The organism is Streptomyces sp. TRD_SC_5, assembly GCF_056836825.1.
Genome location: NZ_JBWZZS010000001.1, coordinates 1984757 through 2438549 on the forward strand (window position 1 = coordinate 1984757; position 453793 = coordinate 2438549).

Here is a 453793-nt window from a genome sequence, read left to right on the forward strand (position 1 = left end):
CGACCGTGAACGATTTTCCCGTACCCGCGCCGGCGGCAACTTCGCCGGCCGCACCAGCGACCGCGGCGAGCGCTTCCGCCCCGCGGCGCCCAACCGCTCTTCCGGCTCCTCCGGCCGGCCCTCGCAGCGCCGGTCCTCCGGCCCGCAGGGCGAGTTCGCCCTTCCGGTCGGTACTTCGCCGGCGCTTCCCGCGGTCGAGGCCTTCGACGAGCTGGACATGCCCGCGGCCCTGCTGGCGGCGCTCACCGCCCAGGGCGTGACCGTGCCCTTCCCGATCCAGGGCGCCACGCTGCCGAACACGCTGACCGGACGCGATGTCCTGGGCCGTGGACGCACCGGTTCCGGCAAGACGCTCGCCTTCGGGCTCGCGCTGCTGGCCAGGACGGCCGGTAAGCGCGCCGAGCCGCGTCAGCCGCTGGCCCTGATCCTCGTACCCACCCGTGAGCTCGCCCAGCAGGTCACCGACGCCCTCACGCCGTACGCCCGCGCTGTGCGGCTGCGGATGACCACGGTCGTCGGCGGCATGTCGATCGGCCGCCAGGCCGGCGCGCTGCGCACCGGGGCCGAGGTCGTCGTGGCGACCCCGGGCCGGCTCAAGGACCTCATCGACCGCCGTGACTGCCGCCTGGACCAGGTGAAGATCACGGTGCTGGACGAGGCCGACCAGATGACCGACATGGGCTTCATGCCGCAGGTCACCGAGCTGCTCCAGCAGGTCGCGCCCGAGGGCCAGACGATGCTGTTCTCGGCCACGCTCGACCGCAATGTCGACAAGCTGGTACGCAACTACCTGACCGACCCGGTGGTCCACTCGGTCGACGCAGCGCAGGGCGCCGTCACGACGATGGAGCACCACCTGCTGCACGTCCACCCCGCCGACAAGCAGGCCACGGCCACCGAGATCGCGGCCCGCGACGGCAAGGTGATCATGTTCCTTGACACCAAGCACGCCGTGGACCGGCTGACCCGGGACCTGCTGGCCAGCGGCGTACGGGCAGCGGCGCTGCACGGCGGCAAGTCCCAGCCGCAGCGCACCCGCACGCTCGACCAGTTCAAGACCGGGCATGTGACCGTTCTGGTGGCGACGAACGTCGCGGCCCGCGGCATCCACGTCGACAACCTCGACCTGGTGGTCAACTTCGACCCGCCGACCGATCACAAGGACTACCTGCACCGTGGCGGCCGTACCGCCCGCGCCGGTGAGTCCGGCAGCGTCGTCACGCTGGTGCAGCCCAACCAGCGCCGTGAGATGACCCGCCTGATGCAGGCCGCGGGCATCACCCCGCACACCGCCCAGGTCCGCTCCGGCGACGCCGAGTTGAGTCGGATTACCGGTGCGCAGGCGCCCTCCGGTGTCCCCGTCGTCATCTCGTCGCCGGTCAGGGAGCGCCCGGCCCGCAGCGCGTCCTCGCAGCGCGGGCGCCGCAGCGCTCCGGCGCAGGCGCGCCGCCGGTCCTACGGCGGCAGCGGCAGTGGCACCAGCGCCGGCGGAAGCCGGGGCGGCGCCGCGTAAGCAGGGCTTCGTACGACGTGCGGGCAGGGAATGGCTTCGGTCAGTCCCTGCCCGCATTTGCGTGCCGGGCCCAGACGGGCAGCACGAACCAGCACAGGACGAACCACAGCACCAGGACGCCGACCAGCCACAGCGCGCCGGTGTCGTGCAGTGCCACACGCATGATCAGCAGCAGCGCCGACGCCATCGTGCCGAGCATCAGTACCAGCCCGACGATGGTCAGCCGCGACGCCCACTGGACCGTCTGCGGCTTGATCCGGCGGCCGGTGACCAGCCGGTGGAAGGACACGGGACCGACGAGCGCGCCCACCGTGGCGGCGCCCAGCACGACCGTGACGACGTAGATGTCCCGGTCGGTCGACGACAGCTCGGTGAAACGCGGCTGGAAGACGACGGTCAGCAGAAAGCCGAAGAGAATCTGTACGCCGGTCTGCGCGACCCGCAGCTCCTGCAGCAGCTCCACCCAGAGCCGGTCCGCCCGCTCTTCCTCGGTCTCGTTGCGGCCCCGGCGCAGTTCCTTCGGTCTTCCGTCCTCCTGGTCCTTGCCTATCCCGTCCGTCATGGCGATGTCCCTGGCCTGCTCGCCAGGCGGAGCTGAAGCTCCTTCTCCTGGTCGCCGGACGCGGAACCTTCCACCTCCACTGCGAATGCCACTTCGAGCTGCTCGCGCAGCTGCTCCACCGCGCGGTAGCCGCCTTGGAGCGTGACGGTGACGGGCTCCGTCAGCCGCGCGGGGGCGGCCTGTTCCCGTACGTCGAACACGTCGTACGTCGCGCTCCACACCATCGGACGTCCGTCCATGCCGTTGTGCAGTTCCTCGTCGGCCTTGCGGTCGGACTCGAAGGCGGTACACAGCGCGCCGAAGACGGCGTTGGCGTCCTCCTTGGAGCTGCCCGTGAGTTCCACCAGGACCTGCGTTCCGGAGTGTTCCGTGCTGTTCACTGTGGGGCTTCTTTCTCTCGTCGTCGCCGATCCCAGGCTCACCCGGCGGGATCGCGTGCGCGACCGGAGACCGCGAGTACCCGCTTCTTCGGCCGTAATGCCTCGGGGTCGACTGTCCGTAACGGTCCGTGTGCCGTCGCAACCGCTGGGTACGCGGGTCATGGGCCATCCGGCCGCTGTGGGAAGGGCCGCGGGAATCGCCGCGGGAATTGGGGAGAGCACATGACGGTCGCGAAACAGAGCGTTCTTGTCCTGGACTGCGCGGAGCCCGAGGTGCTGGCGGAGTTCTACGCCGGCTTGCTGGACGCGGAGATGCGGACCGGAACCAACCCCGACTTCGTTGAGGTCATCGGCAACGACGGTGTGCGCCTGGCGATCCGCAGGGACCACGGTTACGCGCCACCCAGCTGGCCCCGCCCGGAGGACTCCCAGCAGGCGCATCTGCGGATCCTGGTGGAGCGCGGTGACATGGACGAGGCGGAGCGCGAGGCCGTGAGCCTCGGCGCGCGGCCCGTGGACACGAAGAACAACAGCGGACCGCGCGACGAGCGCGTGTACTCCGACCCGGCCGGGCACTCCTTCACACTGGCTCACCGGTTCGCTCCCCGCTGAGGCCTCCACGCTGAGGCCGGGCCGGGGGCAGGACGGGGGCGGCGGCCGGTTCAGAGCTCGCGCAGAGCCGGAAGCAGCGTTTTCTCCGCCCAGTCGATGAACGGCTGCTGGTGCTCGCCACCGACCTGGACCAGGGCGATCTCCGTGAAGCCGGCCTCGGCGTACGGCCGTACCGCCTCCACGAACGTCTCGACGTCCGAGCCGCACGGGATGGACTCGGCGACGTCCTCGGGCCGTACGAACCGGGTGGCTCCCGCGAATCCGGCGGGCCCCGGCAGCTCGGAGTTGACCTTCCAGCCGCCGCCGAACCAGCGGAACTGCTCGTGCGCCCGCGCGAGGGCCGCGTCCCGGTCGGTGTCGAAGCAGACGGGAAGCTGGCCGATCCGCGGCTTTCCGCTGCCGCCGTGGCGGTCGAAGGCGTCCAGGAGTTCACTCTTGGGCTCGGTGGCGATGACCAGGTCGCCGAGGCGGCCGGCGATCTCGCAGGAGCGCTCGCCGGAGACGGCGATGCCGAGCGGCGGGAGCTGGTCGGGCAGGTCCCAGAGCCGGGCGTTCTCGACGTCGTAGTGCGTGCCGTGATGGCTGATGTCGCCGCCGGTGAACAGCGCGCGGATGATGTCGACGGCCTCCTCCAGCATCTCCAGCCGGACGTGTGCGGCGGGCCAGCCCGCTCCGACGACGTGCTCGTTCAGGTTCTCGCCGGAACCGAGGCCGAGCCGGAACCGGCCCTCGGCCAGCAGCTGCATGGTCGCGGCCTTCTGGGCGACGACGGCGGGGTGGTAGCGGACCGTCGGGCAGGTCACGTACGTCATCAGGGGAATGCGGGAGGTGGCCTGGGCCGCCGCGCCGAGCACGCTCCACGCGTACGGGGCGTGCCCCTGTTCGGCCAGCCACGGGAAGTAGTGGTCCGAGGTCACGGAGAAGTCGAAACCGGCGCGCTCCGCTGCGACCACGTGGTCGACCAGATCGCGGGGCCCGGCCTGTTCGGTCATCATCGTGTATCCGATTTGCACCATGAACGGCGAGTTGCCGATCGCCCGGGCACAAAACATCCGTCCCACTGGGTGCGACGGGATGCAACCCGTATGACATACGGAGCGCCGCCGCACACTACGATTTCCGCCCATGGGGGGACGGCGGCAATCCCGCACCCGGCGCACCAGGCGCACCACACGTCCCATGGCGCTGCTGAGCGCCGTGGCGGCGCTGCTCGCCGCGCTCTTCGTCTGTCTGGGTACGGGGCCCGAGCCCCGGGAGCACCCCCAGGCCGTCACCGCTGTCGCCCACGAGCCGGTCGCCGCCGTGACGGCCGCGGCTCGCGCGCAGGACGGGCCGGCGTACATCTGCCCGTACGACTCCCAGCACTGCGGCGTCTTCCCGCACCTGTCCCCCGCCGTGCTCACCGTGCCGCCGCCGGCCACGCCGGTCGCGGCCGAGCCACTGCACTTCGCACCGCCGGTCGCCGTCGACCCGGTACGCGGCGCGGGGGCGCTTCCCCGGGCGCCGGGGCGCCATGTCCTTCAGGTGATGCGGACGTAGCCGGGCCGCCCGCACTCGGAAGTTTCGCAACCACCCCCCATTTCAGCAGGCGAAGGACTTACACCATGGCTTCCAACAAGACCGCCAACGCGTCGCGCAAGGCCCGAATAGAAGAGATGCGCCGCGCCGAGCAGGCCCGCGAGCGCAGAACCCGGTTCATCGTGATCGGCATCAGCACGGCCGTCGTGGCCGGGCTGGTCGGATTCGGCTCCTACGTCTTCCTCAAGGAGTCGGAGAAGAAGGAACAGAAGGTGGCCCAGGCGAAGGCGCCGGTGAAGGAGGAGAAGTCCTGGGACGCCAAGAAGCTCGGGCGCAACCACGTCACCAAGGACGTCTCCTACCCGATGACGCCGCCGGTGGGCGGTGACCACTCCCAGGTCTGGATGAACTGCGACCGGGACGTCTACAAGAAGGAGATCCCCAAGGTGAGCGCCGTGCACTCGCTGGAGCACGGCGCGGTGTGGGTCACGTACAACGACAAGGCGTCGGACGCCGACGTCAAGAAGCTCGCCGAGAGAGTCGGCAAGACCTCGTACTCGCTGATGAGCCCGGTCAAGGACCAGTCCGGTGCGCTCATGCTCAGCGCGTGGGGCAAGCAGGTGACCGTGGACAGCGCCACGGACCCGCGGGTCGACCAGTTCTTCACGAAGTACGTGCAGGGGCCGCAGACGCCGGAGCCCGGCGCGGCGTGCACGGGCGGAATGTCCCAGTGATGACGCGTACCTACTGGGTCGCCGTCACCGCCGTCGTGCTTGCGCTGCTCTTCGCGGCGGGGGCCGTCACGGTCGCCGCCGGGAACGGCAACGAGGGCGAGGGCGACGGCGGTGGAAGTTCCACGGCTTCCCGTACGCCTGGCGAGGACTCCGCGGACGCGGGTTTCGCGCGGGACATGTCCGTGCATCACCAGCAGGCGGTGGAGATGTCGTTCATCGTGCGCGACCGCACGAAGGACGAAGAGGTGCGCAGGCTGGCGTACGACATCGCCAACACGCAGGCGAACCAGCGGGGCATGATGCTCGGCTGGCTCGACCTGTGGGGTCTGCCGAAGGTCTCCTCGGACGAGCCGATGGCCTGGATGGCCAAGGGCGGCTCGGCGCACGGCGGACACGGGACGCATGGCGCACAGGAGGCGCGTGACGGGTCGCTCATGCCCGGCATGGCGACCAGGACCGAGCTGGCGAAGCTGCGGGAGGCGGAAGGCAAGCAGGCGGAGGTCCTCTACCTCCGCCTGATGACCGCCCACCACAAGGGCGGCGTCACGATGGCCCAGGGCTGCGCCGACCAGTGCGAGGTCTCGACGGAGCGGTCCCTGGCGCAGGGCATGGTCGACGCCCAGGAGTCGGAGATCGCGCTGATGGCCGACCTGCTCAAGGCGCGGGGCGCGGCCGCCGGTTCCTGACCGGGGCGCCGATCAGCCGCCGGCCGCCATGACCGCCCGGACCACCGCGTCCGGGCGGTCCAGCATCACCAAGTGGCCGGAGGGCCGGGCGACTTCGAAGCGGGCCCCGAGGGCGGTCGCGAGGCCGCGCTGGCGCTCGAGCCAGCGCAGCGAACCGCGTCCGCCGTTGCCGTCGTACGCCGCGAGGACGGTGACCGGGACGCCTTCGGGCAGCGGGAAGCGGTCGCGCAGGGCGAGGAGCCCGGCGGCGACCGCACGGTAGTGGGTGTTCTCCCGGAGCGCGCCGCGCAGGACGCGGGAGGTGCGGTAGCAGCGGCGTACGAGGGCGGATGGGGCGGGGTCGGCGCTGGTGCGGTTGCCGGCGCTGGTGTTGGTGTTGATGTTGGTGCCGTCGCCCGTGGGTGTCGCGCGGCTCGCGCGTACCGCCGCTCGGCGGGCGAGCGGGCCGAGGGCCGCCGGGGCGCCGGCGGCGGACAGGGCCGTGCCGAGGGCCCGTGATACGGCGGTGCGCAGGGCGGGGGCGGCGGGCGCGCGTGCGTGTTCCTCGACGCTGGAGTCGACGAGCACGACCGAGGCCGTACGGTCCGGATACAGGCGGGCGAACGCCTCCGCGTGGAACCCGGCGACGGAGTGCCCGACGACGGTGACGCGACCGCGGCCGGCGTCGTCGCCCAGGTCCAGCGCGTCGAGGATCGCGGCGATGCGGTGTGCCTCGCCCGCGGCGGTGGGTGGCGTGGCGGCGGGGGCCGGAGCGCTCAGGCCGTGGCCGGGGCGGTCGAACCGTACGACCGTGCGGAAGGGCGCGAGCAGCGGCACGACAGGGTCCCAGTCGAACCAGCTCATGCCGAGGCCGGCGCTCAGCACGCACACCGGGCCGCTGCCCTCGACGACCACATGGTGCGCCGCGCCGCCGATCCTGAGGAAACTACCGGTCGAGGTCACTCGTACAGCTTCTCGCGTGCCACTGACAATGCGAGCACGACGAGCCAGACCGCCGCCAGCAGCACCTGGAGCCGCTGACCGGCGCCCAGGAGCCAGGTGCCGTTCCCGGACTCGAAGGCGGCGATGGAGGACAGGGTCCAGACGGTGGCGGCCAGTTCGGCCGCCGCGAGGACAGGTCCAATACGGGCGAGGAGCGACCGGTGGCCGTGGCGGCGGGCGGCGACGGTGAGCGCCACGACGCCGACGACCGCGGCGGTCGACGCGATGCTGCTGCTCCACGCGTGCGCCGCGTGGGTGGCCGGGACGTACCCCGCCGCCTCACGGACCGCGCACGCCGCGTCCACGGTCGGCGCGCAGCTCAGCGGCAGCCGGGAGTCGGCGGCGGTCGCGGCGCCGAAGACGGCGAGCGCCGCCCAGCCGGTGACGTCCCACAGGCCGCGCGGGCGGTAGCTGACGAAGGCCCAGAGCGAGCCCGCGAGGATCAGCAGGCCCGCGACGAGGTCGGTGGTCCGGAAGAGGCGCCCGAACGGCTGGTCGGCGGCGGCCAGTTCGCTGACGTACGTGCGCAGGGGGTCGAGGCCGGTCCCGAGGACGGTTTCGAGCACCCAGGCGGAGTACACGGTCGCGCCGAGCGCGAGGAGGACGGCGACGGGCCGGGTGCCGCGGAGGAGCGCAGTGGGCATAGTGACATGAACGCTACTTCGGGATCACGGCACGGCGACGACCGGGGACCGGGATGCGCCGGACCCGGCGACCTGCCGCCGGACAAAGGGTGATGAGCCCGACGAGCCGCACTGCTAATCTCGTCGAACTCTCGCTCGCCATGCCTGAAGGACGTCGGATTACCATGCCTGCCCCGCCCGCCGACCCGGACCCCTGGGCCTCACCGACGACGGGTTTTCAGGCACCTCCCCCGCCGTCGGCGCAGTCCCGTAACGGCATGGGCGTGACGGCCCTCGTGCTCGGCGTATCAGGTGTCGTCCTCGGGCTCACCCTGTTCCTGTTCTGGGTGTCCTGGCTGCCTGCCCTACTGGCGCTGATCTTCGGCATCGTCGGGCTCGGCCACGTCCGCAAGGGCGTGGCGACCAACAGGGGGATGGCGCTCTCCGGCCTGATCCTCGGCGGCGTCGGTCTCCTGCTCGCCGTCGGCGGCGGGGTGTTGACCGTCTCGCAGGTCACCGAGTTCACCGACGGCCTCCGGGAGCAAGCCGAGGCGGTGGAGGAAATGGAGGCGTCGGCGGAGGCTTCCGCATCGGCGGAAGCCTCGGCGTCCGCCGCGGCGGAGAAGGCCAGGAACCTGACCTTCGGTGAGACGTACACGTACGAGAACGGCTTGAAGATCACGATCTCCAAGCCGCAGCCGTTCGTGCCGGACGCCTACGTCACCGACCACCCGAAAGGCAACAAGGCGCTCGAGGTGACGGTCATCGCCGTCAATGACGGCACGGAGAAGGTCGACTTCACGACGGGCCTGCCGAATGTCAGCGACGCCGACGGGGCCGATGCGGAGCTGCTCATCGACGGCAGCGGCCGGCAGAAGATCCTCAGCGGCAACCTCCTCCCGGGCAAGCGGTCCGTCGGAAAGTACGCCTATTCCCTGCCGGCCGGCGCGGCCGACCGGATGCGGGTCGAGTTCAGCCCGGACGTGATGGAGTACGACGACACCATCTGGACCGGCTCGGCCAAGTGATTCCGCGAATCCGCCAGGACATCGCGTCAGACAGACGATTAAACTGGGCCGCGTGCCTCAACTACGCCTCGCTCTGAATCAGATCGACTCGACCGTCGGCGACCTGACCGGCAACGCCGAAGCCATCGTCCACTGGACCCGGCACGCCGCCGAGCAGGGCGCCCACCTCGTGGCGTTCCCGGAGATGGCGCTGACCGGATACCCCGTCGAGGACCTCGCACTGCGGTCGTCCTTCGTCGAGGCCTCGCGCGACGCCGTGCGCGCGCTCGCGGTGCGCCTCGCCGAGGAGGGCTTCGGGGAGATCCCGGTGGTCGTCGGCTACCTCGACCGCGCCGAGAAGGCCCAGCCGCGCTACGGCCAGCCCGCCGGGTCTCCGCAGGACGCCGCCGCCGTGCTGCACCGCGGCAAGGTGGCGCTGTCCTTCGCCAAGCACCACCTGCCGAACTACGGCGTCTTCGACGAGTTCCGGTACTTCGTACCGGGCGACTCGATGCCCGTCATCCGGGTGCACGGCGTCGATGTCGCCCTCGCCATCTGCGAGGACCTCTGGCAGGACGGCGGCCGCGTGCCGGCCACCCGGTCCGCCGGGGCGGGTCTGCTGCTCTCCGTCAACGCCTCGCCGTACGAGGTCCACAAGGACGACAGCCGGCTGGAGCTGGTGCGCAAGCGCGCCCAGGAGGCGGGCTGCACGACGGCGTACGTCGCGATGATCGGCGGCCAGGACGAGCTGGTCTACGACGGCGACTCGATCGTCTGCGACAAGAACGGCGAAGTCGTCGCCCGGGCGCCGCAGTTCTCGGAGGGCAGCATGCTGCTCGACCTGGACCTGCCGGCGGCGGCGCCGCTCGGCGAAGCGCCGGTCGGAATCGTCGACGACGGCCTCCAGATCGACCGCGTCGTCCTCTCCGAGGAGCCTGTGGCGGCGTACGAGCCGGAGCTGACGGGCGGTTACGCGGAGCGCCTGGAGGACGAGGAGGAGGTGTACTCGGCGCTGGTCGTGGGCCTTCGCGCGTACGCCGCCAAGAATGGTTTCAGCAGTGTCCTGATCGGGCTGTCCGGCGGCATCGACTCGGCGCTCGTGGCCGCGATCGCGTGCGACGCGCTGGGTGCGCAGAACGTGTACGGCGTGTCCATGCCGTCGAAGTACTCCTCGGACCACTCCAAGGGCGACGCGGCCGAGCTGGCGCGGCGTACCGGGCTGAACTACCGGACCGTCGCGATCGAGCCGATGTTCGACGCGTACATGGACGCGCTGGGCCTCACCGGACTCGCCGAGGAGAACCTCCAGTCGCGGCTGCGGGGCACGACGCTGATGGCCATCTCCAACCAGGAGGGCCAGATCGTGCTCGCGCCGGGCAACAAGTCCGAGCTGGCGGTGGGCTACTCGACGCTCTACGGCGACTCGGTCGGCGCGTACGGACCGATCAAGGACGTCTACAAGACGTGGGTCTTCGCGCTGGCGAGGTGGCGGAACAAGGCGGCGGCGGAGCGGGGCCAGACTCCGCCGATCCCGGAGAACTCCATCTCCAAGCCGCCGAGCGCGGAGCTGCGGCCCGGCCAGGTCGACACGGACTCGCTGCCGGACTACGACGTGCTGGACCGGATCCTGGAGATGTACGTCGACAGGGATCAGGGGCTGGAGTCGATCGTGGCCGCCGGTTTCGACCGGGCGCTGGTCGCGAAGACGCTGCGGATGGTGGACACGGCGGAGTACAAACGCCGGCAGTATCCGCCGGGCACGAAGATCTCCGCGAAGGGCTTCGGCAAGGACCGCCGCCTGCCGATCACGAACCGGTGGCGCGAGTCCGGCTGACGCGGGTGGGGTGCGCCTGCGGCGGGCTTCTCCCTGCCCGCTCCTTCCCGCTGTGACATTTTGCGGCTGCCCCCGCGTGTGGGGCTCCGCCCCAGACCCCGCTCCCGTCCAGGGGCCAGGGGGCTCGCTCCCCCACGCGGCGGAGCCGCGAGTGTCACAGCCGGGAAGGGGCGGGGAGGGGGAAAGACCCGTCAGGCCACCGTGTCGCGCGCCGGTTCGCGGGGCGTCGTGCCCGAGGCGACCACGCGGGAGCGGGACGACCCCGGGGTCCGGTCCAGGAGGCCCGCCGTTACCGCGATGGCGAGCCCCGCCGCCGCCAGCACCGCGCCCACCAGCGTCGGGCTCATCCAGCCCCAGCCCGCCGTGATCGCCATGCCGCCGAGCCATGCGCCACCCGCGTTGGCGAGGTTGAACGCCGAGTGGTTGGAGGCCGACGCCAGCGTGGGCGCGTCCTTGGCCTTGTTCATGACCAGCATCTGGAGCGGCGTCGTGGTCATGAAGCCCACCGCGCCCAGCACCACCACGGTGACCAGCGCCGCCCACCGCACATGCGCCGTGTAGTTGAAGGCCAGAAGGACCAGCGCGAGCGTCGCCAGCGAGCCGTAGAGGGTGGGGCGAAGGGCGCGGTCGGTGAGCGGGCCGGCCGCCAGTGCGCCCAGCGTCATGCCGATGCCGAAGAGGGCGAGGACGAGCGTCACGGAGGACTCGCCGAAGCCCATGACCTCGGTCGTCATCGAGGCGAGGTAGGAGTACACCGCGAAGACACCGGCGAAGCCGAAGACCGCGGTGAGCAGGCCGAGCAGCACCTGACGGTTGCCGAGGGTGCGCAGTTCGCGGCGTACGCTCTGCCGCGAGTCGAGCGGGACGTACGGAACCAGGCGGGCCAGTGCCGCCATGGCGACCAGCCCGATCGCCGCCACCACCAGGAACGTCGCGCGCCAGCCGAGGTGCTGGCCGAGCAGAGTGGCGGCCGGTACGCCGACGATGTTGGCGACCGTGAGGCCCAGGAACATCGTCGCCACGGCCCGCGCCTGCCGCCCGTCCGCGACCAGCCGCGCCGCGACCACCGCGCCGACGCCGAAGAACGCCCCGTGCGGCAGCCCGGCGAGCACCCGGCCCGCCACCAGCCAGCCGAAACCGGGGGCGAGGGCAGAGGCCAGGTTGCCCACCGTGAAGAGGGCCATCAGGAGCAGGAGCATCCGCTTGCGCGGGATGCGCGAGCCGAGCGCGGTGAGCAGCGGGGCGCCGATCACCACGCCGATCGCGTACGCCGACACCAGGTAGCCGGCGGTGGGAACCGAGGTGCTCAGGTCGTCCGCGACATTGGGCAGCAGGCCCATCATCACGAATTCGGTGGTGCCGATGCCGAAGGCGCCGACGGCGAGGGCGAACAGGGCTACGGGCCGGGGCGGCCGGGGCATGGGAGACCTTTTCAGTGGCTGGGGGCGCGTACGAGTACGTTCCCGTACTGAACAAAGTCTCTCAGGTGAAATGTTCCGCGACGTAAACGCGGGATTGCCAGAGAGCGTGCGAGAGGGCGTGCGGGGACGTGCGCCGGGCGTGCGGGTCAGATTTCGACCCGCGCCGCGATCGGAAGGTGGTCGCTGCCCGTCTCCGGCAGCGCCCACGACGACACCGGGTCGATCCCCTTCACCATGATCTGGTCGATCCGCGCCATCGGGAACGACGCCGGCCAGCTGAAGCCGAAGCCGTCGCCCGCCGCGCCCTGCGTGGACCGCATCTGCGAGGTCACGGCGTTCAGGGCGCGGTCGTTCATGGTGCCGTTCAAGTCGCCGAGGAGGACGACCTTGCCGAGGGGTTCGCGGGCGATGGCCTCGCCCAGCGCGTCCGCGCTGTCGTCGCGCTGGCCGGCCGTGAAACCGGCGTTGACCTTCACCCGTACCGAGGGGAGGTGGGCGACGTACACCGCGACCTCGCCCGCCGGGGTCGCCACCGTCGAGCGCATGGCGCGCGTCCAGCCCATCTTGATGTCGACGGGACCGGTGCCGGTCATGGGGTACTTGCTCCACAGGCCGACCGTGCCCTGCACCGAGTGGTACTTGTACGTACCGGACAGGGCGCTCTCGTACGTCGGCACCTCACTCGCCTTGAGCTCCTGCAGCGCCACCACGTCCGCGCCCGAACCGGCCAGCTCGCGAGCCGTACCCCCGGGGTCGGCGTTGTCGGCCTTGACGTTGTGCGTGGCGACCGTGAGGTTGCCGCCGGGGCCCGCTTTGTCGGTGAGCAGGCCGCCGAAAAGATTCAGCCAGACGATCGCAGGCAGCAGCAGGGCGACCAGCGCGGTCGCCGAGCGGCGCAGCAGGGCGCCGGCGAGCAGAAGGAGGATTCCCAGGCCCAGCCAGGGGAGGAAGGTTTCGGTGAGGCTGCCGAGGTTGCCGATCGTGTTGGGGATCTGTGCGTGGAAGACCATCAGGAGGGTGAGCAACACCGCACAGACCGCGAGGAGGATGCCGCGCCGCCAGATGCCGCGATCCCGACGCAGGCTCCCGAGGCGGCGCCGGAACCGGGATCCGGAACGCTCAGGCCCTGAGCTGCCGTTCCCCGTGTCCGCCATGTACGCCTGCGCCATTCCGCTGCCCTCACTGACTGCCTTGCCGTGCACACCGCCCCGCCCCGCGTCTGACCCTAGGGGATGGCCGGTGTCTTTCCCCGCCGTCGAAACACGACGGCCGTACTGCCACGAGGACGACGGGGCGGCGCGACGGGTTCCGGGTCGGGCGCGTCGCAGCGTCCCTGTGACGAAACGCGCACAAACCAGCCAGCCCGTGCGGACGGCCGCACGTCCCCACTTCCCGAGAGCACCACCGGGATGCCACCATGGACGTGGTCCGGGGACGCCGTCAGGGCGCCTCGAGATTTCGAAGGAGCCGTTGACCATGACGCTTCAGGCTGCCCAGAAGACATCCGCCGACAGCAGCAAGGCGCTGTACGGCGGCAAGGGCACTCGCCGCATCACCGTCCACGACATCGCAGCCGCCAAGGAGCGCGGCGAGAAGTGGCCCATGCTCACCGCGTACGACGCGATGACCGCGTCCGTATTCGACGAGGCCGGGATTCCGGTCATGCTCGTCGGTGACTCCATGGGCAACTGCCACCTCGGTTACGAGACCACCGTGCCCGTCACGATGGACGAGATGACCCTGCTCTCCGCCGCCGTCGTACGGGGCACCAAGCGCGCCCTGATCGTCGGCGACCTGCCGTTCGGCTCGTACCAGGAAGGCCCGGTGCAGGCCCTGCGCAACGCGACCCGGCTGATCAAGGACGCGGGGGTGGGCGCGGTCAAGCTGGAGGGCGGCGAGCGCTCGCACGCCCAGACCGAGCTGCTGGTGAAGGCCGGCATCCCGGTCATGTCGCACCTGGGCCTGACGCCGCAGTCCGTCAACACCATGGGCTACCGGGTCCAGGGGCGCAGCGACGAGTCCGCGCACCAGCTGCTGCGGGACGCGAAGGCGGCTCAGGACGCGGGTGCCTTCGCGGTCGTGCTGGAACTCGTACCGGCCGAGCTGGCCGCCGAGGTGACGCGCTCGCTGCACATTCCGACCGTCGGTATCGGCGCCGGGCCCGACACGGACGCGCAGGTCCTCGTCTGGACCGACATGGCCGGCCTGACGGGCGGCAAGGTGCCGCGCTTCACCAAGCAGTACGCGAACCTGCGGCAGACCCTCGGGGACGCGGCGAAGGCGTTCGCCGGCGATGTCGTCGGAGGAACGTTCCCGCAGGAGGAGCACTCCTTTCACTAGTCCGTAAGTCCGTAGTCCGTGGTCCGTAGTCCGTAAAAACAGAGCCACTGCCGCACCACAGACAGCCCGCCGACATCCCCCATCGGCGGGCTGTCGGCGTGTGCCGGGGTTCGTCGGCGTTCTGTCGGTGCGTTGTCAGTGGCTGCTGTTCTCATGGTCCCCATGACGCGATTCGACAAGAAGCCCACAGGCGGCGCGGCCAACGCCGTCGAGGTAAGGGGACTGGTCAAGCACTACGGCGAGACCAAGGCACTGGACGGCGTGGACCTGGACGTACGGGAAGGCACCGTGCTCGGTGTCCTCGGGCCCAACGGCGCCGGCAAGACCACTCTCGTACGCTGCCTGTCCACCCTGGTCCAGCCGGATGCCGGCACGGCCTTCGTGGCCGGGTACGACGTGGTGAAGCAGCCCCGGCAGCTTCGCCGCACCATAGGCCTGACCGGGCAGTACGCCTCGGTCGACGAGAAGCTCGCCGGCTGGGAGAACCTCTACATGATCGGGCGGCTGCTCGACCTGTCCCGCAAGGACGCGCGCCGGCGCGCCGACGAGCTGCTGGAGCGGTTCTCGCTCACCGAGGCCGCGAAGAAGCCGGTGATGCAGTACTCCGGCGGCATGCGGCGGCGCCTGGACCTGGCGGCGTCGATGATCGGGCAGCCCGCCGTGCTGTATCTGGACGAGCCGACGACCGGCCTCGACCCCCGTACGCGCAACGAAGTGTGGGACGAGGTGAAGCGAATGGTGGGCGAGGGCGTCACCGTCCTGCTCACCACGCAGTACATGGAGGAGGCCGAGCAGCTCGCGAGCGAGCTGACGGTGATCGACCGCGGCCGCGTCATCGCGGGCGGCAAGGTCGACGAGCTCAAGGCCAAGGTCGGCGGCCGCACGCTCGAAGTACGTCCGTCCGACCCGGCGCTGCTGCCCGCCATGGCGCAGGCGCTGCGCGAGGCGGGACTCGACGGCATCGCGGGGGCGAAGGTCGACGCCGGCGAAGGTCTGCTGTACGTACCGATCCTCAGCGACGAGCAACTGACGGCCGTGGTAGGGCTGCTGGGTGCGCGCGGCTTCGGGATCGCGCACATCGGGACCCATCTGCCCAGCCTGGACGAGGTGTTCCTGGCCATCACGGGCGAGAAGACGAGCGACGCGGCGGCCGAGACCGTCGAGTCCGCCGCGGACAACAAGTACGAGGAGGTCGCGGCATGAGCGCGGCGACAGTGACACCACCGGCGCCCGCGCCCGTGAAGACGCCGGCGAAGGCGCACGACGGCGAGGGGCGGATCGGCCTGCGGGCCAATCTGCGGCACATCGGCGCGCTCGCCCGCCGCAACACCCTGCAGATCAAGCAGGACCCGCAGTCGATGTTCGACGTTCTGCTGATGCCGATCGTCTTCACGCTGCTGTTCACGTACGTCTTCGGCGGCGCGGTCGCGGGCAACGGCAAGCAGGACGAGTACGTCAGCTATCTGGTCCCCGGTCTGATGGCGATGATGGGGCTGAACGTCTCGATGGCGGTCGGCACCGGCATCAACGAGGACTTCCAGAAGGGGGTCATGGACCGGTTCCGTACGATGCCGATCGCCCGGTCCTCGGTCCTCATAGCGAAGATCGTCACCGAGGTCGGCCGGATGATGGTCGCCTTCGCGATCCTGCTGTCCGTGGGCTTCGTACTGGGCATGTCGGTCGAGACCTCGCCGCTGCACGTGCTGGGCGCGATCGGGCTCTCGCTCCTGTTCGGCGCCTCGCTGATGTGGATCTTCATCCTGATCGGGCTCTCCGTGAAGACGGCACAGGCCGTGCAGGGGATGGCGATGCTCGTGCTGATGCCCCTGCAGTTCGGGTCCTCGATCTTCACCCCGCCGTCGACGATGCCGGGCTGGCTTCAGGCCTTCACCGACTACAACCCGCTGTCGAGCCTCGCCGACGCGGCGCGTGGGCTGTTCCTCGGCGGGCCCGTCGCCCGCGACGTGTGGATGGTGCTGGCGTGGGCCGCGGCCATCACGCTGGTGACGGCGCCGCTGGCGGTCTCGAAGTTCCGCAAGAAGACCTGACGGCGCGCACCTCGGCCGTGTCAGGGGCCGACGAGGGCGGCGGCCTCATCAAGGGTGAGACCGCTGCCTTCGGCGTACGCCGCCTCGTACGCGGCGTCGCCCAGCGCGGCCCTGGCCGCCGCCTCGGCGTCCGCCACGGTCTCTCGCTCCTGGGTCGTGGCGAAGTGACCGGCCGGCAGCAGCGCCTCGTACCCGCCGAGCAGGCGGGCGGCGTCGCGGGCCCGCTCGGTGCTGCCCAGTCCTGCCAGGGCGCGGGCGGCCGTCATCAGGTGGACGGCCGGCATCTGCGGGGCGACCATCCGGGACAGCGGCTCGCGTGCGCTTTCCAGCGCCTGGCGGGCCCGGCCGAGCGCCTCCTCGTACCGGCCGTCCAAGTTGTCCATCCAGGCGAGGAGACCGAGCACGAAGCCCGCGAAGAGGGCGAGGTTGGAGCGGTTGAAGGAGCGGCGCATCAGCTCCAGTTGCTCGCGCCCCTCGTCGGTACGGCCCGTACGGCCGAGCCGCATCACCAAGTACATGCGGGCGGCGGGCTCCGACTCGTGCCCGCGGTGTTCGACCTCGGCGAGGATGCCGCGCAGTGTCGCCTCGGCCTCCTCGCCGTCCCCCGTCTCCATCAGCACGCCCGCGAGCCTGGCCCGCAGCAGCGACACCTGCGTCTGGGCGCCGAGCAGTTCCGCGTGGCCGATCGCGGCGCGGTAGTCCTCGGCGGCGAGGGCGAATTCACCTTTGCGCTCACGTCCCTCGGCGCGCGCCGCGAGGGCTTCCGCCGCGCCCCAGGCGTCGCCGAGCCGGGTGAAGATCTCCAGGCTCTCGTCGGCGTCGCGGCTCGCGTCGCCCGCCCAGTCGCTCCGGTTGGCGAGGATGTTGGCCCGCATCTGGAGGGCGGAGGCGAGCTCCCAGGTGTAGCCGTACTCCCGGCAGGCGTCCACGGTCCCGTTGACGACCTCGTGCAGCTGCGCGGGGCTGCCGGTCAGCATGATCGCGTAGAGCCAGAAATTGCCCGGGGTACGGCACGTCTGCGGCAGGCCGGGCCGGTAGGCCTCGACCACGCGGCGCAGCCAGGCCGTCGCCTCTTCGGTGGTCCATTGGTCCAGCTCGTGGTTCATGCTCGCCAGGTGGATGAGCCAAGCGCCTCGCCTGGCTTCCAGCAGTTGTTCGGGCGCCATGGGCGGCGGGGCGTCCGTGCACCGCTCGTGCAGGGCGGGCGCGGGGGCGACCGGCGGGGCGAAGGGGTCGGGGCCGAGTTCGGTGGCGGCGCCGGACCAGTGGCGTGCGTCGCTGCGCAGGCCGCGGATCGTCCAGTACCAGGCGAGTGAGTGGACGAGGCAGAGCGCCTCGTGCTCGTCGCGGGCGGCGACGGCGCGGCGCAGTGCGGCGCGCAGGTTCTCGTACTCGACCTGGAGGCGGCTGATGCAGGTGAGTTGTCCGCTGCCGCGCAGAAGGGGGTCGGCGTGGCGGGCGAGCTCGCGGAAGTGGACGAGGTGGCGGCGCTCGGCGGTGGGGCGGTCGCCTGCCTCGTCGAGGCGTTCGGCGGCGTACTCGGCGACCGTTTCGAGGAGGCGGTAGCGCATGGCGCCGTTGTCGCTGCCGTCGGCCGAAGGGGCCGCCACCACCAGTGACTTGTCTACCAGTGAGCCGAGCAGGTCGAGCGCGTCGGGGCCGGTCACCGCTTCCGCGGCGGCCAGGTCGCAGCCGCCCGCGAAGACTGAGAGGGCGCTGAGGGCCGCCCTCTCCTCCTCGTCCAGCAGGTCCCACGACCAGTCGACCACCGCGCGGAGGGTCTGCTGTCTCGGCAGTACGGTGCGGCTGCCGCCGGTCAGGAGCCGGAACCGGTCGTCGAGGCGGTCCGCGATCTGGCGCGGGGTGAGCATCCGGAGCCGGGCGGCGGCCAGTTCGATGGCCAGGGGCAGTCCGTCGAGGCGGCGGCAGATCTCGGCGGCGGCGGACGGGTCGTCGTCGATACGGAAGCCGGGTTTCGCTGCCGCCCCGCGTTCGGCCAGCAGGCGCAGGGCCATGGGGTCGGGCAGGGGTTCCACCGGGCGGACGATCTCGCCGGGGACGCCGAGCGGTTCGCGGCTGGTCGCCAGTACGGTCACGCCGGGGCAACGGGCCAGCAGTTCCTCAGCGAGGCGGGCAGCGGCGTCGATGACGTGCTCGCAGTTGTCGAGCAGGAGCAGCATCTGGCGGCGGGCGCAGTGCTCGACGAGGCGTACGAGGGGATCGTCGCCGTGGCGGTCCGCGGCGCGCAGTTCCTCGGCGCCTGCGCCGCGGAGGACTGTTTCGCGTGCGCCCAGCGCGACGAGCACGGCTTCGGGGACGGTGTCGGGGTCGTCGACAGGGGCGAGTTCCGCGAGCCACGTGCCGTCCCGCCAGGCCCCGTTGGCGGCCTCGGCCGCCTCTTGCGACAGCCGCGTCTTGCCGGCGCCGCCGGGGCCGAGCAGGGTGACGAGGCGGGCGCGGCCGAGGTCGGCGGTGATGGCCGCGATGTCGCTTTCGCGGCCGACGAAGGAGGTCAGACGGGCCCGCAAGTTCCCTTGCGGGAAGGCCCTTTCGGGCGGGGTGGCGGCGGGCGGGGCTTCGGGGTCCGTGCCGCGCCGGGGCGTCTCCTCGGGCGTCGAACGTTCGGGTACTCGGTTTCGTTCGGCGTGGTTGCGTTCAACGCCCTGCGGGGAGCGCCCCTGCACGTCCCCTCCCGGCACCGTGGCTTGTTCGGCGGCGTACCGGCCGGCCGCGTGCGCGGGGGCTTCGGGGTCCGTGCCGCGCCGGGGCGTCTCCTCGGGCGTCGAATGTTCGGGTACTCGGTTTCGTTCGGCGTGGTTGCGTTCAACGCCCTGCGGGGAGCGCCCCTGCACGTCCCCTCCCGGCACCGTGGCTTGTTCGGCCGGGGGTGCGGTGGGTGTCGTTCGGGGCGGGGTGAGCAGTTCCGCGTGGAGGGCTCGGAGTTCCGGGGACGGGTCCGTGCCCAGGCGGGAGGCCAGGTCGCGGCGGAGTTCGTCGTACGCCGCGAGCGCCTGCGCCGTACGGCCCGTGTCGCGCAGGGCGCGCAGGCGGAGGGATTGGAGCTGTTCGTCGATCGGGTGGTCGTCGCAGAGGGCGGCGAGTTCGGGCAGGGTTTCCTCCGCCCGGCCCAGGGCGAGCAGGGCCGTCAGGCGGGCGCGCCGGGCCGCGAGGCGGCGGGTCTCCCAGCGGGTCCCTTGCGCCGTACGGTCCGGGAGGCCGGCCAGGGCCGGGCCGTGCCACAGGGCCAGCGCCTCGTCGAGCAGCTCCGCCGACTTGCCGGGGTCGCCGTCGCCCAGGGCCCGCGCGCCCTCCCCCGCCAGCCGCTCGAAGCGGTACAGGTCCACGTCGTCCGGGTCGGCGCAGAGGCGGTAGCCGCCGTCGGTCGAGGCGATCGCCGCGTGGCCGAGGACCCGGCGCAGGCGGCCGACCAGGGCCTGGAGCGCGCCGGTCGCGTCGGTGGGCGGCTCGCCGTTCCAGACCTCGTCGGTGAGGACGCCGACCGTGACCGTACGCCCGGGCCGCAGCGCCAGCACGGTGAGCAGCGCACGCAGGCGCGCTCCGCCGACGGCGACGGGTGTGCCGTCGTCGCGGAGTGCTTGGGTGGGGCCGAGGATGCGGTAGTGCACGGGGCTATTGTCCGGGACGCGCGGGCGCCTGGCCGCCGGGCGTCTCCAGCTCGACCAGGGCCCCCGTCTCGTTGTGCCGGTAGCCGCGGCCGTCGCGGTCCGGTCGCGGCTTGTCGCTGAACCATTTGGGGCAGGTGCCGACCTGCCGCAGCCACCGCTCGCCCGCCACCGGCTCGTACGAACGCGACCCGGCCTGCGTCTCGGCGTACCCCTGGGTGACGATCTGGATGGAGCGGACCGTGCCGATGGTCTCCGGGACGTCCTTCGGTTGCGGCCCGTGCGTCTCGACGGCGAGGAGTCCGGCGACCGGGCCGGAAAGGGGGACCGGCTGCTCGGCGTACGGCTCGCCGCCGTACAGAGCGGTGACGCCGGGGCCGCTCACCAGCCCGCTGCCACCCGCCACCGGTTCCAGTTCGCTGTAGCTGTCCTCCCAGGTTCCGGGGTGCGTGAGATCCTCCGGGCCGCGCAGCCCCAGCTGCCACCGGACCTCGTCACCGACCGAGAACGGCTTGCCGCAGCATTCCATCTGCCAGTCGTCGTACATGATTCGCCAGAGCGCCATGAATGCAGCTTCCCCGGAACTACCGCTGCCGCGCGAGACGTTTTCGTAGTCCTGCTGGGTAGGTAGTCCAGCTGTCCGGCCTGCGCGCAACCCCTGGAGATCCGCCCATGACCACCGCTCTCACCCGTCGCGACCGGCGGATCAGTCCCGTCTTCCTCGGGATCGTCGCCGTCATGGCGGTCTCCGGCTGGGCGGTGTGGACGGAGTTCTCGGCGAGTACGGGCTTCGCCGTCTTCCTCTTCGTCACGTCCGCATGGATCGTCTCGCTGTGTCTGCACGAGTACGCGCACGCCCGCACGGCCATGCACAGCGGCGACATCTCCATCGGCGCGAAGGGATACTTGACGCTCAACCCGCTCAAGTACACGCATCCGCTGCTCAGCATCGTGCTGCCGGTGCTCTTCGTGATCATGGGCGGCATCGGCCTGCCCGGCGGCGCCGTCTTCATCGAGCGGGGCCGCATCCAGGGGCGCTGGAAGCACAGCCTCATCTCGGCGGCGGGGCCGCTGACGAACGTGCTGTTCGCGATCGTGTGCACCGCACCGTTCTGGCTGGACGCGCTGGACGGCGTCCCCGACGCGTTCCGTTACGCACTCGGGTTCCTCGCCCTGCTCCAGGTCACGGCCGCGATCCTGAACTTTCTGCCGATGCCGGGGCTGGACGGTTACGGCGTGATCGAGCCCTGGCTCTCGTACAAGATCCGCCGCCAGGTCGAGCCGCTCGCACCGTTCGGGCTGCTGCTGGTCTTCGGCATCCTGTGGATCCCCGAGGTCAACGGGCTCTTCTTCGACGCTGTCGACTCCGCCCTGCGCGGCCTGGGCGTCACCGACTGGAGGACGGGTTTGGAGTTCTACCGATTCTGGGACGGCGACCCCGAGCTCGCGCCGCCGGTCAGCCCGTGACGGGAGTGCCCGGGCGGGCCTTCGCCTTGCGCATGTAGTACCAGGCCATGTTGGAGGCGACTCCGGCCAGCAGGATCCAGACGACGCCGAGCCAGCTGCCCTGGACGAAGGACACCACCGCCGCTGCCACGGCGAGGACGCAGACGAGGAGGGCGTACAGAGCGAGGCGGGGCATGGGGTCGGCTCCTGTCCGGGTGCGGAATGCTTCCGGTCCAGTGTCCACCATGCCCCGACAGCTCCTATACGTCGGTCACGCGCAGGCCCGCGTGCGCCTTGTAGCGGCGGTTCACCGAGATCAGGTTGGCGACCAGGGACTCCACCTGATGGGCATTGCGCAGCCGGCCGGCGAAGACGCCGCGCATGCCGGGGATGCGGGCCGCCAGGGCCTGCACGATGTCGGTGTCGGCGCGGGCCTCGCCCAGCACCATCACATCGGTGTCGATCTCCTCGACCGCCTCGTCCTGGAGGAGGACGGCCGACAGGTGGTGGAAGGCGGCGGTCACCCGCGAGTCCGGCAGCAGGGCGGCGGCCTGTTCGGCGGCGCTGCCCTCCTCCGGCTTCAGGGCGTACGCGCCCTTCTTGTCGAAGCCGAGAGGGTTCACGCAGTCGACGACGAGCTTGCCGCTCAGCTCCTCGCGCAGCGCTTCGAGCGTCTTGGCGTGGCCGTCCCACGGCACGGCGACGATCACGATGTCGCTGCGGCGGGCGCACTCCGCGTTGTCCGCCCCCTCGACGCCCAGGCCCAGCTCGTCGGCGGCGCTGCGGGCGCGCTCGGCGGCGCGCGAGCCGATGATCACCTTCTGGCCGGCCCTGGCCAGGCGGTACGCGAGTCCGCGCCCCTGGTCGCCGGTGCCGCCGAGCACGCCGACGACCAGGCCGGACACGTCGGGGAGGTCCCAGGGGTCCTTGGCCGGCTTGGCGGCGGGCTTCTTCGTGCTGTCCGCGCTGTCAGTGGAAGTCATGGGCCGACCCTACTTCCAGGTAGCACGCTCGTACGGGTGAGGCGGAGGCATTCGCCCGCGGCCGGCCCCGACGTGCGGCAGGATGCCGCCGCATGGATGCCGTACGTGTCGCCCTCCTGCGTGAAGTCCTCGACGGGACGGAGTGGTTGCCGGCCGCGCGGCGGTTCGCCGGGGCGTTGCGGTCCTCCGTCGTGCCGCACGGTGGCGGGCTGCTGCTGGTGGGGACCGAGGTGTACGAGCCGTGGCACCTGGCCGCGCACCTCGTCGACGAGGCGGCGTGGTCGGGGCTCGCGGAGCTGAACCCCACGCTCGTACGCCACCGGGTGCGGCCCGGGGAGCCGGCGCACCTGTCGGTGGGGCTCGGCAGGATCGAGGCGGCCGGCCGGGGCGAGACGCTGCTCGTCGTGGCGCCGGAGCGGCCGGGGGCGGGGATGCTGGAGCGGGTGCACGACGCGCGGCGGGCCGGGGCGACCGTGCTGTCGCTGGACGGCGGGGACCGGGAGATCCGGGGGCTGGCGCACGAGGCGTTGTCCGTGCCGGGGGGTGGTGAGGTGGACCTGGACACGGTGCAGCACCTGGTGAGTGCGGCGGCGGGGGAGAACAGCCTGCCGGCGCCGCGGGGCCCCCGCCGCTTCCGCGACCGGCTCTCCCACCTGGCCGACCAACTGACGGCACCGCCGCCGGGCCGGTGGTAACGGGGGCGGGCTGCGGCCGCTCCGCGCCAGTGCGGGCCCAAGCGTCGCTGTACCCCCTCTCCCGCCCAGCGGCGCCGTAAATCGCTTGTCCCACGGGGACTGCGCGCGGACCATGGCCGGTCGTGACCTCCAAGCTCGCGGCAGTACTGCCGGATCTCGCCCCCTGGCGCTCGTCGCGCGACTTCCGGCTGCTGTTCGTCCAGGGGCTCGTCACCTACTTCGGCAGCTTCATGGCCATGATCGCGCTGCCCCTGCAGATCAAGCACCTCACCGACTCGCCGCTCGCAGTCGGCGCGATGGGCGCCGTGGAGCTCGTACCGCTGGTCGTGTTCGGGCTGTACGGCGGCGCGCTGGCCGATTCCGCCGACCGGCGCAAGGTCATCCTGCTGAGCGAGGCCGGGCTGGGCGTGCTGGCCGGGCTGCTGCTCGTCAATGCGCTGCTGCCGCAGCCGTTGCTCTGGCCGCTCTACGTCGTCGCCGCCGGGGTCTCCGCCCTCGCCGGGCTCCAGCGCCCCGCGCTGGACTCCCTCATGGCGCGCATCGTGCCGCACGACCAGCTCACCGCCGCCGCCGCGCTCAACTCACTGCGCTGGCAGACCGGTGCGATCGCCGGCCCCGCGCTCGCGGGCGTGGTCGTGGCGTACGCCGGGCACGCGACGGCGTACGGCGTCACGGTCGTCGGGTTCGCGGTGTCCGTCGCCCTGTGTACGCGCCTCAAGGCCGCACCGGCGTCCGAGAACGCCCCGAAGCCCTCGCTGCGCGGTATCGCGGAAGGCGCGCGCTACGCGTGCAGCCGGCCCGTACTGCTCGGGACGTACGCCATCGACATGGCCGCGATGTTCTTCGCTTTCCCCAACGCGGTCTTCCCGTTCCTCGCCGACGACCTCGACGCCGAGTGGGCGCTCGGCCTGATGTACGCCGCCGGGTCCGTCGGGTCGGTCCTCGTCAGCCTGACCAGCGGCTGGGCCTCGCGCATCAGACGGCACGGGCAGCTGGTCGTGTACGGCGCGGCCGGCTGGGGGCTCGCGATCGCCGCCGCCGGGTGGTTCAGCAATGTGTGGGCCGTGCTCGTGTGCCTGGCGTTCGCGGGCGCGGGCGACATGCTCAGCGGGCTCGGGCGGTCGACCATCTGGAACCAGACCGTCCCCGAGGAGCTGCGCGGCCGGCTCGCGGGCATCGAGGTGTTGTCGTACAGCGTCGGTCCGCAGCTCGGCCAGGTGCGGGCCGGTGCCATGGCGGGCTGGTCCGGGACCCGGCCCGCCATCTGGAGCGGCGGCCTGGCCTGCCTCGTCTCCGTCGGGTTGCTCGCCGCCGTGCTGCCGAGGCTCATGACGTACGACGCCGAAACGGACGCGGACGCGCAGCGCCGCCGGGCCCGCAAGTCCGAGGACAACACGGACACGGCGGCGGCTGAAGCGGTGGGGTAGGCGGCGGTCTGCCTGCTCAGGCGCCTTCCTCGCCCGGCCGGGCGTCGTTCTTGTCGTGCCACTTCGGGTCCGTCTCCCACTCGAGGTTGCGCTCGGCAGCGGTTTCCATCGCGCGCTGCGCCTCCCCACGCGTGGTGTACGGACCGAAACGGTCCTTCGCCGGGCACTCGGGGCCCTCCTCGACCTTCTTGTGCTCCAGGCAGTAGAACCATTCGCCCGGTTTTCCGGCTGTGCGCTTCTTGAACAGGGCCATCGTCGGCTCCTTCCTCTTCCGCCATGCTGCCCGATGGCGGCTGGATACACTCGCTTGCATGTCTGGCCAGTCGCTGCTCGTACCAGGGGAGCTTTCTCCCATCCGTTCCGTCCCGGGCAATATCCGGCGCCCCGAGTACGTCGGGAAGCCCGCGCCCACGCCGTACACCGGCCCGGAGATCCAGGATTCCGACACCGTCGAGCGGATGCGCATCGCGGGCCGCATCGCCGCGCAGGCGATGGAGGAGGCCGCCAAGCACATCTCCCCCGGCGTGACCACGGACGAGCTGGACCGGGTCGCCCACGACTTCATGATCGACCACGGCGCGTACCCGTCCACCCTCGGCTACCGCGGTTATCCGAAGTCGCTGTGCAGTTCCGTCAACGAGGTCATCTGTCACGGCATCCCGGACTCCACGGTGCTCCGGGACGGCGACATCGTGAACCTCGACGTCACGGCGTACATCAACGGTGTGCACGGCGACAACAACGCGACGTACCTGTGCGGTGACGTCGACGAGGAGTCGCGGCTCCTCGTGGAGCGCACCCGCGAGTCGCTGGCCCGTGCGATCAAGGCGGTCAAGCCGGGGCGCCAGGTCAACATCATCGGGCGCGTCATCGAGTCGTACGCCAAGCGCTTCGGTTATGGAGTGGTACGGGACTTCACCGGGCACGGCATCAATTCGTCGTTCCACTCCGGGCTGATCATTCCGCACTACGACAGCCCGCACGCGACGACGGTGATGCAGCCCGGCATGACGTTCACCATCGAGCCGATGCTCACGCTCGGTACGCACGAGTACGACATGTGGGAAGACGGCTGGACGGTCGTGACGAAGGACCGCAGGCGGACCGCCCAGTTCGAGCACACGCTGGTGGTGACGGAGAGCGGGGCGGAAATTCTCACGCTGCCGTAAATGAATCGGGGGCGTAGCGTTTTTACCGACAGGTCGTCGGGAACTCATTGACTTAGGCATGCCTAAGTAGGAAGATCGGCAGTGGCGGCTGCGCGGGCTGCCACCGCACGCTCCTCCTTTCCCGTACCCCTCGGTCCCCGGAGGTCCGCCTTGGACGCAACCGTCACAGCCGCCACCACCGCCGAAACGCCGTTCTCGACGCTCATCCGTGTCGCCTCGCACGAACAGCACACCGAGGCGGAGACCTCCACCTTCATGAGCGATCTGCTCGGCGGGAAGCTCTCCGTGGACGCGTACGCGCGCTACACGGAGCAGCTGTGGTTCGTGTACCGGGCACTGGAGGACGCGGCCGGGTCGCTCGCGGACGACCCGGTCGCCGGACCGTTCGTCCAGCCCGAGCTGATGCGCACCCCCGAGCTGGAGCGCGACCTGGCGCACCTGCGCGGCGCCGACTGGCGCGAAGGGGTCGAACCGCTGCCCGCCACCGCGGCGTACGCGGCACGCGTCGCCGAGTGCGCGCGCGACTGGCCGGCCGGGTACGTGGCGCACCACTACACGCGCTACCTCGGCGACCTGTCGGGCGGCCAGATCATCCGCGACAAGGCGGAGCGGACGTGGGGCTTCGAGCGCAAGGGCGACGGAGTGCGGTTCTACGTCTTCGAGGACATCCCCAACCCGGCTGCTTTCAAGCGGGGTTACCGCGAGCTGCTGGACCAGGTGAACGCGGACGACCTGGAGAAGCAGCGCATCATCGACGAGTGCAAGCGCGCCTTCGACTTCAACGGGGCGGTCTTCCGCGAGCTGGGCGGGGAGTTCCCGCTCAGCGCCTAGAGGGGCTCCTGGGCGAAGCGGACCCGTCCGCCGATCTCGACCGTGCCGTCCGGTCCCGGCGCGGTCAGGATCTGGGAGCCCCGGCCCTGCGTGATGTTCAGGGCGCGGCCCAGTCGGGCGGTGAGCAGGAGCGCAGCGGCGCCGGTCGCCTCGTCCTCCGTAATGCCGTCGTCGCGGCGCGGGAACGCCCGGGCCCGTACGCGGCCGGCGGCCTCGTCCTCCCAGGCCCACGCGTACAGCCAGCCTTCGCCCGGCGGCGGCGCGGGCAGCGCGTCGACCTCTGCGGCCGACGCGTACTGCTGGAGGAGGCGCGGCGGGGCCCACTCGGCGCGCGCCGTGATCCACGTGAACTCGCCGTCGTGGCGCGCCCACACCTCCCCCGCGGGCGGGTTGACCACTTCCAGGTCGAGCAGCCAGGCGGTGCCGACGAGCGGGTGTCCGGCGAAGGGGAGGCGCAGGCCGGGCGTGTGGATGTCGACGACGCCGCGCTCGGGGTCGTCGACGAACACGGTCTCGCTGAAACCGAGTTCGGCGGCGAGGGCCTGCCGCGACGCCTCGTCGGGGTACGCACGTCCGTCGCGGACGACGCCGAGTGCGTTGCCGTGGCGTCCGTCGGGACCGCAGAAGACGCGGAGTACGTCGAGTTCGTTCATCCCGGCATTGAAGCACCGGCCCCCGCCCGGTAATCGGTCAGGACTTGGCGTGGGTGGCGCTCGGGCGGGAGGCGAAGACCACCGCCGGGTCACGGTGCGGCCGCTGTACCTGATCCCCGCGCTCACAATTTTCCTGTCCCCGGTAGGGTTCCGGAAGTCGGTGGGGACGAAGACAGAAAGCAGCGCATGAGCAGGCTGAGCACGCTGAGGCGGCTGGGAACGGGTCTCGCGACGGCGACGGCGCTGTCGATGACGGCGAGCGGGTGCGTGACGGTGCACGGCGAGCTGGAAGTCGTACCGGCAGCGACGAAGTCCGAGGCCGCCCAGGCCCTGAAGGACTTCACGGCCGCGTACAACAAGGCGGACAAGGCGTACGATCCGGCCCTCGACGCGGGCCGGGTCACCGGCGCGCTCGGCGCGATCAACCAGGCCGGACTCAAGGCGCGGCAGGCACAGAGCCCGGACGGGAATGCGCGCCACGAGCCGCTGGAGCTGACCGACGCGAAGTACTCCATCCCCAAGAAGGCGGGCTGGCCCCGGTGGTTCGTCGCGGACACCGACAGCAACCGCGACAAGGACAGCGGGCGGCTCGACACCCGCTGGCTGCTGGTGTTCGTACGCGGCGGGGCCAACCAGTTGTGGGAGGTCTCGCACCTGTCTGTCCTCACGCCGGACGAGATGCCCGCCTTCAAGAAGGACAAGGACGGCTGGGCGGAGCCGGTACGGCCGGACGAGCCGGGACTCGTGGTGCCGCCGAAGGATCTGAGCGTGCAGTACGCGTCGTACATGCAGGACGGTGAGCCGGAGAACTTCGCGCCCGGGCCGCACACTTCGGCCGTACGCCAGACGCGCCAGAAGACGGCTCGGCAGCCCGGGCGGGCCGTCCAGTACCGCGACCAGCGGCTGGACACCGGGACGTTCGCGCCGCTGGGGCTGGTCACGGAGGACGGCGGGGCGACGGTGTTCTTCGCGACCCGCCAGTTCGAGCAGCAGACCGTGGCCCAGGGCGTCCGGCTGGCTCTCAACGCCGACGTACGGGCGCTGATGACCGGCACCGCGAGGACCAAACTTACCAAGGAGCGGGTCTCCAGCCAGGTCGCGCAGGTGCCGGCCAAGGACGCGGCGGGCGGGAGCGGCGCGGGCAAGGGCACGCCGCAAGTGACCGTGCTGGCCCGGATTCAGGGACTCACGGCAGCGAAGGGGTCCTGACGGCCGCGTCCGCCCCGCCTGATATCGGCCCCGCTGCCCTCAGCGGCCCAGGGGCCAGGCCACCGCGTGGTGGTCGTCCGGGTCGTCCTCGCCGACGTACCGCGCGCAGGCGTCGGTCAGTGTCTCCAGGAGAGTCAGCGGGTCGGGCAGCGGGTGTTCGAGGCCGCGGACCCAGCTGACCTCGTGCTCACCGGTGAGTTTCGCCGGCGGTACGAGGACGTAGCTGCCCCGGCAGTGCCACCGCAGCCCCGGATGCTCGTCCATCGTCTCGGGGTGGCAGTCCAGCTCGCAGGGCCACCACTCGTCCTCGTCGTCCGGGGTGCCCCGGGTCGCGGTGAAGAACAGCAGGCGGGCGTCGTCGCGGTTGCTCGCGCCGAACTCGGCCACCGGGCCCACGTCCACTCCGGCCTCCAGCAACCGCTCCAGCGCGCTGCGGCCCGCTTCGAGCGGTACGTCGAGTACGTCGTGGACCATGCCGGTGGCGGTGATGAAGTTCGCCTGCGGCTGGCCCTCGGCCCAGCGCTTGATCTGCGCGGGGTCGGTGGTCGACTGGGTCTGCCAGGCGAACGACACGGGGTGCCTGGCGGGGGTGGGGCAGCCGACGCGTTCGCACGAACATCGGTATCCGGCGGGGTGCGCGGCGGGGGCGAGCGGCAGGCCCGCGGCGGCGGCGGCCAGGAGCAGAGCCTTGCGGCCCTCGGCCAGGTCGTCGGCGTCTGAGGCCTTCGGGCGGCGGCGCAGCCACTGGGGAATTCTGCTTTCCACTGTCTGCCTGCTCTCTGTGCCGCGATAGCGGCCGAAATCGGCGCCCATTCAACCCCTCACCTCAGCGTTGTGTTCTCCATGCTGCCACCATCCTGCGCCTCGGGGGGCCGCAGTCCCCATCCGGGGTACACGGGCCGATACCACAGCGGTGGTGCGATTGGCGCCTTTGCCCCAATAAGTGGCCTCATGGTGAACGTACGGCGAACTCCGTGAGCGAACTCACCCGCCCCTCACGCCGCGCAGCGTCTCAGCGCGGCGTGAGGCCGCCGAGCGCGTAGTCGACGACGGCGTCGGTGTACTCGTGCGAGAGGGGGAGCGTGCGCAGCAGCCAGCGGTGGGCGATCGGGCCGACGAGGAGTTCCAGGGCGATGCGGGGATCGATTCCGGCCCGTACGTCGCCGGCTTCCTGTGCCGCGCCCAGTCGCTTCACGTAGAGCTGGAGCGACGGTTCGAGCAGCTTCTCCACGAATTCGGCGCCCAGGGCGGGGTCGACGACGCCCGCGGCGGTCAGGGCGCGGGAGGGGGCTTCGTACTTCGGGTCGAGGAGTTCGTCGACGGTGGCGCGCAGGACCGTCTTGAGGTCGGCCGCCAGATCGCCGGTGTCCGGGATCTCGTACTCGCCCCCGTCGGCGCCCGCCGCCTCGGCCGCCTGTTCGCCGAGGTCGAGGAAGGCTTCGAGCAGTACGGCGGCCTTGGAGGGCCACCAGCGGTAGATCGTCTGCTTGCCCACACCGGCGCGGGCGGCGATGCCCTCGATGGTCGTCCTGGCGTAGCCCACCTCGCCGACGAGGGAGAGGGCCGCGTCGTAGATCGCCCGCCGGGAGCGCTCGCTGCGGCGCGTGGAGTCGGGGGTTCGGGGGTTTCCGGTGGTTCTGGTGGTTCCGGTCTCGGCCATGAAGCCAATCTACCAGCGTGGCGAGACGTCACGTCTCGTCGAGTGGACGGGGGCTGACCAGTCGGGAACCACCCGATCGGTTCACTGCGCGAGGGGGCCCGGTGGGCGGACCATGGCTGCACACGCACCCGTACACACCCGGTGCCCCATGCCGCTCGTGAGGAGCCCTCATTGCCTCGTGACGCCTCGCCCCGCCGCTACCTGATGTGCCCCCCGGAGCACTTCAGGGTGACGTACTCCATCAACCCCTGGATGGACCCCGGAAAGCCGGTCGACCTGCCGCTCGCCCTCACCCAGTGGGAGGACCTGCGCGACCGCTACCGGAGCCTCGGACACACCGTCGAACTCCTCACCCCCAGGCCCGGCCTGCCCGACATGGTGTACGCCGCGAACGGCGCCACCGTCATCGACGGGCGGGTGCTCGGCGCCCGGTTCGCGTACGCCGAACGGGCGCTGGAGGCGGAGGCGCACCTGGAGTGGTTCCGCGCCCACGGCTTCACCGAGATCCGCGAGCCCGCGCACATCAACGAGGGCGAGGGCGACTTCGCGGTCACCTCGTCGTGGGTCCTCGCCGGGCGGGGTTTCCGCTCCAGCCCGCTCTCGCACGACGAGGCGCAGGAGTTCTTCGGCCGTCCGGTCGTCGGCCTGGACCTCGTCGACCCGCGCTACTACCACCTGGACACCGCGCTGGCCGTACTCGACGACCGTGACGACGAGGTCATGTACTACCCCGGCGCCTTCTCCCCCGGCAGCCGGGCCGTCCTCGCCCGGCTCTTCCCCGACGCGATCGTCGCGGAGGAGGCGGACGCGGCGGCGCTGGGGCTCAACGCGGTGAGCGACGGGCGGCATGTGCTGCTGCCGCAGACCGCGCTCGGGCTCTTCGCGCCGCTGCGGGCGCGCGGGTTCGAACCGGTCGGGATGGACCTCGGGGAGCTGCTCAAGGGCGGCGGCAGCGTCAAGTGCTGTACGCAGGAGCTGCGCGGCTAGGCGGTTTCGGGCCGGGGCGGCGGCCATGCGTCGCCCCAGTCGATGTCGCGGGCCGCCCGGTAGAGGTCGCCGTCGCGCTTCTTGGTGACCGTCTCACGGGTGAGCTCTTCCGGCTTCGTGCACAGTTCCAGCAGGACCATGCCCTTGCGGATCTGCGGCCTGCGGATCACGCGGTTGGCGGCCGGGACCGCTGCCGGCCCGTCCGCGTCGTCGCGGACGGCGGCGACGTAGCTGAACTTCTCGTCCTCGTACGGCAGCGAGCCGCCCTTGACCTGACGGTGGAGGGAGGAGCGGCTTACGCGGGCGGAGAAGTGGCACCAGTCTGCGCCGGGCTCGATGGGGCAGGCGCCGCTGTGCGGGCAGGGGGCGGCGACGCTCATACCGGCGTCGATCAGCTGCTGCCGGGCCTCGATGACGCGGAGGTAGCCGTCGGGGGTGCCGGGTTCGACGATCACGACGGCCTGGGCGGCGCGGGCGGCCTCGGCGACCAGGGTGGCGCGGTCGGCGGGGGTGAGCTCCTTCAGGACGTAGGAGACGGTGACGAGATCGGTGCTCTCGATCTGGAGCGCCGATCCGATACGAGAGCGCTGCCAGGTCGCGGCCCGCAGCGCGGGCGACCCGGAGGCTTCGGCCAGTTCCCGGCCGAGCGCGAGAGCCGGCTCGGCCCAGTCGACGACCGTACTGGCCGCCTGCTCCCGCCACGCCTCCGCCACGGCCCAGGTCGCGGCGCCGGTCCCCCCACCGATGTCCGCGTGCGTCGCCGGGGTCCACTCCGGGGCCGCGTCGCGCAGTGCGGCGAGCGCGGAACGTACCGCCTCGAAGGTCGCGGGCATCCGGTACGCGGCGTACGCGGCGACGTCGGAGCGGTCACGCAGCACGGGGGCGCCGGTGGGGGTGGTCCCCCGGTAGTTCGCGATCAGCCGCTCGACAGCCTGTGCGGCCTGCTTGGGCGGCAGCCCGTCGAGAAGTCCGGCGAGTGCGCTGCGCAGGGCTTCTGCGGTGGGGAGGGTGGAGTTCACTGTCGAATTTTAGGCACTCCGGACGCGCGCCGGACCGCCGGTGCGGGGCCGGCGGCAGGGCGTGGCTGAACTGATGTTCCGGAAGGGGCAGTTGCTACGCTGACGCCCATTGACTCGACCACTTGACCACTTGACCATCGGGGGGACCATGGGACAGCGGGTCGTACGGGTGGCTCTGGTGGCCGGTGTGATCGTCCTGGCACTGTTGCTCCTGCTGGCCACGTGCGGCGGCGGCAGCTCCGGCGAGAAGAAGCCCGAGCCCGCGCCGAAACCCGCGAAGAAGAGCACGCCCGCCGGGCCCGCGACGCGGCTGCCCGTTCCGTCGGCGTACACCAATGAGCGGGGCTGGCAGATCACCGGCGTCTCGCCGGACTACGCGGTCGCCGCGAGCGCCGGACGGATCGGGTACCTGGAGCGGGTGTCGGCCACGCGCTTCCGCCTCCGGACCGTGGACGCGACGAGCGGGAAGACGCGGTGGGCAGGCGACGCGTGGCAGCCGCTGTCCGACCCCGCCTACTTCCCCCGGCTGCTGGCCGTGGCCAAGGACGGCCGGGAGTACTTCGTCACCTGGTCGTACGGGAAGGTCGGCGAGGACGCGCTGACCTCGGCCGACATGATCGTGGCGCTCGACGTGTACGACGTCGAAAACGGTGCGCAGCGGCGGGTCGAGCTGCCGTGGGCGGACGTCCCGACGGTCAACGGGGCGGGCCCCGGCATCCTCGTCAGCGACGGCGGCGCGGAGAGCGCGGTCGTCGACCCGGTGACGGGCCTGGTGAACCGGCTCGCGGCGAAGGACCTCCGCTACCCGAAGGGGTGCGGGGACTGCCGGGTGCAGACCCAGGTGCGGGCGGTGACGGAGAAGGGGCTGCTGGTGAGCGGCCGCCGGGAGTTCTGGGTGCGCGGCGGTTGGCACAGCCGGAAGACCGCGCCCGCCGGGACGGATCCGGCCTCGGGGGTGCCGACGTCGGTGACGGACGGGCGGGTCCTCGCCAGGTGGCAGAAGAAGCGGGGCAGCAAGGGCGCGGCCGACTACAACATCTGGGCGGTGCACGACACGGCGACGGGCAAGGTGCTCGCCACGGCGGAGTGCCGGAAGCCGGCCATAGAACCGGGGACGCACCCGAAGGCAGCGGTGGCACCGGAGGGGCGGTACGTGGTGGCCGGGAGCCTCGGCTTCGACCTGGAGACGGGCACGGGCCACTGCTTCGAGGAGGCGGACGGCACGAAGCCGCTGTCCCTGACGATGGCGACGGACACGGGCATCGCGTACGGCACGACAGCGACACGCACTCCGGTGGAGGCCGACCTCACGACATCACGACCCAAGGCCCTCCCGGCGAACGTCCAGGTACCGACGGTGGAGGTGGCCGGCACGGCCCTGTTCCCCTGGACCGACCGCAAGGACCACCCCCACCTGATCGCTTACGCCCGCCGAGGCTGAGCAAGCCACCGCCCCGAGCAGCAGTCCGCCCCCTCGGACGAACCGCCGTAAATCCCGCTTCACAGTCGCCGGACGCTCTACGGCGCGTGGGCGAGCCAGTAGCTAAGCCCAGCCCACTCACTAGCGAAGCGCCTCTGCGTGCAGGCGCCGTGCCGTTGCTGCACAGGCTCGGCTCCCGCTGCCACTGTGGCGATCACCGTCGGCGTGCGCAGGTTCGCCAGCAATCGCCACCCCGAACTACCCGTCGCGCCATTACGGGCCCGGTATACCTTGCAGAGAGTTTGATGCCTCTCTCCCCCGCACGCCCGCCTGCACCTGGCGGGTCCCAACGCCGTTGGGAACATTGAGAGATGGGAGATCAGGCGAGATGGAGCGATCGACAGCACGGGGGCGCTGCCGCAGGCGAAGCCAGGTAACGGACTGGGTTCAACTAGCGGCATTGATTCTCTCGGCGATCACTGCCATCGCAGGGTGCGTCGAGCACTTTGTGTGATGGGGCAAAGGTAGTCCGGACGGCTGGTTGGGTGGCGAGCGAGCCCGGCCGCAATCTACTCGGCCGGACCCGCCCATAGCCCTGCATATGGGCCTGGCTTCGGGTGGCACCCCGGGGCCAGGCCTTATGCGTGGCCCTGGAACCTCTCGGCTCCAAGACGAGGAAAGCGCAAATCAACGGGTGCTTCAAGGTCCGAGCCGAGGACCAAGATCAAGAACTTGGCGAAAGCCCGTAGTTAACCGTGGCGCTATGGGGTGGCGCGGTGCAGGCCGACGTAGATCAAAAATGAACGTCCTGGTCAGCGCGTCGCGAGGGGTGGCGAATCCTGGCGAATGACGGTCTGACTCCACACCACTCCGAATCATGCATCCTGCCAGGTGGCCTAGCCCTCCGCCGCTCTGTGTAGCGACCATGTGGGTCCCGCTGGGTCGCCCAGGGTCACACGGTGTGGCCGTATCGCCGCCAGCGGTAGAAGAGCCGCTCGTTGACCTCGCTGTGCAGCACCACCCTGTGGCCGAACACCACCCACAGATCGACCCCGCCGCCCTCCGGGAGCACCTCGAGACGACCACGGCCGTCGTCGAGACACCAGACGGGCCCGCGCGGTCGCAATCCGCTACGAGTGGGACCTACGGACGCAGGTCAACACCATGCACCGGACATGGGTGCTCGCCTCCGGGGTCGCTGCCAAGGACGAGGTCCGGCGGCGTCGCCGGAGTCCGTCCCGTCACACCGACGTGGACGAACGCCGCCACGGGCGGCACAGGGCCGCGAAGCATGTCAGTGATGCCAGGGCGCACGTCAGTTGGACCACTGCCATCGGGACCGCCGTCGCCTCGCCCGCGATGCCGACCAGGGGTGAGGCGATCGCGCCGATGAGGAACGACGACGTACCGAGCAGCGCGGACGCCGAGCCCGCCGCGTGCGGGGTGCGCATCAGGGCCAGGGCGTTGCTGTTGGGGAGGGCGAGGCCCATCGACGACATCAGTACGAACAGGCCTGCCGCGACCGGGACCAGGCCGACCTCGCCGAAGACCCCGGTCGTCATCAGGAGGAGGGCGAGGGAGGCGAGTGCGATGAGGCTCAGGCCGGTCGCCAGGACCTTGTCCATGCTGACCCGGCCCACCAGCAGCTTGCCGTTGATCTGGCCGACAGCGATCAGGCCGACCGAGTTGATGCCGAACAGCAGGCTGAAGGTCTGGGGGGACGCGCCGAAAATCTCCTGGACCACGAAGGGGGATGCGGCGATGTAGGCGAAGAGGGCGGCGAAAGCGAGGCCGCCGGCCAGTACATAGCCGGTGAAGACGCGGTCCGCGAGCAAGCCGCGCATCGTGCGGATCGCCTCGCCGACACCTCCCTCGTGCCGCCGGTCCACCGGCAGCGTCTCGTGCAGCCACTTCCACACGACCAGGGTGAGGAGGATGCCGATGGCGGTGAGCACGACGAAGATGCCGCGCCAGTCGGTGAGGCGCAGTACCTGGCCGCCGATGACGGGCGCGATGACCGGCGCGACGCCGGAGATCAGCATGAGGGTGGAGAAGAATCGGGCCATCTCCACGCCGTCGTAGAGGTCACGGACGACCGCTCGCGCGATCACGATGCCCGCCGCCCCCGCGAGCCCCTGGAGCAGACGGAAGGCGATGAGCAGCTCGGTGGAGGGCGCGAAGGCGCAGATCGCGGTGGCCACGACGTACACGATCATACCGAGGAGAAGGGGCTTGCGGCGGCCGAACCGGTCGCTCATCGGGCCCACGACCAGCTGACCGAGCGCCATACCGGCCAGGCACGCGGTCAGCGTGAGCTGCACGGTCGCGGCGGGCGAGCGCAGGGACTGCGTGACCTCGGGGAGGGCCGGGAGGTACATGTCCATGGAGAGCGGTGGCAGGGCGGTCAGCCCGCCGAGCACCAGCGTGACCAGGAGACTTGTGCGACGGGCGGCGGGGGCGGAACCGGGTGCGGCCGCGCTTTGTGCCCCAGTGCCGGATATGTGACCTTGCGCGGACTGGCCTGTCTCCGGCATTCGCATCTCCAAGTCGTTGAATCTGCACCTATGCTCTCAGCTCGTCCGGCGTGGTCGAGACCTTTTTGCTGGGGGCTGGGATGAGCAACGAAATCGTACGGTGGGGCGTGCTGGCGACGGGCGGTATCGCGTCGTCGTTCACCACGGACCTGATGGCGATGCGCGAGACCGACGGCGCGGAGGTGGTCGCGGTCGCCTCCCGTACGGCGGAGAAGGCGAAGGCATTCGCCGACCGGTTCGGGATACCTCGGGCGTACGGCAGCTGGGCGGAGCTCGCCGCGGACGAGGACGTCGATGTCGTGTACGTCGCCGGTCCGCACTCCGCACACCGGGCCGCCGCCGGTATGTGCCTGGAGGCGGGCCGCGCGGTGCTCTGCGAGAAGGCGTTCACGCTCAACGCCCGTGAGGCCGAGGAGCTGGTCGCCGTGGCCCGGCGCCACGACCGCTTCCTGATGGAAGCGATGTGGATGTACTGCAACCCCGTCGTCCGGCGGCTGGCGGAGCTGGTGCGGGACGGGGCGATCGGTGAAGTACGGACCGTACACGCCGACTTCGGACTCGCCGGACCGTTCGACGCGGAGCACCGGCTGCGTGATCCCGCGCTCGGCGGCGGTGCGCTCCTCGACCTCGGCGTGTACCCGGTGTCGTTCGCGCATCTGCTGCTGGGCGAGCCCGACCGCGTACAGGCGGACGCGCTGCTGTCGCCGGAGGGCGTGGACCTGAACACCGGCATGCTGCTCGGGTGGGATGCGGGTGCGACGGCGCTGCTGAGCTGTTCCATCACCGCCGACACCCCCATCACGGCGGCCGTGACCGGGACGAAGGGCCGGATAGAGCTGGGGCGCGGCTTCTTCTACCCCGACCGGTTCGTGCTGCACCGGAACGGGACTCAGGACGCGGAGGAGTTCACCGCCGGGATGGACAGCCGGCACAGCCTCCAGTACGAGGCCGCCGAGGTCATGCGCTGCCTGCGCGCGGGCGAGAAGGAGTCGCCGCTCGTCCCGCTGGCCGGCAGCCTCGCCGTCATGCGGACGCTCGACGCGGTGCGCGACCGCATCGGCGTCCGCTACCCGGGAGATGAGGGTTAGGCGGGCTTCAGGCCCGGGTTCCCCGCCTCCGTCACGAGCGACGCGGCGGTCGTGACCGGCGCGCCGGGCGTGGTGACCGCGGACACCGTCCGGAAGTCCGCGCGCGCCGCGTCCGCGCCGAGCGTGACCGCCGTATAGCCGCGCCTGCCGTTGTAGAACTTCAGGTGGGCGTTGCCCTGCATCAGGCGGTCGTAGTTGGCGGGCCTCTCCGCACCGTCCTTGCCGCTGGATATGGAGGTGGTGACGAGCTCCGTGCCGACGGTGCGCGAGTCCGGGTCCTCGAAGTCCTTCTTCAGGTCGAAGGCGTACGAGACGTGGACGTCACCCGTGAGCACCATGAGGTTGTCCACGCCGGCCGCCTGGGCCCCGTCGAGCACGCGCTTGCGCGAGGCCGGGTAGCCGTCCCAGGCGTCCATGCTGACCTTCGGGTCGCCCACGCTGCGCCGGCGGGAGAAGGTGACCTGCTGCGGTACGACGTTCCACAGCGCCCGCGACTCGCGCCAGCCGTCGATGAGCCACCGCTCCTGCTCCGCGCCGGTCATGGTGCGCGACGGGTCCTCGGACTCGGGGCCCGGGAGCTGCCAGCCGTCGCCGTACGCCTGGTTGGAGCGGTACTGGCGGGTGTCGAGGATGTCGAACTGCGCGAGCCGCCCGAAGTGCAGCCGCCGGTAGAGCCGCATGTCGGCGCCGTCGGGCTGCTGCGGGGCGCGCAGCGGCTGGTTCTCCCAGTACGCGCGGTACGCCGCCGCCCTGCGCAGCAGGAACTCCTCGGGCGGTACGTCGTTCTCCGGGGTGCCGCCCGCGTAGTTGTTCTCGGTCTCGTGGTCGTCCCAGGTGACGACGAAGGGGTGCGCGGCGTGGGCGGCCATGAGGTCCGGGTCGGACTTGTAGAGGGCGTACCGCAGCCGGTAGTCCTCCAGCGTGACCGTCTCGCGGTTGAAGTGCGCGGGCAGGCGGCGGTCGGTGTAGGCACGGGCGCCGCCGGCGCCGTTCACCGCGTACTCGTACAGGTAGTCGCCGAGGTGGAAGACGACGTCGAGGTCCTCCTCCGCGAGGTGCTTGTACGGGGTGAAGTAGCCGTCGTGGTATGCCTGGCAGGAGACGGCCGCGAGCCGCAGCTCACCGATGCGGGCGCCGCGTGCGGGGGCGGTGCGCGTACGGCCGACGGGGCTGGTCCAGTCGCCCGCGCGGAAGCGGAAGTAGTAGACGCGATCGGGGTCGAGCCCGCCGGTCTCCACCCGCACGCTGTGGGCGTACTCGGGGTGCGCGGTGACGTGGCCGCGCCGGACGGTCCGGCGGAAACGGGCGTCGTGCGCGAGTTCCCAGCGCACCTGGACGCGGGCGCGCGGGAGGCCGCCGTCCGGCTCGTACGGCTTCGGGGCGAGTCTCGTCCACAGGAGTACGGACCCGGGGAGGGGGTCTCCGGACGCGACGCCGAGCGTGAAGGGGTCGTCGGTGATTCTCTTCGCGTCGAGTTCCGCCGCCTGGGCGGTCCCCGGGAGATCGGTCGCGAAGGCGAGTGCGGCGGCGGCTCCGGTGACGGTGAGGAACCTGCGGCGGTGGATGTGCCGTGCGGCGGCCCGCATCTCCCGGCCATGGCCCGATGCGCCTGATGTGATTGTCATCTGCCCCTCCCCTGACGGCTGTTGTCAGAGGTATTGCAGTGGCACGGGGCGTCGCCGCGCTTTCATGTACGTGTCACGTACGCTGCTGGGCCATGAACCCTCAGACGAAGATCGCCGTCGTAACCGGAGCGGGCTCGGGCATCGGCCGGGCCGTCGCACTCGCCCTGGCGGGGGCGGGCTGGTCGGTCGCGCTGGCAGGGCGGCGTACCGGGCCGCTGGAAGAGACCGCGCGGGAAGCGGGCGGCGAGACGTTGTGCGTGCAGGCGGACGTGTCGCTTCCGGGTGAGGTGGACGCGCTGTTCGCCGCCGTACGGGAGCGGTACGGGCGCCTGGACCTGCTCTTCAACAACGCGGGGACGTTCGGGCCGCGCGGCGTGCCGGTGGAGGACATCGGATACGAGGAGTGGCGCTCGGTCGTCGACGTGAACGTCACGGGGTCCTTCCTGTGCGCGCAGGCGGCGTTCCGGCAGATGAAGGGGCAGGACCCGCAGGGCGGCCGCATCATCAACAACGGCTCGATCTCGGCGCACGCGCCCCGGCCGGACTCCATCGCGTACACGACCACCAAGCACGCCATGACGGGCCTGACCAAGTCCCTCTCGCTCGACGGCCGGCTCTATCGGATCGCGTGCGGCCAGATCGACATCGGCAACGCGGCGACGGACATGACGGAACGGATGCAGGCCGGAATCCTTCAGGCGAACGGCGAGCTCATGGCGGAGCCGGTGATGGACGTACGGGATGTGGCGCGCACGGTGTTGCACATGGCGGAGCTGCCGCTGGAGGCAAATGTGCAGTTCGCGACGGTACTGGCGACGACGATGCCGTACGTCGGACGCGGCTGAGGGACGACGGCGAGATCGCGGGAACACCGGAGCGCCGCCCGCCGTTGGCCGCGGTATGAATACGTCATTCCCCCGCGCCGGCATCCTCCGCTACACCGCATTCTCGACCGACCCGGAGGGCGGCAATCCGGCGGGCGTCGTCCTGGACGCGGCCGGGCTCGACGACGCGGGCATGCTCGCCGTCGCGGCCGAACTCGGCTACAGCGAGACCGCGTTCCTCACGGAGGAGCTCGAGCCCGGACGCGCTTTCACCGTCCGGTACTTCAGCCCCCAAGCCGAGGTCCCGTTCTGCGGCCATGCCACGGTCGCGACGGCCGTCGCGCTCGCCGAGCACCAGGGCCGGCCCGGCGACCTGGTCTTCGAGACGCGGGCCGGCACGGTCCCGGTGGAGGTGACCGAGAGCGCCGACGGCACATACCGCGCCACCCTCACCAGCGTCGAGCCGCACACCGAGGACGCGGCCGAGAGCGATGTGGCGGAGGCGCTGGCCGCGCTGGACTGGCCGGCCGCCGACCTGGACCCGGCGTTCCCGCCGCGCATCGCGTACGCCGGTGCCCGCCACCTGATCCTGGCGGCCGCGACCCGCGAGCGGCTGGCGAAGCTGTCGTACGACTTCGAGCGGCTGGGCGCGCTGATGCGCCGCCTGGACCTGACGACGGTGCAGCTGGTGTGGCGCGAGGACGCGACGACGTTCCACGTCCGCGACCCGTTTCCGGTCGGCGGCGTCGTCGAGGACCCGGCAACGGGCGCCGCCGCTGCGGCTTTCGGGGCGTACGCACGCGAACTGGGCCTGGTCCCGGAGGAGTCGGTACTCACCCTCCACCAGGGCGACGACATGGGGCGCCCTGGCGTCCTGACGGTCGAACTCCGCGCGGGCGAGGGGCGGATCAGGGTCGGCGGCGCGGGCGTGCGCATCCCGGAGAAGGCGGCCGGCGGCCCGAACGCGTGACCGCCCGGCCTGACTGGTCCATTGCGCGAGGTGCGCCTCTATACTCCACTCCTCTTCACAACTCACACACACGGAGTGCACCTTGCGCATACATGTTGCCGCCCTCGCCGTCGCGGCAGGAGCCCTGCTGGTCGCCGCCACCCCCGCACAGGCGGCCCCGCACCAGGGCGGACTGCACCTCGGCAAGATCCAGTACAACAGCCCGGGCAGTGACAACCGCAGCAACACCTCGCTGAACGCCGAGTGGGTGGAGATCCACAACAACACGCGCTCGGCGATCCAGCTCCAGAACTACAAGCTGAAGGACAACACGGGCTACACGTACACCTTCGGCTCGTACCGGATCGGCGCCTACAAGACGGTCCGCATCCACACGGGCAAGGGCACCAACACGTCGGCCCACCGCTACTGGGGCCGCGGCTCGTACGTCTGGAACAACACCAGCGACAAGGCCCGCCTGATCAAGCCGAGCGGCACGCAGCTCGACTCCTGCTCCTGGACGACGAGCAACAACGGCACGAAGTACTGCCACTGACGCACCGCGGGGCAGGCCTCAGGCCTGCCCCGTCCCAAGCGGGCGGGCCTTCCGGCCGTCCACTCCAGGAACAGGGGCCCCTCGGTTCGCCGGGGCACCCCCGTCAAGGATGCGTACGCCCACTGTCGCCTCTCGCATCTCCTGCGCCGCCTCCGCCCGCCGTACGCAGGAACGCCACCGCGTCCTCGGCCGAGTACCCCAGAAGCCGGAACCGGTCGAGCCCCATGAGCAGCAGCTGCGCTGCGATGTCACGCCCCCAGGTATTGCCCTCGTCCGGGTCCCCCGCCCATTCGTAGAGCTTCTCGATCCCGAGATCGTTGAGCAGGATTCCATGCTCTCGGGCCACTTCCCCGACGACATCCGCGATGGCCTGGAAGCGGGTGGGAGCTTCCCTGCGGCACCTGAGACCGGGGTACCGACCCCAGGTCGACGCGTCAAACGTGCACCCGGCCGGCGGGGCGGCGCTCAGCCCCGCATATCTCTCTGGGCCGGGCTCGGGGCTTTCGTACGAGCAGTCAACGAGCGTGAACTCATGAACAGTCATGCCGCCATGCTGGCACGCAGGTCTGACATTTCCCCCAGAACTCAAGCCGGCCAGTAGCCGGTGGGGCAGACGAGTCGGGCTGTACGCCGGGTTCTGTGCCCCGGGACCTCGCGGTCGTCGGGGCGACGGCCATCCATCTAGGACCGGCGTTGCCACCGGCCTCGTGCGGTCTACCCGCGAACTCGGGCGAGCAGCCCTCGATCGTCCGCGCAAGGCCGTCTTGCGACGGCCTCTCTTGACCTTGCTCCAGGTGGGGTTTACCTAGCCGCCTGAGTCACCTCAGGCGCTGGTGGTCTCTTACACCACCGTTTCACCCTTACCGAAAACCGAAGTCCCCGGCGGTCTGTTTTCTGTGGCACTGTCCCGCGGGTCACCCCGGGTGGCCGTTAGCCACCACCTTGCTCTGTGGAGCCCGGACGTTCCTCGGGGAGATCCGAGGATCTCCACGCGGCCGTCCGCCCGGCTCGTCTGCCGTGCCGACCATGCTACCCGCCAGGTTGACCTTGTCGCAGCGTCAGGGTTTCTACTGGGGCTCATGCGGATCGGAGAACTCGCCGCGCTTGCCGGGGTCACCGCGCGGGCCGTGCGGCACTACCACCATCAGGGGCTGCTGCCCGAGCCGCCTCGGCTGGCCAACGGCTATCGGGTGTACGGGGTGCGGCATGCCGTCCTCCTGGCCCGGATCAGGCGGCTCACCGAGCTGGGGCTCGGGCTCGACGAGGTGCGGGATGTTCTCGCCGACGACGCCGGGGTCGAGCTCGTCGTCGTACTGCGCGAACTCGACGCGGACCTCGCCCGTCAGGAGGCGGAGATCCGGCGGCGGCGCGAGCGGCTCGGTGAGCTGCTCGCGCAGGCCGAGGCCGGGACGCTGCCCGCCGAGGGGCCCGTCTCGCCCGCGCTGGCCGGGCTGCTCGGCGCGCTGCCGGTGACCGATTCGCCGTCGGCGGCGAAGGACCGGGAGCACCTGACCCTGCTGGCCGGCAGCGGCGAAAGCGATCAGCTGCTGGCCGCGCTCGCGTCGATGAGCCGGGACCCCGCCGTGCCGGCGCTGTACGAGCGGCTCGACGCGCTCGCCGACGCCTCGCGCGACGACCCCAGGATCGGGCCGCTCGCCGACGCGCTCGCGACGGCCGTGCCGGACGCGGTGATCGCGGCGATCCCGGTGGAGGGCCCGGCCGTTTCGGCCGGTGCGTACGCGGAGGCCATGCTCGCGGACTTCGCTCCTGCCCAGGCCGCCGTCGTACGACGGGTGATGGAGCTGCTCGCGGAGAGGATGGAGCGGTGAGGGGGCGGGGTGCGGGGATCTTCGTCGTGGGGGCCGAGATCGCTCTGGTCACGTGTCTGGTGGCCGGGGTCGACGTGCCGTCCGTGGTCATCGTCCTTGCCGAAGTGCTGGTGCTCGCGGCTCTGGTGTGGCAGGCGTTTCGCGTGCGGCGGTTGTACGTCGCCGGGGGCTGGGCGGCGGTGCGCGCCGCCGCTCCGGTGCGGGTGCTGCGCCTCGTCGGGCACGAGGTGCGGGCGCTGCACAGTCTCGTGCTCTGGCCGGCGCGGCGGCGGCACGGGGTCGGTCCGGGGGCGTACGCGGCGGCGTACACCGGGCCGCAGACCGCGATGATGTACGGCCTGCTCTTCGTGGCCGTCGTCGAGACGGTGATGCTGGCGCTGGTCATTCCGTGGCCCACGGTGCACCGGATCGTGCTGGTGCTGGACGTGTACACCGTGGTGCAGATACTCGGCCTGCACGCCGGCTGCGTGACCCGCCCCCATGTCGTCGGCGCGGACGGGTCGTTGCGGATCCGGTACGGCGGGTTCTACGACGTGCGCGTGCCGGCCGGCTCCATCGGGTCCGTACGCGTCGAACGGCGTTACTCCGACACCAAGGAGGACGGCGTCCTGGGCCTCGGCGTGGGCGGGCAGACGACCGTGATCCTGGAGCTGACACGGCCCGTCGCCTACCTGCGGCCGCTCGGGGCACGCCGCGAGGCGCGGGCCGTTCGCTTCCACGCCGACGACCCGCGCGCGTTCGTCGACGCCGTCAAGCGGGGGCGAACAGCACCTTCGCCGCCCCAGGGTCCGCCTGTGTGAGCCGGACCCGGATGCGTTCGCCCAGCGGCAGGCCGGCGTCCGTACTCTCGACCCGGCCGACGACCGCCACGTCCTCCAGGTGGACCGTGCCGACGGCCCGGTCGGGCTCCTTCACCTCGACCACGTGGGCGTTGAACAGCTCGCCCACCCGGTCCTTGAGCAGCGCCGCCTCGACGATGTCGACGCACTCGCGCTCCACGGCGCTCGCCCGCCGCGTCCCCGACGCCATCTCCTGCGGGAGGCCGGGCAGCGCGTCCCGTACCCACTGCGGCGGCTCCTCGCCCGCGACGGCGGCGACGCACAGTTCGCCCGCGTAACGGTCGGCGAGGCGGCGCAGCGGGGCCGTGCAGTGGGTGTACGGGGCGGCTACCGCCGCGTGGACGGCGGGGTCGGGGACGTCGCCGTCCACGAAGACGGTGTAGCCCGCCCCGCGCAGCAGCGTCGTGCACTCCTGGAGGAACGCGGCGTGCGCGGCCTTCGTCGGGTCCAGGGAACGGACGATCTCGGCGTACGACGTGTGATGCGGCCACTCGATGCGCAGTGCCCTCGCCGACCTGCGCAGGCGCGCCACCTCGCCGAGGGGTGCGGCGGGGAGGGTGCGCAGGATGCCGGTGCCGGTGGCGGTCATCAGGTCGGCGGCGGCCATGCCGGTGAGGAGGGAGATCTGGGCGTTCCAGCCGTCGGCGGGCAGCGGGGCACGGAAGCCCAGGAAGTACGAGTCGCCGCGCTCGACGATCTCCTGCTCCGGCACGTTCAGCGAGATCCCGCCGCGCTCACGCTCCAGCGCCTCGCGCAGCCGCCCGATGTCGCGGAGCAGCGCGACCGGCTCCTCGGCGGTGCCCGCGTCGATCCGCTGCTGGACGGCGGAGTAGTCGAGCCTGGCCCGGCTGCGTACGAGCGCCCGGCGCACGTCGACCGCCTCGGTGCGGCCTTCCGTGTCGAGGTCGATGCGCCACAGGAGTGCGGGGCACGTCTGGTCGGGGAGCAGGCTCGCGGCGCCCTCGGAAAGATGCGGCGGGTGCAGCGGAATCTTGCCGTCCGGGAAGTACAGGGTCATTACCCTGCGGTGCGCCTCGGCGTCGATCGCACCGCCCGGCGTGACGAAGGCGGCGACATCGGCGATGGCGTAGTGCACGCGGTAGCCGCCCCCTTCGCGGCGGGCGAGGTGCATCGCCTGGTCGAGGTCGACGGAACCCGGCGGGTCGATGGTGAACAGCGGGATGCCGGTCGCGTCGTACGCCGGCAGCCGGGGGGCCTTCGCGGCCTGTTCCGCTTCCGCGAGGACCTCGGCCGGGAACTCTTCCGGCACATCGAGCGTGGTGCGCAGCGCGCGCAGGGCTGCCCGGAGGGGGGCCTCCGGTGCACCGGTCACATGGATATGGCGGCGGGGCATGGTCCGAGCGTAGGGCCGGTGGGGCCGGGCGGCATGGCGGGCTCCGCTTACCCTGGCGTTTTGGTGTGTACGTATCCGCTCCGAAGGAGTTCCGCTGTGCTCGTGCTCTTGCCGCCGTCCGAAGGAAAGGCCGCCAGCGGGTCCGGCGCGCCCCTGAAGCCGGAGTCCCTCTCCCTGCCGGAGCTGGCCGGGGCGCGGGCCGCGGTGCTGGACGAGCTGGTGGAGCTGTGCGCCGCCGACGAGGAGAAGGCGCGGGTCGTCCTCGGGCTGAGCGAGGGGCTGCGCGGGGAGATCGCCAAGAACGTCGAGCTGCGGACCGCGGGGGCGCGGCCGGCGGGCGCGATCTACACGGGTGTGTTGTACGACGCCCTCGGTCTGGCCACGCTGGACGCGGCCGCGCGGGGGCGGGCCCGGCAGTCGCTGCTGGTGTTCTCGGGGCTGTGGGGCGCGGTGGGGATCGGCGACCGGATCCCCTCCTACCGGTGCTCCATGGGCGTGAAGCTGCCGGCGCTGGGCGCGCTCGGGGCGTACTGGCGCGAGCCGATGGCTGCCGCCATGCCGGTGGCCGCGGGTGACGGGCTGGTGCTGGACCTGCGCTCTTCGGCGTACGCGTCGGCCTGGAAGCCGAAGGGGGACGTGGCGGGGCGCACGGCCACTGTGCGGGTGCTGCACTCGCAGATCGACGCGGCGGGGGTCGAGAAGCGGTCCGTCGTCAGCCACTTCAACAAGGCCACGAAGGGGCGGATCGTCCGGGACCTGCTGATGGCGGGGGCCGCTCCCGCCGATCCGGCGGAGCTGGTCTCGGTGCTGCGGGATCTGGGGTACGTCGTGGAGGCGTCGGCTCCGGCGAAGGCGGGGAAGGTGTGGGCGCTGGATGTGGTGGTGAGCCAGATCCACTGAGGCGCTGTTGCACGCGGTGCAACGGTCGTTGCGCGGGTCGCCTTGCGGCGGCAGGATGACGGCATGACTTCCGTGCTCGACCTCGCGCCCGTCGTCCCTGTCGTTGTCCTGGAGGACGCCGCCGACGCGGTGCCGCTCGCGCGTGCGTTGGTCGCGGGCGGGCTGCCGGCGATCGAGGTGACGCTGCGGACGCCCGCCGCGCTCGACTCCGTCCGGGCCATCGCGGCGGAGGTGCCGGACGCGGTGGTCGGGGCCGGCACGGTGATTTCCCCGGCCGGTGTGGCCGATGCGGTGGCGGCCGGGGCGCGGTTCCTGGTGAGCCCGGGGTGGACGGATGCGCTGCTGGACGCGATGAAGGCGTCCGGGGTTCCGTTCCTGCCGGGGGTCTCGACGGCCTCGGAGGTCGTGGCGCTGCTGGAGCGGGGCGTGACGGAGATGAAGTTCTTCCCGGCGGAGGCGGCGGGCGGTACGCCGTACCTGAAGTCCCTGGGCGCCCCACTCCCCCAGGCGCGGTTCTGCCCGACGGGCGGCATCACCCTGGCTTCGGCGCCGTCGTATCTGGCGCTGGGGAACGTGGGTTGCGTGGGCGGCACCTGGATGCTCCCGGCGGACGCGCTGGCCGCGAAGGACTGGGGGCGGGTGGAGACGCTGGCCCGGGAGGCGGCGGGGCTGCGCGGCTAGGGCGTCTGTGGCTCCGAGGGCGGGCCGCCGCTTCCGGGGCGGTGGCGGGGTGCCGGGGGCGGGCCGCTCCGGGTGCGGCGTTCGCGACTGCATGATTTAGCCGCCCAGCAGCGCCCTTTGTACGAAGCCCACTCCCTGCGCACAAATCACGCTTTACGTCCCGAACACCGCCCCCTGCGCGCCCCGCCCCCTCCCGCCGGTGGGCCCCGTGCGGGCCGTTCGGCGGGTGGTCGTGGTGCTGGGGCCGAAGATCATGCCGCCGAGAACATGGCGGCACGGGCGCAGGGGTGTTGTGACCGCATCCCTCCACGACATCAGGGGGACGGGCCCGTAGGGAGCGGTGTTCGGGACGTAAAGCGTGATTTGTGGGCTGGACGCCGGGGAGGCTTTCGGGCACCGCCGCTCCGCGCCTAAATCGTGCAGTCCCGAATGCCGCTCCCGTAGGGCCCGGCACCCGGAACCATCACCACCGGGCTCAGCGCAGGTGCGACGTGTCGTTCAGCAGGCGCAGCGACGCGTTGCCGTCCGCGTAGTACGCCACCGCCGACAGCGATGCCGCCGAAAGTTCCATGCGGAACAGCGACTCGGGCGGTGCGCCCAGCGCCAGCCGTACCAGCGTCTTGACCGGCGTCACGTGGCTGACCACCAGGACCGTGCGGCCCGCGTAACGGGCGATCAGCTTGTCGCGCGCGGCCGACACCCGCCGCGCCACCGCCGCGAAGCTCTCGCCGCCGCCCGTCGGCGCCGCCTTCGGGGACGCCAGCCAGGCGTCCAGGTCCGCGGGGTGCCGCTCGCGGACCTCGGCGAAGGTCAACCCCTCCCACGCGCCGAAGTCCGTCTCGCGCAGGCCCTCCTCGATACGTACGTCCAGACCGAGCCGCGCCGCCACCGCGTCCGCCGTCTCGCGGCAGCGCCGCAGCGGCGAGCTGACGATGTCCTGGACCGTGCCGCGCGCGGCCAGGGTCGTGGCGACCGCTTCGGCCTGGCGGCGGCCGACCGCCGACAGCTCAGGGTCGGAGCCCCCGCTCCCGGAGAACCGCTTCTCGGGGGTGAGCGCGGTCTCGCCGTGGCGCAGGAGGACGAAAGTGGCGGGCGTACCGAGGTCTGCGGAGGCACCCCAGCCCACAGCCGGGGCAGTGGCAGTGGCAGTGGCAGTGGCAGTGGCAGGAACGCTTTCCGAAGCGGCGTCCGGCAGGATCAGCGGCTCGGCCACCGCACGCCCCAGCGCCGCCCGGGCCTTGGCCGCGCCGGCCGCCGCGTCGCCCACGACACGGGCGGGAGCGGATTTCAGGTCGGCGGTGGAAGCCGAGGGCTCCCACTGCTTGCCCTTCTTCCCCGCGTCCATCGCCTCGTTGGCGAGCCGGTCGGCGTGCTTGTTCTTCTCCCGGGGGATCCACTCGTAGGTGACCCGGACGCGCGGAAAGACGGTCGCGGCCTCGGCCGCGAGCGGCTTCATGTCCGGATGCTTGATCTTCCAACGGCCGGACATCTGCTCGACGACGAGCTTGGAGTCCATGCGGACATGGACAGCCGCGTCGGGCGCGAGCGCGTGCGCGGCGCGCAGGCCGGCGATCAGGCCCTTGTACTCCGCGACGTTGTTGGTGGCGACGCCGATGTACTCGGCGGCTTCGGCGAGCGTCTCACCCGTGTCCGGGTCGAGTACGACCGCGCCGTAGCCGGCGGGGCCCGGGTTGCCCCGGGAGCCGCCGTCGGCCTCGATGAGGAGGCTGCGCTCCACGGCTACAGGCCGGACTCGGACGTACGGACAAGGATGCGGCGGCAGTTCTCGCACCGCAGCACCGTGTCGCGGGCGGCGGCCCGTACCTCGTTGACCTCGGTGATGTTGAGCTCCAGCTGGCAGCCCTCGCAGCGGCGCTGGAAGAGCCGGGCCGCGCCGACACCATTGGACTGGACGCGGATCTTCTCGTACAGCTTCAGGAGGTCGGCGGGGATGGTGGCGGAGGCGATCTCGCGCTGCTTGGTCGCCGTGGCGATCTCGCCGTCGATCTGCTGCGTCGCGGCGTCGCGGCGCGCGGTCGCGTCGTCGGCCTTGGCCTGGACGGAGGAGACCCGCTCGGTCAGCTCGGCGACCCGCTCCTGGATGGACTCGCGGCGCTCCATGACTTCGAGGACGACGTCCTCCAGGTCACCCTGGCGCTTGGCGAGGGAGACGATCTCGCGCTGGAGGTTCTCCAGGTCCTTGGGGGACTGGACGGCGCCGGAGTCGAGGCGCTGCTGGTCGCGCACGGCACGCTGGCGGACCTGGTCGACGTCCTGCTCGGCCTTGGTCTGCTCGCGGGTGGTGTCGCTCTCCTCGGTCTGCGCGGCGACCAGCAGGTCGCGCAGCTGGGCGAGGTCCTTGGTGAGCGATTCGAGCTCGGCGTGCTCGGGGAGAGAGCTGCGCCGGTGGGCGAGCTGGGAGAGGCGGAGGTCGAGGGCCTGGACGTCGAGGAGACGGATCTGGTCGGCGGGCGCGGCGTTCAGTTGGGGGCTCCAGAAGAGTGGTGGGTGGTCCAGGGGTCGGTGACCGTCTTCGAGACGTGGACGCGCAGGTCCCATCCGTGACGGTCGGAAATCTCGTCGAGCTGGGCGGCGGCCTGCTCGCACCAGGGCCATTCGGTGGCCCAGTGCGCGGCGTCGATCAGTGCGAGGGGAGTGTGTTCGCGGGCCTCGGAGGCCGGGTGGTGGCGCAGGTCGGCCGTAACGAAGGCGTCGACGCCTGCTGCCCGTACGTCGGCGAACAGGCTGTCGCCGGAGCCGCCGCTGACGGCGACCCTGCGGATGAGGGCGTCGGGGTCGCCGGCGACGCGGATGCCCTGCGCGGTGGCGGGCAGCCGGGCGGCGACGCGGGCGGCGAAGTGGCCGAGGGTGGCCGGGGGGTCGAGTTCGCAGACGCGGCCGAGGCCTCGGCGGCCGGACGAGTCGGTGGGGTCGGGGACCAGGGGCCCGGTGACCCGCAGGTCCAGCGCTCCGGCGAGGGCGTCGGAGACGCCGGGGTCGGCGCTGTCGGCGTTGGTGTGGGCGACGTGCAGCGCGATGTCGTTCTTGATGAGGGTGTGCACGGCGCGGCCCTTGAAGGTGGTCGCCGCGACCGTCGTCGTACCGCGCAGATAGAGCGGGTGGTGGGTGACGAGGAGGTTCGCGCCGAGCTTCACGGCTTCGTCGACGGTCTCCTGGACCGGGTCGACGGCGAACAGGACCCGGGTCACCTCGGTGTCGGGCTCGCCGCAGACCGTACCCACCGCGTCCCAGCTTTCGGCCCGCTCGGGGGGCCAGAGGGCGTCGAGTGCGGCGATGACTTCAGACAGACGGGGCACGCAGACAGGTTACCTGCGCCGCGTGCCCCGCCGGCCATGGCGTACGCGGCCTGCTTGACCGGGCCCCTACTTGATCAAATACGTGTGCAGGTCGTCGAGGACCTTGTCGGCGGCGGTGGCGTCCGTGCCGTACGCGGCGGTCTTGGCCGCGGCGTCGCCGAAGTCCTTGCCGCCCTGCGCGACGGCCTTCTTGTCGCCGCTGCCCTTCTCCTCGCTCTTGGCGCCGGTGTCGCCGCCCCCGCATGCGGAGAGGGCGAGCGCCGCGGCCACGGCGAGGGAGACTGCGCCTTACTTTATCGACATGGGGATATCTCCCAGCACACCAGCCCCCTCGACCTCAGCCGAATCGGATGACGGCCACCCTTATGTGTGAAGTGGGCGGTCTCGTGTTGTTCGGCAGGAAGTGCGAAAACTAGCTTCGGTCGCCGGAGGTGATGGCCTGATGACGGCCTGTGCCATCGAGACCGCGGCCGACGGCGACGCGGTGCGCGAGGCGGTGTTCACGATCGCCGCCGACGGCTCCTACGCCGCGCGGCTGGCGGGCGAGGGGGAGGCGCGGTTCCCCGAGCGGTGGACGCTCGACGGACCCGAGCCCTACGCCGTGCCGCTGCCCGCCGACCAGCCCGAGGAACCGGACACCGGGCTCCTGCCGCTGACGGACGGGCGGGTGCTGATCCACCGCCGGGAGGGCGGTGCCTCGCACGCCTTCGGCAGTGGCGAGGGGCGGCACTCCTTCTCGCTGCTGTATCCGACGGGGCCGAGGACCGGGGAGCTGCCGGTGGGCGCGGTCGAGTGCGAGCGGCTGGAGCTGCTGCCGCCCGCCCCGGACGGCTCGCGGGCGTACGCCCTGTCCGTGGGTGAACTGTCCACGTCCGTCTGGCTGGTGGCGGGCGGCGCCTTCGGGCCGGAACACGTGGCGGAGGTCGCGGGGCGCTGCTCGGGGGGTGTGTGGCTCGACCGTACGGGACGGATGCTCGCCCTGGACCGGGAGGCCGACGGGGTGACGAAGGCGGTGGCCGTCGACCTGGAGCGGGGCGGGGAGGTGACGCCGCTGCTTCAGATCGCGGAGGGCAGCAACGACCGGCTGCTGCTGGCGGATCCGGACAGCGGGCTGCTGCTGATCCGGTCGGACGCTCCGGGGTGCGACCGGCTGGGATGGGGCGTACTGGGGAGCATGTTGCCGGTGCGCTTCCCGGAGTGCCTGGCGCCGGCCGACTTCGCGGTGACGCCGTTCGCGGTGCAGCCGGGGCAGGTTCTGACGCCGGAGAGCTGCGCGGTGGCGCTGCGGATCGACGGGGCGGCGGGGAGCTGGGCCGGGGTGTGGCGCCCTGCGGGACGTCGGCTGCATCACCTCGCGGCGCCGGAGGGGTGGTTGGCGGGGGCGGGGCTCTGGACGCGCGACGGGGTACTGCGGCTGCCGTACGCGACGGACGCGGTGAGGTGCGGGGTGGCTCGGACCGAGGCTCCGGAAGACGCGCCGAAGGGGGCGCCCGGAGGTGTGGTGATCACTGAACCCGCACAAGTGGAATGCGCAGGTGGGGAACCATTTGCAGCTCGGGACACTCCTGTGGTGTGCAAGCCCGTACCGCTCCAGCAGGCGCCCCTCACCGGGCGCGGGACACGTGGTTAGACTCGGTCCGGGGCTACGCAGTCGTTGCGGCTGAACGCCGACGGTGACGGCGGGGCGGGCCTTGCAGCACTGAAAGTGATCGCAGCGATTCCAGGGGATCTCCCAACATGTCTGAAGCCCGAACCGACACGACCCAGACGCGGCCGCAGCCTTCGGCCGCCGATCGGGACGACGCCGGCCACCGCTCCGGTAGGCACCGCGGGGGTGCGGCCACGACGGAGGACTCCACGACCCCGGCGCACGGCCGCCACCGCCGGTCGTAGGGGCGGAGTCTTTCCCAGACCCCCAGACCCCCAGACCCCCGGACGCCCTCCGGGGGTGTCCTCAAACGCCGGACGGGCTGGATGGTTGCCGCAACGCGGCACCCCGCAGGCCCACCCCCGCTCAGGCCCGCTTCAGGCCCAGCACCTCCGTCGCCGCGAACGTCTCGTTCGGCGGGCGGCCCTCGAAGTGCGGTGACAGACGCTCCGCCAGTTCCTCGTACGAGAAGACCTCCTTCGCCGTGTCGAACTGGGCGGCGACCTTGGGGCGTTCCATGACGGCGACCATGCCCCCGTGGACAACGAGCAACTGGCCGTTGACCCTCGCGGCTGCCGGCGAAGCCAGGTATCCCACCAGCGGCGACACATGCTCCGGAGCCAGCGCGTCCAGCTCGCCCCCCGCCGGTTCCGCGAAGCCGGCGAAAACGTCCTGCGTCATCCGCGTACGCGCACGCGGACAGATCGCGTTGGCCGTGACGCCGTACTTCCCCAGCGCCAGCGCCGTCGACGTCGTCAGGCCGACGATCCCGCCCTTCGCCGCCGCGTAGTTCGGCTGCCCGGCCGACCCCGCCAGGTACGCCTCCGACGACGTGTTGACGATCCGGCCGTAGACCGGGCCGCCCGCCGCCTTGGAGCGCGCCCGCCAGTGCGCCGCCGCGAAGTGCGTGGTGTTGAAGTGGCCCTTGAGGTGGACGCGGATCACCGAGTCCCACTCGTCCTCCGTCATCGAGAAGACCATCCGGTCGCGGAGAATCCCCGCGTTGTTGACCAGGATGTCCAGCTTTCCGTACGTATCGACGGCCAACTGGACCAGCGCGCCCGCCTGTTCATGGTCCGATACGTCGCCGAGGTGGGCCACGGCCCGCCCGCCCGCCGCACGGATCTGAGACGCGACCTCCTCCGCCGGGGCCGCCGACGCCTCACCCGAGCCGTCGCGCCCCGGCTGCCCGTAGTCGTTGACGACGACGCTCGCGCCGAGCCGGGCCAGTTCCAGGGCCTCCGCGCGGCCGAGGCCGCGTCCCGCGCCCGTGACGATCGCGCACAGACCGTCGAGCGGCAGTGCCGGTGGGTGTGACATCCGCGGTCTCCTCAGATCTCGATGCAGGTGCGCAGGGCCTCGCCCGTACGCATCTGGTCCAGGGCGTCGTTGATCCCGTCCAGCCGCACCCGATGGGTGATCAGGCCCTCCAGGTCGATCCGGCCCGCGCGCCACAGCGCGATGGCCCGCTCGTACGAACGGAGCACGTCACCGCCCCCGTACAACGACGGCAGGATCCGCTTCTCGTCGAAGAACAGCTCGAACATGCTGACCTGGAAGAAGTCGTCCATGGCCCCCGCGCCGACGATGCACAGCGTCCCGCCACGCCGCGTCGTCTCGTACGCGGTCCGGGCCGTGGCCGACTTGCCGACGACCTCGAAGACGTAGTCGAAGCCCTCCCCCGCCGTGACGCGCTGCTTGGCGTCGGCGAGTTCGTCCGGCGAGACGGCTTCCGTCGCGCCGAACCTCAGCGCCGCCTCGCGCCGCGAGGCGACCGGGTCGACGGCGACGATCTGCGCCGCGCCCTGCACCCGCGCGCCCTGGATCGCCGAGATGCCGACACCACCGCAGCCGATGACGGCGACGGACGAACCGGCCGCCACCTGGGCCGTGTTGATGGCGGCGCCCAGCCCCGTCGTCACTCCGCAGCCGATGAGCGCGGCGATCTCGTACGGCAGATCGTCGGGTATCGGGACGGCGCAGCCCGCGTCGACCACGACCTCCTCGGTGAAGGTGCCGGTCCCGGCGAAGCCGAAGACGTCACCGCCGGGGCGCTTGAAGTTGGGCGTACCCGCGTTCATGAGCCCGGCCAGGCACAGGTGCGTCTGGCCGCGCTTGCAGGACGGGCAGGCGCCGCACGCCGGCAGCCAGCACACGAGGACGCGCTCCCCCTGACCGATCCCGGTGACGCCGTCGCCGATGTCGACGACCTCGCCCGCGCCCTCGTGCCCCGGGATGAAGGGGGCGGGCTGCGGCAGTACGCCGCTCATCGCGGAGACGTCGGAGTGACACAGTCCGGTGGCCCGCATGCGGATCTTGACCTTGCCGGGCCCGAAGCCCACCGCCTCGACGTCGTCGAGGACTTCGAGCTTGTCCTGCCCTATCTCGTGCAGTACGGCTGCGCGCACGGTACGGCTCCCTTCACGGAGGTGAGGTGACGGAGGTCAGGTGTGTACGACGGTGGTGTCGGCCAGTACCGGCGCGTCGCCCCTCTCGACGGCGGTGACCGACACCTGGACGCGCCCCGGCGACTTCCACATCCGCAGGCGCAGGGTCTCGCCGGGGAAGACGACCCCGGCGAAGCGGGTGCTGTACGAGCTCACGCGCGCGACATCGCCGCCGAGCACGGTGTCGACGACGGCCTTGAGCGTCATGCCGTACGAGCACAGGCCGTGCAGGATCGGCCGGTCGAAGCCGGCGAGCTTGGCGAATTCCGGGTCGGCGTGCAGGGGGTTCCAGTCGCCGGAGAGGCGGTAGAGCAGCGCCTGGTCCTCGCGCACCTGCCGCTCGGCCTCCGCGTCCGGCGCCTGGGTGGGCTGCTCGGTGCGGGCGGAGGGGCCGCGCTCGCCGCCGAAGCCGCCTTCGCCGCGTACGAAGATCTGGGCGTCGCTGGTCCACAGCGGCCCGTCGGCGTCGGCGGTCTCGGAGCGCAGGACGATCACCGCCGCCTTGCCCTTGTCGTACACCGCCTGCACCTTGGAGGTCTGCACCGCCGTGCCCTTGACGGGGATGGGCCGGTGCAGCTCGATGCTCTGGCCGCCGTGCAGGACGTGCGCGAGGTCTACGTCGATGCCCGGCGCGGAGAGGCCGCTGACGGCGTCGGCGCCGCCCGCGCCCGCGACGGTGGCGAAGCTGGGCAGGACGTGCAGCCGGGATTCCAGGGTGTAGCGCAGCTCGTCGGGGTCGGTGGCGGGCGTGCCGGCGCCGAGGCCGAGGTGGTAGAGCTGGACGTCCTTGTGGTCCCAGGCGATCTCGGCGCTGCGGGGTTCGGCTGCGACGGCCTTTGCGGCATCGATGGGCATGGGGATGCTGCTCCTTGATGGATGGAAGACCTCGGTGCGGCCGTCCGCACCGTCGGCCGCACCGAGGTCGTACGGGACCGGCCGTGGACCGCCCGTTCTAGAACGCGTTCTAGGCCGATGGGGCCTATGTATAACGCACGCCCCGGCAGTTGTGAAGACAGCCCGCTGACGCTGCGTCAGGTTGCCCGCTCCGGGGCCGCCGGCAAGCGCATCTGCCGTCGCGAGAACGCCGTGGACAGCTCACCCGAACGCGTGCGTCCGGAGATCACGGACAGCGGCCGGAGCGTAAGCTCCGAGCAGCCCGTCGGCTCGGGCGGTGGCACGGGTCTCGAGGGCCTCACCGAGCGCCTCGCGGCGGCCGGCGGCACGCTCGACGCCGGTCCTTCCACCCGCGACGGCTCCCTGGTGAGCGCCGAACTGCCCGTAGGCACCGACCTCGAACCGGAACCCAGAACTGGAGTCCACCCCATGATCAGAGTCCTCCTGGCCGAGGACCAGGGCATGACGCGCGGCGGCCTCGCCCTGCTGCTCGGCCTGGAGGCGGACATCGACGTCGTCGCCCAGGTGGCCGCAGGCGACGAGATCGTGGACGCCGCCCTCGTCTCCCGCCCCGACGTGGCGCTGCTGGACATCGAACTCCCGGGCCTCAGCGGCCTCGACGCCGCCGCGCTGCTGCGCGACGAGACGCCCGACTGCCGGGTGGTCATCCTCGCGACCTCCGGCAGGCCCGGCTGTCTGCGGCGAGCGATGGAGGCGGGCGCGGCGGGCTTCCTGGTGAAGGACGGCCCGGTGGAAGAGCTGGCCGCGACGATCCGCCGGGTACTGACCGGCGAAACGGTCGTCGACCCCGTGCTCGCGGCGGCCGACCTCAGCTCCGGGCCCAGCCCGCTCACCGCGCGCGAGTGCGACGTACTGAACGCGGCGGTGGACGGGGCGACCGTCGCCGACATCGCGGCGAAACTGCGCCTGTCGGAGTCGACCGCACGGAACTACCTGTCGTCGGCAATCGGCAAGACCGGCACCCGCAACCACATGGAGGCGCTACGGGCGGCAAGGCAACAGGGCTGGCTCTGACCCGCCGCTCCGCGGTCCGGTGGCCAGCCGGACTACTGCACCGTCTTGGGAACGCCCTTGGCGTCGAAGACACGGACACCCACCGCACCTCCCCCGGGCCCCCGGGGTTCTTCCTCCGTGAACCACCGCTGCTTGAACCCGGCGGCCCGCATCAGCTCCGGCTCTCCGGTCCCGTCGCGGTGCTCAAAGACCACGCGCTTCACCTGCGGCCCGACATATCCGATGGTCAGCTTGGTCCCTTTCACCGTGAACGTGTACGACTGGAAGCCCATGCCGTCGATGTCGTCGTCGGTCTTGCTCTGAAGGCCATGGACCGGCAGTGTCCGCTTGCCCCCATGGGCGTCGGCAACGACGACGGAGAACCAGCTCGTCCCGATCCCGGGCACGGGATCGGCCGCCCGCTCCTCCCACACCCCGTACTCGATCATCCGCTCCTTCTGCTTGCGGGCTTCGGCCTCGCTGCGGGGCGCGCCCCACACCTCCAGGGACACATACCCCTCCTCGGACGAGCCCTCGCCGTCGATCTCCGTGAGGTGAGTCCGCTGCGGCACGTAGACGTGGCGCTCCTGCGCCGACAGCTGCTGCGCCGCCACATGGGACTGCTCCCGTCCGTCCACCACCGCAAGCGCCAGCGAACCCGTGGAGCCCGCCAGCACCAGCGCCGCCGTGGCGCCGAGTGCCCAGCGGCGCACCTTGCGGCGCTTGCCGCCGCGGATCACAGCCTCGTACGGCGCTATTCCCACCTCGACCTCGTCCGTCGCGTCCGCGAGCCATAGGGCGATGTCGCGGTGCGCCATGTCATTTTCCCCGGTCATTACTTCACCCCTCGGCTTCCGACCTTCTCGGTAAATTCGGGTATGGCACGCAACTTGGCGATCCCCTTGGCGGCGTTGCTCTTCACCGACCCCACCGAACAGCCCATGGCCTCGGCGGCCTGGGTCTCGCTCAGGTCCTCCCAGTACCGCAGCACCACCGCCTCCCGCTGACGCGGGGGAAGCAGGGCGAGGGCGCGCAGCAGTGCGGTCCGGTCGTCGGCCTGCGCCATCCGGTCGTCACGCTCGGGTGTCTCCAGGACAGGAGCCGAGTCCAGTATCGACAGGAACTCCTTGAGCTTCTTGCGGTGCTTGCGCGCATGAGCGTTGACCATGATGCGCCGCACATACGCGTCCGGATCACCGGCCCCGCTCACCCTGCCCCAGGACACATAGACCCGCTCCAGGGACGACTGCACCAGGTCCTCTGCCGCGTGCTGCTCCCCCGTGAGCAGGAATGCCGTACGCATCAGCTGCGACCAGCGGTTGACGACGAATCCCTGGAACTCTTCGTCTTGGGCCTGCTTCCGCTCCCCCATGAATGCCTCCTTTGCACATTGGAGTCCACGAGGGCCCCGAACCGTTGCCTCAGCCCGCAGCCGTGCTCCGCCTCGGCAGCAGGAAGAACATCAGCAACACACCTCCCACCAACGCGAACGCCCCCGTACGAAAAGCCAGCGCATACCCCGCCGTCAGCGCTTCACCGCTCGTGTCGCCCGCCGTCCTGGACGCCGCGACCGTCGACAGGACCGCGAGGCCGAGCGCGCCGCCCATCGTGCGCGAGGTGTTGATCAGGCCCGACAGGAGGCCGGCGTCGCCCGGCTCGCCGCTCGATGTCGCGAGCGAGGCCAGTGGGGTCGCGGCGAGGCCCGCGCCCAGCATCATCAGGGCGCCGGGGCCGAGGATCGCCGTGAGGTACGTTCCTTCGGCCCCCATCGTCGACTGCCACGCCATGCCGCCGGCCGCCACCAGCGCACCGGTGATCGCGACCCGGCGGGCCCCGAACCTCGCCATGAAGCGTGGCGCGAGCTTGGAGCCGATGACGACGCTGAGCGAGCTGGGGACCAGGGCGAGGCCGGCGCCGAGCGGGGTGTAGCCCAGCACGTTCTGCGCGTACAGCGTCATGAAGAACCACATGCCGAACATCGCGGAGCCGTTCACGAACATCGCCACGTTCGCCGCCGAGACCGCCCGTACGCGGAAGAACTTCAGCGGCATCAGCGGTGCCTTCGTCCGCGCCTCCACCGCCACGAACACGCCGAGGATCGCGAATCCTGCCACCAGCGGGACCAGCGTGGCCGCCGCCGCCCACCCCTGCGCCTCGGTCTGCACGATCCCGTACGCGAGAGTCGCGAGCCCGGCCGTGACCAGCAGCGCGCCGGGGAGGTCCAGCCGTCGGCCGTCCCTGGCGTGGCTCTCGACGAGCCACAGCGCAGCCCCCGCGAGCACCAGCGCGCCCACCGGAACGTTGATCAGCAGCACCCAGCGCCAGGACAGCGCGTCCGTCAGTACGCCACCGACGAGCCCGCCCGCGGCCCCGCCGCCCGCGCCGACCGCCGACCACGTTCCGATGGCCCGGGTCCTGGCGGGCCCTTCGGGGACGGCCGAGGTGAGGATGGTGAGCGTCGCGGGCGCCAGCACCGCCGCACCGAGGCCCTGTACGGCGCGGGCCGCCAGCAGATGCCAGTCCTCCTGCGCGAGCCCGCCGGCGAGGGAGGCGGCGGTGAACAGGCCGAGCCCGGCCAGGAAGGTCTTCTTGCGGCCGAAGATGTCGGCCGCGCGCCCGCCGAGGAGCATGAATCCGGCGAAGGCGATCGAGTAGGCGTTGACGACCCACTGCAGGCCGATCGCGCTGAGCCCGAGGTCGGCGCGCATCGAGGGCAGCGCGACGTTGACGACGGACACGTCGAGGACGACGAGGAACTGGCCCGCGCAGGCGGCGAGTACGACGGCCCAGGTGCGCGACGGCTTGCGGGCGGCGGGTATCCGGGTTCGCGAGGAGGAGGAAGAGGAGGCTTGGACCATGGCTGTCATGCTCGCAGCATCGGTGTGCCCCGTACATCCGCCTTTCGGCTCAGGGCCTACGACCGCACAAGTGCAACCCCCGGGTTGCACCTGGGGGATTGATGTGCAACCTTTGAGTTGCACACCCCATTGGCGACGGTGAAGGAGTCCCTCATGAGCGAGGACCGGATCGAACGCGAAACCCTGATCGAGGCACCCCTGGAGCGGGTCTGGTCACTGGTGGCCGAACCCGGGTTCTGGGTGGCCGACAACCCGAGCTCGGCCGGCACCGTGGCCAAGGAGGGCGAGTCGATGGTGGCGAAAAACTCCGAGTACGGCGACTTCCCGGTGCGCGTGGAGAAGGTCGAGCCGCCGACGTACCTTGCGTACCGCTGGGCCAGTGCGTTCCCCGGGGAAGAGCTGCGCGAGAACAACAGCACCCTCGTGGAGTTCACGTTGACCCCGGAAGGCGACAAGACGCGGCTGCGCGTCGTCGAGAGCGGGTTCGCGGCGCTGGCAGGGTCCGAGGAGCTGCGCGGCCAGGCGGTGGAAGACAACACCGGCGGCTGGCCCCAGGTGCTCGACGCGCTCAAGACGCGCGCCGAGCAGTCGCCCGCACAGCCATCCGAACAGTCATCCGCGTGACGGACGAACGTCGCGGCGCCGCCGAGGCGGTCGACAGCGTCCTGGTCGCGCTGGCCGACCCGACGCGACGGCAGCTGCTTGATCGGCTCGCCGCACACGGCGAGGCCACCGCGACCACGCTCGCCGGACGGCTTCCCGTCTCGCGGCAGGCGGTGGTCAAGCACCTCGCCGTCCTGGATGCCGCCGGGCTGGTTTCCGGCAGCCGGGTCGGTCGCGAAGTGCGGTACGCGGTGCGGCCTGCGGCGCTGGACGCGACCGCCCAGTGGATGACCGCGCTCGCGGCCGATTGGGATCGACGGTTGGCGGACATCAAGCGCGTCGCTGAGGCAGCGGAGCGCAAGGAGAGAGAGGAGAGAAACGATGACCGGTCACAAGACGGGAACACGTGAAGAGTGGCTTGCGGCCCGGCTGGAGCTGCTCGAGGCCGAGAAGGCGCTGACGCGGCGCAGCGACGAACTGGCGCGGTGGCGGCAGCAGCTGCCCTGGGTCCGGATCGACAAGGAGTACCGCTTCGAGACCGACGAGGGCACAGCATCCCTCGCCGGTCTCTTCGGAGGACGCTCGCAGCTGCTCGTCTATCACTTCATGTTCGGCCCCGAGTACACGGCGGGGTGTCCGTCCTGCTCCGCGATCGCGGACGGCTTCGACGGCTCCGTCGTCCACCTCGCGAATCACGACGTCACGCTCTGCGCGGTGTCGCAGGCTCCGCTCGCGAAGCTGCGGGCGTACAAGCGGCGAATGGGCTGGAGCTTTCCCTGGGCGTCTTCGTCCGACAGCGACTTCAAGTACGACTTCCAGACATCGCACACCGAGGAGCAGTGGCAGGCGGGAGCCGTCGAGTACAACTTCCGCACGGTGGACTTCCGGCCGCCGGAGGGCGCGGAAAGTCCCTTGCTCGCCGAGATCGCGTCCAGCGTGGGAACGGACTGGGCGACGTACAGGCGAGAGGGCCCCGGCGTGAGCGCGTTCGCGCTCGAGGATGGTGTGGTGTACCACACCTACTCGGCGTACGAACGCGGAGTGGACGGCCTCTGGGGCATGTACCAGTGGCTCGACCGCGCGCCGCTCGGTCGAAACGAGGCCGGCTTCTGGTGGCGCCGCCACGACGAGTACAACAGCCGGCGTGAGCCTGCATCGCCCAGCTGCTGCGGATGATCCAGCCGCTGCGGACGGTGAGCACGGACGTCGGACAGCCGTTGGAGACCTGGGTGCGACGCCCCTATTCGGCGTCCTTCCGCCACATTTTCACGGTCGTCTTCGGATTACTGGCGGAATTCGATTTGTGCGCCACCAAGCAGCGGTACTGCTTGCCCAGATAGGCGACACGATCATTCGCCGAATACTGCCGGTTGACTTTCCATTCCGAAAATCCCGCTGCCATGTGATGACGCCCTTTCAAGGGGTCGGCTCGTTGCCGGCCCACGCGAATCCTCCCACGGCCCGCGCCTCACGCCCCCCGCAGCAGCGTCACCACCGCCGCCCCGCCCAGCCCGATGTTGTGCGCCAGCCCCACCCGAGCGCCCCGCACCTGCCGCGCCCCCGCCTCCCCCCGCAACTGCCACGTCAGCTCCGCCGCCTGCGCGAGACCGGTCGCACCGAGCGGATGGCCCTTGGAGATCAGGCCGCCGGAGGGGTTGACGACCCAGCGGCCTCCGTACGTCGTCGCGCCGCTCTCCACGAGCTTTCCGGATTCCCCCTCACCGCACATTCCCAGGGCCTCGTACGTCAGCAGCTCATTGATGGAGAAGCAGTCGTGCAGCTCGACGACGTCGACGTCCTCGATGCCGAGGCCGGACGTCTCGTACACCTGCCGCGCGGCGGCCCGCGACATCGGCTTTCCGACGACGTCGATGCAGGACCCGGAGGCGAAGGACTGTTCGGTGTCCGTCGTCATCGCCTGAGCGACGATCTCGACCGCCTTGGCGTGCAGACCGTGCTGGACGAGGAAACGCTCGGAGACGACAACAGCGGCTGCCGCCCCGTCGGAGGTCGGCGAGCACTGGAGCTTCGTGAGCGGCCGGTGGATGGTCTTCGCGGCGAGGATCTCGTCGACCGTCCACACGTCCTGGAACTGCGCGTTGGGATTGTCCGCCGAGTGCCGGTGGTTCTTGGCCGCGACCGCCGCTAGCTGAGCCTGGGTCGTGCCGTACCGCTCCATGTGCTCCCACGCCGCGTTGCCGAAGATCTGCGCGGTGGGCGGCGTCATCTCGAAGCCGTGCGCGGCGGCCATGACGCCGTAGTGGCGGGCGACCGGCGACGTGGCGAAGTCGCCACCGTCCGAACCGCCGCCCAGCGCGCCCCGCTTCATCTTCTCGAATCCGAGCGCCAGCACACAGTCGCTGATGCCGCCCTCGACGAACTGCCGCGCCATCATCAGCGCCGTCGACCCGGTCGCGCAGTTGTTGTTGACGTTGTAGACGGGGACGCCGGTCAGGCCGAGTTCGTACGCCGCCCTCTGCCCGGCCGTCGAAGCCTGGAAGCAGTAACCGACCGGGACCTGCTGGACTTTCCCGTACGCGATCCCCGCATCGGCCAGCGCCTTCGTTCCGGCCTCCTTCGCCATGTCCCAGTACTGCCACTCACGGCTCTCGGGCTTCTCGAATTTCGTCATCCCGACACCGACGATGTAAGCCTTCATCAGCTGGTCCCCTCTCCCCTTCAGTCAGTCACGCGGCAGGCCGAGAATCCGCTCGGCCACGACATTGAGCTGAACCTGAGTCGTGCCGCCCGCGATCGTCAGGCAGCGCGACATCAGAAAACCGTGCACGGCCCGCTCCCCCGCCCCCTCGCGCACCGCGCCCTGCGGGCCGAGCAGTTCGAGGGCGAGTTCGGCGACCTTCTGCTGGTGCGGGGTCTGGACGAGTTTGCGTACGCTCGCTCCCGCGCCCGGTTCGAGGCCCGACACCTGTTGCGTCGTCGTACGCAGCCCGATGCAGGCGAGGGCGTGCGCCTCGGCGGCCAGCGCCCCGATGCGCGCCCGGTACGCACCGTCGAGTTCGGCCGACCCGGCGATCAGCGCTTCCAGCCCGGTGTCGAAGGCGACCTGGTCGGCCATGTGGACACGTTCGTTGCCCAGGGTGTTACGGGCGACCTGCCAGCCGCCGTTCACCTCGCCGACCACCGCGTCGTGGGGCAGCAGTACGTCGTCGAAGTAGACCTCGTTGAACAGCGAGTCGCCGGTGATCTCCTTCAGCGGCCGGATGTCGATGCCCCCGGCCGCCGCCTTCATGTCGACGACGAAGTACGTCAGCCCCTTGTGCTTGGGGGCCTCGGGGTCCGTACGGGCGAGCAGGATGCCGTAGTCCGCCCACTGCGCCGCGCTCGTCCAGACCTTCTGCCCGTTGACACGCCATCCCCCTTCCGCCGTCTTCTCCGCCCTCGTCCGCAGCGACGCCAGGTCCGACCCCGCCTCCGGTTCCGAGAACAGCTGGCACCACAGCACCTCGCCGCGCAGCGTCGGTGCGAGGTAGCGCTCCTGCTGCTCGGGCGTCCCGTACGCGATCAGCGAGGGCACGACCCAGGTAGCGATCCCGAGACCGCCCACCTCCACCCCCGCCTCGCGCATCTCCTGCTGTACGGCGAGCTGCCGCACGGGCCCCGCGCCCAGCCCGTACGGCGGCGGCAGGTGCGGGGCCGCGTACCCCGTCGGCGCGAGGGCGCGGCGGGCGGCGCCCGGGTCGAGGCCGCGCGCGCCCTCGATGGCCTCGCGCGCCTGTTCCCGGTACGCGCCCGCTTCGGGAGGCAGGTCCAGCCGCAGCTCGCGCCGCGCGCCGGCCGCCGCGAGGCGCGCGGCGCGCAGCCGGTGGGCGTCACCCGGCCCGAGCAGCTGCCGCGCGACGAGCGCCCTGCGCAGATACAGGTGGGCGTCGTGTTCCCAGGTGAAGCCGATGCCGCCGAGGATCTGGACGCAGTCCTTGGCGCAGGAGTACGCGGCGTCGAGCGCCGTGGCCGCCGCGAGAGCGGCAACCAGCCCCCCGGCCTCAGTCCCCACGGCACGGGCCGCGTCCCAGGTGAGGGCCCTGGCCTGTTCGAGGCGTACGAGCATGTCCGCGCAGAGGTGTTTGACCGCCTGGAACTGCCCGATCGGCCGCCCGAACTGCTCGCGCACCTTGGCGTGTTCGACGGCGGTGTCCAGCGCCCAGCCGGCGGTCCCGCACGCGTCGGCGGCGTACAGCACGGCGGCGAGGTCGCGGACGGTGTCCGCGTCGTCGAGGGCGAGCAGACGGCCGGCCGGGACGGTGACGGCGTGGGCGGTGACTTCGGCGGTGGGCCGGGTCGGATCGGCGCTCTCGTGTGTACGGACCACCAGCTCCCCGGCGTCAACGGCGAACCACGCGCTCCCGGCGGCCAGTACGAAGAGGTCCGCCTGCGCGCCGCCCAGGACGGGCGGCGCGGTCCCGTCGAGCCGGTAGCCGCCGTCGACCGGCGTGGCGGTGAGCGTCCCCGCGCCGAGCGCGACGGCCCCGATGCACGCGCCCGCCGCCAGCGCGGCGACGAGCCGCCCCTGACCGCCGCGCCGCAGCACCTCGGAGGCGAGCACGCTCGGCAGGTACGGGCCCGGAAGCGCGGCGCGTCCGGCCTCCTCCAGTACGACGGCGAGGTCGAGCAGCGTCCCTCCCCCGCCGCCGTACTCCTCCGGCAGATGAATCCCGTGCAGGCCCTGGGCTGCGGCCCCGTCCCAGTACGCGGGCCGATGGGGCTCTCCTGTCCCGTCGAGCAGCTTCCGCGCGTAAGCGGACGGCGCGGCCCGCGCGAGCCAGCGGCGTACGGAGTCCGCCAGGTCGCGATGCTCTTGCGTGATTCCGATACCCATGCGCGGCAGACTAGAACACGTTCTTATCTGACGGAAGGTCAGATGGAGGGCGAAGAATCGATACGGCTACACCCGTTCGAGTGGCACGGACATTGCGGGACATCTACCTGGGCAACGGACAGAAGGCATCGAAGCCCTCAATGAAATGAATGGAATCCCATGCGACTTCGCAGCACCCTCGCCGCCGCCGTCGGCGCCTTCGCGCTCGTACTGACGCTGCCCGCTTCCTCGGCCGGTGCGGCAACGGGGCAGTTCCGCTACACCTACGTCAACGAGGAAGGCTATGAGCTTGTCGGTTTCATGAATGCCCCGGAGAGCGGCCAGTGCATCAACCTCCCGGGGTTGAACGATGCGCTCCCGCCCGCCCACTCGCCCAAGAACCGCACGGACGCGACTGCGACGGTCTTCCTGAACGCAGACTGCGAGGGTGAGGAGTACTTCACCCTCCGCCCCCACACCGGCGGCGGCAGCGAGCGGCTCCTGGTGCGCTCGGTGGTCTTCTCGTAAAGCATGGCAACGCCCGCCCCGGCACGTTTCGTACCGGGGCGGAGCCCTTGAGCGCCGCTCAGATGCCGCCCTCGGCGGCGGCCGTGACGAATGCCGCGAAGGCGGCGGGGGTGACGGCGAAGGCGGGGCCTTCGGGGTTCTTGGAGTCGCGGACGGCAATACGGCAGGGTTGTGCGGCGACCTCGACACAGTCACCGCCGGTGCCGCCGCTGTACGAAGACTTGCGCCAGGCGGCGGCGCCGAGGGGGGCGCACTCGATGCAGTCGCCGCCGGTATTGCCGCTGTAGCTGGACTTACGCCACCGCGCGTTGGTCAGGTCCTGGCTGTTGCCCATAACGTTCCTCCATTACGCGGATGATCAGTGCCGCCGAATCCTCCACAGAGAGCGCAGCAGCCTGCAAGTGAGCGTAACGAAGGGCGGCTTCCTTGACGGTCTCAGGGTTGGCGGTCATGTGCCCCGAGATGAGGTCCTCCGTGTAGACGAGGTCCGGGTCGTCCTTGAACCGCAGCGTGTTGAACGATCCGATCAGGCTCGCGTGTTCACCGGCCGCGAAGGGGAGTACCTGAATCCTCACCCAGCGCTCCTCGCGGAAGCCCAACAAGTGAGCCAGTTGGTCCCGCATGACCTCCAAGCCGCCAATCGGCCGATAGAGCGCAGCCTCGTCCAGCACCACCCAGATCATGGGCGGACGTTCCCGGCGCACGATTCGATGACGCTCCATTCGGGCCGCCACCAGCTCATCCAAGTTGCCCGGCAGTCCCGTTGCCAGCACCGCTCGCGCGTACGCCTCCGTCTGAAGCAGGCCGTACACGAGCTGCGCCTGGTACGTCGAGATGTACGTCGCCCGCGCCTCCATCTCCGCATACGGCTGGAACCAGTGCGGCAACTGACTCCGCAGCACCAGCCCCGCCAACCGCGAGAACGTCCCGCCCGTCCCCAGCGCCGCGTCCATCCGTTCCGAGAAGTCGCGGGTCGGCACCTTCCGTGCCGTTTCGACCTGGCCGATGAGCGAGCCCGTACAGAAGACGATGTCCCCGAGCTGGCCCTGCTTGAGCCCGGCCGCCTCTCTCAGGCGGCGCAGTTCGGAGCCGTAGTAGTCCAGCGGCGATGCGCTGGGATCGAGATCGCGGATGTTGACCATGCGGAGGCCACCCCCAAGTTCAACGCCGTGAGGCGTTCCTTTCGGTCAGTAGCCGAGCGTAATCGCGCCACCCCACCCTGGTGTCATGAATGACGTAACTGCCCACTCATCGGCGCAAATTGACGCCGGCTATCGCATGGGCTTCACAGTCGGTGAGCACTCAGCGCGACACATGCGACGCATCATGCGGACGTTTCTGGCTCGCTGGGACATGGCCGAGCTGACCGACGCCGCCGAACTTGCCCTCACCGAGCTCGTCGCCAACGTCGTACGGCACGTGCCCGGCCGCCACTGCGGGCTCCTCATCCTGCGCCGGCCGGGCGGACTGCGGGTGGAGGTCACGGACAGGTGTCCCCGCCCGGTGCGCGCGATGGGCGGCGGAGGCGACGAGCTCGCCGAGGGCGGGCGGGGGCTGCTCCTGGTCGAGGCCGTGACCGACCGCTGGGGCACGGTGCCGCTGCCGGGCGGCAAGACCGTGTGGTTCGAGTGCGACGTGAAGCAATAATGGGCGGCCTGTACGTACCGACCAGTAGGAGAACCCCATGGCCGCCGCCGCGCCCAAGCCCGAGACGCTCGCCGCCTTCGCCGCCGCCAAGGGCTTCATGCCGGTGCGCGAAGGACTCGCCCTGTACGCCGCGGCCGCCGAAGCCGGGGCGCTCGGGCTGCCGCTGGTCGAGGTCGGTACGTACTGCGGCCGCTCCACGATCCTCCTGGCCGACGCCGCCCGCGAGGCCGGGACGGTCGCCGTGACCGTGGACCACCACCGGGGCAGCGAGGAGCAGCAGCCCGGCTGGGAGTACCACGACCCGACGGTCGTGGACCCGGAGGTGGGCCTGATGGACACGCTCCCCACCTTCCGCCGCACGCTGCACAAGGCGGGCCTCGAAGAGCACGTGGTGGCGATCGTCGGGCGTTCGCCGCAGGTCGCGGCCGTGTGGGGCGGCGAGGTCGGCCTCGTCTTCATCGACGGCGGACACACCGACGAGCACGCGAACGGCGACTACGAGGGCTGGGCCCCGCACGTCGCGACCGGCGGGCTGCTCGTCATCCACGACGTCTTCCCGGACCCGGCGGACGGTGGCCAGGCCCCGTACCGCGTACATCAGCGGGCCCTCGCGTCCGGCGCCTTCACCGAGATCTCGGTGACCGACTCGCTGCGCGTCCTGCGCCGCGTTTCCCCAGGGATCTGACCGGCCCGGATAGCATCGCCGGGTGTCGTACGACAGCCAGCCCCCCACTCCCCCTTCCCGCCCTCGCCGCATCGGCCGCGGGAACGTCACCGTCGCGGTCGCCGCGCTCGTACCGACCGCCCTGGCGGGCTGGCTCGCGTGGCAGGCGATGAGCGGCCCCGGCGACAGCGATCCGCCGAAGGTGGTGCCGCTGCCGAACGCGAGCCAGAGCCGGTCCGCGTCGCCGCCCGCCGACGCGAAACCGTCGGCGGCCACCACGCCGCCGCCCGCGGCGACCGCTTCCCCGTCCGAGAGCAAGAAGGACGAGAAGCCGAACGGGACCGGGCCGCTCGCCGGCAAGGTCGTAGTGGTCGACCCTGGTCACAATCCCGGCAATTTCCGCCATACCCGCGAAATCAACGAACTCGTCGACGTGGGTACGCACCACAAGGAGTGCGACACCACCGGCACGACCACCAACGGCGGCTACACCGAGGCGTCGTTCACCCTGGACGTCTCGCGCCGCCTGCGCGCCCTCCTCGAAGACCAGGGCGCGACGGTGAAACTCGTGCAGAACGAGGACCGGCCGTACGGACCGTGCGTCGACGAGCGGGCCCGTATCGGCAACGAGGCGAAGGCCGACGCCGTGGTCTCCGTCCACGCCGACGGCTCGGCGGTCGGCAACCGCGGCTTCCACGTGATCCTGCCCGCCCTGGTCAAGGACGGAGCCGCGGACACCACGAAGATCGTCGGCCCCTCGCGCGACCTCGGGACGCGCATCGCGGGCAAGTTCGTCCAGGCGACCGGCAGCGCGCCCTCCAACTACGTGGGCGACGGCACCGGGTTGGACGTACGCAAGGACCTCGGCGGCCTCAATCTGTCGACTGTGCCCAAGGTGTTCATCGAATGCGGCAATATGCGTGATCCGAAGGACGCGGCCCTGCTGACGAACGAGGGCTGGCGCCAGAAGGCGGCACAGGGAATCGCCGACGGCATCGGGAGTTACCTGAAGGGGTAGGTCTGACACCCGGCGGCCGACCCCGCCGGAGGGACGATACATTCATCCGTACGATGGGGAGCCGCCCCCGAGCTCCGCACTGTGCCGCCCCGACGAGTCGACCCACTAAGGACCTTCAAAGTGAACATCCGCTCCCTCACTCGAGGCGACGGCGTGGTGATCGGAGCAGCGGTGGTGCTGTTCGTCGCCTCGTTCCTCGACCTCATCTCCGCCCCGGAATGCAGTGGCGAGTTCTGCCCCAAGTCGTCCCCGTCGTTCACCGCGTGGGACTCGCTGGGCACGCTGATGAGCGTCTACCTCGCCGGTGTCATCGCCGCGGCGCTGATCGTCGTCGGCCGTGCCATGCCGGGGCGCAAGGTCGCCGGACTCGACCTCGGTCAGTTCGGTGTGGCCTTCGCCGTCTTCGCGCTGTGGACCGCCTTCTGGACGATCATCGACATGACCGGTGACGCGGGCGCCGGCATGATCCTCGGCCTGCTGGCCACCATCGTCCTCGCCGCCGGCGCGGTCGCCGCCCCGCTCGTCCCCGCGCTGAAGGCCCCGCTCATGGGCGCCCCGAAGCCGCAGGTCGCGCAGCCGTACGGTGGCCAGCCCGGTCAGCCGGGCCCCGGTGGCTACGGTTACCCCGGCGCCCAGCAGCCGCCGTACGGCGGTCAGCCCGGCCCCGGTCAGCCGCAGCCGTTCGGCGCCCAGCCGCAGCCGCAGCAGGGCCAGCCGCACGCGCAGCAGCAGGCTCCGGCCCCGCAGGCGCAGCAGCAGGCCGGTGCGCCCGCCGCTGCCGCCGACTTCGCGCCGTTCTGGTTCGCGGTTCCGGTCGCCCGTCCGCTGTACGCCGAGGACGGTTCGCCGACGCCGATCGCCGAGCTCGCGCCCGGCACCTGGTACCTGGCGGTGGAGCAGCGCGGTCCCGGTCTGGTCGCCCAGACGCAGGACGGCCGCCGCGGTGTCCTCCAGGACACCACCGGCATCCAGCGCGGCTGACGGCCGCGCGCCCGTAGCGCGGCAGCAACGGCTCCTCGCCCCTTCCGGGCGGGGGGCCGTTGTCGTACAGTCGCCCGGTCATTGTTCTGACGGTTCGTCAGAAACGGTCGCGCGGGGAGGACTCAGGGATGCGCCTCGGACTCGCTCTCGGTTACTGGGGCCGCGGCCCCGACCCCGGCCATCTCGCCCTGGCCCGTGAGGCCGAGCGGCTCGGCTATGACTCCGTGTGGACCGCCGAGGCCTGGGGCTCCGACGCCTTCACCCCGCTCACCTGGATCGCGGCGCACACCTCCCGCATCAGGCTCGGCACCGCCGTGGCGCAGATGGCCGCCCGCACCCCCACCGCGACCGCCATGCACGCCCTCACCCTCGACCACCTCTCCGGCGGCCGGATGATGCTCGGGCTCGGGCTTTCGGGTCCGCAGGTCGTCGAGGGCTGGTACGGGCGGCCCTTCCCCGCCAGTCCGCTCACCGCGACCCGTGAGTACGTCGACACGATCCGCCAAGTACTCAGGCGCGAGGCGCCGGTCGAGGTCGACGGCCGGTTCCATCCGCTTCCGTACCGGGGCGCGGACGCTGTCGGCAGCGGCAAGGCGCTCAAGCCGATCACGCATCCGCTGCGGGCCGCACTCCCCCTCCTTCTCGGCGCGGAAGGCCCGAAGAACATCGCCCAGACGACCCGTATCGCCGACGGCTGGCTGCCGCTCTACTGGTCGCCGATGCGCCCCGACGTGTACGCGGCGTCGCTGGCCGCTCTCCCCGCCGGTTTCATGGTCGCGCCGATGGCGCGGGCGAAGGTCTGCGACGACGTGGCGGAAGGGCTGCTGCCGGTCAAGGCGATGCTGGGTTTCTACATCGGCGGCATGGGCCACGCGGCCCGCAACTTCCACGCCGACCTGATGGCCCGGATGGGCTTCGAGGAGGAGGCCCGCCGCGTCCAGGAGCTGTTCCTGGCCGGCCGGAAGGAGGAGGCGGTACTCGCGGTCCCCGACGCGTTCGCCGACGAGATCTCCCTCGTGGGCCCCCGCGAGCGCATCGCGGAACGCCTGGAACTGTGGCGCGATGGCCCCGTCACCGACCTCCTGGTAACGGCCCCGGACCCCCACACCTTGCGCGTACTGGCCGACCTGAACAGCTGAAGGCCGGCGCTCGGACTCGCCCAGGTTCGCCCGCGGGACGATCCCGGACGAGCACCGGGTCGATCCGGCGTACATCGAAGCGGGCGCCTCAATCGATCTCGGCCACGCCGTGTACGACTTCCGCGTCGCGCTCGGCATCTCGGAGACCGAGGTCGAGCAGGTCGAGGGGGCGGCGCGACGCCGACGCCGCCTCTGGCCATGTCCCCGGCGTTCGTGCCGCACGCCGCCTGGCGACCGGGTCAGCCGAAGGACGCCCGCTCCAGCCAGAAGTCCAGCAGCTGCGCGTCGCCCAGTACCTCCACCCGGTCGCTGTCGGCGGGCAGCCTGCGGTAGAAGACCTGGAGTACGTCGGCGAGCGGGCCGCGCAGGGCGACCGTGGCCTTCTCGTGTCCCCGGCGCCAGGTGAAGCCGTCCTCGCCGAACTCGATCATCCACTCCGCGTCGAGCGCGTCGGGCGCGTCCGTCGCGTGGAGGTGGATGGAGCGGCCGGAGCCGCGCAGCTCGTTCGCCTGCCTGTCGGCGCCGGTGGACTGCGACCACGCGACGATCTCCAGCCACTCGTCGATGGCGTCCGCCGCGACGTCCGGAGCGACCTCGAACGTGATCCCGGCGGTGATCGCCGCGTCCGCGCGGTGCACCAGTGTCTCGTGCGTCATGCGGCGCACCCAGAACGCCGAGCTGTTGTCCCCGTTCCAGGTCCACACCTCGGCGTCCGGCCCTGCCGCCCGCAGCGTGTCCGCCATCTTCTGCGCGCCCTCCGCCAGCCACGCGTCCAGCGCGGCCGGTTCGGCGTCGCCGGGGCCGGGGCAGCCGGGGATCTCATCCTCGGGAACCGCCGCTGACGCCTTCGTCCGTACGATCGTCTCGGCCCGGCGGTGGGCGGCGCCGACGTGCCGGGCGAGGTGGCCCAGCGTCCACTCGGGGCAGGTCGGCAACCTCGCGGTCAGGTCCGCGTCGATCAGCACGGCGCGCAACAGGTCGGTCTGCCGGACGAGTTCGTCGCAGTAACGTTCGTGTCCCAGAGCAGCAATCATGAGCGCACCCTAAACGGGTCCGCCCCCGAACGGCCGCCCGATTATTGCGCGGCGCCGTATCGGTTTCAGCCAACGTAAAGCGGCAACATGTTCGGCATGTCACCCAGTCATCGCAGTGGAAGCAACCAGGCAGCGACGATCATCATCGTCATCGCCGACATCATGGCCTTCATCCTCGGCCTGTGGATCCTGATGTACCTGCTGGACGCCAACCGCGCGAACGACCTGGTGAACTTCGTCCAGGACGCCGCCCGCTGGCTGGCCGGCTGGTCGCACGACCTGTTCACCTTCGACGAGGCGTGGGCGCGCGTCGTCGCCGGTTACGGTCTCGCGGCCGTCGTGTATCTCTTCGCCGGCCATGCCCTGGCCAACGTCCTCCGTCGCCACTGAGGGCTGCTGAGCTGCCGCTCAGCAGCAGTCCGGGTCCAGGCCGAGCGGCAGCCGTTCGCCGCTGAAGACCGCGGTGGTCGCCTCGTCGCCTCCAAGGGCGGCCACCGCCAGCAGCAGTGAGCCCGCCGTCCACGTGGTGAGCTCCTCGGGCCAGACGGCCCGGTTGCCCTCGAAGACGTAACCCGTCCAGTACATGCCGCCCGGTGCCCGCAGGTGCTGTATGGACTGGAGGATCTCCAGGGCGCGGTCCGACTCCCCCATCACCCACAGGGCGAGGGCGAGCTCGCAGCTCTCGCCGCCGGTCACCCAGGGGTTCGGGACTATGCAGCGCACGCCCTGGCCTGGGACGACGAACCGGTCCCAGTCCCCCTCGATGCGGGCCTTGGCCTCCGGTCCGGTGATCGCGCTCGCGAGGATCGGGTAGTACCAGTCCATCGAGTAGCGGCTCTTGTCGAGGAACCGCTCCGGGTGACGCTGGATGGCATGCCGCAGCGCGCCGACCGCCAGCTCCCAGTCGGGCTGCGGTTCTTCCCGCTGCTCGGCGACGGCGAGCGCGCAGCGCAGGGCCTGATGGATGGAGGAACTGCCGGTCAGCAGCGCGTCGTTGACGGGCGTGCCGTCGTCCTCGCGCTTCCAGCCGATCTGGCCGCCGGGCTGCTGGAGCGCGAGCACGAACTCCGTCGCCGCGTAGACGGACGGCCACATGCTGTCGATGAACGCGTCGTCGCCGGTGGCGAGGTAGTGGTGCCAGACGCCGACGGCGATGTACGCGCAGAAGTTCGTCTCGCGGCCCCGGTCGGTGACCCGCTCCGCGTCCCCGTCGTCGTACGCCGCGTACCAGGAGCCGTCCGCGTTCTGGTGCCTGGCCAGCCACTCGTAGGCGCGGGCGGCGGCGGCGTGCTCGCCGGCCGCGTCGAGCGCCATGGCGGCCTCGGTGTGGTCCCACGGGTCGAGGTGGTGGCCGCGGAACCATGGGATGGCGCCGTCCTCGCGCTGCACGGCGAGGATGCCCGCCACGGTCTCGGCGGCCTCCTCGACGGTCAGCACACCGGGCAGGACGAGGTGTTCCGTACGCTCGGGGATGGTCACTTGGCGTCCGCCGCGTCCGCCGCGACCGACGTGGCCGGCAGGTGGGGCTTGGTCGCGTACGCCACGAAGCTCTTGCCCACGAGGGGGTTGAGGGCCTGCTCGGCGATGCGGGTGGCCAGAGGCTTCTTCATGATGTCCCAGACCAGCAGCTTGTGGTACGCCCGCACCGGCAGCGCCTTGTCGTTGTCGACGCCGAACGCGCACTTCAGCCACCAGTAGGGGCTGTGGAGCGCGTGCGCGTGGTGGGTGCCGTACGGCTTCAGGCCGGCTTCGCGCATCCTTGCGAGCAGCTCGTCGGCCTTGTAGATGCGGATGTGGCCGCCCTCGACCTCGTGGTACGCGTCGCTCAGCGCCCAGCAGATCTTCTCCGGCCCGTAGCGCGGCACGGTGACGGCGATGCGCCCGCCCGGCTTCAGTACGCGGACCATTTCGGCCAGCACCCCCTTGTCGTCGGGGATGTGCTCCATGACCTCGGAGATGATCACGACGTCGAAGGAGGCATCGGGGAAGGGGAGGTTCAGCGCGTCGCCCTCCATGGCGGTGGCGGTGGCGCCCGCCGGGGCCTCACCGGCCTCCTTCATGGCGGCGAACCACTTGGCGACCTCGCGGATCTCCTCGCCGTTCTGGTCGAGGGCCACCACCTGGGCGCCGCGCCGGTAGCACTCGAAGGCGTGCCGGCCCGCGCCGCAGCCCAGGTCGAGCACGCGATCGCCCGGGGCGAGCGGGAAGCGGGAGAAGTCCACGGTCAGCACGGGGTCTGCCCTTCCGGATGGGGGTGGTTACGGCGCCGGATCACCGGGCGCGCATGGCTGGGGCCGCGGAGCGGCGGAGGATCTGGGTCGGCGGCGTCCGCTCAACGGGGTCTCGTCAAAGGGGTCTCACCGGGCTCCCCCGCGAACCGCGCTGTGGGCGGAGCTGTGTGCGGAGCTGTGGGCGGCGATCCGCTCGCGGTAGAGCTCGGCGGTGCCCTGGGCGGCCTTGGCCCAGGTGAACCGGTCCAGCACCCGGCCCCGTCCCGCCGCGCCGAGGCGCCGGCGCAGTTCGGGGTCGCCCAGCAGCCGGCCGAGCGCGGCGGCCAGCGCGCCCGCGTCACCGGGCGGCACGGCCAGGCACGTCTCGCCGTCCGTCCCCGCGACCTCGGGGATCGCGCCGCCGGTGGTGGCGACGAGCGGGGTGCCGGTGGCCATGGCTTCGGCGGCGGGCAGCGAGAAGCCCTCGTACAGGGAAGGGACACAGGAGACCTGGGCGCCGCGCACGAGGTCGACGAGCTCCTGGTCGCTGATGCCCTTGACGAACTCGACGGCGCCCTGGAGTCCGTACCGCTCGATGGCCTGGGCGACCGGGCCGTCCTCGGCGCGCTTGCCGACGACGACGAGGTGCGCGTCGGGCCGCTCGGTGCGGAGCTTGGCGAGTGCCTCGACGAGGTGGACGAGGCCCTTGAGCGGTACGTCCGCGCTGGACGTCGTCACGATCCGCCCCGGGATCTCGGCGACGGACGGGTCCGGGGACCACAAGCCGGTGTCCGCCCCGATGTGCACGACGCGGATACGGTCGCGGCGTACCCCGAGGTGCTCGACTATCTCCTCCTGCGAGGAGCCGGAGACGGTGAGCACCGAGGGCAGCCGGCGGGCGACGCGCTTCTGCATGCGCGTGAAGCCGTACCAGCGGCGTACGGAGGCGCGCCTGCGGCGGCTTTCGGCGGCGTCGAGGTCGAGCTGCCGGTCGACGGTGATGGGGTGGTGGATGGTGGTGACCAGGGGGGCGCCGAGGTCGCCGAGCAGTCCGTAGCCGAGCGTCTGGTTGTCGTGGATGACGTCGAACTCTCCCCGGCGGGCGGCCAGGTGGCGCTTGGCGCGCAGCGAGAAGGTGAGGGGCTCGGGGAAGCCGCCGGTCCACATCGTCGCGACTTCCAGGGCGTCGATCCAGTCGCGGTACTCGTCACGCCCTGGCGTACGGAACGGGTCGGGGCTGCGGTACAGGTCGAGGCTGGCCAGCTCGGTGAGCGGTACGCCCTCGTCGAGTACGGGGTAGGGCTGGGAGCCGAGGACTTCGACGCTGTGGCCGAGTCGGGCGAGCTCGCGCGAGAGGTGGCGGACGTAGACGCCCTGGCCTCCGCAGAAGGGGTTGCCCTTGTACGTCAGGAGCGCGATGCGCAGCGGACGGTCGCCCTTGACGAGGTCCCCCGCGTGGGGGCCCGCCTCTATGGCCTCAGCGGTCACTCCCGGCCCCCTTCTTACTGCTCTTTCACCGGAGCGTAGCCGCTGGCGCTAACCTAGAACAAGTTTCAGTATCGAACGTCGGACGAGCTCTGAATCTACCGGCAGGTAGTGCAACCGTAAGCGCCGGATCAGGTGATTCGCGCCACGGCAGGTGCCCTGCCATGCTGTGCCACCCGGGGGCCCCGGTCCCCCACGCCCGGCGTACGGACAAATGCCATGGAATGGGACGCATGACAGCGGAAGTCAAGCCCTCTTCGCCACCCCTGACGGAACGCCAGGAGGCGCGCCGCCGCCGGATCCTGCACGCCAGCGCCCAGCTGGCCAGCCGGGGCGGCTTCGACGCGGTGCAGATGCGTGAGGTCGCCGAGGCGGCCGGCGTCGCGCTGGGCACGCTGTACCGCTACTTCCCGTCCAAGATCCACCTGCTGGTCGCCACCATGCAGGACCAGCTCCAGCACATGCACACCACGCTGCGCAAGCGACCCCCGGCCGGCGAGAGCGCGGCCCAGCGGGTGGCGGAGACCCTGATGCGCGCCTTCCGCGCCCTGCAGCGGGAGCCGCAGCTGGCGGACGCGATGGTGCGGGCACTGACCTTCGCCGACCGCGGCGTCAGCCCCGAGGTGGACACGGTCTCGCGCCAGACGACGGCGATCATCCTGGACGCGATGGATCTGGCGGGCCCGCCGACTCCGGAGCAGTTGTCGGCGGTCAGGGTCATCGAGCACACGTGGCACTCGGCGCTGATCACGTGGCTTTCGGGGCGGGCGTCGATCGCCCAGGTGAAGATCGACATCGAGACGGTGTGCCGCCTGATCGATCTGACCGATCCGGCCGCCCACCCGGACTACCGGAGGTAACGGGGGGCGCGCGTGCACCCGGAGTGCGCTACTCATGCCCCTCTCGCGCTCCCCAATGGCCTGATTCCGCACCCCTGACATCGGCGGTCGCGGGTACTAATGAGCGACGTGCCATGTCCATGCAGGGCTACGCAGGTACCTCCGGGGGAGCAGGCAGTGACCAGCATGATCCGCGTTCTACTCGTGCACGACATGTGTCTGGTGCGGTCGGGACTGGCCGCGTTATTCGAGAAGGAGCCCGACATCGAGATATCGACGAGCACGTCGGGGGAAGCGTTGCACAGTGCGCGGTCGTTACAGCCGCACGTCTGCGTGGCAGACGGCGAAGGGCCGGGATCACCGTGCCTGGTGGCGGCCGCCGACGTCTCCGGTGCCTGTGGCGCCTACCCGGGCTGCGCGCTGCTCGTGCTGGTCCCGGCAGGCAAACCGGGGCTCCTGCGGCGGGCGTACGAGACCGATGCCCAGGGATATGTCAACAAGGACGCTCCGGCCGAGCGGCTGCTCGAAGGGGTGCGGCGGGTTGCCGCGGGGGAACGTTTCGTCGACGACTCTCTCGCGTACGCGTTCTTCGAGGCCGCCCAGAGTCCGCTCACCCAGCGGGAGTTGAGCGTGCTGTCACTCGCCGCCGAAGGGGCGGACGTCACCGAGATCGCGCACAGCCTGCACCTGACCAACGGGACTGTGCGCAACTACATGGCCGCGATCACCCGGAAGACCGGGGCCCGCAATCGCGTGGACGCCATTCGCATCTCCCAGGGCGCCGGCTGGCTCTGACCGGCCGGCCGGCTCCGACGGCGCGGCCACTTCCGACCGGTCGGCCGCCTGCGACCACCCGGCCTGGCCCGCCCAGCCGCCGGCCAGGTCACGGTAGAGGGCGGAGCCCCGGATCAGTTCGTCATGGCTGCCGGAGACCGCGTGCGTACCGTCCATCACCAGCACGCGGTCGGCGCGGCGGGCCGAGCTGATCCGGTGGGCCACGACGATCAGCGTGGTGTTCGGGCGCTCGGCGAAGGCGCGCTCGGCGCGGGCCTCGGCGGCGGGATCGAGATGACAGGTCGCCTCGTCGAGCAGGACGACCGGCGCGGGTGCCAGGTGGGAGCGGGCGAGTGCGATCAGCTGCCGCTCGCCCGCCGACAGTTCGCGGGGCGCCACCGTGGCGTCCAGACCGCCCAGCCGCAGGAGCAGTTCGTACGCTCCGACAGCTCGGGCCGAGGCGAGTACGGCGGCGTCCGGCGGCGGGTCGTCCGGGCACAGGTAGGTGAGGTTGTCGCGGAGAGCGCCGGAGAAGACGTACGCCTCCTGCGGCACCAGGACCCGCCGGCGGGTGTCGCCGGGGCGCACCGGCCCGCCGCAGAGCAGGACCTCGCCGCTGTCGGGCACGAGGAGCCCGGCGACGAGGGCGGTCAGGGTGGACTTGCCGATTCCGCTGGGACCGACAACGGTGAGCCGGCCACCGGCCGGAACGGCGAGATCAAGCCCCTTGAACACCGGTTCGGCGTGCGGCCCGTAGGCGAAGGTCACCCCACGCAGCTCCACTACCGCCGCCGGGCGGGCCGGGTTCTTTCCCCCGGCCGCCTCCGGGCCGGGCGGTCCGTCCCCGGACGGGACGGGGCCCGCGCGTTCCGACTCCTCGCGCTCGACGCCCCGCGCACGCCCGCCCGCCGAGTCCTCGCGCGCCGGTTCCATGAGGCGGCGGAGTACCACCGTCAGGCGGGAGCCTGCCGTGCCGAGGGCCTGCATCAGGCTCTGGAGGGCGGGCAGCAGGGCGTACATGAGGTACGTGAGGGCGCCCACCAGGTCGCCGGGCGTCACCCCCCGGCTCAGCAGCCAGGGCGCGGTCACCAGCAGCAGGACCACCGGCAGCCGGCCGCCCACCGCCACTGCGAGCACCCGCAGCACGCCCCAGCGCGCGAGGGTGCGCGCGGCGCGGAACTCGGCGGCGAACCGGGCGTCCGCCCCGGCGGCCGTCCGCGTCTCCGCGCCCGCCGCCGTGATGTCCCGCAGCCCGGCGGCGGTCGCGTCCAGCGCCTGTGCGACCGCCTCGTCGGCGACGAGGAACGTCTCCTGGCGGCGGGCCATAGGCCGCAGGGTTGCCAGAAACAGACCGAGGCCGAGGAGGAGCGGCGGCACCACTACGAGCAGCAGCACGGGCGCCAGCGAGGCGAGGCCGGCCAGTGCCCCGGCCGCCGTGAAGACGAACGAGCGGGAGACCATCACGAGACCGGCGAAGGTGTCCCTGGCGATCTCCACCTGGTGCGTGAGCCGGGAGACCGCCGCGTGGTCGGCGTCCGCCACGGCGCGGTCGACGACGCGGCGTACGAGGCCGTCGCGCAGGGGCTCCACCAGCTCGGACACGGCCCGGAAGACCCGTCCGGTGCCGTACGCCCCGGCCGCGACGGACACCGCGGCAGCCGCCAGCCAGCCCAGCCCCTCGGCCGTGCGTCCGGCCAGGAATCCGTGGTCGAGGGCGCGGGCGAGGGCGTAGCCGAAGAGGAAGGTCTGGACGGCTTCGAGCAGCGACCAGCCCGCCAGCCTGGCCAGCACGGGCCGCCGCCGGTTCAGGAAGCGAAAGCCTTCGGTGCGCAGCGCGGGGGTGTCAGTCGCCATCGTTGGTTTCGTCCGTTCGACCCGTTCGATCCGTACCGTCCGTACCGTCCGCGAACACCGCGCGGTAGTCGTCCAGTTCCTGCCAGAGCCGCGCATGCGGCCCCACCGCGCGGATGCGGCCCTCCTGGAGCCAGGCGACCCGGTCCGCGCGGGCCGCCGTCGATGCCCGGTGCGCGATGATCAGGCGCGTACGGACACCGGCCTCACGGGTCAGGGCCTCGCCGACCCGCAGCTCGGTGACCGTGTCGAGGCTGGACGTCGCGTCGTCGAGGATCAGCAGCCGCCCCGGGTGCGCGAACGCCCTTGCCAGGCCCAGGCGTTGCGCTTCCCCGCCGGAGAGCGGCGCCTCGGCGCACGGGGTGTCGTAACCGTGTGGAAGGCGGCGTACGAAATCGTCGGCGCAGGCGGTACGAGCCGCCTCCCGCACCGCTGACGCGTCCGGTTCGTCGGCGCCGAAGGCGATCGTGCCGCCGATCGTGGCACCCAGCAGCGCGGGCCGCTCGAAGGCCTGGCCCACCGCGCGGCGCAGCACGTCGCGGGGCAGCTCGCCCAGCGGCACGCCGTCGAGCGTGACCGTTCCCGCGTCGGGGTCGGTGAGGCGCCCCGCGACCGCGGCGAGCGTGGACTTGCCGGAGCCGGAGCGGCCGACGAGGGCGAGCGAGGTGCCGCCGGGGACGGTGAGGTCGAGGCCGTCCAGGATCGTGCGGTCGCCGTGGGCGACCGTGATGCCGCGCAGCTCCAGCGTCCCGTCGCCGGGCGGCAGCTCGGCGCTGCCGTGCGCGGTCGCCGGTACGGCGAGCAGTCCGGCGAGGCGGCGGGCCGCACCCCGGCTGCGCACCAGGCCGTTCAGCCGGCCGACCAGCATGCCGATACCGGTGGCGAGCGCCGCGTACCGGGCGGCGGCGAGCAGGCCGCCCACCGAGAGTTCACCGGCCGCCAGACGTGCTCCGGCCACCGCCAGTACGGCGATCTGGAGCAGCGGCACGATCACGGCGGCCTGGGCGGTGGAGCGCCCCTGGACCCGCCACATCCGGTAGCCCTGGGCGCTGAGCGCCGCCAGCGGCTCCAGGATGCGGGCCTGCTCGCGGCGGGCCGTGCCGGCGGCCGCGATCGTACGGGCGCCGCCCACCGCCTCCACGAGGCGCGCGGCGATCTCGCCCTGGCTCTCCTGGTAACGCGCGACGCTGTCGCCCGATTCACGGACGAAGGCTTTCAGCAGCAGGGCGAGCAGCGGCAGGCCGACGAGGAACGCCCCCGCCGTCCACAGGTCGACGACCGCGAGGGCGACGAGCCCGCCGACGGGTGTCACCACGGCGGCCACCGTGCCCGCGAGCGCGGCCGGGGCGCCGCCGGCGTGGGCCGCGTTGCCGACCAGGCGGGCCACGATGTCGCCGGGCGGGACGCGGTCCGTGCAGCGCGGCCCGGCCGCCAGCACGTGCCGCAGCAGGCGTCGGCGGAACCAGGCGGTGGAGCGGGCGTTGGTGGTGCCGGTCAGTACGCCGTCGAATGCGTCGAGGACGACGAGCAGGCAGGTGAGCGCCGCGCAGGCGCTGAGCCAGGTGGTGGCGGAACGCCCGGACAGCAGCAGGTCCAGCGTGTGGCCGAGCACGGCGGGCAGCGCCAGACCGGTCACGGCGCCCGCGGTACTGAGGAGGAGGATCGCGGTACCGGGGACCGCGCTGTGCCGGACGGAGTCGAGCAACAGCCGGTTGGCCGCACGGGGTTGATCCAGCGGCTCCTGGCCCATGCGCCTTCATCCCTCCCTTCGTGCGGGTCCCTTCGTGCGGGGTCCCTTCGTGCGGGCAGCTGTACGGCCCCGGGAGGCGAGGTGCCGACGCCCGGGGCCGCATCTCTGTCAGAACGCCGCAGAGATTTCTCTCGACGTCACAGACACAGCAGGAAGCTGTTGGAGCTGTGCTTGTCGCACGCCAGCAGGCTCAGGCTGCTCTGGTCTCCGCCGCCGTCGGTCTCGGGGGTGTCCAGGCTCTGAAGGTCGAGAAGTGCCATGATGGTTCCCTTCGGTTGTCCGTTCCCGTGGGGACGGGGTTCTTTTGTGCGGTACGGCTCCAGGCCGGAGCCGGACCGGTTCTAGGGCCGCCGGAGCGGCGGGAGGAAGGGCAGGTGCGCGCCGGTGCCGCGCGCCGCTGCCAGCGCGAGGAGCACGCCGGCGCCGCCTGTACCCAGGTCCATGGAGAGGCGCATCATCTGGTCGCCGGGGAAGGCCAGGTGCCCTTCGTACGGCAGGGCGTACCAGCCGAGCCCTTCGAGCTGCGCGGCGAGGTCGTCGGGCCGCGCCTCGCGGGCGGTGGTCCTGGCCAGGTACAGGGCCATGCCCGCACGCCCGTTGAACAGCCCCGGCTGGGCGTAGTAGCGCGACCGGGCGGCCCTTACGATGCCGGCCCGCGCCGCCTCGAACTCCTCGTCCTCGCGGTGCGCGAGGAAGTCGTCGAGCACCATGCCGATGCCGACGGACCCGGCGCCGAGGTACGGCATGGTGCGCGTCCCCTCGTCGACGAGCAGGGTGCCGGTGCTGTTGCTGACACAGCGCGCGAGGTCGGCGCGCAGGGCGTCGGCGGCCAGATCCAGGAGCTGTGGCGCTCCCGTGTCCTCGTACAGCCGCAGGAAGAGCAGCGCGGGGCCGGTGGCGCCGTGCAGCAGTCCGACGCGCTTGCCGGTGCCGCTACCGGCACCGGGCTGCTGCTGGTCGGCGAGGAGCTGCGCGGCTTCGAGGGCCCGTTGCCGCAGGAACGTTTCGCCCGTGGTGCGGGACAGCTCCGCGAGTACGAGCCCGATGCCGGCAAGTCCGCCGTACAGCCCGGGAACGAGCCGCTGCCACTTCTCGTCCAGCACCCGCTGGACCAGCTCCAGGGCGCGTTCGCGGTGGCCGAGTCCGTCGAGGACGTGGGCGACGCCCGTCAGTCCGTCGTAGAGACCGAGCGGGGTGCCGAGCGGCGGCGGGGCGGTCTGCCGCAGCAGCCACTCCTCACCCTCCTCGTACCGCCCGGCGCCGGTCTGGCCGAGCGCGTGCAGGACTCCGGCGACGCCGTGCGCGATGCCGAGACCGCCGCCGTCCGCGAACTGGGCGATGTCGCCGGGGAAGATCCTGTCGTCGCGTTCGGGCGTGGCGGAGGCCAGGATGCCCGCGGCGATCGAGTCACGGCCGCCCGGCCAGTCGGCCGGCTCGACGGGCACGTACGGGGTGCCACCGGCCGTGTCGCGTGCGGCGTCCGTCCCGCAGATCACCGCCACCGCCTCGTCGAAGAACTCCTGCGGTACGTCCGGGAACTGACGCGCCGCGACCTCCGCCAGATGGCGTGCCTTGTCGCGGTCGACAACGAGCAGCGTGGTCATCGGCAGGAACAGCGCAAGCCGCAGACAGGCCAGGGCGTAGAGGTCCACGTCGAATCCGGTGCGCTCGCGGGGCGCGATGAAGCCGGGATGCGCGATGGCCTGGCGGTGGTTCTCCTCGACGCGCGCGGCGGCCTCGAAGTCCAGGAGGCGTACGGACTCCTCGTCCGGCCCGACCATGATGTTGAACATGTGCAGGTCGTTGAAGACGACGCCCCGGCTGTGCACGGCCGCGACCGCCTCCTCGACGGCGCGGTGGATGCGCAGCGCCCAGCGCGAGTAGTCGGCGACGGCGGCCGGGTCCGGCTCGGGTTCGAGCAGCGGATGGCGCTGCGCGAAGAAGGAGTTGAGCGTACGACCGGGCAAATGCTCCATCACCAGGAAGCGGTGGTCACCGAGCAGGAACCAGTCGCGGGCCTCGGGAGCGACTCCGAGCCCGGACAGCCGTTCCAGCGCGGCCCGCTCCCGCTCCAGGCGGGTGACGGCGTCGGCCCGGTCGGCGGCGAGTCCGGCATGCGGCCGCGCCTCCTTGAGGACCACCTTCTCGCCGCTGCGCAGGTCCTCGCCGAGGTAGACCCCGCCGCCGTTGGAGAAGTGCAGGGCGCTCTCGATGCGGTACGGAAGGTCGTTGGTGGTGGTGGCGTTACGGGCCGCGAGGTGCGGTTCGAGGAACGCGGGGAGCTCCACCCAGTCCGGCACGTGGAACGCCGGCTCCCGGAGGTCCGGGACGAGAGTTCCTTCGGGGTTCTCGATCGCCGGGACGAGGGTGCCCGTGGCGTCGACGCAGTAGCGGTGAGCGAAGCCGCCGTAGCGGACGTACAGCGGGCCGTCGCCCCAGCGGAGATCGGTGAGGATGTACGGTCCGGGCTCGCCGTCGAGCAGTTCGCCCAGCTCCCGGAGGACGACCCGGAGTTCCCCCTCGTCGGCGGGGTAGATCGTGACGAACTTGCCGCTGGAGCCGCGCCCCGCGTACTTGGAGTTGCGCAGGTGGAGCGGCTGCGGGCCCGGTACGAACTTGAACGGGACGGCGCGCGGCACGCAGTAGTCCCACACCTTGGCGGCCGTCTTCTCCGCGTTGTCCAGGCAGGCCGAGACGTGGATCTTCCATCCCTGCGACGGCCGCCCGGGGAGCGGCGCGCCCTTGGCGTCGACCGGATTGATGTGCATCCAGTCGCCGGAGACGAACCGGCGCCACCCGTCCGGCAGTTCACGCTGGGCCGCTTCGAAGAGCGACCCCGATGAAGACTGCTCGGACTGGCCGGGCCGGCCTGCGGACAGACGGTCCGGAGTCTCGTAGAACTGTCTGTCGGCGAGGCAGAAGACCTCGTACCGGTTGTCCATGGATCCCCCCTCGGCTGCGGTGACACCGAGATTTCCACGCGGCCTCGGGGAGGAACAGTCACACCTGTCACGTCATGACAATGCGGTACTCATGAGTAAAGAACCGTTCGCACCCGTTCGAGAACGAACCGGCGGCCGGACGGGGCCGCCCCTCACTCCTCGGGCGGGAAAACCACCTCCCCGCTGCCCACCACCGTGATCGCGATCGCCTCGACCGGGCAGCCCTCCGCCGCGGCCAGCACCTTCTCGTTCGCGTCGAGGTCGGGGTCCGCCGGGTGCGACTGGCGGGCAGTGTCCAAGGTGAAGGAGCTGGGTGCGTGGTTCAGGCACATGCCGGAGCCGATGCACACACCCCGGTCGACCTCGACGTGCCAGCGGTCCCCCATCACGCCTCCCCGTGACCGGCGGGAAGGTGGATCATCTTGTGCTCCAGGTACTCGCCGAACCCCTCGGGCCCGAACTCCCTGCCGAGACCGGAGTTCTTGTAGCCGCCGAAGGGCCCGAGCATGTCGATGCTGAAGGTGTTCACGGAGTACGTTCCGGTCCTGACCTGCCGCGCGATGTCGATCCCGTGCTCGACGTCACCGGTCCACACGCTGCCGCTGAGCCCGTACTCGGAGTCGTTGGCGATCCGCACCGCGTCGCGTTCGTCGTCGTACGGCAGCAGGCAGATGACCGGCCCGAAGATCTCCTCGCGGGCGATCCGCATCGAGTTGTCGACCCCGCCGAAGAGCGTCGGCTCGACGTACCAGCCGCGCTCCGTGCCCGCCGGACGCCCGCCGCCGGAGAGAATCTTCGCGCCTTCCTCCTGCCCGATCCTGATGTAGTCGAGCGACCGCTGCTGCTGGCGCCTGGCGACGAGCGGGCCGACCTCGGTGGCCGGGTCGAGCGGGTCGCCGACCTTCAGCGCGCCGGCCGCGGCGGCGAAGGCCTCGGCGAACTCGTCGTAACGACTCCGCGGGGCGAGGATGCGGGTCTGGGCCACGCACGCCTGTCCGTTGAGCATCCAGGCGAAGGGGGCGATCCCCGCGACGGCCGTCTCCAGATCCGCGTCGGGGAGGATCACCGCCGCCGACTTGCCGCCGAGCTCCAGCGTCACGCGGGTGAGGTTGCGCGCGGCGACCTCCATGACGCGCTTGCCCGCCCCGACCGATCCGGTGAACGACACCTTGTCGACGCCCGGATGCCCGACCAGGTACTCGCTGACCTCGCGGTCGGCCGGGATGATCGACAGGACGCCCTCCGGCAGCCCGGCCTCGGTGGCTATCTCGGCCAGGATGTACGCGTCGAGCGGCGTCTCCGGCGACACCTTGAGCACGGCCGTGCACCCCGCCAGCAGCGCGGGCGCGAGCTTGGCCGCCGCCGTGAACTGCGGGACGTTCCACGGCACGACGGCCGCCACCACCCCGACCGGCTCCCGGCGTACGAGAAGCGGACCGAGCACGCCGGTCCGCCGCTCCTCGAACGGGAAGTCGCGCGCGACGGCGATGGTGGCGTCCCACACCATCATCGCGGCCAGCGCCTGCATCATGACGCTCGCGGTGTACGGCGTACCGTTCTCGGAGGTGATGCTGCGGGCGATCTCCTCGTGCCGTACGGCGATCGCGTCCTTGATCCGCGTAACGACGGCGATCCGCTCGTCGAGCGTCGTCCGGGGCCAGGGCCCTTCGTCGAACGCCGTACGCGCCACCGCCACCGCGCGGTCGACGTCGGCCCGGGACGCGTGCGGCACGCGGCCGATGACCTGCTCGGTGTGCGGCGAGACGACCTCGATGAACTCGGTCCCCAGCGGGTCGGTCAACTGCCCGCCTATGTACAGCTTTCGGTGCTCCACAAGCTCGGTCATAACTGCCTGCCTCCTACGGCCCGGCGACGCCCACAGAGCGTCCTGACGGTGCATCAGAACTGATACCAGTTCCAGTCACCGGAGTCCATGGAGGGCGTTCGGGGCGGTCCGGCCCTTTGCAAAGAAGTCGACTTGGGCGACTATTGGAACGAGTTCTAGTCCTGGACGGGAACGACGAGGAATCGGGGATCCATGGCGCAGGTGACCGAGCACGGCGGTGGCGTGTGGTCCATCGAGGTCCCCATCCCGGACAACCCTCTCGGCCACACCCTGGTCCACGTGCTCGACACCGACGACGGCCCGGTCCTGATCGACACCGGCTGGGACGATCCCGCGTCCTGGGACACGCTGGCGGCCGGCCTCGCCGCGCTCGGCACCTCCGTCACCGAGATCCACGGCGTGGTCATCACCCACCACCACCCCGACCACCACGGCCTGTCCGGCCAGGTGCGCGACGCGTCCGGCGCGTGGATCGCCATGCACGCCGCCGACACCGAGGTCGTACGCCGCACCCGAGGCGCGGAGCCCGGCACGTGGCTCGACTACATCACCGCCAAGCTCACCGCCGCCGGCGCCCCCGACGACCACCTCGCCCCGCTCCGCGCCGCCCGCGACTCGGGCCGCATGCGCACCCTGCCCGGCCTCAGGGCGGCCCTGCCGGACCGCGAGATCGTCCCCGGCGACCTGCTCCCCCTCACCGGCCGCCGCCTGCGCGCGATCTGGACGCCCGGCCACACGCCCGGCCACGTCTGCCTCCACCTGGAGGAGACCCACCCGGCGAACCTCCCCGGCAACGGCCGCCTCTTCTCCGGCGACCACCTGCTGCCCGGCATCACGCCGCACATCGGCCTGTACGAGGACCCGGACGACACCACGGTCACCGATCCCCTGGGCGACTACCTCGACTCCCTCGAACGCATCGCCCGGCTCGCCCCGGCCGAGGTCCTGCCGGCCCACCAGCACGCGTTCACGGACGCCCCCGCCCGCGTGCGGGAACTCCTCGACCACCACGAGGCCCGCCTCACCGGCCTCCGCACCCTCCTCGCCACTCCCCTCACCGCCTGGCAGCTCGCCGAGCACATGGAGTGGAACCGGCCCTGGGAGCAGATCCCGTACGGCTCCAGGAACATCGCGGTCTCGGAGGCGGAGGCCCACCTGCGCCGCCTGGTGAAACTCGGCCACGCGGAGGCGGTCCCGGGCGGCGACCCGGTGACGTACGTCGCTGTCTGAAGGACGGCGGCGGTCGCGGGGCGGGACACCCCCGTAGGCGTACGAACGCGTCGCGCCGGACCGCACCCGGCGGCCGGGCGCCGCTGCCGCTGCCACGTCCCGCCCGCCCCGGGCCCGCCTGGTACGGGCCGGTAGAGTGTGCGAGTCGTCATCATGCCGTTCTGGGAGAAGCCGGTGCGAATCCGGCACTGCCCCTTCCCCAAGTTCTCGGCTGCGCTCGAGCAGGGGAGACCCCATTCGTGAACCGCCCTCTGCGGGCGGTGAGTCGGAACGCCCGGTCCGGCATGACTACTGGCTCGGCACCGTCGAGGTATACGGAGCCGGAGCCTGGTGCGTGGTTTTCGCGTGCCCGGGCCCGGCTCCTCAGCAGGAGAGGCCCCCGCCCGTCATGACCCTTCGCCGCAGCGCAGCCACCGTGCTCGCAGCTTCCGCCGTACTCTGCGCGACCGCGGCCTCGGCCACGACCGCCGTCGCCGCGCCCTCCCCCACGCCGGTGGTTCCCTCGGGGCTCTACGGCGAGAAGGACCCGACGTACGACGGTGTCTGGCGGCAGTCGCTGGCCCTCCTCGCCCAGGACACGGTGGGCGTCAAGCCCGCCGCGAAGGCCGTGAACTGGCTCGTCGGGCAGCAGTGCGACAGCGGCGGCTTCCCGTCCTTCCGCGCCGACGCCGCCGAGCCGTGCACGTCGAAGACCACGATGGACAGCAACGCCACCGCCGCCGCCGTGCAGACGCTGAGCGCGCTCGGCGGGCAGGACGCCGCGGTGAAGAAGGGCGTGGGCTGGCTGAAGTCCGCGCAGAACCAGGACGGCGGCTGGGGCTACAACCCGGGCGGCCCGAGCGACTCCAACTCCACGTCGATCGTGATCGGCGCGCTGGCCGCCGCCGGTGAGAAGCCCGGTGAGGTGAAGTCGCAGGAGGGCAGGTCGCCGTTCGACGCGCTCGTCACCTTCTCGGTCCCGTGCGACGCGAAGACCGGCGGCGGCGCGTTCGCGTACCAGCCGGACAAGGCCGGAAAGCTCGCGCCGAACGCCGACGCGACGGCGGCGGGTGTACTGGGCGGTCTCGGCCAGGGGCTGGACGCCAAGGGCCAGAAGGGCGGCGGGACTGCGGCAGAGTGTGACAAGCCGGGCAAGCTGACGCCCGCGCAGGCCGCCGAGAACGGCGCCGCGTACCTCGACGGCGTACTCGCCAGGACGGGGCACCTCGACACGCCTCCCATGGCCGGTGCCGAGGACACGAAGCCGCAGCCCGACTTCGGCAACACCGCGGACGCCGTTGTCGCGCTGTCCGCGCAGGGTGGCGCCGAGCAGGCGCGGAAGCCGCTGGAGTGGCTGGAGAAGAACTCCGCGGCCTGGGCGAAGGAGTACGGCCCCGCCGCCTACGCCCAGCTGATCTTCGCCGCGAACGCGACCGGCACCGACCCGAAGAGCTTCGGCGGCGCCGACCTGGTGAAGGCGCTCAACGCGACGGGTCCCGCGCCGGAGGCCGCCGAGAAGGCCGCCGACGAGAAGAAGGACAACGAGAAGAACGACGACGGCGGCGGTTTCGGCACCTGGTGGGTCGTGGGTGTCTTCTTCGTCGCGAGCGTCGGCGCCGGCATCCTGTTCAGCGGCCGCAAGAAGAAGAACCAGCAGCTGTGACGGTCGCGGTGGCGCGTTCGCGCCTGACGGCTCCGCTGCTCACGCTCGGCGCCGCGTTCGCGGTGCTGGGCGTGACGGCGGCCGGGCCCGCGCAGGCGGCCGTCGCGTCGGCGACGATTGAACGGGTGGCGTCCGCACAGGCGGCGTACCCGCAAGCCACGGCCGCCCAGCAAGTGGCGGCCTCGGGCGGTTACCGTTACTGGTCGTTCTGGGAGAGCGACGGCGCTGAGTGGACCTACGCCACCCAGGGGCCCGCCACCGCCCGCCCCTACGACGGTGACGTCATCGGCTTCCGCTTCTCGGTGAGCGAGGACTCGCAGGACTCCGCGAAGCCGCGCCACGCGGCCGACTCCTTCGACGCCGTCTGCGAGAGGACGCCCGCGAAGGAGGGCGACAAGCGGATCGCGGTCGTCATCGACCCCGGTACGCCGGCCGACGCCCCGGCGGGCGATCAGCCGCCCGCGTCGCGCACCGCGTGCGCCAGGACCGGTACGGACGCCACCGCTGCTGAGGCGCTCGCCTCCGTGGCGAAGCCGCTGCGCTACGACAGCTCGGCGATGCTCTGCGCGATCTCCGGCTACCCGAAGACGGGCTGCGGGGAGCAGGTGTCCGGCCGCGAGGACCCACCTCGCTCCGCCGCGTCCTCGACCGCCGCCGGCACCGGTACCACCGAAGACGGCGACGACGACGGCAGTGGTCCGTCCGCCGGACTGCTCGTCGGCCTCGCCGCCGTGTTCGTACTCGGGGCCGCAGGCGTGTGGCAGGCGCGCCGCCGCCGCGGATGACACTCACCAGGCCGGCCTCCTCCATGACCCTGCGTGCGCCTCAAGCCGGCCGCAGCAACGCCCTGCACGCCGGGGCCTGGTGGCTGTGGGCACTCGGCCTGGCCGTCGCCGCGTCGCGGACCACCAATCCGCTGTTGCTCGGGATGCTGGTGGGGGTGGCCGGGTACGTGGTGGCGGCGCGGAGGACGGATGCGCCGTGGGCGCGTTCGTACGGGGCGTTCGTCAAGCTCGGGCTCCTCGTCATCGGCATCCGCCTCGTCTTCTCGACGCTCTTCGGCTCACCGATCCCGGGCAGCCACACCCTGCTCACGCTCCCCGAACTCCCGCTGCCCGACTGGGCGCAGGGCGTGCGGATCGGTGGGCGTGTGACGGCCGAACAGCTGGTCTTCGCCCTGTACGACGGCGCGAAGCTGGCCACGCTCCTCATCTGCGTGGGCGCCGCGAACGCGCTCGCCAATCCGGCCCGGCTGCTCAAGTCGCTGCCGGGCGCGCTGTACGAGGCCGGGGTCGCCGTCGTCGTGGCGATGACGTTCGCGCCGAACATGGTGGCCGACGTGGTGCGGTTGCGCACCGCGCGCCGCCTGCGCGGCCGGCCGACGGGTGGCGTGGGAGCGGTGCTCCAGATCGGGCTGCCGGTGCTGGAGGGCGCGCTGGAGCGGTCGGTGGCGGTGGCCGCGTCGATGGACGCGCGCGGCTATGGCCGCACCGCCCAGGTCCCGCCCGCCGTCCGCCACACGACGACCGCGCTGACTCTGGGCGGGCTGCTCGGGGTGTGCGCGGGATCGTACGGGCTGCTGGCCGCCGAGGGCGCGGCGTACGGTCTGCCGGTCATGGCCGGGGGGCTCGTCGCCGCGCTGGCGGGGCTGCGCCTCGGTGGCCGGCGCAGCGTCCGTACCCGCTACCGGCCCGACGAGTGGGGCGTACGGGCGTGGCTGGTGGCCGGGTCGGGCGCTGCGGTGGCGGCGCTGATGATCTGGGCGGCCTCGTACGATCCGGTGGCCCTGCGCCCCGGGGTCGTCCCGCTGGTCGCCCCGCAATTCCCGCTGTGGCCGGCGGCGTCGGTGCTGATCGGCCTGCTGCCGGCGTTCGTGGCTCCAGTGCCCCCCGCATCCCCCGTGCCTCCCGTATCTCCCGTATCTCCCGTATCTCCCGTATCTCCCGTAGTGAAAGCGACTCCGCAGTGATCCGGTTCGAGAATGTGTCGGTCCGCTACGACGACGCCGCATCGCCGGTGATCCGGGGCGTGGATCTCACCGTGCCGGAAGGTGAGCTGGTGCTGCTGATCGGCCCTTCGGGAGTCGGCAAGTCGACGCTGCTGGGTGCGGTCTCCGGCCTCGTCCCCCACTTCACGGGTGGCACCCTGCGCGGCCGGGTGACGGTCGACGGCCGCGACACCTGGACCCACAAACCGCGCGAACTCGCCGATCTGGTCGGGACGGTGGGCCAGGACCCACTCGCCCACTTCGTCACCGACACGGTCGAGGACGAGCTGGCGTACGGCATGGAATCGCTCGGCGTCGCGCCGGACGTGATGCGGCGGCGGGTCGAGGAGACGCTCGACCTGCTCGGCCTCGCCGAACTGCGCGACCGCCCCATCGCCACGCTCTCCGGCGGCCAGCAGCAGCGCGTGGCGATCGGCTCGGTGCTCACGCCGCACCCGAAGGTGCTGGTCCTGGACGAGCCGACGTCGGCGCTGGACCCGGCGGCGGCGGAGGAGGTGCTCGCGGTGCTGCAACGCCTGGTCCACGACCTGGGTACGACCGTGCTGCTGGCCGAGCACCGCCTGGAGCGGGTGGTGCAGTACGCGGACCAGGTGATTCTGCTGCCGGGCGCGGGGGAGGCGCCGCGCATGGGCGCGCCCGCGGACATCATGGCGGCGTCGCCGGTGCACCCGCCGGTGGTGGCGCTGGGCCGCCTTGCGGGTTGGGACCCGCTCCCCCTCTCGGTACGGGACGCACGCCGCCGGGCGACGACCCTGCGGGCAAACCTGGCCGCCGCGCAGCCGAACCGTTCCCTTCCCCGCAACTGGGGCTCCGCCCCAGACCCCGCTCCTCAAACGCCGGAGGGGCTGGATATGGCGGGGCGGGGCGGGATCGCCGCGCGCGCGGAAGGGCTGCCGCACGCGGAAGATCACCCCACACACGAAAACCCACCCGGTCCGGCGCACGAGGGCACACCCGAAGGCCGCCCCGACGCCCCGGCTCAACCCAGCGACCCCGCTGCCCCACACCCCCCAGCCCGTCCGGCCTTTGAGGACCGGGGGTCCGGGGGCGGAGCCCACCCACGCGGCGGAGCCGCGAATGTCACAGCCGGGAAGGGGCGGGTAGGGGAAAAGTTCGCCCGCCTGATGCGCCGCCGCCGCACCGAACCGACCTCCGCCGAAGCCGGCGCCACCCCCACCGGCACCCGCGCCCCCACCCCCCGCACAGCCGCCGTAGCCACCGTCACCAACCTCGGCGTACGCCGCGCCCGCGTCGAAGCCCTCCGCCGCGTCGACCTGCACGTCTCCCGCGGCGAAACCATCGCCCTCATGGGGCGAAACGGCGCCGGCAAGTCCACCCTCCTCTCCGCCCTCGTCGGCATGATCGAGCCCACCTCCGGCACCGTCACCGTCGGCGGCCGCACCCCCCACCACACCCGCCCCCGCGACATGGTCCGCGAGGTCGGCCTGGTCCCGCAGGAGCCGCGCGATCTGCTGTACGCCGACACCGTCGCCGCCGAGTGCGCGGCGGCCGACAGCGACGCGGGCGCCGAACCGGGCACCTGCCGGGCCCTGGTCGCCGAGCTCCTCCCCGGTATCCAGGACGACACCCACCCGCGCGACCTCTCCGAGGGCCAGCGCCTCGCCCTGGCCCTCGCCCTCGTACTCACCGGGCGTCCCCCGCTCCTCCTCCTCGACGAGCCGACCCGCGGCCTCGACTACGCCGCGAAGTCCCGCCTGGTCGGCCTGTTGCGTGACCTGGCCGCCCAAGGGCACGCGATCGTACTGGCCACCCACGACGTGGAGCTCGCCGCCGAACTCGCCCACCGCGTCGTGATCCTCGCCGACGGCGAGATCGTCGCGGACGGCCCGACGGCCGAGGTCGTCGTCTCCTCCCCCGCCTTCGCCCCGCAGGTCGCGAAGATCCTCGCCCCGCAGAAATGGCTGACCGTCGCGCAGGTGCGCGACGCGCTGGGCGGGCCCACGGCATGACCGGGCCCCGCAAGGCAGCCCGCGAGCCGGCCCGCAAGCCGCCCCGCCCCGTACGCCTCGGCCCCCGCTCCGTCGCCGCACTCCTGCTCATCAGCGCGATCGGGGTGATCGCCTTCGGCTGGCCACTGCTCGCCGACCCCGCCTCGGGTCTCGCCCGTAACCACTCCCAGGACGCCCCCTGGCTCCTCGCCGTCCTCCTCCCCCTCCTCATCGCCGTCGTCGTGGCGACGATCGCCGACTCCGGGCTCGACGCGAAAGCCGTCGCGATGCTGGGCGTACTGGCCGCCGTCGGAGCGGTGCTGCGGCCACTGGGGGCGGGGACGGCCGGTCTGGAGCCGATGTTCTTCCTGATGGTGCTGAGCGGACGCGTCCTGGGCCCAGGGTTCGGTTTCGTACTCGGCTCGGTGACGATGTTCGCGTCCGCGCTGCTCACGGGTGGTGTCGGGCCGTGGATGCCGTTCCAGATGCTGTCCCTGGGCTGGTTCACGATGGGCGCGGGCCTGCTGCCGGGCGCGGAGCGCCTGCGCGGCCGGGCGGAGCTGGCGATGCTGGCGGCTTACGGCTGCGCCGCCGCCTTCCTCTACGGCGCCGTCATGAACCTGCAGGGCTGGCCGTACATCGGCGGCGACCAGTCGACCGGCCTCTCCTTCCAGCCCGGCGAGCCGGTGCACGAGAACCTGGCCCGCTACCTCGCGTACTGCCTCGCCACCTCCCTCGGCTGGGACCTGGGCCGGGCCACGCTCACCGTCGTACTGACCCTCACGACCGGCGCGGCCCTCCTGAAGGCGTTGCGCCGGGCCACGCGCCGCGCGGCCTTCGAGGCCCAGGTCACATTCAAGGGCCCGCGAAGCTGACTTGGCGGTGAGAGGGCCCACAGGACCTTGGTCCTCGACTAGCCCGCGTAGTAGATCCCCCGACCCGCCCCGGGGCCCTCCCGCGACGCCCTGACGTGCACAGATCTCCCCTACATCACCTCGGGCCGATATGCCCGATTTACCCGCTCTGCTAGTAAGAGGGGTGATTGCGGCGAGGCTGTGGGCCTGCTTCATTGGAGCAGTCGCCGGGCGCAGCAAGCCTGCCGCCACCGGCCCGCCCGCGACGTCCCCCGTTCCCGACGTTAGGTCTCCACGTGTCGTTCTCGATCATCAACCGCCTCATTGCCCGCCCCAAGTCCGTCGCCGCCGGCGCTGCCGTGCTCGTCGGATCGGTGGGCGTGGTCATGGGTGGCGGCGTCTCCGAGGCCGCTGCCGCGAGCCCGCAGACCGTCGCCAAGCAGATGATCCCGGATGCCGCCCAGTACCAGTGCTTCGACAAGATCGTCGAGCACGAGAGTGGCTGGAACCCGCAGGCCAGCAACGCCTCGTCCGGCGCGTACGGCCTGGTCCAGGCCCTGCCCGCCGCCAAGATGTCCTCCGCGGGCGCGGACTGGAAGACGAACCCGGCCACCCAGATCGAGTGGGGCCTCGACTACATGAACGACCGTTACGGCAGCCCGTGCGACGCCTGGAGCTTCTGGGAGTCCAACGGCTGGTACTGACCGGCCCGCTCGACACCGGCCGTCACCCCGCCGAAGGCCCCGCTGTCGTCGACCACTCCCTGGTCGACGACCGGGGCCTTCACCCCGTTCGGGGCCGGATAGCGGCGCCCCGCGCCCCCTCCTCCTCGTCGTCGTCGGTACGTGGTCCGCCGGGGCCACACTCCCTGCGCTACAGCCGCTGGATGATCGTCCCGGTGGCGAGCGCGCCGCCCGCGCACATCGTGATGAGCGCGAACTCCTTGTCGCGGCGCTCCAGTTCGTGCAGGGCCGTGGCGATCAGCCGGGCTCCTGTCGCCCCCACCGGATGACCGAGGGCGATCGCGCCCCCGTTCACGTTCACCTTCTCCAGGTCCTGCTCGAAGACCTGCGCCCAGCTCAGCACCACCGACGCGAAAGCCTCGTTGATCTCGACGACGTCGATGTCCTTGAGCGACATCCCCGCCTTGCCCAGCACCGCCCGCGTCGCATCGATCGGCCCGTCGAGGTGGAAGTGCGGGTCCGACCCCACCAGCGCCTGCGCCACGATTCGCGCGCGCGGCTTCAGCTTGAGCGCGCGCGCCATCCGCTTCGACGCCCACATGATCGCGCTCGCGCCGTCGGATATCTGCGAGGAGTTCCCGGCCGTGTGCACGGCCGTCGGCATGACGGGCTTCAGCCGGCCCAGCGCCTCCATCGACGTGCCCCGCAGTCCCTCGTCCCGGTCGACGAGCCGCCACATGCCCTGCCCCGCGGCCTGCTCCTCCTCGGTCGTCGGCACCTGCACGGCGAACGTCTCGCGTTTGAAGCGCTCCTCGGCCCAGGCGGTCGCCGCCCGTTCCTGCGACAACAGGCCCAGCGAGTCGACCCGTTCACGCGTCAGCCCGCGCTTACGGGCGATCCGCTCCGCCGCCTCGAACTGATTGGGCAGGTCCACGTTCCACTCGTCCGGCCACGGCTTCCCCGGCCCGTGCTTGGACCCGGACCCCAGCGGCACCCGCGACATGGCCTCGACGCCGCAGCTGATGCCGACGTCGATGACCCCCGCCGCGATCATGTTCGCGACCATGTGACTGGCCTGCTGCGACGAGCCGCACTGACAGTCGACAGTCGTCGCGGCGGTCTCGTACGGCAGGCCCACCGCCAGCCACGCGTTGCGCGCCGGGTTCATGGACTGCTCGCCGGCGTGGGTGACCGTACCGCCGACGATCTGTTCGACGCAGTCGGCGTGGATGGCGGTACGGCCGAGGAGTTCGCGGTACGTCTCGCCCAGCAGATAGGCGGGGTGGAGATTGGCGAGCGCGCCTCCGCGCTTGCCGATGGGGGTGCGTACAGCTTCGACGATGACGGGTTCCGCGGCCATGAGCTCGTCCTCTCCTTACCCGCAGGACGTCCCGGCGGCCCACGGCAGGCTTCGAACTAGTACGCGTTCTAGTTCTCTGAGCAGTCTTATGAGTGCCACCCGGCAGCGCAAGGGTCTTGCACGTCTTGTGCACGTACTCCACACGCAACAGATGGCGCCGCGGGCCTTGCCACTTGTAGAACTCGTTACTACATTCCCGGCAACTTCTGATGGGTCGTCAGACATTGGAGCTGCCGATGCACTGCCCCGCGCTGCCCGAAGGGTTCGACTTCACCGACCCCGACCTGCTCCAAGCCCGCGTACCGCATCCGGAGTTCGCGCAGATGCGGCAGACTGCGCCGGTGTGGTGGTGTGCGCAGCCGCCCGGCATCTCCGGCTTCGACGACTCCGGCTACTGGGCCGTCACCCGGCACGCCGACGTCAAGTACGTCTCGACGCACCCGGAGCTCTTCTCCTCCAACACCAACACCGCCGTCATCCGCTTCAACGAGTCGATCAGCCGCGACCAGATCGAGGTCCAGAAGCTGATCATGCTCAACATGGACCCGCCCGAGCACACCCGGGTGCGCCAGATCGTCCAGCGCGGCTTCACCCCGCGCGCGATCCGCTCCCTCGAAGACGCCCTGCGAGGCCGCGCCCGCTCGATCGTCGAGACGGCGATCGCCAACGCCGCCGACGACGACACCTTCGACTTCGTCACCAACATCGCCGTCGAACTCCCCCTCCAGGCCATCGCCGAACTCATCGGCGTACCGCAGGAGGACCGGACCAAGATCTTCGACTGGTCGAACAAGATGGCGGCGTACGACGATCCCGAGTACGCCATCACCGAGGAGGTCGGCACCGAGGCGGCCATGGAGATCGTCTCGTACTCGATGAACCTCGCCGCCGCCCGCAAGGAGTGTCCGGCCAAGGACATCGTGTCCCAGCTCGTCGCGGCGGAGGGCGAAGGGAACCTGGCATCGGACGAGTTCGGCTTCTTCGTCATTCTGCTGGCGGTGGCCGGCAACGAGACGACACGCAACGCGATCAGCCACGGCATGCACGCGTTCCTGACGCACCCGGAGCAGTGGGAGCTCTACAAGCGGGAGCGCCCGGCCACCGCCGCCGAGGAGATCGTGCGCTGGGCGACGCCGGTGGTGTCCTTCCAGCGGACGGCGACGCAGGACCTCGAGCTCAGCGGCCAGCAGATCAAGAAGGGCGACCGCGTCGGCATCTTCTACTCGTCGGCCAACAACGACCCGGAGGTCTTCGACGCCCCGCAATCCTTCGACATCACCCGCGACCCGAACCCCCACCTCGGATTCGGCGGCGGCGGCCCGCACTTCTGTCTGGGCAAGTCGCTCGCCGTACTGGAGATCAACCTCATCTTCAACGCGATCGCCGACGCCCTCCCCGACCTCAAGCTCGCGGGCGACCCACGCCGACTGCGCTCGGCGTGGCTGAACGGCATCAAGGAACTCCGGGTCACCCGCCGCTGACCCGGCAACCACCCGGACATGGGAGGTGGGGGCCAACCACCTACGCCCCGCCCCCACCTCTCACCGGGCCGGCCGGCTACAGGGCAAGCACCGCACGGGCGAGACTACGAGTATCAGCTCGCTGCGGTACGAATTGTGTTACGACTGCGAAAATCAGCGTGCGGATCGGCTCGCACCTGGGAAGCGCGCGACGACATCCACGCTGCCTCCCTCCAGCTCACTCACTGCATGAACCTCCCCCGCAGATCCCAGCATCCTGAAAGCACCCCTAAGTGGAGCTGCTGTGCCGTTGGCGCTGAGTGGGGCTGCATCCCTGCTTGAAGCATGTTGTTAGCGGACCGTGGATCATGGCAGTGTCGGTGCCATGACAGACATACGGGGGCATGGCCAGAGCGCAAGCCAAAAGGCCGCGCGACGCGAGTTCGCCGCATTGCTGGGGCAATTCCGGCGGACAGCGGTCCTGGTGCCGCTTGTTGGTGAGCCAAGCACAGAGGGGGGCTGGTGGACAGCAGAGTTTGACGGGATCCGGTGGATTTGCGCGTTCACCGATGAGGCGGCGGTGGCCCGGTTCGCGCTCGCACGGAACGAGAGCCATCGGGAATGGACGTATCACCGGGTCTTGGGCGCACGGCTGTTGGATGTGGCCGTGCCCGCGGTGAAAGGGCCATGCGGGGTGGCGGTGGATGTGGCCGACGGGCCCGAACACGCGGTGTTGTTTCCGCCGGTGGCCGGGGTGGTTCCTGACTCGGTGGCCTTGGATCTGGACGTCGCAGCCACGGCGGGAGCGGGGGCGTAGCGATGGGGCAGGAGTATCAGGCCCAAGGCCTGGATGAGATCTCCAGGGGGCTCACCAGAGCCCTGGAGGAGCTGGGTGATGTCGGGGGCATAGGCGATGCGGCGGCCGGGCGCGGCTTCGACGAGCTGGCGCTGTCTGCGCTGGATCTCGGCCATGACGGACTTGCTGCGGGTTTTGAGATGTTTTGCGAGCGTTGGCAGTGGGGTGTGCGCGAGTTGATCAGCGAGGCCAACCAGTTCGCTCAAGGCGTCGGACTGAACGCCGGCTCGTACTACGAGGCCGAGGAATACGGCATGGGTGCGCTCAAGATCGCCGCCAATGCGGTGGGGGGCAATCCGCACGCCTCGGAAGAGGAGGTCACCGCACGAGGCTGGGACCAGTTCGGATGGAACGAGCTGAAGCCGGACTGGAGTGCGGAGTCGAGAGTGGAGGCCGCTAAGGACTCCATGAAGACTGCGGAGGAGATCCGCGATACGGCCTCGGACTCGTGGATGGGCGATGCCTATCGCACCGTGTCCGGCGACGAGAGCGATAGGGCGGGCGGCTGATGAGCGGATTTCTCAACGGGTTGGGTACGGCCTGGGATGCAGCCAAGGAGACCACCGGCAAGGCCATCGATGCCGGTAGTGAGGCGGTCGGGGCGGGCCTGGAATATGTGGGCGCCGATAGCGCGGCGGACTGGGTAGAGGATGCCGGCGACTCCCTCGCCTCGGACCTGGGTGCCCGGATCGGGGAGCGGAACCTGGGCGAGACGGAGCAGCCAGAAGAGCTCGTGCACGGCAACGAGGCGGCGGTCAATGAAGCAGTCGGGCATCTGAAGAGGTTCCGTGTCGCCTTCGAGCGGGTGGGGCATGGAATGAGGAAGCTCGACGCCTCCTACTGGCAGGGGCAGGCGGCTGAGGCCTTCCGGACGAAGTTCGAGACGCATCCGACCAAGTGGCTGCGCGCGGCCGACGCTTGCCAGGACGCGGCAGCGGCTCTGGAAGCCTACGCCGACACCATCACCTGGGCCCAGGGCATAGCCGCGGTGGCGATCGAGCAGTACACCAGAGGTAGGAAGGCTTCCGAGGAGGCTTTCTCCTTGCACAAGGCGTGGGTGGAGGACTACAACGCCAAGCTCGCAGCCGGCGAGGAGCCGGGGGAGCGCCCTGAGTCGTTCGTCGACCCGGGCAAGGACGTCGTTGAGGGCGCCTGGGCGGCGCTGAAGGAGGCGCGGCGGCAGCGCGATGACGCCGCAATGGACGCCGAGGCGAGGGTGAAGGCGGCCGTAGAGCACGCTCCACACGCTCCTCAGGGACTGGACCGGCTCAAGACCGAACTCCTCGACCTCAAGGCCGCCGGTGACGTCCAGGCCCAGCACTTGACGGGCGGGGTGATCAAAGGCGCTGCGGGGCTTGTGAATTCGGTCCGTGCAGTGAACCCCCTAGACAGGTACAACCTGACCCATCCAGCGGAGTACATGAAGGGCATGAGCGCCACCTTGATGGGGCTGACTTCGATGGCTGCGCATCCGGACCAGGCTCTCTCCAGCATGTGGGAGTCGTTCAAGAAAGACCCCACGGAGTTCGTCGGCCGCGCCGTACCTGAGCTGTTCGGCACCAAGGGCGCCGGGCTGGCCAAGGGCGGCCTGCGGGCCGGTTTGAGAGGCGAGCGGGAAGGGCTCGAAGAGGGCGCGGATGCTGCCGCCGGGCGTGCCGCCCGCGACGCGGTGGACGACGACCCCAAGCACGCGGGTCAGTGCACCAAGGAGAAGACATGCGATGGCGACCCCATCGACATGGCCACCGGCCGGATGCTTCTCACCCAGACGGACATCGCGCTGCCCGGCTCCCTTCCACTGTTGTTCTCGCGAACCTTCGAGTCTTCCTTCCGCTCAGGCGGGTGGTTCGGTCCCGCCTGGGCGTCCACCATTGACCAGCGTCTTTTGATCGATGACCAGGGCGTGATCTTCGTACGCGAGGACCGCTCTCTCCTCGCTTATCTCCACCCCGCTCCCGATCTGCCGACCCTTCCGGTCGAGGGACAGCGCTGGCCACTGGAGCTCACCGAGGACGGTTACCGCATCACCGACTCCAAGTCGGGCCAGGTCTGGCGCTTCGCCAACCACACCTCGTCGGTCGCTTTGCTGGATCAGATCGAAGACCGCAATGGAAACTGGATCACCGTCGACTACGATCCGGCCACCGGAGAGCCGATCGCGATCAGCCACTGCGGCGGCTACCGGCTCAACTTCACCACGGAGGGTGGCCGGATCACCGGAATCTACCTCGCTGGCGCCACCGAGGACGGTGCTGACCAACTTCTGAAGAGCTACGGGTACGACAGCTCCGGCCAGCTCATCGAGGTCGCTGACTCAGACGGCCGTGCGATGCGCTTCAGCGTCGACATACTGGGCCGGATCACCTCATGGACCGATAGCAACGGCAGCAGCTACACCTACATTTACGACGAGCAGCACCGCTGCGTCCACCAGTCTGGAGCCGAAGGCCACCTAAGCGCCTCTCTCGCCTACGACGAGATCCACCCCGAAACCGGCCACCGCGTCACGCAGTTCAGCGACTCCCACGGCCACACCACCCGGTACCTGATCAACGACGCCTCGCAGATCGTGGCTCAGATCAGCCCGCTCGGGGCGGTAACGCGCTTCGAGCGCGACCGCCACAACCGACTGTTGTCCGGCACCGACTCGCTCGGCCACACCACAACTTACATCTATGACACGGCGGGACAGCTCGTCACTGTCCGCGGATCAGACGGCCGCAGCACCCACACCGAGTACAACGAGCTCGACCTGCCGACCAAGATCACCGGGTTCGACGGCCGGAGCATCCATCAGACCTACGACGCCCGCGGCAACCGCACCTCCCTCACCTCCTCGATCGGCGCCACCTCGACCTACGCCTACACCGCACAGGGTCACTTGGCGGCTGTGACAACCCCGGACGGCAGCACCTCACAGGTGCGGTGCGACGCGGCCGGCATGCCCATCGAGATCACGGACCCGCAGGGAAACTCCACCCGATACGAACGCGATGTGTTCGGACGTCCCATCACGCTCACCAGCGCGCTGGGGGCAACGACCCACCTGCGCTGGACCGTCGAAGGCAAGCTCCAGTCCCGCATCCACCCCGACGGTCACGCCGAGAGCTGGACTTATGACGGCGAAGGCAACCAGGTCACCCACACCGATGTCCTCGGCCAGGTCACCCGTCTCGAGTACACCCACTTCGACCATGTCGCCGCACGCACCGGTCCCGACGGCGTACGGCACGAGTTCGCCTACGACTCCGAGCTCCGGCTCACACACGTCACCAACCCCCTTGGGGAGACCTGGAGGTATCACTATGATCCAGACGGCCTTCTTGTTTCCGAGGAGGATTTCAACGGGCGCGTGATGCGCTACTCCTACGACACCGCAGGGCGACTGGCGTCACGAACTAACCCGCTCGGACAAACAGTGCGCTTCAAACGCGACACTTTCGGCCGCATCACCGAGAAAAGCGTCGATGGCAAGATCACCACGTACACCTACGACGAGACGGACCGACTCGCCACCGCTATTGGCCCCCATGTAACCCTGGAACTGCACCGCGACCAGCACGGCCGCCTGCTCACGGAGACCGTCAACGGTCGCCGCCTGTCCTTCGGCTACGACACCCTGGGCCGGAGGGTCTCCCGCACCACCCCCACCGGCGCACACAGCGTTTGGACTTATGACCGGTCAGGCAACCGAGCACACCTCACAACCGCCGGACGCGCACTGTCGTTCGCCCACGACGCCGTCGGGCGCGAGACGAACCGCACCTTCGACGGCGGGGTGACGATGGACTTCACATACGACCCGCTAGGCCGCCTCGCCACCCATACGGTCACAGGCCCAAATACCGGAACGATTCAGTCCCGTTCCTATGCCTACCGCGCCGACGGCTACCTCTCCGACATCGACGACCGCCTGCGAGGGACCTCGCACTTCAGCCTCGACTCGATCGGACGCGTCACCTCCGTCCGCGCCCACAACTGGACCGAGACCTACGCCTACGACGCCGCGGGCAACCAGATCGCCGCCACCTGGCCGGATTCCATCGCCCCGGAAGCACAGGGCCGGCGCACCTACACCGGAACACGAGTCCACCACGCCGGCGGTCTCCGGTACGAATACGACGAAGCCGACCGTACCGTCCTGCGTCAGAAGACGCGCCTCTCCCGCAAACCCGACACCTGGCGATACAGCTACAACGCCGAAGACCAGCTCACCTCCGTCACCACGCCCGACGGCACAACCTGGCGCTACCTCTACGACCCCCTCGGCCGACGGACAGCGAAACAACGCCTTGCCGACGACGGCACCATCGTGGAACAGGTCGACTTCACCTGGGACGGCAACATCCTCTGCGAGGAGACCAGGAGCACAACCGGCGTCACCATCACCTGGGACTACGACGGCCGACGCCCCCTGACGCAGTACGAACGCAAGCCGCTCTCCGACAGTGAGATCGATGAGCGCTTCTTCGCCGTCGTCACTGACCTCGTCGGCACGCCCACCGAACTCCTGGACGCACAAGGTCACATCGCCGGCCGCGCCCACGCGACGCTCTGGGGGACCACCGCCTGGAACCGCGGAGCCACCGCCTACACACCACTACGCTTCCCAGGCCAGTACCACGACGCCGAAACCGGCCTCCATTACAACCATCACCGTATTTACGACCCCGCCACCGCCCGGTATCTCACCCCCGACCCTTTGGGCTTGGCGCCGGCCCCCAACCCCGCGTCCTACGTGCACAACCCACACGTCTGGACAGACCCGCTCGGCCTCGCTCCTGGAGACTGCCCTCCTGCCGATTACCCGAAAGCCGGCCGCGACCTGGCACAAGCCAAAACCGACGCGCTCAGGGACGCGGGAATTCCGGAGGGGGCGGCCCCTCTGGACGTAGACAATTACGTACCGGCCACAACGCCGGAATGGCAAGGTAATAAACAGCTCATGACCCGTGACCACCAGCCGGTCTACTACACGGAAGAAATCTACGAACACCCCAACGGTGAGGACCTCATCGTGTTCCAGGACCACTGGTTCGGTCACCAGGAACCCGGAGACCCCGGCTACCAACCCTCACACGTACACGTACGGCCGATGGACGACCCCCGCAATGGGCAGGTTCCAGGATGCGAGGAACACTATTACTATGACCGTTGATATTGCCCCAGCGAACCCCGAACCGCTCAGCCTCCTCTACGGAGAGTTTCCGCGGTTGGATGAGTTCAGACTCCGCTCGGTCAACCTCGACCGGACGGGTCCTTCCCTCACGCTGCGCATCGACCTCCCAGACTTCCCCGCGCACCCCCCCGAGGAGTGGGTGGACAACCGGTGCGACGTAGTGCAGTGCCACATCCAATTTCTGGCAGTCGATCGCCTCACCCTGCGGGAGTGGCACCCGACAACCAGAGCACGGCTCTCCACCGTATTCACGGGCGAACCCCGGACCATCGACGTGTCTGTCAACGGCCCCGGCGTCTCGCTGAACTTTCAAAGCAATCAGTCGGTGGTCGTCAAACACATCAGTGCTTTCAGCATCTCACCCAGCGGGTCGGATGAAGTGCCCCACCGCTTCCTGGGAAAACTTGACACGCGCCGCTTCTCGACTGTGCCCCCCACTTACGAAAAGACTTTCTATGCACGCTGACAGTTGGGTTCAGCTTCTCACCGAACCCGCACTCATCACCGACCTCTTCGACTCTCCCCCTGATCTCAGCCGCTGCGACCTGTTCTACGTTCACATCGATGAACGTGGAGATTCCGCAACACTGGGCTTCAACACGCCACACCTGCCGTCAAATCCCATTCCTGAGTGGCGGGCAAAGGACTTCAACTCATTTGAATTTCACCTGGAATTTGGAGAGATTTCAGAGCTGCGCGTCTCCGGGTGGGCCGCACCAGCAGAGAAAACCGTGCGAATGTTCGGTGGTGAGGATGGGCTCGTGAAATTCTCGGCAAGTGGACCAGGGTCCAGTATTGAATTCCTTGCGCACCACGCCAGGATCGCCCGCATGCGCGTAGGTCTCGTTTCCACAGCGCCCTGACGGCAACCGCCGCCGTCAGCCGCTACTGCGCTCGGAGACTGCGTCTTCGGTGTGGGTGTGCGAGGGGAGGAGGGTTCAGATCTCCGTCGCCCGCGCCTCCAGCTCCGCCACCTCCCTTAACCAGGCCTGGAGTTGGCTACGCAGTACGAGAGTGACGACCGCCCCCCAGCTGATTCTGGGGGAGTTGTCGAGCGGCGATGCGCTCGGGTCGATGACGTTGATATGGACCAAGGCGGGTCCCCCTCGGTCAACTACGCCCCCTTTGCAGCGAGTTGCATGCACGCCCGTCACTGAGAGTGGTCGTGCGGATGCGCTCTTCGCAGGTGGGCCTGGGCTATCCGTACTGGCGAATGATCAATAACGTTGGGTACTCCGCCCGTTACCGATCCAGGGAGCATCCGACCAATGCCCACGGCCCAGCAAGTCCCCGACATACTTTCGCCCGAGTTCGCCCAGGACCCGTATGCCGCCTACAAGGTGATGCGCGCGTCCGCGCCGCTGTTCTGGCACGAGGCTATGCAGAGTTACGTCATCTCCCGGTACGAGGACGTGGAAAGGGCCTTCAAGGACAAGGACTCGGTGTTCACCACCGACAACTACGACTGGCAGATCGAGCCCGTGCACGGGAAGACCATTCTTCAGCTCAGCGGCCGAGAACACGCCGTGCGCCGGGCACTGGTGGCTCCCGCCTTCCGCGGCAAGGATCTTCAGGAGATGTTCCTCCCGGTCATCGAACGCAACGCCCGCGAGCTGATCGACACCTTCCGGGACCGGGGCTCGGTCGATCTCGTCGACGCCTTCGCGACCCGCTTCCCGGTGAACGTCATCGCCGACATGCTCGGTCTCGACAAGGGCGACCACGCCAAGTTCCACCACTGGTACACCACCGTGATCGCCTTCCTCGGCAATCTGGCCGGTGACCCCGAGGTGGCGGCGGCGGGTGAGCGTACCCGCGTCGAGTTCGCCGAGTACATGATTCCGATCATTCAGGAACGGCGGAAGGCGCCGGGCGACGACCTGCTGTCCACGCTGTGCGAGGCCGAGGTCGACGGCGTACGGATGAGTGACGAGGACATCAAGGCGTTCTGCAGCCTGCTGCTCGCCGCGGGCGGCGAGACCACCGACAAGGCGATCGCGGCGCTCTTCGCGAATCTGCTCGCCCACCCCGAGCAGCTCGCCGCCGTACAGAAGGACCGCACGCTCATCGACCGGGCCTTCGCGGAGACGCTGCGCTTCACTCCGCCCGTACACATGATCATGCGTCAGACGGCGACGGACGTGACGCTCAGCGGCGGCACCATCCCGGCCGGGGCCACCGTCACGTGCCTGATCGGGTCCGCCAACCGGGACGAGAGCCGGTACGCCGAACCGGACTCGTTCAACATCTTCCGCGAGGACCTCAACGCGACGAACGCCTTCTCGGCCGCCGCCGACCACCTGGCCTTCGCCCTGGGACGGCACTTCTGCGTCGGCGCGCTGCTGGCGAGGGCCGAGGTGCAGACCGGAGTGAACCAGCTGCTCGACGCGATGCCCGGCCTGCGTCTCGCGGACGGCGCCGAGCTCGCCGAGCAGGGCGTCTTCACCCGGGGGCCGCAGTCGGTGGCGGTGGAGTTCACGCCCGTCGGCTGAGAGCAGCCGGGACTCCGCCCCCGCGCCGGTGACCGAGCCTGACCAAGGCGGTCGCCGGCGCGGCCGGCGGCTAGTGGGACGACGGGGTGAAGGACACCGGCAGGGTCGTCAGGCCGCGCATCCAGATCGACGGCCGCCAGGACAGCTCCGCCGGTTCGACGGCGAGCATGACGTCGGGGAGGCGTTCCAGCAGGGCCTCGATGGCGGTGCGGGCCATGACGTCGGCGAGCTGCGGCGCGGGGTAGGGGCAGCGGTGCTCGCCGTTGCTGAACGAGAGGTGCGAGGAGTTGCCCTCCGCGCCGACGTGGCCCTCGGGCCAGATCTGCGGATCGGTGTTGGCCGCCGCGAAGCCGAGTACCAGGCAGTCACCGGCCTTGATGTGGCGGCCGCCGAGCTGGACGTCACGGTCGGCCCAGCGGCCGATGAAGTTCTGCGTGGGGGTCTCCAGCCAGAGGACCTCGTTGAGGGCCTGGCCGACGCTGAGCCGCCCGCCGGACACGTTCAGGGCGAACCGGTCGTCGGTGAGCAGCCGTCGCAGTGTGTTCCCGATCCAGTTGGCGGTCGGCTGCTGCGCGGCGGCGATGATGGAGATGAGGTCCTGGACGATCTCCTCCTCCGCGAGGCCCGCCGGGTGGGTGAGCATCCGGGAGATGATGTCCGGTCCTGGCGCGTCCCGCTTCTCCTTGACGAGCTGCTGGAGGCGCTGCCCCACGCGTCCGTACGCCGCCACCGGGTCGTCGCCCTCGGCCGCGTCCAGGGACATCCGCAGGTCCTCGACGAGGTCGTCGGTGTCGGTGCCGTGGGCCGGCATGCCGCACATCTGGACCGCCGCGCGCATGGGAAGGGCGTGGGCGTACGCCGACATCAGCTCGGCCTGGCCGCTGCCCGCGAAGTTGTCGATGAGCTCGTCGGCGATACTGCGGCAGTTGTAGCCGAGTTCGAACTGGTCGACCGCCTCCAGGGCCTCGCTGATGACTCCGGCGCGCCGCTGGTGTTCGAGGCCCTCGGTGAACAGGACCGAGGGCTGGTAGCCGACGTACGGCAGAAGCGGCCAGTCGGCGGGGATGTTGTCCCACTGGTTCCAGCGCCGGGAGTCGCGGGCGAACAGTTCGTCGTGGGTGGTGACGTACGAGACCTCGGAGTAGCCGAGGACCAGCCAGGCCGGGATGCCGCCGTCGAGCAGCACCGGTGCCACGGCGCCGTGTTCGCGCCGCATCGCCCGGTACAGCTCGGCGGGCGTCTGCTGGTACTGGAGGCCGCTGAGCCGGATCGCGCCCGCGTGGGCGGGGCAGCCCGGCGGAGGAGTCGCCCCGGAAGCGGCGGCGGTGGGGTCGCTCATGTGGTCGTCTCCTGGGCCAGGGCCAGCTTGTAGAGATGGTCGACGAGGGTGATCAGGACACGTTTGCCGTCGCTTCGCACGCGCGCGTCGCAGTCGAGCAGCGGGATGTGCTCGGGCAGTGCCAGGGCCTGGCGGATCTCGGCCAGGGAGAAGTACGCGGAGTCGTCGTCGAACCGGTTGACGGCGACGACGAAGGGCGTCTTGTGGTGTTCGAGGCGGTCGATGGCGTACCAGGAGTCGCTCATGCGCCGGGTGTCGACCAGGACGACCGCGCCGAGGGTGCCGGAGAACAGCCGGTCCCACAGGAACCAGAACCTCTCCTGCCCGGGAGCGCCGAACAGGTAGAGCACCTTGGTCGCGTTGAGGCTGATCCGGCCGAAGTCGAACGCGACCGTCGTGGTGGTCTTGTGTGCGAGCCCCGTGGTCTCGTCGACGCCGACACCGGCCTGCGTCATGTACTCCTCGGTGTTCAGCGGCCGGATCTCGCTGACGGACCGGACCAGCGTGGTCTTGCCCACGCCGAACCCACCGACGACGACGATCTTCAGTCCGGTGTCGGCGGCATCGGCGAGCGGCGTACGCTCCGGGGCCTGCGCCGGCGCCTCAGAGATTGCGGAGTCCATGCAGCACCTCCTTAAGCAGGGCGGATTCGGGCAGGTCGGCGGCGGCCGCGGCGGCCCTGGGGCGCCGGGCGGTGATCCGCCCGGCGTCCAGCAGGTCCTCCAGGAGGATGCGTACGACGGTGATGGGCAGGCGCAGTTCGGCGGCGATCTCCACCACCGCTGCGGGGTGGCGGCACAGCTTGAGGATGCGGACGTGCTCCGACTGCATGCCCGGCGTCGGGTCGCACTCGCTGACCACCAGGGTGACCAGATCGAACACCGTGGTGTCCGCGGTGTGGCTGCGGCCACCGGTCACCGTGTAGAGGCGGTCCGGGGACCCGGTGTCGACGGGGCGGCGGGTCATGACGTCGGACTGTCCTGCGCACGGTTGCGGGGCTCGGCCCGCAGGTGCTCACCGATCTGCTCGACCATCTCGCTCATGTTGTGGCCGACCACGCCGGGGTCGGCGCTGTCGGCGGCCACGACGGCGAGGTGGGCGCCCTCGCCGGCCTCGACGATGAGGAGGAGCCCGCCGTGGAACTCGGCCATGAGGTGGTTGACGCCTCCGGTTCCGTCGCCGAACTCCACCGAGGCGCCGTGGGCGAGTGACTGCATCCCGGAGGAGATGGCCGCGAGCTGGTCGGCCTGGTCGAGGGTGAGGTGACTGCTGCGGCACAGCTTGAGGCCGTCGCGGGAGAGCACCAGGGCGTGCCGGGTGCCGGGGGTGCGCTCCACGAGGTTGTCCAGGAGCCAGGTCAGGCTGGTGTCGGTGGTCTGCACGGTGGTCATGGGCCGGTTGGGGGCTGTGCTCCGGTCGGCCCGTGCCTCCAATCTCGGTGGTCAGGTGAGGGGGTCGGCCGCCTGCGGGGGCGGCAGCGCGCGGAGTTGAGCACGGTGGTGCTCAGGCGGGTGGGCGTGGGTCCTTGCGGCGCTGTGACTGGTGGAAGGCGCCGAAGCTCGCCCCGGGGTTGCGCGCGGGCGGGGCGGGCGGGGTGTGCGGTTCGTCGTCGGCCTCGGCCGCGGGGCGTCCCCGGTCGGCGGCGGCCATCGTGCGCCCGGGCGGCCGTACGGGCAGGCCGCCGGCGGTCGCCGCCTGGCCGGGGGCGTCGGCGCGCGCGGGCAGGGGCGGGACAGCGGGCGGGGATGCGGGGCCGTCTGCGGCGTTGGGGGCGACGGCGGCGCGCGCGGGCAGCGGCGGGAGGGCGTGCGAGGGCTCGGGCGCGGGGGTCTCCTGCGCGGCCGCACGCGTCTGCGTCTCGGCCACCGGAGCTGTCCGCGTGTGCGTCGCCGCCACCGCGGTCGCACGCGGCTGCACCGGCACCGGGCCGCGCTGCTGGGCCATCAGCTGCGGGGGGAGCAGCACCACCACGCCGGTGCCGCCCCGGGACGAGGGCCGGTAGTTCACGGAGATGCCGTACTTCGCGGCCAGGATCCCGACCACCGCCAGGCCGAGCCGGGTGCCCTGCAGCGTCGACAGGTCGGTCGACTTGCCGGAGACGGCTTCCACGGCGCGGCGCATCGCGGCGTCGGCCATCCGCAGGCCGCTGTCCTCGATGGTGACCACGATGCCCGCGCTGCGCTCCTCCACGTACACGTGGACCTCGTCGATGGGCGGCGAGAAGTTGGCGGCGTTGTCCATCAGTTCGGCCAGCAGGTGCATGACGCCCTCGGCCGCGAACCCGGCGATCGCGACGGTGCTGGCGGAGTGCAGCCGCACCCTTCGGAAGTCCGCGATACGGCCGACCGCGCCCCGCAGGATGCTTTCCATGACGATCGGCTTGTTCCAGGCGCGGCTCGCCCGGCCGCCCATCAGGATGGCCAGGCGGTCGGTGAGCAGCCCGAGCTGTGAGGTGCTGTGGTCCAGCTTGAGCAGGTCGCTGAACACGTCGGCGCCGTGCCGGTCCTGCATGTCACGCAGGTCGGCCAGCATGCTGACGGCCCTGGCTTGTACGCGGCCCAGCGCCTTGGCGCTGGCGGCCTGTGCGGCGGCCGCGCGCCGCTCGCTGACGCCGAGTTCCCGCACCATCTGCTCCAGCAGTGCGCGCAACCGCTCCTCGCCGGGCATGTCCAGGCCGGCCAGGACCGTGTCGGCGGAGGCGCCCCGGCGCAGCGCCGCCACGGCGGTGGGCAGGGCGGTGGCCGTCAGGCGCTCCAGGTCGTCCGTACCCCGGCGCAGTAGCTGTACGGCGTCCTCGCGGGCGGCTTCCGCCTCTGCCGTGCGGCGGGCCGCCTCACCGAGCTCGGTGGTGAAGATGCGCAGGAGGCTTTCCAGCTGGGGGTCGGCCGGCCGCTGGGCGGAGGCCAGGGCGTCGAAGGCGTCCGAGCCGTCGCGCAGGCGCTGGACCATCTGCGGCAGCGTGATGTTCACCAGGTGCGCGGTGTCCCCGGTGCTCCGGGCTATTCGCTCGCGCAGGGCGGCCTGCTCCTCGTGGGCGGCGCGCCGCACGGCGGCGAGCCGGCTGGCCACTACCGCGGCGGTGACGACGAGCCCCACGACGCACAGGCCGGCGGCGACGACCGTCCCGAGCACCCAGGAGTGTGCCGTGTCCGGGGCCAGCGCCACCACGGCGCCACCGGCCGCGCCGGCCACGGCCAGGCCGGCCGCCGACACGGTCCAGGGCGGGCGCCGTTGGAGTGCACGGCGCGGGCGGGCGGCGGCGGGCATTGTCATAGCGCGGTCCCTCAGACGGTGTGCGGGGGGCTGACGGCAGCGGAGTCGTCATCTGGTGGCAGGCAGTAGGAAGTTGACGACGATGATCCGCTGAGCCTTGGCCATGGTAACCACCGAACGTCACGCGACCGGTCCCGGTTCGCCTTTGCCGCCGGCACCTGCGCAGAACCTCCCGATTTCCGTGGCCCGCCAGGAGGACCGACTGAAATAGTCGAGTCGACAGATCAACTGGACCGCATCGGTGGAGAAATGAGCTCCGCGGAACGGAATCAGCAGCTGACCGTGACCGGGCGGACCCGCGCCCGGCGCCACCGTCTGCGTCACCGTCACCCAAGTCCACGGGCTGGTCCTCGCGCGCTCCGTCTTCGAACCTGCGGGTCCTCACCGAGCACTGCGCGCCCGGCCAGTGGGACTACGCCCGCCGCCCCACGGGGGCCGGGGTCGTGCCGATGGGCACCTACCTCGGCGTACCTACTTCGGCGTACCGGAGCCGGATCCCGCCCTGCCCGCCGGGATCTCCCTGCCCGCGCACACATCCGCGCTGGGGAGTGACGGTTCGCGCTCGGCCGACGCGGGCTGAAGAAGCTTTCGCGGGCCGGCCAGGACGTACGTCAGACCGAAGCCCGCCACGACCACCGCCGCCCCGCCGACCGCGTCCAGCACCCAGTGGTTGGCGGTGGCGACGATCGCGCACACCGTGAAGAGCGGGTGGAGCAGGCCCAGCAGCTTCATCCACAGTTTCGGCGCGATCAGTACCACCACCAGGCCGCACCACAGCGACCAGCCGAAGTGGAGCGAGGGCATCGCCGCGTACTGGTTGGTCAGGGCGGTCAGGGCGCCGTACTCGGGGCTCGCCAGGTCCTGCGGACCGTGAATGGTGTCGATGTAGTCGAGGCCCGGCATCAGGCGCGGCGGGGCCAGTGGGTAGAGCCAGAAGCCGGCCAGCGCGAGGACGGTCGCGAAGCCGAGCGAGCTGCGGGCCCAGCGGTAGTCGGCGGGGCGGCGGGCGTACAGCAGGCCGAGGATCGCCAGCGGTACGAGGAAGTGGAAGGAGGAGTAGTAGAAGTTGAAGAAGGATTCCAGCCAGTCCGCCTTCGCCACCGCGTGGTTGATCCAGCGCTCGATGTCGATGTGCAGGAACTGCTCCACCGAGATGATCTGCCGGGCGTGCTCCTCGGCGGCGGCGCGTCCGCCCGTCGCGGCGGTGCGGACCTGCGAGTAGGCGGAGTAACCGGCGCGGATGAGCAGGAGTTCGAGCAGCAGGTTCGGGCGGGTGAGAACCCGTCTCCAGAACGGCAGCAGCGGCACTTGGCTCCAGCGGCCCGCTACGGGTTTCGCGTAGTCGGTGGGCAGGGGCTGGAGCCAGTACGGCGAGGTACGCGACACAAAGGGCACCGCGCAGGCCGCCGCGAGCGCCGCCACCAGCAGCGCGTTGTCGCGGATCGGGATGAGCGGCCCGACGTTCGGGAGCAGCATCGTGCCCGGCAGCGTCATCACCAGGACGACGGCCGCCGGCCACACCATCCGGTCCGAGGCCCGCTTGCCGACCCGGCCGACCACCGCGAGCAGCACCCACAGCAACTGGTGCTGCCAGGCCGTCGGCGACACGGCGACGGCGGCGCAGCCGGTCAGGGCGACGGCGAGGAGCAGCTGGCCGTCCTGGGCGTAACGGACGGCGCGCCGCAGTCCGAGTACGACGACGGTCGCGCCCAGGAGCAGGAAGAGCGCGATCTCCAGCGGTCCCTCGAGGCCGAACCGGAGCAACGCGCCGTGCAGGGACTGGTTGGCGAGGCTGTCGGGCCGCGCCCCGAGCCCGGCACCGGCCACATGGTGCACCCAGTACGTCCACGAGTCCTGCGGCAGCGCGGCCCACGCCAGCGCCGAGCAGGAGGCGAAGGTGGCGCCCGTGGTGAGCGCGGCGCGTCTGCGGCCCGTCAGCCACAGCAGGGGCGCGAACAGCAGCACGGTGGGCTGGAGGGCGGCGGCGATGCCGATGAGGACGCCGGAGCTGCGTTCCCCGCGCGCCTGGAAGCAGCCGAGGAGGACGAAGAGGACGGGGATGACGCTGGTCTGGCCCAGGTGGAGCGTATTGCGGACGGGCAGCGACAGCATCAGCAGGCTGATGGCGACGGGCGCGGCCAGCAGCGCGGTGCGCCGGGAGACAGGCCCCGGCAGTGCGCGGGCGACGACCGCGCCCAGGACTGCGACGAGCAGCAGCGTGCCGAAGGTCCAGGCGACGCCGAGGCTCTGCTCGGCCGAGCGGGCCAGGGGTTTCAGGACGAGACCGGCGAACGGCGTACCGATGAACCGGTCGGTGTCGTAGAGCGAGCCCGCCACGTGCAGTACGCCCCGGTCGCCGATCCAGATCTCCAGGTCGGTCAGACGCTCGCCCGGCGGCGTTCGCAGCAGCATCGCGATCTGCCGCACGGCCAGTGCGGCCACGACGGCCCACAGGGCGATCCGCGCAGCCGCGACCCTGTTTCCGGCGTTTCCGGCACCCATCGCCCCGGCGGCGCCGCCCGCCGCGCCCCGCTCCGCATCCGCCACTTCGCGCCGACCCTCCCCCACCTGTTCCCGCACCCGCGTGCAGGGTGCGTAGAGCCTCGCACTGACCCGTGCACAAGACGCAGGCAACCCCCGGTTTGCCTGTCTGTCACCCGGTTTTGTCCGAAGGACATCGCTCCCGCGATTCCCGTTCCACCATCGGGGCGCGAGATGGATCACAGGGGCGGGGAGTGCGGCGGACTCGGCACGCGGCACGCTTGGGCGGCTCGATCAACTGCGGGCTTCGTACGGCAGGATGGGCCCATGAGTATCGTGAAGATCAATGTGCTGAGTGTGCCGGCCGAGCAGCGTGAGGTACTGGAGAAGCGGTTCTCGGCGCGGGCCGGGTCCGTGGAGAACTCCGACGGCTTCGAGTGGTTCGAGCTGCTGCGGCCGGTCGAGGGGACCGACCAGTACCTCGTCTACACCCGGTGGGCCGACGAGGCGTCGTTCCAGGCGTGGATGGAAGGGCCCATGAAGGCCGCACACCAGGGTCCGGGCGCGGGTGAAGGCGGCGAGCGTCCCAAGCCCGCCGCCTCCGGCTCCACGCTGTGGTCGTTCGAGGTGGTCCAGCAGGCCGGCCCGAAGAACGGCTGACCTGTTCGGCCCGTCCCTCACATCCGCAGCAGGCGCTCCGTCGCCTCGCGGTACGTCCGCAGGGCGACCCGCAGTTCCTCCGTCTCGGCCTCGTGGTCCTCGGCCGCCCAGGCCGAGCGGAGGGAGCCGCGCCGTTCGGCCACGGCGTCGGTCAGACAGCGGGCGGCGTCGTCGAAGACGCTGTCGGCCTCTTCGACCGCGCGCCGGGGGCCGTCCACGAAGGTGTTGACGGCCTGCTGGAGGCGCAGCGCCAGCTTGTCGCGCTCACCCTGCGGGATCAGGCCGTGCTCGGCCGAGGTGCCCGCGGAGGTGCCCGCCGATGCGCCCTCGGCGACACGCGCCGAGGTGGTCGGAGCGCTGGTCTCGGAGCCGGCGGCCGAGGTGGCCGGGGAGCTGGATTCGGGGGTCGGGACCGGGCCCGGCCCGGTTGCCCGGGATTCGGCGTCGTACGTCATTACGCGCCACTTCCCTTCGGGTGGTGGCCCTTGCCCAGCGACCACGGGCTGTGCGAACGGCCGTGGCGGTCGTCGGAGTGCTGCGGACGGTGCTTGCCGCTGTCCGCCGGCTTGGCGGTGACCAGCGTCTCGAAGAGCTCACGCGCGTCGAGCATGGCCTCGCGCATCTGCTCCGTACTGCTTTCGGTGTTCGCCGCGCGGTGCACCCTGCGGTAACCCTGCACCTTGTCCGCGTGGTGCACGGAGAGCGCGGAGACCTGCTCGTCGTACTGCCCGTCGGCCGGGAAGCCCCGGTCGGCCGCGAGCCGCGCCAGCAGCCGGTCGGCCTCGGCGACGGCGTGCTGCGGGGAGTCGACGAACTGCTCCTGGACGCCCGCCCAGCGGGCGACGTACTGCTCACGTGTCTCGGGGGTCAGCGGCCTCAGTTCCAGCGACCCGTGCCGCTTCACGCGCTCGTCGAGCTCGCGCTCAGCCGCTTTGGTGTCACCGTCGTGGTGGGCGACGACCCGCTCGTACTCGGGACCGAACCGCCTCTTCAGCCCGCGCCCGCCACCGCCCCGGCCCGGTCCGGCGACGAGGAACACGGCGACGAGGAGAATGACGACCACCGCTATCAGGGCGATGATCCAGACTGTGGACATGGCTGCCTTCCCGGTTCTCGGTCTGTCAACGTTTTGTCACGCTGCGGGTTGCCAGTAATCCGTTGGTCAAACGGCCGAGCGCTCCGGTACAGACATGACCATGAACTGGAACGCGTCCCCCGAGCGCTACGACACCCCCGAGTCGACGGCCCTGCGCCGCGACTACTACGACGAGGTGGCCAGCCGTTACTGGGGGCGCCCCGCGACGGCGCGGGAGATCGACGAGGGGCTCACCGACGACGGCGTCGAGCGCCTCGTACCGCCCACGGGCGAGTTCGTCGTGGGCCGGTACGACGGCGCGCCCGCGGCCTGCGCCGGTCTGCGCGTGGTGGACCCGGACACCGCCGAGCTGACGCGGGTGTACGTCCGCCCCGCCTTCCGCGGCAGCGGCGGCGGCGCGCTCCTGCTGGCCGCGACAGAGGCAGCGGCCCGCGATCTCGGCGTCGAGCAGATCCGGCTGGACACTCGCGCCGACCTGGTGGAAGCACGCGCGCTGTACGCCAGGCACGGGTATGTGGAGGTTCCGGCGTTCAATCAGGGCCCGTACGCCGAGCACTGGTTCGCCAAGTCGCTGTGACGAGGCAGCACTTCAGAACTCGCCTCACCGGTGGTGGTCGGGCATGGGCCCCCGCGTGTACGGACGGTCCTCGTCGGAGCCGCTCACCTCGGCGCTCAACTGCTCGACCAGCTTGATCAGATCGGTCGGCCGGTCGGGCCCCCACCAGTCGCCGAGCAACTCCGCCAAAGACTCCTCGCGGGCCTTGGCCAGCTTCGCCGCGACCGCCGTCCCCTTGTCCGTCAGCACCAGTTGCATGCCTTCGCGCCGGGCGAGTCCGCGCTCCTCCACCTGCCGGGACGCGTCGGTGATGACCCGCAGCGGAACCGGCGTGACGTCGGCGAGCCGGGCGGGTTCGACCGAGCCCGCGCGCTTGATGCGCAGCAGCAGCCAGCTCGCCGCGGGCAGCAGGTCGTAGCCCGCCTTCGCGGTGATCCGTTCGTAGATCTTGCGGCGCCCCTCCCGCGAGGCGAGCACCGACAGGGCTCGGACGCATTCGTCGTACGAGGAACGCTCGACCGGGTTGGACGCGAGCGTCTGGCCCGCGTCGGGCGCCGTCACCGACCTGCGCAGCTTGTCCTCCCTGAGGAACCAGGCGATCACGAAGGCGATGAGCACGACGGGCGAGGCGTAGAGGAAGACATCGGTGATGGATGTGGAGTACGCGTGCAGCACCGAAGGGCGCAGTCCCGGCGGCAGCAGGGCGATGTCCCGCGGGTCGGCGGCGACCTGGTCGGGGCCGATGCCGGGTGGCAGCTGCTCGCCGCTGAGGGCGTCGCCGAGCTTGTCGATCAGCCGGTTGGTGAAGACGGTGCCGAAGACGGCGACGCCGAAGGACGCGCCGATGGAGCGGAAGAAGGTCGCGCCGGAGGTGGCGACGCCGAGGTCCTCGTACCCGACGGCGTTCTGCGCGACGAGCACCAGCACCTGCATGACCAGGCCTAGTCCGGCGCCGAAGACGAAGAAGAAGGCGCTCATCTCCCAGGTGCCGGTGGTCTCGGTCAGCTGGTGCAGGAGGAGCAGGCCGAGGGCGGTGATGCCCGTACCGGCGATGGGGAAGACCTTCCAGCGGCCCGTACGGCTGACGATCTGGCCGGACGCGGTGGAGGTGAGCAGCATGCCGAGCACCATCGGCAGCATGTGCACGCCGGACATGGTGGGCGTGACGCCCTGGACGACCTGGAGGAACGTCGGCAGGTAGACCATCGCGCCGAACATGGCGAAGCCGACGATGAAGCTGATGACCGCGACGAGCGTGAACGTACGGAGCTTGAAGAGCTTCAGGGGAAGGACCGGCTCGGCGGCTTTCCGCTCGACCCGGACGAACCAGACGAGCAGCACGGCGCCGAGGACCGCAAGACCGATGATCTGCGCCGAGCCCCAGGCCCAGGTGGTACCGCCGAGAGAGGCGACGAGGACGAGGCAGACGGCGACCGAGGCGATGAGGGCGGTGCCGAGGTAGTCGATGGTGTGGCGGGAGGAGCCGACCGGGATGTGCAGTACGGCGGCGATCACGAGGAGAGCGACGACGCCGATCGGCAGGTTGATGTAGAAGACCCAGCGCCAGCTGAGGTGCTCCGTGAAGAGCCCGCCGAGGAGCGGTCCGAGGACGCTCGTCGCACCGAAGACCGCGCCGAACAGGCCCTGGTACTTTCCGCGTTCGCGCGGCGGTACGAGGTCGCCGACGATCGCCATCGACAGCACCATGAGGCCGCCGCCGCCCAGTCCCTGGATCGCGCGGAAGCCGATGAGCTGCGACATGTCCTGTGCGACGCCGCACAGCGCGGAGCCGATCAGGAAGATGACGATCGCGGCCTGGAAGAGCTTTTTGCGACCGTACTGGTCACCGAGCTTGCCCCACAGGGGCGTGGCGGCGGTCGCGGCGAGCATGTACGCCGTGACGACCCAGGACAGGTGCTCCATGCCGCCGAGTTCGCTGACGATCGTCGGCAGGGCGGTGGAGACGATGGTCTGGTCGAGCGCGGCGAGCAGCATGCCGAGCAGCAGCGCTCCGATGGCTACGAGAACGCTCCGTCGGCTGTCGCCCGGGGTTGCGCCGGGGCCGGCGGCCGGGGCCGCGGCGGGAGCGCCGCTCGGTTGCTGGGCCATGGACTACTCCTCGGGTCCCCTGGGAGTCGTGCACCCTTCCATCCTGATCGTTGTGGACCGATATGGCCTGCCGAGCCGGGACCCCGCTGTGCATCGGGTCGGCCGGTCTGCATAATCGCTGGCAGTTCGAGGGAGGGGACCCACGGTGAACGGACACATATGTCCCGAGTGCGGTACGGACCGGGGTGCCGCGTCCGACGACGGCAGACCCGGGTGCCGGTGCGCGGAGCGGGCTGCACAGGCAGTACGGGCCGAACGCTCGGCCGAGGTCGCGGCGGCGGAGGACTTCCATCCGCTGCGGATACGGCCGTACGTGACGCTGCGGGGCTCCGAGACGGGCGGCGGGGACGACGGAGCGGTGCCGCCGGCGTACGCGGAGGCCGGGCATGAGGACGCCGGGCTTGAGGACGCCGGGCGTGAGGGTGAGCGCGAGGGGCCGGGTGACGCCGCGGCGACGGTGGCGCTCGGGGTGGTGAGGGGCCCGGAGAGCGGGTGCGAGGCGGGGAGCGGCCCTGCTGAGGGCGCGACCGCCGTCATGGGCGCCGTACCGCAGCCGGGGCCGCCGCCCGGGGTCGGTGTCGATGTCGGGTACGGCTTCGGTGAGGAGCCGCCCGTATCCGACCGGGCACGGCGCAAGGGGCCGGCGCTGTGGCTCGCGGTGGGTGCGGCGGCCGTCGCGGTCGTGGGCACGGCGGCGTTCGCGGGCGGGCTGTTCTCCGGGGGCGAGGAGCGGGATCGTGCGCTTCCGGACACGGTGACGAGTGCGCCGAGCGCGAGCGACGACCCCGACGCGTCCGCGTCGGAGTCCGGCGCGGGATCGCCGTCCGCGTCGCCGTCGGCATCCGCGTCGGCGTCGGCCGCTTCCGGCTCCGCGTCGGCGTCCTCGTCCGCGTCGCCGTCCGCCTCTCCGTCGCGCTCGGCCACCGAGTCGGCGAGCGCGACTCCCCGCTCGTCGAAGCCGGCCGCGCCGGTCTCGTCGGCGCCGCCCTCCACCGCGCAGGCGACCGGAACGGTGGAGCAGTCGCCCGAACCCGCCGCCGGCGCCGTACTGAGCCGGGGCGACCGGGGGCCCGAGGTCGCGGAGCTGCAGAACAGGCTGGCGCAGGTCTGGCTCTACAACGGCCCGGAGAACGGTCGCTACAACGACCGGGTGGAGGACGCCGTGCGTACGTACCAGTCGTACAAGGGCATCCAGGGAGACCCCTCGGGCACCTACGGCCCCAACACCCGTCGCGCGCTGGAGGCGGAGACGCGGGAGCCCTGAGACGGGCCCTGCCTCGAACGGGCCCTGACGGGCTATGGCGTTCGCACCTCCACGGGCGGACCGTCAAAGGATGAACAAGAACTGGCTGCTGCTGGCCCTGCCACTGCTTCCCCTCCTTCCCTTACTGCTGATCTTCCGGCTGCTCCGCCGCCGTACCGCCGGCACCTGGCACGGTCCCGACGGCGGACCGCCGCCCTCCGGCGTGCGCGAACCGCGCAGGCCCAAGCCCTCTCCGCCCGCGGTCGCGGAGGCCTTGCCGATGCCGTGAGGGAGGGCATGAGGGGGGTGGGGTGGCGCTACCCCGGTTCGTTTTGTATCGTGGTGGAACAAAGTGGCTCCCGCTCGTTTTCCCTGACCGGCGGGCGGGGCCGCTTGTCTCTTCTTCCGCGCTCTGGAGTACGCCGATGCCGGCAGCCACCACCGTTCTGAACGCCAACGCGCTCCTCCTGGACATGGACGGCACGCTGGTCGATTCCGACGCCGTCGTGGAGCGCGTCTGGCGCCGCTGGGCCGCCGCGCACGGCCTGGACCCGGAGGCGGCCCTCAAGGTCGTGCACGGCCGCCAGGGGTACGCCACCATGGCCGTGCTCCTCCCGGACCGGCCCGTCGAGCAGAACCACGCCGACAACCGCGAGCTGCTCGCCCAGGAGACCGCCGACGTCGACGGCGTCGTGCCGGTCCCCGGCGCCCCCGCTTTCATGGCCGCCCTGGCCGGCCTCCCGCACGCCCTGGTCACCTCGGCCGACGAGGCCCTGGCCCAGGCCCGCATGACGGCCGCCGGCCTGCCGATGCCGGTCACCCGCGTCACCGCCGAGCTGGTGGGCGCGAGCAAGCCGGACCCCGAGGGCTTCCTGAAGGGCGCGGCGGAGCTCGGCCACGCCCCGGCCGACTGTGTCGTCTTCGAGGACTCGGAGGCCGGCATCACGGCGGGCAGGGCGGCCGGGATGCGCGTGGTGGGCGTGGGACCGCGCGCGGCCGTCCACGCCCCGACGGTGCACGTGAACGACCTCTCGCAGGTACGGATCGAGGCCCTGCCCGACGGCTCGGTACGGCTGCACATCACCGCCTGAGACCTAGGCGGTCACCACGTTGACGGCCTCGTACACCTTCGGCTCGACGTCCGGGAGCCCGGCCTCACGCGCCAACGGCACAAGTGTCTCCGCGAACTGCTCGAATGCCTGCGCGGATTCCCAGACGTCCACCACGAGCCACCCGCCGGGAGTGGGTCCGGCGACATGCGAGATCAAGCCCGGTACCGGCCAGTCGGAGCTGGACCTCACCGTGCCGCGCCCACCGGTCAAGGTGTTCGTGACCTGCTCGTACTGAGCCTGGGTGGCTCCCGGAAGCTCGTGCACAACGATGACCGCCATGGTGAATTGCCTCTCTGGTCTACTGCCGTCCCCGCCACCCAGTCGACCAGCATCCGCGAAGAGGCGCACACAAAGCGCCGCCACCGGAGGTACCGCGCAGGCGCCGTGCCGGGGGCGGACCTGAGCCGAGAGGTCAGCCGTTCCACCACTCGTCGGTGCGAGCGGTCAGCCCGCGACCGCCTCGTAGAAGCTGAACGCCGCCAGCGCCAGCATCAGCGCCGCCGCCACCTTCGTGATCAGGCTCAGGGGTACGTACTTCATGAGCGTGCGGCCGCCCACGATGCCGATGCCCGCGACCGCCCACAGGGCCAGCACCGCGCCGATGCCCACGGACACCGGGTTGTCGTAGCGGGCCGCCAGGGTGGCCGTCATGATCTGCGTGAGGTCGCCGAACTCCGCGACCAGGATGAGCATGAAGCCCGCGCCCGAGACCTTCCAGAAGGACTGGTCGGCGGGGGCCTTGACCTCCTCCTCGCCGTCGTCCTTCTTGAAGAGCAGCACCAGCGCGCCCGCGAGGAAGAGGACGCCCACGACCGCCTGCACCAGCCGGTGCGGCAGCAGGGTCAGTACGCTGCCCGCCGCGATGGCGAGGCCCACGTGGACGGCGAAGGCGGCGGCGACACCCGCGAAGACGTACGACGCGCGGTAGCGGGTGCCGAGCATGAGACCGGCCAGGGCGGTCTTGTCGGGAAGTTCGGCGAGGAAGACGGTGCCGAAGGTGATCGCCATGATGGTGAAACTGATCATGGGGGTTGGGTTCCTCAATCGGTCGGGCTGCCCGCACCGAGAGAAACCTGCGTGAATCAGGGGTCGCTTCGGCACGGCAGCGTCGTAAAAGACAACAACACTGCGGCCGAAGGTCTCGCTGGCGGGCCGGATTCCTGCTGGATTCCTGTCCGCCTCCGGGCGCCGGCTGAGGCGTGCTCAGCAGTATGTCGACGGTCCGGCGAAGAGCTACTCCCCTTCTGCTCCGAACAGGGTACGCGACCGGCTCCGGGCCCGGTCAGGGTCCTTGGTCCCGCGCCCCCTGCCCCTCGTCCCCCTCCTCCCGGTGCAGCCGCCCCCGCGCCACCAGTTCCAGCACCGTCGCGACCGCGACCGCCTGCACCGCGAGCAGCGCGACCAGTACGAACAGCTGCACCACCCCGGCGAGCAGCGGCGACGCCCCGCCCAGCAGCATCCCGACGAAGGCGCCCGGCAGTGTGACCAGGCCCACCGTCCGGGTCTGGTCGAGGCCGGGCAGCAGCGCGTCGGAGGCGGCGGGGCGGGCGATCTCCAGCCTGGCGTCGCGGTCGAGGAGGCCGAGCGCCATGCCCGCCTCCACCTCCCCGTACCGCGTCGCGAGCTCGTCGAGCGCGCGGCGCCCGCCCAGCACGGTCGCGGTGAGCGCACCGCCGATGAGGATGCCGGTGACGGGGACGAGCGCGATGCCGTCGGGCGGTACGAGCCCGGTGAGCAGGAGCGCGGCGACGACGGGGAAGACGCCGGCGGCGATCGGCGGGGCGGCCCACCACCAGGTGGCGTTGGGGGTGACGCGGCGTCCGGCGGTGCGTACGGCGACGGCGTACATCAGGGCGAGGAACGCGAGCAGCAGCCATCCGGAGCGTACGACCCAGCCGATCAGCAGCGACACGGCGGCCAGCTGGACGGCGGCCCGCAGTCCGGCGGTGGCGACGGAACGGGCCCGGCCGCGCGATCCGTCGTCGGAGAGGCGGGCCCAGGCGACGACGGTCACCGCGACCGCGAGCAGCACGGCGAGGACCGCCCAGAGCGTGAGGTCGACGGGCAGCAGGACCTGGGCTTCGGCGGCGAGGGGTCTCGCTGGCGGGGCGGGCACCGCTCAACTCTAGGGCGGTGGAGGAACAGTGTCGGAACGTCAGAACTCTTGATGTGACGTGCCCATGTCGTCACGCTGTTACCTGGCGCCCATCCCCCGGCAACCTGGCGCCGCCACGATGACCGAGCCCGGTGACGGGCAGCGCCTTCCAGGTCTCGGTCCAGCCCCCCCACCCCTCAAGGAGTTCGCATGTCAGGTGTCTACGCGCGTCGAGCAGTGCGCCGAATAGCCGTCCTCACCGCGTCCGTCGCCCTCACCGGCACGAGCGTCCTGCTCACCGCCCCCACCGCCCAGGCCGCCCCGCCCACCCCCGTGAGCGCCGCCACGGCCCGCACGTACCTCGGTCAGCTGACCGAACGCGCCGAGGGCTCGTCCACCGGTTACAGCCGCGACAAGTTCCCGCACTGGGTCACCCAGTCGGGCGCCTGCAACACCCGCGAGGTCGTCCTCAAGCGCGACGGTACGAACGTCCAGCAGGACTCCGGCTGCGCGGCCGTGAGCGGCAGTTGGTACTCCGAGTACGACGGCGCCACTTGGCAGGCCGCGTCCGACGTCGACATCGACCACGTCGTGGCGCTCGCCGAGGCCTGGCGCTCCGGCGCGAGCGGCTGGACGACCGCCCAGCGCCAGTCCTTCGCCAACGACCTCACGCGCCCGCAGCTCATCGCCGTCACCGACAACGTCAATCAGGCCAAGAGCGACCTGGACCCGGCGGAGTGGCTGCCGCCGCGCACCTCCTACCGCTGCGTGTACGCCCGGATGTGGGTGCACGTGAAGCACCACTGGAAGCTGACCGTGGACTCCGCCGAGAAGAGCGCGCTCCAGGGCGTGCTCAACAACTGCTGACCGGGACCACCGGCCGGGACCGCTGACCGGAACCAGGACCGGTGACGCAGGAACCTCGCCATCCCCCTCCGTCGTTCCGTACCGTACGGGGGCGACTGAGGAGGGCGACTTATGGCCGGGCTTCGGCTGGGACCACTGCTGCGGTACGTCGACCGCGAGGCCGGTGACACCGCGACCGTCTGGGTCGAGGCGGACCGGCCGTGCACGGCCGAGGTGCGGTGCGGCGACGGCGCGGGTGCCGAGGGCGGTGCGGGCGGTTCGTCCCGTACGTTCCAGATCGCCGGGCACCACTACGCGCTGGTCACCGTGGCCGGGCTGCGCCCCGGCTCGGAGACGGCGTACGAGGTGCTGCTCGACGGGCGGCGGGTGTGGCCCCTGGAAGGCTCCCGCTTCCCGCCGAGCACCATCCGTACGCCCGCCTCGGCCACCGAGGAGGTACGCGTCTCCTTCGGCTCCTGCCGCTGGGCCGCGCCCGCCGAGGCCGAGCACGACCCCATTGGCCCGGATGCCCTGGACACGCTCGCCACGAGCCTCGCGGCCGATCCCACGGCGACACGCCCCGACGTGCTGCTCCTGCTCGGCGACCAGGTGTACGCCGACGAGACGTCGAAGGCGACGCGCAGCTGGCTGGCCGCGCGCCGCGACCTGCGCGAGCCGCCGGGCGCGGAGGTCGCGGACTACGAGGAGTACACCCGCCTGTACTACGAGTCCTGGCTGGACCCGCAGGTGCGATGGCTGCTCTCCACCGTTCCCAGCTGCATGGTCTTCGACGACCACGACGTCATAGACGACTGGAACACCAGCGCGGCGTGGGTGGCTGAGATGCGCGCCACCCCGTGGTGGCGGGAGCGCATCCTCAGCGGCCTGATGTCGTACTGGGTCTACCAGCACCTGGGCAATCTCTCACCGGCCGAGCTGGCGGCCGACGCGCTGTACGCGGCCGTACGGGCGGTCCCGGACGGGACGGAGCTGCTGCGGCAGTTCTCCGCGCGGGCCGACGTCGAACCGGCCAGTGTGCGCTGGAGCTACCGGCGCGACTTCGGCCGGGTGCGACTGCTGATGGTCGACACGCGGGCGGGCCGCGTCCTGGAGGAGGACCGGCGCGCGATGCTCGACGACACCGAGGCGCGGTGGCTGCGCGAGCAGGCGCTGGAGGACCCCGGCTCGTACGACCACCTGCTGATCGGGACCTCGCTCCCCTGGCTGCTGCCGCCGCTCATTCATGACGCGGAGGGCTGGAACGCGGCGCTGTGCCGGGGTGAACGGGGCGGTCCGGGCGGGCGCTGGGCGCGCTTCGGCGAGGATGTGCGCCGGAGATCGGACCTGGAGCACTGGGCGGCGTTCCCGGCGTCCTTCGCGCAGCTGACGGACCTGATCGCCGAGGCGGGTTCGGGTCCCGCGGCGCCGGCGACGGTGTGCGTACTGTCCGGCGATGTGCATCACGCGTACGTCGCCGAACCGGACTGGCACGGCGGGACCGGCCCGGCGGCGCGGGTGCTCCAACTGACCTGCTCCCCCGTGCACAACAGCATCCCCGCCTCGATCCGGCTCGGGTTCCGCTTCGGCTGGAGCAGAACGGGGCGGCGCCTCGGCCGCTTCCTGGCGCGGCACGGGCGGGTGGCGGAGCCGCGCATCGGCTGGCGGAAGACGTCGGGCCCGTGGTTCGGCAACCAGCTGATGACGCTGACGATGGGCGGCCGGTCGGCGGTACTGCGGCTGGACCAGGCGCGGGCGAGGAGGGGCGGGAGCGCGGCGCTCGCGACCGTACTGGAGAGGGAGCTGGCGGACCTGGATCCCGACTACGCGGGCCGCCCGTGACCGAACCGCCGAACCCCGCGGGCACCCCTGCGGCCGCCCCGTGATCCTTCCCACAGCGACGGAGATCCTGCCTGACAGGGCTACGACTTCCCGCACTCCACCGGCATGATGATGCGGACCCTCAGCTTCCAGCGCCCCCACACCACGCCCGCCCCGGGAGTCACCGCTTTGTCCGCAGTGCACCATGCCCTCGCTGTCGTGGGCGCCGGCCCCCGAGGCACCAGCGTGCTCGAAAGGCTCTGCGCCTCCGTGCCCGCCCTGGCACCGGACACCAGGCTGACCGTGCATGTCGTCGACCCCGCCCCGCCGGGGGCGGGCCAGGTCTGGCGTACCGGACAGCCCGCCGAGCTGCTGATGAACACGGTCGCGTCGCAGGTCACGCTCTTCACCGACGCGAGCGTCGCCTGCGAGGGCCCGATCCGCCCGGGGCCGAGCCTGTACGAGTGGGCCGCCTCCCAGGGCGGCGAGTCCCCGGCCGGCAAGGCGGCGCTCGGCCCCGACGACTACCCGACCCGCGCCTGCTACGGCCGCTACCTGGAGTGGGTGTTCCGCCAAGTGGTGGGCGGCGCACCGGAGTCGGTGACCGTGCGCGTGCACGCGGCGCGGGCCGTAAGCCTCCAGGACGCGCCCCACGGCCCCGGCTCCACCCAGACACTCACCCTCGACAACGGTGAGACCCTGACCGGCCTGAGCGCGGTCGTCCTGGCCCAGGGCCATCTGCCGGTGCACCCGGACGAGCCCGAGTCGCGCCTCGCCTCCTACGCAGCCCGCCACGGCCTGCGCCACCTGCCGCCCGCGAACCCCGCCGACCTCGATCTCTCCGCCCTCGCGCCCGGCGAACCGGTCCTGCTGCGCGGCCTCGGCCTCAACTTCTTCGACCACATGGCGCTGCTGACAGCGGGGCGCGGCGGAACGTTCACCCAGGCCCCCGGCGGCGGCCTCGTCTACCATCCGTCGGGCCGCGAACCGCGCCTGTACGCGGGGTCACGGCGCGGCGTACCGCACCAGGCGCGCGGCGACAACGCGAAGGGCCCGTACGGCAGACACCAGCCGCTGCTGCTCACGCCCGGCGTGATCGCGGCCTTCCGCGCCCGCGCGGACGCGGGCGATCCGCCCGACTTCCTGGCCGAGATATGGCCGCTGGTCGCGAAGGAGGTGGAGACGGTCTATTACGAGGTACTGCTCGGCGCGCAAGCCACCGCCCGGGGCACCGGCTTTCGCGGGCGTTTCCTCGCCGCGGCGCACCGCAGTGCCCAGGAGGCGGACGTACTGCGCGAGTTCGGCGTACCGCACGGGGAACGCTGGTGCTGGGACCTGACCGCCCGCCCGTACACCGGACACACCTTCCGCGACCCGGCGGACCACCGCGCCTGGCTGCTGCGTCACCTGCGGCGGGACGCGGCGCACGCGGCGCTGGGCAATGTCGCGGGCCCGCGCAAGGCGGCCCTCGACGTGCTGCGCGACCTGCGCAACGAACTGCGGCAGATAGTGGACCACGCCGGGCTGCCGGGCGCCTCGCGCCGTGACCACCTCGACCGCTGGTACACACCGCTGAACGCCTTTCTCTCCATCGGGCCGCCGCGCCGCAGGATCGAGGAGATGACGGCGCTGATCGAGGCGGGCGTACTGGACGTGATCGGCCCGCGAATGACGGTGGAGACCGGGCGCGACGCCTTCGTCGCCCGGTCCCCCGACATAGCGGGCTCGGAGGTCACGGCCAGGACCCTGATCGAGGCCCGGCTGCCGGAGCCCGATCTGCGGCGTACGTCGGACGAACTCCTCGCACGGCTCCTGAAGACCGGCCAGTGCCGCCCGCACACGGTCGACGGGTACGAGACGGGCGGACTGGACGTCACCGCCCGCCCGTACCGCCTGATCGACAGTCAGGGACGGGCGCATCCACGGCGGTTCGCGTTCGGGGTGCCGACCGAGGGTGTGCACTGGGTGACGGCGGCGGGCGCCAGGCCAGGCGTCGACTCGGTGACGCTGACGGACGCGGACGCGGTGGCGCGCGCGGCGCTGCGGGCGGCGGTGACGGTACGTACGGCCGCGGCCCTCAGCTCGGCACCGACGGACCGGACGGCGACCTGAGGGGCCTTCGTCCCGCGCGTGTCGCTCGCGTATCCCGGCAGTATTCCCGCCCGTATTCCCGACCGTATTCCCGACCGTATTCCCGACCGTATTCCCGGCAGCGCATTGAACGTGACATGTCCAACAACGCCGGGCCCCTGACGATCTCCGCCGATATGACAGGCGTACGCTGTATGGCTGTACTGCCGCCCCTGCCGCTCCCCTGCGACGTCGCGGCGTTGTTACGAACCGGGGAGTCACGTTGTTCGAAAGTGTGGGGGCGCTGACCGGCAGCCCATGGATCTACGCGGTGGTCGCGATCTCCGTGGTCATGGACGTCTTCCTGCCGGTCCTCCCCAGCGGAGTACTGGTGATCACGGCCGCCACCGCCGCGGCGGCGGGCACCACGACCGCCGTGGCCGCCGGCGAGGTGGCGCACCAGGTGCCCGACATCCTCGCGCTGCTGGCGTGCGCGACGACCGCGTCCGTACTGGGCGACTTCGTCGCGTACCGGCTGGCCTGGCGCGGCGGCGAGCGCATCGACCGGGCCATTGCCCGCTCGCGCCGCCTGACCACCGCGCAGGAACGTCTCGGCACCGCGCTCAGCCGCGGCGGCGGCATCCTCGTCGTCATCGCCCGCTTCGCTCCGGCGGGCCGCTCCGTCGTCTCCCTGGGGGCGGGGGCCGCGCACCGCAAGGTGAAGGAGTTCCTGCCGTGGTCGGCCCTGGCCGGCATGGCCTGGGCCGGCTACAGCGTCGGCCTCGGCTACCTCGGCGGCCAGTGGCTGGGCGCGACGTGGCTGGCGGCGGCGGTCTCGCTGCTGGCGCTGTTCGTGGCGGGCTCGCTGGCGGCCCTGTTCGTACGCCGCCCGGCCCCGGCGCCGGCCGCGCCTTAGGCCTTCTGCTGGGCCACGGGTCGTACTTCTCGTACGCGTCCCGCTCCCCGCACTTCGATCCCGGCGAGCAGCTTCCGGGTCGCCTCGGTCACCTCCGCGACGGCCTGGTCGAAGACCTCGCGGTTGTGAGCGGCGGGCGCCCGGAACCCGGAGACCTTACGCACGTACTGCAAGGCAGCCGCGCCGATCTCCTCGTCGGTGGCCTCTTCGGGGAGGACGGGCGGACGGAGGGTCTTGATACTGCGGCACATAAGACGACGGTATCCCCGTACCCCCCTCGTTGGCACGGTTCCCGCTCAGCGGCCCGATCCACCACGCCCGGCGCCGGTGCCTGCGAGCAGCGCTTCGGTGATGAGCCGGACCGCGCGGGCAAGGCGGTTGAGCTGCTCCAGCTCGACGGCGTACAGCTTGATGGTGCCCTCGATGACCGTCTCGGAGACGCCGAGGGTGGGCAGTTCCGCCCGGCAGGTCCGAAGCGCGACCCGCACGGCACGGATCTCGTGCTCCACCTGGAGCTGCGCGTGGCGGCCGAGGAGGACGGGGTGGCGGGTGAGCGTCGAGTATCCGGCGTAACGGGCCGGCAGGAGATCCCGCAGCCACCGGGCCGCCGTGCGTTCCCAGTCGTGACTGCCGGGGGCCTTGACCTGACACGGCCAGTCGGGGCTGGTCGTCGAGAGTGCCTGGGACATCGTCGTCGCTCCGGCGGGGTGATGGGCTGGGACCCCGACCGCAGGGTGCCGGGAAGAATTGCGGCGGTCCCGGCCCAGGGGTAGACCGGGACCGCCAGGGAGGCGTCCGCCGAGGAAAGCGGACTGCCTGCGGGAACACCCGTTGGCGACGTGAGGAGGAGTGCGCCGCTCGTGGGTGTCCACTTATGTGATGCGCAGAGGCTCTGACGCCACACGCGCAGTAAACATATATACCGCCGAGTAAGCAAGGGCATGAAAAAATTCATACCCTGGGTGCCGTGAAAGACCACGCTCCGTAACGACGCACCGGGCCCGGTCGGGGCGCCCGGGGGCAGTCCGGGTCAGTCCTCGAGAAAGAAATTGTGCTGCTCCGCGACCTGCTCGTACCCCTCGAGCCGTGCCTGCGTACGCACGGGATCGGCATCGGCCATGGCCTGGAGGACGGCTGCGGACAGGACGCCGGGCGCCGAGTAGGAGTCGAAGACGAGGCGGGACCCGGTGCCGGCGGTGAGCGCCACGTCGGCTTCGTCGACGAGCGACCCCAGCGTCAGATCGGTGATCAGCGCGACGCGCAGCCCTGTGCTGCGGGCGGCCTGCATCGCGGCCAGGGTCTCGTTGGCATGCCGGGGCATCGCGAACGCCACCACCCACGTCCCGCCCGCCTCCCGCGACTGGAGGAGCGCGTCGTACGCGACGCTGCCCCCACGGGTCACCAGCCGCACGTCGGGGTGAATCCGCCGCGCCGCGTAGGCGAAGTACTCCGCCAAGGACACGGAGATCCGCAGCCCCAGAACCGTCAGAGGCACGGACCGGGCCAACTCCCGGCCGATGTCGAGCACCCGCCCGGGGTCGGCAAGGGCACGCCGCAGACTCTCCAGGTTCTCGATCTCGGCATCGACGGCTGCCTGCAGCTCATTGCGGCGGATTTCCTCCCGGGTGTCCGGGGAGCCGGCGACGGAGCTGAGCGCGATGGGCTGCAGGGCCTCCCGCAGCGCGGGGAACCCGCTGAACCCCAGGGAGGCCGCGAAACGCGTCACGGACGGCTGGCTCACCCCCACCCGTTCAGCCAGATCCGTGATCGACAAAAACGCGGCCTCGGTGAGGTGATCGACGATGTACTGGGCGATGCGCCGCTGCGCGGGGGACAGCCGATGGCCGCCGAACAGGGCCCGAACCCGGTCCGTGGGAGACGCCTCCACGCCCGGAGACTGCCTCCCCGGCGTGATCGCAGACGCCTGCGCGCGTGCCTGCTGCCTTGATGGCACCGACGTGCCTCCCTCTCGTCCCACTGACGCTCAACATAGCCCACCACCCGGGGCCGCCTCCGAGATTCTGTCCGCGACAGTGGCGGCGATGCTGTTGTCCGGAGCCGTCGTCGGAACCGGCGAGCCCCTGGCGCCTCGCCCTGCGCCACGGCCATGAGCTGGCCAGGACCGAGGAGCGCTGGGCCGCCAGGTCCGTGAAGTACCACTTCACGTTCCAGGGCCCGACGCAAGCCCGCGGCGTTTTGCAAGAACAGCCCTCCCAACCCGGACCCGCCACCCGCTAGCTCGCGATCCGCCGGGCTGGCTCCCTGCCGCCGCCAGTACCCGTGAACAACCGCGCCCCCTCTTGCCCTCGGGGCAAAAGGGGGCGCCGCCTTGCGTCCGGGTCAGTCGAGTGGGATGGCCTGGTGCGCCGCGACAATCGCGTCGATCCGGGCGGCCAAGTCGAAGTCCGCTGCTGTCAGCACGTGGCCCGCGTCGTGCGTGGTGATGCCGAACCGTAGATGGTCGATCCGCAGGTCGATGTCCGCGTGGTGCTGGATCCGGCGCTCGCGGTCCGCCACGTGCACGATCACTGCCACGCCCGCGTGATACCGAATGTCGTACCGGCGGGTGATCTCATTCCCCACCTGCTCCCAGCCGGGCAGCTGCTCCAGGCGCTCCGCTATCTCCTGGTCCGTCAGCGGTACCAATCCCTGCGCCACGTCATCCCCTCTCGGTCACCGGGGCCAGCAACTCCTCCAGTTCCTGGCCGATCGGGGCATCCTGCCACGGCCGCATCGCCCGCTCCAGGCTGCGCAGCTCCCGAAGCATCCGAGCCGACCGGGTCTCGACGGCGATCTGTGCCACCTGCCACGCGATCTCCACAGCCTGATCGGGCTCGCGCGCGGTGGCGGCGGCCGTTGCATGCCGGGCGAGGTACACCCCGCGGTCACGGCGTGCGGTCTCCGGCACGACTTGGAGGACCTGACCCCAGAGCGCCCCGGCTTCCGCCCCGAGGCCGAGGCGCCCGTAGCAGGTGGCTCGCTGGACTTCGAGGTAGCCGGGCGTCCGCCGACAGGCGTTGCCCCACGGCAAGTCGTCGTCGACACGGGCGAGCAGCCCGGCAGCGTCGTCGATCAGCTGGTCGACGGCAGTCCGGTCTTGGGTGAGGCTGGCCCCGTGGGCCTGCTGCTGCATAGCCATGATCCTCACCTTCGGCAGCAGCCTCCCAGCATCATCCAGAGCGGCCTCGCACAGGTCGACGACCGCGTGCCCGTCACCGAGGTCGGTGCGCACCTGCGCCTGGTTGACGAGCGAGTATCCGATCAAGTGCGGGTCGCGCGACCGCATTGCGATCTCCTGCGTGACCCCACGCCAGAAGGCGGCGCCGTCCATGTCGCCGGCGTCTTGGTACAGCCAGCCGACGAGAGCGGCGTAGGCGGCGCCGACACGGAGCAGACCCCGACGGGTCTCGCCAGTCGCCGACCGGGTCAGCTTGTCGATCAGCTGGTACTGCGCGGACACCGTGCCGATCAGATCGTGCGGGCCGAGGAGCATGTCTGCCCGGTAGTGGCCCTCCAACTGCTGCTGGAAGTAGTCGATCAGCGCAGGGTCAACGTGCTGAGGCGCGACCGGTCCTGCAACGAGCGCGGCGGCGGTGACAGAGACGAACGCTCGACGGTTCACATCGTCCACTTGGTGGTGCTCGGGGCGGATCCACCCCGGCGGCGAGGTGAACCCGAGGTCTTCGGGCCAGCGCCCGAGCGCGTCATGGATGACGATCGAGGTCTCCTCCGCCGGCCACCCTGGGCGGCCGCCTTCCCACCGGCGCCATGTCCTGGCGGAGACAGTGAAGTGCGGGTCGTCGAGCAGCTTCTGGCCGTGTGCCTGGAGGGCTGCGGCCGCGGCCTCGATACTTCGCCACCCACGCCGGAGTCGGGCAGCGCGGAGTGCATCGTTGCGGCTCATGGACTCAGTCTGAGGTGTCATCACTCGCGCTTCCGGCCGTGGCCGCTACGTGGCCAAGCGTGGCCACGCCATGGCCTGTTACCGCGATACCGTGCCCGCCCATCATCGACCTGTGACACCAGGACGTACAGCAAACTCGGTGACTGCCACTCCGTCGGGACAGGGAGGAACGGCCGTGCCGGACACGAGAGTGCCACCGCTGGAGAAGCTGTCCCAGCGCCAGCAGCGCGGCATGGACTGCGTCTACTGCGGCATCACCCTCACCCCGGCCACGGCGGTAGACCTGGGGCCGCGCCCGATCAAGCGGCTCGACTACGTCACCCAGTGGTACCCGCGCGCCTGTAACAGCCACGGCGACAAGGCGGCGGCCCAGTGATCTGCGGCAAATGTGATCAGACGATCAAGCCGGGCGAACCGTACACCTCGCACGACATTTACGTCGCCTCCGCGGCCGGCACCACTGTCCAGTGGCACCTCGTCTGCCCACCTGAGCGACGGTCCCGTTGAAATTCCGCCTCGGCCGATGCATCCGGCCAGGAAATCCCGGCCGAGGCGGACGTCCATCCCATCCAGAAAACGGGAGGCACCACATGAGTATCACCACCACAGCGACCCAAGTAAGGGACGCACGGTCTTACCTCACACCCGCCCAGTTCCACGGCGTCGCCGCCACCGTGCAGAAAGACAACCCCGGCATGGCGGAGGGCGTCGCCGACCGCATCACACTGGAGGCGATCAAGTTCGTCGCCGTGGCAGCGGAGGGAGCGAAGGGCATCGCCCCGTCCCGCATCGTCGACGAGGGCTGGCACGCCCTCATCCTGCACACCGACCTGTACGCCGGCCTGTGCGACCACCTCGGCGGCGGGTTCGTCCACCACTACCCCGAGCTGCCCGACAGCGGCCGCTACGACCCCGAGTTCATCGACCGCACCATGAACGCCATCCAGGCGGCCGGGTTCAGCGTCGACCGTGAGCTGTGGGTGGCCCCCGACGTCACGCTCATTGAGGTCAGCGCCAAGTGCCAGCACGCACCGAACTGCACCATCAAGCCGGGCCCCAAGCCTGAGTGCCTGCCCGGCTGAGCCCTCGCGCGTACCCTGCTACCGGATGGGAGGACACACACCATGACGGAGTGGACAGACCCCCGGTACGCGGCCCTCGTCGACTTCGTGCGTGAGCAGCAGGAAGAGGCCAAGCAGCAGACCCCCGAAGGCGAAGAGCCTGCGCGGTTCCGCAGCTTCGTCTACCAGCTGCCCACCACGGACTGAGCCCGCCCGATCAGGCCCCGGTCGCACCACCAGCGGCCGGGGCCCTGTCTGCCCGGAGAGCCTCATGTCCCCTGATTCCGTCTGGGACGAGTACGCCCTGCGTGTCAAGCCACGCCCGCCTGCCAACGGAGCTGGCGCCACCACGTGGTTCAACTGGACCCAGTATCCCGACCACGGCCCAGGCGCCGAAGTCCTCGCCATCGGCCCCGGCTCCGAGGTCCTCGAACTGGGCTGCGGCAAGGGCGACAACCTCGTCCACATCGCCACCCTCGGAGCCCGAACCGTCGGCGTCGACGTGTCAGCCGTCCAGCTGGCCGACGCCCACCGCTGGGGCAATGCGCTCGAGCTGCACGCCACCGACGCCCTCTCCTACCTGGCAGCAGGCAGCAGCCGGTTCGATGCGATCTACTCCGTCTTCGGCGCCGTCTGGTTCACCAATCCCGCACTGCTGCTGGCAGCCATCCGGCCGAGGCTCCGTCCAGGGGGAGTGCTCGCGTTTTCTCAATTCCCGCCCGGTGGCCGGTTCAGCGACGAGGCGGAGCGCGCGGGGAAGGTGACCGTGCCTCGCTGGGACTACGAACCAGACCACTGGCTGCGGATACTCACCCTGCACGGCTACGCGGCAGCGACGGCCGACATCCTGCCCGCGCCGACCCGCCCGCGCGACACCGGCACGATGCTCGTACGTGCCCTCGCGTGACTCGCGAGCGTTCGCCTACGTGCCCCACACTGCTGAGCAAGCCCTCTTTCGAGTGGCGGTCCTGGCGAACTCACCCCCAGCGGCGCGCGGCGGGGATCGCAGACGAGGAAGGCCCCCCGGTCGATCACGGCCGGGGGGCCAAACCCTGCTGCTACCAGCAGCTATTCACGGTGGGCGCGGACGGGTTCGAACCGCCGACATCCGCTTTGTAAGAGCGGCGCTCTACCCCTGAGCTACGCACCCGTGGATGAGGGAACAGCGTACATGGATCAGGGGCGGGGTCTGCAATCGGTTCGCTGGTCGCAGGCCGTCGGGGGGGTGGGGGTGGTGGGGATAACCCCACCACGGTTTCGGTGGTGGTCCGCATCGTGCTGGGGTGGGGGCCGTTCGTACGGTGAAGGCTCACACGTGGGGACTACCTGGGGGACCGATCACCGTGGCACTTCGTACCCGCACCTTTCTCGCTGTCGGCGGGGCCGTCGTCGGCATGGTCGCTCTGAGTGGCTGTGGCGTCGAGGCCAAGGACGCGCCGGCCGAGCAGCGGTCGTTTCCGTTCAGTGGGGACACGCTGACCGTTGACGCCGACAACTCCGCCCTCGAGCTCGTTCCGGCAGACGTGAAGGACGTGGAGGTCACGCGGCGGGCCGACGGGTGGGTATTCCTCGGGGAGGGGCCCGAGGCCACGTGGGAGATGAACGGCGGAAAGCTGACGCTGCGGCAGCGCTGCGACGCAATGGCGAGCGACTGCGAGTCGTGGCACCGGGTGAAGGTGCCGCGCGGGGTCGCCGTGACCGTGAAGAACGACAACGGGAGCGTGACGGCCGCCGGGTTCGACAAGGCCCTGAAGATTCGCTCCGACAACGGTGAGGTCACCGTCAAGGACTCCAGCGGGCAGCTGGAGCTGATCAGCGACAACGGGGGGATCGTCGCGGAGGGCATCTCCTCCAAGCGGGTGAACGCGGTCTCCGACAACGGGAGTGTCCGGATGGCCTTCACGGTCGTCCCGGACCTGGTGGAGAGCGTGAGCGACAACGGCGAGATCGGCATCGACCTGCCCCGGGCCACCTACAGCGTTACGGCGAAGAGCGACAACGGGGACATCGACATCGACGTACCGCGCGACCCGAACAGCCCGCATGTGGTGAGGGCGCGCAGCGACAACGGGGAAGTCACCGTGCGAAGCGCGAACTAACCGGCCCGTGCGTTCGTCCTACCTGGTGGGAGAATGAACCAGGCACGGGCGGACACAGTACGGGAGAGGGATGTGACGGCGACACACGCGCAGCCGTACACGCAGCGAGTACGCCGCCGTACGAAAGCGGGTGCCGTCAGGGACGTCGTCGCGCTCGTGCTTCTGCCGGTGCCGCTGCTCGTCGCGTCGCTTCCGTTCGCCTTCGCCGGCGGTGGTACGAGGCGCTGGTTCGGCGGGCGCGGAGAAAATGTGCGCGCCGACGCCCAGGCCGCGAAGGACGCCGCCGCCGCGGCCTTCTACGAGCTGGACACCGCCCAGCGCGACCTGCGGATCTCGATCGAGACGATCACGGCGGTGGACAGTTCGCCGAAGGGCCGCAAGGCCGTGGAGGACTTCGCGGCGCTGGGGCGGCGTATCGACGAGGCCAGCCGTACGTACATCACGGCCGTCGACGCCCACGACCTCGACCGCGACGACCTGGAGGCCTCCACGGCCGCCAGGGCGCGTGCGGAGCTGAGCAGCGCGAAGGACGAACTCGTACGGGTCAAGGCCGAGCTCGACCGGTACGCGCATGCACTCGGGCCGCTGCTCGACACGGCGGAGACGCAGCTCGCCCGGCTCGCGCCCGCCGTGGAGCGGGCCCGCCAGGCGTTGCTCGCCGCGAGCAACGCGCTCGACGCGGTACGGGCCTCGGGGCTCAGGGCCGATGATCTCGCGGCCCGGCTCGCGGCCCTCGCGCCCGAGCTGACCAAGCTCAACCAGGGGGCCGGGCGGCACGGCGTACCGGAGACGCTCCAGCGCGCGGACCAGGTGGTGCGGGATGCCGAGGCCGTACGGACCGAGGCCGAGCGACTGCCAGAGCGGGCTGCGGAGATCGACCGGCGGCTGGTGTCGCTGCGGACCCGGGCGCAGGCGCTGACGACCCGGGCGGGCAAGGTCGAGCCGATCCTGAGCGAGCTGCGGCGCCGGTTCACGGCCGCGTGCTGGCAGGACCTCCAGGGCGTACCCGCGCAGACGGCGAGCACGGTCCGGCAGGCGGAGGAGAAGATCGAGGAGGCGGCGAAGGCGCGGGACGAGCAGCGGTGGCCCGACGCCACTTCCCTGCTCAGCACGGTCAGAGCGCTGCTGAACTCCACCGACGAGGCCGTTTCGGCGGCGGGCGACCGGCTGCAGCGGCTCAACGCCGTGTCCAAGGACCCGCAGCAGGAGACCGAGCGGACGCGGTTCGCGATCAGGGACGCCCAGCGGCTGGCCATGGCCGGGCGCCATACTCCCGACCCCAGGCATGCCCGCCCGCTGGACGATTCGGTGGCCCGGCTGGACCGGGCCGTCGCGGGTCTGGAAGGCCGCCACCCCGACTACTGGCACTTCCTGACCGAGATGGAGGGAGTACGGCGCACGGTGGCGCGGGTCGTCTCCGACATCCGGGAGGAACGGGGCGCGGGCTCCTGACCCGGACGGCGACTCAGTAACCTGTTCGCATGCCCCGTTACGAGTACCGCTGCCGCTCCTGCGGCACCAGCTTCGAGCTGAACCGGCCCATGGCCGAGTCCTCCGCGCCCGCCACCTGCCCGGACGGGCACGACGACACCGTCAAGCTGCTGTCCGCCGTCGCCGTGGGCGGAACGGCCAAGTCCGCCTCCCCCGCACCCTCTGGCGGGGGCGGCGGCGGGTGCTGCGGCGGCGGGTGCTGCGGCTGAGCTGCGGCGGCGGGTGCTGCGGCTGAGGCCAGGCTGGACCGGCCGGCTGAAGGTCGGCGCTCAGCGCTTCCTGGAGAGCGTCACCCCGTCCGCCACCGGGATCATGATGCTCTCCATGCGCTCGTCGGCCGTCACCCGGTCGTTGAACTCCTTGATCGCGGCCGCCGCGCCCGTCGCGTCCCGGTCCGTCACGCCGCCGTGGAAGAAGACGTTGTCGGTGGCGATCACTCCGCCCTGGCGCATCCTGGGCACCAGTTCCTCCCAGTACGGGACGTAATTGACCTTGTCGGCGTCGAGATAGGCCAAGTCGATGTGCGGCTCGGCGGGCATGGCGCGCAAGGTGTCCACAGCGGGACCGATGCGCAGCTCGACACGGTCGGCGACGCCCGCCTTCGCCCAGGCCTCGCGGGCGTACGCCGTCCACTCCTCCGATACGTCGCACGTGATCAGCCGCCCCTCGGCGGGCAGGGCCTGCGCCATCGACAGCGCGGAGAAACCGGTGAACGTACCGATCTCGACGACGTGCCGCGCCCCGGTCAGCCGGACCAGGAACGCGAGGAGCGGCCCCTGCTCCTCGGCGGACTGCATGCCCGCGTGCTCCGGGAGCTGCCGGTAGGTCGTCTCGACGAGGTCCCGCTGCCCGGCGTCCAGCGGCGGGTTGTGCGCCAGCATGTACGCGTACAGCTCGTCGGTGAGTGGAGTGCTGTTTCCCTTGCTCATCGCGTCCCTCACGGTAGTCGGCCCGCGACCCGCTTCAGGGTGGCTTCAGGCGCGGGATTCTATTGTGACGCGCATGATCGGAAGCAGCGCACCCCAGTGGATCAACTCCCTCATGGACACGCTCGGGGCGCCGGGCGCGGGCATCGCCATCGCCCTGGAGAACCTGTTCCCGCCCCTGCCCAGTGAGGTGATCCTGCCGTTGGCCGGATTCGCCGCCAGTACCGGACGGATGAGTCTGATCGCCGCCCTGCTGTGGACCACGGCGGGCTCGGTGATCGGTGCGCTCGCGCTGTACGGGGTGGGGGCGCTGCTCGGGCGCGAGCGGACCGTCGCGATAGCCGCCAAGCTGCCGCTGGTGAAGGTTTCCGACATCGAGCGGACCGAGGCGTGGTTCCTGCGGCACGGCACCAAGGCCGTGTTCTTCGGGCGGATGATCCCGATCTTCCGGAGCCTGATATCGGTGCCCGCCGGGGTCGAGCGCATGCCGCTGCCGGTCTTCCTCGGGCTCACGACGCTCGGCAGCGCGATATGGAACACCGTCTTCGTCCTCGCCGGCTACACGCTGGGCGAGAACTGGGAGGACGTGACGGGTTACGTATCCGCGTACTCGAAGGTGGTGCTCGTGGGGGCCGTGCTGGCGGTGCTGCTCTTCGTGGTCCGCCGGATGCTCAGGCCGGGTGCCGGCCGGCGGCGCGGATGAAGGAGCGCAGGATCTCTTCGCCCGCCGCGACGCCCGCCTCGGGCAGGACGGTGACCTGGGGGGCGGTCCAGCCCGTGTCGGCCAGCTCGCCGTGTCCGGGCCGCCAGCCGTGGTCGGCCGCCAGCAGCAGATCCGCGTCGAGGAGGGAGTCACCTGCGGCGAGGGTGAGTGCGGCGCCGGTGCGGCGGGCCACCTCGCGCATGGCCGCGCTCTTGGTGAGCGGTTTCGGTACGGCGTAGATCTTGCGGCCCTGGAGGGAGACCGTCCAGCCTCGTTCCTGCGCCCACTCTCCGAGTTCCTTGACCCACTCCTCCGGCAGCAGCGCGCGTTCGACGACGAGATAGGCGAAGAGGTCCTCGGCGACCCGCTCCTTGAGCAGCCACGCGGGGTCGGCAGCGGCGGCGAGGTGGGCGCGGACCTCGGCCAGGGAGGCGCACTCGTCCGCGAGCCTCTTGGCCACCTGCGTCTGCCAGTCCGGGTCGGACACGCCGTCGACCAGGAGGTGTCCGCCATTGGCGCAGATCGCGAAACGGGGGGTGGGGACGGGGAGTCGAATGCGGTGGTACTGCTCGCGGGTGCGCGTGGTCGTCGGTACGAAGCAGGTCTCGGCGGCGAGCTGCCCCATCAGGCCGGCGGCGGTCTCCGTCAGGTAGGAGAGCGGCTTGCTCTGGTACACCTCGACGCAGAGCAGGCGCGGCGCCTCGGCGTCGGGCATTCGCAGGCCGAGGGCCGCCGTGGAGTAGATGAGGGTGCGGTCGAGATCGCTGGCGACCAGGACGGGAGGCTCGCTGGTCACTTGGCTTCTACCGCCTTGCCGTCCGCGCCGGTGGCGCCGCGTGTGTACTGGGGGTGGATCAGTCCGACGCAGGTGTACGGGAGCCCGTCGACCTCTTCGACGGGGACACCGCGCTGTTCCGCCAGGAGCCGCACGTGGTCGAGGTCCGCGCCGGCGTCGCGCTTGGCGAGGATCTTCCAGGGGACGCGGCGCAGCAGGACTCGGGTGGTCTCGCCGACGCCGGGCTTGACGAGGTTCACGTCGTGGATGCCGTACTCCTCGCTGATCCGCTCGACGGCCGCCCAGCCCTCCCAGGTGGGGGCGCGGTCCGCCGACAGCAGTTCCTTGACCTCGGCGTCCACGGCGTCCGCGACCTCGTCGAAGCGGGCGGCGACGGTGTCGAGGAAGTGACCGGACACGTCGTCGTCCGCGAGTTCGCGGTAGAACTTCGCTCCGTGGAAGTCGTCCGGGCCGACCAGGTCGGAACGGAGGACCGTACGCGAAATCAGGCCGGAGACCGTGGAGTTGAGGCAGGCGGAAGGGATGAGGAAGTCCTCGCGGGTGCCGTAGGTCTTCACACAGCCGCCGGGGTCGGCGAGGACGGCGATCTCCGGGTCGAAGCCGTGGATGCCGGTGGCGGCGGCGAAGCCGTCCAGGGCCTGGGCGAGTTCACGGGTGATCGCGCCCTTGCCCGTCCATCCGTCGACGAAGACGACGTCGGCCGGGTCGTGGTGTGCGGCGAGCCAGCGCAGGGCGGTCTCGTCTATGCCCCGGCCGCGGACGATGGACACGGCGTAGTGCGGGAGGTCGAGCCCGTGCCGGTGCTGGGCATAGCGCCGCATGAGTACGCCGACGGGCGTGCCGGCGCGGGCGAGGGAGACCAGTACGGGACGCGGGGAGCGTTCGGCGAGGACGGTCTCGGTGACGGTGGCGACAGCGCGGGCGATGCGGGCTGCCGAAGTCTCGAGAGCCGCCTTGAAGAGCTGCTGGTACTGGACGGTCGGCTGGTACTCGACGGGCAGCGACTCGGCGTAGTGGGCGCCACCGCTCTGGATCGCTTCTTCGCGCTCCTCCGTCGGGGCCTCCAGCTCGACGTCCGAGAGGTCCTGGAGGAGCCAGCCGACGTCCTCGGGCGCGTAGGACGAGAAGGCGGGGCCGCGAAGGGGCTCGGGCATGGGCGGCTCCTGCCGTTGGTGGGCTTGCTCGGGTGCGTCGTCGGGTATGCCGGGCACACCGGGTATGTACGAAGGGACGACTGCCAGCACCACCTGCCCGGTGTGGGCGGCGAGGCCCGCGAGCAGGCCGTCCTGGGCGTGCAGTCCGGGGGTGTCGGCGGCGGAGTCGACCACGGCGACGACGGCGTCGAAGCCGGCGCCCGCGACGTTGTAGGCGTAGCGCGTGCCGGGGCCGTCGGCGGGGTTGTCGTGCGCGGGGAAGACGATCCGGGTGCGGATCGCGTAGCCCGGGTCGTCGACGGCGAGCACGGGTGAGCGGGTGGTCGTCGAGTACCGCACCTCGGCGTCGACGCGCTCCTCCAGCGCGGTGGCCAGCCTGAGCGGGGCGTACATCAGCTCCTCGAAGCCGAGGACCAGTACGCGGCGGGCGTCTTCGGGAAGCGCCCCGGCGATACGTTCCGCCATGCCCGGCAGCGCGGCCTCCAGTGCGGCCCGGTGCGCGGGAACGAAACCGTGCCGGCCTCCGTCCGGAACGCCACCTGGCCAGCCCAGTTCGACGCGGACGGTCCCAGCACTGGGGACGAGGGGGTCAGGGACGACGGTGGACACGTGGGCGGCTCCCGCGCCGGCGGGCGCTGCGCGCCTCGGGCCGACTGCCGGGGTGACGTCGTACCGCGCAACCAGGGCCTGGCCCTTTTCCAGTACGTCCTGCGGGAGGCGGACCGTGCCCGAGGCCATCGCGATCAGGTCGACCCGGGCGCCGATCTCGCGCGCGAAGTCCTCCAGCCGCCCCCGGTCCCGCACCGAGCGCATGTCGACCAGGGCCACGATCACGTACCACTCGCGCGGATAGCGTTCGTGCAGGTCGCGGATGGTGTTGAGCACCGTGTTGCCGGTGGAGAACTCGTCGTCGACCAGGACCAGCGGCCCTTCTCCGGCCAGCAGCGCGGGGTCCTCCGGCAGCAGCAGGTGCGAGGTGGCGTGCGAGTGGGACTCCTCGAAGCCGCCTGCCGTCGCGACGCCGTCGACCGGGCGGCGCGTCGAGTGGAGGTACGGCGCTACGCCCACGCCGTCCGCCACCGCGTGCCCGAGCCCGGTCGCCGTCTCGGCGTACCCGAGGACCACCGCGCCCGCGGCCGCCTCGTCGCCCAGCAGCTTCCGTACGTCCTCGCCGAGCGCGAACCCCGCGCGGTACACCCGCGAAGGCAACTGCGGCACGTGCTTGCCCAGTACGTTCGACACCAGCAGATGGGCCCGCTTCGGGTTGCGGCGCAGGGCCAGGCCCAGCAGATCGTTCAGCCCGCCCGGCTCCTGCCCCTCGCCGTCACCGACGAGTTCGACGCCGAGCCGCTCCGCGACCCACGTTCCCGACCACACCACGTCGTTCGTCCCCATCTCAGTCGGATATCCCCGCTGTCAGCAGCTCCACGAAGCCGATGTCCTCGCGCGCCACGCCGAAGACCTCGGCCCGCAGCAGCGTGCGCTCGGCCCACGCGCGATGCGGTTTCACTTCGTTCATCTTGTTCGTATACGCGGAACGCATCACTCCGCCACCGTCCCGCTCCGGCCGCAGGATGTCCTGCGCGTCGCTGAACTCCTCGTGGCTGACCACCGACAGCGCGTGCACGGGCAGCACGTGCGACGGGTGGATGCAGGTCTTGCCCAGCAGCCCGTTCGCGCGGTCCAGCGAGATCTCCCGCAGCAGCCCGTCCATGTCGTGCTCGATGAGCGACGCGCGCAGCGCCTCCGCCTGCCCCACGAAGGGGCTGCGGCGCAGCTGCGGCTTGAACATCCGCTCCTGGACCCGGAAGTACTCCCACACCGGGCCGGTGATCGTGAAACCCGTGCCGTCCGACCGGCCGAGCACATTCACCACGTCGGCGATGACCCCGGCCACGATCTGGACGTCGTACGCCGTCATGTCGGGCGCCCTGCGCAGCCCGTACGCCGAGCAGAAATCGGTGACGCCCAGGCGCAGTGCCAGCACGCGCTCCCGGTACTTGTCGACGGTGCGGGCGATGCCGGCGAGCGTCTCGGCGCGGGTCTCCAGATGGAGCAGCTGCGGCGATTCGAGCACGGGCATCGCGAAGAGGCGATGCCCGCTCGCCGCCTCCGCGGCCGTGAGCGCCTCCAGGAAGGCGACGCCGCGCTCCTCGGTGAACTTCGGCAGTACGAATCCGGACAGCAGCCGTGCCGAGGCCCCGAGCCGGTGCACCAGATCGGGAATCTGCGCGGGCTCGCGGACCCGGACGAACAGCAGCGGCAGCTCCGTGTCCCGCTCGTGGAGCTCCGCGAACTGCCGGACGAGATTCTCCTCGGCTCCGGCGACTTCCGCGTCGTCGATGGAATCTTCCAGGCAGAGCACCATCGAGACGACTCCGCGCCGCCCCTGCTTGGCCACGTCGTCGGCGAGCCGCGGCCGGGTGGCCGGGCTGTAGAGCGTGGCGCCGAGAGCGGCGGAAAGCGTACGGGCACAGGAGCCGGAGTCGAATACGACCGGCTCCTGGTGGAACAGGTTCTCCCGGACAGTGGGCGGGATATGCCCGAAATGACGCATGAAAATCCCCCCGTGCTGCCGTGTCGGCCCATCGTTGTATGGCCGGTAATAGTACGTAGGAGCAGTGTCAAGAGTTCCCTGCATACGTGAATTTCAGGTTACCCACGTGAATCCACTTACGCCTGCGAGGGCCCCGCGTTGTAGGTGGCGGCCCCGGGAGGGCAGGATGACGGGCATGACGCACGCCATGCTGAAGGGCTCGAACGTCCCGCTCGAAGCCACGGCCGTAAGGGCTGTGCTGCGCTGGACTCCCGGCCCGGACGTCCCCGAAGTGGACGCCTCGGCCCTGCTGCTCGGCGTCGACCGGCGCGTACGCTCCGACGAGGACTTCGTCTTCTACAACCAGCCCCGCCACCCCTCGGGCCTGGTGCGGAGCCTCGGCAAGAAGCGGCTGCCCGACGGGGTCACCGACTCGGTGCAGACGGACCTCGCGGCGCTCGAACCGGCCGTGGACCGGGTCCTTATCGTCGCGTCGACGGACGATGTGCCGTTCGAGCGCGTACGGGACCTGTGCATCCAGGTGTACGACGCCGGCGCGGCCGGGAGCGGTGAGCCGCTCGCGTACTTCGAGGTCAGGCCCGAGACGGGGGCGGAGACCGCGCTGATCTGCGGGGAGCTTTACCGGCGGGGCGAGGGCTGGAAGTTCCGGGCGCTGGGCGAGGGGTACTCGAACGGGTTGATCGGGCTCGCCACGGACCACGGGATCTCCGTGGACGAGACGGAGGGGGCGGGATCGGGGGACGAGGACGCTGGGTCTGAGGCGTCGCCGCCGACCTCTGCGTCCGCCGCTGCGTCTGCGTCTGATCAGGCCACGTCGGCTGATCCCACGCAGCCGATGCAGCCTGCGTACGGTTATCCGCAGCAGCCCGCTGCCGCGCCTGCGCCCGCCTATGGGTTTCCCCAGTCGGCATCGACTCAGCCCGCCTACGGGTACCCGCAGCCCGCTGCCGCGGCCGCCTTCGCTCCGGACCCGAATTTCCGGCTGCCGCCGCAGGGGCCGCAGTTCGTGCGCGGGCAGTAGAGCGGGACGGGGGCCTCAAACGCCGGACGGGCTGGAACTTGCCTGGGCGGCGATACGCAGCCCCCGGCGTCACGCCTTCGTCTTGTAGCCGCGGCCCCACTGCAGACCCCAGCCGTACAGGCGGTCCAGTTCCGCCTGAAAGCCGTAGACGAACTTCACCTCGCGGCGCACCATCAGGTCGCCCTTGCTGTTCTCGACGGTGAACACGGCGCACGAGCGGGCCTGCGGGGCGCGTTCGTCCAGTTCGATTTCTATCCGGGGGCCATTGCTCGGGAAGAGCGTCACCACGGCGTGCGTACGGTCGAAGGCCGGCGTCTGGTCGTAGATGTAGACGAAGACCAGCAGTCGCTTGATCGATTCTCGGTGGTCGAGGTTCACGTAGATCGTCTCGCCCGACGGGGAGCCGAAGCGGTCGTCGCCGCTGAGTTTGACGTACGGCGGCTCGTTCAGGCTGCCGAAGAAGCTGCCCAGCGGCTGTACGACGCCCTTGGTGCCGTCCACCAGCTCGTACAGGCAGCCGAGGTCGAGGTCGACGTTGACCACGCCCTGGGTGTGCGCCTGCACCAGTTCCGGCTGGAAGAACTTGAACGGCCGGCGCAGCACGCTCCCACCGCGCCGCGGCTTGTTGCCCCCGATGTCCGAAGTGCGCATCCGCCACGAAAGGTTGACGCGCAGATTGCCGGTGGTCGCGCCCTGCTTGGTGAGCGAGACCGACGGATTCCGCTTGGTCAGCTCGATCGCGTTGGACGCGGCATTGCCGGACGCGAACTGCTCGGCCGACCTGTCCCGCCGCAGGCTGTCCCAGATAGCCATCCCACCCACCCCCAGGTGTCTCGTAGAGCCCCCGCGCCACGCCCGTAAAGCCTCACGGGGCGGTCTCGAGGCCGACGCCTCGTGACCGCCCCGCTCAGAGCGTTCCTCAATCCCTACCGGGTCACACCCCGGACCCGACCTCAGTCTTGTCCCCCGAGGACGGCCCGCTGCCGCCCTCGGCGGCCGCGAGGCGCTTGTTGCGGCGGATCGAGGACCAGAACGAGGCCGCGATCAGGAAGACACCGACGAGACCGGTGATGATCTCGCTGATCTCGTGCTCGATGGTGATCAGCAGGATGGTCGCGAGCGCGCCGATCGCGTAGTGCGCGCCGTGCTCCAGGTAGACGTAGTCGTCAAGGGTGCCCTGACGGACCAGGTAGACGGTGAGCGAACGTACGTACATCGCGCCGATACCGAGGCCGAGCGCCATCCAGAAGATGTGGTTCGTGATGGCGAAGGCGCCGATGACACCGTCGAACGAGAACGAGGCGTCGAGGACTTCCAGGTACAGGAAGAGGAAGAACGCGGCCTTGCCCGCCAGACCGACGGCGGAGACTTGCTTGCCTTCCGCCTTGGCCTTCTCCTCCTCGTCGTGCTCGCGTTCCTCTTCTTCCTCGATCTTGTTCTCGAAGTGACTGGAGAGACCACCGACGATGAGGTACGTGATCAGGCCGGCGACGCCGGAGAGCAGTACCGTGGCCGACTTGTCCTGGTACCCCGTGCTCGTGTGCGCGTGCGTCGCGAAGGTCATCGCCGTGCCGAGCAGGACGATGAGCGCGATGCAGACCGACAGCATGTCGACCTTGCCGAGCTTGGCCAGCGGACGCTCGAGCCAGCCGAGCCACTTGATGTCCCGGTCCTCGAAAATGAAGTCCAGGAAGATCATGAGCAGGAACATTCCGCCGAAGGCCGCGATCGCCGGGTGGGCGTCCGTGACCAGGGCTTCGTACTGCTGGGGCTGGTCCATCGCGAGCTGAATCGCCTCGATGGGACCGACCTTGGCACTGATCGCGACAATGGCGACAGGGAAGACCAGCCGCATACCGAAAACGGCGATCAGGATGCCGATGGTGAGGAAGATCTTCTGCCAGAAGGCATTCATCTTCTTCAGGATTCCGGCGTTGACAACCGCGTTGTCGAAGGACAGTGAGATCTCGAGGATCGACAGGATCAGTACGATCCCGAACGCCTCCCACCCCCACTGCCAGGCGGCGAAGGCCAGACCGAATGCCGTGACGGCAAACGACCAGCCGAAGGTTTTCAGAACCACTGGTTACCCCATCGTGTAAGTACGGGTCTCCTCCGCGCCGTGCGCGGCTTTACGAAACGTTGACGCCGAAGTCTAGGGCGATGCCCCGCAGACCCGACGCATACCCCTGGCCGACGGCTCGGAACTTCCATTCTCCGCCGTACCGGTACACCTCACCGAAGATCATCGCGGTCTCGCTGGAGGCGTCCTCGGAGAGGTCGTAACGGGCCAGCTCCTGACCGTCCGCCTGGTTCACCACCCGGATGAAGGCATTGCTGACCTGGCCGAACGTCTGCCCGCGATTGTCGGCGTCGTGGATCGAGACGGGAAAGACGATCTTGTCGCAGTGCTCGGGCACGAGGGAGAGGTCGATGATCATCGACTCGTCGTCGCCGTCGCCCTCACCGGTCAGGTTGTCACCGGTGTGCTCGACCGAGCCCTCGGGGCTCTTGAGGTTGTTGTAGAAGACGAAGTACTCGTCGCCGAGCACCCGGCCGTTCTGGCACAGCAGCGCGCTGGCATCGAGGTCGAAGGGGGCTCCGGTGGTGGAGCGCGCATCCCAGCCGAGCCCGACCAGCACCTGAGTGAGGTCCGGTGCGGCCTTGGAGAGGGAGACATTGCCTCCCTTGGCGAGCGTGACGCCCATGATCTTGCTTCCTCCCCGCGGTACGGAAATGAGTGGTGAGGCGACGCGTCCGGCGCCGCGGGTACGGGTGTGCGGCGCCGGACGAAGAGAGGGGCCTCGCTCAGACGTTGACGCCGAAGTCCTGCGCGATGCCGCGCAGGCCCGAGGCGTAACCCTGGCCGATGGCCCGGAACTTCCACTCCGCCTGGTTGCGGTACAGCTCGCCGAAGACCATCGCGGTCTCGGTCGAGGCGTCCTCGCTCAGGTCGTAGCGCGCCAGCTCCGTGTTGTCGGCCTGGTTCACGACGCGGATGTACGCGTTGCGGACCTGGCCGAAGCTCTGCTGCCTGGCCTCGGCCTCGTAGATCGAGACCGGGAACACGATCTTGGCGACGTCGGCCGGCACACCGGCCAGGTTCACCTTGATGACCTCGTCGTCGCCCTCGCCCTCACCGGTGGTGTTGTCACCGGTGTGCTCGACGGAGCCGTCGGGGCTCTTGAGGTTGTTGAAGAAGACGAAGTTCGAGTCGTTGGTGACCTTGCCCTCCGCGTTGGTCAGCAGCGCGCTGGCGTCGAGGTCGAAGTCACCCCCGGTGGTGGTACGAGCGTCCCAGCCCAGACCGACGATGACCGCGGTCAGGTTGGGGGCGGCCTTGGTCAGCGAGACGTTGCCGCCCTTGCTGAGGCTGACTCCCACGAGTCCTCCAAAAAATGTGTCGAGGGGCCGAGGGACCCCCGTAATGCGCCGGCATCGGATCAACGAGTCGATCCTAGTGACCGGTTCCCGTACGCAGCATGCCCGGTGTCGCGATTTTTCGGGCGTTCGGCGACTCGCTTCAGAGCGTGCCCAGCGCCTTGAGGTAGTCGTCGAGGTCCCGGGCGTCGGGCAGCCCGTTCACCACGGTCCAGCGCACCACGCCCGCCTTGTCGATGACGAAGGTGCCGCGCACCGCGCAGCCCTTGTCCTCGTCGAAGACGCCGTACGCGCGCGAGGCCTCACCGTGCGGCCAGAAGTCCGACAGGAGCGGGAACTCGAAGCCCTCCTGCTCGGCGTAGACGCGCAGAGTGTGGATGGAGTCGGTGGACACGGCGAGCAGCTGTACGTCGTCGTTGACGAATTTCGGCAGTTCGTCGCGCAGCGCCCGCAGCTCGCCCGTACAGACACCGGTGAAGGCGAACGGGTAGAAGACCAGGACCACGTTCTTGCCGACGCCGGGAAGCCGGAGGTCGGACAGCTTCACCGTGCGACCGTGGTTGTCCTTCAGCTCGAAGTCCGGGGCCTCGCTGCCCACCTCGATCGCCATGGATGCGCATCTCCTCATGGAGTCATTGGGCCATTGGTGTCCGGCCAGCCTACGCACAGGGCCCCCGCCGACAGACGTCGGCGGGGGCCCTGTTTCGCCTTGGGCGCAGCCTGCTCATGAGGAGTCTGCTCGGACGCGGCGGTGGCTCAGCGCTTGCCTGCCTTCGGGGTCACCAGCCGGCCTGCGCTCCAGTCCTTGCCCGCACTGAAGGTCTTCGTCTGGGAAAAACCTGCCGTCTGGGCGGCCTCGCTGATGTCGCTGGGCTCGACGTAGCCGTCGCGGCCGGTCTTCGGAGTCAGCAGCAGTACGATGCCGCCTTCCTCAAGCAGACCAATGGCGTCCACCAGCGCGTCCGTAAGGTCGCCGTCCTCGTCACGGAACCAGAGAAGAACGACGTCGGCGACGTCGTCGTAGTCCTCGTCGACGATTTCCTGGCCGGTGATCGCCTCAATGCCCTCACGGAGTTCCTGCTCGACGTCGTCGTCGTAGCCGATCTCCTGGACCACCTGTCCGGGCTCGAACCCCAGGCGTAGCGCCGGGTTGGTCCGCTCCTCCGCGTGGTCCGCGGTCGCGCTCACGGATTGCCTCCTGATCATGTTTTGGGGAATACCTTCAGCCCACGCGCGTGCGTGGGCGTTGGCCGTAGTCCACACGTGCGGGACCGATCGCGCAAGTACCCGGCCGTGGAGACAGCCGAAACGGTGACGGATGGGGCCGGTTCACCGCAACTCCAGACGAGGCCGGAGACGGGTTCGGTGATCCATCCCACACCTTTGGGACACGTTTGTAAGCCTACGCGGCTTCGGTGGGCCAATCGGGCCCGAACAGCCTTACGGAACGCATAAACGCGTTGGGCGTAAGGTTGCGATTTGGCCGGACCCATCCCCGGGCCGACGCCGAGCCTCTTTGCCGAGTGGTGGTTACCCCTCGGTAGAGGTGACGTTTGCGATTCCGGGGTACACGATGGAGGCGGCGCGACACCCCTCAAGACCCAACCAGCGAAGGAACAGCGTGGCTTCCGGATCCGATCGTAATCCGATCATCATTGGCGGCCTTCCGAGCCAGGTCCCGGACTTTGATCCTGAAGAGACCCAGGAATGGCTCGACTCCCTCGACGCCGCCGTCGACGAGCGGGGCCGCGAGCGCGCCCGCTACCTGATGCTCCGCCTCATCGAACGCGCGCGCGAGAAGCGCGTCGCCGTCCCCGAGATGCGCAGCACGGACTACGTCAACACCATCGCCACCAAGGACGAGCCGTTCTTCCCCGGCAACGAGGAGATCGAGCGCAAGGTCCTCAACGCGACCCGCTGGAACGCGGCCGTGATGGTGTCCCGCGCGCAGCGCCCGGGGATCGGCGTCGGCGGTCACATCGCCACGTTCGCCTCTTCCGCCTCCCTGTACGACGTCGGCTTCAACCACTTCTTCCGGGGCAAGGACGAGGGCGACGGCGGCGACCAGATCTTCTTCCAGGGGCACGCCTCCCCCGGGATCTACGCCCGCGCGTTCCTGCTGGACCGGCTGAGCGAGCAGCAGCTCGACGCCTTCCGCCAGGAGAAGTCGAAGGCGCCGAACGGTCTGTCGTCGTACCCGCACCCGCGGCTGATGCCGGACTTCTGGGAGTTCCCGACCGTCTCGATGGGCCTCGGCCCCCTCGGCGCGATCTACCAGGCGCGGATGAACCGCTACATGGAGGCGCGCGGCATCGCCGACACCTCCAAGTCGCATGTCTGGGCGTACCTCGGTGACGGCGAGATGGACGAGCCCGAGTCGCTCGGCCAGCTCTCCATCGCCGCCCGTGAGAACCTCGACAACCTGACCTTCGTCGTCAACTGCAACCTCCAGCGCCTCGACGGCCCGGTGCGCGGCAACGGCAAGGTCATCCAGGAGCTGGAGTCGCAGTTCCGTGGCGCCGGCTGGAACGTCATCAAGCTGGTCTGGGACCGGAGCTGGGACCCGCTGCTCGCGCAGGACCGCGACGGCGTGCTGGTCAACAGGCTCAACACGACCCCGGACGGTCAGTTCCAGACGTACGCGACGGAGACGGGCGCGTACATCCGCAACCACTTCTTCGGTGACGACCACCGGCTGCGCGCCATGGTCGAGAACATGACCGACGACCAGATCCTGCACCTGGGACGCGGCGGTCACGACCACAAGAAGGTGTACGCGGCGTACGCGGCGGCCAAGGCGCACAAGGGCCAGCCGACCGTGATCCTCGCCCAGACCGTCAAGGGCTGGACGCTGGGGCCGAACTTCGAGGGCCGCAACGCGACCCACCAGATGAAGAAGCTGACGGTCGAGGACCTGAAGCGCTTCCGCGACCGGCTGCACATCCCGATCACGGACAAGCAGCTGGACGAGGGCTACCCGCCGTACTACCACCCGGGCCGCAAGTCCGAGGAGATCCAGTACATGCACGACCGGCGCAACGCGCTGGGCGGGTACGTACCGACGCGTGTCGTACGGGCGAAGCCGCTGCCGCTGCCGGCCGAGAAGACGTACGCGGCCGCGAAGAAGGGGTCCGGTCAGCAGTCGATCGCCACGACCATGGCGTTCGTGCGCGTGCTGAAGGACCTCATGCGGGACAAGGAGATCGGCAAGCGGTTCGTGCTGATCGCGCCCGACGAGTACCGCACCTTCGGTATGGACGCTTTCTTCCCGAGTGCGAAGATCTACAACCCGCTCGGCCAGCAGTACGAGGCGGTCGACCGCGACCTGCTGCTCGCGTACAAGGAGTCGCCGACCGGCCAGATGCTGCACGACGGCATCTCCGAGGCGGGCTGCACCGCCTCGCTGATCGCCGCGGGTTCGGCGTACGCGACGCACGGCGAGCCGCTGATCCCGGTCTACGTCTTCTACTCGATGTTCGGTTTCCAGCGGACCGGCGACCAGTTCTGGCAGATGGCCGACCAGCTCGCGCGCGGATTCGTTCTGGGCGCGACCGCCGGTCGTACGACTCTGACCGGTGAGGGCCTCCAGCACGCCGACGGCCACTCGCAGCTGCTCGCCTCGACGAACCCGGCCTGTGTGTCGTACGACCCGGCCTTCGGGTACGAGATCGCGCACATCGTCGAGGACGGTCTGAAGCGGATGTACGGCGGGACCGCCGACGAGAACGAGGACATCTTCTACTACCTGACCGTCTACAACGAGCCGATCCAGCACCCGGCCGAGCCCGAGAACGTCGATGCCGAGGGCATCCTCAAGGGCATCTACCGCTTCAAGGAGGGCGAGAAGGGCGCGATCGCGGCCCAGATCATGGCCTCCGGTGTGGCGGTCCCGTGGGCGGTCGAGGCCCAGCAGATCCTCGCCGACGAGTGGAACGTCAAGGCCGACGTCTGGTCCGCGACCTCCTGGAACGAGCTGCGCCGCGACGCGGTCTCGGTGGAGGAGTACAACCTGCTCCACCCGGAGGAGGAGATGCGCGTTCCGTACGTGACGCAGAAGCTCTCCGGCGCGCAGGGTCCGTTCGTGGCGGTCTCCGACTGGATGCGTTCGGTTCCGGACCAGATTTCGCGCTGGGTACCGGGTGTGTACTCCTCGCTCGGCGCGGACGGCTTCGGCTTCGCCGACACCCGTGGGGCGGCCCGCCGCTACTTCCACATCGACGCGCAGTCGATCGTCCTGGCGGTGCTCACCGAGCTCGCCAAGGAGGGCAAGATCGACCGCTCGGCGCTGAAGCAGGCGGTCGACCGTTACCGGCTGCTGGACGTGTCGGCGGCCGACCCCGGTGCGGCCGGCGGCGACGCGTAAGCACCTCGTAGAACGGCGACGGGCGGCGGGACCCTCTGGTCCGCCGCCCGTCGTCGTTCCCTACCATTCGGGCATGAAGGTGCAGACCGCGCAGATCCGGTGGGAACAGCGCACACAGGGGATCCTGCTGGGGCTGGCAGGGGCATTCGCCGTCGCGTACGCGGTCCCGATCGTCGCTCCCGACGCCAACAGCGTGGTGCGGCGGGTCTGCACGGTGACCGAGTGGGTGGTGTGGGGCGCGTTCGCCCTGGACTACGTCGTACGGCTGTCGCTGTCGCCCAGCAAGCGGCTGTTCGTCCGCAGCCATCCACTGGACCTGCTCGCCGTACTGCTGCCGCTGCTGCGCCCGCTCCAGCTGCTGCGGCTCGTCTCCACGCTGCTGCTGGTCGGCCGACGGGCCAGGATGGCGCCGCAGATCCAGCTCACGACGTATGTCGGGGGCGCGGTCGTGGGTCTGCTGATGTTCGGCTCGCTGGCCGTACTGGAGGTCGAGCGGGGCTCCCCCGACGGGAACATCAAGACGCTGGGTGACGCGGTGTGGTGGTCGTTCACGACGATGACGACGGTCGGGTACGGAGACCATTCGCCCACGACCGGGCTCGGGCGGGTGCTGGCGGTCGGCCTGATGCTTTCGGGGATCGCGCTGCTGGGTGTGGTGACGGCGAACATCGCGGCCTGGTTCATCTCCCGCTTCGAGCGGGACGACGTGGAGGGGCGCCGCCAGACGGCCGCGATCGCGCTGCTCACGGAGGAAGTGCGGGCCCTGCGGGCGCAGGTCTCGGAGCTGGCGTCGGGGGCGGCGGCCTCGGCCCCCGGTACGCCTGAGGGGCCGCCCGTGAGGACGGCCCCGACGCCACGAGCATCCTGCGCGGCGCGTCAGATCGACATGCCGTAGACGGCCGCGCCGCCTATCAGCGCGATGATCGCGAGGACGGTGATGATCAGACCGAGTACGAAGCCGATCACGGCCGGGACATTGCCGGTGTTGAAGCGCTTGCCCATGGCGATCCAGCCGGTGATCAGCGCGATCGGACCGAGGACAATGCCGAGGGTGAAGAAGCCGACAATGCCGCAGACGAGTGAGACCCAGCTGAGGGCGCTGGTGTTGGACGGGCTGTGTGTGCGGCTGTTGCTCGCCATGGTCACTCCCTGAGTCGTGCCCTGGAATTCGTGTGATCCGGGCTTGACCACCGCTTGCCCCGCTTTCCCGCGGGCATCCCCCTCAGTTCTCCCACACTTTGAACGCCCGCACCCGGTAGGGAGATTGCGGCACCCACGTCCCGCCGCCCGGATACGTCTCGAACTCACCCGTCTCCGCGCACTCCGCGGACTGGTACGTCGTGACCGGCCGGCCGGTACGGTTGGCCACGGACTGGGCGTCGGTGCCGGGTGGGAGCGCGACGCAGCTCTCGATGTCCGTGCCGGACAGTTCGTGGGTCTGGCGGCCGCCCCTGAAGTCCGGCTTGGCCCAGAGACAGAGCTCCCCGGTCGCGCAGGCGCCGAGACGCTGCGGCCCCGCGTGGGCGGGTTGCGGCAGCAGTGCGGTGAGGGCCAGGGCTCCGGCCGCGAGGACAGTCGTACGCATCATCGGAATCAACCCCCGTGCGATGTGGATCAGTTGACCTCACCCTGAGCTGCGGGAACGCGGCGGCGGAAGAGGGTGGGGGCTGTTCCACCCGGATAGGCGACAGCCCCGCCGGAACCGTCCGGCGGGGCTGTCGTACGCACCAGGTTGACGTCAGATGTGGGCGCCGCCCGCAGCCGCGTCCGCGTTCGCGCCGCGCTTCGTCAAGGTGGCGACGAGCGCCGCGACGACGGCGACGACACCGGCGACGGTGAAGGCGAGGTGCATGCCCGACACGAACGTGTCATGGATGACCGCACCGATCTTGTCGATGACCGGCGGTTCCAGGCCCGCCTTGGCCAGCTCCTTCGCCGGCACGGAGGCGAACTCGGCCGCCTCCTCCAGCTTGGGGTCGGCCGGAATCGGGATGCCGGCTTCCTTCCAGTTGCCCGCGAAGTCGGCGCTGACCTTCGAGGACATGATCGCGCCGAGGACCGCGGTGCCGAGGGCGCCGCCGACCTGCATGGCGGCCTGCTGGAGACCGCCCGCGACCCCGGAGAGCTCCATCGGGGCGTTGCCGACGATGACCTCGGTGGCGCCGACCATGACCGGCGCGAGGCCGAGGCCCAGGAGTCCGAACCACAGCGACATCATCAGCGTGCTCGTGTCGGCCGTGAGCGTCGTCATGCCGAACATGGCGGCCGCCGTGGCGACCATGCCGCCGACGAGCGGGACCCGCGGGCCGAACTTGGTGATGAGCACGCCCGCCAGCGGCGAGGAGACGATCATCATGCCGGTCAGCGGCAGCAGGTGCAGGCCGCTGTCGACCGGGCTCATGCCGTGGACGCCCTGAAGGAAGAACGTCACGAAGAACAGGCCGCCCATGAAGGCGATGGCCATGAGGACCATGAGGACGACACCCGCGGAGAGCGGGACGGACCGGAACATGGCGAGCGGGATGAGCGGTTCCTTGACCTTCGTCTCCCAGACGGCGAAGACCACGAAGAGGACGACGGAAGCGCCCAGCCAGGCCCAGGTGCTGGGGCTGTCCCAGCCCCACTCGCCGGCCTTGATGATGCCCCAGACCATGGCGAACATCGCGCCGGAGAGCAGCACGATGCCGGGGATGTCGAAGGAGCGCGGGGCGTTCGCCGCGCGGTGGTCCTTGAGGATCACCAGGCCGAAGGCCAGCGCGACGATCCCGACGGGCACGTTGATGAAGAAGACGGACTGCCAGTTGACGTGCTCGACGAGCAGACCGCCGACGATGGGGCCGCCGGCGGTGGACGCGCCGATGACCATGCCCCAGATGCCGATGGCCATGTTCAGCTTCTCGGCCGGGAAAGTGGCGCGCAGCAGGCCGAGCGCGGCCGGCATGAGGAGTGCGCCGAACAGTCCCTGGAGTACCCGGAAGGTGATGACCAGGGAGATCTCGCTGGACAGGCCGATGGCCCCGGAGGCGAGAGCGAAGCCGGCGATGCCTATCAGGAAGGTCTGGCGGTGGCCGAAGCGGTCGCCGAGCTTGCCCGCGGTGATCAGGGCGACGGCGAGGGCGAGGAGGTAGCCGTTGGTGATCCACTGGACGTCGGCGAGCGAGGCGCCGAGGTCCTTCTGGATGGCGGGGTTGGCGATCGCGACGATCGTGCCGTCGAGCGCGACCATCATCACGCCGATGGCAACTCCGAAGAGCGTCAGCCAGGGGTGGCCACGGAGCCCCTTGGCCGGCGCAGGCGCGGGATCCTGCGGCGGCGGCGCCTTGTCGATGGTGGTCTGACTAGTCATACCCACGAGGCTAATGTCAGCCGCTGACAGTTGACAAACGAATTCACAAGCTGGTAACTGTCACGTAGCTCACAGGTATCCTGAGCTGGACAAAGACGAAAAGAGGCGCACCCACGGATGACCGAGCAGCAGACGACCGGCGAGTCGACGACGGGACTGCGCGAGCGCAAGAAGCAGCGCACCCGCGACGCCCTGCTGCGGGTCGCGCTCGAGCTCTTCACCACACAGGGGTACGAGCACACGACCGTCGACGAGATCGCCGACACCGTCGAAGTCTCCCAGCGCACCTTCTTCCGCTATTTCGCCAGCAAGGAGGAAGTCGCCTTCGCCGTCCAGGAGATGGTGGAGTCGCACTTCGTGGCGGAGCTGCGCTCGCGTCCCGCCGACGAGCGGCCGTTCGCCGCCATGCGCAACGCGGTCCTCTTCGCCTGGGACACCATCGGCGAGGCGATCGAAGCAGTCGTCCCGGTCGAACTGCACATGCGCACCTACCTGATGATCGAATCGACGCCCGCCCTGCTCGCCGCCCATCTGCGCCGCTCCACCGAGCTGGAGGAGCAGACCGCGCAGATCGTCGCCGACCGCGAAGGGCTCGACCTGGACACCGACCCGCGGCCACGTATCGCCGTCGCGGCGTTCACCGGCGTCATGCGGGTGACGGGGCGGCTGTGGGGGCAGGGCGAGGACACCAGCCCGGAGTCGATCAGGAGGCTGACCGAGCTCTACCTGGACCACTTGGAACCGGCGCTCGCTGCCGACTGGCGCGCCCCGGCGCGTACGCCGGGCATGCCGGACACACACGTAGGGTGACGGAGCCTCAGCCACCCCCGCCTTCAAACGTGATCCGCGTCACGGATTTCGCGACGAGCCCCACGCTTCTCCTAGGGTGGCTCGCAGTGACTTCTTTCGACTCCTCCCCCACCCTCAACGCATGGCGCGCGCTGCTCGCTCTCGGCGTGGTGTTCGTCCTGCTGGCCACCACCGGCTGGACCGCGATACGCCTCCACAAGAACGACTCCGACCTCCGTACGGCGTCGCTGGCCGCCTGGGACCGGGAGGGCATCGACGGCCGCGAGCTGCCGGAGGCCGGATCGACGCCCAACCGGCTCGCCCGCTTCTTCTCCGGCCTCACCGCCTCGCAGCGCACCCGGCTCGTCGACCGCTACCCACTGGTCGTCGGCAACCTGAACGGCGTGCCGCTCACGCTGCGCTACCGCGCCAACCACTTGGCGCTCGCACAGGCGCGCGCGGTCGAGCGGGAGCGTATGCACGACGAACGCCTCACTCCCTCGGGCCGTCAGACGGCGGCCCGCAGAATGCAGCGCTTCGAGTCGCTGATGGGCGAGGGGCGGCAGATCCTCGCGTTCGACCCCGTCGGCTCCGGCCAGGTCGCCGAGGTCTTCGGCGACCTCGGGCGCGCCGAGCGGGTCTCGGTCGTCGTTCCCGGCGTCGACACCAATGTGGTGAACTTCGAGCGGACGCGCCGCCAGTACACCGCTCCGGTCGGCATGGCGAAGTCGCTGTACGCCGCCGAGCGCGCCGCGTCGCCCCGTACCCGTACCGCCGTCATCGCCTGGGCCGACTACACCTCGCCCGTCGGCGTCGGCATGGACGCGGCCATCGGCCGGCTCGCCAGGGACGGCTCCAAGCGGCTCGACTCCATGGTGCGGGCACTGCCCGGCGACTCGAAGGTGTCGCTGTTCTGCCACAGCTACGGCTCGGTGGTGTGCGGCGTCGCCGCCCCCGCGCTGCCGCCCAGGGTCTCCGACATCGCGGTCGCCGGCAGCCCCGGCATGCGGGTCGAGAGCGCGAAGGAACTGCGCACCGGGGCCCGGGTGTGGGCCACCCGGGACCACGACGACTGGATCCAGGACGTGCCCTACCTGGCGGTCGGCGGGCTCGGACACGGGGCGGACCCGGTGACTCCCGAGTTCGGGGCGCGGGTCTTCTCGGCGACCGGTGCGGTGGGGCACGCGGGCTATTTCGAGCCGGGGACAGAAAGCCTGAGCAACTTCGCCTGGATAGGCGTCGGCTCGTACTCCACGGTGAGCTGTGCGGGCGACGGCGGGGCCTGCCGAAGTGGAATTTCCGGTGCGGAAGCGAACTGACGCGCGTAGAACCTCGTGGCGACCCGAGTGTGACCGGAGCATGGCCCGAACATCGCACCCGGCACCGAGGGGCGACGCGTGGGCGCACGCCGCATACGATGAGCCGCATGGGTGATGTGCTGGCCGGAATTCATGCCACCTGGGAGTTCGAAAGCGACTCCGTGCTCATCCGCTTCGAACGGGGGATCCGCACGCCGAAGCTGTTCCAGGCACTCGGCGAACGACGCATCCCGCACGAGGCGCTGGCGTCGGTGACCCTGACGCCGGGCAAGCGCGGCACAGTCGTTCTGCACGCGACCCCAAGACCGGGCGCCGACCCGCTCATGGAGGCCGCGGCCGGGCAGTTGCGGGACGGCGCCGACCCGTACCGGCTGGTGCTGCCGGCCGAGCGCGAGACGCTCGCGGAGTACTACGGCGACGAACTGCGCGCCCGGCTCGCCCCCGAGGCGTGGAGGCCCGCCGAGAAGTTCCTGGTGGCCGCACCGCAGGCGCCGCGGCATTTCAAGGCGTACGACGGCAAGGCGTCCTTCGACGGGTCGCGGGTGTCGTTCCGCTGGTTCTGGACGGGCGCGTCCTCCGCGAAGTGGAAGGCGGGCGACCAGAACTTCCGCATCCAGGAGCTGAACGGCGTCGAGTGGCGCTCCCCCGACGTCTTCGACGGGTACCTGCGGCTCCTGCGGCGCGGCGGCGGCCCGACCGCGTTCCCGCCGTCTGCGCAGCAGCAGTCGGCCCAGGCCGACCAGGACCCCGCCGCCGTCGTCTTCGGCCTCGGCTACGGCCCGGTGCACGAGTCCCTGCCGTTCGCCGCGGCGGTACTCGGCGCGGTCCGCACGGGGAGCGCGCCCCCGCGGGACCCGGCATCGGACGAGCCCGTGCCGGTGCCCGTCGCCGCGCGGCGCGACCCCGCCGACATCGCCGAACGGATACGCCACCTCGGCGACCTGCGCGAGGCGGGCCTGGTCACGGACGAGGAGTTCACCGCGAAGAAGGCGGAACTGCTGGCGGAGCTCTAGGGGCGGGCGGCCCGTGCGGGCCGCCCCTTCCCGAAACCGGGGCGCTGCCCCGGCCCCGGTCCTCACACGCCGGACGGGCTGGAATTGCTGAGCGTGGCGGGGCTCCGGGCCGGGGGTGTCGCCGTAGTACCCAGGTATTACGGCGGTCTCCGCACCCGGGTATGACGACCGTGCGCACCGGGGCTGCCTACGCTGGCCGGGCCATGACCGAACCTTCCGCTCCCCCGCCCCCCACCGACGGCCTCATCACCGCCGGGCGGCGCAATCTGCGTGCCCTCGGCCATGCCGTCACGCATCCCTCCCACGCGCCGACGCCCCTGTTCGCCGACGCCCCGAAGCGGTGGCAGCGGTTGCTGCCGTACGCCGTGGTGGTCGGCCTCGTCGCCACCTTCCTCCCTGTCACGATCAGCGTCCTCAGCACCGACTACGGCGTACCCGGCGGGCTTGCCGGGGCCATTGCCGCCGCGCAGACCGTTCCGCTGCTGATGATCGCCCACCGGCCGCTCCAGGCCTGGTGGATCATCCTGCCCGCCGATGTCGTCGGCGGGCTGTTCGCCCTGGACGGGCTCGGTACGGACGACCCCTGGCCGTGGACCCCGCCCGTCATCGTGGCGTACCTCTTTCTGCTGCTCGCGCTGGCACTTCGCGAGACGCGCCAGACCCTGATCGGGGTCTGGCTCGTCACCGGCGCGTCCGGTCTCGTCCTCGGCCGGCTCTTCCCGGAAGGGAGCGACGGTACGAACGTCCTGCTGATCGTCCTCAGCGCCGTCGTCCTCGTCATCGGCGGCGCGCTGCGCGAGCGCGGCGAAGCGCAGCGGCGGCTCGTCGAGCAGGAGACCATCAGCGAGGCGGAGCGGGCGCAGCGCACGCTGCTCGAAGAACGCACCCGTATCGCCCGCGAGCTGCACGACGTCGTCGCCCACCACATGTCGGTCATCACCGTCCAGGCGGACTCCGCGCCGTACCGCGTCGGCGGCCTCTCCTCCGAGGCGCAGGAGGAGTTCGCCTCGATCGCCGCGAGCGCGCGGGAGTCGCTGACCGAGATGCGGAGGCTGCTTTCGGTGCTGCGCAGCGAGGACGCCACGGGTGAGCGGGCTCCGCAACCCGGCCTCGACCGGCTCCAACAGCTCGTCGAAGCGACGGTACGGACCGGGGTTCCGGCCGAGCTGTCCCTCGGCACGGGCCTCACCGACGCGGGTCGGCTGCCGCAGTCCATCGACCTGTCGGCGTACCGCATCGTCCAAGAGGCCCTGGCCAACGTCGTGCGGCACGCGCCCGGCGCGACCACCCGCGTCTCCGTCTCCTCCGACGGCACCGACCTCACCGTCCTCGTCGTCAACGGCCCTCCCGCCGGGCCGACATCGCCCGTCGAGGCGAGCGGGGCGGGCGGACACGGCCTCGTCGGGATGCGTGAACGCGTACGGTTGACCGGCGGCACGCTCGACACCGGCCCGCTGCCCGACGGCGGTTTCCGGGTCGCCGCCCGGCTTCCCCTCGGCGCGAAGGACCCCACCACTCCATGACCATCCGCGTGATCATCGTCGACGACCAGGCCATGGTGCGGGCGGGGTTCGCCGCGCTGCTGTCGGCGCAGAGCGACATCGACGTGGTGGGTGAGGCGCCGGACGGACGGCAGGGGATCGAGGTCAGCCGGAACACTCATCCCGACGTGGTCCTCATGGACGTACGGATGCCCGAGATGGACGGGCTCGCGGCGGCGCGTGAGCTGCTGGACCCGCCGGTCGGGGTCGTCCACCGGCCGAAGGTCCTGATGCTCACGACGTTCGACGTGGACGACTACGTGTACGAGGCGCTGCGCGCCGGGGCGTCCGGGTTCCTGCTGAAGGACGCACCGCCTGCGGACCTGATCTCCGCGGTGCGGGTGGTGGCGGCCGGAGAGGCGCTGCTGGCACCGTCGGTGACGCGGCGTCTGATCGCGGACTTCGCGCGGCAGCGGCCGGCGCCGCGCAAGGACCCGTCGCTGCGGCTCAACGGGCTTACGCCGCGCGAGACGGAGGTTCTGGAGCTGATCGCCCGGGGGTTGTCGAATCAGGAGATCGCGGCGTCGCTGGTGCTGGCGGAACAGACCGTGAAGACGCACATCGGCCGCGTCCTGGCCAAACTGGACCTGCGCGACCGCGCGCAGGCGGTGATCTTCGCGTACGAGTCGGGGCTGGTTTCGCCGGGGTCGTGACGGGGGGGCATGTGCCGGGGGCCGGGACCTACGGGAGCGGCATTCGGGACTGCACGATTCAGGCGCGACGCGGGGGTGCCTGAAAGCCTCCCCGGCGTCCTGCCCACACATCACGCTTTACGTCCCGAACACCGCTCCCTACGGCCCCGGCCCCCTCCCGCACTCCGGAACCGACCCCCACCCAGCAACACGCCGCCCCTCGCGCACAACACCCCTGCGGGGGCGGGCGGGTGGCCCGCCCCGGTCCCGTGCAGCGTTCGCCGGGGAGAGGGGGCGGGTCGCGCAGGGGGCGGTGTTCGGGACGTAGAGCGTGATTTGTGCGCAGGGAGTGGGCTTCGTACAAAGGGCGCTGCGGCGCGGCTAAATCATGCAGTCCCGAACGCCGCCCCCGGAGCGGCCCGGCCCCGGCTCGCGCCCCGAGAGCCTCCCCCTACCCCGGTAGCACCCCCGACTTGGCTCTCCGGGGTGACGCCCCCTCAAGCGTCCTCTTCCTACCTTCCTCTCCGCCAGCCACTGGACGAGAAGCAGAAGAAGAGGGAATCATGCGCCGCTTCAAGAGGACCCTGGTCGCGGTCGCTCTCGCGACAACTGTCGTTTCGGGCACCGCCGGCTGGGCCTCCGGCACCGCGCAGGAGCCCGTCACCGGCCCGCCCCCCGGCACCGCCGCCTGGCAGCGCGAGGGGCTGCCCGACCCCGCCGCGACCACCCCCGCCCAATTCGCCCGCTTCTTCGCGGCGCTCAGCCAGGACCGGCAGCAGGACCTCGTCCGCCGCCACCCCACCGTCGTGGGCAACCTCGACGGCGCCCCCGTCGAGCTCCGTTACGCCGCCAACTCCCGCACCGCGAAAGCCCGCGGCTTCGCCCGCTTCGCCGAGCCCGGCCGCCAGATCCTCGCCCTCGACCCGCGCGGCCGCGGCCAAGTCGCCGAGGTGTACGGGGATTTGCGCAAGGCCGAGCACGTGGCCGTCGTCGTCCCCGGTTCGGACATCGACGCCCGCACCTTCGACCGTACGAACGACCCCTACGGCACCCCGGCCGGCATGGCCAAGTCCCTGCGCGACGCGACAAAGGGTCACCGCACCGCCGTGATCGCCTGGGCCGGTTACACCACCCCCGTCGGCGTGGGCCTGGACGCCGCCACCGGGGACCTCGCCGAGGCCGGCGCCGACCGCCTCGCCCGGCTGACGGACGGGCTCGACGCCACCGGCGCCCCGGACCCGGCCCTCTTCTGCCACAGCTACGGCTCCGTGGTCTGCGGCCTGGCCGCCCCGCGCCTCGACGCCGCCGACGTCGTCGCGCTCGGCTCCCCCGGGATGCGCGCGGACAGCGTCGACGACCTGCGCACGGACGCCCGCGTGTGGGCCGCCAAGGACCCGTCCGACTGGATCGACAACATCCCGAACGTCGAGTTCGCCGGCCTGGGCCACGGCGCCGACCCCACCGACCCCGCCTTCGGCGCCCGCCGCGTACCGGCCGATGACGCCGACGGCCACACCGGCTACTTCGCCGCCGGCACCCAGTCCCTGCGTACCTTCGCCTCGATCACCGTGGGGGAGCTGTGATGAGGGCGAGGAATCTGGCGGCGACGATCGAAGCGCGGACCCCCGCCCACCGCGACCGCGCCGTCGACGGCCTGCGCGCGCTCGCGCTGCTCGCCGTTCCCACCGGCCACTGGTTGCTCGGCGGCTTCACGCTGGACGGCGGCGGCGCCCTGCGCAACGCCAGCCCGCTCGCGTCGTTCGGCTTCTTCGCGCCGGTGAGCTGGGTGCTCCAGATGCTGGGTGTCTTCTTCCTGGTCGGCGGCTACGCGTCCGTCCTGTCGTACCGCCGTCACCAGGGCCCGGCCGGCGCGTGGCTGCGCGGCCGGATCGCGCGGCTCGGTCGGCCCGTGCTCGGCGTGACCGCCGTCTGGGCGGCGATGATCCCGCTGTTGTACGCGATGGGGGTGCCGGCCACGACGCTGCGGACCGGGGCGACGCTGGTGATCCAGCCGCTGTGGTTCGTGGGGGTGTACGTGGTGGTGACCGCCCTGACCCCGTACTGCGTGCGCGCCTCCCGCACGATGGGCGCGTGGGCCGCCGCGCCGCTCTTGGGTTCCGTCGCCGTCGTCGACTTTCTGCGGTACGGGCCGTACGCGGAAGCCGTGCCGTCCTGGCTGAGCCTGCTGAATCTGCTTCCGGGCTGGCTCTTCGCGTACCAACTCGGTGTCTCCTGGGGCGAGAAGCGCATCGGCAGGCGGGGCGGCGTGGTGCTGCTGATCGGCGGCGCTGTGCTGTTCGCCGTGCTGCTGGTGGCCCTTCACTACCCGGCGTCGATGGTCGGCGTACCGGGAGAGACCCGCACCAACTCGCATCCGCCGTCCTTGCTGGTCCTCGCCCTCGCGGCGGTGCAGAGCGGCGCCGCGATCCTGCTGCGCGACCGGATCGGGCGGCTGCTGCGCAGGCCGGCGCTGTGGGCGCCGGTCGTCGTGATCAACCTGTCGGCGATGACGATCCTGTGCTGGCACCAGACGGCGATGCTCGCGGCGGCGGTCCCGGCTTCGTTCCTCGGTACGGTTCCGGGTCTGACGGCGGCCCCGGATTCGCTGGGCTGGGTCCTGGCGAGGGCCGCGTGGCTGCCGGTGTTCGCGGGGCTGCTGATGCTGATCGGGCGTTACGCGCGGGGATTCGACGCGCCGTGGACGAAGGCGACGAAGGCCCGCCGGGCAGCGGCGACGCTGCTCGCGGCGGGCTTCGCGGTGTTCGCGCTGGGGCTGGCGTGAGTGCGGGGTGTTACCGGGGGTGGGCCGTGGGGGCAGGTCCCGGCCCCCGGCACCGACACGCAGCCCGCCGGCGCGAAGGCCGCCACAGCCGCAGCCCAGGCCCGTCCGGCGATCGAGGACCGGCCCGGCGCCACGCTCAGGCGCGCGGCGCAGCCCCCGCGCTCCCTACTCCCGTCCCGCCGAAGTGAACGTCATGTCCGCGTACCGGCCCCCCGCCACCTGGCTCGCGATCGGCTCGAGCAGTTCCATCTCGCTCTCGGTGAGCAGGAGATGCGTCGCCGCCGCGTTCTCCTCCACCCGGCTGCGCCTGCGCGTTCCCGGGATCGGTACGACGGTCAGTCCGTGCACCTGTGCCTGCTGCTGCACCCAGGCGAGCGCGACCTGCCCGAGCGTGGCGTTGCGGCCCTCGGCGAGCTTGCGCACCGGTTCGAGCAGCAAGGCGTTCGCGCTCGCGTTGTCCCCGTTGAAGCGGGGCTGGTTCCGGCGGAAGTCGTCCTCGGTCAGGTCCTTCTCCGCGCTGGTGAAGGAGCCGGTGAGGAAGCCGCGGCCGAGCGGGGAGTACGGGACGAGGGCGACGCCCAGCTCCCGCGCCGCCGGGACGACCCCCTCCTCGATGTCACGGCTGAACAGCGACCACTCCGACTGCACGGCCGCGATCGGGTGCACGGCCTGCGCGGCCCGCAGCTCGCCGCCGGTCACCTCGCTCAGCCCGAGGTGCTTGACCTTGCCCTCGCGCACGAGCTCGGCCATCACGCCGACCGTCTCCTCGATGGGGACGTTCACGTCACGCCGGTGCATGTAGTAGAGGTCTATCTCGTCGACGCCGAGACGCTGGAGGCTGCCCTCGATGCACTCGCGGATGTACGCGGCGTCGTTGCGGATGGTCCGCTTCGCCGGGTCTTCGGGGTCCACGGCCAGCGCGAACTTCGTCGCGATGACGACCTCGTCCCGGTGCGCCCGGACGAACGGCGCGAGGAACTGCTCGTTCTCACCGGCCGCGTACGCGTCCGCCGTGTCGTAAAGGGTGATGCCCAGTTCGAACGCCCGCTCCAGCGTCGCCCGCGCCTCGTCGGCGTCCGTGGGTCCGTAGGCGAAGCTCATGCCCATGCAGCCGAGGCCCTGTACGCCGACTTCCGGCCCACCGGTCCCGAGCCGGACTGTTTCGATCTTGGTGTCGTGGCTCATGTGGGTTTCAGGCCCTCTCCGACGCCCGCCGGGCGTCCGCGTAAAAGTTGATCTTGTAATCCAGTACGGCCAGCGTGTCCCGCAGCTCGGCGATGCGCGAACGCACATCCCGGCGTGTCGACTCCAGCAGCTCCTGCCGCTCCTCGAAGGTGTGCTCACCGGCGCGCAGCAACTCGGCGTACCTGACCATGTCGGCGACCGGCATGCCGGTCAGCCGCAGCTTGCCGACGAAGGCCAGCCAGTCCAGGTCGCTGTTGCGAAAGCGCCGCTGGCCGGTGTGCGAGCGGTCGACGTGCGGCATCAACCCGATCCGCTCGTACCAGCGCAGGGTGTACGCCGTGAGCCCCGTGTGCGCCGCGACCTCGCTGATCGTGTAGTGGTCACGGCCTTCGGGGCGCGGGTGCGCCCGGGGCACCGCGGTCAGGGAAGCGGTGCGTGCGGGTGGGGTTTCCGTCACGGTCATGACCTCCACGCTAGGACCTTGGAGTGCACTCCAAGCAAGACCCGTCTCGCCGTCTGCGCTCAGAGCAGGCCGAGCACGAGCTTGACCGCGTGCTCAATCTCCTCCCATTCCTCAGGCTCGACCCGGCCGGCGAAATCTCCGAGCCGCTCCGAGGTCACGGCCGCCATCTGCTCCACGAGCACCACAGCGGCGGTGCCGTCCATGTCCAGGCGCGGGTGGAGAACACCCGTTCGCGCACGGGTGGAAGTGGGCGCCACGATCAAGGTCGATGTGTGCAGCCGCTCGGTCTGGAGCACGACCGCGTACCGCGCGCCCTGCTGTTCGTGGCCAACCGCAGCCTTGTTCGCCCGCAGCCGGTACAGATCACCACGCACGGAGTTCGCCCATCTCCTCCTGCACCTCGGAAATCTCTTCCTGGTACGCCGGGTCCGCCCGCCACTCGGCCAACTCCGCCTCCGCCCGCCTGTACTGCTCAGCGACATACACCTCATGAATCGCCTGCCGTATTACGTCAGACGCGGTGGCGCCGCGCAGCTCCGCGAGCGCCTCGAGCTCACGGCGTGTCGCCTCATCCGGACGGAAACTGATCGCCTTGACTGTCATACAGATACTGTATGACGATTTGTATGACGCGGCAAGCTGCCCGGTAGGGTCGCCCTATGCAGAACCTGGCGTTGATCGAGAACTGGCCGGTACCCACCGCGGCTGCCGCCGTCGTACGGGCGGACGGCACCGTCGTCGGGTCGTACGGCCCGACGGGCCACCGTTTCCCGCTGGCGTCGGTCACCAAGCCGCTCGCCGCGTACGCCGCCCTCGTCGCGTACGAGGAGGGGGCCGTCGAGCTCGACGAGCCGGCCGGGCCCGAGGGGTCGACAGTGCGCCACCTCCTCGCCCACACCAGCGGTCTCGCCTTCGACCAGCACCGCGTGATGGCACCGCCCGGCGAGCGCCGGCTCTACTCCAACGCGGGCTTCGAGGTGCTCGGCGACCACATCGCGAAGGCGACGGACATTCCCTTCGCCGAGTATCTGCGCCAGGCGGTTCTCGAACCGCTGGGCATGGCGGCCACCACGCTGGACGGCTCCCCCGCCAAGGACGGCGTCTCGACCGTCGACGACCTGGCACGCTTCGCGTCCGAGCTCCAGGCCCCGCGCCTGCTGGACGCCCGGACGGTCGCCGGGGCGACGGCCGTCGTCCATCCCGGGCTGAAGGGCGTACTGCCCGGCTACGGCCACCAGAATCCCAACGACTGGGGGCTGGGTTTCGAGATCCGCGACTCCAAGTCGCCTCACTGGACCGGCGGTTCGTCCTCGCCGCGTACGTTCGGACACTTCGGGCAGTCCGGTACGTTCCTGTGGGTGGACCCGAACGCGGGCCTGGCGTGCGTGGCTCTGACGGACCGGGCGTTCGGCCCGTGGGCGGCCGAGGTGTGGCCGCCGTTCACGGACGCGGTGCTCGCGGAATTCGGGCCGGGCGCTCGCTAGGCCCTGTCCGGCGGAGCGCGGGGCGGGCCAGGGGCATGGCTCCGAAGGGGTGGACTTGGCGGGGCGCGTGCCCTACGAGGGCGTCCGCCAGATGCCCGGATGGTGATGTTGCCCTCCGAGTCCCTGACCTGGAAGAGGCGCCCCCGATATGCGACGTACCCCCTACCGCCGTCTGTTCGCCGCGAGCCTGCTCGTGGCGTCCGTGCTGGCTCCGGTCGCGGTGACTCCTGCTACGGCTGTCCACGCCGGCAGCGTCGACCGGTACGACAAGGACGACCGCCGGCCGGACGGGCTCGGTCCCGAGCTGACCGCCCGGCTGGACGAGACCATCGAGGACGTCCGCCGGCAGGCCGGCATCCCCGGCGTCGTCGTCGGGCTGTGGATGCCGGGCAAGGGGAACTACGTCCGCGCGACCGGCGTCGCCGACATCCACACCGGCAGGCCGATGACCACCGACGCCTACATCCGGATCGGCAGCGAGACCAAGACCTTCACGGTCACCGCGCTGCTCAAGCTCGTCGACGACCGCCGGATCCGGCTGGACGACCCGATCTCCGCCTACGTCCGCGGGGTGCCGAACGGTGACCGGATCACGCTGCGTCATCTCGCCGAGATGCGCAGCGGCCTGTTCCCGTACACCGACGACCCGGACTTCGTACAGGCGCTGGAGAGCGACCCGAGTCGCCCGTTCACCCCGCGGGAGTCGCTCGCGTACGGCTTCAAGCACCCGAACACCTTCGCGCCCGGCAAGAAGTTCCAGTACTCCAACAGCAACCTCGTGCTCCTCGGTCTGGTGATCGAGAAGGTCAGCGGCATCAGGCTCGCCGACTTCATCCACCAGCAGGTGCTCCGCCCGGCCCACCTGCGCCACACGCTGTTCCCGAAGGGCCCCGAGTTCCCCGAGCCGCACCCGCGCGGCTACACCGATCAGACCCCGAGCGGCGAGCTCACGGACGCGACGGACTGGAACCCCAGCTGGGCGTGGGCGGCCGGGGCGATGATCTCCAACCTGCACGACCTGCACCGGTGGGCCAAGATCGTCGCCACCGGCACGCTGCTCCGCCCCGAGACCCAGCGGGAGCGGCTCAGGACGCTGCCGACCGGCTTCCCCGGCACGACCTACGGCCTCGGCATCATGAAGACCGGCGGATGGATCGGGCACAACGGATCCATCCCGGGCTACGAGAGCGTGACGGTCTACCTGCCTTCGAAGAAGGCCACCCTGGTCCTGATGCTCAACACCGACGTCTCCTCCCAGGGCCAGGAGCCGTCCACGCTCCTCGCCCGGGCGATCACCGAGATCGTGACCCCGAACAACGTCTACGCCGGCGCGGTTCCCCCGCGGTAGTCCAGGCGAGGAGGCTGTCGACGCCGGCCCGGCAGCGCATCCACCAGCACCGGACAGTGCCTAGTCGCAGGTGGCGGCCGGCAGGGAGCCGTCGCTTCCGGTGAGGGCCACTTTCACCAGGCCCTCGGGGTCCTCGGCGTGTGCCGTCGTGCAGATCAGCTGCCGGACGGCGGCCGCGTCGAGTGAGCGCACCGCGAACGTGGTCGTGACATGGACCGCCTGCGGCGCGCCCCCCGGACTGCCCGCCTCCTGGCCCGGTACGGAGTCCTCCCGGCCGGCCGGCTCCACCTCGACCTGCTTGGTGCCGGCGGGCAGCCGGGTGGTGATCCCGGCAACCCGCTCCTCCTCGGTGGGGCCGGCGAGCAGCGCGGCGAGCGTCTTGGCGGTCGGCGGAGGGCTGTCCCCCCAGTCGATGGACCTGGCCACGGGGATCGGCCTGCCCTCCGGCCCGACGAAGAAGAGCAGCATCCTCTCCAACTGGTCGGGGGCGACGGGGACGACGGCCGGGCCGCCCGCCTCGACCACTTCGCTGGCCTGGATTCCGCACCCGGCGAGCAGCAGCAGCGAGGCCGACGCCCATGCAGCTGCGGCGGCTCCTACCCGCCTCACGCGGTCACCTCGCTCGTGGTGAGGGGTATCTCGACGACGAACACGGCGCCGCCGTCGGGGCCGTTCGCGGCCCGGACCGTACCGCCGTGCAGCCGTACGTTCTCCAGGGTGATGGCGAGTCCCAGGCCGCTGCCCTCCGAGCGGGTACGGGCCTGCTCCGCCTTGTAGAAGCGGTCGAAGACGTGCGGCAGCACGTCCGTCGGGATGCCGGGGCCCCGGTCGGCCACCTCCGTGACGAGCCAGTGCGAGCTCTCGCCGCCCGGTGCGTCCGGGGCGGGCGGTCGGGTCTCGGTGCGCAGCCCGACCGTGACGGGCGGCCGGCCGTGCCGCAGGGCGTTGCCGACGAGGTTGGCGATCACGACGTCGAAGCGCCGGGGGTCGAGCCGGGCGCGGATGCCGTCGGGCAGATCGAGGACTATCTGCGCCGGGTCCGTCCAGTGCCGGTTCTGGAGGGTCCTGCGAATGGTCTCGGCCGCGTCGACCTCGTCGGTGTTCAGCTCGGCCGCGCGGGCGTCGAAGCGGGAGATCTCCATCAAGTCCTCGACCAGTACGGCGAGTTTGTCCGTCTCGCTGCTGATCAGCCGGACGGCCGCGGCCGTGTCCGGGTCCAGGCCGGCCGCGTCCTCGTCGAGCAGCTCGGTGACGGCGAGCATCCCGGCGAGCGGGGTGCGCAGTTCGTGCGAGACGTCGGAGGCGAACCGGCGGGCGCGGGCCTCGGCGCGCTGGAGGTCGTCCACGGAGCGTTCGAGCGCCGCCGTGGACTCGTTGAACGTACGCGCGAGTTCGGAGAGTTCCCCGCCGCCCTTGACCGGGATACGGGTGTCCAGCCGGCCCCGCCCGAGGCTGCGGGCCGCTTGCCGCAGGTCGCGTACCGGGCGCAGCACGCTGCGGGCGGCGAGGAGGGCGGGCACCAGGGCGATCGCGAGCGCCGGCAGCGCGCCGTCCCGTGCGGCGACGACCATGGCGTCGATGTTGGCCTGTTCGTCGGTCAGCTGCATGACGGCGTAGAAGGTGAGGCCGGTGGGCCGTACCGTCCGGCCTCCCGTGCCGGTCTGGGCGGTCTTGAAGACGACCGGTACGGCGATGGTCAGGTAGGGCTCGCCGTTCTTGACGACCCGCTGGAAGCTGCCGTGCGGGGTGCCCCGGGCCTGGCGGCGCAGCTCGGGCGTGATGACGGTGGAGGTGGGGTTGGTGCCGGAGGAGAGCCGGACCGACCCGTACTCGACGTACACCCACCAGTTGCGGGGCTTCCCCTGCCGGGCGAGCCCACGGACCATTCCCTGCATCTGCTCGTTGTTGGGCGGCAGGTTGACGTGGAGTTCCTGGATCTGGTCGCGGAAGGACGAGACGGCCGTGTCCTGCGCCTGTTCCAGCAGGGCGTTGCGCGCCTCGCGGTAGGTGAGGGCTGCGGTGGTGCCGCAGCCGACCGCGGCGACGAGGAGGAAGGCGAGGACGAGCCGCGTACGGAGCCCGGTGATCAGCACAGCGGCCCGAAGCGGTAGCCGAAGCCGCGCAGGGTCTGGATGTAGCGGGGGTTGCCCGGGGTGTCCTCGATCTTGTTGCGCAGCCGCCGTACGCACGCGTCGACGAGCCGCGCGTCGCCGTGGTAGCTGTGCTCCCAGACGTGTTCCAGCAACTGCTGCCTGCTGAAGACCTGTTCCGGGGCCGCGCACAGGTGCAGCAGCAGTTTCAGCTCCGAGGGCGCGAGGGCGATGCGTTCGCCGGACTTGGCGACGGTGAGCCCGGCCCGGTCGACGGCGAGTTCGCCGTGGAACTCGACGGCGGGCCGCACGCCGCCCGGTTCCTCGATGCGGCGCAGCACCGCCCGTATCCGGGCCTCGATCACTTCCGTACGGGCCGGCTTGACGATGTAGTCGTCGGCGCCCGCCTCCAGGCCGATGACGACGTCGAAGTCGTCGCCGCGCGCGGTGAGCATGATGATCGGCAGCTGGCTGTTCTCGCGGACCCGGCGGCAGACCTGGACGCCGTTCATGCCGGGCAGCATCAGGTCCAGGAGCAGCAGGTCGGGCCGGAACTCGGCGAGGGCGGCGAGCCCGGCCTCGCCGGTCGCGGCGGTCCGTACGTCATGGCCCCGGCGGCGCAGCCCGAGCTCGACCCCTTCCCGTACGGAGGGGTCGTCTTCTATCAGGAGCACGCGTGGCATCTGCGGATTATCCCAAGTGGTGAGAGCCGGGTGATCGTCGCTGTGTTCATGGGGACCTCCTCATCGCCGCGCCGGGCGCAGCCGCCGTACCGCGCCCGAGAGCAGGGCGTCGACTTCCGCCAGGCGCAGGGGCTTCGCCAGTACGGCGAACACCGCGAGGATCGCCGCTCCGCCCGCCGCCGTCGCGGCCACGGCTCCCGCGCCGCCCGCCCAACCGGCCGCGAGGTGGCCGAGCGCCGCGGCGGGTACGGCGGCCGCGAGGAGCCGGGCGTGCGCGGCGATGGCCGGTGAGCGTCCCGTCGTCCGGCCGGAGGGCAGGCGCCTGTGCAGGGTGTACGCCGTGAGCGCCCAGCCCGCGAGGAGGGCCAGCGAGTACGCCCCGGCCATGCCCGTCACCGCCCAGCGCACGGGAAGCAGGTGGTACGCGGCCGCGGCCAGGCCGGCGTTGAGTCCGGCGATCACCAGGTTGAGGAGGAAGGGGGTGCGGGTGTCGCGCAGGGCGTAGAACGCGCGGGAGAGGACGTACTGACCCGAGAAGGCGACCAGGCCCGGCGCGAAGGCCATCAGAATGCCCGCCATCGCCGCGATCTCGCCGGCGCCGGTCCTGCCGTACTGGAAGACGAGCGCCATCAGCGGCTGGGCCAGGGCGAGGAGCGCGCAGGCTGCCGGGACGACGGCGGCGGCGCTGGTGCGCAGTGCGTACGAGACGTCGCGGCGTACGGCGGGCTTGTCCCCGTCGGCCGCCGATCCGCTCATCCGGGGCATCAGCGCGGTGATCAGCGACACCGTCACGATGCCGTGCGGCACGGCCCACAGGAGGTAGGCGTTGGTGTACGCGCTGAAGCCGAGGCCGCCGCCGATGCCCTGGTCCGCCGCCCGCTGCCCTGCCGATGTGGCAAGCCGGGTCACGACCCAGTACGCGGCCTGGTTGGTGAGGACCAGCATCACCAGCCAGCCGGCCGCCCGCATCGGCCTGGTCAGTCCGCTGCCCCGCCAGTCGAACCGCGGGCGCCAGCGGAAGCGGGCCGCGCGCAGGGAGGGCAGGAGGCCGAGCGCCTGGAGGGCTATGCCGGCCGTGGTGCCCCAGCCGAGCAGGGCCGTCTGCGCGGGGGTGAGAGCACCTTCGGACTTCGTCGCGATCCCGAGGTAGAGCCCGAACACCGCGATGACGACAAGGTTGTTGAGGACCGGTGCCCACATCATGGCGCCGAACCGGCCGCGCGCGTTGAGGATCTGGCCGAGCAGCGTGAACAGCCCGAGGAAGAAGATCTGCGGCAGGCAGTAGCGGGCGAACGCGACCGTCATGGTGGCCTGCGCGTCCGAGTAGTCGGTGTACGCGGCGACGATGGCGGGCGCCGCGAGCACCGCGCCGGCGGTGATCGCCAGCAGCGCCACGACGCAGACGGTGAGCAGCCGGTCGGTGTAGGCGGCTCCGCCGTCCTGGTGCTCCTTGGCGGCCTTGACCAGCTCGGGTACGAAGACGGCGTTGAGGGCGCCGCCGAGGAGCAGCATGTAGACGATGGTGGGGACGGAGTTGGCCACCGCGTAGCCGTCGGCGGTCAGGCCGATGCCGAGCGCCGCGGCGACGACGGCCGACCGTACGAAGCCGGTGGCTCGGGAGACGAGAGACCCGGCGGCCATGAGCGCGCCACTGCGCAGCAGGGACGCCTTCGGGGCCCCGGCGCCCGCCGCCCCGCCGTCGCGGTCCGTCGGGCCGGACGGCGCGCGCCCGGCCTGGCCCGGCACACCACCGCCACCGCCCATGGGGCCGGACGCGGCGCCGGGGCTTGCGGCGGCACTCGCGCTCGCGTCCGTGTCCTCGCCCGTGTTCGCGGTCGTGCTCATCGGCGGGCCAGGTACGCCTGGAAGGCGCGGTACAGCGTGTGGTTGGCGGTGCCGCTCATCGGTGTTTCCCACTCCCCCAGCGTTTCGACGACCTGGCCGCCGGTGCCGAGCTTCCAGCGCAGCAGCCCGTGTCCGCGGTCGTCCGGGTCGAGGGTGGAGGGTACCCCGCGCATGTCGTAGACGTCGGCGCCGAGTGCGTGGGCGTCGCGCAGCATGCGCCACTGCAGGGCGTTGGAGGGGCGGACCTCGCGACGGTGGTCGGCGGAGGCACCCGTCTGGTACCAGACCCGGCGGCCCACCGTGATCATGGTGTGGGCGGCAAGGATCTCGCCGCCGTGGCGGGCGAGGTAGAGCTTCATCCGGCCCGGCTCCTCGGCGTTGAGGACCTCGTACTGCCGCTCGTAGTACGCCAGTGAGCGGCCGAGCCGGAATCCGTCGCGCTCCTCGGTGATCCGCAGCAGCCGGTAGAACTCGGGCAGGTCGGCGGCGCCGCCGACCGACACCTCGACGCCCGACTTCTCCGCCCGGCGGACGTTGCGGCGCCACTCCTGGTTGAGCCCGCGCCACAGGTCGTCGGTGGTACGCCCGGTGAGCGGGACCTGGAAGACGAGGCGCGGCTGCGCGTCCCCGTCGCTGCCGGGGCCGTCGCCTCCGCAGCGCCGCCAGCCGCGCGCCCGCAGCCGCTCGGACACCGCGGTGCCCAGCGGGTCGACCTCGCAGGCGAGGACGTCGGAGACGTGGCAGCCGCGACCGGTGAGCTGCTTGAGGCGGGCGGCGTTCCAGCGGCGGAAGGCGGGTGAGGGACCGATGCGTACGGCGAAGACACCGGCCGCCCGCAGGTGGTGCAGAAGCGGCGTGAGCCAGCCGTCGATGTCCGGGTCGGCCCAGTCCGCGTACGGCCCCTCGGGCAGGTAGGCGAAGTACTTCCGGGTGCCGGGGAACGGGCGGAGCAGGACCAGCGCCACCCCGGTCAGCCCCTGCGCCCCGGTCAGCCCCTGCCCCCCGGGAGCGCCGGGGCTCTCCCCCGCCGGCCCCCAGCCGATCAGCCGGGGCTGCCACCCCTCCTTCACAGCGGCCCAGGAGGGGCACTGCAGAAAGCTGGGGCCCGGGGACCCGGCCCCACGGGCTGCGAGAAACGCCCGGTAGGTCTCGGTGGTGATGGGCCCCAGCCACGTCTCCCGGCTACGGGCGGCCGCCGTCACGAGCAGAGCTGACACAGCGTGAGCCTCCGATTTCCGCCCCTCGTTCGTGGGGCAGCCAGGAGATTCACAGCCGTCCGTGACCGCGTCGCGCGACGAATGTGACCGGACGGCGACGGTTTCTCTGCAGCCGCTGTCACATGGCCGCCGAGCCGGGTTTCCGGTGCTTCGCGCGGCCTACAGTCCGGTCATCCCACCCCTTTCTGGAGGCTTCCGTGAGTCAGATACGTGCGTCGCGTTCCGCTGCTGTGGCCGGCGTACTGAGCGCCGTGCTCTGTGCCTGTTCGTCCGGCGGCGCGAGCGTCGCGCCGCCCGCCGACGGAAAGCCGGCCGGCGGGCCCGACCGTCCGGTGACCGTCACCGTGACCCCGGACGGCAGGGGCGCGGCCGCCGGGAAGCCGGTCGTGGTCACCGCGAAGGGCGGCACACTGGCATCCGTTACGGTCGTCGACGCCGAGGGGCACCGGCTCACCGGCCGCCCGGCGCCCGGCAAGGGGTCCTGGACGTCGGACCGCAAGGCGGCGCCCGGCACGACGTACGAGGTGGAGGCGAAGACCCGGACGAAGGGCGGCCGTGAGGCCACCAGCCGGACCTCGTTCACCACGGCAGCCGCCGGCCAGGTCAACAAGCTGTCGCTGGCGCCCGGCAAGAACACCACGGTCGGCGTCGGTCAGCCGCTGTCCGTCGTCTTCGACAACCCGGTCGCCAACAAGGCCGACGTCGAGAAGCAGCTCAAGGTCACCACCTCGAACGACACCGAGGGCTCCTGGGGCTGGATCACCGACTACTCCGGCAAGGACCGTGCCGACTGGCGCCCGAAGGAGTACTGGAAGGCCGGTACGGAGGTCACCCTCGACGCACAGCTCAACGGCACCGACTCGGGACGGGCCGGCGGCTGGTTCGTCCGCGACTACAGGACCGGCTTCACCGTCGGCGCCCGCCAGGTCGTACGCGTCGACCTCGACCGCAAGCGCCTCACCCTGGAGCGGGACGGGAAGAAGGTGCGGGAGATCCCGGTCTCCGGCGGCACCCCCGGCGGTATCAAGCGGTCCTGGCGGGGCACGGCCGTACTCATGTCGAAGGAGGGCACCATCAACATGAACTCGGAGACCGTGGGCCTGGCGGACGCGTACGACAAGATGGTCGACTACTCGATGCGGCTCACCTGGTCCGGGATGTACGCGCACGCCGCCCCCTGGAACGCCCGGTACTTCGGCCGGGCCAACATGAGCTCGGGCTGCATCGGCATGAGCGACGCGGACGCGGCGTACTTCTACGGCCAGGTCCGGGTGGGCGACCCGTTCGAGATCAAGGGCGAGGACACCAAGGGCACGGTCCCCGAGGGCAACGGCTACGGCGCGTGGAACCTGTCCTGGGCGACGTGGCAGGCCAAGAGCGCGCTGAAGGGCTGACGGTCCGGGTCAGCCGCCCATCTCCCACAGCAGCAGCTCGGCCGGGACGGCGGCCGCCACCAGTTCCAGGCCGTCCGCCCCGGTGATCCGGGCCGCGTCGCCGGGCCCCAGCGCGTACTCCCCGAGTCCGAAGCGGCCCCGTACGACATGGATGTACACCAGCGGCGCGTCGGGGACCGCCGTACGCTCGCCCACGCCCGGCCGCCGCACGTGCAGCAGCGCTCCCGCCGCCGGCAGGGCGTACGGCGTCGCGTCCGCGATGCCCCGCACCACCTCGTACGAGGGTTCGCCCCCGGGGTCCTGCGGGGCCAGCCACATCTGCACGAACACCAGCGGTACGTCGCCGTCGTTGCGCTCCACGTGCCGGACCCCGGCGCCCGCGCTGAGCCGCTGGACGTCTCCGGGACGTACGACGGTGGCGTGCCCGGCCGAGTCACGGTGGGTGAGCTCCCCCTCGACGACCCAGGTGACGATCTCGTTGTGACTGTGCGGGTGCTCGTCGAATCCGGCGCCGGGTGCGAGGCGTTCCTCGTTGCAGGCCAGGACCGCGCCGAAGCGCAGGTGGTCCGGGTCGTAGAAGTGCCCGAAGGAGAAGGCGTGCAGGGACTCGATACCGGCGGAGGCGTCGCCTCCGCGAAAGCGGTCCGCGGAGCGCCGTACAGAAATCACGCGCCCCACCGTAGCCCCGGCCCGGGCGCGCCGTGTCCTGCGGAGAACGCCGGACGGGCTGAGAGTTACCGAACGGGGGTCCGGCGATTGAGGACACGCCCGAAGGGCGCCCGGGGGCTCCGCAGGACCGGCCGTGCCCCCGGGCCGCCACGCACTCGTTCCGATAAGGCAGTCTTGTCCCGTGCCCCAACCCGATCCTGAGCAGCAGCCACCCGCCGCGAAAGCCGCCCACCCGCACACCGCGACTCTGCGCCGGCTGGAGAAGTCCTCCGGCCGCCTCGCCGCGAACGCGATCGCCCGCATGGACGAGACGCTGCCGTGGTACCGGGCCATGCCACCGGAGAACCGGTCGTGGATCGGCCTGGTCGCCCAGGCCGGTATCGCCGCTTTCACCGAGTGGTTCCGGCATCCGGAGACCCCGCAGGCCATCTCCACCGATGTCTTCGGCACCGCGCCGCGCGAGCTGACCCGGGCGATCACGCTGCGCCAGACCGTCGAGATGGTGCGTACGACGATCGAGGTCATGGAGACGGCGATCGAGGAGGTCGCGGCGCCCGGCGACGAGTCGATCCTGCGCGAGGCCCTGCTCGTGTACGCCCGCGAGATCGCCTTCGCGACCGCCCAGGTGTACGCGCAGGCCGCCGAGGCGCGCGGTGCCTGGGACGCCCGGCTCGAATCGCTCGTGGTGAACGCCGTGCTGTCCGGCGAGGCGGACGAAGGGGCGGTGTCCCGCGCCGCCGCGCTCGGGTGGAACTCCCCGGAGCATGTGTGTGTCGTCCTCGGCACCGCGCCCGACGGGGACTCCGAGCTCACCGTCGAGGCGATCCGCCGCGCCGCCCGGCACGCCAAGCTCCAGGTACTGACCGGGGTGCTCGGCAGCCGCCTGGTCGTCATCGCGGGCGGCAGCGACAACCCGCTTCAGGTCGCGAAAGCCCTGATCGGACCGTACGCCGCCGGGCCCGTGGTCGCGGGTCCCGTGGTCCCGGACCTGCTCGCCGCCACCCGGTCCGCACAGGCCGCCGCCGCCGGGCTCAAGGCGTGCCAGGCCTGGCAGGACGCCCCGCGCCCGGTCCTCGCGGACGATCTGCTGCCGGAGCGGGCCATCGCTTCGGATCCTGCCGCGCGGGACCAGCTGGTGGAGGAGATCTACAGACCGCTGGAAGAGGCGGGGTCGGCGCTGCTGGAGACACTGAGCGTGTATCTGGAGCAGGCGAGCAGCCTCGAAGGCGCGGCGCGGATGCTCTTCGTGCACCCCAACACCGTGCGATACCGCCTCCGACGTGTGACGGACGTCACCGGTTGGTCACCCTCCGATGTTCGATCCGCCTTCACGCTGCGGATCGCTCTCATCCTGGGGCGCCTGGCCGACGGGGACCCGCAGTCCTAGACTTTTGTCGAACACCAACAAATAGCCCGACGGTTCTTGGTCCCTGTCCCCACGGGCCCGCAACGCCGTCCACAAGAGAGAGTGTGAGGGTGCTCGTACTCGTCGCTCCCGGCCAAGGCGCCCAGACGCCCGGCTTCCTGACTCCCTGGCTCGACCTCCCCGGCGCCGCCGACCGGCTCGCCGCCTGGTCCGACGCCATCGGGCTCGACCTTGTCCACTACGGCACGCAGGCCGACGCGGACGCGATCCGCGACACGGCAGTCGCGCAGCCCCTGCTGGTCGCGGCCGGCCTGCTGTCCGCCGCCGCCCTGGACGCCCGCTCGGACGTCTCGGCGGTCGCCGGTCACAGCGTCGGTGAGATCACCGCCGCCGCGTACGCCGGTGTGCTCACCGAAGAGGCCGCGCTCGGTTTCGTACGCACCCGTGGACTCGGTATGGCCGAGGCCGCCGCCGTCACCGAGACGGGCATGTCGGCGCTGCTCGGCGGTGACCCGGAGATCGTCGTCCCGCATCTGGAGAAGCTGGGCCTGACCCCGGCGAACGTGAACGGCTCGGGCCAGATCGTGGCCGCCGGCACGGCGGAGCAGCTCGCCGCACTCGACGCGGACAAGCCCGAGGGCGTACGCCGCGTGGTGGCCCTCAAGGTCGCCGGCGCGTTCCATACGCACCACATGGCCCCGGCGGTCGCCGAGCTGGGCAAGGCGGCGCAGGATCTGGTCGTCTCCGATCCGGCCATCACGTACGTCTCGAACGCCGATGGCAAGACCGTCTCCACCGGCCCCGAGGTCGTCTCGCGCCTGGTCAGCCAGGTCTCCAGCCCGGTCCGCTGGGACCTGTGCATGGAGACGCTCAAGGAGCTGGGCGCCACCGCTCTCATCGAGGTCTGCCCCGGCGGCACGCTCGTCGGCCTCGCCAAGCGCGCGTTGCCCGGTGTGAAGACCCTCGCGCTCAAGACCCCCGACGACCTCGACGCGGCCCGCGCGCTCATCGCTGAGCACGCGGCGCGATAGGAGCCCGAGAGAGCATGTCGAAGATCAAGCCCAGCCAGGGCGCCCCGTACGCGCGGATCATGGGTGTCGGCGGCTACCGCCCGACCCGTGTCGTGCCGAACGAGGTGATCCTCGAGACGATCGACTCGTCCGACGAGTGGATCCGCTCCCGCTCCGGCATCGTGACCCGGCACTGGGCGTCCGACGAGGAGACCGTGGCCGCGATGTCGGTCGAGGCCTCCGGCAAGGCGCTGGCCGACGCCGGGATCACCGCCGACCAGATCGACGGCGTCATCGTCTCCACCGTCTCGCACTTCAAGCAGACCCCGGCCGTCGCGACCGAGATCGCGGACAAGATCGGCGCCAACAAGCCCGCCGCCTTCGACATTTCGGCCGGATGCGCCGGCTTCGGCTACGGCCTGACCCTCGCCAAGGGCATGGTCGTCGAAGGCAGCTCGAAGTACGTCCTCGTCATCGGCGTCGAGCGGCTCTCGGACCTGACCGACCTGGAGGACCGCGCGACGGCCTTTCTGTTCGGCGACGGTGCGGGCGCGGTCGTCGTCGGCCCCTCCCAGGAACCGGCCATCGGCCCGACCGTGTGGGGCTCCGAGGGCGACAAGTCGGAGACCATCAAGCAGACCGTTCCGTGGTCGGACTACCGCAACGGTGGCGAGGTCGCGAAGTTCCCGGCCATCACGCAGGAGGGCCAGGCGGTCTTCCGCTGGGCCGTCTTCGAGATGGCGAAGGTCGCCCAGCAGGCGCTGGACGCGGCCGGGATCACCGGGGACGATCTGGACGTCTTCATTCCGCATCAGGCGAACATGCGGATCATCGACTCGATGGTGAAGACTCTCAAGCTGCCGGAGCATGTCACGGTCGCCCGTGACATCGAAACCACCGGTAACACCTCGGCCGCCTCGATTCCGCTCGCGATGGAGCGGCTCCTGGCGACCGGGCAGGCGAAGAGCGGCGACACCGCGCTGGTCATCGGCTTCGGGGCGGGTCTCGTCTACGCCGCGACGGTCGTTACCCTCCCCTAGGCACGTCCGGACAGTTCCGGGCCTGCTGCTTTACCCAATTCCCTCTGCTCAACACCGAAGGAGCGCCACAATGGCCGCCACTCAGGAAGAGATCGTCACCGGTCTCGCCGAGATCGTCAACGAGATCGCCGGCATCCCCACCGAGGACGTCCAGCTGGACAAGTCCTTCACCGACGACCTGGACGTCGACTCGCTGTCCATGGTCGAGGTCGTCGTCGCCGCCGAAGAGCGTTTCGACGTCAAGATCCCCGACGAGGACGTCAAGAACCTCAAGACGGTCGGCGACGCCGCCGGCTACATCCTCAAGCACCAGGCCTGACGGGCCGGTCCTGTGTCGCCGCCCGGCGGTGGCGCCGTGAAAATTCAGCACCCTCTACACGTGGAGAAAGAATTCCTGTGAGCCCGACCAATCGCACCGTGGTCGTCACCGGTATCGGCGCAACAACACCGCTGGGTGGCGACGCCGCATCGACCTGGGAAGGCCTGCTGGCCGGACGTTCCGGCGTCAAGCCCCTGGAGGGCGAGCGCTTCGCCGAACTCCCTGTCCGTATCGCGGCCCTCGCGGCCGTCGACCCGGGCGACGTACTGCCCCGTCCGCTGGCCCGCAAGCTGGACCGCTCGGCGCAGTTCGCGCTGATCGCGGCCCGTGAGGCGTGGGCCGACGCGGGTTACACCGCCAAGGCGGGCGAGGACGACAAGATCGAGCCGAACCGCCTGGGCACGGTCATCGCCTCCGGCATCGGTGGCGTCACGACCCTGCTCGACCAGTACGACGTGCTGAAGGAGAAGGGCGTACGCCGCGTCTCCCCGCACACCGTGCCCATGCTCATGCCGAACGGCCCCTCCGCCAACGTCGGCCTGGAGGTCAACGCCCAGGCGGGCGTGCACACTCCGGTCTCCGCGTGCGCGTCGGGCGCCGAAGCCATCGGTTACGCCGTCGAGATGATCCGCACCGGCCGCGCCGACGTGGTCGTCGCGGGCGGCACCGAGGCGGCGATCCACCCGCTGCCGATCGCGGCCTTCGCCAACATGATGGCGATGTCCAAGAGCAACGACGAGCCCGAGAAGGCCTCGCGTCCGTACGACACCGGCCGGGACGGCTTCGTCCTCGGCGAGGGCGCGGGCGTCGTCGTCCTGGAGTCGGCCGAGCACGCCGCCGCGCGCGGTGCGCGGGTGTACTGCGAGGTCGTCGGCCAGGGCCTGTCCGCCGACGCGCACCACATCGCGCAGCCCGAGCCGAGCGGCCGCGGCATCGCCGCCGCCATGCAGAACCTGCTCGACGACACCGGCCTCAAGCCGGCCGAGATCGTGCACCTCAACGCGCACGCCACGTCGACCCCGCAGGGCGACGTCGCGGAGATCAAGGCGCTGCGCCGGGTCCTCGGTGACGACCTCGACCACGTGGCGGTCTCCGCCACGAAGTCGATGACCGGGCACCTGCTGGGCGGCGCCGGCGGCATCGAGACCGTCGCGACGGTGCTCGCGCTGCACCACCGGACGGCTCCGCCGACCATCAACGTCGACGACCTGGACGCCGATGTCGACGCGGACATCGTGCGCGGCGAGCCGAGGGCGCTGCCCGAGGGCACGATCGCCGCGATCAACAACTCGTTCGGCTTCGGCGGCCACAACGTGGTCCTGGCCTTCCGTTCGGTCTGAGGCCGGCCCCGGCCCCGGCCGCCGGACGGAGTCCGGCACAGCGGCCCGAAGCCTGCCCGGCTCCCAGGGCCGGGCAACGCGAGGGCCGCACGAAGGAGGGGTCAACTCGTTCGGCTTCGGCGGCCACAACGTGGTCCTGGCCTTCCGTTCGGTCTGATCCGGGCCGCACACAGCCGAAAGGCCCTGCCGGGAAGCTTCCGAGCTTCCCGGCAGGGCCTTCGTCGTTCAGCGCGTCAGCGCACCGCGAAGACCGGCGGTTCGCCGTCCGTGTACCGGTTCACGACCACATAGCCGTCACGGACCGCGAGCATCTCGGCGTCGATCGAGACCGGCGCCTCCCTCCCCAGCGTCGTCTTCTTCGACACGGCCCCGTCGGCGCCGGGGTCGAGCACGACGACGTGCGAGCGGGGCCATCCGGCGGTCAGCACCGCCACCCGGCCGTCGCCCCGGAGGGCGAGCGCGCCGATGAGGCCGAGTTCCCCGGTACGCCACAGCTCCCTGCCGTCCGCGAGCGAGAATCCGGCGACGTACTGGGGCACGTCGTCGCCCGGCTTCTGCACGGCGGCGACCAGCGTGTCGCCCACCACGAAAGGCCCCTCGGCCTTCAGATCGCTGTCGGACCGTCTGACGTCGAGGTCGCCCGAACGGCCGGAGAACGGCACGGCCGCGCGCCGGACGCCCCGCTCGTCGAAGGCGAGCACCGCGCGGACGCCCCGTTCGTCGGTCTCCTGGAAGCCGATCACCGCCGGTTCGACGGAGTAGACGTACGCGGTGGACGCGCTCTCCACCGGCAGCTTCGCGACCCACTGCTCTTTTCCGGTACGGGTGTCGAGGGCCAGCAGCCGCGCGGTGACGATGCCGTCGGTCTTCGCCGGGAGGCACTCCTCGACGACCAGGGTGCGGGCCGCGCTCGCGCCCACGGCCAGCGCCTGACAGCGCTCAGGCAGCGACCGCTCCCACAGTTCGCCGCCGGACTCGGACGATCGTCCGCGTACCGCTCCGTCCTCCAGGGTTACGGCGGTGGCGCCGCCCAGCGCGATGCCCTTGCCGATGCCTTCGCCCTTGAGCGGCTGCTTCCACAGGGTGGCGCCGTCGTCGAGCCGCACGGCGGCGAGGGTCGTGCAGGGCTTGTTGTGGCGCCCGTAGGCGACAAGTCCTATGCCCTTGGCCGGCTGGGCGCTCCTCGCGCAGACGGACTCGCGGGCCGGCGCCGTGACGTTCCACCGCTCCTTGCCGTCGCGTACCACATAGGAGGAGAGGCCGTCGGTACGGACCCGGACGACGGTGTCGCCCACGGACCAGCCGCGCAGGCCCTTGGGAGCGGCGCCACTGTTCGGCGGGGCCTGCCAGGCGATCCGCAGCCGTTCGGCGGCCTTCACCGGCGACTCGACCCGCACTTGCTCACCGCGCAGCCACTGATAGCCGAACAAGCCGGGCAGCAGGCCGGCCAGCATTCCGCTCACCACGGCGGCGACAACGGCCCATCGGCCCAGTGCCGCGGCCTTCAGCGCCTTGCCGATGAGGGCCAGACCGCAGAGGGAGAACACGAAGGCCAGGACGAGTACGGCGGGCAGGCCGTCCGGGCAGTCGTCACCGCTGCACGAACCGCCGCTCTCCCGGACCAGCGCTGTCCAGCCCAGTCCATGGAAGAGAACGGCCCAGCACAGCACGACCGAGGACAACACAACGGCGGCCACTTCGGCCGCCGGTCGTATACGCACAACCGACTCCCCACTCGTGGTGCACCGCGTGTGCACTGTGGGGCGGAATGTATCGGGCGGCCGGCGAGCACCGTCGGGAGGGTCAAACCACCTGGTGGAGCCAGCGCACGGGGGCGCCCTCGCCGGCGTACCGGAAAGGTTCGAGTTCGTCGTCCCACGGCTTGCCGAGCAGCTTGGCGACCTCGGCCTCCAGGTCGGTCTCGCCGCCCACCGAGCGGGCGAGCGCGGCGCGCAGCCGGTCCTCGGGGATCAGGATGTCGCCGTGCATTCCGGTGACGGCGTGGAAGATGCCGAGGCCGGGCGTGGAGCTGTAGCGCTCACCCTCGGCCGTGGGGCACGGTTCGGCCGTCACTTCGAAGCGCAGCAGGTGCCAGCCGCGCAGGGCGGAGGCCAGCTTGGAGGCGGTGCCCGGCTGGGCCTGCCAGGAGAACTCGGCTCTCCAGGTGCCGGGCGAGGCCGGCTGTCTGATCCAGTCGAGATTGACCCGCACACCGAGTACGCCCGCTACTGCCCATTCGACGTGCGGGCACAGCGCGCGCGGTGCGGAGTGAACGTACAGAACTCCACGTGTCGTCACCGGGACCTCCAGTGTGGGACGAGGTTCGCCTTCCCCAGCGGCCTCGCGCCCGTACCGCCTCTTCCCGGTCGGCTCCCGAGGTTGTCAACAGTAAACAGCATCGGGAGTTAATCTCCTGAAAAGGGACAGTATGTGACGTGATGTAATTTACCGGAGCCCCGGATGGGCGAAGGGCTGCTGGTTCGACGGGGAAAAACTACCGTGCGGCGGCGTCCGGCGGGTGACGTACTGTCGGTCCGGGGGGCCGTAAGCACGAAGCTTTCACCCGGCAGGACGCCGGTACGACGCCGCGGAGGGGATCACGGGATGCGGGTACGCCGCCGAGCTCGCGGCCGTCAGCGCCGGCCGCGCGCCGCCGTCGCCACCGCGACGGCGGCGCTGCTCGTCCTCCTGGGCGGGCTCGCGGGGTGCGACTCGGGGGACGACGCGGGCGGGAGCGCCTCGCCGGCGGCGCGCCGGCCGTCCCCGAAGCCGACTCCCACCTGGGACCGCAGCCCGCAGTCCATCGCCGCGGTCGGGGACTCCATCACGCGCGGTTTCGACGCGTGCACGGTGCTCGCGGACTGCCCCGAGGCGTCCTGGGCCACGGGCACGGACCCCACGGTGCGCAGCGTGGCGTGGCGGCTGCTCGGCGGGGCGGGCGCGGCCGGGCGTACCTGGAACCATGCCAAATCGGGGGCGCGCATCGCCGAGCTGCCGGAGCAGATGACGCGGGCGGTCGCGGACAAGCCGGAGCTGGTCACCGTCATGGTGGGGGCGAACGACGCCTGCCGTGACGATGTGTCGCACATGACATCGGTGGCTGACTTCCGGACGTACTTCGAGACGTCGGTGAGGAAGCTGCGCGGCGAGCTGCCCAAGTCGCAGCTGTACGTGTCGAGCGTGCCGGATCTGAAACGGCTCTGGTCCGAGGGGCGCGGGAACGCGCTGAGCAAGCAGATCTGGAAGCTGGGGATCTGCCAGTCGATGCTGGGCTCCCCGGACGCGATGGACGCGGCGGCGGTGGCGCGGCGGGAGTCGGTGCAGGAGCGGGTCATCGCGTACAACAAGGTGCTGAAGGATGTGTGCGGGAAGGACGCGCGCTGCCGGTACGACGGCGGGGCGGTCTTCGAGTACCGGTTCTCCGTCGGCCAGTTGAGCCAGTGGGACTGGTTCCACCCGAGCAGGAACGGGCAGCAGCGGCTGGCGGAGATCGCGTACCGCAACATCACGGCGAAGGAGCCTTCGGCGTAGGTCACTTAGGCTTTCGGGTCATGACTGCGGAACTCTTCGGCACGCTCGCCGACGGCACACCCGTCCATCGCTGGGTCCTGGAACGGGGCGGCACGGTGGTACGCGTTCTGACGTACGGCGGGATCGTCCAGTCGGTGGAAGTGCCGGACCGGGACGGGCGCGTGGGTGGGGTGGCGGTCGGTTTCGATCACCTCGCGGGCTATCCGGAATGCCCCGGGCCGTACTTCGGGGCGCTGGTCGGGCGGTACGCGAACCGGATCGCGGGCGGGGCTTTCGAGCTGGACGGGCGGACGTACGCGCTGACGCGCAACGATGGCTCGAACAGCCTGCACGGCGGTGAGCGCGGCTTCGACAAGCGGGTGTGGGACGCGGAGGCGGTTCCGTACGGTGTGCGGCTCTCGCGGGTCAGCCCCGACGGCGAGGAGGGTTTTCCCGGGCGCGTCGAGGTCTCGGCGACGTACACGCTGGAGGAGGGCGGGGCGCTGCGGATCGCCTACCGGGCGGTGACGGACGCGCCGACCGTGGTGAACCTGACGAATCACACGTACTGGAGTCTCGGGGGTGGCGGCCCGTACGAGCTGCGACTCGCGGCGGGGGCGGTGACGCCGGTGAACGGCGAGGGGATACCGACCGGGGAGATCCGGCCGGTGGCGGGGTCGCGGTTCGACTTCCGGCGGGCGCGGGTGCTGGGCGGCGGGTACGACCACAATTTCGTGCTGGACAAGGGCGTTACGGGCGAACCCGTGGCGGTGGGCGAGCTGTACGACGCGGGGTCGGGGCGGGTGGTGACGGTCGCCACGACGGAGCCGGGGATGCAGGTGTACACGCCGGACGCGTTCGACGGGGTGGCGCTGGAGACCCAGCACTTCCCCGATTCACCGAACCGACCGGAGTTCCCGGGCGTGGTGCTGCGGCCGGACGAGGTGTTCGAGTCGGCGACGGTGTACGGGTTCGGGGTGCGGGGGTAGGGGGCGGGGTGGGGTGGGTGCGGGTGGCCGCTGCGCGGGGCTCCGCCCCGGACCCCGCTCCTCAACGCCGGGGGCTGTCAGTTGCCGCGCGGCAACTGACAGCCCTGCCACATCCAGCCCGTCCGGGGTCTGGGGCTTGCCCCCACGCGGCGGAGCCGCGAATGTCACAGCCGGGAAGGGGCGGGGTGGGGAACAAGCCCCCGCAGGGGATCAGCCCTGGAGGTCCAGGGTCGCCGTCAGGCGGGTGTCGGTGAGGGAGCGGCCCGTCCGGACCTCGTACGTGCCCGGGACGAAGGCCCAGGCCCCCGCCCCCTCGTCCCAGACCTCAAACGCCCGCGCCGGCAGCGCGATCTCCACCTCCGCCCACTCCCCCGGCCCCGCCTCGACACTCGCGAACCCCGCCAGCCACCGCGCCGGCCGCTCCACCGAGTCCTCCGCCGGGGCCAAGTAGACCTGGACCACCTCGCGGCCGGGGCGTGAACCGGTGTTGCGTACGCGGATCTTGGCCGTCGCCGGGGTCACCTCCATCGACTCGTACTCCCAGGTGGTGTAGCCGAGGCCGTGGCCGAACGCGTACGCCGGTGCGACGCCCGCCCTGTCCCAGGCGCGGTAGCCCACGAACAGCCCTTCGGTGTAACGGAGTTCGCCGGCCGTCGGCGCCACCTCCGACACCGGAACGTCGGCCAAGGCCACCGGCCAGGTGGTCGGCAGCCGCCCGCCCGGTTCGGCCGCGCCGAGCAGCACGTCGGCGAGGGCCGCGCCGCCTTCCTGGCCCGGGAACCAGCTGAGCAGCACCGCGGCCACCTCCTCGCGCCACGGCATCTCGACCGGCGACCCGGCGTTGACGATCACGACGGTGTTCGGGTTGGCGGCGGCCACCGCGCGGACCAGGTCGTCCTGGCGGCCGGGCAGGCGCAGATCCGTACGGTCGAAGCCTTCCGACTCGACGCGCTCCGTCGTGGCGACCACGACGACCGCCGTGTCGGCGTCGCGCGCCGCTTCGACGGCCTCCGCGATCAGCTCGTCGGCGTCGCGCTCCGGCGCACCGTGCAGGAACGAGAACATGACCGCCGGGAGCGGCGCGTCGTCCCGCCGCTCGATGGCGTGGACGAGGGAGACCTCGACCGGCTCGCCGGTGGTGAGGTGGACGCGGCCCCGCTCGGCCGGGGCGCCGAAGAACGCCTCGAAGGGGTCGGACGCGTCGGACATCGGCTGGACGCCGTCGTACAGGACCTCGCCCCCGACGGCCAGCGTGAACGCGCCCAGGCCGCGCGTACCGAACGCGTGCTCGCCGCTCTCTCGCGGAGTGAAGGTGCCCTTGACCTCGATGCTGTGGAGCGTCTCGTGCGTGACGCCGTCGGGCAGATCGTCGCCGATCCACTGGACCTGGCCGCTGGGCAGCGAGCGGCTGCCGATGACGGCGCCCGAGCCGTCGCGGCAGACGGCCTGGAGGGCGAAGCCCTTGTCGGCGGGGCTGAGTTCGTCGCTGGGGTCCGCCCCGACGGCGTACGTCAGCACGGAGTCGGGCAGTGCGGCGGCGAGGCCGTCGAGAGGGGCGACGACCCGCTCGGGGAAGACCGTGGCGGAGCCGCCGCCGAGGACGCGCGCGTCGCGGGCCGCCGTACCGATGAGGGCGAGCTTGCGGATCTTCGAGGCGTCGATGGGCAGGACCGGCTGCGCGTCGCGGACCTCGTTGCGTACGAGCACGAAGGCCCGGCGCGCCACCTCCCGCGCCAGCGCCTGGCCGTCGACCGACTCCGGCAGCTCGGTGACGACGGGCGGGGCGCCTTCCAGGATGCCGACGCGGGCGGCGAGCCGCAGGACGTTGCGTACGGCGTCGTCGACCACGGCCTCGTCGACCTCGCCCGACCTGACGGCGCCGGCGAGCGCGTCGCCGTAGACCGTGGCGGGACCCGGCATCGCGACGTCGAGGCCGCCTTCGATGTCGCCGGTGGTGGAGCGGGCGGCCATCCAGTCGGAGACGATGTAGCCGTCGAAGCCCCACTCGCCGCGCAGCACCTCGTTCTGGAGGTAGCGGTGCTCGGTCATCGTCACGCCGTTGACCTGGTTGTACGCCGCCATGATGCCCCAGGGGTGGGCGTTCTTGACGATGGCTTCGAAGGGGGCGAGGTACAGCTCGCGCAGCGGGCGGGGAGCGATGATGTTGTCGACGGTGAAGCGGTCGGTCTCGGCGTCGTTGGCGACGAAGTGCTTGACGGTGGTGCCGACGCCGCCGTCCTGGACGCCGTTCACGTAACCGGAGCCGATCTCGCCGGTGAGGTACGGGTCTTCGGAGTAGCACTCGAAGTGCCGGCCTCCGAGCGGCGAGCGGTGCAGGTTCACGGTGGGGGCGAGGAGTACGTGCACGTCCTTGCGGCGGGCCTCCTGGGCGAGGAGGCGGCCGGCGCGCCGGGCCAGCTCCGGGTCCCAGGTCGCGGCGAGGGCGGTGGGCGACGGCAGCGCGATCGACGGGTCGTCGGCGGTCCAGCGGACGCCGCGCACGCCGACCGGCCCGTCGGACATGACCAGGGACCGCAGGCCGATCTCGGGGAGTGCGGGCAGCGACCACATGTCCTGGCCGCCGAGCAGCCTCGCCTTGGCTTCGAGGCCGAGCTTGCCGAGGGCCGCTTCGACGGCCTCTTCGCGCAGCCGGTCGGCGGCGTCGGGGCCACCGGGGCCACCCGTGCCGGCGATGCCGTCGATGCCGCCGATGTGCTGGGGAGTGGATGCTGCTGCCACGGCCGTACCTCCTCATTGAAGTCCTGCTGGGTCTCTCGTCCTTCCATCGTCACTCGTTTACCTGTAGATCGGTAGGGTTCGTTACCTTTTCGTGATTTACTGTATGGCGTACCGTCCTGCCAGCGAGGACGAGGGGAAGGAACCAGAACGATGGCCAGGGCCAGGAGCGAGGAGCGGCGGGCGGAGATTCTCCGCGCGGCCCTCGAAGTGATCGCCGAACGCGGCTACCGGGGGGCGTCGCTCGGCGCGGTCGCCGAGCGCGTCGGCCTGACCCAGCAGGGGCTGCTCCACTACTTCCCCACCAAGGAGCACCTGCTGGTCGCCGTACTCGAAGAGCGCGACCAGTGGGACACCGGCGGCTCGGGGCGCAGCGCCGGCGCCTGGCGGCTGCATCTGCTCGACTCCCTCGTCGAGTACAACGCGATGCGCCCCGGCGTCGTACAGACCTTCTCCGCCCTGCTCGGCGAGAGCGTCACCGAGGACCACCCGGCGCGGGAGTTCTTCACCCACCGCTACGCCCAGGTGCGCGGCGGCATGGCGGCCGCCCTGCGCGCCGAGTACGGCGATGTGCTGCCCGGCGGACTCACGCCCGAGAAGGCCGCGCCGCTGCTGGTGGCGGTCATGGACGGGCTCCAGTACCAGTGGCTGCTCGACCCGCAGTCGGTGGACATGCCGGCCGCCTTCCGTGACTTCCTGTCCCTGCTGCAACGCTCGCCCGCCCCGTAGCGCGAGGCGCAGGCGTACCGGGATACTGCCGCCACCCGACGGAAGGATCACCGTGTCCCCGATACGCCCGACACGCCCGACACGTCCCCGGCAGTACGCAGTTGGGGTCGCACTCCTCACCCTCGCCCCACTCCTCGGGGCGCTGCCCGCCTCGGCGGCCGAGCCGGGGACGGTGGTGCCGGCGACCGTCGAGGAGCAGCGGCTGGAGCGGGCCGCCCCGCAGGAGATCCTGCGGCGCAGCGGATTCGACGCCGTGGCGCCGGGCTTCGGGGAGACACTGCGCGAGGCACGGTCGTACGCCGCTGCCGAGCGGGCCGTCGTACGGCACGGATCGCGGCTGTGGCAGCGGGCCGTGGACCGGGCGCAGGGGCGGGGTCCGGCCGGCGGGGACCTGAGCCGGGGCGACGACCGGCCACTGTACTGGGCGCGGCTGGCCATGACGCGCGAACTGCGGCAGTGGCAGGCGCCGTTCGCGCTGTCGGACGCGGCGCGGGCGAAGCTGCTGGACCGGCTGGAACGGTCCTCGCGCGGCCAGGACACGATCCGCTTCGCGGCGGGCAAGGGCATCACGGGCAAGGGTGTCAAACGCGTGCTCGTCACCGGCTTCGACCCGTTCACGCTGGACCGGGACGTGCGGATCAGCAACCCGTCGGGCGCGACGGCGCTCGCGCTGGACGGCACGGTCGTACGGACCGCCGACGGCCCCGCGCGGATCGAGACCGCCGTCTTCCCCGTCCGATGGCAGGACTTCGCGGACGGCACGGTCGAGCGCACCCTGCGGCCGCACCTGCCGCACCTCGACCTCTTCACCACCGTGAGCCAGGGCAGGGTCGGACGGATCGACGTCGAGCGCTTCAACGGGGCCTGGCGCGGGGGCTTTCCGGACAATGAGAACGTCTCGCGCAAGGAGATCGTTCCGGTGAGCGATCCCGCCTCGCAGCCGCAGTGGACGGCGACGACGCTTCCGTACAAGGAGATCGTGGCGGCCGGCACCGGCCGCTTCCCGGTGTACGACAACACGTCCGTGACCGAGATACCGGCCGGCGCGACCGCCCCCGTGGTCCGGCCGGACGGCCCGACCCCGGGCTCGACCGCACGCGCCGGGGGCGGCGGCGACTACCTCTCCAACGAGATCGCGTACCGCGCGACGCTGCTGCGCGACCGCCTGGGGCTGGACGGCCTGCCCGGCGGCCATGTGCACACGCCGGTGCTCCAGTTCGGCGCGGGCAACACGACCGAGGTGACCGACCCGGAGTTCGTACGCAACCGGCAGGACATCGTCGCGCAGGTGCGGGCGATCGTACTCACGGCCCTGGTCCACCAACGGTAGTAACGTTGGTGGCATGAGCGGGACCACACGCAAGTACTCGATCAGCATCAGCGACGGCCGGTCCGCGGCATGACAGCTCCGCTCATCGGCACGCTGGTCCTGGACTGCGAGGGTCTGTCCAAGCTCGTCGATGACGACCGTGTCGTCTCGGCGTTGGTCCGGCGCGCACGGGACAACGGCGCCCATGTCGTGACCAGTACCGTCACACCGGTGGAAGCCAGGCACCCTGGTGTACGTCAAGCGCGTTTCGACTGGGTGCTGTCGCGCATCGACATGCTGCCCGTCAGCGATGACATCTCCCGATCCGCCTCAAGGCTGCTCGCCACCGCTGGGCTCCACGGCCACAAGTACGCGCCCGACGCGATCCTGTCGGCGACGGCGCTCGGGTGCCCCGGGCCCGTCGTCGTGCTGACCTCGGACCCGGGGGACATCACCATGCTGTGCGGACCACGGGTACACGTCGTCAAGGTGTGACGCGGCTCAGCGGGCGAATCCGAGCGTGACTCCGGGGCCGGCCCCTACCGAGCCGATCGCGCGGTTGAGGGCCTTCTGGCGGCGCAGCATGGCCGCGCGAAGCCGGGAGTCGGAGAGGAAGCGCCTTTGGGATACTGGTCCGCATGTTGGTCGCAGCGGCGCAGTTCGCATCCGAGCCCGGTTCCGTCGACGCGAACGCGCGCAGGATGGCGGCGTACGTCCGGGAGGCCGCCGGGCGCGGAGCCCGCGTCACCGCCTTCGCCGAACTGGCCCTGACGGGGTACGAGCTGGAACTCCTCACCCAGGACCCGTCGCTGCTCGTCACGCCCGACGACCGTCGCCTCGAACCGGTCCGGGCGGCCTGCCGCGAGACGGCCACGGCGGCCGTCGTCAACTGCGCGGCGCCCGCCGTGAACCGCGGCGACCGCCCCGCCATCACGTCCTTCGTCTTCGGCCCGGACGGCGCACTGCTCACCCGCTACGAAAAGCAGCACCTGGACGAGCACGAGCGCGAGGTTTTCGCGCCGGGCGCGGGCGACGGGCGTTTCGAGCTGGACGGCGTGCGCTTCGCGCTGGCGACGTGCTTCGACAGCCACTTCCCGGAGCTCGCACAGCGGGCCGCCGCCGACAAGTGTCTGGTCTATGTGGCGAGTTCGCTGTACGGGAAGGGCAACGGCGAGCGGCAGCGCGAGGCGATCCACCCGATGCGGGCGAAGGATCACGGGCTGTACGTCGTCCTCGCCAACCACGTGGGGCAGACGGGACCGTACGACGGCTGCGGACTGAGCGCGGTGTGGGGCCCCGACGGTACGGCGCTGAGCGAGGCGGCGCCGGACGAGGCCGGCCTCGTGCTGGCGGACGTCCCTACGCGGTAGCGGGCGGGGTCGCCATGTCACCGGCGCCCGCGTCGTCCGCGTCGGCCGACGGCTCCTCCAGGAGGTCACGCGCCATCAGCGTCGCGCCGGCCACCGCGCCGGGCATGAGGAAGACGGCGACCAGTGGCACGAGGAACGCCAGGGTGAGCGGGACGCCGAAGCCGAGCGTGAGCAGCCGGCGGCCGCGCAGCAGAGTGAGGCGCTGCTTCAGCTCGACGCCACGGCGCTGGAGCGCCACCGCAGCCAGCTCCTCCGCGAGGAAGAAGCCCGAGACGCAGAAGCCGATCACCGGGACGACCGTCTGGCCGACGACGGGGATGAAACCGCAGGCGAAGAGCAGGACGCCGTACAGCACCACCCGGGTCAGGACACGCACGCTGTCGCGGGCGGAGATCCACAGCTCCCGCATCAGCGGGAGGCCGGACTCGGGGGCGGTGCCGTCAGGGGAGACGGAACGGTCGACGCGCTCGGACAGCTCCTCGTAGAAGGGCTGGCCGACGAGCAGCGTCACGGCGGTGAAGGTGATCACCGCGAGGAACAGCGCGAGGGCGAAGAGCAGCGCGGTCAGCGCACCCCGGAAGAGACCGAGCCAGGGAGAGGCCCAGTCGTCGGCGAAGGGCGTGGCCCAGGCCGTGAAGTCGTCGGCGCCGTAGGCCAGCCCGACGAGGGCACCGACGTACAGCACGAAAGTCACCAGGCCGGGCAGCAGCCCGAAGCCGTAGGACCTGCCGTGCCGGCCGGCCCACCGCTGGCCCTTCATCAGGTAACCGAAACCCACCCCGAGATCACGCATGCGAACAGCCTATCCACTGGCCGGGGCCGAGCTGATACCGCGTACCCGGCCGGCCCGGTGGCGCGTTCGGCGACGCGGTAGCCGGAGGAGGTGGATGTGACACAGGCCGGCCCCCCGTCGGCTCCGCCGAACGTCCACGGCGTGCTCAACGCCCTCTTGTCGTTGCGGGGTTCAGCAGGTAGACCCTGCGTACCGATCATCTCTGATCGCTTCCGACGCATCCGGAGATACGCATGGGCACAGGTATACCGAGACCTCTCCTCATCACCACCGCCGCCGTGACGAGCGCACTCCTGCTCTCGCCCGTCGCGGCCACCGCCCAGCCCGGCCCTCCTGGCGGTGACGGGGACGGCGTTCACCGCGAGCGGGGCGCCGGGCAGGGGCAGGCGGCGGCGCGCACCCCGGCGGGCGCCGCCGCGAAGGCGCTCGACGCCGGCCACGCGTCGTCCGGGCTGCGGCACGGCGGCGGGTATCCGCGCCGCACGCACCTGACCCCGCCCGCGCCGAATCCGGCCGACAAATCCGTCAAGCTGGGGCTCACGCCGTACCACTCCATCGCCCCGGCCCTCAACGAGCTGCAGAAGCTGGGCAGCGACCGGGTCGGTGTCGAGGTCGCCGGGAAGTCCGCCGGCGGGCGTCAGCTGTATCTGGTGACGGTCACCGCGCCCGAGAGCGCCCGCGAGGCCCGCGAGCAGGAGCGGATGCGGGAGCTGATCGAGAACGCGCCGGCCGCCGCCGCCAAGGACCGGCGTATCAAGGCCGCTTACAAGGCGCCCGTGTTCATCAACAACAACATCCACGGCAATGAGTGGGAGGGCACGGACGCGGCCCTGAAGCTCATCGAGGAACTGGCGAAGGCGAAGGACAAGAAGACCGCCGGTCTGCTGGCGAAGACCCGTATCTACCTCAATGTGACCGCCAATCCCGACGGGCGGATCGCGGGAACGCGCGCGAACGCCAACGGCTTCGACCTCAACCGGGACTTCATCACCGCCACCCAGCCCGAGGCGCGCGCGATCCGGCGGATCGCCATCGACAAGCAGCCGGCAGTCATGATCGACCTGCACGGGTACGTCAACGGCACGCTCATCGAGCCGACGACCCCGCCGCACGGCGAGAATTACGAGTACGACCTCTTCCTCAAGAACTCCTACGCCAACGCGCTGGGGATGGAGGCGGCCGTCAACGGCCTCGGCTACACGGCGGCGAAGGACGGCGTCGAGCCCGCCGTCATCCCCTTCCGCGACCAGGAGGAGGGCTGGGACGACTGGCCGCCGATCTTCACGCCGCAGTACATGCCCTTCCAGGGCGCGGTCGCGGCGCACACCATCGAGTTCCCGATGCAGGTCAACAACCGGGCCTACGACACCCTGCCGGTCGCCGAGCTGCGCCGCAGGGCCGCCATCAACACGGACATAGCGGGCGCGGCGATGCGCGCGACCCTCGATTACACGGCCCAGAAGCGGTCTTCGGTCGTGGCCGACCAGATCGAGACGTTCCGGCGCGGTGCGGCGGGTGCCGCGCAGGTGCCGGTGTCGCGGGAGACGGTTCCGGGTGTGCCCGGCATCGGGCCCGAGGACGTCTACACGACGGACTTCCCGCGGGCGTACGTCGTCCCGGCGGGCCGCGGCCAGCGCTCCGCGACGGCCGCGGCCCGGCTCGTCGACCACCTCGTCGCCAATGACGTGCGCGTCGAGCGCGCGCGCCGGGACTTCCGGCTCGGCGGACGGTCGTACGAGGCGGGGTCGTACGTCGTCGACATGCGCCAGCCCAAGCGCGGCCTGGCCAATGTGATCCTGCACGAGGGCCGGGACATCAGCGCGGACGTCTCGACGATGTACGACATCTCGGGCTGGAGCCTCGGGCTGCTGTGGGGCGCGGGCGTGGAGAAGGTGCGGAAGGCTCCGGGTGGGGTGGATGTTCCGGGGCGTACGGTCCAGGCCGCTTCCCCGACCGGTTACGTCGCTCCGCGCGGCGACCTCTCGCTGCGGCTCGACGACCCCAGGGAGCTCGCCGCGCTCAACTCCCTGCTCGGGGACGGGGTGAGGGTGCGGCGTACGGCGGACGGCAGCGCGCTCGTGCCCGCCTCGGCGCGCGAGAAGGCCGCCGCGCTCGCCGGCCGGTACGGCGTCGCCTTCCACGCCACCACGGCCGAGGGCGTCGCCGCGCTGCACCGCACCCGGGTCGCGGCGGCGGTCACGCCCGGCGAGCTGTTCGCGCTGCGGGAGATGGGCTTCGAGGTGCTGCCCGTCTCGACGGCGGCGCTCAACGCCGGCTTCGACTGGTCGAAGGCGGACGTGCTGTTCGTGTCGTCCGGGCTGGAGTACGGGAAGCTCGACGCGGCCGCGCGCGGCACGCTCGACACGTTCCTCGGCGGGGGCGGCGGCCTGGTCGGGCGGGGCGCGGCGGGAGCGGCGCTCAACGCCGACGCCGGTCTGCTGGCGGCGAAGCCGGTCGAGGGCAACGGGGACGCGAACGGCGTCGTACGGGTCGTCAACGCGGGCGGTGCCGTGTCCGGCGGCGCGCCCGCGCACACCTTCGTGTACTCGCCGATGTGGTTCACGGACCTCGGACCCGGTGTGCGGGTCGAGCAGTCGTACGGCGCGGGGAACCCGCTCGTGTCCGGACACTGGCGGGCGGCGGAGGACGGCAGCGGCGGTCCGGCGGACGCGGCCGGCAAAGCGGCTGTCGTCAGCGGTACGTCGGCGAAGGGCGCGGGAGTTGTGCTGTTCGGTACGGAGCCGCTGTTCCGCGCGCACCCGAAGGGCGCTTTCGCGCAGGTCGGGCGGGCGTTGATGCTGCGCGCGGCGGTGGGGGCGGGCAGCACGGGCTAGGCGGGGCGGGCTAGGCGGGCGGGGCGGGCTGCGGAGCTTTTTCCCTGCCCGCCCCACGGCGAAGGGCCGCACCCCTTGCGGTGGGGTACGGCCCTTCGGGTCACGCAAACGCGACGCGTCCGAATGTCAGACGACCGCCAGCTCGACCTTGATGTTGCCGCGGGTCGCGTTCGAGTAGGGGCACACCTGGTGCGCCTTCTCCAGCAGATCCCGCGCGGTCGCCTCGTCCACGTTCGGGATGTGCGCGGTGAGCGCGACCTCGAGGCCGAAGCCACCGTTCCCGTTCGAGCCGATCCCGACCTTCGCGGTCACGGTCGAGCCGGAGATGTCCGCCTTCTCCTTGCGCGCGACGACAGCGAGCGCACCCTGGAAGCAGGCGCTGTAACCGGCGGCGAACAGCTGCTCCGGGTTCGTGCCGGCGCCACTGCCGCCCATCTCCTTCGGCGGGTTGACGACCACGTCGAGCTGGCCGTCGTCCGACGCGACGCGGCCGTCACGGCCGTTCTCGGCGGTGGCGACAGCGGTGTACTTCACGTCTATGTCGAGAATGGTCATGCTGAGGTAATCCTCCTGCTTTGTACGTCGCGACTCGCGCCCACGACCGCGACGGCTGGTGGTGAGCCTATCGGGTGAGCGAAACGATCATCTTGCCGGTGTTGTCGCCGCGGAGCAGGCCGACGAACGCGTCGTAGCCGTTCTCGATGCCTTCGACGACCGTCTCGCTGTACTTGAGTTCGCCGGAGCGGATCCAGGCCGAGACGTCCTCGACGAACTGCGGCTGGAGCGCGGCATGGTCCCCGACGAGAACACCCTGCAGACGCAGTCGCTTGCCGATGATCAGCGCCATGTTGCGCGGCCCGGGCGTCGACTCCGTGTTGTTGTACTGCGCGATCATGCCGCAGATGGTCGCGCGGCCGTGCACGTTCAGCGAGCCGATGGCCGCTTCGAGGTGGTCGCCGCCGACGTTGTCGAAGTACACGTCGATGCCGTCGGGCGCGGCCTCGCGCAGCTGCTGCCCCACGGGTCCGTTCTTGTAGTTGAAGGCGGCGTCGAAGCCGAGGTCCTCGACGAGGTGCTTGACCTTCTCGTCGGAGCCCGCCGACCCGATGACGCGCGAGGCGCCCCTCAGCTTCGCCATCTGGCCGACCTGGCTGCCGACGGCACCCGCCGCGCCGGAGACGAAGACGGCGTCCCCCTCCTTGAAGGAGGCGACCTCGAAGAGGCCGGCGTAGGCGGTGAGGCCCGTCATGCCCAGCACGCCGAGGTAGGCGGAGAGCGGGGCGAGCGAGGCGTCGACCTTGGTCGCGTGCTTCGCGTCGACGTCGGCGTACTCGCGCCAGCCGAGACCGTGCAGGACGTGGTCACCGACGGCGAAACGCTCGTCGGCGGAGGCGATGACCTCGCCGACCGCGCCGCCGTCCATCGGCTGGTCCAGCTTGAACGGCGGGACGTACGACTTCACGTCGTTCATACGGCCGCGCATATAGGGGTCGACCGAGAAGTGGAGGTTGCGGACCAGGATGCGGCCCGCGCCCGGCTCGGCCACCGGGGCCTCGCGCAGCGCGAAGTCCTCGGGCTTGGGCCAGCCGTGCGGGCGGGCGACGAGGTGCCAGGAACGGCCGGTCGTGGGGAGTGCGGACATGCGGGTGCGACCTCCTTGGAAAAGCCAGCAAAAGCTTCAGGTACTAAAACAACCATGCTCCTGGATATTTCATGTTGTCAAGTAAATGGGTAGGATGGGATGCATGGCCCCTCGTAGAGACCCCCTGACCCTCGAAGTCGTCGAGCTCATCGGCGAGGTCGTCTCCCGCTACTACGAGGAGTACGACGAGGCGGCGGCCAAGCACTCACTCACCGGCGCCCAGGCGCGCGTGCTGGGTCTGCTCTCCATCGAGGCGATGCCCATGCGCCGTATAGCCAAGAAATTGAAGTGCGAGCCGTCGAACGTCACAGGGATCGTCGACCGGCTCGAGGCGCGCGGTCTGGTCGAACGGCAACCCGACCCGGCCGACCGGCGCGTCAAACTCGCCGCCGTCACCGAGGACGGGCGGCGGACCGCGGCGCGGCTGCGCGAATCGCTCGGCTTCGCGCGCGAGCCGCTCGGTGAGCTGTCCGACGACGAGCGCACCGCACTGCGCGACCTGTTGAAGCGGATGCTCGGGAACTGACCACCGCTGGGCCGGACCGGGCCCGGTCAGCCCCGGCTCAGGCGCACCACCACAGGAACCGGTCGCAGGTCTCGGTCGGCGTGGGCTCCGGTGTCGGCTTGGGCGCGGGCCGCGGGTCAGCGGAAGAGGCAGGCGGCGGGGGCGGGGCCGGCGGCGCGGGCTCGGGTGCGGACGTTTCGCCGCCCCCGGGCGCCGGCGATGCGCCACCGGGCGCCGACCCCGGCTCCGGCGGGGTGGCATCGGCGACTTCCGTGGCCTTCGCCGGAGCCGACTTCGACGCCTTGGCGGACGGCGAGCTGCTCTCCGAGGCGGAGGCCGAGGCCGAGGCGGTACTTCCCGACGCCGACGGGTCCGCCTGCGCGTCGCCGGGTCCGCCGACGCCTGCGGCGCCCCCGTCACCGGTCGCGGCCGGCCCGCTCGGCTCACCGGCGCCCTCGCCGTCGTCTTCGCTCTCACCCTCGCCCTGTACGGACCCGGAAGCCCACCCCTCGCCCACGGACTCCGTGGCGAGCTCGGCCAGGCTCAGCGCGCCGCCGGCCAGTACCAGCCCCATACAGACGAGGACCATCTTGCGACCCCGGCGGCGGTGCGCCCGGCGGCCACCGCGGGCCCGCTGCGCACGCCGGGCGGCGCGGCCGGGACCGGCGGAGCGGGCCGATTCGCCGGGCGCCACACGGTCGGCTTCGGTGGGCTCAGAGTGCTCAGGGGTCTCAGCGGGCTCGGTGGGCTCGGCGGTCCATTCGTGACCTGCGCCACTGTCGTACGCCTCACGAACGGGATGAACCTCGCGAAAACCGCGGGCGTCGTCACGGTGACGGGCGTCGTGCACCGCGGGCGCCTCAGGGGCGGCGTGGCCGAGTTCACCGACGGGGGCTCCGCACCCGGCACAGGCCAGAGCGCCGTTGAGGTGCCTGCGGCAGGAGTAGCAGTAGTCCATGGCGCCCGCAGGTTATGCGTCCCGGGGTCAACAGCGGGAGCCGGATCTGTGAGGATCCTGTGTGGAAGCGTGTATTCCACGGCGTGTCAGTGGGGCACGGCAGGATGGACCTATGCATACGGGCACGCATCCCTTCGGGCCGCTGGACTTCCAGCTCGTGTTGTTGCGCCGGATGGCCGACCACCAGCCGGGTCTCGTCGAGGACGCCCGCCGCGAGCTGGGCGTGACGCTCCCGGAGATGCGCGAGGCCAATCGCCGCTGGCAGGCGATGGTCCGTTCGCCGCGAGGACGCGGGACGGTGGCGCGCTACCGCTCGGTGCTCGGGCCGCCCGAGACGTCCGTACGCCGCAGGATCGGCGACCTGGAGTGCGACGCCCTGGCCTGGCCGGTGCCGCTCTGGCCCGGCCTGCGCTTCGAGGTGCTGACCGCGCCGGGTGGCGCCGTATGGAACGAATGGCTGGTCCGCGCTCCCGGCGCCCCCGGCCCCGAGCTGCGTACGGCCGAGGACCTGCGCCCGTGGTCGTGCACCGTCGACGAGGTGGCCCGCGCCTTCCCGCCGGCTCGCCCGATGGAGGGAACGGCGCCCACCCGGTGGCGGCTCGGGCTGACGCTGCCGGACGGCAAACCCTGCGTGGCGGAGTTCACCTGGGGTTTGTTGCAGCGCGTGGGGTGTCCTGACGGCCCATGACATGGCCCGGACCGGTGTGTCCCGGCTCCTGGCACGGCGTCAGCTCGTACGCCCGACCGGCTCACTCAGCGCGCGCACGGCCACCGGCCCCCGCACGATGCGAAGCAGGACCGGCACCCGCCGGTCCGTCAGCGCTCTCGGGAGACCCTGCCGTGACCGTCAGTCTTGAGCAGTTGCGCCGTTGCCATATCGCCGTCGATCTCGGGGCCGCCAGGACCCGGGTTTTCGTGAAGGGTGTGGGGCTCGTCGTCGACGAGCCGAGTGTGGCCGCCGTGAACACCCGCACCGGCGCGCTCATCGCCGTCGGCGCCTTCGCCGAACAGATGACGGGCCGTACGCCCGACTACATCCGTGTCGTACGCCCCGTCTCCGGCGGCACCGTCGTCGACATCGAGATGGCCCAGCGCATGCTGCGTCACCTCATCGGGGAGAAGCTGCGGCGCCAGCTCCGCCGCAAGCCGCGGCTGCGCGCCGCCGCCTGCACACCGCACGACAGCGACCCGCTCGCCCAGCGCGCGGCCGTCGAAACACTCATCGGGCTCGGCGCGCGCCGCGTCGAGCTGGTCGACACCCTCATCGCCGCGGCCGTGGGCTGCGGGCTGCCCGTGGAACAGCCGTCGGCCACCATGATCATGGTGTGCGGAGCGGCGACCACCCAGGTGGCGGTGCTCTCGCTCGGCTCGATCGTCACCGCCCAGCGGGTCCCGGTCGGCGGCAACGCCATCGACCACGCCGTGATCCAGCATCTGCGCCACCAGCACGAGCTGGTGCTGCCGAGCCAGTCCGTACGCCCCCTCCAGCTGGCCCTGCGGGGGAACGGCCTGACCGCGGAGGGCCCCGCGTCCACCGAGATCCACGGCCGGGACGTGGCCACCGGCCTCGCGCGCTCGGTACACGTCGACACCGCCGCCGTGCGCCAGGCCATCCACACCCCGCTCACCGCGGTGCTCGACGGCATCGGGAAAGTACTGCGCGACTGCCCGCCCGACCTGGTCGCCGACCTCGCCGACCGCGGCATCATGATGGTCGGCGGCAGCGCGCTGCTGCCGGGCCTCGACCAGATGCTGCGCGACGCGACGGGCATGCCGGTGCACATCGCGGAGCGGCCGGACGTCTGCTCCGTACTCGGGCTCGGGGCGATGCTGGAGGGCAAGATCCAGCCGATGAGCCTGGACCCGATCAGCGGCTGAGCGACGCGGCGCCCGTACGACGGGCGGACGGACAGAGGGTCGGGCGGACGGGCGGACGGGCGGACGGCGCATGAACCCGGAGAGCGGCGCGAGCGTGGTGCCCCGGCTGCCGATGCTGCTGGAGGCCGTACTGAACGTCGGCTCCGACCTGGAGCTGCACGCCACCCTCCAGCACATCGTGGACACCGCAACCGAGCTCGCCGGGGCCCGTTACGGCGCGCTCGGAGTCGTCGATCCCGAACGTGGCCGCATCACCGAGCTGTTCACCTCGGGCATCGACGACGAGACGCGTGAGCGCATCGGGCGGCTGCCGGACGGACGCACCGGCCTGACCGGCTACCTCCTCCAGGAGCCCCGGCCCCTGCTCGTCCCCGACATGTCGGCCGACGTACGCTCGGCCGGCCTGCCGCCCGGCCACCCCGCCATGAAGTCCTTCGTCGGCGTCCCCATCCGGGTGCACGCCCAGGCCTTCGGCAATCTCTACCTGACCGAGAAGCGGGGGGCGGCCGGTTTCACCACGGACGACCTGGCGCTGCTGCGGGTGCTCGCCTCGCAGGCGGGCATCGCGATCGGCAATGCGCGGCTGTACGAGAGCGCCCGCCGGCGGGAGCGCTGGATCGAGGGCGCCGCCGCCTGCACCACCGCCCTCCTGACCGGCGAGAGCGCCGAGGACGCGCTGATGACCGTGGCCGAGCAGGCCCGGGTCCTGGCCGGTGCCTCGGCGGGCGTGGTCCTGCAGCCCACCGCCGAGGGCGGCATGGAGATCGTCGCCGCCTCCACCCGCGACGACCCCGCCGACCTGATCGGGACCGTCATCGAGCCGGGCAGCCCGGTCCTGGAGCAACTGCTCGGCGGGGAGCCGGTGTTCATCGAGGACTCGGCGACGGACAAGCGGATGACGACGCATGTACGGGACCGTTTCGGGCCGAGCATGATGCTGCCGCTCCAGAGCGGCGGCAACCTGATCGGCACGTTGGCCCTGCCGAGGCGGCGCGGCGGCCCTCCGTACTCGGCGGTCGACCGGCTGCTCGCCTCGCAGTTCGCCTCGCAGGCGGCGCTGGCGCTCGTGCTGGCGGACAGCAGGCAGGACCGGGAGCGGCTCGCGGTGTTCGAGGACCGCGACCGGATCGCGCGTGACCTGCACGATCTGGTCGTACAGCGGTTGTTCGCCACCGAGATGATGCTGGAGTCGACCCGTCGGCGGGCGGGCGCGGCGGGCGACGCGGAAACGGCGGACGCGGCAGCAGACATGGACGGGCTGCTCGGCGCGGCCGTCGACGAGCTGGACTCCACCATCCAGGAGGTACGGACGACGATCTTCGCGCTGCAACAGCCCCCGGCGGACGCGCCCGCCACCTTCCGGGGCCGGGTCCTGCGCGAGACGTCCGGCGCGGCGACGCTGCTGGGCTTTCAGCCGTCGGTGCACTTCGCGGGCGCGGTGGACGCGCTGGTTCCGGAACCGGTGGGGCAGCAGCTGCTGGCCGAACTGCGCGGCGCGCTCGCGGCGGCGCACCGGCGGGCGGGGGCAACGGCGGTGAGGGTGGAGGTCGAAGCGAAGGTGCCGTTGGCGGACGGGCAGGAGGGCGTGCGGCTGACTGTGGCCGACGACGGCGTGGCGGAGGCGGGGCGCCGCGGCACGACGGTCACCTGGGAGTCACCGCTCTGACCCGCCCGGACCGCACCGCTGCGGGCGGGGCCTTTGCCCCACTCCGCCCACTCCCCCCTTCCCGCCGTGACACTTCGCGGCTGCGCCGCGTGAGCGCGCGACGCCAACCCTGTCGGCACGCACCCGGCTGTCCGGGGCGACCCTCATGAACGTGAAGCAACCTCCTGCGCGTCGCCGGCGTTCTCGACGACGACGACATCGAGCGTGCGCGGCCCGTGCACGCCCTCCACGCGGTCGAGTTCGATGTCGCTGGTGGCGGAAGGCCCCGAGATCCAGGTCAGCGGCGCGGTCGCGTCGAGGCGGGTGAGTGCCTCAGGGACGTCGCCGGCGATCTGGTCCTCCCGTACCACGCACAGGTGGTAGTCGGGCAGGAGCGTGAGCGCCCTGCGGCCCTGCCCGGGCCCCGCGTCGAGGACGATCGTGCCGGTCACGGCGATTCCGACGGCCGCGGTCGTCAGCACACCGCCGGCGGCATCGAGATCCTCCACGGACAACGGCGGCTCGTCGCGCAGTACGGTCCACCCGCCGCCCTCGGGGAGCAGTTCGGCCGGAAAGCCGCCGGGCACGACAAGCGTGCGCAGCCCCCGCGCGGCCAGGCGCGCCGCGACGGTCTCGCGGGCGCGGTCCGGCGTCGTACGGGTGACGGTGGCCCGGTAGTCGGCGACGCGCTCGGCGAAGAGCGCGGTCGTGTCGGGCCCGGCGTGCGAACGTCGGTAGTCGCGCGGGACGGTTACGTCGTCGGGCCCTTCGCCCGCCGGTACGTCGGCGAGGGCCGCCCTGATCCGGCCCAGCACGGTGTCACGCGTCGTCACTTCGCATCGCCTCCCTCTTCGCCGACTCGGCCCACTCGGCCTTCTCGGCTCTCCCGGCCCTCCCGCGTCCTTCGCCACCACGCCCGCAGCGATTCCTTCGGCGGGACCGCCGTGTCGCGGGTCCGCGTCCAGCGGCCGAGCGGTCCCGGCAGGTTGCCGATGCTGCCGCGCCGGGAGACCAGTCGGGCGGCGGGGTGCGCCAGGCGCTGGACGGCGGACAGCTTGCCCGGCGAGGAGAGTACGGCCGCGGCGGCCTTCATGACCAGGGCCTCCGGCGTCGGTACGCGGCCCTTGGCGCGCTTGGTCTCGACGACCTCGGCCCGCAGATGGACCAGTACCTCCGGGATGTTGATCTTCACCGGGCAGGCGTCGTAGCACGCCCCGCACAGCGTGGACGCGAACGGCAGCGACTCGGCGTGCTCGACCCCGACGAGCTGCGGGGTGAGTACGGCGCCGATGGGGCCGGGGTAGACCGAGCCGTACGCGTGGCCGCCCGTCCGCTCGTACACCGGGCACACATTGAGACAGGCCGAGCAGCGGATGCACGCCAGCGCCTGGCGGCCGACCGTGTCCTGGAGGGTCGCCGTACGGCCGTTGTCGAGCAGGACGAGGTGGAAGTCCCGCGGGCCGTCGCCCGCGGTGGTGCCCGTCCACATGCTGGTGTACGGATTCATCCGCTCGCCCGTGGAGGAGCGCGGCAGCAACTGCAGGAAGACCTCCAGGTCCTCGAAGGACGGGAGCACCTTCTCGATCCCCATGACGGTGATCAGGGTCTCGGGCAGGGTCAGGCACATTCTGCCGTTGCCCTCGGACTCGACGACGCCGACCGTGCCCGTGTCGGCGGCGGCGAAGTTCGCGCCGGAGACGGCGACCTTGGCGCGCAGGAACTTCTCGCGCAGGTGCAGGCGCGCCGCGTCGGCGAGGTCGCTCGGGCGGTCGGTGAGGCCTTCGGGGGCCGGGCGGCCCCACTGCCCCATCTCACGCCGGAAGATCTCGCGGATCTCGGCCCGGTTGCGGTGGATGGCGGGGACGAGGATGTGGGAGGGGCGGTCGTCGCCCAGTTGCACGATGAGCTCGGCAAGGTCGGTCTCGTACGCGGAAATGCCCTCTGCGGCGAGGGCTTCGTTGAGGCCGATCTCCTGGGTGGCCATGGACTTGACCTTGACGACCGCTGTCTCGCCCGTGGCCTTCACGAGATCGATGACGATGCGGTTCGCCTCGGCGGCGTCGGCCGCCCAGTGGACGATGCCGCCGGCCTTGGTCACCGACTCTTCGAGCCGTACGAGATGGGTGTCGAGGTGGCGGAGGGTACGGCGCTTCAGGGCCTCACCGGCGGTGCGCAGCTCCTCCCAGTCGTCGAGTTCCGCGGTGACGGCGAGGCGCTTGTCGCGGATGGTGCCGGTCGCCTTGCGCAGGTTGGTGCGCAGCTGGGTGTCGGCGACGGCCTCACGGGCGGCGTCCGGGAAGGACGGGGCGCCGAGCCATACGACGTTGTCGGGCATCACACGGCTCCTTGCGTCGAAGTCGAGGCGAGGATCTCGGCGAGGTGCCGCGTGCCGACTCCCGTGCGCAGCCGGTTCAGGCCGCCGCCGATGTGCATGAGGCAGGAGTTGTCGCCGGCCGTCAGTACGTCGGCGCGGGTGTCGAGGACGGCGCGCATCTTGTCGGCGAGCATCGCGTTCGAGGTGTCGGGGTTCTTCAAGGCGAACGTACCGCCGAAGCCGCAGCAGGTGTCGGCGGCGGGCAGTTCGACGAGGTCGATTCCCTTGACCGCGCGCAGCAGCCGCAGCGGGCGGTCTCCAACGCGGAGCATGCGCAGGCTGTGGCAGGTGGGGTGGTAGGTGACGCGGTGCGGGAAGTACGCCCCGACGTCGGTGATTCCCAGTACGTCGACGAGCAGCTCGGAGAGTTCGTGGACCCTGGGGGTGACGGCCTCCACGCGCCTGACGAGCGCGCTGTCTCCGTACTGCTCGGCCACCACGCGGTGGTAGTCACGGATCATGCCGACGCACGATCCGGAGGGGGCGACCACCGCGTCGTACTCCCCCTTCTCGAATACGTCGGCGAAGCGCCGGACCATGGGGAGGGTCTCGGGGCGGTAGCCGGTGTTGAAGTGCATCTGACCGCAGCAGGCCTGGTCCTGGGGGAACTCGACCGTGTGGCCGAGGCGTTCCAGGAGTGAGACCACCGCCTTTCCCGTGTCCGGAAACATCGTGTCGTTGAAGCAGGTGATGAACAGGGCGATTCTCATGGTTGGTTCTCGACCTCCACCGGGACCGGTACGTCCGCCCCCAGCGAACCCTCCCCACGCAGCTCCTCCCACATCCGCGCGGGAAGGCGCGCGTCCTCGTGGGTCCGTTGCGCTCCGCTCGTCCACGTCATCCGAACTGGTCGATGGAGAGCTTCGTAACCATGCCGAGCACCACGACGAGCAGTACGATGCGCACGAATCCGGAACCACGTCGCAGCGCGGTTCTGGCACCCATGGCGGCCCCGGCGATGTTGCAGACAGCCATCGCGGCTCCGAGGAGCCAGAGCACCTGCCCCTGGGCGGCGAACACCAGGAGCGCGCCGAGATTGGTCCCTACGTTCACCACCTTGGCCAGTGCCGAGCTCTGAAGAAACTCCAGAGACAGCAGGCTGGTGAACGCGATGATGAGAAACGTTCCGGTCCCCGGTCCGAAAACACCGTCGTAGAAGCCGATTCCGCAACCCGCCAGGGCGACGACGGCCAACTTCCGGCGCCGGCTGACGGCCTCGCCCTCCTCGATGGCCCCGAAGCTCGGCCGGAGCGTGACGAAGGCGGCCACGGCGATCAGCAGTGCCATGATGACCGGCCGGAACCAGGCCGCCGGCAGGCTGGAGGCGGACAGGGCCCCGAACCCGGCCGCAGGGACGGCGAGCGCCGCCGCCGGGAAGGCGACGGAGCGATCCAATTTCGTCCGCCGGGCGAACGTCACGGCTGCGACGGTCGTTCCTGTGATGGCCGTGAGCTTGTTGGTTCCGAGGGCCGTCGCCGGCGAAAGGTGCGGAAACGCCACCATCAGAGCAGGAATGAGCACGAGCCCGCCACCTCCCACCACGGCGTCCACCCACCCGGCAGCCGTCGCGGCGACCAGCAGGCCCGTCACTCCCAGGGCGTCCAAAGGGGTCTCCTACCTTCTCGTCGGCCGGGGCTGCCGGGGGAAACAACGCCAAGAGCCCGCGATGCCATTTCGATGTCATAGCTCTGTCCGTGCGGTGTCCATGATCGGCATGGCGGATCCGTTGTGTCCGGCCGACCCCACGATTGATGTCGCGGTACTCCACCGCGCGAGGAGGCGGCAGAAGAACCCGCAGGTCATGCCTGGATCACGAAGAGGACAGCACACGCAGCACACGCAGCACATTGAACAATCGCGGCGGGCTCAGGACAGTTGTCCAAGACGGAAGTGGCGCTGGACACTGCTGACGTACTGTCCGTCGAAACGCCGCAGAACACCTTGAGCACCGGCACGACTTGGCCCGCCACCACAACAGCGGCAAGACCCCAAGAAATGACGGCACTGACTGTGTCCGCCTGGCGCGAGGGGCTGCTCCGGGCATCCAGGGCTGGTGCGCCGATCAGCTTGATCGGTGGACGGTTCCCCATGAGCGGATGATGGTGACCGCGGCATTCCCGCTCCAGCGGATCCCCAGGTGTCGCGGATCTGCCGCCCGCAACGACCGCTGTTCGCCGAGCGGTTGCAGGTGAACACGACACGTTTCTGCCGCCTCGGCGCCTCGGCCCGGCTGTGCGCAGAACACTCGGCATCGACCTTGATGTGGTCGCCGGCACCGGCCACCTTCTGGTCGACGAAAACCCCGAATACGTGGCTGCTCTGATCGCCAGCGCGGGCGGGGCCCGGCCTTCCCCTCAAGACCAGGCAAGCTGAGTGGAGACTGGGCCAGGTCTGAGCGGAACATCGCCCCGAAGACCGCCCGCCGTGGTCAGCCACACGGCTCACTGCCTGAACCTCGCCCGCAGACTCTCATTCCGAAAGCACCCTTAGGCACAGACGGTTGTCATGTTAGCGTCTACTGCTTCTACGAACTACCGATCGAAAACAGAACACTTGGGGGAACTATGCGTAAGTCAATGCTGGGAGCTGCCTTCACGGCGGTCGCGTCTCTGGCTGTGTCGATGACCATTGCTGTGCCGTCTGCCAGCGCCGCCGAGGTGTGCGCTACCGGTGTGGATGGCGCCCTCGTCTGCTTTTACCATGACGGCGACATCATGAAAGTCAAGGACACCAAGGCTGACGGTCACCGGGCGGTTGGTAGCTGGTACACCAGCTACGGCAGGAGCGGCCTCTGCCAGAACACGGGCGGAGCGGGGACCTGGGTGACCTGTAACTACGACATGCGTGAAGACGGGAACATCACCTACCGCGCAGAGGTCCGGGAAGGCACGACGATCCTCCGGAAGTCCTCGTGGCACACGGAGCCCATAGCCGGCTGCGGCGCCCCGATCTGCTCCTCCTGACAAAGCCTGCACCGTGAAGGGTTCACCGGTCAGGGGGTTTGGACATCACACCGTTTGAGTCCCCCAATGGTCAGGGCTGTCTGTAAACCCTTTCAATAGCCAGGTTCGGTCGAATGGGGCGCCTGGCCGGGTGATCCCGGCCGGACAGGCGCGCGAAGGAGGGCCTCCTGACCGCTCGGGGATGTCGAAGTCCAGGAGCGCCAGGAGGCCCTGTTGCCGCAGTTTTACGTGGCATTGCCCGTGGAATTCAACTCGGCGCTCTCGACGTGCGATTGCCTCGCTCACTGGTTTCGGAAAACGCGGCCGACCGCCCGGTCCGCTACGTCGTCGACGACAGGAACAAGTGGCACTCGATGAGGCCGCCGCTTCGTCGCCATCGTCCTCGCGCGGGTACGACGGCGGCAAGAGAAGCCATCCGATGTGACGACCCTCGAACGCCCACGGAGGGCCACCCCCCGTTTCGACTGCCCAAGACAGGCCCAAGTGTCTGTCGGAGGCTCAGCCGCTCGCCTCAGTTCAGTGACCCGCGTCACACCCGGCTCCTGTCAGCAATCGGGGCGCCGTCTCGTTCAAAGGGCACGCGAACGAGACAGGAGCAACGCCATGAAGCACCGCATCGTCGTACTGGGCGCCGGATACGCCGGGGCCTTCGCCGCCGGAAACCTGGCCCGCCGGCTCTCCCCCGCCGACACCGAGATCACCGTCGTCAACGCCGTGCCCGACTTCGTCGAGCGGATGCGGCTCCACCAGCTCGCGATCGGCCAGGACCTCGTGTTCCGCAAGCTCGCTGACGTATTCGCGGGCACCGGGGTGCGGCTGCGCCTGGCGCGCGTCACCGGCGTCGACCCCGACCGCAGGACCGTCGCCGTGACCGGCGAGGACGGCGACGGCGAGCTCACGTACGACACGCTCCTCTACGCGCTCGGCAGCTCCATAGCCCACCACGGCGTCCCCGGCGCGGCCGAGTACGCCTTCGATGTGACCGGCCGGTCCTCGGCGCTGCGTCTGCGTGAGCGCCTGGCCGGCCTGGGCGAGGGCGGCACCGTGCTGGTCGTCGGTGAGGGGCTGACCGGCATCGAGACCGCCACCGAGTTCGCCGAGTCCCGGCCCGACCTCTCGGTCGCGCTCGCCGCCCGCGGCGAGCTGGGCGCTTGGCTCTCCCCGAAGGCCCGCCGTCACCTGCGCCAGGCCTTCGACCGGCTCGGCATCACCGTCCACGAGCACACCGGCATCGAAGCCGTCGAGCCGACACGGGCGATCGCCGACCGCGTCGCCGGGCCGTCCATCCCGGCCGACGTGACCGTGTGGTCGGCCGGGTTCGCTGTGCACCCCATCGCGGCCGCCAGTGGCCTGGAGGTCGCCGAGACCGGCCAGATCGTCGTCGACCGCACCATGCGCTCGGTCTCGCACCCGGACGTCTACGCCGCCGGTGACTGCGCCTACGCGATCGGCGAGAACGGCCGGCCGCTGCCGATGTCCTGCGCCTCGGCCGGCTTCACCAACATGCAGGCGACCGCCGCGATCATCGCGCGCCTGACGAGCAGCAAGGTCCCGACCACCGGGCTGAAGTACCACGGCAACCACATCAGCCTCGGGCGGCGGGACGCGATCTTCCAGATGGTGGACGGGGACGCCCGGTCGAAGTCCTGGTACCTGGGCGGCCGGACCGCCGCGCGGCTCAAGTCGGGCGTGCTCAAGGGGGCCGGGTGGGGCATCGCCCACCCGACCTTCGGCATGCCGAAGCGCAAGCGCCGCCTGGCCACCGCGCCTGACCGGACCGGTGTGAGTGTCGCCGCATAGGCTGCTGCGCATGGACAGCGCATCCATCGATCGGTTCGAGGCCGGCCGGGGCCGGCTGGCCTCGCTCGCGTACCGTCTGCTCGGCTCGGCCGCCGACGCCGAGGACGCCGTGCAGGACACGTTCCTGCGCTGGCAGGCCGCAGACCGCGAACGGGTCGAGGTGCCGGAAGCGTGGCTGACCAAGGTCGTCACCAATCTCTGCCTCGACCGGCTCCGCTCGGCGCAGGCGCGCCACGAGCGGGCGGCCGGTGCCTGGTTGCCCGAGCCGCTCCTCGAGGGCGACCCGATGCTCGGCCCGGCCGACACCTTCGAGCAGCGTGAATCGGTGTCCTTGGCCGTACTGACCCTCTTGGAGCGCCTCTCGCCGGTCGAGCGGGCCGTCTACGTCCTGCGTGAGGCCTTCTCGTACGGCCACGCCGAGATCGCCAGGATCCTCGACATCACCGAGTCCGCGAGCCAGCAGCATGTCCACCGGGCCCGGATCCGGGTCGCCGCCGAGCGCCGCCGCGGCGGCGGCGAGGCCGACCCCGCGTCCGCGCGCCGGATCGTCGAGGAGTTCCTCGCCGCCGCCATGTCGGGGCGCACCGAACGGCTGGTGGCGCTGCTCACCGACGACGTGACGGCGGTCTCGGACGGCGCCGGACTGGCCAGGCGGCTGTTGCGGTACAAGACGCGCGAGCGGGTCGCCTCCTACGTGCGGGCCGGCTTCAAGCCCACGGCGGCGAAGCGGCGGCTGGCCGGCGGCTCGCCGGCGTTCCATTTCGCGCTGGTCAATGGGTCCCCGGCTGTCCTCGCCGTGGTCGACGACCGGGTCGTGGGCACCGTGGTGTTCGAAGTCAGCGACGGCAAGGTCGCGTCCCTGCGCGGCATCGCCGCCGGGGACCGGCTCGCGCGCCTCAACGAGGCATGGCGGCAGCACGAACCCGACGCGCCGGTGATCGACGCATGGTGACGAGAGCAACTGCGGCCAACTACGAGTGGTCACGGAGGGCTGACCAGGGCGGATCCGAGCGCCCCTGCCACCTATCGCTCGACGTCACAAACACCCCCGCGCCGACGGGAAGGACAGCTCCCTAGGCCGGTTCGAGGGGTACCCCGCTCCTGTCGGACGGTTGGGTCGGCGGGTGGTGGACTCGCCCGTCCGCGTCGGCACCTGAGCGCCGTGCGCATCCGGATCCCGGTGCGCCGCGGACCCGCCGGCAGGACGGCCACCTTCTCCTGCCGCAGCTTCTGCGGAACCTCTTTACGCAAACGTGAAGCACGAGTAACTTCCCGCTGCCGTAAGGAGTTTCTGCAAGTTTCCGCTTGCCCTTCCAGTACGTGGACGCGTGCTGGCCCCTGAGGCGCGTCAGGGAGAGGTGACCGGGCAGGGCGTACCCCCACGGACGCCTGAAGCGCCAACTACCGCGGCTCTGCCGCGGCCCTCTCTGGAGAGACGTATGAAACGCACTCGCACACAGCGGCTCAGAAGGCCGCCGGCCGCTGCCGTGGCCGCCGGCGGCATCCTGGGCCTGCTGACCGCGATACCCGGCGCCCCCTCGCCCGCGACCGTTCCGGTCGCGGCTGCCGACAACACGGCCACCGTCTTCTACTACACGAAGACGAAGAACTGGGCCCAGTACAACCTGCATTACGCGCCGGACGGCGGGCCCTGGACCAGCGTGCCCGGCGTGAGGATGGAGGCGGCCTGTACGGACTGGGTCAAGAAGACCGTCACGCTCGGCACCGCCGCGGGTATGAAGGCCACGTTCAACAACGGCTCGGGCACCTGGGACAACAACGCGGGCAAGAACTACGACCTGGGCACCGGCGCAATCACGGTCAAGGACGGCGTGATCGCCCACTCCGACCCCTGCGCCGGCGACCCGGACCCTGGCGCCGGCAACAAGGCCACGGTCTACTACTCCACCCAGACTCTCGCCTGGACCACCGCCAACCTCCACTACCAGCCCTCGGGAGGAGCGTGGACCACCGCGCCCGGCCTCGGCATGCAGAGCGCGTGCACCGGCTGGTGGAAGAAGGACGTCGACCTCGGCACGGCCGCCTCGATGAAGGCCGCCTTCAACAACGGCAACGGGGTGTGGGACAACAACAACGGTGGCGACTACACGCTCGCGGCCGGAGTGAGCACGGTGAAGGACCGGGTGGTCGTGAAGGACGCCGCAGACCCCTGCGTGGCCGAGGTGCCGGACACCGAGGCGCCGACCGCCCCCACGAAGGTGACGGCGAAGGCCGACGGAGTGGCCGTCATCCTGACCTGGGAGCCGTCCACCGACAACAAGAAGGTCACCAAGTACCAGGTCACCCGTACCGGGGGGACCAAGGGCACGATGGTCACCGACGTGAGTTCCACGGTGCTGTCGGTGGCGGACCTGGAGGAGAAGACCGCCTACACCTTCACCGTCAAGGCGGCCGACGCGGCCGGCAACCTCTCCCCGGCGTCGGCGGAGGCCACCGCGACCACCGGCGACAGACCGCCCGCTCCCGCGCAGGGCAAGCCGCTGGGCACCGACCCGCGCAAGGACCCGATCTACTTCGTCCTGACCGCCCGCTTCAATGACGGCGACAGCTCCAACAACCGGGGCGGCAGCCAGCACGAGAGGTCGGGCAACGCCGCCGACAACGACCCCATGTTCCGCGGTGACTTCAAGGGCCTGGTCAACAAGCTCGACTACATCAAGGGCCTGGGCATGTCGGCCATCTGGATCACCCCGGTGGTCCTGAACCGGTCCGACTACGACTACCACGGTTACCACGGCTACGACTTCTACAAGGTCGACCGGCGCCTGGAGTCGTCCGGCGCCTCCTACCAGGACCTCATCAACGCCGCCCACGCCAAGGGCATGAAGATCTACCAGGACGTCGTGTACAACCACACCTCGCGCTGGGGAGCCAAGGGCCTGTTCACCCCGAAGCACTACGGGGTGCGCGACGCGCAGTGGAGCGGGTACTACGACGAACCCAACGCCTCCTTCGAGTACGACGGCCTGTCCGTGGAGCCGAAGTCCGGCAAGTCGTACTACAACGGCGACCTGTGGTCCACCGAGCAGCCCACGGGCAACACCTGCGTGGGATGGGGCAACCAGGTGGGCACATCGCCCGAGGGTTACCGCATCTACAACTGCCAGTGGCCCAACGCCACCTCCGGCATGTGGCCCAAGGACACCTACCACACCTGCTGGCTCGGGAACTGGGAGGGCGAGGACTCGCGCTCCTGCTGGCTGCACGACGACCTGGCCGACCTCAACACCGAAAGCGCCAAGGCCCAGAACTACCTGATCGGCGCCTACAACAAGTACATCGACATGGGCGTCGACGGCTTCCGCGTCGACACGGCCGTCCACATCCCGCGCACCACCTGGAACCGCCGCTTCCTGCCCGCCATCCAGGAACGCGTCACCCAGCAGCACGGCGCCGAGGCCGCGAAGAACTTCCTCGTCTTCGGCGAGGTCGGCGCCTTCGTCAACGACAAGTGGAACCGCGGCTCGGTCAACCACTCCGCGCAGTTCTTCACCTGGAAGGAACGCAAGGAGTACAGCGCCGACGACGCCAAGGCCGCACTCGAGATGTACGAATTCGAGAACACCGCCGGCACCGCCGCCCAGCCCAAGTCCACGAACGCGTTCCTGGAGGGCAACGCCTACCACGCCCCCGATCACAGCAAGTTCTCCGGCATGAACATCATCGACATGCGCATGCACATGAACTTCGGCGACGCCAAGAACGCCTTCAACAACGGCAAGGACTCCGACGACTCCACCAACGACGCCACCTACAACGTCGTCTACGTCGACAGCCACGACTACGGCCCCAACAAGAGCGCCGAACGCTACACCGGCGGCCCCAGCGCCTGGGCCGAGAACATGTCCCTGATGTGGACCTTCCGCGGCATCCCCACCCTCTACTACGGCTCGGAGATCGAGTTCCAGAAGGGCAAGAAGATCGACTGCGGGCCATCCTGCCCGCTGGCCACCACCGGCCGCGCCTACTACGGCGACCACCTCCAGGGCGACGTGAAGGCGTCGGAGTTCAGTAAGATCGACTCCGCCACCGGCGCCGTCGCCGAAACCCTCTCCCAGCCCCTGGTCAAGCACCTCCAGCGGCTCAACGAGATCCGCCGCGCCATCCCCGCCCTCCAGACGGGCCAGTACTCCACTGCGGGTATCACCGGTGAGATGGCCTACAAGCGCCGCTACACCAGCGGCACCTCCGACAGCTTCGCCCTGGTCACCGTCACGGACGGCGCCTCCTACACCGGCATCCCCAACGGCACCTACAAGGACGCCGTCACCGGAGACACCAAGGTCGTCACCGACGGCAGGCTCACCGCGGCCGCACCCGGCAAGGGCAACCTGCGCGTCTACGTCCTCAACGGTCCCGGCAAGATCGGAACCGACGGCCCGTACCTGAAGTAGCCGGGCGCGCGTAGGGAGACCGGGGGCCGACAGCGAACGCTGCCGGCCCCACACCACTGCGACGACAGCCTGCCACTACCGCCTCGGCCGGCTGGATGGACCGCGACGACAACATCCCCGGGGCTAAGTCCTGAGCAGCGGATTCACTCCGTTGAACCAAAGCGCTCCGCTCCGACCTCCGAGGAAACGTTTCCGCAGTTCAGGGCCACATGCGGTGGGGCGGGTGGGACTCGAACCCACGGCCGACGGATTATGAGTCCGCTGCTCTAACCGGCTGAGCTACCGCCCCTAACGGCGCGTCGCGCACATTTGTGCGCGCCGTCTGCCGCAGCATAGCCGCTCATACGATCTCCTGCCTCGGGTGGTCGGCTACGCATGACCATGAGGACCGCGCTGCCGCCTGCGCGGTTGCAGGAGATACGAAAAAGGACCCCTGAGGGGCCCTTTTTCTTGCCGCTCCCCCGACTGGACTCGAACCAGTAACCCTCCGGTTAACAGCCGAATGCTCTGCCAATTGAGCTACAGGGGATCGCGCTCCCCCGACTGGACTCGAACCAGTAACCTGCCGGTTAACAGCCGGCTGCTCTGCCAATTGAGCTACAGGGGATTGCTGCGTTGCACCGAACGTACCCACCGGATGGCGTCCCGGGGGGCGTGTGCTCGCTGCGACACATACATTAGCGCAAGCAGGGGGGTGCTCCGCCAATCGGTATCCCCCGGACTGATCACGGGTGCCCACGGGTAGGCGGCCAGCACAGCCCCGTGGTCCGAAGCTCCCCCCGGCACCAGGGGACCGCCGACGCAAGAGAAGGGTGACAGCCATGCGCTACCGGCTCACATTCATCGCCGGACTGGCCCTCGGGTACGTGCTCGGGACCCGTGCCGGTCGTGAGCGTTACGAGCAGCTGAAGAAGTCCGCACGCCAGGTCGCCCAGAACCCCGCCGTGCGCAACGCCGCCGAGTCCGCCGCCCACAACGGCCGCGACTTCGCGGACAAGGCGCTCCATACCGTCAGCGACAAGGTCGGGGACCGGATGCCCAGTTCGGTGAGCGAGCGCGTGCGTTCGCTGCGCGAGCGGGGGCAGAGCGGCGAGGACGACTGGGGTACGACCAACACCTAGCCGGCACCTGGCCCCCGCCCGGCCCCGTATCCCGGCACGGCGCGTGCCCGGCTGCGCATGCGGCAGAATCTGAGGCATGGGGATAGTCGCCGGCTTGGACAGTTCGTCTGGTTCTACGCGCATCGTCGTGTGCGATGCGGATACGGGTGCCGTGCTGCGGCAGGGCTATGCCCCGCACCACGTGGAGGCGAAATCCACCGAGGCCGATCCACAGGTGTGGCTCCTCTCGCTGGGCGAGGCCGCGGCCGGCGGGCTGCTCGAGGGCGTACAGGCCATCGGCGTATCGGCGCAGCAGCACGGCATGATCCCGCTCGACGCCCACGGCTCGTCGGTACGTCCGGCGCTGCTCGGCAACGACAAGCGGGCCCAGGTCGCGGCAGCCGACCTGGTCGACGCGCTCGGCGGGCGGCAGGCCTGGGCCGAGGCCGTCGGGTCCGTGCCGACGGCTGCGCAGCCGGTCGCGAAGCTGCGCTGGCTGGCGCGCGACGAGCCCGAGTCGGCCCAGCGCACCGCCGCCGTGATGCAGCCGCACGACTGGCTGGTGTGGCAGTTGCTCGGGCGCCCGGCCCGGCGGACCACCGACCGGGGCGCGGCCTCGGGGACGGGTTACTGGTCGGCTGTCACCGGGGCGTACCGGCCCGATCTGGTCGAGCTGGCGCTGGGGCACCAGGCCGCGCTGCCCGAGGTGCTCGGGCCGTCCGACGCCGCCGGCACCACCCCCGAGGGGTTGCTCATATCCGCCGGGACCGGCGAGACGATGGCCGCGGCCTTCGGGCTGGGCGTCGGGGTCGGGGATGCCGTGGTGTCGCTCGGGGCCTCGGGGTCCGTGATGGCCGTGCATCACGAAGGGCTCGCCGATTCGAGCGGGCTCATCACATCGTTCGCCGATGCGACCGGGATGCATCTGCCGGTCGTGCACACGCTCAATGCCGTACGGGCGCTGCGAGGCACCGCTGATCTGCTGGGGACGGACCTCGACGGGCTTTCGGAGCTGGCGCTCAAGTCGTCGCCGGGGTCGTACGGGCTCGTGCTGCTGCCGTATCTCGAAGGTGAGCGTACGCCGCAACTTCCGCACACCGCCGGGACCTTGAGCGGGCTGCGGCGCGAGTCGATGAAGCCCGAGCACCTGGCGCGGGCGGCCTTCGAGGGCATGCTGTGCTCGCTGGCCGACGCCATGGACGTACTGCGGGCACGGGGCGTGGAGGTGCGGCGGGTGTTCCTGCTCGGGGCCGCCGCCGAGCTGCCCGCCGTGCAGGCGGCGGCGCCCGCGATCTTCGGTACGCAGGTGGTCGTGCCACAGCCCGCCGAGTACGCGGCGCTGGGCGCAGCCCGGCAGGCGGCGTGGGCGCTGGGGGTGGCTCAGGGCACGCTGGCGCCGCATTCCCCGCCGGCCTGGCAGGGCGCGGCGGCGCAGGTGCTGGAGCCGGGTGACGAGCTGGCGGTCGGGCAGGCGGTGCGCCAGCAGTACGGGGCGACGCGGGACCAGATCCACCCCGGGGCGTTCGGCGGCTGAGCGGGCGGGCGGCTGCCTTCAAGGCTTGACCCGGCGATGGGTTAATTCTTTGGAATTACCGGGGCCCGGTGTCGGAGTATGGGGCGAACCCCGATCTTGCCGACCCCGAGAGACTCCGCGTGCTCATAAGACTCCTACGGGCCCACCTCCGCCCGTACAAGAAACCCATCGCCCTGCTCGTCCTGCTGCAACTGCTGCAGACCTCCGCCACGCTCTATCTGCCCACCCTCAACGCGGACATCATTGACAACGGTGTCGTGACCGGGGACACCGGCTACATCCTCGAGTTCGGCGGCATCATGATCGCCGTCAGCGTCGTCCAGGTGATCTGCAGCATCGGTGCCGTCTACTACGGCGCGCGGACCGCCTCGGCGCTGGGGAGGGACGTGCGGGCGGCCGTTTTCGAGCGGGTGCAGAGCTTCTCGGCGCGGGAGGTCGGGCGGTTCGGGGCTCCCTCGCTCATCACGCGTACGACCAATGACGTCCAGCAGGTCCAGATGCTGGTGCTGATGGCGTTCACGTTGATGGTGTCGGCGCCGATCATGTGCGTGGGGGGCATCGTCATGGCGCTCGGGCAGGACGTGCCGCTGTCGGGGGTGCTGCTCGCGGTCGTTCCGGTGCTCGGGATCTCGGTGAGCCTGATCGTGCGGCGCATGCGGCCGCTGTTCCGCGCGATGCAGGAGCGGCTCGACACGGTCAATCAGGTACTGCGTGAGCAGATCACCGGCAATCGCGTCATCAGGGCGTTCGTGCGCGACGAGTACGAGAAGGGACGCTTCCGGGAGGCGAACACCGCGCTGACGGATGTGTCGCTGTCCTCGGGGCGGCTGATGGCGTTGATGTTCCCGATCGTGATGACGGTCGTGAACGTCTCCAGCATCGCGGTGGTCTGGTTCGGCGCGCACCGGATCGACAGCGGCGGCATGGAGATCGGGGCGCTGACGGCGTTCCTCGCGTACCTGATGCAGATCGTGATGGCCGTGATGATGGCCACCTTCATGTTCATGATGGTGCCGCGCGCCGAGGTGTGCGCCGAGCGCATCGAGGAGGTGCTGGACACGGCTTCGAGCGTCGTACCGCCGGCCGGTCCGGTACGGGAACTGCGGCGGCACGGGCATCTGGAGCTGCGGGGCGCGGAGTTCCGTTATCCGGGCGCCGAGGAGCCGGTGATCAGGGACATCGATCTGGTGGCCCGCCCCGGTGAGACGACGGCGATCATCGGGTCGACGGGCAGCGGGAAGTCGACGCTGCTCGGGCTCGTGCCTCGGCTGTTCGACGCGACGGGTGGGGAAGTGCTGGTGGACGGGGTCGATGTCCGGACCCTCGATCCGGTGCTGATGGCGAAGACGGTCTCGCTGGTGCCGCAGAAGCCGTATCTGTTCTCCGGGACGGTCGCGACGAATCTGCGGTACGGGAAGCCGGACGCCACGGACGAGGAGCTGTGGCACGCGCTGGAGGTGGCGCAGGCGCGGGAGTTCGTGGAGGGGCTGGACGGCGGGCTGAACGCGCCGATCGCGCAGGGAGGTACGAACGTCTCGGGCGGGCAGCGGCAGCGGCTCGCGATCGCGCGGACGCTGGTGCGGCGGCCCGAGATCTATCTGTTCGACGATTCCTTCTCCGCGCTGGACTACACGACGGACGCGGCGCTGCGGGCCGCGCTGGGGCGGGAGACGGCCGAGGCGACGGTGGTGATCGTCGCCCAGCGGGTGTCGACGATCCGCGACGCGGACCGGATCGTGGTCCTGGACGAGGGCCGGGTGGTCGGCACGGGCCGCCACCACGAGCTGATGGAAAGCAATGCGACGTACCGGGAGATCGTGCTCTCCCAGCTGACGGAGGCTGAGGCGGCATGAGCGGGCCTGGTGGACGCATGATGGCCGGCGCCGGGGGCCCGACCGAGCGGTCGATGGACTTCAAGAATTCGGGGAAGCGGCTGCTGCGGCAGTTCGCTCCCGAGCGGGTCACGTTGTGGTGGATGCTCGCGGCGGGTGTGCTGAGCGTCGCGCTTTCGGTGATCGGGCCGAAGATCCTGGGGCGGGCGACGGACCTCGTCTTCGCCGGAGTCGTGGGCCGGCAGACGCAGGACGGGAGCAGCAAGGCGCAGGTCGTCGACAGCCTGCGGGAGAAGGGCGACGACGGGCTCGCGGACATGCTCTCCGGGGTGGCCTTCACTCCCGGACAGGGCATCGGCTTCGGGGCGGTCCGCGACGTACTGCTGATGGCGCTCGCGGTCTATGTGGGCGCGGGGCTGCTGATGCTGGTGTCGTCGCGGCTGTCGATCCGGATCATCAACCGGACCGTGTTCCGGATGCGTGAGGACGTACAGGCGAAGCTGTCGCGGCTGCCGCTGAAGTACTTCGACCAGCAGAAGCGCGGCGAGGTGCTCAGCCGGGCGACGAACGACATCGACAACATCTCGCAGACCATGCAGCAGACGATGGGGCAGCTCATCAATTCCCTGCTGACCATCGTGGGCGTACTGGCGATGATGTTCTGGATGTCGCCGTTGCTGGCGCTGGTGGCGCTGGTGACCGTACCGCTGTCGGTGGTGGTGGCGGCGAAGGTCGGCAAGCGGTCGCAGCCGCAGTTCGTGCAGCAGTGGAAGACCACGGGCAAGCTGAACGCGCACGTCGAGGAGATGTACACCGGTCATGCGCTGGTGAAGGTCTTCGGGCGGCAGGACGAGTCGGCGCAGGCCTTCCGCGAGCAGAACGACGCGCTGTACGAGGCCGGGTTCAAGGCACAGTTCAACAGCGGGATCATGCAGCCGCTGATGTTCTTTGTCAGCAACCTGAACTACGTGCTGGTGGCGGTGGTGGGCGGGCTGCGGGTCGCGTCCGGCGCGCTGTCGATCGGTGACGTGCAGGCGTTCATCCAGTACTCGCGGCAGTTCTCGATGCCGCTGACGCAGGTCGCGTCGATGGCGAACCTGGTGCAGTCGGGCGTCGCCTCGGCCGAGCGGATCTTCGAGCTGCTGGACGCGGAGGAGCAGGAGCCGGATGCGACGGGGGGCGCAGTACTTCCGTCGTCCGATCCGGTGGGGCGGGTGTCACTCGAGAAGGTCTCTTTCCGGTACGAACCGGACAGGCCGCTCATCGAGAACCTGTCGCTCGCGGTCGAGCCGGGGCAGACGGTCGCGATCGTCGGGCCGACGGGTGCGGGCAAGACGACGCTGGTGAACCTGCTGATGCGGTTCTACGAGGTGACGGGCGGCCGGATCACTCTGGACGGTGCCGACATCGCGAAGATGACGCGGGAGGACCTGCGTTCGGGCATGGGGATGGTGCTTCAGGACACCTGGCTGTTCGGCGGGACGATCGCCGACAACATCGCTTACGGGGCGGCGGCTTCGCGGGAGGTCACGCGCGAGGAGGTCGAGGAGGCGGCGCGGGCCGCGCATGCGGACCGTTTCGTACGGACGCTTCCGGACGGGTACGACACGGTGATCGACGACGAGGGGTCGGGGGTCAGCGCGGGCGAGAAGCAACTGATCACGATCGCGCGGGCGTTCCTGTCGGATCCGGTGATCCTGGTCCTCGACGAGGCGACGAGCTCGGTCGACACCCGGACGGAGGTGCTGATCCAGAAGGCGATGGCACGGCTGGCCCACGGCCGTACGAGCTTCGTGATCGCGCACCGGCTGTCCACGATCCGGGACGCAGACGTGATCTTGGTGATGGAGAATGGGTCCATCGTTGAACAGGGGACGCATGACGAACTGTTGATGGCCGAGGGCGCGTACGCGCGTCTGTACGCGGCGCAGTTCGCTCAGGCGGTGGCTGAAGTGGACTGACTGACCATGACGGAGAACACGGCGGGGAGCGCGGCGGAGGACGCCGAGAGCGTTGACTCGGTGACGACGACTGCCGAGAGGGGTGCCATATCGGGCATCGCTCTCGGACTGTCGCTCGGGATGACGTTCGGAGTCGCTTTCGGGATGCTGCTGCTGGACAATCCGGGGACGGGGATCGCGTGCGGCATGTGCATCGGCGTGGGGATCGGAGCCACGATCGACGCGCGCAGGAAGAAGGCGGAGGACGACGCGGCCGGGCCGGCCGACTGACCGCCCGACTGACCGGCCGGTGTCTGCGGACGGCGCTTTCCCGAAGCTCGGCCGGGGTCAGTCCAGGTAGCCGCGCAGCTGGTCGGCGAAGGCGTGGTCGCGGAGCTTGTTGAGGGTCTTCGACTCGATCTGGCGGATGCGTTCGCGTGTCACGCCGAAGAGGCGGCCTATCTCCTCCAGCGTGCGCGGCCGGCCGTCGGCCAGGCCGTACCGGAGCTGTACGACCTTGCGTTCGCGCTCACCGAGCGTGGAGAGCACGGCCTCCAGGTGCTCGCGCAGGAGGAGGAACGCGGCCGATTCGACGGGGGACGCGGCGTCGCCGTCCTCGATGAGGTCGCCGAACGCCACGTCGTCCTCCTCGCCCACGGGCGACTGCAGCGACACCGGTTCCTGCGCGAGGCGCAGGACTTCGCTGACCCGCTCGGGGGTGAGTTCGAGGTGCGTGGCGACCTCTTGGGGAGTCGGCTCGTAGCCGCGCTCCTGGAGCATCCTGCGCTGGACGCGGACGACGCGGTTGATCAGCTCGACGACGTGGACCGGGACGCGGATGGTACGGGCCTGGTCGGCCAGCGCTCGGGACATGGCCTGGCGGATCCACCAGGTCGCGTACGTCGAGAACTTGTAGCCGCGGGCGTAGTCGAACTTCTCGACGGCGCGGATGAGGCCGAGGTTGCCCTCCTGAACCAGGTCGAGCATGGTCAGGCCGCGGCCGACGTAACGCTTGGCGACGGACACGACGAGGCGCAGATTCGCCTCGATCAGGCGGCGTTTGGCCATCCGGCCCATGACCACGAGTTTGTCGAGGTCGACGGCGAGCCGGGAGTCCAGGTCGGGGGTGCTGCTGAGCTTCTCCTCGGCGAACAGCCCGGCTTCGACCCGGCGCGCCAGGTCCACCTCTTCGGCCGCGGTGAGGAGGGGGATGCGGCCGATTTCGCGCAGGTACTGGCGGAAGAGGTCGGAGGAGGGGCCTCCGCTGTCGGCGCGGGGGTTGCGCCGCCGCTCGGACGCATCCGGTGTTTCGGGGGCGTCGGCGGGGTCCTCGACGAGGACTTCGGCGTCCGCGAGTTCGGCAGGCTCGGCTTCGGGGCGGAGTTCGCCCCGGCTCTGCGGAGGGACCGTCGCGATGACGTCGGTCAACGTCTGGGTCTGGGTCTGCACGGGGGCGACCTCCAGGGTGATCGCTGCCGGTTCGGGGGCGTGCGGCAGCGGGACGGGAGCGGCGACCGGGCCGCCGTCCGTCCCGTACACGATGAGCGGATCCGCGGGTGTGTGAGGCCCACTCGGCGTGGGCCGGCCGCGCTCCGAGGACTCAGGCACCGCCACCCAGTGTGGGGTACGACACATCGCTGCCACGAGGGGCGTGCGGTGACTTTTTGAGTCCGGTCCGTTACGGGATGGGTACGGGGGGCTTCCTCCCCCACGAGCCGCCCCTTCCCACTGCAAGCTTCACGGCTCCGCCCCACGGGCCTTCGAACGCCGGACGGGCTGACAGGTGCGAGGGGGCGGGCAGGGTCACAGCGGGAAGGGGCGAGTAGGGGGCGGCGCCACAGGCAGGGCGTCGGCGTCAGAGTGCGGCGGCGCCGTGGTTGCGCAGGGACTGGGCGTACTGCTGGAGGACCCACAGTTCGTTCTGTACGGCGGCGAGTTGCTCCGGGTCGGCGTGCGGGCCGCCGAGGCGGGCCAGCGTGCCCTGGACGTCCAGGATGCGGCGGTCGACCGCGCGCAGGCGGACGCGGATCAGCTGCTCGCCCGCGTAGATCTCGTCGACCGTCTTACGCATGATCGGCTCGACCGCGAGCTCCGTGACCAGCGCGCGCACCGTGTCGTTGGGCGCCGCCTCGCGGACCTGCGCCAGGTAGTCCGACGCGTTCTGCGCGCCCTGCTCCGCGCCGCCCGCCTCCTCGATGACCTGGCGTACCGCGGCGTACGGCGGGGCGGTGAACTCGTCGGCCCCGTACGCGTCGAAGGCCGGGGAGACCAGCTCGGGCCGCTGGAGCGCGAGCTTCAGCAGCTCGCGCTCCGTGCGGTGCGCGGGGCTGCGCAGATTCAGCGCCGGGCCGCTCGGGACGGCCGGTGCCGCGTCGTACGAGGCAGTCGCCCGCCGCTCCTGCGCAGTCGCGGGGCCGCGTCCGCCCCGGTCGCGCGCCCAGCGGGCGAGCTGCGCGACGCGCTTGACCACGAACTGGGTGTCGAGGATGCCGAGGATGCCCGCGAGCTGGACCGCGGACTCGTGCTGGATCGCGATGTTCTTAATGTTGGCGACGATCGGCGCGGCCTCGTCGAGCGCGGCGGCCCGCCCCGCCGGGGTTTCGAGGTTGTGCCTCGACACGACGTGGCGGATCGCGAACTCGAAGAGCGGCGTACGCGTCTCGACCAGCGACGCCACCGCCGCGTCGCCCTTCGCGAGCCGCAGGTCGCAAGGGTCCATGCCGCCCGGCGTGATCGCGATGGACGTCTCGGCGGCGAACTTCTGGTCGTCCTCGAACGCCCGCAGCGCCGCCTTCTGGCCGGCCGCGTCACCGTCGAAGGTGAAGACGACCTCGGCCGAGGCGTTGTCCATGAGCAGCCGGCGGAGGATCTTGATGTGGTCGCCGCCGAACGACGTACCGCAGGTGGCGATCGCGATGGTGACGCCGGCCAGGTGGCAGGCCATGACGTCGGTGTACCCCTCGACGACGACCGCCCTGCTGGTCTTGGCGATCTCCTTCTTGGCCAGGTCGATCCCGTACAGCACCTGCGACTTCTTGTAGATCGCGGTCTCGGGGGTGTTCAGGTACTTCGGCCCGTTGTCGTCCTCGCGCAGCTTGCGCGCGCCGAAGCCGACGACCTCCCCCGTGATGTCGCGGATCGGCCACATCAGGCGGCCGCGGAAGCGGTCGATGGGGCCGCGGCGGCCCTCCTGGGAGAGGCCGGACAGGGTCAGCTCCTTGTCGGAGAAGCCCTTGCCGCGCAGATAGCGGGTGAGGTGGTCCCAGCCGGCCGGACTGTAGCCGACGCCGAAGTGCTGCGCGGCGCTCTGCTCGAAGCCGCGCTCGGCCAGGAACTTGCGGCCGATCTCCGCCTCGGCGGAGTCGAGCTGCTCGACGTAGAACTGCGCGGCGGCCTTGTGCGCCTCGACCAGGCGGACGCGCTCGCCGCGCTGGTGCGTGGGGTTGTAGCCGCCTTCTTCGTACCGCAGGGTGATGCCCGCCAGAGCGGCGAGGCGCTCGACCGTCTCGGAGAACGACAGATGGTCGATCTTCATCACGAAGGCGATCGTGTCGCCGCCTTCCTGGCAGCCGAAGCAGTGGAAAAGACCCTTGCTCGGGCTGACCTGGAAGGACGGGGACTTCTCGTCGTGGAAGGGGCACAGGCCCTTCAGATTGCCGCCGCCGGCGCTGCGGAGCTGGAGGTACTCGGAAACAACGGCGTCGATCGGGACCGCGTCCCGGACCGCCTTCACGTCGTCATCGTTGATCCTGCCTGCCACGCGTGAAGTGTACGGCGGTGCTCGGACACTCCCGTCAGCCGATCAGGGAGGCCAGGTCCACCGACGGGTCGGAGAGCGCGTCGCTGTCCACCCGGGCCCCGGAGCGGATCAACGCCTGGATGGTTTCGGTGACATCCCACACATTCACGTTCATCCCTGCCAGCACCCGCTGGTCCTTCAGCCAGAAGGCGATGAACTCCCGCTTCCCCGCGACGTCGCCGCGGATGACGACCTGGTCGTACGTCCCGGGGGGCGCCCAGCCGGAGTACTCGAGCCCCAGGTCGTACTGGTCGGAGAAGAAGTAAGGGATCCGGTCGTACGACACGTCCTGGTCCAGCATCGCCCGGGCGGCGGCGGGGCCGCTGTTCAGCGCGTTGGCCCAGTGCTCGACGCGCAGCCGGGTGCCCAGGAGCGGGTGCTGGGCCGCGGCTACGTCGCCGGCCGCGTAGATGTCCGGGTCGGAGGTGCGCAGCGCGGCGTCGACCGCGATGCCGCCACCGAACGCCCGGTCCACGAGGGTGAGGCCGGCGGCCTCGGCCAGCGCGGTGCGCGGGGCGGCTCCGATCGCCGCGAGGACGTCATGGGCGAGGTGCTCCACGCCGTCGTCGGTACGGGCGGCGAGGACCATGCCGTCCTGGCCGGTGATCTCGGTGAGGCGGGCGCCGAAGTGGAAACGGACGCCGTGGTCGCTGTGCAGGTCGGTGAAGAGCTGGCCGAGTTCGGGGCCGATGACCTGGTGAAGGGGGGTGGGCTCGGCTTCCACGACCGTCACCTCGGCGCCGTAACCGCGCGCGGCGGCCGCGACTTCCAGCCCGATCCAGCCGGCCCCGGCGATGACGATGTGCCCGTTGTCGCGGCCGAGGGAGGCCAGTACGCCGCGCAGTCGGTCGGCGTGGGCGAGGCGGCGCAGGTGGTGGACGCCGGCGAGCCCGGTGCCGGGGATGTCCAGGCGGCGCGGTTCGGCGCCGGTGGCGAGCAGCAGCTTGTCGTAGCGGACGGCGGTGCCGTCACCGAGGCCGACCGTCCTGGTTTCGCGGTCGAGGTACACGACGGACTGGCCGAGGTGCAGTTCGATGTCGGCCTGGGCGTACCAGCCGGGTTCGTGGACGAAGACGCTGTCGCGTTCCTCCTTGCCGGACAGGAACCCCTTGGACAGGGGAGGGCGTTCGTAGGGATGGTCGCGCTCGTCCCCGATGAGGATCACCCGGCCGGTGAACCCCTCGCTGCGGAGAGTTTCGGCGGCCTTCGCCCCCGCCAGTCCCCCACCGACGATGACGAACGTCAGATCTGCGTCGACCACTTGGTGCCTCCTCTGTGCTGCCCACACGCTAGGCCGCCGTATTCGAGCGTCCCGCACAGAGCGTGATGGGGGAAGAGGGGGGTGTGCTGTGGGCGTGTCGCAGAGGTGTCCCGGAGATGGCGGGCAGGGGCGGACGACCGGTGACCGCGCAACAATCCACGGTGCCGGGAGGGGACGTGCAGGGGCGCGCCCGCAGGGCGTCGAACGCAACCACCCCAACGAAAACCGAGTACCCGAACGTTCGACGCCCGAGGAGACGCCCCGGCGCGGCACCGACCCCAACGCCCCGCCCGGACCCCGGGCACGCAAGAGGTGGCCGCGGACGTCTCCCCCGTTGACAGCCCGCGGCCACCACGCGACAAGGGTCACGCCGATGTGGACATCGCGCGGGGCTTTCGTGCACAACGCAAACGGAACGCACAGTTCCGACCATTGGTGACTACGCTTTTACCCGCTGGAGTTGCCTGAGAGCGCAGAGCGCGGGGAGAGGACGGGACATGGGGGGCGTATGTTACGCATCCACTTCACCACCGAGGACCTGAACCGACTGCGGGTGGCCGCGCGGCCGGACCCGCTGTGGGAGATCGTGAACAGCCTTCACCTGCTGCAGAACCGGCAGGGCGCACTGGTCTTCGACCCCTGGCGGCGTGAGGTGCGGGCGGCGATCGCCCGCGCGGGACTCACCGGGACAGTGGCTTCGCTGCACCGGCTGTGCCCGTGTGCGGCGTACCTCCCGGACTTCCTTACGCCGGGCCGTGGCATCCCGGACCTGGAGACCGGCCTGGACCAGGTGCTGTCCACGCCCGCGTCCAGGATGCGCGCGGAACTCGGGCGGCTCTTCGCGGACGGCCCCGCGCCCCCGGTCGCCCGGCGGCTGGCGGAAGGGGACGTGGAGGCGCTGGAGCGGCTGGGCGACGCGTTGCGCCGTTACTACGCGATCGCGGTGGAGCCGTACCTGGATGTGATCAGTTCCGCGGTCGACGCCGACCGTCCCGCGCGGGCCGAGGCGGCTCTGTCCCACGGCCCCGAGGGCTTGCTGGCCAGCTACCACGATTTCGCCTGGCGTGACGACGGCGTGCTGGAGACCGGCTATCCGGTGGACAGCGAACTGGAACTGGCCGGACGTTCGCTGACGATGATTCCGTCGTTCTTCTGCATCCGGCATCCCGTCGCGCTGGCCGACCCGGAGCTGCCCCCGGTGCTGGTCCACCCCGTGACGCCCGACCCCGGGTGGCTGGCCCTCTCCCGGGGGCACGGAGTGGACGGTCCGGGCCCCCGGGCGGCCGAGCGGCCGGTGGCGCACCTCATCGGCCACACCAGGGCGGCGGTGCTGGAGATGCTGGAGCGGCCGATGACCACGACGCAGCTCGGCGGCGTACTGCGGCTGACGCTGTCGACGGCGAGCCGGCACGCGACGATCCTCCGGGAGGCCGGGCTGGTCGCCTCGGAGCGGCGCGGCAGCCGCGTCGTGCACCGGCGGACCGCTCTCGGTGACGCGATCATGGACGGTGGCCCCTTGCGGCCGTGAGCCGGGCGTGCAGCGACCGGGCGGCGGCGTCCGTGAAGCACGCGATCTGGTCGACGATCACCCGCTTGCGGGCCCGGTCGTCGGCCGCCTCGGCGAAGAGCGCGCGGAACTGGGGGTCGAGGCCCTCGGGTGCGCGGGCCGTGAGGGCCTCGGCGAGCTCGGCGATGACGATGCGCTGGTCGGCGCGGAGCCGCTCCTGCTCGTCGCGCTGCATGACGTAGCGGTCGGCGACGGCCTTGAGGACCGCGCACTCGTGGCGCACCTCGCGCGGGACGACGAGCTCGGCGGCGTACCTCGTGAGCCTGCCGGTTCCGTACGCCTGGCGGGTCGCGGCCTCGGCGGAGAGGCAGAAGCGGCCGATGAGCTGGCTGGTGGCGTCCTTCAGCCGGGCCTGGGCGACGGCCGAGCCGTCGTAACCGTGCGGCCACCACTCCTCGTCGAGGAGACGGTCGAGCGCCGCCGCCAGCTCCTCCGGACTCGTGTCCTCCGGTACGTATCTGCCGATGGCCACCGCGAAGATCTCCTGGCGCTCGGGCTCGGCGAACAGGAAGTTGGGGTCGAGGTGGCCGGCGTGCAGGCCGTCCTCGAAGTCGTGCACCGAGTACGCCACGTCGTCGGACCAGTCCATGACCTGGGCCTCGAAGCACTGGCGGTGGCCGGGCGCGCCTTGGCGGACCCAGTCGAAGACCGGCAGGTCGTCCTCGTACACCCCGAACTTCAGCGAGCCGGGGTCGGTGGGGTGGGCGCCGCGCGGCCAGGGGTATTTGGTGGCGGCGTCGAGGGCGGCGCGGGTGAGGTTGAGACCGACGCTGACCATCTCACCGCCCGCCCGGGACCGTACGAACCGCTTGGGTTCGAGGCGGGTCAGGAGGCGCAGCGACTGGGCGTTGCCCTCGAAGCCGCCGCAGTCCTTGGCGAAGTCGTTGAGTGCCTGCTCGCCGTTGTGCCCGAAGGGCGGGTGGCCCATGTCGTGTGAGAGGCAGGCCGCCTCGACGAGGTCCGGGTCGCAGCCGAGGGCCGCCCCCAGCTCACGGCCGACCTGGGCGCATTCGAGGGAGTGCGTGAGGCGCGTGCGCGGACTGGCGTCCCAGACCTGGCTGCTGGAGCCGGGGGTGACCACCTGGGTCTTGCCGGCGAGGCGGCGCAGCGAGGCGGAGTGCAGCACGCGCGCGCGGTCGCGCTGGAAGGCGGTCCTGCCGGGCCGTTTGTCGGGCTCGGTGGCCCAGCGCTCGGTGGCGGCCCCGTCGTACAGGGCGGCGTCGAGGACGCCGTGGGGCTGGACGTCGGCGTGTCGGTCTTCGGCGTGCGGGGCTTCGTGCGCTGTGCCTTCCATGCACCGACAGTAAACGGAGCCGGTGACAGTCGGGGCTCAGGCGGAGGCCAGTTGGCGCCGGAGCACCAGGGAACGGGTGGCGAGAGCCTGGTCGTAACGGAGCAGGACGAGCCGCGCCAGCGCGGGATGGGCGCCGAGCGGCGCGGCCGCGATCCAGGGCGCGGCGGCGGCGCTCTGCGTGGCAAAACGGCCGGGGGCGGTGAAGTACGAGGCGACGGCGGCCCGGTGGCGGCCGCGCGCGGCGAGGGCGCGCAGGGCCTCGGGGACGGTGGGGGAGGCGGCGGAGGCGTAGGCGGGGACGACGGGGACTCCGCCGAGGCGTTCGCTCAGCAGCGCGGCGGTGCGGCGGGTGTCGGCGGCCGATTCGGGGTCGCGGGAGCCGGCGGCGGCGAGGACGACGCCGCTTCCCCGGTGCGCGGCGTCGGAGGCCCGCCAGCCGGCTTCGGTGAGGCGGGCGTACAGCGCCTCGACGAGGAGGGGGTGCGGCCCGAGGGGGGCGGCTGTTCGGGTGCGCAGGTGGGGAGCGGTGGCGGCGGCCTGCGGCAGGTCGCACTTGACGTGGTAGCCCCGGCCGAGCAGCAGCGGTACGAGCACGGCCTCGCCGCCCCGGTCGAGATCGGCGAGTGTGTCGGGCAGCAGCGGCTCGTTGAGTTCTATGTGCCCGAGCCGTACGTCGAGACCCGGGCGCAGCTCGCGCACGCGCTCCAGCAGCGCGGTGACGGTGCGCAGTGCCATGGGGTCGCGGCTGCCGTGGGCGACGGCGACGAGGGTGGGCGCCGACGGAGGCCGGGGCGGGGGTATGAGTGGGGTCATCTCTCGGCGGGTTCCGTTCAGGGAGACGTGCCTCAGCTGGGTGCCGAGCTGGGTGGTGATGCGGGTGAGCAGTTGCGCCGTGCTGTCGAGAGGAAGTGACTCGCGGTGTGCTGCCGACTCCGTCATGAACCGATACTGCCGGGCGCAGGTTGCGGCCTCGTTGCGCGGGCGTGACGGGTGTTTTCGGTGGCCTCACGGTGCCGGTGCGGACGCCGACAGGAGGGGCCGTTTCTTTTCCTGCCCCGCCCCGCGACGGTGCCCAGCACGTAATGGAACGCCGGCCGCGTCGCTACAGGGGCCAGAATTGTCTCGACATGGCGAAATCATTCCAGTCGGGGGGCAGGCAAAGGCATGCGATTTTCCTGGGGCAAGGCACGGGGCGAGGCACCGCACGATGCACGGGGCAAGGCACGTACCGAGGCGCCGCGACGAGCCGGCGGACGACTGAAACGCCCGCGTCTCATACCCCGCACCCGCCGCGCCCAACGGCGTACCCTCCAAGCCCTCATGCTCGCCAGCGTGCTCGCGCTCGCGCCCGCGACCTGGCTGCACGCCGTCGCCGACAGCCGGGTCCGGACGACGGCCGACGCCCCCGCCCGTGACGTGGTCGTCGTCTTCGGGGCGGGCCTGTGGCAGGGCGGCCCGTCGCCGTACCTCGCGAACCGACTCGACGCCGCAGCCGAGCTCTACCGGGCGGGCAAGGCGAAGGTCGTGCTCGTGACCGGCGACAACAGCCGGACGGAGTACGACGAACCGGACGCCATGCGCGCCTACCTCGTCGCGCACGGCGTGCCCGGCACGCGCATCGTCAGCGACTTCGCCGGCTTCGACACCTGGGACTCGTGCGTACGCGCCAAGAAGATCTTCGGGGTGGACCGGGCCGTGCTGGTGAGCCAGGGGTTCCACATCCGCCGGGCGATCGGACTCTGCCGGGCCGCCGGCGTCGACGCGTACGGCGTCGGCGTCGACGCCCGGCGCGACGCGACCTGGTACTACGGCGGCGTACGGGAGATTCTCGCGGCCGGCAAGGCGGCGCTCGACGCCGCGACCGAACCCGATCCGCGGTTTCTGGGGCGCCAGGAATCCGGTGTGACCGAAGCGCTGGCAGAGGCGTCGGGGCGCTGACACACTGACGGCGGTCGCTTTTAGTATGCCGAATAGGCATAGGTTGGTTCGAGTGAGCAGGGGTTGGTCGCCGTGTCTGCTGCCGTCGTTGATCTGAGCAACAAGGTCGTCCTCATCACCGGCGGAGCCCGCGGCCTCGGTGCCGCCGTCGCGCAGGCCGTCGTCGACGGCGGCGGGAAGGCCGTGATCACCGACGTACTGGAGGAGGAAGGCGCCGCGACCGCCGAGAAGCTCGGCGAAGCGGCGCGTTTCGTCCGGCACGACGTCACCAGCGAGAGCGACTGGCAGACCGCGCTCGACTTCGCGGTCGCAGAGTTCGGGAAGATCGACGGCCTGGTCAACAACGCCGGGATATCCGCCGGACAGTTCCTGGAGCACGAGACGGTCGATCACTTCCGCCAGGTCGTCGAGGTCAACCTGGTCGGGGTCTTCATCGGGATCAAGGCCGCGATTCCGCTGATGCGGGCGGGTGGCGGCGGGTCCATCGTCAGCATCTCGTCGGCGGCCGGCCTCACCGGCCTCGCGCTCACCGCCGGCTACGGCGCGTCCAAGTGGGGCGTGCGCGGCCTGTCGAAGATCGGCGCGGTCGAATTGGCGGAGGCGAAGATACGGGTCAATTCGGTGCATCCGGGAATGACGTACACCCCGATGACCGCCCCCGTCGGCATCCGGACCGGCGAAGGCAATTACCCCGGCGCCCCCATGGGGCGGGTCGGCGTACCCGAGGAGATCGCGGCCGCGGTGGCGTTCCTCCTGTCCGACGCGGCGGCGTACATGACGGGCTCCGAGCTGGCGGTGGACGGCGGCTGGACTGCCGGAATGACGGTCAGGTACCTCACGGGGCAGTAGGGGGGCACCTCGCCGCAGGCCGCAGCGGCGCCGGTGCCTCCGGGCAGCCGAGTACCTCACCGGGCGGAGGTGGCGGCGCGGAGCCCGGCGTACCGGGGGCGTAACACCCGGGCGCCCGTCGCCGTAACACCGCCGTCGCATGCTGACGGCATGCCCCGCACTTCCGCCGCCCCGCCCCCATCCCCGCCCCCGCCCCTCACCCCCACGCACTGCCCGTACTGCGCGCTCCAGTGCGGAATGAACCTGCGCGCCGCAGCGGACAGCGCCTCGGCGAGCAGCGAGGTCGTGGAAGTCGTCGAGCGTACGGACTTCCCCGTGAACCGGGGCGCGCTGTGCGGCAAGGGCCGTACGGCGCCCGCAGTGCTCTCCTCCCGGGTGCGCCTGACCGAGCCGCTGGTCCGACGCCCCGCCACAGGCAGGCTCGAGCCCGCCACCTGGGAGGAGGCCCTCTCGAAGATCGCGGAGGGACTCGGCCGTACACAAGAGGTGTACGGCCACGACGCCGTCGGGGTCTTCGGAGGCGGCGGCCTCACCAACGAAAAGGCCTACGCGCTCGGCAAGTTCGCCCGCGTCGCGCTGGCCACCTCGCAGATCGACTACAACGGCCGCTTCTGCATGTCGTCCGCCGCCGCCGCCCACCAGAAGGCCTTCGGCCTCGACCGCGGCCTGCCGTTCCCGCTGGAGGACATCCCGCGCACCGGCTGCGTGATCCTCGTCGGCTCGAACCTCGCGGAGACGATGCCGCCCGCGCTCCGCTACCTCACGGAGCTGAAGGAGAACGGCGGCACGCTCGTCGTCATCGACCCGCGCCGTACGCGCACGGCCGAGCAGGCGGACCTGCATCTCGCACCGCGCCCCGGAACCGACCTGGCGCTCGCGCTCGGACTGCTGCACATCGTCGTCGCCGAAGGCCGTACGGACGAGGAGTTCATCCGGGCCCGTACGGCCGGCTGGGACGAGGCGCGGGCCGCCGCGATGGCGCACTGGCCCGAGCTCGTCGAGCGCATCACCGGTGTCCCGGTCCCCCAGCTCCGCGACGCGGTACGGATGTTCTGCGACGCCGGGACCGGCATGGTCCTCACCGCGCGCGGCCCCGAGCAGCAGTCCAAGGGCACCGACACGGTCGGCGCGTGGATCAACCTCTGCCTGGCGACCGGCCGGGCCGGCCGCCCGCATTCCGGCTACGGCTGCCTCACCGGCCAGGGCAACGGGCAGGGCGGTCGCGAGCACGGCCAGAAGGCCGACCAGCTGCCCGGCTACCGCAAGCTCACCGACCCGGCCGCGCGCGAGCACGTCGCGGGGGTGTGGGGCGTGGACCCGGACAGCCTTCCCGGTCCCGGACGCAGCGCGTACGAACTCCTCGACGCACTCGGCGGCGACATCAAGTCCCTCCTCCTGATGGGCTCGAACCCGGTCGTCTCCGCGCCCCGCGCCGCCCACATCGAGGAGCGCCTGCGCTCCCTGGACTTCCTCGCCGTCGCGGACGTCGTCCTCTCCGAGACGGCGGCGCTCGCGGATGTCGTCCTGCCCGTCACCCAGTGGGCGGAGGAGACCGGTACGACGACGAACCTGGAGGGGCGGGTGCTGCTGCGGCGCAGGGCGATCGACCCGCCGCCCGGCGTACGTACGGACCTGGAGGTACTGCACTCCCTCGCGGCGCTGCTCGGCCACGAGAAGGGCTTCCCCGTCGACCCGGAGGAGGTCTTCGACGAGCTGCGCCGCGCCTCGGCGGGCGGGCCGGCCGACTACTCGGGCATCTCGTACCGCCGGATCGCCGAGGAGGACGGGGTCTTCTGGCCCTGCCCGGACACGGCCGCGGGTGACGACCACCCCGGTACGCCGCGCCTCTTCCTCGACCGCTTCGCGACCGAGGACGGCCGGGCTCGCTTCGTCCCCGTCGTACACCGGCCGGCGGCGGAGGAGACGGACGCCGAGTACCCGGTTCTGCTCACCACGGGCCGGGTCGTCGCCCAGTACCAGTCCGGCGCCCAGACCCGCCGCGTCGACGAACTCAACGCGGCCGCGCCCGGCCCCTTCGTGGAGCTGCATCCACGGCTCGCGCAGCGACTGGGCGTGTCCGAGGGCGAACGGCTGACTGTGGTGTCGCGGCGCGGGCAGGCGGTGGCCCCGGCACGGATCACCGATGCGATCCGCTCGGACACGGTCTTCATGCCGTTCCACTGGCCGGGCGAGGGCCGGGCCAACAGCCTGACGAACCCGGCGCTGGATCCGACGTCACGTATGCCGGAGTTCAAGGTGTGCGCGGTACGGATCGAACGCGCGCAGCGGTGATCAGAGGCCGGCGGTCTCCTCCCCCACCCACGCCAGGTACTCCGCGCTGCCGCGCACCACAGCCGTGGCGATGATCTCGGGCGTCTCGTAGTCATGGGCGCTCTTGATGTACGCCTCCAACTCCTCGTACCGCCCGCCCGCGGTCTTGAACACCACCTGCCACTCCTCGGCGGTCTCCACCGCCCCCTCCCACCGGTAGACGGAGGTCACGGGCCCGCCGACCTGCGCACAGGCCGCCAGCCGCGCATCGACGGCCCCACGCGCGAGCGCCAGCGCCTTCTCCCGGCTGTCGGTGGTGGTCAGTACGCTCAGCCATTCGGCCACTGTCACGGACGTTCTCCTGACTGACGAACTTCTGCCGGAATGGTGCCATGTGGCAGCACGCACGCCGGCCCCGGCCGCGGGCAGGAACACACCCACGGCCGGGGCCTCGTGCGACGTGCGGCGGTTACGATCCGCTACGGCTACTCGCTCACATGGTGGTCGTGCCCGTCGTGCAGGCCGCCGCCGCTGCCCGCGTCGCCGCCGGTCGGGACCGACTCGACCGGGACGGACAGCGGGCCGAGGTCGTGGGCGTAGTGGCCTACGGCGTCGGCGATGATGTCGATGTTGACGTCGAACGCCTTCATGTCGATGTTCTTGATGTCGTCGCCGGCGGCGTGGTAGTTCGGGTCGTACGCGACGCCCGCCGTGCCGCCGAACTTGGCCGCCTGGGCTGCGGTCTTGATGCCCTCGGCGCCGGTGAAGGTGCCGCCGGAGGGGATACCCACCTCGATGAAGGGCCCGTAGTCGGAACGGCCGGTGAAGTCCGTGCCCTCGTGCGGGATCTTCTTGGAGTCGAGGAAGTCGTTGATCCCCTTCTCGATCTGGGCGGAGCCCTCCGGGCCCGGACCGGCGCCGACACCGTCGGAGTCGTCGCCGTCGTACACGAAGTAGCCGGCGTTCGGCGAGGCGATCATGTCGAAGTTCAGGTAGAGCTTGATCTGCTTCTTCTGCTCCTCGGTGAGCGAGGCGACATACGCCTCGGACCCGAGCAGGCCGAACTCCTCGGCCGACCACCAGGCGAACTTCACCTTGTTCTTGGGCTTGGCGTGCGTCTTGGCGAGTTCCAGGGCGACCTGGAGGATGCCGGCCGAGCCGGAGCCGTTGTCGTTGATACCGGGGCCCGCGGCGACCGAGTCGAGGTGGGCGCCGAGGAAGACGGTGTTGTCCACGTCCCCGCCCCGGGTCTCCGCGACGACGTTGTACGTGGTGCGGTTCTCGCGCAGCTCACGGACGTCGAGCGTGACGCTCACCGGGCCCTTGGCGGCGTCGGCGGCGAGCGCCTCGCCGTTCGCCTGGGTGATACCGCCGGTGGGGACCTTGCCGAGGGTGGGGTCGCCGATGGTGCCGTTGAGTTCGCCCGCGGTGTTGTTGTAGATCACCGCGCCGACCGCGCCCGCGTCCGCGGCGTTGGCCTGCTTGGTGGCGAAGGTGCAGCCACCGCGCTTGATCAGGGCTATCTTCCCGGTGAAGGCGCCGGAGGCGAAGTCACCGGCCTCGCAGCCGTTCGTGCCGTCGGGGTCCACAGGGGCGACGGCGAGCGGCGCGGTGACACCGCCCGCGGGCGAACTGGCGGTGTACGTCATGAGCTTGACGGGCACGTCGCGCGGCGCGGGCGAGACGACCTTGAGGCTCTCCTCGATGGTCTCGACGTACACGAAGTCGAACTCGTGTCTGGAGACCTTGTAGCCGGCCAGCTTCATCAGGGCCTCGACGTACTGGGCGGACCGCTCGTACCCCTGCGAACCGGCCACCCGGTTGCCGTCGTTGTGGTCGGCGATCTTCTGCAGCACCTGAAGGTGCCGGTAGGCGTCCTTGGCCGTGGACTCCTTCACCAGCTTGCGAGCCAGCGCATCACCCCGGTGGGGGGCGGATCCCGTCACACTGCCGGCGGTGGCCGGCCCGGAGAGCAGGAGCGGAGAAACCAGTGCTGCGGCCACCAGGGTTGTGGTGGCCGCGGCTATACGGCGTGAGGGCATGGAAATCCTTCCACGTCATTCGGGGGTTAGCACCGCGGGGGGTGCTGAGTTGAGGCACGTTAAGCGCCATGGAACCCCGTTGACCAGAGGTCTGCCGTCCCGGACAAGTGAAATCCGCGCCGCACCGGCCAGGATCACCGCCTCGATCCGCTCGGAAACGATCTCCATACCGCCCCACCGGCCGGGCCGGGCCGGGCGAGGGCCGGGCCGGCGGTTGTGCACAGCAGTGAGTCCTCGCCGGCCGGCGAGGACTCACCCGCTGTTTGCTGCTAACAGGGTTTGACGTACCAGATCGGGTCCCAGTTGAAGCTCGGGTGATGACTGGGTGCGCCGAGCGTCGTATAGACGACGTTACGGTTACGGTCCTTCAACTGCGCGCGCGTTCCCGAGGTCTGATTGTTGTAGAAGGATCCGCGACCCGTCCAATTCGTCAGCGCGTGGTCCCTGCAGTAGAAGAGGGAAAGCCGATCGCCCGTTCCGTTCTCACCTCTGTACATGCAGAAGTTCTCGTAGGCGCATTCCCACGCTGCCGCAGTCCGGGCACGGTTCGGTGCGCCCAGGTCACGGGCGTACTTCTCACCGGGTACTGTCACGATCAGACTTGCCCCGCTGTTCAGGTCAATTCTGTTGGCCGAGACCTGCCGCCCGTCCCCTTCGCGGAGGTACTTGTCCACCTTGGCCTGCAGGGCGCCGGCCTGCTTGGCACTGAGCCCGGCATTCGCGGTTTGCACCTGGAATTTCGTTCCGGCCGGGCTCTGCATGGTTTCGGCGGATGCCGGGCCTGTCATTCCTACGGCGGCCAGGGCAACGGCTGAAACCAATGCCAATACCGCACTGAATCTTCTGCGCATCGAAATCACGTTCCGCTCATTCGGAGGCATGACGGATTCACTGTGTCGACCCCTCATTCGAGCGGCAAGGCCGCCCACCGACGTATACGCGCTATCTGGCCACCGAAGCCGCTGGGCTCGACCTGCGGGTAAGCGGGGCCCCGGCAGACTCGCCCAGCCCACCCGCAACACCGGCGGATCATTGGTCCTGGCGTGTGACCTGGACTGCGGGGCTCTGCGATGCACGGAGCCGTTCGGCGTCGGCCGGCTGTCCGGTCGACGTGCTCGATTGGCCGGGAAGGAGCCCGTTGCCCCCCTCAGACGCTTGGCGTCAAGTCTGCGGCGCCGACCAGCAGCGCATCGCAGGCACCTCCCCAGGGCGGATTTACTGACGGCCGTCTCTCAACTGGCCGCTCATCGCCGGTTCGTAACCTGGTCGAGGTGGCTCAACCGGAGCGGAAAAGCCTCCGCCATACGGCTCCAGCCGTGGCCGCCGAAGTGCACTGAGCACCACGAACCGTCGACGAATCCAATCTCGTGGTCACCGCCCGCCACGTCGCTTCGGTCGCGGATCCAGGTCACGTTGCGAAGATCCGTGGCCCATCCCACCTCGGCCGGACCCACCCGGCCTCTGAAGGAGCGCGCACAGGACACGTACACGAGTTGTACGCGGCGGTCGGTGACTTGCAACATCATGGCCGTGCTGTTCTTTGTCCGAGGCAGTACGGCGCGGGCCAGGTGGCCGGCCATGCTGTTCCAGCCGCCGTGGAACGGCTTGCCCGGCTTCTTCTTCTCACGCCAGAAAACTGCTTCGAAGAACGCCTCGAACGGGTTCCACGTGATGGCGTAGAGTCTCGCGGCCGCCTCCACGGGGAGCATCAACCAGCTCCCGAGCGTGCGGCGCTCGAATCGCAGAGCGCGCGGACGGCGAAAATAGCCAGGCCGCGGCGCCCTGTCAGCCAATGAGAGCCCGTGGTCATCACGCAGCACCTCACCCGACGGTACCAACGCCCTCGCCCGCTCGACCGTGTCCCAGTTCCGCTCCGTGATTCTCACCCGAAATCATCCCTCACAGTCCTGGCCGCACTCGAAGGAGTCGCGTCCGTACGCTCGTCGAGACACGAGCCCTCGTGGATCGCGCCGGCCGGGTCCCCGCCGATCACGTCCTTGACGGCGCCCTTCACGCGGTGTGTATGGCCGAACTCATCGTGCTTCTCCGTGCCGCGAACGTAACGCCCGAGGCCACGGGTGATCGCAGCGGGGTCACTCACGCCGCCGTCGCCGTCGCGAACTGTGACGCGTGCAGCCGGGCGTATGCGCCGTTCGTTGCCAGCAGTTCGTCGTGCGTTCCCTGTTCGACGATCGCGCCGTCCTCCATCACCAGGATCACGTCGGCGTCGCGGATCGTGGAGAGGCGGTGCGCGATGACGAAGGAAGTGCGTCCCGCGCGAAGGGAGTTCATCGCGCGCTGGATGAGGACCTCCGTGCGGGTGTCCACCGAGCTGGTCGCCTCGTCCAGGACCAGGATGGAGGGTGCGGTGAGGAAGGCGCGGGCGATGGTGAGGAGTTGCTTCTCGCCGGCGCTGAGGTTGGCGCCCTCCTCGTCGATCACCGTGTCGTACCCGTCGGGCAGGGTACGGATGAAGCGGTCGGCGTACGTCGCCATCGCGGCCTCGACCACACGTTCGCGCGGGACGGGGGCGTCGCCCGTGACGCCGTACGCGATGTTGTCGGCGATCGTGCCGCCGAACAGCCAGGTGTCCTGGAGGACCATGCCGATGCCGGACCGCAGGTCCTCGCGGGTCATGGCGGCGATGTCGGTGCCGTCGAGGGTGATCCGGCCGCCCGTCACCTCGTAGAAGCGCATGAGGAGGTTGACGAGTGTGGTCTTGCCCGCGCCCGTCGGGCCGACGATGGCGACCGTCTGGCCGGGTTCGACCTTCAGGGTCAGGTCCTCGATGAGGGGTTTGGCCGGCTCGTAGCGGAAGGCGACGTTCTCGAAAGTGACCTTGCCGGTGAGGCGGGCGGGGCGCAGGGGTGAGGTCGGCGGCGCCGACTCCTCCTCCGCGTCCAGGAGGTCGAAGACGCGCTCGGCCGAGGCGACGCCCGACTGGAGCAGGTTCGCCATCGCCGCGACCTGTGTGACCGGCCCGTTGAACTCGTACGAGTACTGGATGAATGCCTGGATGTCGCCGATCGAGAGGGATCCGGACGCTACGCGCAGGCCGCCTATCACCGCGATCAGGACGTAGTTGAGGTTGCCGACGAAGGACATGGCGGGCTGGATGACGCCCGAGATGAACTGGGCCTTGAAGCTCGACACGTAGAGGGTCTCGTTGTGCTCTTCGAAGGTACGGATCGCCTCCTCGCGGCGGCCGAACACCTTCACCAGGGCGTGCCCCGTGTACATCTCCTCTATGTGGCCGTTGAGCTTGCCCGTCACCGCCCATTGCTTGACGAACTGCGGCTGGGCGCGCTTGCCGATGACCACGGCGCCGAAGACCGACACCGGCACGGTCGCCAGCACCACCAGCGCCAGCAGCGGCGAGATCCAGAACATCATCGCCAGTACGCCCACGATGGTCAGCAGCGCCCGCAGCATCTGACCGAAGGCCTGCTGCATGGTCTGCGTGATGTTGTCGATGTCGTTGGTGGTGCGGGAGAGGATTTCGCCGCGCGGCTGCTTGTCGAAGTACGACAGAGGCAGTCGCGCCAGCTTCGTCTCTGCCTGCTCGCGCAGCCGGTAGCCGACGCGCTGCACGACCACCATCACCAGCCGCAGTTTGACCCAGATGAAGAGAGCGGAGCCGGCCGTCACCGCGAGAGCCAGGGAGAGGACCTCCCCCACCGCCCGGAAGTCGATGCCGGCCGGACCGGTGGCGCCCGCCACGACGAGGTCCGTCGCGTGGCCGAGGATCTTGGGGCTCAGTACGGCGAGGGCGACGGCCACCACACCCGCCGTGAGGACGACGAGGAGCAGGGGGCGCTCGGGAGCCATCGCCTTCAGCAGACGCAGGCCCGATCCGAGGAAGTCGATGGAGCGTTCGACGGGCGGGGCGGCGGGGGTGCCGGGGATGCCCCGCTGCGGGGCGGGGCCCTTGCGCTCGGGGACGGCGCGGGAGGCGGGGCGGGAGGCGGGGCGGTCCGTACTCATGCGGCTTCCTCCTCGGAGATCTGGGAGAGGACGATCTCCCGGTAGGTGTGGTTGTCCCGCATGAGCTGCTGGTGGGTGCCGGTGCCGACTACCCGGCCCTCGTCGAGTACGACGATCCGGTCGGCGCCCCGGATCGTGGAGACGCGCTGGGCGACGATGACGACGGTCGCGTCGGCGGTCTCCCTGGCGAGCGCCGCCCGCAGCGCCGCGTCGGTGGCGTAGTCGAGGGCCGAGAAGGAGTCGTCGAAGAGGTAGATGCCGGGCTTGACGACCAGCGCCCTGGCGATCGCGATGCGCTGGCGCTGGCCGCCGGAGAAGTTGCTGCCGCCCTGTGCGACGGGCGCGTCCAGGCCTTCGGCGAGGGCCTCGACGAAGCCCCTGGCCTGTGCGGTGTCCAGTGCGTGCCACAGCTCCTCGTCGGTGGCGTCGGGATTTCCGTACCGCAGATTGGACGCGATCGTCCCGGAGAAGAGGTACGGCTTCTGCGGTACGAGGCCGACCGTGCGGGACAGCACCTCCGGGTCGAGGTCCCGTACGTCGACTCCTGCGACCCGCACCTCGCCGCCCGTCGCGTCGAAGAGCCTCGGAACGAGGCCGAGCAGGGTCGTCTTTCCGCTGCCGGTGGAGCCGATGACCGCGGTGGTGCGGCCGGGGCGCGCCGTCAGGTCGACGCCGCGCAGCACCGGTTCCTCGGCGCCCGGGTAGCTGAAGTCGGCGCCGCGGATGTCGAGCCGGCCGCGCAGCTTCTCGCTGAGGGCGGTGACCGGCGCGGCGGGCGTCACGACGCTGGACTCGGTGGTGAGGACTTCGCTGATGCGCTCGGCACTGACCGCGGCGCGCGGCACCTGCATCATCAGGAACGTCGTCATCATGACGGCCATCAGGATCTGCATCAGATAGGAGAGGAAGGCGATGAGCGAGCCGATCTGGAGCTCGCCGGATCCGATGCGGTGGCCGCCGACCCAGATGACCGCGACGGTCGCCAGTTCCCAGACCAGTACGACCGCGGGCATGGTCAGAGCCATCAGGCGCCCGGCCCGCAGGGCGACGTCCATCAGTTCGGCGTTGGCATCGGCGTAACGGCGCTGCTCGTGCTCGTCCTTGACGAAGGCGCGGATGACGCGGATGCCGGTGATCTGCTCCCGCATCATCCGGTTGACCTTGTCGACGCGCTTTTGCATGCCGCGGAAGAGGGCCGGCATCCGGCGGATGACCAGCCACACGACCCCGGCGAGCAGCGGTACGAAGATGAGCAGCAGGGCGGCGAGCGGGACGTCCTGGCTGACGGCCATGACGATGCCGCCGACGCACATGAGGGGCGCGGCGACCAGCATGGTCAGGCCGAGCACCGTCAGCATCTGGATCTGCTGTACGTCGTTGGTGGTGCGGGTGATGAGGGACGAGGCGCCGAAGCGGCCCACTTCCCGTACGGAGAAGTCCTGCACCCGGGAGAAGACGGCGGAGCGCAGATCGCGGCCGACGCCCATCGCGACGCGGGCTCCGAAGAAGACGGCGGCCGCGGCGGCGAGGATCTGGACGAGGGTGACGGCGATCATGACGCCGCCGGTGGACAGGACGTAACCGGTGTCGCCCGTGAGGACGCCGTTGTTGATGACGCCGGCGTTGAGGGTGGGCAGGTAGAGGGTGGCGAGGATCTGGACGAGCTGGAGTACGACGACGAGGGCGATGGTCCGGGCGTAGGGGCGCAGTTGGGTGCGCAGGAGTCGGATCAGCATGGGGTACGTCCGCCGCCTCAGCCGGTGTACGGACGGATGGACTTGGCGTCGCGCAGGGCGTGCGCCCACCACGTGAGCTGGTTCAGCAGGGCCTTTGCGGCGGTGTTGGGGGCAGACGGGTCCGTGTGCTGTCCGTCCTCGTCGAAGTGGGCCCAGGCGCCGTGGAAGCTGACGGTGTCGCGGATGGTGGTGGCGTGCATCTCGGCGAAGACCTGGCGCAGTTGCTCGACGGCGCGCAGGCCGCCCGACATGCCGCCGTAGGAGACGAAGCCGACGGGCTTGGCGTGCCATTCGCTGCCGTGCCAGTCGATGAGGTTCTTGAGGGAGGCGGGGAAGGAGTGGTTGTACTCGGGGGTGAGGACGACGAAGGCGTCGGCGGCGGCGAGGCGGGGAGAGACCTGGGCGAGTACGGCCTTGATCTCGTCGGACGGGTTGAAGGAGAGGGCGGTCGGCAGGTCGATGTCGGCCAGGTCGATCACATCGATGTCGAGGTCGTCGTGCGTGGCGGCCCGGGAGACGAACCAGTCGGTGATGACGGGGGCGAAGCGGCCCTCGCGGTTGCTGGCGACGATGACGGCGACTCGCAGCCGCTCGGCGGAGGTGGCCGTGGAAGGGGTGTTGACCTGGGCGGATTCGTGCGTCGTGAGGTCCATGACGCAAGACTCGTACCTCAACCAAGCTTGAGGTCAAGCCGTCCTGGCGGTCTTCTTCCAACTCGCGCCTGGCGACGGCCCGTACGGCCCGTACGCCCCTCTACCGTGTCTACGGTGGTCGCATGACCACATCTCCCGCATCCCACGCTCCCCACATCGAAATCGACGGCCGCAGAGCCACCACCGCGGACGACCTCCTCGTCCCCACCCTGTACGGCGGTTACGCCCACTTCACCGCGATGCAGGTCAGGGACCGTGGGGTGCGCGGACTGGGCCTGCACCTCGCGCGGCTCGACGCCGCCACCCGGGAGGTGTTCGGCGCCGGGCTCGACGGGGAGCTGGTGCGCGAGCGGCTGGGCCACGCGCTCGACGGGGCGAGGCGGTACGACGCCGCGGTGCGCGTGTACGTGTTCTGGGCTCCCGAAGCGGAGGAGGCCACCCTGATGGTCACCGTCCGCCCGCCCGCCGCCATGTCGCCGACACCGCAGGCCCTGATGTCGGTCCCGTACGAGCGCCCCTTCCCCCACGTCAAACACCTGGGCGGCTTCGCCCAGACCCACTACGGCCGGCTCGCGCGGCACGAAGGCTTCGACGACGCGCTGCTGACCGGGCCGGGCGGGGTGGTCGCGGAGGGAGCGATCACCAATATCGCCTTCTACGACGGGACTTCGATCGTCTGGCCCGATGCGCCGTCGCTGCACGGCATCACCATGGCACTGCTCGAATCCCGCCTCCCGGAGTCCGGCCTTCCGTCGGTGCGTGGCCCGGTGACGCTGGACGGCCTCGGGTCGTACCGGGCCGCGTTCGTCACGAATTCGCAGGGCGTCGCGCCGGTGCGGCGTATCGACGACACGGAATTCGCGGTCGACGAGCAGCTGATGAAGACGGTCGTGTCGGTGTACGAGGCGACGCCCCGGGACCACGTCTGAGGCGTCCCCGGACGCCCCCGGTCACCCATTCGGTGTGCAGGGGCGGGGTGGACAGTCGGTCCGCCGCTGCCCGGGTGCTGACCTGGGTGAACGGGGCGATGGCGGGGCACGGGGCCTCGGCCCGGCAGGCAATCTGACCGCGCCTCAGCAGGCGCCGGTCGCGTACGGCCACTTATCTCGGAGGGAGTGCCGTACCGACGCTTCCGGGAGGATCACCATGCGCCCTGCACTTCTGCTGACCGGTACCGCGCTGGCGGCCGCCGTGATCGGCCTCGGCGCAGGTCCGGCGTACGCCGAGAACGACACGCCGCCCGACACGCTGGAGGTGTACCCGGCGACCGCGGGCCCGGGCGCGACCATCACGGTGAACACCACCGCCTGCGGCTCCGACAGCGGCGGCACGGGCGACGCCAACGCGGTGGGAGCGGGCGACTTCTCTCTGCAGCCCGCCACCCACAAAGAGGTGGTGACCGGACAGTTCAAGCTTCCCCCGGACGCCCCGGAGGGGGCCCACGACATCGCGGTGGCCTGCGACAACGGCAAGACCGCCGAGGGAACCCTCACCGTGACCGCCGGTCCGGGGCCCGATCCCACCCACGACGATCCGGCCCACGACGATCCGGCGTACCGCGATTCGGCCCACGAGGACCCGGCGTACCGCGATCCGGCCCACGACGACCCGGCTCACCACAAGCCGAGCCACCACGAGCCGGCCCACAAGCCCACGCACCCCACGGGCCACGTCAGGACCGGTCTCGGCGGGTCCGCCGGCTCCGACACCACCCAGATCGCGGCGGGTGTGGCCGTACTGGCCGCGACCGCCGTCGGCGGTACCTGGCTCCTGCGTCGCCGGGCGAGCGGCACGCGGGAGCGCTGACCGGGCCGGCCCCTGCCGGCCCGTACCCGTACCGCCGGAGTTCCCCGTGCCTCCGCCCTGGCCCCGAGCCGGGCGGGGGCACGCGGGGCGTACGGCCCGGCGACCGGGCCCTGGACCGGACTTGACCGGACCGGACTGGACTGGAGGGGTGATCCACGATGACGGACCTGCGTACGAAGTGCGGTCTCGTCGCCATCGCCATCTGCACCGGCCTCTGGCTGATCCAGAACGGCGCCGCGGGCCAGGACCCGCCCCGCCCGTCGTCCGCCGAGGCGTTCGCCGCCGGGTCCGAGCACGTCCCGAGGAGCACGGTCCCGCCGGCGCGGCCGCTGCGGCCCTCCGAGCCGGTACGGATCCGGATCCCGGCCGTACGGGTCGACGCCCCCGTCATGCGGCTCGGCCTCGGCCCCGACGGGAGTCTCGACGTACCGCCGGCCGGGAACAGCAACATCGCCGGCTGGTACAAGGACGGCACCCCGCCCGGCGCCAAGGGCACGTCGGTCGTCGCCGGGCATGTCGACAACGCGCGGGGGCCGGCCGTCTTCTACCACCTCGGCTCACTGCGGAAGGGCCACACCATCGAGGTGGAGCGCAAGGACGGGCGTACCGCCGTCTTCACGATCGACGCCATCGAGGTGTACGACAGCGAGGACTTCCCCGAGCAGCGGGTGTACGCCGCCTCCGGGCAGGCGGAGCTGCGGGTGATCACCTGCGGCGGCACGTTCTCCGAGAAGACCGGCTACCGGGGAAACGTGGTGGCGTACGCGCACCTGACGGCGGTGCGATAGGTGCCCTTTACGTCCACTGGAGAGAGTGGGTGTGGCGTCCATCAATCCCTGGAGAGTTGCGCGACATCTGCGGTACCGGCGGACGGGGCCCGGTCGGGGGCGGCGGGTGCGGCCGGTGCGACGGTGACCGAGAGGAACGTCGCGGCGAGCGCGCTCGCGCCGAACAGCCCGGCGGCGAGCTGCCTGCGGGCGCGGTCGGTGGGGCGGGGGCCGACGTGACGCGGTCTGCGGTGACGAGCCATCAAGGTTTCCTCGGATCGGGCATCGGGCATCGGGATCGGTTCGGGCATCAGAAGCTGAAGCACTCGGAGTGGATACGTCCGGCGGGTACGCCGGCCCTGGTCAGCGCGGCCGTCGCCGCTTCGGCCATGCGGGGCGGGCCGCACAGGTAGACGTCGTGTTCGGCGATGTCGGGAACGAGATCGCGCAGCGCCTGGGGGGCCAGCGGGTCGAACGCGGCGTCGGACGGGCCGAGAAGGTAGTGCAGTCCCGCCCGCCGGCTCCTGGCGATCTCCTCCAGTTCGTCCCGGAGGACCAGCTGGGCGGCGTTGTTGGCCCGGTAGAGGAGAGTGATGTCGCCTGGACCGCCGGGAAGCGTCTCGAAGAGCGCGCGCATGGGGGTGATGCCGACGCCTCCGGCGAGCAGCAGTACCTTGCGGCGCGTGCGCTTGTGCGCGGTCATCGCGCCGAACGGGCCCGTCGCGAGGACGCGCGTCCCCGGCTTGAGGCGGCGGATGCGGCGGGTGTGGTCGCCGGCCGCCTTGACCGTGATCCGCAGGGTGTCGTCGCGCACCGGCGCGGACAGCGAGAACGGCAGGGCGGTGTGCCAGATCCTGCGCTGCAGGAACCGCCACCGGAAGAACTGCCCCGGCTCGACGCGCAGTTCCTCCAGCCCGAGGCCCTGCATGAGGACGGACACGACGTCCGGCCCCTCGCTGCGGACCTCGATCACGCGCAGGCTGTGGCGCAGGGCCTGGCGTACGGGGACGACGCCCCGGTACCAGACGAGGAGGACGGCGACGGTGGCGTGCATCATCGCCCACAGCCAGACCGTCACCGCGCTGCCGGCGATGTCGGGGCCGACGAGCTGGTGCGCGAAGGACAGCGCGGCGCCGAGGTACGTGAGCAGGTGGACCGCGCGCCAGGTCTCGTGCGGGACCCGGCGGCGCACGGCACGGGCCGAGGTCACGCCGACGGCCACCAGCAGGCCCGTACCGGCGGTGGCGGCGGCGATTCCGCCGTACCCGAGGAGGTCCTTGGCCGCGGCGAGGAGGTCGGTGCCGGTGTGGGCGGCGTGGCCGCAGAGGGCGAGAAGGGCGTGGCCGAGGCAGAGCGAGAGGACGTACCGGCCGCCGAGGGCGTGCCAGCGGGCGAGCCGGTCGGCGCCGACGCCGTGCTCGACGGCGGGCACGCGGGCCATCAGCAGGATCATGACGAGGATGCCGTAACCGGCGAGGAGACCGGTGAGATGCGCGCCGGTCGCGAACAGGACGTCGAGCCGCGCGGACGGTTCCGCCTGCGCCCCCCACATGCCACCGACCAATCCGGCCCCGGCGATGATTCCCGCCCGCATCCCCTCGGGCCCGACTCGCACGGGCGCGGGGAGGGGCTGGAGCAGGGGCCGGCCATCGGGCTGCGGCTTGGGCTTGGGCTTGGGCTTGGGCTTGGGCTTGGGCTTGGGCTTGGGTGGGGGTGCCGCTGCGGGGTCTGGGGCGGGCGTGGGCGTGATGGTGGCCGGCCGTGCAGTGGTGCCGGCTCCGGGCGGGGCCTTTGGTTTCGGGGGTGCCGCCGGGGGGTTCGCCGGCGGTAGTGGCGGGCCCCAGGGGGTGCCCGGCGCCGGGGGTCTGGCGTCGTCGCCGCCCGGCGGCGGGCCGGCTCCCTCGCCCGCAGCAGCCGCTCGGCGGCGGCGCGTGCCTTCCTTCGCCCGCGACAGGTACGCCGACAACGCCGGGTACGCCTCGGGTGGCGGCGCCTGCGGCGGATGCATCTGCGGGGGGTCGGTGGCCTCGATCGTCACGTTCGACAAACTAGGCGCAGTCACGCCCCCGAAACCCCTGGTCAGCGGCCGTGAGGTGATCCTTAAGGCCGCCTTGAGGATCGGCTGACCGCTCATTAAGCCTCGGCGCCCGTCTCCAGGTGGCGGAGCACCGTGGGCGTCTCCCGAGACCTCGGTCACCGCCGCGCGGCCGCGAAGCCCCGGTTCGATGATTGCCCGTACCCCTCACAGTGCGGTGCACGGGGCGCTGAGCGCAGTGTTCCCCGCGGGAAACAGACGGGATGCGGTCGGGTAACACCGCCCACGCAAGCTGCGGTCATGAGCAAGGACATCGTGGTGATCGGCGGCGGGACGGCGGGTGCCCGGCTGGCCCGGCAACTGACCCGCCGCCCCTCCCCGGCGACCGCGTCGGCGGGGCCGGCCGTCACTGTCACCGTCATCGGTGAGGAGGAGCACGCCCCGTACAACCGGGTGCTGCTCGCCGAGGTCCTCGCCGGCCGCTACGGCCCGGAGGTCATCGCACAGCCCGCGACGCCGGTGCGGCGCGGCGTGCGGGTGGTCCGTATCGACCGTGCCGAGCGGGTGGTGCAGTGCGACGACGGCAGCGTCGTCCCGTACGGCACGCTCGTCCTCGCCACCGGCTCCAACCCCGTCCTGCCACCCCTGCGCGGCCTCGGCGCCGACCTCCCCGACGGCGTCCACCCCTTCCGCACGCTCGACGACTGCCTGGCACTGGCAGCCGCCGTACGCGAAGGCACCCGCGCCGTCGTCATCGGCGGCGGCCTCCTCGGTGTCTCGGCCGCCCGCGCGCTCGCGGAACGCGGCGCCCAGGTCGTACTGGCCCAGCAGGGCGAACACCTCATGCAGCGCCAGCTCGACCCGGCCGCGAGCGAACTGCTGCGCGGCCACCTGGAGAGCATGGGCGTCGAAGTCCACACCGAGTGCCGGGTACGCGGCCTGCGCTGCGAGGCCGGCGAGCGGGCCGGGACCGTGCGGGCCGTCGAGCTCGCCGACGGCTACGCCCTCGAAGCCGACCTGGTCGTGCTGGCTTGCGGTGTACGCCCCCGAGTCGGCCTCGCGCAGGCGGCGGGCCTGGACGTGCGCCACGGCATCGTCGTGGACGACGAGCTGCGCACTTCGGACCCGCACATCCGCGCCATCGGCGACTGCGCCGAGCACGACGGCCGTGTATACGGTCTCGCGGGCCCCGCCCTCGAACAGGCCGACATCCTGGCCGAACTGCTGCTCACCTCACCCCCGGACGCACCGGCCGCCACCCCGCACACCGTCCACGCCGGGGTCGCCGCGGCAGCGGCGTCCGGGCCGGCGCACCCGACCGCGGGCCCCGCGACCGCGGGCCCCGCGACCACCGGACCGGCGACCACCGGACCGGCGACCACCGGCCCCGGCGGTGCTCCCTCGCCCCGCTACACCGGAACCCGGGCCCTCACCCGCCTGACCCTCAACGGCGGCACCGCCGTCGCCGGTGCCGGGCCGCTCGACCTCGCCGCCTTCGGTGAGACGAATCCGCTCCCGGGCGACGACGTCGTCCGTCTCGCCGATGCCACTCGTGGCGCCTACCGCAAAGTCGTCGTGCGCGGGGACCGGCTGATCGGCGGCATCCTGCTGGGCGATCTCGGCGCCGTCGGCGAACTCGCCCGCACCTGGGAGGGCGACGAACCGCTCCCCTCCACCCCGTTGTTCCATCTGCTTGGAGGCGCCTGAGATGTCCACACCACCCACGATCGTGGTCGTCGGCCACGGCATGGTCGGCCAGCGCTTCCTGGAGGCTCTCGCGGAGCAGGGCGTGACCGAGAGGGCGCGGGTCGTCGTCCTGTGCGAGGAGCCACGCCCCGCGTACGACCGTGTCCAGCTGACCTCGTACTTCTCGGGCCGCACCCCCGACGAGCTCGCTCTCGGCGAGCCCGGCTTCATGGACCGGCACGGCATCGAACTGCACCTCGACGACCCGGCGACGGCCATCGACCGCGAGGCGCGCACGGTCACCTCGCGCGCCGGACGGACCTTCGCGTACGACGCTCTCGTCCTCGCCACTGGTTCGTATCCCTTCGTACCACCCGTTCCCGGGAAGGACGCGGAAGGCTGCTTCGTCTACCGCACCATTGAGGACCTTCTCGCGATCGAGGCGTACGCGAAAACAGCGCGCACGGGAGCGGTCGTAGGCGGCGGACTGCTCGGCCTGGAGGCGGCGGGCGCGCTGAGCGGGCTCGGACTCGCCACTCACGTAGTGGAGTTCGCGCCCCGGCTGATGCCCGTGCAGGTCGACGAGGGCGGCGGCGCGGCCCTTCTCCGTACGATCGAGGGCATGGGGCTGACCGTCCACACGGGCGTCGGCACCCAGGCCGTCACTACCGACGCGGCCGGCGCCGTCAACGGCATGTCCCTCTCGGACGGTTCGACGCTCGAGACCGACCTCGTCGTCTTCTCGGCGGGCGTACGTCCGCGCGACCAGCTGGCCAGGGACTGCGGCCTGTCGGTCGGTGAGCGGGGCGGCATCGCCGTCGACGAACAGTGCCGTACGTCCGACCCCGCCGTCTTCGCGATCGGGGAGTGCGCGCTGGCGGTGGACGGCCGGGTGTACGGCCTGGTGGCACCCGGATACGAGATGGCCGAGACAGCCGCCGAAGCGATCACGGGAACGCTCGCGGGAGCGTTCCAGGGAACGGCCGAAACCGCGAACCGGGCGTTCACCGGTGCGGACATGTCCACCAAGCTGAAGCTCCTCGGTGTGGACGTGGCGTCCTTCGGTGACGCGCACGGCCACGCGGAGGGCTGCCTGGACGTCACCTACTCCGACTCGCGCTCCGGCGTCTACAAGAAGCTCGTGGTCAGCCCGGACGGTGCGCTTCTCGGCGGCGTCCTGGTGGGTGACGCCGACGCGTACGCGATGCTGCGACCGCTCACCGGTTCCGTACCGCCCGTCGCACCGGAACAGCTGATCGCGCCGGCAGGCGGCGGCTCGGTCACACTCGGCCCGTCCTCCCTCCCCGACGACGCGGTGGTCTGCAACTGCCACAACGTCACCAAGGGCCAGGTGACCGCCTGCTCCTCGCTCCCCGAGGTGAAGAAGTGCACCAAGGCGGGAACGGGCTGCGGCAGCTGCGTGAAGCTGATCGGCCAGCTGCTTCCCCAGTCCGGCGACAAGGGCCTGTGCGGCTGCTTCCCGCACACGCGCTCCGAGCTGTACGAGATCGTCCGCACCCTGCGCATCACGTCGTACGCCGAGCTTCTCGACTCGCACGGCCGTGAGGCGGCCCGTGGTGGCGACGGCTGCGAGGTCTGCAAGCCGACGGTCGGCTCGATCCTGGCCAGCCTGAGCAACGGCTACATCCTCGACGGCGAACAGGCCGCCCTCCAGGACACGAACGACCACTTCCTCGCCAACATGCAGCGCAACGGCTCGTACTCGATCGTGCCGCGCATCCCGGGCGGCGAGGTCACCCCCGAGAAGCTGATCGTGATCGGCGAGGTGGCCCGCGACTTCGGTCTCTACACGAAGATCACCGGCGGCCAGCGCATCGACCTCTTCGGCGCTCGGGTCGACCAGCTCCCGCTGATCTGGACGCGGCTGGTGGACGCCGGCTTCGAGTCGGGCCACGCCTACGGAAAGGCCCTCAGGACGGTGAAGTCCTGTGTCGGACAGACGTGGTGCCGTTACGGCGTCCAGGACAGCGTCCGTATGGCCATCGACCTGGAGCTCCGCTACCGGGGCCTGCGCGCGCCCCACAAGCTGAAGTCGGCGGTCTCGGGATGCGCGCGCGAGTGCGCCGAGGCGCAGTCCAAGGACTTCGGCGTCATCGCCACCGCGAACGGCTGGAACCTCTATGTCGGCGGCAACGGCGGCGCGACCCCGCGGCACGCCGATCTCCTCGCCCAGGACCTGTCGGACGCCGAACTCGTGCGTCTCATCGACCGGTTCCTGATGTTCTACATCCGCACCGCGGACCGCCTGGAGCGCACCTCCACCTGGCTGGAGCGGCTGGAGGGCGGCCTGGACCACCTCAGGGACGTGGTCGTCCACGACTCGCTGGGCATCTGCGAGCAGCTGGAAGCGCTGATGGCCACGCACGTGTCCGGCTACCGCGACGAATGGGCCGAGACGATCAACGATCCCGAGCGGCTGTCCCGGTTCGTGTCGTTCGTCAACGCCCCCGACGCGCCGGACCCGTCCGTACGGTTCGTTCCCGAGCGCGACCAGATGAAGCCGGACCTGACCTTCCTCACCCTCGAAGGGACCCGAGTGGGATGACCCTGCAACTACGCATTGACGACTCCTGGTTCACCGCATGTGCCTTGTCCGCCCTCACCCCCGGACGCGGTGTGGCGGCCCTGCTCCCCGACGGCCGTCAGGCCGCGCTGTTCACGGACCGCGCGGGGCGCGCGTACGCCATCGAAAACCGTGACCCGTTCTCCGGCGCCCAGGTGCTGTCACGCGGTCTCGTCGGATCCGTGAACGGCCGCCCCTTCGTCGCGTCGCCGCTCCTGAAGCAGCGCTTCGATCTGGAGACGGGGCTCTGCCTGGACGACGAAACAGTCACTGTGCAGACGTTCGCCGTACGCGTCGGGGTTAATTGACCGAGCGTTCAAGAACGACTACTGTTCTCGACGTGGCCAGGACCAAGGAATTCGATCCCGACGCCGCACTGCAGGCAGCTCTGGAGCTGTTCTGGCGGCGCGGTTACGAAGCGACGACCATGGCGGACCTCGTCGATCACCTCGGCATCGGCCGCGCCAGCATCTACGCGACCTTCGGCAACAAGCACGAGCTCTACCTGAAGGCGCTCGACCGGTACGCCGACTCCCGCAACCCGCACCTGCTCGGCGAACTCTCCCAGCCGGGCCCCGCACTGCCGGCCGTGCGCGCGGTGATGCGGCGGTTCGCCGCCGAGGCGGCCTCCGAAAAGGAACGGCTGACCGGCTGCTTCGTCACCAACACGGCCGCCGAACTGGCCCCGCACGACGACTCGGCGGCCCGCCGGGTCGAGGTGAGCTGGGAGCACGTCGAGACCCTGCTGCACTCCGCACTCGTACGGGCACAGGCGCAGGGCGAGCTGCCCGGGGACCGCGACCCCCGGGCGCTCGCCCGCATGCTGCTCGTACTGATGCAGGGCCTGCGGGTCGTCGGCAAGGCCTCCAGTGACCCGGCCAGGGTCCGGGACGCGGCCGAGCAGGCACTGACACTTCTCGACTGACCGGACCGATCCAACCACCATTCAGGCGCCCCTGGGGCGTCTCTTTTACGCCCCAATAACAGAACGCTCGTTCAAATATAAGGACGGAAGCATCATGACTGCTCGCTTCTCCGGCAAGACAGCCCTCGTCACCGGCGCAGGCTCCGGACTCGGCCGCGCCATCGCGCTCGCGTTCGCCGCCGAGGGTGCGAACGTCGTCGTCGCGGGACGCGGCGCCGCGCCACTCGACGAGACCGTCGCCCTGGCACAGCAGGCGGGCGGCGGCGGCACCACGGTCGCGATCACCACCGACGTCAGCCGTTCCGAGGACGTGCGGCGGCTCGTTCGCGAGAGCGTCGAGCGCTTCGGCAGCCTCGATGTCGCGGTGAACAACGCCGGCGTGTTCCGGGGAGGCGGGCCCGTCGCCGAGCTGTCCGAGGACGACTGGCGCACGCTCCTCGACATCAACGTCACGGGCGTACTCCTGTCGATGCAGGCCGAGATCGATGCGATGCGTTCCCAGGAGGGCGGCGGCGCGATCGTGAACATCTCCTCCAACCTCGGCGCGCACCTTCGCATCCCGGGTGTCGCCGGTTACATCGCCTCCAAGGCCGCCGTCTCCGCGCTCACCCGCGCCGCCGCCGTCGACCACATCCAGGACGGTGTCCGGATCAACGCGGTCAGCCCGGGCCCCGCCGCCACCACCATGTCGCTGCGCCCCGGCGAGAGCGACGCCGAGCGCGCCGTCCGCATGAAGGGCGAGTCACCGCTCGGCCGGGTCTCGACGACCGGTGAAGTCGCCGCCGCCGTGCTCTACCTGGCCTCCGCCGACGCCGCGTCCGTCGTCGGAAGCGACCTCGTCATCGACGGAGGCGCCTCCGCGTGACAAGGGGTCCGGCCGTACGCTGACCCCATGACGACTGGCTGGAAAGCGAGCGACATCCCCGACCAGAGCGGCCGTACGGCCGTGGTCACCGGGGCCAACAGCGGCATCGGACTTGTCACGGCCCGCGAACTCGCCCGCCGCGGCGCGCGGGTGCTTCTCGCGTGCCGCAGCGAGCAGCGCGGCAAGGAGGCAGCTGCGCGCATCACGAGCGAAGTCCCCGGCGCACTGGTCGAGTTCACGCCACTCGACCTGGCGGACCTGGCCTCCATACGGAACTTCGCCGACGCCTACGCGTACGACCGCCTCGACCTGCTCATCAACAACGCGGGCGTCATGGCCCTCCCGTACGGACGGACCGCGGACGGCTTCGAGACGCAGTTCGGCGTCAACCACCTCGGGCACTTCGCCCTCACCGGACTGCTGCTGCCGCACCTGCTCCGGACACCCGCCGCGCGCGTCGTGACCGTCTCCAGCGGGTTGCACGCACTGTCCAACATCGACATCGGCGACCTCAACAGCGAGCGGGCGTACCGTCGCTGGATCGCCTACGGCCGCTCGAAGACGGCGAACCTGCTCTTCGTCCACGAGCTGGCCGGGCGGCTCGCAGCGGCCGGCTCCGACGTGGTCGCGGCAGCCGCCCACCCCGGCTATGCCAGTACCAACCTCCAAGCCGCGGGCGTACGGATGGAGGAGCGCAGGGCGGCCGAACGGATCGTGGCACTGGGGAACAGGATCATCGCCCAGCCCGCCGAGTCCGGCGCCCTGCCCACGCTGTTCGCGGCGACCGCGCCCGGCGTACGTCCCGACTCGTTCACCGGCCCGAGGCTGCAGGGCTGGCGTGGCCCGCCCGCGAAGTCGTGGCGCGCGGCCTGGACGAAGAACGACGTGGCGAGCGAGCGCCTGTGGGTCGCCTCGGAGCAGCTCACCGGAGTGACGTACACAGGCTTCAAGTGAGCGTCAGCTCTGTCCGCCCTCGACCGCAGACGGGTCCATCCAGACGATCTCCCATGTGTGACCGTCGGGGTCCTGGAAGGAACGGCCGTACATGAAGCCGTGGTCCTGGGGCTCGTTCGCCGGGGAGCCACCGGACGCGAGGGCCGCGTCGGCCAGCTCGTCGACCTTCTCCCGGCTCTCGGCGCTGAGGGCGAGCAGAACCTCCGTGGTCCTGCTCGTGTCCGCGATCTCCTTCGTGGTGAACTCCTTGAAGCGCGGCTCGGTGAGCAGCATGGCGAAGATCGTGTCGCTGATCACCAGACAGGCCGTCTTGTCGTCACTGAACTGCGGGTTGAAGGAGTACCCGAGCTTGCTGAAGAAGGACTTGCTGGTTTCCAGGTTCTTCACCGGCAGGTTCACAAAGATCATCTGGTTCATGAGCTGTGTCTCTCTCTTCTCTCGGTCGGTGATTCAGTGCCGTCGTTGCCATTCACAGGGGTAGACCCGGGGGCCACGCGAAACTCATCGCTCGAACAGAAACGCGCAGAAGATTTCCGCCTTGCGGGTGCGCCCCGTCCGTCCTAACGTCGGCGCCATGACCAGCTCCGCCGGCAAGAAGATCACCGAGAAGCTGTCGGCCGACGCGCTGAAGGCATCCACGGGCCGGGACTGGGACGCCTGGTTCGCCCTCCTCGACGCGTGGGGCGCCACCGGGCGCGGCCACACGGAGATCGCCCGCCACCTCACCGACGACCTCGCGGTGGACGGCTGGTACGCCCAGTCGATCACGGTCGGGTACGAACAGGAACGCGGCATGCGCGCGGTCGGCCAGTCGTCGCAGGGCGACTGGCAGGCGAGCGGCAACCGAACCGTGGAAGCGCCGGTCGCGCGCTGCGAGGCCGCCTTCACGGATGCGGAGGTACGCCGCCGGTGGCTTCCCGGGAGCGAGTTCTCGCTGCGTACGCACCGCCCGGGCAAGACCCTGTCGGCCGATTACGCGGACGGCCGGCTCTCCGTCCGCTTCACGCCCAAGGGCGAGGCGAAGACACAGGTGTCGCTCGCGCACACCAAGCTCGCCGACGCGGAGGCGGTGGCGGCGTACAAGGTGTTCTGGAAGGAACGTCTGGCCGCTCTGAAGACGCTTCTGGAGAAGTGAACGTTCAGGAGATGGCCGAGCGGCCTGTGGGCGTCAGCCGCAGTGTCCGGGGGGCCGCTGTCTGTTCCCGCTCGATGCCCGGCAGGATCTCGTCCCGTACGAGGGGATGGGCCCGTACGTCGGCGAGGTGCTGTCGGTAGGCGCTCTCGTCCGGATACGAGGTGAAGACCGCGGCGACGTTCTCTCCGGTGCGGACGGGCAGTCTGAGGAATGTGTTGTGCGCTGCCTCGGTGGTGAGGGCGGCGAGCGGCGCGGGGACCGTCAGGCGGAGTACGGGCAGGAGGCCGTCCCGGATCAGCGCGATGCCGTCGGGCCGTCCGGGAGGGAAGGACCACAGGGTGGCGGACACGAACCGCTCCGGTGCCGGAGCACCGACCGGGGGCCGCTCGGACGGGGGGAGCGCGAAGCCGTTCTCGTCCGACAAGGGGCGCAGGAGCAGGACGCCGTCGGAGTCGATCATGGTGGCATTGGCCCGGGGTCTGTGCTTGGCCCAGACGGGACCGTCGTAGAAGGCCGTCAGTGCGCGGTGTCGTGCCGCCATGTCCCGGAACCCGCGCAGCCAGACGAAGCGGTCCGGGTCGTCGAGGTCTCGGAACTGGCCGAGCACGGACATCCCCGCCTCTTCCTGGGATTCGATGAACTCCTGGTCGAACAGCTCGATGAGTTCGTCGCGTCGGCCCGGACGCAGCGTGTACTGGCGCAGTTCGATCACGGCGGGGCGGAAGGGGGGACCAGTGGGGGGCACGGCTGACTCCTGCTCAGTTCTCTTCTTCGGGTACGGGTTCCCGGCTCGTTCAGTCGGAGCCGGGCCTGGTCCGACGGTAGGGCGGAGGTGTGTCAGGGGCTGTCAGGGTTTCCGGAGAGAATGTGCCCATGTCCGCTGGTCGACTGCTGTCGGTGTTGCTGCTGCTGCAATCCCGCGGGCGCATGCCCGCGCAAGGGATAGCCGACGAGCTGGGTGTGTCCGTGCGGACGGCATACCGTGACCTGGCGCGTCTGCAGGCCGCCGGGGTACCGGTCCGTGCGGAGCCGGGCCGCAACGGCGGCTACCAGCTGCTCGACGGTTATCGCACCCGCCTGACCGGGATGAGCCAGGGCGAGGCGCGGGCACTGTTCTTCGCCGGGCTCCCCGGCCCCGCTGCCGACCTGGGGCTCGCGGCGGAGGTGACGGCGGCACGGCTGAAGCTGCTGGCCGCGTTGCCGGCGGAACTGAGTGAGGAAGCGGCGCGGACCGCGGCGGTCTTCCACCTGGACGCTCCGGCCTGGTACCGGGACCCCGAACCAACGCCGTATCTCACCCTGTTCGCCGACTCGGTGCTCACCCGGCGAGTGGTGGACGTGCGCTACCGCCGTTGGCGTGCGCCCCAAGAGGTGCATCGGCGCCTTCGCCCCTACGGCCTGGTACTCAAGTCCGGTACCTGGTATCTCGTGGCCGCTACGGACAGCCGGATCGCGACCTACCGGGTCACCCAGGTCCTCGACGCGGTGCTGAGCGACGAACGGTTCGACCGACCCCAGGACTTCGACCTGGGCGCGTACTGGGCCTCCTACCTCGACGATTTCCAGACACGCCGCTACACCGGCACCGCCACCATCCGCCTGTCCCCACGGGGACGCCGACGGCTGCCGGACAACCTTCCCCCTGAGGCGGTGCGGGCAGTCGAGTCCACCGCGACCGCCGTGGGCGACGACGGATGGGTCGAGGCGGTCATCCCGACCGAGGGCACCCAGCACGCGTGCGGTGAACTGCTGCGGCTCGGCGGCGACGTCGAGGTCCTGGCGCCGGCGGAACTACGCCAAGCCATGGCCGACACGGTAGGTGTGCTCGCCCGGGCGTACGGACTCGTCTGTCACCACGACACAGGCGAGTGAGGTGAGGGCGGATTACCTCTCCGGCAGTCGCGCGATATCGCTGGGCGCGCCGTAAGGCCGGGAACGTCCGAAAGCTCAGCCCCGGAGCTCTTCCGCCGCGTCCGCGACCCGCCCGATCAGGCGCAGCAGCGTCTCCTGCTCGCCCTCGTCGAGGGGCGCGAGGAACACCCGGTTCATCCGCGCCGTCCGGGTGACCAGCTTGCGGTGCACCGCCGCACCCTCGTCCGTGAGCTTGAGTACGTTGCGCCGCCCGTCCTGGGGGTCGCGCACCCGCTGCAGCAGACCCCGCCTGCCGAGGCGCGCCACCAGGTCCGCGATGGTCGAGCGGTCGAGGTGGACGTGCTCGCTCAGAGTCCGCTGGTCGATGTCCGGCTTCTCGGCCAGCGTGTTGAGTACGGCGAACTGCGGCGACGTAATCTCCTCCGAGACCATCGTGGTCCACAGCAGGGTGTGCGCCTGCTGGAGCCGCCGGGCGAGGTGCCCGGGATGGGTGCTCAGATCGACCGCAGCCATGCGGGCCTCCTGCAATCGTAGGCAATGCTCTGTGTACTGAGCCATTGACGCGAGCCTGACTCGATGGAATTGTACGGCCTCGACGAGAAAATAGTCAGTACACTGAGCAACCAGCGGAGTGACGATGGCCGACATACGCAGCCTGCACGACGCCGTGGCGGACCTCATCCACGACGGGGACACCGTCGCCATGGAGGGCTTCACCCACCTGATCCCGTACGCCGCCGCGCACGAGATCATCCGCCAGGGCATCACCGACCTGACCCTCGCCAGGATGACCCCGGACGTCATCTACGACCAGCTGATCGGCGCCGGTCTGGTGAGGAAGCTGATCTTCTCCTGGGGCGGCAACCCGGGCGTCGGCTCCCTCCACCGCTTCCGGGACGCCGTCGAGAACGCCTGGCCGCGCCCGCTGGAGCTCGACGAGCACAGCCACGCGGGCATGGCCAACCGCTACGTCGCGGGCGCGTCGCGCCTGCCGTTCGCCGTACTGCGCGGATACCGGGGTTCGGACCTCGCCACCCGTACGGACACGGTCTCCTCCGTCACCTGCCCGTTCACCGGTGAGGAACTGGCCGCCGTCGCCGCGCTCAACCCCGACGTCACCGTCATCCACGCCCAGCAGGCCGACCGTGAGGGCAATGTCCAGCTGTGGGGCCTGGCCGGTGTCCAGAAGGAGGCCGCGCTGGCCGCCGGCCGGGTGCTGGTCACGGTGGAGGAGATCGTCGACGAGCTGACGCCCCGGCCCGGCGGCGTCGTCCTGCCGACCTGGGTGATCGACGCGGTCGCCGTCGTGCCGGGCGGCGCCCATCCGTCGTACGCCGCCGGCTACACGGTGCGCGACAACGCCTTCTACCAGGCGTGGGACCCGATCGCCCGGGACCGCGACACCTTCACCCGCTGGATCAACGAGAACGTACGCACCGAAGGGGCTGTCGCCCGATGACCACCGAGGAATTCACGCGCGACGAGCTGATGGAGGTCAACGCGGCCCGCGCGCTGGCCGGGGCACGCACCTGCTTCGTCGGAATCGGACTGCCGTCCACCGCCGCCAACCTCGCCCGCAACACCGTCAATCCCGGCCTCGTCCTGATCTACGAATCCGGGACGATCGGCTCCAAGCCGACCCGCCTGCCACTGTCCATCGGCGACGGCGAACTGGCGGAGACCGCAGACGCGGTGGTGCCCGTACCGGAGATGTTCAATTACTGGCTCCAGGGCGGCCGGATCGATGTCGGCTTCCTCGGCGCCGCCCAGGTCGACCGTTTCGCCAACATTAATACGACGGTCATCGAACGAGGCCCGGGCAAGCCAGAGGGCCGCCTTCCGGGCGCGGGCGGCGCACCCGAGATCGCGTCGAACTGCGGCAAGGTGCTCATGGTGCTGCGCCACTCCACCCGCAACTTCGTGCGGAAGCTGGACTTCGTCACCACGCTCGGCCACGGCTCGGGCCCCGGCGACCGCAAGGCACTGGGCATGCCGGGCGCGGGCCCGGTAGCCGTCATCACCGACCTGGGCATCCTGCGGCCCGACGCGCACACCGCCGAACTGTGCCTCACCGAGCTGCACCCGGGAGTCACCGTCGAGCAGGTACGGGCGGCCACCGGCTGGGAGCTGAAGGCCGCCGACACGGTCGGAGTCACCGTGCCTCCGACCGCCGCCGAGCTGGCCACGCTGCGCGCGCTCAAGTCCGCAGGAAGGGACAAGGCCTGATGACTCTCACCCAGTCCGACATCGACGGCGAGCTCGCCGAGATCCGCGCCGGTCACGAGAAGGCGCGCACCGAGGGCACCCCGGCCTCGCACCACCCGCCGCGCGACTTCCCGCCGTACCGCAGCAGCCTGCTCCGCCACCCGAAGCAGCCCCTGGTGGCCGTCAACAGTGACCCGGAGACCATCGAGCTGTCCGGCCCCGTCTTCGGCCACACCGACGTCACCGAGCTCGACCACGACCTGACCCGGCAGCACGCGGGCGAGCCGCTCGGCGAGCGCATCACCGTCTCCGGGCGGCTGCTCGACAGCGCGGGCCGTCCCGTGCGCGGCCAGCTCGTCGAGCTGTGGCAGGCCAACGCCTCCGGCCGGTACGCCCACCAGCGCGACCAGCACCCGGCGCCCCTCGACCCCAACTTCACCGGCGTGGGGCGGGTCCTGACGGGCGACGACGGCTCGTACAGCTTCACCACCATCAAGCCGGGCGCCTACCCGTGGCGCAACCACGAGAACGCGTGGCGCCCCGCGCACATCCACTTCTCGCTCTTCGGATCGGCCTTCACACAGCGCCTGGTCACCCAGATGTACTTCCCCGGCGACCCGCTCTTCGCGTACGACCCGATCCTCCAGTCCGTCACGGACGACGCAGCCCGTGCCCGGCTCGTCGCCGCGTACGACCACTCCCTCTCCCGCCCCGAATGGTCACTGGGCTACCGCTGGGACATCGTCCTCGACGGCCCGTCCGCCACCTGGATCGAGGAAGGCCGCTGATGGCGTCCCTGCCGCCCACCCCTTCACACACTGTCGGCCCCTTCTACGGATACGCCCTGCCGTTCCCGGGAGGCGGCGATATCGCCCCCGGGGAACATCCCGACGCGATCACGCTTCACGGGTACGTGTACGACGGCGCCGGGGAACCGGTCCCGGACGCGATCGTCGAGTTCTGGCAGGCGGGACCGGACGGCTCGCTCACCGGCACGCCGGGCTCGATGCGCCGGGACCCGGTCACCGGAGGTTTCCTCCGCCGCAACGGGGTCGACTTCACGGGCTTCGGCCGGGTCCCGACGGACGCGGACGGCCACTACACGGTCCGCACCCTTCCGCCGGGCGCCCCTTCCGTCCCGTACATCAGCGTGTGCGTGTTCGCACGCGGCCTCACCCACCACCTCTTCACGCGCGCGTACCTGACCGAAACCCCGGACGCCCTGCTCGCCTCGCTGACTCCCGAGCGCCGCGCGACACTGATCGCCCGGCCCGAACCGAACCGCACCCACCGCTTCGACATCCGCCTCCAGGGCGAGGAAGAGACGGTCTTCCTTGACTTCGCCTGACCACGGGCTCCTTGCCCCCGTACGCGCGGGAACCGCCGCAGAAGCCGCGACCGGCGACGTGGCGCTCCTCCAGGCGATGCTGGACGCGGAGGCGGCCCTCACCCGGGCGCAGGGCCCCGCCTGGGCGGGCGAGGCGGTCACGGCAGCGGCGAAGGCCGACCGCTTCGACGTACGCGACCTGGCACTGCGGGCCCGTTCCGGCGGCAACCCGGTGATCCCACTGGTGGCCGACCTCACGGCAGCGGCGGGCCCGGAAGCGGCCCCGTACGTGCACCGGGGAGCGACGAGCCAGGACATCGTCGACACGGCGATGATGCTCGTCGCCACCCGCACGCTCGCCCCGATCACGGCGGACCTGACCCGCACGGCGGCAGCCCTCGCCACCCTGGCGGCGGAACACCGGGACACCCCCATGCCGGGCCGCACCCTGACCCAGCACGCGGTCCCCACCACCTTCGGCCTGAAGGCCGCAGGCTGGCGAAGCCTCGCCCTCGACGCCCACGCCCGCCTGCGGGCCCTCTCCCTCCCCGCACAGCTAGGCGGAGCGGCAGGCACGCTCGCCGCCTTCGGGACAACCCCTGATGACGCCTTCACGGCACCGGGAGGGAACGCGCCGGGGCACGCCCACAGGCCCCCGTCCTCACACTCCACGGGACCGGGAGAGGACGTGCAGGGGCACACCCACAGGCCCCCGGCCTCACACTCCACGGCACCGGGAGGCGACGCGCCAGGGCACACCCACAAGCCCCCGTCCTCACACTCCACGGTGCCAGGAGGGGACGTGCAGGGGCGCTCCCCGCAGGGCGTTGAACGCAACCACCCGGAAGAAGCCGACGTACCCGAACGTTCGACGCCCGAGGAGACGCCCCGGCGCGGCACCGACCACGAAGCCCCGCCCCCCGCACCGCCCCCGGCCCCGCCCCCCGACCCCGGCCTCGCCCTCCTCACCGCCTACGCCGCCGAACTCAACCTCCCCGCACCCACCCTCCCCTGGCACACCCTCCGCACCCCCATCGCGGACCTGGCCACCGCCCTGGCCTTCACCTGCGCAGCGACAGCCAAAATGGCCACAGACGTACTGACCCTCTCCCGCACCGAAATCGCCGAGCTCTCCGAAGGCACCGGCGGCGGCTCCTCCGCCATGCCCCACAAGGCCAACCCCGTCCACGCCACCCTGATCACCGCCGCAGCCCACCAGGCACCGGCGCTGGCGTCCGTACTCCTCACCTCCCTCGCCACCGCCGCCGACGAACGCCCCGCAGGCGCCTGGCACGCCGAATGGCAGCCCCTGCGCGAGCTCCTGCGCCTGGCCGGCGGCGCGGCAGCCCACGCGGCCGAGCTGACGGAAAACCTCCGCGTCCACCCCCACCGCATGCGCGAGAACCTGGACCTCACCCACGGCCTGATCGTCAGCGAGCGCATCGCCGCAGCCCTGGCCCCCGCCCTGGGCCGGGCCCGCGCCAAGGAACTCCTCACCACAGCCTCGCGCCGCACAGCCACCGAGGGCATCCCCCTGGCCGAGGCACTGGCGGAGGCACTGGCCGACGCACTCCCAGCAGACCAGCTGGCCGAACTCACCGACCCCACCCACTACACAGGTTCCGCAGCCGCACTGGTGGACCGAGCCCTGGACCGAAAGCCGGAGCCCCCACGTGACTGACCCACAGAGCCTCCCCCACTTCCGCCTGGACGGCCCCGAATCCGGCACCCCCCTGATCCTCGGCCCCTCCGTAGGCACCTCCCTCGCCGTCTGGGAGCCCCAGCTAGCCGCCCTGGCCCGCGACCACCGCGTCCTGCGCTGGGACCTGCCGGGCCACGGCGGCGCCCCCGCCGAGCTGATCCCGTCGGACGGCACCGCGACCGTCGCCGACCTGGCGGCGCTCGTGCTGCGGGCCGCCGACGCGCAGGGCTGGGAGTCCTTCTCGTACGCCGGTATCTCGATCGGCGGCGCCGTAGGACTCCACCTGGCGACGCACTTCCCGGAACGCGTCACCGCACTCGCCGTGGTCTGCTCGTCGGCCCGCTTCGGTGACCCGGCCACCTGGCGCGAGCGCGCCGCTCTCGTACGGGCACAAGGCACCGAGGCGATGGTGTCGAGCCGCCCGGGGACCTGGTTCGCCCCGGCCTTCGCCTCAACACCGATCGGCCACGCACTCATCGAAGACCTGCGCGCCACCGACCCGGCCGGCTACGCGGCCTGCTGCGACGCCCTCGCGGCGTACGACGTGCGCGGCGCGCTCCCGATGATCACCGCACCGACACTCGTCGTCGCCGGCCGCGACGACCCGGCCACCCCGCCCGCGCACGCCCGCGAGATCGCCGACGCGATCCCGGGATCGAGCCTGCTGGAAATCGCGGGCGCGGCGCACCTGGCCGGCGTGGAGAAGCCGGAGACGGTGACCGCCGCCCTGCTCGCCCACTTCGCTCCGCCGCCCGCCCGGACCGACGCCTCCCGACACGCGGCAGGAATGCGCGTACGCCGGTCGGTTCTGGGGGCGGCCCACGTGGACCGCGCGGTCGGCCGTACGACACCGTTCACGGCCCGCTTCCAGGACTTCATCACGCGGTACGCCTGGGGCGAGATCTGGACGAACGAGACCCTGGACCGGCGCACGCGCAGCTGCATCACGCTCACCGCGCTCGTCGCCCACGGCCACGAGGCGGAACTCGCGCTGCACGTAAGGGCCGCACTGACCAACGGCCTGAGCAGGAACGAGATCGGCGAGGTCCTGCTCCAGACGGCGGTGTACTGCGGAGTGCCGGCCGCCAACTCCGCCTTCGCCGTGGCGCAAGCCGTCTTCGACGACCTGGACCGCCTCGACTACGAAACCGAACAGGACGGCCCGGTCGACCAGGACCGCCCAGTCGATGAGGAGGACCCGGTCGACGACTGATCACCTCCCGCTCACCGGTTGTTGATGCACCGTCAATTCGAGACGCTTACGTTCCGAGGTCACAGTCCCCCATCCTGGAGTGACACATGGAACGTCGTAGCTTCCTGCGCGGCGCTGTCATCGGCACCTCCGCCGCCGCCTTCGGTGGCACCCTCTGGCGCGGCGCCGCGTACGCCGCCCCCGCCCAGCCCGGCGCCGGCCCCTACGGGGCCCTCGGCTCCGCCAACGCCAACGGCCTGCGCCTGCCGGCCGGCTTCACCAGCCGCGTCATAGCCCGCTCCGGCCAGAAGGTCGGCTCCACCGCGTACACCTGGCACAACGCGCCGGACGGCGGCGACTGCTACGCGGACGGCACCGGCTGGATCTACGTCTCCAACTCGGAGATCAACCCCTCCGGCGGCGCCGGCGCGATCCGCTTCTCCTCGACCGGCGCGATCACCGGCGCGTACCGCATCCTCTCCTCCACCCGCCAGAACTGCGCGGGCGGCAAGACGCCGTGGAACACCTGGCTGTCCTGCGAGGAGGTCGACCGCGGTTACGTCTACGAGACCGACCCGTGGGGCGTGAAGGCCGCCGTACGCCGGGACGCGATGGGCCGCTTCAAGCACGAGGCCGCCGCGGCCGACCCCGTACGCAGGACCATCTACCTGACCGAGGACGTCAGCGACGGCTGCTTCTACCGCTTCACGCCCACCACCTGGGGCAACCTGTCGGCGGGCAAGCTCGAAGTCCTGAAGATGGGTTCGGGTACGTCCGGACCCGTCACCTGGGCCACCGTCCCGGACCCGAGCGGCGCCACGGCCACCCGCAACCAGGTCTCGGGCGCCAAGCGCTTCACTGGCGGCGAGGGCTGTTACTACGCCAACGACACCTGCTGGTTCACCACCAAGGGCGACAACCGCGTCTGGCAGTACAACGCGGCCGCCCAGACCATCGAGCTCGCCTACGACGACTCGCTCGTCAACGGCACGGCCCCGTTGACGGGCGTCGACAACGTCACCGGCACGTCCTCCGGCGACCTGTTCGTCGCCGAGGACGGCGGCAACATGGAGATCTGCGTGATCACGCCGGACGACGTGGTGGCCACCTTCCTGCGGATCGAGGGCCAGTCGGGCTCCGAGATAACCGGCCCGGCGTTCTCGCCGGACGGCAGGCGCCTGTACTTCTCCAGCCAGCGCGGTACGAGCGGCAGCTCGTCCGGCGGCATCACCTACGAGGTCACGGGCCCGTTCCGCAGCTGACGGCCCGCCGCCCACGTCACGTCCGACGAAGGTTCGAGCGCTTCCGCCGTGGCGCCGCCCCGCAGGAGGGCGGCGCCCAGTGGCGTCAGGCTGTGCAGCACCGAGTTGCCGTGGCGCAGGGTGACAACCAGGCCCGCCTCGCGCAGCACGCACGCGTGCTGGCTCGCCGAGGCGAGCGACACCCCTGCCCTGCGGGCGAGTTCGCTCGTCGTACAGCCGCCGCCGATGGCGCCCAGGACCGTCGAGCGGGTCTGGCCGACCAGGCGGCCCAGCGGCGGCCCCGGGTCGTCCGCGGGGACCGGGGCGTCGGCGTGGGTCACCGGGTAGACCAGCACGGGCGGCAGTTGCGGGTCCCGGTAGACGACCGGGGTGCCGCGGCAGAAGAACGACGGCTGGAGCAGCAGGCCCCGGCCGCGCAGGTACAGGTCCCGGTCGACCGGATAGTCGGCCTCCAGGACCGGCGGACGCCAGCGCAGCATCGGCGGGAGCGAGGCGAGGAGTTCGTCCGCGCCGCCGTCGAGCAGGGCCCGGCCCCTGGCCGCCCTGTCGGCCTCGACATGGGCCTGGACGTGGGGCCAGTACGGTTCGACGGCCGCGCGGTGGTAGCCGCGCAGAGCGCCGGTGAGGCGGGCCAGGGGCTCGCCCCGGCCGCCGCCGGCCAGCGGTGCCAGGCGCTGCTGTGTCGACGCCGCACGGCTCTGCGGAGCCGTACCGTCGGTCCGGCGGTGGGTGGCGGCGAGCAGGGCCAGTTCGGCACGCAGCCGCTCGGGGGCGGTCGCACGTACCGCTTCAAGTCCCGTCTCCATGCCGCGCGTTCCCTCACGGGGCGTCAGGAAATCGGGAAAATAACCCCTGTTGGGTATCACGGACGCCAGCAGTCGTGTTTCACCGTTCAACCGAGTCCGTGATTCCCGGCGCCATTCTCCGAACACCTTGGCACCGCGCCGGTCTCGCAATCTGTGAAAACTGAGAACCGTTTCCCATAACGCGTCCGGCCGGTCGGACAGCCGAATCCTCGACAGGTCAACACCGGAGAAATGAACACGTAGCACCGAAGCCCCATCTGTTGCATCCGCAATCGTCCCCCACAGCCGAGTATGCATGCAATCACACGCCGTCACCACGGCCTTTCGGCCACAGTTGAAACGCATCGCGCGCTCCCTGTGCCGAACGAAATGCTGTTCCCCGTCGGACACGACACCGGAGTCACCGGAAAGACGCAGCGAAGGCCGTGGGGGGCTTTGCTGGGTCTGGCGGCGGTCGGCGAAGGTAGCGGCTCAGTGTCCGGCGAGGTATCAGGATGTGGTCGTCGGGTGGGGATCCGGCGACCGCATCCTGCCGCCGTTTTCAGGAGAGAATGGCGTAATTCGGCTGGTGTTGCTTTCTGTTGTTTCCTGTACTTCTCAGTGCCTCACAAGCGCTTCAAATCGTATGCACAACAGAGCGGTGGCACCTCGCACGAGGTGCCACCGCTTCTTTGTCGTGCGCGAGTCCTGGCGCGAGTCCTAGCGCGAGTCGCTGCCCGAGGACTGCGCCGCCGCGCGGCCGGCCTCCAGGCGGGCCACCGGGATCCGGAACGGCGAGCAGGACACGTAGTCCAGGCCCACCTCGTGGAAGAAGTGCACCGACTCCGGGTCACCGCCGTGCTCGCCGCAGACGCCGAGCTTCAGGTCGGGGCGCGTGGCGCGGCCGGCCTCGACGGCCGAGCGTACGAGCGCGCCGACGCCGTCCCGGTCGATCGTCTCGAACGGGGAGACCCCGAAGATGCCCTTCTCCAGGTACGCCGTGAAGAAGCTCGCCTCGACGTCGTCGCGGGAGAAGCCCCACACGGTCTGGGTGAGGTCGTTCGTACCGAAGGAGAAGAACTGCGCCGCCTCGGCGATCTGACCGGCGGTCAGCGCGGCGCGCGGCAGCTCGATCATCGTGCCGATGGTCAGCTTGAGGTTGGTGCCGGTGGCTGCCTCGACCTCGGCGATGACCTGGTCGGCCTCCTCGCGGACGATCTCCAGCTCCTGGACGGTGCCGACGAGCGGAATCATGATCTCCGCGCGCGGGTCGCCCTTGGCGTTCTTGCGGTGCGCGGCGGCCTCGGCGATGGCGCGGACCTGCATCGCGAAGAGACCCGGGATGACGAGGCCCAGACGTACACCGCGCAGCCCCAGCATCGGGTTCTGCTCGTGCAGCTTGTGCACGGCCTGGAGGAGGCGCAGGTCGTTCTCGTTCGCGTCCTTGCGGGACTCGGCGAGGGCGACGCGCACCGACAGCTCGGTGATGTCGGGGAGGAACTCGTGCAGCGGCGGGTCCAGCAGCCGCACCGTCACCGGCAGCCCGTCCATCGACTCGAACAGCTCGATGAAGTCGGCCTTCTGGAGCGGCAGCAGCGCGCCCAGCGCCTGCTCGCGCTCGTCGTCCGTGTCGGCCAGGATCAGCCGCTCGACGAGCCCACGGCGCTCGCCGAGGAACATGTGCTCCGTACGGCACAGGCCGATGCCCTGGGCCCCGAAGCGACGGGCGCGCAGTGCGTCCTCGGCGTTGTCGGCGTTGGCGCGTACACGAAGACGACGCACCCGGTCGGCGTACGCCATGATCCGGTGAACGGCGGCCACGAGCTCGTCGGCGTCGTCGGCGCCGGCGTGCATGCGGCCCTCGAAGTACTCGACGACCGGGGACGGCACTACGGGCACCTCGCCGAGGTACACCTTGCCGGTGGAGCCGTCGATGGAGACGACGTCGCCCTCCTCGACGACGATCCCGCCCGGGGCGGTCAGCCGACGGCGCTTGGTGTCGACCTCGATCTCCTCGGCGCCGCAGACACAGGTCTTGCCCATGCCACGGGCGACGACGGCGGCGTGCGAGGTCTTGCCGCCGCGCGAGGTCAGGATGCCTTCGGCGGCGATCATGCCGTCGAGGTCGTCCGGGTTCGTCTCACGGCGGATGAGGATGACCTTCTCGCCGGAACGCGACCACTTGACGGCCGTGTACGAGTCGAAGACGGCCTTGCCGACCGCGGCGCCCGGGGAGGCGGCGATGCCGCGGCCGAGCTTCTGGGTCTTCGCCTCGTCGTCGAAGCGCGGGAACATCAGCTGCGCGAGCTGCGCGCCGTTGACGCGCTGGAGCGCCTCGGCCTCGTCGATGAGGCCCTGGTCGACGAGCTGCGTGGCGATGCGGAAGGCGGCACCGGCGGTGCGCTTGCCGACGCGGGTCTGGAGCATCCACAGCTGGCCGCGCTCGATCGTGAACTCGATGTCGCAGAGATCCTTGTAGTGAGTCTCCAGCGTCTCCATGATCTGCATGAGCTGGTCGTACGACGCCTTGTCGATGTTCTCGAGGTCGGCGAGCGGCACGGTGTTGCGGATACCGGCTACGACGTCCTCGCCCTGCGCGTTCTGCAGGTAGTCGCCGTAGACGCCCTGGTGGCCGCTGGCGGGGTCGCGGGTGAAGGCGACACCGGTGCCGGAGTCGGGGCCGAGGTTGCCGAAGACCATGGAGCACACGTTGACGGCCGTGCCGAGGTCGCCGGGGATGCGCTCCTGGCGGCGGTAGAGCTTGGCGCGGTCGGTGTTCCACGAGTCGAAGACCGCGTTTATGGCGAGGTCCATCTGCTCGCGCGGCTCCTGCGGGAAGTCGCGCCCGGCCTCGTCGGAGACGATCTTCTTGAACTTCCGGACCAGCTTCTTGAGGTCGGCCGCCTCCAGGTCGGTGTCGACCTTGACCTTCTTGGTGGCCTTCGCCTGCTCCAGCGCCTCTTCGAAGAGCTCGCCGTCGACGCCCAGGACGGTCTTGCCGAACATCTGGATGAGACGGCGGTACGAGTCCCACGCGAAGCGCTCGTCGCCGCCGGCCTGCTTGGCGAGGCCGGTGACCGACTTGTCGGAGAGCCCGATGTTCAGGACGGTGTCCATCATGCCGGGCATGGAGAACTTGGCGCCCGAGCGGACGGACACGAGAAGCGGGTTGTCGGCCTGGCCGAGCTTCTTGCCCATCTTCTGCTCAAGGGCGTCGAGGTGCGCGCTGACCTCGGCGCGCAGTGCCTCCGGCGCCTCGCCGCTGTCGAGGTAGACCTTGCACGCCTCGGTGGTGATGGTGAAGCCCGGAGGGACGGGCAGCCCGAGGTTGGTCATCTCGGCGAGGTTGGCGCCCTTGCCGCCCAGCAGGTCCTTGAGGTTCCTGTTGCCCTCGGTGAAGTCATAAACGAACTTCTGACCCTGGGGCTCGGTGGCTACCTGGGGTTCTTTGTTTTCCGACACGGGTCTCGACTCCTCGAGGACGCGGTGGCTGCCCTGACGGCCAGGAACATACCCAGATCGAAGGTGTCTGGGTACGTCCACCTGACTGTCATGCGGCCTTAACCACTCGTCCGCCAGCAGATCGAAAGTGATCAACTCGCCGGAGCCGAGCTGCGCATTCGTTCAAGTATTCAACTCATAACTACGCACAGCGGCGAATCCGGCCGCGACTATCAACGCAGAGTGAGGGATAGTTTGATCGATCAAAACAAAAGAAGGTGGCACCCAGTGCCACCTTTTGAGAGGTGCAGCCCCGCCTGAAGTGCTCATCTGAGCAATGACCACATCAGGCGTGGCGAGGATCACGTCTCAGATGAGACCTCACCGAGACCCGGATCTCAGCCTCCGGACGTGTCCAACTCCGCTTCCGCGCTCACGGCGGAGCAGTCGTAGGGGTCCTTCAGCCAGCCATCCGGCAGGACAACCCGCCCATTGCCGGACGAACGCCCCCGAGGTCCGTCCGCCCCGACCGGCCACGCCTGATCCAGATTTAGGTCGCTCAAGTGAGCGTCCATTTCGTCCAGAGATGAGGAGATCGCAAGCTTCTTCCGCATCTCCGAGCCGACCGAGAACCCCTTGAGATACCAGGCGACGTGCTTACGGAAGTCAATGACCCCGCGTGCCTCGTCCCCGATCCACTCCCCGAGCAGTTCCGCGTGCCTGCGCATCACCCCGGCGACCTCGCGCAGCGTCGGGGCGGCGTACGCGCCCGTACCCTCGAAGCCCGCCACCAGGTCCCCGAACAGCCACGGCCGCCCCAGGCAACCCCGCCCGACGACCACACCGTCGCAGCCGGTCTCGCGCATCATCCGCAGCGCGTCGTCGGCGGACCAGATGTCGCCGTTGCCGAGGACCGGAATCTCCGGCACGTGCTCCTTGAGACGCGCGATGGCGTCCCAGTCGGCCGTACCGCCGTAGTGCTCGGCCGCCGTCCTCCCGTGCAGGGCGATCGCCGTGACGCCCTCCTCGACCGCTATCCGTCCGGCGTCGAGGTAGGTGAGGTGGTCGTCGTTGATGCCCTTGCGCATCTTCATCGTCACCGGCAGCTCGCCCGCGTTGGACACGGCCTCGTTCAGGATGGCCCGCAGCAGCGGCCGCTTGTACGGGAGGGCCGAGCCGCCGCCCTTGCGCGTCACCTTCGGGACCGGGCAGCCGAAGTTCAGGTCGATGTGATCGGCCAGGTCCTCGTCCACGATCATGCGGACCGCCTTGCCGACGGTGACCGGGTCCACTCCGTACAGCTGGAGGGAACGAGGCGTCTCGGACGCGTCGAAGTGGACCAGCTGCATGGTCTTCTCATTGCGCTCGACCAGCGCCCTCGTCGTGATCATCTCGCTGACGAACAGCCCCTTGCCGCCAGAAAACTCGCGGCACAGGGTGCGGAACGGGGCGTTGGTGATGCCGGCCATGGGCGCGAGCACCACCGGCGGCTGCACCGAGTGCGGGCCGATGGAGAGCATGGGGAGCGCGGTGGTCATGGCCCCATTGTCCCGTACGGCGGGAGTCGTCAGTGAGCCGTACCATCCGCGTATGGCCGAGCTCGCTCACCGGCGGCGGTTGCTGGTGCTGGCGATCTGCTGCATGAGCCTGCTGATCGTGAGCCTCGACAACACCGCACTCAATGTCGCCCTCCCTTCCATGCGCGAGGAACTCGGCGCGACGGTCGCCGGGATGCAGTGGACGATCGACGCGTACACCCTCGTCCTCGCCTCCCTGCTGATGCTCGCGGGCTCCACCGCCGACCGGATCGGGCGGCGCAAGGTCTTCAAGGCCGGCCTCGTGCTCTTCACGCTGGGCTCACTGCTCTGCTCCCTCGCGCCGAACCTCGAAGCACTCGTCGTCTTCCGCATGCTCCAGGCCGTCGGCGGCTCGATGCTCAACCCCGTCGCCATGTCGATCATCACCAACACGTTCACCGAGCCGCGTGAGCGGGCCCGGGCGATCGGGGTGTGGGGCGGTGTGGTCGGAATCTCCATGGCAGCCGGCCCGCTGATCGGCGGCCTGCTGGTGGACGCGGTGAGCTGGCGGGCGATCTTCTGGGTCAATCTGCCGGTCGGACTCGCCGCGCTGCTGCTGACCGTCCGGTACGTACCCGAGTCGCGCGCCCCGAAGGCACGCCGCGCCGACCCCGTCGGCCAGCTGCTGATCATCACACTGCTCGGATCGCTCACGTACGCCATCATCGAGGCGCCCGTGGCGGGCTGGACCTCGCCGCTGATTCTGCTGTTCGCGGGAACGGCCGTTTCGTCGCTCGTGTGCCTTCTCGTGTACGAACCGAGACGCACGGAGCCACTGATCGATCTCCGGTTCTTCCGCAGCGCCCCCTTCAGCGGTGCGACGGTGATCGCGGTGTGCGCGTTCGCCGCGCTCGGCGGCTTCCTCTTCGTGAACACCCTGTACCTCCAGGACGTCCGCGGATTCTCCGCTCTGCACGCCGGTCTCTACATGCTCCCCATGGCGGCTCTGACACTCGTCTGCGCACCGCTCTCGGGAAGGCTCGTAGGCAGTCGCGGACCGCGCCTCTCGCTCCTCGTCGCCGGGGCCACGATGGCGGCGAGCGGGGTGCTGTTCGCGGCCTTCGAGGCGGAGACGTCCACACCCCTGCTGTTCACCGGGTACGTACTGTTCGGCATCGGATTCGGCATGGTGAACGCGCCGATCACCAACACTGCCGTGTCAGGCATGCCGCGCGCCCAGGCCGGCGTCGCGGCCGCCGTCGCGTCGACGAGCAGGCAGGTCGGTCAGGCACTGGGCGTCGCCGTCATCGGGGCGGTGCTGGCGGCCGGGGTGCACGGGCGGTCGTACGACGACACCTTCGTCGCGGCGAGCAGGCCGGCCTGGTGGATCATCGCCGGCTGCGGACTGTGCGTGCTGCTGGTGGGAGCGCTGACCAGCGGCCCCTGGGCCGTGAGGTCGGCGAGCCGGACGGCCGCCCGGCTGGAGGAGTCCGCGACGGGCCGGACCTCGCAGGGCGCGGCGCGCTGAGGGCACGCGAACGGGCCCGGACCGCTGCGTGCGGTCCGGGCCCACTGCTGTACTGCTGGCGTACGTCAGCTCTGCGCGTCCTGGGCGTCCTGCCCGCCGTCGGTGGCCGCCTCGCCGCCCTCTTCCCCGGCGGTGCGCTCACGCATCTTGCGCAGCAGCTCGTCCTTCTGCTCGGCGGCGGTCTTGCGGTCGGCGTTGCGCGTGGGACCGTTGTCCGCGAGTTCGGCGCGGGACATCCTCTTGCGCTGCCCGCCTACGCCGAGAAGGTTGTTGCGGCTCTTTGCCACGGGGCTCTCCCGAAGTGATGAGAAGTGATCTGCGGATTCGTCTGGTGGGGGGCGGAGGTGGGATCCGCCGCGCTCTCACTCGTAGATCTGGAAGAACATGCCTGCGACATTACCGGGCCGCCGGGGCGCCCAGCACCAGATTTTCCCGCCATACCACGCCACGCGCGCAGCCGGGCTCAGGTCCGGGAGCCCGCCGGATCCACCGTCGCCTGGTGGGCCTGGGCGAGATGCTCCTCGGCCTTCAGCCACGGCAGGAACTGCACGCCCTTGCGCCAGCCGCACGTCCCGCAGCTCAGCGAGCGCTGTATGCCGGTCCGCCGGACCTGGACCACATGCCGGCGGCCGTGCTGATCCCATCTGCTGACCTTGCTGCCGGTCGTCGAGGGCATCACGCCTCCTTGGTGTGGGTCGGGCCCAGTGTGCACGAAGACCCCGGCTCCGCTGTGCGGAACCGGGGTCTTCGTACGACAGGGTCAGCAGCCGAGGAGGCGGCCGCCCAGGTACGACTGGATCTGGTCCAGCGAGACGCGCTCCTGCTTCATGGTGTCGCGCTCGCGCACCGTCACCGCGTTGTCGTCGAGGGTGTCGAAGTCGACGGTCACGCAGAACGGCGTACCGATCTCGTCCTGACGGCGGTAGCGGCGGCCGATGGCGCCCGCGTCGTCGAACTCGATGTTCCAGTTCTTGCGCAGGTCGGTCGCCAGGCCCTTGGCCTTCGGCGACAGCTGCGGGTTGCGGGACAGTGGCAGGACCGCGACCTTGACCGGCGCCAGGCGCGGGTCGAGGCGCATCACGGTGCGCTTCTCCATGACGCCCTTGGCGTTCGGGGCCTCGTCCTCGATGTACGCGTCGAGCATGAAGGCGAGCATGGCGCGGTTCACACCGGCCGCCGGCTCGATGACGTACGGAGTCCAGCGCTCGCCGGCCTCCTGGTCGAAGAACGACAGGTCCTGGCCGGAGGCCTTGGAGTGCGCCTTGAGGTCGAAGTCGGTGCGGTTGGCAACACCCTCGAGCTCGGAGAACTCACTGCCGCCGAAGTTGAAGCGGTACTCGATGTCGGCGGTGCGCTTGGAGTAGTGCGAGAGCTTCTCCGCCGGGTGCTCGAACCAGCGCATGTTCTCCTCACGGAGACCAAGCTCGCGGTACCAGCTCCAGCGCTGCTCCATCCAGTATTCCTGCCACTGCTCGTCCTCGCCCGGCTTGACGAAGAACTCCATCTCCATCTGCTCGAACTCGCGCGTGCGGAAGATGAAGTTGCCCGGAGTGATCTCGTTCCGGAAGGACTTGCCCATCTGCGCGATGCCGAACGGCGGCTTCTTGCGCGAAGTCTGCTGCACCTGCGCGAAGTTGGTGAAGATGCCCTGCGCGGTCTCGGGACGCAGGAAGGCGCGCGAGCCGGTGTCCTGGGTCGGGCCGAGGTGCGTCTCCAGCATGCCGGAGAACTGCTTGGGCTCGGTGAACTGGCCCTTGGTGCCGCAGTTCGGGCAGTTGATGTCGGCAAGACCGTTCTCGGGGGCACGGCCGTTGTGCTTGGCCTCGTACGCCTCGGTCAAGTGGTCCGCGCGGTGGCGCTTGTGACAGGCGGTGCACTCGGTGAGCGGGTCGGAGAACGTCGCGACGTGGCCGGACGCCTCCCACACCTCGGGAGCCAGGATCACCGACGAGTCGAGACCGACCACGTCCTCGCGCGCGATGACCATGGAGCGCCACCACTGGCGCTTGATGTTCTCCTTGAGCTCGACACCCAGCGGTCCGTAGTCCCAGGCGGCCCGGGAGCCGCCGTAGATCTCACTGCACGGGTAGACGAAGCCACGGCGCTTGCTCAGGCTGACGATGGTGTCGATCTTGTCGGCGGCCACGGTGCTCTCTTCATTACGACGACGACGAACGCGAATGATTCAGATTACCGGCGGTCGTACCCCCCGGATCAAATCGGTACCGGGGTAAGGGATCACAGCGGCGGCCGGACTTACGTCACACCACTCATTATTGACAATCGTTTCCACTTTAGTTGAAAATGGGAGTCATGAACGTACGACGACGCCTCATACCCACCGCCGCCACCGCCGGAGCCGTCGCGCTCGGCCTGATGGCCGTCAGCGCCTGCTCTTCCTCCTCCGGCGCCGCCGACAAGAACGGCGAGGGCAAGCTCGACGTGGTGGCGTCGTTCTATCCCATGCAGTACCTGGCCGAGGAGATAGGCGGCGAGAACGTCGCCGTTTCGACCCTGACGAAGCCCGGCGTGGAGCCGCACGACCTGGAGCTCAGCCCGAAGCAGACCGCCGGGCTCGGCGAAGCGGACCTCATCCTCTACCTCAAGGGCCTCCAGCCCGCCGTCGACGAGGCCGTCGCGCAGTCCGGTGTGAAGAACACCGTCGACGCCGCCGGCCTCACCCACCTCGAAGAACACGGCACCGAGGTCGGCCACGACGAGCACGAGGGCGAAAAGCACGCCGACGAACACGCCGGCGAGCACGCCGAAGAAGAGGGCCACGACCACGCCGACGCCGCCGGCGACCCCCACATCTGGCTCGACCCCGTGAAGTACTCCGAGGTCGCCAAGGGCGTCGGCAAGGCGCTGGAGAAGGCCGACCCCGACAACGCGGCGGCGTACAAGAAGAACACCGACGCCCTGGTCGGCAAGCTCGACGGCCTCCACACGAAGTTCGACAAGGGTCTGAAGAACGCCGACACCCGGACGTTCATCACCACCCACGCCGCCTTCGGCTACCTCGCCGAGCGCTACGACCTCAAGCAGGAGGGCATCAGCGGCCTCGACCCCGACTCCGAGCCCAGCCTCTCCCGCATGAAGGACCTCCAGAAGATCGCCAAGGAGGACAAGGTCACCACGGTCTTCTTCGAGACGCTCGTCAGCGACAAGACCGCCAAGACCCTCGCGGGCGACACCGACCTCAAGACCGATGTCCTGGACCCGCTCGAGGGAATCACGGACAAGTCCAAGGGCGCTGACTACATCGAGGTCATGGAGTCCAACCTCGCCGCGCTGGAGAAGGCCCTCGGCGCGAAGTGACGCAGATCACCCCAGCAGCATCGGAGGCGCGAGCCATGAAGCCAGAGCCAGAGCAGCCGCCCGTCATATCCCTGCGCGGTGCCACGGCCACGCTCGGCTCGCGCCCGGTGCTGCGCGGCGTCGACCTCACCGTGCGCAGCGGTGAGGTCGTCTCGCTGCTCGGCGCCAACGGCTCGGGCAAGTCGACGGCCGTACGCTCCGTGATCGGCCAGGTGCCGCTCACCGGCGGCTCCGTCGGCCTCTTCGGTACGCCGCTGCGCCGCTTCCGCGACTGGTCGCGTGTCGGGTACGTACCGCAGCGCACCACAGCCGCGAGCGGCGTTCCCGCGACCGTGTACGAGGTCGTCTCGTCCGGCCGCCTCTCCCGTACGAAGGTGCGCTGGCCCTCCAAGGCCGACCGCGCCGCCGTGCACCGCGCCATCGAGCTCGTCGGGCTCACGGACCGCACCAAGGACTCCGTGAACGCCCTCTCCGGCGGCCAGCATCAGCGCGTCCTCATAGCGCGGGCGCTCGCCTCCGAGCCGGAGCTGCTGATCATGGACGAGCCGATGGCGGGCGTGGACCTGATCAGCCAGGAGATCCTGGCCGCAACCCTGCGCGACCAGGTAGTGGCCGGTACGACGGTCCTCCTGGTCCTGCACGAACTCGGCGCCCTGGAGCCCCTGATCGACCGCGCGGTCGTACTGCGCGACGGCTGCGTCACCCACGACGGGCCGCCCCCGGAGTCGCTCGGCCAGCACGCGCTGCCCGGCCACGACCACGTACATCCGCACTCGGATTCCGAGCGCGTCCGGACGGGACTGCTCACGTGATCACAGAAATGCTCGACACCGCCTTCATGCAACGGGCCCTGCTCGCCGCCCTCCTCGTCGGCGTCACCGCCCCCGCCGTCGGCATCTACCTCGTGCAGCGCCGCCAGGCCCTGATGGGCGACGGCATCGGCCACGTCGCGATGACCGGAGTCGGCCTCGGCTTCCTGCTCAGCACCAATCCGGTGTGGATGGCAGCCCTCGTCTCGATCGTCGGCGCCGTCGCGATGGAGCTGATCCGCTGGTACGGGCGCATGCGCGGCGACATGGCGCTGGCCATGCTCTTCTACGGCGGTATGGCGGGCGGCGTCCTGCTGATCAACCTCGCGCCGAACGGCTCGAACTCCAACCTCACCTCGTACCTCTTCGGATCGCTCTCGACCGTCTCGGACGAGGACGTCGTAGCGATCTGTCTCCTCGCGGCCTTTGTGATGCTGGTCACGGTCGGTCTGCGCCGTCACCTCTTCGCGATCAGCCAGGACGAGGAGTTCGCCCGCGTGACCGGTCTGCCGGTGCGCGCCCTGAATCTGCTGATCGCGGTGACGGCGGCCGTCACCGTCACCGTCGCGATGCGCGTCGTCGGGCTGCTGCTGGTCAGCGCGCTGATGGTGGTTCCGGTGGCGGCGGCGCAGCAGGTCACCCGCTCCTTCAAGGTCACGTTCGTACTGGCCGTGGTCATCGGTACGGCCGTGACGCTGGCCGGCACGGTGACCTCGTACGAGTACGAAGTGCCGCCGGGCGCGACGATCGTGCTGCTGGCCATCGCCGTCTTCTTCGTACTGACCGCACTGGCCACCCCGCTCGCCCGGCGCCGGGCGAGGGCGCTGAGCGAGGCGGAGGCCGGAGCGGCGGGCGGCTGTAGCGTGGAGGCGGGCAGTCTGCCGGACACCCCCCGCCCCGGCAACGGCGTCAAGGTCTGACCGCCGCTGGGCAACGACCTGGCAGAATGGCCCGACATACGTACGGGCGACCAGAGGAGGCACCTGTGACGACTGCGGGAACCCCATCCCCGGTGCGTGGCCGGTCCACCCGGCAGCGGGCCGCCGTAGCGGCCGCGCTCGACGAGGTGGACGAGTTCCGCAGCGCGCAGGAGCTTCACGACATGCTCAAGCACCGGGGCGACTCGGTCGGGCTGACGACGGTCTACCGCACCTTGCAGTCCCTCGCCGACGCCGGTGAGGTGGACGTACTGCGCACCAGCGAGGGCGAGGCCGTGTACCGGCGCTGCTCCAGCGGTGAGCACCACCACCACCTGGTGTGCCGGGTGTGCGGCAAGGCCGTCGAGGTCGAGGGGCCGGCCGTGGAGAAGTGGGCCGAGGCCATCGCGGCCCAGCACGGCTACGTGAACGTGGCGCACACCGTGGAAATCTTCGGCACGTGCGTGGAGTGCGCGGCGGCTGTCTGACAGCGGTACGAGAGCGGGCCCGCACCAGATCGGTGCGGGCCCGCTCTCGTACGCGTCCGAGGCGCTTACATGCTGCCCGCGGCGAGCTGCTCCTCGTTGGGGACGGCGCCGCCGAAGCGGCGGTCGCGGGAGGCGTATTCGACGCAGGCGCGCCACAGGTCGCGGCGGTCGAAGTCCGGCCACAGCACGTCCTGGAAGACCATCTCGGCGTACGCGCTCTGCCAGATCAGGTAGTTGGACGTGCGCTGCTCACCACTGGGACGTACGAAGAGGTCGACGTCCGGCATGTCCGGGTAGTACATGTACTTCGCGAAGGTCTTCTCATTGACCTTCGCCGGGTCGAGCTTGCCCGCCGCCACATCCCGCGCGATCGCCTGCGCCGCGTCCGCGATCTCCGCGCGCCCGCCGTAATTGACGCAGAAGTACAGAGTCATGGCGTCGTTGTTCTTGGTCTGCTCCTGGGCGACCTGGAGCTCCTGGACGACGGACTTCCACATCTTCGGCATCCGGCCGGTCCACCGAATGCGAATCCCGAGCTCGTCCATTTCGTCGCGCCGACGGCGGATGACGTCCCGGTTGAAGTTCATGAGGAAGCGCACCTCGTCGGGCGAACGCTTCCAGTTCTCGGTCGAGAAGGCGTAGAGGGAAAGGTTCTTGACGCCCATCTCGATACAGCCCTTGAGTACGTCGAGAACGACGCCCTCGCCGACTTTGTGGCCCTCGGTACGCGGCAGCCCGCGCTCCTTTGCCCACCGCCCGTTGCCGTCCATGACGACCGCCACATGCTCCGGCACCAGCTCGCTGGGGATCTTCGGCGGCTGCGCCCCGGACGGGTGCGGCTCCGGCGTTTTGTATTCGCGCCGGTTACGGCCGAGAATCCCGCGTCGTGCCATGAGCTTCGTCTCCCTCAATTCACTTCTCTACGTAACGCAACGAGCGCAGTCCGCGCTCCAAGTGCCAGTGCAGATACGCCGACACCAGCCCGCTGCCCTCCCTGACGTGCCTCGGCTCGCAGGCGTCCGCCGTCTCCCAGTCCCCCGTGAGCAGCGCGCTGAGCAGACCGATGGCCTCCGCCGAGGGTACGACGCTTCCGGGCACCCGGCAGTCGCCGCATATGACGCCGCCCGCCGCGACCGAGAAGAACCGGTTCGGCCCGTGCAGGCCGCAGCGCGCGCAGTCGGTGAAGCTGGGCGCGTAACCGTTGACGGCGAGCGAGCGCAGCAGGAAGGCGTCCAGGATGAGGTTCGGGGCGTGCTCACCGCGCGCCAGGGTGCGCAGACCGCCGACAAGCAGCAGGTACTGCTGTACGGCCGGCTCGCCCTCGTGGTCGGTGAAGCGCTCGGCGGTCTCCAGCATCGCGGTGCCGGCGGTGTAGCGGCCGTAGTCGGTGACGATCCCTCCACCGTACGGAGCGATGGTCTCGCTCTGCGTGCACAGCGGCAGCCCGCGCCCGACCAGCTCGCTGCCGCGCGAGAAGAACTGCACGTCGACGTGCGAGAACGGTTCGAGTCGCGCCCCGAATTTCGATTTGGTCCGCCGGACCCCGCGCGCGACGGCGCGTACGCGGCCGTGACCGCGAGTGAGCAGCGTGATGATCCGGTCCGCCTCACCCAGCTTCTGGGTGCGCAGCACGATGCCGTCGTCGCGGAACAGGCTCATGCGGTCCATTCTCGCGCAGGCTTACGGCTGCCTCATCCATGTCCGCCACGGCCGGACGATGACCTCCTGGTAGGTCAGGTGCGACGGATTCCGCCCGACGTGCCGGAACACCCAGGTCTGCGGCTCGGCAAAGTCCGTACTGGCCTCGGACCCGGCCCCGCAGACCGCGCAGCGCATGGCGTACGTCACAGGCGCGGCGTCCGGCTCCCGGTCCGGCTGGAGGGTCCACGTACCGAAGAGGATCACTGTGTGCGCGGCCATTCCCCTCACCGCCCACGCCGGCTGAGCGCATTGGCCGCCGCGACCTTGGCGTGCATGGTCTCGACGGCGGTCGCGGGTCGCGCGTCGCCGGGGGGACAGCCCCATTCCCGTCCGCCGCCGACGGGCCGGAGCTGAAGATAGGGCCCTTCGTTTCCCACGACGCGTCCGACGCGTCCGGTAAACGTATCGACGACGAACTCACCTTCTCCCATTCCCGTTGACACCATGCGCCCCTCTTTCTCCTTGTTCCGCTGTTTGCGTCTCCACCTTGAGGCCATGAATCTAGAATCGGAAGGGCGACAGGCCCTACAACTCGCCAGCAGTACAAGGGAGTTAACCCATGGCCAACACATCCGGTTCACGGCAGGCCGCGTGGGAATTCTTCGGCGCGGAGCTGAAACGACATCGGGAGGCGGCGGGATTCACGCAGGCGGAGCTGGGCATGCGGGTGTTTGTGTCGGGGGCGTACATCGGGCAGTTCGAACAGGCGATTCGTAAGCCGCAATTGGATGTGGCGGAGCGGATCGACGAGTCGCTACAAACCGCTGGTTTTTTCGAGCGGATGTGCCGAAAGCTCATCAACAACAAGCGGTTCGCGGCGTACTTTGCGGCAGTGGCGGAGCTTGAAGCTCTGGCAACGAAGATCTGCGAGTTCGCACCCACGGTTGTACCCGGCCTGCTCCAGACAGCGACGTACGCGCGGACGATCACCATCGCGACCAACCCGTTCGTGTCCGAGGAGTACGTTGAGGAGAAGGTCACAGCTCGCATAGAGCGAGCGCACATCCTCAAGGACGCCACGAGGCCGGCCTACTGGGCCATCCTGCATGAGCACGCATTGCGCACCCCCGTTGGCGGACCGGCGGCCATGGCTCAGCAACTGGCACACATCGCAACGCTCGCGCGGAGCCGGGCGGTACTGGTACAGGTCCTCCCGACCTCGGTCGGCGCGCACGCTGTCATGAACGGGACTCTGAAGCTGATGGAGTTCGAGGACGCCCCGCCAACTGCCTATACGGAGACCTCGTTTTCGGGGCACCTACTCGACGATCCCTCAGTGGTGAACCGTGCACAGCGCGCCTACGATCTGCTCAGGGCCGCCGCGCTGTCGCCGGAGGCGTCCCTGGCCCTGATCGAATCGGCGGCGGAGGACTACAGACGATGCACGAATACGACCTGAGTACCGCCCAGTGGCGCAAGACCAGCTACAGCAACGGCGAGGGCGGGGACTGCGTCGAGGTCGCCGACAACATCCCCGGTGTCGTCCCCGTCCGGGACAGCAAGAATCCCACCGGCCCCGTCCTCCTCATCAGCGCCGCCAGCTGGGCCGCCTTCATCAAGGCAACCTATGGGCGGCCATAAGCCCCGCTTATGAGGTCATAGGCCGGGGTCAGGTACCTGAACGGGCATTTCGTTGCCTAGGGTGACGCAGGAGACAGTTGTCCAACTGTCGGTTCATCCAGTTGTCGCCGCTCGAAGGGAACACCCATGCCCCGCCCCCTGCGGATAGCTATCGTCGGTGCCGGCCCCGCCGGGATCTATGCCGCCGACGCCCTGCTGAAATCCGAGGCGGCCTCCGAGCCGGGCGTATCCATCGACCTCTTCGAGCGGATGCCGGCGCCCTTCGGGCTGATCCGTTACGGCGTCGCGCCCGACCACCCGCGCATCAAGGGCATCATCACGGCCCTCCACCAGGTGCTCGACAAGCCGCAGATACGGCTCTTCGGCAACGTCGACTACCCGTCCGACATCGGCCTGGACGACCTCCGCGCCTTCTACGACGCGGTGATCTTCTCCACCGGCGCCAGCGCCGACCGGGCGATGGACATACCCGGCATCGAACTCGACGGCTCGTTCGGCGCCGCCGACTTCGTCTCCTGGTACGACGGCCACCCGGACGTCCCCCGCACCTGGTCCCTCGACGCCGAGAAGGTCGCCGTGCTCGGCGTCGGCAATGTCGCCCTCGACGTGGCCCGCATCCTCGCGAAGACCGCCGACGAGCTGCTGCCCACCGAGATCCCGCCGAACGTCTACGACGGTCTCGCCGTCAACAAGGCGCGCGAGATCCACGTCTTCGGACGCCGCGGACCGGCCCAGGCGAAGTTCAGCCCGATGGAACTGCGCGAGCTGGACCACTCCCCCAACATCGAAGTCATCGTCAACCCCGAGGACATCGACTACGACGACGGCAGCATCGCCACCCGCCGCGCCAACAAGCAGGCGGACATGGTCGCGAAGACCCTTGAGAACTGGGCGATCCGGGACGCCGGCGACCGGCCCCACAAGCTCTTCCTGCACTTCTTCGAGTCACCCACCGAGGTCGTCGGCGAGGACGGCAGGGTCGTCGGGCTCCGTACGGAACGTACGCAGCTCGACGGCACCGGCAACGTCACCGGCACGGGCGAGACGCAGACCTGGGACGTACAGGCCGTCTACCGCGCGGTCGGCTACCTCTCCGACGAGCTTCCCAAGCTGCCGTTCGACTTCACCACCGGCACCGTCCCGCACGAGGGCGGCCGCGTCATCGAGGCGGGCGCGCACCTTCCTTCGACGTACGTCACGGGGTGGATCAAGCGCGGCCCGATCGGTCTCATCGGCCACACCAAGGGCGACGCCAACGAGACAGTGGCCAACCTCCTGGCGGACCACAGCGAAGGCCGGCTGCTCGCCCCGGCCGCGCCCGCCGAGGACGCCGTCGTGGCCTTCCTCGACAGCAGCGCCGTCCCGTACACGACGTGGGACGGCTGGCACCACCTCGACAGCGCGGAGCGCGCGCTGGGCGCCGCAGAGGGACGCGAGCGCGTGAAGATCGTCGACCGTGAGGCGATGCTGCGGGCGAGCACCCCGGCTCAGGACTGAGCCGGGCGGACCAGGCCCGACTCGTACGCGACGATGACGAGTTGGGCCCGGTCCCGGGTGGCGATTTCACGCACGGCGTTGACGAAGGCGTCCCTGGCTTCTTCGTCCTGACCCGGCTCGGTGCCGGAGACCGGGTACATCAGGGTCGTGCCGTCCTTCGACGGTATGCCCTGCGGCGGCGCTGTCAGCGTGTGGCTGTCGGCGACCCTGCCGGTCTGACGCTCAGCGACGGCCCGGTCGGCGGCGGTGAGCCCGCCGTCGCGGTGATAGACGAGCACGAGGTCGGTGGACTCGCCGCCGGGCAGCTCGTACTGGATCTTGGCGGCCTGGGTGGAGTCGGCGCTCGCCGGCAGATAGTCGACGGCCCGGTCGCGCTGGACGTCCCCGAGCTTTCCGGCGAACGGCGCGGCGAGGGCGATCGCGATCACCCACAGGGCGAGTAAGCCCCAGGGCAGGGCGGATCGCCCCCGTCGCTGCGTGTCTGCACTGGTCGGGGCCCCCATCGTGGGCCTCCCTCCGGCGTGGGCGTCTGGGTCGAATCCAGACTCCCGTCGCACGGGGGCCGGTACGTCGCGCTCACGGCCGAGTTGGGGCTACTTCCGTCGGTGGCGCGGGGCGCGCGTCACTCCCCGGGGAGTAGGCACCGGATCAGGACGGTGTACGCGCCGTCGCGAGCAGCCGGGCCGTGTCGTCCGGGCAGATCAGCAGCGCGCCGCCGACGATCGTCAGTACCTCGCGCTCGGCGGGGCTGTACGGGCCGTCGGCGAGGGCGATCCTGGCGCCCTGGAGCAGGATCGATTCGCGGCCGCCGGGCGCGAGGTGCGGGGCCAGGGGTTCGAGTGCCTCGTGCAGTTCGATGGCGAGCGCGGCGCCGCAGGGCTCGGAGGTCCCTTCGTACGCCCCGGGAAGTCGCCCGGTGTCGGCGGCCAGTGCCTCGATGAGGGTGGTGAGCTGGTCCTCGGTGCAGTCGTCGAACCCGGCGGCGCGGACGGCCGCGACGGCGGTGACTCTGACCGTACGGGAGGACGTGCCGCCCGCGGCGAGGACGGCGAGGGCGACGGTATGGACGGCGTCGCGCAGCATCGCGGAGAACCGGACGGTGGTCGGGTGGTCGAGTGCCTCGGTGCCGAAGTGGGTCAGGCAGGCGGCGCATTCGATGACCGGACCCGCGTAACCGCGCGGCAGCAGCGGGACGCCGAGGACGGTGAAGCGTCTGCGGCCCGTACGGCGCCGGTAGTTGCGGTCGCCGCCGCAGTCCGGGCAGAAGAAATCACCGTCGCCGACGGTGTTCCAAACGGTGCGAATGCCCCATACGCATTGTTTCCGCCCTCGCACTGGCAGCACGTCGCACCTCCGTAACGCTCCGGCAACCCTGCCGCGTTGCCGTGATGTTAGCCACATCCGTGATGTCGCGTCAGCACCCTGTCGCAGCAAGAGGTACGCGAAACGCCGGGCGTGGCCGAAAATCGGCCCGCCCGGCGTTTGGGAACCGGAGCCTCAAGGTGTCAGCGCGTAGCCCTGTTGACGGCCGAAACGACCGCCTTCAGCGACGCGCGCGTGGTGTTGGCGTCGATGCCGATGCCCCACATCACCTTGCCGTCGATCGCGCACTCGATGTACGACGCGGCCTGGGCGCTCGCGCCCTCGCTCATCGTGTGCTCCTGGTAGTCCAGCAGCCTGGCGTCCACGCCGACCGCGCCCAGTGCCTCGAAGAAGGCCGAGATCGGGCCGTTTCCGGTGCCGGTCAGCACCGTGTCGACGCCGTCCACGACCGCCTCGACGGTCAGCGTGTCCTGGCCGTCCGTGTCGGTGGTGGTCTGGCCGGAACGCAGCTGGATCCGCCCCCATCGCGTCCCGGTGTTCTCGGCGTTCGGCAGGTACTCGTCCTGGAAGACCGACCAGATCGCCTTCGGCGTGACCTCGCCGCCCTCGGCGTCGGTCTTGGCCTGGATGATCCGCGAGAACTCGATCTGCATGCGGCGCGGCAGGTCCAGCTTGTGGTCGTTCTTCAGGACGTACGCGATACCGCCCTTGCCGGACTGCGAGTTGACCCGGATGACGGCCTCGTACGAACGGCCGACGTCCTTCGGGTCGATCGGCAGGTACGGCACGGCCCACTCGATGTCGTCGACCGTCTTGCCGGCGGCGGCCGCCTCGGCCTCCATCGCGTCGAAGCCCTTCTTGATGGCGTCCTGGTGGGAGCCGGAGAAGGCGGTGTAGACCAGGTCGCCCGCGTAGGGGTGGCGCGGGTGGACCTCCATCTGGTTGCAGTACTCGCTGGTGCGGCGGATGTCGTCGATCTGCGAGAAGTCGATCTGCGGGTCGACGCCCTGGGAGAACAGGTTCATGCCCAGGGTGACCAGGTCGACGTTGCCGGTGCGCTCGCCCTGCCCGAACAGGCAGCCCTCGATGCGGTCGGCGCCCGCCATGATCGCCAGCTCGGCGGCGGCGACGGCGGTGCCCCGGTCGTTGTGCGGGTGCACGGACAGGCAGACGTACTCACGCCGGGACAGGTTCCGCGACATCCACTCGAAGCGGTCCGCGTGCGTGGACGGCGTGGAGCGCTCGACGGTGGCGGGCAGGTTCAGGATGATCTCCCGGCCCTCCTCCGGCTGCCACACGTCGCAGACGGCCTCGCAGACCTCCAGGGCGAAGTCCAGCTCGGTGTCGGTGAAGATCTCCGGGCTGTACTGGTAGCCGAAGATCGTCTCCGGGCCCAGCAGCTTGTCGGCGTACTCCATGACCAGCCGCGTGCCGTCCACGGCGATCTGCTTGACCTGCTCCTTGGAGCCCCGGAAGACCACCCGGCGGAAGGTCGGCGCGGTGGCGTTGTACAGGTGCACGGTGGCGCGCCGGGCGCCGACCAGCGACTCGACGGTCCGCTCGATCAGCTCTTCGCGCGCCTGGGTCAGGACGGAGATCGTCACGTCCTCGGGGATCGCGCCCTCTTCGATGATGGAGCGTACGAAGTTGAAGTCGGTCTCGCCGGACGACGGGAAGCCGACCTCGATCTCCTTGTAGCCCATGCGTACGAGCAGGTCGAACATCTCACGCTTTCGCGCGGGGCTCATGGGGTCGATCAGGGCCTGGTTGCCGTCGCGCAGGTCGGTGGACAGCCAGCGGGGGGCGCGGGTGATCCGGTTCTCCGGCCAGGTGCGGTCGGGGATGTCTACGGCCTCGTACTTGCCGTACTTGTGGACCGGCATCCCGGACGGCTTCTGCAGCTGCGTCGCGTTGGTGATCGGCGTGGGGCGGCCAACAGGGGCATTCATCGCGTAGGGCTCCTCGGTGTCCTGCAAAGGGGACGGCCGACGGTGTCGCTGCAGCACCAGACTCCGCGGGGAGGGGGTCGGCCTGGAACTACAGACCCTCGCCGCGGCAGCTAAGGAGAAGCAGCCCGTAACGCATGATGTGCCGCAGCCTAGCCGAGGGAAGCCGGAATCGCCGGTCCCGTATCAGTATGCGGGACCGCTTCACCGGTAACGGGGGAGTAACGGGCGAAAGTGACCCTTCACTCGATTTCATCAATCATGGTCGCAAGTAGTGACAGCGCGGTGACGCAGTGCCACATTGCGGCCATGAAGGCCATCCACCCCGTGTTCTGCACCATCGTGCCGCCCCACGTCCTCGACAAGCTCGCCCAGGCCGACGACCCGGCTCTGGCGCGCCCCGCCCGCCGAACCCTCGAAGCGGACGCCGCGCAGCGAACCCACCGCCGGCTGACCACGGTGCTCGGCGCCCGCCCGGCCGCCCCGTCGGCGGGCGCGGCCGGCGACCAGCCGCACCGCACCCTCTACGACGCCCAGCACCGGCAGCAGCTGCCCGGTGTCAAAGTGCGCGGCGAGGGCGACGAGCCCGGCCAGGACGCGACCGTCAACCGCGCGTATGCGGGCCTCGGCGCGACCTTCGAACTCCTCCTCAAGGCCTTCGAGCGCAATTCGGTCGACGGGAACGGCCTGCCGCTCGTCGCGAGCGTCCACTACGGCGAGAACTACGGGAACGCCTTCTGGGACGGCGAGCAGATGGTCTTCGGCGACGGCGACGAGATCTTCCGCGACTTCACGCTCCCCGTGGACGTCATCGCCCACGAGCTGGCCCACGGCCTGACGCAGTACACGGCGAATTTCACGTACTTCGGCCAGCCCGGCGCGCTCAACGAGTCGGTGTCCGACGTCTTCGGCTCCCTGGTCAAGCAGTACGTCAACGACCAGACCGCCGACCGGGCCGACTGGCTGATCGGCGCGGGCCTGCTGACCGAGCGCGTCACCGGGGTGGCCCTGCGCTCCATGAAGGCGCCCGGCACGGCGTACGACGACGACGTACTCGGCAAGGACCCGCAGCCCGCGAAGATGGAGGACTACGTCCGCACCGGCCGGGACAACGGCGGCGTGCACATCAACTCCGGCATCCCGAACCACGCCTTCTACCTGCTCGCCACGGACCTCGGCGGCAAGGCGTGGGAGCGGGCGGGGCAGATCTGGTACGACACCCTGACCGCCGGGAGCCTCCAGGTCGACGCGAGCTTCGCCGACTTCGCCCGGGCCACCGTGGCGGCCGCGCAGGGCCGTTTCGGTGACGGCGAGGAGCTGGAGGCTCTGCTGAAAGCGTGGTCCCGGGTCGGGGTGCCTACCGGCTGAGCGGTATCCGTACTAGAACGGGAACCATGCGAATTGGGGTAAGGCGTACGGGCGGATTCGCCGGCATCGAGCGCTATGCCGAGGTGGACACCTCCGGACGGCCGGACGCGGGTGAGTGGCACACCCTGGTCGAGGAGGCGGTCGCCGCCGGCCGGGGCACGCCGCCGGTCGGCGTGCCGGACGGATTCAGCTACCAGATCACGGTCGACGGGGAGACCGTCTACTGCGCGGACCCACGGCTGACCGAGGCGCAGAGCCGGCTCATCTCGCAGGTCTTGAAAGAAGGAGCCTGAGAGAAGCGGCCTGAGAGAAGGGGCCCGGGAGAAGCGGCGCTGTGACTCAGAAGCCGAGCTTGCGCAGCTGCTTCGGGTCCCGCTGCCAGTCCTTGGCGACCTTCACGTGCAGGTCCAGGAAGACCGGCGTGCCCAGCAGCGCCTCGATGTGCTTGCGCGACTTCGTACCGACGTCCTTCAGGCGCTGGCCCTTGGGGCCGATGATGATGCCCTTCTGGCTGGGGCGCTCGATGTAGACGTTGGCGTGGATGTCGAGCAGCGGCCTGTCCGCGGGGCGGTCCTCGCGCGGCAGCATCTCCTCGACGACTACCGCGATGGAGTGCGGCAGCTCGTCCCGTACGCCTTCGAGCGCGGCCTCGCGGATCAGCTCCGCGACCATCACCATCTCGGGCTCGTCGGTGAGATCGCCCTCGGGGTAGAGCGGCGGGCTCTCCGGCAGCAGCGGGACCAGCAGGTCGGCGAGGAGCGAGATCTGGCTGTCGCCGACGGCGGACACCGGGACGATCTCCTGCCACTCGAAGCCCAGCTCCTTGGAGAGCTGGTCGATGGCGATGAGCTGCTCGGCGAGCTGCTTGGAGTCGACGAGGTCGGTCTTGGTGACGATGGCGACCTTGGGCGTCTTCTTGATGCCCGCGAGCTCCTTGGCGATGAACTTGTCGCCGGGGCCGAGCTTCTGGTCGGCCGGGAGGCAGAAGCCGATCACGTCGACCTCGGCCCAGGTGGTGCGTACGACGTCATTGAGGCGCTCGCCGAGGAGCGTGCGCGGCTTGTGGAGGCCGGGGGTGTCGACCAGGATCAGCTGCGCTTCGGGGCGGTGCACGATGCCGCGCACGGTGTGGCGCGTGGTCTGCGGCCGGCTGGAGGTGATGGCGACCTTCTGGCCGACCAGAGCGTTCGTCAGGGTGGACTTGCCCGCGTTGGGGCGGCCGACGAAGCAGGCGAAGCCGGCCCGGTGGGGGGCCTCGGAAGACTGTGTGCGAGCGCTCATGCGTGCCATTCTCCCCGATGTACGCCGCAGGGCCGACCAGTGGCGGCCCGGGCACCCCACGGGAGCGGCCCTGCGGGGCCCTTTCCCCTGCCCGCCCCTTCCCACAACCGGGGCTCCGCCCCAGACCCCGCTCCTCAAACACCGGAGGGGCTGGATGTACCGGGCGGTGCTGGAACTGCCGGCGCGGGATGGTTCGCTGGGCGCGGCTCGTTCGAGCGACGCTCAGCGAAATCCAGCCCGGCCGGTGTTTGAGGACACGGCCGGAGGGCGTCCCGGGGCGCGGGGACGGGAGCAGCGCCGCGAGGCGGCTCGCACGCGCCCCGCACCCGCACCCGCCCGCACGCGCGCCCGCGTCTCAGCCGCCCGCAGTCACGCTGACCCGCAGCACCCCGTCCGGCCCCGCGACCAGCACCGGCGTCCCGGGGCCGCCCAGGTCCCGCACCGCCGCCCGGTCCTCCTCCGACGCGGCCGCCGCGTCGGTCACCACCGCCGCCGCCTCCAACGACTTCGCCCCGCTCGCGACGGCCATCGCGACCGCCGTCCGCAACGCGCTCAGCTGCAACGAGTCGAGGGCGACGGTGCCGGCGACGTACGTACGGCCCGTCTCGTCCCGCACAGCCGCCCCCTCCGGCACTCCATTACGCGCACGCGCGCTGCGCGCCAGCGTGATGATCTTGCGGTCCTCGGGGTCGAGTTCGGTGCTCGGCGTGGTCTCAGTCATGCCCCGAGCATAAGGAGCGGTCACCGCTCAGCCCGCGACCGGGTACATCGAGCCACGCCGCCCCTCGGGCGAGACCAACCACTGCAGCTTGACGGTGCTCGCCGTGTCAGGGCCGGTCCAGCCGGAGGCGTTCCGCCTTGGGGAGACCGGCCACCACCAGGTCGTACGAGTCCTCGATCAGCTCCCGGACCCTGCGGTCCGGGAGCTGCCCGTCGACGGTGACCGTGTTCCAGTGGCGCTTGTTCATGTGCCGGCCCGGGACGATCTCCTTGTGGTCCTCGCGGAGCTGGACGGCGATCTCCGGCTCGCACTTGAGATTGACCGTGAGCGGTTCGGCGTCCAGGGCGCTGAGCGCGAACAGCTTCCCGAGCACCTTGAAGACCGAAGTCTCGGGGCCGAAGGGGAACTCCTCCGTCACCGCGTTGAATTCCAGACAGAACGCCCTGAGTTCCTGCGGCGTCATGCCGCCCCCTTCTCCTGTGGCTCCACCAGTACCGTGACGATCTTGTTCCGGCGGCCGGCCGGTGACTCCGCGGTCAGGCGCAGTGAGCGCCCGTCGGGGAGGTCCACCGCCGCGGACGCGCCCGCGATCGGCACGCGGCCGAGCGCCTTGGCGAGCAGCCCGCCGACCGTTTCCACGTCCTCGTCGTCGAACTCGTCGAAGCCGAAGAGCTCACCGAGGTCGCCGATGTCGAGCCGGGCGGTCACCCGGTAGCAGCCGTCGTCCAGCTCCTCGATGGGCGGCAGTTCACGGTCGTACTCGTCCGTGATCTCGCCGACGATCTCTTCGAGGATGTCCTCGATGGTGACGATGCCTGCCGTGCCGCCGTACTCGTCGATGACGACGGCGACGTGGTTGCGCTCCTGCTGCATCTCGCGCAGCAGGTCGCCCGCGTTCTTCGTGTCGGGGACGAAGACGGCGGGGCGCATCGCGGTGGAGACCAGGTCGGACTCGGAGTCACGGTTGATGTGGGTCTTCCTGACCAGGTCCTTGAGGTAGACGATGCCGACGATGTCGTCCTCGTTCTCGCCGGTCACCGGGATACGGGAGAAGCCGGAGCGCAGGGCGAGGGTGAGGGTCTGACGGATCGTCTTGTAGCGCTCGATGGAGATCAGGTCGGTCCTGGGGACCATCACTTCGCGTACGAGCGTGTCGCCGAGCTCGAAGACGGAGTGCACCATGCGGCGCTCGTCGTCCTCGATCAGGGACTCCTGCTCGGCAAGGTCGACCATCGCGCGCAGCTCGGCCTCGCTGGCGAAGGGGCCCTTGCGGAAGCCCTTGCCTGGGGTGAGCGCGTTGCCGATGAGGATCAGCAGCTGCGGGATGGGGCCCATGACGCGGGCCAGCGGCAGCAGCACGTACGCGGACGCGGTCGCCGTGCTGAGCGGGTGCTGGCGGCCGATGGTGCGCGGCGAGACGCCGACGGCGACGTACGAGACGAGGACCATCACGGCGATCGCGATGGTCAATGCCTCCCAGGTCTCGTCGAATTCGCGCAGGCACGCGTACGTGACGAGGACACCTGCGGCCATTTCGCAGGCCACCCGCATCAGGAGGGCGACGTTGAGGTACCGGACCGGGTCGGAGGCGACCTGCGCCAGCTTGGCGCTCCCGCGCCGGCCCGACCGTACGGCCTCGGCGGCCCGGAAGCTGGAGACGCGGGCGATGCCCGCCTCCGCGCAGGCCGCCAGCCAGGCGACCACGACCAGCAGGACGGCGCCGGTGATCAGTTGGGCGGTCATGAAACGGTCGGCGCGGGGGACGGACCGGTGTGGCCCTTCTCCGATCGCCAGCCGTCGACGATCGCCGCCTGGAGGCCGAACATCTCGGCCTTCTCGTCCGGCTCCTCGTGGTCGTAACCGAGCAGGTGCAGCACACCGTGGACGGTGAGGAGCTGGAGCTCCTCGTCCATGGAGTGCTGCGTGTCGGCTTCCTCGCCCTGCTTCTGCGCTACTTCGGGGCAGAGCACGATGTCACCGAGGAGCCCCTGCGGGGGCTCCGCGGCGTCATCGTCCCGTGACGGCGGACGCAGCTCGTCCATCGGGAATGACATGACATCCGTCGGGCCGGGGAGGTCCATCCACTGGATGTGGAGCTGCTCCATGGCGGCCGTGTCCACGACGATCACCGAGAGTTCGGAGAGCGGGTGGATCCGCATCCGGGTGAGCGCGTAGCGGGCGATGTCGAGGATCGCCTGCTCGTCGACCTCGGTTCCGGACTCGTTGTTGACGTCGATCGACATGGTGCTGGATCTACCCCTGCTTCGAAATCACAGCCCGTTTTGGCTGTCGTCGTACTTCTGGTACGCGTCGACGATACGGCCGACCAGCTTGTGCCGGACGACATCCTGCGACGTGAGGAGGGAGAAGTGGACGTCGTCGAGGCCCTCCAGGATGCTCCGGACCTGGCGCAGACCGCTCTGCGTCCCGCCCGGCAGGTCGACCTGCGTGACGTCACCCGTGACGACGATCTTCGAGTCGAAGCCGAGCCTCGTCAGGAACATCTTCATCTGCTCGGCGCTGGTGTTCTGCGCCTCGTCCAGGATGATGAACGCGTCGTTGAGCGTCCGTCCTCGCATGTACGCCAGCGGGGCGACCTCGATCGTGCCCGCCGCCATCAGGCGCGGGATCGAGTCGGGGTCGAGCATGTCGTGCAGGGCGTCGTAGAGCGGGCGCAGGTACGGATCGATCTTCTCGTAGAGCGTGCCGGGCAGGAAGCCGAGCCGCTCGCCCGCCTCGACGGCGGGCCTGGTCAGGATGATCCGGTTGACCTGCTTGGACTGCAGGGCCTGGACCGCCTTGGCCATGGCGAGATACGTCTTGCCCGTACCGGCGGGGCCGATGCCGAAGACGATGGTGTGCTTGTCGATGGCGTCGACGTACCGCTTCTGGTTGAGCGTCTTGGGGCGGATCGTGCGACCACGCGAGGAGAGGATGTTCTGCGTGAGCACTTCGGCCGGGGTCTCGTCCTGGCCGTCCCCGTTCTCGCTTGCCCTCAGCATGGCGATCGAGCGTTCCACCGCGTCCTCCGTCATCGGCTGTCCGGTGCGGAGCACCAGCATCATCTCGTCGAACAGGCGCTGGACCAGTGCGACGTCCGTCGCATCGCCCAGCGCACTGACCTCGTTCCCCCTCACGTGGATGTCCACGTCGGGGAACGCTTTCTCGATCACGCGCAACAGGGAGTCGCTGGAGCCCAGAACCGTCACCATCGGGTGCCTGGCAGGAACGGTGAACTGGGCGCGGGCCTGCGGGTGTGTGGGTGTCTGAGTCATGGGCCGGCACTGTGGCCTGCACATACCTCCCGTTGCAGGGTTCTCGCTGCTCGACAACCTCTTGAGACCAGCCTACGTCGGTGCACTGACAAGGCCGAGGGCTTTTCGGAGCCGGCTGTACGGCCCTGTCGAGCGAGCATTTCAAGCGGGCCTTCAAGCGGGCCTGCGGAAGCCGATCGTCGGCACCGCCCGGCGCAGCGGCCACGCGCGGGTCGCCGTCGGCAGCAGACCGTCGAGGAAGGCGTACCGCCGCAGTGCCTGCGGGTCCTGCCCGTCGACCGCCTGCACCTGCTGCCACCAGCCCGCGACCTCCGACCAGCCGGGCGCCGACAGCGACCCGCCGAACTCCTGCACCGACAGGGCGGCGGTCAGCCCGGCGAAGGCCAGGCGGTCGGCGAGTGGCCAGCCCGCGAGCGTACCGGTGACGAATCCGGCGACGAAGACGTCACCGGCTCCGGTCGGGTCGAGTGCCTCGACGGCGATGGCGGGAACCTCGGCGGTCTCCCCGGTCGAACCGTCCACGGCGTACGCACCCTCCGCGCCCAGCGTGACGACCGCGACCGGCACCTTGTCGGCCAGGGCGCGGGCGGCGGCGCGCGGGCAGTCGGTACGGGTGTAGCGCATCGCCTCAGCGGCGTTGGGCAGGAACGCCTCGCAGTGCGCCAGGTCGGTCAGGCCCGCCAGGTCCCAGCGGCCCGTCTCGTCCCAGCCCACGTCGGCGAAGATCTTGGCGCCCCGGCGGGCGGCGGAGGCGATCCACTCCTCCGTCCGGCCGGGGGTGAGGGCGGCGATGGCCGCACGCGCGCGTGGGGGGCAGTCGGGGAAAGGACCGGGTTCGGCGGGCGGCGGGGCCTCGTGGCCGTGGGACACCATGGTCCGCTCGCCCTCGTACGCCATGGAGACGGTGACGGGTGAGTGCCAGCCGGGGACCGTGCGTGACATCTTCAAGTCGATGCCCTCGCCGTCGGCGAGCGCGTCCCAGCAGTACTCGCCGTAGTGGTCGTCGCCGAACGCGGCGGCCAGCGACGTACGCAGGCCGAGGCGGGCCAGGGCGGTGGCCATGTTGGCGACGCCGCCGGGGCTGGAGCCCATGCCGCGCGCCCAGGACTCGGTTCCGCGCACCGGGGCGCTGTCGAGGCCGGTGAAGATGATGTCGAGGAAGACCGTTCCGGTGAGGAACACGTCGCAGCAGGGGTCGTCGGCGGCGCGGAGCCCGTCGAGGGGATCGAGGTGCGTGGCCTCGCCCTGCTGACCGCCGTTGTGCGTGACCTCTGCGTGCTTGCTCACCGTGCTCACCGTGCGCTCCTGTGGTGTGGTGCGGGATCAGGCCAGTGTGCCCGATCGGCGCCCACAGGAGCTCGCGGAAATACGACGGTCAGAAGACGTACGCGTCGACCTCGGCGAGATATGCCTGCCTGCGCTTCTCGTCGTGGTCGAGGAAGGCCGCGCGGAAGGAGTTGCGGGCGAGTTCGCGCAGCTGCTCCTGGCCGAGACCGAGCGCCTCGTGCACCGCGTGGAACGTGTCGCCGACGTACCCGCCGAAATAGGCCGGGTCGTCGGAGTTCACGGTGACCAGCAGCCCGGCCTCCATCATCGCGCGCAGGGGGTGCTCCTCCAGGATGTCGATGGCCCGCAGCCGTACGTTCGACAGCGGGCACAGCGTCAGCGGCACCTGGTCCCGCACGAGCCGCTTCACCAGCTCCGGGTCCTCCATGGAACGCAGGCCGTGGTCGACGCGCTCGACGCCGAGGATGTCCAGCGCCTCCCAGATGTACGCGGGCGGGCCCTCCTCCCCCGCGTGCGCGACCTTACGCAGCCCCAGGGCCTCGGCGGCCTCGTACACCTCACGGAACTTCGACGGCGGGTGCCCGACCTCCGCCGAGTCCAGGCCGACGGCCGCGATCCGGTGCAGGTACGGCTTGGCCGCGTCCAGCGTCTCCAGTGCGGACTCGGCGGACTGGTCGCGCAGGAAGCACATGATCAGCTGCGTGGAGATCCCGTGCCGCTCCTCGCTCCGGTCCAGGGCGCGGGCGAGGCCCTCGACGACCGTGCCGATGCCGACTCCGCGCGCGGTGTGCGCCTGCGGATCGAAGAAGATCTCGGCGTGCCGTACGCCCTGTGCGGCCGCCCGCGCCAGGTACGCGTCGGCGAGCCGGTCGAAGTCGTCCTCGGTGCGCAGGACCGCCATCAGTGCGTAGTACAGGTCCAGGAAGGACTGGAGGTCGTCGAAGAGGTAGGCGCGGCGGAGCTCTTCGGTGGTGGAGTGGGGCAGCACCACGGCGTTGCGCGCGGCGAGCTCGAAGGCCAGCTCGGGTTCGAGGGTTCCTTCGATGTGGAGGTGGAGTTCGGCCTTGGGGAGGTGCATGAGGGATCGTCTTCTCGTTCAGTGACGCTTGGGGAGAGGCACTCGCAGCAGGTCGGCGGCGACGGTCAGCTCGCCGTCGAACCCGGCCGCGCGGGCCTGGTGTTCGAAGGCCTCGGGATCGCTGTAGCGCTGCGAGAAGTGCGTGAGGACCAGGTGGCGTACGCCCGCTTCGACCGCCGCCCGCGCCGCCTGGCCGGCCGTCAAGTGACCGTGTTCGGCGGCCAGCTGCGCTTCCTCGTCGAGGAAGGTCGACTCGATGACGAGCATGTCGCACCCCTCGGCGAGGGCGAACACGCCGTCGCACAGCCGGGTGTCCATGACGAACGCGAAACGCTGCCCGCGACGCTCCTCACTGACCTGGTCGAGCGTGACGCCGCCGAGACGGCCCTCGCGCTGGATGCGGCCGACGTCGGGCCCCTTGATGCCGTGCTCGGCGAGCAACGAGGGCAGCATGCGGCGCCCGTCGGGCTCGGTGAGTCGGTAGCCGTACGACTCGACGGGGTGCGACAGCCTGACCGCGTCGAGGACGTACGAGGGCCCGGTGGCCAGCGCCCCGTCGGCGGCGACCGGCGCTTCGGTCAGCCGGACCGTCTCGCGGTAGGCCGTGGCGTACCGCAGCCGGTCGAAGAAGCGCTGCCCGCTTGCCGGGTAGTGCGCGGTGACGGGGTGCGGGACGCGGTCGAGGTTGATGCGCTGGATCACTCCGGCGAGGCCCAGCGAGTGGTCGCCGTGGAAGTGGGTGACGCAGATCCGGTTGATGTCGTGCGCGGCCACGCCGGCCCGCAGCATCTGGCGCTGGGTGCCCTCGCCGGGATCGAAGAGGATGCCCTCGCCGTCCCAGCGCAGGAGGTAGCCGTTGTGGTTGCGGTGCCGGGTGGGGACCTGACTGGCGGTGCCGAGGACCACCAGTTCTCGTGCGGACACGGATCGCTGCCTTAGCCGGGGGGCCAGTTGAGGCCGCGTCCGCCGAGGACGTGTGCGTGCGCGTGGAAGACGGTCTGGCCCGCTCCGGAACCGGTGTTGAAGACGACGCGGTAGCCGGTACGGTCCACCTTCTCGTCGGCGGCGACGTTGCCGGCCTCGGTCAGCACGTCCGCGAGGATCTGCGGCTCGGCGGCGGCGAGCGCGGCGGCGTCCGGGTGGTGCGCCTTGGGGATGACCAGGACGTGCGTCGGAGCCTGGGGGTTGATGTCGCGGAACGCGACCGTCGTGTCCGTCTCACGGACGAGGGTCGCGGGCACCTCCCCCGAAGCGATCTTGCAGAACAGGCAGTCTGCCTGCCGTTGTCCCGTCATGGTCCTGGCCTCCTCGGATGCGGCTGGATCAGCTGGATCAGCTGGATCAGGATGTACCGGTATCGATCATGTATGGCCGCATGCTATCCGCCCGACGGCGTCCGGGGCGGAGCCCCCCGTTCAGGACCAGCGGCCCGTGCGGCCCAGCAGCAGCGCCGCTGCCGCGGTGCCGGCGGTCGACGTACGCAGCACACTGCTCCCCAGCCGGTACGGCTTCGCGCCGGCCTCGGCGAAGACCGCCAACTCGTCCGGCGACACGCCCCCTTCGGGCCCGACAACCAGCACGACGGAGCCCGTCTCCGGGAGCCCGGCGGTGGCGAGCGCCTCGCTGCCCACCGAGGCGTCCTCGTGCAGTACGGCCGCGAAGTCCGCCGTGGCCAGCAGCGCGCCGACCTGCTTCGTCGTCAGCGCGTCCGCGACCTCGGGGAAGCGCAGCCTGCGCGACTGCTTGCCCGCCTCGCGCGCCGTGGCCCGCCACTTCGCGAGGGACTTGGCGCCCCGGTCACCACGCCACTGCGTGATGCAGCGGGACGCCTGCCACGGCACGATCGCGTCGACGCCGGTCTCCGTCATCGTCTCGACGGCGACTTCGCCCCGGTCGCCCTTGGGCAGCGCCTGTACGACGGTGATGCGCGGCGCCGGTTCCGGCTCCGCCGTCACGTCCGTCACCTCGACGACGAGCCGGTCCTTGCCCTCGGCCGCCACCACCACGGCCGCCGCGCCCGCGCCGAGCCCGTCCGTCAGTACGACGTGCTCCCCCGCGTGCAGCCGCCGCACCGAGACGGCATGCCGCCCCTCGGGGCCTTCCAGTACGTACGGTCCCTTCGGCGGTACGGCGTCGACGACGAACACCGGCGCCGTCATGCCGCACCGCCCGCGCCCCGCAGGTCCAGCGCCGCGCGCGCCGCGTCCGTCTCGGCCGCCAGGACCTCGACCAGCTGCCCGGCCGGCATCTCGCGCGCCATGCGGTGGCCCTGCCCGGCCCACAGCGCCATGCCCTGGGCGTCGCCGGCCTTGGCCGCCGCCTTGCGCAGACCGGAGGTGATGTGGTGCACCTGGGGATAGGCGGCGGGGGCGTACGGGCCGTGCTCGCGCATGAAGCGGTTGACGAGACCGCGTGCGGGGCGTCCCGAGAACGCCCGGGTGAGTTCCGTGCGTACGAACAGCGGATTGGTCATGGCCTGCTTGTGCAGGACGTTCGCACCGGACTCGGGGCACACCAGGAACGCCGTGCCGAGCTGCGCCGCCTCCGCGCCGAGCGCGAGGACCGCGGCGATCTGCGCGCCGCGCATCACGCCGCCCGCCGCGATGATCGGCAGCTGGACGGTCTCGCGTACCTGCGAGACGAGGGACAGCAGGCCGATGCCGGTGCCGTCGTTCTTGGGATCGTCGCGGTGCGTCCCCTGGTGGCCGCCGGCCTCCATGCCCTGTACGCACACGGCGTCGGCGCCTGTCCACTGGGCGGCCTGGGCCTCTTCGGGCGTGGTGACGGTCACGACGGTGAACGTGCCGGCCTTCGCGAAGGCGTCCAGGACGGGGCGGGTGGGGCAGCCGAAGGTGAAGGAGACGACCGGGACGGGGTCGTCGATGAGGATGGCCAGCTTGGCTTCGTAGCCGTCGTCGGCGCAGTTGTCGGATTCACCGAGGGGGGTGTCGTACCAGTCGGCCTCGCCGGCGAGCTGGTGACGGTAGACCTCCACGGAGGCGGGGTCGGCATGGCTCGGCTGCGGCATGAAGAGATTGACGCCGAAGGGGCGGCTCGTGAGCCCCCGCAACTGCTTGATCTCCTCGTACATGCCGTCCGCGGTCTTGTACCCGGCGGCAAGAAACCCGAGACCACCGGCGTCGGAGACGGCGGCGACGAGCTGAGGACTGGATGCGCCGCCCGCCATGGGGGCCTGCACGATCGGATAACGGCAAAGATCGGTCAGTGCGGAGGACATGAACGCATAGTTTCATGCCCTCCGCACTGCGCCGAATCGAGGCTTCGGCCGCCTCGGAGGCGAGCGCCTACCGCCCGTTGAAGGCGTCCTTCAGGCGCGAGAACAGACCCTGCTGCCCAGGCTGGAACTGCCCCGTGGGGCGCTCCTCGCCACGCAGCTTCGCGAGCTGGCGCATCAGGTCTTCCTGCTGCGGGTCCAGCTTCGCCGGAGTCAGCACCTCGACGTGCACGATGAGGTCGCCGCGGCCACCGCCCCGCAGGTGCGTGATGCCGCGCCCGTGCAGCGGGATCGACTGACCGGACTGCGTGCCCGGACGTACGTCGATCTCCTCCACACCGTCGAGCGTCTCGAGCGGGCACTTCGTGCCCAGCGCGGCCGCCGTCATCGGGATGGTGACCGTGCAGTGCAGGTCGTCGCCGCGCCGCTGGAACACCGCGTGCGGCAGCTCGTGGATCTCGACGTACAGGTCACCGGCGGGCCCGCCGCCGGGGCCGACCTCGCCCTCACCCGCGAGCTGGATCCTCGTCCCGTTGTCGACACCGGCCGGGATCTTGACCGTCAGCGTCCGGCGCGAGCGCACGCGCCCGTCACCGGCGCAGTCCGGGCAAGGAGTCGGTACGACCGTGCCGAAGCCCTGGCACTGCGGGCAGGGGCGCGATGTCATGACCTGGCCCAGGAAGGACCGGGTCACCTGCGAGACCTCGCCACGGCCGCGGCACATGTCACAGGTCTGGGCGGAGGTACCGGGCGCGGCACCCTCACCGGAACACGTCGTACACACGACGGCCGTGTCGACCTGGATGTCCTTGGTCGTGCCGAAGGCCGCCTCGTTGAGGTCGATCTCCAGCCGGATCATCGCGTCCTGGCCGCGCCGCGTGCGCGACCGCGGGCCGCGCTGCGACGCCGTTCCGAAGAACGCGTCCATGATGTCCGAGAAGTTCCCGAAGCCGCCCTGGCCGAAGCCGCCGGCTCCGCCGCCCGCCTGCGAAAGCGGGTCGCCGCCGAGGTCGTAGACCTGCTTCTTCTGCGGGTCCGACAACACCTCGTACGCGGCGTTGATCTCCTTGAAGCGCTCTTGCGTCTTGGGATCGGGATTCACGTCCGGGTGGAGCTCGCGCGCCAGCCGCCGGAATGCCTTCTTGATCTCATCCTGGGAAGCGTCGCGGCGTACGCCTAGTACGGCGTAGTAGTCGGTGGCCACTTACGACTCCGCCAGGATCTGTCCGACGTAACGTGCCACTGCGCGTACCGCTCCCATCGTTCCGGGGTAGTCCATGCGGGTCGGTCCGACCACGCCGAGTTTCGCGACTGCTTCGTCGCCCGAACCGTAGCCGACTGCGACGACGGACGTGGAGCTGAGCCCTTCATGGGCGTTCTCGTGACCGATTCGTACAGTCATGCCTGAATCCGTTGCCTCACCCAGCAGCTTGAGGAGCACGACCTGCTCCTCCAGCGCCTCCAGCACCGGCCGGATGGTGAGGGGAAAATCATGCCCGAAGCGGGTGAGATTGGCGGTGCCGCCGATCATCAGCCGCTCCTCGGTCTCCTCGACCAGAGTCTCCAGGAGGGTCGACAGGACCGTCGAAACGGTCCCCCGGTCCTCCTTGTCGAAGGATTCGGGAAGGTCCTGCACCAGCTGCGGTACGTCCGCGAAGCGGCGCCCCACGACCCGGCTGTTGAGCCGGGCGCGCAGATCCGCCAGGGACGTCTCGCCGAAGGGTGCCGGGCAGTCGATCATGCGCTGCTCGACCCGTCCGGTGTCCGTGATGAGCACGAGCATCAGGCGGGCGGGAGCCAGCGCGAGCAGTTCCACGTGCCGCACCGTCGAGCGGGTCAGCGAGGGGTACTGCACGACGGCGACCTGCCGGGTCAGCTGCGCGAGCAGCCGGACCGTACGGGCCACGACGTCGTCGAGGTCGACCGCCCCGTCCATGAAGTTCTGGATGGCACGGCGCTCGGGCGACGACAGGGGCTTGACGCCCGCGAGCTTGTCGACGAACAGGCGGTAGCCCTTGTCCGTCGGGATGCGCCCGGCGCTCGTATGAGGCTGGGCGATGAAACCCTCGTCCTCCAGCGCGGCCATGTCGTTGCGGACGGTGGCCGGTGAGACACCGAGCTTGTGCCGCTCGGTGAGCGCCTTGGAGCCGACGGGCTCCTCGGTGCCCACATAGTCCTGAACGATGGCGCGCAGCACCTCGAGTCTGCGTTCGCTGAGCATCGCGCACCACCTCCAGCTGGTCGTTCGTCCGGCGCTTGCCTGGCACTCACTGCGGGGGAGTGCCAGCAGTCCCCGGCCCAGTGTACGGCGGGCAGGTGCGCGCCTAGCAAGGGCGGCCGGTCACGTTACCGCGCGAGTCACCGCGCGACGGCCCTGTTCAGCGGGCGGGAGCCCCCGGGATGGGACTAGCGTCGCGGTATGGACGTCAGTTGGGAAGAGGCAGGCTGGGAGCGGCTCGCACCGGGGGTGGGGCGGCGCCGTATGCCCGTCTGGGACGCGACGGTGGGCCTGGTGGCCGGGGGTGACGGCGGGGCGCTGCTCATCGACACCGGGGCGACGCTGCGCGAGGGCGCGGAGCTGCGGACCCAGGCGCAGCGCATGCTCGGCCCCGGCCGGAGAGTGACGCATATCGCCCTCACCCATCCCCACTTCGATCACGTGCTGGGTACGGCGGCGTTCGCGGGTGCCGAGGTCTACGGGGCGGTCGGCATCGACGACCTGCTGCGGCGGGACCGCGAGGCGCTGCGGGACGACGCGGTGCGGCACGGGGTGGAGCGGGGCGCGGCGGCGGAGGCGGCGGACGTACTGGTGGCGCCGCACCACCTGGTGTGCGGCGAGTGGACGCTGGACCTGGGCGGCGGCCGTCAGGTGCTCCTGGCGAACGTCGGTCCCGGGCACAGCGGCCACGACCTGGCGGTGCTGGTGCCGGGCAGCCCCGAGGTGGTCTTCTGCGGCGACCTGGTGGAGGAGTCGGGTACGCCGCAGGCCGGCCCGGACGCCCACCCGTCCCGCTGGCCGGCGGCCCTGGACCGGCTGCTGGCGCTGGGCGGCGAGAACGCGGCGTACGTGCCGGGGCACGGGGCGGTGGTGAACGCGGTGTACGTGCGGGCGCAGCGGGACGCGTTGGCGGCGCGATTCGACGTGTCGTGAGCCGGGCCTGCGGCTGCCGTCGGCGGCTATCGTCGGCGAATGCGCAGCCGACAGTACGGGCCGGACCTCACCCCGCCCTGGAAGAAGACCGCTCCCGTTCCCGAGGTTCCCGCCGAGGCCGATCTGGTCGTGGAGGAGGTCGGCACCGGTTTCTGCGGTGCGGTGATCCGGTGCGAGAAGACGGCGCAGGGGCCGACGGTGACCCTGGAGGACCGCTTCGGGAAGCAACGGGTGTTCCCGATGCAGCCGCGCGGCTTCCTGCTGGAGGGCCGCGTCGTCACCCTGGTACGCCCCTCCGCCCCCTCCGCCACTCCGTCACGTCCCGCCCGTACGGCGTCGGGGTCGGTGGCCGTGCCGGGGGCGCGGGCGCGGGTGGCACGTGCCGGGCGGATTTACGTCGAGGGCCGCCACGACGCGGAGCTGGTCGAGCGGGTGTGGGGCGACGACCTCCGCATCGAGGGCGTGGTCGTCGAGTACCTGGAAGGCATCGACGACCTCCCCGCGATCGTCGCGGACTTCGCCCCGGCCCCGGACGCACGGCTGGGCGTACTGGTCGACCACCTGGTCCCGGGTTCGAAGGAGTCCCGCATCGCGGCGCAGGTCACGGACGCGAGCGTGCTGGTCGTCGGCCACCCGTACATCGACGTGTGGGAGGCGGTGAAACCCTCGGCGGTGGGGATCGCCGCGTGGCCGAAGGTGCCGCGTGGGCAGGACTGGAAGACGGGGGTGTGCCGGGGGCTGGGATGGCAGGAGAACACGGGGGCGGCGTGGCAGCGGATTTTGGGGTCGGTCCACTCGTACCGGGACCTGGAGCCGGCGCTGCTGGGGCGGGTGGAGGAGCTGATCGATTTCGTTACGGCGCCAACGGGGGCGTGACGCGGGTAGGCGCGGTGCGGGTGCGGGCTGCCTGTGGCGCTTTCCCCTACCCGCCCCTTCCCGGAACCGGGGGCAAGCTCCCGGACCCCCGGACGCCCTGCGGGCGTGTCCTCAAACGCCGGACAGGCTGGATCTGTAGCGCACGGCGTTTGAGCCGCACCCGGCAAACCCGGCCCCCGCCCGGCCATCCTCCACCCCAGCTCGGCAAATCCAGCCCCTCCGGCGTTTGAGGAGCGGGGCCTGGGGCGGAGCCCCAGCTGCCTGCCTCGGCCGCTTCAGCCCGTCCGGCGTTTGAGGACCGGGGGCTGGGGCAGCGCCCCAGTTCGGGAAGGGGCGGGTCGGGGAAAGCCCGCGCAGCGGCACCCGCACCGGCACCGGCACCGGCACCGGGGTCAGTCCACCAGGTCCCGTACCACCGCGTCTGCCAGCAACCGCCCCCGCAAAGTCAGCACCGCCCGCCCCGCAGCGAACGGCCCGGGAGCCAGCAGCCCGTCCGCCAGCGCCCGCTCCGCCGCCGCCAGGCCCGCAGGGGCCAGCAGGGACAGCGGGCAGCCGTCCGCGAGGCGCAGCTCCAGCAGGATCCGCTCCACGCGCCGGTCCTCCGCAGGAAGCACCTCGCGTCCGGCGCCCGGAGAGCGCCCGTCCCCCAGCGCCTGCGCGTACGCGCCCGGATGCTTGACGTTCCACCACCGCACCCCGCCCACGTGGCTGTGGGCGCCGGGCCCCGCGCCCCACCAGTCCGCACCGCGCCAGTACAGCTCGTTGTGCAGGCACCGCGCCGCGTCCGAAGTCGCCCAGTTCGACACCTCGTACCACTCGAAACCCGCCGCCGACAGCGCGGACTCCGTCATCAGGTACCGGTCCGCGTGCACGTCGTCGTCCGTCATCGGCACCTCGCCCCGACGGATCCGCCGCGCCAGCTGCGTCCCCTCCTCCACGATCAGGGCGTACGCGCTGACGTGGTCGGGGCCCGCCCCGATCGCCGCGTCCAGCGACACCTGCCAGTCAGCGTCGGACTCCCCCGGCGTGCCGTAGATCAAGTCAAGGTTCACGTGCTCGAAGCCCGCCGCCCGCGCCTCCGCGACGCACGCCTCCGGCCGGCCCGGCGTGTGCGTACGGTCAAGGATCTTCAGCACGTGCTGCTTCGCGCTCTGCATGCCGAAGGAGACCCGGTTGAAGCCGCCCTCGCGCAGCTCCTCCAAATACGCCGGATTCACCGACTCCGGATTCGCCTCGGTCGTGATCTCCGCGTCGTCCGCGATCCCGAACTCGTCCCGGATCGATCCCAGCATCCGTACGAGATCACCCGCCGCCAGCAGCGTCGGCGTACCGCCGCCGACGAAGACCGTGCGTACCGGGCGGGGGTCGTCGCCGAGGACCTTGCGGGCCAGGCGCACCTCCTCCACCAGCGTGTCCGCGTAGTTGTCGCGCGAGGCCAGCGCACCGCCCGAGCCGCGCAGCTCGGTCGCCGTGTAGGTGTTGAAGTCGCAGTAGCCGCAGCGCGTCGCGCAGTACGGAACGTGCAGGTAGAAGCCGAGCGGCCGCTCCGCCGCGCCGACCAGGGCGTGCGCGGGCAGTGCCCCGTCTTCGGGCATGGGCTCACCGTCGGGCAGTACAGAAGGCATGCCCCCATTGTCACAGCTGCGGTCACATTGCCTGGGTCACGTCGCCTGGGTCACATCGCCTGGAGGACCAGCAGCGCCACATCGTCGTCGGGCGGTGTCGGCGAGAAAGCGTGCACCTCGCGCATGATCCGTTCGGCGACCCCCTGCGCGCTCAGCCCCACGCACCGCCCGAGCGCCGCCGCCAGCCCGTCGGCGTCGTCGAACATGCGCCGCCCGGAGCGCCGCTCGGTCACGCCGTCCGTGACGCACAGCAACGTGTCGCCCGCCTGCAGGAGGAATGTCTCACTCTCGTACGTCACGTCGTCGACGACCCCGAGCAGCATCTGGGAGGCGGCGGCCGGCCGTACGCTCCCGTCGGGCCGCAGGACCAGCGGCAGCGGATGCCCGGCGCAGGCGAGCGTGCAGCGCACCCCGCCGCCGTCCTCGGGCGCGAGCGGCACCAGTTCGCCGTACAGGAGCGAGAGGAAGCGGGGCTGCGGCGCCGCGTCCCGCAGGCTGACGGGACCGGCGGCCCCCGCGGGGCCCGCGGGCCCCGGCAGACCCGCGACCGCGCCGGCCGACACCACCGCCATCCTCGCCGTCGCCTCCGCCGCCTCCACCGCGTCGTCGAGCAGCAGCCCGTTGAGCCGCCCCAGCACCTCCCCCACCGCCCGGCCCTCGCGCGCGAGCAGCCGCAGCCACGGCCTGACGAGGCCGGTGACGACCGCCGCCTCGGGCCCGTTGCCCTGGACGTCGCCGAGCGAGAAGGACCAGCTGCCCCTCACGCCGGGGAAGACGTCGTAGAAGTCGCCGCCCGCGACGCCCTGCCCGCGCGGCTCGTACACGAGGGCCTTCGCGACGCCCGGGATGTCGGCCATCTGGCCGGGCAGCAGCGCCCGTTGGAGGACATGGCTGATGGTGGCCTGCCGCGTGTACTGGCGGGCCGCGGCGACGGCGAGAGCGACCCGGCGTACGAAATCCTCGATCAGGCCGGTCACTTCGTCGGGCATCCGCGTCAGCGCCGCCCGCCCCAGCATCAGCGTCCCGAGTCCGCGTCCGCCCGCGATCAGCCGGTAGGCGACCGCCGCGCCGTCGCTGCCGCCGCCGGGATCGTCCACGCCGGGCCACGGCACCGGCACGGGGCCGCCGCGCGCGGAGTCCGGCAGCGCGGGCGGCTCCTTCTCGACGCGCCCGCGCAGTTCCTCGATGCTGCACTCGCGCTGGTGCCACACGCGGGACAGGCGCGGCGCCGCGCCCTCCTCCTCCAGCCACACCGCGCACCAGTCCGCGAGCCTCGGCACCAGGAGCTGCGCGGCGAGCGCCGCGATCATGTCCTCGTCGAACTGGCCCGTCAGCAGGTCGGACGCCTCGGCGAGGAAGGACAGCGCACCCCGGTTGATCCAGTCGCTGTCGTACTCGCGCGCGTTCCGCCGCGGTACGGGGGCGAGGATCTCGGCGGCGCGCAGACCGCGCTGCAGCGCCTGCTCGGTGCTGACGACCGCACCCGGTGGGCCCGGCGGGCCGGACGGGAGTACGCCCTCGATGGCGATCCGGGCCCAGACGGTCTTGAGGCCGGTGCGGTAGGTGATGCCCCAGCACTCGGAGAGGGCGGCGACCAGATGCAGGCCGCGCCCGAACTCGTGGCCGCCGGCCGCGGCCGAGCCGCCCGGTTCGTTCCGTACGACGCGGGCCGGGTGGTGGTCGGAGACCTCGACGACGAGAGCGCCGGGGTCGTCCTCCGTCGCCTCCTCCAGGTGGCACACCAGCTCGACGTTGGTGCCCGCGTGGACGACCGCGTTGGTCACCAGTTCGTTGACGAGGATCACGGCGTCGTCCGCGACCCGGTCGGTGAAACCGTCGGCGGCCGGCAGTCCGAGCCCCGTCCATTCGGCGAGCGCGGCCCGGACGAAGCGCCGGGCGGCGGCCGGCGCGAGGGGGTTCCCGGGCAGGCTGGTCCAGGCGGCCGAGTGCGGGTCAGGCAGCCCGCCCGGCAGGTGCGTCGAGCGGAAAGTAGTCTTCCGCTGCCTCGGAATGGACCCCACTGTGGCGGCTCCCCATCGGTTCTCTGCTTACGCCGCTGGCGACATGGAACAGAGTGACAGACGGACGCCGCCCATAAGCACGGAGTCACCGAAGTGGCCGTATTGAGTCCGGGGGCGGGGCGCGGCGATGCGCGGAAGCCGCGCGGGCGGGGCCATTGCCGGCCCCGCCCGCGCCACCGCTTCTCGCGCCTCGCGCGTCTTTGTGCCCGGCGCGCTTACGCCTCGCGCGATCCCGCGTACATCTCCTCGATCAGGTGCTTGTACTCGCGCTCGACGACCGGCCGCTTGAGCTTGAGGCTCGGCGTCAGCTCGCCGTGCTCGATGTCCAGGTCACGCGGCAGCAGCCGGAACTTCTTGATCGTCTGCCAGCGCTGCAGCCCCTCGTTGAGCCGCTTCACGTAGCCCTCGACGAGCTCCTCGGTCTTCTTGGAGGCGACGACTTCGGCGTACGACTTGCCTTCGAGGCCGTTGTCCTTGGCCCAGCCGAGGATCGTCGGCTCGTCGAGCGCGATCAGCGCGGTGCAGAAGTTACGGTCCGCGCCGTGCACCAGGATGTTGGAGACGAACGGGCACACCGCCTTGAACTGGCCCTCGACCTCGGCCGGCGAGATGTACTTGCCGCCCGACGTCTTGATCAGGTCCTTCTTGCGGTCCGTGATGCGCAGGTACCCGTCGACCGACAGCTCGCCGATGTCCCCGGTGTGGAACCAGCCGTCCGGCTCCAGCACTTCGGCGGTCTTCTCGGGAAGCCCGTGGTAGCCCTGCATGATGCCGGGGCCGCGCAGCAGGATCTCGCCGTCGTCCGCGATGCGCACCTCGGTGCCGGGGAGCGGCTTGCCGACCGTGCCGGTGCGGTAGGCCTCGCCCGGGTTGACGAAGGAGGCGGCGCTGGACTCGGTCAGCCCGTAACCCTCCAGGATGTGGATGCCCGCGCCGGAGAAGAAGAAGCCGATGTCGGGCGCGAGCGCCGCCGAGCCGGAGACGCAGGCGCGCAGCCGGCCGCCGAAGGCCTCGCGGATCTTGGCGTACACGAGCGTGTCGGCGACCTTGTGCTTCGCGGTCAGGGCGAAGGGCGCGGAGGCCGTGCCCGTACGGCGGAAGTTGTCCTGCGAGACCTTGGCGTACTCGCGGGCGACCTCGGCCGCCCACTGGAAGATCTTGTACTTCGCGCCGCCGCCGGCCCGCGCCTTGGCCGCGACGCCGTTGTAGACCTTCTCGAAGATGCGCGGCACCGCTGCCATGTACGTCGGCTGGACCACCGGCAGATTCTCGATGATCTTGTCGACCCGGCCGTCGACGGCGGTGACGTGCCCGGCCTCGATCTGCCCGGACGTCAGGACCTTGCCGAAGACGTGTGCGAGCGGCAGCCAGAGGTACTGGACGTCCGTCGCGCTGATCAGGCCGGTCGCCACCGTGGCCTTCGCCATGTACGACCAGCAGTCGTGCGGCAGCCGTACGCCCTTGGGGCGCCCCGTGGTGCCCGAGGTGTAGATCAGCGTCGCGAGCTGGTCGGAGGTGATGGCCTCCACGCGCTCGGTGACGGCCTGCGGGTGCTTCTCCAGGTACGCCGCGCCGCGCGCCTCCAGCTCGGCGAGCGTGAGCAGCCAGCCCTCGGGGTCGTCCTCGGCCGGCTCGACGCCGGTGGCGTCGATGACGACGACGTGGGCGAGGTTCGGCAGGTCGGAGCGCCGCTCGCGCGCCTTGGCGAGCTGCGACGCGTCCTCCGCGATCAGCACCCGGCTCTCGGAGTCGGAGAGGATGTACGCCGACTCCTCGGCGTTGGTCGACGGGTACACCGTCGTCGTGGCGGCGCCCGCGCACATCACGCCGAGGTCGGCGAGGATCCACTCGACCCGGGTGTTGGAGGCGAGCGCGACGCGCTCCTCGGGCTGTACGCCGAGGTCGATCAGGCCGGCGGCGATGGCGTACACCCGCGTGGCCGCCTGCCCCCAGCTCAGCGACTTCCAGGCGTCGGCTCCCTGCCCACTGCTCGCTGGTACGGGGTAGCGGTAGGCCTCGCCATCGGGCGTGGCAGCCACGCGCTCAATGAAGAGGGTCGCCACCGACGGCGGCCGGTTCTCGATCAAGGTCTGTGTGTCGCTCACGACGTCCTCCGGGCCTGCGCATACTGCACGACTGGCTGGTATTTAACTGGCGAGTAACCTTCGAGTGGTGATCAGAGTAAAGCGCGAGTGCCCGGGGCGTAAGGGCCTGCGGCACGCGGCTTCATAACGGAACGGACCCGGCCGCCACCACCTTTCCCTCACACGCGAAAGCGCCCGTCCGTGAGTACGGAGGGCGCTTTCGCACATGCTGTCGCATGTCGTGACTACTTCTTCTTGCCGCCGGAGTCGTCGCTGGACAGCACCGCGATGAAGGCCTCCTGCGGAACCTCCACGCTGCCGACCATCTTCATCCGCTTCTTGCCTTCCTTCTGCTTCTCCAGCAGCTTCCGCTTACGGGAGATGTCACCGCCGTAACACTTGGCGAGGACGTCCTTGCGGATGGCGCGGATGGTCTCGCGGGCGATGACGCGCGAGCCGATGGCGGCCTGGATGGGGATCTCGAAGGCCTGACGCGGGATGAGCTCGCGCAGCTTGGCGACGAGCCGCACGCCGTACGCGTACGCCGCGTCCTTGTGCGTGACGGCGGAGAAGGCGTCGACCCGGTCGCCGTGCAGCAGGATGTCGACCTTGACCAGGGAGGAGGCCTGCTCGCCGGTGGGCTCGTAGTCCAGGGAGGCGTAACCGCGCGTCTTGGACTTCAGCTGGTCGAAGAAGTCGAAGACGATCTCCGCGAGCGGGAGGGTGTAGCGGATCTCGACGCGGTCCTCGGAGAGGTAGTCCATGCCGAGCAGCGTGCCGCGGCGGGTCTGGCACAGCTCCATGATCGCGCCGATGAACTCGCTGGGGGCGAGGATCGTGGCCCGGACGACCGGCTCGTACACGTCCGAGATCTTGCCCTCGGGGAACTCGCTCGGGTTGGTGACCGTGTGCTCGCTGCGGTCCTCCATCACGACGCGGTAGACCACGTTGGGCGCGGTGGCGATCAGGTCGAGCCCGAACTCGCGCTCCAGGCGCTCGCGGATCACGTCGAGGTGCAGGAGGCCGAGGAAGCCGACGCGGAAGCCGAAGCCCAGCGCCGCCGAGGTCTCCGGCTCGTACACCAGCGCGGCGTCGTTGAGCTGGAGCTTGTCGAGCGCCTCGCGCAGGTCGGGGTACTCCGAGCCGTCCAGCGGATACAGGCCCGAGAAGACCATCGGCTTCGGGTCCTTGTAGCCGCCGAGGGCCTCGGTGGCGCCCTTGTGCAGGGAGGTGATCGTGTCACCGACCTTGGACTGACGGACGTCCTTCACGCCGGTGATGATGTAGCCGACCTCGCCGACGCCGATCCCGTCGGACGGCGTCATCTCCGGGGAGGAGACGCCGATCTCCAGCAGCTCGTGGGTGGCGTTGGTGGACATCATCCGGATGCGCTCGCGCTTGTTGAGCCCACCGTCGATGACACGTACATAGGTGACGACGCCGCGGTACGAGTCGTAGACGGAGTCGAAGATCATCGCGCGGGCGGGGGCGTCGGCGTTCCCGACCGGGGCCGGGATGTCGCGGACGACGCGGTCGAGGAGCGCGTCCACGCCCAGGCCGGTCTTCGCCGAGACCTTGAGTACGTCCTCGGGCTGGCAGCCGATGAGGTTGGCCAGCTCCTCCGAGAACTTCTCCGGCTGGGCGGCCGGCAGGTCGATCTTGTTCAGTACGGGAATGATCGTGAGGTTGTTCTCCATCGCCAGGTAGAGGTTGGCGAGGGTCTGCGCCTCGATGCCCTGGGCGGCGTCGACGAGAAGCACCGTGCCTTCACAGGCGGCGAGCGACCGCGAGACCTCGTACGTGAAGTCCACGTGCCCCGGAGTGTCGATCATGTTCAGGATGTGGGTCGTCCCCACGTCCGGGCCCTCGTTGGGCGCCCAGGGCAGCCGGACCGCCTGGGACTTGATCGTGATGCCGCGCTCGCGCTCGATGTCCATCCGGTCGAGATACTGAGCACGCATCTGCCGCTGGTCGACGACACCGGTCAGCTGGAGCATCCGGTCGGCGAGCGTGGACTTGCCGTGGTCGATGTGCGCGATGATGCAGAAATTGCGGATCAGCGCCGGGTCGGTACGGCTCGGCTCGGGCACGTTGGTAGGAGTCGCGGGCACGCAGGGTCTCGTCTCGGGGCGATGTTGGATCGATACGTAGCTTCCATGGTCCCACGGACGGGGGGCGGGCCTCGGTTTGGGCCGTCCGGCGGGCCGCTGGTACGCTGAGCAGCTGTGTCTCACAACCCTCGGAGTAGCTCTCCGGCCGGCGGGACACTCATCGAAGATCCAACGAACCTGTAGAGGCTCTTTCGTGGCGAACATCAAGTCCCAGATCAAGCGGAACAAGACGAACGAGAAGGCGCGCCTGCGCAACAAGGCCGTCAAGTCCTCGCTCAAGACGTCGATCCGCAAGGCCCGTGAGGCTGTCACCGCTGGTGACCTCGAGAAGGCCACCGTGGCCGTCCGCGAGGCCTCCCGCAACCTCGACAAGGCAGTCTCCAAGGGAGTCATCCACAAGAACGCCGCCGCCAACAAGAAGTCGGCGCTGGCGAGCAAGGTTGCCTCCCTGCAGGGCTGAGCATTCGCTTGTACGACCCGCACGACCGCCGGTAGGGACTCAGCGGGCCCTCTCTTCCGCTCCTGATCCGGCACCTCGCGCCGCACGCGGCCTGCGTTCGCCACGCGGGTGCGGCGCATCAAAGCTTTGACAGGCTTCATGGCTTCACACGTCGGCCCCGGCCACTGTCCTCCCCAGGACGGCGGCCGGGGCCTTCGTGGTTTTCCTCGGCGGGGGCTACCGGTGATGGGTGGCGGGGGGGCGCCGGTAACGGGGGCTACCGGTGATGGGTGGCGGGGGCTACCGGTGGCGGGCGGCGCGGGCGACGGTGACGACCGCCTTCTCCAGCGCGTACTCCGGGTCGTCGCCGCCGCCCTTGACTCCGGCGTCGGCCTCGGCGACGGCCCGCAGCGCGAGTGCCACGCCGTCCGGTGTCCAGCCGCGCATCTGCTGCCGTACGCGGTCGATCTTCCACGGGGGCATGCCGAGCTCGCGGGCGAGGTCGGCGGGGCGGCCGCCGCGGGCGGAGGACAGCTTGCCGATGGCCCGTACGCCCTGGGCCAGGGCGCTGGTGATCAGAACGGGCGCCACGCCGGTGGACAGCGACCAGCGCAGGGCCTCCAGGGCCTCGGCCGCCCGGCCCTCCACCGCGCGGTCGGCGACCGTGAAGCTGGAGGCCTCGGCGCGGCCCGTGTAGTACCGCCCGACGACAGCCTCGTCGATGGTCCCTTCGACGTCCGCGCACAGCTGGGCCACGGCACTCGCCAGCTCACGCAGGTCGCTGCCGATGGAGTCGACCAGGGCCTGGCCCGCCTCGGGCGTCGCGGAGCGGCCCAGCGCGCGGAATTCGGACCGTACGAACGACAGGCGCTCGGCGGGCTTGGTGGTCTTGGGGCAGGCGACCTCGCGGGCCCCCGCTTTGCGCGCCGCGTCGAGCAGCCCCTTGCCCTTCATACCACCCGCATGGAGCAGTACGAGCGTGATCTCCTCGGCGGGCGCTTCGAGGTAGGCCTTCACGTCCTTGATCGTGTCGGCGGAGAGGTCCTGCGCGTTGCGCACGACGACGACCTTGCGCTCGGCGAAGAGCGAAGGGCTCGTCAGCTCGGCGAGGGTGCCGGGCTGCAGCTGGTCGGGCGTGAGGTCGCGCACGTCGGTGTCGGCGTCGGCGGCGCGGGCGGCCGCCACCACCTGCTGCACGGCGCGGTCGAGCAGCAGGTCCTCCTGCCCCACGGCGAGGGTGAGGGGGGCGAGCGGATCGTCGGTCGAATTCTTCCTGGTGGCCATCGTGGTCCAGCATCCCACGGCCCACTGACAGCCCCGTCCGTGTTGGAGAATGGGCAGGTGAGCGATGTGAGACACGTACTCGTACTGCCGGACCGGGATGCCGCCGAGGAGGTGGCCCTGGAGCTTGGCGAACGCTTCGGAGCCGTTGAGGAGCCACAGCTCGTCCGGGACGCGCTGTCCGGCGAGGACGATGCCGAGGACGCGCAGTGGCTCGTCGTGGTCGAGGACCCGGACGGGCGTCTCGACTCCGGGGAACTGCACGCGCTGGCCGGCGAGTACGAGGGCTGGCTCGAACGGCCCTGACCCCGGACCTCTGACACCTGCCCCCGGGCCACTGGTCCTAGGCCGATTGGCCGAGGCGGGCGGGGGCGGGCCGTCGATAGCGTGCGGCCATGACGACCACCGAACCGGCGCGCACCCGCGAGCAGCGCAAACAGGACGTATTCGACCGGCTGGCGAAGGACGACGACCTCTGGGCCGCCACGGCGTCGCCGGACGGTGAGCCGTGCCTTGTGCCGCTGTCGTTCGTCTGGGACCGCGACACGCTCCTGATGTGCACCCGGCGGACGAACCCCACGGCACGGAACCTGACACCCGCCGGTGAGGTACGGGTCACCCTCGGGCACACCAGGGACGTGGTGCTCATCGAGGGCACCGCCGAACCGGTCGAGGGGGCGGAGTTGGCAACGGAGTCGGCCGACGCCTTCGCGACGAAGCTGGGCGGCTGGGACCCGCGGAACCGGACGTCCTGGGTGTACCTCCGCATCACCCCGCGAACCGTGAAGGCCTGGCGCGAGGAGAACGAACTGGCCGAGCGCGAACTGATGCGGGACGGCTCCTGGCTCGTCTAGCGCACGGGCTCCGCCGGCGCGCGGTCTCCGGGCCCGCGGGCACCGCCCGCAGGCCCGCGCCCGACCCGGTCACCGCGATCGCCCCGTCCGTGTCCGTGCGCAGCACCGCCGCCCCGCCCGTACGGAGCGCGCTGAGCGTACGGGGTGAGGGATGGCCGTACGGGTTGTCCCGGCCGCAGGACACCACGGCGAGCCGGGGGCGGGCGCGGGCGAGGAGGGCGGGGTCCTGGTAGGCCGAGCCGTGATGGGCGACCTTCAGCACGTCCACGGCCGGAAGCATCGGATGAGCCCTCAGCAGGGCCTGCTGGGCCGGTGGTTCGAGGTCGCCCAGGAGCAGCAGGCTGAGGGCGCCGGAGCGGACGAGGAGCGTGACGCTGGCGTCGTTCGGTCCTTCTGGCCTCGGGGCCGGGAAGGGCGGCGGCCACAGGGCCTGCCAGGACAGCGGCCCGACCCGGCGCCGCTCCCCCGGGGCCGTCTCAAGTAGCGGCACACGTGCGGCGGCCGCCGTCCTGCGGACGAACGCGCTTTGTTCCGGTGGCTCCTGAAGCGTCGTCGTCCGGATCTCGCCCACCGCCCGGCCGCGCAGCACTCCCGGCAGCCCCGCCACGTGGTCCGCGTGGAAGTGGGTGAGCAGGACGAGCGGGACGCGGGTGACGCCGAGCGCCCGCAGGCAGCGGTCGACGCGCCGCGGGTCCGGTCCGGCGTCCACGACGACGGCCGTTCCTTCGCCCGCCGCGAGCACGGAGGCGTCTCCCTGACCGATGTCGCATACGGCGAACTTCCAGCCCGGCGGGGGCCATCCGGTGACGATCCGGGTCAGCGGCGCCGGCCGGAGGATCGCGAGCACCAGGAGGAGCGCGCAGGCCGCGCTCAGCCAGGGGTGGCGCAGAAGCCGGCGTGCGACGAGAACGGCCACCGCCGTCACGGCTGCCAGCAGCAGCCCGCCGCGCCAGCCGCCCGGCCAGTCGGCCTCAGCGCCGGGGAGCGAGGCCCCGGAGCGGGCGACGGAGGCGATCCATCCGGCCGGCCAGCCCGCGCACCGGGCCAGAAGCTCGGCGACGGACATCGCCACCGGAGCGACGGCCAGGGCCGCAAACCCGAGCACCGTCGCGGGAGCCACCGCGAACTCGGCGAGCAGGTTGCACGGGATCGCGACCAGGCTCACCCTGGCCGCCATCATCGCGACCACGGGCGCGCACACCGCCTGGGCGGCGGCTGCCGCGGCCAGCACCTCCGCGAGCCTGGGCGGCACACCGCGCCGTCGCAGCGCGGCGCTCCAGCGCGGGGCGATCGTGAGTAGGGCGCCCGTGGCCAGTACGGAGAGCAGGAACCCGTAACTGCGGGCCAGCCAGGGGTCGTACAGGACGAGCAGCAGAACGGCGGCGGCCAGGGCGGGGATCAGCTGCCTGCGGCGGCCCGTGCCGATGGCGAGCAGCGTGATGAGCCCGCACGCCGCGGCCCGCAAGACGCTGGGCTCCGGCCTGCACACCACGACGAAGGCCAGCGTGAGCGCCCCGCCGGACAGCGCGGTCGCCCGCAGCGGGATGCCGAGGCGCGGGGCGAGCCCTCCGCGTTCGGCGCGCAGAGCCGTGCCGGGCGGTCCGATCAGCAGGATCAGGATGATCGTGAGGTTGCTTCCGGATACGGCGAGAAGGTGGGTGAGGTCGGTGGCCTCGAAGGCCTCCTGCAACTCGGGCGGCACGCGTGAGGTGTCGCCGACGACCAGCCCCGGCAACAGCGCCCGCGCGTCCGGAGCCAGTCCGTCGGTCGCCTCGCGCAATCCGGCCCTGAGACCACCGGCCGTGCGCTGTACGGCAGTCGGCGGTCCCACGACGTCAGGGGGATCGCCGTCCGGCACGCGCAGCACCGCCGCGATGCGCCCGCCACCGCCGCCCGCCGGCGGGGCGAGCCGCGCGGTGAGCCGCAGCCCGGTGGACGGCAGCAACCGCTGCCACTGGGCCGCCGCCGGCCCACGGGCCGGTGCGATCACCAGGACCGGCGTACGGACGTGTGACGAGGTCCGGTCCGGACCGGCGGCGCGGGTGACGCGGGTGATGTCGGCGTTGAGCAGGAGCGACCTCGGCAGGGTGTGGTCGCCGCGCACCCGCGGCCGGGCCGTGCGTGCGTCCGAGGTGACCGTCAGCTCCGCCGTGATCTGCGCGTACTGGCGCGCCAGGCCCGGTACGGGTCCACGGTGGAGATCGGCCGCGTGCAACCCGGCCGAGGTGGCCCCTGCCGCCGCGCAGAGCAACGCGGCGGCGACGGCGGTGAAACTCGGCCCGCGCCGGACCACGCTCCCGCATCCCTCCCGCAGCGCCCGCACCACCAGCAGCCCGGCCGCCACGCCCACGCACACCACCGCGAACCAGACCGCCCAGCGGCCCGATACCCCCACCACGACGGCAGCCGCACCCCACGCGGCCAGCGCGGGCGGCACCAGACGCAAATCCGCGGGCCCCTCCTGCCGGGGGTCGGAGGCGCCCAGCCGATGTCCGGACGCGATGTGGACCGCCGGGCGCGTCATGGCCGTACGAGCGGCTGGAGATCCGCGAACCGGCGGTCGCCGATCCCCTTGACCTCGCGGAGCTCGTCGACGGAGCGGAACCCGCCGTGCTCGGTCCGGTAGTCGATGATGTGCTGGGCCAGTACAGGACCGACGCCGGGCAGTGTCTCCAACTGCTCGGCGGTGGCGGCGTTCAGGCCGATCGGTCCTGCTGCCCCACCGGCCGCCACCGCAGCGCCGCCGCCGGCAGCGTCTCCGGCGGTCCCGGGTGGCACAGGGCCTGCGGTGACCCCCACAACCACCTGCTCGCCGTCCATGAGCAGGCGCGCCCGGTTGAGCCCGGCGGTGTCCGCGCCCGCCTTGATGCCGCCCGCGGCCCGCAGAGCGTCGGCGACCCGCGATCCGGCCGGCAGCCGGTGGATGCCCGGCTGCCGTACCTTGCCGCTCACGTCGACGACGATGCGCCCCTCACCGGCCCCGGCCCCCGCACCCGGCCCACCGTTGGGCGCCATCGGGGGCGGCCCCGGTGACGGCTCCGGCCGTGTTGCGGCCACTCCCTCACCGACAACCTGCGGAGGCTGTACGGCCTGTGGCCGTCCCGTCCAGAAATGCTGGGCGGCGAAGACAGCGGCCACAACGAGTACGACGGCGAGCGCGGCCAGCGTCCTGGGTTCGAGCCCGCACCGCGACTGCACCCAGACGGGCAACCGCTCCCGCACGGCCAACCGCAGCCGCGCCGGACCACCGTCCCCGGCCGGTACACCGCCGTCCGCACCGCCCGCTTCCCGCACGTGTGCCGGGCGCCCGGGCTCTGGTCCGGGCGACTCCACCACCGACCAGGACGGCACCCCCCGGCCGGCGGAAGCCGCCCCCGGGCGACCCGCCCCGGCGTCGACGGCCCGTACGCCGCCGAGGGCCGGGCGCGACGGGCTCGCCGAGCGCCGCCCCTGGGCGCCCGCCCGGCCGGCTTCCGCAGTCCCGACCGGAACCGCAGCGACCGGAGCGGCAGGGGGCGCAGCGAGAGAGGCCGGAGCCGGGGCAAGCGCTGGGTCCGAAGGAGGCGGAGCCTTGGCCGCCGGGGCACTGGCGGCCATCGGTGCCCGGCGCGGCACCGTCTCGAAGAGTGCCTCCGCGCGGCGGCGCAATGCCGCCGACGCGGCGGATTCGTGAACGTTGCGGCGCAGGCGCCGCCCGCCACGACCGCGCCCATGGCGAGCCCTGACGTCGAACGACCGGCCGTCGACAGAGCGACCGTCGGAGGCCGGGGCGCGGCCCGGGCCACTGGTTGCGGAGTGTGAGCGTGAGCGTGATCGGAGAGCCATGTCACGAGACGGTAGGCACATCCGCCCGTCCGCGCTGATCACGGTCAATTCCCGTGGACAACCCGCCCGTTGTGGATATCTCCGCCACCCCCACGGGGGTGTTCAGCGTTTCAGTGCGGCGCGACCACGACCGCCAGCAGCCCCGGCCCCGTGTGCGCGCCGATCACCGCCCCCACCTCGCTGACATGCAGCTCCGCCAGCCCGGGGACCCGCTCGCGCAGCCGCTCCGCCAGTCGTTCGGCCCGCTCGGGAGCCGCCAGGTGGTGCACCGCGATGTCCACGGGGCGTGTGCCCGCCCGCTCGGCGACGATCTCCTCCAGCCGCGCGATCGCCTTGGAGGCCGTACGTACCTTCTCCAGCATCTCGATGCGGCCACCGTCCAGCTCCAGCAGCGGCTTGACCGCGAGCGCCGACCCGAGCAGCGCCTGCGCGGCGCCGATGCGGCCGCCGCGGCGCAGGTAGTCCAGCGTGTCCACGTAGAAGTACGCCGACATGCCCGCCGCACGCTTCTCCGCGGCGGCCACCGCCTCGTCCACCGTGCCGCCCGCGTCGACGATCTCCGCCGCAGACAGCGCGCAGAAGCCCAGTGCCATCGCGACCATTCCGGTGTCCACCACGCGCACCGGCACCGGGGCGCCGTGCGCGGCGAGCACGGCGGCGTCGTACGTGCCGGAGAACTCGGAGGAGAGGTGCAGCGACACGATGGCGGTCGCCCCGGCTTCCGCCGCCGCGCGATAGGTCGCGGCGAAAACCTCGGGGCTCGGCCTCGATGTCGTCACGAACCGGCGTTTCTGCAGTGCCAGAGCCAGTGAGCGGGCCGAAATCTCGGTGCCCTCCTCGAGGGCCTGATCGCCGATGACGACGGTCAACGGCACCGCGGTGATGCCGTGCCGCTCCATCGTCTGCTGCGGCAGGTAGGCCGTTGAATCGGTGACGATAGCGACATGGCGGGACATGAGCGGGAGGTTACCCGGCCAGGGCGCCCGGCGGCAGCCCGGGCCCTCTCAATGATCCACCGGGGTACCGGAACCGTCTCAGACGGTGCCCTCCGGGCGGGCCGTCTTCTGCCACGGGTACGTGGTCTGCGCGCGAGGATCACGCGCCGTGATCGCCTGGGGCCCGGCAGCCGCCCGGCGCGCCGCGTCGGCCACGTCCTTGCGGTCCGCCGCCCCAGCAGCGCGGTCCGTCACATCCGTCGCGTCCGCCGCCGGCCAGGAGGCGTCCGCGTCGGGCCCCGTGGCCCAGTGCCGCAGCGCCCCCGACTCCACCTCGATCTGCGCGCTCAGGGAGGCGAGGTCGTCGTCGGCGAACCGCTGGGCCCGGTCCCGCGCCGCCCACCGCAGCGAGTCCGCCGCATGCGTCACCCGTTCCGTACGCTCACGCAGGTCCGGCAGCAGCTCCGCGACCCGCGCCTTGTCCGGCTCGCGCTCCAGCCGCCTCAGGTCGTCGTCCAGTTCGTGCCCGTGCGCGCTCAGTCGCTCGAACAGGCCGAGCGACTCCGACAGCGAGGCGTCCTCCACGACGCCGGCGTTCAGCGCCTCCTGGGTGGCCTTCATCGACGTGCGCAGAGAAAGCCGCAACTGGGCCAGCTCACCGGCGACGCCCACCTGCCCGAAGCTTTTCGCCCGCAGGGTGGTGTCCTCGACGGTGCGTCGCGCCTGCGTGAGCGTACGGTCCACGCCGCGCTTGGCCGCACCGACCGCTTTCACGCTCACGTACACCCCCGTCGCCACGAACGCCACGAAGAGCAGCGCAAGGATCAGGATGACGGCTTCCATGAGCGCCCCTCCGTTGTCGGTCCACTCGGCTCGCGTGGTCTCTCCACCGTAAACGGAACGGGCAGGCTGAGGGTTCCATCGGAACCCCCAACCTGCCCGTAGGGGAAAGCACCTACCCGCATCTACCCGGTCATTACGCCGGAACGATGTTCACCAGCTTCGGCGCCCGCACGATCACCTTGCGGATCCCCGCGCCGCCCAGCGCCGCGACCACGGCCGGGTCGGCCAGCGCCAGCTTCTCCAGTTCCTCGTCACCGATCGAGGGGGAGATCTCCAGCCGCGCCTTGACCTTGCCCTTGACCTGCACGACGCACGTCACGGTCTCGTCCACGACGTACGCCGGATCGGCGACCGGGAAGTCCTGGTGCACCACGGAATCCGTGTGCCCCAGCTTGCGCCACAGCTCCTCCGCGATGTGCGGCGCCAGCGGCGCGATCAGCAGCACCAGCCGCTCGGCGACCGACCGCGACAGCGGGCCGCCGGCCTTCGTCAGGTGGTTGTTCAGCTCGGTGATCTTGGCGATGGCGGTGTTGAAACGCATCCCCGCCATGTCCTGCCCGGCGCCGTCGATCGCCTTGTGCAGGGCACGCAGCGTGTCCTCGTCGGGCTCCGTGTCGACGACCGTGACCTCGCCCGTCGTCTCGTCGACGACATTGCGCCACAGCCGCTGCAGCAGCCGGTACTGGCCGACCACCGCGCGCGTGTCCCACGGCCGCGACACGTCCAGCGGACCCATCGCCATCTCGTACAGCCGCAGCGTGTCCGCGCCGTACTCGGCGGAGATCTCGTCCGGAGTGACCGCGTTCTTCAGGGACTTCCCCATCTTGCCCAGGACGCGGCTGACCTTCTCGCCCTGGTACCAGAAGCTGCCGTCGCGCTCCTCGACCTCGGCCGCCGGCACCGCGATGCCGCGCGAGTCCCGGTAGACGAAGGCCTGGATCATGCCCTGGTTGTACAGCTTGTGGAACGGCTCGGACGACGACACATGTCCCAGGTCGAACAGCACCTTGGACCAGAACCGCGCGTACAGCAGGTGCAGTACTGCGTGCTCGGCGCCGCCGACATACAGATCCACGCCGCCGTGCGGCATGCCCTCGCGCGGCCCCATCCAGTACTGCTCGATCGCGGGGTCGACCAGCTTCTCGCTGTTGTGCGGGTCCAGGTAGCGCAGCTCGTACCAGCAGGAACCGGCCCAGTTGGGCATGGTGTTGGTCTCGCGCCGGTACTTCTTCGGACCGTCGCCCAGGTCCAGCGTCACATTGACCCAGTCCTCGTTGCGCGACAGCGGCGTCTCGGGCCGGGAGTCGGCGTCGTCCGGGTCGAAGGTCCGCGGCGAGTAGTCGTCGACCTCCGGCAGCTCCAGCGGCAGCATCGACTCGGGCAGCGGGTGGGCGATGCCGTCCTCGTCGTAGACGATCGGGAAGGGCTCGCCCCAGTAGCGCTGCCGGCTGAACAGCCAGTCGCGCAACCGGTAGTTGACGGTGCCCTCACCGATGCCGCGTGCGGCCAGCCACTCGGTGATCTTCGCCTTGGCGTCGACGACACCCAGGCCGTCCAGCGAGATGTCCTCGCCCGCCGAGTTCACGATCTTCGCGTCGTACGAGGCGAACGCGTCGTCCCACTCCGCCGGGTCCGTGCCGCGCCCGTCGGACGGCTCGACAACGCAGCGCATCGGCAGCTCGAAGGCGCGCGCGAAGGCGAAGTCACGGGAGTCGTGCGCCGGTACGGCCATGATCGCGCCGGTGCCGTAGCCCATCAGCACGTAGTCCGCGATGAAGACGGGGACCTGGTCGCCGCTGACCGGGTTGGCGGCGTACGCGCCGGTGAAGACGCCGGTCTTGTCCTTGGCCTCGGCCTGCCGCTCGACGTCGGATTTCGAGGCGGCCTGGGCGCGGTACGCCGCGACAGCCTCGGCCGGGGTGGCGTGGCCGCCGGTCCACACGTCGTGCGTGCCCTCGGGCCAGGCGGCCGGGACGATCTTCTCGACCAGCTCGTGCTCGGGCGCCAGCACCATGTACGTGGCGCCGAACAGCGTGTCCTGACGGGTGGTGAAGACGGTGATCGCGTCGTCGCCGGCCGGCCTGTGACATTCAACGGCGAAATCGACGCGCGCGCCCTCGCTTCGCCCGATCCAGTTGCGCTGCTGCAGCTTGATCGCCTCGGGCCAGTCCACGCCGTCCAGGTCGTCCAGCAGACGGTCCGAGTAGGCGGTGATGCGCATGTTCCACTGGCGCAGCTTGGCCTTGAAGACGGGGAAGTTCCCGCGCTCGGAGCGGCCGTCGGCGGTGACTTCCTCGTTGGCCAGTACGGTGCCCAGGCCCGGCGCCCAGTTCACGGGCGCGTCGGAGGCGTACGCCAGGCGGTATCCGCTCAGGACGTCGGCGCGCTCGGCGGCGCTCAGCTCACTCCACGGGCGCGCGTCCGGCGTCGCGCGCTCCCCGCTCTCGAACTGCGCCACCAGTTCGGCGATCGGCCGGGCGCGGTCCGCCTCACGGTCGTACCAGGAGTTGAAAATCTGCAGGAAGATCCACTGGGTCCACTTGTAGTAGTCCGCGTCGATCGTCGCGATGGAGCGGCGCTTGTCGTGCCCCAGGCCCAGCCGACGCAGCTGCTGCTTCATGTTGTCCATGGCGGCCTCGGTCGACACCCGGGGGTGCGTGCCGGTGGCGACCGCGTGCTGCTCGGCGGGCAGGCCGAAGGCGTCGAAGCCCAGCGTGTGCAGGACGTTGTGGCCGGTCATGCGCTGGTGGCGGGCGAAGACGTCGGTCGCGATGTAGCCCAGCGGGTGGCCGACATGCAGTCCCGCACCCGAGGGGTACGGGAACATGTCCATGATGAACTTCTTGGGCTTGGCGGCCAGCTCCGCGTCGCCCGCCAGGTCGCCGCTGGGGTTCGGCGCCTCGTACGTTCCCTCTGCGTCCCAGAAGTCCTGCCAGCGTGCCTCGATGTCAGCGGCCATCGCGGCCGTGTAGCGGTGCGGCGCTGCCACCTCGGCAGCAGAATTCGTCTCGCTCATGATCCTCAAAGCTCCATCGATCGTCTCTGCCAGCGGCTGCGACATTCAGACTGTGACGTTCAGCGAATGAACTGTGACGTTCAGCCAATGAAAAATCCCCTCGCACAGGAGGGGACGCCGCGCCGATTCCGACCGGATCTTTCATCCGTCGGGACTGATCAGCGCGGCTCACTAAGCAGAAGGCGTACGGCACGCATGGCGTCAGGGTACCGCAGCGCCCGAGAGGGACGCATCGAGTATCCGGACGGCGGACCGAGCGCCCCATGGGCACCCCTTGCGGACGGGGTTACTCCGCGTATCGGCCCTATCCGGGGCAACGGGCGAGCAAGTTTTCCCACACTCACCGCGTTAAACCCTCAAACGCCGCACTGCCTGGTATGGGGCGACCTAGCATGCGGCAACGGGACCACTTTGCCGAACCATTCGGAGTCGCCCCCATGACCCCTCATATGAACCCTCATCGAAAAATACGTTCCTCCCTCGCTTTCCCCGCGTTGAGCCGCCCCGCCCAAGGAGGCCTCACCGCCGTCGCGTTGATCCTCATACCGCTGATCGCCGTCGTCGGCAGCGACAGTCTGCGCGCCGCGCTCGACTTCACCACCGGAGTCCTCTCCCTGGTCTCCCTGACCGCCGCCGTCGCCTGGGGCCTGCTGGCGACCGACCGGCTGCTGCTCCGGCCGCGCCACCGTCTCCTCGCCCAGGGCGTGCACCGCGCCACCGCGGTCGCCTCCATCGGCTTCCTGCTGCTGCACGTGACGGTCAAGGTCTCGCTGGGCCACGTCGCTCTCCTGGGCGCCCTCGTCCCCTTCGGCCTCGGAGTCAGCGGTACGTCCGGCCTCATCGGATTCGGCTCCCTCGCCGGGTTCCTCATGGTCGTCGCCGCCTCGACCGGCGCCCTGCGCAGTGCGTTCGCCACCCCGGGACGCACAGCGGGCCGCTGGCGGTCGCTGCACATGGTCGCGTACCCGGCCTGGGGGTCGGCGCTCGTGCACGGCCTGTTCGCGGGCCGGCCCGCCGCGGGCTGGGTCGTCACGATGTACGCCCTGTCCCTCACGGCGGTCGTCGGCGCCCTCTCACTGCGCCTGCTCCCTCCCCCGCTGAAGCGGGCCATCGCCGACCGGGTAGTGGCTCTGGCCACGTCCGGCTCCCTGGCGCAGGCGCCTGACCCGGCGCCGCGCGACGCCGCCACCTCCCCGCTGCCGGGCGCCGGGTTCGCGCCGCCGCAGGAGCCGCCACGGGCCCAGCGACAGCCCGAGCAGCTCTTCCGTGACGACACCAAGCCCCCGCCGCAGCGCCTCGCGGCTCCGGCCCCGCCGCTGTACGAAGCCGGGCGCTCCCCGGAGGGTCTACGCGCGGCGACAGACCCCGGCATATCGGCGGCGTACCGCGCCGTATCGGCTTCGACCGCGTCGGCCTCAGCCCCCACGGAACGGATCCCGCTGGCGGAACAGATCCCCATGACCGAGGAGCTCCCCGTCCACGCCGCGCCTCCACCGCCCCGCTGGCCCACGCCGTCGCCCCGTCCCCCCGCGCAGGCCGTCCGCCCGCCCTACGACCCCGACCGCGCGGCGTACGGCCCGGGAGCCGTCCCGGCACCCGACCTTCCCGGGTACGGCCCCAACGCCGCCGTACCGAACGTTCCCGGGAACGACCAGTACCGCGAATCGGACGTTCCCTGGAACGGCCCGACCGCCGGAACGGCCGTTCCCGGGAACGGCCAGTACGGCGGAACGGACGCTCCCTGGAACGGTCCGAACCCGGAAACCGACGTTCCCTGGAACGGCCGTAACGCCGTACCCGACGCTCCCGCGTACGCCCCGGACGCGCCCACCGGCCCGCTCCCCCGCCCCCACCCCCTCGACGAAACCGAGCCCGCGCCGGGTCAGCTCTACCGGCCCGCCGCCGGAGAACCTTGGCACGCACCCGCAGGAGACCGACGTTGAACGCCCCCCTTCCCGACGTCCCCGAAGTACGCGTAGTCGGCCTTCCCCAGTTGACGACCGGCTTCGACCTGGTCGAGCGCCTCGACCTCGGCATGCACCTGAAGGTGCACGGCCCGCTGGAGCCGATGGGCGGGGAGCGCCTGGCCGAACTCGCCGACTACATCTCCCTGCGCGGCCGCGGCGGCGCAGGCTTCCCCTTCGGCAGGAAGCTGCGGGCGGTGGCACAGGCCTCCATCAGACGCGGGGTCCGGCCCGTGGTCGTCATCAACGGCAGTGAGGGCGAGCCCGCCTGCCGCAAGGACACCGTCCTGCTCAACCGAGCCCCGCACCTGGCGCTCGACGGCGCCCTGCTCGCGGCCGAGGCTCTCGGGGCCCGCACCCTGATCGTCGGCGTCACCCGGAACTCGACCGAGGCCTCCATACGCGCCGCGTTCGCCGAGCGAGGCCTGTCCGACCGGCGCGGACAGCAACTGCGCGCACGGATCGTACGCACCCCGGAGCGCATGGTCTCCGGCGAGGCGTCCTCCCTGATCCGTGCCGCGAACGGCGGCCCGGCGCTCCCGCCCGGACGCCGCGAGCGCGCCTCGGAGACAGGCGTCGGAGGCGCACCGACCCTGCTGTCCAACACGGAGACCTTCGCGCAGCTCGCCGTGGCCGCCCGCATAGGCGCCCGCCGCTACGGCCACACCGGCCTGGAGAACGAGCCGGGAACGGTCATGCTCACCATCTCCGGCGCGGTCGCGCGCCCCATGGTGGTCGAGGTCCCCACAGGTGTGCCCCTGCGTTACGTCCTCCAGATGGCCGGAGCCCCGCCGCTCCCCCAGGGCGTGCTGACGGGCGGCTATCACGGCAACTGGATCGACGCGGTCGCCGCGCACGACGCCGTGATCTCCCGCGAGTCCCTCGCCTCGTTCGGCGGCGCACTGGGGGCGGGCGCGATCCTCCCGATCGGCCCCGAGACCTGCCCGCTGGGCGAGTCGCTGCGCGTAGCGAACTGGCTGGCCGCGGAGACAGCCGGCCAGTGCGGCCCCTGCCGCCTGGGCCTGCCCGCCGCCGCCGGCGGCCTCTCGGACGTACTCAACGGAGGAGGTCAGGCCGCCCTGGAGGCGCTGCGCGAAGTGACGCAGGCCGTGAAGGGCCGGGGCGCGTGCAAGCACCCCGACGGTTCGGTGCGCTTCTTCGTCTCCACCCTCAACGCCTTCACCGACGACCTCGCGGCGCACGTCCTGGGCGGCGGCTGCGGCCGCGAGACGGTGGGCGTACTGCCCCTGCCGGGCCCCGGTTACGAGGAAGAGGGCATCCCGAGCGGCGAGAAGTTCGCGGTGGACTGGACGCTGTGCAAGGGCCACGGCCTGTGCGCGGACATCGTCCCCGAGCTGATCCGTCTCGGTCCCGACGGCTACCCGGCGCTCGCGGACGCGTCGGTCCCGGTGCACCTGCGGGGGCGCGCGCAGCGTGCCGTACGCCGCTGCCCCGAGCTGGCGCTGCGCCTCGAACAGGAGGCCCCCGAGCGCCCGGCCCGTCCCGCGTTGCCGCCCGGCGGCAGAAAGGCGCTGGGAAGCGGCAGGGACTGAGCCGCCCCGGAAACGCGAAGGTCCCCCGGTCGATTCGACCGGGGGACCTTCGTCCTGTGGAGCTAAGGAGAATTGAACTCCTGACCTCCTGCATGCCATGCAGGCGCTCTACCAACTGAGCTATAGCCCCTTGCGTTCTGCCGCTTCGCGGGCTTCCCCGGCGGCTCCGCCAACATTACACGGTCCCCCCGGCCCTCCACCAAATCCTTTGTCCGCACACCCGTTCTGTCCCTTTACGCCCGGTACTGTCAGCCCGCGTGACCGTGACCGCGCAGACCACCGCCGCCCGCCCCGCCCTCGCCAGGCGGCCGATACTCGTCGCCGCCTCGGTCTGCCTGCTCTCCTTCGCGGCCTTCTGGGCCGCCCAGCGTGCCGCCGGCGTATCGATGATCGACCTGATGGTCTACCGGGCCGAGGGCGAGACCGTACGCGCGGGCCAGGACCTCTACGCGATGCGCGCCACCGAGGCGAACCTGCCGACCACCTATCCCCCTTTCGCCGCCCTCCTGTTCACCCCGCTGACGCTCCTCGGCGTCCCCGAAATGCGCACCCTCGCGACCGCCGGGAACCTCGTCCTGCTCGTCGCGCTGGTCCGCCTGTCGCTGCGGCTGGTGGGCCGCGAGAGCGCCACCGCCGTCCTGTTGACCGCCGCGTTCGCCGTCTGGTGCGAGCCGGTGTGGACGACGCTGCGGTACGGGCAGATCAACCTGCTGCTCGCGGCGGCCGTGCTGTGGGACCTCACCCGCCGCGACGGCCACCGGTGGGCGGGCGCCGGCATCGGCCTGGCCGCAGCGGTGAAGCTCACACCCGCGCTCTTCGCGGTCTTCCTCCTGTTCGCCGGTCTCGTACGGGCAAGAGTCGCCGTACGCACGGCGCCGAACCCGTGGCTACGGCAGGCCGCGACGGCCGCCGCGGTCTTTCTCGCGGCCACTGTGACGGCCGCGGCCGTCCTGCCGTACGACTCGCACCGCTACTGGACGCGGATGGTCTTCGAGGCGGGCCGGGTGGGGCACGCCGAGGACACCGCCAACCAGTCCCTGCGCGGCGTCCTGGCCCGGCTGCTGCACACCGGCGATCCGGGCTCCTGGTGGGCCGTGGCCGCCGCCCTGGCGGCCGTGACGGGCCTCACCGTCGCGGTGGCGGCCGAACTGCGCGGGGAGAGGGCGGGGGCGGTGGTCGCGTGCGCGGTGACCGCACTGCTCGTCAGCCCGGTGTCCTGGTCGCACCACTGGGTGTGGTGCGTGCCTGTGGTGCTGTTCCTGGCGGCGCGCGGCAGGACGGGAGGCGCGGTGGCAACCGCGGCCGTGTTCTGTTCGTACGCGCTCTGGTGGGTTCCGCACGGCCCGGGACGGCTCGAACTCACCCAGAACGCCCTCCAGATGGCACTGTCGGCGCTCTACCCGCTCACGGCCCTCGCCGTGCTGTTCACCCTGTTCACGCTGTGGCGAACGAATAGAAGCGCTTGAGCGTGCAGTGCTCGTCGAGCAGCCGTCCGTAGATCGGCTCCCCTTCGAGTTCGCGGTACGTCTCGATGGGGTCGCCTTTTATGATCAGCGCCCGGGCGCATTCCTCGCACCAGTACTGGTAGTCGGGGTTGACCGGTTCCATGTCCCTGACGATGGGCGTGCCACTGCCGCACCAGTCGCATTTCCGCCTGTGTGCGCCCATCACTCAGTTCCAGCTGTGGCGGCAGGCCGTGCACACGTACGCGATACCTCCGTTGTCGCTGCCGGGCAGACCACGGACCGCATCGAGGATGCTCGCGGGCATCGCGCTCTCCCTCCCCATCAGACCGTCGTCCCCCTCCGGCGGTCCGATTCTGCCATGGCTCCGCAAGGGGGTCAGCGGTCGTGAGCGCAGGAGGCCCGTCGCGGCTCCGAAGATCGACGCGGCGGCCGCCGCGAGGGCGCATACCCGCAGCGCATTCACGTACGCATGCGCCCCCGGCGCATTCGGCCGGTTCAGGAAGAGAATGCCGAATGTCGCGACGCCGAGCAACTGCCCGCGCTGCGAACTGCCCAGGAATGTCGCACAGTTGCGCGGCGCGTACGGACGGCATGTGAGAGCCGGCAGCAGACGGAATCCCCGGCCCGGTACAACAACAAATCCCGGCCCCTCCTGGAAGAGGAACCGGGATCCTGATTGTGGAGCTAAGGAGAATTGAACTCCTGACCTCCTGCATGCCATGCAGGCGCTCTACCAACTGAGCTATAGCCCCGCTGTTCTCGGCGCTGTGCGCTGCGAACAAGAAGAACTTTAGCCTGCGACCTGGGATAAGTGAAATCCGTCAGTCGTCGTCGCCGAGCACCGGTTCCGGGAGCGTCCCGGCGTTGTGCTCCAGCAGCCGCCAGCCGCGGGCGCCTTCGCCCAGCACCGACCAGCAGCAGTTGGAAAGCCCGCCGAGGCCCTCCCAGTGATACGACTCCAGACCCAGGAGCCGGCCGATCGTGGTGCGGATGGTGCCGCCGTGGCTGACGACGACCAGCGTGCCGTTGTCGGCCAGCTTGTCGGCGTGCGCGAGCACGACAGGAGCCGCCCGGTCGGCGACCTCGGTCTCCAGCTCGCCGCCACCGCGCCGCACCGGCTCGCCGCGCTTCCACGCCGCGTACTGCTCGCCGAACCGACCGATGATCTCGTCGTGCGTCAGACCCTGCCAGGCACCCGCGTACGTCTCGCGCAGCGCCGCGTCGTGCGTCACGTCGAGGCCGGTCAGTGCCGCCAGCTCGCCGGCCGTGGCCGCCGCCCGCTTGAGGTCGGACGCGATCATCGCGTCCGGCTTCAGGGAGGCGAGCAGCCTGGCGGCCCGGCGCGCCTGGGCAACGCCGGTCCCGGTCAGCTCGATGTCCGTGCTGCCCTGGAACCGGCGCTCCAGGTTCCAGGACGTCTGGCCGTGCCGCCACAGAACGATCCGGCGGCCCCGGCCCTTCTTCTCAGTGCCGGTGCCGGTGCCGCTGCCGTTCAGCTCAGGTCTCCGTCCACATCACCGGCCGCACGCAGCTTGGCGTGCTCTTCGGCCAGGCCGCGGGTCTTGACGGCGTCCTCGGGCAGCGAGATCTCGGGGCAGTCCTTCCAGAGGCGCTCGAGAGCGTAGAAGACACGCTCCTCGCTGTGCTGGACGTGGACGACGATGTCGACGTAGTCGAGGAGCACCCAGCGGGCCTCGCGGTCGCCCTCGCGACGCACGGGCTTGGCGCCGAGATCCTTGTTCAGCCGCTCCTCGATCTCGTCGACGATCGACTTGACCTGGCGGTCGTTGGGCGCCGAGGCGACCAGGAAGGCGTCGGTGATGGACAGCACATCGCTGACGTCGTACGCGATGATGTCGTGCGCGAGCCGGTCTGCGGCCGCCTGAGCGGCGGCGTTGATGAGCTCGATGGAACGGTCAGTGGCGGTCACTAGCAGGCTTTCGTCGGCGGTCAGAGGTACCTCCAGGGTCTCACGGACCGCCGACAGCCCCGACGGGATTACTTCACAGTGAAATCCTGGCCCAGTACGACCGTCACATCGGCGTTCGCAACCGCCTTGCCCTTGCGCACCGCGCCCGCCGGCAGGCCCAGAGTCTTCGCGACCTCCTCGGCCTCCACCTTCCGGGCCGCGTCGCCATAGCTGACCTGCGACGACGTCACCGCGGCGGCGGCTTTGCCGGTGTCCACGAACGCGTATCCGCCGGTGATCAGCGCGATCCTGGCGGTCTCGGTGGCGTCGGTGTTCCCATGGGCGTTCCTGACGCCGACCCGCACGGTCGCGCCCTGCTCCGGGCTGCTGGCCGAGCCGCCCAGGATGTCCTTCACCACATTCTCGGCGGCGGAATCGCTCAGCGTGCCGTCGGGCTGGACCGGCAGCAGCGCCGTCTCGTGGGCGCCGCGCTTGGCGTGCTCGGCGAGCTTGGCGAGCGAGGCGCCGAGGTCCTTTTCCGGCAGTGAGGGGTCGAGGACCTGCACCAGGGTGCGGACGGTGGTGGTCGCGGCCTGCGGGTCGTCCGAGATCTTCTTCAGTACGCCCTGCACGACCTGGCCGAACCGCTGGAGCTGCTTGCCCTCGGCCTCGCCCGGCCCCCGGTAGGTGGCGTACGCGACGGCCATCCGGCCGCTCAGCGTCTGCGCCTTGCCCTGCCTCACCACGGGCGTGGCGCCCTTCTTGGTGTCGGGCACGTCGGTGTCGGTGTCGATCTCGATGTTGCCGACCAGCTCGACCAGGTTCTCCAGGTACGGGGTGTCGAGGCGCCAGGTGCCGCCGATCTTCGTCCCCAGTACGGAACCGATCGCCTCTCGCGTGCCCGCCGAGCCGTCGTCGTCGACGGACTTGGCGAGCGTGGTCGTGGTGCCGTCGTCGTTCGAGACGGACAGCGAGTTGGGAAGCAGGACGGTGGTGCCCCGCTTGGTGGTGGTGTTGTCCACGAGCAGCACGGTCGAAGTGGCGCCCTGAGGGGTGTGCAGGTGCAGCGCGATCACATCGCGTTTCTCCGGGCCCGACGCGGCGCTCGGAGCGCCCTCCTCGCCGGAGAGGCCGGGCAGCATGCCCGCGTACCAGAGATAGCCGACGCCGCCCGCGACGACGAGGGTCAGGGCGACGACCAGCGAGACGACGCGGTTGCGGCCGCGGCGCCTGGCTTCCTCGCGGCGCTCGGTGCGGCTCTCGGTGAACTTCAGCCAGTCGATGACATCTTCGGAGTTCTCGTCCGGCTCTTCGACGAAGGAGAACTGCTCGGTCGCGTACTGGTTGTCGTTCTTGGGCCGGCGCTGCTCGGGCACGACGACGGGCTCGGGGGCCGGCTCCGGCTCCGGTTCCGGGGCGGGGGGAGAAGTGGGAGCGGCCTGCTGCGGAATCCACTGCTGCTGAGCGGTGTCGACGTACCCGTACTGCTGCTGTTGCTGCTGCTGGGCGTAAGGGTCGTACGACGGCTGCCGCTGCTGCTGCTCCTGGGCGTACGGGTCATAGCCGTACCCCTGCTGCTGTTCCGCGTCGTACTGCGGCGGCTGCTGCTGCGCCTGCTGGTACACCGGCTGCCCGTACGCGTCGTAGCCGATGATCTCCGGCTGCTGGGCGTACGGATCCTGCGCGTACGGGTCGTACGGGTACTGTCGGTCGTTCACCGGTGCCCCTCTCCGTGCTTGTCTGTGCTCCCCGTACGGCCGCGCCGGCCCCTCAGTCGCGGTACAGCGCGCGCTTGTCGATGTAGCGGACCACACCGTCCGGAACGAGATACCAGACAGGCTCCCCCGCCGCGACCCTCGCACGGCAGTCGGTCGACGAGATCGCCAGCGCCGGCACCTCCACCAGGGACACGCCGCCCTTGGGCAGCCCGTCGTCCGTCAGGTCGTGGCCGGGCCTGGTCACACCGATGAAGTGGGAGAGCGAGAACAGCTCCTCCGCGTCCCGCCAGGTGAGGATCTGGGCGAGCGCGTCGGCGCCGGTGATGAAGAAGAGGTCCGCGTCGCTGTTCAGATCGCGCAGATCCCGCAGCGTGTCGATGGTGTACGTCGGACCGCCACGGTCGATGTCGATCCGGCTCACCGAGAACTGCGGATTGGACGCCGTGGCGATGACCGTCATCAGATAGCGGTCCTCGGCCGGGGACACCTGCTTGTGGCTCTTCTGCCACGGCTGCCCGGTCGGTACGAACACCACCTCGTCGAGGTGGAACTGGGCGGCCACCTCACTGGCGGCCACCAGGTGTCCGTGATGGATCGGATCGAACGTCCCGCCCATCACGCCGAGTCGGCGCTTTCCGGTACCGCCCGGCCTTTGCTGCTCTCCCATGCGTGCAGAGCCTACTGGCCCCGTCTCGCGGCCCTGCCTCAGCGGTCGCGGTTGAAGCGGGTGGTGATCCACAGCAGCACCATGAGCGCGAGGAACGCGCCGGCGCCGGTGAGGTACGGGTTGAGGGATTCGTGGTTCCCTCCCTGCTCGCCGCCCTCTCCGGAGGCGAGGGTCACGAGGGAGACAGCGGTGCTGTGGAGGCTCATCTGCGGCAGGACCTATCCGGGAGTCGGAGCGGAGAACTTCGGAAACTTCGCGGACATCGTATGCGGGCGGTACGGGCACGCTCACGCCGACTCAGTCGTTCACGCAATGTCCGGCTCCAGGAACCGGCCGAGCGCGCGGCGCGTGAGCACATACGCTGAGGCGGTCCGGGGGACGGGAAACACTCGTAGACAGGGGGCCACCCATGACCGACGGCAATCACGAGAACGTACCGAGCCGCAATCGCCGGCGCTTCCCGGGCATCTCGTCCCGGGCGTACGAACATCCGGCGGACCGCTCGGCCCTGGTGGCCCTGCGCAAGCTCACCGGTTTCGACACGGTGTTCAAGGCACTGAGCGGGCTGCTCCCCGAGCGCAGCCTGCGGCTGCTCTTCCTCTCCGACTCGGTGCGGGTGAGCGAGGCGCAGTTCGCCCATCTGCACGCCATGCTGCTGGACGCCTGTTACATCCTGGACCTGGAGAAGGTCCCGCCGATGTACGTCACGCAGGACCCCAAGCCCAACGCCATGTGCATCGGTCTCGACGAGCCGATCATCGTGGTCACCACCGGCCTGGTCGAGCTGCTCGACGAGGAGGAGATGCGAGCGGTCGTCGGCCACGAGGTGGGCCACGCCCTGTCCGGCCACTCCGTCTACCGCACCATCCTGCTCTTCCTCACGAGCCTGGCACTCAAGATCGCCTGGATCCCCCTCGGCAACATCGCGATCATGGCGATCGTGACGGCGCTGCGCGAGTGGTTCCGCAAGTCGGAGCTCTCCGCCGACCGCGCGGGCCTGCTGGTCGGCCAGGACCTCCAGGCGTCGATGCGCGGCCTGATGAAGATCGCCGGAGGCAACCATCTGCACGAGATGAACGTGGACGCGTTCCTGGAGCAGGCCGAGGAGTACGAAGCGGGGGGCGACCTCCGCGATTCCGTGCTGAAGATCCTCAACGTGCTGCCGCGCTCGCACCCGTTCACCACCGTGCGGGCCGCCGAACTGAAGAAGTGGGCGGAGAGCCGCGACTACCAGCGGATCATGGACGGCCACTACCCGAAGCGCGACACGGACGGCGACACGTCCGTCACGGACTCCTTCCGCGAGTCCGCGTCGCACTACGCCGACACGGTGCGTACCAGCAAGGACCCCCTGATGAAGCTCGTGGGCGACATCGCGGGCGGCGCGGGCGACCTGGGCGGCAAGCTGCGGGACAAGTTCACCGGCGCCAACAGCAGCGGCAACGGCAGCGGCAAGGACCCCGGCGAGGACGCCGGCAAGGGCTAGCCGCCGCCCCGCGGGCTCGGCATGGCGCTCGGCGCGAGCGTCCCGCACAGGGCCGCCGTGGCCGGACCCGTCGCGTACGGGTCGGTCCCGGCGGGCCCCTCGGCGATGGCTCGCTGCCCGGCCAGTACCGGCCGCAGGTGGCTCGCCGCGTCGGCGGAGCAGGCCTGGGGCCCGGCCTGGACGTACGAGACGAGCAGTTCGGCCCGGTGCATCCGCAGGTCGTCGCGGTCGAAGCGGAAGTGCAGCTCGCGGCGGACGGTGAAGAGCGACGCGCCGTCCGCCCGCGGCTCCCCGGCGGAGTCTCCCGCCGGGCGCAGCGCGTAGACGAAGGTGTGGTCGGAGGTCACTTCGAGGCGGCCGGACTCCGTCTCCTCGACGTGCAGTACGCCTTGTACGCGCGGCTGGGCGCCTGCGAGCGTGACCTTCGACGGGTCGAAGCGGACCAGCCACCCCGCGGCCGCGTGCCTGCCGTCGTCGGCCGGGGCGTCGAAGCCGCGGTCGAACTGGGTCAGCTGGTCGGGGTCGAGCAGGGTGCGCACCGGGCGGACCGTGGCGCCCTTCAGAACGTCCGGGTCCAGGGACGACTCGACGAGGTAGTCCTTCGCGATGGTCAGGGCGGACATCACCTGCCCCTCCGAGAAGTGGGCGGTGCGCCGCGCGGACGGCAGCGGGATGCCCTCGGCGCCCGTGCGGAACTGCGCGGCCGGACTGCGCGCGAAGAGTTCGGCGGGCTCCCCGCCCGGCACCGCCCCTCTCGGGGCCAGCGGTATCAGCGTGGTCCGCAGCAGCTCCGCCCGGCCGGCCGTCGGCGGCTGGTACGGGTGGCGTACGCCCAGGTAGATCGCCGTACCGAAGGCGATCGCGACGAGCAGGACGAGCACCAGAGCCTGCATGGGCCCCGCGCTCCTGCGTCCCCGGCCGTCCCCGCCCCCGCTGCCCCGGGCCTTCCAGGCGGGCCGGCTGCGTACGGCCTTCTCGTGATCGTCCAGCCGCTCCTGTGCGGAGTACTCCTGGAGGCGGGCAGCCCGCACGAACGATTCGTCGAAGACGACGGACCGGTACTCGTCGTCGCTGCCACCCGGGAGGCCCTCGGGTGCCCCCTCAGGTGGCTCTCCGCGCCCTGCCATATCTTCAGGGTAGGTCGGCGGAAGGGATCGTAAACGCCCTGGTGCGCCACAAGTTGTGACGACTTCCCGCACGGAGGGTGATCGGCGGAGGTCCGGCCCCGGACGCGCCCCGTCACGGCGTACTGCGCGGAACCGCGGACGCGGCGGGCGCGGAGTACTCGGCGGAGGCCGAGGGGCCACCGGGCCGCGAGTTGTCGCTCGTCGCGGGCACCGGAACCCGGTCCTCCCGGCCCCCGGAGGCCGCCCCCCGGTAGACCGCGGTGAAGGCGAGCGCCACCATCCCGATGCCCATCAGCAGGGCCAGTATCCAGGCCACGGGCCGGTGCCAGCGCGCATGCCCCCGATAGGGGCGCAGGGCGCCTCCGTGGCGCCCGTAGGGGCCCGTACCGTCGCGGTACTCCTCGTACTCGTCGTCGGCGTCCAGCGGGCCGTACGCGCCGTCGTGGCCGGGATCGCGGGCGCCGTACTCGGCGGCGTACCCGTCGTCGTAGAGATCGTCGTCCGGATGGGCCTTCCCGGCCCTCGTCCGGGTCGCCTCGGCCTCGGCGCGCGCCTGGGCGGCAGCCAACAGCCGCTCGACGGCGGTCGGTTCATGGACCTCGGCGGCCCGTACGAAGTCCTCGTCGAACACCACGGAGGCGAAGTCCTCGTCCGCGCCTCCGCGGTCGACAGGGTCCTCAGGGTCCCAGCCGTCCTGGAACGGCCTGCCCCCCACGTCGTCCGGCACTCGTTCAGCGTAGACCTGGACGGTCGTTTTGGGCAGAGAACGTGCGAACCAGAGCTTCGCTAACGCGTGTGACCGTCGCCCGTCACGATGTACTTCGTCGAGGTCAGCTCGGGAAGGCCCATCGGACCGCGCGCGTGCAGCTTCTGCGTCGAGATGCCGATCTCGGCGCCGAAACCGAACTGACCGCCGTCGGTGAAACGGGTGGACGCGTTCACCGCGACCGTCGTGGAGTCCACCAGCTGGGTGAAGCGGCGTGCGGCGGCCTGCGACGTCGTGACGATGGCCTCGGTGTGCCCGGAGGTCCAGCGGCGGATGTGGGTGACGGCCCCGTCCAGCGAGTCGACGACGGCGGCGGCGATGTCGTACGACAGGTACTCGGCCTCCCAGTCGTCCTCCGTGGCCGCCACGACGGCCGCCTTGGACCCGTCGGCGTACGGGAGCACCCGCTCGTCGCCGTGGACCGTGACGCCCGCCTCGGCGAGCGCGTCCAGCGCGCGGGGCAGGAAGGCGTCGGCGATCTCCCGGTGGACGAGGAGCGTCTCGGCGGCGTTGCAGACGCTGGGCCGCTGCGCCTTGGAGTTCACCAGGATGGCGACGGCCATGTCGATGTCGGCCTCGGCGTCCACGTAGACGTGGCAGTTGCCGGTGCCCGTCTCGATGACGGGGACGGTGGACTCCTCGACGACCGTACGGATCAGGGACGCGCCGCCGCGCGGGATCAGCACGTCGACCAGACCGCGGGCGCGCATCAGCTCACGTACCGAATCGCGGGACTCTCCCGGCACGAGCTGCACCGCGTCGGCGGGCAGGCCGGCCCCGGCGATCGCGTCGCGCAGGACGCCGACGAGGGCCGTGTTGGAGGCGTACGCCGACGACGAGCCGCGCAGCAGTACCGCGTTGCCGGACTTCAGACAGAGCGCCGCCGCGTCCACGGTCACGTTCGGCCGGGCCTCGTAGATGATCCCGACGACGCCGAGCGGCACGCGCACCTGCCGCAGGTCGATGCCGTTGGGCAGGGTGGAGCCGCGTACGACCTCGCCGACCGGGTCGGGCAGCCCCGCCACGTCCCGTACGTCGGACGCGATGGCGGCGACCCGCTCGGCGGTCAGCGTCAGCCGGTCGATGACCGTCTCGCTCGTGCCGGCGGCGCGGGCCTTGGCGACGTCCTGCGCGTTGGCCTCGACGATCTCGTCCGTACGGGCCTCGAGCGCGTCGGCCACGGCCAGCAGCGCGGCGTCCTTGACGGAGCGCGGGAGTGGCGCGATCTCGTCGGCGGCGGCGCGGGCCCGCCGGGCGGTCAGCGTGACGGGGGACGCGGCGGCCGCGGTCGGGTCGGTGCCTGCGAGAGGAGAGTGCGAGGTCATACCCGCAGGGTAATGCGCGCTCTGTGTGCGTTCACCGGGTATCCCGCTCCGCGAGACGGTCCGTCCCGGCCACAGCCGCCTTACGAGACAGCTCCACCGGGCACGGCCGCGCCCCCACGATCACAGCAGTCAGTACGGATGCACGCCGACCGGCGCCGCGGGCGGCGGGCCGTACCCCTCGGCGATCCGCTGGTGATAGGTGTCCCGGTCGATGACCTCCAGGCCCACGATCTCCCACGGCGGCAGCTTCGACGTCGACCGGTGCTCGCCCCACAGCCGCAGCGCGACGGCCGCGGCGTCGTGCAGGTCCCGCGCCTCTTCCCAGTACCGGATCTCCGCGTGGTCGTCGGCGTATCTGCTGGTCAGCAGAAAGGGATGGTCGTGGGCGAGCTGTTCCAGACCTCGCCTGACCTCCTGCAGCGGCGCCTCGGCGCCCGAGACGCTGAGGGTGATGTGCCAGAGCCTCGACGCCTCCCGCGTGTCGTGGGCCTCATGGCCGGGCGCCGGCCCCTGGTCCTGCTCCGGGGCGTCGTCGAAGTCCGCCCCCGCCCCGACACTGGTCAGGGCGCGCTCGGCCGTCCCTCGGGGCAGCGCCCCCGGACGCGCTCGTCTCACCGGCGGCCTCCTGTAATGCGTTGCTGAGCTGTACCCCGCGCTGTTTCCCCCGCAACAAAGTTGACCAGTCCTGGGCCTGGCGCGGGGCGGTTTTCCGGAAGGTCTCTGCCGCGAGGCGGGTCTTTCAGCCGTTTCAGGGGTGGAGAACGACCAGATCGTCCCTGTGTACGACTTCGCGCTCGTACGCCGGCCCGAGCTCCTTCGCCAGGTCACGGGTGGAGCGGCCGAGCAGCTGCGGGATCTCCTTGGCGTCGTAGTTGACGAGTCCGCGCGCGACGGCCACACCCGCCGCGTCCCGCAGCTCCACCGGGTCACCGGCGCTGAACTCGCCCTCGACGCCGGCGATTCCGGCGGGCAGCAGCGACGTACGCCGCTCGACCACGGCACGTACCGCCCCGTCGTCGAGCACCAGCGCGCCCTGCGGCGTCGAGGCGTGGGCGAGCCACAGGAGCCGGTCGGCGCTGCGGCGGCCGGTGCGGTGGAAGTGGGTGCCCGTGTCACGGCCGGCGAGGGCGTCGGCGGCGTGGCTGGCGGAGGTGAGGACGACGGGGATGCCGGCGGCCGCGGCGATACGGGCGGCCTCGACCTTGGTCACCATGCCGCCGGTGCCGACGCCTGCCTTGCCCGCGCTGCCGATGGAGACGTGCGCGATGTCGTCGGGGCCGCGCACCTCGTCGATGCGCGTGGTGCCCGGGAGACTGGGGTCGCCGTCGTACAGCCCGTCCACGTCGGACAGGAGAATGAGCAGGTCGGCCCGTACGAGATGGGCGACGAGGGCGGCGAGCCGGTCGTTGTCGCCGAAGCGGATCTCGTCCGTGGCCACGGTGTCGTTCTCGTTGACGACCGGAACGGCTCCCATGGCGAGGAGCTGGTCCAGTGTCCGGTAGGCGTTGCGGTAGTGCGCGCGGCGGCTCGTGTCGTCGGTGGTCAGCAGCACCTGGCCGACGCGCACGCCGTAGCGCGCGAAGGAGGCGGTGTAGCGGGCCACGAGCAGGCCCTGGCCGACGCTGGCGGCGGCCTGCTGCCTGGCAAGGTCCTTGGGCCGGCGGGCAAGACCCAGCGGCGCGAGTCCGGCGGCGATGGCGCCGCTCGACACGAGCACGATCTCCTTCTCACCGCCGCTGCGCGTCTTGGCCAGTACGTCGACGAGCGCGTCGACCCGGTCCGCGTCGAGCCCCCCCGACGCGGTGGTGAGTGAGGAGGAGCCGACCTTCACAACGATCCTGCGGGCCTCTGCTACGCCCTGCCTTGCCCCTGACACGTACAGACACCCACTCTTGCTCGCCCGGTTCTCCCCGCAATGTACGTGAGCCGCTCCGGACGCCGCCTCCGCATTTCGCCCCGTGGACGGCCGCTCGCCGGGGGCCGGCGAGGGAAGCGCCCGGGCGAACGCCGCCCGCGGTCACCCGGCCTCTGGTTCATCTCCCTCGCGCCCAGCAGGAACTCAGGAGGATTCGGGACTCGAACCAGAGGCCGGGTGACTCTCCGTCAGGAGCTGACCGTGCGACCCGCCACCGCGCCCCGCGCCATCCTGCGCAGCTTGCGCACCACGCGCCGCGCGAAGGACGGCTTGGGTCTGGCGGACTTGGGCGCGCTCACGCGCACCCCGCCGACCCACTCCGAGACCGTGACGGCGAACATCTCGTCGGGTACGCCCGCCTTCTTGTCCCCGAAGTGCGGGTACGCGAGGTACGGCTTGCCCGCCGAGCCCTTGCGGATCACCTCGGGCACTTCCTTCGCCTCGAGGAACTTCAGGTGGTCCTCCAGGAGATCCGCCCGCCCCTCGGCGACGTAATGCATCCGCAGCCGCTCGGGCACCTTCAGCCGGCGGGCCACGCCCGGCGCCCAGTACTTCTCCGTGAGCGGCTGCGCCAGCTCGATCTTGTGCTGGCGTGTGCCGGTCTTCGCCTTCAGCCAGCGGTGGTCGAACTGCGGCAGCAGCGTGATGACGAAGGGCCGGATCATCAGCTCGTCCCGCTTCTCACCCGGCGGGAAGAACTCGGCGATCAGATCCATCAGGGCCGTCGCCGAGTCGAAGCGCATCTCGTAACTGCCGCTCTGCGTAATGTGCTTGCCGTCGTCGCGGCGCACGATGTAGAGGCAGACGTAGTCGGCGACGATCGAGACCCCGGCGCTTCGCACATACGCTTCGAGGGTGAAGCGCGCGTCCTCACCGGTGTACAGCTGCTGATCGAAGCGCATCTTGTGCTTCTCCAGCAGCTCGCGCCGGAAGAGTTTCTCCGCGCTGAGCGTGAACTTGATGTTGGAGGAGAAGAGGTCCGTACGCTCCAGAGTGCGGCCGAACATGGACTTGGGCGCACCGCGCCCGACGCCCTCGATCTTGCCCAGTACGACGTCCGTGCCGTTGCGGTCGGCCATCGCGACCATGCGCTCAAGCGCCTCGTCGCCGAGGTAGTCGTCGGCGTCGAGGAAGAAGACATAGCGGCCGCGGGCCATGCCGAGACCTACGTTGCGGGGGCCGCTGGGTCCACCGGAATTCTCCTGGTGAACCACGCGCGTGGAGACCTTGCTCCTGGCTGCGAACTCGTCGAGATACTCTCCGGTCCCGTCGGTCGAGCCGTCGTCGACGGCCACGATCTCTATGCGGTCGGCGCCCAGCGTCTGGGCTTCGACCGACTCCAAGCAGGGGATCAGGTAAGGCATCGCCTCGTACGCACCGATGATCACGGTTACATCGGGAATCTCGACTGCGGCCATGCCCGTCTTATTCTCGTTCATCGACATCCAAGACAGTCGGCACATGGGTGTGGTTGTTCACCATCGTTACTTTTCCACGTGACGCTCGCCACATCGCACACGAAAGGCCCGACAGAACGTCTCGAAAGACGCCCTGCCGGGCCGGTTTTAGACCTTTGTCCGGGTATGGACCAGCCGGCGGACGTCCGGAGGTCAGCCCGCCACAGTCGAGTCGACCCCGGTGGCCTCCGGCGCGGAGTCGCTCGGATCCGCCGCGGTTTCGGCGACCTCGACGCCGGTGCGCTGAGCCACTCCCTGGTTGCGGGCCTCGGACTTGGCCGCCAGGTCCCGTACGGCGTCGTTGAACTGCACGATGGACGCGGGCTCGTCGGGACCGAGCAGGTACGCCTTCAGCTCACGCCGCGCCTCCGCCAGCGCGTCGGCGCTCACGCCGCCCGTGATGGCGGCGAGCAGCTCACCGAGCTGTGCGGCGCCGTTGTCGAGGATCACGGCCGCGCGTACGGCGGTGTTCTGCTGCTTGAACTCCTCGACGCCCAGCTCGGCGGAGTCGGTCACGGCGTACGGCTTGCCGCTCGCGATGAAGTCCGACACGACGCTGGAGATGTCGGAGACCATGCCGTCCGACTCGTTGAAGCAGTCGTACAGGCGCGGCTCGGCGTCGGCGATGACCCGGTGCTCCCACCACCCGAACGAGCGCCAGTACGCGTCGTTCCACTCGTCCCTGAGCTTCGCCAGTTCCGCCTCGCGCGCCGGATCGGGCAGCGCGTCACGCGAGATCTCGGCCTCGTCCTTGCCGTTCTTGGCGACGCCCTTGCCCTTGGCCCCCAGCTCACCGAGGCGTGCCTCGATACGGGCCAGCTCGGCCTTCGCCGCGGCCTGCTCCGCCTGGAGCGCGGCTGCGTCCTTCGCCCAGCGGGGGTCGGCGGCACGCTCGGCGGCCGCCGCCTCCACCATGGCGGTGATACGGGCGTGTACGGCCTTGGCCCTGGGGCTGCGCGTCCCGGTGAAGGGGTGCGGCTTGTAGAGCACCCTGACGGGCTTCTCGGCGTCCAGCAGGCGCCTGACGATGTTCTCGCCGGCCAGCAGGATCGAGGTGTTGCCCGGGTTGTCGTCCCAGCCCTCCCACGTGGGGGCGTACAGAACGGTGGGGACGGGGTTCCTCGCCGTACCGCTCCAGGACTTGATCGGGGCGAGCTGCGGGCGGCCCACCTCGACGATGTCCTCGTCGCGGACGCCGACGTCGGCGAGCGCGTAGCGGTCGCGGCCGGCCCGGCCCGCGCTCCACACCTCGTCGTACACCTTGCTGAACGGGTTGATGCTCGCGACCTTGTCGCTGTCGCCGTGCCCGATGAAGACGTGCTTCATGGTGGGGATGCGCAGCATGTGGATGTTCTTGCCGACGTTGGCGGCATACAGCGCGACCCGGACCGTGGACATGTCCATGTTCATGAGGTGCGTCGCGCTGGGAACGCAGATCACCGGCACCGACGTCGGGGCCAGCTGCGGCACGATGTGGCGCTCGCGCAGGACGATCAGCGGCCTGCCGTCGAGCTGCTTCATCGTCTCGAGCCACATGTTGACCTGGTACGCCGACTCACGGGAGCCGGAGAAGTACAGGACCGTGGTCGGGCGGTAGTCGCGCAGCCAGGTGTCGACGCCCTCCAGGACGGTGTCGACGGGCGGGACGCGGCGGCCGCGCCGCAGGAACGGCAGCAGCACCGCGACGTAGGCGACGGCCAGGGCCAGGGTGAGCGCGAGGCCCGTGTAGCCGAAGACGTAGTCGCCGCTCTGGACCGCGATCAGCACGCCCGCCACGGCGAAGACGTCGAGATGCAGCATCTTCTCGGCGGACCGGTTCAGCAGTCCCTGGGGCGGGGCCGGCGGGATGTTCAGCATGCCGAGGTCGATGTTGCGGGTGACCACCGGCATCCTGCGGCGCAGGCGGATCAGGGTGACGAGCGCGCCGTGCGGGGCCTGGAGCGCGTAGAACAGCAGCAGGCCGGCGATCGTCACGTAGAAGATCGACTGCTCGGCCAGCTGCATGCGGGCCAGCAGGAGGATCAGCAGCAGCTGGCGCACCAGGAAGCGGATCGAGAGACCGGCCCGGACCTTGCCGAGACGGTTGATCAAGTAGCTGCCGCGCTGGTGCAGATGCCGGTCCGCGAGGTACGTCGCGGCGACTGCGGCCGCGAAGAACCACAGGTTCGGGATCAGCGCGGCCAGCATGACGCACGGATACCCGAGCGCGATGACGGCGGCGGCGGCCAGTTCGGACCCGCTGCCCACACGGGCCAGACGGATGGCGGTCGAAATCACGAAGAACCTGCTCCAGAGGGGTGCCGGTTATTTACGGTGCGATGGAAACGGAAATGTGAAGTCCAGCTCCACGAAGTCGGGCCTCTGCATATCGCTGTTTGGCGACTACAGAGGCCCGAATCTTAGATTGTCGAGCAGTATTACACATCTTCCTGACGGTCCAGGACGGCAGCCAGCGCCTGCTCGAAGCCCGACGCCTCGGAAGCGCCACGGGTCGGGTCCACCTGCCGTACGTCGATGACGTGACCGGTGAGCTCCGAGAGCAGCACGTCCAGCGACGTACGCGCCACGGCCTCGGAGGACAGCAGCGAGCCCGCGGGCTCGTCGCCGAACGCCTTGGTGCGCATCGGGGTCGCCGTGCGCTCCGGGTTGACGCAGTTCACGCGCACGCCGTCGCCCGCCCACTCGTCCGCGAGGGCCTGGGTGAGGTTCACCATGGCGGCCTTCGTGGAGGAGTAGAGGCTGTACTCGGCGCGGCCGCGGGTGTAGCTGCTGGAGGTGTAGAGCAGCAGCTGGCCCTTGGTCTCGGCGAGGTACTTGTGCGAGGCGCGGGCGATCTGCACGGGAGCCAGGTAGTTGACGTTCAGCGCTTCCTGGATCGTCGTGTTGTCCGTCTCGGCGAGCTTGCCGATGCGGAGCACGCCCGCCGTGTTGATCACGTAGTCGACGCGGCCGGTCTCCGAGTACGCCTTCGACAGGGCGTCGTCGACGTGCTCGGGGTTCTCGACGTGCGTACCGGTGGTGGAGCGGCCCAGTGCGTACACCTTGGCGCCGTAACTCGTCGCGAGGGTCGCGATGTCCGCGCCGATGCCGTACGAGCCGCCGAAGACGACCAGCGTCTTGCCGGCCAGCAGCTCTCGGTACGCGGCCTCGTCGGCCTGCTGCGGGGCGGCGGTGGAGGCGAGCTGGAACAGCTTGTCGGCGATGAAGACGTCGACCGGCTGCGTCACCTTCATGTTGTACTCGTCGCCCGCGACGACGTAGATCGGCACGTCGGGCAGGTACTTGAGCACGACCGAGCAGTCGTCGGTGGCCTGGAAGTTCGGGTCGCCGGCGGCAACTTCGTACGCCCTGCGGATGGTGCTGAGCTTGAAGGCCTGCGGGGTCTGGCCGCGGCGCAGCCGGGACCGGTCCGGGACCTCTGTGATGAACTCGCCGTCGCCGCCGTGCGTACGCGTCACGATGATCGTGTCCGCGGACGGGATGGCCACGTCGACCGCCTGGTAGCGGTCGAGCGCGTCGACGCAGTCCTGGATCACACGCTGTGACAGGAGGGGGCGCACCGCGTCATGGAAGAGGACGTTGCGGTCCTCGCCCTCGGCGAGGCCTTCGCCGAGCGCGGAAATGGCACGCTCGGTGGTCTCGTTGCGCGTCGTACCGCCCTCGATGACCTTGGTGACCTTGGTGAGGCCGGCCTTCGCGACGATCTTCTCTACGTCGGGCACGTAGCCCGGCGCCATGAGAACGATGATGTCGTCGATGCCGTCGGCCTGTTGGAAGATCGACAGGGTGTGCTCGATGACCGCCTTGCCTGCGATCTTCAGCAGCTGCTTGGGGATCGACAGACCCACACGCTGACCGGTACCACCGGCGAGCACTACTGCTGTGGTTCGGGGCTTGGCTATGGGCTGCACAGACACAGACGACCTACCTTGCGAGGGCTGGGAGACAAACGCGATGGTCGCACTCTCCGTGACCGTCTCGCAAGGCGGACGTCCCCCGGCCGACACCTGTACGAAACCGCTGGTATGCCTGCGGGGGGTTTTCCCCCACCCGCCCCTTCCCGCACTGGGGCGGGAGCCCCTCACTCGGCGGAGCCGCAAAATGTCACAGCGGAAGGGGCGGATAGGGGAAAAGCGCCGCAGGCGCCCGGTGGTGAGCGATGCCACAGGTGACATCGCTCGCCCGCCGGGGCCCCGCGCCGGCCCCTAGAAGGGCTTGAACTCGTCGTACTCGCGCTGCGAGTCGTCGCGCTCGGCCTCGCGGTCCCTGCGCCGCGTCGCCGCCGGACGCGGGGCGTCCAAGCGGTGGTCCTCACCACGGCGGCCGAGCATCTCCGCACCCGCCATCACCGTCGGCTCCCAGTCGAAGACGACCGCGTTGTCCTCCGCACCGATCGCCACCGCGTCACCCGCACGCGCACCGGCCTTCATCAGCCTGTCCTCGACACCGAGGCGCGCGAGACGGTCCGCGAGGTAGCCCACGGCCTCGTCGTTGCTGAAGTCGGTCTGGCGCACCCAGCGCTCCGGCTTCTCGCCGCGCACGTGGTAGACGCCCTCTTCCTCGGTGATCGTGAAGCCCGCGTCGTCGACGGCCTTCGGACGGATGACGACCCGGGTCGACTCCTCCTTGGGCTTCGCCGCACGCGACTTGGAGACGACCTCTGCCAGCGCGAAGGAAAGCTCCTTGAGGCCGATGTGCGCGACCGCCGAGACCTCGTAGACGCTGTAACCACGCGCCTCCAGGTCCGGGCGGATCATGTCCGCCAGCTCCTGGCCGTCCGGGATGTCGATCTTGTTGAGGACGACGACACGCGGCCGGTCGCCCAGACCGCCGTACTGCGCCAGCTCCTCCTCGATCACGTCCAGGTCGGTGATCGGGTCACGGTCGGACTCGAGAGTCGCCGTGTCCAGTACGTGCACGAGCACCGAGCAGCGCTCGACGTGCCGCAGGAACTCCAGTCCCAGGCCACGGCCCTGGCTCGCGCCGGGGATCAGACCGGGCACGTCGGCGATCGTGTAGACGGTCGAACCCGCCGTCACGACACCGAGGTTGGGTACGAGCGTCGTGAACGGGTAGTCCGCGATCTTCGGCTTCGCCGCGCTCAGCACCGAGATCAGCGAGGACTTGCCGGCGCTCGGGTAGCCGACCAGCGCCACGTCGGCGACGGTCTTGAGCTCCAGGACGATGTCGCCGCCCTTGCCCGGCTCACCGAGCAGCGCGAAACCGGGCGCCTTGCGGCGGGCCGAGGCCAGCGCCGCGTTGCCGAGGCCGCCGCGGCCGCCCTCACCGGCGACGTACGTCGTGCCGTGGCCGACCATGTCGGCCAGGACGTTGCCGTCCTTGTCGAGGACCACGGTGCCGTCGGGAACGGGCAGGACCAGGTCCTGTCCGTCCTTGCCGGAGCGGTTGTCACCCGCGCCGGGCTGGCCGTTGGTGGCCTTGCGGTGGGGGCTGTGGTGATAGTCCAGCAGGGTGGTCACGGACTGGTCGACGACGAGGGTGACGTCGCCGCCACGCCCGCCGTTGCCGCCGTCCGGGCCGCCCAGCGGCTTGAACTTCTCACGGTGTACGGAGGCGCAGCCGTGGCCTCCGTTACCCGCGGCGACATGCAGTTCGACGCGGTCCACGAAGGTGGTCATGGGTGGGTCCTCCAGTACATACGGAAATGTCTACATACGTAACACGCCAAGGGCGGCCGCGCTTCCCCGTTCCCCGGGAAAGAGCGTCCGCCCTCGGAAAGTGCTGTGTGTATCGCTCGACGAAAGCCGGAATTACTCGGCGATCGGAACGATGTTCACAACCTTGCGGCCACGGTGCGTGCCGAACTCGACCGCACCCGCGGCGAGCGCGAACAGCGTGTCGTCGCCGCCACGGCCGACGCTCGTGCCCGGGTGGAAGTGGGTGCCGCGCTGGCGGACCAGGATCTCACCGGCGTTGACGGCCTGACCGCCGAAGCGCTTCACGCCGAGCCGCTGGGCATTTGAGTCGCGACCGTTCCGAGTGGACGATGCGCCCTTCTTGTGTGCCATGTCTCAGTCCCTTACTTCGCAGCCGTGGGGATACCGGTGACCTTGATCGCCGTGTACTGCTGGCGGTGACCCTGGCGACGGCGGTAGCCGGTCTTGTTCTTGTACCGAAGGATGTCGATCTTGGCACCCTTGTGGTGGTCCACGACCTCGGCGGTGACCTTGATGCCGGCCAGGACCCACGGGTCGCTGGTGACGGAGTCGCCGTCGACCACGAGCAGGGTCGAGAGCTCGACCGTGTCGCCAACCTTGGCCGTGGGAATCTTGTCAACCTCAACGATGTCGTCGACAGCAACCTTGTGCTGGCGACCACCGCTGCGCACGATGGCGTACACGCTGATCTCTCTTTCGCTCGGGACGGGACCCCTGATGCCAGCCGCTCGCACGGGCCGTGGGGCCCGCGACGAGTCCGAATGGACGAGCGGCCTCTAGCGGCTCTCCGAGGGAGTGCCGGAAGGGAGGTGCTCAGGAGATGGCGTGCACAAAAACACGCCGACGGTCAAGAGTACGGGCCCGCGCGGCGGAGGGTCAAACCGGGTCCCTACGGGTCACTCCCGGGGCCCCGGGGTCACTCCCCCGCCGCGATCTCCAGCATCCTGTCGACCACCCGCGCGGAGGCGCGGCCGTCCGAAGGCTCGCAGAAGTCCTTCACGAACCGGTCGTACTTCTCCTTGGTACTCCACCGACACCGAGTCGATGTTCCGGATCGCGTCGATCAGCTCCGGTGACGTCTTGAGCAGGGGCCCGGGAGCCCGCTCGGTGAAGTCGAAGCAGAAACCGCGCGGCAGCGCGCCCAGGTCCACGCCCGGCAGCTCGATGCGGGCCCGCCTGAGTCCCCTGACCTGGTAGACCCCCGGGTTCTGCCGTTCGTACCGCAGCACCTCGACGAGCTCGTCCGCGCGTCCCTGGGCGGCCAGGTGCCACTGCACCCGGCTGATCGGCGGGAACTTCGGCACCTTCTTGGGGTCGGCCCGCGCCATGAACTCCTTCGCCGCGACGAGGAAACCGGCTCGGTCTTCCTCCGAGGCCTCCGGGAAGTACTTCTGGTTGTCCGGGGACAGCAAGGTGGGCTGCCCCGGATCCTTCCGGGACAGCCCACGAATGCTCTACTGCGCGAGGTACGACCTTCGGTCGGTCCCCGGTCAGTCCTCGGTCGGAGCCGAGACCGCCGACTGCGACTGCTCGGCAGCCGAAGTCTTCTTCGAAGCCGACGCCTTCTTGGCCGTCGTCTTCTTCGCGGTCGTCTTCTTCGCGGCGGTCTTCTTGGCAGCCGCCTTCTTCGCCGGGGCCTTCTTGGCGGCGGTCTTGCGAGCCGCCTTCTTGGCCGGAGCCGCGGCCTCGGCCTCGGCCTCCGTACCAGCTTCAGCACCGCCGGTCGCGGCCTCGGCGCCCTTGTCGGTCACCGGTGCCTCGACGACCAGCACGGCCGCCTCTTCGGCGCCCTTGGGCGATCCGGCGGGCGCGGACGCCTTGCGGGTCGCACGACGGCGCGCACGCGGCGGAGCCGCCGCTGCGGGCTCCTCGGCCGGGGCCTCGGCCTCCTGGGCCTTCGGCTGCTCGGCCACGGGGGCGGGAGCGACGACCTGGACCTCTTCGGCCACGACCGGCTCGGCGCTCTTCGGCGCACCGGCCGGAGCCGTCGCCTTGCGCGTCGCACGGCGCCGCGTCCGGACCGGGGCGGCCTCCTGCGCCACGGGCTCGGGCGCGGGCTCGATCACCGGCTCGGGCTCGGGCTCCGCGACGGGCGCAGGCTCCGGAGCGGGCTCCGGCTCCGGTACGTACACCGGCTCGGCGGCCTTCGGCGCTCCGGCCGGAGCCGACGCCTTGCGCGACGCACGACGGCGCGAACGGCGTCCGGCGGCCGCCTCGGCCTCCGCCGGGCTGCTGTACAGGTCCTCGTCCGGCACGAACTCGGGCGCGGGCTCGGGCAAAGCCATCGGCTCGGCCACCTCGGCGGCGACCTCGGCCTCGGTCTCGACCTCGGCCGGCTCCACGTGCTCGTGCTCGGCCTCCCCACCACGGCCGCGCTTCTTCGCGCGCTTGCCGCCGCCACCGCCACCAGCGGCGGTCGGCTGCTCCATGTGCACGATCACGCCGCGCCCGTTGCAGTGGACGCAGGTCTCGGAGAAGGATTCAAGGAGACCCTGGCCCACCCGCTTGCGGGTCATCTGGACCAGGCCCAGCGAGGTGACCTCGGCGACCTGGTGCTTCGTACGGTCGCGTCCCAGGCACTCCAGCAGACGCCGCAGCACCAGATCGCGGTTCGACTCAAGGACCATGTCGATGAAGTCGATGACGACGATGCCGCCCAGGTCGCGCAGCCGCAGCTGACGCACGATCTCCTCGGCCGCCTCCAGGTTGTTCCTGGTCACGGTCTCTTCGAGGTTGCCGCCCTGACCGGTGAACTTGCCGGTGTTGACGTCGACGACGATCATCGCCTCGGTCTTGTCGATGACCAGCGAACCGCCGCTCGGCAGGTAGACCTTGCGGTCCAGCGCCTTCATCAGCTGCTCGTCGATCCGGTACGTCGCGAAGACGTCGACCTCCGACGTCCAGCGCGACAGCCGGTCCGTCAGGTCCGGGGCGACGTGGTTGACGTAACCGTGGATGGTCTGCCACGCCTCGTCACCGCTGACGATGACCTTCGAGAAGTCCTCGTTGAAGATGTCGCGCACGACGCGGACGGTCATGTCCGGCTCGCCGTAGAGCAGGGTCGGACCGCTGGTCGCGCCGGTGCTCTTCGACTTCTTCTGAATGTCTTCCCACTGCTGCTGCAGACGCTCGACGTCGCGGCGCAGCTCGTCCTCGCTCGCACCCTCGGCGGCGGTGCGCACGATGACGCCCGCGTCCTCGGGAACGATCTTCTTTAGGATGGTCTTCAGACGCGCGCGCTCGGTGTCGGGCAGCTTGCGGCTGATGCCGGTCATCGAGCCCTCGGGCACGTAGACCAGGTAGCGGCCGGGCAGCGAGACCTGGCTGGTGAGGCGGGCACCCTTGTGACCGATCGGGTCCTTCGTGACCTGCACGAGGACCGACTGGCCGGACTTGAGGGCGGACTCGATGCGGCGGGGGCCGTGGCCCATGCCCAGCGCGTCGAAGTTGACCTCACCGGCGTACAGGACGGCGTTGCGGCCCTTGCCGATGTCGACGAAGGCGGCCTCCATCGACGGCAGTACGTTCTGGACCTTGCCCAGGTAGACGTTGCCGACGTACGAGCTCGCCTGCTCCTTGTTGACGTAGTGCTCGACGAGGATGTTGTCCTCGAGCACGCCGATCTGGGTGCGGTCGCCGTTCTGGCGTACGACCATCACGCGCTCGACGGCCTCGCGGCGCGCCAGGAATTCGGCCTCGGTGATGATCGGGACGCGGCGGCGGCCCTGCTCACGGCCTTCGCGGCGGCGCTGCTTCTTCGCCTCCATACGGGTCGAGCCCTTGATGGACTGGACCTCGTCGAAGCCGGTGCCGGGCTCGCGCTCGGCTTCCTTCTTGCGGGGCTCACGGACCTTGACGACCGTACGCTCCGGGTCGTCGACGCCGTTCGTCTCGGCCTCGGGGCCCGCGTCACCACTGCGACGGCGGCGGCGACGGCGGCGACGGCTGGACGCGGAACCCGCACCCGACTCGTCTTCCTCCTCCTCGGCGCGGTCTTCGTCCTCCTCGACCCGCTCGGCGGCGGCCTCGTCGGACGTGTCCTGCTCCTCGGACTCCTCCGCGTCGGCGAGCTCGCCACGGCGGCGGCGACGGCCACCGCGGCGACGGCGGCGCGCCCTGCGGTCCTCTGCCTCGTCGGACTCCTCGTGGGCCTCTTCGTCGCGCTCTTCCTCGACGGCCTCGGTGGGCTCCTGCGGCTCCGGCGCGGACTCCACGGGGCGCTCGGGACGCTCGGCGCGCTCCGTACGCTCGGGACGCTCCGTGCGCTCGTCCTCGGCGGGCTCACCGCGGCGACGGCGACGGCGGCCGCGCGGTGCGGGCTGCGGCGCGGGAGGGGCCTCCATGGTGACGGTCTCCTCCGCCTCCTCGGCCTCTTCCACATCTTCGATGTAGTCCGGCTCCGTCTCCCGGGCGGCGGCGGCAGCCGCGGCCGTCTCGGGGGTCTGGAACATCGGCTCGGTGAAGACCGGCGCCTGGAACACGGCCACGGCGGGACGCGTCGCACGGCGGCGCGAACGCGCCGGCTCCTCGGCGGGCGCGGCGGCGGGCTGCGGCGCGGCGGCCTCTGCGGCGGCCGCCTCGTCAGCGGCCTTGCGACCGGCACGCCGGCGCGGCGTACGGCCACGGGGGGCCTCTTCGGCCTGTGCGGCCTCGGGCTCCGCCGGGGCGGGCTCGGCGGCGGCGGGCGCCGGCTCTTCGGCTACAGCTTCGGCTTCGGCCTGCTGCGGCGCACCGGCGGGCGCGGTCGCCTTACGGGTGGCACGACGACGGCTGCGCCCACGCGGGGCCTCTTCGGCAGCCTCGTCGGCGACGGGGGCAGCGGGGGCTTCCGCTGCGGCGGGAGCCGCAGGGGCCTCCACGACCGCCTCGGTCCCGGCCTCAGCCTCGGCGGGCTGCGGCGCCCCGGCGGGCGCGGTCGCCTTGCGGGTGGCACGACGACGCGTCCGGGCCGGCGGAGCAGCCTCGTCCACGACCTCGGCCGCAGCCTCGGCAACGGCCTCGGGCACGGCCGCCACGGCGGCCTCGACGTCAGCCGTCTCTTCGCTCTTCGGCGCACCGGCAGGAGCCGTCGCCTTGCGCGTGGCACGACGACGCGTACGGGCCGGCGCAGCGGCCTCCTCCACGGCGGGCGCCTCGGCGGCCGGAGTCTCGGGGGCCGCGGGGGTCTCCGCCGCCTCGGCGGGCTGCGGCGCCCCGGCGGGCGCCGTCGCCTTACGGGTGGCACGACGACGCGTACGGGCCGGAGCGGCCTCCGCGCTCTCGGCGGGCTGTGCGGGCTCGTTGGTGTCGCTCACGGCACCCTCTCCGGCCGGTATGGCCGGAGCCGCGGCCTCTGTGCTGTCGGCGGGCTGGGCTACGGCCTTCGCGTCACCGGACGGCGGTCCGGCAGGGCGCGAGGCAGCGCGGCGCCGGCGGCGCGGCGGCAGGGTGTCGCTGGGCGAGTGGTTGTTGTCGGTCTCCCCGGCGGTACGCGCGTTGCGCGCGGTTCCTTCCGAGGGCTCGGTGGAATCGTTCGGCTCAAGCATGCGGGCGGTTCTCCCGTCACGCTCCCGGGCGCCACACCTGATTCCGGTCCGGTCCGGTCCGCGCGATGAAGCGCGGTACCGCCGTCCGGGGCGCGGGCGCCGCACGGGAGCTGTTGTCTAGCTCGCCGGTTCCGTACGCGGTATACGCACGGCCTGGCGAAAGTCTTCTGGTCAGTGCGCGGCCCGACCCAGGTGGCTCCCGAGTACCAGGGCTGCGCTACAACGACCGCCCTACGCGGAACCTGCACCTTCCGACGCCTTCGCGGCGGTCAGTCCGGCGGCCGTGGGTGGGGCGGCCGTGACTGCCTCGCGGTCGGGCGTGAGCGGGTCGGTCACCGTGCCGGACTCCTCGTCGAAGAGCCCCTGCGCCAGCCTGGTCACCGCTGCGGGGACCGGCGGCGCCAGGTCGGCCACAGCTCGGAGACCGGACAGGACGTCGTCGGGTCGTACGGCGGGTGTCAAATGCCGAACAACCAGCCGCAGTATCGCACAGGGCCCGTCCCCCGGCCTATCGGACGGTGCGGGGACGGCCCGCAGATCCGCGACGGCGCTCCGCGCGTCGAAGGACCGCATGCCGTTCTTGGTACGGCGCTGGACCTCGACGGTCTCGGCCGCGAGGAACGCCTCGACGGCCTTCTCCGCGTCCTCGGGAGCGACGCCGTCGAGGCGCATCTCCCAAACGGAGGCCTGCAGCCGGTCGGCGAGACCCGACGTACGCGCTTCGACCGCGTCCGTGATGTCGAGCCCGTCCGGGAGCGACCCGTTGAGCAGCTCGCGCAGCTCGTCGGCGTCCCGCGTGGCGGTCAGTGCGATTTCCAGGTACTCGGCCTCGCTGCCCGTGCCGGTGGGTGCGGCATTGGCGTACGAGACCTTCGGGTGCGGGGTGAAACCCGCCGAGTACGCCATGGGTACGTCGGCGCGTCGCAGTGCCCGCTCGAAGGCGCGCTGGAAGTCGCGGTGGCTGGTGAACCGGAGGCGGCCGCGCTTGGTGTAGCGCAGTCGGATGCGCTGCACCGCCGGTGCGGGCGGCGGGCCTTCGGGCTGTCGCTTGCCCAGTGGTTCTTCTCCTCGTGCGGGGCGGCGCGCTGTCCGCGCGTCACCCTCCGGCGTGGGGGCATCCCCTCGCGTCGTCCCGGCGGCCGGCTCACCCCTGCTTGGCTGTGTGCTCTCCAGGCAGGGAGATCTCGGACGCGGGTGCCGCGCTGGGGGCAGTCGTCTTACTACCCAGAGTACGCGCAGCGGCCCCCGCCGGTTCCCCGGCCTCGGCGGCCGGGCCCGGCCGGGCCCCGGAGGCACGGAGCGGGTGCTCCACGACAGGGGCGTGGCCGGACACCGCCCGACCCGCGCTTTCGCCCGCACCGGACAGGGGCTGCGGCTCAACGGGGCCCAGGCACCGACCGAGGCCCGGCTTCCCGGGCGCAGCACCCGGGGCCGCGGCCCCGGGTGCTGCCCCGCGCCGCACCGCCTCGCCCTGCACCCCATCGCCCGGTACCGCCTCGCCCCGCAACGCCCCGCGCTCCGACGGCCAGGTGTCCGCCGGCCCTCCGACCAGCGCACGCCACGCGTCGCGCCGAGCCCGGCGCACCGTCTCCCGCGCGCTCCGCAGCGCCCCGCGCGCCGCCCGGCCGGCTTCGACGGCCGCCCGCTTCACCGGCGCCCAAACGCTGTCACGCACCCAGTGCCCCACCGGCGTACACACACCGAGCCACACCCAGCGCACGGGGCGCCCCACCAGATTCCACCCGAGCCACTTCAGCGCGCGTCCGACGGCCCGCGAGATGTACCCGGCGACGCGCCAGGCGTGCCCGAACGCGGCGGCGACCTCCACCCCCACCGGGACCAGCACCACGCGCCACACCCACGCGACGGGCGCCACCAGGACAGTCATCACGCACCAGACCACCCCGCGCCCGAGCCCGACGGCCAGCCACGCGATCCCCCGCCCCACCGGAGCGAGCACGTACCCCCACAACGCCACCCACGGCCACACGAACACCGCCTTCCCCAGCCAGGCCAGCCCGCGCCCGACCGGGGTGAGCACGTACGCGTACAGCCACGCCAGCGGCACCACGACGAACGTCCGGACCACCCAGGCCACCGCCGTGCCCACGGCACGCCCGGCGGCCGCCACCGCATGCCCGAACGTGCGCCCCAGCCAGGCGAGTCCGTGCCCCACCGGAGTCAGCACCCGCCGGTACAGCCACACCGCCGGCACGACGATCCCGTACCGGACGACGGGCACCACGACGTACTTCCACAGCAGCACCCACGGCATGACGAGCAGGGCGTGAGCGACGTGGCCGAGCGCCTTCGCGACCGGGACGAGCACGTTCCCGTACAGCCACACCAGCGGCGTCACGACCAGCACTTGGCAGACCGCGGCCAGCGCACGCCCCACCGCCTTCCCGCAGACGGTGAGCAGATCCCACACCATCCGTACCGGGACGACCAGAACCAGCACGACGATGCGCACCGGGATCCTGATGACGGCAGTCAGACAGCCCTCCGCCTGCGGTGCTTCGCGCGAAGGCGCGGGCGGCTGCGGCTGGGCCTGTGACTGCGGCCGCTTTTCCAAGTCCATGCCTGGACAGACGCGTCAGCACGCCGTCCGGATCCCGCATCGAAAGTCCGGTGTCGATCCGTTACGCCGTTACGCCGTTACGCGCGAAGGCCCGGCCGAGGGGGCTTTCCCCGGCCGGGCCTTCGGACAGCTCGGAACTCCTACTTCACGACCGTCAGCGGCAGCAACTTCTTGCCCGTCGGGCCGATTTGGATGTCGAGATCGAGCTGAGGGCACACGCCACAGTCGAAGCACGGAGTCCAGCGGCAGTCCTCGACCTCGGTCTCGTCGAGCGAGTCCTGCCAGTCCTCCCAGAGCCAGTCCTTGTCGAGACCGGAGTCCAGGTGGTCCCAGGGCAGGACCTCCTCGTACGTGCGCTCACGCGTCGTGTACCAGTCGACGTCCACGCCGAAGTCCGGCAGGGTCTTCGCGGCGGCGTCCATCCAGCGGTCGTAACTGAAGTACTCGCGCCAGCCGTCGAAGCGGCCGCCGCCCTCGTAGACGGCGCGGATGACGGAGCCGATGCGCCGGTCGCCGCGCGAGAGGAGTCCCTCGACGATGCCGGGCTTGCCGTCGTGGTAGCGGAAACCGATGGAACGGCCGTACTTCTTGTCGCCGCGGATCTTGTCGCGCAGCTTCTCCAGGCGCGCGTCCGTCTCCTCGGCGCTGAGCTGCGGCGCCCACTGGAACGGGGTGTGCGGCTTGGGCACGAACCCGCCGATCGACACCGTGCAGCGGATGTCGTTCTGGCCGGACACCTTGCGGCCCTCGGCGATGACCTTCACGGCCATGTCACCGATCTGCAGGACGTCCTCGTCGGTCTCGGTGGGCAGGCCGCACATGAAGTACAGCTTCACCTGGCGCCAGCCGTTGCCGTACGCCGTCGAGACCGTCCGGATGAGGTCCTCTTCCGAGACCATCTTGTTGATGACCTTGCGGATACGCTCCGAACCGCCCTCGGGGGCGAAGGTCAGGCCGGACCTGCGGCCGTTCCTGGTCAGCTCGTTGGCGAGGTCGATGTTGAACGCGTCCACGCGGGTCGACGGGAGCGACAGGCCGATCTTGTCTTCCTCGTAGCGGTCGGCCAGGCCCTTCGCCACGTCGGCGATCTCGGTGTGGTCCGCGGAGGAGAGCGACAGCAGGCCGACCTCCTCGAAGCCGGTCGCCTTGAGACCCTTCTCCACCATGTCGCCGATGCCGGTGATGCTTCGCTCCCGCACGGGGCGCGTGATCATGCCGGCCTGGCAGAAACGGCAGCCGCGGGTGCAGCCGCGGAAGATCTCGACGGACATCCGCTCGTGGACGGTCTCCGCGAGCGGGACCAGCGGCTGCTTCGGGTAGGGCCACTCGTCGAGGTCCATGACGGTGTGCTTGGACACGCGCCACGGCACACCGGAGCGGTTGGGTACGACGCGGCCGATGCGGCCGTCCGGCAGGTACTCGACGTCGTAGAAGCGCGGAACGTACACGCCGCCGGTCTTGCTCAGCCGGAACAGCACCTCGTCGCGCCCGCCCGGACGGCCCTCGGCCTTCCAGGCGCGGACGATCTCGGTGATCTCCAGGACGGCCTGCTCGCCGTCACCGATCACCGCGCAGTCGATGAACTCCGCGATCGGCTCGGGGTTGAAGGCGGCGTGCCCGCCCGCGAGGACGATCGGGTCGTCGAGCGTGCGGTCCTTGGACTCCAGCGGGATGCCCGCCAGGTCCAGGGCCGTCAGCATGTTCGTGTAGCCGAGCTCGGTGGAGAAGCTGAGCCCGAAGACGTCGAACGCCTTGACGGGCCGGTGCGCGTCCACCGTGAACTGCGGGACCTTGTGCTCGCGCATGAGCGCTTCGAGGTCCGGCCACACGCTGTAGGTGCGCTCGGCAAGGACCCCCTCGCGCTCGTTCAGTACCTCGTAAAGGATCATGACGCCCTGGTTGGGCAGCCCGACCTCGTATGCGTCGGGGTACATGAGCGCCCACCGGACGTCCGTTGCGTCCCAGTCCTTGACGGTGGAGTTGAGTTCGCCGCCGACGTACTGGATCGGCTTCTGGACATGCGGGAGAAGCGCTTCCAGGCGTGGGAAGACCGACTCGACAGGCATCGTGTGTCTCTCATGAGCTGGCAGGGGTGACCATCCAGCGTACCCCGGCGCTCAGTCGCCCAGATCCGCCCGGAGTTTCCCGGCCGTGGCCCGCTTCCACACCCGCGGCAGCTTCCGTTCCCCCGCCCCGGCGGTGGCGTCCTCACGCTCGTACAGCAGGCCCCAGGTGAACGACGTCTCGCCCGCCGCGTGGGCCTGGACACCCAGGGTCCGCAGCGTCTCACGCGCCACCACGCTGTCCTGGTGCCCGCCCAGTACGGACTGGACGGCCTTGACCCGCTTCGAGAACCGCTTGGCGGGCTTGCCGAGAGCGGGCCGGGCCGCGTCGGCGGCGTAACGGGTGCGCTTGGCGGCCTTACGGGCGTTGTGCATCGCCCGGTCCCGCTCGTCTCCGGAGGGCAGCGCGAGGGCCGACTCCATGCGGTGGGCCAGCCGGCCGTAGTCCTTGAGGACCGCCTTGGGCAGGACGTCGGCGGCGGGCCTCGCTGCGGCGGGGCGCAGCGGCGGATCGGCCAGCAGGGCGTGCAGGGCGTCGAGGAGGTCCAGGTGCCGCCGGCTGTCGAGCGCCGCGAGGGTCCGGGAGCGCGAGTTCTCGCGGCCGGCCACGGACCAGATGCGCAGCCGCCCTCGCACCGGGCCCAGGAGGAGCGTCTCGGGTACGTCGTCGATCCGGGCCCGGAGCCGGGCGTCCAGCACCTCCTGGTCGCGTTCGGCGCCCAGCTCGCGTGCCAGCCACTTGAGTTCCGCGACGACCGGATCGGTGGCCGCCCGGTCCAGGACCTTGCGGTAGGTCCGCAGGGCGCTGCGCACCCGGCGGGTGGCCACACGCATCTGGTGGACCGAGTCGGGCAAGTCACGCCGCACGGCGGGGTCGTACGCCACCAGCGCCTCGTACTGCTTGCGCAGGTACGCGAGGACGTGGTCGCCGGCGGTCGCGCCCGGCTTCTCCTCCTCCGGCCTCTTCCACGACGGGGCCGTGTCCGCCAGAGCCCTGGCCAGCTTGGACGCCGACGTGGCGGGGCGCAGTCCGGCCTTGCGGAGTTTCTTCCCGACCGCGTCGAGGAAGGCCGGGTCGCCCTCGTCGGAGAGCTCGACCTCGATCTCGGTCCAGCGGGTGGTGGCGCCGCCGGCCGGGACGCCGATCCGCTGCGCGGTGACGGTGTCGACACTGACCTCGGCGAGCAGTCCCCCATCGGCGTCCAGGAGATGGCGTACGTCGCGCACGCTGCGCAGCCGTACGACGGGAACGACCGGCTCCGCGCGGGTCCGGGACCGGATCAGGGCGGCAAGGGAGGGTGGAAGGTCGTCCACCAGCGGCGCCCGGATCTCGTCGCGTACGTCCGGGGAGACCGGAAGCTTGAGGTGCCAGCCGGCGTCGTCGCCGCCGGTGCGGCGGCGCAGGGTGATGGAGTCGGCGGCGAGCCGCAGGTCGTCGGTGTCGTAGTAGACGGCGTCGAGCTCCGCGACGCCCTTGTCCAGTACGGACGAGACCCCGGCCACCTTGGTCAGGTCAGGCAGCCGGGTCTCGTCAGTGGCCTCGTACTTCCGCTCGGTCTCACGCTTCGTGTCCGCCATGAATCGAATCTAGACGTGAATCGGAATCATGGGCAGAGGCTATGCCGTTATGGGCCGCTGCACCCTGATCGACTGGAGCAGTCCGATCGCGACCCAGACCGCGAACATCGACGACCCGCCGTACGACACGAACGGCAGCGGCAGTCCCGCCACCGGCATGATGCCGAGCGTCATCCCGATGTTCTCGAACGACTGGAAGGCGAACCAGGCGATGATGCCGCCGGCGACGATCGTGCCGTACAACTCGGTCGTCTCGCGGGCGATGCGGCAGGCGCGCCACAGCACCACGCCGAGCAGCAGCAGGATCAGGCCCGCGCCCACGAAGCCGAGTTCCTCACCGGCGACGGTGAAGACGAAGTCGGTCTGCTGCTCGGGTACGAACTGTCCCGTGGTCTGGCTGCCCTTGAAGAGGCCGGTGCCGGTGAGGCCGCCGGAGCCGATCGCGATGCGTGCCTGGTTGGTGTTGTAGCCGACGCCCGCCGGGTCCAGTTCGGGGTTGGCGAACGCGGCGAAGCGGTTGATCTGGTACTCGTCGAGCAGGCCGATCTGCCAGACGACGACGGCGCCGATGGTGCCCGTGCCGATGAGGCCGAGGACCCAGCGGTTGGAGGCACCGGAGGTGAGCAGCACCCCGAGGATGATCACCGCTATGACCATGACCGAGCCGAGGTCGGGCATCAGCATGATGACGACGATCGGTACGACGGCGAGGCACAGCGCCTTGACCACGGTGCGGTGGTCGGGATGATCCTGGTCGCCCGCGTCGACGCGGGCGGCGAGCAGCATGGCCATGATCAGGATGATCGTGATCTTGGTGAACTCGGAGGGCTGGAGGGAGAACCCGCCACCGATCACGATCCAGGCGTGCGCGCCGTTGATGGTCGCGCCGAGCGGGGTGAGTACGGCGAGGACCAGCACCACGGACAGGCCGTAGAGGACCGGGACCGCGCCGCGCAGGGTGCGGTGTCCCAGCCAGATCGTGCCGATCATCAGGGCGAGGCCGATGCCGGTGTTGAGGATGTGACGCCAGAGGAAGTACTCCGGGTCGCCCTGGTTGAGCTGGTCGCGTGTGCGGGTCGCGGACCAGACGAGCAGCGCGCCGATGACGGACAGCGCGAGCGACGCCCAGAGCAGCGGCCAGTCGAGTCTGCGCACCATGGAGTCGCGGGCGGTGAGCTTGGCGAGGGTGCCGCGCTCGGGGGCGTACCGCTGGACGGAGAAACCGTGTGGGCCGGCCATCAGTCGCCGCTCCTGCCGATAGCGATCTGCTGGTCCGCAGCCGGGTCCTTGGGCTTCTCGGGTACGTACGGCCTGATCTCCGGCGCGTCGATGGAACCGTCCGAACCGATCTTCGGGAGCTCCTTCTGCGGCTTGGGGAGAAGCGCCTTCTTCGGGTTGATCTCGCCGTCGTCGCTGACGCCGTAGAGGGCGTCGTAGATGTTCCGCACGGCGGGGCCGGAGGCGCCGGAGCCCGTGCCGCCCTGGGAGATCGTCATGACGATCGTGTAGTCGTCGGTGTAGGTCGCGAACCACGAGGTGGTCTGCTTGCCGTAGACCTGGGCGGTGCCAGTCTTGGCCCGCATCGGGATCTTGTCCTGAGGCCAGCCGCCGAACCGCCAGGCGGCGGTGCCGCCGGGCTCGACGACGGAGCGCAGGCCCTTGTCGAGGTCACTGATCGTTTCGGCGTCGACGGGCAGCTTGCCGTCGCTCTTGGGTTTGATCTCCTCGATCCTCTTGCCGTCGGGGCTGATCACGGCCTTGCCGAGGGTGGGGTTGTAAACGGTGCCGCCGTTGCTGATGGCGGCGTAGGCGGTGGCCAGCTGGATGGGGGTGATGAGAACGTCGCCCTGGCCGATGGCGAAGTTGATGCTGTCGAAGGCCTTCAGCTGGTTGCCTTCGAGGCAGCTCTCGTAGGCGATCTGCTCGACGTAGCTGCCGCCCTTCTTGCCCTGCTTGCACCAGGCGTCCTTGTTGGCCTCCCAGAAGTTCTGCTTCCACTGGCGGTCGGGGATGCGGCCCTTGACCTCGTTCGGCAGGTCGATGCCGGTCTCGGAGCCGAAGCCGAAGTCATGGGCGGTCCGGTAGAACCAGTCGTTGGCGCCCTTCTTCGGCTTTATGCCGCCGTCACGCTGCCACTCCTCGTGGCCGAGACGGTAGAAGACGGTGTTGCAGGAGAACTTGAGGGCGTCACCGAGGGAGATGGGGCCGTGCCCCTTGGACTCGAAGTTCGCGAAGCTCCGGTTGCCCATGCTGTACGAACTGCTGCAGTTGTAGCGGCCGTCGAAGGGGTTGCCGGCCCGCACGGCGGCGCTCGCCGACACCACCTTGAAGACGGAGCCGGCGGGTGCCTGGCCCTGGATGGCCCGGTTGAGCAGCGGGTAGTTGGACTTCTTGTCCGTGAGCCGCGCGTACTCCTTGCCGTTGATGCCGCCGATCCAGGCGTTCGGGTCGTAGTCGGGCTGCGAGGCCATCGAGACGACGCGGCCGGTCTTGGACTCCATGACGACGACCGCGCCCGCGTCGGCCTCGTACTTGCGGCCGGTGATCTTGTCGGTCTCCTTGCGGACGGTCTTCATCGCCTGGTGGAGCTCGTACTCGGCGACGGCCTGGACCCGGGCGTCGATGCTGGTGACGACGTTGGCGCCGGGCACCGTCGGGTCGTTCTCCGCCTCGCCCATGACGCGGCCGAGGTTGTCGACCTCGTAGCGCGTGACGCCTGCCTTGCCGCGCAGCTCCTTGTCGTACGTACGCTCAAGTCCTGAGCGGCCGACCATGTCGGAGCGCAGGTACGGCGACGGGCCGTCCTTCGCCTTCTCGATCTCCTCGTCGGTGACCGGTGAGAGGTAGCCGAGGACCTGGGCGGTCCTGGCCTTCCCCGGAGCGGTGTAGCGGCGTACGGCCGTCGGCTCGGCGGTGATGCCGGGGAAGTCCTCGGCGCGCTCGCGGATCTGGAGGGCCTGCTTGGTGGTGGCCTCGTCGGTCACGGGGATCGGCTGGTAGGGCGAGCCGTTCCAGCAGGGCTGGGGGGTCTCGTTGTCGCAGAGCCTGACCTTGTCGGCGACTTCCTTGGGCTTCATGCCGAGTACGCCGGCGAGCCGGGCCAGCACCTCCTTCCCGTCGTCCTTCATCTTCATCAGCTCGGTGCGGCTGGCGGAGACGACGAGGCGGGTCTCGTTGTCGGCGAGCGGCACGCCGCGCGCGTCGAGGATCGAGCCGCGGACGGCGGGCTGGACGACCTGCTGGACGCCGTTGCCGGCGGCTTCGGCGGTGTACTCGTCGCCGTTGCGGATCTGGAGGTACCAGAGGCGGCCGCCGAGGGTGAGCAGGAGGGAGAAGACGAGGACCTGGATGATGATGAGCCGGATCTGGACCCGGGGAGTCCGCCCGGTCTCGGGAATGTTGCTCATGCGGCGGTCCCCTCCTTGGCGCGAGCGGTCACAGGCGCTTGACCCCCTTGATACGTCCGGCCCGCGCCGCCCGCGAGCGTGCGGCCTTGACCCTCATTCCGGCGCGCTGGCTGCCGATGCGCAGCCCGGTGCCGGAGGCGAGCCAGCCGCTGGCCACGTCGGCGCCGTTGTTGCCGCTCTGGCTGTCGGCGAGCGGATCGTTCTCGGCGCGTCTCGCCAGCGCCATGACCACCGGCACGACGAACGGGGCGAGCAGCAGGTCGTACAGCGCGGAGGTGAACAGCAGGTTCACGATGCCCACATGGCGGGCGGCGGTGTCACCGACCAGGGCGCCCACTCCGGCGTACAGAAGGGTGGAGCCGATAGCGGCGACCACGACCGCGACCATCGGGGCGGTCGCGGACTTGATCTGGCCGTTCTCCGGCTTGGCGAGCCCGGCGAGGTAGCCGATGACGCACAGGACGAGCGCGTAGCGGCCCGCCGCGTGGTCGGCGGGCGGGGCGAGGTCGGCGAGGAGCCCCGCGCCGAAACCGATGAGGGCGCCGCTGGTGCTCCCGTACACGAAGGCGAGACCGAGAACGGTGAGGAGCATCAAGTCCGGTACGGCGCCGGGGAGTTGGAGCCTGGCGAGAACGGTGACCTGGACGACCAGGGCGACGACCACCAGGGTCGTGGAGAGCAGCATCCGGTTGAAGCGCATGAGGTTCAGCTCCTACTCGGTGCCATCGGCGGGAAGGGCGCCGTCGGCGGGCGCCGAGGGGGTGACCGTGACGGTGACCCTGGGAACGGGCTTGGAAGGTGCGGGCTTGGGCGGCAGGACCATGTCGCGCGGGTCCTCACGCGGGGCCTGTACGACGACGCCGACGATGTCGAGCTTGGTGAAGCCGACGTACGGGCGGACGTAGACGGTACGGGTGAGGTCGCCGCCGGACGGGTCGACGCGGACGACCCGGCCGACCGGGACACCCGGCACGAACGGCTTGGCGCCCTGCGAGCCGAAGGTGACGAGCCGGTCGCCCGCCTTGATCTTGGCCTTGCCGTTGAGCATCTGCACGCGCAGCGGGCGGTCGCCCTGGCCGGTGGCGAAGCCGAGCTCGTCGGTCTTCTCCAGACGGGTGCCGACGGTGAAGTCCGGGTCGCTGGCGAGCAGCACGGTCGAGGTGCTCGGGCCGACGGTGGTGACGCGGCCGACGAGCCCGTCGCCGTTGAGTACGGTCATGTCGCGCTTGATGCCGTCGTTGCTGCCCGAGTCGATGGTGACGGTCCAGGAGAATCCCTGAGCCGCTCCTATCGCGATGACTTCGGCGCCCTTGATGCCGTATTGGCCTGCGCCGGCTCTCTTGAGCATCTTGTCGAGCTGGCGCACGCCGCTGCGGTTGCGGTCGTCGCTGCCGAGCTTCTGCTTGAGTGCGGCGTTCTCGCGCTCGAGGACGGCGAGGCGGTCGTGCCGCTCACCGGAGTCCCGAACGGCACCGACGGCGTTGCCGATCGGGTCGACAGCTGTGGCGACCGCGTTCTCCACCGGTCCGAAGACGGTGGCTGCCGCCCGCCTGGCGCCGTCGACCGGCGACTCCTCGCCGCCACGGATGTCCACCGTGATCAACGCGAACGCGATGGCGATCAGCAGCACCAGGAGCAGCCGGCTCTCTCGTGTGTCCCTCACGTGCGGCGGCCGTGCCTTCCTGTCGGAATTCTTATGTCTGTATATCAACGATCCGCCGCACGAGAGGGAAGGCCTCGTACGGCGGATTCGTCGGAACGGCTCATCGCCGGGGCTGGGCGTCCAGTACCTGCTGGAGCGCCTCGAACTCCTCGACGCACTTGCCCGCTCCGAGCGCCACGGAGTCGAGCGGGTCCTCGGCGATGTGGATCGGCATGCCGGTCTCGCGGCGCAGGCGCTCGTCGAGACCGCGCAGCAGGGCGCCGCCGCCGGTGAGGACGATGCCGCGGTCCATGACATCACCGGAGAGCTCGGGCGGGCACTTGTCGAGCGTGGTCTTCACGGCGTCGACGATGGCGTTGACCGGCTCTTCGATGGCCTTGCGGACCTCGGCGGCGGAGATGACGACGGTCTTGGGCAGACCGGAGACGAGGTCGCGGCCGCGGATCTCGGTGTGCTCGTCCTTCTCCAGGTCGAACGCCGAGCCGATCGTGATCTTGATCTGCTCGGCGGTGCGCTCACCGAGCAGGAGGGAGTACTCCTTCTTGATGTGCTGGATGATCGAGCTGTCCAGCTCGTCGCCGGCGACCCGGATCGACTGTGCCGTGACGATTCCTCCGAGCGAGATGACGGCGACCTCGGTGGTGCCGCCACCGATGTCCACGACCATGTTGCCGGTGGCTTCGTGGACGGGCAGGCCCGAGCCGATGGCCGCGGCCATGGGCTCCTCGATGATGTGCACCTGGCGGGCGCCGGCCTGGGTGGATGCCTCGATGACGGCGCGGCGCTCGACTCCGGTGATGCCGGAGGGTACGCAGACGACGACCCGGGGGCGGGCCAGGTAGCGGCGCTTGTGGATCTTCAGGATGAAGTAGCGGAGCATCCGCTCGGTGATCTCGAAGTCGGCGATGACGCCGTCCTTCAGCGGCCGGACGGCAACGATGTTGCCCGGCGTCCGGCCGATCATCTTCTTGGCCTCGGAACCTACGGCGAGAATGCCGCCGGTGTTGGTGTTGATGGCGACGACGGAGGGCTCGTTGAGCACGATCCCTTTACCCCTGACGTACACCAGCGTGTTGGCGGTCCCGAGGTCGACAGCCATGTCACGGCCGATGAACGACATTGAGTTCCCCTTGTTCCCCATGAGGATGCGTCGGGCCTTCCCAAGTGGAGCGGTTGGCTTTTAGGACGGCGAAGTGGGTGGTGCGGGCGTGGAGGTTTCATCGTAGTGCCGCCTGCACGGATGGGCAGTGCGAGGGTCCTTCGCCATTGTGAGCGGAACACGTACCCGTCCCAGTAATGGTGACGTCGTGTCGGAGGGATCCGTTCCCCGCATCTTCCCGCATATGCCGGGGGGCGGCCGAATTACTTCGGTCGCCCCAGGCCATGACCTCTATTTGGCTGACGTTATGTCAGGAAATGCCGGGGAAGAAAAGCTTCAGCTCTCGCTCCGCGGACTCCTCGGAGTCCGAGGCGTGGATCAGGTTCTCCCGCACGATGCTCCCGAAATCTCCACGGATGGAGCCGGGCGCTGCGGCGATCGGGTCAGTGGGACCCGCCAACTGGCGTACACCCTCGATGACGCGCTCGCCCTCGACCACCAGGGCGACGACCGGACCGGAGGACATGAACTCGACCAGCGGCTCGTAGAAGGGGCGGCCCTTGTGCTCGCCGTAGTGCTGCTCCAGCGTCTCGTGGTCGAGGCCGCGCATCTCCAGCGCGGTGATCTTCCAGCCGGCCTTGCGCTCGATGCGGCCGACGACCTCGCCGATCAGCCCGCGTCGGACCGCGTCCGGCTTGAGAAGGACGAGAGTGCGCTGAGACATGTACGGCTCCTTGCGGGCATAGCGGATGCAATGCCCAGAGGCTACAAGGACACGCCGCAGGGACGGCACCCGGCACTGACCAGCGGCGGCCTACTGGGGCTGCGCCCCCGCCTCCTCCGCCTCCGCCGCCCACCGCGCCTTCGCTTCGTCGATCTTGCGGCCGTAGTGGATCGACGCCCACCACAGGCCCGCGAAGACCACGCCGAGGAAGAACATCGTCGGGACCACGAAACCGCTCGCGATCAGGCCGATCTGAAGCGCCCATCCGAGCTGCACCCCGCCCGGCCGGCCGAGCATCCCGCAGAGCAGCAGGGACAACAGCATCGCGACGCCGCAGACCGTCCAGACCGCGGTCATCGACAGGTCGTCCGACTTCATCGCGACCAGGCCGGCGAAGGCCACCACGAAGAACTCGCTGATCAGAGTGGACGCGCAGAGCATACGCACAGGATTCAGCCCCTCCCCAGGAGCAGCCGGGCCTCGCCGACCGTGATCACGGAACCGGTCACCAGGACGCCACCGCCCGCGAACTCGCCCTCTTCCTCGGCGAGGGTGACGGCAGCCTCCAGCGCGTCGTCCAGACGCGGCTCGACCTGCACGCGGTCGTCGCCGAAGACCTCGACGGCGATCGCGGCCAGCTCGTCGACGTCCATCGCGCGGTGCGTGGAGTTACGGGTGACGACAACCTCGGCGAGGACCGGCTCGAAGGCTTCGAGAACGCCCCGAGCATCCTTGTCGCCGCTCGTGCCGACGACCCCGATCAGCCGGCTGAAGCTGAACGCCTCGGTGACGGCCTCCGCCGCCGCCCGCGCGCCCGCCGGGTTGTGCGCCGCGTCCAGTACGACCGTGGGGCTGCGGCGTACGACCTCCAGGCGGCCCGGCGAGGTGACCGAGGCGAAGGCCTTGCGGACCGTTTCGTTGTCGAGTGTGCGCGCGTGCTCGGCGCCGATACCGAAGAACGCCTCGACCGCCGCCAGGGCGACCGCCGCGTTGTGCGCCTGGTGCGCGCCGTGCAGTGGCAGGAAGACCTCTTCGTACTCGCCGCCGAGTCCGCGCAGCGTGATCAGCTGGCCGCCGACCGCGACCTCGCGGGAGACGACGCCGAACTCCATGCCCTCACGGGCGACCGTCGCGTCGACCTCGACGGCCTTCTTCAGCATGACCTGGGCCGCGTCGACCGGCTGCTGGGCCAGGATGACCGTCGCGCCCTGCTTGATGATCCCGGCCTTCTCGACCGCGATCTCGCCGGGCGTGCCGCCGAGCCGGTCGGTGTGGTCCAGGTCGATCGGCGTGACGACGGCGACGGACGCGTCGATCACGTTCGTCGCGTCCCAGCTGCCGCCCATGCCGACCTCGACGACCGCCACATCGACGGGCGCGTCGGCGAACGCGGCATACGCCATGCCCGTCAGCGTCTCGAAGAACGACAGGCGGTGCTCCTGCATGCCGTCGGTCATCTCGACGTACGGCTGGATGTCCTTGTACGTCTCGATGAAGCGCTCGGGGTCGATCGGGGCGCCGTCCAGGCTGATGCGCTCGGTGATCGACTGCACGTGCGGGCTGGTGTAGCGCCCGGTGCGCAGCTCGAAGGCGCCGAACAGCGCCTCGATCATGCGGGCGGTGCTGGTCTTGCCGTTGGTCCCGGTGATGTGGACCGAGGGGTACGCGCGCTGGGGCTCGCCCAGGACGTCCATCAGCGCCGCCATCCGGACCAGCGACGGGTCGAGCCTGGTCTCCGGCCAGCGGCCCACGAGCTCCTGCTCGACGGCACGCAGGGCCTTGTCCACCTCCGGGTCCTGCGGGCGGCCTGCGGCGCCGTCGTCCTGCCGCGAAACGCCTTGGGTGCGCAGCGTACGGCTGCCTGCCTCGATCACCGCCAGGTCGGGGTCGCGGCCTGTCTCGGCCTGGACGATCTCCTCGAAGGCGTCGGGCTCGTCGGGGGTGTCGCTGTCATCGTGCGGGGGGAGCTGGCTCACGGCACCAGTCTACGGAGCACCACCGACAGCGCCCCGCCAGGACCACCGTGCCGCCTTTCGACCGCCCTTCGACCGCATTTACACCGCCTTCGGCTGCTCTGCGGCGGCGGATCCGGCGATGTCGTGCCAGCCTGGGAAACCACGATCGGAGGTTTCTCCAGATGGGTGACACGGCCAAGGACATCGGTATAGACCTGGGAACGGCGAACACCATCGTCTACGCCCGGGGCAAGGGCATCGTCCTCAACGAACCGTCCGTGGTGGCGGTCCAGGCGAGGTCCGGCACGGCTCTCGCGGTCGGCCGCGAGGCCAGGGACACCATCGGCCGGACGCCGGGTTCGATCACGGCGATCCGCCCGCTCAAGGGCGGTGTGATCAGCGACTACGCGGCAGCCGAGGAAATGATCCGGCACTTCGTGCGCAAGGCCGTGCCCGGCCGCAATGTCCGCACCCGAATGGTCCTGTGCGTACCGAGCGGGATTACGCCGGTCGAGGAGCGCGCGCTCGTCCAGGCGGCCGAGCGGGTGGGTGCCAGCACGGTGCATCTCGTCGACGAGCCGATGGCGGCGGCGATGGGCGCCGGACTGCCGGTGTCGAAGGCCCACGGTTCGATGGTGGTCGACATCGGGGGCGGCACCACCGAGGTCGCGGTGATCTCGCTCGGCGGGATCGTCGCGGCGTGGTCGCTGCGGGTGGGCGGCGACCGGCTGGACGCGGCGATCGCCGACCATGTCCGCAAGGAGCACGGTCTGCTCATAGGCGAGCGGACGGCCGAGGCCGTGAAGCTGGCGATCGGTTCGGCGTGGCCGGTGGCGGACGACCCGGAGCTCGAGAACCGCACCTTCGCGGTGGGCGGGCGGGAGAAAGCCCCCGGTGGGCTGCCGCACACCTTGGAGCTGTCCGCCGGCGAGATACGGGCGGCACTCGACGAGGCATGCGAAGCGGTCGTCACGGCGGTGAAGGCGACGCTGGAGGAGTGCCCGCCCGAGCTGGCCGACGACGTGATGGAACACGGCATCGTGCTCACGGGCGGCGGGGCGCTGCTGCCGGGGCTGGATCTGCGGATCGCTGAGGGCGCGGGGATCCCGGTGTTCGTGGCGGACGACCCGCTGGACTGCGTGGCGCTCGGAGCGGGCAAGTGCGTCGAGAACTTCGACGGGCTGGAGGAGTTCCTCGCCGACTGGTAGCCGGCCGGGCCGGTCGCGTACGACGAGGGCCCCCGCGCAAGCTGCGCGGAGGCCCTCGTCGTACGTATCCCTACTTCTCCGGCAGCGCGGCGAGCTGCGCGGTGATCCGCTCGATGTCCGTCTCGGCCTTGGCGAGCCGCCCGCGGATCTTGTCGACCACGTTGTCCGGGGCCTTGGCCAGGAACGCCTCGTTCCCGAGCTTGCCGAGCGCCTGCGCCTTCTCCTTCTCGGCCGCCGCGAGGTCCTTCGCCAGGCGCTTGCGCTCCGCCTCGACGTCGATCGTGCCCGACAGGTCGAGCTCGACCCTGGCGCCCGCGACCGGCAGGGACGCGGTGGCGTGGAAGTCGTCGCCGGCCGGCTGGAGGCGCAGCACCTGACGGATGGCCGCCTCGTGCGGCGCCAGCGCCGTCCCGTCCAGGGTCAGCCGGGCCGGGACCTTCTGGCCGGACTGGAGGCCCTGGTCGGAGCGGAACCGGCGGACCTCGGTGACGACCTGCTGGACGAAACCGATCTCCTTCTCGGCCTCGGCGTCGCGGAAGCCCGAGTCGTTGGGCCAGTCCGCGATGACGAGCGACTCCTTGCCGGTGAGCGTGGTCCACAGCGTCTCGGTGACGAAGGGGACGACCGGGTGGAGCAGGCGCAGCATGACGTCGAGGACTTCACCCAGGACGCGCGCGGAGACCTTGGCCGGCTCGCCGCCCGCGAAGAAAGTGGTCTTGGACAGCTCGACGTACCAGTCGAAGACCTCGTCCCACGCGAAGTGGAAGAGCGAGTCCGAGAGCTTCGCGAACTGGTAGTCCTCGTAGTACGCGTCGACCTCGGCGACCGTGGCGTTCAGCCGCGACAGGATCCACCGGTCGGTCGCCGACATCTGCGCGACGGGCGGCAGTTCGCCTTCGACCGTCGCACCGTTCATCAGCGCGAAGCGCGTGGCGTTCCAGATCTTGTTGGCGAAGTTGCGGGAGCCCTGGACCCAGTCCTCACCGATCGGGACGTCGACGCCCGGGTTGGCGCCGCGCGCGAGCGTGAAACGGACCGCGTCCGATCCGTACTCGTCCATCCAGTCCAGCGGGTTGACCGCGTTGCCGAAGGACTTCGACATCTTCTTGCCGAACTGGTCGCGGACCATGCCGTGCAGGGCGATGGTGTGGAACGGCGGGGTGCCGTCCATCGCGTACATGCCGAACATCATCATCCGGGCGACCCAGAAGAAGAGGATGTCGTAGCCGGTGACGAGGACCGAGTTCGGGTAGAACTTCTCGACGCTCGGGGTCTGTTCGGGCCAGCCGAGCGTGGAGAACGGCCACAGGCCGGAGGAGAACCAGGTGTCCAGGACGTCCGTGTCCTGGTGCCAGCCCTCGCCGGTCGGCGCCTCGTCGTCGGGACCGACGCAGACGATCTCGCCGTTCGGGCCGTACCAGACGGGGATCCGGTGGCCCCACCACAGCTGGCGCGAGATGCACCAGTCGCGGAGGTTGTCGACCCAGCCGAAGTAGCGGGGCTCCATCTCCTTCGGGTGGATCTTGACCCGCCCGTCGCGGACCGCGTCGCCGGCCTCCTTCGCCAGCGGGCCGACCTTGACCCACCACTGGAGGGAAAGCCGCGGCTCGATGGTCGTCTTGCAGCGGGAGCAGTGGCCGACCTGGTGGACGTACGGACGCTTCTCGGCGACGATCCGGCCCTCGGCGCGCAGGGCGGCGACGATGGCGCTGCGGGCCTCCAGTCGGTCGAGGCCCTGGAAGGGGCCGTGCGCGGTGATGACCGCGCGCTCGTCCATCACGGCGAGGTTGGGCAGACCGTGCCGCTGGCCGATCTCGAAGTCGTTCGGGTCGTGCGCGGGGGTGACCTTGACGGCGCCCGTGCCGAACTCGGGGTCGACGTGCTCGTCGGCGACGACCGGGATGCGGCGGCCGGTGAGCGGCAGCTCGATCTCGGTGCCGACGAGGTGCGCGTACCGCTCGTCGTCGGGGTGGACGGCGACGGCGGTGTCACCGAGCATCGTCTCGGCGCGGGTCGTCGCGACGACGATCTCGGAGTCCCCCGAGCCGTACCGGATGGAGACGAGCTCGCCGTCGTCCTCCTGGTACTCGACCTCGATGTCGGAGATCGCGGTCAGACAGCGCGGGCACCAGTTGATGATGCGCTCGGCGCGGTAGATCAGCCCGTCGTCGTACAGCTTCTTGAAGATCGTCTGGACGGCCTTGGACAGACCCTCGTCCATGGTGAAGCGCTCGCGCGACCACGCGACGCCGTCACCGAGGCGCTTCATCTGACCGGAGATCTGGCCGCCGGACTCGTCCTTCCACTGCCAGACGCGCTCGACGAACGCCTCGCGGCCCAGGTCGTGGCGGGACTTGCCCTCCTTGGCGAGCTCGCGCTCGACGACGTTCTGCGTGGCGATGCCGGCGTGGTCCATGCCGGGCTGCCAGAGGGTCTCGTAACCCTGCATGCGCTTGCGGCGGGTGAGGGCGTCGATCAGCGTGTGCTCGAAGGCGTGGCCGAGGTGGAGCGATCCCGTCACGTTCGGCGGCGGGATGACGATGGTGTACGGCTCTTTGTCGCTCTTCTCGTCCGCTTCGAAGTAACCGCGCTCCACCCAGCGCTCGTACAGCTTCCCCTCTACCTCGGCCGGCGCGTACTGGGTCGGCAGTTCGGGGGCGGGGGCGGCTGGGTGCTGCGATGAGTTCTCGGTCACGGGCTCAGTTTACGGGCGTCACAGCCCCGTACCGAAACCGGATTCTTGGTAACGGTGAGGGCCCCGCCGCCCCGGGGTGCCGGTGGTTCCGCCAGGATGTTGGCAACGCATAAGTATCTGGAGGGGAACCCAGTCCATGAGCTACAACCAGCCGGGTCCGTACGGCGGGCAGCAGCCCGGTCCTTACGGCCAGCAGCCGCCGCAAGGCCAGCCGAACCCGTACGGTCAACAGCCCCCGCAGGGCCAGCCCGGCTACGGCTACCCCCAGCAGGCCCCGCCGCCGCAGGGCTACGGCTACCCGCAGCAGGGGCAGCAGCAGGCCCCGTACGGCCAGCAGCCCCCCTACGGCCAGCCCCAGCAGCCGGGCCCCTACGGCCAGCAGCCCCAGTACCCCGGCGGCATGGTCCCGCCGCCGCCGGGCGCGCCGAAGAAGAAGACCGGCCTGATCGTGGGCGTGGTGATCGTGGTACTGGCGGTGATCGTCGGCGGTGCGTACTTCCTGAGCCCCCGCGGTGGTGGCGGCGCGGTCGCCGACGACGGCAAGAAGTACAAGCTGACCGCGCCGGAAACGCTCCTGGGCGAGTACAAGAAGGACACCACCGCCGGCGCCCCTTCGAGCGGCGGTCTGCCCGCCAAGGACGCCGCGGAGATGGAAGCACTCGGCATCTCCAACGCCAAGCAGGAGAGCGCCAGCTACAAGTCCGGGGAGGGTACGACCGCCAAGCAGCTGCACTTCACCGGCGTCTGGGGCGAGATCGAGGACCCCGAGGCCGTCATCGACGCGATGTTCGAGAAGAAGGAGCAGGACTCCTCGGGGGGCCAGGTCGCGGGCCTGAAGGTCGAATACGTCGGGGAATCGGAGGCCTTCACTCCTGACGGGTTCGAGAACGGCGTGATGAAGTGCCGGATGGCGAAGATGTCGAGCCCGGGAGCCTCTGCCTCCGTGGGCGTCAGTGGTGGCGGCATCCACATCCCCACCTGCCTGTGGGCCGACCACAGCACCGTGGGCACCGCCACCCAGGCCGACGCGTCCACTCTCCTCGGCGGTAAGGGCGAGTCCCTGGAGGCGGCGGCCGCCACAGCGGCCAAGGTCCGCAACGAAGTGCGCGTCGAGATCAATTAGCCCGCACACACCGCAGGCACCGCACGCACCGCACGCACCGCACGCACAACGCGAAGGGGCGCCCGGCCAGTTGGACTGGCGGGGCGCCCCTTCGCGTACGTACGCAGCCGCTACGCGCTCTTCTCGTGGCGGCCGTCGTTCTTGATGATGCGCGGCTCGCGCGGGACCAGCGTCGGGTTGACGTTGTTGTGGACCACGTCCGCCGTGATGACGACGCGCGCCACGTCCTTGCGGGACGGGACCTCGTACATCACCGACATCAGGACCTCCTCCATGATGGCGCGCAAGCCACGCGCGCCCGTCTGGCGGAGGATCGCCTGGTCCGCGATCGCTTCCAGCGCCTCGCGCTCGAACTCCAGCTCCACGCCGTCGAGTTCGAAGAGCCGCTCGTACTGCTTCACCAGCGCGTTGCGCGGCTCGACCAGGATCTGGAGGAGTGCCTCGCGGTCGAGGTTGTGGACCGAGGTCAGGACGGGGAGACGGCCGATGAACTCGGGGATCATCCCGAACTTCACCAGGTCCTCCGGCATGACCTCCTGGAACTGGTCGCTCGCCTCGATCTCGCGCTTCGAGCGGATCGTCGCGCCGAAGCCGATGCCCTTCGCGCCCGCACGCGACTCGATGATCTTCTCGAGGCCGGCGAACGCGCCGCCCACGATGAAGAGCACGTTCGTCGTGTCGATCTGGATGAATTCCTGGTGCGGATGCTTCCGGCCACCCTGCGGCGGGACCGAGGCCGTCGTGCCCTCAAGGATCTTGAGGAGGGCCTGCTGGACACCTTCACCCGATACGTCGCGCGTGATCGACGGGTTCTCGCTCTTACGGGCGACCTTGTCGATCTCGTCGATGTAGATGATCCCGGTCTCGGCCTTCTTGACGTCGTAGTCCGCCGCCTGGATCAGCTTGAGCAGGATGTTCTCGACGTCCTCGCCGACATAGCCGGCCTCCGTCAGCGCCGTCGCGTCGGCGATGGCGAACGGGACGTTCAGCATGCGCGCGAGGGTCTGCGCCAGCAGCGTCTTGCCGGAGCCCGTCGGGCCCAGCAGGAGGATGTTGGACTTGGCCAGTTCGATCGCGTCGTCGCGGCCCGAGCCGCTGCCGGCGTTCTCGCCGGCCTGTACGCGCTTGTAGTGGTTGTAGACCGCCACCGAGAGCGCCTTCTTGGCGGGCTCCTGGCCGACTACGTACCCCTCGAGGAACTCGTAGATCTCCCGCGGCTTGGGGAGTTCCTCCCACCGCACCTCGGAGGTCTCTGCGAGCTCCTCCTCGATGATCTCGTTGCAGAGGTCGATGCACTCGTCGCAGATGTACACACCGGGACCTGCGATGAGCTTCTTCACCTGCTTCTGGCTCTTGCCACAGAACGAGCACTTGAGCAGGTCGCCGCCATCACCGATGCGTGCCACGAGGTGCTTCCCCTTCGCCTGGGAGACGCCACGTTCAGCGTCTCCTGGTGCCTCATATCCGACGGTACCTTGCCTGGCCCCCCGTTCGGGCCCCCCTTGGCACGGTTCACATTGACGTGGACTGTGCCAAGGGGCGGGCTGCCACGCGTCAGGCGCCCACTGGCGCGTTCTTGCGGGTGGACACGATCTGGTCGATCAGACCGTACGCAAGCGAGTCCTCGGCCGTCAGGATCTTGTCGCGCTCGATGTCGTCGCGGATCTTCTCGATCGGCGTGGTGGAGTGCTTCGCGAGCATCTCCTCCAGCTGCGAGCGCATCCGCAGGATCTCCTGGGCCGCGATCTCCAGGTCGGAGAGCTGCTCGCGACCGGTCTGCGAGGACGGCTGGTGGATCAGCACACGCGCGTTGGGCAGTGCCATGCGCTTGCCCGGCGTACCGGCGGCGAGCAGCACGGCAGCGGCGGAGGCCGCCTGGCCCATGCAGACCGTCTGGATGTCCGGCTTCACGAACTGCATCGTGTCGTAGATGGCCGTGAGGGCCGTGAACGAGCCGCCGGGGCTGTTGATGTAGATGGAGATGTCGCGGTCCGGGTCCATCGACTCCAGGCACAGCAGCTGCGCCATGACGTCGTTGGCCGAGGCGTCGTCGATCTGCACGCCGAGGAAGATCACGCGCTCCTCGAACAGCTTCGCGTACGGGTCGTACTCACGCACGCCCTGCGAGGTGCGCTCGACGAAGCGCGGAACGATGTAGCGGTTGTCCACCTGCGGGCCGGTGTAGAGGCCGCTCGCGGCGTTCGCTGAGTAGTTGCTCATGTGGGTGTTCACCATCCTGGTGGCGTTCGGTGGGCTGGGGAGACTCGGTACGGGGATCAGGCCCCGGTACCGCCGCCGCCCGGAACGCCCGAGGCGGAGCTGATGATCTCGTCGATGAGGCCGTACGACTTGGCCTCCTCCGCGGTGTACCAGCGGTCGCGGTCACCGTCACGGATGATCGTCTCGACGGTCTGGCCGGAGTGGTGGGCGGTGATCTCCGCCATGCGCTTCTTCGTACGCAGCAGCTGCTCCGCCTGGATCTTGATGTCCGAGGCGGTGCCGCCGAGGCCGGCCGAGCCCTGGTGCATCAGGATGTCGGTGTTGGGGAGCGCGAAGCGCTTGCCCGCGGAGCCGCCGGTCAGCAGGAACTGGCCCATGGAGGCCGCGAGACCCATGCCGATGGTGACGACGTCGTTCGGGATGTACTGCATGGTGTCGTAGACCGCCATGCCGGCCGTCACCGAGCCGCCGGGGCTGTTGATGTAGAGGTAGATGTCCTTGTCCGGGTCGGCGGCAAGGAGGAGCAACTGCGCTGTGATCTTGTTGGCGATGTCATCGTCGACCTGCTGGCCGAGGAAGATGATCCGCTCGCCGAGCAGCCGGTTGTAGACCTGGTCGCCGAGGCCTCCACCGATGGACGGCTCACCCGCGGCGTACGGCATCAGATTCGTCACGTATACACCTGCTCGTCTCTGACGGCTTCAACCGTCTCAGCGTCTTCGTACCGGAGAGCGGGGACTCCCCACTCTCCTCTTCATGGACCCTAACGCGCAGGTAGGACAACGCCATCCCGCTTCCCGAACTGTTCGCTGGGAGCGCAAGGTACGGGGCCGTACCCGCGTACGACGACGGGCCCGGACGCATGATGCGTCCGGGCCCGTCCCCGCAGATCGGATCGGATCAGACCGAAGCTCAGGCCTCGGTCGTCTTCTCGTCGGACTTGGCCTCGGCCTCGTCGGACTTGGCCTCGGAGGACGCCTCGGCAGCCTCAGCCGCCTCGTCGTCCTCGTCCTCGAGCTCGACGGCGTCACCGTTGGTGTCGGTGACCTTGGCGGCCTCGACGACGACAGCGAGCGCCTTGCCGCGGGCGACCTCGCCGACGAGCATCGGCACCTGGCCACCCTCGACGACGGCCTGGGCGAACTGGTCGGGGCTCATGCCGGAGGACTGCGCGCGCCGCATGAGGTGCTCGGTGAGCTCCTCCTGGCTGACGTTCAGCTTCTCCTTGTTGACGAGCTCATCGAGGATGAACTGCGTCTTGATGCCCTTGACCGCCTGCTCGCCGAGCTCGGCGTCGAACTCCTCGGCCGTCTTGCCCTGGATCTCGAGGTACTTCGCGAGGTCCAGGCCCATCTGGCCGAGCTGGTGGTTCTCCAGGTTGTGCTTGCGGGTCTTGACCTCGTCCTCGAGCAGCTTCTCGGGGATCGGGACCTCGACCAGCTCCAGCAGCTTCTCCAGGACGCGCTCCTGGGCCTGCGTGGCCTGGTCGTACTGCTTCATGTTCTCGAGGCGCTTGCGGCTGTCGGCCTTGAGCTCGTCAAGAGTGTCGAACTCGCTGGCCATCTGCGCGAAGTCGTCGTCCAGCTCGGGCAGCTCACGGGCGGTGACCGCGGTGACCTTGACGGTGACCTCGGCCTCCTTGCCCTCGGCGCTGCCGCCCTTGAGCGAGGAGGTGAAGGTGGCCTCGCCACCGGCCTCCAGGCCGGTCACGGCCTCGTCGATGCCTTCGAGGAGCTCGCCGGAACCGATGGTGTACGAGACACCCTCGGCCACGCCGTCCTCGAGGACCTCGCCGTCGACCTTGGCTTCCAGGTCGATCGTCACGACGTCGCCGTCGGCGGCGGCGCGCTCGACCGGGTTGGTGGAGGCGAAGCGCGCGCGCAGCTCCTCCACGGCCTTGTCGACGTCCTCGTCGTTGACCTCGACCGCGTCGACCTCGACCTCGATGCCGGAGTAGTCCGGGATCTCGATCGTCGGTCGGATGTCGACCTCGGCGGTGAAGGAGAGCAGCTCGCCGTCCTTCAGCTCGGTGATGTCGACCTCGGGCTGGCCGAGAACGTTCAGCTCACCCTCGTTGACAGCCTCGGTGTAGAACTTCGGAAGGGCGTCGTTGACGGCCTCCTCCAGCACAGCACCACGGCCGAACCGCTGGTCGATGACTCGGTTCGGGATCTTGCCCTTGCGGAAGCCCTTCACCGTGACCTGCTGGTTGATCTTCTTGTACGCCGCGTCGAGGCTGTCCTTGAGCTCCTCGAAGGGCACCTCAATGCTGAGCCGAACCCGGGTCGGGTTCAGGGTCTCCACGGCGCTCTTCACGGTTCGGTCTCCTTGGGGGCTGACTTCTGGGGTTCTGCTGGGCCGCGCGGGAGGCGGCTTCGCCGTTCGAGCCCGGCACATCAGACACACGGGCACGAGTTTGCATAGTAACGGCAAGCAGGAAGACTCCCACAATGCGATCTTGGTCGGGATCGCGCGGGATCAGTCTGTGGTGATGGTCGGGGTGGCCGGATTCGAACCGACGACCTTCCGCTCCCAAAGCGGACGCGCTACCAAGCTGCGCCACACCCCGTCGGTGCGACACGTAGGGTACATGCCCCCGGGCCGTACGGCCGCCGCTTTACGAGGGGCGTATCGGGTGTGCATCAACGGCCGGGGACCCGCTACGATGCTCTTCGTGCCGCGGTCACGTGACCTGCGGTGCGATGTGCGGGCGTAGCTCAATGGTAGAGCCCTAGTCTTCCAAACTAGCTACGCGGGTTCGATTCCCGTCGCCCGCTCCACGGCCTCCGGCCCGACTCGGTGATCAGTCACCGAGCCGGGCCGGACGCGTTTGTGCTCAGAAGCTGATCTGGTTGATGGTGTCCGCTATCGAATTCAGGAAGCGGTTGATCGAGGGCGCCATCCCGGTGGACGCGAGGAAGAAGCCGAAGAGCACGGCCACCACCGCCGGTCCCGCCTTGATCGAGCCCCCGCGGATCAACACCACCAGGACGATCGCCAACAGAAGCACCACAGACAGCGAAATGGCCACAACTGATCACACCCTCGGTCGGTCCGCCTTGCCGGCCCGGGAGCGCACGGCCCAGCACACTCCCGCAGGCACCATCGTGCCACCAACTCACCACTGGTGGTTGCCGGGTGACGGAACGTTGGTGGCCTGTTCACGCTGCCGGGAGGCCCGGCGTACACCCCGGGGCGCGGGCGCCGCACATACGCGCCGCTGAATTGGACTGCCCCGCACGGGAGTTAATAGACGTGATCGTTTCGCCATCCACACATCACGTTCGCAGGAAATTCGAATTGCGTGGACGCCCACACTTCACGGGTCGACAAAGGCGCAATGAACCGGACATATCGCCAGAGTCACCCTCTGACGGTATGCACCATTTAATCAGGATTAGTTACCCCATACGGCCTACTAGACGTGACCCGTGCCATAAAAACCCATCACTATGTCGACTTCTCCGTCCACGGGGTAGTCACAGCAATAGCAGAGAGCCGAGAACGAGGTTTTACGAAATCCATCCGGCGACGCTAGGGTGCCTCAGATGTTTCACGCTCCGCACGGATATCAGAGGGCGCCGCTCCCCCCGGCCCGGGAGCAGGAGCCCGAAACACCCCTTGCACGGACCGCCGCGACCAGCACCTCCCCACCCGGCGCCGAGGCAGTCCCCACCCCGGCCCGAGCCGCCACCCCCGTCCCCGCCCCGGCCGCCGCCCCGGCCCCGAAGCAGCGCGACGCGTTCTTCGACAACGCGAAGTATCTGGCCATCGTGTTCGTGGCGATGGCGCACATGTGGGAGCCGGTCATGGACGGCAGCCGCGCCACCCGCGCGCTGTACATGGTCGTCTACAGCTTCCACATGCCGGCCTTCATCATCATCTCCGGCTACTTCTCGCGCGGCTTCGACCTGAGCCCCAAGAAGATCCAGCGCCTGATCACCGGCGTCGCCGTACCGTATGTGATCTTTGAGACCGCTTATACGCTCTTCAAGCGATGGGCCGACGACCCCAGCCAGTCCATCAGCCTGCTCGACCCCTGGTACCTGACCTGGTTCCTGATCGCCCTGTTCGTCTGGCGGCTGACCACCCCGATCTGGCAGTCGCTCCGCCACCCCCTGCCCGTCGCGCTCGGCATCGCCGTACTCGCCTCCGTGACCCCCAACATCGGAGACGACCTCAACCTCCAGCGCGTGCTCCAGTTCCTGCCGTACTTCGTGCTGGGTCTGCTGCTGAAGCCCGAGCACTTCCGGATGGTGCGGCGCCGCGAGGTCCGGCTGCTGGCCCTTCCCGTCGTGCTCTGCACGCTGGTCTTCGCGTACTGGGCCGCCCCCCGCCTGGGGCTCGGGTGGTTCTACCACAGCAGCGCCTCGCAGCAGATCGGCGCTCCGTGGTGGGCCGGGGTCGTCATGACCTTCGCGCTCTTCGGCTGCTCGCTGGTCCTGACGGCCTGCTTCCTGGCCTGGGTCCCGGGTCGCAGGATGTGGTTCACGGTGCTGGGCGCCGGCACGCTCGGCGGCTACCTGCTGCACGGCTTCCTGGTGAAGGGCGCCGGTTACGCCGACCTGTTCGAGACGTACGCCTGGCTCTCCACCCCGCTCGGTGAGATCTTCGTGACCGTCGCGATCGCCGTCGCGGTCACGCTGCTGTGCACCCCGTTCGTACGGCGGATGTTCCGCTGGGCGATGGAGCCCGAGATGAACTGGGCCTTCCGCCGCGACCCGGTCGAGAACGCCCGGCAGCGGGAGCGCCGCCCCGCGGGCAAGGCCTCCTAGGGGGCCCTAGCGGGCAGCCCCGGCCCCGGGTTCCAGTCCCAGGAGTCGGCGTACCTCCGCGTATTTGAGCGTGAGACGGACCCCGGTCGCCTCGTCGAGCACGGCGAGGCGGCCGGGGTCCGCGTTGTGTGCGAGGTCCGCCTCCTTGACCAGGCGCGCGCCGGGCGTCGCGAGGATGCGCCGGGTGTACGCGTGCAGGTCCTCCCCCGGGCGCTTGGTCACCGCGAGCACCATGTCCTTGGTCGCCTGCGGCAGTTCGGCCGCGGCGAGCCAGTCCGCCGACAGGGCGTCGTCCTCCACCGCGTCGTGCAGCCAGGCGGCGGCGATCTGCTCCTCGGAACCGCCCCGCGCGCGGACGCCCTCGGCGACGGCGGCGAGGTGTTCGGCGTACGGGCGACCGGCCTTGTCGGTCTGCTTGGCGTGCGCGGCCCGGGCGATGGCCTCGACCTCGGCGAGAGTCATGTTCGGCATGGTCCGACTGTACGGATGTCCGTGCGGACCGTGTCAGGCGGCGACTCCCGCGTGGGCGGGATCAGGGCCGTCATGCGGGTGGCGATCTGTGCGGCACAGGCGCGGGGCAGGTTGAACGTCTGGAAGACGAAGTCCGGGGGACGCCCGCCGCGTTACGCGTCGTGGCAGATCAGGAGGAGTGCGCGGTCGTCGTTGACGTCCTTCGCCACCGCTTCGATCAGGTGCCATGCCGCGCCCTGGAAACCGCAGGACACGTAGCGGTCGGCCTCGCCCGTCAGGCGGTCGATGCCTTCCGCGATGTCCCGGCCGGACGCTTCCACCAGGCCGTCCGTGAACAGCATCAGTACGTCGCCGGGTGCCAGCGAGCCCTTGCACGAGTCGAACTGGGCGCCGTCGTACACGCCGAGCAGCGGGCCCTCGCCGGACTTCTCCTCCCAGCGGCCGCTCCCCGCGTGGAGCTGGAGTGCGGGGAGGTGGCCCGCCGACAGGAGTTCGTAGTCGCCGGAGTCCAGGTCGAGGACCAGGTGGATGGAGGTCGCGAAGCCCTCGTCCCAGTCCTGGCGCAGGAGGTAGCCGTTGGCGGCGGGCAGGAAGCCGTGCGGCGGAAGCGAGCCGAGCAGGCCGCCGAACGCCCCGGACAGGAGCAGGGCGCGCGAGGCCGCGTCCATGCCCTTGCCCGATACGTCGGTGAGTACGACCTCCAGGGTCCGGCCGCCGTTCGTCCGGGCCGCGACCACGAAGTCGCCGGAGAAGGACTGGCCGCCGGCGGGTCGCAGCGCCATCTCGCTGTGCCAGTTCTTCGGGAGGCGGGGCAGCGCGCTCTGCACCCGGATGCGTTCGCGCAGGTCGAAGAGCATCGTGCCGCCGCGTCGCCAGGGGACGCCGACCCTGGCCCGGAACTGGGCGATGATCAGGCCGAAGAAGCCGCAGGCGGCAACCGTGAGGACCGTGCCGGGGGTGACCGTGGCCGGGCCCTGCGTATAGGGACCGAGCACCACCGACTCCACGATCAGTCCGGTGGCGGCCGCGGCGTACAGCCCGAGCAGGCTGGCCGGGCGCAGCAGCAGGCCGCCGGCCACGATCGGGAGGACCAGCAGCGACGGCGCGCACCAGACCGGCGACACGATCGTGCCGAGGACGATCGCCGGCACGGTCAGCAGCAGCCCCGCCAGGGCGATCCAGTCCGAGCCGTCGCCCCTGAAGTAGTCGACGCCGGACTTGCGCAGCGCGATCCGGGCCCGGTGCGCCGACTTGCGCGTCCGTGCCGAGAACGATTCGGTTCCCACTCCACCTGCCATTGCGGTGGACCCTATCCATCCCCGCCCGTGCTCCGCAGGGGGACCCCTGTGACATTGTGTTCGAAATCGGGTCGCCCGGATGCCGGTGGCCTGGTAGGCATGGCATATGACCACCGAATTACGTGTGTTGCGGGCGAGTGAGTGGGACGACTGGTTCGAGGCGGTCGAACTTGCCTTCGGGGGTGTGGCGGAGAGTCCGGAGGAACGGGAGTTCGACCGGGCGGTGACCGAGCCGGCGCGGAGCCTGGGCGTCTGGGACGGGGATCAGTGCGTCGGCACTGCGAGCGCGTTCTCCTTCCGGCTGTCCGTTCCGGGCGGCGCCCTGGTACCGGCCGCCGGCGTGAGCCTGGTGAGCGTCGCGACGACGCACCGGCGGCGCGGGGTCCTGACCGGGATGATGCGGCGCCAGCTCTCCGACGTACGGGAATGGGGCGAGCCGCTCGCGCTGCTCACCGCCTCGGAGCCCGCGATCTACGGCCGCTTCGGGTACGGCGCCGCCACGCAGCAGCTGTCGGCGGAGATCGACACGTCGCGAGTGCGGCTGGCGGTGCCGGCGGGAACGGACGACGTACGGCTCAGGTTCGCGAAGCCGGCCGACGCGCGGGACGCCTGCGAGACGGTGTACGCGCGAAACGTGCCGGCCCGGCCAGGAATGCTCGCGCGCCGGCCGCACTGGGAGCGGATGCCGTTGCTCGACCCGGAGAGCGACCGCGACGGGGCTTCGCCGCTGCGGTGTGTGCTGGCCGAGCGTGCGGGTGATGTGGTGGGGTACGCCCGGTTCCAGTTCAAGCCGGAGTGGAATGGGGCCGGCTCCGACGGCGCGGTCGTACTGCGCGACCTGGAGGCGCTCGACCCGGCGGCGTACGCGGCGCTGTGGCGCTTCCTCTTCGACATCGACCTGGCGTCGAAGATCCGGGTGCGGAACCGGCCCGTGGACGATGCCTGGCAGCACCTTGTCTCCGACATCCGGCGGTGCGACGTACGGCTACGGGACTCGCTGTACGTTCGGCTGGTGGAGCTGGGGGCGGCGCTGGAGGCGCGGGCTTATCAGGCGCCGGTGGATGTGGTCTTCGAGGTGGCGGACGCGTTCTGCCCCTGGAACGAGGGGCCTTGGCGGCTGACCGGCGACGCGAAGGGGGGTGCGTCGTGCAAGCGGACGGGCGAGGCGGCGGATCTCGCGCTGTCCGTGCGGGAGTTGGGCGCGGCGTACCTCGGCGGCGTCAGCCTGGCGTCACTCGCGGCGGCGGGCCGGGTGCGGGAGCTGCGGCCGGGGGCGCTGGCCGAGGCGTCGGTGGCGTTCGGAGCCGGGGTCGCGCCCTGGCTTCCCCACGGCTTCTGACCGGGCCGCCGCTCGGCGACTCCCCCCGCCGGGAGGAAACACCCCGCCCCGCGCCCGACGCCGCCCCGCAACCCACGGCGCCGGGAGGGTACGTGCCGGGGCGCTCCCCGCAGGGCGTTGAACGCAACCACCCCAACGAAAACCGGTGTACCCGAACGTTCGACGCCCGAGGAGACGCCCCGGCGCGGCACCGACCCCAACACCTCGGCGCACGAAGCCCGGGAAGCGGCACCGACCCCAACACCCCCGCCCCCGGCGGACGAACCCCGGGAGGCGGTACCGGCCCCCGGGGTCAGCTTTGGCAGGTGGGGCACCAGAAGAGGTTGCGGGCGGCGAGAGCGGCGGTGCGGATCTCGCCGCCACAGATGTGGCAGGGGAGGTTCGTCCGGCGGTAGACGTAGACCTCGCCGCCGTGGTCGTCGATGCGCGGCGGGCGGCCCATCGCTTCGGGCATGTGGTCGGGGCGGACCGTGTCGATGCGGTTGTTCCGTACGCCCTCGCGCATGAGGACGGCCAGGTCGGCCCAGATCGCGTCCCACTCGCGGCGGGTGAGGTCCTTGCCCGCGCGGTACGGGTCGATGCCGTGCCGGAAGAGGACTTCGGCGCGGTAGACGTTGCCTACGCCCGCGACGACCTTCTGGTCCATGAGGAGCGCCGCGACGGTGGTGCGGCTGCGGGAGACGCGATGCCAGGCCTTGTCGGGGGCGGCGTCGTCGCGGAGTGGGTCCGGGCCCAGGCGGTCGTGTATCGCCTGCTTCTCGCCGTCGGTGATCAGGGCGCAGGTGGTGGGGCCGCGGAGGTCGGCGTAGTGGTCGGCGTTGAGGAGGCGCAGGCGGACCGTGTCCGTGGGGGGCGGGGCCGGGGCAGCGCCGAAGCCGAGCTTGCCGAAGAGGCCGAGGTGGATGTGGATCCAGCCGGTGTTCTCGAAGCCGAGGAAGAGGTGTTTGCCGTGGGCGTCGGCGGTGGTGAGGAGCGTGCCGTCCAGGAGCGCGGCGCTGTCCGCGAACTTGCCCTGGGGGCTGGTGACGCGTACCCGGCCGCCGACGAAGCGGGCGCGGTGGTCGTCCGCGAGGCGGTGGATGGTGTGCCCCTCGGGCATGGGTCTGCGTCTCCTGCGGGTGGCCTTGCGTTGCTTCTGGGGGGTGCGGTTTGCGGGGCGGCGTTGGGGTCGGTGCCGCGCCGGGGCGTCTCCTCGGGCGTCGAACGTTCGGGTACGTCGGGTTTCGTTGGGGTGGTTGCGTTCAACGCCCTGCGGGGAGCGCCCCGACACGTCCCCTCCCGGCACCGTGCACGCGAGACCGGGGGCCCTGCGGGAGCGTCCCGGCACGTCCCCTCCCGGCACCGTGAAGTGCGATGCCGGGGGCTGCGGGCCACGGCAGTCCCTTGCGGCGGGCCCTGCCGCACGGGGTGTGGTTACGGCTGCTGCGGGTGGTGGGCCGGGATCGGGGGGAGGTCGCCGGTCCGCTCGTACTCGGCCAGCATGTCGATGCGACGCTGGTGGCGCTCCTCGCCGGAGTACGGGGTGGCGAGGAAGATCTCCACGAACTTCGTGGCCTCGTCCTGGGTGTGCATGCGGCCGCCGATGGAGATGACGTTGGCGTCGTTGTGCTCACGGCCGAGCGCCGCCGTCTGCTCGCTCCAGGCCAGCGCGGCGCGTACGCCCTTGACCTTGTTCGCGGCGACCTGCTCGCCGTTGCCGGAGCCGCCGATCACGATGCCCAGGCTCTGAGGGTCCGCGGCGGTCTTCTCCGCGGCACGCAGACAGAACGGCGGGTAGTCGTCCAGGGCGTCGTAGATGTGGGGGCCGCAGTCGACGGGCTCGTGCCCATGGGCCTTCAGCCACTCGACGAGATGGTTCTTGAGTTCGTATCCGGCATGGTCGGAACCGAGGTACACGCGCATGGGACGAGTGTGGCACGGGGGCGACCGGGTAGCCGTCGCCGGGGTGATGGTCTGCGTGCGCGTCGGGGGCGTGTTGCGGATTTCGTACGACGATCCGGAATTGGGACTTCCGTCCCGCGTCACTTCCAGTTTTAATGCGGGGGCTCGTAACCCGAGTGCCCCGAGAAGCTAAGGATTGCGCATGAGCGCGCAGCCGACCCTTGCGAAGACAGGCGAAAACCCCGAAGAACCAGGGAATCCGCAGCCTTCCGACGGTCTCCAGGCCGGTCTGAAAAACCGCCATTTGTCCATGATCGCCATCGGCGGCGTCATCGGCGCCGGCCTCTTTGTGGGGTCGAGTGGCGGCATCGCGGCCGCCGGTCCCGCGATTCTGCTGTCGTACACACTCGTCGGCGCCATGGTCGTCTTCGTGATGCGGATGCTCGGCGAGATGGCCGCCGCGAACCCGACGTCCGGTTCGTTCTCCGCTTACGCCGACCGCGCGCTCGGGCGCTGGGCTGGATTCTCCATCGGCTGGCTCTACTGGTTCTTCTGGGTCGTGGTGCTGGCGGTCGAGGCGACGGCCGGCGCGAAGATCCTCGAAGGGTGGATACCGGCCGTACCGCAGTGGGGCTGGGCGCTGATCGTGATGGTCGTACTGACCGCCACGAACCTGGTGTCCGTGTCGTCGTACGGCGAGTTCGAGTTCTGGTTCGCCGGGATCAAGGTCGTCGCGATCGGCGGCTTTGTGGTGATTGGCCTGCTGGCCGTGTTCGGTGTGCTGCCGGGGTCCGACAACCCGGGCGCCGGATTCGCGCATCTGACGGACAGCGGCGGGTTCTTCCCGCACGGGTACGGCGCGATTCTGACCGGTGTGCTGATGGTCGTCTTCTCGTTCATGGGCAGCGAGATCGTCACTCTGGCGGCCGGTGAGTCGTCGGACCCGCAGCGCGCCGTGACCAAGGCCACGAACAGTGTGATCTGGCGTATCGGCGTCTTCTACCTCGGTTCGATCTTCGTGGTGCTGACGCTGCTGCCGTGGAACGACAAGTCGATCCTCAAGGACGGGTCGTACGTCGCCGCTCTCAATTCCATCGGGATTCCGCACGCCGGTCAGATCATGAACGTCATCGTGCTGACGGCTGTGCTGTCGTGCCTGAACTCCGGGCTCTACACCGCCTCGCGCATGGCGTTCTCCCTCGGACAGCGCGGTGACGCGCCGAAGGCGTTCGCAGTCACGAACAAGCAGGGTGTGCCGACGGCGGCGATTCTGTCGTCCGTCGCCTTCGGCTTCGTCGCCGTCTTCTTCAACTACAAGTGGCCCGACACGGTGTTCGCGTTCCTACTGAACTCCTCGGGCGCGGTGGCGCTGTTCGTCTGGCTGGTCATCTGCTTCACGCAGTTGCGCATGCGCGGCATCATCCTGCGCGAGGCGCCGGAGAAGCTGATCGTGAAGATGTGGCTCTTCCCGTACCTGACCTGGGCGACCGCCGCGATGATCACGTTCGTCATTGTGTACATGGCGTTCGACGACGTGGCGCGCGAACAGGTGCTGCTGTCGCTGCTGGTGGCGGGCGTGGTCGTCGGTATCGCGTTCGTACGGGAGAAGCTGCGGCGCGGTCGGGACGCGGCTGCCGAGGCCGATCGCGGTGGCGTCGAGGACTCGGTCGGCTCGTTGTAGACCGGGCAGGGATATAGGGAAGGGCCCGCACCTCGTCTCGAGGCGCGGGCCCTTCCGTGTGCGTACGAGCGGACTCAGCCGCGGTCGCCCATCAGCTTCCATGCCGTCGGCAGTGCGCCCATGGCGAGGGCTGCCTTGAGCGCGTCGCCGAGGAGGAAGGGGACCAGGCCCGCCGCCACGGCCGCGCTCAGCGACATGCCGGTCGAGAAGGCCAGGTACGGCACGCCCACCGCGTAGATGACCGCCGAGCCCAGCACCATCGTGCCCGCGGTGCGCAGCACCGAGCGGTCGCCGCCGCGGCGGGCCAGGGCGCCGACCACGGTGGCGGCCAGCAGCATGCCGAGTACGTAGCCGAAGGACGCGCCGCCCGCGCCCGAGGTGCCGCCCGCGAACCACGGCACGCCCGCCATGCCGACCAGGGCGTACAGCGCGAGGGACAGGAAGCCGCGGCGGGCGCCGACGGCCGTGCCGACGAGCAGCGCCGCGAAGGTCTGGCCGGTGACGGGGACCGGGGAGCCGGGGACCGGGACCGCGATCTGGGCCGCGATGCCGGTGAGCGCCGCGCCGCCGAGCACCAGGGCCGCGTCGCGGGCGAAGGCCCGGGCGGCGGTGGTGGACGGCAGCAGGTCGGCGAGGACCGCTCCGGAGCGGGCGGGGGCGGCAGCAGTGCTCATCGGGACTCCGCGGTAGGAAGAGGAATAGGGGGCTCGGGCAGGAAGGACAACGTGACCGTAGCCCAGGGGTCAACGAGCGATCACCATCAGCCGCCGACAAAGGGGAGGTTGATGGTGTGGTGGGGTTTGAACAAAGAGCGGACGGTAATCCCGCGATCGCGTGATGCTCGTCACTGAGGTCCCGGGCCCTGGCTGCCGTTTTGCGGAGAAGGGGCGCGCTCGGCGAGACTGTAGGTTCTTGCCAAATGACCCACTGAACGTTTCCTAGAGCTGCGAGCAACATGCAAGACGTCGAGCCCCTCTCTCATGGACTCAAGCAACGCCACTTGACCATGCTCGGCCTCGGCGGGGTGATCGGCGCAGGCCTGTTCGTGGGCTCGGGCGCCGGGATCGCGGTCGCCGGCCCCGGCATCGTCGTCTCGTATCTGATCGCGGGCGCGCTCGCGATGCTGGTCATGCGGATGCTCGGGGAGATGTCGGCGGCGATGCCGGCTTCCGGGTCGTTCTCGGTGCACGCCGAGCGCGCGCTGGGGCGATGGGCCGGATTCAGTGTGGGGTGGCTGTACTGGTTCCTGCTCGTCGTGGTGCTGGCGGTGGAGGCGACGGCCGCCGCGCAGATCGCGAACGGCTGGGTGCCGGGCATCGCGCAGTGGGCGTGGGTGCTGATCTTCATGGTGGTGTTCACCTGCTCGAACCTCGCGGCCGTGAAGAACTTCGGTGAGTTCGAGTTCTGGTTCGCCGCGCTCAAGGTCGGCGCGATTGTCCTGTTCCTTGGGCTCGGGCTGCTCGCCGTCTTCGGGGTGCTGCCCGACACCGAGGCTGTCGGGTTCACGAACCTGGTGGGTCAGGGCGGGTTCCTGCCGAACGGGTGGGAGGGTGTCGTGGCGGGTGTACTGACTGTCGTCTTCGCCTTCGGCGGGCTGGAGGTCGTCACCATCGCCGCCGCCGAGACCGAGGACCCGGCCCGCAACGTCGCCCGCGCGGTGCGCGCCGCCGTGTGGCGGATTCTTTTCTTTTACGTCGGGTCGATGCTGGTCATCGTGAGCGTCCTGCCCTGGACCGCGCAGAAGGCGGGACTCAGCCCGTACGTGACCGTGCTGGACGCGGTCGGCATTCCGTCCGCCGGGCAGATCATGAACATTGTCGTGTTCGTCGCGCTGCTTTCCGCGCTCAACGCCAATCTGTACGGGTCCTCGCGCATGATCTTCTCGCTCGCGGAGCGGGGCGAGGCGCCGAAGGGGCTGCTCAAGGTTTCGGGCGGGGAAGGCGGCGGGGTGCCGCGCCGGGCCGTGCTGGCCTCGGTCGCCTTCGGGTTCGTCTCCGTACTGCTCAATCTGCTGTGGCCCGACACCATCTTCCTGTACATGCTCAATGCGGTGGGCGCGGTGCTGCTGTTCGTGTGGGGGCTCATCGCCGCCTCGCAGCTGCGGCTGCGGCGAACCATTGAGCGCGAGGCTCCCGGGACGCTGACGCTGAAGATGTGGTGCTTCCCCTGGCTCACCTGGGTCACGCTGGCCGGGCTCGGCGGCGTACTGCTGCTGATGCTCACCGACGATGCGGCACGGCCGCAGCTGCTGTGGTCGGCCGCCGCGACGGGGGCGGTGCTGATTATGGCTATGGTGAGAGAGTTGCGTGCACGGCGTGCTTGAATGCACACAAGGTGTGAGCGTGGTGTCCGTATAGCGGTCAAGTGTTCCCTGAGAGCGGTGCGCGTACTCAGACTGTGGCGTCTGTTCCCCCGTCTCAGCTACTGAACAGGGCACACCCATGTCTCGGACTTCCGCGTCGGCGCCTGTCGAGGATGCCGACGCTGTCGGCACCGTCGGCTCTGTCGACCCTGTCGGCGCTGTCGACAACAAGGTCGACTCCCCGCTCACGCACGGACTCAAGCAACGCCACCTGTCGATGATCGCCCTCGGCGGCGTCATCGGAGCGGGGCTCTTCGTCGGGTCGGGCGCGGGCATCGCCGCCGCCGGTCCTTCGATCATCGTCGCGTATTCGATATCCGGGCTGCTGGTCATGCTCGTGATGCGCATGCTCGGCGAGATGTCGGCCGCCAATCCGGCATCCGGTTCCTTCTCCGTGCACGCGGAGCGCGCGATCGGCCCGTGGGCGGGCTTCACGGCGGGCTGGGCGTTCTGGTTCCTGCTCTGTGTGGCGGTCGGCCTCGAGGGCATCGGCGCCGCGAAGATCATGGTGGGCTGGTTCCCCGACTCGCCCGAGTGGGCGTGGGTCGCCCTCTTCATGCTGGTGTTCTGCTGCACGAACCTGGCGGCCGTGAAGAACTTCGGCGAGTTCGAGTTCTGGTTCGCCGCGCTGAAGGTCGGCGCGATTGTCGTGTTCCTGGGCATCGGCGTACTCGCGATCCTCGGCTTCCTGCCCGGCTCCGACACTCCGTCCCCGGGGACCGGAAACCTCACGGGGCTCGGCGGATTCATGCCGAACGGCTCGGAGGGGCTGATCATCGGTCTGCTGGCCTCGGTGTTCGCGTACGGCGGCCTGGAGACGGTCACCATCGCGGCGGCCGAGTCCGAGCGGCCGGTCCAGGGTGTCGCGAAGGCCGTGCGTACGGCGATGTGGCGCATCGCGATCTTCTACATCGGTTCGATGGCGGTCATCGTCACGCTGGTGCCGTGGAACGACAAGGCCGTCGCCGAGAAGGGGCCGTACGTCGCGACCCTGGACCACCTGGGTATCCCCGCCGCCGGTCAGATCATGAACGTCGTGGTGCTGATCGCCCTGCTGTCGGCCATGAACGCCAACATCTACGGCGCCTCCCGCATGGCCTGCTCGCTGGTCTCGCGCCGTCAGGGCCCGAAGGCCCTCGGTGCGGTCTTCAACGGTGTGCCGCGCATCGCGGTGCTGGTCTCGTCCGTCTTCGGCTTCGTCTGCGTGCTGCTCAGCTACTGGCGGCCCAACGACATCTTCGTGTGGCTGCTCAACACGATCGGCGCGCTGATCCTGGTCGTCTGGTTCTTCATCGCCGTTTCGCAGCTGGTGCTGCGCCGGCGCACCGAGCGCGAGGCGCCGGAGACGCTGGTCGTGAAGATGTGGGCGTACCCGGTGCTGACATGGATCGCGCTCGCGGGCATGGCGGCCGTGTTCGTCCTGATGGCCCGTGAGGAGGGCACGCGGGTTCAGCTGTACTGGAGTGGCGGGCTGACGCTCTTGCTGGCCGTTGTCGGTTTCGTGCTGCAGATGGTGCGGACACCGGTGGCTGAGTCTGTGACGGTGGGCGCCGGTGCGCAGGCTCCGGCCGGTGTGGCTCCCGATGGCGCGGCTCCGGCCGTGGTGGCTGCCGATGCCGCTGCCGAGCCCGCCGTCGAGGTGGCTGACGGCGCGGATGACAAGGCCGCCCCGGTGGTCTTCGCGAAGACCGTGCCGGAAGCCGACGCCGAGGCCGACGCGGTTGCCGAGCCTGCTCCGGTGGTCGTTACGGAGGCCTTCACGACGGCCGTCACGGAAGCCGTCACCGCGGCCGTGACGAAGGCCGTTACGGAAGCCGTGACGAAGGCCGTCACCGAGGCCGTTGCCAAGCCTGCTGCGGAAGCTGCCACTGAGGCCGTTGCCAAGGCCGTCGCGGATGCGGCCAAGGAAGACTGACCGATTCGTCGCAGTGATGCGTTGGACCCCCTGGCCGCCACGGCCGGGGGGTTCTGCGCGTGCTGACGGATTTTTTCCCCGACCCGCCCCTTCCCGAACTGGGGGGCAAGCCCCCAGACCCCCGGACGCCCTACGGGCGTGTCCTCAAACGCCGGACGGGCTGGATTCTGCCGCACCACCCAGCCCCTCCGGCGTTTCAGGGCTCAGGCGAGTCAGGGCATGCGCGGCGACGGGGCCCGGTAGCCAGCCCCGATGGGCCAGTTCGGTGATCAGGCGGGCGTACGGTTTCGCGAACGCCGCCGTGCGGTCCGGTCGGGGGTGGAGGGTCTCGCGAATGCGGACCATGGCCTCCGCCGTGTCGGCCAAGTCGGGGCCCGCCCCCTCCCCCGCGCCGTACGCGGCCAGGATCGCCATGCCCAGTGCCGGCTCGGTCTGTTCGGGGATGTGGGCCGGGCGGCCCAGGATGTCGACGCGCAGACGGTTCCAGTACGCGCTGCGCGCCGCGCCGCCGGTAAACGTGAGTGGGCCGTCGACCGGTGCGCCCAAGTAGTTCAGGTAGTCCAGGCAGAGGCGTTCCGTGTAGCCGATGCCCTGGAGCAGCGCCGCCCACCGGTCGCCCTCCGACGTACCGCCGCCGAGGACGAAGGCCGTGGCGTCCGGGGCTCGGAACGGGAAGCGCTCGCCGCGTGAAGTCAGTGGGTAGGCGAGGGCGACCGACGGCTCGTGGCGGGTGGCCAGGCGGTCCAGACGGGCCGGGTCCGCGCCGGGGAAGGCAGCGGTGAGGGCTCCCGCGCCTACGCTCGACGCGCCGCCCGGGAGCCAGTTGCCGTCCGGGGAACGGTGGTTGTAGACGATGCCCGTGCTGTCGCGTACGGGGACGGTCGAGACGCCCTTGAGGACCAGCGTGGTGCCGAGTACGGAGTTCCAGGCGCCGACGCGTAAGGCGCCCGAGGCGATCTGGGCGGCGCAGCCGTCGGTCATGCCGGCGACGACCAGGGTGCCGGCGGGGATGCCGGTCTCGCCGGCCGCTGCTTCCGTGACCTTGCCCAGGCGGGTTCCGGGGCGTACGACCTCGGGGAAGAAGGTGGTCGGCAGGCCCAGCAGGCCGAGGGCTTCCTCGGGCCAGGTGTCGCGTTCGAGGTCGTAGCCGGTCTTCAGTGCGTGGCTGGAGTCGGTGGCGACCGGGCCGCCGGTGAGCCGGGCCGCCACCGTGTCCGCCTGGTGCGACAGCCGTACGGTCGTTCCGTTGCGCCGCCGGGCCAGCCACAGTGCCTTCGGCAGGCCCCAGCTCGGTGGTACGCCCGCCTCGTCGGCCTCCGGTGCGGCGCGCCCGTCGTCGTACATCAGACCGGGAGTGAGCGGGTGACCGTACGGGTCCGTGAGCAGGACCGTGCCCGAGGTCGAGCACACCGCCAGCGCGTGGAGTCTGCGCGCCTGTACGCCCCTGAGCGCGGCCCGCGTCGCGGCGCAGACGGCCGCCCACCAGTCGCCGGGGTCCTGCTCGTGGCGCACGCCGGTGCGCCGGCCGGTCAGCGGGGCCGAGCCGCTGCCCAGCAGGTGCCCGCGGGTGGTCGCGACCACCGCCCGGACGCTCTGCGTACCGAGGTCGATGCCCAGCCATGCTGCGTCCTTGATGGACTCGTCGGACCGCAACGATCCTCCCGCGCGATATCGGCGCCGTCTGTGAAGTTCTCACTGTGCACCGAGATTTTCCGTTGCGCGAGGGATTGACGCCCAACTGGCGCTGTTCCAAGCTCTGTTAACCAATCGACTGCACGTGTTGGCGGAGGTCGGGATGGACATGCGCGTACATGACCGGCGGCGGTTCCTCGCCCTCACGGCGGCCGCATCCGCCACCCCGCTGCTGAGCGCCTGCGGCGCCGGCTTCGGTGGCGACGAGAAGGAAAAGGGCGGTGGGTCTGCCGCCGACGACGTCACCGGCTCGTTCGACTGGAAGAAGGCCAAGGGGAAGACGGTCAAGGCGCTGCTCAACAAGCACCCTTACACCGATGCGCTGATCGCCGATCTGAAGGCCTTCACACAGAAGACCGGCATCAAGGTCGAGTACGACGTCTTCCCCGAGGACAACTACTTCGACAAGCTCACCGTCGACCTGTCCAGCGGGCGCGCTTCGTACGACATCTTCATGCTCGGCGCGTACATGGTCTGGCAGTACGGGCCGCCCGGCTGGCTGGAGGACCTCGGTCCGTGGATGAGCAACTCCTCGGCGACCGGCGGCGAATGGGACCAGGCGGACTTCTTCCCGAATCTCCTCCAGGCCGACCAGTGGTCCCTGAAGGCCGGTGCGCCGCTCGGGCAGGGCGGGCAGTACGCGCTGCCTTGGGGCTGGGAGACGAACGTCGTCGCGTACAACACCGAGGTCTTCAAGAAGCTGGGACTGAAGCCCGCCGAGACCTTCGACGAGCTGCGCGAGATATCCGGCGCCATCAAGCGCAAGGCGCCGGGCGCGGGCTTCGACGGGATGTACGGCGTCGCGGTGCGCGGGTCGCGCAGCTGGGCGACCATCCACCCGGGCTTCATGACGATGTACTCGCGGTACGGGCTGAAGGACTTCACGGTCGACGGCGGGAAGATCACGCCCGCCATGAACACCCCCGAGGCCGTCGCCTTCACCCAGGACTGGGCCGAGATGGTGAAGAAGGGCGGGCCGCCGTCCTGGACTTCGTACACCTGGTACCAGTGCTCCAGCGACCTCGGCGCGAAGAAGGCCGGGATGCTCTTCGACGCCGATACGGCCGCGTACTTCCAGGCGGTGAAGGGCGCGTCGCCCGCCTCCGGGAAGATCGCCTTCCATCCGGGGCCGAAGGGACCCGACGGGTCGCTCGCCACCAACATGTGGATCTGGTCGCTCGGCATGAACGCCAAGAGCAAGAACAAGCACGCGGCGTGGCTGTTCCTCCAGTGGGCGACCGGCAAGGAGCATCTGCGCAAGGCGGCGATCGAGGGCAACCACATCGATCCGGTGCGGAAGTCGGTCAGCCAGGACGCCGCGTACAAGGACAAGATGAAGGGGATTGAAGGCTTCATCGAGACCTTCGAGACGGTCGTCGGTCAGACGAAGATCCAGTTCACGCCGCAGGAGCAGTTCTTCGACGCGACGACGAGCTGGGCGGCCTCGCTCCAGGAGATCTACGGCGGCAAGAACGCCAAGTCGGTTCTGAACGGGCTGGCGAGCGACCTGGCTTCGAAGGTCGGGTGACGGCTCGATGTCCTCGTCCCTCACCGAGACCGACCACGGGGCGGCCTCGCGCGAGGGGGGCAGGCCGCCGGCGCGCGTGGTTCCGCGCTGGCGGCGGACGCTGCGGCCGTATCTGCTGATCGTGCCCGCCTTGCTGCTCACCGGGGGGATTCTGTATCCCTTCGGGCTCGGGCTGTACTACACGGTCTTCGACTTCGCGGCGAGCAAGCCGCAGCCGGACATGGTCGGGCTTGAGAACTACCGGCGGATCTTCAGCGAGTCGTCGTTCTGGGACTCGGCCTGGGTGACGGTGCTGTACGCGGTGGGGGCGGCGGCCTTCGAGACGGTGCTGGGGGTCGGGGTGGCGCTGCTCCTGCACCGCTCCACGCTCGTCGGGCGCGTACTGGAGAAGATCCTCATCCTGCCGCTGATGATCGCGCCCGTGATCGCCGCGATCATGTGGAAGCTGATGCTCCAGCCGAGCGTCGGCGTCATCAACCATCTGCTGAAACCTTTCGGGCTGGGGGGTGTTCAGTGGACGGACACTCCGAGCGGCGCGCTGTTGTCGTCGATCGCGGTGGACGTGTGGGTCTACACGCCGTTCGTGGCGATCCTGGCGCTGGCCGGGCTGCGGTCGCTGCCCGTATCGCCCTTCGAGGCGGCGGCGGTGGACGGGGCCGGGTGGTGGTTCACGTTCCGGAAGCTGACGCTGCCGATGCTGTGGCCGTACGTCCTGGTCGCGGTGATCTTCCGGTTCATGGACTCGCTGAAGGTCTTCGACATCATCTACGCCCTGACGGAGGGCGGGCCCGGTGACTCGACCGTGGTGCTCCAGATCCGGGCGTACCTGGAGGCGATCCGCTTCCAGCGGTACTCGTTCGGGATCAGCTACATGATCGTGCTGTGGGCGGTGGTGTATCTGGTCACGATGGTGCTGGTGCGCTATCTGGGGAAGATCCAGAACCGGGCGGCGGAGGTGCCAAAGTGAAGCGCAAGCTGATCGCCGTAGCCGCTGACGGGGCGCTGATTCTGTACTTCGTCTTCGCGCTCTTTCCGATTGTGTGGATGATCATCCTGTCGCTGAAGCCGGCGAACGAGCTGTTCAGTACCTACTTCTCGTTCACGCCGACCTTCGACTCGTACAAGACGGTGCTCGGAGCGGGCAACGACGAGGGCGTGCCGTTCCTGCGGTTCTTCGTCAACAGTCTGGTCGTGTCGCTGGGGGCCGTCGGGCTCTCCCTGGTGATCGGACTGCCCGCCGCCTACGCTGCCGCGCGGTGGCGGTTCCGGGGCTCGGAGAACCTGATGTTCACGCTGCTGTCCTTCCGGTTCGCACCCGAACTCACCGTGATCATCCCGCTGTTCGTGCTCTACCAGAAGCTCGGGCTCTTCGACACGTACGTCGGCATGATCTGGGTGCTCCAGCTCGTCACCCTGCCGCTGATCGTCTGGATCATGCGCTCGTACTTCTCCGACCTGTCCCCCGAGGTGGAGCAGGCCGCGCTGCTCGACGGCTACACGAGGAAGCAGGCCTTCTTCAAGGTCGCGCTGCCGCTGGTCAAGCCGGGCATCGCCGCCGTCTCGCTGCTCGCCTTCATCTTCGCCTGGAACAACTTCGTCTTCCCGCTGATCCTGACGTCGTCCGAGGCCCAGACGGTGACGGTCGGCGCGCTGTCATTCCTCGGTGGCGACCGCCCCAAGTACAACCTGACGGCGGCGGCGGCGCTGGTTTCGGTGATCCCGCCCCTGCTCCTCGCGCTCACCATCCAGCGGTACCTGGTGCGCGGGCTTTCCTTCGGGGCGGTGAAGTCCTGATGAGGACCGCTGGGATCTCGCTGCGCGGGATTCACAAGACGTACGGCAGGAGCGTCGCGCTCGACGGACTCGATCTCGACGTCGGGGACGGGGAGTTCTTCTGCCTGCTCGGCCCGTCCGGCGCCGGGAAGACCACGACGCTGAAGACCGTCGCGGGGCTGGAGGAGCCCCAGTCGGGCACGGTCTCGCTCGACGGCACCGACATGACGGGAGTCGAGCCGTACGACCGGGGCGTCGCGATGTGCTTCGAGTCGTACGCCCTCTATCCGCACCGCAGCGCGTACGACAACCTCGCCTCGCCACTGCGCTCGCCCCGGTACAGACTGCCGGCCGCCGAGGCCCGCGAGCGCGTCGGTGCCATCGCCGACCTCCTCGGCATCGGCGCGCTCCTGGAGCGGCCGGTGGGCCGGCTGTCCAACGGCCAGCGCCAGCGCGTCGCGCTCGGCCGTGTCCTGGTGCGCCCCGCCCGCGCCTTCCTCCTCGACGAGCCGCTGTCCCACCTCGACGCCAAGCTCCGCCAGGCGATGCGCGCCGAGCTGAAGGCGATCGGCGCGGTCCAGCGCACCACGACCCTCTACGTCACGCACGACTCGGTGGAGGCGCTGGCCCTCGGCGACCGTATCGGGGTGATCAGGGACGGCAGGATCGTCCAGACGGGCACCCGCGAGGAGATCTGGTACCAGCCGTACGACACCTTCGTCGCGCGCTCGTTCGGCAGACCCCGCATCAATCTGCTGCCGGGGACCGTCACCGGCCAGGGCGGCTTCCTCTCCGCGGACCGCTTCTTCGAGATTCCGCTGACGTCACTCGCGGTACGGTCAGCCGCGCCCGGCACCGCCGTGCAGATCGGGATCAGGCCGCGCGATCTGTCCCTGGGCTCCTCCGCCCTCGGGCCCGGCAGTATCGAGCTTGTGGGCACCGTCTACATCACCGAAGTCCTGGGCCGTGCCACCGAGGTCACCGTACGGCTCGGCGCGCAGCACCTGTCGCTGGTCGTGCCGCGCGCGGACGCCGCCGGGCTGCGGCCCGACGCGCCGGTGAGACTGACCGTACGGCCGGAGAGCCTGCTGCTGTTCGAGGCCGACGGCGCAGATGGCGTGCCAGGGCGAAGGGTCACGCAATGAGCGGGGACCCGGTGCTCCGCGGCCCCGCGCCCCGCCAGGCCGCCATCGCCGAGCGGGTGCTCGCGGCGGGCTCGGCGACCGCCGCCGAGCTGGCCGAACGCTTCGACGTCAGCCTGATGACCATCCACCGGGACCTGGACGAGCTCGAACGACAGGGGCTGGTGCGGAAGTTCAGAGGCGGGGTGACCGCGCAGCCGTCCGGTGTCTTCGAATCGAACGTCGCGTACCGGCTCAAGACGATGCGCGCGGAGAAGGCCGCCGTCGCGGAGCACGCGCTGAAGCTCATCGAGCCCGGCATGGCGGTGATGCTCGACGACTCGACCTCCACGCTGGAGATAGCGCGCCGGCTCGGTTCCAGCACCATCACTCCGCTGACCGTCGTCACCAATTTCCTCGAAGCGCTGACGCTGCTGTCGAGCGAGCGCGGCATCCACTTGATGGCGCTCGGCGGCGACTACGATCCGCTGCACTCGTCGTTCCTGGGCGTCTCCTGCATGGAGGCCGTCCAGCTCCTCCAGGTCGACATCTGCTTCACGTCGACATCGGCCGTCTCCGGCGGCTTCGCCTACCACCAGGAGCAGCACATCGTCTCCGTCAAGCGGGCCATGCTCGACTCCGCCGCGAAGAACGTGCTGCTGCTCGACCACTCCAAGCTCGGCCGTGTCGCACTCCACCGCCTCGCCCCGCTCTCCCGCTTCGATCTCGTACTGGTCGACGACGGGGCGTCGGCGGAGCTGCTGCGCGACCTCGACGAGCACAAGGTCCCGTACGACGTGTGCCCGACGGCCGGGGCGTCGGCGGCCACCGCCACGGCGACGGGAGGCCGGGACCATGACTGAGCTGATACTGCGCGAGCTGCGCAAGACCTACGCGTCGCGGGGCCGCCCGCAGGTGGAGGCCGTACGCGGCATCGACCTGGAGCTGCGCTCCGGGGAGCTGCTCGGCCTGCTGGGGCCCTCCGGCTGCGGCAAGTCCACCACCCTGCGGATGATCGCGGGCCTGGAGGCGGTGACCGGCGGCGACATCCTCGTCGGCGGCCACTCGGTGGTGAAGGTCCCCGCCCAGCAGCGCAATATCGGGGTCGCCTTCGAGAACTACGCGCTCTACCCGCCGCTCACCGTCGCCGAAAACCTCGGCTTCGGGCTCGCGGCGCGCGGCAGGCCACGCGGGGAAGTGGCCTCGCGGGTACGGGACATGGCCGAGCGGATCGGCCTGACCGAGCTGCTCGACGCGAGACCGGGCGGGCTCTCCAGCGGCCAGAAGCAACGAGTGGCGCTGGCGCGGGCGCTGATCCGCGAGCCGGACGTACTACTGCTGGACGAGCCGCTCTCGCACCTGGACGCGGCGCAGCGCGACACGACCCGCCGCGAACTCAAGCGCATCCAGCAGGACTTGGGGCACACCACGATCCTGGTCACGCACGACCAGGAGGAGGCGCTGTCGCTGGCCGACCGCATTGCCGTGATGAAGGACGGCGTCATCCAGCAGCTCGGCACGCCGTACGAGATCTACGACAGCCCGGCGAATCTCTTCGTGGCCGACTTCGTGGGGGAGCCCGCGATCAATCTGCTGCCGGGGGTGGCGGAGGCCGACGGGCGGGTACGGCTCTCGGACAGCGTGCGGCTGGCGGTCGGGGTGCGGCCGGCGGCGGGTCGGGAGGTGGTGCTGGGGATCAGGCCGGAGGACCTCCGGCTCGCGGACGGGGGCGCGGCGGGCGAGGGCGCGGCGGGCGAGGGCGCGGCGGGCGAGGGCGCTGCGGCCGTGCGGGCGAAGGTCAGCGCGCACGAGCCGCTCCTCGAATCCGGCATCGCGACGCTCGCGCTCGACGGAGTGGCCGAGCCCCTGGTCGTACAGACCGGACCGGAGACGCGCCTCGACCGGGACGAAACCGTGCGGGTGACCGCGGACCCGCAGCTCACGCATGTCTTCGACGCCGAGACAGGAGAGGCTCTGCGATGAAAATCCTGGCCGCCGGTGACCACTTCGTACTCAACTCACTCATCGGCGATGCGGTGGAGGCCGCCGTCACCGCATCCCCCTTCGAGCTGACCGAACTCACCCTCCCCTGGCCGCTCGAACCCTTCGCGAAGGTCGCCGAGGTCGACGAGGCCAGCGACTGCGAGGACGCGCTGATCGAGGCGCTGCGGGACGTAGAGGTGTGCGTGACCCAGATGGCGCCCTTCACGGAGCGGGTACTGGAGGCCTCCCCCGCGCTGCGGCTCGTCGTCGTCTGCCGGGGTGGCCCCGTCAACGTCAACGTGGAGGCGGCGCGGGCGCGCGGCGTGCAGGTGTGCTTCGCGCCGGGCCGCAACGCGGCCGCCACCGCCGAGTTCACGGTCGGCATGATGCTGGCCGCGATGCGCCGGATCCCCGAGACCCACGACGCGCTGGCGCGACGCGGCGTGTGGGACGGCTCGTACTTCACCTACGACCGGTGCGGTCCGGAGCTGGAGGACACGCGGGTGGGGCTGATCGGCTACGGCGCGGTCGGCAGCCGGGTGGCGCGGGTGCTGTGCGCGTTCGGTGCGGAGGTCGAGGTGTACGACCCGTACGCGCGCGGTGATGTGCACGGGGTACGGGTCGCCTCGCTCGACGCGCTGTTGTCCCGGTCGCGGGTCGTCACCCTGCACGCCCGCCTCACCGACGAGACGCGCGGTCTGATCGGCGCCCGCGAACTGGGGCTGCTGCCGCGCGGTTCCGTGCTGGTCAATGTGGCGCGGGGGCCGCTCGTCGACACGGACGCGCTGTGCGACGCGCTGGAGAGCGGGCAGTTGGCGGCGGCCGCGCTCGACACGTACGAGCAGGAGCCGTTGCCCGCCGATGCGCGGCTGAGGGGCGTACCCGGGGTCGTGATGACGCCGCATCTGGGCGGGGCGAGCCGCCAGGTGGCGGAGAAGGCGGCGCGGATCGCGGCGGCCGAGGTGGCGCGGTACGCCGCCGGAAGCCCACTGGCGCACTGCCTGACGTGACCTGGACCGAACTGAAGGAGTCGTCCGCGATGTTGTACGTCGGTATCGATGTGGGCACGTCCATGGTGAAGGCGGCGGCCTTCGACGCGTCGGGGCGGGAGGTCGCGGTCGAGTCCCGCCCTGTCGCGCTCGACATTCGTGGCGGCTTCGTCGAACAGGACATGGACGAGGTGTACGCGGCCGTCGTGGAGGTCCTGGCGACGCTGACGTCGGGGCTGGACGGCCCGGTCGGGCTGGCCGGGCTCACGGGGCAGGGCGACGGGGTGTGGCTGGTGGACGCGCGGGGGCGCCCGGTGCGGCCCGCGATCTCCTGGATGGACGGCCGGGCGCACGAACTCCTCGACGAGTGGATGGCGTCGGACGTCTTCACTTCCGTCTTCAGGCGCACGGGCAGCGCGATGTTCCCGGGATGCCCGGGTCCGGTGCTGGGGTGGCTGGACCGGCACGAGCCGAAGGCGCTGGACGCGGCCGCGACGGCCCTGTACTGCAAGGACATGGTTTTCCAGCGTCTGACGGGAATCCGGGCGACGGACGTCTCGGACGCGTCGATGCCGTTCCTGGACCCACGGACACGGACGTACGACGACGAGACCCTGACCCTGCTGGGCCTCGCCCACCGGCTGGGCCTGCTCGCCCCGGTGGCCGACCCGGTCGCGGTCGGCGAGACGCGTGGCCCGGGCCTGCCGCCCGGAACCCGGCTCGCGAACGGCCCGTACGACCTGCCCGCGTGCGCGCTCGGCGCGGGGGTGACGCGGCCGGGGGACGGGCTGCTGATCATCGGTACGTGCCTGGCGTCGCTGGTCGCGACGGACGTCCTCGACCTGGAGGGCGGGGAGCCGGCCGGACTCCACATCTCGACCGACCGGCAGGGGCAGTGGCTGCGGGCGATGCCGGCGATGGTGGGCACGGCGGCACTGGACTGGGTGCTGAGGACGACGGGCGTACGGCACGCGGAGGTCGACGCGCTGCTGGACGCGACGCCGCCGGGGGCGAACGGGGTGCAGGTACTGCCGTACTTCGCGCCGTCGGGGGAACGGGCGCCGTTCGTGGAGCCGCGGCTGCGGGCGGAGCTGACGGGGGTGTCGCTGGAGACGACGAAGGGCGACCTGGTGCGGGCCACGTGCGAGGGCATCGCCTTCGCCGCCCGGCACTGCCTGGAGGCTGCGGGCCTCAGGGGCGACCTGGCGGTGTGCGGCGGCGGAACGCGCTCCCCGGCATGGCTGCGACTGTTCGCCGACGTACTGGGCCGCCCGTTGCGCGTGGTCGAGGGCGAGGTGGGCGCGCGGGGCGCGGTGCTGGCGGCGGCGGAACGGTACGGGGTGGACCTCGACGTGGCGTCGTGGACGCGCCCGACGGCGGTGGTGGAACCGGACGCGGGGCGGGCGGAGCGGTACGGGGTGGCGTACGCGAGGCACTTGGCCCGCTTGGCGGAGGCGCGGGGGCGGGCGCGGGGCCGGGCCGGCACCCCGGGCTGAGCTTCTCGGGGGTGCCGGGGGCCCGGCGCTCCGGGGTCGGTGCCGCGCCGGGGCGTCTCCTCGGGCGTCGAACGTTCGGGTACGTCGGTTTTCGTTGGGGTGGTTGCGTTCGACGCCCTGCGGGGAGCGCCCCGACACGTCCCCTCCCGGCACCGTCACTCGTGAGGCGGGTGGGGCTCCGCCAGGTGAAGCCCGCGTGGCCTCCGGTCGGCCACTGAGCGAAAGGGGGCGTACTCAGCTCCGCACGGCCACAGGGCGGCCTATCGTGCAGTCGCCGCCCCCATAACCCCGCCTACCAGGGAGACTTCCATGCCCGCACAGCAGCCGAGACGCCGTTCCGTACTCCTCGCCGGCGCCGCCGCATCCGTCGTCACCGCCCTGCCCGGCGCGAACTCGGCAGCCGCGGACGAACCACGCCGCCGGCCCAAGGGTCCCATCGTCATCGGCCACCGGGGCGCAGCCGGCTGGCGCCCCGAGCACACGGCGGCCTCGTACATCCACGCCGTCCAGACGGGCGCCGACTGGATCGAGCCCGATCTCGTACCGACCAAGGACCACGTCCTCGTCGTACGGCACGAGAACGAGATCTCCGGGACGACAGATGTCGCGAAGCGTCCCGAGTTCGCGTCGCGGCGTACGACGAAGACGGTGGACGGACGGTCCGTCACCGGGTGGTTCACGGAGGACTTCACGCTCGACGAGCTGAAGACGCTGCGCGCCGTCGAGCGCCTGCCGCTCGTCAGGAACAGGAACACCGTCTTCGACGGCCGCCAGGAGGTCATGACCTTCCAGGAAGTCGTGGATCTGGCAAGGAAGTTGTCCAAGCAGTACGGGCGCACGATCGCCGTGTTCCCGGAGACGAAGCACCCGACCTACTTCCGTTCGATCGGCCTGCCCCTCGAACCGGAGCTCGTCCGCGTCGTCCGACGCAACCGGCTCGGCGCCCACGAGTGCGTCGTCCAGTCCTTCGAGCCGTCGAGCCTGACCCGGATCGCGGAGGCGCGGCTGCGTGTGCCGCTGTGGCAGGCCCTGGGGACAGGGAGTGGCGGGCCGTACGGCCACCCGATGACGTACAGGGAAATGATGACGCCTGCCGGACTGCGCCGGATCGCGGAGTACGCCGCCTGGATCGGCCCGGACAAGTCCTCCGTCGTCGCGCCTTCGCCCCTGCTCGCGGACGCGCACGCGGCGGGGCTGAAGGTCGGGGCGTACACCTTCCGCTGCGAGAACCAGTTCCTGCCCGCGGTCTTCCGCCGCGGCACGGCGCCGAACGACTTCGGTGACGCGTTCGGGGAGTACGCGCTGCACTACGGGATGGGCGTCGACGCGGTCGTGACCGACTTCCCCGACATCGCGGTCGCAGCCAGGCCCTGATCATCTCCGAGCCCTCCTGCTGCTAATCTGCACTTGCACATCAGTCGCAATAAGCAGTCGGAGGGCTCGGACATGGCCATTTACACACTTCCTGAACTCCCGTACGACTACGCGGCGCTCGACCCCGTCATCAACCCGCAGATCATCGAGCTGCATCACGACAAGCACCACGCGGCCTACGTGAAGGGCGCGAACGACACTCTTGAGCAGCTCGAAGAGGCGCGGGACAAGGAGTCGTGGGGAGCGATCAACGGGCTGGAGAAGAACCTCGCGTTTCACCTCTCCGGCCACATCCTGCACTCCATTTACTGGCACAACATGACCGGCGACGGCGGCGGCGAGCCGCTGGCCGCCGACGGCGTCGGTGAGCTCGCGGACGCGATCGCCGAGTCCTTCGGCTCCTTCGACAAGTTCAAGGCGCAGCTGACCAAGGCCTCCGCGACCACCCAGGGCTCGGGCTGGGGCGTGCTCGCGTACGAGCCGGTGAGCGGCCGCCTGATCGTCGAGCAGATCTACGACCACCAGGGCAACGTCGGCCAGGGGTCGGTCCCGATCCTGGTCTTCGACGCCTGGGAGCACGCCTTCTACCTTCAGTACAAGAACCAGAAGGTGGACTTCATCGAGGCGATGTGGAAGGTCGTCAACTGGCAGGACGTGTCGAAGCGTTACGCGGCGGCGAAGGAGAGCGCGTACAACTTGCTGCTGGTGCCGTAGGTGCGCAGGCAGGTAGGCAGGTAGGCAGGTAGGCACGTACGCGCGCACGTAGGCACGTAGGCACGTAGGCACAAAATGGCGTCCTGCTCGTGATCGTCTTCTCAACCTTCACTTGCAGGCGGATGAAACGGCCGGCCCCCGCGAGGACCTGACTCGCGGGGGCCGGCTGCGTTCGGACAGGGATTCGTACTGCTGCGCTGCCGCCCCGCCACTCTTCCTCGCCCTGCCGGGGCCGCTTAGGATTGCCGAATTCCTGGCGGGACCCACGAGCCGGTCTGCGGAGGACATCGTGATGGCGAGCGACAAGCCGATCTACTGCAACACCTGCGACTCTTTCGAAGCACACCGGCCGCTCAGCGGCACCGAGAAGACGTGGCTGAAGGACCGCATCCGGGCCAGGAACGTCGACAACTACCTCATGTGCACCGCCGCCGAATGCCGGAACCTGCGCACGGGCATGAACAAGGCCCCCTTCACCCCGGAGCTCCGCGTCCCACCACCACCGGGGTAGGCCCGGCCCGCCCCGGTGGTGGTGGGAAAAGCGGGGCAGGCTTCGGCGGGCCCGTGGCGTTGGTTGCGTCTGGTGTGGGGGCCGCCTTTGGTGAGGGTGGCGTCGGAGGCCCGCCCCTCAAGGGCGCTCCTACGTCGCGTCGCCTACGGCGATTGCGCTGCGCTCCACCCTTGACCGCCGAACCTCCGCCGCAATGCTTAAGGGGGGCGGCCCCCGGGGGGAGCCCACGGGGAAACTCCGGCGATTGGCTGCGCTGTCGCTGCCGGGCGGCGGGTGTGTGGGTGGGGCGCATGAGGTCCAGGGGGCGGCTCGGCCCCTGGCTAAGCGGCTGCGGGAACGGCCGCTGGTGCACCGCCCCCAAACTCGACGCACACGCGCACCCACGCCGGTAGGCGGCCGCCCAACCGGATCAACCTGCGGACCGTCCCGTATGCGAGTGGGGCGCGACAGTTGAATGGGGCGACTCGGGCCGGTCTGGCGTCCACCCCCACCGGTGGTCGGCAGGACTGCAAGCAGGTTGCCGGGCTTGGTGGGTGGAAGGGCACCCAACGGTGTGGTTCTGCCGATGGCTGCGGCACGCCTGCGACGAGCAGGCCACGCCGTGGCCGAGAACAAAACCCGGCGCGCCTGGGGGCCCTCCGGCCCGCCATCCCACCCACGCCAGCCACACCATCCGATCGGTTCGCACGGTTCGTGGGGCCGTTGTGGGTCGAAACGCTCCCATGACAACCGGAAGCGATACGGGTGGGACCGGTGTGATTCGTGAGGCGTCAGGACTCGTCAAGTGTCGAGTTCGTTGCACCCGACTCCCCCAAGGGGGCGGGTGAGGCGACCGGCTCGTGCAGAAAGCGACAGCCGGACCGCTGCCTCGGCCGTGACGGGGGCGGAAAAGCGCCCCGGCCGCACCCAAGCCCGCCGAGCGTCCCCCTGCAAGTCACCGACGGCCGACAAGTCACCACACCAAGCTCACCAGTCACATCCGCCGAGTCGCCCCCCCGCAACGGCATCCCTTTTTCGATCCCACCGCGCCTGCGCGTGGGTCGAAACGCTCCCGCGATGACCGAAAGCCCAACGGCTGTGACGAGTGAGGCACGAGGGGCGCCCAGATTCACCAATTGTCGAGTTCATCGCATCGGGCGACCACAGCTCACCAACAACGGACGTCCGTACACGATCCCGTAAGCGGGTTGAGTCATTGACCGGGCGGAGCGGAACTTCCAGCCGACAACCGACGGTCTCACCGGATGTCGGCTGGGGCAGACGAGCGCCTGAGGCGCATGCCGTGCCGGTGGTGTGGCATCCGGCCGGGAAGGGCGAGGGTCTCGACCGTCGGCCCACCGGCCGGGAGATCCCACCCCGGTCCAATCGTCGACAGGACTACTCGCTCCTGGGTGCCCTTCCACCCACCAAGCCCAGCCCCGTGCTTGCACCTCAGCCGACCACCTGTCGGGGTGGACGCCGAACCGGCCCGAGTCACCCCATTCAACTTCGCGCCCCACCCGCGCAGACATCAGTCCGCAGGTCGACCCGGACGGCCGACCGCCCACCCAACCTGGGTGTTCGTGTGCGTCGGAATGGGGATGGTGAACCAACGACCGTTCCCGCACCCGCTGAGACTGGGGCCGAGCCGCCCCTAGACCGACGGCGCCCCACCCACCAACCCGACAGCCACCAAACCCACCCGCGCCCCTCCCCGGAGCCCCCGTGCAGGGCGTTTTTTCTTGGGCCGTCCCCTGTTGAGCGTTAGCGGTGGGACGGGGCGGCGGGTCAAGGGTGGGCCGTAGGTCCATCGCGCAGCGACGCGACCGAAGGGAGCGCCCTTGACGCGGCGCCCCGGCCCACCGACACTCGAGCGCTCGGGACGGCCCGAAACCCCCAGACGCAACCAGTGGTACCCCCACGGCAAGCAACGCCCCCGCCCCGCACCCCGACCCCCCTCAGTCGAAGATCGGGTCCTGCGTGCGCGTGCGCTTGATCTCGTAGAAGCCGGGGATCGACGCCACCATCAGCGTGCCGTCCCAGAGGCGTGCCGCCTCTTCGCCCTTCGGCGCCGGGGTGACCACCGGGCCGAAGAAGGCGACCTCGTCGCCGTTCGCGCCGGGGACGGAGATGACCGGAGTGCCTACCTCCTGGCCGACCTTGTCGATGCCCACCTTGTGCGAAGCACGCACCTCCGCGTCGTACGTGTCCTTGTCGGCGTACTCGATAAGATCTGCCGGAAGGTCCGCGTCCGCCAGTGCGCCCACTATCGCCTCCAGCGTCGCGCCCTCGCCCTTGTTGTGGAACCGCGTGCCGAGCGCCGTGTAGAGCTTGCCGACGACCTCGTCGCCGTGCAGCTGCTGGGCCGCCGTCACCACACGTACCGGGCGCCAGCCCTTCGGGCCGAGCAGCTCGCGGTACTGCTCCGGCAGCTCGTGGAGCTTGTCCTCGTTCAGTACCGCCAGGCTCATGACGTGCCAGCGAACCTCGACATCACGGACCTTCTGGACCTCCAGCATCCAGCGGGACGTCATCCACGCCCACGGACACAGCGGGTCGAACCAGAAATCCGCAATGGTCTTGGCGTTCTCGGAGCTGCTCTTCGACATGTCTCTCCTCATTGGCACGCGGTCGCAACCTGACGGTGGCAACGCCACCGGCCACCGGAGGCATTCCCACGCGCCCCGTGTCAGTGCCGCGTGCGAGGATCGGAGTCCTCGAACGAGACACGAAGGAGTGCCCGTGCCCGGTGAGAATCTGTCCCGCGACGAGGCCCGCGAGCGGGCCGAACTGCTGTCCGTCGACGGGTACGAAGTTGCCCTCGACCTGCGATCAGCGGTCGGGGACCCCGGGGACGGCACATTCAGCGCCGAGCCCAGCGCCGTGTCCAGCGGCACATCCAGCGCCGCGCCCAGCGCCGTGTCCAGCGGCACATCCAGCGCCGCGCCCAGCGCCACATCCAGCACCGCGGGCCCCGGGGACAGCGCGGACGGGCCGCGTACGTTCCGCTCGGTTACCACCATCCGCTTCCGGTGCGCGCGGCCCGGCGCCGATACCTTCGCCGATCTGCTGGCGCCGTCCGTGACGGCCGTCACACTCAACGGCGAGGCGTTGGACCCCGCCGCCGTCTTCGACGGTAAGCGGGTCGCCCTGGCCGGGCTGCGCGAGGAGAACGTCCTGGTGGTGGACGCGCAGTGCGCGTACAGCCGGACCGGCGAGGGCATGCACCGCTTCGTCGATCCCGAGGACGGCGAGGTCTACCTCTACACGCAGTACGAGCCTGCCGACGCCCGCCGCGTCTTCGCCAACTTCGAACAGCCGGATCTCAAAGCGCCGTTCCGGTTCGAGGTCACCGCCCCTGAGGGGTGGACAGTGTGGAGCAACGGCGTCGGCGAGCTGACGGACGACGGTTCCTGGCGGTTCGGTGAGACCGAGCCGATCTCGACGTACATCACCGCCTTCGTCGCCGGCCCGTACCACTACGTGGGCGATCTCTACCGGCGGACGTTCAGCGACGGTACGGAGCTCGAGATCCCGCTCGGCGCGATGTGCCGCAAGGGGCTGGCCCGGCACTTCGACGCGGACGACATCTTCACCGTCACCAAGCAGGGGCTCGACTTCTTCCACGACAACTTCGACTTTCCGTACCCCTTCGGGAAGTACGACCAGGCCTTCGTGCCGGAGTACAACATCGGCGCCATGGAGAACCCCGGCTGCGTGACCTTCCGCGAGGAGTACATCTTCCGCGGGAATGTGACTCAAGCGTCGTACGAGCGGCGGGCGAACGTCATTCTCCACGAGATGGCGCACATGTGGTTCGGAGATCTGGTCACCATGCAGTGGTGGGACGACCTGTGGCTGAAGGAGTCCTTCGCCGACTTCATGGGGACGTACTCGATGGTGGAGGCCACCCGTTTCACCAACGGGTGGATCACCTTCGCCAACAACCGCAAGGCGTGGGCGTACCGGGCCGACCAGCTCCCCTCGACGCACCCCATCACGGCCGACATCCGTGACCTGGAGGACGCGAAGCTCAACTTCGACGGGATTACGTACGCCAAGGGCGCGTCCGTACTGAAGCAGCTCGTCGCGTACGTCGGGAAGGACGCCTTCATGGAGGGCGCCCGGCGGTACTTCAAGCGGCACGCGTACGGGAACACCCGGCTCGAGGACCTGCTAGCGGTGCTGGAGGAAACGTCCGGGCGCGATCTCGCCTCCTGGGCGCAGGCGTGGCTGCAGACGGCCGGGGTCAACTCGCTCACTCCGCAGGTGATTTATGACGCCGCAGGGCGGATCACCGAACTGGCGGTGTTCCAGGAGGGTGCCGCTTCGCATCCTGAGCTGCGGCCGCACCGGGTGGCTGTCGGGCTGTATCGGCACGAGGAGGCCGATGGTTCGCTCGTGCGGTACGCGCGGTCCGAGGTGGATGTGGCCGGGCCGCGTACGGTCGTGACCGAGCTCGCGGGCTGCGAGAAGCCGGATCTGGTGCTCGTCAACGACGACGACCTGACGTACTGCAAGATCCGTTTCGACGCGGAGTCGCTGGGCACTCTGCGCGCTCGCCTCGGTGATGTGAGTGACCCGCTCGCGCGGGCGCTGTGCTGGTCGGCGCTGTGGAATCTCACGCGGGACGCGCTGATGCCGGCGCGGGACTTCGTGGATCTCGTGCTGAGGTTCGCGGGCCGCGAGACGGACATCGGGGTGCTCCAGATGCTGCACGCGTGGACGCGGTCCGCGCTGACGCACTACGCGGCGCCCGAGTGGCGGGAGGAGGGCGGGCGTCTCCTCGCGGAGGGCGCGCTGCGGGAGCTGCGGATCGCGGAGCCGGGCAGCGAGCATCAGCTGACGTGGGCACGGTTCTTCGCGGCGACGGCCTGTCGGGAGGCGGACTTCCAGCTGCTCCAGGGGCTGCTGGAGGGCACGGCCAAGATCGACGGGCTCGAGGTGGACCAGGAGCTGCGCTGGGCGTTCCTCGGGCCGCTCGCTTCGCACGGTGTGGCGGACGAGAAGGTGATCAACGCGGAGCTGGCTCGGGACGATACGGCGTCGGGGAAGCGCCACCAGGTGCGGTGTCTCGCGTCGCGTCCTTCGGCCGCGGTCAAGGCGCAGGCGTGGGCGGCGGTCGTGGAGTCCGACTCGTTGTCGAACGCGCTGGTCGTGGCTACGATCGACGGCTTCGTGCAGCCGGGGCAGCGGGAGTTGATCGCTCCGTACGCGGAGAAGTACTTCGCGGTGATCGAGCGGGTGTGGGCCGAGCGGTCCATCCAGATCGGCATGGATGTCGTGTCGGGGCTGTTCCCCGGGCTCCAGGACGACCGGGGCACGCTGGACGCGACGGACGCGTGGCTGGCCGGCCACGCGGACGCAGCGCCGGCGCTGCGCCGGCTGGTGCTGGAGGCACGGGACGACTTGGCGCGGGGCCTGCGGGGGCAGACGTGCGATCGGGGTGCGGCGGCGGCTGCTGCTGCTGCTGTGTGAGTGGCTGATGGGGGCGCCGGCGCGGTTCGGTGCGGTCCGGTGCGGGCGCGGTCCGGTGTGGGCGCCGTGCCGAGCGGGCGCGGTGCGGCGCGGGCGCGGTGTGGTGCGCCGTGCGGTCCGGTGCGGCGCCGTGCGGGCCCCGGTTCGGTGCGGGTGCCTGCGGCGCTTTCCCCTACCCGCCCCTTCCCGAAACTGGGGGCGGGCCCCCAGCCCCCGGACGCCCTCCGGGCGTGTCCTCAAACGCCGGACGGGCTGGAGAGGGTCGGGAACGGGAGGGGAACGGGGGCAGGGGCTTCGTGCCACGGGTCGGCCGCCGGCAACCCGTGGCTCGGCGCCGGGCCCCCGGCCGGCCACCCGTGGCTCGCCTCCGGGCCCCCGTCGGCCGACCCGTGGCTCCCGCGGCTGCGGAGGGGCACCGTCAGGGCCCCGGCCTGGAGTGTTCGCTCGTTCGGCGGGTGGGGTTTCGGCAGTCGAACGGCCGTACTTTAGTGCAGGCTTGTCCTGGATTGTCGACGGGTGTGTAACAGCGGTTAGGGAGCAGGGGCCGAGCGGGAAACCCCGGAACATGAACCACAACACCCCCGTCTCCCCCCGCCCCCTCAGCCACCTCACCGACGCCCAGCAACGCGTGGTGTCCGCCGCGCAGTTGCGTGCGCGTGGTGTGTCCGCCGCCAAGACCGCCGGGCAGTGCCGCCCCGGTGGGCCCTGGCAGCAGGTCCTGCCCGGTGTCTATGTCCTGCACCCCGGGCCGCCCACCAGCGAAGAGCGGCTGCATGCCGCCCTCCTGTACGCGGGCCGGCCCATCGGGCCCGTCGCGGGCCCTCTGGTTCCCGCGCAGGTCCGGGCGGAGGGTACGGCCGGCTCGTACGGCGATGTCGTGATCACGGGACCGGCCGCGCTCGCCCTGCACCGCTTCTCCTCCGCTCCCCCGCTGCTTTCCCTCGACCGGATCGATGTACTCGTGCCGCGCACCCGGCGACTGCGCTCCACCGGTTGCGCTCGGCTGATCCGGGTTCATGCGATGCCTCAGGTCCAGCACATCGACGGCCTGCCCGTCGCCCCCGTCGCCCGCGCCCTCGCCGACGCCGTCGCGCAGCTCACTGACGCCGATGCCGTACGCAGGCTGCTCACCGAGGCCGTGCGCGGTGCGCACTGCGAACCGGCCGCGGTGGTGAGGGAGTTGACCCTCGCACGGCTGCTCTCGCGCCCGCACGTCGTCGACGCCGTGGACTCCCTGCTCGCCGAGGGGCGTGCCATCGCCGAGGACCGGCTGTACGAAATGGTGCGGGACCACGGGCTGCCCGACCCGCTCTGGAACGTCGATCTGCGGCTGCCCGGCGGCCCCCACCTCGGCGGCGTCGACATCTACTGGCCCGACCAGGCCGTCGCCGTGGAGCTGGACACCCGGGCGCCCCGCCAGGACGAAGACGCCCTGTGGTCGGAGTACGCCCGTAAGCGCGAGCACCTGGAGCGGCTCGGCATCACCGTCGTACACATCACGCCGAAGAAGCTGCGGGAATCGCTGGAGCAGCAGGCGACCGTCGTACGGACCGCTCTGATGGCGTCCAGCGACCGGGAGCCGTCCGCCTATGTGGTGGTGCTGCCGCGCTAGTGGTCTCAGCGGTCAGCGGTCAGCGGTCAGCGCTTCTTCAGCAGGAGTTCCGTGTTCCGGGCGTCCGCCGGGCCAGCCAGGGTCTGCCGGGTGCCCGGCGCGTTGAGGGACAGCTCGCGGTAGAGCGCCGCCAGGCCCGTCTGGGAGAGGTCCGTGAAGTCCGTGCGGTGGGGGGCGGCGGACTCGATCAGGGTGGTGAAGAGGGACAGCGTGCCGTCGTGGTTGTCGGTCAGTTCGATGATCCGGGCGAGCTGGGGGAACTCGACGTGCGAGGCGGTGGAGATCTCCCAGAAGGTGCCGTGCGCGAGGATCTCGTTGCGGTGGCTGTGTCCGTTGATCCAGGCGATGACGTTGCGGTTCTGCTGGAGGAGGGCGACGAGCTTGTCGCCGCCGCCGTCGTCGAACGTCCAGCTGTTGTGGTGGCTGAAGACGATGACGTGGTCGTCCCGGTGGGCGAGCAGGGTCCGCTTCAGCCAGTCCAGTTGTGCCTTTCCGATCGAGCCCGCGAAGTGGCCGCCCCGGTCGGTGGTGTCGAGGCTGATGCCCAGTACGTCGTCGGAGATGCGGAAGGAGTAGTAGAGGTTCCCGGTGTCCGCGTTCTCGCGGGTGTAGCCGTGGCCGGCCGGGCCCGCGCCCGCGTACGCCGGGTCGAGGTGCGCCTCGACGTACTCGCGCGGCGTGAAGGGAGCGCGGGAGGGGTCCGGCGTGACGGAGCGCATGCGTCGGGACTCGCGCCGCAGGTGGTCGGTGAAATAGCTGCCGCGCGGGTCGTTGCCCTTCCTCAGTACGGCTTCGAGCGCGCTCGCGTCGGCCGCCGGGAGGGACAGCAGCTTTCGGCCACCCACGGCGAAGTCGGCGAGGAAGCCGGTCGCGTTGCCGTTGGCGAAGCAGCCGCTGGGGAGGTCGTCGTGGTTGCCTACGGTGGAGTACCAGGGGAGGCGCAGGCCGGGGCTGTTCACCGGGCGGCGCGCTGCCGCGAGGTAGCCCTCCAGGCGCGGGAAGCCGCGCTGCTTGTCGGCGTCGCGCAGTGCGCCGTCCGGGTGCCAGTAGAGGGAGTGGCCGGAGTTCTGGACGCCTTCGTAGCGGGCGGGGTCACCTGTGTTGGGGGTGATGCGGCCGCCGCTCATGGTGCGCAGGAACCAGCCGAGTTCGGCCTTGCAGTTGTTGTCCGTGTTGTCGCCGGTCGTCATCACGAAGCCGAGGTCCGCTCCGGTGACCGGCCCGCCGCGCAGCGCGTTGACGCGCTCGACGAGCGAGATCGCGCCGTGGACTGTCAGGGCTTCCTGGGGACGCCAGGCTCCGGGCGCCTGGGCACGCAGGTATTCGGTGCGGACGGGGTGTTGTACGTCGGTGAGGTGGAGGTCGGTGAGCTGCACGAACGAGGCGAGGGCGGTACGTCGCTCGGCGCGCCCGGAGCGGGCCGTGGCGAGCTGGGTCCGTTCTACGCGCTTCCAGCCGGGGCCGGTTCCCAGCCGCCGGAAGCCGGATGTGGCGCCGCGCGGCGTAGCGACCGTACGGAGGGTCGTGGCGGTCCAGGGCGGGACGGTGATGCGGGCGGGGCCTGTGGCGGGTGTTGCTCCCGCGGCGGCGGGGGCGGCGGCCGGTGCGCCGGCCGGGCCCGGAGCGGCGGCGGTTCCCGCCTGGGCGGCGTGCTCCGGGCGGAGCGCGAGCCCGATGCCGGCGGAGAGGCCGACTGCTCCGGTGGCGGCGAGGAAGGAACGGCGGTCGAGGGCGGCTTCGGCTGCGGAGCGTAGGCGTGACATGGCGCGGTCTCCCGGGGTGCGGTCGCATCGGCCGGACAGGGGGCGGACCGCCGGCGGGAGCCAGTGGAACCCCTTGCCCCACTGGATGGTTGACACCGGGGATGGCCTGCGCGTTAACGGCTCCGCAACGCGCAACACCGATCACCGAACAGGGATCACCGTCACCGCCGCGGACGACGTCGGGGTGGCACGGGCACGGCCCGACGCAGTGCGGGTGGTTGGTGGGGTGCGGGTTGTCTGCGGCGCTGGCCCCTACCCGCCCCTTTCCCGAAAATGGGGGCAAGCCCCCAGCTCCCCGGACGCCCCCGGGCATGTCCTCAAACGCCGGACCGGCTGGAAGTGCCGCTCAGGGATCGGTTGCCCGCGCAGCGGGGCACTTCCGCGCCCCAGCGGACCGATTCCCGCGCAGCGGGGCACTTCCGCGCCCCAGCGGGCCCATTCCCGCTCAGCCGCGTCACGCGTCACGCGTCACCCGGCCCTCCGGCGTTTGAGGAGCGGGGTCTGCGCCCACCCCTCACCTCCCGCGTAAAACCACCCGCCCCACCGCCGGCTTCGTACGCCAGAGTTCCATCCCCGTGTCGACCAGTTCGACGTGGTCGAGGCGGGACACCTCGTCCAGGGGGTGCCACGCCGCGAGGTCGGTGGAGCCGGTGGTCTCGTGGCGGAGGTCGCCCCCGGTGATCTCACCCTCGTACACGACCCGCAGTCCCTGGAAGTCGGCGAACGCGCCGAGCCTGCGCGGGTAGCGGCGGGTGATCGAGTCCACGCCGAGCAGCCGGACCGGTTCGACGGCGTAACCCGTCTCCTCCTCCACCTCGCGGATCACCGTGTCGTACGGATCCTCGCCGTGGTCCATGCCCCCGCCCGGCAGCGTCCACCGCTTCGCGCCGTCGGGCGCCACCCAGCGGGCGAGGAGCACTTGCCCGTCCCGCACGCACACGGCGTAGGCCGCCACCCTGAGCTCTCGGTTCATTGGGTGAGGTTATGGGAGGGGGAGGGCAGCGCAAGGGCGCCCGGAATCTGGCGATTCGGCCCCGGTGGCGCACACCGCGCGGTGGCGGATGTGCGCCACGGCCGTATTCCGCCCCATGCAACCCTCCCCAAACTGCCATTACTTAGGCGAGGCTGAGCGGTCATCCGGCACCGTATTCCGGACGACCAGGACCAGACCACGTACGACTCCTTCTTTCACATACAGGGAAGCCCATGACCCTCGAATCATCCGGCTCCATACCCGGGGCCAGACCCGCGGCCCGCATAGCGCTCGCCGCCGGTCTGGTCGCCGCACTGTGTGCGACCGCACCGGTCCCCGCCTTCGCGGCCGGCGCCGAAGACCCCCGGACCACGGCGCCCGCGCCCAAGTCCGCCGCCGCGAAGCTCGGTTCCGCCGACGCGCAGCTGCTCGCCGAGGCCGAGGCCGACGGCGTGAAGAGCGTCACGCTGATGGTCGCCACCGCGCCCGGCGCCACCGAGCAGGTCGCGCGGCAGCTCGACTCCGTACCGGGCGGCCTGGTCGGCCGTACGGACGACAAGCTCGGTTACGTACGGGCCACCCTGCCCACCGGCAAGGCGGACGCGGCCATCACGGCCGCCGCGAAGCTCTCCTCCGTCCACGGCATCGACCTCAAGCAGGAGATCGCCCTGGACGACCCGACGCCGGCGGCGGACCGCGCCAAGGGTGCGGACACCGCCGCCAAGGGCACGTACTCCGGCCCCGGCGAGCGGACGCCCGCGAAGAACCCGTACAACCCGTCCCACGAGACGGGCGCCGTGGAGTTCGTGAAGGACCACCCCAAGGCCGACGGCCGCGGGGTCACCATCGGCATCCTCGACTCGGGTGTCGACCTCGGCCACCCGGCGCTCCAGAAGACCACCACCGGCGAGCGCAAGATCGTCGACTGGGTGACGGCCACCGACCCGGTCGCGGACGGCGACGGCACCTGGCGCCGGATGACGGCCGCCGTCAGCGGCCCGACCTTCGCGATCGCGGACCGTACATGGTCGGCCCCGGCCGGCAGCTACAAGTTCAACCTCTTCCGCGAGGACGCCACCAAGGGTGGCGACATGGCGGGCGACCTGAACCGCGACGGTGACACCACCGACGTCTGGGGCGTGCTGTACGACGCCGCCTCCGGCACGGTCCGCGTCGACCTCGACAACGACGCCGACTTCGGCGACGAAGAGGCGATGAAGCCGTACAAGGACGAGCACCAGGTCCGGTACTTCGGCAAGGACGACCCGGCGACCGAGGTCGTCGAACAGATCCCGTTCGTCGCCGAGATCCGCAAGGACGTCGTCTACAACGCGGCCGGCGCCAAGGCCGACTACGTCAACATCGGCGTCATCGAGGGCTCGCACGGCACGCACGTCGCCGGCATCACCGCCGCCAACAGCCTCTTCGGCGGCCGGATGAACGGCGCCGCCCCCGGCGCCAAGCTGGTCTCCTCGCGCGCCTGCACCTGGAGCGGCGGCTGCACCAACGTCGCGCTCACCGAGGGCATGATCGACCTCGTCACCAAGCGCGGTGTCGACATCGTCAACATGTCGATCGGCGGCCTGCCCGCGCTGAACGACGGCAACAACGCGCGCGCCGAGCTCTACACGCGTCTCATCGACACGTACGGCGTGCAGCTGGTCATCTCGGCCGGCAACAGCGGCCCCGGCACCAACACCATCGGTGACCCGTCCCTGGCCGACAAGGTCGTCTCGGTCGGCGCGTCCATCTCCAAGGAGACCTGGGCCGCCAACTACGGCTCGGTCGTGGAGAAGCGTTACGCCATGATGCCGTTCTCCTCGCGCGGTCCGCGCGAGGACGGCGGCTTCGCGCCGACCATCTCCGCGCCCGGCGCGTCCATCAACACCACGCAGACCTGGGCGCCCGGCGGCCCGGTGAAGGAGGCCGGCTACCAGCTCCCGGCCGGCTACTCGATGCTCCAGGGCACCTCGATGGCCTCGCCGCAGGCGGCGGGCGCGAGCGCGCTGCTGCTGTCGGCCGCGAAGCAGAAGAAGATCGACCTGACGCCGGTCGAGCTGCGCACCGCCCTGACCAGCACCGCCGACCGGATCAAGGGCACGCAGGCACACGAGCAGGGCTCCGGCCTGATCAACATCGTGGACGCCTGGGACTCCATCAGGGACGGCGCCACCGCGCACAACTACGCGGTCAAGGCCCCGGTCGACACGGCGATCGACTTCGCGCTCAAGACGCCGGGCTTCGGCACCGGCCTCTACGACCGCGAGGGCGGCCTCAAGGCCGGGCAGAAGAAGACGTACGACGTGACCATCACGCGTACGAGCGGCCCGGACCGCCCGATCGAGCACGAGCTGGACTGGAAGTACAACGACGGCACGTTCCGCCTCCTCGGTGACGACGAGGTCGACCTGCCGCTGAACAAGCCGGTCACCGTCAAGGTGCAGGCCAGGCCCGGCTCCGCCGGTGTGCACAGCGCCGCACTCGAGGTGGACGACGAGGACACCGAGGGCGTCGACAAGCAGGTCCTCGCGACCGTGGTCGTGACCAAGGACCTGGTGAAGCCGTCGTACACCGTCTCGGACTCGAGCTCGGTGCAGCGCAACAGCACCAAGTCGTACTTCATCAACGTCCCCGAGGGCGCGAAGTCCCTGGAGGTCGCGCTCGGCGGTCTCGCGAAGGACAGCCAGACCCGCTTCATCGGCATCCACCCGTACGGCGTGCCGGTCGACTCCACCTCGTCGATCGCCTGCTACCCGAACTACACCAACCCGGCCAACACCTGCCGCCCGGACCTGCGTTCGTACCCGAACCCGCAGGCCGGCGTCTGGGAGGTCGAGGTCGAGTCGCGCCGTACGTCGCCGGTGCTCGACAACCCGTACACGCTGGACGTGACGGTGCTCGGCGCCGCCTTCGACCCGGCTGTGCAGACCATTCCCGAGGCCAAGGTCGGCACGCCGGCTTCGGTCGAGTGGAAGGTCACCAACGGTTTCGCCGCGCTGGAGGGCAAGCTGAAGGCCGGCTCGCTCGGCTCGTCGAAGGACGCCCGTCCGTCGATCAAGCAGGGCGAGACGCAGACCACCGCGGTCACCGTCGGAGAGGGCGTCGAGCGCCTCGACGTCGTCATCGGCGGAGTCTCCGACACCGCTGCCGACCTCGACCTGACGGTCAAGAAGGACGGCGTCCTGGTCGGCCAGGCCGCGGACGGCGATTCGGAGGAGGCGGTCAGCCTCGTCAAGCCCGCCGCCGGCACTTACACCATCGAGGTCGTGGGTTACGCGGTCGGCGACGCCGGCACCGAGTACAACTACCGCGATGTGTACTTCGCCCCGTCGCTCGGCCAGGTCAAGGTCGACGACTCGCAGGCCGTGAAGCTGGCCAACGGCGCTTCGGCTCAGGTCAAGGCCGAGGTCCTGGTCGCGGGTGCGGCTCCCGAGGGACGGAAGTTCTTCGGCGAGGTGCAGCTGGTGAACGCGCGCGGCACGGTCGCGGGCTCCGGCAGCGCACAGATCGAGAAGGTCACGCCGTAACAACACCCGTCATGAACAGGTGATTTACGCAGGAGGGGCGGGCGCCCGCACAGGCGCCCGCCCCTTCGGACTCCCCTTCACCCTCCCTCCGGAATCCACCCCGCAATAACCCGCAACAAATCGAACTGCACATCGACTTCACATCATCTTCACTGTCACCATGGTCCCCATGACGCACATCACCAAGGGGGCCAACACCCCTGTGCCCAGCGAACTTCTCCACGTGGCCGTCTGCCGCCAGAACGTCGCCGGGGCCCCGGCCGTGGACGCATCGGCCCTCCTGCTGGACGCGAACGGCAAGGTACGCGGCGACGCCGACCTGGTCTTCTGACCGGCGACGAAAACGGCGCGCAGGGCCGCACCCTCCTCTTCCGCGAGGGAGAGCCCGAGATACGGCTGCGGCTCGACTACGCCGTCGACTGGTCCCTGCGGCTGCTCCCCGCCGACCAGGCTCCGGCGCTCACCGGCCCGGTGCAGGGCATCGGCAGCACGGTGTTCCGTTACGACGGGCCGCCCGCGCTGCTCGGCCTCCGCCGCACGACGTCCGACAGCGACCCGCTCGGCACCCGTACCGTCCAGGCCAACGGCAGGAAGGCGACGTGCGCCGAGACGTGCGGTCGGCGCCGCCCGGTCGTCGGTCCATCTGGGTGACGGAGGCGGGCCACTGCTATGTCCAGGTCACCGCTGCCGGGACCACCGACTGGCAGATCGAGCCGATGGCCGCCTCGAGCGCCCCGGCCTTCGGGGCCTTCGGGGCCACCGTCTCGGGGAAGGGATACACCGTCGTACGCAACACCGGGCCCGAAGCCGAGATGCTGCTCACGCACGAGCCGCGTGGCCTCCTGGACCTGCCCGCCGTATGGGCTCTCGACGAGCGCCTCGAGCCGGTGCGGCGGATCACCACCTCCCCCGGCCTGCACACCTTCCCGAGCGGCTTCCTGCAGATCAGGACGGGTGGCGCCTGGAGTCTGGAGATCCGGTGACGGCCGTGTGACAGCCGTGACAACAGTCACGCGGTCCAGGGGCCGGACAATGGATTGGACAAGGCGGCCAGGGACATACGCATTATGGACAGCACCAGGTCAAGCCCCCAGCAGCACGTTCGTACGTACGAAGGAGTCCTCGTGAGGGTCGGAATCGTCGGAGCCACCGGTCAGGTCGGCACAGTCATGCGCAGCATTCTGGCCGAGCGCAAGTTCCCGGCCGACGAGCTGCGCCTCTTCGCCTCCGCCCGTTCCGCGGGCTCCACGATCGAGTGGCAGGGCAGGGACATCACCGTCGAGGACGCGTCGACGGCCGACTACTCCGGCCTGGACATCGTGATCTTCTCCGCCGGCGGCGCGACCTCCAAGGCGCTGGCCGAGAAGGTCGCCTCGCAGGGCGCCGTCGTGATCGACAACTCCTCCGCCTGGCGCCGCGACCCCGACGTGCCGCTGGTCGTGTCCGAGGTCAACCCGCACGCGGTGGCGAACCGCCCCAAGGGCATCATCGCGAACCCGAACTGCACCACGATGGCCGCGATGCCGGTCCTCAAGCCGCTGCACGCCGAGGCCGGCCTGACCGCGATGGTCGCCACCACCTACCAGGCCGTGTCCGGCTCGGGCGTGGCCGGTGTGGCCGAGCTGCACAGCCAGACGTGCAAGGTCGCCGAGCACGCCGACCAGCTCGCCTACGACGGCGAGGCCGTCGACTTCCCCGAGCCCGCCGTCTACAAGCGCCCCATCGCCTTCAACGTGCTGCCGCTGGCCGGCTCGATCGTCGACGACGGTTCCTTCGAGACCGACGAGGAGCAGAAGCTCCGCAACGAGTCCCGCAAGATCCTGGAGATCCCCGAGCTCAAGGTTTCCGGCACCTGCGTGCGCGTCCCGGTGTTCTCCGGCCACTCGCTCCAGGTGAACGTCCGCTTCGAGCGCCCGCTGAGCGTGGAGCGCGCGACCGAGCTGCTTGCCGGCGCGCCCGGTGTCGCCCTGTCCGAGATCCCGACGCCGCTCCAGGCCGCAGGCAAGGACGTGTCGTACGTCGGCCGCATCCGCCTCGACGAGACCGCCGAGAACGGCCTGTCGCTGTTCCTCTCCGGCGACAACCTCCGCAAGGGCGCGGCGCTCAACGCCGTGCAGATCGCGGAGCTGGTAGCGGCCGAGCTCAAGGCCTGACCTTTTCCGTCACGTCGTCTACGGCGGTGGGGCGGGACTCTGCGGAGTCCCGCCCCACCGCCGTACGCGTACGCCCGACCGCCACCACCGCCACCGCCCCCACCAGCGCAAGCGCGCCCCCCAGCCACAGCGGGCCCGGTACGCCGCAGCCGTCCGCGGCCCGGCCGCCGAGCAGCGCCCCGAGTGCGATCGCGGCGTTGAACACCCCGGCGAAGAGCGCCGACGCCGCTTCGCGCCGCGTGGGTGCGGCCGCCATCAGCCAGTTCTGCGCGCTGACCGACACCCCGCCGTACGCCAGGCCCCACACCACGAGCAGCGCCGCCGCGCCCACGGCCGAGCCGCCGCCCACCCCGGCCGTCAGCAGCACCGTGGCGCCGAGCACGGCCGAGATCACCAGCAGCGTGCGCCGGGGGTCGCGGGCGGCGGCCGCGCCGCCGAGGAAGTTGCCGGCGATCCCGGCGGTCCCGTACACCAGCAGCAGCCCGCTGATCAGGCCCGCGCCGATGTCCGGTACGCGTTCCAGGGCCGGGCGCACATAGGTGTACGCCGCGAAGTGCCCGGTCACCAGGGCCAGCACCACAACCAGCCCGGCCCGTAGCGCCGGCACCCGCAGCAACCCGGCCATCTCCCCCAGCCCGACAGCACCCCGCGCGGGCAACGGCGGCAGCAGGACACCGAGCAGCACCGCAACCGCCAGCGAAAAGAGCCCCATGGCGGCGAAGGCCCACCTCCACCCCGCGAGCTCCCCCATCAGCGTGCCGGTCGGCACCCCGGCAACGGACGCCACGGCGATACCGCTGAAGATCACCGCGGTGGCCCGTCCCACGCCCTCCTCGCGCACCAGCCGCACAGCGAGACCCGCCGCGACGGCCCACACCCCGCCGATGCACACGCCGACCAGCGCCCGCGCCCCGAGCAGCACCCCGAAGCCGGGCGCGAGGGCGGACAGTACGTTCGCGGCGGCGAGCAGCACCATCAGCACGCACAGCACGAGCCGCCGGTCCGCGCGCCGCACGGCGACGGGCAGCAGCGGCGCGGCGAACGCCGCGACGAGGCCGGGGAGCGTGACGGTCAGCCCCGCCGTGCCGTCGGACGTCCCCAGGCCCGAGCCGAGGGCGGTGAGGAGTCCGACCGGCAGCATCTCGGTCGTGACGACGGCGAAGGTCGCGGCGGCGACGGCGAACACGGCGGGCGGCAACGCGGCCCGCCGCCGGGGCAGTTCAGTAGTCCGGTGCATGCTGCCCAGCGTCTGCCGCACACCGGCCGGGAACAACGGCGAAGTCCTCATCCGCCGCGCGGGCGAGCGGCTGCACGTAGCCGACGCGTGCGGCGAAGAGGCTGCTGCTCAGAGCGCCAAGTGCCTGCGCAAGGCTGCGTCGAGCTCGGCCATCCGTTGGGCTGGCACGAAACCGATTCGGTGCAGCACCCGTTCCAACGTGACCGCGCGGACTTGCTCGCACTGGGCCTTGGAATCCCTCGCGAGCCGGCATTCCTCGGCCTGCAGAAGAACTTGGAACGGGAAGACCCGTGAGGTGTTCGACGTCATCGGAACGACGGTGACCACACCTCTGCCTATGCGCTGCACGGTCTGATTGGCCGCGTCGTTCGACACGATCACCGAAGGACGGGCCTTGTTCACCTCGCTGCCGCGCACCGGCTCGTAGTCGATCAGGTAGATCTCACCTCTGCGCATCGGTCAGCCCGTCCCCGGCGGTCCTGTCCCAGAACGCCGCGTCCTCGCTCGCGTCCCACTCCTCGAACGCGGCCGCGTAGTCGGACTCCAACTGGGAGTTGCGCAGCAGCTCGATCGCGGCATGTATCACCGCGGAGCGGGACTCCGCCTCCGTCTTGGCCGCGTACGCGTCGACGAAGGTCACATCCTCCTGCGGTAGGCTCACACTAATCTTCATACCAGCGATGCTACTCCGGTATGACTCAGCTTGCTACCCGGATCGCGGCGGCCCGGCATTCATCCGGCGCGACGTCAGCTCACGCCCGGCGCACCTCGAAGTGGAAGCACCCGTACTCGACGGCCCGGACATGCACGAGCGCCACCTCCGGCTGGGCAAATGCCTCGGCGAACGCGGCGTCGAAGCCCACCGTCGTGTCGTCCGGGATCTCCAGAAGCCGACCGCCGACGATGTGCCCCTCCACGTCGTAGCGACGCACAGCGCGCAGGGCGCCGGCCCGGGCGAAGGGGTAACCGTCACCTGCTGCCGGCCCTCCGCACTCCTCGGCGTGGATGAAGACCGGACCCTGTTCGTCGTACGCGCCGGGCCTGGCCCGCGTCTCGGCCGCCCAGCGGCGCAGCGGCGCGTACGAGACGAGTGCGAGGTGCTCGCCCGGCTCGCTGAGCCGCAGACAGCACCGCAGCGGCGCCCCGCCTTCCTCATCGGCGTACGGAACGCAGGCGCGGCCCGCGTCGTCGGTGTTCCGAAGCTGCATGAGCGAAGCGGGTTCGACGGGGCGTGCGGTGTAGGTCGTCATACGATCAGCATCGGCGCGGCCAGGGCGCCGCACCGGCGGAATTCGGACTGCGCACTGCTCAGCCGGCCTCCAGACCGCCGGACACGGCCCGTTCCCACCACGCCCCGTCGTCGCCGGCGTCCCACTCCCGGAAAGCCGCCGCGTAATCCGCGCAGGCCGCCTCAGCGTCCGGCGCCTCACCGCTGCCGTCACGCCTCCGCTCCTCGGCCGAGTCAGCTGCGAGCTAACTCAGCAGCCATTACCGAAGCGGCGTGGAAGGATGGCGAAAAACGACACATACCGAGGAGATGACCGGGTGCCTGGCACGAATCTGACCCGTGAAGAGGCCCAGCAGCGGGCGAGCCTGCTCACTGTTGACGCGTACGAGATCGAGCTCGACCTGAGCGGCGCGCAGGAGGGCGGCACGTACAGGTCCGTGACCACCGTGCGCTTCGAGTCCGCCGAGGCCGGTGCGCAGACCTTCATCGACCTGGTGGCGCCCGCCGTGCACCAGGTCGTCCTGAACGGGAAGTCGCTCGACGTCGCCTCCGTCTTCCGGGACTCACGCATCACCCTCAAGCACCTGGAGGCCGGCCCGAACGACCTGAAGGTCGTCGCCGACTGCGCGTACACGAACACGGGCGAGGGCCTGCACCGCTTCGTCGACCCGGTCGACCAGCAGGCGTACCTCTACACCCAGTTCGAGGTCCCGGACGCCCGCCGCGTCTTCGCCTCGTTCGAGCAGCCGGACCTGAAGGCGACCTTCCAGTTCACCGTGAAGGCCCCGTCCGGCTGGACGGTGATTTCGAACTCCCCGACGCCCGAGGCGCCGAAGGACGACATCTGGGTCTTCGAGCCCACGCCGCGCATCTCGACGTACATCACCGCGCTGATCGTCGGCCCGTACCACGCCGTCCACAGCTCGTACGAGAACGAGAACGGCCAGAGCGTGCCGCTGGGCATCTACTGCCGCCCCTCCCTCGCCGAGTTCCTCGACGCGGACGCGATCTTCGACGTCACGCGGCAGGGCTTCGACTGGTTCCAGGAGAAGTTCGACTACGCGTACCCCTTCGCGAAGTACGACCAGCTCTTCGTGCCGGAGTTCAACGCGGGCGCGATGGAGAACGCGGGCGCGGTGACCATCCGCGACCAGTACATCTTCCGCTCGCGCACGACGGACGCGGCGTACGAGCGCCGCGCCGAGACCATCCTGCACGAGCTGGCGCACATGTGGTTCGGCGACCTGGTCACCATGGAGTGGTGGAACGACCTGTGGCTGAACGAGTCGTTCGCGACGTACACGTCCGTCGCCTGCCAGGCGCACGCGCCCGGCTCGAAGTGGCCGCACTCGTGGACGACGTTCGCGAACTCGGAGAAGACCTGGGCGTACCGCCAGGACCAGCTGCCCTCCACGCATCCGATCATGGCGGACATCCGTGACCTGGACGACGTGCTGGTCAACTTCGACGGCATCACGTACGCGAAGGGCGCTTCCGTACTGAAGCAGCTGGTCGCGTACGTCGGCCAGGACGAGTTCTTCCGGGGCGTACAGGCGTACTTCAAGGCGCACGCCTTCGGGAACACGCGCCTGTCCGACCTGCTCGGCGCGCTGGAGAAGACGTCGGGCCGCGACCTCAAGACCTGGTCGAAGGCCTGGCTCGAGACGGCCGGCATCAACATCCTGCGCCCGGAGATCGAGACGGACGCGGACGGCAACGTCACGTCGTTCGCGGTGCGGCAGGAAGCCCCGGCACTCCCGGCGGGCGCGAAGGGCACCTCCACGCTGCGTCCGCACCGGATCGCGGTGGGCTGCTACGACCTGGACGGCGCGGGCAAGCTGGTCCGCACGAACCGGATCGAAATGGACGTGGACGCGGCCGAACTGACCGAGGTCCCCTTCCCGGCGAACACCCCCCGCCCGGCGGTGATCCTCCTCAACGACGACGACCTGTCGTACGCGAAGGTGCGCCTGGACGCGGACTCGCTGGCGATGGTCACCGCGCACATCGGCGACTTCACCGAGTCGCTGCCGCGCGCGCTGTGCTGGTCGGCCGCGTGGGACATGACGCGCGACGGCGAACTCGCCACGCGCGACTACCTCTCGCTGGTCCTGTCGGGCATCGGCAAGGAGTCGGACATCGGCGTGGTCCAGTCCCTGCACCGCCAGGCGAAGCTTGCCCTGGAGCTGTACGCCGACCCGGCCTGGCGCGAGACGGGCCTGGCGCGGTGGACGGAGGCGACGCTGGAGCACCTGCGGGCCGCCGAGCCGGGCAGCGACCACCAGGTGGCATGGGCGCGCGCTTTCGCGGCGACAGCCCGTACCAACGCCCAACTGGACCTGCTCCAGGGCCTGCTGGACGGCACAGAGACGGTCGAGGGGCTGGCCGTGGACACCGAGATGCGCTGGGCGCTCGTCGGACGGCTCGCGGCGACCGGCCGCGCGGACGAGAAGGCGATCGCGGCGGAGCTGGAGCGCGACAAGACGTCGGCGGGCGAGCTGCACGCGACGTCGGCGCGGGCGGCGCGGCCGACGGCCGGGGCGAAGGCTGAGGCGTGGGCGTCGGTGATCGAGTCCGACAAGCTCCCGAACTCCGCGCAGGAGGCGCTGATCGGCGGCTTCGTCCAGACCGACCCCGCCCAGCGCGAGCTGCTGGCGCCGTACACGGAGAAGTACTTCGCGGCGGTGAAGGGCATCTGGGAGACGCGCAGCCACGAGATGGCCCAGCAGATCGCGGTCGGCCTGTACCCGGCGGTCCAGGTCTCGCAGGCAACGCTGGACGCGACGGACGCGTGGCTGTCGTCGGCGTCCCCGAACGCGGCACTGCGGCGCCTGGTCCTGGAGTCCCGCGCGGGCATCGAGCGCGCGCTCAAGGCGCAGGCGGCGGACGCGGGGGCGTAGGGGCGCTCTTGGGTTGCTGGGGGCTCTGGTGATTCCAGGACGCCGGCAGTTCCAGCCCGTCCGGCGTTTGAGGACACGTCAGGGCGGTCGGGGTCTGGGGCTTGCCCCAGTTCGGGAAGGGGCGGGTAGGGGAAAGCCCGCCGCAGGCGCCCCGGCTTTACCCACACGTGAGGGCGCCCCCGCCATGCGCAGGGGCGCCCTCACGTTCACGTTGAAACCGCCCGACGGACGGGCGCTGTGCCGCTGCCGTCCGCCGGGCGGGGTCTACTGGCCGTACCAGCTGGTGGTACGGCCGTACCTACTGGCCCGCCACATCCTCGTAACGCGCACGCAGATCGGCCGCGCCCTGCTCGGTGAGCACCCCGTGCAGCCGCATCCGGGCGACGCCGCCGTCGGGGAAGGCGTCGAGGCGTACGTGGGTGGCGACAGCCTGGGCGGCGAGCTTGAAGCGGTGCAGGGTGTCCGGCTGGAGCTTGGTGCGCGGGATGATCTCGAACCACTCACCGGTCTCGCCGTTGCGTCCGCTCAGAGCGATCCACCCGGCCGAGTTGCCCTTGAGGTACGCCGTGTCGATCTCGACGGCACGGATGGCACCCTGCGCGACGAGGCGGAAGCGCACCCAGTCGTTGGTGTCGCGGACGCGGCGGCGGCGGTTCTCCCACCCGTCGTCCATCTTCCGCGAGGTGCCCGGCAGGATGATCTGCGTCGGTGACGAGTAGAACTTGTCGGAAGCGTCTTCGTACACACCCCCGTTGAGTACGGAGACGAGGTCGACGGTCCCGAGAAGGTCGAGCCACTCGGGGTCGGGCACGACTTCACCGTGCACGCGGAGGCGGGCGACGCCGCCGTCGGGGTGCTGGCAGAGCCGGATGTGCGTGTAGCGGCGCTCGCTGGTGATCTCGAACCCGTTGGCGGCGTGCCCGCGCACGGGCGTCACCGGGACGATCTCCTCCCACTTCACGTCGGAGGCGAGGAGCTGCTCGGGGCTCGGCGAACCCTCCACCGCGGCGGCCTGAATGCTCACGCGCTGCGGGTAGTTGCCGCGGAAGTGGGCGGTGTCGACGATGATGCCGCGGATGACGCCGGGGGCGCCGAGGCGGACGATGGCCCAGTCGTGGTCGTCGGGCGCCGGGAAGGGGTGCGTACCGTCGACGCCGCGTCGGCGGCGGGTCTCCCAGCCGTCCATGATCTTGCCCTTGTGCCCGAAGTGCTCCGGGTCGAAGACGGCGCGCTCGCGGATGAGGAGGTTCTCGCGCTCGGCGAAGAACTCGTCGTTGGCGGCGATGACACCCGCTCCGAGACGCCGGTCGGCCAGATCGACGAGCTCGGCGAAAGTAAAGTCCCCGCCCCGATAGTCAACGTACGGGTCGCCACCCCCGTAGGGGGCGGCGTCGTTGGCGTGCGGGTCTTCGCTGTGCGCGGGAGTCGTCGTCGTCATGCAGTGACTGTCACACCGACGGAACGGTCAGGTCCATCGAAAGTTTCTGGACAACCTTTGAAGCAGAAACGAATGGTTGGGGGGAGGGAACGAGAGGAAGGGAGCGGGGGCGGGGAGCGGGGGCGGGGAGCGGGGAACGGCGGCTTCGGTGGATCCGTGGCGTTGGTTGCGTCTGGTGTGGGGGCCGCCTTTGGTGAGGGTGGCGTCGGAGGCCCGGCCCTCAAGGGCGCTCCTGCGTCGCGTCGCCTGCGGCGATTGCGCTGCGCTCCACCCTTGACCGCCGAACCTCCGCCGCAATGCTTAAGGGGGGCGGCCCCCGGGGGGAGCCCACGGGGAAACTCCGGCAAGTGGTCGCTCACCGCTGCCGGGCGGCGGGTGTGTGGGTGGGGCGCACGAGCTCTAGGGGGCGGCTCGGCCCCAGGCTAAGCGGGTGCGGGAACGGCCGCTGGTGCACCATCCGCATTCCGGACGCACACGGTCACCCAGGCCGGTAGGCGGCTGGCCGTCTGAGCCGACCTGCGGACTCATGTCTATGCAGGTGGGGCGCGACAGTTAAATGGGGCGACTCGGGCCGGTTCGGCGTCCACCCCCACCGGTGGTCGGCAGGACTGCAAGCACGTTGCTGGGCTTGGTGGGTGGAGGGGCGCCCAGGAGTGTGGTTCTGCCGATGGCTGCGGCGCGCCTGCGACCAGCAGGCCGCCCCGTCAGCGGCAACCAACCCCGGTACGGCCGGGGCTTTCTGGCCCGTCATCCCACCAGTAACACCCCTCACGCCAACCGCACCATCCGATCGGTTCGCGCGCGGTCCGTGGGGCCGTTGTGGGTCGAAACGCTCCCATGACAACCCGAAGCGATACGGGTGGGACCAGTGTGATCCGAGGGGCGATGGAGCTCGTCAAGTGGCGTGTTCGTTGCAGTTGCCCGGGGGAGGGGAGGTTGAAGGACATGCACCCCACCGAAAGAGGGCTGTTGCTCGCGCAATGGCGGGGCGGAATGGGCACCTCGGCCAACACCAGCCCACCGAACCACACCAGCCACGCCAACCCGAACGGACGTCTCCTGGATGCCCTTCCACCCACCAAGTCCGACCACGTGCTTGTGGCCCAGCCGACCTCCGGCCGGGGTGGACGCCAGACCGGCCCGAGTCGCCCCATTCAACTGACGCGCCCCACCCACGCAGACATCAGTCCGCAGGTCGACCCAAACCGCCGGCCGTCCACCGGCGTGGGTGCGCGTGTGCGTCCGGTTTGGGGATGGTGCACCAACAGCCGTCGCCGCACCCGCCGAGACTGGGGCCGCACCACCCCATAGACCGACCGCGCCCCACCCACCAACCCGCAACCCACCGAACCCACCCGCGCCCGTATCCCAGTTGTCGTGCAGGGCGTTTTTTCTTGGGCCGTCCCCTATTGAGCGTTAGCGGTGGGACGGGGCGGCGGGTCAAGGGTGGGCCGCAGGCCCATCGCGCAGCGACGCGACCGCAGGGAGCGCCCTTGACGCGCCGCCCCGGCCCACCGACACTCGAGCGCTCGGGACGGCCCGAAACCCCCAGAAGCAACCAGTGGTTGTCTTTACCCGACCTCGGCTCACCCCCCTCACCCCAATCGCGCCGCCGCCACCTCGCGCAAAGCCGACAGGACTCGGGCCACCGCCGGGCCCGCCTCCGCGCCTCGGCGTACCGCCGCCACCACATGGCGCTGTGGCTGGTCCGCGCTCAGGACCCGCATCACCACCCCCGTGCGACGCTCCGCCGCCGCCATCCGCGGGACCAGCGCCACGCCCATCCCTGCCTCGACCATGGCCAGGATCGCCGTCCAGCCGGCGGCGCTGTGTGCCTGCTCCGGTACGAAGCCCGCCGCCTCGCACGCATGGCGTGTGATCTCCGACCACGGCCCGCTCCCGCCGAAGATCCACGGCTCGCCCGAAAGGTCCGCCAGCCTCAGCCCCGGCGCCGCCGCCAGCGGGTGTCCCGCCGGGAGCGCGACGTCCAGCGGGTCCGCCAGCAGCGGTACTCGGGCCAGCTGGAGGTCGCGGGCGGTCGGCGCGTGCGCCGCCAGCGACAGCGCCAGGTCCACCGACCCGCTCGCCAGCAGTTCGTACGCCTCCGCCGCCTCCGCCTCCCGCACCCGTACCTCCAGCGCGGGATGCGTCGTACGCAGCCGCTGCACCGCCGGTACGACCAGTGCCGGCACGGCCGTCGAAAACGCCCCCACCCGCACCTCCCCCGCCTCCCCACGCACATAGCCCGTCAACTCGGCGTCCGCCTGCTCCAGTTGCGCGAAGACCGCCTCCGCGTGCCGCAGCACCAAGTGGGCCGCGTCCGTCAGGCGTACCCGCCTCCCGTGCGCCTCCAGCAGCGGTACGCCGAGCTGCTTGCCCAGGTTGGACAGTTGCTGCGAAACGGCCGAAGGCGTCATCAGCAACGCCTCGGCCGTCGCGGTCACGGTCCCCCGGTCGCGCAGGGTCCGCAGGATCCGCAGCTTCTTGATGTCCCACTCGATCATGGGACGGAATCTATCCCGGCCCATCACCGCTCACCGCCGCCCCCGCGCCCGCCCCCGCCCCGCTCCCAGCATCACTCCACCCAGGATCAGCGCCATGCACAGGAGCTGCATCGGTCCCGTCGCCTCGCCCAGCAGCGCGAAGGAGAGCAGGGCCACGCACACCGGCTGCAGGTAGTAGATGACGCCCGCCCTCGCCGCGCCGATCAGGGCGACCGCCTTGTTCCAGGCGAAGAAGGCCACCGCAGAGGAGAAGACACCCACGTACACCAGCGGACCGACCGTTCCCACCGTCGGCTCGAAGCCGCCCTGGAGCGCCAGGCTCACGGCGTACGCGGGCAACAGCATCAGCGCGCCCAGCACGAACGTGCTGAAGAGGAAGGCCAGTCCGCCGATCTCAGCCGGCTTGCGGCGCAGCAGCGCGCTGTACGAGCCGAAGCAGACCGCTGCCGCCAGCATCACAGGTCCCCGGCCGCGAAGTCCATGGCCAACGAGCCCTTGCTGACCAGGAGCAGCACCCCGACACAGGCCACCAGCATCCCGACCGTGCGACGGGCGCCGAGACGTGCGCCGCCCAGGCGTTCGTAGAGGGCCATGAGGACCGGCGACGCGGCCATGATCATGCCCATGTTGCCTGCCGAGGTGGAGAGACCGGCCTGGTTGACGAGGGTGTTGTAGACGGTTACGCCGAGGAGTGCGGCCAGGGCCACGAAGCCGAAGTGGCGCCGAAGCAAGCTCCGTTGACGCCAGGCCTCGCGGGCCGCGAACGGCGCCACGGCGACGATCGCCACGATCCAGCGCCAGAAGGCGGCCTGCACGGGCGGGACGGAGTCGTGCAGGGCGCGGGAGGTGACGAAGCTGCCGGACCAGACGACCGTCGCGACGGCCGCGAGGACGAGACCGACCGCCGCTGCCCTCTCTGCCGTTACGCCCCCTACGCCCCGTACGCTCCCCGTCCCCCTCTCCCCCACCGGCTCGCTGCTGATACGGACGCGGTCCTGGACTGCCACTGGTATCCCCTCCAACTTGGTTGCGGGTTCTACCGTCGCACCGCACGACCCATAAGGTCCATCGAATCTTTTCGATTAATTCGTTCAGATGAACTGAAAGGTGCAGGCCACTCGCGCCGCCTCCCAGGCCCCTCGCGTCCCCCAGCCCCCACCTGACCCAGCAGCGTCGCCCCGAACGCGATCGCCATCCCCACCAGCTGCACCGGCGTCAGCACCTCCCCCAGCGCCGCCCAGCCGATGACCGCCGCCGCCAGCGGCGACAGCGGGCCGAGGAAGGTCACCGAAGTCGCGGAGAGCCGGCCGATGCCGCGGAACCACAGCCAGTACGCCACCGCCGTGTTGACCAGCGCGAGGTAGAGGTAGCCGGCGACCGCCCGCCCGTCCAGCGCCGGGGGCGCGCCCTCCACCAGGAACGCGACGGGCGCGATCAGCAGCCCGCCGGCTGTCAGCTGCCAGCCGGTCATGACCAGCGGACCCACACCCTCCGGCCGCCCCCAGCGCTTGGTCAGTACGGTGCCGGCCGCCATCGAGGCGGACGACGCGAGCGCCGCCAGCACCCCGATCGTGTCCAGCGCGGCGGTGGCGCGCAGCACCACCAGGCTCACGCCGAGCGCCGCCGCGATCCCGGTCAGCAGGGTGCGTACGGTCGGCTTCTCACTCAGCAGCAACACCGCCAGCCCGGCCACCCACAGCGGCCCCAGCGAACTGAAGACCGCCGCCATGCCGCCCGGCAGCCGGTACGCCGAGAGGAAGAGCAGCGGGAAGAACACCCCGATATTCAGGGCCCCCAACACGGCCGCCTTTCCCCACCACACGCCGCGCGGCAGCGTCCTGGCGATCGCCAGCAGTACGAACCCGGCGGGCAGGGCACGCATCAGGCCCGTGAAGAGCGGCCGGTCGGGCGGCAGGAATTCGGTGGTGACGGCGTACGTCGAGCCCCACGAGATGGGCGCGAGCGCGGTGAGCGCGATTGTCCCCCCCCCCCCCCCCCCCCCCCCCCCCCCCCCCCTTTTCCAACCAGAAGACGCCACACTAGATGCTTAGTCATCAAGCAACTTTCTTGCGGCCGAGCTGAAGTCTCCGGATACTGCGGACATGACGACCAAGGCGACCAAGGCGACCAAGGACCCCGTCGACGCCATCACCGCCCAGTGGGCCGACGTACGCCCCGATCTCGACACCGCTCCGATGGCCGTCTTCGGCCGCATCTACCGGATCGCACGCGCGATGGGCGACCGCATCGAGAAGGCGTACGACCGTTTCGGGATCTCACGCGGCGAGTTCGACGTCCTCGCGACACTGCGCCGCTCCGGTGAGCCGTACACGCTCTCGCCGCGCCAGCTCTCCGCGACGCTGATGCTCACCACCGGCGGGATGACGGGCCGGCTCGACAAGCTGGAGCGGGCCGGGTTGCTCAGCCGCAGCCCCGACCCCCACGACCGGCGCGGGCTGCGGGTGACGCTCTCCGAGCGCGGCCTCGCGATCGTCGACGAGGCCGTCGCGGCCGGGCTCGAGCTTCAGCACGAGGCGCTCGAAGGGCTCGGCGAGGAGCAGTTGGATCAGCTCCAGGAGCTGCTGCGACAGCTCCTGGCCGGTTCGACCCGCCCGTAAGTCGACCCGCCCGTAGGCCGACCCCCAGCAAGAAAAACGCAGAGGGCGCCCCGCCCCGTACGCGATCACTCGCGCACGGACGAAGGCGCCCTCAAAGACGTGTTCGTGTGTGTTGTCAGGTCTGCTTCTTGGACTTGTCCAGCACCATGACGAGGCCGGCGATCACCACGAACAGCGCGATCGGAGCCACGACATACAGACCGAGCGTCTCGGCCACACTCAGGCCGGGACCCGGGTCGTCGCCGTCGTCGGGCGTGAGCGCGAGGGCGGGGGACGACATGAGCAGCATCATCAGCGTCGTACCGGCCGCGACGGCGCCGGCGCGCAGGGCGTTCTTCTTGTCCACGGTGCAAACGTAGCGAACCCCTAATCGGCCCGCGCGCCCGGGGGTGCCATAGGGGGTGCCAAAGCGGTTGCCGCAGGGGTTGCCCCACGGGTTACCGCAGGGGTCGCCCCCCGGGTTGCCCCAGCCGTTGCCGCACCGCCCCGGAACGCGTCGATCAGCCGGTACAGACGTGGCGACCCGGCCAGTTGCTCCAGGGTTACGGGACGCCCCTCCGCGTCTGCCACCGGCAGGCGCCAGTTCGGGTACTGGTCCCAGGTGCCCGGCAGATTCTGCGGCCGGCGGTCGCCCACCGCGTCCGGCAGCCAGATGCCGACCATCCGGGCCGGGGTGCGCAGCAGGAAGCGGTACGCGGCGCGGATCTCGCCCTCCTCGTCGCCCACGCCCTCCGGCAGCAGACCGAGCCTGGCCAGGTACGACAGCCAGTCCGCCACCTCCACGGCCGCCTCGGCCCGCTCCTCCTCCAGCGGACGGGTGAGCAGCCCGAGCCGGTGGCGCAGCGCCACATGCTCGCCCGTCAGCCGGGCGGCAGTGGACGGCAGGTCATGTGTAGTGGCCGTGGCCAGGCAGTGTTCGCGCCAACCGTCCGGGGGCAGCGGTTCTCCCGTACCGGTCCAGTCGCGCTCGAACCACAGCACCGACGTGCCGGACACACCGCGCTCGGCGAGGGCGTCGCGCACACCCGGCTCGACCGTCCCGAGGTCCTCCCCTATGACGCTCGCGCCCGCCAGGTGTGCCTCCAGGGCGAGTACGGCGAGCATCGCCTCCGCGTCGTACCTGACGTACGTCCCTGCCGTCGGCTCGCGCCCCTCCGGGACCCACCAGAGCCTGAACAGCCCCATCACATGGTCGATCCGAAGCGCGCCCGCGTTGCGCAGCAGCCCGCGCAGCAGGCCGCGGAAGGGGGCGTACGCGGCTGCGGCCAGGACGTCGGGGCGCCACGGGGGCAGGCCCCAGTCCTGGCCGAGCGCGTTGAAGGCGTCAGGCGGGGCGCCGACGGACATGCCGCGGGCGTACGCGTCCTGCTGCGCCCAGGCATCGGCGCCGCCCGGGTGCACGCCCACGGCCAGGTCGTGGACGATGCCGACGGGCATGCCCGCCTCGCGGGCGGTGTGCTGGGCGGCGGCCAGCTGGCAGTCGGTGAGCCAGGCAAGCCAGCCGTGCAGGTCCACGCGGTCGTGCAGATCGTTACGGGCGCGCTCGACGGCGGCGGAGCGCGGGTCGTCGCGCAGCGCGGCCGGCCAGGCGTGCCAGTCGGGCCCGTACACCTCGGCAAGCGCGCACCACGTGGCGTGGTCCTCCAGCGCGGCGCCCTGCTCGGACAGGAAGTCGCAGTAGGCGGCGCGGCGGCCGGGGCCGAGCGGGACGGCCCGTACGAGCTCCAGAGCCTGCTTCTTCAGCTGCCACACGGCGTCACGGTCGATCAGCTCGCCCTTGCTGAGCACGCCGTCGCGCAGGGTGGCGGCCCGGTCGAGCAGGTCGTCGATACGGGCGCGGTCCGCCGGAGGGACATGGGCGTACTCCGGGACGTCCTCGACCCTCAGGTGTACGGGGTCGGGGAAGCGCCGCGAGGACGGGCGGTACGGCGACGGGTCGGTGGGCGTAGCGGGGACGGCCGCGTGCAGGGGGTTGATCTGCACGAAGCCGACGCCCAGCGAGCGCCCGGACCAGGCGGCGAGCTCGGCGAGGTCACCGAGGTCGCCCATGCCCCAGGAGCGCCGCGAGAGCAGGGAGTAGAGCTGGACCATGAACCCGTAGGTGCGGCCGGGGGGCTGCGGGACGCGGGCGGGCGCGACGACGAGCGTGGCGGCGTCCTCCCGGCCCTCCGGCGTACGCACGCCCAGCCGGTGCACTCCGAGAGGCAGCTGCCCCCAGCCTTCGCTGCCTTCACTGCCTTCGCTCACGGCCGACTCGCTGCCCTCGCTCACGCTTGGCAGCGGCGATGGCACCACGTCGTTGCCGGAGCGGGAGCCGGGGCCGGGCGCCTTTGCGCGCGGCGGGCCGTCGGCCGGCGTCTCCCACTCCACCGCGGGCCCCTGCTCCGTCTCGACGCGCAGCCGCGTGCCTGCGGGCAGGCCGGTGGCCGCGGGCGGCGGCTGCGGGCCGGCCGGGCCCGTCCAGGACACCACCGTGGCGGGCAGCAGGCGGCGGGCAGCGGCGGCCTCGTGGGCGTCCAGGGCCGTACGCACCGCTTCGGGCGTGCGCGCGTCGACGCCCAGAGCCGCCAGTACGGCCACCACCGTGTCGTCGGGGACCTGGAGCGTGCGGTGCGCCGAAGGCTGGTAGGACGTGGCGACGCCATGCAGGGCCGCGAGCCGGGCAAGGCCCATCTAGACCCCCGTGGGCTCCATGCCCGATGCCGTGCCGTGGGCAGTCGGTTCGCTGGTCAGGGGGGCGGCGTCGGCCATCGGGGGCTCGCTGGTGAGCGGCGCGGCGTCGGCCATCGGAGGCTCGCTCGTCAGCGGCGGCTCGCTGGTGAGCAGCGGTTCGGCGAATCCGGCGTCGAAGGGGAATGCGGCGTCGAGACGGGGGCGGGGAGCGGGCACGGGTTTGGACAGGGCGGAGAGGAGAAGCTGTGCAGCGGCCACAGGGGGCCTCCCTACGGTGGGCTAAGCGGACACAGCAGCCCTACCCAATGGGCACGGCCGCAGACGTATACGTTCCATCAACGTGTCCCGCATCACACCAGGTTCCCCGGACGGCACCCGTATGAAAATTGACACCCGGCCGGACTGGTGGTGGGGTCGTGGCCCACAGAAGAAGACTGACGCGACTGAGGAGACGGCCGTGCAGTTCGGGCGCAGGAGAGGCGCGAGAGGCGCGACCGCCGTCGCGGTGGCCGTGATCGGTGGGCTGCTCGGCGGTTCGCACGGAGCGTTCGCCGCCCCCTCCGCCCCCGACCCCGGCACCCCCACCACCACGAAGCCTGACCGCGCGAGCGAAGCCGGGGCCGTGCCTGCCGTCTGGCCGCGGCCGCAGTCGATACGGGCGGGCGGGCAGCCGGTGCGGGTGGGCCAGGAAGCCGTGCTCGTCGCGGAGGCCGGCACCGATCCGTACGCCCTGAAGGCCCTTGGAGACGTGCTGCGCGACGCGGGCGTGACGACTCTCTACACCGTGTCGCCCGACGAGCCGCTGCCCGCGCGTGGCGTGGTCGTACGGGCCGGCGGCACCGGCGCGAACGACGCGCTGCGCGCCCTTCGCGCACCCGAACGCGCCGACCTGCCGTCCGGGGGCTACCGGATAGCCGTCGGCAGCGTCGACGGGCGGGACACGGTCGCGCTCGACGGCATCGGGGACGACGGCCTGTTCCACGCCGCGCAGACCCTGCGTCAGCTGGTGACGACGGGTGATCAGGACGGCAGGCAGATCGCCGGGGCCGTGGTCCGCGACTGGCCGGGTACGGCCGTACGCGGCATGACCGAGGGCTTCTACGGGCAGCCGTGGACGCGTGAGCAGCGTCTCGCCCAGGTCGACTTCATGGCCCGTACCAAGCAGAACCGATACCTCTACGCCCCCGGCGACGACCCGTACCGCCAGGCCCGCTGGCGCGACCCGTACCCGGCGGACCAGCGCGCCGACTTCCGGGCGCTCGCCGAGCGGGCCCGCAGCAGCCACGTGACGCTCGGCTGGGCCGTGGCGCCGGGGCAGGCGATGTGCATGTCGTCCTCCGACGACATCAGGGCCCTGAACCGCAAGTTCGACGCGATGTGGGCGCTGGGCGTGCGCTCCTTCCAGCTCCAGTTCCAGGACGTCAGCTACAGCGAGTGGCACTGCGACGCGGACGTGGACACCTTCGGCTCGGGGCCACAGGCCGCGGCGAAGGCGCACGCGCGCGTGGCGAACGCGGTGGCGCAGCACCTGGCGGAGCGGCACCCGGGGTCCGAGCCGCTGACCGTGATGCCGACGGAGTTCTACCAGGAGGGCGACACCGACTACCGGCAGGCGCTCGCCGCGCAGCTGGACGGCGGGGTGCACGTCGCGTGGACGGGCGTCGGCGTCGTACCGAAGACGATCACCGGGCGTGAACTCGCCGGGGCACGCGACGCGTTCGGGCATCCGCTGGTGACGATGGACAACTACCCGGTCAACGACTACGCGCAGGACCGCATCTTCCTCGGCCCCTACATGGGCCGGGAGCCCGCCGTCGCGTCCGGCTCGGCCGCCCTCCTCGCCAACGCCATGGAGCAGGCGTCCGCCTCCCGCATCCCGCTCTTCACGGCCGCCGACTACGCCTGGAACCCCCGTGGTTACCAGCCGCAGGAGTCCTGGCAGGCCGCGATGGACGATCTGGCGGGCGACGACGCACCGGCGCGCGAGGCGATGCGGGCGCTGGCGGGCAACGACGCGTCGTCCGTGCTGGGCGGCGAGGAGTCGGCGTATCTGCGGCCGCTCATCGACGGCTTCTGGCGTACGCGTACGTCGGCCGACCAGGGCGTACGGGACGCGGCGGCGAAGAAGCTGCGCGACGCCTTCACGGTGATGCGCGAGGCACCGTCGCGGCTCCACGGCTCGGCGGGCGGTGCCTTCGACGACGAGGTACGGCCGTGGACCGAGCAGCTGGCGCGGTACGGGAGGGCGGGCGAGCTGTCCGTCGACCTGCTCCAGGCGCAGGCGCGCGGCGACGGCCCGGCGGCCTGGCGCGCCTCGCTGGACCTGGAGGCGCTGCGCGGCTCACTGAAGGCGAGCCGGGTCACCGTCGGCAAGGGTGTGCTCGACCCCTTCCTGGCGAAGGCCGTCAAGGCGGCGGACGCCTGGACGGGCGCGGACCGCAAGGCGGGCAGCGTCTCGGAGGACGCAGGTTCGTACACCGTGCGGCTCGACAGGACGCGGCCCGTCGAGGCGCTGACCGCCATGACCGAGCCGGGTACGGGCGAGGGCTCGGCCGTCGAGGCGCATGTCCCGGGCCAGGGCTGGCGGCGCGTGGGCGCGCTCTCCGGCAGCGGCTGGACGCAGACGGACGCCGGGGGCGCGCGAGTGGATGCCGTGCGCCTGACCTGGGACGCGGCACGTGACGGCGACGCTCCCGTGGTGCACCGCCTGGTGCCGTGGTTCGCGGACGAGCCGCGGGCGGGGCTGCGGCTTGAGCGCAGCGAGACGGACGCGGAGATCGGCGGGAGCCGGCCGGAGCGCGTCACGGTACGGCTGACGGGGCAGCGGCCGGGCGAGGTGCGGGGGCGGCTGACGGCCGAGACGCCGAAGGGCATCGAGGTGAAGGCCCCACCGGCGACGACGGTGCCGCGGGGCGCGTCCACCGCCGTTCCTCTCGACGTCACGGTCGACAAGGCGGTGCGGGCGGGCGAGTACAAGGTGCCGGTGTCCTTCGACGGGCAGAACAGTGTCCTTACGGTGCGTGCGTTTCCGCGTACGGCCGGGCCCGATCTGGTGCGGGGCGAGGGCGCGCGGGTGTCGTCGTCCGGCGACGAGACCGCCGACTTCCCGGCCCCGAACGCCGCCGACGGCGACCCGACGACCCGGTGGACGTCACCGGTGGGCCCCTCCGCGTGGTGGCAGACGGAGCTGGGGGAGCCGGTGCGGCTGGGTCAGGTCGTACTGCACTGGCAGGAGGCGTACGCGAAGAAGTACCGCGTCCAGGTGTCGGAGGACGGCCGCACCTGGCGCACGGCGGCGACGGTCAGGGACGGCCAGGGCGGGCGCGAGACGGTCCGGATGGACGCGGCCGGGGCCCGGTTCGTGCGGGTGCAGTGCGATGAGCGGGCGCTGCCGTTCGGCTACTCCCTGTTCGCGGTCGAGGCGTACGCGGTGGCCGACGCCGACTAGCCCCGGCGGGTGGATGCGGCGGCCGCTGCGCGGGGCTTTCCCCTACGCCGCCCCTTCCGAACTGGGGCGCTGCCCCAGACCCCGCTCCTCAAACGCCGGAGGGGCTGGGGAGGGCGTCCGGGGGCCTGGGGGCTTGCCCCCTCACGCGGCGGAGCCGCAAAGTGTCACAGCCGGGAAGGGGCGGGTAGGGGAACAGCGCCGCAGGCAGGCAGCCCGCACCCACCGGCACCCGCACCCCACCCCCGTAGGACGACAAAGGCCCGGATCCTCAGGCCGAGATGCCGTCGATCCGAGCCAGCGCGTCATCCGCGCCGAACGGCTGCAAGTACGGCAGCCAGCGCGGATCCCGATGCCCCGTCCCGATGATCCGCCAGGCAAGACCGGACGGCGGGGCGGGCTGATGGCGCAGCCGCCAGCCCAGCTCCATGAGATGCCGGTCGGCCTTGACGTGGTTGCAGCGCCGGCACGCGGCCACCACGTTCTCCCACGCGTGCTGCCCGCCCCGACTGCGCGGCACGACGTGGTCGACGCTGGTTGCGACGCCACCGCAGTACATGCAGCGCCCGCCGTCCCTGGCGAAGAGCGCACGGCGGGTGAGAGGAACGGGCCCCCGGTAGGGGACCCGCACGAACCGTTTCAGCCGCACGACACTCGGTGCGGGGACAGCACGCGTCGCGCTGTGCATGAAGGCGCCGGATTCCTCGAGGCAGAGAGCCTTGTTCTCCAGTACGAGGACGAGCGCGCGGCGGAGCGGTACGACGCCGAGCGGCTCGTACGACGCATTGAGGACCAGGACGTGCGGCACGGATGCCTCCTATTACGCCGGCGGCGCGTGGCTCGCGCCGGGACGATCTGCTCTCAGTCTCCCCTCATGCCTGGTCGAAACGCCACCACGTCCGGGTAACGGGCTCGGAGTGTTTTCGACCACACGGCCTTCATGCCCTGGTGAGCCTTGTCTCTCCCTCGAACAGAGCGCCGGACTAGGCGGGATGCCCCGTTAGTGTGGTTGGTCTGCTGTCGTCCCGCCTGGAGGTACCCGCTGTGCTCTGGTCCGTCCTGTCGGCCGCCGATCCGACGCCCGAGCAGCCCGTCACCTTCGACGAGGCTGCACAGAAGGCGACCAACGCCGCGAGCTGGGTCGAGCAGAACTGGTCCACCTGGCTGAGCGTGGGCCTTCGCATTCTCCTGATCGTCGTGATAGCCGCCGTTCTGCGTACGGTCATCCGCCGCTCCCTCACCAAGCTGATCGCCCGCATGAACCGCAGCGCCCAGGCGGTCGAGGGCACCGCTCTCGGCGGCCTCCTGGTGAACGCCGAGCGGCGCCGCCAGCGCTCTGAGGCGATCGGATCCGTGCTGCGCTCCGTCGCGTCGTTCCTGATCCTCGGTACGGCCGCCCTGATGGTGCTCGGCGCGCTCAACATCAACCTGGCGCCGCTCCTCGCCTCGGCGGGTGTAGCGGGTGTGGCGCTCGGATTCGGTGCGCGCAACCTGGTCACCGACTTCCTCTCCGGCGTCTTCATGATCCTGGAGGACCAGTACGGCGTCGGGGACAGCATCGACGCGGGCGTCGCGTCCGGCGAGGTCATCGAGGTCGGCCTGCGCGTGACGAAGCTGCGCGGCGACAACGGCGAGATCTGGTACGTCCGCAACGGCGAGATCAAGCGCATCGGCAACCTCTCCCAGGGCTGGGCCACGGCCGGGGTCGACGTTCAGGTGCGCCCGTCGGAGGACCTGGACCACGTACGGAAGGTCATCGTCGAGACCGCCGACGAGATCGCCAAGGCCGATCCGTGGAACGAGCTGCTCTGGGGTCCTGTCGAGGTGCTCGGCCTCGACTCGGTGCTGCTCGACTCGATGGTGGTACGGGTCTCCGCGAAGACGATGCCGGGCAAGGCGCTCCGGGTCGAGCGGGAACTGCGCTGGCGCATCAAGCAGGCCTTCGACCGGGCGGGCATCCGGATCGTCGGCGGCCCGGTGCTGCTCGGCGAGGACGGTACGCCGGCCGACCCGACGGCGGGCATGTCTGCGCCGTCCGCGCTGGCCAGCCCGATGTCCCCGCAGTCCATCGCGGCGTCTCCGATTCCGCCGCCCACCAATCTCGCCAAGTAGTCCGTACGTACGTACGCGCCTTCAGCGCCCCCGCAGGTAACGCTTTGGTTGCCGCGGGGGCGCTGTGCGTCGGTGGCTCTTGACGACTGCTGACGCCCGCCCTAGTTTCGTCCCAACCGAACAGGAAACTTTCCTAACAATGCCTGCCGTGATTCCCGCAGTAGGGAAGACTGGCCGGCTGACTGGTAGGTAGCCGAAGGGTGGGTGCATCGCCATGGCCGGGACTCCGGGCACGCCGGGAACGCCGCGCGTTCTGCGTGCGATGAACGACCGGGCCGCCCTCGACCTGCTCCTGGAGCACGGCCCGCTCTCCCGTACGAAGATCGGCAAGCTCACCGGACTGTCCAAGCCCACCGCGTCCCAGCTGCTCGTCCGCCTGGAGACCGCAGGCCTCGTCGTCGCCACCGGTACGACGGAGGGGCGTCCGGGGCCGAACGCCCAGCTGTACGCGGTCGACGCCCGCGCCGCCCACGTCGCCGGCCTCGACGTGACGCCGCGACGCATCCGCGCCGCCGTGGCCGACATCACGGGCAGGGTCGTCGGCGAGTTCGAACTGCCGACCCCGGGCCGCCGCGCCGAGTCCGTCGTACGCCAGGTGACCGACGCACTCGACGGCGCGGTGAAGGCCGCCGGGCTCGTCCGGGCCGACGTTCACCGCGTCGTCATCGCGACCCCGGGCGCCTTCGACCCCGGCACCGGACGCCTGCGGTACGCCTCGCACCTCCCCGGCTGGCACTCCCCCACCCTCCTCGACGACCTGGCGGCCGCGCTGCCCATGCCCGTCGAGTACGAGAACGACGTGAACCTGGCCGCCGTCGCCGAGCAGCGGCTGGGCGCGGCCCGCGGGCATCAGGACTTCGTACTGCTGTGGAACCACGGCGGTCTGGGTGCCGCGCTGGTGATCGGCGGCCAGCTGCACCGGGGCTGGACCGGTGGCGCCGGTGAGGTCGGGTTCATGCCGGTGCCGGGCACGCCGCTCGTACGCCGGGTGACCAAGGCCAACTCCGGCGGCTTCCAGGAGCTGGCGGGCGGTCAGGCCGTGCCCCGGCTGGCCCGGGAGCTCGGCATCGCGGTGCCGGCCGGTGAGACGTACCTCGAGGAGGCCATCGCGCTGGTCGGCGAGGCTTCCTGCGCGGAGAGCGGACCGTACCGCGAACTCCTCCAGGCCTTCGCGACCGGGCTCGCGACCGGTCTCGCCTCGATGGTCGCCCTCCTCGACCCCGAACTGATCGTGCTGTCCGGCGGGGTTCTCGTCGCCGGCGGCGAACCACTGCGCGCGCTGGTCCAGGCGGAGCTCGCCGAGCTCGCCGCCCCCCGGCCCCGGCTCGTCATCGGTTCCGTACAGGAAGAGCCCGTACTGCGCGGGGCGTTGGAGAGCGCCCTCGCCACCACTCGCGACGAGGTCTTCGACACCACCTCCCGCTAGCCCGGTACCTGCCCCTCCCCTCTCACCCCCGTCCCCCGCCCCTGGGAGCTTCGCCATGCGCAAAAACAGCCGAAACCGCCGTCTCATAGGCTCAGCCGTCACCGTCGCCGCGATGTCCGTGCTCGCCTCCGCGTGTACGGGCCAGTCCGGGACCGGCGCGACCGACGACCCGAACGCGCGGACCACGATCACGTTCTGGCACGGCTGGAGCGCCCCGGCCGAGGTGAAGGCGATCCAGGCGAACGTCGACCGCTTCGAGGCGCGGCACAAGAACATCAAGGTGAACGTCGTCGGCAACATCAACGACGACAAGCTCAACCAGGCGCTGCGCGCGGGTGGTTCGAAGGGCCCGGACGTCGTTTCGTCCTTCACCACGTCCAACGTCGGGAAGTTCTGCTCGTCCGGCGCCTTCGCCGACCTGAAGCCCTTCATCGAGAAGTCGAAGCTCGACCTGGAGAAGACCTTCCCGAAGGTGACGCTGGAGTACACGCAGTTCGAGGGCAAGCGGTGCGCGATGCCGCTGCTGGCCGACGCGTACGGGCTCTACTACAACAAGGACGCCTTCAAGAAGGCCGGCATCGCCTCTCCGCCCAAGACGATGTCCGAGCTGACCGCGACCGCGAAGAAACTGACGAAGACCAAGGGCGACGGCTACGAGCAGCTCGGCTTCATGCCGAACTACCACGGCTACGAGACGACCACCGAGCACTACATGGGCAGCTGGGACCAGCAGTACTTCGACGCGGACGGCAAGTCGAACATCGCCAAGGACCCGGCCTTCGCCGCCATGTTCGCGCAGCAGAAGAAGCTGGTCGAGGAGCTCGGCGGCTTCCAGAAGCTGGAGAAGTACCGGGGCACCTTCGGTGACGAGTGGGGTGCCAAGCACCCGTTCCACACCGGGCAGGTCGCGATGCAGATGGACGGCGAGTGGCGGCTCGGCATGGCGGAGGACGCCGAGGTGCCGTTCGAGGTGGGCGTCGCGCCGATGCCCGTCGCCGACGACGAGGCCGACAGCTACGGCAAGGGCTTCCTGTCCGGCACGGTCATGGGCATCGCCCCGGCGAGCAAGAAGCAGAACGCGGCGTGGGAGCTGGTCGAGTTCATGACCACGGACACCGGGGCCGTCGTGGAGTTCGCCAACGCGATCCGCAATGTGCCGTCCACCTTCGAGGCCCTGAAGTCGCCGGACCTCAAGCTCGACCCGCGCTTCAAGACGTTCCTCGACATCGCGCAGCACCCGGAGTCCAGCACGCCGGCGGGCGCGGTGAACGGTGCGACGTACCTCCAGACGATCCAGGAATTCGGCTACCAGTACGAGAAGGGGGCGGTGAAGGACCTGAAGGCCGGTCTGGAGAGGACGGCCGCGCAGATCGACACCGATATCGCGAAGGCGAAGTAGTCCTGCGATGAGCACGCACACTCTTCGTTCGAAGCGCCGGAGAACGGCACTGCGAACGGCTGCGTTCATGTCGCCCTGGCTCGTCGGCTTCAGCGTCTTCTTCGCGTACCCGCTGCTGTCGACCGTCTATTTCTCCTTCATGAAGTACGACGGTTTCGGTGTCCCCACGTTCAACGGGCTCGACAACTGGACGTACGTCTTCAGCGACTACCCGATGTTCTGGCCGTCGCTGCGCAACACCCTGTGGCTGGTCCTGATCATGGTCGGCTGCCGGGTCGTCTTCGGGCTGGGCGTCGGCCTGCTGATCACCAAGATCAAGTCCGGTACGGGCATCTTCCGCACCCTCTTCTACCTCCCGTTCCTGGCGCCGCCCGTCGCCGCGACCCTCGCCTTCGTCTTCCTTCTCAACCCCGGCACCGGGCCGGTGAACTCGGTCCTCGGTGACCTGGGGCTGCCGACGCCCGGCTGGTTCAACGACCCGTCCTGGTCGAAGCCGGCGCTCACCATGCTCGCGGTGTGGGGCATCGGCGACCTGATGGTCATCTTCATGGCCGCACTGCTCGACGTACCGAAGGAGCAGTACGAGGCGGCGGAGCTGGACGGCGCGTCCGGGCTCCAGCGCTTCCGCTTCGTCACGCTGCCGAACATCTCGCCGATCGTGATGTTCGCCGTCGTCACCGGCGTCATCCAGACCATGCAGTACTACACACAGCCGCTGGTCGCGGGGAAGGTCGCGTCCGGCATCATCGGCGGCTCGGGCCAGCAGTTCGAGCCCGGCTATCCCGACAAGTCGACGCTGACGCTCCCCCAGCTCGTCTACAACCTCGGCTTCCAGCGTTTCGACTACGGGGCCGCGTGCGTGGTCGCGCTCGTTCTGTTCGCCCTGGCCATGGCCTTCACCGCGCTTTTGATGCGGCGGCGCGGCGGCCTCCTCCAGGCAGGTGAATGACAGACATGACGCAAGTACTGGACAAGCCGGCCACGTCGGAGGCGAACGCCGCCACCCCGGCCGAGCGCACCGCACGCCGCAAGGCACTGCTGCACTGGATCGCCGTCCATTCGCTGGGGATCGCGGCCGCGCTCTTCTTCGTGCTGCCGTTCGTCTTCGTCGTACTGACGTCACTGATGAACGACCAGCAGGCACTGACCCGCGACCTCACGCCCAACACCTGGGAGTGGGGCAACTACGTCAAGGTCTTCGAGACGCCGGGCTTCCTGACCTGGTGGAAGAACACTCTGCTGTACGCCGGACTCGGCACCGCACTCACAGTGGCGTCGTCGGTCCCGGTGGCGTACGCGCTCGCCAAGTTCCGCTTCCGGGGACGCAATCTGTCCCTGATGCTCGTCATCTCGATGATGATGCTGCCACCGCAGGTGATCATCATCCCGATGTACCTGTTCTGGGCGAAGCAGCTGGACCTGTCCGGCACGCTGTGGCCGCTGATCATCCCGATGGCCTTCGGTGACGCTTTCTCGATCTTCCTGCTGCGGCAGTTCCTGCTGACGATCCCGAACGAGTACCTGGACGCGGCGAAGGTCGACGGCTGCGGCGAATTCCGCACGCTGATCCGGGTCGTACTGCCGATGGCGAAGCCGGGCATCGCGGCCGTAGCCCTGTTCCAGTTCTTCTACGCCTGGAACGACTACTTCGGACCGCAGATCTACGCCTCCGAGAACCCGGCGGCCTGGACGCTGTCGTACGGACTCGAATCCTTCAAGGGCGCGCACCACACCGACTGGAATCTGACCATGGCCGCGACCGTACTGGTCATGGCCCCTGTGATCGTCGTCTTCTTCTTCGCCCAGAAAGCGTTCGTCGAAGGCGTCACACTGACCGGAGTAAAGGGCTGATGACGACGCTGACTGGCATGAAACTCGCAGTGGTGGGCGGCGGTTCCACCTACACGCCCGAATTGATCGATGGTTTCGCCCGCCTGCGCGACACCCTGCCGATCGAGGAGCTCGTCCTCGTCGACCCGGCCGCCGACCGCCTGGAGTTGGTGGGCGGCCTCGCCCGCCGTATTTTCGCCCGGCAGGGCCACCCGGGCCGCATCACGACCACCTCCGACGTCGACGCGGGCGTCGCGGACGCCGACGCGGTGCTGCTCCAGCTCCGGGTCGGCGGGCAGGCCGCCCGCAACCAGGACGAGACGTGGCCGCTGGAGTGCGGGTGCGTCGGGCAGGAGACGACGGGCGCGGGCGGGCTCGCGAAGGCGCTGCGTACGGTCCCGGTCGTACTGGACATCGCCGAGCGGGTACGCCGCGCGAACCCGGACGCGTGGATCATCGACTTCACCAACCCCGTCGGCATCGTGACGCGGGCGCTGCTCCAGGCCGGCCACAAGGCGGTCGGGCTGTGCAACGTGGCGATCGGCTTCCAGCGGAAGTTCGCGAAGCTGCTGGAGGTGGCGCCCGCCGACGTACACCTGAACCACGTGGGCCTCAACCACCTCACCTGGGAGCTGGGCGTACGCCTCGGCGGCCCCGAGGGCGAGGACGTGCTGCCGAAGCTGCTCGCCGAGCACGGTGACGCGATCGCCGACGACCTGCGGCTGCCGCGCGGTGTGCTCGACCGCCTCGGTGTCGTCCCCTCCTACTACCTGCGCTACTTCTACGCGCACGACGAGGTGGTGAGGGAGCTGGGCACGAAGCCGTCGCGGGCGGCGGAGGTCGCGAAGATGGAGGCGGAACTCCTGACCATGTACGGCGATCCGGCGCTGGACGAGAAGCCGGCGCTGCTCGCCAAACGCGGCGGCGCGTTCTACTCGGAGGCGGCGGTGGATCTGGCGGCGTCACTGCTGGGCAACGGCGGCAGCCCGGTCCAGGTGGTCAACACGTACAACAACGGCACGCTTCCCTTCCTCGCGGACGACGCGGTCATCGAGGTCCAGGCGCGGGTGGACCGGACGGGCGCGACGCCGCTGGCCGTGCCGGAGCTGGACCCGCTGTACGCGGGGCTCGTCGCGAATGTGACGGCGTACGAGGACCTGGCGCTGGAGGCGGCGCTGCGCGGGGGCCGCGACCGCGTCTTCAAGGCGCTGCTCGCGCACCCGCTGATCGGCCAGTTCGAGTACGCCGACGGGCTCACCGACCGGCTGATCGCGCACAACCGGGAGCACCTGGCGTGGGCGTGACCGCGGCTGTCGTCGCCATCGACGCGGGCAACAGCAAGACGGACGTGGCGGTGGTGGGGCCGGACGGCTCGGTCCTTTCCGCGTCCCGGGGCGGGGGCTTCCAACCGCCGGTGGTGGGGGTCGAGGCGGCGGTCGACGCGCTGGCGGAGACGGTGGGCCGGGCGCTGGAGGAGGCGGGTGTGGGGGCGGCCGAGCATGTCTCGGCCTGCCTGGCCAATGCCGACCTCCCGGTGGAGGAGGAGGAGTTGGCGGCGGCCGTCCACGCGCGCGGTTGGGGTCGTACGACGGAGGTCCGCAACGACACCTTCGCGATCCTGCGGGCGGGTGTCGACGAGCCGCGCGGGGTCGCGGTGGTGTGCGGGGCGGGCATCAACTGCGTCGGCATGCTTCCGGACGGACGCACCGCGCGCTTCCCCGCGATCGGCCGGCTCTCCGGCGACTGGGGCGGGGGCGGGGGCCTGGCGGACGAGGCGCTGTGGTTCGCGGCGCGGGCGGAGGACGGCCGGGGCGAACGCACGGAGCTGGCACGCGCGCTTCCGGCGCACTTCGGGCTGCCGTCGATGTACGCGCTGATCGAGGCGCTGCATCTGGGGCGCGTCGCGGCGGGGCGGCGGCACGAGCTGGCGCCGGTGCTGTTCGCCGTGTCGGCGCAGGGGGACCGGGTCGCCCGGTCGATCGTCCACCGTCAGGCGGAGGAGGTCGTCGCGATGTCGACGGTGGCGCTCGGCCGTCTGGGTCTGCTCACGGAGGAGGCACCGGTGCTGCTGGGCGGCAGTGTTCTGGCGGCCCGCCACCCGCAGCTGGACGACCGCATCGCGGCACTGATGTCCGACCGCGCACCGAAGGCGGAACTACGAGTGGTGACGGCACCCCCGGTACTGGGAGCGGCACTGCTGGGCCTGGACCGCACGGCGGTGGATGCAGGGGCCCATGAGCGACTGCGATCGCATTACGGAGCAGCTGATCGGGCCGGCGGGGCAGAGCGGCCGGCTTGGCCGACGCCGTCGACTTGTCCGCCGGGATCAAGCCCGTCCGGCGTTTGAGGACACACCCGTCAGGGCGTTCGGGGTCTGGGGCTTGCCCCACGCGGCGGAGCCGCGAATGTCACAGCCGGGAAGGGGCGGGGTGGGGAAGAGCCCCGCAGGGGAATCGGTCCGGGGAACCGCAGCAGCGGCCCCTGCGTATACATGGAGGGGAGTTGAGAACAGGCCAAGCCTTGATCGGCACAAGATCCAGTCAATCCTGGTGTGGATACCGGTCCCTGCGGCCATACTGCTTGCCGAGCACGGCAGACCGTCAATGACCGAGGGGGAGGTCACGTGGCACACCCGCCGAAGGTGCGCGAGACGTCGCACCCGCCCGCGCGAACCACCGCGTGGTCGGAGGGCGTGGACCGGCTGCGCGCCGGCGCGACGACCGAACCGGGTCGGCTGCGCGTCATCGGCGCCCTCGTCGCCGCGCTCGTGGTCGCGTTCGGCGTGGTCGCAGCCTGGGAGATCACCGACCGCGCCGCGGCCGCCGAGGACGTCGTCACCCGCAGCCAGCCGCTGAGCGCCGACGCCGCGAGCATCTACCGTTCCCTCGCCGACGCCGACTCCGCCGCCGCGAGCGGATTCCTCGCGGGCGCGCAGGAGCCGCAGGACGTGCGCGAGCGGTACGAGGACGACATCGCCACCGCGTCCGCGCTGCTCGTGAAGGCCGCCGCCAACACGGAAAGCACCAGCGCCTCCGGACGCGAGATCGCCGCGCTCAACACCCAACTGCCCCAGTACACCGGCCTGGTCGAGCGCGCCCGCGCCAACAACCGCCTCGGCCTCCCCCTCGGCGGCGCCTACCTCCGGTACGCGAACGAACGCATGACCACCAAGCTGCTTCCCGCCGCCGAGCGGCTCTACAAGGCGGAGACCAGCAGGCTCGGGGACGACTACGACGACGCCCGCGTGTGGCCGTTCATCGGGCTCGGGCTCGGCGTCCTCGCGCTGGCCGGCCTCGGCTGGGCCCAGCAGCGCAACTACCGTCGTACGAACAGGGTGTTCAACCACGGCCTGCTGGCTGCGAGTGTCGCCTCCGCCGTCGTCCTGCTGTGGCTCGGAGCAGGGCACGCCGTCGCGCGGGCCGGGCTGGAGGACGCCATGACGCACGGCCAGAAGTCGCTCGAAGTCCTCAACGACGCGCGCATCAACTCGCTCAACGCCCGCGCCAACGAGAACCTCACCCTGGTCGCGCGCGGCGCCGTACTGGCCGAGGACGGCGAGCGCGACCTGTACGAATCGCAGTACGCCGACGGCATGAAGGTCCTCGGGCAGCGCCTCGCCCAGGCCCGCGAGCTCGCCGGCGACGACCCGCAGGGCAGCGGCCCCGTGACGGAAGCGACCACCAAGGCCGGCGAATGGCGCAAGCGGCACACGGACGCGCGCGCCACCGACGACGGCGGCGACTACGAAGGCGCCCTGGCGAAGGTCATCGGCGGCAAGGGTTCCACCGGAGAATGCTTCAACGGGGTCGACGCGGCCCTGGAGAAGGCGCTCGCCCATGAGCAGGCGCAGTTCACCCGGGCCGCCGAGGGCGGCCGGGGCGCGCTCACCGGCCTGCCGCTCGGCACCGCCGTCCTGGCGGTACTGGGGGCGGCGGGCGCCGTGCTCGGCATCGGGCGCAGGCTTTCGGAGTACAGGTGACAGGGGTGGGAGGAGGCGCGGTGACCAGGACGGGCAGCAGGGACGGCGGTGCGGGCGGCAGGCTGCGCGGCTGGGGCGGAGTGGCCGGGATGGCCGCCGCCTGCGCGCTGACGGCAGCGGTGACCCTGCTGCCGCTCTCCCACGGCGCCGGGGACGGGCGGGGCGCGGACGCGGCGGGCCAGGGTACGGCGCGGGCCGTCGCCGCGCGGGCGGACACCTGCGAGGACCCGGAGCGCAGCCTGCGGCCGTCGGACGCGGACGGCCCGGCGATCGAGAAGATCAAGGCGCGGGGCAAGCTGATCGCGGGCGTCGACCAGAACAGCTTCCGCTGGGGTTACCGCAATCCGGCCAAGAAGAACGGTGGCCTCGAAGGCTTCGACATCGACCTGGTGCGCGCCATCGCCGAGGACATCCTCGGTGACCCCGACAAGGTCATCTACCGCGCCATACCCACCAATCAGCGCATCCTCGCCCTCCAGGAGGACAGGGTCGACGTCGTCGTCAGGACGATGACGGTCAACTGCTCCCGTATCAAGGAGGTCGCGTTCTCCACCGCGTACTTCCAGGCGGGACAGCAGGTGCTCGCCCCGAAGGAATCGACGGTCAAGGGCTACGACGTCTCGCTCGCAGGCAAGAAGGTCTGTACGGCGAAGGGCTCGACGGCGTACGACGCGCTGGCCGCGAAGTCGTTCGGCGCGAAGTTCGAGGGGCTGACCGTGTCCAACCAGCTGGACTGCCTGGTGCGGCTCCAGCTCGGCGAGGTCGACGCGGTGGTGACGGACAACGCCCTGGCGGCCGGCCAGGCGGCGCAGGACCCGGCGGTCGAGCTCAAGGGCGAACCGTTCACTCAGGAGTACTACGGCGTGGCGACGAAGCTCGGCAGCGACGACCTCGTACGCCGGGTGAACCAGGTCCTCGACGACTACCGCGAGGGCGGCGCCACCGGTCGGTGGATGAAGGCGTACGACAAGTGGCTCAAGGACGACCTGCCCGGCATCAAGGAGCCGCCGGAGCCGAAGTACCGGGACAATTGAGCCGGCTGAATCCTGGGCAGAACGACACAAGACAGTGGATCGCGGAAGCCGGAAGTACGGAAGAGCGGAGAGGTGATCGATGAGCGTGGCGGCAGGTGCCACCGGGCCGGTGATGGACCGGGACGAGGTGGACCGGGCGCTGGCGCGGCTGGGCGCGGAGTACGAGGCGATCGAGAGCTCGCTCCTCGCGCTGCAGGACCACGCGGGCCGCAGGCTGCTCGAAGGCGCCGAGCTGACGGGCACCACACTCGAGCGCTGGGACGCCACCGAGCCGGCCATCACCCTGCTGTGGTCGTACTTCGACACCTACACCGCCACCCTGCGCGCCGCCCGTGAACTGCGGTCGCGGCGGCGCTTTCCCAATCGCCAGGACCTGACCGAACTGACCGACATTCTGCGCGGCGAGAGCGTGACGGTGGCGGGCAGCGCCTCCGCCCCCGCCGCGCCGTCGATCACCGGCCCCGCCAAGCTCTCCGAGCGGCTCACGCTTGCGGCGCTGGTGTCCCGGATGAACGATCTGTACGCGCGGTCGCTCGACATGGTCGTCACGGCCGACGCGGTGTGGTCCGCGCTGCCCGCCCGCATCGACCTCCTCGCGGCGGAGCTCCAGCGCACACGTTCGCTGGCGCACTCCGTCGGCGTGCGGCCGGGCGAGCATCCGTCGGGCGACGACCTGGAGTCGGTGACCCGCGAGCTGGGGACGCTGCGCGCCCAGGTGGTGACCGACCCGCTCGCCTTCTGGCGTCCGGGGCAGGGCAGTTCGGCGCCCGGCGGCGGCCGCCCCGACACCGAGCGCTACGACCGGGCGGCCCGCGCGCTGGAGGAGGTGCGGCGCGAGATCGACGCGGTGCTGACCGTACGGCAGGACGCCGAGCAGCGGCTGGTCCGGCTGCGTGACGTGCTCTCGCGCGCGGACCGCACGCTCACCGAGGCCAGGTCGGCGCGCGGCGAGGTGCTGGCGAAGATCGCCGCCTCCGAGGTACCGGCGGTCGGCGGTCCGCCCACCGCCCTGCAGGAGCAGCTGGTGCTGGCCGCCGGTTACCGCAGGGACGCCCAGTGGCACCGGCTCTCGCCGCTCCTGGAGTCCCTGGAGCGCGAGGCCGAGGACGAACTGCTCCGTGCGCGCGAGTCGTTGACCGCCGTCACCGCGCCGCTGGCGGTACGGGCCGAGCTGCGCGGCCGGCTCGACGCGTACCGGGCGAAGGTCGCCCGGCACGGCATGGCGGAGGACCCGCTGCTGATCGAGCGGTACGACGCGGCCCGCCGCATGCTGTGGAGCGCGCCGTGCGACCTGCGCGTCGCCGAGCAGGCCGTACTGCGGTACCAGCAGGCGACCGCGGAGGTCCTGGTCCCGCGACAGACCGAGCCCAGAGACCACACGGGGAACCCATCATGAGCCAGTGCCAACGCCCCGGATGCGAGGGGTCGTACGAGGACATGGGCGACGGCGAGTTCTACTGCGACACCTGCGGGCTGGCGCCGGTCGTCTCACCAATGGGATCTCCCCTGTTCGAGCGCAGTCGAGAACTTGGGGAAGGGGCGCTGTCGTCGCCGCCGACCGGGATGGCGGCCGGCGGCCGTGGCGGCAAGGCCGGCGACAGCTCGTCCGCGCGCAGCGGCTCGCGGCCCTCGTCGCGGTCCTCCTCCCGCTCGTCGCGGTCATCGACCTCGCGCCGCTCGGTGTCCGGCCGCCTCTCCCGCTCCCTGTCGGGCGCTTCCACGTCCGCGCGGTCGGTCTCGGTCCGCAGTTCCGGTACGTCGTCGGGCTCGTCGGGGCGCAACCGGCTGGGCGCGGGCCTGGTCTCGATCCCGGACGTGCCGCGCCCCGATCCGCAGTCCGCGGTGATGCGGGACCCGGAGGTGCCGGAGCGCAAGCGGTTCTGCTCGCGCTCCGACTGCGGGGCGCCGGTGGGCCGTTCGCGCGGGGACAGGAAGGGCCGTACGGAAGGCTTCTGCACGAAGTGCGGGCACCCGTACTCCTTCGTGCCGAAGCTGGGCACCGGCGACATCGTGCACGGCCAGTACGAGGTCATGGGCTGCCTGGCGCACGGCGGCCTCGGCTGGGTCTATCTCGCGGTCGACCGCGCGGTCTCGGACCGGTGGGTCGTCCTCAAGGGCCTGCTGGACACGGGTGACCAGGACGCGATGGCGGCAGCGATCTCGGAGCGGCGCTTCCTCGCCGAGATCGAGCACTCCAACATCGTCCGCATCTACAACTTCGTCGAGCACCTCGACCAGCGCACCGGCTCCATGGACGGCTACATCGTCATGGAGTACGTCGGCGGAAAGTCCCTCAAGGAGATCGCCAACGAGCGGCGCGGCCCGGCCGGCAAGCGCGATCCGCTGCCGGTCGAGCAGGCCTGCGCGTACGGCATCGAGGCGCTGGAGGCACTGGGCCACCTGCACAGCCGCAATCTGCTGTACTGCGACTTCAAGGTCGACAACGCCATCCAGCAGCAGGACCAGCTCAAGCTCATCGACATGGGCGCGGTCCGCCGGATGGACGACGACGAGAGCGCGATCTACGGCACGGTGGGCTACCAGGCGCCCGAGGTCGCGGAGGTCGGCCCGTCCGTCGCCTCCGACCTCTATACGGTGGCGCGCACGCTGGCCGTGCTGACTTTCGACTTCCAGGGCTACACGAACGTCTTCGTGGACAGCCTGCCCGACCCCGGCAACATCGACGTCTTCCGACGGTACGAGTCCTTCTACCGGCTGCTGGTACGGGCGACCGACCCGGACCCCGCGCGCCGGTTCGCGTCGGCGACGGAGATGGCGGAACAGCTGACGGGCGTACTGCGAGAGGTGGTGGCCCTCCAGACGGGCCGCCCGCGCCCGGCGCTTTCGACGCTGTTCGGCCCGGAACTGCGGGTGCCGGACACACAGTTGTTCGCGGAGCTGACGGGTGATGTCTCGCAGCTGGGCGGCCGGGTCGTCCCGACGGGCCGGAAGGCGCGACGCGCGGCGGCGAGGGCGGCCTTGGGCGGCGGCGCGGGTGCGGGTGGCGGTGGCGTCCCGTCGCAGGGCGCCGGGGGCAGGCCCCCGCCCGGTGCCGTGGAGGGGTACGCCGTCACAGGCGCCCCGGCTCACGGCGGGCACGCGGGTGCGGCCCCCCTGGGCGGCGCGGGTGTGGGGGCTCAGGGGCCCGGCGGATACGCGGGCGTAGCCGCGGTACCGGCGCAGGGCGCCGGGGCCGGGCCGCGGGCCGGCACCCTCGGATACGGCGGCCCCGGTACGCAAACCGGAACCTGCACGGGCTCCGGTACGCAACCCGGAACCTGCACGGGCTCCGGTACACAACCGGGAACCTACGCGGGCCCCGGTACGCAACCGGGCAGTCACCCCGCACCCGGCACCCACGCCGGGGGCACCGCAGCCGGGTTGCCGCACCCCGCCACCCAGGCCGCCGTCCCCGCGCCCGTGACCGTGCCCGGGGCCGTCGCCCCGCCGGGGGCCGCTCCCGGGGCCGGGGCCGGCGGCGTACCGGTGCTGTCTCCCTACCTCGCGCCCCTGAAGGCGGGGGCGACCGCGCTCGCGCTGCCCGTGCCGCGCGTCGATCCGGGCGACCCCAACGCCGGGTTCCTCGCGGGCCTGCTGGCCTCCGCGCCCGCGGAGCTCATCGCCGCGCTCCGGTCCGCGCCGGCCGACTCCGTCGAACGGCGGCTGCGCGAGCTGCGGGCCCGGCTGGAGACGGACGAACGGGCCACCGCCGCCGAGGCGTTGCACGCCCTGGAGCTCCAGCACCCGGACGACTGGCGGGTGGTCTGGTCCCGGGGCATCGCCTCCCTCGCATCGGGGGACAACGAGAACGCCGCACTGTCCTTCGACGCGGTGTACGACGCGTTCCCCGGCGAGGCCGCGCCCAAGCTCGCCCTGGCCGTGTGCGCCGAAGTCCTCGGGCAGCTCGACAACGCCGCCGAGTACTACCGCCTGGTCTGGGCGACCGACCCGAGTTACGTGAGCGCCGCCTTCGGCCTCGCCCGCGTCCAGCTCGCGGCGGGCGACAGGCCCGGCGCCGTACAGACCCTTGAGTCCGTTCCCGAGGCGTCGATCCACTACACGGCGGCCCGGGTGGCCGCAGTGCGGGCGCGCCTTCGCCGACGCGCCGCGCAGGACGCGCTGATCGACGACCTGACGACGGCAGCCGCCCAGGTGGAAGCCCTGGAAAGCTTCGGACTCGACGCCGTACGCCGGGAGCAGCTGTCCACCGAGGTGCTGGGCACCGCCCTGGACTGGGTACTCTCCGGTGGGCACGGGGCTCGCCCCGCGCAGACCGCGCTGCTCGGCAGCCAACTGGACGAGCGCGGCCTGCGCTTCGGTCTGGAACGCTCGTACCGGGTACTTGCCCGGCTCGCCCAGCGCGGCGAGGAGAGGATCGACCTGGTGGAACGGGCCAACCGTTTCCGCCCCCGGACCTGGGTGTGAAAGATGTCGCAGATGCGCCGCCAGCTGCCTGCTGAGTCGACTGAGCCGACTCAGTCGACCGCCTGTCCCGGCTGTGAAGAGCCGCTGGAGCCGGGCGACTTGTTCTGCGGGGCGTGCGGGTACGACCTGTCGGCCCTGTCGCAGGCGCCGGAGGATCACCCCACGGTGGCCATCACGGTGGCGCCGCCCATCGCGGGCGGCAGCGCGGAGTCCGGCGCGGAGCCGCCACGTGCGGCCGTACGGTACGACGATCCGCCGCGGGCGGCGCCCGGCATCGCCGACTTCGAGCTCGCAGCGCCCGCGCCCGCGCCTCCATCCGTACCCGTGCCCGTACCCGCGCAGCCGCAGCCGGAGCCGCAGCCCGTCGACCCCCGCTCCGTCGCGCCCGAGCCGACGCCCGCCTCCGGCACGGTCGCCAAGGTGTGCGTCGCGTGCCGCACCGGGCGGATCGACGAGGACGGTTACTGCGAGAACTGCGGCCACGCCCAGCCCCGCGAGCGCGACCACATGGAGCAGGAGCTGGACGCGGTCGCCGCCGTCAGCGACCGCGGGCTGCGCCACCACCGCAACGAGGACGCGTTCGCGGTCTCGGCGGCGGCCCTGCCCGACGGTTCGCCCGCCGTCGTCGCGATCGTCTGTGACGGCGTGTCGTCGGCGACCCGCCCCGACGAGGCGTCGGCCGCCGCCGCGAGCGCCGCGAACGAGGCCCTCCTGGAGTCGCTGCCGCGCGGCACGCACCCGCAGCAGGCGATGCACGAGGCGATCGTGGCTGCGGCCGAGTCGGTCAACTCCCTTGCGGACGAACCGGGGCAGGACGTCGAGCGCGACCCGAACCGCCACAGCAACGCGCCCGCCTGCACCCTGGTCGGCGCGATCGTGGCGAGCGGTCTGCTCGTCGTCGGCTGGGTCGGCGACAGCCGCGTCTACTGGGTGCCCGACGACCGCACCGCGCCCCCCGCACGCCTCACCGAGGACGACTCGTGGGCTGCCCAGATGGTGGCGGCGGGCCTGATGAACGAGACGCAGGCGTACGCCGACGAGCGCGCCCACGCCATCACGGGCTGGCTCGGCGCCGACGCGTACGAACTGGACCCGCACACCGCGTCCTTCAAGCCCGACCGGCCGGGCGTGGTGGTGGTGTGCACCGACGGCCTGTGGAACTACGCGGAGGCGGCGCAGGAGATGGCGCAGGCCGCGCCGGCCGATGCCGCGACCCGGCCGCTGCACTGCGCCCAGGTGTTGGTGGGGCACGCGCTCGACGGCGGGGGCCACGACAACGTAACAGTGGCCGTGCTGCCGTTCGCCGTGCCGGAGCAAGGGGCAGGATCGGCCTACGGCACGGCGTAAGGCCCCTGCGTCCCCACCACCCACGTCACTCAGTCACCGCCTTCACCTCCTTCACCACTTGTTTCGTGCAGCGAAGCGGAGTCGAGTCCGTCCGTAACGAGGAGCCGATTGACCATGGCCAACTTCTCCAAGTCGCATGTGCCTCAGTTCTCCGTCGACGTGTACCAGAACGAGTACCTGCCGGAGGGCGGTCGTGAGGTCAACGCGATCGTCACCGTGTCCTCCACCGGGGGCGGCACGAGCGGAGCCGCCGCGCTGCTTTCGGGGGCCGGGACCTCGCCCGCGTACATACCGCCGGGACAGCTGCCGGGCGTGCCGAGCGCCGCTGTCGTGATCATGGTCGACTGCTCGGGCTCGATGGAGTACCCGCCCACGAAGATGCGCAACGCCCGCGAGGCCACGGCGGCCGCCGTCGACACCTTGCGCGACGGCGTCACCTTCGCGGTGGTCAGTGGTACGCACCAGGCCAAGGAGGTCTATCCGGGCAACGGGCGCCTCGCGACCGCGAACGAGGTGACCAGGGCTCAGGCCAAAGAGGCCCTGAAGAGGCTTAGTGCGGGCGGCGGCACGGCGATCAGCACCTGGCTGCGGCTGGCCGACCAGTTGCTCGGCGGGGCGGAAGTCCCGATCAGGCACGGCATTCTGCTGACCGACGGACGTAACGAGCACGAGTCCCCCAAGCACCTTCAGAACGCGCTCGAAGCCTGTGCGGGCCGCTTCACCTGTGACGCGCGTGGCGTCGGTACGGACTGGGAGGTCAAGGAGGTCACCGGCATCGCCTCCGCCCTGCTCGGCACGGCCGACATCGTCGCCGACCCCAGCGGCCTGGCGGCGGACTTCACGCAGATGATGGAGAACGCGATGGGCAAGGAGGTCGCGGACGTGGCGCTGCGGCTGTGGACGCCCGTCGGTGTGGAGATCAAGTTCGTCAAGCAGGTGGCACCGGCCGTCGAGGACCTCACCGGGCGGCGCACCGAGGTGGGCCCGCGCGCCGGGGACTATCCGACGGGCTCGTGGGGCGACGAGTCCCGCGACTACCACGTGTGCGTGCAGGTGCCGGAAGCCGGCATCGGCCAGGAGATGCTTGCGGCCCGCGTCTCCCTGGTCCTCCCGGATCCGTCGGGCGGTACGCCGCAAACGCTCTCCCAGGGGCTCGTACGTGCGGTGTGGACGGACGACATGGCGGCGTCCACCTCCATCAACCCGCAGGTGGCGCACTACACGGGCCAGGCCGAACTGGCACAAGTCATCCAGCAGGGGCTCGATGCACGCAAGCTGGGTGATTTCGACGGAGCGACGGCGAAACTGGGCCGTGCGGTACAGCTGGCGGCTGCTTCGGGGAACGCGGACACCGCGAAACTGCTTTCGAAGGTGGTGGACGTCGTCGACGTGACGACCGGTACTGTGCGACTCAAGGCGAAGGTCGCAGAGGCGGACGAGATGACCCTCGAAACGCGCTCGACCAAGACAGTTCGCGTCAAAAAGTAACCACAAAGCGACGAGAAGCACCGATTTGCGGCCTTCGGGCCGGACGAGAGAGGGGGAAGCGCCGACATGCCGACCTGCCCGAACGGACACCAGTCGGGTTCCGACGACTGGTGCGAGGTCTGCGGCCATCGCATGGCCGGCGCCGTGCCGCCGCCCCCGCCTCCGCCGCCGCCCGCTCCCGGTTACGGCTACCCGCAGGGCCCCGGGCCCGGCGCGGGCCCCGCCCCCGGCTCGGGCTACGGATTCCCGCCGCCCGGACCGGACGCCACCGCCCAGGCGGAGATCTGCCCGCAGTGCCGCACCCCGCGCGAGGCCATGGCCCCGTTCTGCGAGGAGTGCCGCTGGAACTACCTGACGAACACGGCGACCTCCTACACGCCGGTCGCCCCGCAGAACTCCGGTCCCGGTCCCGGCGGGCCGGGCGCCGGCCTCAATCTGCCGCCCGGTTTCCAGGCGCAGCAGCAGGGGCCGCCGTCCCCGCCTCCGCAGGCCCGTGATCCGTACGAGTACCAGGCCTCGCGGCCGTCGCAGATGAACCGGCCGGCCGAGTCGCTGGCACCGGAGCAGCCGGGCCGGCAGGCCCCGCCGCAGGGCTTCCAGCAGCAGCCGCCGTTCCAGCAGCCGGGCCCGCCGCCGCCGCCGTTCCAGCAGCCGGGCCCGCCGCCCCCTTCGTTCCAGCAGCAGGCCCCGCTCGCACCCGCGCCGCCGGCGCCCCCGCAGCGGGACCGCAATGGTGACGACGACTGGATGCTGCCGCCGCCATCACAGCAGCAGCAACACCAGCAACAGCAACACCAGCCGCCGCACCAGCAGCAGGCTCCCCAGCATCCGCAGTCGCAGCCGCCCCAGCAGCAGTACCAGGCGCCCGCGTCGGCAGGCTGGACCGCGACCGTGGGACCCGACCGTGAGTACTTCATGGCGATGATGCAGCGCAGCGGCCCGGACGCCGCGGGCCTCAACCTGCCCGCGTACTCGCCCGAGCAGCAGCGCCCGCTCACCGGCAACCAGGTCACCATCGGCCGCCGCCGCCACAGCACGGGCGAAGCCCCGGACATCGATCTGGCCGTGCCGCCGGAGGACCCGGGCGTATCGCACCAGCACGCGGTCCTGGTGCAGCAGCCCGACGGCTCCTGGGCCGTGGTCGACCAGAACTCGACCAACGGCACCACGGTCAACGGCGCCGAGGACCCGATCCAGCCCTACGTCCCGATCCCCCTCCGGGACGGCGACCGTGTCCACGTGGGCGCGTGGACGACGATCACGGTCCGCCGGGGCTGAGGACCTACCTGTCCCTCGAACGCCGGACCGGCTGAATCTCCCGCTCAGCGGGCAAGTCCAGCCGCTCCGGCGTTCGAGGAGCGGGATCCGGGGCGGAGCCCCCACGCGGCGGCCTACTCCCTCGCCGCCCCACCCAGCGGCCACGCGTACGGCCCCCGCGGATCGTCCAGCCAGGCCCACTCCCCGTCCTCGGCGACCGTGACGCCGAAGCGTTCTCGCGGTGGCCGCTTCTCGCGGTGCCACAGCGTCAGCGCCTCGTGCGGGTCCAAGGTGCCCGCGGTCAGAGCGAGCATGAACTGGAACAGGTCGTTCTCCAGCGCCCGCCGAGGCAGCCCGCCCAGCTGCCTCGCCGCGGGCCCCGCCGGCCCGCCGCGCAGCGGGACGAAGTACGCCGGTGTGTGCAGGAAGCGCCCCTCCGCGTGCGACGCGTCCCGTACGTCGAGCGCGATCAGCCCGGTCGCCAGCGGCGCCAGGATCCGCGCCCCCGGCCGGCACTGGGCGAGCCAGGCGCGCGGTACGGACGGCAGGGCGCAGGTCGCGATGATCCGGTCGAAGGGGGCGCGGGCGGGGCAACCGCGCGCCCCGTCGCCGGTGACCACCGCCGGGTGGTACCCGGCCGCCTCCAGGTGCTTGCGCGCCGACTCGGTGATCTCCGGATCGAGGTCGACCGTCGTCACCAGTCCGTCGCCGAGCCGGTGCGAGAGAAGCGCCGCGTTGTATCCGGTGCCCGCGCCGATCTCCAGTACGGCGTTTCCCTCCCGTACGTCCAGCTCCTCCAGCATCCCCGCCATCAGCGACGGCTGGCTGCTTGAGGAGACCAGCTCGTTGCCTCGTATGCGGGTGGCCAGGGGCGTGTCCGAGTAGACCCCTGCCAGCCACCGTGCCCGCCGCCGCGGATCGGGGTCCTCGCTCCACAGCCGCTCGTGGCCCGCAGCGCCGCCGGCGAAGTAGTACGGCACGAACACGTGCCGCGGGACCTCGGTGAAGGCCGCGCGCCAGGCGGGGTCGTCGAGAGCCCCGGCCGCCGCCATCTCCCGTACGAGTGCCGCACGGGCCTCGGCGTACATGTCCATGTCCATGTGAGGTGCGCCCATACGCCCACTGTCGCGCGGCGCGGTCCGTGAGGCGAGTGGCTGGGGCCCGCGAGAGGCGCACTGTGCGGGGCGGCGGGTGGCTGGTCCTAGGCCTTAGGTCGTCGGCCGGTCCGTCTGAGACGATGGACGCGTGAAAGAGATTCCGCGCGGCACGCTTCAGGAGCAGACCTTCTACGAGCAGGTCGGCGGCGAGGAGACCTTTCGGCGCCTGGTGCACCGGTTCTACCAGGGAGTCGCGGAGGACCCGCTGCTCAAGCCCATGTACCCCGAGGAGGACCTGGGCCCCGCCGAGGAGCGGCTCGCCCTCTTCCTGATGCAGTACTGGGGCGGCCCTCGTACGTACAGCGACAACCGCGGCCACCCGCGCCTGCGGATGCGGCACGCGCCCTTCACCGTCGACAAAGCCGCGCACGACGCCTGGCTCAGGCACATGCGCGTCGCCGTCGACGAGCTCGGGCTCTCCGAGGAGCACGAGGGGCAGCTGTGGAACTACCTGACGTACGCCGCCGCTTCGATGCTCAACACCGAGGGCTGACAAGCGGTTTCCTCCGCCACCCGACTCTGCGCGTGGCGGTTTCGGGGGGAACGGGTGGCGGGACCCGGGTCCCGCCCGACCTCACCTCACTTCACCTACACCGGAGCCACCGAAAGCGCCCCGAGGCCTGCTCGGCGTACCGCGACCGACCCGTACGGCGTGCGCAGCCGCAGCCAGCCGCCGGCGGCCAGTAGCGCGACCGCGCCCGGTTCCGCGTCCGCCCGGCCGGGCCTGAGGAAGCCCAGTGACTGCGCCGCGTGCACCGCCCGTAGCGGCAGTTCCGTCCCGCCGAGCGTTCGCGACCAGATCTCCCGGCCGATACGGTCCCGAGCCGCCCGCGTCCGGTCCTCCGGCGCCAACGCCTCGTCCCGCGCCCGGAATTCCGCGACCGCCGCAGCGACCGCCGCACGCATCGCGTTGAGCTCCGGCAGCCCCGGAACCTGCCGCCAGCCGCCACGTGGCGGCAGCACGCCGGCCCACGGCGGGCCCGTAACCGCATCAGGCACCACAACCACCCCGGTGGCCTCCTCGATGCCTTCGAGAAGCTCCCCGGCGGAAACGGTGACGTCCAGCCCACCGGCATCGACGCGGGCACTCGGACCCGCACCACCACCAGCCACGCCGGCACCAGCACCCGCACCGGCCTCAACCGTCACCGCAAGCCGAGAGGTCCGAACAGCCAGCACCTCGAACGACGGCGGCCGCCCGAAAACGGCCACCGCCCCGCTGCCGACCTGGAGACGTACCGCCGCGGCCCGGTCGTAATGGATCAGCCGGCCGAGGAAGGCGGCAAGATCCGCCGCCTCCCCCGCATCGGCCAGCACCAGCCGCCGCCGCCCGAGCGCCGTCATGCGGCGACAGCCCCCCGCGAACCCCGCCGACTGGCACCCGCACGGTCACCGTCGTCGTCCAGGTACTCCTGGAGGAACGACTTCTCCTCCGCCGAGATCCGCCGCGGCCGCGCCGCTTCGAGGTCGTACGGCACGACGACCGTCGACGCCCGCACGTACACCCGCTCGGAACCGTCGGCGTCCGTGTCCTTCACCTCGTACGCGATCGTCAGCGACGCCGCGCCTATCTTCGTGACCCACGACTCGATGGTCACCGGCTCGTGCCGGTGGACCAGCGGCAGCTTGTAGTCGATCTCGTGCCGGGCCACGACGGACCCGCCCGCGAACGACGGCGAGCCGTCCCCCGGCGCCAGCCGGAACATGAAGTCGATCCGCGCTTCCTCCAGATACCGGAGGAAGACGACGTTGTTGACGTGCCCGAAGGCATCCATGTCCGACCAGCGCAGAG

Annotated in this window: 401 protein-coding genes, 8 tRNA genes, 1 other RNA gene and 6 pseudogenes (2 of these 416 cut by a window edge); 193 read left to right on the forward strand and 223 right to left on the reverse strand. The window is 70.7% G+C overall.

The features are described 5' to 3' along the window. A protein-coding gene (locus tag AC1P0E_RS09080) for a DEAD/DEAH box helicase (RefSeq protein ID WP_482741649.1) crosses the window boundary here: on the forward strand, positions 1-1513 show its 3' portion. Its footprint begins 23 nt before the window's first position; 1513 of the gene's 1536 nt are visible here — the last part of the coding sequence; the start codon falls outside the window, past its left edge; it ends in the stop codon at positions 1511-1513. A gap of 40 nt (positions 1514-1553) precedes the next feature. Here the strand turns inward: AC1P0E_RS09080 and AC1P0E_RS09085 are convergent, their stop codons facing one another. Further along, positions 1554-2075: a DUF6328 family protein gene (locus tag AC1P0E_RS09085; protein WP_482741650.1), complete on the reverse strand. Its 522-nt coding sequence runs from the start codon at positions 2073-2075 to the stop codon at positions 1554-1556. Beyond that, positions 2072-2455: a hypothetical protein gene (locus AC1P0E_RS09090; protein ID WP_482741651.1), complete on the reverse strand. Its 384-nt coding sequence runs from the start codon at positions 2453-2455 to the stop codon at positions 2072-2074. Before AC1P0E_RS09090 ends, AC1P0E_RS09085 begins: the two co-directional genes overlap by 4 nt. A gap of 222 nt (positions 2456-2677) precedes the next feature. Between AC1P0E_RS09090 and AC1P0E_RS09095 the strand changes: the two genes are divergently transcribed. Then, positions 2678-3067: a VOC family protein gene (locus AC1P0E_RS09095; protein WP_482741652.1), complete on the forward strand. Its 390-nt coding sequence runs from the start codon at positions 2678-2680 to the stop codon at positions 3065-3067. Positions 3068-3117: 50 nt separating this feature from the next. Here AC1P0E_RS09095 and AC1P0E_RS09100 read toward each other — a convergent pair whose 3' ends face one another. Beyond that, entirely contained in the window at positions 3118-4083 is a 966-nt protein-coding gene (locus AC1P0E_RS09100) for an LLM class F420-dependent oxidoreductase (RefSeq protein ID WP_482741653.1), read from the reverse strand. A gap of 163 nt (positions 4084-4246) precedes the next feature. Between AC1P0E_RS09100 and AC1P0E_RS09105 the strand changes: the two genes are divergently transcribed. The 3 genes from AC1P0E_RS09105 to AC1P0E_RS09115 all read left to right on the forward strand — a co-directional run bounded on the left by AC1P0E_RS09105 (position 4247) and on the right by AC1P0E_RS09115 (position 6005). Beyond that, positions 4247-4606, forward strand: coding sequence for a hypothetical protein (locus tag AC1P0E_RS09105; protein ID WP_482741654.1), 360 nt, complete (start codon positions 4247-4249; stop codon positions 4604-4606). A gap of 65 nt (positions 4607-4671) precedes the next feature. Next, the gene (locus AC1P0E_RS09110; RefSeq protein WP_482741655.1) at positions 4672-5319 is read left to right on the forward strand and encodes a DUF3105 domain-containing protein; all 648 of its coding nucleotides are present in this window, start codon (positions 4672-4674) and stop codon (positions 5317-5319) included. Continuing rightward, positions 5319-6005, forward strand: a complete 687-nt coding sequence (locus AC1P0E_RS09115; protein ID WP_482741656.1) for a DUF305 domain-containing protein — start codon at positions 5319-5321, stop codon at positions 6003-6005. Before AC1P0E_RS09110 ends, AC1P0E_RS09115 begins: the two co-directional genes overlap by 1 nt. 12 nt (positions 6006-6017) lie before the next feature. On the opposite strand, the gene AC1P0E_RS09120 is transcribed toward AC1P0E_RS09115, so the two are convergent. Continuing rightward, positions 6018-6947, reverse strand: coding sequence for an alpha/beta fold hydrolase (locus AC1P0E_RS09120; protein WP_482741657.1), 930 nt, complete (start codon positions 6945-6947; stop codon positions 6018-6020). After that, a complete protein-coding gene (locus AC1P0E_RS09125) occupies positions 6944-7630 on the reverse strand; it encodes a DUF998 domain-containing protein (protein WP_482741658.1) in 687 nt (228 codons plus the stop codon). The genes AC1P0E_RS09120 and AC1P0E_RS09125 overlap by 4 nt, the downstream gene beginning before the upstream one ends. A 164-nt stretch (positions 7631-7794) precedes the next feature. On the opposite strand from AC1P0E_RS09125, the gene AC1P0E_RS09130 reads away from it, so the two are divergent. Then, a complete protein-coding gene (locus tag AC1P0E_RS09130; RefSeq protein ID WP_482741659.1) occupies positions 7795-8637 on the forward strand; it encodes a DUF4190 domain-containing protein in 843 nt (280 codons plus the stop codon). Between the two features lie 52 nt (positions 8638-8689). Continuing rightward, positions 8690-10450, forward strand: coding sequence for an NAD+ synthase (locus tag AC1P0E_RS09135; protein ID WP_482741660.1), 1761 nt, complete (start codon positions 8690-8692; stop codon positions 10448-10450). A 191-nt stretch (positions 10451-10641) separates the two neighbouring features. On the opposite strand, the gene AC1P0E_RS09140 is transcribed toward AC1P0E_RS09135, so the two are convergent. Both AC1P0E_RS09140 and AC1P0E_RS09145 read right to left on the reverse strand, forming a co-directional pair. After that, positions 10642-11871: an MFS transporter gene (locus tag AC1P0E_RS09140; RefSeq protein ID WP_482741661.1), complete on the reverse strand. Its 1230-nt coding sequence runs from the start codon at positions 11869-11871 to the stop codon at positions 10642-10644. A 146-nt stretch (positions 11872-12017) separates the two neighbouring features. Beyond that, positions 12018-13040 carry an endonuclease/exonuclease/phosphatase family protein gene (locus AC1P0E_RS09145; protein WP_482745698.1) on the reverse strand — a complete coding sequence of 341 codons (1023 nt, stop codon included), beginning with the start codon at positions 13038-13040 and terminating at the stop codon, positions 12018-12020. A 307-nt stretch (positions 13041-13347) separates the two neighbouring features. Here AC1P0E_RS09145 and panB point away from each other — a divergent pair, with 307 nt between their 5' ends. The 3 genes from panB to AC1P0E_RS09160 all read left to right on the forward strand — a co-directional run bounded on the left by panB (position 13348) and on the right by AC1P0E_RS09160 (position 16259). Then, positions 13348-14211, forward strand: a complete 864-nt coding sequence (gene panB, locus AC1P0E_RS09150) for a 3-methyl-2-oxobutanoate hydroxymethyltransferase (protein ID WP_482741662.1) — start codon at positions 13348-13350, stop codon at positions 14209-14211. Positions 14212-14373: 162 nt separating this feature from the next. Beyond that, the gene (locus AC1P0E_RS09155) at positions 14374-15414 is read left to right on the forward strand and encodes an ATP-binding cassette domain-containing protein (RefSeq protein ID WP_482741663.1); all 1041 of its coding nucleotides are present in this window, start codon (positions 14374-14376) and stop codon (positions 15412-15414) included. Continuing rightward, positions 15411-16259, forward strand: coding sequence for an ABC transporter permease (locus tag AC1P0E_RS09160; protein ID WP_482741664.1), 849 nt, complete (start codon positions 15411-15413; stop codon positions 16257-16259). The genes AC1P0E_RS09155 and AC1P0E_RS09160 overlap by 4 nt, the downstream gene beginning before the upstream one ends. Positions 16260-16279: 20 nt before the next feature. Here AC1P0E_RS09160 and AC1P0E_RS09165 read toward each other — a convergent pair whose 3' ends face one another. Beyond that, positions 16280-19885, reverse strand: coding sequence for an AfsR/SARP family transcriptional regulator (locus AC1P0E_RS09165; protein WP_482741665.1), 3606 nt, complete (start codon positions 19883-19885; stop codon positions 16280-16282). A gap of 4 nt (positions 19886-19889) precedes the next feature. Next, a complete protein-coding gene (locus AC1P0E_RS09170) occupies positions 19890-20447 on the reverse strand; it encodes a DUF6578 domain-containing protein (RefSeq protein ID WP_482741666.1) in 558 nt (185 codons plus the stop codon). Between the two features lie 107 nt (positions 20448-20554). Between AC1P0E_RS09170 and AC1P0E_RS09175 the strand changes: the two genes are divergently transcribed. After that, complete coding sequence (locus tag AC1P0E_RS09175; protein WP_482741667.1) at positions 20555-21349, forward strand: site-2 protease family protein; 795 nt, start codon at positions 20555-20557, stop codon at positions 21347-21349. Here AC1P0E_RS09175 and AC1P0E_RS09180 read toward each other — a convergent pair. Both AC1P0E_RS09180 and npdG read right to left on the reverse strand, forming a co-directional pair. Further along, positions 21339-21524 carry a hypothetical protein gene (locus AC1P0E_RS09180; protein WP_482741668.1) on the reverse strand — a complete coding sequence of 62 codons (186 nt, stop codon included), beginning with the start codon at positions 21522-21524 and terminating at the stop codon, positions 21339-21341. The genes AC1P0E_RS09175 and AC1P0E_RS09180 overlap by 11 nt on opposite strands. Positions 21525-21588: 64 nt before the next feature. Continuing rightward, positions 21589-22311, reverse strand: a complete 723-nt coding sequence (gene npdG, locus AC1P0E_RS09185) for an NADPH-dependent F420 reductase (RefSeq protein WP_482741669.1) — start codon at positions 22309-22311, stop codon at positions 21589-21591. Positions 22312-22403: 92 nt separating this feature from the next. Between npdG and AC1P0E_RS09190 the strand changes: the two genes are divergently transcribed. Both AC1P0E_RS09190 and AC1P0E_RS09195 read left to right on the forward strand, forming a co-directional pair. Continuing rightward, the gene (locus AC1P0E_RS09190) at positions 22404-23006 is read left to right on the forward strand and encodes a hypothetical protein (RefSeq protein WP_482741670.1); all 603 of its coding nucleotides are present in this window, start codon (positions 22404-22406) and stop codon (positions 23004-23006) included. Positions 23007-23128: 122 nt separating this feature from the next. Then, positions 23129-24433: an MFS transporter gene (locus AC1P0E_RS09195; protein WP_482741671.1), complete on the forward strand. Its 1305-nt coding sequence runs from the start codon at positions 23129-23131 to the stop codon at positions 24431-24433. 16 nt (positions 24434-24449) lie between these two features. Here AC1P0E_RS09195 and AC1P0E_RS09200 read toward each other — a convergent pair whose 3' ends face one another. Next, positions 24450-24686, reverse strand: a complete 237-nt coding sequence (locus tag AC1P0E_RS09200; RefSeq protein ID WP_482741672.1) for a hypothetical protein — start codon at positions 24684-24686, stop codon at positions 24450-24452. 58 nt (positions 24687-24744) lie between these two features. Here AC1P0E_RS09200 and map point away from each other — a divergent pair, with 58 nt between their 5' ends. Then, positions 24745-25602 carry a type I methionyl aminopeptidase gene (gene map, locus AC1P0E_RS09205; RefSeq protein ID WP_482741673.1) on the forward strand — a complete coding sequence of 286 codons (858 nt, stop codon included), beginning with the start codon at positions 24745-24747 and terminating at the stop codon, positions 25600-25602. Positions 25603-25752: 150 nt separating this feature from the next. Further along, the gene (locus AC1P0E_RS09210; RefSeq protein ID WP_482741674.1) at positions 25753-26433 is read left to right on the forward strand and encodes a biliverdin-producing heme oxygenase; all 681 of its coding nucleotides are present in this window, start codon (positions 25753-25755) and stop codon (positions 26431-26433) included. Here AC1P0E_RS09210 and AC1P0E_RS09215 read toward each other — a convergent pair. Next, complete coding sequence (locus tag AC1P0E_RS09215) at positions 26430-27086, reverse strand: PhzF family phenazine biosynthesis protein (RefSeq protein WP_482741675.1); 657 nt, start codon at positions 27084-27086, stop codon at positions 26430-26432. The two genes, AC1P0E_RS09210 and AC1P0E_RS09215, sit on opposite strands and share 4 nt — an antisense overlap. A gap of 186 nt (positions 27087-27272) precedes the next feature. On the opposite strand from AC1P0E_RS09215, the gene AC1P0E_RS09220 reads away from it, so the two are divergent. Continuing rightward, positions 27273-28295 carry an SCO2278 family lipoprotein gene (locus tag AC1P0E_RS09220; protein ID WP_482741676.1) on the forward strand — a complete coding sequence of 341 codons (1023 nt, stop codon included), beginning with the start codon at positions 27273-27275 and terminating at the stop codon, positions 28293-28295. 39 nt (positions 28296-28334) lie between these two features. On the opposite strand, the gene AC1P0E_RS09225 is transcribed toward AC1P0E_RS09220, so the two are convergent. Together AC1P0E_RS09225 and AC1P0E_RS09230 are read right to left on the reverse strand one after the other, a co-directional pair. Beyond that, positions 28335-29108, reverse strand: coding sequence for a bifunctional DNA primase/polymerase (locus tag AC1P0E_RS09225; protein WP_482741677.1), 774 nt, complete (start codon positions 29106-29108; stop codon positions 28335-28337). Between the two features lie 199 nt (positions 29109-29307). Beyond that, on the reverse strand, positions 29308-29955 hold the full coding sequence (locus AC1P0E_RS09230) for a TetR/AcrR family transcriptional regulator (RefSeq protein WP_482741678.1): 648 nt from the start codon (positions 29953-29955) through the stop codon (positions 29308-29310). Positions 29956-30096: 141 nt separating this feature from the next. Between AC1P0E_RS09230 and ddaH the strand changes: the two genes are divergently transcribed. After that, complete coding sequence (gene ddaH, locus AC1P0E_RS09235) at positions 30097-30942, forward strand: dimethylargininase (protein ID WP_482741679.1); 846 nt, start codon at positions 30097-30099, stop codon at positions 30940-30942. Here ddaH and AC1P0E_RS09240 read toward each other — a convergent pair. Beyond that, entirely contained in the window at positions 30939-31961 is a 1023-nt protein-coding gene (locus tag AC1P0E_RS09240; protein WP_482741680.1) for a small ribosomal subunit Rsm22 family protein, read from the reverse strand. The genes ddaH and AC1P0E_RS09240 overlap by 4 nt on opposite strands. Before the next feature lie 148 nt (positions 31962-32109). Here AC1P0E_RS09240 and AC1P0E_RS09245 point away from each other — a divergent pair, with 148 nt between their 5' ends. Further along, the gene (locus AC1P0E_RS09245; RefSeq protein WP_482741681.1) at positions 32110-33402 is read left to right on the forward strand and encodes a hypothetical protein; all 1293 of its coding nucleotides are present in this window, start codon (positions 32110-32112) and stop codon (positions 33400-33402) included. A gap of 931 nt (positions 33403-34333) precedes the next feature. Here AC1P0E_RS09245 and AC1P0E_RS09250 read toward each other — a convergent pair. Together AC1P0E_RS09250 and AC1P0E_RS09255 are read right to left on the reverse strand one after the other, a co-directional pair. After that, the gene (locus tag AC1P0E_RS09250; RefSeq protein WP_482741682.1) at positions 34334-34507 is read right to left on the reverse strand and encodes a hypothetical protein; all 174 of its coding nucleotides are present in this window, start codon (positions 34505-34507) and stop codon (positions 34334-34336) included. 115 nt (positions 34508-34622) lie between these two features. Then, positions 34623-35915, reverse strand: a complete 1293-nt coding sequence (locus tag AC1P0E_RS09255; RefSeq protein WP_482741683.1) for a Bcr/CflA family multidrug efflux MFS transporter — start codon at positions 35913-35915, stop codon at positions 34623-34625. Positions 35916-35995: 80 nt separating this feature from the next. Between AC1P0E_RS09255 and AC1P0E_RS09260 the strand changes: the two genes are divergently transcribed. Then, a complete protein-coding gene (locus AC1P0E_RS09260) occupies positions 35996-37003 on the forward strand; it encodes a Gfo/Idh/MocA family protein (protein ID WP_482741684.1) in 1008 nt (335 codons plus the stop codon). On the opposite strand, the gene AC1P0E_RS09265 is transcribed toward AC1P0E_RS09260, so the two are convergent. Next, the gene (locus tag AC1P0E_RS09265; RefSeq protein WP_482741685.1) at positions 37000-38628 is read right to left on the reverse strand and encodes an alkaline phosphatase D family protein; all 1629 of its coding nucleotides are present in this window, start codon (positions 38626-38628) and stop codon (positions 37000-37002) included. The two genes, AC1P0E_RS09260 and AC1P0E_RS09265, sit on opposite strands and share 4 nt — an antisense overlap. 92 nt (positions 38629-38720) lie before the next feature. Between AC1P0E_RS09265 and AC1P0E_RS09270 the strand changes: the two genes are divergently transcribed. The 3 genes from AC1P0E_RS09270 to AC1P0E_RS09280 all read left to right on the forward strand — a co-directional run bounded on the left by AC1P0E_RS09270 (position 38721) and on the right by AC1P0E_RS09280 (position 40957). Beyond that, positions 38721-39473 (forward strand): SDR family oxidoreductase, encoded by a 753-nt coding sequence (locus AC1P0E_RS09270; RefSeq protein WP_482741686.1) that lies wholly within the window; start codon positions 38721-38723, stop codon positions 39471-39473. A 55-nt stretch (positions 39474-39528) separates the two neighbouring features. Beyond that, the gene (locus tag AC1P0E_RS09275) at positions 39529-40422 is read left to right on the forward strand and encodes a PhzF family phenazine biosynthesis protein (RefSeq protein WP_482741687.1); all 894 of its coding nucleotides are present in this window, start codon (positions 39529-39531) and stop codon (positions 40420-40422) included. 82 nt (positions 40423-40504) lie between these two features. Next, positions 40505-40957, forward strand: coding sequence for a lamin tail domain-containing protein (locus AC1P0E_RS09280; protein ID WP_482741688.1), 453 nt, complete (start codon positions 40505-40507; stop codon positions 40955-40957). A gap of 103 nt (positions 40958-41060) precedes the next feature. Here AC1P0E_RS09280 and AC1P0E_RS09285 read toward each other — a convergent pair whose 3' ends face one another. Together AC1P0E_RS09285 and rnpB are read right to left on the reverse strand one after the other, a co-directional pair. Beyond that, positions 41061-41303, reverse strand: coding sequence for a hypothetical protein (locus tag AC1P0E_RS09285; RefSeq protein ID WP_482741689.1), 243 nt, complete (start codon positions 41301-41303; stop codon positions 41061-41063). A 264-nt stretch (positions 41304-41567) separates the two neighbouring features. Further along, an RNA gene (gene rnpB / locus AC1P0E_RS09290) (RNase P RNA component class A) lies at positions 41568-41968 on the reverse strand. A 68-nt stretch (positions 41969-42036) separates the two neighbouring features. On the opposite strand from rnpB, the gene AC1P0E_RS09295 reads away from it, so the two are divergent. Then, entirely contained in the window at positions 42037-42786 is a 750-nt protein-coding gene (locus AC1P0E_RS09295; protein ID WP_482741690.1) for a MerR family transcriptional regulator, read from the forward strand. Beyond that, complete coding sequence (locus AC1P0E_RS09300; protein WP_482741691.1) at positions 42783-43586, forward strand: hypothetical protein; 804 nt, start codon at positions 42783-42785, stop codon at positions 43584-43586. Before AC1P0E_RS09295 ends, AC1P0E_RS09300 begins: the two co-directional genes overlap by 4 nt. Here AC1P0E_RS09300 and AC1P0E_RS09305 read toward each other — a convergent pair. Beyond that, the gene (locus AC1P0E_RS09305) at positions 43537-44979 is read right to left on the reverse strand and encodes an RNB domain-containing ribonuclease (protein WP_482741692.1); all 1443 of its coding nucleotides are present in this window, start codon (positions 44977-44979) and stop codon (positions 43537-43539) included. The two genes, AC1P0E_RS09300 and AC1P0E_RS09305, sit on opposite strands and share 50 nt — an antisense overlap. 96 nt (positions 44980-45075) lie before the next feature. On the opposite strand from AC1P0E_RS09305, the gene yaaA reads away from it, so the two are divergent. Further along, positions 45076-45879 (forward strand): peroxide stress protein YaaA, encoded by an 804-nt coding sequence (gene yaaA / locus AC1P0E_RS09310; RefSeq protein ID WP_482741693.1) that lies wholly within the window; start codon positions 45076-45078, stop codon positions 45877-45879. A 63-nt stretch (positions 45880-45942) separates the two neighbouring features. Beyond that, entirely contained in the window at positions 45943-46560 is a 618-nt protein-coding gene (gene eda / locus AC1P0E_RS09315; protein ID WP_482741694.1) for a bifunctional 4-hydroxy-2-oxoglutarate aldolase/2-dehydro-3-deoxy-phosphogluconate aldolase, read from the forward strand. Positions 46561-47035: 475 nt separating this feature from the next. Here the strand turns inward: eda and AC1P0E_RS09320 are convergent, their stop codons facing one another. From AC1P0E_RS09320 to AC1P0E_RS09335, 4 genes are all read right to left on the reverse strand, one after another. Beyond that, positions 47036-48298 carry a bifunctional RNase H/acid phosphatase gene (locus AC1P0E_RS09320; RefSeq protein WP_482741695.1) on the reverse strand — a complete coding sequence of 421 codons (1263 nt, stop codon included), beginning with the start codon at positions 48296-48298 and terminating at the stop codon, positions 47036-47038. 2 nt (positions 48299-48300) lie between these two features. Next, positions 48301-49044 (reverse strand): zinc ribbon domain-containing protein, encoded by a 744-nt coding sequence (locus AC1P0E_RS09325; RefSeq protein ID WP_482745699.1) that lies wholly within the window; start codon positions 49042-49044, stop codon positions 48301-48303. Then, on the reverse strand, positions 49041-49877 hold the full coding sequence (locus AC1P0E_RS09330) for a Nif3-like dinuclear metal center hexameric protein (protein ID WP_482741696.1): 837 nt from the start codon (positions 49875-49877) through the stop codon (positions 49041-49043). The genes AC1P0E_RS09325 and AC1P0E_RS09330 overlap by 4 nt, the downstream gene beginning before the upstream one ends. A gap of 66 nt (positions 49878-49943) precedes the next feature. Beyond that, the gene (locus AC1P0E_RS09335; RefSeq protein ID WP_482741697.1) at positions 49944-50147 is read right to left on the reverse strand and encodes a hypothetical protein; all 204 of its coding nucleotides are present in this window, start codon (positions 50145-50147) and stop codon (positions 49944-49946) included. Between the two features lie 172 nt (positions 50148-50319). On the opposite strand from AC1P0E_RS09335, the gene AC1P0E_RS09340 reads away from it, so the two are divergent. Continuing rightward, positions 50320-51507 carry a hypothetical protein gene (locus tag AC1P0E_RS09340; protein ID WP_482741698.1) on the forward strand — a complete coding sequence of 396 codons (1188 nt, stop codon included), beginning with the start codon at positions 50320-50322 and terminating at the stop codon, positions 51505-51507. A 384-nt stretch (positions 51508-51891) separates the two neighbouring features. Here AC1P0E_RS09340 and AC1P0E_RS09345 read toward each other — a convergent pair whose 3' ends face one another. The 3 genes from AC1P0E_RS09345 to AC1P0E_RS09355 are packed head-to-tail and all read right to left on the reverse strand — an operon-like array spanning position 51892 to position 54827. Beyond that, positions 51892-52845, reverse strand: coding sequence for a 3-oxoacyl-ACP reductase (locus tag AC1P0E_RS09345; RefSeq protein ID WP_482741699.1), 954 nt, complete (start codon positions 52843-52845; stop codon positions 51892-51894). 11 nt (positions 52846-52856) lie between these two features. Then, the gene (locus AC1P0E_RS09350; RefSeq protein WP_482741700.1) at positions 52857-53933 is read right to left on the reverse strand and encodes a Zn-dependent alcohol dehydrogenase; all 1077 of its coding nucleotides are present in this window, start codon (positions 53931-53933) and stop codon (positions 52857-52859) included. Positions 53934-53969: 36 nt separating this feature from the next. After that, positions 53970-54827: a MaoC/PaaZ C-terminal domain-containing protein gene (locus AC1P0E_RS09355; protein WP_482741701.1), complete on the reverse strand. Its 858-nt coding sequence runs from the start codon at positions 54825-54827 to the stop codon at positions 53970-53972. Positions 54828-55295: 468 nt separating this feature from the next. Here AC1P0E_RS09355 and AC1P0E_RS09360 point away from each other — a divergent pair, with 468 nt between their 5' ends. Further along, positions 55296-55901, forward strand: coding sequence for a response regulator (locus AC1P0E_RS09360; protein WP_482745700.1), 606 nt, complete (start codon positions 55296-55298; stop codon positions 55899-55901). Positions 55902-55933: 32 nt separating this feature from the next. On the opposite strand, the gene AC1P0E_RS09365 is transcribed toward AC1P0E_RS09360, so the two are convergent. Genes AC1P0E_RS09365 through AC1P0E_RS09375 form a run of 3 tightly spaced genes read right to left on the reverse strand, consistent with a single transcriptional unit; the run spans position 55934 to position 58747 of the window. Continuing rightward, complete coding sequence (locus AC1P0E_RS09365) at positions 55934-56716, reverse strand: hypothetical protein (RefSeq protein ID WP_482741702.1); 783 nt, start codon at positions 56714-56716, stop codon at positions 55934-55936. Then, positions 56716-57252, reverse strand: coding sequence for a SigE family RNA polymerase sigma factor (locus tag AC1P0E_RS09370; RefSeq protein WP_482741703.1), 537 nt, complete (start codon positions 57250-57252; stop codon positions 56716-56718). Before AC1P0E_RS09370 ends, AC1P0E_RS09365 begins: the two co-directional genes overlap by 1 nt. Before the next feature lie 49 nt (positions 57253-57301). Next, positions 57302-58747, reverse strand: coding sequence for an MFS transporter (locus AC1P0E_RS09375; RefSeq protein ID WP_482741704.1), 1446 nt, complete (start codon positions 58745-58747; stop codon positions 57302-57304). 144 nt (positions 58748-58891) lie between these two features. Between AC1P0E_RS09375 and AC1P0E_RS09380 the strand changes: the two genes are divergently transcribed. Genes AC1P0E_RS09380 through AC1P0E_RS09390 form a run of 3 tightly spaced genes read left to right on the forward strand, consistent with a single transcriptional unit; the run spans position 58892 to position 60517 of the window. Continuing rightward, on the forward strand, positions 58892-59362 hold the full coding sequence (locus AC1P0E_RS09380; protein ID WP_482741705.1) for an SRPBCC domain-containing protein: 471 nt from the start codon (positions 58892-58894) through the stop codon (positions 59360-59362). Next, a complete protein-coding gene (locus tag AC1P0E_RS09385) occupies positions 59359-59751 on the forward strand; it encodes an ArsR/SmtB family transcription factor (RefSeq protein WP_482741706.1) in 393 nt (130 codons plus the stop codon). Before AC1P0E_RS09380 ends, AC1P0E_RS09385 begins: the two co-directional genes overlap by 4 nt. After that, complete coding sequence (locus AC1P0E_RS09390) at positions 59723-60517, forward strand: DUF899 domain-containing protein (RefSeq protein ID WP_482741707.1); 795 nt, start codon at positions 59723-59725, stop codon at positions 60515-60517. The genes AC1P0E_RS09385 and AC1P0E_RS09390 overlap by 29 nt, the downstream gene beginning before the upstream one ends. Before the next feature lie 64 nt (positions 60518-60581). Here AC1P0E_RS09390 and AC1P0E_RS09395 read toward each other — a convergent pair whose 3' ends face one another. The 3 genes from AC1P0E_RS09395 to AC1P0E_RS09405 form a co-directional block, all read right to left on the reverse strand. Then, positions 60582-60743, reverse strand: coding sequence for a carbohydrate-binding protein (locus tag AC1P0E_RS09395; protein WP_482741708.1), 162 nt, complete (start codon positions 60741-60743; stop codon positions 60582-60584). 66 nt (positions 60744-60809) lie between these two features. Then, a complete protein-coding gene (locus AC1P0E_RS09400; RefSeq protein ID WP_482741709.1) occupies positions 60810-62000 on the reverse strand; it encodes a lipid-transfer protein in 1191 nt (396 codons plus the stop codon). Positions 62001-62024: 24 nt separating this feature from the next. Continuing rightward, the gene (locus tag AC1P0E_RS09405; protein ID WP_482741710.1) at positions 62025-64175 is read right to left on the reverse strand and encodes an acyl-CoA dehydrogenase family protein; all 2151 of its coding nucleotides are present in this window, start codon (positions 64173-64175) and stop codon (positions 62025-62027) included. 159 nt (positions 64176-64334) lie between these two features. On the opposite strand from AC1P0E_RS09405, the gene AC1P0E_RS09410 reads away from it, so the two are divergent. Further along, complete coding sequence (locus AC1P0E_RS09410) at positions 64335-64682, forward strand: hypothetical protein (protein ID WP_482741711.1); 348 nt, start codon at positions 64335-64337, stop codon at positions 64680-64682. Between the two features lie 58 nt (positions 64683-64740). Here AC1P0E_RS09410 and AC1P0E_RS09415 read toward each other — a convergent pair whose 3' ends face one another. Then, positions 64741-65016 (reverse strand): DUF397 domain-containing protein, encoded by a 276-nt coding sequence (locus AC1P0E_RS09415; RefSeq protein ID WP_482741712.1) that lies wholly within the window; start codon positions 65014-65016, stop codon positions 64741-64743. Then, positions 64976-65824 carry a helix-turn-helix domain-containing protein gene (locus AC1P0E_RS09420; RefSeq protein WP_482741713.1) on the reverse strand — a complete coding sequence of 283 codons (849 nt, stop codon included), beginning with the start codon at positions 65822-65824 and terminating at the stop codon, positions 64976-64978. Before AC1P0E_RS09420 ends, AC1P0E_RS09415 begins: the two co-directional genes overlap by 41 nt. Positions 65825-65960: 136 nt before the next feature. On the opposite strand from AC1P0E_RS09420, the gene AC1P0E_RS09425 reads away from it, so the two are divergent. From AC1P0E_RS09425 to AC1P0E_RS09445, 5 genes are all read left to right on the forward strand, one after another. Continuing rightward, positions 65961-66329, forward strand: a complete 369-nt coding sequence (locus tag AC1P0E_RS09425; protein ID WP_482745701.1) for an ATP-binding protein — start codon at positions 65961-65963, stop codon at positions 66327-66329. A gap of 37 nt (positions 66330-66366) precedes the next feature. Continuing rightward, positions 66367-67014, forward strand: a complete 648-nt coding sequence (locus AC1P0E_RS09430; RefSeq protein WP_482741714.1) for a class I SAM-dependent methyltransferase — start codon at positions 66367-66369, stop codon at positions 67012-67014. Between the two features lie 22 nt (positions 67015-67036). Continuing rightward, entirely contained in the window at positions 67037-68011 is a 975-nt protein-coding gene (locus AC1P0E_RS09435; protein WP_482741715.1) for an N-acetylmuramoyl-L-alanine amidase, read from the forward strand. A gap of 120 nt (positions 68012-68131) precedes the next feature. Further along, positions 68132-68992 (forward strand): hypothetical protein, encoded by an 861-nt coding sequence (locus AC1P0E_RS09440; RefSeq protein ID WP_482741716.1) that lies wholly within the window; start codon positions 68132-68134, stop codon positions 68990-68992. 128 nt (positions 68993-69120) lie between these two features. Beyond that, on the forward strand, positions 69121-70131 hold the full coding sequence (locus tag AC1P0E_RS09445) for an LLM class F420-dependent oxidoreductase (RefSeq protein ID WP_482741717.1): 1011 nt from the start codon (positions 69121-69123) through the stop codon (positions 70129-70131). A gap of 239 nt (positions 70132-70370) precedes the next feature. Here AC1P0E_RS09445 and AC1P0E_RS09450 read toward each other — a convergent pair whose 3' ends face one another. Beyond that, positions 70371-71162, reverse strand: a complete 792-nt coding sequence (locus tag AC1P0E_RS09450) for a maleylpyruvate isomerase family mycothiol-dependent enzyme (RefSeq protein ID WP_482745702.1) — start codon at positions 71160-71162, stop codon at positions 70371-70373. Positions 71163-71261: 99 nt separating this feature from the next. Here AC1P0E_RS09450 and AC1P0E_RS09455 point away from each other — a divergent pair, with 99 nt between their 5' ends. After that, positions 71262-71555 (forward strand): hypothetical protein, encoded by a 294-nt coding sequence (locus AC1P0E_RS09455; RefSeq protein ID WP_482741718.1) that lies wholly within the window; start codon positions 71262-71264, stop codon positions 71553-71555. 18 nt (positions 71556-71573) lie between these two features. Here AC1P0E_RS09455 and AC1P0E_RS09460 read toward each other — a convergent pair whose 3' ends face one another. From AC1P0E_RS09460 to AC1P0E_RS09470, 3 genes are all read right to left on the reverse strand, one after another. Next, positions 71574-72644, reverse strand: coding sequence for a prenyltransferase/squalene oxidase repeat-containing protein (locus tag AC1P0E_RS09460; RefSeq protein WP_482741719.1), 1071 nt, complete (start codon positions 72642-72644; stop codon positions 71574-71576). Next, positions 72641-73396, reverse strand: coding sequence for a class I SAM-dependent methyltransferase (locus AC1P0E_RS09465; RefSeq protein ID WP_482741720.1), 756 nt, complete (start codon positions 73394-73396; stop codon positions 72641-72643). Before AC1P0E_RS09465 ends, AC1P0E_RS09460 begins: the two co-directional genes overlap by 4 nt. A 126-nt stretch (positions 73397-73522) precedes the next feature. Continuing rightward, entirely contained in the window at positions 73523-74863 is a 1341-nt protein-coding gene (locus AC1P0E_RS09470) for a glycosyltransferase family 4 protein (RefSeq protein ID WP_482741721.1), read from the reverse strand. Positions 74864-75093: 230 nt separating this feature from the next. Between AC1P0E_RS09470 and AC1P0E_RS09475 the strand changes: the two genes are divergently transcribed. Next, on the forward strand, positions 75094-75720 hold the full coding sequence (locus tag AC1P0E_RS09475; protein ID WP_482741722.1) for a TetR family transcriptional regulator: 627 nt from the start codon (positions 75094-75096) through the stop codon (positions 75718-75720). 192 nt (positions 75721-75912) lie between these two features. Next, positions 75913-76410: pseudogene (locus tag AC1P0E_RS09480) on the forward strand (LuxR C-terminal-related transcriptional regulator); the annotation flags it as partial. Here AC1P0E_RS09480 and AC1P0E_RS09485 read toward each other — a convergent pair. The 6 genes from AC1P0E_RS09485 to AC1P0E_RS09510 form a co-directional block, all read right to left on the reverse strand. Next, positions 76336-78327: an ATP-binding cassette domain-containing protein gene (locus AC1P0E_RS09485; RefSeq protein ID WP_482741723.1), complete on the reverse strand. Its 1992-nt coding sequence runs from the start codon at positions 78325-78327 to the stop codon at positions 76336-76338. The pseudogene AC1P0E_RS09480 and the gene AC1P0E_RS09485 sit on opposite strands and share 75 nt — an antisense overlap. Then, a complete protein-coding gene (locus AC1P0E_RS09490) occupies positions 78317-80074 on the reverse strand; it encodes an ABC transporter ATP-binding protein (protein ID WP_482741724.1) in 1758 nt (585 codons plus the stop codon). The genes AC1P0E_RS09485 and AC1P0E_RS09490 overlap by 11 nt, the downstream gene beginning before the upstream one ends. 137 nt (positions 80075-80211) lie before the next feature. Further along, complete coding sequence (locus AC1P0E_RS09495) at positions 80212-80334, reverse strand: SapB/AmfS family lanthipeptide (RefSeq protein ID WP_093801060.1); 123 nt, start codon at positions 80332-80334, stop codon at positions 80212-80214. Positions 80335-80415: 81 nt separating this feature from the next. Continuing rightward, on the reverse strand, positions 80416-83016 hold the full coding sequence (lanKC, locus tag AC1P0E_RS09500; protein ID WP_482741725.1) for a class III lanthionine synthetase LanKC: 2601 nt from the start codon (positions 83014-83016) through the stop codon (positions 80416-80418). Positions 83017-83168: 152 nt separating this feature from the next. Next, a complete protein-coding gene (locus AC1P0E_RS09505) occupies positions 83169-83402 on the reverse strand; it encodes a ferredoxin (RefSeq protein WP_482741726.1) in 234 nt (77 codons plus the stop codon). Continuing rightward, positions 83402-84862 carry an aldehyde dehydrogenase gene (locus tag AC1P0E_RS09510; RefSeq protein WP_482741727.1) on the reverse strand — a complete coding sequence of 487 codons (1461 nt, stop codon included), beginning with the start codon at positions 84860-84862 and terminating at the stop codon, positions 83402-83404. Before AC1P0E_RS09510 ends, AC1P0E_RS09505 begins: the two co-directional genes overlap by 1 nt. A 192-nt stretch (positions 84863-85054) precedes the next feature. On the opposite strand from AC1P0E_RS09510, the gene AC1P0E_RS09515 reads away from it, so the two are divergent. The 7 genes from AC1P0E_RS09515 to AC1P0E_RS09545 all read left to right on the forward strand — a co-directional run bounded on the left by AC1P0E_RS09515 (position 85055) and on the right by AC1P0E_RS09545 (position 93249). Further along, positions 85055-86092 (forward strand): Strvi_7410 family MBL fold metallo-hydrolase, encoded by a 1038-nt coding sequence (locus tag AC1P0E_RS09515; protein ID WP_482741728.1) that lies wholly within the window; start codon positions 85055-85057, stop codon positions 86090-86092. A 388-nt stretch (positions 86093-86480) separates the two neighbouring features. After that, positions 86481-87734, forward strand: coding sequence for an SCO2321 family membrane protein (locus tag AC1P0E_RS09520; RefSeq protein ID WP_482741729.1), 1254 nt, complete (start codon positions 86481-86483; stop codon positions 87732-87734). Then, positions 87731-88519: an SCO2322 family protein gene (locus AC1P0E_RS09525; RefSeq protein WP_482741730.1), complete on the forward strand. Its 789-nt coding sequence runs from the start codon at positions 87731-87733 to the stop codon at positions 88517-88519. The genes AC1P0E_RS09520 and AC1P0E_RS09525 overlap by 4 nt, the downstream gene beginning before the upstream one ends. Next, positions 88516-89703: an energy-coupling factor transporter transmembrane component T gene (locus AC1P0E_RS09530; RefSeq protein ID WP_482741731.1), complete on the forward strand. Its 1188-nt coding sequence runs from the start codon at positions 88516-88518 to the stop codon at positions 89701-89703. The genes AC1P0E_RS09525 and AC1P0E_RS09530 overlap by 4 nt, the downstream gene beginning before the upstream one ends. Next, positions 89700-91712 (forward strand): ABC transporter ATP-binding protein, encoded by a 2013-nt coding sequence (locus AC1P0E_RS09535; protein ID WP_482741732.1) that lies wholly within the window; start codon positions 89700-89702, stop codon positions 91710-91712. The genes AC1P0E_RS09530 and AC1P0E_RS09535 overlap by 4 nt, the downstream gene beginning before the upstream one ends. Next, positions 91709-92566, forward strand: coding sequence for an ECF transporter S component (locus tag AC1P0E_RS09540; RefSeq protein ID WP_482741733.1), 858 nt, complete (start codon positions 91709-91711; stop codon positions 92564-92566). The genes AC1P0E_RS09535 and AC1P0E_RS09540 overlap by 4 nt, the downstream gene beginning before the upstream one ends. A gap of 275 nt (positions 92567-92841) precedes the next feature. After that, positions 92842-93249 (forward strand): aggregation-promoting factor C-terminal-like domain-containing protein, encoded by a 408-nt coding sequence (locus tag AC1P0E_RS09545; protein WP_482741734.1) that lies wholly within the window; start codon positions 92842-92844, stop codon positions 93247-93249. A 169-nt stretch (positions 93250-93418) separates the two neighbouring features. On the opposite strand, the gene AC1P0E_RS09550 is transcribed toward AC1P0E_RS09545, so the two are convergent. Further along, complete coding sequence (locus tag AC1P0E_RS09550) at positions 93419-94588, reverse strand: steroid 3-ketoacyl-CoA thiolase (RefSeq protein ID WP_482741735.1); 1170 nt, start codon at positions 94586-94588, stop codon at positions 93419-93421. 236 nt (positions 94589-94824) lie between these two features. Here AC1P0E_RS09550 and AC1P0E_RS09555 point away from each other — a divergent pair, with 236 nt between their 5' ends. From AC1P0E_RS09555 to AC1P0E_RS09585, 7 genes are all read left to right on the forward strand, one after another. Next, on the forward strand, positions 94825-96069 hold the full coding sequence (locus AC1P0E_RS09555) for a cytochrome P450 (RefSeq protein ID WP_482745703.1): 1245 nt from the start codon (positions 94825-94827) through the stop codon (positions 96067-96069). A 364-nt stretch (positions 96070-96433) separates the two neighbouring features. After that, positions 96434-96865, forward strand: a complete 432-nt coding sequence (locus AC1P0E_RS09560; RefSeq protein WP_482741736.1) for an SseB family protein — start codon at positions 96434-96436, stop codon at positions 96863-96865. 2 nt (positions 96866-96867) lie between these two features. Beyond that, positions 96868-97413, forward strand: coding sequence for a hypothetical protein (locus AC1P0E_RS09565; protein ID WP_482741737.1), 546 nt, complete (start codon positions 96868-96870; stop codon positions 97411-97413). Continuing rightward, complete coding sequence (locus AC1P0E_RS09570) at positions 97413-102062, forward strand: putative T7SS-secreted protein (RefSeq protein ID WP_482741738.1); 4650 nt, start codon at positions 97413-97415, stop codon at positions 102060-102062. Before AC1P0E_RS09565 ends, AC1P0E_RS09570 begins: the two co-directional genes overlap by 1 nt. After that, positions 102052-102549 (forward strand): Imm50 family immunity protein, encoded by a 498-nt coding sequence (locus AC1P0E_RS09575; protein WP_482741739.1) that lies wholly within the window; start codon positions 102052-102054, stop codon positions 102547-102549. The genes AC1P0E_RS09570 and AC1P0E_RS09575 overlap by 11 nt, the downstream gene beginning before the upstream one ends. Further along, positions 102539-102946 (forward strand): Imm50 family immunity protein, encoded by a 408-nt coding sequence (locus AC1P0E_RS09580; RefSeq protein WP_482741740.1) that lies wholly within the window; start codon positions 102539-102541, stop codon positions 102944-102946. The genes AC1P0E_RS09575 and AC1P0E_RS09580 overlap by 11 nt, the downstream gene beginning before the upstream one ends. Positions 102947-103351: 405 nt before the next feature. Continuing rightward, the gene (locus tag AC1P0E_RS09585) at positions 103352-104575 is read left to right on the forward strand and encodes a cytochrome P450 (protein WP_482741741.1); all 1224 of its coding nucleotides are present in this window, start codon (positions 103352-103354) and stop codon (positions 104573-104575) included. A 70-nt stretch (positions 104576-104645) separates the two neighbouring features. Here the strand turns inward: AC1P0E_RS09585 and AC1P0E_RS09590 are convergent, their stop codons facing one another. The 6 genes from AC1P0E_RS09590 to AC1P0E_RS09615 all read right to left on the reverse strand — a co-directional run bounded on the left by AC1P0E_RS09590 (position 104646) and on the right by AC1P0E_RS09615 (position 111689). Next, positions 104646-105914, reverse strand: a complete 1269-nt coding sequence (locus AC1P0E_RS09590) for a cytochrome P450 (protein ID WP_482741742.1) — start codon at positions 105912-105914, stop codon at positions 104646-104648. Next, positions 105911-106537, reverse strand: coding sequence for a GTP-binding protein (locus tag AC1P0E_RS09595; RefSeq protein ID WP_482741743.1), 627 nt, complete (start codon positions 106535-106537; stop codon positions 105911-105913). The genes AC1P0E_RS09590 and AC1P0E_RS09595 overlap by 4 nt, the downstream gene beginning before the upstream one ends. Then, a complete protein-coding gene (locus tag AC1P0E_RS09600) occupies positions 106518-106880 on the reverse strand; it encodes a DUF742 domain-containing protein (RefSeq protein WP_482741744.1) in 363 nt (120 codons plus the stop codon). The genes AC1P0E_RS09595 and AC1P0E_RS09600 overlap by 20 nt, the downstream gene beginning before the upstream one ends. Then, on the reverse strand, positions 106877-107305 hold the full coding sequence (locus AC1P0E_RS09605) for a roadblock/LC7 domain-containing protein (RefSeq protein WP_482741745.1): 429 nt from the start codon (positions 107303-107305) through the stop codon (positions 106877-106879). The genes AC1P0E_RS09600 and AC1P0E_RS09605 overlap by 4 nt, the downstream gene beginning before the upstream one ends. Positions 107306-107417: 112 nt before the next feature. Beyond that, positions 107418-109187, reverse strand: a complete 1770-nt coding sequence (locus tag AC1P0E_RS09610; RefSeq protein ID WP_482741746.1) for an ATP-binding protein — start codon at positions 109185-109187, stop codon at positions 107418-107420. A 471-nt stretch (positions 109188-109658) separates the two neighbouring features. After that, complete coding sequence (locus AC1P0E_RS09615) at positions 109659-111689, reverse strand: bifunctional glycosyltransferase 87/phosphatase PAP2 family protein (protein ID WP_482745704.1); 2031 nt, start codon at positions 111687-111689, stop codon at positions 109659-109661. Positions 111690-111995: 306 nt separating this feature from the next. On the opposite strand from AC1P0E_RS09615, the gene AC1P0E_RS09620 reads away from it, so the two are divergent. Then, a complete protein-coding gene (locus AC1P0E_RS09620) occupies positions 111996-112328 on the forward strand; it encodes an antibiotic biosynthesis monooxygenase family protein (RefSeq protein ID WP_482741747.1) in 333 nt (110 codons plus the stop codon). Between the two features lie 17 nt (positions 112329-112345). Here the strand turns inward: AC1P0E_RS09620 and AC1P0E_RS09625 are convergent, their stop codons facing one another. Both AC1P0E_RS09625 and AC1P0E_RS09630 read right to left on the reverse strand, forming a co-directional pair. Next, positions 112346-112783 (reverse strand): hypothetical protein, encoded by a 438-nt coding sequence (locus AC1P0E_RS09625; RefSeq protein WP_482741748.1) that lies wholly within the window; start codon positions 112781-112783, stop codon positions 112346-112348. Next, positions 112783-113424, reverse strand: coding sequence for a hypothetical protein (locus AC1P0E_RS09630; protein WP_482741749.1), 642 nt, complete (start codon positions 113422-113424; stop codon positions 112783-112785). The genes AC1P0E_RS09625 and AC1P0E_RS09630 overlap by 1 nt, the downstream gene beginning before the upstream one ends. Before the next feature lie 100 nt (positions 113425-113524). Between AC1P0E_RS09630 and AC1P0E_RS09635 the strand changes: the two genes are divergently transcribed. Continuing rightward, the gene (locus AC1P0E_RS09635) at positions 113525-114001 is read left to right on the forward strand and encodes a GNAT family N-acetyltransferase (RefSeq protein ID WP_482745705.1); all 477 of its coding nucleotides are present in this window, start codon (positions 113525-113527) and stop codon (positions 113999-114001) included. Between the two features lie 24 nt (positions 114002-114025). Here AC1P0E_RS09635 and AC1P0E_RS09640 read toward each other — a convergent pair whose 3' ends face one another. Next, positions 114026-116089 carry an MDR family MFS transporter gene (locus AC1P0E_RS09640; RefSeq protein ID WP_482741750.1) on the reverse strand — a complete coding sequence of 688 codons (2064 nt, stop codon included), beginning with the start codon at positions 116087-116089 and terminating at the stop codon, positions 114026-114028. Positions 116090-116234: 145 nt separating this feature from the next. On the opposite strand from AC1P0E_RS09640, the gene AC1P0E_RS09645 reads away from it, so the two are divergent. The 3 genes from AC1P0E_RS09645 to AC1P0E_RS09655 all read left to right on the forward strand — a co-directional run bounded on the left by AC1P0E_RS09645 (position 116235) and on the right by AC1P0E_RS09655 (position 118423). Next, positions 116235-117353, forward strand: coding sequence for a peptidoglycan-binding domain-containing protein (locus AC1P0E_RS09645; protein ID WP_482741751.1), 1119 nt, complete (start codon positions 116235-116237; stop codon positions 117351-117353). 70 nt (positions 117354-117423) lie between these two features. Beyond that, complete coding sequence (locus AC1P0E_RS09650; RefSeq protein WP_482741752.1) at positions 117424-117621, forward strand: hypothetical protein; 198 nt, start codon at positions 117424-117426, stop codon at positions 117619-117621. Between the two features lie 136 nt (positions 117622-117757). Beyond that, on the forward strand, positions 117758-118423 hold the full coding sequence (locus AC1P0E_RS09655) for an HAD-IA family hydrolase (protein ID WP_482741753.1): 666 nt from the start codon (positions 117758-117760) through the stop codon (positions 118421-118423). A gap of 3 nt (positions 118424-118426) precedes the next feature. Here AC1P0E_RS09655 and AC1P0E_RS09660 read toward each other — a convergent pair whose 3' ends face one another. The 3 genes from AC1P0E_RS09660 to AC1P0E_RS09670 form a co-directional block, all read right to left on the reverse strand. Beyond that, positions 118427-118723 carry a hypothetical protein gene (locus tag AC1P0E_RS09660; RefSeq protein WP_482741754.1) on the reverse strand — a complete coding sequence of 99 codons (297 nt, stop codon included), beginning with the start codon at positions 118721-118723 and terminating at the stop codon, positions 118427-118429. A gap of 165 nt (positions 118724-118888) precedes the next feature. After that, positions 118889-119470, reverse strand: coding sequence for a TMEM165/GDT1 family protein (locus tag AC1P0E_RS09665; protein WP_482741755.1), 582 nt, complete (start codon positions 119468-119470; stop codon positions 118889-118891). 256 nt (positions 119471-119726) lie between these two features. Continuing rightward, positions 119727-120560, reverse strand: a complete 834-nt coding sequence (locus AC1P0E_RS09670; RefSeq protein ID WP_482741756.1) for an ABC transporter permease — start codon at positions 120558-120560, stop codon at positions 119727-119729. A 189-nt stretch (positions 120561-120749) separates the two neighbouring features. Here AC1P0E_RS09670 and AC1P0E_RS09675 point away from each other — a divergent pair, with 189 nt between their 5' ends. The 4 genes from AC1P0E_RS09675 (at position 120750) to AC1P0E_RS09690 (ending at position 126189) form a co-directional block, all read left to right on the forward strand. Further along, positions 120750-121406 carry an HNH endonuclease family protein gene (locus AC1P0E_RS09675; RefSeq protein WP_482741757.1) on the forward strand — a complete coding sequence of 219 codons (657 nt, stop codon included), beginning with the start codon at positions 120750-120752 and terminating at the stop codon, positions 121404-121406. A 111-nt stretch (positions 121407-121517) separates the two neighbouring features. Next, positions 121518-123224, forward strand: coding sequence for an alkaline phosphatase D family protein (locus tag AC1P0E_RS09680; RefSeq protein ID WP_482741758.1), 1707 nt, complete (start codon positions 121518-121520; stop codon positions 123222-123224). Positions 123225-123335: 111 nt separating this feature from the next. After that, entirely contained in the window at positions 123336-125315 is a 1980-nt protein-coding gene (locus tag AC1P0E_RS09685; protein WP_482745706.1) for an FAD/NAD(P)-binding protein, read from the forward strand. Positions 125316-125556: 241 nt separating this feature from the next. Then, positions 125557-126189: a DedA family protein gene (locus AC1P0E_RS09690; RefSeq protein ID WP_482741759.1), complete on the forward strand. Its 633-nt coding sequence runs from the start codon at positions 125557-125559 to the stop codon at positions 126187-126189. Here AC1P0E_RS09690 and AC1P0E_RS09695 read toward each other — a convergent pair. The 5 genes from AC1P0E_RS09695 to AC1P0E_RS09715 all read right to left on the reverse strand — a co-directional run bounded on the left by AC1P0E_RS09695 (position 126186) and on the right by AC1P0E_RS09715 (position 130093). Next, entirely contained in the window at positions 126186-126440 is a 255-nt protein-coding gene (locus AC1P0E_RS09695) for a DUF2277 domain-containing protein (RefSeq protein ID WP_482741760.1), read from the reverse strand. The two genes, AC1P0E_RS09690 and AC1P0E_RS09695, sit on opposite strands and share 4 nt — an antisense overlap. A gap of 45 nt (positions 126441-126485) precedes the next feature. Then, on the reverse strand, positions 126486-126878 hold the full coding sequence (locus AC1P0E_RS09700; protein WP_482741761.1) for a hypothetical protein: 393 nt from the start codon (positions 126876-126878) through the stop codon (positions 126486-126488). A 341-nt stretch (positions 126879-127219) separates the two neighbouring features. After that, positions 127220-128143, reverse strand: a complete 924-nt coding sequence (locus tag AC1P0E_RS09705) for a MurR/RpiR family transcriptional regulator (protein ID WP_482741762.1) — start codon at positions 128141-128143, stop codon at positions 127220-127222. Positions 128144-128529: 386 nt separating this feature from the next. Further along, a complete protein-coding gene (locus AC1P0E_RS09710) occupies positions 128530-128847 on the reverse strand; it encodes a 4a-hydroxytetrahydrobiopterin dehydratase (protein ID WP_482741763.1) in 318 nt (105 codons plus the stop codon). Position 128848: 1 nt separating this feature from the next. Next, entirely contained in the window at positions 128849-130093 is a 1245-nt protein-coding gene (locus tag AC1P0E_RS09715) for an NsdA family TPR-like regulatory protein (protein ID WP_482741764.1), read from the reverse strand. Positions 130094-130268: 175 nt separating this feature from the next. On the opposite strand from AC1P0E_RS09715, the gene AC1P0E_RS09720 reads away from it, so the two are divergent. The 4 genes from AC1P0E_RS09720 (at position 130269) to AC1P0E_RS09735 (ending at position 132061) form a co-directional block, all read left to right on the forward strand. Continuing rightward, the gene (locus AC1P0E_RS09720; protein WP_482741765.1) at positions 130269-130469 is read left to right on the forward strand and encodes a hypothetical protein; all 201 of its coding nucleotides are present in this window, start codon (positions 130269-130271) and stop codon (positions 130467-130469) included. A gap of 214 nt (positions 130470-130683) precedes the next feature. After that, positions 130684-131175 carry a glycine-rich domain-containing protein gene (locus AC1P0E_RS09725; RefSeq protein WP_482741766.1) on the forward strand — a complete coding sequence of 164 codons (492 nt, stop codon included), beginning with the start codon at positions 130684-130686 and terminating at the stop codon, positions 131173-131175. 42 nt (positions 131176-131217) lie between these two features. Then, positions 131218-131361, forward strand: a complete 144-nt coding sequence (locus AC1P0E_RS09730; RefSeq protein WP_482741767.1) for a hypothetical protein — start codon at positions 131218-131220, stop codon at positions 131359-131361. Between the two features lie 64 nt (positions 131362-131425). Beyond that, the gene (locus tag AC1P0E_RS09735; protein ID WP_482741768.1) at positions 131426-132061 is read left to right on the forward strand and encodes a class I SAM-dependent methyltransferase; all 636 of its coding nucleotides are present in this window, start codon (positions 131426-131428) and stop codon (positions 132059-132061) included. Positions 132062-132232: 171 nt separating this feature from the next. On the opposite strand, the gene AC1P0E_RS09740 is transcribed toward AC1P0E_RS09735, so the two are convergent. Next, positions 132233-132304 (reverse strand) — tRNA-Val (locus tag AC1P0E_RS09740). A gap of 193 nt (positions 132305-132497) precedes the next feature. On the opposite strand from AC1P0E_RS09740, the gene AC1P0E_RS09745 reads away from it, so the two are divergent. The 3 genes from AC1P0E_RS09745 to AC1P0E_RS09755 all read left to right on the forward strand — a co-directional run bounded on the left by AC1P0E_RS09745 (position 132498) and on the right by AC1P0E_RS09755 (position 134953). Next, on the forward strand, positions 132498-133253 hold the full coding sequence (locus AC1P0E_RS09745) for a DUF4097 family beta strand repeat-containing protein (RefSeq protein ID WP_482741769.1): 756 nt from the start codon (positions 132498-132500) through the stop codon (positions 133251-133253). A 72-nt stretch (positions 133254-133325) separates the two neighbouring features. Continuing rightward, on the forward strand, positions 133326-134705 hold the full coding sequence (locus AC1P0E_RS09750; RefSeq protein ID WP_482741770.1) for a hypothetical protein: 1380 nt from the start codon (positions 133326-133328) through the stop codon (positions 134703-134705). Between the two features lie 29 nt (positions 134706-134734). Further along, positions 134735-134953, forward strand: a complete 219-nt coding sequence (locus AC1P0E_RS09755; protein ID WP_355715916.1) for an FmdB family zinc ribbon protein — start codon at positions 134735-134737, stop codon at positions 134951-134953. Positions 134954-135013: 60 nt separating this feature from the next. Here AC1P0E_RS09755 and AC1P0E_RS09760 read toward each other — a convergent pair whose 3' ends face one another. Next, positions 135014-135673, reverse strand: a complete 660-nt coding sequence (locus AC1P0E_RS09760; RefSeq protein ID WP_482741771.1) for an O-methyltransferase — start codon at positions 135671-135673, stop codon at positions 135014-135016. A 73-nt stretch (positions 135674-135746) separates the two neighbouring features. Between AC1P0E_RS09760 and AC1P0E_RS09765 the strand changes: the two genes are divergently transcribed. Beyond that, positions 135747-136373, forward strand: a complete 627-nt coding sequence (locus tag AC1P0E_RS09765; protein WP_482741772.1) for a DedA family protein — start codon at positions 135747-135749, stop codon at positions 136371-136373. Here AC1P0E_RS09765 and AC1P0E_RS09770 read toward each other — a convergent pair. Genes AC1P0E_RS09770 through AC1P0E_RS09780 form a run of 3 tightly spaced genes read right to left on the reverse strand, consistent with a single transcriptional unit; the run spans position 136342 to position 140880 of the window. Beyond that, complete coding sequence (locus tag AC1P0E_RS09770) at positions 136342-137169, reverse strand: HAD family hydrolase (protein ID WP_482741773.1); 828 nt, start codon at positions 137167-137169, stop codon at positions 136342-136344. The genes AC1P0E_RS09765 and AC1P0E_RS09770 overlap by 32 nt on opposite strands. Next, positions 137166-139718, reverse strand: coding sequence for a phosphoribosyltransferase (locus AC1P0E_RS09775; protein WP_482741774.1), 2553 nt, complete (start codon positions 139716-139718; stop codon positions 137166-137168). The genes AC1P0E_RS09770 and AC1P0E_RS09775 overlap by 4 nt, the downstream gene beginning before the upstream one ends. 1 nt (position 139719) lies before the next feature. Beyond that, positions 139720-140880, reverse strand: a complete 1161-nt coding sequence (locus AC1P0E_RS09780) for an HpcH/HpaI aldolase/citrate lyase family protein (RefSeq protein ID WP_482741775.1) — start codon at positions 140878-140880, stop codon at positions 139720-139722. A gap of 175 nt (positions 140881-141055) precedes the next feature. Between AC1P0E_RS09780 and AC1P0E_RS09785 the strand changes: the two genes are divergently transcribed. Beyond that, positions 141056-141901, forward strand: coding sequence for a TerD family protein (locus AC1P0E_RS09785; protein WP_482741776.1), 846 nt, complete (start codon positions 141056-141058; stop codon positions 141899-141901). A 69-nt stretch (positions 141902-141970) separates the two neighbouring features. On the opposite strand, the gene AC1P0E_RS09790 is transcribed toward AC1P0E_RS09785, so the two are convergent. The 6 genes from AC1P0E_RS09790 to AC1P0E_RS09815 form a co-directional block, all read right to left on the reverse strand. Next, positions 141971-142714, reverse strand: a complete 744-nt coding sequence (locus AC1P0E_RS09790; RefSeq protein WP_482741777.1) for a TerD family protein — start codon at positions 142712-142714, stop codon at positions 141971-141973. Between the two features lie 121 nt (positions 142715-142835). Continuing rightward, positions 142836-143984: a DUF475 domain-containing protein gene (locus AC1P0E_RS09795; protein ID WP_482741778.1), complete on the reverse strand. Its 1149-nt coding sequence runs from the start codon at positions 143982-143984 to the stop codon at positions 142836-142838. Between the two features lie 49 nt (positions 143985-144033). Beyond that, positions 144034-144609, reverse strand: a complete 576-nt coding sequence (locus AC1P0E_RS09800; protein ID WP_482741779.1) for a TerD family protein — start codon at positions 144607-144609, stop codon at positions 144034-144036. A 100-nt stretch (positions 144610-144709) separates the two neighbouring features. Continuing rightward, a complete protein-coding gene (locus tag AC1P0E_RS09805) occupies positions 144710-145285 on the reverse strand; it encodes a TerD family protein (RefSeq protein ID WP_138894399.1) in 576 nt (191 codons plus the stop codon). 139 nt (positions 145286-145424) lie between these two features. Then, on the reverse strand, positions 145425-145892 hold the full coding sequence (locus AC1P0E_RS09810; RefSeq protein WP_482741780.1) for a peroxiredoxin: 468 nt from the start codon (positions 145890-145892) through the stop codon (positions 145425-145427). Positions 145893-146038: 146 nt separating this feature from the next. Continuing rightward, positions 146039-146470: a DUF3052 domain-containing protein gene (locus AC1P0E_RS09815; RefSeq protein ID WP_482741781.1), complete on the reverse strand. Its 432-nt coding sequence runs from the start codon at positions 146468-146470 to the stop codon at positions 146039-146041. A gap of 433 nt (positions 146471-146903) precedes the next feature. On the opposite strand from AC1P0E_RS09815, the gene aceE reads away from it, so the two are divergent. Further along, positions 146904-149645: a pyruvate dehydrogenase (acetyl-transferring), homodimeric type gene (gene aceE / locus AC1P0E_RS09820; protein ID WP_482741782.1), complete on the forward strand. Its 2742-nt coding sequence runs from the start codon at positions 146904-146906 to the stop codon at positions 149643-149645. A gap of 73 nt (positions 149646-149718) precedes the next feature. Continuing rightward, positions 149719-150540, forward strand: a complete 822-nt coding sequence (locus tag AC1P0E_RS09825) for a potassium channel family protein (RefSeq protein WP_482741783.1) — start codon at positions 149719-149721, stop codon at positions 150538-150540. On the opposite strand, the gene AC1P0E_RS09830 is transcribed toward AC1P0E_RS09825, so the two are convergent. From AC1P0E_RS09830 to AC1P0E_RS09840, 3 genes are all read right to left on the reverse strand, one after another. Continuing rightward, on the reverse strand, positions 150522-150785 hold the full coding sequence (locus AC1P0E_RS09830; RefSeq protein WP_482741784.1) for a DUF4190 domain-containing protein: 264 nt from the start codon (positions 150783-150785) through the stop codon (positions 150522-150524). The genes AC1P0E_RS09825 and AC1P0E_RS09830 overlap by 19 nt on opposite strands. Before the next feature lie 82 nt (positions 150786-150867). Beyond that, entirely contained in the window at positions 150868-151230 is a 363-nt protein-coding gene (locus tag AC1P0E_RS09835) for a peptidase inhibitor family I36 protein (protein ID WP_482741785.1), read from the reverse strand. Between the two features lie 153 nt (positions 151231-151383). Continuing rightward, complete coding sequence (locus AC1P0E_RS09840; RefSeq protein ID WP_482741786.1) at positions 151384-152991, reverse strand: MFS transporter; 1608 nt, start codon at positions 152989-152991, stop codon at positions 151384-151386. Between the two features lie 117 nt (positions 152992-153108). On the opposite strand from AC1P0E_RS09840, the gene AC1P0E_RS09845 reads away from it, so the two are divergent. The 7 genes from AC1P0E_RS09845 (at position 153109) to AC1P0E_RS09875 (ending at position 161067) form a co-directional block, all read left to right on the forward strand. Continuing rightward, positions 153109-153801, forward strand: coding sequence for a TetR/AcrR family transcriptional regulator (locus AC1P0E_RS09845; protein WP_482741787.1), 693 nt, complete (start codon positions 153109-153111; stop codon positions 153799-153801). A gap of 86 nt (positions 153802-153887) precedes the next feature. Continuing rightward, positions 153888-155099, forward strand: a complete 1212-nt coding sequence (locus AC1P0E_RS09850) for an alpha/beta hydrolase (RefSeq protein WP_482741788.1) — start codon at positions 153888-153890, stop codon at positions 155097-155099. 107 nt (positions 155100-155206) lie between these two features. Further along, positions 155207-156112 (forward strand): DUF4429 domain-containing protein, encoded by a 906-nt coding sequence (locus tag AC1P0E_RS09855; protein WP_482741789.1) that lies wholly within the window; start codon positions 155207-155209, stop codon positions 156110-156112. 203 nt (positions 156113-156315) lie between these two features. Continuing rightward, positions 156316-157635, forward strand: coding sequence for a sensor histidine kinase (locus AC1P0E_RS09860; protein WP_482741790.1), 1320 nt, complete (start codon positions 156316-156318; stop codon positions 157633-157635). Then, the gene (locus AC1P0E_RS09865) at positions 157632-158306 is read left to right on the forward strand and encodes a response regulator (RefSeq protein ID WP_482741791.1); all 675 of its coding nucleotides are present in this window, start codon (positions 157632-157634) and stop codon (positions 158304-158306) included. The genes AC1P0E_RS09860 and AC1P0E_RS09865 overlap by 4 nt, the downstream gene beginning before the upstream one ends. A 542-nt stretch (positions 158307-158848) precedes the next feature. Continuing rightward, positions 158849-159868 (forward strand): alpha/beta hydrolase, encoded by a 1020-nt coding sequence (locus AC1P0E_RS09870; RefSeq protein WP_482741792.1) that lies wholly within the window; start codon positions 158849-158851, stop codon positions 159866-159868. Next, the gene (locus AC1P0E_RS09875) at positions 159868-161067 is read left to right on the forward strand and encodes an acyltransferase family protein (RefSeq protein ID WP_482741793.1); all 1200 of its coding nucleotides are present in this window, start codon (positions 159868-159870) and stop codon (positions 161065-161067) included. The genes AC1P0E_RS09870 and AC1P0E_RS09875 overlap by 1 nt, the downstream gene beginning before the upstream one ends. A gap of 165 nt (positions 161068-161232) precedes the next feature. Here the strand turns inward: AC1P0E_RS09875 and AC1P0E_RS09880 are convergent, their stop codons facing one another. Genes AC1P0E_RS09880 through AC1P0E_RS09895 form a run of 4 tightly spaced genes read right to left on the reverse strand, consistent with a single transcriptional unit; the run spans position 161233 to position 163318 of the window. Further along, complete coding sequence (locus AC1P0E_RS09880; RefSeq protein WP_482741794.1) at positions 161233-162252, reverse strand: aldo/keto reductase; 1020 nt, start codon at positions 162250-162252, stop codon at positions 161233-161235. Between the two features lie 7 nt (positions 162253-162259). Further along, the gene (locus tag AC1P0E_RS09885; protein ID WP_482741795.1) at positions 162260-162715 is read right to left on the reverse strand and encodes a MerR family transcriptional regulator; all 456 of its coding nucleotides are present in this window, start codon (positions 162713-162715) and stop codon (positions 162260-162262) included. Positions 162716-162774: 59 nt separating this feature from the next. Further along, positions 162775-163089: a type II toxin-antitoxin system PemK/MazF family toxin gene (locus AC1P0E_RS09890; RefSeq protein WP_482741796.1), complete on the reverse strand. Its 315-nt coding sequence runs from the start codon at positions 163087-163089 to the stop codon at positions 162775-162777. Further along, positions 163079-163318, reverse strand: a complete 240-nt coding sequence (locus AC1P0E_RS09895) for a hypothetical protein (RefSeq protein ID WP_482741797.1) — start codon at positions 163316-163318, stop codon at positions 163079-163081. The genes AC1P0E_RS09890 and AC1P0E_RS09895 overlap by 11 nt, the downstream gene beginning before the upstream one ends. 56 nt (positions 163319-163374) lie before the next feature. Between AC1P0E_RS09895 and AC1P0E_RS09900 the strand changes: the two genes are divergently transcribed. Then, positions 163375-164199, forward strand: coding sequence for a serine hydrolase domain-containing protein (locus tag AC1P0E_RS09900; RefSeq protein ID WP_482741798.1), 825 nt, complete (start codon positions 163375-163377; stop codon positions 164197-164199). Positions 164200-164347: 148 nt separating this feature from the next. Continuing rightward, positions 164348-165547: a serine hydrolase domain-containing protein gene (locus AC1P0E_RS09905; RefSeq protein WP_482741799.1), complete on the forward strand. Its 1200-nt coding sequence runs from the start codon at positions 164348-164350 to the stop codon at positions 165545-165547. 60 nt (positions 165548-165607) lie between these two features. On the opposite strand, the gene AC1P0E_RS09910 is transcribed toward AC1P0E_RS09905, so the two are convergent. The 5 genes from AC1P0E_RS09910 to AC1P0E_RS09930 form a co-directional block, all read right to left on the reverse strand. Further along, positions 165608-166156 carry a hypothetical protein gene (locus AC1P0E_RS09910; protein ID WP_482741800.1) on the reverse strand — a complete coding sequence of 183 codons (549 nt, stop codon included), beginning with the start codon at positions 166154-166156 and terminating at the stop codon, positions 165608-165610. Next, positions 166153-167640: an ATP-binding protein gene (locus AC1P0E_RS09915; protein ID WP_482741801.1), complete on the reverse strand. Its 1488-nt coding sequence runs from the start codon at positions 167638-167640 to the stop codon at positions 166153-166155. Before AC1P0E_RS09915 ends, AC1P0E_RS09910 begins: the two co-directional genes overlap by 4 nt. Next, a complete protein-coding gene (locus AC1P0E_RS09920; RefSeq protein WP_482741802.1) occupies positions 167634-168320 on the reverse strand; it encodes a response regulator in 687 nt (228 codons plus the stop codon). The genes AC1P0E_RS09915 and AC1P0E_RS09920 overlap by 7 nt, the downstream gene beginning before the upstream one ends. 60 nt (positions 168321-168380) lie before the next feature. Then, the gene (gene murJ / locus AC1P0E_RS09925) at positions 168381-170084 is read right to left on the reverse strand and encodes a murein biosynthesis integral membrane protein MurJ (RefSeq protein WP_482745707.1); all 1704 of its coding nucleotides are present in this window, start codon (positions 170082-170084) and stop codon (positions 168381-168383) included. 77 nt (positions 170085-170161) lie between these two features. Next, positions 170162-171382 (reverse strand): lipid II:glycine glycyltransferase FemX, encoded by a 1221-nt coding sequence (locus AC1P0E_RS09930; RefSeq protein ID WP_482741803.1) that lies wholly within the window; start codon positions 171380-171382, stop codon positions 170162-170164. A 122-nt stretch (positions 171383-171504) separates the two neighbouring features. Here AC1P0E_RS09930 and AC1P0E_RS09935 point away from each other — a divergent pair, with 122 nt between their 5' ends. Further along, positions 171505-172776, forward strand: a complete 1272-nt coding sequence (locus AC1P0E_RS09935) for a L,D-transpeptidase (RefSeq protein WP_482741804.1) — start codon at positions 171505-171507, stop codon at positions 172774-172776. Between the two features lie 9 nt (positions 172777-172785). Here the strand turns inward: AC1P0E_RS09935 and AC1P0E_RS09940 are convergent, their stop codons facing one another. Then, positions 172786-173445, reverse strand: coding sequence for a pirin family protein (locus AC1P0E_RS09940; RefSeq protein WP_482741805.1), 660 nt, complete (start codon positions 173443-173445; stop codon positions 172786-172788). Positions 173446-173626: 181 nt separating this feature from the next. Here AC1P0E_RS09940 and AC1P0E_RS09945 point away from each other — a divergent pair, with 181 nt between their 5' ends. From AC1P0E_RS09945 to fabF, 5 genes are all read left to right on the forward strand, one after another. Then, positions 173627-174832 (forward strand): PucR family transcriptional regulator, encoded by a 1206-nt coding sequence (locus tag AC1P0E_RS09945; RefSeq protein ID WP_482741806.1) that lies wholly within the window; start codon positions 173627-173629, stop codon positions 174830-174832. A gap of 89 nt (positions 174833-174921) precedes the next feature. Beyond that, positions 174922-175842 (forward strand): ACP S-malonyltransferase, encoded by a 921-nt coding sequence (locus tag AC1P0E_RS09950; protein WP_482741807.1) that lies wholly within the window; start codon positions 174922-174924, stop codon positions 175840-175842. A 14-nt stretch (positions 175843-175856) separates the two neighbouring features. After that, positions 175857-176861, forward strand: coding sequence for a beta-ketoacyl-ACP synthase 3 (locus AC1P0E_RS09955; protein WP_482741808.1), 1005 nt, complete (start codon positions 175857-175859; stop codon positions 176859-176861). A gap of 70 nt (positions 176862-176931) precedes the next feature. Next, positions 176932-177180, forward strand: a complete 249-nt coding sequence (locus AC1P0E_RS09960) for an acyl carrier protein (RefSeq protein ID WP_274557941.1) — start codon at positions 176932-176934, stop codon at positions 177178-177180. A 77-nt stretch (positions 177181-177257) separates the two neighbouring features. Next, on the forward strand, positions 177258-178520 hold the full coding sequence (fabF, locus tag AC1P0E_RS09965) for a beta-ketoacyl-ACP synthase II (RefSeq protein ID WP_482741809.1): 1263 nt from the start codon (positions 177258-177260) through the stop codon (positions 178518-178520). A 233-nt stretch (positions 178521-178753) separates the two neighbouring features. On the opposite strand, the gene AC1P0E_RS09970 is transcribed toward fabF, so the two are convergent. After that, positions 178754-180241: an outer membrane protein assembly factor BamB family protein gene (locus AC1P0E_RS09970; protein ID WP_482741810.1), complete on the reverse strand. Its 1488-nt coding sequence runs from the start codon at positions 180239-180241 to the stop codon at positions 178754-178756. A gap of 82 nt (positions 180242-180323) precedes the next feature. Beyond that, on the reverse strand, positions 180324-180818 hold the full coding sequence (locus tag AC1P0E_RS09975) for a DUF3145 domain-containing protein (RefSeq protein WP_028811169.1): 495 nt from the start codon (positions 180816-180818) through the stop codon (positions 180324-180326). A gap of 306 nt (positions 180819-181124) precedes the next feature. On the opposite strand from AC1P0E_RS09975, the gene AC1P0E_RS09980 reads away from it, so the two are divergent. Continuing rightward, a complete protein-coding gene (locus AC1P0E_RS09980) occupies positions 181125-182051 on the forward strand; it encodes an SGNH/GDSL hydrolase family protein (protein ID WP_482741811.1) in 927 nt (308 codons plus the stop codon). 20 nt (positions 182052-182071) lie between these two features. After that, positions 182072-183019 (forward strand): aldose epimerase family protein, encoded by a 948-nt coding sequence (locus AC1P0E_RS09985; RefSeq protein WP_482741812.1) that lies wholly within the window; start codon positions 182072-182074, stop codon positions 183017-183019. A 210-nt stretch (positions 183020-183229) separates the two neighbouring features. On the opposite strand, the gene AC1P0E_RS09990 is transcribed toward AC1P0E_RS09985, so the two are convergent. After that, a complete protein-coding gene (locus AC1P0E_RS09990; RefSeq protein ID WP_482745708.1) occupies positions 183230-185713 on the reverse strand; it encodes a beta-glucosidase family protein in 2484 nt (827 codons plus the stop codon). 195 nt (positions 185714-185908) lie between these two features. On the opposite strand from AC1P0E_RS09990, the gene AC1P0E_RS09995 reads away from it, so the two are divergent. The 3 genes from AC1P0E_RS09995 (at position 185909) to AC1P0E_RS10005 (ending at position 188288) form a co-directional block, all read left to right on the forward strand. Further along, complete coding sequence (locus tag AC1P0E_RS09995; protein WP_482741813.1) at positions 185909-186484, forward strand: TetR/AcrR family transcriptional regulator; 576 nt, start codon at positions 185909-185911, stop codon at positions 186482-186484. Positions 186485-186545: 61 nt separating this feature from the next. Continuing rightward, positions 186546-187814, forward strand: coding sequence for a pyroglutamyl-peptidase I (locus AC1P0E_RS10000; RefSeq protein WP_482745709.1), 1269 nt, complete (start codon positions 186546-186548; stop codon positions 187812-187814). Between the two features lie 69 nt (positions 187815-187883). Continuing rightward, positions 187884-188288, forward strand: coding sequence for a PIN domain-containing protein (locus tag AC1P0E_RS10005; RefSeq protein ID WP_482741814.1), 405 nt, complete (start codon positions 187884-187886; stop codon positions 188286-188288). A gap of 6 nt (positions 188289-188294) precedes the next feature. Here AC1P0E_RS10005 and AC1P0E_RS10010 read toward each other — a convergent pair. Next, a pseudogene (locus tag AC1P0E_RS10010) lies at positions 188295-188408 on the reverse strand (LysE family translocator); the annotation flags it as partial. A gap of 23 nt (positions 188409-188431) precedes the next feature. On the opposite strand from AC1P0E_RS10010, the gene AC1P0E_RS10015 reads away from it, so the two are divergent. After that, a complete protein-coding gene (locus AC1P0E_RS10015) occupies positions 188432-189163 on the forward strand; it encodes a carbon-nitrogen hydrolase family protein (RefSeq protein WP_482741815.1) in 732 nt (243 codons plus the stop codon). Here AC1P0E_RS10015 and AC1P0E_RS10020 read toward each other — a convergent pair. Continuing rightward, positions 189153-189956 (reverse strand): EI24 domain-containing protein, encoded by an 804-nt coding sequence (locus AC1P0E_RS10020; protein WP_482741816.1) that lies wholly within the window; start codon positions 189954-189956, stop codon positions 189153-189155. The genes AC1P0E_RS10015 and AC1P0E_RS10020 overlap by 11 nt on opposite strands. A gap of 233 nt (positions 189957-190189) precedes the next feature. Here AC1P0E_RS10020 and AC1P0E_RS10025 point away from each other — a divergent pair, with 233 nt between their 5' ends. Further along, positions 190190-192790: a M14 family zinc carboxypeptidase gene (locus tag AC1P0E_RS10025; protein ID WP_482741817.1), complete on the forward strand. Its 2601-nt coding sequence runs from the start codon at positions 190190-190192 to the stop codon at positions 192788-192790. A 126-nt stretch (positions 192791-192916) separates the two neighbouring features. Here AC1P0E_RS10025 and AC1P0E_RS10030 read toward each other — a convergent pair whose 3' ends face one another. Both AC1P0E_RS10030 and AC1P0E_RS10035 read right to left on the reverse strand, forming a co-directional pair. Then, positions 192917-193345 carry an organic hydroperoxide resistance protein gene (locus AC1P0E_RS10030; protein ID WP_482741818.1) on the reverse strand — a complete coding sequence of 143 codons (429 nt, stop codon included), beginning with the start codon at positions 193343-193345 and terminating at the stop codon, positions 192917-192919. Between the two features lie 67 nt (positions 193346-193412). After that, complete coding sequence (locus AC1P0E_RS10035) at positions 193413-194432, reverse strand: NADP-dependent oxidoreductase (RefSeq protein WP_482741819.1); 1020 nt, start codon at positions 194430-194432, stop codon at positions 193413-193415. A gap of 103 nt (positions 194433-194535) precedes the next feature. Here AC1P0E_RS10035 and AC1P0E_RS10040 point away from each other — a divergent pair, with 103 nt between their 5' ends. Next, positions 194536-194958, forward strand: a complete 423-nt coding sequence (locus tag AC1P0E_RS10040) for a MarR family winged helix-turn-helix transcriptional regulator (protein WP_482741820.1) — start codon at positions 194536-194538, stop codon at positions 194956-194958. A 37-nt stretch (positions 194959-194995) separates the two neighbouring features. Here AC1P0E_RS10040 and AC1P0E_RS10045 read toward each other — a convergent pair whose 3' ends face one another. Then, complete coding sequence (locus AC1P0E_RS10045; protein WP_482741821.1) at positions 194996-195895, reverse strand: SCO2400 family protein; 900 nt, start codon at positions 195893-195895, stop codon at positions 194996-194998. A 112-nt stretch (positions 195896-196007) separates the two neighbouring features. On the opposite strand from AC1P0E_RS10045, the gene AC1P0E_RS10050 reads away from it, so the two are divergent. The 3 genes from AC1P0E_RS10050 (at position 196008) to AC1P0E_RS10060 (ending at position 199439) form a co-directional block, all read left to right on the forward strand. Continuing rightward, positions 196008-196583 (forward strand): hypothetical protein, encoded by a 576-nt coding sequence (locus tag AC1P0E_RS10050; protein WP_482741822.1) that lies wholly within the window; start codon positions 196008-196010, stop codon positions 196581-196583. 152 nt (positions 196584-196735) lie between these two features. Beyond that, positions 196736-197773, forward strand: coding sequence for a rod shape-determining protein MreB (gene mreB / locus AC1P0E_RS10055; protein WP_482741823.1), 1038 nt, complete (start codon positions 196736-196738; stop codon positions 197771-197773). 70 nt (positions 197774-197843) lie between these two features. Further along, positions 197844-199439 carry a sensor histidine kinase gene (locus AC1P0E_RS10060; protein WP_482741824.1) on the forward strand — a complete coding sequence of 532 codons (1596 nt, stop codon included), beginning with the start codon at positions 197844-197846 and terminating at the stop codon, positions 199437-199439. Positions 199440-199582: 143 nt separating this feature from the next. Here the strand turns inward: AC1P0E_RS10060 and AC1P0E_RS10065 are convergent, their stop codons facing one another. The 4 genes from AC1P0E_RS10065 to AC1P0E_RS10080 form a co-directional block, all read right to left on the reverse strand. After that, the gene (locus AC1P0E_RS10065; protein ID WP_482741825.1) at positions 199583-200251 is read right to left on the reverse strand and encodes a LutC/YkgG family protein; all 669 of its coding nucleotides are present in this window, start codon (positions 200249-200251) and stop codon (positions 199583-199585) included. Beyond that, entirely contained in the window at positions 200248-201753 is a 1506-nt protein-coding gene (locus AC1P0E_RS10070; protein WP_482741826.1) for a LutB/LldF family L-lactate oxidation iron-sulfur protein, read from the reverse strand. The genes AC1P0E_RS10065 and AC1P0E_RS10070 overlap by 4 nt, the downstream gene beginning before the upstream one ends. Further along, positions 201753-202502 (reverse strand): (Fe-S)-binding protein, encoded by a 750-nt coding sequence (locus AC1P0E_RS10075; RefSeq protein ID WP_482741827.1) that lies wholly within the window; start codon positions 202500-202502, stop codon positions 201753-201755. Before AC1P0E_RS10075 ends, AC1P0E_RS10070 begins: the two co-directional genes overlap by 1 nt. Before the next feature lie 127 nt (positions 202503-202629). After that, positions 202630-203397, reverse strand: a complete 768-nt coding sequence (locus AC1P0E_RS10080; protein WP_482741828.1) for a TSUP family transporter — start codon at positions 203395-203397, stop codon at positions 202630-202632. Positions 203398-204413: 1016 nt separating this feature from the next. Here AC1P0E_RS10080 and AC1P0E_RS10085 point away from each other — a divergent pair. The 4 genes from AC1P0E_RS10085 to AC1P0E_RS10100 all read left to right on the forward strand — a co-directional run bounded on the left by AC1P0E_RS10085 (position 204414) and on the right by AC1P0E_RS10100 (position 210970). Further along, positions 204414-204755, forward strand: a complete 342-nt coding sequence (locus tag AC1P0E_RS10085) for a hypothetical protein (protein ID WP_482741829.1) — start codon at positions 204414-204416, stop codon at positions 204753-204755. A 603-nt stretch (positions 204756-205358) separates the two neighbouring features. Beyond that, a complete protein-coding gene (locus AC1P0E_RS10090) occupies positions 205359-206555 on the forward strand; it encodes an NAD(P)/FAD-dependent oxidoreductase (RefSeq protein WP_482741830.1) in 1197 nt (398 codons plus the stop codon). A gap of 10 nt (positions 206556-206565) precedes the next feature. Further along, positions 206566-207507 carry a sigma-70 family RNA polymerase sigma factor gene (locus tag AC1P0E_RS10095; protein WP_482741831.1) on the forward strand — a complete coding sequence of 314 codons (942 nt, stop codon included), beginning with the start codon at positions 206566-206568 and terminating at the stop codon, positions 207505-207507. A 487-nt stretch (positions 207508-207994) separates the two neighbouring features. Then, on the forward strand, positions 207995-210970 hold the full coding sequence (locus tag AC1P0E_RS10100) for a carbohydrate binding domain-containing protein (protein ID WP_482741832.1): 2976 nt from the start codon (positions 207995-207997) through the stop codon (positions 210968-210970). Positions 210971-211185: 215 nt separating this feature from the next. On the opposite strand, the gene AC1P0E_RS10105 is transcribed toward AC1P0E_RS10100, so the two are convergent. From AC1P0E_RS10105 to AC1P0E_RS10115, 3 genes are all read right to left on the reverse strand, one after another. Further along, a tRNA-Ile gene (locus AC1P0E_RS10105) sits at positions 211186-211259 on the reverse strand. 167 nt (positions 211260-211426) lie between these two features. After that, positions 211427-211499, reverse strand: a tRNA-Asn gene (locus tag AC1P0E_RS10110). Positions 211500-211504: 5 nt separating this feature from the next. Further along, positions 211505-211577 (reverse strand) — tRNA-Asn (locus tag AC1P0E_RS10115). A gap of 214 nt (positions 211578-211791) precedes the next feature. Here AC1P0E_RS10115 and AC1P0E_RS10120 point away from each other — a divergent pair. The 5 genes from AC1P0E_RS10120 to AC1P0E_RS10140 all read left to right on the forward strand — a co-directional run bounded on the left by AC1P0E_RS10120 (position 211792) and on the right by AC1P0E_RS10140 (position 217667). After that, on the forward strand, positions 211792-212091 hold the full coding sequence (locus tag AC1P0E_RS10120; protein WP_482741833.1) for a YtxH domain-containing protein: 300 nt from the start codon (positions 211792-211794) through the stop codon (positions 212089-212091). A 76-nt stretch (positions 212092-212167) separates the two neighbouring features. Beyond that, entirely contained in the window at positions 212168-213604 is a 1437-nt protein-coding gene (locus tag AC1P0E_RS10125; RefSeq protein WP_482741834.1) for an FGGY family carbohydrate kinase, read from the forward strand. A 119-nt stretch (positions 213605-213723) separates the two neighbouring features. Next, positions 213724-215457: an ABC transporter ATP-binding protein gene (locus AC1P0E_RS10130; protein WP_482741835.1), complete on the forward strand. Its 1734-nt coding sequence runs from the start codon at positions 213724-213726 to the stop codon at positions 215455-215457. Further along, a complete protein-coding gene (locus AC1P0E_RS10135) occupies positions 215454-217397 on the forward strand; it encodes an ABC transporter ATP-binding protein (RefSeq protein ID WP_482741836.1) in 1944 nt (647 codons plus the stop codon). The genes AC1P0E_RS10130 and AC1P0E_RS10135 overlap by 4 nt, the downstream gene beginning before the upstream one ends. Before the next feature lie 6 nt (positions 217398-217403). Next, positions 217404-217667, forward strand: a complete 264-nt coding sequence (locus tag AC1P0E_RS10140; protein ID WP_482741837.1) for a hypothetical protein — start codon at positions 217404-217406, stop codon at positions 217665-217667. Positions 217668-217724: 57 nt separating this feature from the next. Here the strand turns inward: AC1P0E_RS10140 and AC1P0E_RS10145 are convergent, their stop codons facing one another. From AC1P0E_RS10145 to AC1P0E_RS10155, 3 genes are all read right to left on the reverse strand, one after another. Beyond that, positions 217725-218984 carry an RNA polymerase sigma factor gene (locus AC1P0E_RS10145; RefSeq protein WP_482741838.1) on the reverse strand — a complete coding sequence of 420 codons (1260 nt, stop codon included), beginning with the start codon at positions 218982-218984 and terminating at the stop codon, positions 217725-217727. 247 nt (positions 218985-219231) lie between these two features. Beyond that, a complete protein-coding gene (dnaG, locus tag AC1P0E_RS10150) occupies positions 219232-221136 on the reverse strand; it encodes a DNA primase (protein ID WP_482741839.1) in 1905 nt (634 codons plus the stop codon). A gap of 34 nt (positions 221137-221170) precedes the next feature. Beyond that, positions 221171-222436 carry an NAD(P)/FAD-dependent oxidoreductase gene (locus AC1P0E_RS10155; protein WP_482741840.1) on the reverse strand — a complete coding sequence of 422 codons (1266 nt, stop codon included), beginning with the start codon at positions 222434-222436 and terminating at the stop codon, positions 221171-221173. A gap of 508 nt (positions 222437-222944) precedes the next feature. On the opposite strand from AC1P0E_RS10155, the gene AC1P0E_RS10160 reads away from it, so the two are divergent. Then, complete coding sequence (locus AC1P0E_RS10160) at positions 222945-223964, forward strand: ArsR/SmtB family transcription factor (RefSeq protein ID WP_482741841.1); 1020 nt, start codon at positions 222945-222947, stop codon at positions 223962-223964. On the opposite strand, the gene AC1P0E_RS10165 is transcribed toward AC1P0E_RS10160, so the two are convergent. Next, positions 223936-225297: a deoxyguanosinetriphosphate triphosphohydrolase gene (locus AC1P0E_RS10165; RefSeq protein WP_482741842.1), complete on the reverse strand. Its 1362-nt coding sequence runs from the start codon at positions 225295-225297 to the stop codon at positions 223936-223938. The two genes, AC1P0E_RS10160 and AC1P0E_RS10165, sit on opposite strands and share 29 nt — an antisense overlap. Positions 225298-225333: 36 nt before the next feature. Then, positions 225334-226236, reverse strand: coding sequence for a sirohydrochlorin chelatase (locus tag AC1P0E_RS10170; protein WP_482741843.1), 903 nt, complete (start codon positions 226234-226236; stop codon positions 225334-225336). A 225-nt stretch (positions 226237-226461) separates the two neighbouring features. On the opposite strand from AC1P0E_RS10170, the gene AC1P0E_RS10175 reads away from it, so the two are divergent. The 3 genes from AC1P0E_RS10175 to AC1P0E_RS10185 all read left to right on the forward strand — a co-directional run bounded on the left by AC1P0E_RS10175 (position 226462) and on the right by AC1P0E_RS10185 (position 230376). Then, positions 226462-227235, forward strand: coding sequence for a SanA/YdcF family protein (locus AC1P0E_RS10175; RefSeq protein WP_482741844.1), 774 nt, complete (start codon positions 226462-226464; stop codon positions 227233-227235). 72 nt (positions 227236-227307) lie between these two features. After that, positions 227308-228084: a glucose 1-dehydrogenase gene (locus AC1P0E_RS10180; protein ID WP_482741845.1), complete on the forward strand. Its 777-nt coding sequence runs from the start codon at positions 227308-227310 to the stop codon at positions 228082-228084. Positions 228085-228234: 150 nt separating this feature from the next. Next, entirely contained in the window at positions 228235-230376 is a 2142-nt protein-coding gene (locus AC1P0E_RS10185) for a molybdopterin oxidoreductase family protein (protein WP_482741846.1), read from the forward strand. On the opposite strand, the gene cutA is transcribed toward AC1P0E_RS10185, so the two are convergent. The 8 genes from cutA to AC1P0E_RS10225 form a co-directional block, all read right to left on the reverse strand. Continuing rightward, complete coding sequence (gene cutA / locus AC1P0E_RS10190) at positions 230377-230706, reverse strand: divalent-cation tolerance protein CutA (protein WP_482741847.1); 330 nt, start codon at positions 230704-230706, stop codon at positions 230377-230379. 134 nt (positions 230707-230840) lie between these two features. Continuing rightward, a complete protein-coding gene (locus AC1P0E_RS10195) occupies positions 230841-232397 on the reverse strand; it encodes a M28 family metallopeptidase (RefSeq protein WP_482741848.1) in 1557 nt (518 codons plus the stop codon). Positions 232398-232666: 269 nt separating this feature from the next. Further along, a complete protein-coding gene (locus AC1P0E_RS10200) occupies positions 232667-233248 on the reverse strand; it encodes a peptidase inhibitor family I36 protein (RefSeq protein ID WP_482745710.1) in 582 nt (193 codons plus the stop codon). 393 nt (positions 233249-233641) lie between these two features. Next, positions 233642-234283, reverse strand: a complete 642-nt coding sequence (locus AC1P0E_RS10205; RefSeq protein WP_482741849.1) for a hypothetical protein — start codon at positions 234281-234283, stop codon at positions 233642-233644. Further along, positions 234280-234498 carry a hypothetical protein gene (locus AC1P0E_RS10210; protein WP_482741850.1) on the reverse strand — a complete coding sequence of 73 codons (219 nt, stop codon included), beginning with the start codon at positions 234496-234498 and terminating at the stop codon, positions 234280-234282. The genes AC1P0E_RS10205 and AC1P0E_RS10210 overlap by 4 nt, the downstream gene beginning before the upstream one ends. Beyond that, positions 234495-236381, reverse strand: coding sequence for an ABC transporter ATP-binding protein (locus tag AC1P0E_RS10215; RefSeq protein WP_482741851.1), 1887 nt, complete (start codon positions 236379-236381; stop codon positions 234495-234497). The genes AC1P0E_RS10210 and AC1P0E_RS10215 overlap by 4 nt, the downstream gene beginning before the upstream one ends. Then, on the reverse strand, positions 236378-238117 hold the full coding sequence (locus AC1P0E_RS10220; RefSeq protein ID WP_482741852.1) for an ABC transporter ATP-binding protein: 1740 nt from the start codon (positions 238115-238117) through the stop codon (positions 236378-236380). Before AC1P0E_RS10220 ends, AC1P0E_RS10215 begins: the two co-directional genes overlap by 4 nt. 17 nt (positions 238118-238134) lie before the next feature. Beyond that, complete coding sequence (locus AC1P0E_RS10225; protein WP_482741853.1) at positions 238135-238770, reverse strand: NADPH-dependent FMN reductase; 636 nt, start codon at positions 238768-238770, stop codon at positions 238135-238137. Between the two features lie 122 nt (positions 238771-238892). Here AC1P0E_RS10225 and AC1P0E_RS10230 point away from each other — a divergent pair, with 122 nt between their 5' ends. From AC1P0E_RS10230 to AC1P0E_RS10240, 3 genes are all read left to right on the forward strand, one after another. Further along, on the forward strand, positions 238893-239699 hold the full coding sequence (locus tag AC1P0E_RS10230) for an aminotransferase class IV (protein ID WP_482741854.1): 807 nt from the start codon (positions 238893-238895) through the stop codon (positions 239697-239699). Positions 239700-239916: 217 nt separating this feature from the next. Continuing rightward, positions 239917-240576, forward strand: coding sequence for a hypothetical protein (locus AC1P0E_RS10235; RefSeq protein WP_482741855.1), 660 nt, complete (start codon positions 239917-239919; stop codon positions 240574-240576). 158 nt (positions 240577-240734) lie between these two features. Beyond that, entirely contained in the window at positions 240735-241364 is a 630-nt protein-coding gene (locus AC1P0E_RS10240) for a class F sortase (RefSeq protein WP_482741856.1), read from the forward strand. A gap of 41 nt (positions 241365-241405) precedes the next feature. Here the strand turns inward: AC1P0E_RS10240 and AC1P0E_RS10245 are convergent, their stop codons facing one another. Together AC1P0E_RS10245 and AC1P0E_RS10250 are read right to left on the reverse strand one after the other, a co-directional pair. Then, positions 241406-241606, reverse strand: coding sequence for a hypothetical protein (locus AC1P0E_RS10245; RefSeq protein WP_482741857.1), 201 nt, complete (start codon positions 241604-241606; stop codon positions 241406-241408). 47 nt (positions 241607-241653) lie between these two features. Next, positions 241654-243381, reverse strand: a complete 1728-nt coding sequence (locus tag AC1P0E_RS10250) for a ferredoxin reductase family protein (RefSeq protein WP_482741858.1) — start codon at positions 243379-243381, stop codon at positions 241654-241656. A 297-nt stretch (positions 243382-243678) separates the two neighbouring features. On the opposite strand from AC1P0E_RS10250, the gene AC1P0E_RS10255 reads away from it, so the two are divergent. The 6 genes from AC1P0E_RS10255 (at position 243679) to AC1P0E_RS10280 (ending at position 250392) form a co-directional block, all read left to right on the forward strand. Continuing rightward, the gene (locus AC1P0E_RS10255; protein WP_482741859.1) at positions 243679-245085 is read left to right on the forward strand and encodes an NAD(P)/FAD-dependent oxidoreductase; all 1407 of its coding nucleotides are present in this window, start codon (positions 243679-243681) and stop codon (positions 245083-245085) included. Between the two features lies 1 nt (position 245086). Beyond that, positions 245087-247630 carry a nitrite reductase large subunit NirB gene (nirB, locus tag AC1P0E_RS10260; RefSeq protein WP_482741860.1) on the forward strand — a complete coding sequence of 848 codons (2544 nt, stop codon included), beginning with the start codon at positions 245087-245089 and terminating at the stop codon, positions 247628-247630. Continuing rightward, complete coding sequence (gene nirD / locus AC1P0E_RS10265) at positions 247627-247956, forward strand: nitrite reductase small subunit NirD (RefSeq protein WP_482741861.1); 330 nt, start codon at positions 247627-247629, stop codon at positions 247954-247956. Before nirB ends, nirD begins: the two co-directional genes overlap by 4 nt. Positions 247957-247988: 32 nt before the next feature. Further along, a complete protein-coding gene (locus AC1P0E_RS10270) occupies positions 247989-248573 on the forward strand; it encodes a TetR/AcrR family transcriptional regulator (RefSeq protein WP_482741862.1) in 585 nt (194 codons plus the stop codon). A 94-nt stretch (positions 248574-248667) separates the two neighbouring features. Beyond that, the gene (locus AC1P0E_RS10275) at positions 248668-249438 is read left to right on the forward strand and encodes an SDR family NAD(P)-dependent oxidoreductase (RefSeq protein WP_482741863.1); all 771 of its coding nucleotides are present in this window, start codon (positions 248668-248670) and stop codon (positions 249436-249438) included. A gap of 27 nt (positions 249439-249465) precedes the next feature. Then, positions 249466-250392, forward strand: a complete 927-nt coding sequence (locus AC1P0E_RS10280) for an oxidoreductase (RefSeq protein ID WP_482741864.1) — start codon at positions 249466-249468, stop codon at positions 250390-250392. A gap of 3 nt (positions 250393-250395) precedes the next feature. Here AC1P0E_RS10280 and AC1P0E_RS10285 read toward each other — a convergent pair whose 3' ends face one another. Further along, the gene (locus tag AC1P0E_RS10285; RefSeq protein ID WP_482741865.1) at positions 250396-250809 is read right to left on the reverse strand and encodes a VOC family protein; all 414 of its coding nucleotides are present in this window, start codon (positions 250807-250809) and stop codon (positions 250396-250398) included. Between the two features lie 157 nt (positions 250810-250966). Here AC1P0E_RS10285 and AC1P0E_RS10290 point away from each other — a divergent pair, with 157 nt between their 5' ends. Further along, positions 250967-251527: an SRPBCC family protein gene (locus tag AC1P0E_RS10290; RefSeq protein WP_482741866.1), complete on the forward strand. Its 561-nt coding sequence runs from the start codon at positions 250967-250969 to the stop codon at positions 251525-251527. 4 nt (positions 251528-251531) lie between these two features. Here the strand turns inward: AC1P0E_RS10290 and AC1P0E_RS10295 are convergent, their stop codons facing one another. Beyond that, the gene (locus AC1P0E_RS10295) at positions 251532-252272 is read right to left on the reverse strand and encodes an NIPSNAP family protein (RefSeq protein WP_482741867.1); all 741 of its coding nucleotides are present in this window, start codon (positions 252270-252272) and stop codon (positions 251532-251534) included. A 128-nt stretch (positions 252273-252400) separates the two neighbouring features. Here AC1P0E_RS10295 and AC1P0E_RS10300 point away from each other — a divergent pair, with 128 nt between their 5' ends. After that, positions 252401-253399 carry a helix-turn-helix transcriptional regulator gene (locus AC1P0E_RS10300; RefSeq protein WP_482741868.1) on the forward strand — a complete coding sequence of 333 codons (999 nt, stop codon included), beginning with the start codon at positions 252401-252403 and terminating at the stop codon, positions 253397-253399. 75 nt (positions 253400-253474) lie between these two features. Here AC1P0E_RS10300 and AC1P0E_RS10305 read toward each other — a convergent pair whose 3' ends face one another. Then, positions 253475-253912, reverse strand: a complete 438-nt coding sequence (locus tag AC1P0E_RS10305) for a MarR family winged helix-turn-helix transcriptional regulator (protein WP_482741869.1) — start codon at positions 253910-253912, stop codon at positions 253475-253477. Positions 253913-254036: 124 nt separating this feature from the next. On the opposite strand from AC1P0E_RS10305, the gene AC1P0E_RS10310 reads away from it, so the two are divergent. The 7 genes from AC1P0E_RS10310 (at position 254037) to AC1P0E_RS10340 (ending at position 261087) form a co-directional block, all read left to right on the forward strand. Continuing rightward, positions 254037-254858 (forward strand): CoA transferase subunit A, encoded by an 822-nt coding sequence (locus AC1P0E_RS10310; protein WP_482741870.1) that lies wholly within the window; start codon positions 254037-254039, stop codon positions 254856-254858. Continuing rightward, positions 254855-255625: a CoA-transferase subunit beta gene (locus AC1P0E_RS10315; RefSeq protein WP_482741871.1), complete on the forward strand. Its 771-nt coding sequence runs from the start codon at positions 254855-254857 to the stop codon at positions 255623-255625. Before AC1P0E_RS10310 ends, AC1P0E_RS10315 begins: the two co-directional genes overlap by 4 nt. Continuing rightward, positions 255625-256392, forward strand: coding sequence for a protocatechuate 3,4-dioxygenase subunit beta (pcaH, locus tag AC1P0E_RS10320; protein ID WP_482741872.1), 768 nt, complete (start codon positions 255625-255627; stop codon positions 256390-256392). Before AC1P0E_RS10315 ends, pcaH begins: the two co-directional genes overlap by 1 nt. Continuing rightward, entirely contained in the window at positions 256392-256952 is a 561-nt protein-coding gene (gene pcaG, locus AC1P0E_RS10325; protein WP_482741873.1) for a protocatechuate 3,4-dioxygenase subunit alpha, read from the forward strand. Before pcaH ends, pcaG begins: the two co-directional genes overlap by 1 nt. A 76-nt stretch (positions 256953-257028) precedes the next feature. Then, positions 257029-258612 (forward strand): lyase family protein, encoded by a 1584-nt coding sequence (locus AC1P0E_RS10330; protein ID WP_482745711.1) that lies wholly within the window; start codon positions 257029-257031, stop codon positions 258610-258612. Beyond that, positions 258605-259846, forward strand: a complete 1242-nt coding sequence (gene pcaDC, locus AC1P0E_RS10335; protein ID WP_482741874.1) for a bifunctional 3-oxoadipate enol-lactonase/4-carboxymuconolactone decarboxylase PcaDC — start codon at positions 258605-258607, stop codon at positions 259844-259846. Before AC1P0E_RS10330 ends, pcaDC begins: the two co-directional genes overlap by 8 nt. An 86-nt stretch (positions 259847-259932) precedes the next feature. Continuing rightward, positions 259933-261087, forward strand: coding sequence for an alkaline phosphatase PhoX (locus AC1P0E_RS10340; RefSeq protein ID WP_482741875.1), 1155 nt, complete (start codon positions 259933-259935; stop codon positions 261085-261087). Here AC1P0E_RS10340 and AC1P0E_RS10345 read toward each other — a convergent pair. The 3 genes from AC1P0E_RS10345 to dusB form a co-directional block, all read right to left on the reverse strand. Then, complete coding sequence (locus tag AC1P0E_RS10345) at positions 261057-262139, reverse strand: helix-turn-helix domain-containing protein (protein WP_482741876.1); 1083 nt, start codon at positions 262137-262139, stop codon at positions 261057-261059. The genes AC1P0E_RS10340 and AC1P0E_RS10345 overlap by 31 nt on opposite strands. 453 nt (positions 262140-262592) lie before the next feature. After that, complete coding sequence (ppdK, locus tag AC1P0E_RS10350) at positions 262593-265334, reverse strand: pyruvate, phosphate dikinase (protein ID WP_482741877.1); 2742 nt, start codon at positions 265332-265334, stop codon at positions 262593-262595. 377 nt (positions 265335-265711) lie between these two features. After that, positions 265712-266851, reverse strand: a complete 1140-nt coding sequence (gene dusB / locus AC1P0E_RS10355) for a tRNA dihydrouridine synthase DusB (RefSeq protein WP_482741878.1) — start codon at positions 266849-266851, stop codon at positions 265712-265714. Positions 266852-266903: 52 nt separating this feature from the next. On the opposite strand from dusB, the gene AC1P0E_RS10360 reads away from it, so the two are divergent. Continuing rightward, on the forward strand, positions 266904-268358 hold the full coding sequence (locus tag AC1P0E_RS10360; RefSeq protein WP_482741879.1) for an MFS transporter: 1455 nt from the start codon (positions 266904-266906) through the stop codon (positions 268356-268358). A gap of 65 nt (positions 268359-268423) precedes the next feature. Here the strand turns inward: AC1P0E_RS10360 and AC1P0E_RS10365 are convergent, their stop codons facing one another. From AC1P0E_RS10365 to AC1P0E_RS10375, 3 genes are all read right to left on the reverse strand, one after another. Next, positions 268424-268645, reverse strand: a complete 222-nt coding sequence (locus AC1P0E_RS10365) for a DUF6243 family protein (RefSeq protein WP_482741880.1) — start codon at positions 268643-268645, stop codon at positions 268424-268426. 176 nt (positions 268646-268821) lie between these two features. Continuing rightward, a complete protein-coding gene (locus AC1P0E_RS10370; RefSeq protein ID WP_482741881.1) occupies positions 268822-269034 on the reverse strand; it encodes a hypothetical protein in 213 nt (70 codons plus the stop codon). An 84-nt stretch (positions 269035-269118) separates the two neighbouring features. Beyond that, a complete protein-coding gene (locus tag AC1P0E_RS10375) occupies positions 269119-270504 on the reverse strand; it encodes a glycine--tRNA ligase (RefSeq protein ID WP_482741882.1) in 1386 nt (461 codons plus the stop codon). Between the two features lie 167 nt (positions 270505-270671). On the opposite strand from AC1P0E_RS10375, the gene AC1P0E_RS10380 reads away from it, so the two are divergent. The 4 genes from AC1P0E_RS10380 (at position 270672) to AC1P0E_RS10395 (ending at position 273890) form a co-directional block, all read left to right on the forward strand. Then, positions 270672-271676 (forward strand): metal ABC transporter substrate-binding protein, encoded by a 1005-nt coding sequence (locus AC1P0E_RS10380; protein ID WP_482741883.1) that lies wholly within the window; start codon positions 270672-270674, stop codon positions 271674-271676. Between the two features lie 35 nt (positions 271677-271711). Next, positions 271712-272488, forward strand: a complete 777-nt coding sequence (locus AC1P0E_RS10385) for a metal ABC transporter ATP-binding protein (RefSeq protein ID WP_482741884.1) — start codon at positions 271712-271714, stop codon at positions 272486-272488. A gap of 8 nt (positions 272489-272496) precedes the next feature. After that, positions 272497-273405, forward strand: coding sequence for a metal ABC transporter permease (locus tag AC1P0E_RS10390; RefSeq protein ID WP_482745712.1), 909 nt, complete (start codon positions 272497-272499; stop codon positions 273403-273405). A 65-nt stretch (positions 273406-273470) separates the two neighbouring features. Next, positions 273471-273890, forward strand: a complete 420-nt coding sequence (locus AC1P0E_RS10395; RefSeq protein WP_482741885.1) for a Fur family transcriptional regulator — start codon at positions 273471-273473, stop codon at positions 273888-273890. A 65-nt stretch (positions 273891-273955) separates the two neighbouring features. Here the strand turns inward: AC1P0E_RS10395 and AC1P0E_RS10400 are convergent, their stop codons facing one another. The 4 genes from AC1P0E_RS10400 to AC1P0E_RS10415 are packed head-to-tail and all read right to left on the reverse strand — an operon-like array spanning position 273956 to position 276022. Continuing rightward, positions 273956-274783 (reverse strand): isoprenyl transferase, encoded by an 828-nt coding sequence (locus AC1P0E_RS10400; RefSeq protein ID WP_482741886.1) that lies wholly within the window; start codon positions 274781-274783, stop codon positions 273956-273958. 19 nt (positions 274784-274802) lie between these two features. Then, positions 274803-275549 (reverse strand): DNA repair protein RecO, encoded by a 747-nt coding sequence (gene recO / locus AC1P0E_RS10405; protein ID WP_482741887.1) that lies wholly within the window; start codon positions 275547-275549, stop codon positions 274803-274805. 21 nt (positions 275550-275570) lie between these two features. Beyond that, positions 275571-275810, reverse strand: a complete 240-nt coding sequence (locus AC1P0E_RS10410; protein ID WP_482741888.1) for a DUF7848 domain-containing protein — start codon at positions 275808-275810, stop codon at positions 275571-275573. 5 nt (positions 275811-275815) lie between these two features. Beyond that, the gene (locus tag AC1P0E_RS10415) at positions 275816-276022 is read right to left on the reverse strand and encodes a hypothetical protein (RefSeq protein ID WP_482745713.1); all 207 of its coding nucleotides are present in this window, start codon (positions 276020-276022) and stop codon (positions 275816-275818) included. A gap of 128 nt (positions 276023-276150) precedes the next feature. Here AC1P0E_RS10415 and AC1P0E_RS10420 point away from each other — a divergent pair, with 128 nt between their 5' ends. From AC1P0E_RS10420 to AC1P0E_RS10430, 3 genes are all read left to right on the forward strand, one after another. Beyond that, positions 276151-276990 carry a helix-turn-helix domain-containing protein gene (locus tag AC1P0E_RS10420; protein WP_482741889.1) on the forward strand — a complete coding sequence of 280 codons (840 nt, stop codon included), beginning with the start codon at positions 276151-276153 and terminating at the stop codon, positions 276988-276990. Then, complete coding sequence (locus AC1P0E_RS10425; protein ID WP_482741890.1) at positions 276972-277172, forward strand: DUF397 domain-containing protein; 201 nt, start codon at positions 276972-276974, stop codon at positions 277170-277172. The genes AC1P0E_RS10420 and AC1P0E_RS10425 overlap by 19 nt, the downstream gene beginning before the upstream one ends. Before the next feature lie 126 nt (positions 277173-277298). Continuing rightward, the gene (locus AC1P0E_RS10430) at positions 277299-278669 is read left to right on the forward strand and encodes an FAD-dependent oxidoreductase (protein ID WP_482741891.1); all 1371 of its coding nucleotides are present in this window, start codon (positions 277299-277301) and stop codon (positions 278667-278669) included. A 59-nt stretch (positions 278670-278728) separates the two neighbouring features. On the opposite strand, the pseudogene AC1P0E_RS10435 reads toward AC1P0E_RS10430, so the two are convergent. From AC1P0E_RS10435 to leuA, 3 genes and pseudogenes are all read right to left on the reverse strand, one after another. Beyond that, positions 278729-279172 (reverse strand): annotated as a pseudogene (locus AC1P0E_RS10435) (MMPL family transporter); the annotation flags it as partial. A gap of 145 nt (positions 279173-279317) precedes the next feature. Further along, positions 279318-280004, reverse strand: coding sequence for a TerB family tellurite resistance protein (locus AC1P0E_RS10440; protein ID WP_482745714.1), 687 nt, complete (start codon positions 280002-280004; stop codon positions 279318-279320). A 170-nt stretch (positions 280005-280174) separates the two neighbouring features. Continuing rightward, entirely contained in the window at positions 280175-281941 is a 1767-nt protein-coding gene (leuA, locus tag AC1P0E_RS10445; protein ID WP_482741892.1) for a 2-isopropylmalate synthase, read from the reverse strand. Positions 281942-282247: 306 nt separating this feature from the next. On the opposite strand from leuA, the gene AC1P0E_RS10450 reads away from it, so the two are divergent. Both AC1P0E_RS10450 and AC1P0E_RS10455 read left to right on the forward strand, forming a co-directional pair. Beyond that, entirely contained in the window at positions 282248-283306 is a 1059-nt protein-coding gene (locus AC1P0E_RS10450) for a M4 family metallopeptidase (protein WP_482741893.1), read from the forward strand. A gap of 26 nt (positions 283307-283332) precedes the next feature. Continuing rightward, on the forward strand, positions 283333-283599 hold the full coding sequence (locus AC1P0E_RS10455) for a protealysin inhibitor emfourin (protein ID WP_482741894.1): 267 nt from the start codon (positions 283333-283335) through the stop codon (positions 283597-283599). A gap of 46 nt (positions 283600-283645) precedes the next feature. On the opposite strand, the gene era is transcribed toward AC1P0E_RS10455, so the two are convergent. The 14 genes from era to hrcA form a co-directional block, all read right to left on the reverse strand. Beyond that, a complete protein-coding gene (gene era, locus AC1P0E_RS10460) occupies positions 283646-284587 on the reverse strand; it encodes a GTPase Era (protein WP_482741895.1) in 942 nt (313 codons plus the stop codon). 355 nt (positions 284588-284942) lie between these two features. Continuing rightward, positions 284943-285308, reverse strand: coding sequence for a cytidine deaminase (locus AC1P0E_RS10465; RefSeq protein ID WP_482741896.1), 366 nt, complete (start codon positions 285306-285308; stop codon positions 284943-284945). Between the two features lie 106 nt (positions 285309-285414). Then, a complete protein-coding gene (locus tag AC1P0E_RS10470) occupies positions 285415-285771 on the reverse strand; it encodes an MmcQ/YjbR family DNA-binding protein (RefSeq protein WP_482741897.1) in 357 nt (118 codons plus the stop codon). Further along, entirely contained in the window at positions 285768-287051 is a 1284-nt protein-coding gene (locus AC1P0E_RS10475; RefSeq protein WP_482741898.1) for a hemolysin family protein, read from the reverse strand. Before AC1P0E_RS10475 ends, AC1P0E_RS10470 begins: the two co-directional genes overlap by 4 nt. Further along, a complete protein-coding gene (gene ybeY, locus AC1P0E_RS10480; protein ID WP_482741899.1) occupies positions 287048-287551 on the reverse strand; it encodes an rRNA maturation RNase YbeY in 504 nt (167 codons plus the stop codon). The genes AC1P0E_RS10475 and ybeY overlap by 4 nt, the downstream gene beginning before the upstream one ends. Before the next feature lie 27 nt (positions 287552-287578). After that, on the reverse strand, positions 287579-288583 hold the full coding sequence (locus tag AC1P0E_RS10485) for a PhoH family protein (protein ID WP_482741900.1): 1005 nt from the start codon (positions 288581-288583) through the stop codon (positions 287579-287581). A 153-nt stretch (positions 288584-288736) separates the two neighbouring features. Further along, a complete protein-coding gene (locus AC1P0E_RS10490) occupies positions 288737-289870 on the reverse strand; it encodes a carbohydrate kinase family protein (protein ID WP_482741901.1) in 1134 nt (377 codons plus the stop codon). A gap of 88 nt (positions 289871-289958) precedes the next feature. Further along, positions 289959-290948: an adenosine deaminase gene (locus AC1P0E_RS10495; RefSeq protein WP_482741902.1), complete on the reverse strand. Its 990-nt coding sequence runs from the start codon at positions 290946-290948 to the stop codon at positions 289959-289961. Positions 290949-290966: 18 nt separating this feature from the next. Beyond that, positions 290967-291872 (reverse strand): ribonuclease Z, encoded by a 906-nt coding sequence (locus AC1P0E_RS10500; protein WP_482741903.1) that lies wholly within the window; start codon positions 291870-291872, stop codon positions 290967-290969. Between the two features lie 11 nt (positions 291873-291883). Beyond that, a complete protein-coding gene (locus AC1P0E_RS10505) occupies positions 291884-292243 on the reverse strand; it encodes a histidine triad nucleotide-binding protein (protein ID WP_482741904.1) in 360 nt (119 codons plus the stop codon). Between the two features lie 120 nt (positions 292244-292363). Further along, a complete protein-coding gene (locus AC1P0E_RS10510; protein ID WP_482741905.1) occupies positions 292364-293107 on the reverse strand; it encodes a 16S rRNA (uracil(1498)-N(3))-methyltransferase in 744 nt (247 codons plus the stop codon). After that, positions 293104-294186 (reverse strand): nitronate monooxygenase, encoded by a 1083-nt coding sequence (locus AC1P0E_RS10515; RefSeq protein ID WP_482741906.1) that lies wholly within the window; start codon positions 294184-294186, stop codon positions 293104-293106. The genes AC1P0E_RS10510 and AC1P0E_RS10515 overlap by 4 nt, the downstream gene beginning before the upstream one ends. 67 nt (positions 294187-294253) lie before the next feature. After that, positions 294254-295387 carry a molecular chaperone DnaJ gene (gene dnaJ, locus AC1P0E_RS10520; RefSeq protein WP_482741907.1) on the reverse strand — a complete coding sequence of 378 codons (1134 nt, stop codon included), beginning with the start codon at positions 295385-295387 and terminating at the stop codon, positions 294254-294256. Beyond that, positions 295388-296404 (reverse strand): heat-inducible transcriptional repressor HrcA, encoded by a 1017-nt coding sequence (gene hrcA, locus AC1P0E_RS10525; protein WP_482741908.1) that lies wholly within the window; start codon positions 296402-296404, stop codon positions 295388-295390. Positions 296405-296602: 198 nt separating this feature from the next. Here hrcA and AC1P0E_RS10530 point away from each other — a divergent pair, with 198 nt between their 5' ends. Beyond that, on the forward strand, positions 296603-297334 hold the full coding sequence (locus AC1P0E_RS10530) for an MBL fold metallo-hydrolase (RefSeq protein WP_482741909.1): 732 nt from the start codon (positions 296603-296605) through the stop codon (positions 297332-297334). A gap of 39 nt (positions 297335-297373) precedes the next feature. After that, positions 297374-298210, forward strand: a complete 837-nt coding sequence (locus AC1P0E_RS10535; RefSeq protein ID WP_482741910.1) for a DUF3097 domain-containing protein — start codon at positions 297374-297376, stop codon at positions 298208-298210. A gap of 392 nt (positions 298211-298602) precedes the next feature. On the opposite strand, the gene hemW is transcribed toward AC1P0E_RS10535, so the two are convergent. The 4 genes from hemW to lepA all read right to left on the reverse strand — a co-directional run bounded on the left by hemW (position 298603) and on the right by lepA (position 306051). After that, complete coding sequence (gene hemW / locus AC1P0E_RS10540; RefSeq protein ID WP_482741911.1) at positions 298603-299835, reverse strand: radical SAM family heme chaperone HemW; 1233 nt, start codon at positions 299833-299835, stop codon at positions 298603-298605. Positions 299836-299885: 50 nt separating this feature from the next. Then, positions 299886-301856, reverse strand: a complete 1971-nt coding sequence (locus AC1P0E_RS10545; protein WP_482741912.1) for a SpoIIE family protein phosphatase — start codon at positions 301854-301856, stop codon at positions 299886-299888. Between the two features lie 215 nt (positions 301857-302071). Next, entirely contained in the window at positions 302072-303961 is a 1890-nt protein-coding gene (locus AC1P0E_RS10550; RefSeq protein ID WP_482741913.1) for an AMP-dependent synthetase/ligase, read from the reverse strand. 224 nt (positions 303962-304185) lie between these two features. Further along, positions 304186-306051: a translation elongation factor 4 gene (gene lepA / locus AC1P0E_RS10555; RefSeq protein WP_482741914.1), complete on the reverse strand. Its 1866-nt coding sequence runs from the start codon at positions 306049-306051 to the stop codon at positions 304186-304188. 193 nt (positions 306052-306244) lie between these two features. Here lepA and rpsT point away from each other — a divergent pair, with 193 nt between their 5' ends. Beyond that, positions 306245-306511 carry a 30S ribosomal protein S20 gene (gene rpsT / locus AC1P0E_RS10560; RefSeq protein ID WP_482741915.1) on the forward strand — a complete coding sequence of 89 codons (267 nt, stop codon included), beginning with the start codon at positions 306245-306247 and terminating at the stop codon, positions 306509-306511. Positions 306512-306790: 279 nt separating this feature from the next. Here the strand turns inward: rpsT and holA are convergent, their stop codons facing one another. Further along, positions 306791-307774 carry a DNA polymerase III subunit delta gene (gene holA, locus AC1P0E_RS10565; protein WP_482741916.1) on the reverse strand — a complete coding sequence of 328 codons (984 nt, stop codon included), beginning with the start codon at positions 307772-307774 and terminating at the stop codon, positions 306791-306793. A 57-nt stretch (positions 307775-307831) separates the two neighbouring features. Between holA and AC1P0E_RS10570 the strand changes: the two genes are divergently transcribed. Both AC1P0E_RS10570 and AC1P0E_RS10575 read left to right on the forward strand, forming a co-directional pair. Continuing rightward, positions 307832-308077 (forward strand): hypothetical protein, encoded by a 246-nt coding sequence (locus AC1P0E_RS10570; protein WP_482741917.1) that lies wholly within the window; start codon positions 307832-307834, stop codon positions 308075-308077. A gap of 89 nt (positions 308078-308166) precedes the next feature. Beyond that, positions 308167-308625, forward strand: a complete 459-nt coding sequence (locus AC1P0E_RS10575) for a pyridoxamine 5'-phosphate oxidase family protein (RefSeq protein ID WP_482741918.1) — start codon at positions 308167-308169, stop codon at positions 308623-308625. On the opposite strand, the gene AC1P0E_RS10580 is transcribed toward AC1P0E_RS10575, so the two are convergent. The 5 genes from AC1P0E_RS10580 to leuS form a co-directional block, all read right to left on the reverse strand. Beyond that, positions 308540-311149: a ComEC/Rec2 family competence protein gene (locus tag AC1P0E_RS10580; protein WP_482741919.1), complete on the reverse strand. Its 2610-nt coding sequence runs from the start codon at positions 311147-311149 to the stop codon at positions 308540-308542. The genes AC1P0E_RS10575 and AC1P0E_RS10580 overlap by 86 nt on opposite strands. Further along, complete coding sequence (locus tag AC1P0E_RS10585; RefSeq protein ID WP_482741920.1) at positions 311146-311919, reverse strand: ComEA family DNA-binding protein; 774 nt, start codon at positions 311917-311919, stop codon at positions 311146-311148. Before AC1P0E_RS10585 ends, AC1P0E_RS10580 begins: the two co-directional genes overlap by 4 nt. 641 nt (positions 311920-312560) lie before the next feature. Continuing rightward, positions 312561-313406, reverse strand: coding sequence for a DegV family protein (locus tag AC1P0E_RS10590; protein WP_482741921.1), 846 nt, complete (start codon positions 313404-313406; stop codon positions 312561-312563). Between the two features lie 78 nt (positions 313407-313484). Next, positions 313485-314228 carry a hypothetical protein gene (locus AC1P0E_RS10595; RefSeq protein ID WP_482741922.1) on the reverse strand — a complete coding sequence of 248 codons (744 nt, stop codon included), beginning with the start codon at positions 314226-314228 and terminating at the stop codon, positions 313485-313487. A 133-nt stretch (positions 314229-314361) separates the two neighbouring features. Continuing rightward, complete coding sequence (gene leuS / locus AC1P0E_RS10600; protein ID WP_482741923.1) at positions 314362-317244, reverse strand: leucine--tRNA ligase; 2883 nt, start codon at positions 317242-317244, stop codon at positions 314362-314364. Between the two features lie 494 nt (positions 317245-317738). On the opposite strand from leuS, the gene AC1P0E_RS10605 reads away from it, so the two are divergent. Together AC1P0E_RS10605 and AC1P0E_RS10610 are read left to right on the forward strand one after the other, a co-directional pair. Next, entirely contained in the window at positions 317739-319187 is a 1449-nt protein-coding gene (locus tag AC1P0E_RS10605; protein WP_482741924.1) for a hypothetical protein, read from the forward strand. Further along, positions 319184-320761 carry an NADH-ubiquinone oxidoreductase-F iron-sulfur binding region domain-containing protein gene (locus tag AC1P0E_RS10610; RefSeq protein WP_482741925.1) on the forward strand — a complete coding sequence of 526 codons (1578 nt, stop codon included), beginning with the start codon at positions 319184-319186 and terminating at the stop codon, positions 320759-320761. The genes AC1P0E_RS10605 and AC1P0E_RS10610 overlap by 4 nt, the downstream gene beginning before the upstream one ends. 57 nt (positions 320762-320818) lie before the next feature. Here AC1P0E_RS10610 and AC1P0E_RS10615 read toward each other — a convergent pair. Further along, positions 320819-320891: transfer RNA gene (locus AC1P0E_RS10615), tRNA-Ala, on the reverse strand. A 127-nt stretch (positions 320892-321018) separates the two neighbouring features. Between AC1P0E_RS10615 and AC1P0E_RS10620 the strand changes: the two genes are divergently transcribed. After that, on the forward strand, positions 321019-322227 hold the full coding sequence (locus AC1P0E_RS10620; protein WP_482741926.1) for a glycosyltransferase 87 family protein: 1209 nt from the start codon (positions 321019-321021) through the stop codon (positions 322225-322227). Here the strand turns inward: AC1P0E_RS10620 and AC1P0E_RS10625 are convergent. The 7 genes from AC1P0E_RS10625 to AC1P0E_RS10655 all read right to left on the reverse strand — a co-directional run bounded on the left by AC1P0E_RS10625 (position 322196) and on the right by AC1P0E_RS10655 (position 326727). Then, positions 322196-322429 carry a hypothetical protein gene (locus AC1P0E_RS10625; RefSeq protein ID WP_016643127.1) on the reverse strand — a complete coding sequence of 78 codons (234 nt, stop codon included), beginning with the start codon at positions 322427-322429 and terminating at the stop codon, positions 322196-322198. The genes AC1P0E_RS10620 and AC1P0E_RS10625 overlap by 32 nt on opposite strands. A 477-nt stretch (positions 322430-322906) precedes the next feature. Then, a tRNA-Ala gene (locus AC1P0E_RS10630) sits at positions 322907-322979 on the reverse strand. Positions 322980-323048: 69 nt separating this feature from the next. Then, a complete protein-coding gene (locus AC1P0E_RS10635) occupies positions 323049-323723 on the reverse strand; it encodes a histidine phosphatase family protein (RefSeq protein WP_482745715.1) in 675 nt (224 codons plus the stop codon). After that, positions 323720-324157 carry a ribosome silencing factor gene (gene rsfS / locus AC1P0E_RS10640; RefSeq protein ID WP_482741927.1) on the reverse strand — a complete coding sequence of 146 codons (438 nt, stop codon included), beginning with the start codon at positions 324155-324157 and terminating at the stop codon, positions 323720-323722. Before rsfS ends, AC1P0E_RS10635 begins: the two co-directional genes overlap by 4 nt. Positions 324158-324225: 68 nt before the next feature. Further along, positions 324226-325854, reverse strand: coding sequence for an LCP family protein (locus AC1P0E_RS10645; RefSeq protein ID WP_482741928.1), 1629 nt, complete (start codon positions 325852-325854; stop codon positions 324226-324228). Between the two features lie 52 nt (positions 325855-325906). Continuing rightward, complete coding sequence (gene nadD, locus AC1P0E_RS10650; RefSeq protein WP_482741929.1) at positions 325907-326521, reverse strand: nicotinate-nucleotide adenylyltransferase; 615 nt, start codon at positions 326519-326521, stop codon at positions 325907-325909. Between the two features lie 38 nt (positions 326522-326559). Continuing rightward, a complete protein-coding gene (locus tag AC1P0E_RS10655; RefSeq protein ID WP_482741930.1) occupies positions 326560-326727 on the reverse strand; it encodes a hypothetical protein in 168 nt (55 codons plus the stop codon). Between the two features lie 203 nt (positions 326728-326930). Here AC1P0E_RS10655 and AC1P0E_RS10660 point away from each other — a divergent pair, with 203 nt between their 5' ends. Then, complete coding sequence (locus AC1P0E_RS10660) at positions 326931-328007, forward strand: M48 family metallopeptidase (RefSeq protein WP_482741931.1); 1077 nt, start codon at positions 326931-326933, stop codon at positions 328005-328007. Here AC1P0E_RS10660 and AC1P0E_RS10665 read toward each other — a convergent pair. The 25 genes and pseudogenes from AC1P0E_RS10665 to folC all read right to left on the reverse strand — a co-directional run bounded on the left by AC1P0E_RS10665 (position 328004) and on the right by folC (position 360891). Next, complete coding sequence (locus AC1P0E_RS10665; RefSeq protein ID WP_482741932.1) at positions 328004-329134, reverse strand: SCO2583 family membrane protein; 1131 nt, start codon at positions 329132-329134, stop codon at positions 328004-328006. The genes AC1P0E_RS10660 and AC1P0E_RS10665 overlap by 4 nt on opposite strands. 112 nt (positions 329135-329246) lie before the next feature. After that, a complete protein-coding gene (locus AC1P0E_RS10670; protein ID WP_482741933.1) occupies positions 329247-329861 on the reverse strand; it encodes an SCO2584 family spore wall biosynthesis protein in 615 nt (204 codons plus the stop codon). Between the two features lie 59 nt (positions 329862-329920). After that, positions 329921-331225 carry a glutamate-5-semialdehyde dehydrogenase gene (locus tag AC1P0E_RS10675; RefSeq protein ID WP_482741934.1) on the reverse strand — a complete coding sequence of 435 codons (1305 nt, stop codon included), beginning with the start codon at positions 331223-331225 and terminating at the stop codon, positions 329921-329923. A gap of 129 nt (positions 331226-331354) precedes the next feature. Continuing rightward, positions 331355-331840 (reverse strand): hypothetical protein, encoded by a 486-nt coding sequence (locus tag AC1P0E_RS10680; protein ID WP_482741935.1) that lies wholly within the window; start codon positions 331838-331840, stop codon positions 331355-331357. A gap of 133 nt (positions 331841-331973) precedes the next feature. Beyond that, complete coding sequence (gene proB / locus AC1P0E_RS10685) at positions 331974-333101, reverse strand: glutamate 5-kinase (protein ID WP_482741936.1); 1128 nt, start codon at positions 333099-333101, stop codon at positions 331974-331976. A 227-nt stretch (positions 333102-333328) separates the two neighbouring features. Continuing rightward, positions 333329-334585: a glycosyltransferase family 2 protein gene (locus AC1P0E_RS10690; RefSeq protein WP_482741937.1), complete on the reverse strand. Its 1257-nt coding sequence runs from the start codon at positions 334583-334585 to the stop codon at positions 333329-333331. Positions 334586-334750: 165 nt separating this feature from the next. After that, entirely contained in the window at positions 334751-336874 is a 2124-nt protein-coding gene (locus tag AC1P0E_RS10695; protein WP_482741938.1) for a hypothetical protein, read from the reverse strand. 140 nt (positions 336875-337014) lie between these two features. After that, positions 337015-338514 (reverse strand): SDR family NAD(P)-dependent oxidoreductase, encoded by a 1500-nt coding sequence (locus AC1P0E_RS10700; protein ID WP_482741939.1) that lies wholly within the window; start codon positions 338512-338514, stop codon positions 337015-337017. 288 nt (positions 338515-338802) lie between these two features. Then, a complete protein-coding gene (gene obgE, locus AC1P0E_RS10705; RefSeq protein WP_482741940.1) occupies positions 338803-340236 on the reverse strand; it encodes a GTPase ObgE in 1434 nt (477 codons plus the stop codon). 132 nt (positions 340237-340368) lie between these two features. Beyond that, on the reverse strand, positions 340369-340626 hold the full coding sequence (rpmA, locus tag AC1P0E_RS10710; RefSeq protein WP_482741941.1) for a 50S ribosomal protein L27: 258 nt from the start codon (positions 340624-340626) through the stop codon (positions 340369-340371). 11 nt (positions 340627-340637) lie between these two features. Next, on the reverse strand, positions 340638-340958 hold the full coding sequence (gene rplU, locus AC1P0E_RS10715) for a 50S ribosomal protein L21 (RefSeq protein ID WP_028813461.1): 321 nt from the start codon (positions 340956-340958) through the stop codon (positions 340638-340640). A 233-nt stretch (positions 340959-341191) separates the two neighbouring features. Continuing rightward, positions 341192-341405, reverse strand: a pseudogene (locus AC1P0E_RS10720) (CDP-glycerol glycerophosphotransferase family protein); the annotation flags it as partial. Between the two features lie 360 nt (positions 341406-341765). Beyond that, entirely contained in the window at positions 341766-345800 is a 4035-nt protein-coding gene (locus tag AC1P0E_RS10725; protein ID WP_482741942.1) for an Rne/Rng family ribonuclease, read from the reverse strand. A 231-nt stretch (positions 345801-346031) separates the two neighbouring features. After that, positions 346032-346814, reverse strand: a complete 783-nt coding sequence (locus AC1P0E_RS10730; protein ID WP_482741943.1) for a TIGR03936 family radical SAM-associated protein — start codon at positions 346812-346814, stop codon at positions 346032-346034. A gap of 130 nt (positions 346815-346944) precedes the next feature. Beyond that, the gene (locus AC1P0E_RS10735; RefSeq protein ID WP_482741944.1) at positions 346945-348381 is read right to left on the reverse strand and encodes a hypothetical protein; all 1437 of its coding nucleotides are present in this window, start codon (positions 348379-348381) and stop codon (positions 346945-346947) included. 140 nt (positions 348382-348521) lie between these two features. Next, positions 348522-350447 carry a TIGR03960 family B12-binding radical SAM protein gene (locus AC1P0E_RS10740; protein WP_482741945.1) on the reverse strand — a complete coding sequence of 642 codons (1926 nt, stop codon included), beginning with the start codon at positions 350445-350447 and terminating at the stop codon, positions 348522-348524. Positions 350448-350498: 51 nt separating this feature from the next. Next, positions 350499-352022, reverse strand: coding sequence for a CYTH and CHAD domain-containing protein (locus AC1P0E_RS10745; RefSeq protein ID WP_482741946.1), 1524 nt, complete (start codon positions 352020-352022; stop codon positions 350499-350501). A 39-nt stretch (positions 352023-352061) separates the two neighbouring features. Then, positions 352062-353261 (reverse strand): rod shape-determining protein RodA, encoded by a 1200-nt coding sequence (rodA, locus tag AC1P0E_RS10750; RefSeq protein WP_482741947.1) that lies wholly within the window; start codon positions 353259-353261, stop codon positions 352062-352064. Next, the gene (mrdA, locus tag AC1P0E_RS10755; RefSeq protein ID WP_482741948.1) at positions 353261-355429 is read right to left on the reverse strand and encodes a penicillin-binding protein 2; all 2169 of its coding nucleotides are present in this window, start codon (positions 355427-355429) and stop codon (positions 353261-353263) included. The genes rodA and mrdA overlap by 1 nt, the downstream gene beginning before the upstream one ends. A gap of 28 nt (positions 355430-355457) precedes the next feature. Further along, on the reverse strand, positions 355458-356129 hold the full coding sequence (gene mreD, locus AC1P0E_RS10760; RefSeq protein WP_482741949.1) for a rod shape-determining protein MreD: 672 nt from the start codon (positions 356127-356129) through the stop codon (positions 355458-355460). Positions 356130-356141: 12 nt separating this feature from the next. Next, entirely contained in the window at positions 356142-357092 is a 951-nt protein-coding gene (gene mreC, locus AC1P0E_RS10765; protein WP_482741950.1) for a rod shape-determining protein MreC, read from the reverse strand. Between the two features lie 100 nt (positions 357093-357192). After that, positions 357193-358212 carry a rod shape-determining protein gene (locus AC1P0E_RS10770; protein ID WP_093800865.1) on the reverse strand — a complete coding sequence of 340 codons (1020 nt, stop codon included), beginning with the start codon at positions 358210-358212 and terminating at the stop codon, positions 357193-357195. Positions 358213-358501: 289 nt separating this feature from the next. Beyond that, a complete protein-coding gene (gene ndk / locus AC1P0E_RS10775) occupies positions 358502-358915 on the reverse strand; it encodes a nucleoside-diphosphate kinase (protein ID WP_482741951.1) in 414 nt (137 codons plus the stop codon). Positions 358916-359005: 90 nt separating this feature from the next. After that, positions 359006-359362: a DUF4233 domain-containing protein gene (locus AC1P0E_RS10780; protein ID WP_482741952.1), complete on the reverse strand. Its 357-nt coding sequence runs from the start codon at positions 359360-359362 to the stop codon at positions 359006-359008. 5 nt (positions 359363-359367) lie between these two features. Beyond that, positions 359368-360891, reverse strand: coding sequence for a bifunctional tetrahydrofolate synthase/dihydrofolate synthase (gene folC / locus AC1P0E_RS10785; protein ID WP_482741953.1), 1524 nt, complete (start codon positions 360889-360891; stop codon positions 359368-359370). A 161-nt stretch (positions 360892-361052) separates the two neighbouring features. On the opposite strand from folC, the gene AC1P0E_RS10790 reads away from it, so the two are divergent. Then, the gene (locus AC1P0E_RS10790; protein ID WP_482741954.1) at positions 361053-362078 is read left to right on the forward strand and encodes a rod shape-determining protein; all 1026 of its coding nucleotides are present in this window, start codon (positions 361053-361055) and stop codon (positions 362076-362078) included. 70 nt (positions 362079-362148) lie between these two features. Here AC1P0E_RS10790 and AC1P0E_RS10795 read toward each other — a convergent pair whose 3' ends face one another. Next, the gene (locus AC1P0E_RS10795; protein WP_482741955.1) at positions 362149-364773 is read right to left on the reverse strand and encodes a valine--tRNA ligase; all 2625 of its coding nucleotides are present in this window, start codon (positions 364771-364773) and stop codon (positions 362149-362151) included. Positions 364774-364909: 136 nt separating this feature from the next. On the opposite strand from AC1P0E_RS10795, the gene AC1P0E_RS10800 reads away from it, so the two are divergent. After that, complete coding sequence (locus tag AC1P0E_RS10800) at positions 364910-365896, forward strand: hypothetical protein (RefSeq protein WP_482741956.1); 987 nt, start codon at positions 364910-364912, stop codon at positions 365894-365896. 110 nt (positions 365897-366006) lie between these two features. Here the strand turns inward: AC1P0E_RS10800 and clpX are convergent, their stop codons facing one another. The 5 genes from clpX to AC1P0E_RS10825 form a co-directional block, all read right to left on the reverse strand. Next, on the reverse strand, positions 366007-367302 hold the full coding sequence (gene clpX, locus AC1P0E_RS10805; protein WP_069928765.1) for an ATP-dependent Clp protease ATP-binding subunit ClpX: 1296 nt from the start codon (positions 367300-367302) through the stop codon (positions 366007-366009). A 148-nt stretch (positions 367303-367450) separates the two neighbouring features. After that, positions 367451-368131: an ATP-dependent Clp protease proteolytic subunit gene (locus AC1P0E_RS10810; RefSeq protein ID WP_482741957.1), complete on the reverse strand. Its 681-nt coding sequence runs from the start codon at positions 368129-368131 to the stop codon at positions 367451-367453. A gap of 41 nt (positions 368132-368172) precedes the next feature. Further along, a complete protein-coding gene (locus tag AC1P0E_RS10815) occupies positions 368173-368778 on the reverse strand; it encodes an ATP-dependent Clp protease proteolytic subunit (RefSeq protein WP_482745716.1) in 606 nt (201 codons plus the stop codon). A 250-nt stretch (positions 368779-369028) separates the two neighbouring features. Next, on the reverse strand, positions 369029-370432 hold the full coding sequence (gene tig / locus AC1P0E_RS10820) for a trigger factor (RefSeq protein WP_482741958.1): 1404 nt from the start codon (positions 370430-370432) through the stop codon (positions 369029-369031). Between the two features lie 176 nt (positions 370433-370608). Continuing rightward, positions 370609-370685 (reverse strand) — tRNA-Pro (locus AC1P0E_RS10825). A 137-nt stretch (positions 370686-370822) separates the two neighbouring features. Between AC1P0E_RS10825 and AC1P0E_RS10830 the strand changes: the two genes are divergently transcribed. Further along, positions 370823-370896, forward strand: a tRNA-Gly gene (locus AC1P0E_RS10830). 56 nt (positions 370897-370952) lie between these two features. Here AC1P0E_RS10830 and AC1P0E_RS10835 read toward each other — a convergent pair. Next, entirely contained in the window at positions 370953-371147 is a 195-nt protein-coding gene (locus tag AC1P0E_RS10835) for a hypothetical protein (protein ID WP_482741959.1), read from the reverse strand. Between the two features lie 517 nt (positions 371148-371664). Here AC1P0E_RS10835 and AC1P0E_RS10840 point away from each other — a divergent pair. Beyond that, positions 371665-372891, forward strand: a complete 1227-nt coding sequence (locus AC1P0E_RS10840; RefSeq protein ID WP_482741960.1) for an acyltransferase family protein — start codon at positions 371665-371667, stop codon at positions 372889-372891. A 6-nt stretch (positions 372892-372897) separates the two neighbouring features. Here AC1P0E_RS10840 and AC1P0E_RS10845 read toward each other — a convergent pair whose 3' ends face one another. Together AC1P0E_RS10845 and AC1P0E_RS10850 are read right to left on the reverse strand one after the other, a co-directional pair. After that, positions 372898-373362 (reverse strand): HD domain-containing protein, encoded by a 465-nt coding sequence (locus AC1P0E_RS10845; protein WP_482741961.1) that lies wholly within the window; start codon positions 373360-373362, stop codon positions 372898-372900. Between the two features lie 152 nt (positions 373363-373514). Beyond that, positions 373515-374660: a PP2C family protein-serine/threonine phosphatase gene (locus AC1P0E_RS10850; protein WP_482741962.1), complete on the reverse strand. Its 1146-nt coding sequence runs from the start codon at positions 374658-374660 to the stop codon at positions 373515-373517. A gap of 106 nt (positions 374661-374766) precedes the next feature. Here AC1P0E_RS10850 and AC1P0E_RS10855 point away from each other — a divergent pair, with 106 nt between their 5' ends. Further along, positions 374767-375999: a GNAT family N-acetyltransferase gene (locus AC1P0E_RS10855; protein ID WP_482741963.1), complete on the forward strand. Its 1233-nt coding sequence runs from the start codon at positions 374767-374769 to the stop codon at positions 375997-375999. Positions 376000-376291: 292 nt separating this feature from the next. Here AC1P0E_RS10855 and AC1P0E_RS10860 read toward each other — a convergent pair whose 3' ends face one another. Both AC1P0E_RS10860 and AC1P0E_RS10865 read right to left on the reverse strand, forming a co-directional pair. Further along, the gene (locus AC1P0E_RS10860; protein WP_482741964.1) at positions 376292-377098 is read right to left on the reverse strand and encodes an Fpg/Nei family DNA glycosylase; all 807 of its coding nucleotides are present in this window, start codon (positions 377096-377098) and stop codon (positions 376292-376294) included. Positions 377099-377412: 314 nt separating this feature from the next. Then, positions 377413-377901: a ribose-5-phosphate isomerase gene (locus tag AC1P0E_RS10865; protein ID WP_482741965.1), complete on the reverse strand. Its 489-nt coding sequence runs from the start codon at positions 377899-377901 to the stop codon at positions 377413-377415. A gap of 181 nt (positions 377902-378082) precedes the next feature. On the opposite strand from AC1P0E_RS10865, the gene AC1P0E_RS10870 reads away from it, so the two are divergent. After that, positions 378083-379561, forward strand: a complete 1479-nt coding sequence (locus tag AC1P0E_RS10870; RefSeq protein WP_482741966.1) for an amino acid permease — start codon at positions 378083-378085, stop codon at positions 379559-379561. Between the two features lie 74 nt (positions 379562-379635). Here the strand turns inward: AC1P0E_RS10870 and AC1P0E_RS10875 are convergent, their stop codons facing one another. Then, positions 379636-380235, reverse strand: coding sequence for a biotin transporter BioY (locus AC1P0E_RS10875; protein ID WP_482741967.1), 600 nt, complete (start codon positions 380233-380235; stop codon positions 379636-379638). Positions 380236-380567: 332 nt separating this feature from the next. Between AC1P0E_RS10875 and AC1P0E_RS10880 the strand changes: the two genes are divergently transcribed. Together AC1P0E_RS10880 and AC1P0E_RS10885 are read left to right on the forward strand one after the other, a co-directional pair. Beyond that, on the forward strand, positions 380568-381884 hold the full coding sequence (locus AC1P0E_RS10880) for an amino acid permease (protein WP_482745717.1): 1317 nt from the start codon (positions 380568-380570) through the stop codon (positions 381882-381884). A 256-nt stretch (positions 381885-382140) separates the two neighbouring features. Beyond that, a pseudogene (locus AC1P0E_RS10885) lies at positions 382141-383454 on the forward strand (amino acid permease); the annotation flags it as partial. A gap of 528 nt (positions 383455-383982) precedes the next feature. Here the strand turns inward: AC1P0E_RS10885 and AC1P0E_RS10890 are convergent. Continuing rightward, the gene (locus AC1P0E_RS10890) at positions 383983-385491 is read right to left on the reverse strand and encodes an FGGY-family carbohydrate kinase (RefSeq protein ID WP_482741968.1); all 1509 of its coding nucleotides are present in this window, start codon (positions 385489-385491) and stop codon (positions 383983-383985) included. Between the two features lie 148 nt (positions 385492-385639). Between AC1P0E_RS10890 and AC1P0E_RS10895 the strand changes: the two genes are divergently transcribed. The 11 genes from AC1P0E_RS10895 (at position 385640) to AC1P0E_RS10945 (ending at position 397019) form a co-directional block, all read left to right on the forward strand. After that, positions 385640-387058 carry an ABC transporter substrate-binding protein gene (locus AC1P0E_RS10895; RefSeq protein WP_482741969.1) on the forward strand — a complete coding sequence of 473 codons (1419 nt, stop codon included), beginning with the start codon at positions 385640-385642 and terminating at the stop codon, positions 387056-387058. A 7-nt stretch (positions 387059-387065) separates the two neighbouring features. Next, positions 387066-388025 carry a carbohydrate ABC transporter permease gene (locus tag AC1P0E_RS10900; protein WP_482741970.1) on the forward strand — a complete coding sequence of 320 codons (960 nt, stop codon included), beginning with the start codon at positions 387066-387068 and terminating at the stop codon, positions 388023-388025. Next, a complete protein-coding gene (locus AC1P0E_RS10905) occupies positions 388022-388852 on the forward strand; it encodes a carbohydrate ABC transporter permease (RefSeq protein ID WP_482741971.1) in 831 nt (276 codons plus the stop codon). Before AC1P0E_RS10900 ends, AC1P0E_RS10905 begins: the two co-directional genes overlap by 4 nt. Then, positions 388852-389976, forward strand: coding sequence for an ABC transporter ATP-binding protein (locus AC1P0E_RS10910; protein ID WP_482741972.1), 1125 nt, complete (start codon positions 388852-388854; stop codon positions 389974-389976). Before AC1P0E_RS10905 ends, AC1P0E_RS10910 begins: the two co-directional genes overlap by 1 nt. Next, the gene (locus tag AC1P0E_RS10915) at positions 389973-390815 is read left to right on the forward strand and encodes a DeoR/GlpR family DNA-binding transcription regulator (RefSeq protein WP_482741973.1); all 843 of its coding nucleotides are present in this window, start codon (positions 389973-389975) and stop codon (positions 390813-390815) included. The genes AC1P0E_RS10910 and AC1P0E_RS10915 overlap by 4 nt, the downstream gene beginning before the upstream one ends. Beyond that, positions 390808-391935 (forward strand): ABC transporter ATP-binding protein, encoded by a 1128-nt coding sequence (locus AC1P0E_RS10920; RefSeq protein ID WP_482741974.1) that lies wholly within the window; start codon positions 390808-390810, stop codon positions 391933-391935. The genes AC1P0E_RS10915 and AC1P0E_RS10920 overlap by 8 nt, the downstream gene beginning before the upstream one ends. Beyond that, the gene (locus tag AC1P0E_RS10925) at positions 391932-392945 is read left to right on the forward strand and encodes a 2-hydroxyacid dehydrogenase (RefSeq protein WP_482741975.1); all 1014 of its coding nucleotides are present in this window, start codon (positions 391932-391934) and stop codon (positions 392943-392945) included. The genes AC1P0E_RS10920 and AC1P0E_RS10925 overlap by 4 nt, the downstream gene beginning before the upstream one ends. Before the next feature lie 32 nt (positions 392946-392977). Then, positions 392978-394420 carry an FGGY family carbohydrate kinase gene (locus AC1P0E_RS10930; protein ID WP_482745718.1) on the forward strand — a complete coding sequence of 481 codons (1443 nt, stop codon included), beginning with the start codon at positions 392978-392980 and terminating at the stop codon, positions 394418-394420. Positions 394421-394729: 309 nt separating this feature from the next. Beyond that, complete coding sequence (locus AC1P0E_RS10935) at positions 394730-395794, forward strand: glycerophosphodiester phosphodiesterase family protein (RefSeq protein WP_482741976.1); 1065 nt, start codon at positions 394730-394732, stop codon at positions 395792-395794. A gap of 72 nt (positions 395795-395866) precedes the next feature. Continuing rightward, complete coding sequence (locus AC1P0E_RS10940) at positions 395867-396508, forward strand: superoxide dismutase (protein ID WP_482741977.1); 642 nt, start codon at positions 395867-395869, stop codon at positions 396506-396508. A gap of 292 nt (positions 396509-396800) precedes the next feature. Next, positions 396801-397019 (forward strand): hypothetical protein, encoded by a 219-nt coding sequence (locus tag AC1P0E_RS10945; RefSeq protein WP_482741978.1) that lies wholly within the window; start codon positions 396801-396803, stop codon positions 397017-397019. Positions 397020-398956: 1937 nt separating this feature from the next. Here the strand turns inward: AC1P0E_RS10945 and AC1P0E_RS10950 are convergent. Then, positions 398957-399607 (reverse strand): mycothiol-dependent nitroreductase Rv2466c family protein, encoded by a 651-nt coding sequence (locus AC1P0E_RS10950; RefSeq protein WP_482741979.1) that lies wholly within the window; start codon positions 399605-399607, stop codon positions 398957-398959. Between the two features lie 133 nt (positions 399608-399740). Here AC1P0E_RS10950 and pepN (AC1P0E_RS10955) point away from each other — a divergent pair, with 133 nt between their 5' ends. Further along, the gene (gene pepN / locus AC1P0E_RS10955) at positions 399741-402476 is read left to right on the forward strand and encodes an aminopeptidase N (protein WP_482741980.1); all 2736 of its coding nucleotides are present in this window, start codon (positions 399741-399743) and stop codon (positions 402474-402476) included. Positions 402477-403041: 565 nt separating this feature from the next. Continuing rightward, on the forward strand, positions 403042-404088 hold the full coding sequence (locus tag AC1P0E_RS10960; protein ID WP_482741981.1) for a hypothetical protein: 1047 nt from the start codon (positions 403042-403044) through the stop codon (positions 404086-404088). A 26-nt stretch (positions 404089-404114) separates the two neighbouring features. On the opposite strand, the gene AC1P0E_RS10965 is transcribed toward AC1P0E_RS10960, so the two are convergent. Beyond that, positions 404115-405851 carry a TIGR03767 family metallophosphoesterase gene (locus tag AC1P0E_RS10965; protein ID WP_482741982.1) on the reverse strand — a complete coding sequence of 579 codons (1737 nt, stop codon included), beginning with the start codon at positions 405849-405851 and terminating at the stop codon, positions 404115-404117. Positions 405852-406365: 514 nt separating this feature from the next. Beyond that, positions 406366-406824: an NUDIX hydrolase gene (locus AC1P0E_RS10970; protein WP_482741983.1), complete on the reverse strand. Its 459-nt coding sequence runs from the start codon at positions 406822-406824 to the stop codon at positions 406366-406368. Positions 406825-407057: 233 nt separating this feature from the next. On the opposite strand from AC1P0E_RS10970, the gene AC1P0E_RS10975 reads away from it, so the two are divergent. The 4 genes from AC1P0E_RS10975 (at position 407058) to AC1P0E_RS10990 (ending at position 412504) form a co-directional block, all read left to right on the forward strand. Further along, positions 407058-410351, forward strand: coding sequence for a S8 family serine peptidase (locus AC1P0E_RS10975; protein ID WP_482741984.1), 3294 nt, complete (start codon positions 407058-407060; stop codon positions 410349-410351). A gap of 169 nt (positions 410352-410520) precedes the next feature. After that, positions 410521-410682 carry a hypothetical protein gene (locus AC1P0E_RS10980; RefSeq protein WP_482741985.1) on the forward strand — a complete coding sequence of 54 codons (162 nt, stop codon included), beginning with the start codon at positions 410521-410523 and terminating at the stop codon, positions 410680-410682. A gap of 268 nt (positions 410683-410950) precedes the next feature. Next, complete coding sequence (locus tag AC1P0E_RS10985; protein WP_482741986.1) at positions 410951-411334, forward strand: hypothetical protein; 384 nt, start codon at positions 410951-410953, stop codon at positions 411332-411334. A 141-nt stretch (positions 411335-411475) separates the two neighbouring features. Further along, complete coding sequence (locus tag AC1P0E_RS10990; protein ID WP_482741987.1) at positions 411476-412504, forward strand: aspartate-semialdehyde dehydrogenase; 1029 nt, start codon at positions 411476-411478, stop codon at positions 412502-412504. On the opposite strand, the gene AC1P0E_RS10995 is transcribed toward AC1P0E_RS10990, so the two are convergent. The 4 genes from AC1P0E_RS10995 to AC1P0E_RS11010 all read right to left on the reverse strand — a co-directional run bounded on the left by AC1P0E_RS10995 (position 412494) and on the right by AC1P0E_RS11010 (position 414991). Further along, positions 412494-413741 (reverse strand): MFS transporter, encoded by a 1248-nt coding sequence (locus AC1P0E_RS10995; protein WP_482741988.1) that lies wholly within the window; start codon positions 413739-413741, stop codon positions 412494-412496. The genes AC1P0E_RS10990 and AC1P0E_RS10995 overlap by 11 nt on opposite strands. A 108-nt stretch (positions 413742-413849) precedes the next feature. Next, positions 413850-414197 carry a type II toxin-antitoxin system PemK/MazF family toxin gene (locus AC1P0E_RS11000; RefSeq protein ID WP_482741989.1) on the reverse strand — a complete coding sequence of 116 codons (348 nt, stop codon included), beginning with the start codon at positions 414195-414197 and terminating at the stop codon, positions 413850-413852. Then, entirely contained in the window at positions 414184-414414 is a 231-nt protein-coding gene (locus tag AC1P0E_RS11005) for a ribbon-helix-helix domain-containing protein (protein WP_482741990.1), read from the reverse strand. Before AC1P0E_RS11005 ends, AC1P0E_RS11000 begins: the two co-directional genes overlap by 14 nt. Before the next feature lie 79 nt (positions 414415-414493). Further along, a complete protein-coding gene (locus AC1P0E_RS11010; protein WP_482741991.1) occupies positions 414494-414991 on the reverse strand; it encodes a DUF1203 domain-containing protein in 498 nt (165 codons plus the stop codon). Between the two features lie 295 nt (positions 414992-415286). On the opposite strand from AC1P0E_RS11010, the gene pepN (AC1P0E_RS11015) reads away from it, so the two are divergent. Then, the gene (pepN, locus tag AC1P0E_RS11015) at positions 415287-417869 is read left to right on the forward strand and encodes an aminopeptidase N (protein WP_482741992.1); all 2583 of its coding nucleotides are present in this window, start codon (positions 415287-415289) and stop codon (positions 417867-417869) included. 298 nt (positions 417870-418167) lie between these two features. On the opposite strand, the gene alc is transcribed toward pepN (AC1P0E_RS11015), so the two are convergent. From alc to AC1P0E_RS11035, 4 genes and pseudogenes are all read right to left on the reverse strand, one after another. Further along, a complete protein-coding gene (gene alc, locus AC1P0E_RS11020; RefSeq protein ID WP_482741993.1) occupies positions 418168-419307 on the reverse strand; it encodes an allantoicase in 1140 nt (379 codons plus the stop codon). A 1595-nt stretch (positions 419308-420902) separates the two neighbouring features. Then, a complete protein-coding gene (locus AC1P0E_RS11025; RefSeq protein WP_482741994.1) occupies positions 420903-421811 on the reverse strand; it encodes a LysR family transcriptional regulator in 909 nt (302 codons plus the stop codon). Positions 421812-421841: 30 nt separating this feature from the next. Then, positions 421842-422779, reverse strand: a pseudogene (locus AC1P0E_RS11030) (DMT family transporter). A 68-nt stretch (positions 422780-422847) separates the two neighbouring features. Continuing rightward, positions 422848-423789, reverse strand: a complete 942-nt coding sequence (locus AC1P0E_RS11035) for an EamA family transporter (protein ID WP_482745719.1) — start codon at positions 423787-423789, stop codon at positions 422848-422850. 124 nt (positions 423790-423913) lie between these two features. Between AC1P0E_RS11035 and AC1P0E_RS11040 the strand changes: the two genes are divergently transcribed. After that, complete coding sequence (locus tag AC1P0E_RS11040) at positions 423914-424429, forward strand: MarR family winged helix-turn-helix transcriptional regulator (RefSeq protein WP_482741995.1); 516 nt, start codon at positions 423914-423916, stop codon at positions 424427-424429. 115 nt (positions 424430-424544) lie between these two features. Here the strand turns inward: AC1P0E_RS11040 and AC1P0E_RS11045 are convergent, their stop codons facing one another. The 3 genes from AC1P0E_RS11045 to AC1P0E_RS11055 are packed head-to-tail and all read right to left on the reverse strand — an operon-like array spanning position 424545 to position 427360. After that, positions 424545-424775 (reverse strand): hypothetical protein, encoded by a 231-nt coding sequence (locus AC1P0E_RS11045; RefSeq protein WP_482741996.1) that lies wholly within the window; start codon positions 424773-424775, stop codon positions 424545-424547. 20 nt (positions 424776-424795) lie between these two features. Then, positions 424796-427102 carry a 4-alpha-glucanotransferase gene (gene malQ / locus AC1P0E_RS11050; protein ID WP_482741997.1) on the reverse strand — a complete coding sequence of 769 codons (2307 nt, stop codon included), beginning with the start codon at positions 427100-427102 and terminating at the stop codon, positions 424796-424798. Next, on the reverse strand, positions 427103-427360 hold the full coding sequence (locus AC1P0E_RS11055) for a hypothetical protein (protein WP_482741998.1): 258 nt from the start codon (positions 427358-427360) through the stop codon (positions 427103-427105). 199 nt (positions 427361-427559) lie between these two features. On the opposite strand from AC1P0E_RS11055, the gene AC1P0E_RS11060 reads away from it, so the two are divergent. Next, a complete protein-coding gene (locus AC1P0E_RS11060; protein WP_482741999.1) occupies positions 427560-430550 on the forward strand; it encodes a glycoside hydrolase family 84 protein in 2991 nt (996 codons plus the stop codon). 268 nt (positions 430551-430818) lie between these two features. Here the strand turns inward: AC1P0E_RS11060 and AC1P0E_RS11065 are convergent, their stop codons facing one another. Continuing rightward, positions 430819-431355, reverse strand: a complete 537-nt coding sequence (locus AC1P0E_RS11065; RefSeq protein ID WP_028814500.1) for an HNH endonuclease — start codon at positions 431353-431355, stop codon at positions 430819-430821. A 236-nt stretch (positions 431356-431591) separates the two neighbouring features. On the opposite strand from AC1P0E_RS11065, the gene AC1P0E_RS11070 reads away from it, so the two are divergent. From AC1P0E_RS11070 to AC1P0E_RS11135, 14 genes are all read left to right on the forward strand, one after another. After that, the gene (locus tag AC1P0E_RS11070) at positions 431592-432659 is read left to right on the forward strand and encodes a mechanosensitive ion channel family protein (protein WP_482742000.1); all 1068 of its coding nucleotides are present in this window, start codon (positions 431592-431594) and stop codon (positions 432657-432659) included. Positions 432660-432873: 214 nt separating this feature from the next. Continuing rightward, complete coding sequence (locus AC1P0E_RS11075) at positions 432874-434085, forward strand: ROK family transcriptional regulator (protein ID WP_482742001.1); 1212 nt, start codon at positions 432874-432876, stop codon at positions 434083-434085. A 112-nt stretch (positions 434086-434197) separates the two neighbouring features. Beyond that, entirely contained in the window at positions 434198-435484 is a 1287-nt protein-coding gene (locus tag AC1P0E_RS11080) for an ABC transporter substrate-binding protein (protein WP_482745720.1), read from the forward strand. Between the two features lie 7 nt (positions 435485-435491). Further along, the gene (locus AC1P0E_RS11085) at positions 435492-436433 is read left to right on the forward strand and encodes a carbohydrate ABC transporter permease (protein ID WP_482742002.1); all 942 of its coding nucleotides are present in this window, start codon (positions 435492-435494) and stop codon (positions 436431-436433) included. Between the two features lie 5 nt (positions 436434-436438). Beyond that, positions 436439-437335 carry a carbohydrate ABC transporter permease gene (locus tag AC1P0E_RS11090; protein WP_482742003.1) on the forward strand — a complete coding sequence of 299 codons (897 nt, stop codon included), beginning with the start codon at positions 436439-436441 and terminating at the stop codon, positions 437333-437335. A gap of 17 nt (positions 437336-437352) precedes the next feature. Further along, positions 437353-438618, forward strand: a complete 1266-nt coding sequence (locus AC1P0E_RS11095; RefSeq protein ID WP_482742004.1) for a 6-phospho-beta-glucosidase — start codon at positions 437353-437355, stop codon at positions 438616-438618. Continuing rightward, positions 438609-439661, forward strand: a complete 1053-nt coding sequence (locus tag AC1P0E_RS11100) for an N-acetylglucosamine kinase (protein WP_482742005.1) — start codon at positions 438609-438611, stop codon at positions 439659-439661. The genes AC1P0E_RS11095 and AC1P0E_RS11100 overlap by 10 nt, the downstream gene beginning before the upstream one ends. 294 nt (positions 439662-439955) lie before the next feature. Then, positions 439956-441293, forward strand: coding sequence for a hypothetical protein (locus AC1P0E_RS11105; RefSeq protein WP_482745721.1), 1338 nt, complete (start codon positions 439956-439958; stop codon positions 441291-441293). 89 nt (positions 441294-441382) lie between these two features. Next, complete coding sequence (locus AC1P0E_RS11110; RefSeq protein WP_482745722.1) at positions 441383-442327, forward strand: glutamate ABC transporter substrate-binding protein; 945 nt, start codon at positions 441383-441385, stop codon at positions 442325-442327. 79 nt (positions 442328-442406) lie between these two features. Continuing rightward, complete coding sequence (locus AC1P0E_RS11115; protein WP_482742006.1) at positions 442407-443723, forward strand: coiled-coil domain-containing protein; 1317 nt, start codon at positions 442407-442409, stop codon at positions 443721-443723. After that, positions 443720-446752: a serine/threonine-protein kinase gene (locus tag AC1P0E_RS11120; protein ID WP_482742007.1), complete on the forward strand. Its 3033-nt coding sequence runs from the start codon at positions 443720-443722 to the stop codon at positions 446750-446752. Before AC1P0E_RS11115 ends, AC1P0E_RS11120 begins: the two co-directional genes overlap by 4 nt. A 3-nt stretch (positions 446753-446755) precedes the next feature. Continuing rightward, on the forward strand, positions 446756-448099 hold the full coding sequence (locus tag AC1P0E_RS11125) for a protein phosphatase 2C domain-containing protein (RefSeq protein WP_482742008.1): 1344 nt from the start codon (positions 446756-446758) through the stop codon (positions 448097-448099). A gap of 114 nt (positions 448100-448213) precedes the next feature. Further along, positions 448214-449587 (forward strand): VWA domain-containing protein, encoded by a 1374-nt coding sequence (locus AC1P0E_RS11130; protein ID WP_482742009.1) that lies wholly within the window; start codon positions 448214-448216, stop codon positions 449585-449587. Between the two features lie 66 nt (positions 449588-449653). Further along, on the forward strand, positions 449654-450865 hold the full coding sequence (locus tag AC1P0E_RS11135; protein WP_482742010.1) for an FHA domain-containing protein: 1212 nt from the start codon (positions 449654-449656) through the stop codon (positions 450863-450865). Positions 450866-450978: 113 nt separating this feature from the next. On the opposite strand, the gene AC1P0E_RS11140 is transcribed toward AC1P0E_RS11135, so the two are convergent. Continuing rightward, positions 450979-451959: a methyltransferase domain-containing protein gene (locus AC1P0E_RS11140; RefSeq protein ID WP_482742011.1), complete on the reverse strand. Its 981-nt coding sequence runs from the start codon at positions 451957-451959 to the stop codon at positions 450979-450981. Between the two features lie 130 nt (positions 451960-452089). On the opposite strand from AC1P0E_RS11140, the gene AC1P0E_RS11145 reads away from it, so the two are divergent. Continuing rightward, positions 452090-452494 carry a globin gene (locus AC1P0E_RS11145; RefSeq protein ID WP_214907707.1) on the forward strand — a complete coding sequence of 135 codons (405 nt, stop codon included), beginning with the start codon at positions 452090-452092 and terminating at the stop codon, positions 452492-452494. A 95-nt stretch (positions 452495-452589) separates the two neighbouring features. Here the strand turns inward: AC1P0E_RS11145 and AC1P0E_RS11150 are convergent, their stop codons facing one another. Both AC1P0E_RS11150 and AC1P0E_RS11155 read right to left on the reverse strand, forming a co-directional pair. Next, the gene (locus AC1P0E_RS11150) at positions 452590-453345 is read right to left on the reverse strand and encodes a DUF8185 domain-containing protein (RefSeq protein ID WP_482742012.1); all 756 of its coding nucleotides are present in this window, start codon (positions 453343-453345) and stop codon (positions 452590-452592) included. Then, positions 453342-453793, reverse strand: partial view of an acyl-CoA thioesterase gene (locus AC1P0E_RS11155; RefSeq protein WP_482742013.1) — the 3' portion only. Its footprint extends 25 nt past the window's final position; 452 of the gene's 477 nt are visible here — the last part of the coding sequence; its start codon lies beyond the right edge, outside the window; it ends in the stop codon at positions 453342-453344. Before AC1P0E_RS11155 ends, AC1P0E_RS11150 begins: the two co-directional genes overlap by 4 nt.

Excerpts from the sequence above, each read along its gene's own strand:
- AC1P0E_RS10465 (WP_482741896.1), bottom strand. The coding sequence starts at position 285,308 with ATGACTGAGACCACGCCGAGCACCGAACTCGACCCCGAGGACCGCAAG.
- AC1P0E_RS09735 (WP_482741768.1), top strand. The coding sequence starts at position 131,426 with ATGTCCCCTGATTCCGTCTGGGACGAGTACGCCCTGCGTGTCAAGCCA.
- AC1P0E_RS10185 (WP_482741846.1), top strand. The coding sequence starts at position 228,235 with ATGCCCCGCACTTCCGCCGCCCCGCCCCCATCCCCGCCCCCGCCCCTC.
- AC1P0E_RS09200 (WP_482741672.1), bottom strand. The coding sequence starts at position 24,686 with ATGGCCCTGTTCAAGAAGCGCACAGCCGGAAAACCGGGCGAATGGTTC.
- AC1P0E_RS10745 (WP_482741946.1), bottom strand. The coding sequence starts at position 352,022 with ATGGCGGACACGAAGCGTGAGACCGAGCGGAAGTACGAGGCCACTGAC.
- AC1P0E_RS09640 (WP_482741750.1), bottom strand. The coding sequence starts at position 116,089 with ATGGCCCAGCAACCGAGCGGCGCTCCCGCCGCGGCCCCGGCCGCCGGC.
- AC1P0E_RS10875 (WP_482741967.1), bottom strand. The coding sequence starts at position 380,235 with ATGAGCACTGCTGCCGCCCCCGCCCGCTCCGGAGCGGTCCTCGCCGAC.
- AC1P0E_RS10245 (WP_482741857.1), bottom strand. The coding sequence starts at position 241,606 with ATGGCTCGTCACCGCAGACCGCGTCACGTCGGCCCCCGCCCCACCGAC.
- nirD (WP_482741861.1), top strand. The coding sequence starts at position 247,627 with ATGACCCTGCAACTACGCATTGACGACTCCTGGTTCACCGCATGTGCC.
- AC1P0E_RS09530 (WP_482741731.1), top strand. The coding sequence starts at position 88,516 with ATGACACTCACCAGGCCGGCCTCCTCCATGACCCTGCGTGCGCCTCAA.
- AC1P0E_RS10085 (WP_482741829.1), top strand. The coding sequence starts at position 204,414 with ATGACCATTGCTGTGCCGTCTGCCAGCGCCGCCGAGGTGTGCGCTACC.
- AC1P0E_RS10400 (WP_482741886.1), bottom strand. The coding sequence starts at position 274,783 with ATGGCACGACGCGGGATTCTCGGCCGTAACCGGCGCGAATACAAAACG.
- AC1P0E_RS10030 (WP_482741818.1), bottom strand. The coding sequence starts at position 193,345 with ATGACCATTCTCGACATAGACGTGAAGTACACCGCTGTCGCCACCGCC.
- AC1P0E_RS10430 (WP_482741891.1), top strand. The coding sequence starts at position 277,299 with ATGCCCCGCCCCCTGCGGATAGCTATCGTCGGTGCCGGCCCCGCCGGG.
- AC1P0E_RS09190 (WP_482741670.1), top strand. The coding sequence starts at position 22,404 with ATGGATGCCGTACGTGTCGCCCTCCTGCGTGAAGTCCTCGACGGGACG.
- AC1P0E_RS10595 (WP_482741922.1), bottom strand. The coding sequence starts at position 314,228 with ATGGAAGCCGTCATCCTGATCCTTGCGCTGCTCTTCGTGGCGTTCGTG.
- rodA (WP_482741947.1), bottom strand. The coding sequence starts at position 353,261 with ATGGCCGGCCCACACGGTTTCTCCGTCCAGCGGTACGCCCCCGAGCGC.
- AC1P0E_RS10125 (WP_482741834.1), top strand. The coding sequence starts at position 212,168 with ATGGGGATAGTCGCCGGCTTGGACAGTTCGTCTGGTTCTACGCGCATC.
- AC1P0E_RS09105 (WP_482741654.1), top strand. The coding sequence starts at position 4,247 with ATGGCGCTGCTGAGCGCCGTGGCGGCGCTGCTCGCCGCGCTCTTCGTC.
- pcaH (WP_482741872.1), top strand. The coding sequence starts at position 255,625 with ATGACTCTCACCCAGTCCGACATCGACGGCGAGCTCGCCGAGATCCGC.
- AC1P0E_RS09980 (WP_482741811.1), top strand. The coding sequence starts at position 181,125 with ATGCGGGTACGCCGCCGAGCTCGCGGCCGTCAGCGCCGGCCGCGCGCC.
- AC1P0E_RS09275 (WP_482741687.1), top strand. The coding sequence starts at position 39,529 with ATGAATACGTCATTCCCCCGCGCCGGCATCCTCCGCTACACCGCATTC.
- AC1P0E_RS09580 (WP_482741740.1), top strand. The coding sequence starts at position 102,539 with ATGCACGCTGACAGTTGGGTTCAGCTTCTCACCGAACCCGCACTCATC.
- AC1P0E_RS09445 (WP_482741717.1), top strand. The coding sequence starts at position 69,121 with ATGCGCCTCGGACTCGCTCTCGGTTACTGGGGCCGCGGCCCCGACCCC.
- AC1P0E_RS11125 (WP_482742008.1), top strand. The coding sequence starts at position 446,756 with ATGTCGCAGATGCGCCGCCAGCTGCCTGCTGAGTCGACTGAGCCGACT.
- AC1P0E_RS09155 (WP_482741663.1), top strand. The coding sequence starts at position 14,374 with ATGACGCGATTCGACAAGAAGCCCACAGGCGGCGCGGCCAACGCCGTC.
- AC1P0E_RS10340 (WP_482741875.1), top strand. The coding sequence starts at position 259,933 with ATGGAACGTCGTAGCTTCCTGCGCGGCGCTGTCATCGGCACCTCCGCC.
- AC1P0E_RS09355 (WP_482741701.1), bottom strand. The coding sequence starts at position 54,827 with ATGCCCATCGATGCCGCAAAGGCCGTCGCAGCCGAACCCCGCAGCGCC.
- AC1P0E_RS10070 (WP_482741826.1), bottom strand. The coding sequence starts at position 201,753 with ATGCCCGACAACGTCGTATGGCTCGGCGCCCCGTCCTTCCCGGACGCC.
- AC1P0E_RS10735 (WP_482741944.1), bottom strand. The coding sequence starts at position 348,381 with ATGGACTTGGAAAAGCGGCCGCAGTCACAGGCCCAGCCGCAGCCGCCC.
- AC1P0E_RS10950 (WP_482741979.1), bottom strand. The coding sequence starts at position 399,607 with ATGTCGAAGAGCAGCTCCGAGAACGCCAAGACCATTGCGGATTTCTGG.
- AC1P0E_RS09635 (WP_482745705.1), top strand. The coding sequence starts at position 113,525 with ATGAACTGGAACGCGTCCCCCGAGCGCTACGACACCCCCGAGTCGACG.
- AC1P0E_RS10095 (WP_482741831.1), top strand. The coding sequence starts at position 206,566 with ATGGACAGCGCATCCATCGATCGGTTCGAGGCCGGCCGGGGCCGGCTG.
- nirB (WP_482741860.1), top strand. The coding sequence starts at position 245,087 with ATGTCCACACCACCCACGATCGTGGTCGTCGGCCACGGCATGGTCGGC.
- era (WP_482741895.1), bottom strand. The coding sequence starts at position 284,587 with ATGAGCGCTCGCACACAGTCTTCCGAGGCCCCCCACCGGGCCGGCTTC.
- AC1P0E_RS09255 (WP_482741683.1), bottom strand. The coding sequence starts at position 35,915 with ATGCCGGAGACAGGCCAGTCCGCGCAAGGTCACATATCCGGCACTGGG.
- AC1P0E_RS11005 (WP_482741990.1), bottom strand. The coding sequence starts at position 414,414 with ATGAAGATTAGTGTGAGCCTACCGCAGGAGGATGTGACCTTCGTCGAC.
- AC1P0E_RS09085 (WP_482741650.1), bottom strand. The coding sequence starts at position 2,075 with ATGACGGACGGGATAGGCAAGGACCAGGAGGACGGAAGACCGAAGGAA.
- AC1P0E_RS09425 (WP_482745701.1), top strand. The coding sequence starts at position 65,961 with ATGGGCTTCACAGTCGGTGAGCACTCAGCGCGACACATGCGACGCATC.
- AC1P0E_RS09665 (WP_482741755.1), bottom strand. The coding sequence starts at position 119,470 with ATGATCAGTTTCACCATCATGGCGATCACCTTCGGCACCGTCTTCCTC.
- AC1P0E_RS09715 (WP_482741764.1), bottom strand. The coding sequence starts at position 130,093 with ATGAGCCGCAACGATGCACTCCGCGCTGCCCGACTCCGGCGTGGGTGG.
- AC1P0E_RS09610 (WP_482741746.1), bottom strand. The coding sequence starts at position 109,187 with ATGACAATGCCCGCCGCCGCCCGCCCGCGCCGTGCACTCCAACGGCGC.
- AC1P0E_RS10880 (WP_482745717.1), top strand. The coding sequence starts at position 380,568 with ATGCTCGGCCTCGGCGGGGTGATCGGCGCAGGCCTGTTCGTGGGCTCG.
- AC1P0E_RS10455 (WP_482741894.1), top strand. The coding sequence starts at position 283,333 with ATGCGAATTGGGGTAAGGCGTACGGGCGGATTCGCCGGCATCGAGCGC.
- AC1P0E_RS09755 (WP_355715916.1), top strand. The coding sequence starts at position 134,735 with ATGCCCCGTTACGAGTACCGCTGCCGCTCCTGCGGCACCAGCTTCGAG.
- AC1P0E_RS09830 (WP_482741784.1), bottom strand. The coding sequence starts at position 150,785 with ATGGCGAGCAACAGCCGCACACACAGCCCGTCCAACACCAGCGCCCTC.
- AC1P0E_RS09845 (WP_482741787.1), top strand. The coding sequence starts at position 153,109 with ATGACCGAGCAGCAGACGACCGGCGAGTCGACGACGGGACTGCGCGAG.
- AC1P0E_RS09935 (WP_482741804.1), top strand. The coding sequence starts at position 171,505 with ATGGCCGCCGAGCCGGGTTTCCGGTGCTTCGCGCGGCCTACAGTCCGG.
- AC1P0E_RS10225 (WP_482741853.1), bottom strand. The coding sequence starts at position 238,770 with ATGGACCTCACGACGCACGAATCCGCCCAGGTCAACACCCCTTCCACG.
- AC1P0E_RS11040 (WP_482741995.1), top strand. The coding sequence starts at position 423,914 with ATGACGACCAAGGCGACCAAGGCGACCAAGGACCCCGTCGACGCCATC.
- AC1P0E_RS10810 (WP_482741957.1), bottom strand. The coding sequence starts at position 368,131 with ATGGTGAACACCCACATGAGCAACTACTCAGCGAACGCCGCGAGCGGC.
- AC1P0E_RS09125 (WP_482741658.1), bottom strand. The coding sequence starts at position 7,630 with ATGCCCACTGCGCTCCTCCGCGGCACCCGGCCCGTCGCCGTCCTCCTC.
- AC1P0E_RS10940 (WP_482741977.1), top strand. The coding sequence starts at position 395,867 with ATGGCCATTTACACACTTCCTGAACTCCCGTACGACTACGCGGCGCTC.
- AC1P0E_RS09560 (WP_482741736.1), top strand. The coding sequence starts at position 96,434 with ATGACAGACATACGGGGGCATGGCCAGAGCGCAAGCCAAAAGGCCGCG.
- AC1P0E_RS10870 (WP_482741966.1), top strand. The coding sequence starts at position 378,083 with ATGAGCGCGCAGCCGACCCTTGCGAAGACAGGCGAAAACCCCGAAGAA.
- AC1P0E_RS10920 (WP_482741974.1), top strand. The coding sequence starts at position 390,808 with ATGACTGAGCTGATACTGCGCGAGCTGCGCAAGACCTACGCGTCGCGG.
- AC1P0E_RS09865 (WP_482741791.1), top strand. The coding sequence starts at position 157,632 with ATGACCATCCGCGTGATCATCGTCGACGACCAGGCCATGGTGCGGGCG.
- AC1P0E_RS09260 (WP_482741684.1), top strand. The coding sequence starts at position 35,996 with ATGAGCAACGAAATCGTACGGTGGGGCGTGCTGGCGACGGGCGGTATC.
- alc (WP_482741993.1), bottom strand. The coding sequence starts at position 419,307 with ATGACGACGACGACTCCCGCGCACAGCGAAGACCCGCACGCCAACGAC.
- AC1P0E_RS10660 (WP_482741931.1), top strand. The coding sequence starts at position 326,931 with ATGACCGACGGCAATCACGAGAACGTACCGAGCCGCAATCGCCGGCGC.
- AC1P0E_RS09785 (WP_482741776.1), top strand. The coding sequence starts at position 141,056 with ATGACGCACGCCATGCTGAAGGGCTCGAACGTCCCGCTCGAAGCCACG.
- AC1P0E_RS09760 (WP_482741771.1), bottom strand. The coding sequence starts at position 135,673 with ATGAGCAAGGGAAACAGCACTCCACTCACCGACGAGCTGTACGCGTAC.
- malQ (WP_482741997.1), bottom strand. The coding sequence starts at position 427,102 with ATGGGCCTTGCCCGGCTCGCGGCCCTGCATGGCGTCGCCACGTCCTAC.
- AC1P0E_RS10410 (WP_482741888.1), bottom strand. The coding sequence starts at position 275,810 with ATGGCCGCGCACACAGTGATCCTCTTCGGTACGTGGACCCTCCAGCCG.
- AC1P0E_RS10815 (WP_482745716.1), bottom strand. The coding sequence starts at position 368,778 with ATGCCGTACGCCGCGGGTGAGCCGTCCATCGGTGGAGGCCTCGGCGAC.
- AC1P0E_RS10450 (WP_482741893.1), top strand. The coding sequence starts at position 282,248 with ATGAAGGCCATCCACCCCGTGTTCTGCACCATCGTGCCGCCCCACGTC.
- AC1P0E_RS09375 (WP_482741704.1), bottom strand. The coding sequence starts at position 58,747 with ATGACAGCCATGGTCCAAGCCTCCTCTTCCTCCTCCTCGCGAACCCGG.
- AC1P0E_RS09585 (WP_482741741.1), top strand. The coding sequence starts at position 103,352 with ATGCCCACGGCCCAGCAAGTCCCCGACATACTTTCGCCCGAGTTCGCC.
- AC1P0E_RS09650 (WP_482741752.1), top strand. The coding sequence starts at position 117,424 with ATGAACAAGAACTGGCTGCTGCTGGCCCTGCCACTGCTTCCCCTCCTT.
- AC1P0E_RS10120 (WP_482741833.1), top strand. The coding sequence starts at position 211,792 with ATGCGCTACCGGCTCACATTCATCGCCGGACTGGCCCTCGGGTACGTG.
- AC1P0E_RS10040 (WP_482741820.1), top strand. The coding sequence starts at position 194,536 with ATGGCCCCTCGTAGAGACCCCCTGACCCTCGAAGTCGTCGAGCTCATC.
- AC1P0E_RS09860 (WP_482741790.1), top strand. The coding sequence starts at position 156,316 with ATGACCGAACCTTCCGCTCCCCCGCCCCCCACCGACGGCCTCATCACC.
- AC1P0E_RS10740 (WP_482741945.1), bottom strand. The coding sequence starts at position 350,447 with ATGCCTGTCGAGTCGGTCTTCCCACGCCTGGAAGCGCTTCTCCCGCAT.
- AC1P0E_RS09270 (WP_482741686.1), top strand. The coding sequence starts at position 38,721 with ATGAACCCTCAGACGAAGATCGCCGTCGTAACCGGAGCGGGCTCGGGC.
- AC1P0E_RS10100 (WP_482741832.1), top strand. The coding sequence starts at position 207,995 with ATGAAACGCACTCGCACACAGCGGCTCAGAAGGCCGCCGGCCGCTGCC.
- obgE (WP_482741940.1), bottom strand. The coding sequence starts at position 340,236 with ATGACCACCTTCGTGGACCGCGTCGAACTGCATGTCGCCGCGGGTAAC.
- AC1P0E_RS09475 (WP_482741722.1), top strand. The coding sequence starts at position 75,094 with ATGACAGCGGAAGTCAAGCCCTCTTCGCCACCCCTGACGGAACGCCAG.
- recO (WP_482741887.1), bottom strand. The coding sequence starts at position 275,549 with ATGAGCCTGTTCCGCGACGACGGCATCGTGCTGCGCACCCAGAAGCTG.
- AC1P0E_RS10625 (WP_016643127.1), bottom strand. The coding sequence starts at position 322,429 with ATGGGCGCACACAGGCGGAAATGCGACTGGTGCGGCAGTGGCACGCCC.
- AC1P0E_RS11025 (WP_482741994.1), bottom strand. The coding sequence starts at position 421,811 with ATGATCGAGTGGGACATCAAGAAGCTGCGGATCCTGCGGACCCTGCGC.
- AC1P0E_RS10050 (WP_482741822.1), top strand. The coding sequence starts at position 196,008 with ATGCATACGGGCACGCATCCCTTCGGGCCGCTGGACTTCCAGCTCGTG.
- AC1P0E_RS09400 (WP_482741709.1), bottom strand. The coding sequence starts at position 62,000 with ATGAAGGCTTACATCGTCGGTGTCGGGATGACGAAATTCGAGAAGCCC.
- AC1P0E_RS10195 (WP_482741848.1), bottom strand. The coding sequence starts at position 232,397 with ATGCCCTCACGCCGTATAGCCGCGGCCACCACAACCCTGGTGGCCGCA.
- AC1P0E_RS10370 (WP_482741881.1), bottom strand. The coding sequence starts at position 269,034 with ATGCCCTCGACGACCGGCAGCAAGGTCAGCAGATGGGATCAGCACGGC.
- AC1P0E_RS11150 (WP_482742012.1), bottom strand. The coding sequence starts at position 453,345 with ATGACGGCGCTCGGGCGGCGGCGGCTGGTGCTGGCCGATGCGGGGGAG.
- AC1P0E_RS09175 (WP_482741667.1), top strand. The coding sequence starts at position 20,555 with ATGACCACCGCTCTCACCCGTCGCGACCGGCGGATCAGTCCCGTCTTC.
- AC1P0E_RS11135 (WP_482742010.1), top strand. The coding sequence starts at position 449,654 with ATGCCGACCTGCCCGAACGGACACCAGTCGGGTTCCGACGACTGGTGC.
- AC1P0E_RS09170 (WP_482741666.1), bottom strand. The coding sequence starts at position 20,447 with ATGGCGCTCTGGCGAATCATGTACGACGACTGGCAGATGGAATGCTGC.
- AC1P0E_RS09380 (WP_482741705.1), top strand. The coding sequence starts at position 58,892 with ATGAGCGAGGACCGGATCGAACGCGAAACCCTGATCGAGGCACCCCTG.
- AC1P0E_RS09140 (WP_482741661.1), bottom strand. The coding sequence starts at position 11,871 with ATGCCCCGGCCGCCCCGGCCCGTAGCCCTGTTCGCCCTCGCCGTCGGC.
- AC1P0E_RS09895 (WP_482741797.1), bottom strand. The coding sequence starts at position 163,318 with ATGACAGTCAAGGCGATCAGTTTCCGTCCGGATGAGGCGACACGCCGT.
- AC1P0E_RS09675 (WP_482741757.1), top strand. The coding sequence starts at position 120,750 with ATGTCAGGTGTCTACGCGCGTCGAGCAGTGCGCCGAATAGCCGTCCTC.
- AC1P0E_RS09265 (WP_482741685.1), bottom strand. The coding sequence starts at position 38,628 with ATGACAATCACATCAGGCGCATCGGGCCATGGCCGGGAGATGCGGGCC.
- AC1P0E_RS10665 (WP_482741932.1), bottom strand. The coding sequence starts at position 329,134 with ATGGCAGGGCGCGGAGAGCCACCTGAGGGGGCACCCGAGGGCCTCCCG.
- AC1P0E_RS09765 (WP_482741772.1), top strand. The coding sequence starts at position 135,747 with ATGATCGGAAGCAGCGCACCCCAGTGGATCAACTCCCTCATGGACACG.
- AC1P0E_RS10840 (WP_482741960.1), top strand. The coding sequence starts at position 371,665 with ATGTTTCACGCTCCGCACGGATATCAGAGGGCGCCGCTCCCCCCGGCC.
- AC1P0E_RS10360 (WP_482741879.1), top strand. The coding sequence starts at position 266,904 with ATGGCCGAGCTCGCTCACCGGCGGCGGTTGCTGGTGCTGGCGATCTGC.
- AC1P0E_RS09455 (WP_482741718.1), top strand. The coding sequence starts at position 71,262 with ATGTCACCCAGTCATCGCAGTGGAAGCAACCAGGCAGCGACGATCATC.
- AC1P0E_RS10015 (WP_482741815.1), top strand. The coding sequence starts at position 188,432 with ATGTTGGTCGCAGCGGCGCAGTTCGCATCCGAGCCCGGTTCCGTCGAC.
- AC1P0E_RS09870 (WP_482741792.1), top strand. The coding sequence starts at position 158,849 with ATGCGCCGCTTCAAGAGGACCCTGGTCGCGGTCGCTCTCGCGACAACT.
- AC1P0E_RS09100 (WP_482741653.1), bottom strand. The coding sequence starts at position 4,083 with ATGGTGCAAATCGGATACACGATGATGACCGAACAGGCCGGGCCCCGC.
- AC1P0E_RS11090 (WP_482742003.1), top strand. The coding sequence starts at position 436,439 with ATGACGCAAGTACTGGACAAGCCGGCCACGTCGGAGGCGAACGCCGCC.
- map (WP_482741673.1), top strand. The coding sequence starts at position 24,745 with ATGTCTGGCCAGTCGCTGCTCGTACCAGGGGAGCTTTCTCCCATCCGT.
- AC1P0E_RS09660 (WP_482741754.1), bottom strand. The coding sequence starts at position 118,723 with ATGGCGGTCATCGTTGTGCACGAGCTTCCGGGAGCCACCCAGGCTCAG.
- AC1P0E_RS09160 (WP_482741664.1), top strand. The coding sequence starts at position 15,411 with ATGAGCGCGGCGACAGTGACACCACCGGCGCCCGCGCCCGTGAAGACG.
- leuS (WP_482741923.1), bottom strand. The coding sequence starts at position 317,244 with ATGAGCGAGACGAATTCTGCTGCCGAGGTGGCAGCGCCGCACCGCTAC.
- AC1P0E_RS09345 (WP_482741699.1), bottom strand. The coding sequence starts at position 52,845 with ATGTCACACCCACCGGCACTGCCGCTCGACGGTCTGTGCGCGATCGTC.
- AC1P0E_RS09305 (WP_482741692.1), bottom strand. The coding sequence starts at position 44,979 with ATGCCCCGCCGCCATATCCATGTGACCGGTGCACCGGAGGCCCCCCTC.
- AC1P0E_RS10915 (WP_482741973.1), top strand. The coding sequence starts at position 389,973 with ATGAGCGGGGACCCGGTGCTCCGCGGCCCCGCGCCCCGCCAGGCCGCC.
- AC1P0E_RS09685 (WP_482745706.1), top strand. The coding sequence starts at position 123,336 with ATGCGGACCCTCAGCTTCCAGCGCCCCCACACCACGCCCGCCCCGGGA.
- AC1P0E_RS09835 (WP_482741785.1), bottom strand. The coding sequence starts at position 151,230 with ATGCGTACGACTGTCCTCGCGGCCGGAGCCCTGGCCCTCACCGCACTG.
- AC1P0E_RS10910 (WP_482741972.1), top strand. The coding sequence starts at position 388,852 with ATGAGGACCGCTGGGATCTCGCTGCGCGGGATTCACAAGACGTACGGC.
- AC1P0E_RS11080 (WP_482745720.1), top strand. The coding sequence starts at position 434,198 with ATGTCCGTGCTCGCCTCCGCGTGTACGGGCCAGTCCGGGACCGGCGCG.
- AC1P0E_RS10575 (WP_482741918.1), top strand. The coding sequence starts at position 308,167 with ATGACGACCACCGAACCGGCGCGCACCCGCGAGCAGCGCAAACAGGAC.
- AC1P0E_RS10215 (WP_482741851.1), bottom strand. The coding sequence starts at position 236,381 with ATGAGTACGGACCGCCCCGCCTCCCGCCCCGCCTCCCGCGCCGTCCCC.
- AC1P0E_RS09555 (WP_482745703.1), top strand. The coding sequence starts at position 94,825 with ATGCACTGCCCCGCGCTGCCCGAAGGGTTCGACTTCACCGACCCCGAC.
- AC1P0E_RS10170 (WP_482741843.1), bottom strand. The coding sequence starts at position 226,236 with ATGACGGAGTCGGCAGCACACCGCGAGTCACTTCCTCTCGACAGCACG.
- AC1P0E_RS09800 (WP_482741779.1), bottom strand. The coding sequence starts at position 144,609 with ATGGGCGTCACGCTCGCCAAGGGAGGCAATGTCTCCCTCTCCAAGGCC.
- AC1P0E_RS10675 (WP_482741934.1), bottom strand. The coding sequence starts at position 331,225 with ATGACCTCGCACTCTCCTCTCGCAGGCACCGACCCGACCGCGGCCGCC.
- AC1P0E_RS10240 (WP_482741856.1), top strand. The coding sequence starts at position 240,735 with ATGACGGACCTGCGTACGAAGTGCGGTCTCGTCGCCATCGCCATCTGC.
- AC1P0E_RS09395 (WP_482741708.1), bottom strand. The coding sequence starts at position 60,743 with ATGGCAGCGGGATTTTCGGAATGGAAAGTCAACCGGCAGTATTCGGCG.
- AC1P0E_RS09495 (WP_093801060.1), bottom strand. The coding sequence starts at position 80,334 with ATGGCACTTCTCGACCTTCAGAGCCTGGACACCCCCGAGACCGACGGC.
- AC1P0E_RS09875 (WP_482741793.1), top strand. The coding sequence starts at position 159,868 with ATGAGGGCGAGGAATCTGGCGGCGACGATCGAAGCGCGGACCCCCGCC.
- AC1P0E_RS11010 (WP_482741991.1), bottom strand. The coding sequence starts at position 414,991 with ATGACGACCTACACCGCACGCCCCGTCGAACCCGCTTCGCTCATGCAG.
- AC1P0E_RS10385 (WP_482741884.1), top strand. The coding sequence starts at position 271,712 with ATGAAGCCAGAGCCAGAGCAGCCGCCCGTCATATCCCTGCGCGGTGCC.
- mreD (WP_482741949.1), bottom strand. The coding sequence starts at position 356,129 with ATGCGCTTCAACCGGATGCTGCTCTCCACGACCCTGGTGGTCGTCGCC.
- AC1P0E_RS10075 (WP_482741827.1), bottom strand. The coding sequence starts at position 202,502 with ATGAGAATCGCCCTGTTCATCACCTGCTTCAACGACACGATGTTTCCG.
- AC1P0E_RS09410 (WP_482741711.1), top strand. The coding sequence starts at position 64,335 with ATGCGACTTCGCAGCACCCTCGCCGCCGCCGTCGGCGCCTTCGCGCTC.
- murJ (WP_482745707.1), bottom strand. The coding sequence starts at position 170,084 with ATGGGCGGTGGCGGTGGTGTGCCGGGCCAGGCCGGGCGCGCGCCGTCC.
- AC1P0E_RS09855 (WP_482741789.1), top strand. The coding sequence starts at position 155,207 with ATGGGTGATGTGCTGGCCGGAATTCATGCCACCTGGGAGTTCGAAAGC.
- AC1P0E_RS09490 (WP_482741724.1), bottom strand. The coding sequence starts at position 80,074 with ATGGGCCAGGAGCCGCTGGATCAACCCCGTGCGGCCAACCGGCTGTTG.
- AC1P0E_RS09575 (WP_482741739.1), top strand. The coding sequence starts at position 102,052 with ATGACCGTTGATATTGCCCCAGCGAACCCCGAACCGCTCAGCCTCCTC.
- AC1P0E_RS09245 (WP_482741681.1), top strand. The coding sequence starts at position 32,110 with ATGGGACAGCGGGTCGTACGGGTGGCTCTGGTGGCCGGTGTGATCGTC.
- AC1P0E_RS11115 (WP_482742006.1), top strand. The coding sequence starts at position 442,407 with ATGAGCGTGGCGGCAGGTGCCACCGGGCCGGTGATGGACCGGGACGAG.
- AC1P0E_RS09295 (WP_482741690.1), top strand. The coding sequence starts at position 42,037 with ATGCGGATCGGAGAACTCGCCGCGCTTGCCGGGGTCACCGCGCGGGCC.
- AC1P0E_RS10895 (WP_482741969.1), top strand. The coding sequence starts at position 385,640 with ATGCGCGTACATGACCGGCGGCGGTTCCTCGCCCTCACGGCGGCCGCA.
- AC1P0E_RS09570 (WP_482741738.1), top strand. The coding sequence starts at position 97,413 with ATGAGCGGATTTCTCAACGGGTTGGGTACGGCCTGGGATGCAGCCAAG.
- AC1P0E_RS09625 (WP_482741748.1), bottom strand. The coding sequence starts at position 112,783 with ATGACGTACGACGCCGAATCCCGGGCAACCGGGCCGGGCCCGGTCCCG.
- AC1P0E_RS09110 (WP_482741655.1), top strand. The coding sequence starts at position 4,672 with ATGGCTTCCAACAAGACCGCCAACGCGTCGCGCAAGGCCCGAATAGAA.
- AC1P0E_RS10285 (WP_482741865.1), bottom strand. The coding sequence starts at position 250,809 with ATGAACCAGATGATCTTTGTGAACCTGCCGGTGAAGAACCTGGAAACC.
- AC1P0E_RS09115 (WP_482741656.1), top strand. The coding sequence starts at position 5,319 with ATGACGCGTACCTACTGGGTCGCCGTCACCGCCGTCGTGCTTGCGCTG.
- AC1P0E_RS10165 (WP_482741842.1), bottom strand. The coding sequence starts at position 225,297 with ATGGAAGGCACAGCGCACGAAGCCCCGCACGCCGAAGACCGACACGCC.
- AC1P0E_RS09985 (WP_482741812.1), top strand. The coding sequence starts at position 182,072 with ATGACTGCGGAACTCTTCGGCACGCTCGCCGACGGCACACCCGTCCAT.
- AC1P0E_RS09540 (WP_482741733.1), top strand. The coding sequence starts at position 91,709 with ATGACCGGGCCCCGCAAGGCAGCCCGCGAGCCGGCCCGCAAGCCGCCC.
- AC1P0E_RS10495 (WP_482741902.1), bottom strand. The coding sequence starts at position 290,948 with ATGCACCTCCCCAAGGCCGAACTCCACCTCCACATCGAAGGAACCCTC.
- AC1P0E_RS11000 (WP_482741989.1), bottom strand. The coding sequence starts at position 414,197 with ATGCGCAGAGGTGAGATCTACCTGATCGACTACGAGCCGGTGCGCGGC.
- AC1P0E_RS09220 (WP_482741676.1), top strand. The coding sequence starts at position 27,273 with ATGAGCAGGCTGAGCACGCTGAGGCGGCTGGGAACGGGTCTCGCGACG.
- AC1P0E_RS11085 (WP_482742002.1), top strand. The coding sequence starts at position 435,492 with ATGAGCACGCACACTCTTCGTTCGAAGCGCCGGAGAACGGCACTGCGA.
- AC1P0E_RS09520 (WP_482741729.1), top strand. The coding sequence starts at position 86,481 with ATGACCCTTCGCCGCAGCGCAGCCACCGTGCTCGCAGCTTCCGCCGTA.
- pcaG (WP_482741873.1), top strand. The coding sequence starts at position 256,392 with ATGGCGTCCCTGCCGCCCACCCCTTCACACACTGTCGGCCCCTTCTAC.
- AC1P0E_RS09620 (WP_482741747.1), top strand. The coding sequence starts at position 111,996 with ATGAGTATCGTGAAGATCAATGTGCTGAGTGTGCCGGCCGAGCAGCGT.
- AC1P0E_RS09905 (WP_482741799.1), top strand. The coding sequence starts at position 164,348 with ATGCGACGTACCCCCTACCGCCGTCTGTTCGCCGCGAGCCTGCTCGTG.
- AC1P0E_RS10390 (WP_482745712.1), top strand. The coding sequence starts at position 272,497 with ATGCTCGACACCGCCTTCATGCAACGGGCCCTGCTCGCCGCCCTCCTC.
- AC1P0E_RS10235 (WP_482741855.1), top strand. The coding sequence starts at position 239,917 with ATGCGCCCTGCACTTCTGCTGACCGGTACCGCGCTGGCGGCCGCCGTG.
- AC1P0E_RS11095 (WP_482742004.1), top strand. The coding sequence starts at position 437,353 with ATGAAACTCGCAGTGGTGGGCGGCGGTTCCACCTACACGCCCGAATTG.
- lanKC (WP_482741725.1), bottom strand. The coding sequence starts at position 83,016 with ATGGACAACCGGTACGAGGTCTTCTGCCTCGCCGACAGACAGTTCTAC.
- AC1P0E_RS09700 (WP_482741761.1), bottom strand. The coding sequence starts at position 126,878 with ATGTCCCAGGCACTCTCGACGACCAGCCCCGACTGGCCGTGTCAGGTC.
- AC1P0E_RS09725 (WP_482741766.1), top strand. The coding sequence starts at position 130,684 with ATGAGTATCACCACCACAGCGACCCAAGTAAGGGACGCACGGTCTTAC.
- AC1P0E_RS09365 (WP_482741702.1), bottom strand. The coding sequence starts at position 56,716 with ATGACCGGGGAAAATGACATGGCGCACCGCGACATCGCCCTATGGCTC.
- eda (WP_482741694.1), top strand. The coding sequence starts at position 45,943 with ATGACTTCCGTGCTCGACCTCGCGCCCGTCGTCCCTGTCGTTGTCCTG.
- AC1P0E_RS10800 (WP_482741956.1), top strand. The coding sequence starts at position 364,910 with ATGAGCTACAACCAGCCGGGTCCGTACGGCGGGCAGCAGCCCGGTCCT.
- AC1P0E_RS10025 (WP_482741817.1), top strand. The coding sequence starts at position 190,190 with ATGGGCACAGGTATACCGAGACCTCTCCTCATCACCACCGCCGCCGTG.
- AC1P0E_RS10045 (WP_482741821.1), bottom strand. The coding sequence starts at position 195,895 with ATGGACTACTGCTACTCCTGCCGCAGGCACCTCAACGGCGCTCTGGCC.
- AC1P0E_RS09885 (WP_482741795.1), bottom strand. The coding sequence starts at position 162,715 with ATGACCGTGACGGAAACCCCACCCGCACGCACCGCTTCCCTGACCGCG.
- AC1P0E_RS10505 (WP_482741904.1), bottom strand. The coding sequence starts at position 292,243 with ATGACGGGACAACGGCAGGCAGACTGCCTGTTCTGCAAGATCGCTTCG.
- AC1P0E_RS10530 (WP_482741909.1), top strand. The coding sequence starts at position 296,603 with ATGGACGTCAGTTGGGAAGAGGCAGGCTGGGAGCGGCTCGCACCGGGG.
- AC1P0E_RS09960 (WP_274557941.1), top strand. The coding sequence starts at position 176,932 with ATGGCCGCCACTCAGGAAGAGATCGTCACCGGTCTCGCCGAGATCGTC.
- AC1P0E_RS11120 (WP_482742007.1), top strand. The coding sequence starts at position 443,720 with ATGAGCCAGTGCCAACGCCCCGGATGCGAGGGGTCGTACGAGGACATG.
- AC1P0E_RS10300 (WP_482741868.1), top strand. The coding sequence starts at position 252,401 with ATGTCCGCTGGTCGACTGCTGTCGGTGTTGCTGCTGCTGCAATCCCGC.
- AC1P0E_RS11130 (WP_482742009.1), top strand. The coding sequence starts at position 448,214 with ATGGCCAACTTCTCCAAGTCGCATGTGCCTCAGTTCTCCGTCGACGTG.
- AC1P0E_RS09810 (WP_482741780.1), bottom strand. The coding sequence starts at position 145,892 with ATGGCGATCGAGGTGGGCAGCGAGGCCCCGGACTTCGAGCTGAAGGAC.
- AC1P0E_RS10475 (WP_482741898.1), bottom strand. The coding sequence starts at position 287,051 with ATGACCGCCCAACTGATCACCGGCGCCGTCCTGCTGGTCGTGGTCGCC.
- AC1P0E_RS10900 (WP_482741970.1), top strand. The coding sequence starts at position 387,066 with ATGTCCTCGTCCCTCACCGAGACCGACCACGGGGCGGCCTCGCGCGAG.
- AC1P0E_RS10980 (WP_482741985.1), top strand. The coding sequence starts at position 410,521 with ATGACGCACATCACCAAGGGGGCCAACACCCCTGTGCCCAGCGAACTT.
- AC1P0E_RS09605 (WP_482741745.1), bottom strand. The coding sequence starts at position 107,305 with ATGACCACCGTGCAGACCACCGACACCAGCCTGACCTGGCTCCTGGAC.
- AC1P0E_RS10535 (WP_482741910.1), top strand. The coding sequence starts at position 297,374 with ATGCGCAGCCGACAGTACGGGCCGGACCTCACCCCGCCCTGGAAGAAG.
- AC1P0E_RS10290 (WP_482741866.1), top strand. The coding sequence starts at position 250,967 with ATGACCAGCTCCGCCGGCAAGAAGATCACCGAGAAGCTGTCGGCCGAC.
- AC1P0E_RS10330 (WP_482745711.1), top strand. The coding sequence starts at position 257,029 with ATGCTGGACGCGGAGGCGGCCCTCACCCGGGCGCAGGGCCCCGCCTGG.
- AC1P0E_RS09505 (WP_482741726.1), bottom strand. The coding sequence starts at position 83,402 with ATGGGGGACCGCTGGCACGTCGAGGTCGACCGGGGTGTGTGCATCGGC.
- AC1P0E_RS09920 (WP_482741802.1), bottom strand. The coding sequence starts at position 168,320 with ATGCCACGCGTGCTCCTGATAGAAGACGACCCCTCCGTACGGGAAGGG.
- panB (WP_482741662.1), top strand. The coding sequence starts at position 13,348 with ATGACGCTTCAGGCTGCCCAGAAGACATCCGCCGACAGCAGCAAGGCG.
- AC1P0E_RS10140 (WP_482741837.1), top strand. The coding sequence starts at position 217,404 with ATGACGGAGAACACGGCGGGGAGCGCGGCGGAGGACGCCGAGAGCGTT.
- AC1P0E_RS10970 (WP_482741983.1), bottom strand. The coding sequence starts at position 406,824 with ATGAACCGAGAGCTCAGGGTGGCGGCCTACGCCGTGTGCGTGCGGGAC.
- ybeY (WP_482741899.1), bottom strand. The coding sequence starts at position 287,551 with ATGTCGATCGACGTCAACAACGAGTCCGGAACCGAGGTCGACGAGCAG.
- AC1P0E_RS11110 (WP_482745722.1), top strand. The coding sequence starts at position 441,383 with ATGGCCGCCGCCTGCGCGCTGACGGCAGCGGTGACCCTGCTGCCGCTC.
- rpmA (WP_482741941.1), bottom strand. The coding sequence starts at position 340,626 with ATGGCACACAAGAAGGGCGCATCGTCCACTCGGAACGGTCGCGACTCA.
- AC1P0E_RS10310 (WP_482741870.1), top strand. The coding sequence starts at position 254,037 with ATGGCCGACATACGCAGCCTGCACGACGCCGTGGCGGACCTCATCCAC.
- AC1P0E_RS10770 (WP_093800865.1), bottom strand. The coding sequence starts at position 358,212 with ATGTCGTTCATCGGCCGTGACATGGCTGTCGACCTCGGGACCGCCAAC.
- AC1P0E_RS09600 (WP_482741744.1), bottom strand. The coding sequence starts at position 106,880 with ATGACCCGCCGCCCCGTCGACACCGGGTCCCCGGACCGCCTCTACACG.
- AC1P0E_RS10965 (WP_482741982.1), bottom strand. The coding sequence starts at position 405,851 with ATGTCACGCCTACGCTCCGCAGCCGAAGCCGCCCTCGACCGCCGTTCC.
- AC1P0E_RS09955 (WP_482741808.1), top strand. The coding sequence starts at position 175,857 with ATGTCGAAGATCAAGCCCAGCCAGGGCGCCCCGTACGCGCGGATCATG.
- AC1P0E_RS10275 (WP_482741863.1), top strand. The coding sequence starts at position 248,668 with ATGACTGCTCGCTTCTCCGGCAAGACAGCCCTCGTCACCGGCGCAGGC.
- AC1P0E_RS10590 (WP_482741921.1), bottom strand. The coding sequence starts at position 313,406 with ATGTCCCGCCATGTCGCTATCGTCACCGATTCAACGGCCTACCTGCCG.
- AC1P0E_RS10315 (WP_482741871.1), top strand. The coding sequence starts at position 254,855 with ATGACCACCGAGGAATTCACGCGCGACGAGCTGATGGAGGTCAACGCG.
- AC1P0E_RS10725 (WP_482741942.1), bottom strand. The coding sequence starts at position 345,800 with ATGCTTGAGCCGAACGATTCCACCGAGCCCTCGGAAGGAACCGCGCGC.
- AC1P0E_RS10230 (WP_482741854.1), top strand. The coding sequence starts at position 238,893 with ATGACCACATCTCCCGCATCCCACGCTCCCCACATCGAAATCGACGGC.
- mrdA (WP_482741948.1), bottom strand. The coding sequence starts at position 355,429 with ATGAGCAACATTCCCGAGACCGGGCGGACTCCCCGGGTCCAGATCCGG.
- ndk (WP_482741951.1), bottom strand. The coding sequence starts at position 358,915 with ATGTCTCAGCGCACTCTCGTCCTTCTCAAGCCGGACGCGGTCCGACGC.
- AC1P0E_RS09780 (WP_482741775.1), bottom strand. The coding sequence starts at position 140,880 with ATGCGTCATTTCGGGCATATCCCGCCCACTGTCCGGGAGAACCTGTTC.
- AC1P0E_RS10415 (WP_482745713.1), bottom strand. The coding sequence starts at position 276,022 with ATGGGAGAAGGTGAGTTCGTCGTCGATACGTTTACCGGACGCGTCGGA.
- AC1P0E_RS09695 (WP_482741760.1), bottom strand. The coding sequence starts at position 126,440 with ATGTGCCGCAGTATCAAGACCCTCCGTCCGCCCGTCCTCCCCGAAGAG.
- AC1P0E_RS09550 (WP_482741735.1), bottom strand. The coding sequence starts at position 94,588 with ATGGCCGCGGAACCCGTCATCGTCGAAGCTGTACGCACCCCCATCGGC.
- AC1P0E_RS09130 (WP_482741659.1), top strand. The coding sequence starts at position 7,795 with ATGCCTGCCCCGCCCGCCGACCCGGACCCCTGGGCCTCACCGACGACG.
- AC1P0E_RS10220 (WP_482741852.1), bottom strand. The coding sequence starts at position 238,117 with ATGCTGATCCGACTCCTGCGCACCCAACTGCGCCCCTACGCCCGGACC.
- AC1P0E_RS10850 (WP_482741962.1), bottom strand. The coding sequence starts at position 374,660 with ATGGCAGGTGGAGTGGGAACCGAATCGTTCTCGGCACGGACGCGCAAG.
- AC1P0E_RS09420 (WP_482741713.1), bottom strand. The coding sequence starts at position 65,824 with ATGGTCAACATCCGCGATCTCGATCCCAGCGCATCGCCGCTGGACTAC.
- AC1P0E_RS09360 (WP_482745700.1), top strand. The coding sequence starts at position 55,296 with ATGATCAGAGTCCTCCTGGCCGAGGACCAGGGCATGACGCGCGGCGGC.
- AC1P0E_RS09415 (WP_482741712.1), bottom strand. The coding sequence starts at position 65,016 with ATGGGCAACAGCCAGGACCTGACCAACGCGCGGTGGCGTAAGTCCAGC.
- AC1P0E_RS09840 (WP_482741786.1), bottom strand. The coding sequence starts at position 152,991 with ATGACTAGTCAGACCACCATCGACAAGGCGCCGCCGCCGCAGGATCCC.
- hrcA (WP_482741908.1), bottom strand. The coding sequence starts at position 296,404 with ATGCTCAGCGAACGCAGACTCGAGGTGCTGCGCGCCATCGTTCAGGAC.
- AC1P0E_RS09390 (WP_482741707.1), top strand. The coding sequence starts at position 59,723 with ATGACCGGTCACAAGACGGGAACACGTGAAGAGTGGCTTGCGGCCCGG.
- AC1P0E_RS10305 (WP_482741869.1), bottom strand. The coding sequence starts at position 253,912 with ATGGCTGCGGTCGATCTGAGCACCCATCCCGGGCACCTCGCCCGGCGG.
- AC1P0E_RS10845 (WP_482741961.1), bottom strand. The coding sequence starts at position 373,362 with ATGCCGAACATGACTCTCGCCGAGGTCGAGGCCATCGCCCGGGCCGCG.
- AC1P0E_RS10690 (WP_482741937.1), bottom strand. The coding sequence starts at position 334,585 with ATGTCGATGAACGAGAATAAGACGGGCATGGCCGCAGTCGAGATTCCC.
- AC1P0E_RS10655 (WP_482741930.1), bottom strand. The coding sequence starts at position 326,727 with ATGAGCCTCCACAGCACCGCTGTCTCCCTCGTGACCCTCGCCTCCGGA.
- AC1P0E_RS09615 (WP_482745704.1), bottom strand. The coding sequence starts at position 111,689 with ATGGGTGCCGGAAACGCCGGAAACAGGGTCGCGGCTGCGCGGATCGCC.
- AC1P0E_RS10160 (WP_482741841.1), top strand. The coding sequence starts at position 222,945 with ATGTTACGCATCCACTTCACCACCGAGGACCTGAACCGACTGCGGGTG.
- AC1P0E_RS10935 (WP_482741976.1), top strand. The coding sequence starts at position 394,730 with ATGCCCGCACAGCAGCCGAGACGCCGTTCCGTACTCCTCGCCGGCGCC.
- holA (WP_482741916.1), bottom strand. The coding sequence starts at position 307,774 with ATGGCCACCAGGAAGAATTCGACCGACGATCCGCTCGCCCCCCTCACC.
- AC1P0E_RS09630 (WP_482741749.1), bottom strand. The coding sequence starts at position 113,424 with ATGTCCACAGTCTGGATCATCGCCCTGATAGCGGTGGTCGTCATTCTC.
- AC1P0E_RS09775 (WP_482741774.1), bottom strand. The coding sequence starts at position 139,718 with ATGGGGACGAACGACGTGGTGTGGTCGGGAACGTGGGTCGCGGAGCGG.
- dusB (WP_482741878.1), bottom strand. The coding sequence starts at position 266,851 with ATGACCACCGCGCTCCCCATGCTCTCCATCGGCCCGCACTCGGTGCAG.
- AC1P0E_RS10865 (WP_482741965.1), bottom strand. The coding sequence starts at position 377,901 with ATGCGCGTGTACCTCGGTTCCGACCATGCCGGATACGAACTCAAGAAC.
- AC1P0E_RS10380 (WP_482741883.1), top strand. The coding sequence starts at position 270,672 with ATGAACGTACGACGACGCCTCATACCCACCGCCGCCACCGCCGGAGCC.
- AC1P0E_RS10945 (WP_482741978.1), top strand. The coding sequence starts at position 396,801 with ATGGCGAGCGACAAGCCGATCTACTGCAACACCTGCGACTCTTTCGAA.
- AC1P0E_RS10005 (WP_482741814.1), top strand. The coding sequence starts at position 187,884 with ATGACAGCTCCGCTCATCGGCACGCTGGTCCTGGACTGCGAGGGTCTG.
- AC1P0E_RS10470 (WP_482741897.1), bottom strand. The coding sequence starts at position 285,771 with ATGACGCCGCAGGAACTCAGGGCGTTCTGTCTGGAATTCAACGCGGTG.
- AC1P0E_RS10090 (WP_482741830.1), top strand. The coding sequence starts at position 205,359 with ATGAAGCACCGCATCGTCGTACTGGGCGCCGGATACGCCGGGGCCTTC.
- AC1P0E_RS09995 (WP_482741813.1), top strand. The coding sequence starts at position 185,909 with ATGGCCAGGGCCAGGAGCGAGGAGCGGCGGGCGGAGATTCTCCGCGCG.
- AC1P0E_RS09510 (WP_482741727.1), bottom strand. The coding sequence starts at position 84,862 with ATGACCGAGCTTGTGGAGCACCGAAAGCTGTACATAGGCGGGCAGTTG.
- npdG (WP_482741669.1), bottom strand. The coding sequence starts at position 22,311 with ATGACTTCCACTGACAGCGCGGACAGCACGAAGAAGCCCGCCGCCAAG.
- AC1P0E_RS10510 (WP_482741905.1), bottom strand. The coding sequence starts at position 293,107 with ATGACGGCGCCGGTGTTCGTCGTCGACGCCGTACCGCCGAAGGGACCG.
- AC1P0E_RS10995 (WP_482741988.1), bottom strand. The coding sequence starts at position 413,741 with ATGCACCGGACTACTGAACTGCCCCGGCGGCGGGCCGCGTTGCCGCCC.
- AC1P0E_RS09730 (WP_482741767.1), top strand. The coding sequence starts at position 131,218 with ATGACGGAGTGGACAGACCCCCGGTACGCGGCCCTCGTCGACTTCGTG.
- AC1P0E_RS10200 (WP_482745710.1), bottom strand. The coding sequence starts at position 233,248 with ATGCGCAGAAGATTCAGTGCGGTATTGGCATTGGTTTCAGCCGTTGCC.
- AC1P0E_RS09485 (WP_482741723.1), bottom strand. The coding sequence starts at position 78,327 with ATGGCGACTGACACCCCCGCGCTGCGCACCGAAGGCTTTCGCTTCCTG.
- AC1P0E_RS09590 (WP_482741742.1), bottom strand. The coding sequence starts at position 105,914 with ATGAGCGACCCCACCGCCGCCGCTTCCGGGGCGACTCCTCCGCCGGGC.
- AC1P0E_RS10060 (WP_482741824.1), top strand. The coding sequence starts at position 197,844 with ATGAACCCGGAGAGCGGCGCGAGCGTGGTGCCCCGGCTGCCGATGCTG.
- AC1P0E_RS09790 (WP_482741777.1), bottom strand. The coding sequence starts at position 142,714 with ATGGCTATCTGGGACAGCCTGCGGCGGGACAGGTCGGCCGAGCAGTTC.
- AC1P0E_RS09825 (WP_482741783.1), top strand. The coding sequence starts at position 149,719 with ATGAAGGTGCAGACCGCGCAGATCCGGTGGGAACAGCGCACACAGGGG.
- AC1P0E_RS09655 (WP_482741753.1), top strand. The coding sequence starts at position 117,758 with ATGCCGGCAGCCACCACCGTTCTGAACGCCAACGCGCTCCTCCTGGAC.
- AC1P0E_RS10425 (WP_482741890.1), top strand. The coding sequence starts at position 276,972 with ATGCACGAATACGACCTGAGTACCGCCCAGTGGCGCAAGACCAGCTAC.
- AC1P0E_RS10420 (WP_482741889.1), top strand. The coding sequence starts at position 276,151 with ATGGCCAACACATCCGGTTCACGGCAGGCCGCGTGGGAATTCTTCGGC.
- AC1P0E_RS10790 (WP_482741954.1), top strand. The coding sequence starts at position 361,053 with ATGGGTGACACGGCCAAGGACATCGGTATAGACCTGGGAACGGCGAAC.
- AC1P0E_RS09880 (WP_482741794.1), bottom strand. The coding sequence starts at position 162,252 with ATGAGCCACGACACCAAGATCGAAACAGTCCGGCTCGGGACCGGTGGG.
- AC1P0E_RS10580 (WP_482741919.1), bottom strand. The coding sequence starts at position 311,149 with ATGACGCGCCCGGCGGTCCACATCGCGTCCGGACATCGGCTGGGCGCC.
- AC1P0E_RS11075 (WP_482742001.1), top strand. The coding sequence starts at position 432,874 with ATGGCCGGGACTCCGGGCACGCCGGGAACGCCGCGCGTTCTGCGTGCG.
- AC1P0E_RS09430 (WP_482741714.1), top strand. The coding sequence starts at position 66,367 with ATGGCCGCCGCCGCGCCCAAGCCCGAGACGCTCGCCGCCTTCGCCGCC.
- AC1P0E_RS09515 (WP_482741728.1), top strand. The coding sequence starts at position 85,055 with ATGGCGCAGGTGACCGAGCACGGCGGTGGCGTGTGGTCCATCGAGGTC.
- AC1P0E_RS09095 (WP_482741652.1), top strand. The coding sequence starts at position 2,678 with ATGACGGTCGCGAAACAGAGCGTTCTTGTCCTGGACTGCGCGGAGCCC.
- AC1P0E_RS10855 (WP_482741963.1), top strand. The coding sequence starts at position 374,767 with ATGACCACCGAATTACGTGTGTTGCGGGCGAGTGAGTGGGACGACTGG.
- AC1P0E_RS09340 (WP_482741698.1), top strand. The coding sequence starts at position 50,320 with ATGACGGCCTGTGCCATCGAGACCGCGGCCGACGGCGACGCGGTGCGC.
- AC1P0E_RS10135 (WP_482741836.1), top strand. The coding sequence starts at position 215,454 with ATGAGCGGGCCTGGTGGACGCATGATGGCCGGCGCCGGGGGCCCGACC.
- AC1P0E_RS10960 (WP_482741981.1), top strand. The coding sequence starts at position 403,042 with ATGAACCACAACACCCCCGTCTCCCCCCGCCCCCTCAGCCACCTCACC.
- nadD (WP_482741929.1), bottom strand. The coding sequence starts at position 326,521 with ATGGGAGAGCAGCAAAGGCCGGGCGGTACCGGAAAGCGCCGACTCGGC.
- AC1P0E_RS09370 (WP_482741703.1), bottom strand. The coding sequence starts at position 57,252 with ATGGGGGAGCGGAAGCAGGCCCAAGACGAAGAGTTCCAGGGATTCGTC.
- AC1P0E_RS09565 (WP_482741737.1), top strand. The coding sequence starts at position 96,868 with ATGGGGCAGGAGTATCAGGCCCAAGGCCTGGATGAGATCTCCAGGGGG.
- AC1P0E_RS09900 (WP_482741798.1), top strand. The coding sequence starts at position 163,375 with ATGCAGAACCTGGCGTTGATCGAGAACTGGCCGGTACCCACCGCGGCT.
- AC1P0E_RS09230 (WP_482741678.1), bottom strand. The coding sequence starts at position 29,955 with ATGGCCGAGACCGGAACCACCAGAACCACCGGAAACCCCCGAACCCCC.
- AC1P0E_RS10020 (WP_482741816.1), bottom strand. The coding sequence starts at position 189,956 with ATGCGTGATCTCGGGGTGGGTTTCGGTTACCTGATGAAGGGCCAGCGG.
- AC1P0E_RS09225 (WP_482741677.1), bottom strand. The coding sequence starts at position 29,108 with ATGGGCGCCGATTTCGGCCGCTATCGCGGCACAGAGAGCAGGCAGACA.
- AC1P0E_RS09145 (WP_482745698.1), bottom strand. The coding sequence starts at position 13,040 with ATGGCGCAGGCGTACATGGCGGACACGGGGAACGGCAGCTCAGGGCCT.
- AC1P0E_RS10925 (WP_482741975.1), top strand. The coding sequence starts at position 391,932 with ATGAAAATCCTGGCCGCCGGTGACCACTTCGTACTCAACTCACTCATC.
- AC1P0E_RS11140 (WP_482742011.1), bottom strand. The coding sequence starts at position 451,959 with ATGGGCGCACCTCACATGGACATGGACATGTACGCCGAGGCCCGTGCG.
- hemW (WP_482741911.1), bottom strand. The coding sequence starts at position 299,835 with ATGCCTTCTGTACTGCCCGACGGTGAGCCCATGCCCGAAGACGGGGCA.
- AC1P0E_RS10860 (WP_482741964.1), bottom strand. The coding sequence starts at position 377,098 with ATGCCCGAGGGGCACACCATCCACCGCCTCGCGGACGACCACCGCGCC.
- AC1P0E_RS09405 (WP_482741710.1), bottom strand. The coding sequence starts at position 64,175 with ATGGGTATCGGAATCACGCAAGAGCATCGCGACCTGGCGGACTCCGTA.
- AC1P0E_RS10280 (WP_482741864.1), top strand. The coding sequence starts at position 249,466 with ATGACGACTGGCTGGAAAGCGAGCGACATCCCCGACCAGAGCGGCCGT.
- AC1P0E_RS10515 (WP_482741906.1), bottom strand. The coding sequence starts at position 294,186 with ATGTCCTCCGCACTGACCGATCTTTGCCGTTATCCGATCGTGCAGGCC.
- AC1P0E_RS10035 (WP_482741819.1), bottom strand. The coding sequence starts at position 194,432 with ATGTCCGCACTCCCCACGACCGGCCGTTCCTGGCACCTCGTCGCCCGC.
- AC1P0E_RS10175 (WP_482741844.1), top strand. The coding sequence starts at position 226,462 with ATGCGATTTTCCTGGGGCAAGGCACGGGGCGAGGCACCGCACGATGCA.
- AC1P0E_RS10975 (WP_482741984.1), top strand. The coding sequence starts at position 407,058 with ATGACCCTCGAATCATCCGGCTCCATACCCGGGGCCAGACCCGCGGCC.
- AC1P0E_RS10255 (WP_482741859.1), top strand. The coding sequence starts at position 243,679 with ATGAGCAAGGACATCGTGGTGATCGGCGGCGGGACGGCGGGTGCCCGG.
- AC1P0E_RS09215 (WP_482741675.1), bottom strand. The coding sequence starts at position 27,086 with ATGAACGAACTCGACGTACTCCGCGTCTTCTGCGGTCCCGACGGACGC.
- AC1P0E_RS09595 (WP_482741743.1), bottom strand. The coding sequence starts at position 106,537 with ATGGACTCCGCAATCTCTGAGGCGCCGGCGCAGGCCCCGGAGCGTACG.
- AC1P0E_RS09680 (WP_482741758.1), top strand. The coding sequence starts at position 121,518 with ATGGCCGGGCTTCGGCTGGGACCACTGCTGCGGTACGTCGACCGCGAG.
- leuA (WP_482741892.1), bottom strand. The coding sequence starts at position 281,941 with ATGAATGCCCCTGTTGGCCGCCCCACGCCGATCACCAACGCGACGCAG.
- AC1P0E_RS09180 (WP_482741668.1), bottom strand. The coding sequence starts at position 21,524 with ATGCCCCGCCTCGCTCTGTACGCCCTCCTCGTCTGCGTCCTCGCCGTG.
- AC1P0E_RS10485 (WP_482741900.1), bottom strand. The coding sequence starts at position 288,583 with ATGACTCAGACACCCACACACCCGCAGGCCCGCGCCCAGTTCACCGTT.